The organism is Streptomyces sp. NPDC012508 (assembly GCF_042902595.1).
Classification (GTDB): domain Bacteria; phylum Actinomycetota; class Actinomycetes; order Streptomycetales; family Streptomycetaceae; genus Streptomyces.
This window is the reverse complement of the sequence record NZ_JBIBEO010000001.1, coordinates 1-461373: the sequence shown is the minus strand read 5'-3', so window position 1 is coordinate 461373 and position 461373 is coordinate 1. Positions and strand designations below refer to the sequence as shown.

The 461373-nt window shown below is 72.1% G+C and carries 361 protein-coding genes, 1 tRNA gene and 9 pseudogenes (1 of these 371 only partly in view); 220 read left to right on the top strand and 151 right to left on the bottom strand.

The genetic code is table 11. The annotated features are described in order from the left end of the window. Together ACFY8U_RS01855 and ACFY8U_RS01850 are read left to right on the top strand one after the other, a co-directional pair. Positions 1 to 59, top strand: the final stretch of a protein-coding gene (locus ACFY8U_RS01855) for an ATP-binding protein (RefSeq protein ID WP_389564324.1). The gene continues 376 nt to the left of window position 1, outside the view; only the last 59 of its 435 coding nucleotides appear in the window; its start codon lies off the left edge, out of view; its stop codon occupies positions 57 to 59. A 146-nt stretch (positions 60 to 205) separates the two neighbouring features. Beyond that, positions 206 to 1078, top strand: coding sequence for an RNA polymerase sigma factor SigF (locus ACFY8U_RS01850; protein ID WP_389564321.1), 873 nt, complete (start codon positions 206 to 208; stop codon positions 1076 to 1078). 126 nt (positions 1079 to 1204) lie between these two features. Here the strand turns inward: ACFY8U_RS01850 and ACFY8U_RS01845 are convergent, their stop codons facing one another. Together ACFY8U_RS01845 and ACFY8U_RS01840 are read right to left on the bottom strand one after the other, a co-directional pair. Beyond that, entirely contained in the window at positions 1205 to 2029 is an 825-nt protein-coding gene (locus tag ACFY8U_RS01845; protein ID WP_389564320.1) for a crotonase/enoyl-CoA hydratase family protein, read from the bottom strand. Between the two features lie 41 nt (positions 2030 to 2070). Further along, on the bottom strand, positions 2071 to 3690 hold the full coding sequence (locus ACFY8U_RS01840; RefSeq protein WP_389564318.1) for an ADP-ribosyltransferase domain-containing protein: 1620 nt from the start codon (positions 3688 to 3690) through the stop codon (positions 2071 to 2073). Between the two features lie 300 nt (positions 3691 to 3990). Between ACFY8U_RS01840 and ACFY8U_RS01835 the strand changes: the two genes are divergently transcribed. Continuing rightward, positions 3991 to 4668, top strand: a complete 678-nt coding sequence (locus ACFY8U_RS01835) for a macro domain-containing protein (RefSeq protein WP_389564315.1) — start codon at positions 3991 to 3993, stop codon at positions 4666 to 4668. Here the strand turns inward: ACFY8U_RS01835 and thpR are convergent. Both thpR and ACFY8U_RS01825 read right to left on the bottom strand, forming a co-directional pair. Then, positions 4657 to 5286, bottom strand: a complete 630-nt coding sequence (thpR, locus tag ACFY8U_RS01830) for an RNA 2',3'-cyclic phosphodiesterase (protein WP_389564313.1) — start codon at positions 5284 to 5286, stop codon at positions 4657 to 4659. The two genes, ACFY8U_RS01835 and thpR, sit on opposite strands and share 12 nt — an antisense overlap. A 67-nt stretch (positions 5287 to 5353) precedes the next feature. Continuing rightward, positions 5354 to 6955 (bottom strand): FAD-binding oxidoreductase, encoded by a 1602-nt coding sequence (locus tag ACFY8U_RS01825; RefSeq protein WP_389564310.1) that lies wholly within the window; start codon positions 6953 to 6955, stop codon positions 5354 to 5356. A gap of 67 nt (positions 6956 to 7022) precedes the next feature. Here ACFY8U_RS01825 and ACFY8U_RS01820 point away from each other — a divergent pair, with 67 nt between their 5' ends. Next, positions 7023 to 7652 (top strand): TetR/AcrR family transcriptional regulator, encoded by a 630-nt coding sequence (locus ACFY8U_RS01820; RefSeq protein WP_389564308.1) that lies wholly within the window; start codon positions 7023 to 7025, stop codon positions 7650 to 7652. Positions 7653 to 7657: 5 nt separating this feature from the next. On the opposite strand, the gene ACFY8U_RS01815 is transcribed toward ACFY8U_RS01820, so the two are convergent. The 8 genes from ACFY8U_RS01815 to ACFY8U_RS01780 form a co-directional block, all read right to left on the bottom strand. After that, the gene (locus ACFY8U_RS01815; protein ID WP_389564305.1) at positions 7658 to 8269 is read right to left on the bottom strand and encodes a TetR/AcrR family transcriptional regulator; all 612 of its coding nucleotides are present in this window, start codon (positions 8267 to 8269) and stop codon (positions 7658 to 7660) included. Then, on the bottom strand, positions 8266 to 9225 hold the full coding sequence (locus ACFY8U_RS01810) for a 3-hydroxybutyryl-CoA dehydrogenase (protein ID WP_389564303.1): 960 nt from the start codon (positions 9223 to 9225) through the stop codon (positions 8266 to 8268). The genes ACFY8U_RS01815 and ACFY8U_RS01810 overlap by 4 nt, the downstream gene beginning before the upstream one ends. Positions 9226 to 9359: 134 nt before the next feature. Then, positions 9360 to 10532, bottom strand: coding sequence for an acyl-CoA dehydrogenase family protein (locus ACFY8U_RS01805; protein ID WP_389564300.1), 1173 nt, complete (start codon positions 10530 to 10532; stop codon positions 9360 to 9362). A 44-nt stretch (positions 10533 to 10576) separates the two neighbouring features. After that, a complete protein-coding gene (locus tag ACFY8U_RS01800; RefSeq protein ID WP_389564297.1) occupies positions 10577 to 11749 on the bottom strand; it encodes an acyl-CoA dehydrogenase family protein in 1173 nt (390 codons plus the stop codon). Between the two features lie 67 nt (positions 11750 to 11816). Further along, positions 11817 to 13940, bottom strand: a complete 2124-nt coding sequence (locus ACFY8U_RS01795; protein WP_389564294.1) for an acetate--CoA ligase family protein — start codon at positions 13938 to 13940, stop codon at positions 11817 to 11819. Position 13941: 1 nt separating this feature from the next. Beyond that, positions 13942 to 14139 carry a ferredoxin gene (locus tag ACFY8U_RS01790; protein ID WP_389564292.1) on the bottom strand — a complete coding sequence of 66 codons (198 nt, stop codon included), beginning with the start codon at positions 14137 to 14139 and terminating at the stop codon, positions 13942 to 13944. A gap of 10 nt (positions 14140 to 14149) precedes the next feature. Next, the gene (locus tag ACFY8U_RS01785) at positions 14150 to 15517 is read right to left on the bottom strand and encodes an NADH-ubiquinone oxidoreductase-F iron-sulfur binding region domain-containing protein (protein ID WP_389564290.1); all 1368 of its coding nucleotides are present in this window, start codon (positions 15515 to 15517) and stop codon (positions 14150 to 14152) included. Further along, positions 15514 to 15966, bottom strand: coding sequence for a hypothetical protein (locus ACFY8U_RS01780; RefSeq protein ID WP_389564287.1), 453 nt, complete (start codon positions 15964 to 15966; stop codon positions 15514 to 15516). The genes ACFY8U_RS01785 and ACFY8U_RS01780 overlap by 4 nt, the downstream gene beginning before the upstream one ends. A gap of 303 nt (positions 15967 to 16269) precedes the next feature. Between ACFY8U_RS01780 and ACFY8U_RS01775 the strand changes: the two genes are divergently transcribed. The 10 genes from ACFY8U_RS01775 (at position 16270) to ACFY8U_RS01730 (ending at position 28062) form a co-directional block, all read left to right on the top strand. Then, the gene (locus ACFY8U_RS01775) at positions 16270 to 17511 is read left to right on the top strand and encodes an aromatic ring-hydroxylating dioxygenase subunit alpha (RefSeq protein WP_389564284.1); all 1242 of its coding nucleotides are present in this window, start codon (positions 16270 to 16272) and stop codon (positions 17509 to 17511) included. Positions 17512 to 17862: 351 nt separating this feature from the next. After that, positions 17863 to 18993 (top strand): spermidine/putrescine ABC transporter substrate-binding protein, encoded by a 1131-nt coding sequence (locus ACFY8U_RS01770; RefSeq protein WP_389564281.1) that lies wholly within the window; start codon positions 17863 to 17865, stop codon positions 18991 to 18993. 64 nt (positions 18994 to 19057) lie between these two features. Beyond that, on the top strand, positions 19058 to 19879 hold the full coding sequence (locus tag ACFY8U_RS01765) for an ABC transporter permease (protein ID WP_389564279.1): 822 nt from the start codon (positions 19058 to 19060) through the stop codon (positions 19877 to 19879). Next, positions 19876 to 20712: an ABC transporter permease gene (locus tag ACFY8U_RS01760; protein ID WP_389564276.1), complete on the top strand. Its 837-nt coding sequence runs from the start codon at positions 19876 to 19878 to the stop codon at positions 20710 to 20712. The genes ACFY8U_RS01765 and ACFY8U_RS01760 overlap by 4 nt, the downstream gene beginning before the upstream one ends. Before the next feature lie 5 nt (positions 20713 to 20717). Beyond that, a complete protein-coding gene (locus ACFY8U_RS01755) occupies positions 20718 to 21887 on the top strand; it encodes an ABC transporter ATP-binding protein (protein WP_389564274.1) in 1170 nt (389 codons plus the stop codon). A 26-nt stretch (positions 21888 to 21913) separates the two neighbouring features. Further along, complete coding sequence (locus ACFY8U_RS01750) at positions 21914 to 23242, top strand: flavin monoamine oxidase family protein (RefSeq protein WP_389564272.1); 1329 nt, start codon at positions 21914 to 21916, stop codon at positions 23240 to 23242. After that, entirely contained in the window at positions 23235 to 24653 is a 1419-nt protein-coding gene (locus tag ACFY8U_RS01745) for an aminobutyraldehyde dehydrogenase (RefSeq protein WP_389564269.1), read from the top strand. The genes ACFY8U_RS01750 and ACFY8U_RS01745 overlap by 8 nt, the downstream gene beginning before the upstream one ends. Positions 24654 to 24791: 138 nt before the next feature. Next, positions 24792 to 26243, top strand: a complete 1452-nt coding sequence (locus tag ACFY8U_RS01740; RefSeq protein WP_389564267.1) for a basic amino acid/polyamine antiporter — start codon at positions 24792 to 24794, stop codon at positions 26241 to 26243. 55 nt (positions 26244 to 26298) lie between these two features. Next, positions 26299 to 27561, top strand: coding sequence for an arginine deiminase (locus ACFY8U_RS01735; RefSeq protein ID WP_389564264.1), 1263 nt, complete (start codon positions 26299 to 26301; stop codon positions 27559 to 27561). Positions 27562 to 27723: 162 nt separating this feature from the next. Continuing rightward, positions 27724 to 28062 carry a hypothetical protein gene (locus ACFY8U_RS01730; RefSeq protein WP_389564262.1) on the top strand — a complete coding sequence of 113 codons (339 nt, stop codon included), beginning with the start codon at positions 27724 to 27726 and terminating at the stop codon, positions 28060 to 28062. Between the two features lie 79 nt (positions 28063 to 28141). Here ACFY8U_RS01730 and ACFY8U_RS01725 read toward each other — a convergent pair whose 3' ends face one another. Further along, positions 28142 to 29455 (bottom strand): ROK family protein, encoded by a 1314-nt coding sequence (locus ACFY8U_RS01725; protein ID WP_389564260.1) that lies wholly within the window; start codon positions 29453 to 29455, stop codon positions 28142 to 28144. A 185-nt stretch (positions 29456 to 29640) separates the two neighbouring features. Here ACFY8U_RS01725 and ACFY8U_RS01720 point away from each other — a divergent pair, with 185 nt between their 5' ends. From ACFY8U_RS01720 to ACFY8U_RS01700, 5 genes are all read left to right on the top strand, one after another. After that, positions 29641 to 30957, top strand: a complete 1317-nt coding sequence (locus ACFY8U_RS01720; RefSeq protein WP_389564258.1) for an extracellular solute-binding protein — start codon at positions 29641 to 29643, stop codon at positions 30955 to 30957. Positions 30958 to 30970: 13 nt separating this feature from the next. Then, a complete protein-coding gene (locus ACFY8U_RS01715) occupies positions 30971 to 31966 on the top strand; it encodes a sugar ABC transporter permease (RefSeq protein ID WP_361609718.1) in 996 nt (331 codons plus the stop codon). Next, positions 31959 to 32837, top strand: coding sequence for a carbohydrate ABC transporter permease (locus ACFY8U_RS01710; RefSeq protein ID WP_389564255.1), 879 nt, complete (start codon positions 31959 to 31961; stop codon positions 32835 to 32837). The genes ACFY8U_RS01715 and ACFY8U_RS01710 overlap by 8 nt, the downstream gene beginning before the upstream one ends. A 17-nt stretch (positions 32838 to 32854) precedes the next feature. After that, a complete protein-coding gene (locus ACFY8U_RS01705) occupies positions 32855 to 34243 on the top strand; it encodes a GH1 family beta-glucosidase (RefSeq protein WP_389564253.1) in 1389 nt (462 codons plus the stop codon). 221 nt (positions 34244 to 34464) lie between these two features. Continuing rightward, positions 34465 to 36726, top strand: coding sequence for a discoidin domain-containing protein (locus tag ACFY8U_RS01700; protein ID WP_389564250.1), 2262 nt, complete (start codon positions 34465 to 34467; stop codon positions 36724 to 36726). Between the two features lie 73 nt (positions 36727 to 36799). Here ACFY8U_RS01700 and ACFY8U_RS01695 read toward each other — a convergent pair whose 3' ends face one another. Further along, positions 36800 to 37348: a hypothetical protein gene (locus tag ACFY8U_RS01695; RefSeq protein WP_389564247.1), complete on the bottom strand. Its 549-nt coding sequence runs from the start codon at positions 37346 to 37348 to the stop codon at positions 36800 to 36802. 124 nt (positions 37349 to 37472) lie between these two features. Here ACFY8U_RS01695 and ACFY8U_RS01690 point away from each other — a divergent pair, with 124 nt between their 5' ends. Beyond that, positions 37473 to 40415, top strand: coding sequence for a BTAD domain-containing putative transcriptional regulator (locus ACFY8U_RS01690; RefSeq protein ID WP_389564244.1), 2943 nt, complete (start codon positions 37473 to 37475; stop codon positions 40413 to 40415). 147 nt (positions 40416 to 40562) lie between these two features. Here ACFY8U_RS01690 and ACFY8U_RS01685 read toward each other — a convergent pair whose 3' ends face one another. The 3 genes from ACFY8U_RS01685 to ACFY8U_RS01675 are packed head-to-tail and all read right to left on the bottom strand — an operon-like array spanning position 40563 to position 43206. Continuing rightward, on the bottom strand, positions 40563 to 42347 hold the full coding sequence (locus tag ACFY8U_RS01685; RefSeq protein WP_389564241.1) for an IclR family transcriptional regulator C-terminal domain-containing protein: 1785 nt from the start codon (positions 42345 to 42347) through the stop codon (positions 40563 to 40565). Then, positions 42344 to 42943: a sigma factor gene (locus ACFY8U_RS01680; RefSeq protein WP_361768668.1), complete on the bottom strand. Its 600-nt coding sequence runs from the start codon at positions 42941 to 42943 to the stop codon at positions 42344 to 42346. The genes ACFY8U_RS01685 and ACFY8U_RS01680 overlap by 4 nt, the downstream gene beginning before the upstream one ends. Continuing rightward, positions 42937 to 43206, bottom strand: a complete 270-nt coding sequence (locus ACFY8U_RS01675) for a hypothetical protein (protein WP_389564237.1) — start codon at positions 43204 to 43206, stop codon at positions 42937 to 42939. The genes ACFY8U_RS01680 and ACFY8U_RS01675 overlap by 7 nt, the downstream gene beginning before the upstream one ends. Positions 43207 to 43416: 210 nt before the next feature. On the opposite strand from ACFY8U_RS01675, the gene ACFY8U_RS01670 reads away from it, so the two are divergent. The 3 genes from ACFY8U_RS01670 to ACFY8U_RS01660 are packed head-to-tail and all read left to right on the top strand — an operon-like array spanning position 43417 to position 47326. Continuing rightward, a complete protein-coding gene (locus tag ACFY8U_RS01670) occupies positions 43417 to 44277 on the top strand; it encodes an ABC transporter ATP-binding protein (RefSeq protein ID WP_361768672.1) in 861 nt (286 codons plus the stop codon). Next, the gene (locus ACFY8U_RS01665; protein WP_389564235.1) at positions 44274 to 45254 is read left to right on the top strand and encodes an iron-siderophore ABC transporter substrate-binding protein; all 981 of its coding nucleotides are present in this window, start codon (positions 44274 to 44276) and stop codon (positions 45252 to 45254) included. Before ACFY8U_RS01670 ends, ACFY8U_RS01665 begins: the two co-directional genes overlap by 4 nt. 5 nt (positions 45255 to 45259) lie before the next feature. Next, positions 45260 to 47326 carry an iron ABC transporter permease gene (locus ACFY8U_RS01660; RefSeq protein ID WP_389564233.1) on the top strand — a complete coding sequence of 689 codons (2067 nt, stop codon included), beginning with the start codon at positions 45260 to 45262 and terminating at the stop codon, positions 47324 to 47326. A gap of 96 nt (positions 47327 to 47422) precedes the next feature. Here ACFY8U_RS01660 and ACFY8U_RS01655 read toward each other — a convergent pair whose 3' ends face one another. From ACFY8U_RS01655 to ACFY8U_RS01645, 3 genes are all read right to left on the bottom strand, one after another. Continuing rightward, positions 47423 to 49813, bottom strand: a complete 2391-nt coding sequence (locus ACFY8U_RS01655) for an ATP-binding cassette domain-containing protein (RefSeq protein ID WP_389564230.1) — start codon at positions 49811 to 49813, stop codon at positions 47423 to 47425. A 179-nt stretch (positions 49814 to 49992) separates the two neighbouring features. Beyond that, a complete protein-coding gene (locus ACFY8U_RS01650) occupies positions 49993 to 50349 on the bottom strand; it encodes a VOC family protein (RefSeq protein WP_361607534.1) in 357 nt (118 codons plus the stop codon). Between the two features lie 287 nt (positions 50350 to 50636). Then, positions 50637 to 51536, bottom strand: a complete 900-nt coding sequence (locus ACFY8U_RS01645) for a LysR family transcriptional regulator (RefSeq protein WP_389564227.1) — start codon at positions 51534 to 51536, stop codon at positions 50637 to 50639. An 80-nt stretch (positions 51537 to 51616) separates the two neighbouring features. Between ACFY8U_RS01645 and ACFY8U_RS01640 the strand changes: the two genes are divergently transcribed. From ACFY8U_RS01640 to ACFY8U_RS01625, 4 genes are all read left to right on the top strand, one after another. Then, positions 51617 to 52591: an EamA family transporter gene (locus tag ACFY8U_RS01640; protein WP_389564224.1), complete on the top strand. Its 975-nt coding sequence runs from the start codon at positions 51617 to 51619 to the stop codon at positions 52589 to 52591. An 83-nt stretch (positions 52592 to 52674) separates the two neighbouring features. Then, a complete protein-coding gene (locus tag ACFY8U_RS01635; protein ID WP_361607543.1) occupies positions 52675 to 53757 on the top strand; it encodes a substrate-binding domain-containing protein in 1083 nt (360 codons plus the stop codon). Between the two features lie 110 nt (positions 53758 to 53867). Continuing rightward, positions 53868 to 54647 carry an ATP-binding cassette domain-containing protein gene (locus ACFY8U_RS01630; protein WP_389564221.1) on the top strand — a complete coding sequence of 260 codons (780 nt, stop codon included), beginning with the start codon at positions 53868 to 53870 and terminating at the stop codon, positions 54645 to 54647. After that, positions 54644 to 55945 carry a sugar ABC transporter permease gene (locus tag ACFY8U_RS01625; RefSeq protein WP_389564218.1) on the top strand — a complete coding sequence of 434 codons (1302 nt, stop codon included), beginning with the start codon at positions 54644 to 54646 and terminating at the stop codon, positions 55943 to 55945. Before ACFY8U_RS01630 ends, ACFY8U_RS01625 begins: the two co-directional genes overlap by 4 nt. Before the next feature lie 80 nt (positions 55946 to 56025). On the opposite strand, the gene ACFY8U_RS01620 is transcribed toward ACFY8U_RS01625, so the two are convergent. After that, the gene (locus ACFY8U_RS01620) at positions 56026 to 56943 is read right to left on the bottom strand and encodes an oxidoreductase (protein WP_389564215.1); all 918 of its coding nucleotides are present in this window, start codon (positions 56941 to 56943) and stop codon (positions 56026 to 56028) included. Positions 56944 to 56982: 39 nt separating this feature from the next. Beyond that, complete coding sequence (locus ACFY8U_RS01615; RefSeq protein ID WP_389564212.1) at positions 56983 to 57576, bottom strand: sigma-70 family RNA polymerase sigma factor; 594 nt, start codon at positions 57574 to 57576, stop codon at positions 56983 to 56985. Positions 57577 to 57639: 63 nt separating this feature from the next. Between ACFY8U_RS01615 and ACFY8U_RS01610 the strand changes: the two genes are divergently transcribed. After that, positions 57640 to 58530 carry an alpha/beta fold hydrolase gene (locus ACFY8U_RS01610; protein WP_389564211.1) on the top strand — a complete coding sequence of 297 codons (891 nt, stop codon included), beginning with the start codon at positions 57640 to 57642 and terminating at the stop codon, positions 58528 to 58530. On the opposite strand, the gene ACFY8U_RS01605 is transcribed toward ACFY8U_RS01610, so the two are convergent. Continuing rightward, positions 58470 to 59276 (bottom strand): AraC family transcriptional regulator, encoded by an 807-nt coding sequence (locus ACFY8U_RS01605; protein ID WP_389564208.1) that lies wholly within the window; start codon positions 59274 to 59276, stop codon positions 58470 to 58472. The two genes, ACFY8U_RS01610 and ACFY8U_RS01605, sit on opposite strands and share 61 nt — an antisense overlap. A 114-nt stretch (positions 59277 to 59390) precedes the next feature. Between ACFY8U_RS01605 and ACFY8U_RS01600 the strand changes: the two genes are divergently transcribed. Both ACFY8U_RS01600 and opcA read left to right on the top strand, forming a co-directional pair. Continuing rightward, entirely contained in the window at positions 59391 to 60509 is a 1119-nt protein-coding gene (locus ACFY8U_RS01600; RefSeq protein ID WP_389566094.1) for an MFS transporter, read from the top strand. A gap of 149 nt (positions 60510 to 60658) precedes the next feature. Then, on the top strand, positions 60659 to 61582 hold the full coding sequence (gene opcA, locus ACFY8U_RS01595) for a glucose-6-phosphate dehydrogenase assembly protein OpcA (protein WP_361607561.1): 924 nt from the start codon (positions 60659 to 60661) through the stop codon (positions 61580 to 61582). A gap of 22 nt (positions 61583 to 61604) precedes the next feature. On the opposite strand, the gene ACFY8U_RS01590 is transcribed toward opcA, so the two are convergent. Continuing rightward, on the bottom strand, positions 61605 to 62834 hold the full coding sequence (locus tag ACFY8U_RS01590) for a 4-hydroxybenzoate 3-monooxygenase (RefSeq protein WP_389564205.1): 1230 nt from the start codon (positions 62832 to 62834) through the stop codon (positions 61605 to 61607). Between the two features lie 154 nt (positions 62835 to 62988). Between ACFY8U_RS01590 and ACFY8U_RS01585 the strand changes: the two genes are divergently transcribed. Both ACFY8U_RS01585 and ACFY8U_RS01580 read left to right on the top strand, forming a co-directional pair. Then, positions 62989 to 64725, top strand: a complete 1737-nt coding sequence (locus ACFY8U_RS01585; RefSeq protein WP_389564202.1) for an IclR family transcriptional regulator C-terminal domain-containing protein — start codon at positions 62989 to 62991, stop codon at positions 64723 to 64725. Between the two features lie 83 nt (positions 64726 to 64808). Next, on the top strand, positions 64809 to 65300 hold the full coding sequence (locus ACFY8U_RS01580; protein ID WP_389564199.1) for a MarR family transcriptional regulator: 492 nt from the start codon (positions 64809 to 64811) through the stop codon (positions 65298 to 65300). Here ACFY8U_RS01580 and ACFY8U_RS01575 read toward each other — a convergent pair. Beyond that, a complete protein-coding gene (locus ACFY8U_RS01575) occupies positions 65287 to 65745 on the bottom strand; it encodes a MarR family winged helix-turn-helix transcriptional regulator (RefSeq protein ID WP_389564196.1) in 459 nt (152 codons plus the stop codon). The genes ACFY8U_RS01580 and ACFY8U_RS01575 overlap by 14 nt on opposite strands. 166 nt (positions 65746 to 65911) lie before the next feature. On the opposite strand from ACFY8U_RS01575, the gene ACFY8U_RS01570 reads away from it, so the two are divergent. The 10 genes from ACFY8U_RS01570 (at position 65912) to ACFY8U_RS01525 (ending at position 74532) form a co-directional block, all read left to right on the top strand. After that, a complete protein-coding gene (locus ACFY8U_RS01570) occupies positions 65912 to 66664 on the top strand; it encodes a CoA transferase subunit A (protein WP_389564193.1) in 753 nt (250 codons plus the stop codon). Next, entirely contained in the window at positions 66661 to 67311 is a 651-nt protein-coding gene (locus tag ACFY8U_RS01565; protein WP_389564189.1) for a CoA transferase subunit B, read from the top strand. The genes ACFY8U_RS01570 and ACFY8U_RS01565 overlap by 4 nt, the downstream gene beginning before the upstream one ends. A 33-nt stretch (positions 67312 to 67344) precedes the next feature. Next, positions 67345 to 68115 (top strand): protocatechuate 3,4-dioxygenase subunit beta, encoded by a 771-nt coding sequence (gene pcaH / locus ACFY8U_RS01560; protein ID WP_389564186.1) that lies wholly within the window; start codon positions 67345 to 67347, stop codon positions 68113 to 68115. Positions 68116 to 68121: 6 nt separating this feature from the next. Then, on the top strand, positions 68122 to 68688 hold the full coding sequence (pcaG, locus tag ACFY8U_RS01555; protein WP_389564183.1) for a protocatechuate 3,4-dioxygenase subunit alpha: 567 nt from the start codon (positions 68122 to 68124) through the stop codon (positions 68686 to 68688). Continuing rightward, positions 68685 to 70028 (top strand): 3-carboxy-cis,cis-muconate cycloisomerase, encoded by a 1344-nt coding sequence (gene pcaB, locus ACFY8U_RS01550; RefSeq protein ID WP_389564180.1) that lies wholly within the window; start codon positions 68685 to 68687, stop codon positions 70026 to 70028. Before pcaG ends, pcaB begins: the two co-directional genes overlap by 4 nt. Next, a complete protein-coding gene (pcaD, locus tag ACFY8U_RS01545; protein ID WP_389564177.1) occupies positions 70025 to 71185 on the top strand; it encodes a 3-oxoadipate enol-lactonase in 1161 nt (386 codons plus the stop codon). The genes pcaB and pcaD overlap by 4 nt, the downstream gene beginning before the upstream one ends. Before the next feature lie 133 nt (positions 71186 to 71318). Further along, positions 71319 to 72059: an amino acid ABC transporter ATP-binding protein gene (locus ACFY8U_RS01540; RefSeq protein WP_361431611.1), complete on the top strand. Its 741-nt coding sequence runs from the start codon at positions 71319 to 71321 to the stop codon at positions 72057 to 72059. A gap of 40 nt (positions 72060 to 72099) precedes the next feature. Further along, positions 72100 to 72942 (top strand): glutamate ABC transporter substrate-binding protein, encoded by an 843-nt coding sequence (locus ACFY8U_RS01535; RefSeq protein WP_389564174.1) that lies wholly within the window; start codon positions 72100 to 72102, stop codon positions 72940 to 72942. Positions 72943 to 72955: 13 nt separating this feature from the next. Beyond that, entirely contained in the window at positions 72956 to 73621 is a 666-nt protein-coding gene (locus ACFY8U_RS01530; RefSeq protein ID WP_361666184.1) for an amino acid ABC transporter permease, read from the top strand. After that, positions 73618 to 74532: an amino acid ABC transporter permease gene (locus ACFY8U_RS01525; protein ID WP_389564170.1), complete on the top strand. Its 915-nt coding sequence runs from the start codon at positions 73618 to 73620 to the stop codon at positions 74530 to 74532. Before ACFY8U_RS01530 ends, ACFY8U_RS01525 begins: the two co-directional genes overlap by 4 nt. Before the next feature lie 63 nt (positions 74533 to 74595). On the opposite strand, the gene ACFY8U_RS01520 is transcribed toward ACFY8U_RS01525, so the two are convergent. Together ACFY8U_RS01520 and ACFY8U_RS01515 are read right to left on the bottom strand one after the other, a co-directional pair. Next, entirely contained in the window at positions 74596 to 76701 is a 2106-nt protein-coding gene (locus tag ACFY8U_RS01520) for an MMPL family transporter (RefSeq protein ID WP_389564167.1), read from the bottom strand. 191 nt (positions 76702 to 76892) lie between these two features. Then, on the bottom strand, positions 76893 to 77387 hold the full coding sequence (locus ACFY8U_RS01515; RefSeq protein WP_389564164.1) for a MarR family winged helix-turn-helix transcriptional regulator: 495 nt from the start codon (positions 77385 to 77387) through the stop codon (positions 76893 to 76895). 133 nt (positions 77388 to 77520) lie between these two features. Here ACFY8U_RS01515 and ACFY8U_RS01510 point away from each other — a divergent pair, with 133 nt between their 5' ends. Both ACFY8U_RS01510 and ACFY8U_RS01505 read left to right on the top strand, forming a co-directional pair. Next, positions 77521 to 79104: an SDR family oxidoreductase gene (locus tag ACFY8U_RS01510; protein ID WP_389564161.1), complete on the top strand. Its 1584-nt coding sequence runs from the start codon at positions 77521 to 77523 to the stop codon at positions 79102 to 79104. A 248-nt stretch (positions 79105 to 79352) separates the two neighbouring features. Beyond that, positions 79353 to 79760, top strand: a complete 408-nt coding sequence (locus ACFY8U_RS01505; protein ID WP_389564159.1) for an STAS domain-containing protein — start codon at positions 79353 to 79355, stop codon at positions 79758 to 79760. A gap of 62 nt (positions 79761 to 79822) precedes the next feature. Here ACFY8U_RS01505 and ACFY8U_RS01500 read toward each other — a convergent pair whose 3' ends face one another. After that, positions 79823 to 82810 carry a carbohydrate binding domain-containing protein gene (locus ACFY8U_RS01500; protein ID WP_389564157.1) on the bottom strand — a complete coding sequence of 996 codons (2988 nt, stop codon included), beginning with the start codon at positions 82808 to 82810 and terminating at the stop codon, positions 79823 to 79825. 209 nt (positions 82811 to 83019) lie between these two features. On the opposite strand from ACFY8U_RS01500, the gene ACFY8U_RS01495 reads away from it, so the two are divergent. From ACFY8U_RS01495 to ACFY8U_RS01460, 8 genes and pseudogenes are all read left to right on the top strand, one after another. Further along, on the top strand, positions 83020 to 83370 hold the full coding sequence (locus ACFY8U_RS01495; RefSeq protein WP_389564154.1) for a hypothetical protein: 351 nt from the start codon (positions 83020 to 83022) through the stop codon (positions 83368 to 83370). 193 nt (positions 83371 to 83563) lie between these two features. Next, positions 83564 to 84394, top strand: coding sequence for an ammonia-dependent NAD(+) synthetase (nadE, locus tag ACFY8U_RS01490; RefSeq protein WP_361431631.1), 831 nt, complete (start codon positions 83564 to 83566; stop codon positions 84392 to 84394). 113 nt (positions 84395 to 84507) lie between these two features. After that, on the top strand, positions 84508 to 84894 hold the full coding sequence (locus ACFY8U_RS01485; RefSeq protein ID WP_389564151.1) for a VOC family protein: 387 nt from the start codon (positions 84508 to 84510) through the stop codon (positions 84892 to 84894). A gap of 189 nt (positions 84895 to 85083) precedes the next feature. Then, complete coding sequence (locus ACFY8U_RS01480) at positions 85084 to 85341, top strand: DUF6381 family protein (RefSeq protein ID WP_389564148.1); 258 nt, start codon at positions 85084 to 85086, stop codon at positions 85339 to 85341. 9 nt (positions 85342 to 85350) lie between these two features. Continuing rightward, positions 85351 to 85800, top strand: a complete 450-nt coding sequence (locus ACFY8U_RS01475) for a hypothetical protein (RefSeq protein WP_389564146.1) — start codon at positions 85351 to 85353, stop codon at positions 85798 to 85800. A 134-nt stretch (positions 85801 to 85934) separates the two neighbouring features. Further along, positions 85935 to 86614 (top strand): annotated as a pseudogene (locus tag ACFY8U_RS01470) (ABC transporter permease). Next, positions 86611 to 87285: an ABC transporter permease gene (locus tag ACFY8U_RS01465; RefSeq protein ID WP_389564144.1), complete on the top strand. Its 675-nt coding sequence runs from the start codon at positions 86611 to 86613 to the stop codon at positions 87283 to 87285. Before ACFY8U_RS01470 ends, ACFY8U_RS01465 begins: the two are co-directional and overlap by 4 nt. A gap of 26 nt (positions 87286 to 87311) precedes the next feature. Next, the gene (locus tag ACFY8U_RS01460) at positions 87312 to 88259 is read left to right on the top strand and encodes an ABC transporter substrate-binding protein (protein ID WP_389566092.1); all 948 of its coding nucleotides are present in this window, start codon (positions 87312 to 87314) and stop codon (positions 88257 to 88259) included. 31 nt (positions 88260 to 88290) lie between these two features. On the opposite strand, the gene ACFY8U_RS01455 is transcribed toward ACFY8U_RS01460, so the two are convergent. Continuing rightward, positions 88291 to 89454, bottom strand: coding sequence for an ABC transporter ATP-binding protein (locus ACFY8U_RS01455; RefSeq protein ID WP_389564142.1), 1164 nt, complete (start codon positions 89452 to 89454; stop codon positions 88291 to 88293). Between the two features lie 87 nt (positions 89455 to 89541). Here ACFY8U_RS01455 and ACFY8U_RS01450 point away from each other — a divergent pair, with 87 nt between their 5' ends. From ACFY8U_RS01450 to ACFY8U_RS01425, 6 genes are all read left to right on the top strand, one after another. Next, positions 89542 to 91089: a cellulase family glycosylhydrolase gene (locus ACFY8U_RS01450; RefSeq protein ID WP_389564139.1), complete on the top strand. Its 1548-nt coding sequence runs from the start codon at positions 89542 to 89544 to the stop codon at positions 91087 to 91089. An 83-nt stretch (positions 91090 to 91172) separates the two neighbouring features. Continuing rightward, positions 91173 to 92471, top strand: coding sequence for an alpha/beta fold hydrolase (locus tag ACFY8U_RS01445; protein ID WP_389564136.1), 1299 nt, complete (start codon positions 91173 to 91175; stop codon positions 92469 to 92471). Between the two features lie 173 nt (positions 92472 to 92644). Beyond that, complete coding sequence (locus ACFY8U_RS01440; protein WP_389564133.1) at positions 92645 to 93544, top strand: SIS domain-containing protein; 900 nt, start codon at positions 92645 to 92647, stop codon at positions 93542 to 93544. Positions 93545 to 93563: 19 nt separating this feature from the next. Then, the gene (locus ACFY8U_RS01435; protein ID WP_389564130.1) at positions 93564 to 94316 is read left to right on the top strand and encodes a PIG-L deacetylase family protein; all 753 of its coding nucleotides are present in this window, start codon (positions 93564 to 93566) and stop codon (positions 94314 to 94316) included. A 59-nt stretch (positions 94317 to 94375) separates the two neighbouring features. Then, positions 94376 to 94948 (top strand): hypothetical protein, encoded by a 573-nt coding sequence (locus ACFY8U_RS01430; protein ID WP_389564127.1) that lies wholly within the window; start codon positions 94376 to 94378, stop codon positions 94946 to 94948. 55 nt (positions 94949 to 95003) lie between these two features. Next, complete coding sequence (locus ACFY8U_RS01425; protein ID WP_389564124.1) at positions 95004 to 95837, top strand: enoyl-CoA hydratase/isomerase family protein; 834 nt, start codon at positions 95004 to 95006, stop codon at positions 95835 to 95837. A 39-nt stretch (positions 95838 to 95876) separates the two neighbouring features. Here ACFY8U_RS01425 and ACFY8U_RS01420 read toward each other — a convergent pair whose 3' ends face one another. The 4 genes from ACFY8U_RS01420 to ACFY8U_RS01405 all read right to left on the bottom strand — a co-directional run bounded on the left by ACFY8U_RS01420 (position 95877) and on the right by ACFY8U_RS01405 (position 100106). Then, the gene (locus tag ACFY8U_RS01420; RefSeq protein ID WP_389564122.1) at positions 95877 to 97061 is read right to left on the bottom strand and encodes a hypothetical protein; all 1185 of its coding nucleotides are present in this window, start codon (positions 97059 to 97061) and stop codon (positions 95877 to 95879) included. Positions 97062 to 97229: 168 nt separating this feature from the next. Beyond that, positions 97230 to 98009 carry a VOC family protein gene (locus tag ACFY8U_RS01415; RefSeq protein WP_389564119.1) on the bottom strand — a complete coding sequence of 260 codons (780 nt, stop codon included), beginning with the start codon at positions 98007 to 98009 and terminating at the stop codon, positions 97230 to 97232. A 119-nt stretch (positions 98010 to 98128) separates the two neighbouring features. Next, complete coding sequence (locus ACFY8U_RS01410; protein WP_389564117.1) at positions 98129 to 99028, bottom strand: SDR family oxidoreductase; 900 nt, start codon at positions 99026 to 99028, stop codon at positions 98129 to 98131. Positions 99029 to 99140: 112 nt separating this feature from the next. Further along, on the bottom strand, positions 99141 to 100106 hold the full coding sequence (locus ACFY8U_RS01405; RefSeq protein WP_389564114.1) for an NAD(P)/FAD-dependent oxidoreductase: 966 nt from the start codon (positions 100104 to 100106) through the stop codon (positions 99141 to 99143). Between the two features lie 63 nt (positions 100107 to 100169). Between ACFY8U_RS01405 and ACFY8U_RS01400 the strand changes: the two genes are divergently transcribed. From ACFY8U_RS01400 to ACFY8U_RS01385, 4 genes are all read left to right on the top strand, one after another. Beyond that, entirely contained in the window at positions 100170 to 100766 is a 597-nt protein-coding gene (locus ACFY8U_RS01400; RefSeq protein WP_361431683.1) for an XRE family transcriptional regulator, read from the top strand. Between the two features lie 122 nt (positions 100767 to 100888). After that, positions 100889 to 101857, top strand: a complete 969-nt coding sequence (locus ACFY8U_RS01395; RefSeq protein WP_361647447.1) for an NADPH:quinone oxidoreductase family protein — start codon at positions 100889 to 100891, stop codon at positions 101855 to 101857. Then, the gene (locus ACFY8U_RS01390) at positions 101854 to 103053 is read left to right on the top strand and encodes an acyl-CoA dehydrogenase family protein (protein WP_389564110.1); all 1200 of its coding nucleotides are present in this window, start codon (positions 101854 to 101856) and stop codon (positions 103051 to 103053) included. Before ACFY8U_RS01395 ends, ACFY8U_RS01390 begins: the two co-directional genes overlap by 4 nt. Next, the gene (locus ACFY8U_RS01385) at positions 103050 to 104126 is read left to right on the top strand and encodes an acyl-CoA dehydrogenase family protein (protein WP_389564107.1); all 1077 of its coding nucleotides are present in this window, start codon (positions 103050 to 103052) and stop codon (positions 104124 to 104126) included. The genes ACFY8U_RS01390 and ACFY8U_RS01385 overlap by 4 nt, the downstream gene beginning before the upstream one ends. Positions 104127 to 104322: 196 nt before the next feature. On the opposite strand, the gene ACFY8U_RS01380 is transcribed toward ACFY8U_RS01385, so the two are convergent. Beyond that, the gene (locus tag ACFY8U_RS01380; RefSeq protein WP_389564105.1) at positions 104323 to 104631 is read right to left on the bottom strand and encodes an ArsR/SmtB family transcription factor; all 309 of its coding nucleotides are present in this window, start codon (positions 104629 to 104631) and stop codon (positions 104323 to 104325) included. 131 nt (positions 104632 to 104762) lie between these two features. On the opposite strand from ACFY8U_RS01380, the gene ACFY8U_RS01375 reads away from it, so the two are divergent. Beyond that, positions 104763 to 105932, top strand: coding sequence for an MFS transporter (locus tag ACFY8U_RS01375; RefSeq protein ID WP_389564102.1), 1170 nt, complete (start codon positions 104763 to 104765; stop codon positions 105930 to 105932). A gap of 132 nt (positions 105933 to 106064) precedes the next feature. Here the strand turns inward: ACFY8U_RS01375 and ACFY8U_RS01370 are convergent, their stop codons facing one another. Both ACFY8U_RS01370 and ACFY8U_RS01365 read right to left on the bottom strand, forming a co-directional pair. Beyond that, positions 106065 to 106745, bottom strand: coding sequence for a 4'-phosphopantetheinyl transferase (locus ACFY8U_RS01370; protein ID WP_389564099.1), 681 nt, complete (start codon positions 106743 to 106745; stop codon positions 106065 to 106067). Then, positions 106735 to 107601, bottom strand: coding sequence for a metallophosphoesterase family protein (locus ACFY8U_RS01365; protein WP_389564096.1), 867 nt, complete (start codon positions 107599 to 107601; stop codon positions 106735 to 106737). The genes ACFY8U_RS01370 and ACFY8U_RS01365 overlap by 11 nt, the downstream gene beginning before the upstream one ends. 259 nt (positions 107602 to 107860) lie before the next feature. Between ACFY8U_RS01365 and ACFY8U_RS01360 the strand changes: the two genes are divergently transcribed. From ACFY8U_RS01360 to ACFY8U_RS01325, 8 genes are all read left to right on the top strand, one after another. Continuing rightward, positions 107861 to 109477, top strand: a complete 1617-nt coding sequence (locus ACFY8U_RS01360) for an ABC transporter substrate-binding protein (RefSeq protein ID WP_389564092.1) — start codon at positions 107861 to 107863, stop codon at positions 109475 to 109477. A 23-nt stretch (positions 109478 to 109500) separates the two neighbouring features. Beyond that, a complete protein-coding gene (locus tag ACFY8U_RS01355; RefSeq protein WP_389566090.1) occupies positions 109501 to 110466 on the top strand; it encodes an ABC transporter permease in 966 nt (321 codons plus the stop codon). Next, positions 110459 to 111295 (top strand): ABC transporter permease, encoded by an 837-nt coding sequence (locus ACFY8U_RS01350; protein ID WP_361605468.1) that lies wholly within the window; start codon positions 110459 to 110461, stop codon positions 111293 to 111295. Before ACFY8U_RS01355 ends, ACFY8U_RS01350 begins: the two co-directional genes overlap by 8 nt. A 125-nt stretch (positions 111296 to 111420) precedes the next feature. Continuing rightward, positions 111421 to 112323, top strand: coding sequence for an ABC transporter ATP-binding protein (locus tag ACFY8U_RS01345; RefSeq protein WP_389566087.1), 903 nt, complete (start codon positions 111421 to 111423; stop codon positions 112321 to 112323). A 272-nt stretch (positions 112324 to 112595) separates the two neighbouring features. Further along, a complete protein-coding gene (locus ACFY8U_RS01340) occupies positions 112596 to 113315 on the top strand; it encodes an ABC transporter ATP-binding protein (RefSeq protein ID WP_389564089.1) in 720 nt (239 codons plus the stop codon). A 173-nt stretch (positions 113316 to 113488) separates the two neighbouring features. Continuing rightward, complete coding sequence (locus tag ACFY8U_RS01335; RefSeq protein ID WP_389564087.1) at positions 113489 to 114331, top strand: phosphatidylinositol-specific phospholipase C/glycerophosphodiester phosphodiesterase family protein; 843 nt, start codon at positions 113489 to 113491, stop codon at positions 114329 to 114331. Between the two features lie 113 nt (positions 114332 to 114444). Then, positions 114445 to 114639, top strand: a complete 195-nt coding sequence (locus ACFY8U_RS01330; protein WP_352190023.1) for a hypothetical protein — start codon at positions 114445 to 114447, stop codon at positions 114637 to 114639. Between the two features lie 130 nt (positions 114640 to 114769). Continuing rightward, the gene (locus tag ACFY8U_RS01325) at positions 114770 to 116359 is read left to right on the top strand and encodes a hypothetical protein (RefSeq protein ID WP_389564085.1); all 1590 of its coding nucleotides are present in this window, start codon (positions 114770 to 114772) and stop codon (positions 116357 to 116359) included. 46 nt (positions 116360 to 116405) lie between these two features. On the opposite strand, the gene ACFY8U_RS01320 is transcribed toward ACFY8U_RS01325, so the two are convergent. The 3 genes from ACFY8U_RS01320 to ACFY8U_RS01310 all read right to left on the bottom strand — a co-directional run bounded on the left by ACFY8U_RS01320 (position 116406) and on the right by ACFY8U_RS01310 (position 118963). After that, positions 116406 to 117206, bottom strand: a complete 801-nt coding sequence (locus ACFY8U_RS01320; protein ID WP_389564082.1) for a VOC family protein — start codon at positions 117204 to 117206, stop codon at positions 116406 to 116408. Between the two features lie 105 nt (positions 117207 to 117311). After that, complete coding sequence (locus ACFY8U_RS01315; RefSeq protein ID WP_389564080.1) at positions 117312 to 118529, bottom strand: phosphodiester glycosidase family protein; 1218 nt, start codon at positions 118527 to 118529, stop codon at positions 117312 to 117314. A 56-nt stretch (positions 118530 to 118585) separates the two neighbouring features. Beyond that, positions 118586 to 118963, bottom strand: coding sequence for a DUF779 domain-containing protein (locus tag ACFY8U_RS01310; RefSeq protein ID WP_389564077.1), 378 nt, complete (start codon positions 118961 to 118963; stop codon positions 118586 to 118588). Between the two features lie 128 nt (positions 118964 to 119091). Here ACFY8U_RS01310 and ACFY8U_RS01305 point away from each other — a divergent pair, with 128 nt between their 5' ends. Both ACFY8U_RS01305 and ACFY8U_RS01300 read left to right on the top strand, forming a co-directional pair. Further along, on the top strand, positions 119092 to 120171 hold the full coding sequence (locus tag ACFY8U_RS01305; protein WP_389564075.1) for a dihydrodipicolinate reductase: 1080 nt from the start codon (positions 119092 to 119094) through the stop codon (positions 120169 to 120171). After that, positions 120168 to 120647, top strand: coding sequence for a carboxymuconolactone decarboxylase family protein (locus ACFY8U_RS01300; protein WP_361431723.1), 480 nt, complete (start codon positions 120168 to 120170; stop codon positions 120645 to 120647). The genes ACFY8U_RS01305 and ACFY8U_RS01300 overlap by 4 nt, the downstream gene beginning before the upstream one ends. A 12-nt stretch (positions 120648 to 120659) precedes the next feature. Here the strand turns inward: ACFY8U_RS01300 and ACFY8U_RS01295 are convergent, their stop codons facing one another. Beyond that, positions 120660 to 122237 (bottom strand): GMC oxidoreductase, encoded by a 1578-nt coding sequence (locus ACFY8U_RS01295; RefSeq protein WP_389564072.1) that lies wholly within the window; start codon positions 122235 to 122237, stop codon positions 120660 to 120662. Between the two features lie 160 nt (positions 122238 to 122397). On the opposite strand from ACFY8U_RS01295, the gene ACFY8U_RS01290 reads away from it, so the two are divergent. Continuing rightward, positions 122398 to 122997 (top strand): hypothetical protein, encoded by a 600-nt coding sequence (locus tag ACFY8U_RS01290; protein ID WP_389564069.1) that lies wholly within the window; start codon positions 122398 to 122400, stop codon positions 122995 to 122997. 39 nt (positions 122998 to 123036) lie between these two features. Here the strand turns inward: ACFY8U_RS01290 and ACFY8U_RS01285 are convergent, their stop codons facing one another. Continuing rightward, positions 123037 to 123765: a VOC family protein gene (locus tag ACFY8U_RS01285; RefSeq protein WP_389564066.1), complete on the bottom strand. Its 729-nt coding sequence runs from the start codon at positions 123763 to 123765 to the stop codon at positions 123037 to 123039. A gap of 179 nt (positions 123766 to 123944) precedes the next feature. Between ACFY8U_RS01285 and ACFY8U_RS01280 the strand changes: the two genes are divergently transcribed. Continuing rightward, positions 123945 to 125159, top strand: coding sequence for an aromatic acid exporter family protein (locus ACFY8U_RS01280; protein WP_389564064.1), 1215 nt, complete (start codon positions 123945 to 123947; stop codon positions 125157 to 125159). 30 nt (positions 125160 to 125189) lie between these two features. On the opposite strand, the gene ACFY8U_RS01275 is transcribed toward ACFY8U_RS01280, so the two are convergent. Next, positions 125190 to 125381, bottom strand: a complete 192-nt coding sequence (locus ACFY8U_RS01275) for a hypothetical protein (RefSeq protein ID WP_352188955.1) — start codon at positions 125379 to 125381, stop codon at positions 125190 to 125192. A 182-nt stretch (positions 125382 to 125563) separates the two neighbouring features. On the opposite strand from ACFY8U_RS01275, the gene ACFY8U_RS01270 reads away from it, so the two are divergent. Continuing rightward, positions 125564 to 125842: a hypothetical protein gene (locus ACFY8U_RS01270; RefSeq protein ID WP_389564061.1), complete on the top strand. Its 279-nt coding sequence runs from the start codon at positions 125564 to 125566 to the stop codon at positions 125840 to 125842. 756 nt (positions 125843 to 126598) lie between these two features. After that, positions 126599 to 128401, top strand: a complete 1803-nt coding sequence (locus tag ACFY8U_RS01265; protein WP_389564058.1) for a S8 family serine peptidase — start codon at positions 126599 to 126601, stop codon at positions 128399 to 128401. Here the strand turns inward: ACFY8U_RS01265 and ACFY8U_RS01260 are convergent. Continuing rightward, on the bottom strand, positions 128398 to 128619 hold the full coding sequence (locus ACFY8U_RS01260) for a hypothetical protein (RefSeq protein ID WP_361431738.1): 222 nt from the start codon (positions 128617 to 128619) through the stop codon (positions 128398 to 128400). The genes ACFY8U_RS01265 and ACFY8U_RS01260 overlap by 4 nt on opposite strands. A gap of 37 nt (positions 128620 to 128656) precedes the next feature. After that, positions 128657 to 129202: an EF-hand domain-containing protein gene (locus ACFY8U_RS01255; protein ID WP_389564055.1), complete on the bottom strand. Its 546-nt coding sequence runs from the start codon at positions 129200 to 129202 to the stop codon at positions 128657 to 128659. Between the two features lie 103 nt (positions 129203 to 129305). Here ACFY8U_RS01255 and ACFY8U_RS01250 point away from each other — a divergent pair, with 103 nt between their 5' ends. Together ACFY8U_RS01250 and ACFY8U_RS01245 are read left to right on the top strand one after the other, a co-directional pair. Then, positions 129306 to 130367, top strand: coding sequence for a M28 family peptidase (locus ACFY8U_RS01250; RefSeq protein WP_389564052.1), 1062 nt, complete (start codon positions 129306 to 129308; stop codon positions 130365 to 130367). An 85-nt stretch (positions 130368 to 130452) separates the two neighbouring features. Beyond that, positions 130453 to 130749, top strand: a complete 297-nt coding sequence (locus ACFY8U_RS01245; protein WP_361431745.1) for an antibiotic biosynthesis monooxygenase — start codon at positions 130453 to 130455, stop codon at positions 130747 to 130749. A gap of 12 nt (positions 130750 to 130761) precedes the next feature. On the opposite strand, the gene ACFY8U_RS01240 is transcribed toward ACFY8U_RS01245, so the two are convergent. Further along, positions 130762 to 131223, bottom strand: a complete 462-nt coding sequence (locus ACFY8U_RS01240; RefSeq protein ID WP_389564049.1) for an RrF2 family transcriptional regulator — start codon at positions 131221 to 131223, stop codon at positions 130762 to 130764. Between the two features lie 134 nt (positions 131224 to 131357). Between ACFY8U_RS01240 and ACFY8U_RS01235 the strand changes: the two genes are divergently transcribed. Beyond that, the gene (locus tag ACFY8U_RS01235) at positions 131358 to 134105 is read left to right on the top strand and encodes an FAD/NAD(P)-binding protein (protein ID WP_389564046.1); all 2748 of its coding nucleotides are present in this window, start codon (positions 131358 to 131360) and stop codon (positions 134103 to 134105) included. Positions 134106 to 134112: 7 nt separating this feature from the next. Here ACFY8U_RS01235 and ACFY8U_RS01230 read toward each other — a convergent pair whose 3' ends face one another. Then, a complete protein-coding gene (locus tag ACFY8U_RS01230) occupies positions 134113 to 135342 on the bottom strand; it encodes a Tm-1-like ATP-binding domain-containing protein (RefSeq protein WP_389564043.1) in 1230 nt (409 codons plus the stop codon). 104 nt (positions 135343 to 135446) lie between these two features. On the opposite strand from ACFY8U_RS01230, the gene ACFY8U_RS01225 reads away from it, so the two are divergent. From ACFY8U_RS01225 to ACFY8U_RS01215, 3 genes are all read left to right on the top strand, one after another. Next, a complete protein-coding gene (locus tag ACFY8U_RS01225; protein ID WP_361605414.1) occupies positions 135447 to 136025 on the top strand; it encodes a Type-2Aa cytolytic delta-endotoxin in 579 nt (192 codons plus the stop codon). Between the two features lie 76 nt (positions 136026 to 136101). Continuing rightward, a complete protein-coding gene (locus ACFY8U_RS01220) occupies positions 136102 to 136722 on the top strand; it encodes an L-threonylcarbamoyladenylate synthase (protein ID WP_389564041.1) in 621 nt (206 codons plus the stop codon). 17 nt (positions 136723 to 136739) lie between these two features. Next, the gene (locus tag ACFY8U_RS01215) at positions 136740 to 137387 is read left to right on the top strand and encodes a DUF4232 domain-containing protein (protein WP_389564038.1); all 648 of its coding nucleotides are present in this window, start codon (positions 136740 to 136742) and stop codon (positions 137385 to 137387) included. Positions 137388 to 137404: 17 nt separating this feature from the next. On the opposite strand, the gene ACFY8U_RS01210 is transcribed toward ACFY8U_RS01215, so the two are convergent. Then, positions 137405 to 139063, bottom strand: coding sequence for an FAD-dependent oxidoreductase (locus ACFY8U_RS01210; RefSeq protein WP_389564035.1), 1659 nt, complete (start codon positions 139061 to 139063; stop codon positions 137405 to 137407). Positions 139064 to 139101: 38 nt separating this feature from the next. Further along, positions 139102 to 140016, bottom strand: coding sequence for a diiron oxygenase (locus ACFY8U_RS01205; RefSeq protein WP_389564034.1), 915 nt, complete (start codon positions 140014 to 140016; stop codon positions 139102 to 139104). A gap of 271 nt (positions 140017 to 140287) precedes the next feature. Between ACFY8U_RS01205 and ACFY8U_RS01200 the strand changes: the two are divergent. The 4 genes and pseudogenes from ACFY8U_RS01200 to ACFY8U_RS01185 all read left to right on the top strand — a co-directional run bounded on the left by ACFY8U_RS01200 (position 140288) and on the right by ACFY8U_RS01185 (position 147264). Continuing rightward, positions 140288 to 143109 (top strand): annotated as a pseudogene (locus ACFY8U_RS01200) (hypothetical protein). 146 nt (positions 143110 to 143255) lie between these two features. Further along, on the top strand, positions 143256 to 144062 hold the full coding sequence (locus ACFY8U_RS01195; RefSeq protein WP_389564031.1) for an N-formylglutamate amidohydrolase: 807 nt from the start codon (positions 143256 to 143258) through the stop codon (positions 144060 to 144062). 42 nt (positions 144063 to 144104) lie between these two features. Further along, entirely contained in the window at positions 144105 to 145694 is a 1590-nt protein-coding gene (locus tag ACFY8U_RS01190; protein WP_389564028.1) for a molybdopterin-dependent oxidoreductase, read from the top strand. Between the two features lie 124 nt (positions 145695 to 145818). Beyond that, complete coding sequence (locus ACFY8U_RS01185) at positions 145819 to 147264, top strand: glyceraldehyde-3-phosphate dehydrogenase (protein ID WP_361431776.1); 1446 nt, start codon at positions 145819 to 145821, stop codon at positions 147262 to 147264. 78 nt (positions 147265 to 147342) lie between these two features. Here the strand turns inward: ACFY8U_RS01185 and ACFY8U_RS01180 are convergent, their stop codons facing one another. From ACFY8U_RS01180 to ACFY8U_RS01150, 7 genes are all read right to left on the bottom strand, one after another. Next, on the bottom strand, positions 147343 to 149139 hold the full coding sequence (locus ACFY8U_RS01180) for a serine/threonine-protein kinase (protein ID WP_389564025.1): 1797 nt from the start codon (positions 149137 to 149139) through the stop codon (positions 147343 to 147345). A gap of 143 nt (positions 149140 to 149282) precedes the next feature. Then, positions 149283 to 150536, bottom strand: coding sequence for a multiple monosaccharide ABC transporter permease (gene mmsB, locus ACFY8U_RS01175; protein WP_389564022.1), 1254 nt, complete (start codon positions 150534 to 150536; stop codon positions 149283 to 149285). Then, positions 150533 to 152083 (bottom strand): multiple monosaccharide ABC transporter ATP-binding protein, encoded by a 1551-nt coding sequence (gene mmsA, locus ACFY8U_RS01170; RefSeq protein WP_389564020.1) that lies wholly within the window; start codon positions 152081 to 152083, stop codon positions 150533 to 150535. The genes mmsB and mmsA overlap by 4 nt, the downstream gene beginning before the upstream one ends. A gap of 28 nt (positions 152084 to 152111) precedes the next feature. Then, entirely contained in the window at positions 152112 to 153218 is a 1107-nt protein-coding gene (chvE, locus tag ACFY8U_RS01165; RefSeq protein ID WP_389564018.1) for a multiple monosaccharide ABC transporter substrate-binding protein, read from the bottom strand. 4 nt (positions 153219 to 153222) lie between these two features. Further along, positions 153223 to 154209, bottom strand: coding sequence for a hypothetical protein (locus ACFY8U_RS01160; protein ID WP_389564015.1), 987 nt, complete (start codon positions 154207 to 154209; stop codon positions 153223 to 153225). Positions 154210 to 154333: 124 nt separating this feature from the next. Then, on the bottom strand, positions 154334 to 155359 hold the full coding sequence (locus tag ACFY8U_RS01155; RefSeq protein WP_389564012.1) for a zinc-binding dehydrogenase: 1026 nt from the start codon (positions 155357 to 155359) through the stop codon (positions 154334 to 154336). After that, on the bottom strand, positions 155356 to 156522 hold the full coding sequence (locus tag ACFY8U_RS01150; protein WP_389564011.1) for a mandelate racemase/muconate lactonizing enzyme family protein: 1167 nt from the start codon (positions 156520 to 156522) through the stop codon (positions 155356 to 155358). Before ACFY8U_RS01150 ends, ACFY8U_RS01155 begins: the two co-directional genes overlap by 4 nt. A gap of 199 nt (positions 156523 to 156721) precedes the next feature. Here ACFY8U_RS01150 and ACFY8U_RS01145 point away from each other — a divergent pair, with 199 nt between their 5' ends. The 3 genes from ACFY8U_RS01145 to ACFY8U_RS01135 all read left to right on the top strand — a co-directional run bounded on the left by ACFY8U_RS01145 (position 156722) and on the right by ACFY8U_RS01135 (position 158943). Continuing rightward, positions 156722 to 157492, top strand: a complete 771-nt coding sequence (locus tag ACFY8U_RS01145; RefSeq protein WP_389564008.1) for an IclR family transcriptional regulator — start codon at positions 156722 to 156724, stop codon at positions 157490 to 157492. Then, on the top strand, positions 157489 to 158337 hold the full coding sequence (locus ACFY8U_RS01140) for an SMP-30/gluconolactonase/LRE family protein (RefSeq protein ID WP_389564005.1): 849 nt from the start codon (positions 157489 to 157491) through the stop codon (positions 158335 to 158337). The genes ACFY8U_RS01145 and ACFY8U_RS01140 overlap by 4 nt, the downstream gene beginning before the upstream one ends. 261 nt (positions 158338 to 158598) lie before the next feature. Next, positions 158599 to 158943, top strand: coding sequence for a hypothetical protein (locus ACFY8U_RS01135; protein WP_389564003.1), 345 nt, complete (start codon positions 158599 to 158601; stop codon positions 158941 to 158943). On the opposite strand, the gene ACFY8U_RS01130 is transcribed toward ACFY8U_RS01135, so the two are convergent. From ACFY8U_RS01130 to ACFY8U_RS01115, 4 genes are read right to left on the bottom strand one after another with little or no spacing between them, the layout of a single operon-like run. After that, positions 158934 to 159689 carry a GNAT family N-acetyltransferase gene (locus ACFY8U_RS01130; RefSeq protein WP_389564000.1) on the bottom strand — a complete coding sequence of 252 codons (756 nt, stop codon included), beginning with the start codon at positions 159687 to 159689 and terminating at the stop codon, positions 158934 to 158936. The two genes, ACFY8U_RS01135 and ACFY8U_RS01130, sit on opposite strands and share 10 nt — an antisense overlap. Positions 159690 to 159734: 45 nt before the next feature. Beyond that, positions 159735 to 160232 (bottom strand): hypothetical protein, encoded by a 498-nt coding sequence (locus tag ACFY8U_RS01125; protein WP_389563998.1) that lies wholly within the window; start codon positions 160230 to 160232, stop codon positions 159735 to 159737. Positions 160233 to 160254: 22 nt separating this feature from the next. Further along, positions 160255 to 161082: a hypothetical protein gene (locus ACFY8U_RS01120; protein ID WP_389563996.1), complete on the bottom strand. Its 828-nt coding sequence runs from the start codon at positions 161080 to 161082 to the stop codon at positions 160255 to 160257. A 5-nt stretch (positions 161083 to 161087) separates the two neighbouring features. Beyond that, complete coding sequence (locus tag ACFY8U_RS01115) at positions 161088 to 162185, bottom strand: AI-2E family transporter (RefSeq protein ID WP_389563994.1); 1098 nt, start codon at positions 162183 to 162185, stop codon at positions 161088 to 161090. Between the two features lie 151 nt (positions 162186 to 162336). Between ACFY8U_RS01115 and ACFY8U_RS01110 the strand changes: the two genes are divergently transcribed. Then, the gene (locus tag ACFY8U_RS01110) at positions 162337 to 163188 is read left to right on the top strand and encodes a DMT family transporter (protein ID WP_361431794.1); all 852 of its coding nucleotides are present in this window, start codon (positions 162337 to 162339) and stop codon (positions 163186 to 163188) included. After that, positions 163185 to 164402, top strand: coding sequence for an MFS transporter (locus tag ACFY8U_RS01105; protein WP_361605349.1), 1218 nt, complete (start codon positions 163185 to 163187; stop codon positions 164400 to 164402). Before ACFY8U_RS01110 ends, ACFY8U_RS01105 begins: the two co-directional genes overlap by 4 nt. Before the next feature lie 33 nt (positions 164403 to 164435). Here the strand turns inward: ACFY8U_RS01105 and ACFY8U_RS01100 are convergent, their stop codons facing one another. The 4 genes from ACFY8U_RS01100 to ACFY8U_RS01085 all read right to left on the bottom strand — a co-directional run bounded on the left by ACFY8U_RS01100 (position 164436) and on the right by ACFY8U_RS01085 (position 170758). After that, entirely contained in the window at positions 164436 to 167339 is a 2904-nt protein-coding gene (locus tag ACFY8U_RS01100; RefSeq protein WP_389563992.1) for an NHLP bacteriocin export ABC transporter permease/ATPase subunit, read from the bottom strand. A 1-nt stretch (position 167340) separates the two neighbouring features. Further along, positions 167341 to 169617, bottom strand: coding sequence for an NHLP family bacteriocin export ABC transporter peptidase/permease/ATPase subunit (locus tag ACFY8U_RS01095; protein WP_389566085.1), 2277 nt, complete (start codon positions 169615 to 169617; stop codon positions 167341 to 167343). After that, positions 169602 to 170408, bottom strand: coding sequence for an HlyD family efflux transporter periplasmic adaptor subunit (locus tag ACFY8U_RS01090; protein WP_389563990.1), 807 nt, complete (start codon positions 170406 to 170408; stop codon positions 169602 to 169604). The genes ACFY8U_RS01095 and ACFY8U_RS01090 overlap by 16 nt, the downstream gene beginning before the upstream one ends. A gap of 98 nt (positions 170409 to 170506) precedes the next feature. Next, a complete protein-coding gene (locus ACFY8U_RS01085; protein ID WP_361431809.1) occupies positions 170507 to 170758 on the bottom strand; it encodes a hypothetical protein in 252 nt (83 codons plus the stop codon). 349 nt (positions 170759 to 171107) lie between these two features. Between ACFY8U_RS01085 and ACFY8U_RS01080 the strand changes: the two genes are divergently transcribed. The 5 genes from ACFY8U_RS01080 to ACFY8U_RS01060 all read left to right on the top strand — a co-directional run bounded on the left by ACFY8U_RS01080 (position 171108) and on the right by ACFY8U_RS01060 (position 178601). Next, on the top strand, positions 171108 to 173156 hold the full coding sequence (locus ACFY8U_RS01080) for a prolyl oligopeptidase family protein (RefSeq protein ID WP_389563987.1): 2049 nt from the start codon (positions 171108 to 171110) through the stop codon (positions 173154 to 173156). Between the two features lie 316 nt (positions 173157 to 173472). Beyond that, positions 173473 to 174927: a globin domain-containing protein gene (locus tag ACFY8U_RS01075; RefSeq protein ID WP_389563984.1), complete on the top strand. Its 1455-nt coding sequence runs from the start codon at positions 173473 to 173475 to the stop codon at positions 174925 to 174927. Beyond that, a complete protein-coding gene (locus ACFY8U_RS01070) occupies positions 174924 to 175724 on the top strand; it encodes a pyridoxamine 5'-phosphate oxidase family protein (protein WP_389563982.1) in 801 nt (266 codons plus the stop codon). Before ACFY8U_RS01075 ends, ACFY8U_RS01070 begins: the two co-directional genes overlap by 4 nt. A 321-nt stretch (positions 175725 to 176045) precedes the next feature. Further along, positions 176046 to 176684, top strand: coding sequence for a DUF998 domain-containing protein (locus ACFY8U_RS01065; RefSeq protein WP_389563980.1), 639 nt, complete (start codon positions 176046 to 176048; stop codon positions 176682 to 176684). Positions 176685 to 177035: 351 nt separating this feature from the next. Next, a complete protein-coding gene (locus ACFY8U_RS01060) occupies positions 177036 to 178601 on the top strand; it encodes a polysaccharide lyase family 1 protein (RefSeq protein WP_389563977.1) in 1566 nt (521 codons plus the stop codon). Between the two features lie 23 nt (positions 178602 to 178624). Here ACFY8U_RS01060 and ACFY8U_RS01055 read toward each other — a convergent pair whose 3' ends face one another. From ACFY8U_RS01055 to ACFY8U_RS01045, 3 genes are all read right to left on the bottom strand, one after another. Continuing rightward, on the bottom strand, positions 178625 to 179410 hold the full coding sequence (locus tag ACFY8U_RS01055) for a hypothetical protein (RefSeq protein ID WP_389563974.1): 786 nt from the start codon (positions 179408 to 179410) through the stop codon (positions 178625 to 178627). 74 nt (positions 179411 to 179484) lie between these two features. Next, entirely contained in the window at positions 179485 to 180648 is a 1164-nt protein-coding gene (locus tag ACFY8U_RS01050; protein WP_389563972.1) for a serine hydrolase domain-containing protein, read from the bottom strand. 242 nt (positions 180649 to 180890) lie between these two features. Beyond that, a complete protein-coding gene (locus ACFY8U_RS01045) occupies positions 180891 to 181694 on the bottom strand; it encodes an endonuclease I family protein (protein ID WP_389563969.1) in 804 nt (267 codons plus the stop codon). A gap of 313 nt (positions 181695 to 182007) precedes the next feature. Here ACFY8U_RS01045 and ACFY8U_RS01040 point away from each other — a divergent pair, with 313 nt between their 5' ends. Next, positions 182008 to 183363 carry a flavin-containing monooxygenase gene (locus ACFY8U_RS01040; protein WP_389563966.1) on the top strand — a complete coding sequence of 452 codons (1356 nt, stop codon included), beginning with the start codon at positions 182008 to 182010 and terminating at the stop codon, positions 183361 to 183363. A gap of 20 nt (positions 183364 to 183383) precedes the next feature. Here the strand turns inward: ACFY8U_RS01040 and ACFY8U_RS01035 are convergent, their stop codons facing one another. The 7 genes from ACFY8U_RS01035 to ACFY8U_RS01005 all read right to left on the bottom strand — a co-directional run bounded on the left by ACFY8U_RS01035 (position 183384) and on the right by ACFY8U_RS01005 (position 189907). Beyond that, positions 183384 to 184544, bottom strand: a complete 1161-nt coding sequence (locus ACFY8U_RS01035) for a tryptophan dimethylallyltransferase family protein (RefSeq protein WP_389563963.1) — start codon at positions 184542 to 184544, stop codon at positions 183384 to 183386. A 231-nt stretch (positions 184545 to 184775) separates the two neighbouring features. Then, on the bottom strand, positions 184776 to 186119 hold the full coding sequence (locus ACFY8U_RS01030; protein WP_389563960.1) for a cytochrome P450: 1344 nt from the start codon (positions 186117 to 186119) through the stop codon (positions 184776 to 184778). A gap of 15 nt (positions 186120 to 186134) precedes the next feature. Continuing rightward, entirely contained in the window at positions 186135 to 186728 is a 594-nt protein-coding gene (locus ACFY8U_RS01025) for an ATP/GTP-binding protein (protein WP_361431839.1), read from the bottom strand. Continuing rightward, entirely contained in the window at positions 186703 to 187083 is a 381-nt protein-coding gene (locus tag ACFY8U_RS01020) for a DUF742 domain-containing protein (RefSeq protein ID WP_389563957.1), read from the bottom strand. The genes ACFY8U_RS01025 and ACFY8U_RS01020 overlap by 26 nt, the downstream gene beginning before the upstream one ends. Beyond that, positions 187080 to 187481 carry a roadblock/LC7 domain-containing protein gene (locus tag ACFY8U_RS01015; RefSeq protein WP_361431845.1) on the bottom strand — a complete coding sequence of 134 codons (402 nt, stop codon included), beginning with the start codon at positions 187479 to 187481 and terminating at the stop codon, positions 187080 to 187082. Before ACFY8U_RS01015 ends, ACFY8U_RS01020 begins: the two co-directional genes overlap by 4 nt. After that, positions 187478 to 188647: an ATP-binding protein gene (locus ACFY8U_RS01010; RefSeq protein ID WP_389563955.1), complete on the bottom strand. Its 1170-nt coding sequence runs from the start codon at positions 188645 to 188647 to the stop codon at positions 187478 to 187480. The genes ACFY8U_RS01015 and ACFY8U_RS01010 overlap by 4 nt, the downstream gene beginning before the upstream one ends. Positions 188648 to 188923: 276 nt before the next feature. Beyond that, complete coding sequence (locus ACFY8U_RS01005; RefSeq protein WP_389563952.1) at positions 188924 to 189907, bottom strand: LuxR family transcriptional regulator; 984 nt, start codon at positions 189905 to 189907, stop codon at positions 188924 to 188926. Positions 189908 to 190093: 186 nt separating this feature from the next. Between ACFY8U_RS01005 and ACFY8U_RS01000 the strand changes: the two genes are divergently transcribed. Both ACFY8U_RS01000 and recQ read left to right on the top strand, forming a co-directional pair. Next, the gene (locus ACFY8U_RS01000) at positions 190094 to 191506 is read left to right on the top strand and encodes an aminopeptidase P family protein (protein ID WP_389563949.1); all 1413 of its coding nucleotides are present in this window, start codon (positions 190094 to 190096) and stop codon (positions 191504 to 191506) included. Between the two features lie 93 nt (positions 191507 to 191599). Next, positions 191600 to 193612, top strand: a complete 2013-nt coding sequence (gene recQ, locus ACFY8U_RS00995) for a DNA helicase RecQ (protein WP_389563946.1) — start codon at positions 191600 to 191602, stop codon at positions 193610 to 193612. Between the two features lie 27 nt (positions 193613 to 193639). Here recQ and ACFY8U_RS00990 read toward each other — a convergent pair whose 3' ends face one another. After that, positions 193640 to 194713, bottom strand: coding sequence for a winged helix DNA-binding protein (locus tag ACFY8U_RS00990; protein WP_389563943.1), 1074 nt, complete (start codon positions 194711 to 194713; stop codon positions 193640 to 193642). Between the two features lie 119 nt (positions 194714 to 194832). Continuing rightward, the gene (locus ACFY8U_RS00985) at positions 194833 to 195780 is read right to left on the bottom strand and encodes a methionyl-tRNA formyltransferase (RefSeq protein ID WP_389563940.1); all 948 of its coding nucleotides are present in this window, start codon (positions 195778 to 195780) and stop codon (positions 194833 to 194835) included. 251 nt (positions 195781 to 196031) lie between these two features. Between ACFY8U_RS00985 and ACFY8U_RS00980 the strand changes: the two genes are divergently transcribed. The 4 genes from ACFY8U_RS00980 (at position 196032) to ACFY8U_RS00965 (ending at position 213290) form a co-directional block, all read left to right on the top strand. After that, entirely contained in the window at positions 196032 to 197384 is a 1353-nt protein-coding gene (locus ACFY8U_RS00980) for a lysine N(6)-hydroxylase/L-ornithine N(5)-oxygenase family protein (protein ID WP_389563937.1), read from the top strand. A 138-nt stretch (positions 197385 to 197522) separates the two neighbouring features. Beyond that, positions 197523 to 198569, top strand: coding sequence for an iron-siderophore ABC transporter substrate-binding protein (locus tag ACFY8U_RS00975; protein WP_389563934.1), 1047 nt, complete (start codon positions 197523 to 197525; stop codon positions 198567 to 198569). Between the two features lie 238 nt (positions 198570 to 198807). Continuing rightward, the gene (locus ACFY8U_RS00970; RefSeq protein ID WP_389563933.1) at positions 198808 to 213084 is read left to right on the top strand and encodes an amino acid adenylation domain-containing protein; all 14277 of its coding nucleotides are present in this window, start codon (positions 198808 to 198810) and stop codon (positions 213082 to 213084) included. After that, positions 213081 to 213290: an MbtH family protein gene (locus tag ACFY8U_RS00965; protein ID WP_389563931.1), complete on the top strand. Its 210-nt coding sequence runs from the start codon at positions 213081 to 213083 to the stop codon at positions 213288 to 213290. Before ACFY8U_RS00970 ends, ACFY8U_RS00965 begins: the two co-directional genes overlap by 4 nt. A gap of 630 nt (positions 213291 to 213920) precedes the next feature. Here ACFY8U_RS00965 and ACFY8U_RS00960 read toward each other — a convergent pair. Both ACFY8U_RS00960 and ACFY8U_RS00955 read right to left on the bottom strand, forming a co-directional pair. After that, the gene (locus tag ACFY8U_RS00960) at positions 213921 to 215711 is read right to left on the bottom strand and encodes an ABC transporter ATP-binding protein (RefSeq protein WP_389566082.1); all 1791 of its coding nucleotides are present in this window, start codon (positions 215709 to 215711) and stop codon (positions 213921 to 213923) included. A gap of 80 nt (positions 215712 to 215791) precedes the next feature. Further along, a complete protein-coding gene (locus ACFY8U_RS00955; protein ID WP_389563929.1) occupies positions 215792 to 217489 on the bottom strand; it encodes an ABC transporter ATP-binding protein in 1698 nt (565 codons plus the stop codon). A gap of 261 nt (positions 217490 to 217750) precedes the next feature. Here ACFY8U_RS00955 and ACFY8U_RS00950 point away from each other — a divergent pair, with 261 nt between their 5' ends. From ACFY8U_RS00950 to ACFY8U_RS00920, 7 genes are all read left to right on the top strand, one after another. Next, positions 217751 to 218827, top strand: a complete 1077-nt coding sequence (locus ACFY8U_RS00950) for a FecCD family ABC transporter permease (protein ID WP_389563927.1) — start codon at positions 217751 to 217753, stop codon at positions 218825 to 218827. Between the two features lie 26 nt (positions 218828 to 218853). Beyond that, positions 218854 to 219939, top strand: coding sequence for a FecCD family ABC transporter permease (locus ACFY8U_RS00945; RefSeq protein ID WP_389563925.1), 1086 nt, complete (start codon positions 218854 to 218856; stop codon positions 219937 to 219939). Beyond that, positions 219936 to 220814 (top strand): ABC transporter ATP-binding protein, encoded by an 879-nt coding sequence (locus ACFY8U_RS00940; RefSeq protein WP_389563922.1) that lies wholly within the window; start codon positions 219936 to 219938, stop codon positions 220812 to 220814. Before ACFY8U_RS00945 ends, ACFY8U_RS00940 begins: the two co-directional genes overlap by 4 nt. 15 nt (positions 220815 to 220829) lie before the next feature. Continuing rightward, positions 220830 to 222410, top strand: coding sequence for an amidohydrolase (locus ACFY8U_RS00935; RefSeq protein ID WP_389566079.1), 1581 nt, complete (start codon positions 220830 to 220832; stop codon positions 222408 to 222410). Continuing rightward, positions 222407 to 222634 (top strand): hypothetical protein, encoded by a 228-nt coding sequence (locus ACFY8U_RS00930; protein WP_361763961.1) that lies wholly within the window; start codon positions 222407 to 222409, stop codon positions 222632 to 222634. Before ACFY8U_RS00935 ends, ACFY8U_RS00930 begins: the two co-directional genes overlap by 4 nt. Beyond that, on the top strand, positions 222628 to 223350 hold the full coding sequence (locus ACFY8U_RS00925) for a 4'-phosphopantetheinyl transferase family protein (protein WP_389563919.1): 723 nt from the start codon (positions 222628 to 222630) through the stop codon (positions 223348 to 223350). The genes ACFY8U_RS00930 and ACFY8U_RS00925 overlap by 7 nt, the downstream gene beginning before the upstream one ends. A gap of 153 nt (positions 223351 to 223503) precedes the next feature. After that, positions 223504 to 224037 (top strand): GNAT family N-acetyltransferase, encoded by a 534-nt coding sequence (locus ACFY8U_RS00920; protein ID WP_389563917.1) that lies wholly within the window; start codon positions 223504 to 223506, stop codon positions 224035 to 224037. Between the two features lie 85 nt (positions 224038 to 224122). Here ACFY8U_RS00920 and ACFY8U_RS00915 read toward each other — a convergent pair whose 3' ends face one another. From ACFY8U_RS00915 to sigJ, 7 genes are all read right to left on the bottom strand, one after another. After that, positions 224123 to 225313: an acetylornithine transaminase gene (locus ACFY8U_RS00915; protein ID WP_389563915.1), complete on the bottom strand. Its 1191-nt coding sequence runs from the start codon at positions 225311 to 225313 to the stop codon at positions 224123 to 224125. Then, complete coding sequence (argB, locus tag ACFY8U_RS00910; protein ID WP_389566076.1) at positions 225310 to 226212, bottom strand: acetylglutamate kinase; 903 nt, start codon at positions 226210 to 226212, stop codon at positions 225310 to 225312. Before argB ends, ACFY8U_RS00915 begins: the two co-directional genes overlap by 4 nt. A gap of 119 nt (positions 226213 to 226331) precedes the next feature. Continuing rightward, positions 226332 to 227483 carry a bifunctional glutamate N-acetyltransferase/amino-acid acetyltransferase ArgJ gene (argJ, locus tag ACFY8U_RS00905; RefSeq protein ID WP_389563912.1) on the bottom strand — a complete coding sequence of 384 codons (1152 nt, stop codon included), beginning with the start codon at positions 227481 to 227483 and terminating at the stop codon, positions 226332 to 226334. Beyond that, entirely contained in the window at positions 227480 to 228511 is a 1032-nt protein-coding gene (gene argC, locus ACFY8U_RS00900) for an N-acetyl-gamma-glutamyl-phosphate reductase (protein WP_389563910.1), read from the bottom strand. The genes argJ and argC overlap by 4 nt, the downstream gene beginning before the upstream one ends. A gap of 77 nt (positions 228512 to 228588) precedes the next feature. Next, the gene (locus ACFY8U_RS00895; protein WP_389563908.1) at positions 228589 to 229257 is read right to left on the bottom strand and encodes an isochorismatase family protein; all 669 of its coding nucleotides are present in this window, start codon (positions 229255 to 229257) and stop codon (positions 228589 to 228591) included. Between the two features lie 127 nt (positions 229258 to 229384). Further along, entirely contained in the window at positions 229385 to 230110 is a 726-nt protein-coding gene (locus ACFY8U_RS00890; RefSeq protein WP_389563905.1) for a DUF2470 domain-containing protein, read from the bottom strand. Positions 230111 to 230277: 167 nt separating this feature from the next. Next, a complete protein-coding gene (sigJ, locus tag ACFY8U_RS00885) occupies positions 230278 to 231213 on the bottom strand; it encodes an RNA polymerase sigma factor SigJ (RefSeq protein WP_389563903.1) in 936 nt (311 codons plus the stop codon). Between the two features lie 175 nt (positions 231214 to 231388). Here sigJ and ACFY8U_RS00880 point away from each other — a divergent pair, with 175 nt between their 5' ends. Further along, complete coding sequence (locus tag ACFY8U_RS00880) at positions 231389 to 231778, top strand: hypothetical protein (protein WP_389563901.1); 390 nt, start codon at positions 231389 to 231391, stop codon at positions 231776 to 231778. On the opposite strand, the gene ACFY8U_RS00875 is transcribed toward ACFY8U_RS00880, so the two are convergent. The 4 genes from ACFY8U_RS00875 to ACFY8U_RS00860 form a co-directional block, all read right to left on the bottom strand. Next, positions 231775 to 232587 (bottom strand): SDR family NAD(P)-dependent oxidoreductase, encoded by an 813-nt coding sequence (locus tag ACFY8U_RS00875; RefSeq protein ID WP_389563899.1) that lies wholly within the window; start codon positions 232585 to 232587, stop codon positions 231775 to 231777. The two genes, ACFY8U_RS00880 and ACFY8U_RS00875, sit on opposite strands and share 4 nt — an antisense overlap. A 124-nt stretch (positions 232588 to 232711) precedes the next feature. Beyond that, the gene (locus ACFY8U_RS00870; RefSeq protein ID WP_389563897.1) at positions 232712 to 233137 is read right to left on the bottom strand and encodes a contact-dependent growth inhibition system immunity protein; all 426 of its coding nucleotides are present in this window, start codon (positions 233135 to 233137) and stop codon (positions 232712 to 232714) included. A gap of 97 nt (positions 233138 to 233234) precedes the next feature. Beyond that, positions 233235 to 234152, bottom strand: a complete 918-nt coding sequence (locus tag ACFY8U_RS00865) for a S1 family peptidase (protein ID WP_389563894.1) — start codon at positions 234150 to 234152, stop codon at positions 233235 to 233237. Positions 234153 to 234809: 657 nt separating this feature from the next. Next, on the bottom strand, positions 234810 to 235994 hold the full coding sequence (locus ACFY8U_RS00860; protein WP_389563892.1) for a serine hydrolase domain-containing protein: 1185 nt from the start codon (positions 235992 to 235994) through the stop codon (positions 234810 to 234812). Positions 235995 to 236217: 223 nt separating this feature from the next. On the opposite strand from ACFY8U_RS00860, the gene ACFY8U_RS00855 reads away from it, so the two are divergent. The 3 genes from ACFY8U_RS00855 (at position 236218) to ACFY8U_RS00845 (ending at position 240745) form a co-directional block, all read left to right on the top strand. Continuing rightward, positions 236218 to 238059: a glycoside hydrolase family 15 protein gene (locus ACFY8U_RS00855; protein ID WP_389563890.1), complete on the top strand. Its 1842-nt coding sequence runs from the start codon at positions 236218 to 236220 to the stop codon at positions 238057 to 238059. A gap of 223 nt (positions 238060 to 238282) precedes the next feature. Continuing rightward, entirely contained in the window at positions 238283 to 238921 is a 639-nt protein-coding gene (locus tag ACFY8U_RS00850; protein ID WP_389563887.1) for a PadR family transcriptional regulator, read from the top strand. Positions 238922 to 239020: 99 nt separating this feature from the next. Further along, positions 239021 to 240745 carry an acyl-CoA dehydrogenase family protein gene (locus ACFY8U_RS00845; RefSeq protein ID WP_389563884.1) on the top strand — a complete coding sequence of 575 codons (1725 nt, stop codon included), beginning with the start codon at positions 239021 to 239023 and terminating at the stop codon, positions 240743 to 240745. Positions 240746 to 240913: 168 nt separating this feature from the next. On the opposite strand, the gene ACFY8U_RS00840 is transcribed toward ACFY8U_RS00845, so the two are convergent. Next, positions 240914 to 242077, bottom strand: a complete 1164-nt coding sequence (locus ACFY8U_RS00840; RefSeq protein WP_389563881.1) for a DNA gyrase subunit B — start codon at positions 242075 to 242077, stop codon at positions 240914 to 240916. Positions 242078 to 242385: 308 nt separating this feature from the next. On the opposite strand from ACFY8U_RS00840, the pseudogene ACFY8U_RS00835 reads away from it, so the two are divergent. Continuing rightward, positions 242386 to 242451, top strand: a pseudogene (locus ACFY8U_RS00835) (DNA-3-methyladenine glycosylase I); the annotation flags it as partial. A 189-nt stretch (positions 242452 to 242640) separates the two neighbouring features. After that, complete coding sequence (locus ACFY8U_RS00830) at positions 242641 to 244509, top strand: APC family permease (RefSeq protein WP_389566073.1); 1869 nt, start codon at positions 242641 to 242643, stop codon at positions 244507 to 244509. 224 nt (positions 244510 to 244733) lie between these two features. Here the strand turns inward: ACFY8U_RS00830 and lysA are convergent, their stop codons facing one another. Continuing rightward, positions 244734 to 246068 carry a diaminopimelate decarboxylase gene (gene lysA / locus ACFY8U_RS00825; RefSeq protein ID WP_389563878.1) on the bottom strand — a complete coding sequence of 445 codons (1335 nt, stop codon included), beginning with the start codon at positions 246066 to 246068 and terminating at the stop codon, positions 244734 to 244736. 17 nt (positions 246069 to 246085) lie between these two features. Next, positions 246086 to 246436, bottom strand: coding sequence for an SAV_915 family protein (locus tag ACFY8U_RS00820; RefSeq protein WP_389563875.1), 351 nt, complete (start codon positions 246434 to 246436; stop codon positions 246086 to 246088). A gap of 303 nt (positions 246437 to 246739) precedes the next feature. Here ACFY8U_RS00820 and ACFY8U_RS00815 point away from each other — a divergent pair, with 303 nt between their 5' ends. Next, positions 246740 to 247237: a universal stress protein gene (locus ACFY8U_RS00815; RefSeq protein ID WP_389563872.1), complete on the top strand. Its 498-nt coding sequence runs from the start codon at positions 246740 to 246742 to the stop codon at positions 247235 to 247237. 342 nt (positions 247238 to 247579) lie between these two features. On the opposite strand, the gene ACFY8U_RS00810 is transcribed toward ACFY8U_RS00815, so the two are convergent. Next, entirely contained in the window at positions 247580 to 248137 is a 558-nt protein-coding gene (locus ACFY8U_RS00810) for a hypothetical protein (protein ID WP_389563870.1), read from the bottom strand. A 261-nt stretch (positions 248138 to 248398) separates the two neighbouring features. Between ACFY8U_RS00810 and ACFY8U_RS00805 the strand changes: the two genes are divergently transcribed. Genes ACFY8U_RS00805 through ACFY8U_RS00785 form a run of 5 tightly spaced genes read left to right on the top strand, consistent with a single transcriptional unit; the run spans position 248399 to position 253141 of the window. Continuing rightward, positions 248399 to 248548: a hypothetical protein gene (locus ACFY8U_RS00805; RefSeq protein WP_389563868.1), complete on the top strand. Its 150-nt coding sequence runs from the start codon at positions 248399 to 248401 to the stop codon at positions 248546 to 248548. Then, complete coding sequence (kdpF, locus tag ACFY8U_RS00800; protein ID WP_361608798.1) at positions 248545 to 248634, top strand: K(+)-transporting ATPase subunit F; 90 nt, start codon at positions 248545 to 248547, stop codon at positions 248632 to 248634. Before ACFY8U_RS00805 ends, kdpF begins: the two co-directional genes overlap by 4 nt. Positions 248635 to 248642: 8 nt before the next feature. Then, a complete protein-coding gene (kdpA, locus tag ACFY8U_RS00795; protein ID WP_389563864.1) occupies positions 248643 to 250307 on the top strand; it encodes a potassium-transporting ATPase subunit KdpA in 1665 nt (554 codons plus the stop codon). Then, positions 250304 to 252454, top strand: a complete 2151-nt coding sequence (gene kdpB / locus ACFY8U_RS00790) for a potassium-transporting ATPase subunit KdpB (protein WP_389563862.1) — start codon at positions 250304 to 250306, stop codon at positions 252452 to 252454. Before kdpA ends, kdpB begins: the two co-directional genes overlap by 4 nt. A gap of 18 nt (positions 252455 to 252472) precedes the next feature. Beyond that, entirely contained in the window at positions 252473 to 253141 is a 669-nt protein-coding gene (locus ACFY8U_RS00785) for a potassium-transporting ATPase subunit C (protein ID WP_389563859.1), read from the top strand. Between the two features lie 70 nt (positions 253142 to 253211). On the opposite strand, the gene ACFY8U_RS00780 is transcribed toward ACFY8U_RS00785, so the two are convergent. Beyond that, the gene (locus tag ACFY8U_RS00780) at positions 253212 to 254864 is read right to left on the bottom strand and encodes an FAD-dependent oxidoreductase (protein WP_389563856.1); all 1653 of its coding nucleotides are present in this window, start codon (positions 254862 to 254864) and stop codon (positions 253212 to 253214) included. 235 nt (positions 254865 to 255099) lie between these two features. Between ACFY8U_RS00780 and ACFY8U_RS00775 the strand changes: the two genes are divergently transcribed. The 7 genes from ACFY8U_RS00775 (at position 255100) to ACFY8U_RS00745 (ending at position 260451) form a co-directional block, all read left to right on the top strand. After that, the gene (locus tag ACFY8U_RS00775) at positions 255100 to 256224 is read left to right on the top strand and encodes a SchA/CurD-like domain-containing protein (RefSeq protein ID WP_389563853.1); all 1125 of its coding nucleotides are present in this window, start codon (positions 255100 to 255102) and stop codon (positions 256222 to 256224) included. Positions 256225 to 256290: 66 nt separating this feature from the next. Beyond that, positions 256291 to 256761: a cupin domain-containing protein gene (locus ACFY8U_RS00770; RefSeq protein ID WP_361608810.1), complete on the top strand. Its 471-nt coding sequence runs from the start codon at positions 256291 to 256293 to the stop codon at positions 256759 to 256761. After that, positions 256758 to 258026, top strand: a complete 1269-nt coding sequence (locus tag ACFY8U_RS00765; RefSeq protein ID WP_389563850.1) for a beta-ketoacyl-[acyl-carrier-protein] synthase family protein — start codon at positions 256758 to 256760, stop codon at positions 258024 to 258026. Before ACFY8U_RS00770 ends, ACFY8U_RS00765 begins: the two co-directional genes overlap by 4 nt. After that, entirely contained in the window at positions 258023 to 259270 is a 1248-nt protein-coding gene (locus tag ACFY8U_RS00760) for a ketosynthase chain-length factor (protein ID WP_389563848.1), read from the top strand. The genes ACFY8U_RS00765 and ACFY8U_RS00760 overlap by 4 nt, the downstream gene beginning before the upstream one ends. Positions 259271 to 259294: 24 nt before the next feature. After that, complete coding sequence (locus ACFY8U_RS00755; protein ID WP_361608814.1) at positions 259295 to 259555, top strand: acyl carrier protein; 261 nt, start codon at positions 259295 to 259297, stop codon at positions 259553 to 259555. A gap of 1 nt (position 259556) precedes the next feature. Next, on the top strand, positions 259557 to 260036 hold the full coding sequence (locus ACFY8U_RS00750) for an SRPBCC family protein (RefSeq protein ID WP_389563845.1): 480 nt from the start codon (positions 259557 to 259559) through the stop codon (positions 260034 to 260036). A gap of 82 nt (positions 260037 to 260118) precedes the next feature. Beyond that, entirely contained in the window at positions 260119 to 260451 is a 333-nt protein-coding gene (locus tag ACFY8U_RS00745) for a TcmI family type II polyketide cyclase (RefSeq protein ID WP_389563843.1), read from the top strand. Between the two features lie 91 nt (positions 260452 to 260542). Here ACFY8U_RS00745 and ACFY8U_RS00740 read toward each other — a convergent pair whose 3' ends face one another. Together ACFY8U_RS00740 and ACFY8U_RS00735 are read right to left on the bottom strand one after the other, a co-directional pair. Beyond that, the gene (locus ACFY8U_RS00740) at positions 260543 to 261571 is read right to left on the bottom strand and encodes a methyltransferase (RefSeq protein ID WP_389563840.1); all 1029 of its coding nucleotides are present in this window, start codon (positions 261569 to 261571) and stop codon (positions 260543 to 260545) included. A 52-nt stretch (positions 261572 to 261623) separates the two neighbouring features. After that, the gene (locus ACFY8U_RS00735; RefSeq protein ID WP_389563838.1) at positions 261624 to 262685 is read right to left on the bottom strand and encodes a nitrous oxide reductase family maturation protein NosD; all 1062 of its coding nucleotides are present in this window, start codon (positions 262683 to 262685) and stop codon (positions 261624 to 261626) included. 341 nt (positions 262686 to 263026) lie between these two features. On the opposite strand from ACFY8U_RS00735, the gene ACFY8U_RS00730 reads away from it, so the two are divergent. After that, complete coding sequence (locus tag ACFY8U_RS00730; protein WP_389563835.1) at positions 263027 to 263542, top strand: sortase; 516 nt, start codon at positions 263027 to 263029, stop codon at positions 263540 to 263542. A 129-nt stretch (positions 263543 to 263671) separates the two neighbouring features. Beyond that, the gene (locus tag ACFY8U_RS00725) at positions 263672 to 264346 is read left to right on the top strand and encodes a class F sortase (protein WP_389563832.1); all 675 of its coding nucleotides are present in this window, start codon (positions 263672 to 263674) and stop codon (positions 264344 to 264346) included. A 239-nt stretch (positions 264347 to 264585) separates the two neighbouring features. Here the strand turns inward: ACFY8U_RS00725 and ACFY8U_RS00720 are convergent, their stop codons facing one another. Beyond that, the gene (locus ACFY8U_RS00720; protein WP_389563829.1) at positions 264586 to 265146 is read right to left on the bottom strand and encodes a TetR/AcrR family transcriptional regulator; all 561 of its coding nucleotides are present in this window, start codon (positions 265144 to 265146) and stop codon (positions 264586 to 264588) included. A 114-nt stretch (positions 265147 to 265260) separates the two neighbouring features. Between ACFY8U_RS00720 and ACFY8U_RS00715 the strand changes: the two genes are divergently transcribed. Both ACFY8U_RS00715 and ACFY8U_RS00710 read left to right on the top strand, forming a co-directional pair. Continuing rightward, a complete protein-coding gene (locus ACFY8U_RS00715) occupies positions 265261 to 265947 on the top strand; it encodes an SDR family oxidoreductase (protein ID WP_389563827.1) in 687 nt (228 codons plus the stop codon). Positions 265948 to 266089: 142 nt separating this feature from the next. After that, positions 266090 to 266569 (top strand): GNAT family N-acetyltransferase, encoded by a 480-nt coding sequence (locus ACFY8U_RS00710; protein ID WP_389566071.1) that lies wholly within the window; start codon positions 266090 to 266092, stop codon positions 266567 to 266569. A gap of 55 nt (positions 266570 to 266624) precedes the next feature. On the opposite strand, the gene ACFY8U_RS00705 is transcribed toward ACFY8U_RS00710, so the two are convergent. From ACFY8U_RS00705 to ACFY8U_RS00645, 13 genes and pseudogenes are all read right to left on the bottom strand, one after another. Next, positions 266625 to 267134 carry an NUDIX domain-containing protein gene (locus tag ACFY8U_RS00705; protein WP_389563825.1) on the bottom strand — a complete coding sequence of 170 codons (510 nt, stop codon included), beginning with the start codon at positions 267132 to 267134 and terminating at the stop codon, positions 266625 to 266627. A 41-nt stretch (positions 267135 to 267175) separates the two neighbouring features. After that, positions 267176 to 267865, bottom strand: coding sequence for a class I SAM-dependent methyltransferase (locus tag ACFY8U_RS00700; RefSeq protein ID WP_389563822.1), 690 nt, complete (start codon positions 267863 to 267865; stop codon positions 267176 to 267178). 25 nt (positions 267866 to 267890) lie between these two features. Further along, positions 267891 to 268469: a class I SAM-dependent methyltransferase gene (locus tag ACFY8U_RS00695; RefSeq protein WP_389563820.1), complete on the bottom strand. Its 579-nt coding sequence runs from the start codon at positions 268467 to 268469 to the stop codon at positions 267891 to 267893. 34 nt (positions 268470 to 268503) lie between these two features. Continuing rightward, positions 268504 to 270405 (bottom strand): ATP-binding cassette domain-containing protein, encoded by a 1902-nt coding sequence (locus ACFY8U_RS00690; protein WP_389563817.1) that lies wholly within the window; start codon positions 270403 to 270405, stop codon positions 268504 to 268506. 268 nt (positions 270406 to 270673) lie between these two features. Beyond that, on the bottom strand, positions 270674 to 271501 hold the full coding sequence (locus ACFY8U_RS00685; RefSeq protein ID WP_389563815.1) for a PaaX family transcriptional regulator C-terminal domain-containing protein: 828 nt from the start codon (positions 271499 to 271501) through the stop codon (positions 270674 to 270676). Positions 271502 to 271561: 60 nt separating this feature from the next. Continuing rightward, positions 271562 to 272269 carry an Asp/Glu racemase gene (locus tag ACFY8U_RS00680; protein ID WP_389566069.1) on the bottom strand — a complete coding sequence of 236 codons (708 nt, stop codon included), beginning with the start codon at positions 272267 to 272269 and terminating at the stop codon, positions 271562 to 271564. A 95-nt stretch (positions 272270 to 272364) separates the two neighbouring features. After that, the gene (locus tag ACFY8U_RS00675) at positions 272365 to 273264 is read right to left on the bottom strand and encodes a fumarylacetoacetate hydrolase family protein (protein WP_389563812.1); all 900 of its coding nucleotides are present in this window, start codon (positions 273262 to 273264) and stop codon (positions 272365 to 272367) included. Between the two features lie 19 nt (positions 273265 to 273283). Continuing rightward, positions 273284 to 274411, bottom strand: a complete 1128-nt coding sequence (locus tag ACFY8U_RS00670) for a cupin domain-containing protein (protein WP_389563809.1) — start codon at positions 274409 to 274411, stop codon at positions 273284 to 273286. Continuing rightward, positions 274408 to 275430 carry a carbon-nitrogen hydrolase family protein gene (locus ACFY8U_RS00665; protein ID WP_389563807.1) on the bottom strand — a complete coding sequence of 341 codons (1023 nt, stop codon included), beginning with the start codon at positions 275428 to 275430 and terminating at the stop codon, positions 274408 to 274410. Before ACFY8U_RS00665 ends, ACFY8U_RS00670 begins: the two co-directional genes overlap by 4 nt. 15 nt (positions 275431 to 275445) lie before the next feature. Further along, on the bottom strand, positions 275446 to 277803 hold the full coding sequence (locus ACFY8U_RS00660; RefSeq protein WP_389563804.1) for an FAD-dependent monooxygenase: 2358 nt from the start codon (positions 277801 to 277803) through the stop codon (positions 275446 to 275448). Then, on the bottom strand, positions 277794 to 278405 hold the full coding sequence (locus ACFY8U_RS00655) for an acyl-CoA thioesterase (RefSeq protein ID WP_389566066.1): 612 nt from the start codon (positions 278403 to 278405) through the stop codon (positions 277794 to 277796). The genes ACFY8U_RS00660 and ACFY8U_RS00655 overlap by 10 nt, the downstream gene beginning before the upstream one ends. Further along, positions 278391 to 280028: pseudogene (locus ACFY8U_RS00650) on the bottom strand (AMP-binding protein); the annotation flags it as partial. The pseudogene ACFY8U_RS00650 and the gene ACFY8U_RS00655, both read right to left, overlap by 15 nt. 111 nt (positions 280029 to 280139) lie before the next feature. Continuing rightward, on the bottom strand, positions 280140 to 280733 hold the full coding sequence (locus ACFY8U_RS00645) for an ATP-binding protein (RefSeq protein ID WP_389563802.1): 594 nt from the start codon (positions 280731 to 280733) through the stop codon (positions 280140 to 280142). 181 nt (positions 280734 to 280914) lie between these two features. Here ACFY8U_RS00645 and ACFY8U_RS00640 point away from each other — a divergent pair, with 181 nt between their 5' ends. Continuing rightward, complete coding sequence (locus ACFY8U_RS00640; protein WP_389563799.1) at positions 280915 to 281868, top strand: alpha/beta hydrolase fold domain-containing protein; 954 nt, start codon at positions 280915 to 280917, stop codon at positions 281866 to 281868. Between the two features lie 212 nt (positions 281869 to 282080). Next, positions 282081 to 282854: a phosphatase PAP2 family protein gene (locus tag ACFY8U_RS00635; RefSeq protein WP_389563796.1), complete on the top strand. Its 774-nt coding sequence runs from the start codon at positions 282081 to 282083 to the stop codon at positions 282852 to 282854. 265 nt (positions 282855 to 283119) lie between these two features. On the opposite strand, the gene ACFY8U_RS00630 is transcribed toward ACFY8U_RS00635, so the two are convergent. The 3 genes from ACFY8U_RS00630 to ACFY8U_RS00620 form a co-directional block, all read right to left on the bottom strand. Then, positions 283120 to 284127 (bottom strand): LacI family DNA-binding transcriptional regulator, encoded by a 1008-nt coding sequence (locus ACFY8U_RS00630; RefSeq protein ID WP_389563794.1) that lies wholly within the window; start codon positions 284125 to 284127, stop codon positions 283120 to 283122. Positions 284128 to 284265: 138 nt separating this feature from the next. Next, the gene (locus tag ACFY8U_RS00625; protein ID WP_389563791.1) at positions 284266 to 285804 is read right to left on the bottom strand and encodes a carboxylesterase/lipase family protein; all 1539 of its coding nucleotides are present in this window, start codon (positions 285802 to 285804) and stop codon (positions 284266 to 284268) included. A gap of 108 nt (positions 285805 to 285912) precedes the next feature. Beyond that, entirely contained in the window at positions 285913 to 286629 is a 717-nt protein-coding gene (locus ACFY8U_RS00620) for a phosphatase PAP2 family protein (protein ID WP_389563788.1), read from the bottom strand. 691 nt (positions 286630 to 287320) lie between these two features. On the opposite strand from ACFY8U_RS00620, the gene ACFY8U_RS00615 reads away from it, so the two are divergent. The 11 genes from ACFY8U_RS00615 (at position 287321) to ACFY8U_RS00565 (ending at position 298886) form a co-directional block, all read left to right on the top strand. Next, positions 287321 to 288601 (top strand): MFS transporter, encoded by a 1281-nt coding sequence (locus tag ACFY8U_RS00615; protein WP_389563784.1) that lies wholly within the window; start codon positions 287321 to 287323, stop codon positions 288599 to 288601. Between the two features lie 265 nt (positions 288602 to 288866). Further along, the gene (gene surE, locus ACFY8U_RS00610) at positions 288867 to 289805 is read left to right on the top strand and encodes a 5'/3'-nucleotidase SurE (RefSeq protein ID WP_389563781.1); all 939 of its coding nucleotides are present in this window, start codon (positions 288867 to 288869) and stop codon (positions 289803 to 289805) included. Positions 289806 to 289839: 34 nt separating this feature from the next. Further along, the gene (locus ACFY8U_RS00605) at positions 289840 to 291498 is read left to right on the top strand and encodes a carboxylesterase/lipase family protein (protein WP_389563779.1); all 1659 of its coding nucleotides are present in this window, start codon (positions 289840 to 289842) and stop codon (positions 291496 to 291498) included. Between the two features lie 353 nt (positions 291499 to 291851). Then, positions 291852 to 293528: a PP2C family protein-serine/threonine phosphatase gene (locus ACFY8U_RS00600; protein ID WP_389563776.1), complete on the top strand. Its 1677-nt coding sequence runs from the start codon at positions 291852 to 291854 to the stop codon at positions 293526 to 293528. Positions 293529 to 293845: 317 nt separating this feature from the next. Beyond that, positions 293846 to 295066, top strand: coding sequence for a saccharopine dehydrogenase family protein (locus ACFY8U_RS00595; RefSeq protein ID WP_389563773.1), 1221 nt, complete (start codon positions 293846 to 293848; stop codon positions 295064 to 295066). A gap of 110 nt (positions 295067 to 295176) precedes the next feature. Then, entirely contained in the window at positions 295177 to 296691 is a 1515-nt protein-coding gene (locus tag ACFY8U_RS00590) for an APC family permease (protein WP_389563770.1), read from the top strand. 1 nt (position 296692) lies between these two features. Next, positions 296693 to 297109 (top strand): universal stress protein, encoded by a 417-nt coding sequence (locus tag ACFY8U_RS00585; RefSeq protein ID WP_361608872.1) that lies wholly within the window; start codon positions 296693 to 296695, stop codon positions 297107 to 297109. A gap of 124 nt (positions 297110 to 297233) precedes the next feature. Then, positions 297234 to 297806: a dihydrofolate reductase family protein gene (locus ACFY8U_RS00580; RefSeq protein ID WP_389563767.1), complete on the top strand. Its 573-nt coding sequence runs from the start codon at positions 297234 to 297236 to the stop codon at positions 297804 to 297806. Between the two features lie 321 nt (positions 297807 to 298127). Continuing rightward, positions 298128 to 298379 (top strand): hypothetical protein, encoded by a 252-nt coding sequence (locus tag ACFY8U_RS00575; RefSeq protein ID WP_389563765.1) that lies wholly within the window; start codon positions 298128 to 298130, stop codon positions 298377 to 298379. Continuing rightward, positions 298376 to 298576, top strand: a complete 201-nt coding sequence (locus ACFY8U_RS00570; RefSeq protein WP_389563762.1) for a hypothetical protein — start codon at positions 298376 to 298378, stop codon at positions 298574 to 298576. Before ACFY8U_RS00575 ends, ACFY8U_RS00570 begins: the two co-directional genes overlap by 4 nt. Continuing rightward, the gene (locus tag ACFY8U_RS00565) at positions 298545 to 298886 is read left to right on the top strand and encodes a hypothetical protein (protein WP_389563760.1); all 342 of its coding nucleotides are present in this window, start codon (positions 298545 to 298547) and stop codon (positions 298884 to 298886) included. The genes ACFY8U_RS00570 and ACFY8U_RS00565 overlap by 32 nt, the downstream gene beginning before the upstream one ends. Here ACFY8U_RS00565 and ACFY8U_RS00560 read toward each other — a convergent pair. The 5 genes from ACFY8U_RS00560 to ACFY8U_RS00540 all read right to left on the bottom strand — a co-directional run bounded on the left by ACFY8U_RS00560 (position 298883) and on the right by ACFY8U_RS00540 (position 304344). After that, positions 298883 to 299485 carry an HIT family protein gene (locus ACFY8U_RS00560; protein WP_389563757.1) on the bottom strand — a complete coding sequence of 201 codons (603 nt, stop codon included), beginning with the start codon at positions 299483 to 299485 and terminating at the stop codon, positions 298883 to 298885. The genes ACFY8U_RS00565 and ACFY8U_RS00560 overlap by 4 nt on opposite strands. An 81-nt stretch (positions 299486 to 299566) precedes the next feature. Then, positions 299567 to 300085: a hypothetical protein gene (locus ACFY8U_RS00555; protein ID WP_389563755.1), complete on the bottom strand. Its 519-nt coding sequence runs from the start codon at positions 300083 to 300085 to the stop codon at positions 299567 to 299569. 140 nt (positions 300086 to 300225) lie between these two features. After that, positions 300226 to 301248 (bottom strand): PI-PLC domain-containing protein, encoded by a 1023-nt coding sequence (locus ACFY8U_RS00550; protein ID WP_389563752.1) that lies wholly within the window; start codon positions 301246 to 301248, stop codon positions 300226 to 300228. A 222-nt stretch (positions 301249 to 301470) separates the two neighbouring features. After that, positions 301471 to 302028, bottom strand: coding sequence for an HAD domain-containing protein (locus ACFY8U_RS00545; RefSeq protein ID WP_389563749.1), 558 nt, complete (start codon positions 302026 to 302028; stop codon positions 301471 to 301473). Between the two features lie 69 nt (positions 302029 to 302097). Then, entirely contained in the window at positions 302098 to 304344 is a 2247-nt protein-coding gene (locus ACFY8U_RS00540; RefSeq protein WP_389563746.1) for an FUSC family protein, read from the bottom strand. 141 nt (positions 304345 to 304485) lie between these two features. On the opposite strand from ACFY8U_RS00540, the gene ACFY8U_RS00535 reads away from it, so the two are divergent. Further along, positions 304486 to 305289, top strand: coding sequence for a HEAT repeat domain-containing protein (locus ACFY8U_RS00535; protein WP_389563743.1), 804 nt, complete (start codon positions 304486 to 304488; stop codon positions 305287 to 305289). 114 nt (positions 305290 to 305403) lie between these two features. On the opposite strand, the gene ACFY8U_RS00530 is transcribed toward ACFY8U_RS00535, so the two are convergent. From ACFY8U_RS00530 to ACFY8U_RS00515, 4 genes are all read right to left on the bottom strand, one after another. Further along, on the bottom strand, positions 305404 to 306549 hold the full coding sequence (locus ACFY8U_RS00530; protein ID WP_389563740.1) for a S1 family peptidase: 1146 nt from the start codon (positions 306547 to 306549) through the stop codon (positions 305404 to 305406). A gap of 648 nt (positions 306550 to 307197) precedes the next feature. Continuing rightward, positions 307198 to 307479 (bottom strand): DUF3040 domain-containing protein, encoded by a 282-nt coding sequence (locus ACFY8U_RS00525; protein WP_389563738.1) that lies wholly within the window; start codon positions 307477 to 307479, stop codon positions 307198 to 307200. A 93-nt stretch (positions 307480 to 307572) separates the two neighbouring features. Next, positions 307573 to 309141: an MFS transporter gene (locus tag ACFY8U_RS00520; RefSeq protein ID WP_389563736.1), complete on the bottom strand. Its 1569-nt coding sequence runs from the start codon at positions 309139 to 309141 to the stop codon at positions 307573 to 307575. Positions 309142 to 309353: 212 nt separating this feature from the next. After that, a complete protein-coding gene (locus ACFY8U_RS00515; RefSeq protein WP_389563734.1) occupies positions 309354 to 309785 on the bottom strand; it encodes a hypothetical protein in 432 nt (143 codons plus the stop codon). A 143-nt stretch (positions 309786 to 309928) separates the two neighbouring features. Here ACFY8U_RS00515 and ACFY8U_RS00510 point away from each other — a divergent pair, with 143 nt between their 5' ends. Then, the gene (locus ACFY8U_RS00510; RefSeq protein WP_389563731.1) at positions 309929 to 311107 is read left to right on the top strand and encodes a low temperature requirement protein A; all 1179 of its coding nucleotides are present in this window, start codon (positions 309929 to 309931) and stop codon (positions 311105 to 311107) included. 253 nt (positions 311108 to 311360) lie between these two features. On the opposite strand, the pseudogene ACFY8U_RS00505 reads toward ACFY8U_RS00510, so the two are convergent. Beyond that, a pseudogene (locus tag ACFY8U_RS00505) lies at positions 311361 to 312560 on the bottom strand (IS110 family transposase). A gap of 249 nt (positions 312561 to 312809) precedes the next feature. Next, complete coding sequence (locus ACFY8U_RS00500) at positions 312810 to 313895, bottom strand: serine hydrolase domain-containing protein (RefSeq protein ID WP_389563728.1); 1086 nt, start codon at positions 313893 to 313895, stop codon at positions 312810 to 312812. Between the two features lie 172 nt (positions 313896 to 314067). On the opposite strand from ACFY8U_RS00500, the gene ACFY8U_RS00495 reads away from it, so the two are divergent. Continuing rightward, complete coding sequence (locus tag ACFY8U_RS00495) at positions 314068 to 314583, top strand: GNAT family N-acetyltransferase (protein WP_389563726.1); 516 nt, start codon at positions 314068 to 314070, stop codon at positions 314581 to 314583. 136 nt (positions 314584 to 314719) lie between these two features. On the opposite strand, the gene ACFY8U_RS00490 is transcribed toward ACFY8U_RS00495, so the two are convergent. Continuing rightward, entirely contained in the window at positions 314720 to 315061 is a 342-nt protein-coding gene (locus tag ACFY8U_RS00490) for a hypothetical protein (protein WP_389563723.1), read from the bottom strand. A gap of 538 nt (positions 315062 to 315599) precedes the next feature. On the opposite strand from ACFY8U_RS00490, the gene ACFY8U_RS00485 reads away from it, so the two are divergent. Further along, positions 315600 to 316112, top strand: coding sequence for a hypothetical protein (locus ACFY8U_RS00485; protein WP_389563720.1), 513 nt, complete (start codon positions 315600 to 315602; stop codon positions 316110 to 316112). A 152-nt stretch (positions 316113 to 316264) separates the two neighbouring features. Here the strand turns inward: ACFY8U_RS00485 and ACFY8U_RS00480 are convergent, their stop codons facing one another. Next, the gene (locus ACFY8U_RS00480; RefSeq protein WP_389563717.1) at positions 316265 to 328741 is read right to left on the bottom strand and encodes an amino acid adenylation domain-containing protein; all 12477 of its coding nucleotides are present in this window, start codon (positions 328739 to 328741) and stop codon (positions 316265 to 316267) included. A gap of 177 nt (positions 328742 to 328918) precedes the next feature. Between ACFY8U_RS00480 and ACFY8U_RS00475 the strand changes: the two genes are divergently transcribed. The 4 genes from ACFY8U_RS00475 to ACFY8U_RS00460 all read left to right on the top strand — a co-directional run bounded on the left by ACFY8U_RS00475 (position 328919) and on the right by ACFY8U_RS00460 (position 332852). Beyond that, the gene (locus ACFY8U_RS00475) at positions 328919 to 329584 is read left to right on the top strand and encodes a class I SAM-dependent methyltransferase (protein ID WP_389563714.1); all 666 of its coding nucleotides are present in this window, start codon (positions 328919 to 328921) and stop codon (positions 329582 to 329584) included. Between the two features lie 83 nt (positions 329585 to 329667). Further along, positions 329668 to 330216, top strand: coding sequence for a GNAT family N-acetyltransferase (locus ACFY8U_RS00470; protein ID WP_389563712.1), 549 nt, complete (start codon positions 329668 to 329670; stop codon positions 330214 to 330216). Between the two features lie 169 nt (positions 330217 to 330385). Continuing rightward, positions 330386 to 330901 carry a DinB family protein gene (locus ACFY8U_RS00465; RefSeq protein ID WP_389563710.1) on the top strand — a complete coding sequence of 172 codons (516 nt, stop codon included), beginning with the start codon at positions 330386 to 330388 and terminating at the stop codon, positions 330899 to 330901. Positions 330902 to 331049: 148 nt separating this feature from the next. Then, a complete protein-coding gene (locus ACFY8U_RS00460) occupies positions 331050 to 332852 on the top strand; it encodes a SpoIIE family protein phosphatase (protein WP_389563707.1) in 1803 nt (600 codons plus the stop codon). A 189-nt stretch (positions 332853 to 333041) separates the two neighbouring features. Here the strand turns inward: ACFY8U_RS00460 and ACFY8U_RS00455 are convergent, their stop codons facing one another. From ACFY8U_RS00455 to ACFY8U_RS00440, 4 genes are all read right to left on the bottom strand, one after another. Then, entirely contained in the window at positions 333042 to 334316 is a 1275-nt protein-coding gene (locus ACFY8U_RS00455; protein ID WP_389563705.1) for an MFS transporter, read from the bottom strand. A 17-nt stretch (positions 334317 to 334333) separates the two neighbouring features. Beyond that, complete coding sequence (locus ACFY8U_RS00450; RefSeq protein WP_389563702.1) at positions 334334 to 334873, bottom strand: ArsR/SmtB family transcription factor; 540 nt, start codon at positions 334871 to 334873, stop codon at positions 334334 to 334336. Between the two features lie 218 nt (positions 334874 to 335091). Then, positions 335092 to 337293, bottom strand: a complete 2202-nt coding sequence (locus ACFY8U_RS00445; protein WP_389563699.1) for an OmpL47-type beta-barrel domain-containing protein — start codon at positions 337291 to 337293, stop codon at positions 335092 to 335094. A gap of 2 nt (positions 337294 to 337295) precedes the next feature. Further along, complete coding sequence (locus ACFY8U_RS00440; RefSeq protein ID WP_389563696.1) at positions 337296 to 339788, bottom strand: ThuA domain-containing protein; 2493 nt, start codon at positions 339786 to 339788, stop codon at positions 337296 to 337298. Positions 339789 to 339984: 196 nt separating this feature from the next. Between ACFY8U_RS00440 and ACFY8U_RS00435 the strand changes: the two genes are divergently transcribed. From ACFY8U_RS00435 to ACFY8U_RS00415, 5 genes are all read left to right on the top strand, one after another. After that, positions 339985 to 341043: a multicopper oxidase domain-containing protein gene (locus ACFY8U_RS00435; protein WP_389563692.1), complete on the top strand. Its 1059-nt coding sequence runs from the start codon at positions 339985 to 339987 to the stop codon at positions 341041 to 341043. Between the two features lie 20 nt (positions 341044 to 341063). Further along, positions 341064 to 341663 (top strand): hypothetical protein, encoded by a 600-nt coding sequence (locus ACFY8U_RS00430; RefSeq protein ID WP_389563689.1) that lies wholly within the window; start codon positions 341064 to 341066, stop codon positions 341661 to 341663. 131 nt (positions 341664 to 341794) lie between these two features. Continuing rightward, entirely contained in the window at positions 341795 to 345856 is a 4062-nt protein-coding gene (locus tag ACFY8U_RS00425; protein WP_389563686.1) for a hypothetical protein, read from the top strand. Positions 345857 to 346096: 240 nt separating this feature from the next. Beyond that, a complete protein-coding gene (locus ACFY8U_RS00420; RefSeq protein WP_389563683.1) occupies positions 346097 to 349324 on the top strand; it encodes a M36 family metallopeptidase in 3228 nt (1075 codons plus the stop codon). Beyond that, a complete protein-coding gene (locus tag ACFY8U_RS00415; RefSeq protein WP_389563680.1) occupies positions 349321 to 349776 on the top strand; it encodes a hypothetical protein in 456 nt (151 codons plus the stop codon). Before ACFY8U_RS00420 ends, ACFY8U_RS00415 begins: the two co-directional genes overlap by 4 nt. Here ACFY8U_RS00415 and ACFY8U_RS00410 read toward each other — a convergent pair. Then, positions 349757 to 350062 carry a hypothetical protein gene (locus tag ACFY8U_RS00410; protein WP_389563677.1) on the bottom strand — a complete coding sequence of 102 codons (306 nt, stop codon included), beginning with the start codon at positions 350060 to 350062 and terminating at the stop codon, positions 349757 to 349759. The genes ACFY8U_RS00415 and ACFY8U_RS00410 overlap by 20 nt on opposite strands. Before the next feature lie 44 nt (positions 350063 to 350106). Then, complete coding sequence (locus ACFY8U_RS00405; RefSeq protein ID WP_389563674.1) at positions 350107 to 350694, bottom strand: RNA polymerase sigma factor; 588 nt, start codon at positions 350692 to 350694, stop codon at positions 350107 to 350109. Between the two features lie 618 nt (positions 350695 to 351312). On the opposite strand from ACFY8U_RS00405, the gene ACFY8U_RS00400 reads away from it, so the two are divergent. After that, positions 351313 to 351927, top strand: a complete 615-nt coding sequence (locus tag ACFY8U_RS00400) for a GPP34 family phosphoprotein (protein WP_389563670.1) — start codon at positions 351313 to 351315, stop codon at positions 351925 to 351927. 131 nt (positions 351928 to 352058) lie between these two features. Continuing rightward, positions 352059 to 352871: an SDR family NAD(P)-dependent oxidoreductase gene (locus ACFY8U_RS00395; RefSeq protein ID WP_389563667.1), complete on the top strand. Its 813-nt coding sequence runs from the start codon at positions 352059 to 352061 to the stop codon at positions 352869 to 352871. A 67-nt stretch (positions 352872 to 352938) separates the two neighbouring features. On the opposite strand, the gene ACFY8U_RS00390 is transcribed toward ACFY8U_RS00395, so the two are convergent. Then, positions 352939 to 353835, bottom strand: coding sequence for an oxygenase MpaB family protein (locus tag ACFY8U_RS00390; protein ID WP_389563664.1), 897 nt, complete (start codon positions 353833 to 353835; stop codon positions 352939 to 352941). A 548-nt stretch (positions 353836 to 354383) separates the two neighbouring features. Between ACFY8U_RS00390 and ACFY8U_RS00385 the strand changes: the two genes are divergently transcribed. The 4 genes from ACFY8U_RS00385 (at position 354384) to ACFY8U_RS00370 (ending at position 357081) form a co-directional block, all read left to right on the top strand. After that, positions 354384 to 355568 (top strand): alcohol dehydrogenase catalytic domain-containing protein, encoded by a 1185-nt coding sequence (locus tag ACFY8U_RS00385; protein ID WP_389563662.1) that lies wholly within the window; start codon positions 354384 to 354386, stop codon positions 355566 to 355568. 131 nt (positions 355569 to 355699) lie between these two features. Beyond that, entirely contained in the window at positions 355700 to 356392 is a 693-nt protein-coding gene (locus ACFY8U_RS00380) for an HAD family hydrolase (protein WP_389563660.1), read from the top strand. 127 nt (positions 356393 to 356519) lie between these two features. Continuing rightward, on the top strand, positions 356520 to 356702 hold the full coding sequence (locus tag ACFY8U_RS00375; RefSeq protein WP_389563658.1) for a hypothetical protein: 183 nt from the start codon (positions 356520 to 356522) through the stop codon (positions 356700 to 356702). 205 nt (positions 356703 to 356907) lie between these two features. Next, positions 356908 to 357081: a CsbD family protein gene (locus tag ACFY8U_RS00370; protein WP_361605156.1), complete on the top strand. Its 174-nt coding sequence runs from the start codon at positions 356908 to 356910 to the stop codon at positions 357079 to 357081. A 142-nt stretch (positions 357082 to 357223) separates the two neighbouring features. On the opposite strand, the gene ACFY8U_RS00365 is transcribed toward ACFY8U_RS00370, so the two are convergent. Further along, positions 357224 to 358318, bottom strand: coding sequence for an SRPBCC family protein (locus ACFY8U_RS00365; protein WP_389563655.1), 1095 nt, complete (start codon positions 358316 to 358318; stop codon positions 357224 to 357226). Between the two features lie 3 nt (positions 358319 to 358321). Then, complete coding sequence (locus ACFY8U_RS00360) at positions 358322 to 359302, bottom strand: histone H1-like repetitive region-containing protein (RefSeq protein WP_389563652.1); 981 nt, start codon at positions 359300 to 359302, stop codon at positions 358322 to 358324. Between the two features lie 198 nt (positions 359303 to 359500). Here ACFY8U_RS00360 and ACFY8U_RS00355 point away from each other — a divergent pair, with 198 nt between their 5' ends. The 8 genes from ACFY8U_RS00355 to ACFY8U_RS00320 all read left to right on the top strand — a co-directional run bounded on the left by ACFY8U_RS00355 (position 359501) and on the right by ACFY8U_RS00320 (position 363474). Beyond that, complete coding sequence (locus ACFY8U_RS00355) at positions 359501 to 359872, top strand: gas vesicle protein (RefSeq protein ID WP_389563650.1); 372 nt, start codon at positions 359501 to 359503, stop codon at positions 359870 to 359872. A gap of 28 nt (positions 359873 to 359900) precedes the next feature. After that, entirely contained in the window at positions 359901 to 360377 is a 477-nt protein-coding gene (locus ACFY8U_RS00350) for a gas vesicle structural protein GvpA (protein ID WP_389563647.1), read from the top strand. Positions 360378 to 360380: 3 nt separating this feature from the next. Next, positions 360381 to 361097: a GvpL/GvpF family gas vesicle protein gene (locus ACFY8U_RS00345; RefSeq protein ID WP_389563645.1), complete on the top strand. Its 717-nt coding sequence runs from the start codon at positions 360381 to 360383 to the stop codon at positions 361095 to 361097. Between the two features lie 52 nt (positions 361098 to 361149). Then, positions 361150 to 361398 carry a gas vesicle protein GvpG gene (locus tag ACFY8U_RS00340; protein ID WP_389563642.1) on the top strand — a complete coding sequence of 83 codons (249 nt, stop codon included), beginning with the start codon at positions 361150 to 361152 and terminating at the stop codon, positions 361396 to 361398. Positions 361399 to 361419: 21 nt separating this feature from the next. Next, entirely contained in the window at positions 361420 to 361878 is a 459-nt protein-coding gene (locus ACFY8U_RS00335) for a gas vesicle protein (RefSeq protein ID WP_389563639.1), read from the top strand. Next, a complete protein-coding gene (locus tag ACFY8U_RS00330; RefSeq protein WP_389563636.1) occupies positions 361875 to 362807 on the top strand; it encodes a GvpL/GvpF family gas vesicle protein in 933 nt (310 codons plus the stop codon). Before ACFY8U_RS00335 ends, ACFY8U_RS00330 begins: the two co-directional genes overlap by 4 nt. Beyond that, the gene (locus ACFY8U_RS00325; RefSeq protein WP_361432109.1) at positions 362804 to 363019 is read left to right on the top strand and encodes a gas vesicle protein; all 216 of its coding nucleotides are present in this window, start codon (positions 362804 to 362806) and stop codon (positions 363017 to 363019) included. The genes ACFY8U_RS00330 and ACFY8U_RS00325 overlap by 4 nt, the downstream gene beginning before the upstream one ends. A 116-nt stretch (positions 363020 to 363135) precedes the next feature. Further along, entirely contained in the window at positions 363136 to 363474 is a 339-nt protein-coding gene (locus tag ACFY8U_RS00320) for a gas vesicle protein K (RefSeq protein WP_389566064.1), read from the top strand. A gap of 34 nt (positions 363475 to 363508) precedes the next feature. On the opposite strand, the pseudogene ACFY8U_RS00315 reads toward ACFY8U_RS00320, so the two are convergent. From ACFY8U_RS00315 to ACFY8U_RS00305, 3 genes and pseudogenes are all read right to left on the bottom strand, one after another. Next, positions 363509 to 365483, bottom strand: a pseudogene (locus ACFY8U_RS00315) (alkyl/aryl-sulfatase). Between the two features lie 60 nt (positions 365484 to 365543). Then, positions 365544 to 366188, bottom strand: a complete 645-nt coding sequence (locus ACFY8U_RS00310) for a TetR/AcrR family transcriptional regulator (RefSeq protein ID WP_389563634.1) — start codon at positions 366186 to 366188, stop codon at positions 365544 to 365546. Between the two features lie 184 nt (positions 366189 to 366372). Continuing rightward, on the bottom strand, positions 366373 to 367200 hold the full coding sequence (locus ACFY8U_RS00305; RefSeq protein ID WP_389563631.1) for a dienelactone hydrolase family protein: 828 nt from the start codon (positions 367198 to 367200) through the stop codon (positions 366373 to 366375). 164 nt (positions 367201 to 367364) lie between these two features. On the opposite strand from ACFY8U_RS00305, the gene ACFY8U_RS00300 reads away from it, so the two are divergent. After that, positions 367365 to 368429, top strand: a complete 1065-nt coding sequence (locus tag ACFY8U_RS00300; protein WP_389563628.1) for a GlxA family transcriptional regulator — start codon at positions 367365 to 367367, stop codon at positions 368427 to 368429. On the opposite strand, the gene ACFY8U_RS00295 is transcribed toward ACFY8U_RS00300, so the two are convergent. Further along, positions 368426 to 368728 carry a YkvA family protein gene (locus ACFY8U_RS00295; protein ID WP_389563625.1) on the bottom strand — a complete coding sequence of 101 codons (303 nt, stop codon included), beginning with the start codon at positions 368726 to 368728 and terminating at the stop codon, positions 368426 to 368428. The genes ACFY8U_RS00300 and ACFY8U_RS00295 overlap by 4 nt on opposite strands. Before the next feature lie 307 nt (positions 368729 to 369035). On the opposite strand from ACFY8U_RS00295, the gene ACFY8U_RS00290 reads away from it, so the two are divergent. The 12 genes from ACFY8U_RS00290 to ACFY8U_RS00235 all read left to right on the top strand — a co-directional run bounded on the left by ACFY8U_RS00290 (position 369036) and on the right by ACFY8U_RS00235 (position 389946). After that, on the top strand, positions 369036 to 369782 hold the full coding sequence (locus ACFY8U_RS00290; RefSeq protein ID WP_389563622.1) for a class I SAM-dependent methyltransferase: 747 nt from the start codon (positions 369036 to 369038) through the stop codon (positions 369780 to 369782). Between the two features lie 265 nt (positions 369783 to 370047). Beyond that, positions 370048 to 370257, top strand: a complete 210-nt coding sequence (locus ACFY8U_RS00285; RefSeq protein ID WP_361764822.1) for a hypothetical protein — start codon at positions 370048 to 370050, stop codon at positions 370255 to 370257. Next, positions 370254 to 370985 (top strand): restriction endonuclease, encoded by a 732-nt coding sequence (locus tag ACFY8U_RS00280; protein WP_389563619.1) that lies wholly within the window; start codon positions 370254 to 370256, stop codon positions 370983 to 370985. Before ACFY8U_RS00285 ends, ACFY8U_RS00280 begins: the two co-directional genes overlap by 4 nt. Before the next feature lie 29 nt (positions 370986 to 371014). Continuing rightward, positions 371015 to 371884, top strand: a complete 870-nt coding sequence (locus ACFY8U_RS00275; protein ID WP_389563617.1) for an SMI1/KNR4 family protein — start codon at positions 371015 to 371017, stop codon at positions 371882 to 371884. Between the two features lie 682 nt (positions 371885 to 372566). Further along, a complete protein-coding gene (locus ACFY8U_RS00270) occupies positions 372567 to 379913 on the top strand; it encodes an SDR family oxidoreductase (protein WP_389563614.1) in 7347 nt (2448 codons plus the stop codon). Between the two features lies 1 nt (position 379914). Continuing rightward, positions 379915 to 384783: a beta-ketoacyl synthase N-terminal-like domain-containing protein gene (locus ACFY8U_RS00265; protein WP_389563611.1), complete on the top strand. Its 4869-nt coding sequence runs from the start codon at positions 379915 to 379917 to the stop codon at positions 384781 to 384783. Then, positions 384780 to 385112 carry an acyl carrier protein gene (locus tag ACFY8U_RS00260; protein ID WP_389563608.1) on the top strand — a complete coding sequence of 111 codons (333 nt, stop codon included), beginning with the start codon at positions 384780 to 384782 and terminating at the stop codon, positions 385110 to 385112. The genes ACFY8U_RS00265 and ACFY8U_RS00260 overlap by 4 nt, the downstream gene beginning before the upstream one ends. 3 nt (positions 385113 to 385115) lie before the next feature. Continuing rightward, positions 385116 to 385958: an alpha/beta fold hydrolase gene (locus ACFY8U_RS00255; protein WP_389563605.1), complete on the top strand. Its 843-nt coding sequence runs from the start codon at positions 385116 to 385118 to the stop codon at positions 385956 to 385958. Beyond that, positions 385955 to 387169 (top strand): glycosyltransferase, encoded by a 1215-nt coding sequence (locus tag ACFY8U_RS00250; protein ID WP_389563603.1) that lies wholly within the window; start codon positions 385955 to 385957, stop codon positions 387167 to 387169. The genes ACFY8U_RS00255 and ACFY8U_RS00250 overlap by 4 nt, the downstream gene beginning before the upstream one ends. After that, entirely contained in the window at positions 387166 to 388254 is a 1089-nt protein-coding gene (locus tag ACFY8U_RS00245) for a class I SAM-dependent methyltransferase (protein WP_389563600.1), read from the top strand. The genes ACFY8U_RS00250 and ACFY8U_RS00245 overlap by 4 nt, the downstream gene beginning before the upstream one ends. A 211-nt stretch (positions 388255 to 388465) precedes the next feature. Continuing rightward, positions 388466 to 388822: a hypothetical protein gene (locus ACFY8U_RS00240; RefSeq protein WP_389563598.1), complete on the top strand. Its 357-nt coding sequence runs from the start codon at positions 388466 to 388468 to the stop codon at positions 388820 to 388822. Then, complete coding sequence (locus tag ACFY8U_RS00235; protein ID WP_389563595.1) at positions 388819 to 389946, top strand: caspase family protein; 1128 nt, start codon at positions 388819 to 388821, stop codon at positions 389944 to 389946. Before ACFY8U_RS00240 ends, ACFY8U_RS00235 begins: the two co-directional genes overlap by 4 nt. A gap of 504 nt (positions 389947 to 390450) precedes the next feature. Here ACFY8U_RS00235 and ACFY8U_RS00230 read toward each other — a convergent pair. Both ACFY8U_RS00230 and ACFY8U_RS00225 read right to left on the bottom strand, forming a co-directional pair. Beyond that, positions 390451 to 391548: a hypothetical protein gene (locus ACFY8U_RS00230; RefSeq protein WP_389563592.1), complete on the bottom strand. Its 1098-nt coding sequence runs from the start codon at positions 391546 to 391548 to the stop codon at positions 390451 to 390453. A gap of 401 nt (positions 391549 to 391949) precedes the next feature. Next, positions 391950 to 392909, bottom strand: coding sequence for an SMP-30/gluconolactonase/LRE family protein (locus tag ACFY8U_RS00225; RefSeq protein WP_389563589.1), 960 nt, complete (start codon positions 392907 to 392909; stop codon positions 391950 to 391952). Positions 392910 to 393011: 102 nt separating this feature from the next. Here ACFY8U_RS00225 and ACFY8U_RS00220 point away from each other — a divergent pair, with 102 nt between their 5' ends. Next, positions 393012 to 393464 (top strand): Lrp/AsnC family transcriptional regulator, encoded by a 453-nt coding sequence (locus tag ACFY8U_RS00220; RefSeq protein ID WP_389563587.1) that lies wholly within the window; start codon positions 393012 to 393014, stop codon positions 393462 to 393464. Positions 393465 to 393498: 34 nt separating this feature from the next. Here ACFY8U_RS00220 and ACFY8U_RS00215 read toward each other — a convergent pair whose 3' ends face one another. Beyond that, on the bottom strand, positions 393499 to 393972 hold the full coding sequence (locus tag ACFY8U_RS00215) for a hypothetical protein (RefSeq protein WP_389563584.1): 474 nt from the start codon (positions 393970 to 393972) through the stop codon (positions 393499 to 393501). Between the two features lie 333 nt (positions 393973 to 394305). Between ACFY8U_RS00215 and ACFY8U_RS00210 the strand changes: the two genes are divergently transcribed. Further along, positions 394306 to 394818 carry a DUF2716 domain-containing protein gene (locus tag ACFY8U_RS00210; protein WP_389563581.1) on the top strand — a complete coding sequence of 171 codons (513 nt, stop codon included), beginning with the start codon at positions 394306 to 394308 and terminating at the stop codon, positions 394816 to 394818. Positions 394819 to 394856: 38 nt separating this feature from the next. Here the strand turns inward: ACFY8U_RS00210 and ACFY8U_RS00205 are convergent, their stop codons facing one another. After that, complete coding sequence (locus ACFY8U_RS00205) at positions 394857 to 395339, bottom strand: DedA family protein (RefSeq protein WP_389563579.1); 483 nt, start codon at positions 395337 to 395339, stop codon at positions 394857 to 394859. Positions 395340 to 396040: 701 nt separating this feature from the next. Between ACFY8U_RS00205 and ACFY8U_RS00200 the strand changes: the two genes are divergently transcribed. From ACFY8U_RS00200 to ACFY8U_RS00190, 3 genes are all read left to right on the top strand, one after another. After that, positions 396041 to 396784: a hypothetical protein gene (locus ACFY8U_RS00200; RefSeq protein ID WP_389566061.1), complete on the top strand. Its 744-nt coding sequence runs from the start codon at positions 396041 to 396043 to the stop codon at positions 396782 to 396784. Between the two features lie 301 nt (positions 396785 to 397085). After that, complete coding sequence (locus tag ACFY8U_RS00195; protein WP_389563576.1) at positions 397086 to 397586, top strand: hypothetical protein; 501 nt, start codon at positions 397086 to 397088, stop codon at positions 397584 to 397586. A 472-nt stretch (positions 397587 to 398058) separates the two neighbouring features. Then, positions 398059 to 398226, top strand: a complete 168-nt coding sequence (locus ACFY8U_RS00190; RefSeq protein ID WP_389563574.1) for a hypothetical protein — start codon at positions 398059 to 398061, stop codon at positions 398224 to 398226. 308 nt (positions 398227 to 398534) lie between these two features. Here the strand turns inward: ACFY8U_RS00190 and ACFY8U_RS00185 are convergent, their stop codons facing one another. Continuing rightward, positions 398535 to 398681, bottom strand: coding sequence for a hypothetical protein (locus tag ACFY8U_RS00185; protein ID WP_389563572.1), 147 nt, complete (start codon positions 398679 to 398681; stop codon positions 398535 to 398537). Positions 398682 to 398968: 287 nt separating this feature from the next. Then, complete coding sequence (locus ACFY8U_RS00180) at positions 398969 to 399442, bottom strand: lamin tail domain-containing protein (RefSeq protein WP_389563570.1); 474 nt, start codon at positions 399440 to 399442, stop codon at positions 398969 to 398971. 1119 nt (positions 399443 to 400561) lie between these two features. Between ACFY8U_RS00180 and ACFY8U_RS00175 the strand changes: the two genes are divergently transcribed. The 7 genes from ACFY8U_RS00175 to ACFY8U_RS00145 all read left to right on the top strand — a co-directional run bounded on the left by ACFY8U_RS00175 (position 400562) and on the right by ACFY8U_RS00145 (position 405413). Then, the gene (locus tag ACFY8U_RS00175; RefSeq protein ID WP_389563568.1) at positions 400562 to 400975 is read left to right on the top strand and encodes a hypothetical protein; all 414 of its coding nucleotides are present in this window, start codon (positions 400562 to 400564) and stop codon (positions 400973 to 400975) included. 218 nt (positions 400976 to 401193) lie between these two features. Beyond that, positions 401194 to 401778 carry a S1 RNA-binding domain-containing protein gene (locus tag ACFY8U_RS00170; protein ID WP_389563566.1) on the top strand — a complete coding sequence of 195 codons (585 nt, stop codon included), beginning with the start codon at positions 401194 to 401196 and terminating at the stop codon, positions 401776 to 401778. A gap of 222 nt (positions 401779 to 402000) precedes the next feature. Next, a complete protein-coding gene (locus ACFY8U_RS00165) occupies positions 402001 to 402411 on the top strand; it encodes a hypothetical protein (RefSeq protein WP_389563563.1) in 411 nt (136 codons plus the stop codon). A 485-nt stretch (positions 402412 to 402896) separates the two neighbouring features. Further along, positions 402897 to 403976, top strand: a complete 1080-nt coding sequence (locus ACFY8U_RS00160; protein WP_389563562.1) for a YihY/virulence factor BrkB family protein — start codon at positions 402897 to 402899, stop codon at positions 403974 to 403976. 311 nt (positions 403977 to 404287) lie between these two features. Next, a complete protein-coding gene (locus ACFY8U_RS00155; protein WP_389563559.1) occupies positions 404288 to 404710 on the top strand; it encodes a phage holin family protein in 423 nt (140 codons plus the stop codon). After that, positions 404707 to 405138, top strand: a complete 432-nt coding sequence (locus tag ACFY8U_RS00150) for a DUF3618 domain-containing protein (protein WP_389563556.1) — start codon at positions 404707 to 404709, stop codon at positions 405136 to 405138. The genes ACFY8U_RS00155 and ACFY8U_RS00150 overlap by 4 nt, the downstream gene beginning before the upstream one ends. Then, positions 405138 to 405413 carry a DUF4235 domain-containing protein gene (locus tag ACFY8U_RS00145; protein ID WP_389563554.1) on the top strand — a complete coding sequence of 92 codons (276 nt, stop codon included), beginning with the start codon at positions 405138 to 405140 and terminating at the stop codon, positions 405411 to 405413. The genes ACFY8U_RS00150 and ACFY8U_RS00145 overlap by 1 nt, the downstream gene beginning before the upstream one ends. A 187-nt stretch (positions 405414 to 405600) precedes the next feature. Here ACFY8U_RS00145 and ACFY8U_RS00140 read toward each other — a convergent pair whose 3' ends face one another. Both ACFY8U_RS00140 and ACFY8U_RS00135 read right to left on the bottom strand, forming a co-directional pair. After that, entirely contained in the window at positions 405601 to 405984 is a 384-nt protein-coding gene (locus ACFY8U_RS00140; protein WP_389563551.1) for a hypothetical protein, read from the bottom strand. Between the two features lie 49 nt (positions 405985 to 406033). Beyond that, a complete protein-coding gene (locus ACFY8U_RS00135) occupies positions 406034 to 406978 on the bottom strand; it encodes a squalene/phytoene synthase family protein (protein ID WP_389563548.1) in 945 nt (314 codons plus the stop codon). Positions 406979 to 407170: 192 nt separating this feature from the next. On the opposite strand from ACFY8U_RS00135, the gene ACFY8U_RS00130 reads away from it, so the two are divergent. Continuing rightward, a tRNA-Met gene (locus tag ACFY8U_RS00130) sits at positions 407171 to 407244 on the top strand. Between the two features lie 131 nt (positions 407245 to 407375). Here the strand turns inward: ACFY8U_RS00130 and ACFY8U_RS00125 are convergent. Further along, positions 407376 to 407912, bottom strand: a complete 537-nt coding sequence (locus ACFY8U_RS00125; RefSeq protein WP_361605028.1) for a transglycosylase SLT domain-containing protein — start codon at positions 407910 to 407912, stop codon at positions 407376 to 407378. Positions 407913 to 408692: 780 nt separating this feature from the next. Between ACFY8U_RS00125 and ACFY8U_RS00120 the strand changes: the two genes are divergently transcribed. The 4 genes from ACFY8U_RS00120 (at position 408693) to ACFY8U_RS00105 (ending at position 414885) form a co-directional block, all read left to right on the top strand. Continuing rightward, positions 408693 to 409502, top strand: a complete 810-nt coding sequence (locus ACFY8U_RS00120) for a leucine-rich repeat domain-containing protein (protein ID WP_389563543.1) — start codon at positions 408693 to 408695, stop codon at positions 409500 to 409502. 1712 nt (positions 409503 to 411214) lie between these two features. Next, the gene (locus ACFY8U_RS00115; protein ID WP_389566059.1) at positions 411215 to 412657 is read left to right on the top strand and encodes a phage/plasmid primase, P4 family; all 1443 of its coding nucleotides are present in this window, start codon (positions 411215 to 411217) and stop codon (positions 412655 to 412657) included. Continuing rightward, complete coding sequence (locus ACFY8U_RS00110) at positions 412654 to 413022, top strand: DUF6009 family protein (RefSeq protein WP_361605025.1); 369 nt, start codon at positions 412654 to 412656, stop codon at positions 413020 to 413022. The genes ACFY8U_RS00115 and ACFY8U_RS00110 overlap by 4 nt, the downstream gene beginning before the upstream one ends. A gap of 285 nt (positions 413023 to 413307) precedes the next feature. Continuing rightward, positions 413308 to 414885, top strand: coding sequence for an FAD-dependent monooxygenase (locus ACFY8U_RS00105; RefSeq protein ID WP_389563539.1), 1578 nt, complete (start codon positions 413308 to 413310; stop codon positions 414883 to 414885). 103 nt (positions 414886 to 414988) lie between these two features. Here the strand turns inward: ACFY8U_RS00105 and ACFY8U_RS00100 are convergent, their stop codons facing one another. Beyond that, on the bottom strand, positions 414989 to 415657 hold the full coding sequence (locus ACFY8U_RS00100; RefSeq protein ID WP_389563536.1) for a ScbR family autoregulator-binding transcription factor: 669 nt from the start codon (positions 415655 to 415657) through the stop codon (positions 414989 to 414991). A gap of 145 nt (positions 415658 to 415802) precedes the next feature. Here ACFY8U_RS00100 and ACFY8U_RS00095 point away from each other — a divergent pair. Beyond that, a pseudogene (locus tag ACFY8U_RS00095) lies at positions 415803 to 416657 on the top strand (NAD(P)H-binding protein); the annotation flags it as partial. A gap of 322 nt (positions 416658 to 416979) precedes the next feature. On the opposite strand, the gene ACFY8U_RS00090 reads toward ACFY8U_RS00095, so the two are convergent. Further along, the gene (locus tag ACFY8U_RS00090) at positions 416980 to 417987 is read right to left on the bottom strand and encodes a ScbA/BarX family gamma-butyrolactone biosynthesis protein (RefSeq protein ID WP_389563533.1); all 1008 of its coding nucleotides are present in this window, start codon (positions 417985 to 417987) and stop codon (positions 416980 to 416982) included. A gap of 336 nt (positions 417988 to 418323) precedes the next feature. Between ACFY8U_RS00090 and ACFY8U_RS00085 the strand changes: the two genes are divergently transcribed. The 10 genes from ACFY8U_RS00085 to ACFY8U_RS00040 all read left to right on the top strand — a co-directional run bounded on the left by ACFY8U_RS00085 (position 418324) and on the right by ACFY8U_RS00040 (position 430290). Further along, the gene (locus tag ACFY8U_RS00085) at positions 418324 to 418515 is read left to right on the top strand and encodes an acyl-CoA carboxylase epsilon subunit (RefSeq protein WP_361764725.1); all 192 of its coding nucleotides are present in this window, start codon (positions 418324 to 418326) and stop codon (positions 418513 to 418515) included. Between the two features lie 121 nt (positions 418516 to 418636). After that, positions 418637 to 420229 carry an acyl-CoA carboxylase subunit beta gene (locus ACFY8U_RS00080; RefSeq protein WP_389563530.1) on the top strand — a complete coding sequence of 531 codons (1593 nt, stop codon included), beginning with the start codon at positions 418637 to 418639 and terminating at the stop codon, positions 420227 to 420229. Positions 420230 to 420256: 27 nt separating this feature from the next. Then, positions 420257 to 420913, top strand: coding sequence for a ScbR family autoregulator-binding transcription factor (locus tag ACFY8U_RS00075; protein ID WP_389563527.1), 657 nt, complete (start codon positions 420257 to 420259; stop codon positions 420911 to 420913). A gap of 162 nt (positions 420914 to 421075) precedes the next feature. Beyond that, on the top strand, positions 421076 to 421915 hold the full coding sequence (locus ACFY8U_RS00070) for a BTAD domain-containing putative transcriptional regulator (RefSeq protein WP_389563524.1): 840 nt from the start codon (positions 421076 to 421078) through the stop codon (positions 421913 to 421915). Positions 421916 to 421958: 43 nt separating this feature from the next. Continuing rightward, a complete protein-coding gene (locus ACFY8U_RS00065; protein ID WP_389563521.1) occupies positions 421959 to 422681 on the top strand; it encodes a ScbR family autoregulator-binding transcription factor in 723 nt (240 codons plus the stop codon). Between the two features lie 39 nt (positions 422682 to 422720). Further along, positions 422721 to 423461 (top strand): acyl carrier protein, encoded by a 741-nt coding sequence (locus ACFY8U_RS00060; protein WP_389563518.1) that lies wholly within the window; start codon positions 422721 to 422723, stop codon positions 423459 to 423461. 15 nt (positions 423462 to 423476) lie between these two features. Beyond that, positions 423477 to 425324: a polyketide synthase gene (locus ACFY8U_RS00055; protein WP_389563515.1), complete on the top strand. Its 1848-nt coding sequence runs from the start codon at positions 423477 to 423479 to the stop codon at positions 425322 to 425324. Beyond that, on the top strand, positions 425321 to 426127 hold the full coding sequence (locus ACFY8U_RS00050) for a 4'-phosphopantetheinyl transferase superfamily protein (RefSeq protein WP_361609054.1): 807 nt from the start codon (positions 425321 to 425323) through the stop codon (positions 426125 to 426127). The genes ACFY8U_RS00055 and ACFY8U_RS00050 overlap by 4 nt, the downstream gene beginning before the upstream one ends. A 314-nt stretch (positions 426128 to 426441) precedes the next feature. Beyond that, complete coding sequence (locus tag ACFY8U_RS00045; RefSeq protein WP_389563511.1) at positions 426442 to 429882, top strand: condensation domain-containing protein; 3441 nt, start codon at positions 426442 to 426444, stop codon at positions 429880 to 429882. A gap of 36 nt (positions 429883 to 429918) precedes the next feature. Further along, positions 429919 to 430290, top strand: coding sequence for a fic family toxin-antitoxin system, toxin component (locus tag ACFY8U_RS00040; RefSeq protein ID WP_389563508.1), 372 nt, complete (start codon positions 429919 to 429921; stop codon positions 430288 to 430290). 22 nt (positions 430291 to 430312) lie between these two features. On the opposite strand, the gene rfbB is transcribed toward ACFY8U_RS00040, so the two are convergent. Both rfbB and ACFY8U_RS00030 read right to left on the bottom strand, forming a co-directional pair. Continuing rightward, entirely contained in the window at positions 430313 to 431302 is a 990-nt protein-coding gene (rfbB, locus tag ACFY8U_RS00035) for a dTDP-glucose 4,6-dehydratase (RefSeq protein WP_389563505.1), read from the bottom strand. Continuing rightward, positions 431299 to 432366: a glucose-1-phosphate thymidylyltransferase gene (locus ACFY8U_RS00030; RefSeq protein ID WP_389563502.1), complete on the bottom strand. Its 1068-nt coding sequence runs from the start codon at positions 432364 to 432366 to the stop codon at positions 431299 to 431301. Before ACFY8U_RS00030 ends, rfbB begins: the two co-directional genes overlap by 4 nt. A gap of 329 nt (positions 432367 to 432695) precedes the next feature. Between ACFY8U_RS00030 and ACFY8U_RS00025 the strand changes: the two genes are divergently transcribed. From ACFY8U_RS00025 to ACFY8U_RS00005, 5 genes and pseudogenes are all read left to right on the top strand, one after another. Next, positions 432696 to 433940, top strand: a complete 1245-nt coding sequence (locus ACFY8U_RS00025) for a cytochrome P450 (RefSeq protein WP_389563499.1) — start codon at positions 432696 to 432698, stop codon at positions 433938 to 433940. A gap of 202 nt (positions 433941 to 434142) precedes the next feature. After that, a pseudogene (locus ACFY8U_RS00020) lies at positions 434143 to 440250 on the top strand (SDR family NAD(P)-dependent oxidoreductase); the annotation flags it as partial. A 156-nt stretch (positions 440251 to 440406) separates the two neighbouring features. Next, a pseudogene (locus tag ACFY8U_RS00015) lies at positions 440407 to 449688 on the top strand (type I polyketide synthase); the annotation flags it as partial. A 2-nt stretch (positions 449689 to 449690) separates the two neighbouring features. Beyond that, positions 449691 to 455210, top strand: a complete 5520-nt coding sequence (locus ACFY8U_RS00010) for a type I polyketide synthase (RefSeq protein WP_389563496.1) — start codon at positions 449691 to 449693, stop codon at positions 455208 to 455210. Then, positions 455207 to 461373, top strand: a 6167-nt coding sequence (locus ACFY8U_RS00005) for an SDR family NAD(P)-dependent oxidoreductase (RefSeq protein WP_389566056.1), incomplete at its 3' end; no start/stop codon positions are given. The genes ACFY8U_RS00010 and ACFY8U_RS00005, both read left to right, overlap by 4 nt.

The following is a 461373-nucleotide window of genomic DNA, read 5'->3' as shown; positions in this document are numbered from 1 at the left end:
TGAGCGTGGACCCCGTGCCCACGGGGAAGCGGGTCCGGGCGCGCCTCTCGCTCACCTGATCCGCACGGGCCACCGCGGTCGGGGCGGGACCGGACGGGGTCCGGGCGCTTCGGAGGACCCGGAAAAAAATGATGTGAATCCATGGGAATGCTTCGACGGACTCGGGGCAGGCGGTCTGCTGACGGGGAGTCGAGTAGTTCGAGCTATGAGGGAGGTCGTCCGAGTGCCGACTGTGGTGACGACGGAGACGAAGGCCCGAGCCGGATCGAGTGTGGGGGAGCTGCCTGTACTGGAAGCGCCTCGCAAGGTCGCCCCCAAGGACGCACGAGAGCTGTCGCGGACGTTCTTCAACAGGATGGCGGTTCTCGAAGAGGGAACCCACGAGTACCAGTACGCGCGCAACACGCTGATCGAGATGAACATGTCGCTCGTGCGGTACGCGGCCGGGCGGTTCCGCGCCCGTGGCGACGAGATGGAGGACATCGTCCAGGTCGGCACCATCGGCCTGATCAAGGCCATCGACCGCTTCGACATATCGCGTGAGGTGGAGTTCACCAGCTTCGCCGTGCCGTACATCGTGGGCGAGATCAAGCGTTTCTTCCGTGACACCTCCTGGGCGGTCCACGTGCCGCGCCGGCTTCAGGAAGCCCGGGTCGAGCTCGCCAAGGCGACGGAGGAGCTGAGTTCCCGCCTGGGCCGTTCGCCGAGCGTGGCGGAGCTGGCGGCGTTGATGAACCTCTCCGAGGACGAGGTCATCGAGGCCCGCGTGGCATCCAACGGATACAACTCCACGTCCCTGGACGCCGCCATCGGCTCGGACGACGAGGACGCGGCGCTGTCGGACTTCATCGGGGTGGAGGACCCGGCCCTCGAACTCTTCGAGGACTTCCATACGCTCGCCCCCCTTCTCGTCGAGCTCGACGATCGGGCCCGTCGCATCCTGCATCTGCGCTTCGTCGAGGAGATGACGCAGTCGGAGATCGGCGCGGAGCTGGGCATCTCGCAGATGCACGTCTCCCGGCTCCTCTCCCGCAACCTGGAGAAGCTGCGGAAGGGCATGCTCGACGGCGCGGGATAGGCGCCGCTCCCGGAAACGCGGAGACCCCGGATTCGCGTAACGGCCTCACCAACCCCCTTCTGGTGAGGCCGTTCCGTGTGCCCGGGGTCTGCGCGCGGAGGCCAGGCGGGCCTCCGCGCGAGACGGTCAGTCGGTGAAGGATCCGTGGCGGCCGGCGCCGTGCGTGAAGCGTGTGGCGCCGGAGAGGGTCTCACCTGCCGACAGCGGCACCATGCCGTGACGCAGCTCGACGGCCAGGGCCTCGGGTTCGGGAAGCCCGTGCTGCTCCCGTACCGAGAGGCGGTCGTGACGCAGGCACAGCTGCGGGAACGCGGCGATCTCCCGGGCGAGGTCCTCCGCCGCCTGCCGGGACCGCCCGCGCGGTACGAGACGGTTGGCGAGGCCGATCTCGTACGCCTCGGTGGCCGGGACCGGGCGGCCGGTGAGGATCAGGTCCATGGCGCGGCTCTCGCCGATCAGCCGTGGCAGCCGGACCGTACCGCCGTCGATCAGCGGCACACCCCACCGGCGGCAGAACACCCCGAGGACCGCGTCCTCCTCGACCACGCGCAGATCGCACCACAGGGCCAGTTCGAGCCCGCCGGCCACGGCATGGCCCGCGACGGCCGCGATGACCGGCTTGGTCAGCCGCAACCGGGTCGGGCCCATCGGGCCATCGCCGTCCGGCTCCACCCGGTTCCCGTGTTCCGTGCCGATGGCCTTGAGGTCGGCGCCCGCGCAGAACGTCCCTCCCTCACCCCACAGCACCGCGACCGATGCCTCGTCGTCCGCCTCGAAGGCCCGGAAGGCGTCGGCCAGTTGCCGGGCCGTAGGCCCGTCCACCGCGTTGCGGGCGGCGGACCGCGACAGCACCACCGTCGTCACGGGTCCGTCCCTCTCCACGCGCACGGCAGGGACGGCGGGGTCGGCCGGGTCGGATGAGGCAGCTGAGGCAGCTGGGGTAGCGGTCATGGGCGCATCACGCGCTCGCGGTCCGGCGGCCAGACCGTCGATCACGACACGAGGGTCTGCTCCTCCAGCTCGGTGAGCCTGACGGTGCACAGGCCGCCGCGCTCCGCCGTGACACTCGTCACCTTGAGCTGGGTCCCCGGCGCCAGGATGAACTCCTCCTCGCCGGTGAAGGCGGAGAAACTGCGGATGCCCACGGCCCGGAGGGGAGTCACCTCGAAGAGCGTGCGCTTTCCGCGGCCGCCGAGGAAGGCGCGGGCCACGCCGAGTTCGGACGTGCACGAGGACACGCCCCACCAGGTCACGGTACGGCCGAGCGGATACTGCGCGCGCAGGTCCAGCGACACCCCGCGCCACAACGGTTCCGTACGGGCGGGGAGCTGCGAAACGGCCGAGAACAGCAGACGCAGATACGGGACGTACGGGGCGAGCTTGGAGCGGTCCGGGGAGCGGAGGACGGCGTTGATCTCCCGGTAGAACGCGGACTCGCAGGTGTAGAGATGGAGGGCGGCGATGGCGTCGGCGGAGAGCCCACCGGCAGCCGACTCGTCCGCGCGCCTCTTGCCGAAGTCGTGCGACAGGCTGATGTGCCGGTCGAGGTTGGACAGCAGCTCGGCGACGGGACCGACGGCGTCCTGGAAATCCATGATCGGGGTGTCGAACACACCGGTGATCTCGGGGAGGACGAGTCCCTCGTCCTTTACGCCGGAGAGCCGGTCCAGATACAGCTGGTGCAGTTCCATGGTGGAGGCGATGAACGCGCCCATGCGTTCCGCGACGTCCCCGCGGCCGCTGTCGGCATCCCCCGTGGCCTGGTCCCACCCCTTGCTCGGCAGCCAGTCGACCGGTTCCGCGCCGAGCGACGCCAGGGCGTCGTTGACCACGGAGAAATGGTCGCCGTCGCAGAAGATGTCGCCCTGCGCCGCCGGGTTGGGGTGGTCGATGTGCCGGACGTCGACCTCGGGGTACTTCTCCTGGAGGCGCAGGACGACCTTCTTCAGGTTGCGCGCATGCGCTCCCCACCAGGCGAAGACGACACCGCGGTCCTCTTCGTCGGCCTCCTGCTTGGCCTTGAGGATCTCCTCGACGATCCGCTCGGCGACCGGACGCCAGAACGCGGTGTGCCGGTCGGTCCCCGTCGCGCCGTCACTGCTCGCGGTGAGTGACGCGTTGAGCAGCAGGACGCCCTGCGTCAGCATCGCCTGGAACCACTCCGGCGGCTGGACGGTGTCCTGCTTCCTGAGGAGGGCGCGGACATCGGCGATGGGCGTCTTCTTCGGAATTCCGTACTTCCACATCGCCGCCGCCTTGATGATGCAGCGGATACTGACGACCCGGCCGAACTGACTGTCCTTCCAGTCGTGGAAGGTGTTGTCGAACATGGCTATACCCGTGGCGCTTTCCGGCCGCGGATAAGGGTTCTGGCCGAAGACGACGACCTTCCATCTGTGCGGCGGATGGGGCTTGAGCGCCTGGAAGGTCAATTCCCGGGCAGGAACGATTTCCGGGCTGCGGCCCGCGCCGATGAACGTGGCCGCGTCCGGCTGCGTCTCGATCGCGGATCTCAGAAGCGGAAGCCAGGGTTCACCGCCGCCTTCGAAGAGTTCGGAGAGGCCCAAGGGGTCATTCGCGTCGGGCTTGTTCGGGGTACTGGAATCGTTCATTTCGGCAAGGCTCCCAGTGGGGTGATGGATGAGGCGGACGAGGGATCGGGCAGCGCGGAGAAGCGCACCTAGGGACGCCTGTACGTCCGGCCCGCCGATCCTCCTGGGCCCCCCGTCGGCAGGGTCGCCGGCGCCGGCCGTCACGGCCGGACCTGCGGAGACGGGCGGCACGCTAGCACCGGGTCACGACGCAGGCAATCGTGACGGTCACTCACCGACCGTCGCTCTCAGCGGCGTTGTCAGTGGTGCGCTGTAGCGTCGTGAGTGGTGGGAAGAGCCTTCTCTCGATCGGAGCGCATCATGACCGAAAGCCGTGTGCAGTCGCCTCTCAAGGTGGTGCTGACGGACATCGACGCCGACGTGGTGGAGGCGTGGCGGGCGGCGTTCGCCGGCACTCCCGGAATCGAGATCCGCAGGGGCTCGATTCTCGACGAGAAGGTCGATGCCTGGGTCACCCCCACCAATTCCCGGGGGCGGATGGACGGAGGGGTGGACGCGGTCATCAAGCGACACCTCGGAGCGGGCATCCAATTGCGCGTGCAGCGGGCGATCCGCGACCGGTTCTCGGGACATCTCCCCGTGGGCAGTGCGGTCTGCGTTCCGTCGGGCGCGGTCGTCCCGGCATTCCTGATATCGACGCCGACCATGGAATCGTCTTCGGAGAACGTGCGGGAGACGCTGAATGTGGCGCTGGCGTGCGCCGCCGCTTTCCAGGCGATCCACCGGCAGAACAAGGAGGCTCCGGGCAGCATCGAGTCGGTGGCGCTGGTCGGCATGGGCGCTCGGACCGGCCGGGTGCCCGCGCGGGTCTGTGCCAACCTCATGTGGACCGGCTACACCCTGTTCAACGACTACTCCTTCGACGACTACGACGAGTTGCGGAGCACGATCACCGCGCAGCTCGACGACATCGACATGGTGCCCGGCGGACGGCGGGTGCGCATCGAGCCGCCGAAGCGGTCCGCCTCACGTCGCTGAACCGGAACCGCCGAGCCCGCCCGACGCTGGGAAGCCGCCGGAGCCGCCGAAGCTCCAGGCTTCGATGTCGCGGTAGTGGATCGGGCCCGGGCCGCGGCCGAAGTTGCTGCCGACCAGGTGCAGTCGTTCCGTCTGCCAGCGGCGCCCGGTGAACGCCTCGAGGGCGGCGGCGGTCTCCACCACGGGCGCTGTTTCGTTGCGGCGGGCCCGGGCGAGCGTGAGGTGGGGGCGCAGGGGCCGGTCCTCGAAGGCGACACCGTACGCGCGGACCACGGCCCGCACCTCGGAGGCGAGCAGGTGCAGGCCCTCGAGGTCCCCGTCGATGCCGCTCCACAGCACCCGCTCGTCGAAGTGCCCGCTGCCACGCAGCCCCAGCTCCAAGGGCCGGCGGCTCGCCGCGAGTGCGGCGAGCGGCGGCCGCAGGAGCGGAACGGTCGCCGCCGGGAGCTCCCCCAGGAACGCCAGCGTGATGTGCCAGTCCTCGATGCGGTTCCACCGCAGGTTCGGGTACGCCGCGTAGGCGGGCCCCAGCGCCCGCGCCAGCTCTTCCTTGGCGTCGTCCGGTGGGGCGAGCGCGACGAACACCCGAATGGTCGAGGAGTGGATCTGATCGTTCACAGAAGTCTTCGTACCTCACGCCGCACGGTTCGGTCATCTTTCCCGTGCGGCGAGCGGGGCCTCACGGTCAGTCGACGAGCACGCCGGGGTTGAGGATGCCCCGCGGGTCGAGGGCTCCCTTCGCGGCGCGCAGCGCGAGGGCGAACGGGTCGGGGCGCTGGCGGTCGTAGCCCGGCCGGTGGTCCCGGCCGACGGCGTGGTGATGGGTGATCGTGGCCCGGTGGCGGTGCAGCACATCGCTCGCCACGGCCTTGAGATCGTCCCAGAAGGCGACCTCGTCGCCGGGGCGGCCGGCGGCCAGGACGGTGAAGTACGGCGCCGCGCCGTCCGGATAGACGTGGGTGAGGCGGCAGTTGACGGTCGCCGGGTGGCCGGAGGCCTTCAGGGCCGCCTCACCGACCTCCTCGCGTACCGCTTCGATCAAGGCGGGGATGCGGTCCCATGTGGCCGCCGTCTCGAAGGTCTCCGCCACGGCCCCCATCCTGGCCAGACCGTCGCGGAGGTAGGGCATCCGCAGGAAGGCCGAGCGCCAGGCGCTCACGGCGGCGTCGCCGTCCTGTGCGGGCGATGCGGTGCCAGGCCTTCCGCCGTGCGAACGGGCCAGGCCGACGGCCTGTTCCAGGCGGGACGTGACCGGTCCGTCCGCGGACTCGAATCCCAGGACCAGTACGGCGGAGCCGTCGTGCGCCGCCCCGGAGAGCGCGGCCTCACCGGAGTCGAGGAGCCGGCAGTTGGCGGGGGAGAGGTCCGACTGTGCCAGGGCGCGTACCGCTTCCAGCGCGGCGCGGAAGTCGGTGAAGGAGAGGGAGGCGGATGCCTTGTGGGCGGGGCGCTCCTGTAGCCGCACCCACGCCTCCGTGATGACGCCCAGTACTCCCTCGGAGCCGAGGAACAGCCGGTCGGGGGAGGGCCCCGCGCCCGAGGCGGGCAGCCGCCACGAGGCGCTGGTGCCGGCCGGGGTGATCACGCGCAGGGACTGGACGAAGTCGTCGATGTGCGTACGGCCGGTCGCGTAGTGGCCGCCGGCGCGGGTGGCGAGCCACCCGCCCAAGGTGGAGAACTCGAAGCTCTGCGGGAAGTGACGCAACGTCAGGCCGTGCGGCCGGAGCTGGTCCTCCAGGCTCGGACCGAGGGTCCCGGCCTGGATGCGGGCGGCCCGGCCGACGGTGTCCACCTCCAGGACGCGGTCCATGGCGGTCAGGTCGAGGGACAGGACGGCGCGGTGGGCGTCACCGCGGTACTCCACGCCGCCCGAGACCGAGGAACCACCGCCGTACGGGACGACAGCGACCTGCCGCTCGCCGGCCCAGTCCAGCAGGTCGGCCACCTCCCGGTCGTCCGTCGGGCGTGCGACGAGGTCGGGGATGCGGCCGGGGCGCCCGCGCAGGGCCCGTACGACATCGCGGTACGCCTTGCCCATGGCGTGCGCCGCGCGCTGCCGGGGGTCGGTGTCGACCAGGTGCGCGAGGCTTGCGGGCGGCTCGACGGCAGGGTTCGCGATGTTCAGGTCGCCGACGCGCGGGACGGGGAGCGGGCGGGCGAGCGTACCGGGGAGCAGGGCGCCCATCGCGGCGCACTCCGCGTCGTCGGGATGCGCGTCCGCCCACCCCCAGCCCCACCAGGAGCGGGTGCGCGGACGGGGAACGGGCTGCGTGGTGGTGCCGGACATGGGTGCGCTCCAGAGGCCGCGGGCAGAATTTACCTTGCGGTAAATTACTTACTGATAATATCGGGCCATGGCAACCCCCCGTTCGAAGGCCGGCACCAAGGGAGTCCCGCGGCACCACCGTCAGCAGCAGATGCTGGACGCCGCCACGGAGGAGTTCGGCACGCGCGGCTACGCGGCCGCCTCGCTCGCCGCGATCGCCGAGCGCGTCGGCGTCACGAAGACGCTGCTGCATCAGTACTTCGGGACGAAGGAAGATCTGTACGTCGCCTGCCTGGTCCCGGTCGGGGACCGGCTCCTCGGCACCATCCGCACCGCGATGGGGGAGGACGGGACCACGGGACACACGCCTCTGCGCGTGCTCCAGAGCATCTTCGTCGCGCTGGAAGGGCAACGGGAGTCGTGGTTCGTGCTGTACGACACCTCCCTGCCGGCCGACGGCGCGGCCGCGCGTCGGGCCGCCGAGTACTGGACGGCCATCGACCGGCTCGCCGCCGGCGGCACCGCGGACCTGCTGCGGGCGGCCGGTTCCACCGACCCGCTGGACGCCGACGCGCTGAAGTACGTCTGGAGGGACCTGGTCGCGACGCTCGTCCGCTGGTGGGTCAAGCACCCCGACGAATCCCCCGAGGCCATGACCCGTCGTTGCGCCCGCCTCTTCGCGGCCGCCGCAGTGCTCACGACCGACCCGGCCGGCTGAACCGGTCAGACGTCCGGGAACGCCGGGTCGATGCCGAGCGCCGGTGCGATCGCTCCCCAGATCGTCGAGCGGGCCGTCGCGAGGTCCACCCTGGGGTCGTCGAGCATCAGCCGGATGCCGAGGCCGTCGCACAGGGCCAGCACCTGGGTGCTCAGCGCGTCGACGTCGCAGGCGGTGAACTCCCCGGACTCGATGCCCCGTTCCACCGCCCCGCCCACCCACGCGTGCAACTGGTCGTACAGGTCGACGGCCAGGTGCCGCGCCGCCGTGTCGCGCTGGGCCCGTACCCACAGCTCCTGCCAGAGCTTCCAGTCCTGGCGCAGCTCCGCGTCCGTCGGCAGCATGCTCCGCAGGATGCGGGCCAGGGCGACGGCCGCGGGGACCGGGTCGGCACCGTCGTCGGCCTCCGTACCGGTCTGGGCGAAGGAGTGCGTCATCGCGTCGGCGAAGAGCTTCTCCCGCGTGTCGAAGTGGTAGTGCAGGAGGGCCTTCGAGACTCCGGCGTGCTCGGCGACCTTGCGCATGCTGACGTTCTCGAAGCCGATGTCGGCGATGACTTCGCACGCGGCCGTGAGGATGCGCTCACGCGTCTCCAGTGCGCGATCGGCCTTGGTCACGTCGGCTGCTCCCCGTGTCGGTGCCCGTGGACCGGGCGGGTGGGCCCGGTCGCCCGGGCCGTCACACCGTCATTCTCGCGCATCGCGCCCCCGGGGCCGCCGTAGGTGTGGAAGCCCCTGCCCGTCTTGCGGCCCAGCAGACCCGCGTCGACCATGCGGGCGAGGAGCGGCGGAGGGGCGTAGAGGGGTTCCCGGTACTCCGCGTACATCGACCGCGCGATGGCCTGCACGGTGTCCAGGCCGATGAGATCGGCCAGGGCGAGCGGTCCCATGGGGTGCGCACAGCCCAGCGTCATGCCCCGGTCGATGTCCTCGGCCGAGGCCGTCCCGCACTCGGCCATGCGGACGGCGGCCAACAGGTACGGCACGAGGAGGGCGTTCACGACGAACCCCGCCCGGTCCTGGGCACGGACGACCTCCTTGCCCAGGACGTCGACGGCGAACGCCCGCACCCGCCGGGCGGTCTCCTCGCCGGTGAGCAGGGACGGCACCAGCTCGACCAGGGGGAGTACCGGTACGGGGTTGAAGAAGTGGAGGCCGACGACCTGTTCCGGCCGCGAGGTGGCCGCCGCCAGGCGGATGACCGGGATGGAGGAGGTGTTCGTCGCCAGGACGGCGTCCCGCCGCTCCACCGTCCGGTCGAGCACGGCGAACACCTCCAGCTTCGCCCGCTCGTCCTCGGCCACCGCCTCGACGACGAGGTCCCGGTCCGCCATCAGCTCCAGGTCCGTGGTCACCGTGATCCGGCCGACGGCGGCATCCCGCTCGACGTCCGTCAGCTTCCCTGACGCCGCGGCACGCTCCAGGGAACGGGAGATCCGCTCCCGGCCGGCGGTTGCGGCCGTCCGGGTCGTCTCGACCACCACGACGTCCCGTCCGGCGCGGGCGCAGACCTCGGCGATGCCGGAACCCATCAGTCCGCAGCCCACGATCCCGACCCGTTCGACATCCGTCATCGGTGCGTCCTCCCTGCACTGATTTCTGCACTGATCTCTGCGGTGATTCCTGTGGTGCCCGAGTTGCGTACGGGTGGGGTGGTCCGGGCGGCGGCCGCGGGGCGCCGCCCGGACCACCCGGGGGCGTACGGCGCCTATCCCGCGGACGGCATCCGCAGGACGCCCGTACCCCGCTTGACCAGTTCGCCCGCGATGATGAGGCGCTGGATCTCGGAGGTGCCCTCCCAGATCCGGTCGACGCGCAGCTCGCGGTAGAGACGCTCGACCGGGTACGAACGGTCGTAGCCGCGGCCCCCGAAGATCTGCAGACAACGGTCGACCACACGCCCGGACGCCTCGCTCGCCGCCAGCTTGGCGATGGCCGCCTTGGCGTGCAGCGTCTTGCGGTCGATCAGGCCCTCGTCGACCTCCCAGGCGACCTGGTGGGTGTAGGCGCGGTTGACGGCGATGTCGACGGCGCAGTCGGCGAGCATGCCCTGGATCAACTGGAAGTCGGCGATGGGGGAGCCGAACTGGCGGCGCTCCACCGCCCAGTCCCGGGCCAGCTCCAGGGCCCGCTCCGCCGCCCCGATCGTCCGGGCGGCGATCATCAGCCGCTCCTCCGTGAACCAGGAGCGGGTGATGTCGTATCCCTGGCCCACCTCGCCGAGCACCGCGTCGTCGGGGACGAACACCTCGGTGAAGGTGAACTCGGGGTGCTCGTAGACGAAGGTGTGCATCCAGCGCGGCACGCGCGTCATCTCGATGCCCGCCGTGTCCTTGTCGACGAGGAACAGGGTCGGCGCGCCTTCGTCCCCGGCGGCCGCGAGCACGATCATGAAGTCGGCGTGGTCGCCGACGGTGACGAACCACTTCTCGCCGTTCAGCACCCAGCCGCCGTCGGTCCGCGTCGCCGTCGTCCTGATGCTCTGCGGGTCGGAACCGGCCTCCGGCTCGGTCACCGCGTAGCAGTCCCTGCGCTGCCCCCTGATCACGGGGACGAGGTAGCGCTCGCGCTGCTCCGGCGTGCAGAAGGACAGGGCGTTGGCCGGACGCCACACCATGTCCCACAGCGCGCCGGTGAGCCGCCCGAGCTCCGCCTGGACCGTCACCTGTTCCAGGATGGTGAGGCCGGCGCCGCCCCACTCCTGCGGCATGTTGACGGCCTGCAGCCCGCTGTCGAGCACGGCGTCGCGGATCTCGGCATGGGCCTGCGGGGGCAGGCCGTTGTTCTCCTCGCAGTCGAGTTCGTACTTCATGATGACGTCGGTCAGTGTGCGCGCCGCGTCCCGGAGCTCTTCCTGACGGGCGGTGAGGCGGAAGTCCATGTGCGTGTCTGTCCTCTGGTTCGTGGTGGGCGGGCGAGCGGTCGTCAGGAGTGGGGGAGGGCGAGCGCCCGTGTGCCGCGCTTGATCAGCTCGTTGGCGATGATCAGGCGCTGGATCTCGGAGGTGCCCTCCCAGATCCGGTCGACGCGCAGTTCGCGGTACATGCGCTCGACCGGGTACGTACGGTCGTAGCCGCGGCCGCCGAAGATCTGTACGCACCGGTCGATGACCCGCCCCGCCGCCTCGCTCGCCGCGAGCTTCGCCGTCGACGCCTTCGCGTGCAGCGTCTTGCGGTCGGCGTCCGGCCGGTCGGCCTCCCAGGCGACCTGGTGGGTGTAGGCGCGGTTGACGGCGATGTCGACGGCGCAGTCGGCGAGCATGCCCTGGACGAGCTGGAAGTCGGCGATGGGGGAGCCGAACTGGCGGCGTTCGACGGCCCAGTCCCGGGCGAGCTCCAGGGCCCGCTCGGCGGCGCCGACGGTACGGGCGGCGATCATCAGCCGCTCGTCCGTGAACCACTCCTTGGTCAGCTCGTAGCCGTTGCCGACGCCGCCGAGCACGTCGTCGTCGGGGACGAAGACGTCGGTGAAGGTGAACTCGGGGTGCCCGTTCACCGCGGAGTGCATGAAGCGCGGCACGCGTGTCATCTCGACACCCGGCGCCTGCTTGTCCACGAAGAACAGGGTCGCCGCCCGCTCGGGTCCCGCGTCGGCCTGCACCAGCAGGAAGTCCGCGATGTCACCGCAGGTCACGAACCACTTCTCGCCGTTCAGGAGCCAGCCGCCGTCGGTACGGGTGGCCGTGCTCGTGCCGGAGCCCGGATCGGAGCCCGCACCGGGCTCGGTCACCGCGAACGCGTCGAACCGCTCGCCCCGGACGACCGGCAGCAGATACTTCTCCCGCTGCTCCTCGGTGCCGTACGCCAGCACGTTCGCGGGCCGCCAGGGGATGTCCCAGAGGCAGTTGGTGACCTTGCCGAACTCCTCCTCGACGATGACCTGGTCCAGCAGTGAGAGGCCCGCGCCGCCCCATTCTGCGGGCATGTTGATGGCGTAGACACCGGCGTCGATCGCGGCGCGGGTCAGCTCGCGGACCGTGTCGGCGGGCAGCGGGCCGCCCGCCTCCTCGGCCTGGTCCTCGTACCTCATCAGGAGCCGGGCGTAGGCGGCCGCACGGCCCTTGAGGTCGGCCTGCTCGGGGGTGTAGCGGAAGTCCATGTGTCCTCCAGGGCACAGGTGGTGGGGGCGGGCGGGTGGTGGTGCGGTCGGCCCAGGCCGGCCGCTGTCAGTCCAGGTCGGCCGGTGGGGCGGGGCAGGCCGCCGGTGGGGTGTCGCCCGGCGGGGCGAGGACGGCCCGGGCGTCCAGGGCAAGGGCGCCGTCCGGGCGGACGAGGAGGGGGTTCACCTCCAGCTCGGCGATCTCCGGGTGCGCGGCCGCGACGGTGGTGATGCGCTCGACGACGGCGGCGGCCGCGGCCACGTCGACGGCCGGCCGGCCGCGTACGCCGTCCAGCAGCGCGGCACTGCGCAGGCCCCGCAGCAGGGCCTCGGCCCGCGCCGCCGGTACGGGCGCGAGCGCGAAGGCCACGTCACGGAGCGTCTCGGTGAGCACCCCGCCGAGCCCGACCAGGGCGACCGGCCCGAACCTCGGATCCCGGTTCACGCCCACGATCAGCTCGACACCGTCCGAGAGATCGGCCATCGCCTCCACCGAGTAGGCCGGCGCGCCGAGCCGGGACCGCATCTCCTGGTACGCGGCGAGGAGCGCGTCCCGGTCGGGCAGACGCAGCACCACGCCACCGGCGTCGGACTTGTGCAGGACGTGCAGGGCCTTGAGCACGTACGGCCCGTCGAACTCCTCGGCCGCGGCGAGGAGTCCGGCCTCGTCCGTGATCTCGCGGGCCGCCGGGAACGGCACGCCGGCCGACCCGAGCAGCGCCCGTACCCCGTGGTACCCCGGGTCCCGCAGCGGTACCGCTGCGGGCGGCAGCGGCGGGACACCGCCGGTGCCGGGCGCCGCCCGGCCCGTCATCGCCGCAAGCGCGCGGGCGGCGTCCTCGGTGGCGCCGAACACCGGCACCCCGGCCTCGGCGAGCACCCGGCAGCTCGGCGACCGCGGGTACATCGACTGCACGACAAGGGGCTTCGGTACGGCGGCGAGGCGAGCGGCGATCTCCTTGGCGGCGCGGGTCTCGCCGTCCGCGAGTACGGAGCCGCCGGCCGGCCCGCCGCCCAGACCGCCGTCGGAAGCGGCGTAACCGCCGAAGTACCCGGTCATCAGCACCGCGTCGACCTCGTCGGCGGCGAGGAGCTCCCCGACCGTGTCGGCGTACGAGAGGGGGCGCTGTTCACCCATCCCCGCCAGGTCGACGGGGTTGCCGACCGAGGACTGCTCCCACAGCACGGACCGCAGCCTGTCCTGGGCCGGCGCGCCGAGTTCCGGCACGTCGAGCCCGGCGTCCTCGGCCGCGTCCGCCGCGATCGCGCCGTGGCCACCGCCGTCGGTGAAGACCGCGGTCCGCCGGCCGCGCGTGCGCGATCCCGCTCCCAGCGCGGCCAGGACCACGGTCATCTCCCGTGGTGTACGGACGAGTTCGACGCCCGCGTCCCGGCAGGCGGCGGCCACCACGTCGGCCGAGGTGGTGAGCGCCCCGGTGTGCGACTGGGCGCTGCGCGCGGAGGCGGTGCCCCGGCCGGCGGTGAGCAGCACCACCGGCTTGCCCGCCGTGGCGGCGGCCGCCGCGAACGCCCGGCCGTCGCCGAAGTCCTCGGCGTACACGGCGATGGCCGAGGTGGCCTCGTGGCGGGCACAGTCCTCGACGAGGTCGACGAGGGTGACGTCGGCCTGGTTGCCGAGCGAGACGAAGCGGGAGAACCCCAGGCCGTGCGGCTCGCCGCGGAGCTGGAGTTCGAGGGCGAGGTTGCCGCTCTGGCTGAGCAGGGCGACACCGCCGGGGGCGAAGCGGTCGGAGGCGAGGTACAGCTCGGTGGTGTTGTCGGCGATGCCCAGGCAGTTGGGCCCGACGAGAACGGCTCCGGCGGCTCGTACGCGGGCGGCGACCGACCGCTGCCGGGCGAGGCCCGCGGCGCCGGCCTCAGCGAAGCCCGCGGTGATCGCGACGATCGCCTTCGCGCCGCAGGCCAGGGCCTCGTCCACGGCGGCCTCGAAGCCGGCGCCGGGCACGGAGATCACCACCAGGTCGACGGGTTCCCCGATCGCGGAGACGGAGGTGGCCGCCGTCCGGCCGAGGACGGTGCCGCCGCGACGGTTGACCAGGTGAACGGGCCGGCGGCCGGGTGCGCGCAGCGCCTGGGACGCCACCGCGTGGCCGTACTTCGCCGGGTCGTCGCTCGCGCCGACGACGGCGACGGAGCCGGGGTCGAAGAGGGCGGTCAGATCACGTGCCATGTCATCCCTCCACGCGGAGGGCGGAGTTGGGGCAGCTCTCGGCACAGGCCCGGGCGCGGGCGGCGGCCTCGGGGCCGGAAGGGACGACGAGGGCGATGATCTTCGCGTAACCCCATTCGTCGAGTTCGACCAGGTCGGGCGCGGGTTCCTGACACAGTCCGTAGCCCTGGCAGCGGGTGGAGTCCAGCAGGAGTTTCACGGCGTTCCTTTCAGCGCGGGCAGCGGGAGGGCGGTGGGGGAGACGGGGGCGGTGGGGGAGACGGGGGCGGTGGGGGAGACGGGGGCGGTGGGGGAGACGGGTGCGGTGGGGGAGACGGGTGCGGGGGAGTGGTGCCGGCCGCCACCTGCGGCACGGTCACGGTCAGGCGGCGGCCGTCCGGGGGCGCGGCGGCGCAGAGCGGGCAGGGCGCGGCGAGATGGGAGGGGGCGAGCCGGGGGAAGGCGCGGAGCAGGCTGCCCGCGATGCCGGCGGAGGCGTCGAGCAGCCCGCAGGCACCGCGTCCGGGCAGCCCCTGTGACCAGCGGTGGAGGCTGTCGGCGGTGTCCGGGCCCGCGGTCCCGGCGGCGAGGGCGCGCAGGGCGTTCCCGACGGCTCCGGTCCCGGAGACGCAGACCCCGCACTGGCGTGCGCTCTCGGCCGCGAGATGGGCCGCCGCGTCGGCGGCGGTGGCCACCGGGCAGATGCCGGGGGAGAGGAAGCGGATCGCTCCGCAGCCGAGGGCGGTGCCCGCGGCGGTGAGCGCGCCGGGTTCCAGGGGGAGATCCAGGGCGTCCGTTCCGACGAGCCCGCCGAAGAGGCCTCCCATCAGCGCGCCCGTCGCGTCGGGGATGCCGAGCTCGGCCGCGAGAGCGCGCAGGGGGATCCCGTACGGGACTTCGGTGAGCAGCGGCGTGGTCCTGCCACCGGACAACGTGACGAGAGTGGTGAGGGCTATCGCGCGGCCCAGGTCCGGCCGGGCAGCCATGAGTGCGATCCGGGCGAGCGTCTCGACGTTGGAGACCAGGGTCGGCGCACCACCGACCCCCTGCTCGAAGGGGCGGGGAGGCTTGGACGTGGGCAGCGCGGGTCCGCCGTCGATCCTGCGGACCACCGCCGTCTCCTCGCCGGCGACATAGGTGTGATCGGTCTGGACGACCTCGACGGGCAGCGGCGGCGGATGCTCCACGAGGGCACGCCGTACGCTCCCGGCCGCGACCGGGTCGGAGAGGTAGACGAAGCCGCGTACGGCGCCGGTGATCGCGGCGGTCCGGGCGAGACCGTCGAGGACCAGGTGGGGGCGGGCCCGCAGCAGCCAGCGGTCCTTGACCGAGCCGGGTTCGCCCTCCTCGCCGTTGGCGACGACGACGGGCGCGCCGCCACGGTCGCGTACGGAGCGGAGCTTGACCGCGGCGGGGAATCCGGCGCCGCCGCGGCCGCGCAGCCCGGAGGCGGCGAGGTGGGCGAGCAGTTCGTCGGGGGCCGTGGCCCCGTCGTAGCCACCGGCGGCACGGTAGGCGCTCGCGCTCTCCGTGTGGCCCGGTGCCGCCCCGAGGACGGTCCCCTGCGGGTCCGCCGTCGGGAGTCGGATCGTGGTCATCGGCTGCCTCCTGTCCGGGTGGGGGTCTGGGTGCCGGCGCTGCCGGGGGTGTGGGTGCCGGGGCGGGTGCGCAGGGTGTGTACGGCGCTTTCCAGCGCGGCGCGGTCGTTCGCCGTACGGCCGTATCCCGGACCTGGCAGGCCGATGAGCATGCGGTGGTGGTCGAGCACGACCTCGCCCGCGAGCAGGGCGGCCGCCGGGTCACCCGCCCGGGAGCCGGTGGCCACGCCGGTCACCAGGCCGGTGACCTCGGCGAGGTAGCGGAGCCAGCTGTGCCGGCTTCCGCGCAGGATCAGCCGCTCCACGCGGCGCTGCTCGGCGGCCGCCAGGTCCTTCGGCCGCCGAGCGGGAGCATCGAGTGATGAGGCGCGCAGGGCGGCGACCGCGGCGGGGAGCTCTCGCTCCGGTTCGGGAGTGAGCCCGAGCCAGTCCAGACGACGACGACCCATGCGTGCCTCCGGGAGATGGGTGCCGCCCGACTGCGCACGCCCGTGAGCAGGGCGAATGCGGAACAGCGCCGGGACGGCGACAGGAAAACACGTTTGCTGACCGATCGGTCAGGCAAGAATTACGCTAGCTGACCGATCGGTCAGTGAACAAGTCTTGACCCGGCGGAAATGAGCCAGCAATCTGGCTGTCCAATCGGTCAGCCCGGTCCCGGCTTCCCGCCCCGACCGCCTGTCCGCAGCTCGGTCGTCCCGACATCGCACGCCGACACCGATCGCCGCACTGGCGGCACGGAGGAGTCATCGATGCACTCCAGAGCCCCGGAGACACCCGCAGTCGCCCACGCGCCGACAGCCGGCGATCCACCGGCAGCCGCCCGGACCCCGGCACCCGAAGCGCCGGAAGCCCCCGCTGCACGGGCTGCCCCCGAGGCGCCGGTGGCCCCCGCGCTACCGGCGCGCTACTACACCGATCCGGCCACCGCCGCCGCGGAGACGCGGCACGTGTTCGGCAGGTCCTGGCAGCTCGTCTGCCACGAGTCCGACCTGCCGGACCCGGGAGCCCGGCTCGCCGCCACCGTCGCGGACCGCGAGGTCCTGGTGGTCCGCACCGAGGACGGCGGTCTCGCCGCCCACCTCAACGTCTGCCGCCACCGCGGCACGCGCCTGGTCACCACCCCCGAACCGGCCGGCAAGGCGATCCGCTGCCCGTACCACGGCTGGACGTACCGCCTCGACGGAAGCCTGGTCGGCGCCCCTGAGGCGCGGCAGATCCCCTGCCTGGACAAGCCGAAGCTCGGCCTCTTCCCCGCCCGCGTCGAGTCCTTCCTCGGCTTCGTCTTCGTCAACCTCGACCTCGACGCCGTACCGCTGGCGCAGAGCTGCGCGGGCCTCGAGGCGGCGGTCGGCCACTACGCCGGGCCCGATCTGGTGCCGGTCGGCCGCGCCCGTATCCACGATCTGGCCGGTGCGGAGGTGCAGCACGCCAACTGGAAGGTGGCGGTCGACAACTACCTGGAGGGGTACCACGTGCCGGTGGCCCACCCCGGGCTGATGCGGCTGCTCGACTACCAGGGCTACACCTGTGAGATCGACGAGTCGTACGCCCTCTTCGCCTCGCCGCTGCGCGACAAACCGTCCTCGAACTGGGCCGAACGCCTCTACCAGCGCATCGCGGCGCCCATGCCCGGCCTCGGCGACGCCGACCGCCGCATCTGGCGGTACGCGGTCATCTACCCGAACACCCTCATCGACTTCTACCCCGACCATGTGCTGGCCTGGACCGCGATCCCCACCGCGGTGGACCGCGTGGCCGTGCCCGGAGCGTTCTACACCCGCCGCGGCACCGGCCTCCGTACCCGCCTCGCGCGGCGCCTGAACATCCACATCGGCTGGATCACCAACGACGAGGACGCCGAGCTGGTCGCCCGTGTGCAGAAGGGGCTCTCCACGCCCGGGTTCGAACCCGGACCGCTGTCGCGCCGCGAGTCGGCGGTCGGCTGGTTCGCCGACCGCGTCCGGGCCGACCTCGACGGTGCCGAGCCGTAGACAGGACGCCGCGGCCGTCCGTCCGCGCAGCGCGCAGGCCACCCACGTACACGCGCCCGCCGGGCACGCCACCGTCGGGCACGCGCCGCCGGGCAGGCGCCCCCCCGAGCGCTCGCCCCTGTACCGACCCGCACCCGGCACCAAGCCGCACCGCCTGACGGCCCTTCGGCGGGCCGCCTGGGACCGCCTCCCTCACCAAGGCCACGCCCGTACCGGCCCCGCCTTCCCTCACGCCTCACCGGCCGCACACCCCCACCCCGCGCCGCCGGCGACCGCTTCCACCCCACGACCGAGCCCCCCGACGCACCGCTCGTTCCCGCCGTCCCCCTGCGGCCCTACGGAGAGGACCCCATGTCCCCCGAGGCACTCCCCCCGACCCGACGCTCGTTCCTCCGCGCCGGCACAGCCGCCGCCGTCGCCCTCACCGCCGCCGGCTGCGGCTTCACCTCCGCCGACGACCCGGCCGGCAAGGCACGCGCCGAAGCCCCCATCGACGTCAAGGTCGACGGCGATCTCGTCTACTTCAACTGGGCCGACTTCGTCGACCCCACCGTCTTCGAAGGCTTCCAGGAGGAGTACGGCGTCAAGGTCGTCCAGTCGAACTACGACTCCATGGAGGGCATGGCCGCCAAACTCAACGCCGGAAACCGCTACGACATCGTCTTCCCCACCGCGAAGTGGGCGGAGCGCCTCGTCGCGGGTGGCCGGCTGCGCAGGATCGACCACTCCCGGCTCCGCAACGCCGAGGCCGTGTTCGCCGGCTACGACTACTTCGCCGACCCCTGGTACGACCCCCGTTCCGCGCACACGGTCCCCTTCACCATGTACAAGACCGGCATCGGCTGGCGCCGTGACCGGCTCGGCGAACTGACCGGCTCCTGGGACGACCTGTGGAACGACAAGGCCAAGGGCAAGGTCTTCGTCCTCGACGACCGCGACGAGGTGCTCGGCCTCGGCGCGCTCAAGCTCGGCCTGGACCTCACCACCGGAGACAGCGGTGAACTCTCCCGCGTCACCGACACCCTGCGCTCGCTCCGCCCCCGCCTGCGCGGCTTCTCCAGCGACAGCTACAACAACCTGCTCAACGGCAACGCCGACATGACCCAGGCATGGAGCGGCGACATGGCCGCCATGCTCGCCCAGGCCGAGGACCCGGCCGTCTTCGGCTTCGAAGTCGCCCGCGAGGGTGCCCCGGTCAACTCCGACTGCTACGCCATCCCCACCGACGCCCGGCATCCCGGCACCGCGATGCTCTTCATCGACTACATGCTCCGCCCGGAGAACGTGAAGAAGAACATCGAGTACATCGGCTACCCGATGCCGGTCCGCGGCACCGAGGACACGTACGCCGCGCTCGTCGAACCGTTCCCCCAGTGCTCGGTGACCGCCGACGACCTCAAGGCGGACCTCTTCTTCCGTAACGGCGACCCACAGGCCGAACGTGCCCGCGACGCCGCCTGGACCGACGTGAAGGCCGGCTGACATGAAACCTGGCAAGCGATCAGGGTCGGCGGCCCGGACACAGCCCCGGCTGTGGACCTGGCTCATGCTGCCCGGAACCCTCTGGATGACGGGCTTCCTCGTCGCCTCCCTCCTCCTGGTGGCCACGCTCTCGCTCGGCTCCACCGACCCGCTCGGCAACCCGCGCTTCGGACTCGACCTCGACAACATCGCCGCACTGGCCGATCCGGCCTACAGCACGGTCCTGCTGCGCTCCCTCGGCTACGCGCTGATCACCTGTCTCATATGCCTGGCCGTGGCCTACCCGGTCGCCTACGCCATCGCGCTGCGCGGCGGCCGCTTCAAGAACCTGCTGATAGCCGCGATCGTCGTCCCGTTCTTCGCCAACTACCTGGTGCGGATGTACGGCTGGTCCGTCGTCCTGTCCGACGACGGGCCGCTGCTGAAGGCTCTGCGCGCGATCGGTCTCGCCGACGACGGCACCAAGATCCTCCAGACCGGCGCGGGCGTCGTCGCCGGACTGGTCTACGGCTTCGTCGTCTTCATGATCATCCCGCTGTACGCGGCGATGGAGCGCATGGACACCTCGCTCATCGAGGCGGGCCGTGATCTCTACGGCGGTCCGCTGCGCACCTTCTTCTTCGTCACCGTCCCCGCCACCCGGCAGGGAGCGGCCGCTGGCTGCGTCCTCGTCTTCCTGCCCGCCATGGGGGACTTCGTCAGCGCCCAGCTCATGGGAGGTCCCGACCAGATCATGATCGGCAACCTGATCCAGGACAAGTTCTTCCAGGGCCAGAACTGGCCGCTCGGCTCCGCCCTGACCATGCTCCTCATGGCGGTCCTGTTCCTCGGGATGCTCGGGTATCTGCGCCGTACCCGCAAGGACGAGACGGAGGCCGTCCGATGAGCGCCCGGCAGCGCCGCAGGCGCGGAGTCGAGCGCCCGCCCCGGTTCGCCGTCGCGGTCACCGCCGTCTTCTTCGCGCTCCTCTACCTCCCCGTCGGCGTCGTCGTCCTCTTCTCCTTCAACTCGCAGAAGTCCCTGACTGTCTTCGAGGACGTCAGCCTCCGCTGGTACACGGCGTTCCTCCACGACGACGTCCTCCTCGACTCGCTCGGCATGAGCCTGCGGGTCTCGCTGGTCGCCATGGCCGGATCGCTGGTCCTCGGCGTGGCCCTGGCCCTGGGGCTCGTACGCGGACGCGGCCGCCTCGGCTCCTTCGCCGGGCTGGTCATGCTCGTCCCGCTGATCACGCCGGAGATCGTGACCGGTGTCGCGGCGATGCTCCTCTTCAAGGGCCTGGGCATCACCCTGTCCACGACGACCGTGATGCTCGCCGAGATCACCTTCTCCATCTCGTACGTGACGGTGATCCTCCGCTCCCGTATCGCCGCGCTCAACCCGGAGGTCGAGGAGGCGGCGATGGACCTCGGCGCCACCCGCAGACAGGCACTGCGCCTGGTCACCCTGCCCGCGCTGCTTCCGAGCATCCTCGCGTCGGCGGTGCTGATCTTCGCCCTCGTCTTCGACGACTTCGTCCTCGCCTACTTCACGACCGGCGTCGACCCGCAGCCGCTCTCCGTACGCATCTACTCGGCGATCAGGTTCGGCGTGCAGCCCACCATCAACGCCGTCGGCACCCTGATGCTGGCCGGCTCCATCGGCCTCATCGTCCTCGCACTCGCCATCCCGCGCCTGTTCGGGCGGCGCGGCGGCCTCGATCTGCTCTCCGGGAAGTGACAGCCATGCACCCGTCCTCCGCGCACCCGAACCCCGAGGCTCCCAGCCCCCACGCCACGAGTCCCGCCCCGGGAACCCCCGACGCCACGAGCCCCGCTCCGGGGACCCCCGCCGTCCGGCTCGACCACGTCAGCAAGCAGTATCCCTCCGCCGACGACACCTACGCCGTACGCGACGTCGCCCTCGACATCGCCCCGGGCGAGTTCTTCTCCCTCCTCGGCCCCTCCGGCTGCGGCAAGACCACGCTGCTGCGGATGATCGGAGGCTTCGCCGACCCCACCGCGGGCAGCGTTCTGCTCGACGGCCAGGACGTCACCGGGCTGCCGCCCGACAAGCGCAACGTCAACACCGTCTTCCAGAGCTACGCCCTCTTCGACCACCTCTCGCTCGCGGACAACGTGGCCTTCGGCCTCAAGCGCAAGGGCGTCGGCCGCGCCGAGATCCGCCGGCGCGTCGCCGACATGCTCGACCTCGTCCAGCTCGGACATCTGGCGGGCCGTAAGCCGGCCACCCTCTCCGGAGGTCAGAAGCAGCGGGTCGCCCTCGCCCGTGCCCTGGTCAACCGGCCCCATGTCCTGCTGCTCGACGAGCCGCTGGCCGCCCTCGACCTCAAACTGCGCCGGCACATGCAGGTCGAGCTCAAGCAGATCCAGCGCGAGGTCGGGATCACCTTCGTCTTCGTCACCCACGACCAGGACGAGGCGCTGACCATGTCGGACCGCCTCGCCGTGATGAACGACGGGCGCGTCGAGCAGTGCGGAACCCCCGAGGACGTCTACGAACGCCCCACGAGCAGCTTCACCGCCTCCTTCATGGGCACCTCCAACCTCGTCCCCGGCACTTACCGCTCCGGCCGGGTCGTCCTCGACGACGGACCCGAGCTGCCCGTCGGCGACCGGCCGGCCGTCACCGACGGCAGCAGGGTCAACCTGTCGATCCGCCCCGAGAAGATCTGGCTGTCCGACCTGGAACCCGGCATGGCGCGCGTCAGCGGGGTCGTCCGGGAGACCGTCTACTGCGGCCCGACCACCACCTATCTCATCGAACTGGCCCCCGGCGTCACGGTGTCCGTGCTGGAGCAGAACACCGACCGCTCCCGCATGGAGGACCGCTGGAGCGGCGGCGAACACGTCGAGGTCGGGTGGAAGCCCGAGCACTGCCTCGTCCTGGACTGAAGCGGCACCGACCGGAGGAACACCCCATGAACCACGACGTCATCGTGCTCGGCGCCGGCCTGGCCGGTCTCGCCGCCGCACGCGACCTCGCCGCCGGCGGAGCCGACGTCCTCGTCGTCGAGGCCCGCGACCGCGTCGGCGGACGCGTCGAACAGACCGAACTCCCCGACGGCCGGCTGGTCCAGCTCGGGGGAGAGGTCGTCGGCCGCGCCCACACCGCGTACACGACCCTGGCCACCGAACTCGGCCTCACCCTGGCGCCCAGCTACGTCGCCGAGCCCGGCGCCCTCGCCCGGGCCACCCCGGAAGGCGTATCCGCCGGCGACGCGCCCCACTGGTTCGGCCCCGGCGACGACGCGTGCCACCAGAAGGTCACCGCCGCCTTCTGCGCACTCGCCCGGACCGTCGACCCCTACGACCCCTGGACCCACCCCGACGCCACCGCCCTCGACCGGCTCTCCGTCGGCGACTGGCTGCGCGCCGAGGGAGCGACCCCGGCCGTGGTACGTCTCTGGGAGATCGGCCAACTCGCCCTCGCCGACGGTTCGTACGAGCGCACCTCGCTGCTCGCCGCCCTGCGCAAGCACGCCGCCGTACCCGGCGCCGCGGGCGGCTCCGACCACTACGACTACGAGGCCTGGGAGGGCCTGCGGGTGGCCGAGGGGTCGGCGACGGTGGCCCTGCGCCTGGCCGCCGCACTCGGCGGGCGCATCCGCACCGGCGCGCCCGTCGAGGCCGTCACCGTACGCGGGGCAGGCCGCTGTTCCGTACGGCTTGCCGGGGGCGAGACCCTCACCGCCGGCGCGGTCGTCAGCGCCCTGCCCGTCGGCCCGCTCCGCTCGGTCGACGTCACCGGCGTGTCCGAGGAGCGCCTCGCCTCCCTGCACCGCCAACGCCAGGCGCTCGCCGCCAAGTTCGTCGCCGCGTACGACCGGCCGTTCTGGCGCGAACGCGGCCTCAGCGGCCTCTCCGAGTGCGAAGGGGTCCTCGGCAGCACCTGGGCGCAGAGCGACGGCATCCTGTCCGCCCTCGTACCGCCCGAGAGGCTCGGCGTCCTGCTCGGCATGCCCACGCCGCTGCGCACCGGCGAACTGCTGGCCGACATCGCCCGCCTCTACGGCGACGACGCGTACCGACCGCTGGCGAGCTATGTGCGGATGTGGGGCACCGATCCGTGGACCCAGGGGTACGTCACCCAGTGGACCCCCGGCGACGTCATGGCCGTCGGCCCCCTGCACGGCACCCACGAACCCCCCTTCTACGTCTGCGGATCCGACCAGTGGGCGGCCGGCTACATGGAAGGCGCCGTCCGCACCGGACGCGACGCGGCCGAGGAGGCGCTGCGCCGTGGCTGACACCGTGCGGAACCACATCGCGGGCACCGACCGGCCCGCCGCCTCGGGCGAGACGATGGAGCTGGTGGACCCCGCCACCGGCCGGGTCCACCGCCACGCCCCGCGCTCCGGCCGCGCGGACACGGACGCCGCCTGCGCGGCCGCCGCCACGGCGTACCGGCACTGGTCCACGACCACGCCCGCCGTACGGCAGCGCGCCCTGCTCGGCATCGCCGACGCCATCGAGGAGCACGCGGACGCCTTCGTGGCCGCCGAGACCGGAGACACCGGCAAGCCTGCCCACCAGTTCAGGACGGAAGAACTGCCCGCGATCGTCGACACCCTCCGGTTCTTCGCCGGAGCCGCCCGGAACCTGCCGGGCGCCGCCGCCGCCGAGTACACCGAGGGCCGTACCTCCCTGCTGCGCCGCGAACCGGTCGGGGTCTGCGCCCAGATCACGCCGTGGAACTACCCGCTGATGATGGCCGTGTGGAAGATCGCCCCGGCGATCGCCGCCGGCAACACGAGCGTGCTCAAGGCCGCCGACACCACCCCCTCGTCGTCCGCGCTGCTGGCCCGTGTCGCGGCGGCGCACCTGCCGCCGGGCGTGCTCAACGTCGTCTGCGGTGACCGCGACACCGGTCGCGCGCTCACGGCGCACCCCGACGTCGCCCTGATCGCGGTCACCGGCAGCGTGCGGGCGGGCCGGGAGATCGCGGCCGCCGCTGCCGCCGATCTCAAGCGGGTGCACCTGGAGCTCGGCGGCAACGCCCCGGTCCTCGTCCACGACGACGTGGACGTGGAGGCGACCGCCGCCGCCCTCGCCGCCGTCGCCTACTACAACGCGGGCCAGGACTGCACCGCGCCCACCCGGCTCCTGGTCCACCACCGGGCCCACGACGCGTTCCTCGCGGCCTTCGCCGCAGAGGCGGGGAAGCTGCGGACCGGCGCTCCGGACGAGCCGGGCGTCGACGTCGGGCCGCTCAACAACGTCGCTCAACTCGCCTCGGTGCAGGCGCTTCTGGAACGGCTCCCGGCGCACGCCGAGATCGTCACCGGCGGCGGCCGACCGCCCCGCCCCGGGTTCTTCCACGAGCCCACCGTCGTCGCCGGTGTGCGGCAGGACGACGAGATCGTGCAGGAGGAGATCTTCGGGCCCGTCGTGACCGTGCAGGCCTTCGCGGACGAGGCGGAGGCCCTGCACCTGGCGAACGGCGTCCGTTACGGCCTCGCCGCCAGTGTCTGGACCGCGGACCACGACCGCGCGATGCGCGCGACCCGCGTCCTGCATACGGGCATCGTGTGGGTGAACACCCACGGCACCACGGTCTCCGAGATGCCCCACGGAGGGGTCAAGCACTCCGGCTACGGCAGCGATCTCTCCCTCTCCGGCCTCCTGGACTACACCCAGGTCAAGCACGTGATGCTGTGAGCCCGCCCGGGCCGTTCCGGTCCGGGCCGTAGCCGAGCCGCGGTGCGTATCAGAGAAAAACAGATCATTTCGGGCTAGATTCCCCTTTCAGCAGGCCGGCTCCGGGCGAGCGCCTGCCACGTCTCGAAGGGGAATGGTGTGACGAACGACGCGCGGCCCGCGGACGCGAACACCGAGCCGGCGGTCAAACTGACGTTGCTGACCCTGACCGCGATGGTCGTCGGTTCCATGGTCGGCGCGGGGGTCTTCTCACTGCCCCGCCGGTTCGCCCAGGAGACGGGTGTCGCGGGGGCGCTCATCGCGTGGGCGGTCGCGGGCTTCGGAATGCTCATGCTCGCCTTCGTCTTCCAGACCCTGGCCGTCCGCAGGCCGGACCTGGACGCGGGTGTGTACGCGTACGCGAAGGCCGGCTTCGGGGAGTACCTGGGGTTCTTCTCGGCGTTCGGCTACTGGGCGAGCGCCTGCGTCGGCAACGTGACGTACTGGGTGCTCATCATGTCGACGATCGGCGCGGTCGCCCCCGCGCTCGGCGACGGCGACACCGCCCTGTCCATCGTCCTCTCCTCGGCCGGACTGTGGGCCTTCTTCCTGCTGATCCGGCGCGGTGTGAAGGAGGCGGCCGCGATCAACAGGATCGTGACCGTCGCGAAACTCGTCCCCATCATCGTCTTCATCATCCTGGCGCTGTTCTACTTCGATCCGTCCGTCTTCGCGGAGAACTGGGGCGGCGCCGACTACGCCGGCTCGCTCTTCAACCAGGTGCGCGGCACGATGCTCGCCACCGTCTTCGTCTTTCTCGGCGTCGAGGGCGCCAGCGTCTACTCGCGGCACGCCAAGCGCCGGGAGGACGTCGGACGGGCCACGCTCCTCGGTTTCCTCAGCGTCTTCGCGATCTTCGCCTCGGTCACCATCGTGTCGTACGGGATCCTCCCGATGAGCGAGATCGCCGAGCTGCGCCAGCCGTCCATGGCCGGCGTCCTGGAGGCGGCCGTCGGTACCTGGGGCGAGGTCTTCGTCAGCGTGGGCCTCATCGTCTCCGTCCTCGGGGCCTACCTCGCCTGGACGCTGATGGCCGCAGAAGTGCTCTTCGTCGCGGCCAAGGACGATGACATGCCGCGCTTCCTCGGACGCTCCACCGGCGACGACGTACCCGCCCCCGCCCTGCTGATGACCACGTCCCTCAGCCAGGTCGTGCTGGTCGTCACCGCCTTCTCGGACGACGCGTTCAACTTCGCCCTCGATCTCACCAGCGCCCTGAGCCTGATCCCGTTCCTGCTCGCCGCGGCGTTCGCCGTCAAGATCGCGCTGAGGCCCCGTGAGGAGCGGGTCGTGGGGCGGAGCACCCGACGGGAGCTGGTCGTCGCCGTCCTCGCCACGCTGTACACGGCCTTCCTCATCTACGCGGCCGGGCTCAAGTTCGTCCTCGTCTCCTTCATCCTCTACGCCCCCGCCACCTTCCTGTTCGTCAAGGCGCGGCGCGAGCAGAACCGGCGTCTCTTCTCGCCCGTGGAGGCCCTCATCTGCGCCGTGTCCGTGGCCGGTGCGGTCGTCGGGGTCATCGCGCTCGCGGCCGGCTGGATCGAACTCTGACCCGCCCGACGTCCCCCGCCTCCGCCCTCCGCGGCCTCCACCGGAAAGGTTCACCATGACGAGCAGCGACACCCCCTCGGCCGAGCCCGCGCTCGGCGTCCACTCCGAGGTCGGACGGCTCCGCAAGGTCCTGGTCTGTTCACCGGGCCTCGCCCACCGCAGGCTCACCCCGACCAACGCCGACGACCTTCTCTTCGACGACGTCATGTGGGTCGAGAACGCCCAGCGCGACCATGCCGACTTCGTCGACAAGCTCACCCAGCGCGGTGTCGAGGTCGTCGAGCTGCACCATCTGCTCACCGAGACGATGGCGATCCCCGAGGCCAGGAGCTGGCTCCTCGACCGCAAGATCGTCCCCAACGAGGTCGGTCTCGGGCTCGTCGACGACACCCGGGCCTTCCTGGAGTCCCTGGCCCCGCGTGAGCTGGCCGAGTTCCTGATCGGCGGTCTGTCCACGACCGATCTGCCCGAGGACTTCCGGTCCGGATACGTGGCGCTGGCGCGCGAGAGCGTCGGGCCACGCGAGTACCTGATGCCGCCCCTGCCGAACACGCTGTACACCCGCGACACCACCTGCTGGCTCTACGGCGGTGTGACGCTGAATCCGCTCTACTGGCCCGCCCGGCACGGCGAGACGCTCCTCATGAAGGCGATCTACACCTTCCACCCGGACTTCGCGGACGCGACGGTGTGGTGGGGCGACCCCGAACAGGACTGGGGGCAGGCCACGTTCGAGGGCGGTGACATCATGCCCGTCGGCAACGGCGTCGTCCTGATGGGCATGAGCGAACGCACCTCCCGTCAGGCCATCACCCAGGTCGCGGCGTCCCTGTTCGCGCACGGAGCAGCCCAGCAGGTCGTCGTCGCCGGGATGCCGAAACTCCGGTCGGCGATGCACCTCGACACCGTCTTCACCTTCGCCGACCGTGACATCGTCACGCTCTACCCGAAGATCATGGATGCGGTCCACACCTTCACGCTGCGTCCCGGAGACCGGACGCCAGTGGACATCACCGACGAGGGCGGCGCCGCCTTCGTCGACGTGGTCGCCCGGGCCCTCGGGCTCCCCGCGCTGCGAGTGATCGAGACCGGCGGCGATGTGTACGCCTCCGAGCGCCAGCAGTGGGACAGCGGCAACAACGCCGTCGCCCTGGAGCCGGGTGTCGTCTTCACGTACGACCGCAACACACAGACCAACACCCTCCTGCGGAAGGCCGGTGTCGAGGTCGTCACCATCGTCGGCGCCGAGCTGGGCCGCGGCCGCGGCGGTGGCCACTGCATGACCTGCCCCCTCGCCCGGGACGCCGTCACCTTCTGACCGGGAGCGGGTGGATTTCCGGGCGGCGGCGTCGGTCGGTTCATCTCTCTTGTGACGAGATGGAGTTGGGGGCATTCGGGTGGACTGCGGGGCGGACCGCAACTGCGCCCGGTCCTTTCGTAGTCGTCCTCATCAGTTGCACCACGAACTGAGGAGGCACTCGTGACCGGGTTTCAGGCTTTCGCTACGGGCACCACTGAGCTGCTGGATCTCGACCCGTACCGGTTCCCCGCGATGCTCATGGACGACGAGCCCGAGGAGACGACCATGACCCGCGGGGTCATGAAGTTCGGCGACTACGTTCTGCCCGCGCCGGCTCCGGAGAGCCGCCTGTCCTTCCCGCTGCGGCCGGCCGACCGACGCCGCCTCGATCTGCACGCCGCGCTCACCGCGGCGGGCATCGCCCCGCTGCCCGGCGACCTCGGTGCCATCGAGGCGCTGTGCGCGCTCGACGACACCATCCACGACGCGCTGCTGCGATGGATCACCCCGGCCCGGTGACGGCGGCCGCCGCGGTCCTGGCCAGGACCGCGGCGACCACGCTCGGCGCTCCGAGGCGGGTCGCCGTGGCGGCCCGCCCTCAGGACGTCGCGCGGTGCTGGAGGGCCGGTTGCCAGGTGGGGACGGGCTCCTCCGGCGGGGCCTCGCTGCGGCGGCCGCCCCGGGCGAAGAACGCTTCGAGGGGGAGGATCGCGGCGCCCACCGTGACGGCGTCCGGGCCGAGCGTGCCCAGTTCGATACGGGTCCGGCTGGCAGGGTAGCGCAGGGCGAAGGCCGAGGCGTGCGGCTTGACCGTCTCCAGGAAGCGGGAGCCGAGCTGGAGGCCGGCCCAGCCACCGACGAGGATCCGCTCGGGCTGGAAGAGATTGATCAGGTCGGCGAAGCCGGCGCCCAGATACTCGGCGGTCTCCTCCAGGACGGCGAGCGCGGTCGCGTCGGGCTCCCTCTCCGCGTCGTGCGGGGGATAGGCGGCGGCGATCATCGACGTCAGCGCGGTCTCCTCGTCCGCCCCCGCGGGCGGCCTGCCGCCCGCCTCCCGCCAGCGGTCGAGGAGCGCCTCCGCGCCCGCGTACGCCTCCAGGCAGCCCTGGGAGCCGCAGCGGCAACGGCGCCCGCGCACCCGTACCGTGAGATGACCCCACTCGATCGCCCGGCCGGTCCCCATGCCTTCGCCGATCACGCAGGCGCCGACACCGGAGCCGAAGAGGACGACGACGGCGCTGGCGGTGCCGCGGCCGGCCCCGAACCACATCTCGGCCTGGCCGAGCGTCTTGGAGCCGTTGTCGATGTAGTACGGCACGCTCTCCGGCACCGCGCCGGTCTCCCGCAGCAGCCGCTCCAGGGGCACGGCGTCCCAGCCGACGGTCTGGCCGTGCACGACGGCGCCGTCCTCGGGCGCGTGGGCGACGATGCCAGGGACGCCGATGCCGACGCCGAGCAACCGCTCGGGGGGCACGCCGGCCGCGCGCAGCACCGTGGCGATGCCGTCACGCACATGGTCGACCACGATGCCGATGTCGTACCGGGCGTGCGGACCGGTGCCCTCGGCCGACAGGGGGCTCTCCACGCGCGCGAGTTCGGTCAGGGCGAGGTCGAAGAGCTCGACCCTGATGCGTGTCTCGCCGACGTCGATGCCGATCATGCAGCCGCTGTCGGGGCTGACACGCAGCAGGGTGCGGGGCCTGCCTCCGGCCGAGTCGACGCTGCCGGCCTCCTCCACCAGGCCGTCGGCGAGGAGTTCGCCCACGACGTTGCTGACGGACCCGGAACTCAGCCCGGTGGCCGGGCCCAGCGTCAGGCGGCTCTGCGGCCCGTCGAAATACAATCGTTGCAGAACCGCGGTGCGGTTCTCCCGCCGCAGGTCACGCACCGTACGACTGCTCTTCGCTCGCACCCTGCCCCCTGTTCGTGAAGTCTCTCATCGCAAGATACCCCTGTCAGGGCCCTTGACGCGACCTTCTCTCGGTATTTAACTCACGTCCTAAATTAAGCCGGGAAGGTGTACGGGGCGAGCGTGGGACGTCTCGCCCGCCCCGCCTCCTCGGACTCCGTCACTCCCCGAAAGGGCCTTGAGGAGCCATGCGCAGAATCAGAGCCGCGGTCACAGGTGCCGTCACTCTCTCCCTCGTCCTCACCGCCGCCGCCTGCGGAGGCGGCACCTCCGACGGTTCCGGCTCCAACTCCCAGCCGAAGACACTCACGTACTGGGCCTCCAACCAGGGCTCCAGCATCGAGGTCGACAAGAAGGTCCTCCAGCCCGAACTCGACCGGTTCGAGCAGGAGACCGGCATCAAGGTGAAGCTGGAGGTGGTTCCCTGGTCGGACCTGCTCAACCGGATCCTCACCGCGACCACCTCCGGCCAGGGCCCCGACGTCCTCAACATAGGCAACACCTGGAGCGCCTCCCTGCAGTCCACCGGCGCCCTGCTGCCCTGGGACGCGAAGAACCTGGAGAAGATCGGGGGCAAGGACCGCTTCGTCGCCTCCGCGCTCGGCTCCACCGGCGCAGCCGGTCAGGACCCGGCCGCCGTGCCCCTGTACTCCATGGCCTACGCCCTCTACTACAACAAGCAGATGTTCAAGGACGCCGGCGTCGACAAGCCCCCGGCCACCTGGGACGAACTGGTCGCCACCGGCAAGCGCCTGAGCAAGGACGGCAAGTGGGCCATCGGAGTCGAGGGCTCCAACCTCTCCAACAACATCCACCAGGTCTACGTCCTCGGCAAGCAGCACGGCGCCGACTTCTTCACCGCCGACGGCAAGGCCGACTTCACCTCCGACGGAGCCGTCGCCGCGGTCAAGCAGTACGTCGACCTGATGGCCGCGCACAAGATCGTCGCTCCCGGCAACGCGGAGTACGCCCAGAACCAGTCGCTCAGCGACTTCGCCAAGGACAAGACCGCCATGGTCCTGTGGCAGACCCCCTCGCAGACGTTCGCCTCGCAGGGGATGAAGGAGGACGAGTGGGGCGTCGCCCCCGCGCCGGTCCCCTCCGGTGAGCCGGGCCAGGGAACGTCCGTCAACTCCATGGTCGCCGGCATCAACATGGCCGTCTTCAAGAACACGAAGAACGTCGACGGTGCCATGAAGTTCGTGAAGTTCATGACCAGCGACGAGGAGCAGAAGATCCTCAACAAGGCCTACGGCTCCATCCCGCCGGTCACGTCCGCGCAGCAGGACCCCGCCTTCTCCACTCCGTCGCTCACCGTCATCCGCGACACGCTCGCCACCAGCGCCTCCGCCCTGCCGCAGGTCCCCGAGGAGTCCCAGTTCGAGACCGTCGTCGGCACCGCGGTCAAGGAGCTGTTCGCCGACGCCGCGGCCGGCCGGCCCGTCACCGACGAGTCGGTGAGGGCCGCGCTCGAAAAGGCCCAGCAGCAGATGCCCAAGAAGTAGGCGCGGACCACTCATGACCTCCACCGTCACGCCCCGGGAGGAACGGGCGGTGCGGAAGGCACCGCCCGGAGAGGCGCGCCCCCCGCGCCGCCGCTCCGGGCGGCTGCGCCGCATCGGGCTGCCGTACCTCTTGCTCCTGCCCGCCCTGGCCCTCGAACTCCTCGTCCACCTCGTGCCGATGCTGATCGGTATCGCCATGAGCTTCAAGGAGCTCACGCAGTTCTCCATCCGTAACTGGGCCGACGCGCCCTGGGCCGGATTCGAGAACTACGCGCTGTCGATCGACTTCGACGCCCCCGTGGGGCAGGCCCTGCTCACGTCCTTCGTGACGACCTGCCTGTTCACCGTCATGTCCGTCGGGCTGTGCTGGCTCCTCGGCACCGCCGCGGCCGTCTTCCTCCAGGAGTCCTTCCGCGGCCGTGGCCTGCTGCGCGCGCTCTTCCTCGTCCCGTACGCCCTGCCGGTCTACGCCGCCGTCATCACCTGGGCGTTCATGTTCCAGCACGACAACGGCCTGATCAACCATGTGCTGCACGACCAACTGGGCATCGGCGACCGCCCCGCCTTCTGGCTCATCGGCGACAACAGCTTCTGGGCCCTGCTCATCGTCTCCGTGTGGAAGGGCTGGCCGTTCGCCTTCCTCACCGTGATGGCAGGTCTGCAGAACATCCCCCGCGAGCTGTACGAAGCGGCCGCACTGGACGGCGCGGGGGTGTGGAAGCAGATCAGGCACATCACCCTCGCCTCCCTGCGACCGGTCAACCAGGTCCTCGTCCTGGTGCTGTTCCTGTGGACGTTCAACGACTTCAACACGCCGTTCGTGCTCTTCGGCAAGGCGGCGCCCGAAGCGGCCGACCTGATCTCCCTGCACATCTACCAGTCCTCGTTCCAGACCTGGAACTTCGGCACCGGCTCGGCGATGTCCGTCCTGCTGCTGCTCTTCCTCCTCCTCGTCACGGGCGTCTATCTGCTGATCACCAGCCGAGGAAGGAAGGCCGGCGATGTCTGAGCCCGCCCGGCGGGGGTCGCCCCGCTCCCCGATGGCGGCGCCCCGCTCCTTCCTGTGGACCCGGCGCGTCTTCCTCACCCTGCTCACCGGATTCGTCCTGCTGCCGGTGTACGTGATGGTCTCCAGCTCCCTCAAGCCGCTGGCGGACGTATCGGAGAAGTTCCAGTGGCTCCCCTCGGAGCTCACCGTCCGGCCGTACATCGACATCTGGCGCACCGTCCCGCTCGCCGACTACTTCGTGAACTCCCTGATCGTCGCGGTCGCGGCGACCGTGTGCTCCGTCGTGGTCGCGGTCTTCGCGGCCTACGCGGTCAGCCGCTACGGCTTCCGCGGCAAGCGGGTCTTCACGGTGACCGTGCTGTCGACCCAGATGTTCCCCGGGATCCTCTTCCTGCTGCCGCTGTTCCTCATCTACGTCAACATCGGCAACGCCACCGGGATCGCCCTCTTCGGCTCGCGCGGCGGTCTGATCCTCACCTACCTCACCTTCTCGCTGCCGTTCTCCATCTGGATGCTGATCGGCTACTTCGACTCGATCCCCCGGGACCTCGACGAGGCGGCCAAGGTCGACGGCTGCGGCCCCGTCGGCGCCCTGTTCCGGGTGGTCGTCCCCGCGGCCGTGCCGGGCATCGTCGCCGTCGCCGTCTACGCGTTCATGACCGCCTGGGGCGAGGTTCTCTTCGCCTCCGTGATGACCAACGACACCACCCGCACCCTCGCCATCGGCCTCCAGGGCTACGCCACGCAGAACGACGTGTACTGGAACCAGGTCATGGCCGCCTCTCTCGTCGTGAGCGTGCCCGTCGTCGTCGGCTTCCTCCTTCTCCAGCGCTATCTCGTCGCAGGCCTCACCGCGGGTGCGGTCAAGTGACGCTCTTCTTCCCACCGATGTCAGAGAGGTCCTCCGTGTCCGAACCCACCGACGCCCGCGCGCTCGACCTGGACGCCTTCCCCGCCGGCTTCTCCTGGGGCACCGCGACCTCCGCCTACCAGATCGAGGGCGCCGTGACCGAGGACGGCCGCGGCCCGTCCATCTGGGACACCTTCTCCCGTACGCCCGGCGCCATCGACAACCGCGACCACGGCGACGTCGCCTGCGACCACTACCACCGCTGGCCCGAGGACATCGCCCTGATGCGCGACCTCGGCGCCGACGCGTACCGCCTCTCGATCGCCTGGCCACGCGTCTTCCCGGCCGGTGACGGCCCACTGAATCCGCCGGGTCTCGACTTCTACGACCGGCTCGTCGACGGCCTCCTGGACGCGGGGATCACCCCCTCGGTCACCCTCTACCACTGGGATCTGCCCCAGGCGCTCCAGGACCGGGGCGGCTGGGCGGAGCGGGAGACCGCCGAACACTTCGCCCGGTACGCCGGTGTGGTCGCCGCCCGTCTCGGTGACCGTGTCGGCCAGTGGGCCACGCTCAACGAGCCGCTCTGCTCGGCGTGGATCGGCCACCTCGAAGGGCGCATGGCCCCCGGCCTCACCGACCTCACCACCGCCGTGCGCGCCTCCTACCACCTGCTCCTCGGTCACGGTCTCGCGGCACAGGCCGTCAGGGCCGCCGTCCCCGACGCCCAGGTCGGCATCGTCACCAACCACTCCACCGTCGCGCCCGCCTCCACCCGGCCCGAGGACATCGCGGCCGCCGCCCGCATGGACGGCCACACCAACCGCTGGTGGCTCGACCCCGTGTACGGGCGCGGGTTCCCCGCAGACATGCGCGAGCTGTACGGCGTCGAGCTGCCCGAACGGCCGGGCGACCTCGACACCATCGCCGCTCCGCTCGACTGGCACGGCGTCAACTACTACTTCCCCGTCACCGTCGCCGACGACCCCGCGGGACCTGTCCCGTACGCCCGTGAGCTCCGCCTGCCGGACGTGCCCCGCACCGGCATGGACTGGCAGATCGACGGCGACGGTCTCGAGGCGATCCTCATGCGGCTCACCGACGACTACGGCGCGCGCCGCCTGTACGTCACCGAGAACGGCTCCGCCTTCCCCGACACCGTCGGTCCGGACGGGACGGTGGACGACCCCGAGCGGACCGCGTACCTGGAGGAGCACGTGGCCGCCTGCGCCCGTGCCGTGCGCAAGGGCGTGCCGCTCGCCGGGTACTACGCGTGGTCCCTGCTCGACAACTTCGAGTGGGCCTACGGCTACGACAAGCGCTTCGGCCTCGTCCACGTCGACTACGCCACGCAGCGGCGGACCGTGAAGGGGAGCGGCCGCAGATACGCGGACATCATCCGCGCCCACCGGGGGCTCACCGGCTGACGGGCGCTCGCCACCGGCGGCCGACGGCAGGGTTTCCGCTCCCACGAGGGGGGAGCGGAAACCCTGCATTCGCGCGCCCCTGGGCCTGATCCCCTAGGTGATCCGAGGCTTAAGGCAAGCCGAAAGAAAAGCCTTGTCAGGGTTATTGACCGTCAGAAACGGCGCCGGGCAGGGTGTCCGGGAGCGCTCTCCCGCTTTCGTTTCCTTCCAAGGAGCCCCGCATGTCTCCTCTTGGGCAACACCCACCCCTCACGTCGCAGAGAGGCACACCAGTACCAGCGTCAGCACCGGCGCCGGCGTCAGCACCGGCGCCCGCTCCCGTCCCCGTGCCGGCAGCCGCACGGCCATGGGCGCGGCGCGGTATCGCCGCGGCCGTGGCCACGGCCCTCGCCGGAACGCTGCTCGCCCTGGCCCCGGCCCCCGGAGCCCAGGCGGCCGCCGTGCCGGCCTCGCAGGGCAAGCCCGTCACCGCCTCCAGCGTGGAGCAGCCCGGCACCGCGGCCGCGGCCGCCGTGGACGGCGACCTCGGCACCCGCTGGTCCAGCGCCTTCTCCGACAACCAGTGGCTCCAGGTCGATCTGGGCGCCCCCACCGCGCTCGACCGGGTGGAACTCCGCTGGGAGGCGGCCTACGCCAAGGCCTACCGCATCGAGCTGTCCACCAACGGCACCGACTGGACGTCCGCGTACGCCACGACGACCGGGGCCGGCGGCACGGAATCCGTCCCCGTCTCCGGCACCGCGCGCTACGTACGCCTCCAGGGCGTCACGCGCGCCACCGGATACGGCTACTCGCTCTGGGAGTTCCAGGTGTACGGCACCGACGGCGGCCCGACGCTCCCCGGCGGCGGCGACCTCGGGCCGAACGTACACGTCTTCGACCCGTCCACACCCGGCATCCAGGCCAAGCTCGACGAGGTCTTCCGGCAGCAGGAATCCGCGCAGTTCGGCAGCGGCCGGCACGCCTTCCTCTTCAAGCCCGGCACGTACAACGGGCTCAACGCGCAAATTGGCTTCTACACCCAGATAGCCGGTCTCGGCCTGCGCCCCGACGACACCTCGATCAACGGCGATGTGACCGTCGACGCGGGCTGGTTCAACGGCAACGCCACCCAGAACTTCTGGCGCTCCGCCGAGAACCTGGCCCTCACCCCGGTCAGCGGCACCAACCGCTGGGCCGTCTCCCAGGCCGCCTCCTTCCGCCGGATGCACGTGAAGGGCGGTCTCAACCTCTCACCCAACGGCTACGGCTGGGCCAGCGGCGGCTACATCGCCGACAGCAAGGTCGACGGGCAGATCGGCAACTACTCGCAGCAGCAGTGGTACACGCGCGACAGCGCCATCGGCGGCTGGTCGAACTCCGTGTGGAACCAGGTCTTCTCCGGCGTCGAAGGCGCCCCCGCCACCAGCTTCCCCGAGCCCCGCTACACCACCCTCGACACCACCCCGATCTCCCGCGAGAAGCCCTTCCTCACCTACGAGGGCGGGGAGTTCAAGGTCTTCGCGCCCGCCAAGCGCGTCAACGCGCGCGGCACCTCGTGGGCGAACGGCACCCCGCAGGGCGAGTCGATCCCGCTGAGCCGGTTCTACGTCGTCAAGCCCGGCGCCACCGCCGCCACGATCAACGCGGCCGTCGCCCAGGGCCTGCACCTGCTCTTCACTCCCGGCGTCTACCACGTCGACCGCACCCTGGAGATCAACCGGGCGAACACCATCGTCCTGGGCCTGGGACTGGCGACCATCATCCCGGACAACGGCGTGACCGCCATGCGGGTCGGTGACGTCGACGGCGTCCGGCTGGCCGGTTTCCTCATCGACGCCGGGCCCGTCAACTCGCCGACCCTGCTGGAGGTCGGCCCCGCCGGAGCGGCCGCCGACCACGCCGCCAACCCCACCACCGTGCAGGACGTCTACCTCCGCATCGGCGGAGCCGGCGCGGGCAGGGCGACCACCAGCATGGTCGTCAACAGCGACGACACGATCATCGACCACACCTGGGTCTGGCGGGCCGACCACGGCGAGGGCGTCGGCTGGGAGACCAACCGGGCCGACTACGGCGTCCGCGTCAACGGCGACGACGTGCTCGCCACCGGACTGTTCGTCGAGCACTTCAACAAGTACGACGTGGAGTGGTACGGCGAGCGGGGCCGCACGATCTTCTTCCAGAACGAGAAGGCGTACGACGCCCCGAACCAGGCCGCCATCCAGAACGGCGCCACCAAGGGCTACGCCGCCTACCGCGTCGACGACTCGGTCACCACCCATGAGGGCTGGGGCCTCGGCAGCTACTGCTACTACAACGTCGACCCGACGATCCGGCAGGCACACGGCTTCAAGGCGCCCGTGAAGCCGGGCGTGAAGTTCCACAGCCTGCTCACGGTCTCGCTCGGCGGCAACGGCCACTTCGACCACGTCATCAACGACATCGGAGCGCCCACGGCCGGCAGCGACACCATCCCCTCGACCGTCGTCTCCTTCCCCTGACCCACCCCGCCGGTGTCCGCCGTCACGGCGGACACCGGCCCTCCGGCCCCCCTCCCCCGACGAGGGGGCCGCTCTAGACCGCGGCGCGTTCGCCCGTCGGCTCGACGATCATGATCTGAACGTGCGAGGGGGCGTAACTGCGTGCCTTGCGGATCAACTTGGTCAGATGGAACTTGGGCCGCTGCACGGCGACATGGATGGGCGCGGGCATCGCCGGGTTCCGCGGCGGGACCACGGCGCCCGGCGGCAGGGCCGCACCGGGCCGGAGCCGCACGCCGATCAAGGCGTGCGGGTCGCCCGGCGGGGTCGCCACGGCGAACTGGGAGACGTCGGACCACGGCAGCAGCACATTGCCGACGCGCACACCGGCCGCGTCGAACTGGAACGCCGTACGCCGCTGTTCGAACCAGGAGATGATGAAGGGCAGGACCGCGACGATCACCGCGCCGCCCTGGACCTCGAGCCCCCAGCCGAGCAGGAGGGCGAGCGCCACGACCCCGATGATCGCTCCCCACAATCCCGCCAGGTCCCTGGGGGAGAACGGGTGGGTGACCCGGAAGCGCTCCCATCGCGCCCGGCGGCGGGCGGGCGCGGTGCCGGGTGAGCGATCGACGTTCGACATGGTGACAGGTCCTCTCTTGATGACGTGGCAGACCCTCTCGCGTCGCGGTGGAATGGCGATGAAATCCTGCTGATGCGAGCGAGCGTTCGGATGAGCGAGCGCATACGGAGGAGGCCGCGGGGGCATGGGGGAATCGGTGAGGGGTGTGGATCCGGTGGCACGGCTGCTGCGGATCGACCTGCTGGGACAGGTCGGCGTCCGCCGCGGTGAGGAGCCGCTCGACATCGGTCCCGTACGGCGACAGGCGGTCCTCGCCGCGCTGGTCCTGCGTGACGGGACCTTGATCACCCGTCAGCAGCTGCTCGACGACGTGTGGGGAGCCGAGCCACCGGGAACGGGCCACCGGGTTCTGCCGAGTTACGTCTACCCCCTGCGGAAGGCGCTGGACGCGCCCGGCACCGGGATCGGACAGTCGGCGATCCGCGGCGAGCGCGGCGGCTACCGCTTCGTCCCCCGGGCGGCGTCGACGGACGTGGCCGAGCTGACCGAACGGGCGGCCGAGAGCCGGCGGGCGAAGGCCGCCGGCAGCCTCGACACCGCCGTGGAGCACTGCGCCCGGGCACTCGGCCTGTTCCGCGGCGAACCGCTGGCCGGGCTGCCGGGACCCTTCGCCGACGCGGAGCGTCAGCGGCTCGCCCAGCAGCGGCGCGCGCTGCACCAGGAGCGGGTGGAGTGCCTGGTCCTCCTCGGCCGCTTCGCGGACGCCCTGGACGGCCTCGCGGCCCCTGCTCTGGCCCAGCCGTACGACGAGGCCCTCGCCGCCCTGCGCATGCGGGCGCTGTACGGCAGCGGCCGGCAGGCGGAGGCGCTCGCCTTCTACCGGGAGACGCGCAACCGGCTCCTCGAGGAGCTGGGGCTGGAGCCCGGCGAGGAGCTCCGGCGGATCCACCAGGGCGTTCTGCGCCGGGACGACGCCCTGCTGCTCGGCGACGGCGTCACGCGCCCACACGCGGCCGGGCGGCCCGTGCCCGCGCCGGAGCGCCCGCGGCGGCCCCGCGTCGACCTGCCCGGCGACACCGCGTGCCTCGTCGGCCGCGAGGCCGAACTCGCCCTGCTCACCGCCCCGGTGCCCACCGGAGCCGTGTCCGTGGCGGCCGTGGACGGAACGGCGGGGGTGGGCAAGACCGCGCTCGTGGTCCGCGCGGGCTGGACGCTCCACGGCCAGTACCCGGACGGCTGCCTGTTCGTGGACCTTCGCACGCACGACGGGGCTCAGGAGAGCGTCGGACCCCAGCGGGCTCTGCGCCGGCTGCTGCGCGCGATCGGAAGCGACGTCAGTGACCTCCCGGACGACCTGGACGACCTGGTCGCGGCCTGGCGTGCGGCGACGAGTTCGCTGCGGCTGCTCCTGGTCGTCGACGACGCCCGCAGCGCGGAGCAGGTGCGCCCGCTGCTGCCCGCCGGGCCGGGCAGCCGGGTTCTGGTCGCCGGGCGCGGGCGGCTGCCGGACCTCGACGCCGATCTGCGGCTCTCCGTCGAGCCGCTCGACACGGGAGCGGCGGTCGAGCTGCTCCGGCAGCTTCTTGGCGAGGAGCGCGCGGACAGCGAGCCGCAGGCCGCGCGCGAACTCGCCCGGCGCTGCGGCGGACTGCCGCTGGCACTGCGGATCACGGGCGCCCGGCTCCAGCACCGCCCGTCCTGGACCATGGCCCACCTCGCGGGCCGGATGCCTGACGACGAGCACGGCCTCGACGAACTGAGGGCCGGGGACCGCAGCGTGGAAGCCGCCTTCCGGCTCTCGTACGAGCAGCTCCCGCCCGAACTGCGGCGCGCGTTCCGTACGTTGGGGACGTCACCGACGTACGCCTTCGACGGACTCACCCCCGCCGTCATGCTCGGCTGCTCCCGCGAGAGGGCCGAAGACCTCATGGAGCGGCTCGTCGACGCGAGCCTGCTCCAGCAACCCCGGCCCGACCGCTATCGACCGCATGATCTCGTCAGGGCCCACGCGCGGCGGCTCGCCGAGGCGACGCCCGAGGAGGCCGCCGCCGACCGCGCGGCGGTGCTGCGGCTCTACGTCGCCGCAGGGCGCGGCGCCGGAGACTGGGGTCCCGAGGGCTTCCCGAGCGGCCCCGACCTCACGGGGTCGCCCTTCGCCGGCTGGAGGGCCGCGTCCGCGTGGCTGGAGGCCGTCGGCGGTGAACTGGTCGACGTGGTGGCGCACGCGGTCGCCGCCGGGGAGTACGACCACGCCTGCTGGATCGCCGAGAGCCTGGTCGACCACCTGGTCCGCCAGGGCCGCTCCCACGAGTGCCGTGCCGCGCTGGAACTGGCCCTGCCGTACGCGGAGATGGCCACCGACCGGCGGATGCCCGCCTCCCTGCGGAACTGCCTGGGCGTCACCGACATCTACCAGGGGAGGTTGCGGCAGGCGCACGCCTGGTTCGCCGACGCGCTGCGCTGCGCCCGGAGCCAGGGCGACCCCCTGGACCAGGCCCGGGCGATCGCCGGGATGGGCATCGTGGAGTGGCCTCTCGGCCGGACCGAGGAGGCCGTCGCCCACCTGAGGGAGGCGGCGGAGCGGGCGACGGTGCTCGACGACAACTGGCTGGCAGGGATGGTGACCTGCAACCTCGGCGCCATCCAGGCCCGGCAGGGGCGGCACGAGCACGCACTCGGGCACTACGAATCCGCCCTGGGACTCGCCGAGAAGAACGGCCGCCCCGGACTGATCGCCAAGTTCCTGTGCTTCGCAGCCGACGCGCAGATCGCCTTAGGCCGCCACGCGGAGGCCGCGAGCCTGGTGGGACGGGCCGTCGAACTGGCCCGTGACGCGGGCGAAGAGGAACTGCGCACGGTCACGCTGACGCGGCTCGGAGTGGTGGAACGGGGCAGGGGCCGGCCTCACAGGGCCGTGGACCTCCACCAGGAGGCCCTGTCCACGCTCACCGAGCGCACCAGCACATGGCTCGAGATGGATGTCCGCATCCGGCTGGGCCAGAGCTACGCGGCGGCCGGCCGCGGGGCCGAGGCGCGGCAGCAGTTCCGGGCAGCGCTGGCCCTCCCCGGAGCCTCCGACCACGTCCCCGCGTACGACCTGGCACTCGACGGCCTGAACAACTGCTGAGCGCGCCTGCGCCGTCAGCGTCCCCGGCCGGCGTCGTGCCCCCGCGACGGTCCGGTCCGCCCGATGTGCGGAACCCGGGCATGGGGTACTTCCCCATGCCCGGAGTGGTCGAGCACGGCACCCGGATCCGCACACCGCAACGGCGGCTCAGGGCAGGGCCCGACGGGGCCCTGGGGCCGTGTCGGGCCCCTCCGCCGGTGCCGCGGTGGTGGCGGTGGGCCGGTCGTCGTAGGCGAGGAGGTGGGCGAGGAGCAGGCCGGTCGCGCGCCGGCTCAAGGAACGGGCGGCCTCGATGAGCCGGGGGTGCTGGTGGGCCGGCAGCGACAGGGCGACGCTGGACGCCCGGCCGGGCAGCCCGAGGGAGTACGCGACACAGACCTCGGTCCTGGAGTACTCCAGGAGGTCGAACTGGGCCGCGTGGGGGCCGTGCCCGTCGAGGGTCTCGATCAGGGCGCGGGGGTTCGTGATGGTGCGGTCGGTGAGCTGGATGGAGGGGTAGCGGGTGAGGTGGTCCATGCGGGAGGCGAAGTCGAGCTGGGCCAGGAGGCTCTTGCCGACGGCGCTGGCATGGCCGGTGTCGGTGAAGGGCGCCCACTCGTCGACCGGCGGGGCCGTCGGGCTGTGTGCGGCTTCGTGGATGGTGATCTCGCCGTCGGTGTAGCTGCTGAGGTAGACCGCCGCGTCGAGTTCGTCGCGGAGACCGGCGAGGGCGTTCCTGAGGAGCTCGCCGTCGGAGTCGGGCCCGGTCACCAGCTTCATCAGCGGCCCGGGGTGGTGGGAGCCGGCGACGGTGTCGACAAGACGCTGGCCCCGGAGCCATTCCAGCAGCAGGGCGGTGGCGTTCAGGGACATCCGCCCGCGCCGCGCGAGGGTGCGGGTGTCGGTCCCGTCTCCGGCGCAGATGTGCTGGAGCAGGTCCCTGGCCCGTTGGGTGGCCTGCCACCGGACCGGAACCACGGCGGGGGACCGGTCGCGCCGGGCCATGTCCGTGAGGACGGCCGGCCGCAGGGCGTTCGCCGACCACCAGGGCTCCTGCCCGTGCTCGCCCGGGCCCGACGCACCGGCCGCCTCGCGCGACATCGGCGCGGCGACGGCCTCGGTGTCGGTTTCGCTCTCGGCCTCCGTCTCGCTCTCGCTCTCGGTCTCGACAGGCAGCCGGGGGAGAGCGAGGACCAGTCCGGACTCCTGCCCTCCCGGCAGCGCGGTGAGCCTCGGCCGGCGCCCCTCCGCCTCTCCGCCCGCCGGGGTGTGCCTGTACTCGTTCGGCACCAGGGGCGCGGGCACGAGGAAGAGCTGAGGCTGCGCGTCGACCTCCGTGCCGAGCGCCGGACCACCGTCCGCGGCGGACGGCTCCCCACCGCCGCGTTCGCGTGAGTGCCCGTCACCGGCCGCCCCCGGACGTGGCGTTCCGGGGTCGGCCCGGAGCATCTCCTCGGGGACGCGGAGCCGGGTGCGGACCTCCTCGTAGTACCGGGGGTCCTCAGGGACGGCGGTCGCCGTGCCGGGGCCCGGGCGCCGGTGACCGAGCGCGCTCAGCAGCCGGGTGGCGTCCCCGTGTCCGTGCCGGGCGGCCTCCGCGACCAGGTAGGCCGCCTCGTCGGCCCACTCCCCGCCGGCCCGGAGCGCGACCACGGCCAGCCGGAACAGGGCACCCGGGTGTCCGGCCGAGGCCGCCTCCCCGAGCCACTGCGCGGCGGCGACGAGCTCGTCCCGGGCGAGCGCCTTCGAGCCGAGGCGGTAGAGCGAGTTCGCCCGCTCGCGTTCCTCGCGGCCTGTCTCGTACGTGTCGGTCAGGGGGCCGAACTCCCCCTCTGGCCGGTCCCAGAAGTCCGGAGGCCCGGTCAGCCGGCCCATCAGTTCCACGAGCCCGGCCGGGACGTCCGGCGCCGGGCGGCCGCCGCTGTCCGCGTTGAAGCGGCTCACAACCGTCACCTGTCCTTCTTCAAGCATCGTGTCGTCTTCCGGTGCTCGTCGCGGATGAACGCGACCAGGGCGTCCCGCAGTTCGAGCACCGCCTTGTACCGCTCCCGGTGGAGCCGGTCCGTACGCATCCCGAGCGAGGCCGCGATCTCCCCGTCGCTGAGTCCCTGGCTCTGGAGCCGTACGACCTGGCGACGGCGGCTCGGCGGCATCGCGTCGATGGCGGGCCGCACGAGATCCTCCAGCGGATCGAACTCGCCTACCGCCGGTCGCTGCTCGGGCATCGAGGCCGTCAGGCCGTCGCCCGCCAGCTCCAGCCGTCCCTCGGCCCTGAGCCGGTCCCGAGCCAGGTTCCAGGCCGCGGTCCGCAGATAGGCCGGGACGTTGACCGTCTCGTCGAGCTCACCCCTGGCGGCCTTGCGCGCCACGCGCAGGAACGCCTCCTGGGCTATGTCCTGACAGGCCTGGAGCGACAGCTTCTCGTCGCTCCGCCTCCGCAGCGCGTGGGGCTCCCGGCCGATGAACACCGGGTAGTGGTCGTACAGTCGCTGCCCGACCCCACCGTCCACCGCGAGCGCCGCTCCCTCCCGCGTCTCACCGTCTACCACGGGGCGCGCTCCTCCGCCGAGGACGCGTCCGCCGCCCCGGGTGCGTCCGCCGCCCCGGATACGTGCGCCGTCCGGCCGGGGTCCGTCGTCATCACGATCCGGACGGTGACGACGGCGGCCTCGTCGTCGGCGACCACGGCGCCCTTCGTGCCTCCTCCGTCCCGTCGCCGGACTCCGTACAGGTGCACCGCGGCGGTGAGCCCGGGGATCACCACGCTCATCAACGCCGGGACGATCCCGGTCCACTCGAAGGGCGCCGTCATCTGAGTCGATCTCCATCTGTTCCGAAGGGGGCGCGGTACGCGCCCTCGCCTCACAGACGGCCGGGCCCTGCCCGTTCTCCCTCCTGGACCGGAAGTACCCGGAACTGACCATATGTCTGACCGAAGATGACCGATCTTGCCCGGCTTGCCCCGGATCGGTCACGCCCACCCTGTGTTCGGTCGGAATTAGGTTAGGCTAACCTGTGTGGCGTGAGAGTTGGTGAAGAAAGCCCGCAGGCCACGGCCGTGCGCGGTCACGCCCTGTCGGCCACAGAGGTCACCGTCGCCTACGACGGTGTCGATGTCGTGCACGACGCGGCCGTGACGCTGCGACCCGGCGAAGTGACCGTGCTCGTCGGGCCGAACGGCAGCGGAAAGTCGACGCTCCTGCGGACGATCGCCCGTCTGCAGCGGCCCCGGAGCGCCACGCTGACCATCGACGCCGACACGGACGGCCTCGCCCTGACGCCCCGCGAGTTCTCGCGGCACGTGGCGCTGCTGACGCAGGGTCGCCCCACACCCAGCGGGCTGACCGTACGGGACGTCGTCGAGTTCGGCCGCTACCCGTACCGCGGCCGCTGGGGCACGTCGGACCCGGGCGGCAAGGCCGCGGTGGACCGCGCGCTCGGCATGACGGGCGTCGAGGAATTCGCCGACCGCGGCGCCGAGTACCTCTCCGGAGGACAGCTCCAGCGGGTGTGGCTCGCGGGCTGCCTCGCGCAGGAGACCGGCGTGCTGCTGCTCGACGAGCCGACGACCTATCTCGACCTGCGGTACCAGATCGAACTCCTCGACCTCATCCGCGACCTGGCCGACGACCACGGCATCGCCGTCGGCGTCGTCCTGCACGACCTCGACCAGGCCGCGGCCGTCGCCGACCGGATCGTGCTGCTCCGAGCGGGACGGATCATCGCCGAAGGCCGCCCCGAACACGTCCTGACCGCACCCCGGCTGACGGACACGTACGGCATCCGCATCGAGGTCGACACCGACCCCACCACAGGCCGGCTGCGCACACGCGCCATCGGCCGCCATCACACGCGAAGCGAAAGGCTCAGCCCCACCCCATGAGACGCCTCCTCCTCACCGCCGCGGTCGCCACCACGGCGGCGCTCACCCTGACCGCCTGCGGGACCACCGAGCCCGCCAAGGACGACGCGAAGAAGACCGCGGAGCCCATCACCCTCACCGACTCCACCGGCACCAAGGTGACGCTCGACGGACCCGCCAAGAAGGTCGTCGGCACCGAGTGGAACGTCGTCGAGACCCTGATCTCCCTCGGCGTCGACCCCGTCGGCGTCGCCGACGTCAAGGGCTACAAGACGTGGGACACCGCGGTCCCGCTGAAGAACGACCCCAAGGACATCGGTACGCGGGGCGAGCCGAGCGTGGAGACCGTCGCCGGTCTGAAGCCCGACCTCATCGTCGCCACCAACGACCTGCCCCCGGCCGCCGTGAAGCAGCTGCGCAAGGTCGCCCCGGTGCTGGAGGTCAAGGCGGCCGACGCGGCCGACCCGATCGGCCGGATGACGAAGAACCTCGACCTCATCGCGCAGGCCACCGGCACCACCGAGCAGGCCGGCAAGCTCAAGACCGCGTTCGAGACGAAGCTCGCCGAGGGCAAGAAGGCCCTGGCCGACGCCGGACTGGCCGGCAAGCCGTACGCCTTCGCCGACGGCTACGTCGTCTCCAACCAGGTCTCGATCCGCCCGTTCACCAGCGGCTCCCTCATCGGCGCCGTCAACGAGAGGCTCGGCCTGAAGAACGCCTGGACGGTCGAGGGCGACCCGGCCTACGGCCTCGGTACCACCGACGTCGAGGGCCTCACCAAGCTCGGTGACGGCACGCACTTCGCGTACATCAGCAACAACGGCGACCCGAGCAGCACCCCGTTCGACGGCGTCCTGAAGAAGGACAAGGTGTGGACCTCGCTCTCGTTCGTGAAGAAGGGCGACACCCACCGACTGCCCGACGGCATCTGGATGTTCGGCGGCACCGAGTCGATGAACCAGTACGTCGACTCCGTCGTGAAGGCGCTGACGAAGTAACCCCCATGGCCGTCACCGCACCTTCCTCCGCCACCCTTCCGTCGGCGGCCGCGTCCCGGACGGGCGCGGCCGCGGTGACGGCCGCACTGCTCCTCCTCGTCGCCGGCTTCGCGCTCGTCGACATCACCCAGGGCACCGCCTCCGTCGGCGCGTCCGAGGTCTGGAAGGCCTTCACCGGCCGGGCCGACCCGTCCGACGCGTCCGTCGTCATCGCCTCGCGCCTGCCGAGAATGGCCGCCGGACTGCTCGTCGGCGCCGCGCTCGGCATGGCCGGCGCCGCCCTCCAGGCCGTCAGCCGCAACGTGCTCGCCTCGCCCGACACCCTCGCCGTGAACGCGGGCTCCTATCTGGCCCTCGGACTGGCCGCCGTCAGCGGAGTCTCACTCCCGCTGCTCGCCTCCTCGGGCGTCGCGTTCGTCGGCGGACTCGCCGCGGCGGCCGTCGTCCTCGGCCTCTCCGGCCTGGGCGCCGGTACCGTGCGGCTCGTGCTCGCCGGCAGCGCGCTCCTGCTCGGCCTGACCGCCGTCACCGAGGGGCTGCTCCTGCTGTTCCCCCAGCAGACGGTGGGCCTCTTCGCCTGGAACCAGGGCAGCATCTCCCAGAACGGGTTCGACGGTGTGCTCCAGATGGCACCGATCGGACTCCTCGGCCTCGTCGGGCTGCTGCTCATCGCCCGCAGGGTCGACGCCCTGGCACTCGGCGACGACGCGGCCCGCGGCCTCGGCGTGCCTGTGCGCTCCACCCGCGTCACGGCGGTCGTGCTCGCGGCCATGCTCTCCGCGGCGGCCGTCACGCTCGCCGGCCCGATCGGCTTCGTCGGCCTGTGCGCCCCCGCCCTCGTCCGCCCGCTCGTCCGCCGGTTCCGCGGCTTCTCCCGCGCGCGAGCCGGACTTCCGGTGGCGGGTCTCGTCGGCGCGGCCCTCGTCATGGGTTCGGACGTGCTGCTGCGCGCCATCGTGCCGGCGGACACGGCGGTCGCCGTGCCGACCGGTGTCGTCACCAGCCTGGTCGGCGCCGTCTTCCTCATCGTGATGGCGACACGGGCACGCGACACCGCCGGAGCCGCCGCGGCCGACCGGCTGCGCATCCGGAGCCGGGCCGTCTTCCTGACCACCACCGCCGTACTGGTGGCGGTGCTGGTGGGCGTCACGATCGCCGCCGTCCTGCTGGGCGACAGCAAACTGCTCCTCGGCGACGTCATGAACTGGGCGCAGGGCAGGGCGGGGCAGACCACGACCTTCATCCTGGACAGCCGGGTCCCCCGGGTCCTCGCGGCGCTCCTCGCCGGCGCGGCACTCGCCCTGGCCGGAACGCTCGTCCAGGCCGTCACCCGCAATCCGCTCGCCGAGCCCGCGACCCTGGGCGTCTCCGGCGGCGCCGCGCTCGGCGCCGTACTCCTCGTCACGACCGTTCCGCTCGCGAGTTCGTGGAGCGTCGCGGGCGCCGCCTTCGTGGGCGCGGCGATCAGTTCGGTCGTGGTCTTCGGACTCGCCGCACGCGGCGGCTTCCAGCAGAACCGGCTCGTCCTCGTCGGCTTCGGAGTCGCCACCGGTACGGCCGCGCTGATCAACCTGCTCATCGTCCTCACCGACCCGTTCAACGCGACCAAGGCCCTCACCTGGCTGTCCGGTTCCACCTACGGGCGGACCCTGGCGGACGCGGTGCCTCTGGTGGCTGTGCTCGCCGTGGGCGGGGTCGCCGCGGTCCTGCGGCGTACCGAGCTCGACCTCCTGTCGCTCGACGAGGACACCCCACGGCTCCTGGGCCTCGGCGTGGAGCGCGGCCGGCTCGGCTTCCTGGCCCTGAGCGTCCTGCTCACTGCCACCGCCGTCGCCGCTGCGGGCACCATCGGCTTCGTGGGCCTCGTCGCCCCGCACGCGGCCCGTGCCCTCGTGGGCAGGCAGCACACGCGCGTGGTCCCGGTCGCGGTCCTCCTCGGCGCCGTACTCGTCTGCACCGCGGACCTGTTGGGCCGTACGGTGATCGCCCCGGCCCAGCTCGGTGCCGGCATGATGACCGCCGTTATCGGAACGCCGTACTTCCTCTACCTCCTCGTCCGCGGCCGCCGCTAGCGCGGACGGACCGATCGGACGGACCGCACGGCACAGCACGCGAGCACCGTCACCGCCCTCCCGGCGGTGACGGGGCTCGCGTGCGTCGCGTCCGGCTCAGGCTCCGACGTACTCCGCGAGGTGCTCGCCGGTGAGGGTGGAACGGTCGGCGACGAGCTTCGCGGGCGTGCCCTCGAAGACGACCTTGCCGCCGTCGTGGCCGGCTCCGGGGCCGAGGTCGATGATCCAGTCGGCGTGCGCCATGACGGCCTGGTGGTGCTCGATGACGATGACCGACTTGCCCGAGTCGACGAGCCGGTCGAGCAGGCCGAGCAGCTGCTCCACGTCCGCGAGGTGGAGGCCGGTGGTCGGCTCGTCGAGGACGTAGACACCCCCCTTGTCGCCCATGTGGGTGGCCAGCTTGAGCCGTTGCCGCTCGCCGCCGGAGAGGGTGGTGAGCGGCTGGCCGAGCGTGAGGTAGCCGAGCCCGACGTCGGTGAGCCGCTCCAGGATCTTGTGCGCGGCCGGGGTCGCCGCGTCGCCGGAGCCGAAGAACTCCTCGGCCTCGGTCACCGACATCGCCAGCACCTCGCTGATGTCGCGGCCGCCGAGGTGGTACTCGAGCACCTCCGCCTGGAACCGCTTGCCCTCACAGTCCTCGCAGGGTGTGGCGACGCCCGCCATCATCGCCAGGTCGGTGTAGATGACCCCGGCGCCGTTGCAGGTGGGGCACGCGCCCTCGGAGTTGGCGCTGAAGAGCGCCGGCTTGACGCCGTTGACCTTCGCGAACGCCTTGCGGATCGGGTCCAGCAGACCGGTGTACGTCGCCGGGTTGCTGCGCCGCGAGCCGCGGATCGGCGTCTGGTCGACCGACACGACGGGCTCGCCGGCCGGAATCGATCCGTGCACGAGGGAGCTCTTGCCGGAGCCGGCGACACCGGTGACGACGACCAGCGCGCCGAGCGGGATGTCGACGTCGACGTCGCGCAGGTTGTTCGCCGTCGCGCCGCGGATCTCCAGCGTGCCGGAGGGAGTGCGCACCGACTCCTTGAGCGCGGCCCGGTCGTCGAGATGACGGCCGGTGATCGTGTCCCCGGCCCGCAGCTCCTCGACCGTGCCCTCGAAGCAGACCGTGCCGCCCGCCGTACCGGCACCGGGGCCGAGGTCGACGACATGGTCGGCGATCGCGATCGCCTCGGGCTTGTGCTCGACGACGAGCACCGTGTTGCCCTTGTCGCGCAGCCGCAGCAGCAGGTCGTTCATCCGCTGGATGTCATGGGGGTGGAGGCCGATGGTGGGCTCGTCGAAGACGTACGTGACATCGGTGAGCGAGGAGCCGAGGTGGCGGATCATCTTGACGCGCTGCGCCTCGCCGCCCGACAGCGTGCCCGCGGGCCGGTCGAGCGACAGATAGCCGAGGCCGATCTCGACGAACGAGTCGAGGGTCCGCTGCAGCGAGGCGAGCAGCGGCGCCACGGACGGCTCCTTCAGGCCACGGACCCATTCGGCGAGGTCCCTGATCTCCATCGCGCAGGCGTCGGCGATGGAGATCCGCTTGATCTTCGACGACCGCGCCCCCTCACTGAGCCGTGTCCCGTCGCACTCGGGGCAGACGGTGAAGGTGACGGCGCGCTCCACGAACGCCCGGATGTGGGGCTGCATCGATTCCTTGTCCTTGGACAGGAACGACTTCTGGATCTTGGGGATCAGCCCCTCGTAGGTGAGGTTGATGCCGTTGACCTTGATCTTGGTCGGCTCTCCGTAGAGGAAGGCCTGCATCTCCTTCTTCGTGTACCTGCGGATCGGCTTGTCCGGGTCGACGAATCCGGACTGCGCGTAGAGCTGCACGGTCCACTGGCTGTCGGACTTCCAGCCGGGGATGGTGAACGCGCCCTCGGCCAGCGACTTGGAGTCGTCGTAGAGCTGCGTCAGGTCGATGTCGGAGACCTTGCCCCGGCCTTCGCAGCGCGTGCACATGCCGCCGGTGCGCTGGAAGGTCGCCTTCACGGTCTTCGTCCTGGCGGCACCGCGCTCGACGGTGATCCCCCCGCTCGCCCGGACCGAGGCGGTGTTGAAGGAGTACGCGCTGGGCGGCCCGATGTGCGGCTTGCCGAGCCGGCTGAAGAGGATGCGCAGCATCGCGTGGGCGTCCGTTGCGGTGCCGACGGTGGAGCGCGGGTCGGCGCCCATCCGCTGCTGGTCGACGGTGATCACCGTCGTCAGACCGTCGAGCACGTCGACCTCGGGGCGGGCGAGCGTCGGCATGAAGCCCTGGACGAAGGTGCTGTACGTCTCGTTGATCAGCCGCTGCGACTCCGCGGCGATCGTGTTGAACACCAGCGAGCTCTTGCCCGAGCCGGAGACCCCCGTGAACACCGTCAGCCGGCGCTTGGGGATCTCGATGCTGACGTCCTTGAGGTTGTTCTCGCGCGCGCCGTGCACGCGGATCACGTCGTGACTGTCGGCACCGTGCGGTGCGGTCGACCGCGCGCCCTTCCTCGTGGCCATGCTGTCGTGTCTCCATCTGTGAGGCGGGGCCGCCTGCGCGGTCTCCGTCGATGTCGCCCCCGGCTCGGTCCCGGCGGATGTCGAGCGGGTACGTCCCTGGTTCTGCGTCGCCGTTCTCAGCAGTCGTTCTACGTCGCCGGCGCCCCGGGGGCAACGGCCGGCCGTCGGGGCGCCGGCGCTCACCGGTCCTGGAGCAGCCCGAGGACATTGCCGTCGGCGTCGGTGACCGTGGCCACCAGGCGGCCGCCGCCGACATCGTGCGCGGGCTCCTTCACGGTGGCACCGGCGGCCGTGACCTCGGCGATCTTCGCCTCGATGTCCGGTACGTGCCAGTAGGCCACCGGCCCGGTCATGCCCTGGGGTCCACCGCCCGGCACGAGCCCGATGTGCTGGCCCCCGGCCTCGAAGCCGACGTAGTACTCGCCGTCGACCTGGGGGTCGGTGCCGAGCAGCGCGGCGTACACCGCCTTGGCCTTCGCCAGGTCGGACACGGGGTGCAGGACGGTCTTGATGCCCTGGGTGGAAGAGGCGGTCATGGTCACTCCTGGAGTCGTGGTCCCGTAGGACGAGGTGGCTGGTGGGAGCCCCGGATCGTTGTGCGGGCCGCGCTCCGCGGCCCTCGGACGCCCACGACAGCCACGCTACGTGCGGCCCGGAGCGGGCGCTTCTCGATTCCTGACCGGTCTCGCGACGGGTCCTGGGAGGGGTCCGGGGAGGGGTGCCGCGACGGTGCTCGGGAGGGTTGCTCCCTTCCGTGGGAGGGCGGGTTCCTCGCTCCGGTGGGAGGGCGGGTTTCGCTCCGGTGGGCCGTGCCGCGTACGCCTCACGGAACGCGCCCCTCCGTACCCGGATCCGGGATCCCGAGGACCTCCAGGAACGCGGTCGCCGCGGGCGTCCGGCCGGTGCGACTCCAGACGACGTACTCCACGCGCGTCGGCGCGTCGGTGACCTCGATCGTGGTGACGCCGGGCAGCTGCGGCACGAAGGCGGCCGGGAGCAGGGCGACAGCGAGACCCTGCGCGACCAGCCGGGCCATGAAGAGGTCCGCGGTGCTGACCTCGAAGGCGACGTCCCTGCGCAGACCGGCGGCCGAGAAGGCCAGGTCGGACTGGACGCGCCCGGCCGTCCCGGCCGGCAGGTCCACGAACACCTCCGACGCGAGTGTGCGGAGGTCGACCGCCGGCTCGCCGGCGAGGGGATGGTCCGGCGCCACCACCGCCACGAGCCTGCCGCGGGCCAGTTCACGGGCCGCGACCCCCTGCGGCCGCACCGTCGTCGGAAGACCCAGGAACGCCACGTCGGCCGTGCCCTGCCGGACCTGCTCGGCGAGGTCCTCGCTCGCGCCCGCCCGCAGGCCGATGCGCACGTGCGGATACCGCCGGCGGAAGTCGCGCAGCGCGCCGGGGACGTCGACCGCGCCGACGGTCGGGATCAGCCCGACGGCGAGCCGTCCCCGTACCTCTCCCACCGCCGCTGCGACCTCGGCGGCCGCGCGCTCGGCGGCCTCCAGGCACTGGCGGGCGGCGGGGAGGAACGCCGCGCCGGCCGGGGTCAGCCGCACCCGGCGGCTCGTGCGGTCGAAGAGCCTCGCGCCCAGCTCCCGTTCCAGCCGCGCGATCTGGTGGCTGAGCGCGGACTGGACGACCAGGCAGCGCTCGGCGGCCCGGGTGAAGCTGTTCGTCTCGGCGACGGCGACGACGTACCGCATCTGCTGGAGATCCACGGATCCATCGTGAATCACGATCGATCGGCTGACAAACATGTGTTGGACTCATCGATCGTCGCCGACCGAGACTTCCGGACATGACCACTCCAGCCGCAGGGGCCCACCTGCGCGGCCATCTCTCCCGTACGCTCCTGACGGCGCTCGCCCCCGTCTCGTGGGGCACCTTCTACGTCGTCACCACCGAGCTGCTCCCGCCCGGACACCCGCTGTTCGCCGGACTTCTGCGTGCCCTGCCCGCCGGTCTGATCGCGCTGGCGATCGGCCGGACACTGCCGCAAGGAGCCTGGTGGGGGAGGGCCGCGGTGCTCGGTGTGCTCAACATCGGGCTGCTCTTCCCGCTGCTGACCGTCGCGGCCGAGCGTCTGCCGGGCGGCGTTGCGGCGACCCTCGCGGCGGCCCAACCGCTCGTCGTCGCGGGCCTGGCGGTGGTCGTCCTCCGAGAGCGGCCCACCGTCCGGCGGCTCGCCTGGGGTGTGGTCGGAGTGGTCGGCGTCGGCCTGGTGGTGATCGGGCCGAACGCTGCGTTCGACCTCGTCGGGGTCCTGGCGGGCCTCGGCAGCGCCGCCACGATGGCGCTCGGCGTGACGCTCACCAAACGCTGGGGGCGCCCCGGAGGCGTCGGTCCCGCCGCCTTCGCCGGGTGGCAACTCACGGCGGGAGGCCTCTTCCTGCTGCCCCTCACCCTCCTCGTCGAGGGCGCGCCTCCGGCGGTCGACCTGCCCGCCGCCCTGGGCTACCTCTGGCTCGGCGGGGTCGGTGGTCTGCTCGCCTTCGTCCTCTGGTTCCGTGGCCTCACAGCCCTGCCCGTCACCTCCGTCGCGGTGCTCGTCCTGCTCTCGCCGCTGGTCGCGGCCGCCCTCGGCGCCGCCCTGCTCGGTCAGACGCTCGGCCCGGTCCAGCTCCTGGGGTTCGGGCTCGCCCTCGCCTCGATCGTCGCAGGCCAGCTGCCACGGGGAGGCGGCCCGGACCGTTCGCCCGGAGGCGGCCCCGAACGTTCGCCCGGGAGTGACCCCGATCGTTCACCCGCTTGCCGGACCTCCAGTTGCGGCTAATGTCGTATTAAGGCCATAAGTACACCCCTTCGTCACCCGCGTTCACCTGGTGAAGGGAAGGGGGCGTACGGAAGGAGCCCCCGATGACCCGCACATTGCGTGGCGCGATAGCCCTGGCCGGAGCCGTGGCCCTCTCCCTGGGAGCGGTCTCCGTCAGCGGCGCCCAGCCCGGCGCCGCGGCGCAGGAGGAGATCAAGATCGGCCTGCTGCTCCCCGAGAGCAAGACCACGCGCTACGAGAAGTTCGACCGGCCGTACATCGAGCAGAAGATCAAGGAACTGGCGCCGGACGCCCAGATCGACTACTACAACGCGGCCGAGAGCGCCACCACCCAGCAGCAGCAGGTCAACACCGCGCTCGCCAAGGGTGATCAGGTGCTCATCCTGGACGCCGTGGACTCCAAGTCGATCCAGTCGTCCGTGCAGAAGGCCCATGACGCGGGCGTGAAGGTCGTCGCGTACGACCGCCTCGCCCAGGGCCCCGTCGACGCCTACGTCTCGTACGACAACTTCAAGGTCGGCGAGTTGCAGGGACAGGCGCTGCTCGACGCGCTCGGTGACAAGGCCGAGTCCGGTCAGATCGTGATGCACAACGGCTCTCCCACCGACCCCAACGCGGCGGAGTTCAAGGCCGGTGCGCACTCCGTCCTCGACGGCAAGGTCAAGATCGGCAAGGAGTACGACACGCCGAACTGGGACCCGAACAACGCCAACCAGCAGATGTCGGGCGCGATCAGCGCACTGGGCAAGGACAACATCGTCGGCGTGTACTCGGCCAACGACGGTCTGGCCGCCGGCATCGCCACCGCCCTCAAGGCATCCGGCATCAACGTCCCGTTGACGGGCCAGGACGCGCAACTCGACGCCATCCAGCGGATTCTCCTCGGCACCCAGACCATCACGGTCGAGAAGCCGTACAAGCCGGAGGCCGACATCGCCGCCACCATGGCCGTCGACCTCGCCGAGGGCAAGGAGCTGCCCGACTCCCTGACGCCCACGACCGTCAAGAGCGGAAGCGGCCAGGAGGTCCCGGCCAATCTGCTCACCCCGATCGTGGTCGACAAGGACAACATCAACGACACGGTCGTCAAGGACGGTCTGTACACGGTCGACGAGATCTGCACACCGGAGTACCAGGCCGCCTGCCAGGAGGCCGGTCTGGAGTAGCCCGTGGCCGCGGGGCGGTCGCGAGGCCGCCCGCGGCGCGGAGCCATGCCGACCGACCGGACAGGATCGATCCCCGAGGGTGAACGGGGCCCGGCAGGAGGCGGTTGAAGGTGCTCGGAACACCTGTGCTCAGTCTGCGGGGGATCTCCAAGCGGTTCGGCGCCGTCCAGGCCCTCTCGGACTTCGATCTGGAGGTCCACGCCGGAGAGGTCGTCGCCCTCGTCGGCGACAACGGCGCCGGCAAGTCGACCGCCGTCAAGGCGATCGCGGGGGTGAACCCGCCGGACGACGGAGTCATCACCTGGGAGGGCCGCCCGGTCACCATCCACCGGCCCCACGACGCCCAGAACCTCGGGATCGCCACCGTCTACCAGGACTTGGCGCTCTGCGACAACCTCGACGTCGTCGGCAACCTCTTCCTCGGCCGGGAGATCAAGAGCTGGGGAGTCCTCGACGAGGTCCGGATGGAACAGCGCTCGCGCGAACTGCTCGAGACGCTCTCCATCCGCATTCCCAGCGTCCGGATCCCCGTCGCCTCCCTCTCCGGAGGCCAGCGCCAGACCGTGGCGATCGCCCGCTCCCTGATCGGCGAACCGAAGGTCGTCATCCTGGACGAGCCGACCGCCGCGCTGGGCGTGGAGCAGACCGCCGAGGTCCTCGACCTCGTCGAGCGGCTCCGCGAGCGCGGCCTCGGCACCATCCTGATCAGCCACAACATGGTGGACGTGATGGCGGTCGCGGACCGGATCGCCGTACTGCGCCTCGGCCGGAACAACGGGTTCTTCGACAAGCGCTCCACCACCACCGAGGAGATCATCTCCGCCATCACCGGCGCCAGCGACAGCGCCGTGACGCGCCGCCAGGCCCGTAAGCGGGAGGAGGAGCAATGAGGCGCGACCGAGGCCGCCACGACCCCTCCACCCCGGGATCCGGCAACGGGGCCGACCAGGGGCCGGCCCATGACGCCATGCCCGCCGTCGACACCCGGCTGATCGTGCGGGAACAGGGACTCAAGGGATACCTCGGGGAGTTCAAGCGCAAGCTGCGCAGCGGTGAGCTGGGCTCCCTGCCGGTGGTCATCGCCGTGATCATCATCTGGACGGTCTTCGGCTCCCTGGACAGCGCGTTCCTGTCGGCGCAGAACCTGTCCGACCTGAGCCAGCAGATCGTCGGCACGGGCATGATCGCCATCGGCATCGTCTTCGTCCTGCTGCTCGGTGAGATCGACCTCTCCGTCGGCTCTGTCAGCGGCCTGTGCGCCGCGATCTTCGCCGTGCTCAACGTCCTGAACGGCATGAACGAGTGGCTGGCGCTCCTGGTCGCCGTCGCGGGCGGAGCCGCCGTCGGACTCATCCAGGGGTTCTTCTTCGCCAAGGTCGGTGTGCCCGCGTTCGTCGTCACGCTGGCCGGCAATCTCGCCTGGAACGGACTCATGCTCCAGGTGCTCGGTACCAGCGGAACGGTCAACATCCCGAGTGAGAGCATCGTCTCCGAGCTCTACTCGAAGATCTTCCACACCCCGGCCGCCGCCTATGTGGCGGCCGCCGTCGGGGTCGGTCTGTTCCTGGCGGCCTCGCTCCTCGACGCCAGGCGCCGCCAGAAGGCCAGGGTGCCGTTCCGGCCGGTCGCCGAGATCGTGATCCGTACGGTCGTCATCGCCGCGATTGCGTTCGTCACCGCGTACATCCTCAACCAGTACCAGGGGCTGCCGCTGGCGCTCCTGATCTTCCTGATCGTGCTGGTCCTCGTCGACTTCGTGCTGCGCCGCAGCTCGTACGGACGGCAGATCTTCGCCGTCGGCGGCAACATCGAGGGCGCGCGCAGGGCGGGCATCAGCGTGCCGTTCATCCGGATGACCGTCTTCTCGATCGCCGGCACCATGGCGGCGGTCGGCGGTCTCTTCCTCGCCGGGCAGATCCAGTCCGCCAGCCAGACCTCGGGTGGCGGCAACCTGCTGATGAACGTCATCGCCGCGGCCGTCATCGGCGGCACGAGCCTGTTCGGCGGGCGCGGTTCGGTCTGGTCCGCGCTGCTCGGCGCGCTGGTGATCGGGTCGATCCAGTCGGGCATGAACATCATGGGCGTCAGCAACGCGGTCCAGTTCATGATCACCGGGTCCGTGCTGCTGGCCGCCGTGGTCGTCGACTCGCTGTCCCGCCGCAGCCAGAAGGCCGCAGGACGCGCCTGAAGCGACGACGGCCGGGACGGCCGGTGCGATCGAAGCCCCGCTCGCGACTGTTCCCGGCCGTCCCCGTTCCGCTTGTGCCGCTACGCGTCGCCGCGCCGGTGCAGGGCGTCCAGGGTGGCCAGTTCGTCCTCGGTGAGGCGCAGCGCGCCCGCCGCGACATTGGCCGCCAGATGCTCCAGGTCGCCGGTGCCGGGAATGGCGAGCATGTGCGGGCCGCGGTGCAGCGTCCACGCGAGGCGGACCTGCGCCGGGCTCGCGCCGTGGGCCCGGGCCACGGCCAGCACCTCGTCGTCCACCGCGGTCTGGGCGGCGCCCGCCTGGCCGGCCGCGCCGGCGATGGAGTAGAACGGCACGTACGCGATGCCCTGCTCGCCGCACTCGCGGACGAACGCGTCGTGGTCCGGCCGGATCCCGATCCCGTACCGGTTCTGTACGCAGACCACCGGGGCGATCGCCTGCGCCTCGGCCAGGTGGTGGGGATGGATGTTCGAGAGGCCCAGGTGGCGGATGAGCCCGGCCTTGCGCAGGTCCGCCAGCGCCCCGAAGCGCTCGGCGATCGAGTCGGTGCCGAGGATCCGCAGGTTCACCACGTCGAGGTGGTCGCGGCCGAGCTGGCGCAGGTTCTCCTCGACCTGTCCGCGCAGCTCCTCCGGAGTGGCGGCATGCGTGCCCCACCGTCCCGAGGCGTCCCGGCAGGGTCCGACCTTGGTGGTGATGACCAGGTCGTCGGCGTACGGCGCCAGGGCGCGGTTGATCAGCTCGTTGGCGGAGCGCAGGGGTGAGAAGTAGAAGGCGGCGGTGTCGATGTGGTTCACACCGAGCTCGACGGCCCGGCGCAGGACGGCGACGGCCTGGTCCCGGTCGCGGGGGACGGCGTTCTCGATGAGCGCCTCGCCGGTCTGCGGCAGGCGCATCGCGCCGAAGCCGATCCGGTTGACCGTGAGGTCGCCGAGGGTCCAGGTGCCCGAGGCGGCGGCGGTGATCGTTTCCGTGGTCATCCCGAGATGATCTCCCCGTGAGGGCCGGGAGCGCCAGCGTCAGCCCCCGGCCCGGAGCCGGTCGCGCTGGATCTGGTGGGCGAGGGCCCGGCGCATCGAGGGCGTGGCGGAGGCGGGCGGGGTCACGGCCGTCTTCGCCGGGACGTCGAGACCGCGGCTGATCTCGTCGTACGCCGTCCGGTACGCGCTCCGGTTCGCGGCGGGGAAGCGGTCCGCATGCGTCCGGAGGTCCTCCTCGACCAGGCGGCGCAGTTCGTCGACGGTCCGGGGCGTGAAGCGCTTCCGGCCCCGCGCGAACGCGTGGACGTACGGCGTGCAGTGGGCGGTCTCGTCGCAGGACTCGGAGATCGCCTCGGCGAGGCCCCACAGGCGCCCTTCGAGCCACGGGGCGTCGTCCTGCCGCAGGGAGAGCGCCATCGGCGCCTCCGGCGACCTGGCCCTGACCTGCTTGGACACGGCGGGCTGGCTCATCTCGGTGAGCCGCGCGATGCGCTCCTGCGTCCAGCCGTAGCCGACGAACACCTTGATCATCTCGGCGCGCAGCCGCCGCATCTCCTCGCCCGCCCGAATGACCTCGTTCATCGCGGCGAGCATGCGCGCGGCCTCGTCCTCGGTGATCTCCTCGCCTTCCATGGCTCGGTTATACACCACCATAACCAGGTTGTATTACATGGTTATGGCTGGCAGGCTCGAACCATGACCACCTACTTCGCGGCAGCGGACGGAACCCGGCTCGCCCACCGCACGAAGGACCGCACCGGCGACCGCACCGAGGACCGCCCCGGGCGCCGCGCCGAGGGCCGTACGGAACGGGTCGGCGATCCCGTCGTCTGCGTCCCCGGAGGCCCGACGGACTCCCGCTACCTCGGCGACCTCGGCGGCCTCTCCGCGCGCCGTCGCCTGGTCCTCCTCGACCCCCGCGGAACGGGCGACTCCGCCGTCCCCCAGGATCCCGCCACGTATCGCTGCGACCGTGTCGTCGACGATGTCGAGGCCCTGCGCGTCCACCTCGGCCTCGACCGCATCGACCTGCTCGGCCACTCCGGCGGAGCGAACGTCGCCGTCGCGTACGCCGCCCGGTACCCCCACCGGGTCCGCAGGCTCGCCCTGATCACGCCCGGCACGGCGGCCGTCGGCATCACCATCAGCGGTGAGACCCGGCGTGCGGCGGCGATGCTGCGGAAGGACGAGCCGTGGTTCCCGGACGCCTTCTCCGCCCTGGAGGCCCTCACCGAGGGCAGGGGTGGCGACTGGGACGCCATCGCCCCCTTCCTCCGGGGTCGTTGGGACGATGCGGCGCGCCGGCACCACGCGGAGGCGCGGCCGGGCAACGCGGAAGCCGTCGCCGGCTTCGCCGCCGAGGGAGCCTTCGACCCGGAGTCCACCCGCGCCGCGCTCGCCGCCGTCGAGGCGCCCGTCCTCGTGCTCGCGGGGGAGTACGACCTGAACAGCCCGCCCGGGCCGGTCTCCGAACTCGCCGCGCTCTTCCCCGACGCCGCGTTCGCCGTGCAGCCGGGGGCGGGCCACTACCCATGGATCGACGACCCCGAGCCGTTCGCCGCCACCGTGGGGGACTTCCTCGTGTGACGGTGCGCGCCCGGGGTGTACCCGAAGGCGCGTCGGAAGACCTCGATGAAGGCGCTGGGCGACGACCAGCCGCAGCGGTGCGCGACGGCGGTGACCGGGACGTCGTCCGCCAGCATCCGCAGGGCGTGGTACAGCCGCGCCTGGGTGCGCCACTGAGGGAACGTCATACCGAGTTCGGAGCGGAACAGCCGGCTGAGGGTGCGTTCGCCCGCCCCGGTCGCGGCGCCGAGCTCGGCCAGCGTGCGGGGGTCGGCCGGGTCGTTCCGGAGGATCGCGCAGACGGCGGCGAGGCGGACGTCGGTCGGCGCGGGCAGCCGTAGCGGTTCCTGGGGCGAGGCCCGCAACTGGTCCCGGAGCACGGCGAGCAGGCGACCGCGCTCGGCGCCGGTGTCGCCGGGGAAGCGGGTGTACGCGAGGATCAGCTCGCGCAGGAGGGGGCTGACCGCGAGCACGGTCGGGGCGTCGAGGCCCAGCGGGTTGTCGTCGGCGGGCAGTCCGATCAGATGCAGATCCAGATGGCCGTGCGCCCGGTGGGCATGGACCGTCCCGGCCGGTACCCAGATGGCGCGGGTGCCGGGCGCGAACCACGTACCGGCGTCGGTGGTGACGGCCAGGACGCCCGCGCCCGCGTAGACGATCTGGTGGTCGTCGTGGCGGTGCGCGTCGATGCGCTCGCCGGCGGCCAGGCTCTGGGCGCGGGTCGGTGCCTCGGGGGTGTGGCGGACGGATCGGCGGGTGTTCGACACAAGTCGGCAGAATATCGAAAGCGCGACACCTGGCGGCGTTGCCACGATCGAACGGTGCCGACGAACCCGACCCTCACCCCGCCCCTCACCCCGCCCCGTCGCCCCCTGGCGCTGATGTCCTGGGGGCACGCGTGCGTGGACGTCTATCAGGGAGCCGTCGCGGCTCTGGTGCCGTTCTTCGTCTCCGAGCGCGCCTACAGCTACGCCGCAGCCTCGGGCGTCGTTCTCGCCGCCTCGCTGCTCTCGTCGGTGGTGCAACCGCTGTTCGGAGCGCTCACCGACCGATGGGCCCTGCCCTGGCTCCTGCCCGTGAGCGCGCTGTTCGCCGGGGCCGGTGTCGCGCTCAGCGGTGTCGGCGACTCCTACGCCCTGACCCTGGCCGTGGTCGCCGTGTCCGGGATCGGCGTCGCCGCGTACCACCCCGAGGCGGCGCGCGTCGCACGCCGGGCGAGCCGGGGCAGTCACACGGCCATGGGCTGGTTCTCCCTCGGCGGCAACCTCGGCTTCGCCGCCGCGCCCCTGCTGGTCGCGGCGGTCGTCGCCACCGGAGGCCTGGACGCCACCCCGCTGCTGGTCGTCCCCGCCCTCGCCGGCGCGGCCCTGTGCGCGGCCGCGCTGCGGTCGATCGGCGCCCCGACGGAGAAGGCGCCCGGCGACGGCACCGGGACGTCCGCACGCCGGGACGACTGGGCATCCTTCGCACGGCTCTCCGGGGCGGTCGTCTGCCGCTCGATCGTCTTCGTCGCACTCGCCACCTTCCTCTCCCTGTACGCGCGCCGGCGCACAGGCGGCGGCGAAGTCGCCGGTACGGCAGCCCTGTTCGTGCTCTACCTCGGCGGCGCGGTCGGCACCGTGGCCGGCGGGAAGCTCGCCACCCGCCATCAGCGGGTCACGGTCGTCCGGTGGTCCTACGCCCTGACCGTCCTTGCCGTGGCCGGTGTGATCCTCGTCCCCGGCCCGCTCCTCTATGTCTTCGTCGCGCTCACCTCGGCGGGCCTGTACGTGCCCTTCTCCCTGCACGTCACCCTCGGCCAGGACTACCTGCCCGGGCGCGTGGGCACGGCGAGCGGGGTGACGCTCGGACTGACCGTCAGCGTCGGCGGCCTCGCCAGTCCGATGGTCGGAGCCCTCGCCGACGCCACTTCCCTCCGCGCCGCCCTCGCCCCGCTGATCGCCCTGCCCGCTCTCGGCTGGCTGCTGCTGCGCACCCTGCGGGAGCCGGAGTCGCTGTGACCCCGCGGGCGGGCGAGTCGCGCACCGCACCCGCGGGCGGGCGAGTCGCGCACCGCACCCGTGGGTGGGGCGGGAGTGTCTCCGCCCGCGTAGGCTCGGGGAGACAGGCCGCAGCGATCACAGGGCGACGGAGGGAACGGGCGCGGGCCATGAAGATCGATCTCACGGACACCACATCCAGCAAGATCAACAAGGCGATCGTCGAGGGCCGCAGGGCCGTCGGCACACCCGCCGTCGGCATGGTGCTCACCCTCGTCATCGTCACCGACGAGGAGAACGCCTACGACGCGCTGAGGGCCGCCAACGACGCCTCGCGCGAGCACCCGTCGCGCACACTCGTCGTCATCAAGCGCCATGCCCGTACGCCTCGGCGGCGGCATGAGGACCGCCTGGACGCGGAGGTGCGCGTCGGCAGCGACGCCGGCTCGGGGGAGACCGTCCTGCTCCGGCTGCACGGCGAACTCGGCGCCCGCGCCGACTCCGTGGTCCTCCCGCTGCTGCTCCCCGACGCCCCCGTCGTCGTCTGGTGGCCCGTCGACGCCCCAGACGTCCCGTCCAAGGACCCGCTCGGCTCACTCGCCCAGCGCCGCATCACCGACGCCTACGCCGTCGAGGACCCCCTCGCCGCGCTCGCCGTCCGCGCCGCCTCCTACGCCCCCGGTGACACCGACCTCGCCTGGACCCGGCTCACCCCGTGGCGCTCGATGCTCGCCGCAGCCCTCGACCAGGCCGCCGCGACGGTCGTCTCGGCCGCCGTGGAGAGCGAGGCCGACAACCCGAGCGCCGAGCTGCTGGCCCGCTGGTTCGAGGACCGGCTGCGGGTCCCGGTCGAACGGGTCGTCACGGACGGGCCGGTCGTCACCGCCGTGCGCCTCGGCACGCCCGACGGCGAGATCCGCATCGACCGGCCGGAGGGTCCGGTGGCCCGGCTCTCCATCCCCGGCCAGCCCAGCCGCGTCCTCGCCCTGAAGGTCCGTACGACGGCCGAGCTGATCGCCGAGGAACTGCGCAGGCTCGACCCCGACGAGATCTACGCCTCCGCGCTGCGGACCACCGCGACACCGGTGGCGTGACGGGCGCCGTGGCGGAAATCCGTCACGGCACCGCAGGACGCGCCGCAGGAGGCACCGCCCGGAGCGGCGGCTCCCCGATCGGCAACCCCACGTAGTTCTGGGCGAGTTCGGCGGCCGCGTGCGACGACGTCGCGATCCGGTCCAGTTGCGAGAGTTGGAGACGCGTGTCGAAGCCGGACTGGGCCGGATCGCGGTGCAGCGTCGTCGTCATGGCGTACGAGAAGTGCTCGGCGCGCCACACCCGGCGCAGGCACGTCTCGGAGTAGCCGTCGAGCAGCTCCGTCGAACCCGTCGCCTCCCGGTGGGCGAACGCCCGCGCCAGGACGATCACGTCGGCGGCGGCGAGGTTCAGCCCCTTCGCACCGGTCGGCGGGACGATGTGGGCCGCGTCCCCGGCAAGGAACAGCCGCCCGTACCGCATGGGCTCCGTCACCGAACTCCGCATCGGCAGCACCGACTTCTGGGTGATCGGGCCGCGCCCGAGCCGCCACTCGGGTGCCTCCCCGAGCGCGAAGCGCGCGTCGAGCTCGTCCCAGATCCGGTCGTCCGGCCAGTCGGCCGGGTCGGTGCCGTTCGGCACCTGGAGGTAGAGCCGGCTCACGGCGGGGGAACGCATGCTGGCGAGGGCGAAGCCCCGCTCGGAGTGCGCGTAGATCAACTCCTCGTACACGGGCGGGGCTTCGGCGAGGATGCCGAGCCAGGAGTACGGATACGTCCGCTCGTACGTCGTCCGCTCGCCCTCCGGCACGGCCGTGCGCGCGACCCCGTGGAAGCCGTCGCACCCGACCACGTAGTCGCAGGTCAGGGTCTGCTCGCGGCCCTCGTGGGTGTAACGGATCGCCGGACGGTCCGTGTCGACGCCCTCCACCGACCGCACCTCGGCGCCGAACAGGAGCGGGCCGCCGTCGGTGAGTTGAAGGGCGATCAGGTCCTTCACCACCTCGGTCTGCGCGTAGACCCAGACCCGGCGGCCGTCGGTGAGCGCGGGGAAGTCGACCCGGTGGGCGCGCCCGTCGAAGCGCAGCTCGATGCCGTCGTGGGCCATCCCCTCGGCGTCCAGCCGTGCGCCCGCCCCGGCCGCGCGCAGGGCGTCGACGGTGGCCTGTTCGAGGATCCCGGCACGCTGCCGCCGCTCGACGTACGCCCGGTCGCGGGACTCCAGGACCACGCTGTCGATGCCGGCGTTGTGCAGCAGCCGGGCGAGGAGCAGCCCGGAGGGGCCGCCGCCGATGATGCCGACCGTGGTGTGCATCGAGCCTCCATGTTCGTATAGTGAAATAAACTTCACCGAAGAGCGGGGCGAGTCTGCGCCTGCCGCGCCGGGCTGTCAACGCCCACCGTGGACGCCGCAGCCCGCTGCGGCGTCCGTCCTCTACGGTGTCCCCAAGATCCGTCAGGGAGAGTCCATGCCACCGACCGAGACCGTGCCGGCGCCGGACACCGACGCGTCGGGGGATGTGCCGTCGGAGGCCGTCGCGCCGCTGATGCGCGGGCTCATGGTGCTGCGCCGGCTCACCGACGCCGACGGGGTCCTGAGCCTCAGCGAGCTGGAGCGCATCACCGGTCTGGCCCGCTCCACCGTCGACCGGGTGACCGGCACGCTCGCCCGCATGGGATACGTACGGCTCGACGGCCGTGACGTCTTTCTCGCGCCCCGGCTGATGGACCTGGGCAACGCCTATCTGGCCGCCCTCGGACTTCCCGGGCTGCTCGGCGGCCAGGCCGACGCTCTCGCGGACGCGCTGGACGAGTCGGTGTCGCTCGCGGTCGCCGACGGCGACGGCATCCGCTTCGTCCACCAGGCCACCCGTCGGCGCGCGATGTCCCTCAGCTTCCGCATCGGCGACCTGCTGCCGGCCGAACGGACGGCCCCGGGAGCCGTGCTGGCCGCCGAGTGGACGGAGGCGGAGTGGACGCGGTGGCGGACGCGCAGAGCCGCGGATCCCAGGGCGTCCGGCTTTCCCGCCGTACCGCCCGGTGAGGGGCCGGACGAGAAGGAGTTCGCCGCGCGGGCGGCGCGGGCCGGTGAGCGGGGCTGGGCCCTGGACGACCAACTCATCGAGCCGGGCCTGGTCGCGCTCGCCCTGCCCGTACGGGACGCGGACGGGGCCGTCGTCTGTGTGGCCAGCGTGGTCAGCCACACCAGCCGCCACACGGCCGATTCGTTGCGCGAGGCGATGCTGCCCCGTCTGCGGGCCGCGGTCGCGGACTGGGAGCGGCTCCTGAGCGGAGAGGACCGCGAGACGGCGGCGCGCCCGCAGGCCGGCCCGCGGCCGGCGCACCCGCAGGCCGGCCCGAGGGACCTCGCACCGCGACCGCCCGGGCTCGCCGACTGGACCCATGCCTCGAAGCAGGAGCTCGGCCGGGGCTTCGTCGAGTCCCTCGCCCGGGGGCTCACCGTCCTCACCGCGTTCGGCGAGGGCCGGGCCGCGCTCTCCCTGAGCGCCGTCGCCGAGGCCACCGGGCTCGCCCGGGCCACCGCGCGGCGCGCCCTGATCACCCTGGAGCATCTGGGGTACGTCTACGCCGAGGGCCGGCTGTTCCGGCTCACCCCTCAGGTCCTTGCGCTCGGCTACCCGTACCTCTCGCGGCTGCCGCTCCCGCAGATCGCCGCTCCGCACCTGGCCGAACTCTCGCGGCGCGTCCACGACTCTGCGTCCCTCGCGGTCCTCGCCGGCCACGACGTCCGGTACACCGCCCGGGTGGCCACCCGCCGGATCATGAGCGTCCACATCACCGTCGGCACCCGCTTCCCCGCCCACGCCACCTCGCTGGGCCGGGTGATGCTCGCCGATCTGCCGCCCGACGCCCGTGCCGCGTGGCTGGCGGACATCGAACCGCGGGCCCTCACTCCGCACACCCTCACCTCGGTCGGCGAACTCGCCGCCGTACTGGAGCGTGTTCGGGAGCAGGGTTACGCCCTCGTCGACGAGGAGCTGGAGCAGGGCCTGCGCTCGATCTCCGTGCCGGTCCGCGACCGCGCGGGCGCGGTGGTGGCTGCCGTGAACGTCGCCATGCACAGCAGCCGCCGCACGGTGGAGGAGACCGTCGCCGACGTCCTTCCCGAACTGCGCGCCACGGCCGCCCGGATCGAGGACGACCTGCGCACGGCGGGCCGCTTCACCCCCGTACCCGAAGCCTGACGGACCGTGCCCGACACCTGGGCCAGCCCTCGGCCTGGGGCGGCCCACCCGGGCCGGCAGCGGGCAGGTGTAGCGTCGTGATCATGGAATCGCCGACCGGCACCGCCACCGACCAGGCGCCCGCAGATCCGGCCGCCGCCGACGACAGGCCGGCGACCCAGCCCATCGGCTACTGGAGTGGACTGGCGCACACGGCCGTGACCCGGCACCTGCGGGACAGCATGGCCACGATCGACGCCACACAACCGCAGTACTGGGTGCTCAACAACGTCGGATACGCGCCCGCCGCGCCGAGCCGCGCCGAGGTCGCCGACCAGCTGGCGCCCCTCGCGGACGGACCGTACGAGATCCCCCGCGTCGTCGACCAGCTGCTCCATCGCGGCTGGCTGCGGACCGACGCAGAACAGCGTCTGTACCTCCCGGACGCCGGCGAAGCCGCCAGAGTGCGGCTGCGCGAGCTGGTGACCGAGCTGCGAGCAGTGGTCCACGACGGAGTCAGCGACGAGGAGTACGTGGCCGCGCTCACCGTGCTGCGCCGGATGATCTCCAACGTCGAGGCCGTCAGGAAGCCGTAGGCTCCGCCGGGTCCCGCAGCCGCTCGGCCGCGTCCGACACCCGCAGCATCAGGCTCAGGAACTGCGCCTGCTCCTCGGCCGAGAGGGGGGCCAGGAAGACCTGGTTCATCCGTGCCGTGCGCACCGTGAGCCTGCGGTGCGTGCGCCGGCCCTCCTCGGTCGGCCGCAGCAGGAAGCGGCGGCCGTCCTCGGTGTCGCGCACCTTGTCGAGCAGGCCGCGGCGCGTGAGCCGGCTGACGACCTCGGCGATCGTGGAGCGGTCCAGGCCCACGCGCTCGCCCACCGTCCGCTGATCGAGTCCCGGCTCCGCGGTCAGCGCGTTGAGGACGCCGAACTGCGGAGAGGTGATCTCCTCCGAGACCATCGTCGTCCACAGCAGATGGTGTGCCTGCTGGAGCCGTCGGGCCAGGTGCCCGGGATGGGTGGTCAGATCGACCGCGGCCATCGTCTCCTCCGGTTGTGTTCGTCGGTGTACTGAACGATACGCCTCCGCTCCGAGCGCCTATTGACCCGCGCAGGTGCCAATGCCAGCATGGCGGCATCGCATCAGATACTCAGTGCACTGACTAATAACGACTCACCACTACGACTCGACTCCGGAGGCTCTCCGAATGGACAAGGTCGTCCCCACCGCGGCGGACGCGGTGGCAGACGTCGGTGACGGGGTCTCGCTCGCCGTCGGCGGCTTCGGCCTCAGCGGCGTACCGGACGTGCTCATCGACGCCGTCCACCGGCGCGGCTCGGCCCGGCTGCGGGTCGTCTCCAACAACTGCGGGGCCATGGACTCCGGCCTCGCCGTCCTCCTCTCCGCAGGCCGCATCGCACGCGTCACGGGCTCGTACATCGGCGCCAACAAGGAGTTCGCCCGTCAGTACCTCGCCGGTGAGCTGGAGGTCGAGCTGATCCCGCAGGGCACGCTCGCCGAGCGGCTCCGGGCCGGCGGCTGCGGCATCCCGGCCTTCTACACACCCGCGGGCGTCGGCACACAGGTCGCCGACGGCGGCCTGCCCTGGCGCTACGACGGCGACGGCGGCGTCGCGCTCGCCTCGCCGCCCAAGGAGGTACGGGAGTTCGACGGCGTCGCGTACGTCCTGGAGCGCGGCATCCGCACCGACTTCGCGCTCGTCCGCGCCGCCCGCGGGGACCGCCACGGCAACCTCGTCTTCAACAAGTCGGCGCGGAACTTCAACCCCCTGGCCGCGATGGCCGGAAAGGTCACGATCGCCGAGGTCGAGGAGCTGGTCGAACCGGGCGGGCTCGACCCCGACGCCGTGCACCTCCCCGGCGTCTTCGTCCAGCGCGTCGTCGCCCTGACCCCCGAACAGGCCCGGGAGAAGCGCATAGAGAACAGGACCACGCGATGAGCTGGACCCGCGAGCAGATGGCCGCCCGCGCCGCGCGCGAGCTGAAGGACGGTCAGTACGTCAATCTGGGCATCGGACTGCCGACCCTCATCCCCAACCACCTGCCCGAAGGGGTGGAGGTGATCCTGGAGTCGGAGAACGGGATTCTCGGCACCGGCCCGTACCCCACCGAGGAGGAGGTCGACCCGGATCTCATCAACGCCGGCAAGGAGACCGTCACCGTCCTGCCCGGAGCCTCCTACTTCGACTCGGCGCTCTCCTTCGGAATGATCCGCGGCGGCCACATCGATGTCGCCGTCCTCGGGGCCATGCAGGTCTCCGCCCGTGGCGACCTCGCCAACTGGGCCGTACCCGGCAAGCTCGTCACCGGCATCGGCGGAGCGATGGACCTCGTGCACGGCGCCCGGACCGTCATCGTCGTGATGACCCACACCGCCAAGGACGGCACCCCGAAGATCGTGGAGGAGTGCACCCTCCCGCTGACCGGCCGGGGCTGCGTCGACCGGATCGTCACCGACCTCGGCGTCCTGGACGTCACCGACGACGGTCTCGTCCTCACCGAGACCGCACCCGGCGTCGACCCCGCCGACGTCCTCGCCAGGACCGCGGCCACCGTCCACCGCGCCGCCGACGCCCCCGCCCGCTGACACCTCCGCCCGCTGACACCTCCGGGAACCCACATGGCCCTCACCCAGTCGGACATCGACACCGAGATCGACGAGCTCCAGAACGCCTACGACAAGGAGCTGGCCGCCGGCGCCCCGCCCCGCAGCCACCCGGCCCGCGACTACGCCCCGTACCGCAGCTCCCTGCTCCGCCACCCCCGGCAGCCGCTCGTCGCGGTCGACGGCGGCGACCCCGAGACCGTCGAGCTCTCCGGCCCCGTCTTCGGCCCCACCGACGTCACCGAGACCGACCACGACCTCACGCGTCAGCACGCCGGCGAGCCCCTCGGAGAGCGGATCACCGTCTCCGGCCGCCTCCTCGACCGGGCGGGGCGCCCTGTCCGCGGGCAGCTCATCGAGGTGTGGCAGGCCAACGCCTCTGGCCGGTACGCCCATCTGCGCGACCAGCACCCCGCCCCGCTCGACCCGAACTTCACCGGCGTCGGCCGCACCCTCACCGACGACAAGGGCCGCTACACCTTCACCACCGTCAAGCCGGGCGCCTATCCGTGGCGCAACCACACCAACGCCTGGCGCCCTGCCCACATCCACTTCTCCGTCTTCGGCGCGTCCTTCACCCAGCGGCTCGTCACACAGATGTACTTCCCCGGCGACCCGCTCCTCGTCCACGACCCGATATGGCGCTCGGTCACCGACCCGGCGGCCCGCGAACGGCTCGTCGCCCGCTACGACCACGCGCTGTCGCGGCCCGAGTTCTCCCTCGGCTACGCCTGGGACATCGTCCTCGACGGCCCCTCCGCCACCTGGATCGAAGAAGGGCGCTGACCCGCGATGCCGCTCCTCCCCACCCCGTCCCACACCGTCGGCCCCTTCTACGGCTACGCCCTGCCCTTCCCCGGCGGAGAGCGCATGGCACCGGACGGCCACCCGGACCGGATCGTCCTGCACGGACACGTGTACGACGGTGAGGGCGCTCCCGTCCCCGACGCGCTCCTCGACTTCTGGCAGGCCGCACCCGACGGCTCCCTCACCGGCGCGCCCGGGTCGATGCGCCGCGACCCCGTCACCGGCGGCCATCTCGGCCGCAACGGAACCGACTTCACCGGCTTCGGCCGGGTCGCCACGGACGCCGACGGCCATTACGCGCTCGCCACGCTGCCGCCCGGCAACACGGGCCTGCCGTACGTCAGCGTCTGTGTCTTCGCCCGCGGCCTGCTGCACCACCTCTTCACCCGGGCGTATCTGCGGGACGGCGCCGACACGCTGCTCGACGCGCTCCCGCCCGAGCGCCGCACCACGCTGGTCGCCACCCCCGACGAGCGGATCGCGCCCCGTACATACCGCTTCGACATCCGCCTTCAGGGCGAGGGCGAGACGGTCTTCCTGGAGTTCACATGACGTCCGACCCCACCGATGTGGGCCTCCTCGCTCCGGGTCGCGCGGGCTCCCCGGCCGAGGCGGCGACCGGCGACCCCGCGTTCCTGCGGGCGCTCCTCGACGCGGAGGCGGCCCTCACCCGCGCCCAGGCCGCCACCGGGCAGGCGCCGGAGGCGGCCGCCGACGCGGTCACGGCAGCCGCGGCGGACACCGCACGCTTCGACGTACGCGACATCGCCCTGCGCGCCCGGGCCGGGGGCAACCCCGTCATCCCGCTCGTCGCGGACCTCTCGGCCGCGGTGCCGGGGGAGTGGCGCGCGTACGTCCATCGGGGAGCGACGAGCCAGGACATCATGGACACCGCGACGATGCTGGTCGCGCGCCGCGCGCTGGGACCGGTCCTGGACGACCTCGACCGTACGGAGCGGGCCCTGGGCGCGCTGGCAGCCGCGCACCGGGACACGGCCATGCCCGGCCGTACCCTCACCCAGCACGCCGTGCCCACCACCTTCGGGCTCAAGGCGGCCGGCTGGCGCGCGCTCGTACTCGACGCGCGCGACCGGATCCGTACGGTACGCAACTCCCTGCCCGCCCAACTCGGCGGCGCCGCGGGCACCTTGGCCGCCTTCGACGCGTACGGCGAAGGCGCCGCGGGGAGCGCCGACCGGCTCGTGGCCGCCTACGCGCGGGAGACCGGCCTCGTGGAGCCCATGCTGCCCTGGCACACCCTGCGCACCCCGATCGCCGACCTCGCCGGAGCCGTCGCCTTCACCGCCGGGGCCCTCGGGAAGACCGCCGTCGATGTCCTCACCCTCTCCCGCACCGAGATCGCCGAGGTCACGGAGGGGACGGGCGGAGGCTCCTCCGCCATGCCGCACAAGACGAACCCCGTGCGCGCCACGCTCGTCGCCACGGCCGCGCGGCGCGCTCCGCACCTCGCCGCCACGCTGTACGGCTCGCTGGCCGCCGAGGACGAGCGGCCGGCCGGCGCCTGGCACGCCGAGTGGGAGCCGCTGCGCGAGCTGCTCCGGCTCGTCGGCGGCGCGGCCCGCGACGCCGCCGAACTGGCCTCGGGGCTACGGGTGCACGCCGATGTCATGCGTCACCACCTCGGTCTCACCGGCGGGTCGATCGTCTCCGAGCGGCTCTCCGCCGCTCTCGCCCCTCTCCTCGGACGCGTCCGGGCGAAGGAACTCCTCACCGAACTCGCCCTGCGTGCCCGCGCCGAGGGTCGCCCCCTCGCCGAACTGCTCGCCGGAATCCCCGAGGTGAAGGGCCTCGACCTCGACGAGCTCACCGACCCCACCCGCTACACCGGCTCCGCCCGAGCCCTGACCGACCGCGCCCTGGAGCGACCGTGACCGCCACCACCCCGCCGCCGTTCGCGGGACTGCACCACCGCGTCGAGGGGCCGGTCACCGCGCCCGTGCTGATCCTCGGCCCCTCGCTCGGCACCTCCACCGCCCTCTGGGACGCCGTCGCGCCCGAACTCTCGGCCACCCACCGGGTCGTCCGCTGGGACCTGCCCGGCCACGGCGGCTCACCCGCCTCCCTCATCGGCCCCGGCGCGACCGTCGCCGACCTGGCCCGTCTCGTACGCGACCTCGCCGACGCGCTCGGCGCCGAACGCTTCTCGTACGCCGGGGTCTCCCTCGGCGGCGCGGTCGGCCTGCACCTCGCCGCACACCAGCCCCAGCGGGTGGAGCGGCTCGCCGTCCTCTGCTCCTCCGCGCACTTCGGGCCCGCCGCGCACTGGGCCGAACGCGCGGCGACCGTGCGCCGCGAGGGCCTCGCCGCACTCGCGGACACGGCCCCTGCCCGCTGGTTCACCCCAGGCTTCACCGTCCCGGAGCTCGTCGCCGACCACCGCGAGGCGGACCCGGAGGCCTACGCCGCGTGCTGCGACGCGCTCGCCGCCTTCGACCTGCGAGACCGGCTCTCCTCGATCACCGCCCCCACCCTCCTCGTCGCCGGGCGGGAGGACCCCGCGACCCCGCCCGCCCATCTGCGGGAGATCGCGGACGCGGTCCCCGGCGCGACGCTCACCGAGATCGCGGGGGCCTCGCACCTGGTGCCCGCCGAGCGGCCCGAGGCCGTCCTCGCCGCGTTGCGCGGCCACTTCACGGACGGGGGCGCGAAGCGGGGCATGGAGGTCCGCCGTCAGGTCCTCGGCGACGCGCACGTGGACCGTGCGCAGGCGGGCCAGACGGCGTTCACGGCGCCCTTCCAGGATTTCATCGCGCGCTACGCCTGGGGCGAGGTCTGGACCGACCCCACCCTCTCCCGGCGCGAACGGAGCCTGGTCACTCTTACGGCGCTGGTGGCCCGCGGCCATCTCGACGAGCTGGCGATGCACGTCCGGGCGGCCCGCCGCAACGGGCTCACGCCCGAGGAGATCGGGGCCGTACTGCTCCAGACCGCGGTCTACTGCGGCGTACCGGCCGCCAACGCGGCCTTCGCCGTGGCCGGGCGCGTCCTCGCGGAGGAGCCGGCGCCCGGGCCGGGCCCGACCGGCTGACCGCATCGCCATGACAATCGTTTTCATATCGCCCCCCGGCTTCGCCCCGCGACGGGCGTCCGGCGTGCAGTAAACCGGTCGAGGGCGGAGCATGAACGTGAGGAGGGTGGGGGCGGCGAACCAGGAGGCTGCCATGCCCGACGCGCTCGTCGTGCTGAAGGACGTCGACAAGTACTTCGGCGAGCTCCATGTGCTCCAGTCCATCGACCTGACCGTCGGCCGTGGCGAGGTCGTCGTCGTCATCGGTCCGTCCGGCGGCGGCAAGTCGACCCTGTGCCGGGCCATCAACCGCCTGGAGACCATCGACTCCGGCGAGATAGCCATCGACGGCAAGCCGCTGCCCGCCGAGGGCCGCGAGCTGGCCGCCCTCCGCGCCGATGTCGGCATGGTCTTCCAGTCGTTCAACCTCTTCGCGCACAAGACCGTGCTCGAGAACGTCACCCTCGGCCAGATCAAGGTCCGCAAGAAGGACAAGAAGGCCGCCGAGCAGCGGGCCCGCGAGCTGCTCGACCGCGTCGGGGTCGCCTCCCAGGCCGACAAGTACCCCGCCCAGCTCTCCGGCGGCCAGCAACAGCGCGTCGCGATCGCCCGGGCGCTGGCCATGGAGCCGAAGGTCATGCTCTTCGACGAGCCGACCTCCGCGCTGGACCCCGAGATGATCAACGAGGTACTGGAGGTCATGCAGCAGCTCGCCCGTGACGGGATGACCATGGTCGTCGTCACGCACGAGATGGGTTTCGCGCGCTCCGCAGCCAACCGCGTGGTGTTCATGGCGGACGGCCGGATCGTCGAGGAGACCACACCCGACCAGTTCTTCAGCAATCCGAGCAGCGACCGCGCCAAGGACTTCCTCTCGAAGATCCTGCACCACTGAACCGTGGCCGCCGCTCACAGCAGCCCCCTGGGGTGATCACATGAACCCGCGCAAGCTCACCAAAGCCGTGGTGGCAGCCGCCGCCGCTCTCACCCTCTCCTTCTCCCTGGCCGCCTGCGGCGGCGACAGCGGGAACGGGTCGAGCGGTGACGAAGAGAAGATCACCGTCGGCATCAAGTACGACCAGCCCGGCGTCGGGCTGAAGACGCCGGACGGCACGTACACCGGCTTCGACGTCGACGTGGCGACCTACGTGGCCCAGCAGCTCGGCCGCGAACCCGGCGACATCGAGTGGAAGGAGGCCAAGAGCGCCGACCGCGAGACGATGCTGGAACGAGGCGACGTCGACTTCATCGCGGCCTCCTACTCGATCAACGACCAGCGGGAGGAGAAGGTCGACTTCGCCGGTCCGTACCTCCTGGCCCACCAGGACGTGCTGATCCGCGCCGACGACAACTCCATCACCAAGCCCGAGGACCTGAACAACAAGAAGCTCTGCTCGGTCACCGGCTCCACGTCCGCGCAGAACGTCAAGGACAAGATCGCCCCCGACGCGCAGCTCCAGGAGTACGGCGGCTATTCGGAGTGCCTGACCGGCCTGGAGAACGGCGTGATCGACGCGGTCACCACCGATGACGCGATTCTCGCCGGTTACGCCTCGCAGCCGGAGTTCGAGGGCAAGTTCAAGCTCGGTGGCTTCGAGATGAGCAACGAGAACTACGGAATCGGCGTCCAGGAGGGAAGCGAACTCAAGGAGCAGATCAACGACGCCCTCGAGAAGATGGTCGCCGACGGATCCTGGGACGCAGCCGTGAAGAAGAACTTCGGACCGGCGGAGTACCAGAACGAGCCCGCGCCGGAGGTCGGCGTCGTCGTCAAGTGAGCGGCAGGCCCACGTGTTCGACTTCCTCGAAGGGTACGACCTGCTGGGAGCCTTCTGGGTGACGGTGCAGCTCACCGTCTACTCGGCGATCGGCTCCCTGATCTGGGGGACGCTGCTGGCCGCCATGCGCGTCAGCCCCGTCCCCCTGATGCGGGGCTTCGGCACCGCCTACGTGAACATCGTCCGCAACATCCCCCTGACGGTCATCATCGTCTTCACCTCGCTCGGTCTGTTCCAGACGCTCGGGGTCAACATGGGTGCGGACGACTTCACCACCATCAACTTCCGGCTCGCCGTCCTCGGACTGACCGCGTACACCTCCGCCTTCGTCTGCGAGGCGGTGCGCTCCGGCATCAACACCGTGCCCCTCGGTCAGGTCGAGGCGGCCCGCGCGATCGGACTCAACTTCCCCCAGGTACTGCGCCTGATCGTGCTGCCGCAGGCCTTCCGCTCGGTGGTCGGACCCCTGGCGAACGTGCTGATCGCCCTCACCAAGAACACCACCGTGGCCGCGGCCATCGGCGTCGCCGAAGCCGCCCTGCTCATGCGGGAGATGATCGAGAACGAGGCCCAGCTCATCCTCATCTCGGTGATCTTCGCGGTCGGCTTCATCTGCCTCACACTGCCCATGGGGCTCTTGCTCGGCTGGGTGAGCAAGAAGGTGGCGGTGAAGCGATGAAGACCAAGCCCACCGTCCTCTACGACGTCCCGGGGAAGCGTGCGAAGCGCCGCAACGTCCTCTACACCGTGCTCTTCCTGATCGCCCTCGGCGCGGTGATCTGGTGGGTCGTACTGACCCTCGTCGACCAGGGGCAGCTGGAATGGGCCAAGTGGTCCCCCTTCTTCACCGACTCCCGCACGTGGACCACGTTCCTCCTGCCCGCCCTGAAGAACACCCTTGTCGCCGCCGCGCTCGCCGTGGTCATCGCACTGCCCGTCGGAGCCCTGCTCGGCATCGGCCGGCTCTCCGACCACCGCTGGGTGCGGGGCGTGGCCGGCACTGTCGTGGAGTTCTTCCGCGCCATCCCCGTGCTCATCCTGATGCTCTTCGCCAACGCCGCCTTTTCGGAGTTCACCGACATCAGCCCGGAGAGCCGGCCGCTCTACGCGGTCGTCACCGGCCTCGTCCTCTACAACGCCTCGGTGCTCGCCGAGGTGGTCCGGGCCGGGATCCTCTCCCTGCCCCGGGGCCAGACCGACGCCGCCAAGGCCATCGGCATGCGCAAGGGCCAGACCATGACGAACGTCCTGCTGCCCCAGTCGGTCACCGCGATGCTCCCGGCCCTCGTCAGCCAGCTCGTCGTCATCGTCAAGGACACCGCGCTCGGCGGAGCGATGCTCGGCTTCTCCGAGCTGCTCGCGTCCGTGCGCCCGATGAGCGCCAACTACGGCGCCAACACCATCGCCAGCTTCACCGTCGTCGCCGTTATCTTCGTGATCCTGAACTTCGCGCTCACCACCTTCGCCGGCTGGCTGGAGCGCCGGCTGCGCCGTGCGAAGAAGTCGACGGGCGCGGTCGTCGGTGCCGACGCGGTGGAGGAGCTCGCGACCCCCGGCGAACACGTCGGCCCCGCCGACGGGACCAGATGACCGGCGGGCCCCGGACCCGTAAGGACGCGCCGCCCGGCTCCCGGAGCCGGGCGGCGCGTGCCCTCAGGCGGCGGGGGAGTCCGGTTCCGGGCGCCGGCTGAGCGCGCCCGGCCACCAGGCCGTCCGGCCGAGATCCCGTACGAGCGCCGGGACCAGCAGCGACCGTACGACCAGCGTGTCCAGCAGGACGCCGAACGCGACGATGAAGGCGATCTGCACCAGGAACGCGAGCGGAATGACGCCCAGGGCCGCGAACGTGGCGGCCAGGACGACACCGGCGGAGGTGATGACCCCGCCGGTCGCGGTCAGCCCGCGCAGCACGCCCTCGCGCACCCCGTGGCGCAGCGACTCCTCCCGTACCCGGGACATCAGGAAGATGTTGTAGTCCACGCCGAGGGCGACGAGGAACACGAATCCGTACAGCGGAACGGACGAGTCCGTGCCCGTGAAGCCGAAGACGTGCTCGAAGACCAGGGCCGATACCCCGAGCGTGGCCACGAAGTTGAGGGCCACCGTGGCGACCAGCAGCAGCGGCAGCAGCAGGGAGCGGAGCAGACCGACCAGGATGACCAGGATGATGGCGAGCACCACCGGCACGATGAGCATCCGGTCGCGTTCGGCGGTCCGCTGGGTGTCGTACCGCTGCGCGGTGTAGCCGCCGACCAGGGCCTCCGCCCCCGGAACCGCGTGCACGGCCGTACGGAGCCGGGCGACGGTGTCCTTGGCCGCGTCGCTGTCGGCCGCGTCGGCCAGGGTGACGTCGACGCGGACCCGTCCGTCGACGACCAGGGGCGCGCCGGCCCCGGGGCGTCCGGAGGCCGTTACCGCGGTGGCGGAGTCCACGCCCTCGACACCCTCGGCCGCCAGGGTCACCTCGGCCAGGGCGCCCGCCTCGGCGATCACGACGGCGGGGTTGCCCGCCCCGCCGGGGAAGTGACGGCCCAGGGTCTGCTGCGCGGCGACGGAGGGGGCGTCGTTCACGAAGATCTCGTCGAGCGGAACACCCCTGGAGTCGAGGGCCGGGGCGAAGGCGGCGCACGCGAGCAGACCGGCGAGGGTCGCCGCCCACACCTTGCGCGGAGCACGGTCCACCAGTGCGGCCACCCGGCGCCAGACGCCGTGGCCGCCGCCCTCGGTCTCCGAGGACCGCGGCTTGGCGGGCCAGTACGCGGCGCGCCCGAGGAGGACGAGGACGGCCGGCAGGAAGGTCAGGGCGCTGAGTACGGCGCAGACGATGCCGATGGCGCCCACCGGTCCGAGGGCCCGGTTGTTGGTCAGATCGCTGAAGAGCAGCGCGAGCAGGCCGAGCGCCACGGTGGCCGCGCTGGCCGTGATGGGCCCGACCGACTGGCGCAGCGCGGCGCGCATGGCCGGGACGCGGTCCCTTTCGTGGCGGGCGAGCTCCTCCCGGTAGCGGACGGCCAGGAGCAGCGCGTAGTCGGTGGCCGCGCCGATCACCAGGATCGACAGGATGCCCTGGACCTGGCCGTCCACGCGCAGGACGTCGTGGTCGGCGAGCACGTAGACGACGGCACAGGCGAGTCCGAGCGAGAACACCGCGCCGAGGATGATCACCAGGGGCAGCAGGACGCTGCGGTAGACGAGCAGCAGGATGAGCAGCACCGTCACGAGGGCGACCGCGAGGAGCAGTCCGTCGATGCCGGCGAAGGCGTCCGACAGATCGGCCTGGGTGGCCGCGGGACCGGCGAGCCAGACCGTGGTCCCGGGCACCGTGGAAGCCGCCCGGTCGATCGCGCCGAGCGTGGGGGCCAGCTCCTCACCGAGATCGGGGCGGAGCTGGACGACACCGCGCAGCGCCTCCCCGTCCTCGGAGGGCAGGGCCGGGGACGGCGTCCCGACGACACCGGGCACCCCGGTGAGCGTGGCCAGCGCGCGGGTCGCCGCGGACCGCTGTCCGGCATCGATCGGGCTGCCGCCGGGGGCGGTCCAGACGACGAGCGCGGGGAGCGTCTCGTCCTGTCGGAACGCGCGCTGGGCCTCGATCACCCGGGTGGACTCGGCGCTGCGCGGGAGGAAGGCGGCCTGGTCGTTGGTGGCGACCTCGCCCAGCTTCCCGGCGTACGGACCGAGCCCGCCGCCGACGGCGAGCCAGACGACGAGCAGGACGAGGGGCAGCAGACGGCCGGCCCATCGTGTGGGGCTGGACATACGGACTCCAGGCGGGTAGCTCACGGAAGTATCTCAACAGAAAAGAATCTCAATGATTGAGAGAGATTGAACCATGCGCGTACGGACGTGGGGACAGGGGGCACGTGAGGATAGGGAGACGCCCCGCTCGGACGCCTCTTCCGGCGCGCGGCCCCTCACGGATGCACCCGTGAGGGCGACACCCGTCCGGGTCAGCGCCTCGGTACGCGCAGCTCGCCGAGCTCCTCGTTGAGCGCGCTCAGGAACCGCAGGGCGACGGCCAGCTCGTCCGCGTCGAACCGGCCCCGGGCCCGCTCGGCGGCCTGGGCCAGCGGCATGAAGTGGCTGCGCGCGGCGGCCTTCGCCCCCTCGACGTAATGCACGTGGACGACCCTGCGGTCCGCGCTCTCACGGGAGCGGCGGATGTGCCCGGCCCGCTCGAGCCGGTCCAGGCAGGCGGTGACCGCCCCCGAGGTCAGCCCCAGATGCTCACGCAGACGGCCGGGGGTCAGCGGCTCCGGGCTGTCGAGGACGACGGAGAGGGCCTGCACGTCCGTGGGATGCAGACCCTGCGCGAGTGCGAAACCGTGGACCAGACGGTTGATCTCTCCGTTCGTCCGCCGCAGCGCGACGGCGAAACTCTGCAGATCGCCGGGTGTGCTCTCGGGCGCGGCGCCACCGGTCTCGGACTCTTCTGTGCTGGCCACACGATCAGCCTATAGATACCCGTCCGCGCATCCGCGGCGACCGCGCTCAGGGAAGAGACCGACGAAGGCCCCGGTCGGCGGCGGAGCGCGACACGGGTACGTGTTCTCCCCGACAGCGGAACGGAGCAGCTCCATGACGGACGCACAAGGGCACGGGACCCAGGGGCTGCGGTGCCTCGTCACCGGCGCCACCGGCTACATCGGCGGCCGCCTGGTCCCCGAACTCCTGAAGGCCGGACACCGGGTCCGCTGCCTGGCCCGAACCCCCGCGAAACTGCGCGACCAGCCCTGGTCCGACGACGTGGAGGTCGTACGCGGTGACGTCACCGACGCCGAGACCCTCGCCCCCGCCCTCCAGGACATCGACGTCGCCTATTACCTGGTGCACGCCCTGGGCGGCGGCCACGACTTCGAACGCACCGACCGGCTCGCCGCCCGGACCTTCGCCGAACAGGCCCGCGCGGCCGGGGTCCGCCGCATCGTCTACCTCGGCGGACTCACCCCCCGTGACGTACCCGCCGAGTCGCTGTCCCCGCACCTGCGCTCCCGGGCCGAGGTCGGGCGCATCCTCCTGGAGTCGGGTGTCCCCACCACCGTGCTCCGCGCCGCGGTCATCATCGGCTCCGGCTCGGCCTCCTTCGAGATCCTCCGCTATCTGACCGAGCGTCTGCCGGTGATGGTCACCCCGAGCTGGGTGCGCACCCGGATCCAGCCCATCGCCGTCCGGGACGTTCTGCGCTATCTGGTCGGCAGCGCCCGTATGCCCGAGGACGTCTGCCGTGCCTTCGACATCGGCGGTCCCGACGTCCTCACCTACCTCGGCATGATGCGCCGCTACGCCGCCGTCGCCGGGCTCTCCCGGCGGCTCATCGTCCCCGTGCCGGTTCTGACGCCCCGCCTGTCCAGCCACTGGATCGGCCTGGTCACCCCGGTGCCGCGGTCCATCGCCCGCCCGCTCGCGGAGTCGCTCAAATACGAGGTCGTCTGCGACGAGCACGACATCGCCGACTGGGTACCGGACCCGCCCGGCACCCCCGTCCCCTTCGACCGGGCGCTCGACCTCGCGCTGCAGCGGGTCCGCGACGCCCAGGTCGTCACCCGCTGGTCCTCCGCGTCCGTGCCCGGAGCGCCCAGTGATCCACTGCCCACGGACCCCGACTGGGCGGGCGGCAGCCTCTACACCGACGTGCGCGAACTCGCCGTCGACGCGTCACCGGAGGCGCTGTGGCGGGTCGTCGAGGGAATCGGCGGCGAGAACGGCTGGTACTCCTTCCCGCTCGCCTGGGCCGTCCGCGGCTGGTTCGACCGGCTCGTCGGCGGCGTCGGGCTGCGCCGCGGCCGGCGCGATGCCACGCGCCTGAGGGTCGGCGACTCGCTGGACTTCTGGCGGGTGGAGGAGATCGAGCGCGGCCGGCTGCTGCGCCTGCGCGCCGAGATGCGGCTCCCGGGACTCGCCTGGCTGGAGATGTGCGCCGAGAGCGACGGCGAGCGGGGGAGCCGCTACCGCCAGCGGGCGCTGTTCCACCCCCGGGGCCTTGCCGGTCACGCCTACTGGTGGAGCGTCTCGCCGTTCCACGCCGTCGTGTTCGGCGGCATGGCCCGCAACATCGCGCAGAAGGCGGAGGCGAGCGAGGGCTCCGGCCGAGCCGACGGCGACCCGTCGGGCGCGCCCCTGGGCCGCACCCCGCCCGGCACCGAGGCCGACCGCGGACGGTGAGGCGTGGGGCAAGGGTGAGAGCGAGAGTGAAGGTGAAGTCGAGGGTGAGGGTGAGGGTGAAGCCGAGGGGCCCCGGTCGTGGCGCTCCCCGACGGTCCCGCCCGCTTCCGGCGGGCCCGGGGCCGGAGTGACACGAGCCCGTCCCGAGGTGCTCGGTGTCCCCCGTAAGTGGATCACTGATGCCTGGTGGGGTGACCGGACGGCGTGCCACGTTCTCCGGAGCGTGCCCGAGGGCCGTTGATGGGTATGTGAGTACCGCGAGCACCGCACCGATACTGACCGAGACGCACCGGCCTCCCGTGCCCGACCCGGGCGCGGACACCGCGCCCGGGGGCATAGTCGTCCACTCCTGTGAGCGCGTCGGCCCCGTGACCCTCCTCGTCCGGCTGACCGGAGAGATCGACCACTACAGCGCCGCACCCCTGCGGGCGATACTCGTCTCCGCGGCCGCGGACGGCTGTACCGACCTGATCCTCGACGCCTCCCGGGTCACGTTCTGCGACTCCGGCCTCCTCGGCGTCCTGGACCAGTGGTCCCGGCTGGGCCGCCGGTACCGCATCGACGCGCCACCGCCCGTCGTCCTCAGGCTGCTGCGGGTCGCCGCCGGCACGCTGGCCCCCCGGCTGCCCGGCACAAGGGCCGGCGGAAGGCGGTGACGGAGCGGGCCGCGGCGTCCACGCCGCGGCCCGCCCGCATCTCGACCCTCCCTCTGGGGCCGCTACTTCAGGTAGGGCCCCGCGGTGCCGATCCGGCCGGGCCCGTTCAGGACGTACACCCGCAGGTTGCCCTTCCCCGGCGCCGCGACGCTCAGGGTGCCGTTGCCGACGACCCGCTGGTCACCGGTGACGGCGTCCGTGTAGGTGCCGTTCGGGACGCCGGTGAAGGTGGCCCCGCCGCTGACCGTGACGAGCGCGAAGCTGTCGGTCGTGCCGCTGGTGTAGCGGCGCTTGTACGCCATCGAGCCGCTGACGCCCTCGGTGGAGTACTGACCCATCTGGAGCGCCGGGATCGCCCGGCGGATCTGGTTGAGCCGCTGGACGTGCCGGACCAGCGGCTGGGCGAGGGTCTGGGCGACCGCTCCGCTCGCCGACTCGACGGTGGAGAAGCCGGAGGCCTTCACGTCCCCGGCGAGATGGTCGCCGAAGTAGGCGCGGCCCGTGGTCGCCAGCGGGCAGGTGGGCCCGCAGTCGATCTTCTTGCCCTTCTGGAACTCGATCTCGGAGCCGTAGTACAGCGTCGGGATGCCGCGGAAGGTCCACATCAGCGACATGTTCTCCGCCCAGGCGTCCGTGCCGCCGGCGTAGCGCTCGCTGCTCTTGTTGGGCCCGTAGTCGTGGCTGTCGACGTACACGACGTTGTAGGTGGCGTCGTTGTAGCTGTCGTCGGAGTCCTTGCCGTTGCCGAAGGCGTTCTGCGCGTCACCGAAGTTCATGTGCATGCGCATGTCGATGACGTGCATCCCGGAGAACCTGCTGTGGTCCGGCGTGTGGTAGCTGTTGCCGTTCAGGAACGCGTTGTTCGACGTGGGCTGGGTCGCCGTACCCTGCTGCTGCTCGTAGTCGTACATCTCCAGGGCGGCCCTGGTGTCGTCGGCGTCGTACTCCCTGCGCTCCTTCCAGGTGTAGAACTGGGCGGAGTGGTTGACCGAGCCGCGGTTCCACTTGTCGTTGACGAAGGCGGCGACCTCGCCGAAGACGAAGAAGTTCTTCGCTGCCTCCGCCCCGAACTTCTGGGCGACCCGCTCCTGGATGGCGGGCAGGAAGCGCCGGTTCCAGGTGGTGCGCGGGATGTGGACGGCGGTGTCGACGCGGAAGCCGTCGACCCCCATGTCGATGTACTTGTTGTAGGCGCCGATCAGGTAGTTCTGCACGGGCGCCGACTCGGTGTCGAAGTCGGCCAGATCGTCGTGCAGCCAGCAGGAACGGGAGTCCTCGCCCTCCCAGTTGCCGATCCAGCAGTTGTGGTAGAGCGACTTCGGGAACATGCCCGACGTGGGGTTCGGCCACTGGCAGTTGTAGATCCGGTAGCCCTCGGGGGAGGTGAACTGGGTCGGGGTGCCCCAGTTGACGCAGGTGTTGCCGGCCGGCGCGGCCGTCGACCACAGATCGCCGTTGTAGTACGACTTCCCGGACTTCGGCTCCACGGTCAGTCCGTCGTACTCGAAGGAGGAGTTCGGCTCGTCGTAGTACCAGCTCCACTGGCTGTCGCGGACGCCGTACGCCTTGGGGGTGAACAGGCCCTTGGCGCCCCAGCGGGAGGAGTGGTTGTAGACGACGTCCTGGTAGATCTTCATGCCCTTGGCGTGGGCCGCGTTGATCAGGTCCTGGTACGAGGCGCCGGCCGACTCCAGACGGGCGTCGACCTTGTAGAAGTCGTACCCGTGGTACCCGTGGTAGTCGTAGTCGGACCGGTTGAGCACCACGGGGGTGATCCAGACGGCCGAGAAGCCGAGCCCCTTGATGTAGTCGAGCTTGTTCACCAGCCCCTTGAAGTCACCCCGGAACATGGGATCGCCGTTGGCCGCGTTCCCCGACTTCGTGTGCTGGCTGCCGCCCCGGTTGTTCGAGCTGTCGCCGTCGTTGAAGCGGGCGGTCAGGACGAAGTAGATCGGGTCCTTGCGCGGATCGGTTCCGAGCGGGCGGCTCGGGTCGGGGGCGGGCGGCGCCGTGCCGGTGGTCGCCCGCACGGGGGCGGAGGAGGCGGAGGCGTTGCCGGCGGCGTCGAGGGCCCGGACGGTGTAGGTGTAGGCGGTGTTCTCCGCCAGGTTCGTGTCGGAGAGGACGGTGGAGCCGACGTCGGTGACCGTCGTGCCGCCCGTACCGCCGGTACGGGTCACCTGATAGCCCGTCACCCCCTGGTTGTCGGTCGCGGGTTCCCAGGTCAGGACGACGGACGTGCCGTCGGCGCTCGCGGCGACCCCGGCGGGCACGCTGGGCGCCTGGGTGTCGGGAACCTCGGCGGCGCACGGATTCGCGGCATGAGCGGTGACGACCCTGTCCTTGACGGTCGTCGTGCCGGCGGAGAGGGCGTAGTTCGCGCCGTTGTTGTTGTCCCAGACGCCGTTGCCGTTGTTGAAGACGGCGCTCCAGGTGGTGGCGGTACCGAGGTCGACGGTCCGCTTCCACCAGCCGGTACAGGCGGCCTCCATGCCGATGCCCGGGGCGGTGGTCCAGGCGCCGCCGGAGCGGGCGTAGTGCAGGTTGGCGGTGGTCCAGCCGAGCGCGGCCGTGGAGTAGTAGACCGTGGCCTGGTTGCCGGGCCCGGGCTCGCCCGGGCCGTCGGCGCACGGGTCGGAGTGGGCGACCACGCCGTCCTTGACCGTGATCGTGCCGGTGCCGAGGTCGTAGTTCTGTCCGCCGTTGTTGTCCCAGGTGCCGGTGCCGTTGTTGAAGGTGGCCTGGAGTCCCTCGGCGGAGCCCAGGGCGACCGTCTTCTTCACCCAGTCCGTGCAGGCCGCCTCCATCGCCACGCCGGGGACGGCGGTCCAGGCGCCCCCGTCGGGGGCGTAGTGGAGGTTGTACGCCGACCAGTTCTTGGTCTTCGTGTAGTAGAAGACGGTCGCCGTGCTCTCCGCCGCCGCGACGGGCACCGAGGGCACGGCGGCCGGGCCCGCCGGCGGAGTGGCGGAGAGCAGCCCTAGCAGACAGGCGGCGGCCACGGCCGCCGCCGGGGCGCGGCCGAAGCGCAGAAAGGGGGTGCGTCGCATGCGTCTCTTCTCCGGAGCAGGGCCACGGCGGGGCGGCCGCGGCGGGCGCTGAAAAGTTGGCCTGAAACTTGCTGCAAGCGCTTGCGAGAGCGAAAGTTACCTGTGCATGACATGGCCGTAAAGAGTCGTGACGGGATCCGTCGCGTGCGGAGTCGAACTCGTTCGGGGGCGGGGTCGTGCGAGGCTTGAACGTGTTCAATAATGTGGCCATGAGCTCCCCCCGCCCTCGTACCTGGGCCCTGTGCGCAGCCGTCCTCTACGTCGGGACGGTGGCCGTCCTCGTCCTCGTCGACGTCCTCGCCGACGGCTCCCCGGGCGACTCGGCGGCGCCGTACGTCCTGGCCTTCCCCGGCTCGGCAGTGGCGGCCGTGGGCCTGTACCTGGCGTCGGCACCCTTCGACTCCGGCGAACCGTCCGCCGACTCGGCGTCCGCCCTCGGGGCGCCGGTGTTCGGTGCGGCCGGAGCGCTCGTCAACGTCCTGCTGCTCTGGGTGGCGGTGAGCTTCGCCCGCGTCTTCGTCCGCGAGTGCCGGGCGGCCCGAAGGGCGCGCCGCGCCTGAGGCCCGAGTCCGCCCGCGCGGGAGTCCGCCGCACGCGCGCGAGTCCGGCCGCGGCATCCGGTCGGGACGGGCCCGCGCAGCATGTCGCGGGCGCTTCCGCATAGAGTCGGACGCGGCGAGGGAATCCGTGCCCGACCGGCGTACCGGGCCCGCGCCCGTCCCCGTACCGTCGCACCACCCCGAGGAGCACTCCGTGACCGACGCGGCGTCCACCGCCCTGCAGCAGCAGATCGCCCGGGAACTCGAGGTGTCGCCGACCTTCGATCCGCTCGTCGAGATCGAACGCCGTGTCGCCTTCCTGGCCGAGCGCCTCACCTCCACCGGGCTGCGCAGCCTGGTCCTCGGGATCAGCGGCGGCGTGGACTCCACGACCGCGGGCCGGCTCTGCCAGCTCGCCGTGGAACGGGCCCGCGCGGCCGGCCACGACGCCACCTTCTACGCCATGCGCCTGCCCTACGGTGTCCAGGCCGACGAGAAGGACGCCCAGCTCGCCCTGGGCTTCATCGCCGCCGACCGGGTCCTGACCGTCGACGTCAAGGCGTCGAGCGACGCCGCGCTGGACGCCTGCCTGGCCGGCGGGGTGACCTTCCGGGACGCCCACCACCAGGACTTCGTCCAGGGCAACATCAAGGCCCGGCAGCGCATGATCGCGCAGTACGCCGTCGCGGGCGCCCACGACGGCCTCGTGGTCGGCACCGACCACGCGGCGGAGGCGGTCTCCGGCTTCTTCACCAAGTACGGCGACGGCGCGGCCGACGTCGTCCCGCTGACCGGCCTGACCAAGCGTCGCGTACGCGCCTGCGCCGAGGCCCTCGGCGCCCCGGCCGAGCTGGTGTGGAAGACCCCGACGGCCGACCTGGAGACCCTCGACCCGGGCAAGCCCGACGAGGACGCGCTCGGCGTCACCTACGACGACATCGACGACTTCCTCGAGGGCAAGCCGGTCGCGGAGGCCGCGTTCGCCTCGATCGTCCGCCGCTACGAGCTGACCGACCACAAGCGCCGGCTGCCGATCGCTCCCTGAGGGTGACGGGCGGAGACCATCCGGACGTCAGCCCGCGTGGCGGGCGTCCGGTCGGTGGTCCGCTGGGTGTGCCCTCGGAGATCCCGAACGGCACACGCGAAGGAGACAACGGCATGTTCGGACAGTCGAAGGCGTTCAGCGGCTTCTCGGTCGACGACATGGACAAGGCTCACCAGTTCTACGGCGACACCCTCGGCCTCCAGGTGGAGGAGTCGGGTGACGGGCCCATGCGCATGCTGACCATCAAGCTGGGGAGCGGCGCGAACGTCTTCGTCTACCCCAAGGACGACCACACGCCCGCGTCCTTCACGATCCTGAACTTCCCCGTCGACGACATCGAGGTGGCCGTCGACGAGCTGGAGAAGCGGGGCGTGACCCTCAAGCGCTACCCCGAGTTCGAGCACGACGGCAAGGGTGTCGTCAGGGGCCCCGAGGGGCCGACCGCGATCGCGTGGTTCACCGATCCGGCGGGCAACGTCCTGTCCGTCATCCAGGAGTAGCGAGCCGTACGGCGACGGCCCGGACCCCCGAGCGGGGGCCGGGCCGTCGCCGTCCGCCTCCGGTGTCAGCAGGCGGGCCGGGCGCCGTCGCTCTCCACCCCTCGGCGTCGGCCGGCTCGTGGCGTCGGCGCGCGGGCGCCGGGTTTCCCCCGTGGTCGTGCGGGAAGCCGCAGGCCGAGGAGGTGCGCCATGTCCGGACGCGACAGCAGGGGGCCCGAGGACGGGGGGCGGGAGAGCAGGAGGGAAGGCGAGGCCGCGCACGCCCACGCCCAGTACCAGCGGGACAAGGCGGAGAATCTTCTCCAGCGGGCACGGCGGAGCGCCGACCCCGAGGAGGCCGCCCGGCTGCGGGAGCAGGGCGAGCAGCTCAAGGAGCGCAGCGAACAGGCCCTGCGCGAGGAGCACGAACCCTGGCCCGACGATCTTCATGAGCGGTACCCCGGCTAGGGTCGGTGGATGGGCTTCTTCGACCGACTCACCGGCACCAGACACCCCGAAGCCGGCATCGCCCCGCGCTCCACCGAGGACGTCCGGGCCGCGCTGCTCGGGATCAACGCCCCGGGCGTGCCCTATGTGGTGCGGCACGCCACCGCCGCCGAGCGCGCCGACCTGGTGGCCGAGTGGCGGGTCCCGGAGCTGCGGCTGACCTTGCGGACCCGGATGCGGTTCGTCCCGGCCGAGCGCGTGGTGCGCGCCCTCGACGAACAGTGGGACGCGCGGGAACGTGAGTACGGCCGCGGGCACGCGACCCGGGTGGCGCGGGAGTGGACGTACGAGCGCGGGCCCGACGGCCGTCGGCGCCGGGTCGAGACGCTCCGCTTCGACTCCCGGGACATGAAGGACCCCTTGCGGAACGCGGTCCTCGGCGCCGGCTGGACATGGCGGGGAGTCACCTTCCGGCTGTGACCGCCGCCGGCGGCCGCCCACGGAAGCATCCGGGGCGTCCGCGGGGCGTCCGCGGGTCGTCGCCCGGCCCGCACGCCCCGCCCGAACGGCCCGCCCGGAGTGCGCTGCTCCGGGCCGCCGCCTGCAATGGGGGGATGACCGGGCCTCCCGACGACTGCCTCGCGCGCAACGAGTGGATCTGCGGCGCCTATCTCACCTCCCGGAGCGAGATCCTCGGCGACGCGGTCCTCCAGCATCTGCAACTGACCGTCGTCTCCGTCGCCCTCGGTCTGCTGCTCGCCGTGCCCCTCGCCGTCGCCGCCCGCCGCTGGCGCGGGGCCGCCGGCCCCGTCCTCGGGGTCACCACGATCCTGTACACGATCCCGTCCCTCGCGATGTTCTCGCTGCTCCTGCCCCTCTACGGGCTGAGCGCCGCACTGGTCATCGCCGGGCTCGTGCTCTACTCGCTCACCCTGCTCGTGCGCAACATCCTGGCCGGCCTCCGCGCCGTACCCGAGGACACCCGGCAGGCCGCGCGCGGCATGGGCTACGGGCCTGTCCGGCTGCTGCTCACCGTCGAGCTGCCGCTCGCGCTCCCCGCCTCGATGGCCGGGCTGCGCATCGCACCGTCTCGGCGGTCTCCCTCGTCACCATCGGGGCGATCGTCGGCCACGGCGGTCTCGGCAACCTCATCTACTCCGGGATGAACACCTACTTCAAGGCGCAGGTCCTCACCGCCTCCGTCCTCTGTGTGATCATCGCGGTCGTCGCCGACCTGCTGCTGCTCGGCGCGCAGCGGCTGCTCACGCCCTGGGCCCGGAGGCAGGCCGCGTGAACACCCTCTCCGCCACCTGGGACTGGCTCACCAGCGCCGCCAACTGGTCCGGCGACAACGGGATCTGGCACCGCCTCGCCGAGCACCTCTTCCTGACGGCCGTCTGCCTCGCGCTGAGCTGCGCGATCGCGCTCCCCGTCGCGCTGGTCCTCGGCCACCTCGGCAAGGGCGGCGCCCTCGCCGTCAACCTCTCCAACGTCGGCCGCGCCGTGCCCACCTTCGCCGTCCTCGTCCTGCTGCTGCTCAGTCCGATCGGTTCGTACGGGGAGTGGCCCACGATCATCGCGCTCGTCCTGTTCGCCGTCCCGCCCCTGCTCACCAACGCGTACGTCGGCATGCGCGGCGTCGACGCCGACGTCGTCCGCGCCGCGCGGGGGATGGGGATGACCGGCCGGCAGATGCTCTTCGGAGTGGAACTGCCGCTGGCGCTCCCGCTGATCCTCACCGGTGTCCGTATCGCCGCCGTGCAGCTCGTGGCGACCGCGACCGTCGCCGCGCTCGCGGGCGGCGGGGGCCTCGGCCGGATCATCACCGCCGGGTTCAACCTCGCCTCGACCCCTCAGGTCGTCGCGGGCGCGGTCCTCGTCGCCCTCTTCGCGCTGGTGGTCGAGGGCGTCTTCGAAGGTGCGCAGCGCCTCGCCCCGGCCTGGGCGCGGGGGAGCGCGGCATGAGGCGGCGGAGTGTCGCGGCGGGTGCGATGGCGGTCGCGCTGGCCCTGTCCGCGCCGACTGCCCTCACCGGCTGTGCCACCGGCCCCTCGCTCGAGAACCAGGGTGAGGTCACCGCCCCGCCCGGCGACAGCCAGGACCTCACCATCGGCTCCGCGGGCTTCACCGAGAGCGATCTGCTGGCCCAGATGTACGCGCTGCTCCTCGAAGACGCCGGGTACGGCACGAAGATCCTCTCGGTGACCAACCGTGAGATCTACGAGCCGGCCCTGGAGAGCGGTCAGATCGACGTCGTACCGGAGTACGCGGCCACCTTCGCGGACTGGCTGAACGCCAAGGCCCACGGGCCAGACGCGCCGACCGTCGGCTCGCCCGACCTGGCCGCCACGATGACGGCCCTGCGCGGGCTCGCCGGACCGCGCGGCCTGACGGTCCTCGACGCGGGCCGGGCCGTCGACCAGAACGCCTTCGCCGTCACGCGCGCGTACGCCGCCCAGCACAGGCTGAAGACCCTGAGCGACGTCGGCGCGGCGAAGCTTCCCGTACGGCTCGCGGCGGGCGACGAGTGCGTCCAGCGGCCGTACTGCGCGCCCGGTCTGAGGGAGACGTACGGCATCGACGTCACCGGCGTCGACCCGAAGGGCGTGGGCACCACACAGGCCAAGCAGGCGGTGCAGAGCGGGGAGGACCAGATGGTCCTGACGACGACGACCGACGCCACGCTCGACGAGTTCGGCCTGGTGCTGCTAGCCGACGACAAACACCTCCAGAACGCCGATCACATCGTCCCCGTGGTCAACCGCGCCCGGGCCGGCGGCGAGCGCGTCACCGCCGCGCTGGGGCGGCTCAACACGGTGCTGACCACGGCCGATCTGGCGAACATGAACGAGCAGGTGGACAGCTGGCGCCGCCTTCCGGAGGACGTCGCGCGGACGTACCTCCAGGAGAAGAAGCTCATCCCCGCCGGCTCGGGCTGACGGCCGCACCCCTCACGCGTCGTGGACGGAGTCACACGTCGTGGACCGAGTCGTACTCCACCTCGTCCCGGGCCACGCCCTGGGCGTCCGCGTCCACGGAGCGGCGCAGCGCCTCGTGGAGCTTCGCCGGCGTGAGGACCCCGAGGAACCGTGTCCCGTCGAGGACGGCCACCCAGCCCGCGTCGTGCTGGAGCATCTCGCTGAACGCCTGCTTCAGCGGGGCCCCGACCGGCACCCAGGCCTCCATACGGCGGGCCAGGTCGCCGACCGTGCCCTCCTGGCCCGCGAGCGCGAGGACGTCGGTGGCGACCCAGCCGTGCAGATCGCCGTCGGCGCCCAGGACGACGGCCCAGCGGGCCCCTTCCGCCCGCAGCCGGGCCGCCGCGTCCGGCGACGGCTCGTCCAGGCGGGCCACGGACGGCTGTTCCAGGTCGTCCGGTTCGATCGTGGTGACCGAGAGCCGCTTGAGCCCCCGGTCGGCGCCGACGAACTGGGCGACGTAGGGCGTGGCGGGCGCGCCGAGCACGGCCGCCGGGGTGTCGAACTGCTCGATGCGGCCCTGCCCGTACACGGCGATCCGGTCGCCCATGCGGACCGCCTCCTCGATGTCGTGGGTGACCAGGAGGACCGTCTTGCGCACGGTGGCCTGAAGGCCCAGGAACTCGTTCTGGAGGTGCTCGCGGACCACCGGGTCCACCGCCCCGAAGGGTTCGTCCATCAGCAGCACGGGCGGGTCGGCGGCGAGCGCGCGGGCGACGCCGACGCGCTGGCGCTGGCCACCGGAGAGCTGCGCCGGATAGCGCCGGCCGTAGGTCCCCGGGTCGAGGCCGACCAGGTCGAGGAGTTCGGCGGCGCGGGCCCTGGCCTTCGCCTTCTTCCAGCCGAGCAGCGCGGGCACGGTCGCGGTGTTGTCGAGGACGGTCCGGTGCGGGAAGAGCCCGACCTGCTGGATGACGTAGCCGATGTTCCGTCGCAGCCTGACCGGGTCGACCTTCGCGATGTCCTCCCCGTCGACCAGGATCCGGCCCGAGGTCGGTTCGATCAGCCGGTTGACCATCATCATCGTGGTCGTCTTGCCGCAGCCCGAGGGGCCGACCAGCGTGACCAGTTCCCCCTCGGCCACCTCGAAGGAGAGGCCGTCGACCGCGGTGGTGCCGTCCGCGTACACCTTGCTGACCTGCTCGAACCGGATCATGGATCCACGCTAGGAGGCCCGGTTGCCCCGCGCACGGGGGCCGGGACCGTCCGGGGAGCGACAGCCCGCTGAACATCGTCTCTTGTCATGACCCTTGCGAGTTGCTCTCCCGGGCTGCTATTCAATCCGTTAGGAAACTTTCCTTCCAATCCATCGTTCCGGGAGACCCCCATGACATCGGCACGATCGGCACGTCTCCGACTGCGTTCCCTGGGTGCCGCCGGTACCGCGGCGGCCGCACTCCTCCTCGGCCTCGCCACCGCCCCACCCGCCGCGGTCGCGGCCCCCGTCACCCACGAGGCGGAGACCGCCACCGTCTCGCGGGGCGCGGTCGAGTCCAACCACGCGGGCTTCACCGGCACGGGATTCGTCAACTACGACAACGCCACCGGCGGATACGTCCAGTGGAACGTCAACGCCGCACAGGCGGGCCAGGCGACCCTCACCCTGCGCTACGCCAACGGCACCACCACCAACCGGCCCATGGACATCGCCGTCAACGGCACCGTCGCCGCCGCCGGCAAGGCCTTCGCGGGGACGGGCGCCTGGACCACCTGGGCCACCACCACCCTCACGGTGAACCTCAAGGCGGGCGCCAACACCATTCGCGCCACCGCCACCACCGCCAACGGCGGCCCCAACGTCGACCACATCAAGGTCGACACCGCCACGGCGCCGCCCGTCGGCGACACCCCGGTCGCGATCAACGGCCAGCTCACGGTCTGCGGCGTCAAGCTCTGCAACCAGTACGGCAAGCCCGTCCAACTGCGCGGCATGTCCAGCCATGGCACGCAGTGGTACCCGCAGTGCCTCACCAACGGGTCGCTCGACGCCCTCGCCAAGGACTGGAAGGCCGACATCCTGCGCGTCTCCACCTACGTCCAGGAGGACGGCTGGGAGACCGACCCGGTCAAGTTCACCAACCTCGCCCACACCCTCATCGACCAGGCCACCGCGCGCGGCATGTACGTGATCGTCGACTGGCACATGCTCACGCCCGGCGACCCGCACGCCAACCTGGCGAACGCCAAGAGGTTCTTCACCGACATCGCCAACCGGCACAAGGACAAGAACAACATCTTCTACGAGGTCGCCAACGAGCCCAACGGCGACAGCGTGACCTGGCCGAGGATCAAGAGCTACCACGAGCAGATCGTTCCGGTCATCCGGAACATCGACGGCAACGCCCCGATCCTGCTCGGCACCCGCGCCTGGTCCTCCCTGGGCGTCTCGAACGGCGGCAGCGAGACCGAGGTCGTCGACAACCCGGTCAACGCCACCAACGTCATGTACACGTTCCACTTCTACGCGATGTCCCACCGCGAGGAGTACCTGAACACCCTCTCCCGGGCCGCCGACCGGATCCCCATGTTCGTCACCGAGTTCGGCACCCAGGACTACGCGGGTGAGGGCGCCAACGACTTCGCCATGTCGCAGAAGTACATCGACCTGATGGCCGCGAAGAAGATCAGCTGGACCAACTGGAACTTCTCCGACGACCACCGCTCGGGCGCCGTCTTCAAGACCGGCACGTGCGACAGCAACGGTCCCTGGACGGGCACCTCGTCCCTGAAGGAGGCCGGCGTCTGGATCCGCGACCGGATCAGGTCCGCCGACGACTTCCCCACCTCGTGACGCCTTCCTGACCCCTCGACGCGCCCCCGGCCCGACCCCTGTGATGCACTGGGCGGGCGGGGGCGTATCGAACAGGAGCCGCATTGACCAGCTACCGCCAGCCCGGCCTCGTCCTCACCGACCGCCGCTTCACCGTTCCGCTCGACCACGCGGACCCCGGAGGCGAGCAGATCGAGGTCTACGGCCGTGAGGTCGTCGCGCACGACCGGTCGGCCGAGGACCTGCCCTGGCTGGTGTACCTGGAGGGCGGGCCCGGCTTCGGGGCCCGCCGCTTCATCGGCCGGCAGGCCTGGCTCGGCCGGGCCGTCCAGGACTATCGCGTCCTCCTCCTCGACCAGCGCGGCACCGGCCACTCCACCCCCGTCAACCGCCAGACCCTGCCCCTGCACGGCACTCCGCGGCAGCAGGCCGACCACCTCGCGCACTTCCGGGCCGACTCGATCGTCAAGGACTGCGAACTCATCCGGAAGCGCCTCACCCGTGGCGCCCCCTGGACCGTCCTCGGCCAGAGCTTCGGCGGCTTCTGCGCCACCCACTACCTCTCCGCCGCCCCCGAGGGCGTCCGCACGGCCCTCATCACCGGCGGTCTGCCCTCCCTGCACGCCACCGCCGACGAGGTCTACCGGGCCGCCTACCCCCGCGTCCGGCGCAAGGTCGAGGCCCACTACGCCCGCTACCCCCAGGACGTCGACCGCGCCCGCCGGATCGCCGCCCACCTCCTGGAGAACCCGACGACCCTGCCGAACGGCGGACTCCTCACCGCCCAGGCCTTCCAGTCCCTCGGCATCCTCCTCGGCAGCGGCGAGGGAACCCACGAGCTGCACCTCCTCCTGGAGGAGGCCTTCGTCCCCACGCCCGCCGGCCCCGCGCTCTCCGACGCCTTCCTGGAGAACGTCCAGGGCCGCCTCTCGTACGCCGGACACCCGCTCTACGCCGTGCTCCACGAGGCCATCTACGCTCAGGGCCAGGGGCCGACGGCCTGGGCCGCGGAACGCGTCCGCGCCGAGTTCCCGGAGTTCGACGCGGAGAAGGCCCTGGCCGGTGACGCACCCCTCCTCTTCACCGGAGAGACCGTCCACCCCTGGCACTTCGAGACCGACCCCGCGCTGCGCCCGCTCCGCGAGACCGCCCACCTCCTCGCCGAACGGACAGACTGGGCACCGCTCTACGACCCCGCGCGGCTCGCCGCCAACGAGGTACCCGTCGCCGCGGCCGTCTACCACGACGACATGTACGTCGACACCGCCCACTCGCTGGAGACCGCCCGTGCCGTCCGGGGGCTGCGGACCTGGGTGACGGACGAGTTCGAGCACGACGGCGTACGGGCCGGTGGGCCGAGGGTCCTTGACCGGCTGCTCTCCCTCGCCCGGGGCGAGATCTGACCGTCGGGTCTTCCGGGACCGCCCTGGGCCGCCTGGGGCCGTCCGGCCCGACGCGGCGCGAGCCCCGTCACGGCCGGGCGGAAAAGTCCAAGCAGTGCGTCCTGATTACTCATGGTGCGCGCGGGGCGCGACGGATAGAACTCGTCCGGAGTGCACCGAGGAGAGGACCGGACATGACCACCCACGTCAGTGCCGAGATCGCCGGGCAGCCCGACTGCTGGCGCCGCGCGGCGGACACCGCGGCCGACCACGCCTATCTGCTGCCCCGGCGGGGTGAGCGGATCGCGGTCGTCGGCTGCGGTACCTCGTATTTCATGGCCCGTGCCTACGCCGCCCTGCGCGAATCCCTCGGCGCGGGCGAGACCGATGCCTTTCCCGCCTCCGACGAGACCCCGCTCGGCCGCGGCTACGACCGGATCGTCGCCCTCACCCGCTCCGGTGCGACCACCGAGGTGGTGACCCTGCTCGCCCGCGCGGCCGGCCGTATCCCGACGCTCGTCCTGACCGGCGTCCCCGACAGCAGGGCCGCGCACCACGCGGACCGGGCCGTCGTCCTCGACTACGCCGACGAACGCTCCGTCGTCCAGACCCGGTTCGCCACCACCGCCCTCCAACTGCTGCGCGCGGGGCTGGGCGTGGACCTCGCCCCCTCGATCGCCGACGCCGAACTCGCCCTCTACGAACCGCTGCCCACGGTCTGGGAACGGCGCGCCCAGTTCACCTTCCTCGGCACCGGCTGGACGGTCGGACTCGCCGACGAGGCCGCGCACAAGCTCCGTGGCGTGGCGCGCGCCTGGGCGGAGTCGTACGCGGCGATGGAGTACCGCCACGGGCCGATCGTCATCAGCGACCGCACGAGTCTCGTGTGCTGCCTCGGTCCCGAGCCGGCCGGTCTGCGGGACGAAGTGGAGGCCACCGGCGCGCTGTTCGCCGCCGACGCCATCGACCCGGTGGCCGCCCTGGTGCGCGCCCAGCGCCTCTCCGTCACCCTCGCGGCGCGCCGCGGCCTGAACCCGGACCGCCCCCGTCATGCCTCCCGCTCGGTCATCCTTTCCGGAGCGATCCGGGGGTGAACCCCCGTATCCTGCGCCCATGATCGACACGAGCAGCACACCCCTCGACGACATGCCCGACGACTGGCAGCGCGCGCTGGCCGTGGTCGCCCACCCGGACGATCTCGAATACGGCTGCGCCGCCGCCATCGCGGGGTGGACGGACGCCGGCAAGGAGGTCGTCTACGTCCTCGCGACCCGCGGCGAGGCCGGCATCGACTCCATCGCCCCGGCCACCTGCGGCCCGCTGCGCGAGCAGGAGCAGCGGGCGAGCGCGGAGGTGGTCGGGGTGTCGGCCGTCGAGTTCCTCGACCACCGGGACGGGGTGATCGAGTACGGACTCGGTCTGCGCCGCGACATCGCGGCGGCCGTCCGCCGCCACCGGCCCGAGCTCGTCGTCACGCTCAACCACCGTGACACCTGGGGGTCGGGCGTCGGAGGGTTCTGGAACACCCCGGACCACGTGGCCGTCGGCCGCGCCACGCTCGACGCGGCGGGCGACGCGGGCAACCGCTGGATCTTCCCCGAACTGACCGAGCAGGGCCTGGAGCCGTGGAACGGTGTGCGCTGGGTGGCGGTCGCCGGAACGAACACGCCGACCCACGCCGTCGACGCCACGCCCGGCGTCGAGCGCTCGGTCCGGTCGCTTCTCGCCCACCGCGCGTACATCGAGGGTCTGACGGACCAGGACCCCGAGGAGTACGTCCGTACCTTCCTGGCGCAGAACAACGAGCGCTTCGCCGCCCGGTACGGCGGCCGGCCGACCGTCGCCTTCGAGCTGTTCGCCCGCTAGAGGGCCGCGGAAGCCGCTGCCGGGGGTCGCTGTCAGCGGCGTGGCCTAATCTCGCCCGCATGACCACACTGCTTCTCCACGACGGCGCGACCGACCCGGCCGCGCCCGTCTCCCGCGCCGGCGGCCTGCCCCTCGTGCCGGAGGGTTTCGTCTGGCCGCTCTGCGCGGAGTGCGAGGGGGCGATGCAGTTCATCGCCCATCTGGACCGGGGCGCGGACGTCGTCTCCGTCTTCATGTGCCAGAACGAGCCGGGGCTGTGCCAGGAGTGGGATCCCGCCGCGGGCGGCAACCGGGCGTACGTCTTCCCCGCCGAGGGGCTCCTTCCGGCCACCGCCCCGGCCGAGGGCGAGACGCGGCTCGACGAGGTCTCCGTCCTGACCGCGCGGCCCGTCGAGGCCGAGACGTACGGCGAGGAGGACACCTTCGGGCCCGTGGACGGCAAGGACGTCCTGGGACAGCTCGGCGGGGAGCCGTACTGGCTCCAGTGGGACGAGACACCGGGCTGCGCCGACTGCGGCAAGAAGATGGGTTTCGTGGCCCAGCTGGACCGGGTTGCCAACTTCGGCGGGGGGTACGCCTATGCCTTCGTCTGCGACGCATGCCGGCGGGCGGCCTTCCTCTGGCAGTGCTGACCCCCTAACCTGACCCTCTACCTGACTGAGTGTCAGGAATCGGGGGTGGTGCGCGGTGATCGACACGCTCGGCACGGAGATCGCGGAGGGCGAGGAGCGCATCGCACTCACGGTCGAGGACGGCGTCGGCTTCCTCACGCTCTGCCGGCCGGAGAAGCTCAACGGCTGGAGCTGGGAGGCCAGCCGCCAGCTCGGCCTCATGGCCGACCGGATCCGCTTCGACGAGCGCGTACGGGTGGTGCTGCTGCGGGCCGAGGGGCGCGCGTTCTGCGCGGGCATCGATGTCACGGCGCCCGGTGGCGGAATCACCGGCCGCACGGCCGCGGAGAGGATCCGGCGGTACGACGAAGGCATCCGCTGGGTCCACGAACGCTTCGCGGTCTTCGCCCGGCTGCCCCAGCCGGTCGTGGCGGCCGTCCAGGGCTACTGCCTCGGCTTCGGCTTCGAGCTCGCGCTGATGGCGGACGTCCGGATCGCCGCCGACGACGCTGTGTTCGCCCTCCCCGAGGCAGGCCTCGGGGTCGCCGTCGACGCGGGCGGCGATCTGCGGATCGCGCGTGAGGCGGGCGCGGGCTGGGCCAAGTACCTGGCCCTCACCGGCCGTCGGATCGACGCCGCCACCGCCGAACGGCTCGGCCTCGTCCAGGTCGTCACGCCCCGCGACGACCTCGACCGCACGGCCCGCGAAACGGTGGACGCCATCGCGTCCGCGGCGCCGCTCGCCGTCCGCGCGATCAAACGGAACATCGACGCCTACGCGGACCAGGGCCTGTCCGCAGCCCTGGACCGCACGGCCCTCTCGGCGGCGCTCACCCTGACGTCGGAGGACGCCCGCGAAGGCTACGCCGCCAAGGGGGCCCGCCGGCGCCCGCGTTTCAACGGCACCTGACCGACCGGCACCGGTGCGGCAACGGCAGACGTCGTCGCACTACGGCGTGTATCCGGAGGTGACGAAGAAGGCCCCGTACGTGAAGGAGATGAACGCCAGTGAGGCGAGCGTCGCAACCAAGGTGACCGGTCTGGCCCTGGCCAGAGCGGCGGCCGCGGGCAGCAGCAGAGTGAATCCGGGCAGCAGAAAACGGGGCTTGATCTGAATGAAGCCGCTCACGCCGACAGCCACGGCTACCAGGACCAAGGTGAAGACGACGACGGCCGCCGGCGGACGCGAGCTCAGGAGAGCCCACAGGAGGACGAGTCCTGCGATCACGATGAGCACGGAGCCTTGCTCCACCGCGCTCACGTGACCGGCGGCCACCCTGTTCGTGGCGGCGATGACGGACTGGCCGAAGTCGATGTGCGTCTTCCAGTCGCGCTGCACATCGAAGTAGCCCAACGGTCGCCCGGTGGCCAGGCCGGCCCATACGAAATAGCCGAGCAGGCCCAGCGGCGCGATGAGGATCGCGGTGAGCGTTCGACGCCCGCGCGGCGAAGCGAGTACCGCCGTGACGACGACCGCGGCCACCACCGCGACGCCCAGCGGACGGGTCAGGCCCGCCGCCACGGCCAGGAAGGACGCCGTGATCAGACGTTGCGTCACCAGGGCGTACAGCGACCAGGCGCACAGCGCGGTGAACATCGCCTCCGGGTAGGCCATGGACTGGATGAAGGCCTGCGGCAGCAGACCCCACAGGAGGACGAGCAGCAGTCCGACGCGATTGCTGTGCAGGGCTGTGCCGAAAGCATGGATCCCCCATGCCGCGACACAGGAGGACACGCAGGTGATCAGCAGTGCGGTACCGACGATCGTCATCGGCAGCATTTCGCTGACCGCTCGCACGACACCCGGATACAACGGAAAGAACGCGAGGTCCTGCCATCTGCCGGCCGGTCCGCCGCCGTAGCCGGGAACCAGATCCGCGTGCCCGTAGCCATGCTGCGCGATGCCCAGGTACCACCTCGCATCCCACACATAGCCCAGCGATGTCAGAAGAGACTGGTCGCTCTCCTTCGATCGCATCGCGATCCAGGTGACACCCAGGACCTTGCACGCCAGGTAGCAGAGGATCGCCGGCCTGGCGCGCCGATACGACAGAAAGGCACGTCGAACGGGAATGTTCCGCCGTGAATTCTGCAGAACTGCCTGTCTGGGTTTCGCGCCGGTCTCGACGGTCAATTCGTGCCCAATCATCGGCGCCGCATGTGAGGGTGCGGTCGTGAACCGGTAACTCTGTCCGGACCCTACTCAGAGCACGCCCGAGAACGCGCGCAATGGAGAATTACGCGCTGAGAAGATCGCAGAGTGGTCGCCGATCGGGTGACAGCCGACAGTTCCGAAACGCGCCTAATTCGGCGGGGCGGGCTTCAGGACCGCGAAGGGGGCTCCGAACGGGTCCGCGAGCCAGGCGATGCGGCCGACGTCGGGGATGTCGGCCGCCGGCATGAGGACCGACCCGCCGTTGCCCTGTGCGCGGGCGACGACGTCGTCCGCGTCGGTCACAGCGAAGTACGGGATCCAGCGCGACTGGTTCCCGCCCTCCTGGAGTTCGGCGACCCCGCCGAAGGTGGCGTCCTCCAGGTCGCCCTCGGCGGTGGAGAGCACGCGGTAGGTCATGCCCGGCGCCTCCATCTCCTGCGAGCGCCAGCCGAACAGCTTTCCGTAGAAGTCCAGGGCGGCCGTCGGGTCGGGCACGTGCAGCTCGGCCCAGCACAGCGTGTTGTTCTCGGAGGCCTTGTCCAGGCCCTTCGTCTCGCCCGGCTGCCAGACCGCGAAGTCGGCGCCCGCCGGGTCGGTCAGCTGGGCCATCCGCCCGGCGGTCATGACGTCCATGGGCTCGGCGCGCACGGTCCCGCCCGCGGACTCCGTGGTCTTGACCGTGGCGTCGGCGTCGGGCGTCTGGAAGTACAGCGTCCACGCGCTGCTCGCCCCCGTCTCCGTCAGCGGACCGAGGGCGGCGACGGTCTTCCCGTCCTGCTGGAAGAAGCCGTAGCCTCCGGCGTCCGGTCCGGCCGAGGCGAACTCCCAGCCGAAGACGGCGGTGTAGAACGCGGCGGCGACCGCCGTGTCGGGGCTGCCGAGGTCGACCCAGCTGGGCGAGCCCTTGGTGAAGTCCGTACCGAGCATGTGGTGTGCCCTGCCTTTCCGAGTCTGGAGGTCGTCCGGTCACCCTCGCCGATCCTCGCCGCTCTCCCCCGCCCGCGCAGCCGCAGCCGCCCGGGTTCATCCGCGTGGACCAGCGCGCGTCACTCCCCGAACCGCCCCCGGCCCAGCTGCTCGCGCACCGGCACCACGGGATCGTTGACGAGGGCCCGGCGCTGCCAGTTCGCGCCGTCCACCACCAGCGTGTGCCCGGAGACGAACCGGGCGTACGGAGAGGCCAGGAAGGTCGCCGCCCAGCCCAGCTCCCGCGGGTACCCCACGCGCAGGGCAGGCTGCCGGGCGTCCTGGTCGGGCGCCCGCCCGAGCGCGCCGCGGATGCCGTCCGTCATGTCCTCGTGCGGCATCAGACCCGGCACCAGGCCGTTGACCTGGATCCCGTACGGCCCCCACTCCACCGCCAGCGTCTCGACCAGGTTCTTCACCCCGGCCTTCGCCGCCGCCGAGTGCGCGAAGCCGGGGCCGCCGGTCCAGGCGTAGGAGGCGCCCACGTTGACGACGGACCCGGGCGTGCGCGCGGCGAGGTGGCGTCGGGCGAACTCCCGGGTCATGAACCAGGTCCCGGTCAGCGTGATGTCGACGACCGCGCGCCAGCCGTTGGGCGACAGCTCCTCCGCCGGAACGGGAAAGTTGGCCGCCGCATTGTTCACCAGGACGTCCGGCCGGGAGCCGAGGGCCGTCTCGCACGTGTCGAAGGCCCCGGTCACGGCGGCGGGCTCGCGGATGTCGCAGACCGCGGTCGCCACCCGCGTCCCGCCGATCTCCGACAGCTCGCGCCGCGCGGCCTCCAAGCGGGCGGCCGTCCGGCCGACGAGCATCAGCTCCGCGCCCAGCCGGGCGAACTCGGCCGCGACCGCCTTCCCCAGCCCCGACCCGCCCCCGGTCACCAGGACCGTCTTCCCCTCGTACGTCCCCGGTGGCAGCGCGCTCGCACCGAGCGGGGGAGGGGCGGGCAGTCCCGGCGGATCCGTCTCTGCGTTCGTCATGCCGCATCGATAGCGCGCTGAGGGTGATAACTGAAGCCCTGTCGGCCCCCGACGGAGAGCCGCCTCGGCCTCCCGGCCGAAAGCCGCCTCGGCCTCCCGGCCGGAAGCCCCGTCAGCCCGCGGCCGCGACCTTGCGGTCCAGATCGCCCATGATCAGCTCCATGTTGATCGCCACGCCTGCCCGGTAGCCTCCGCTCGCCGCGTTGATCACCTGCTCCTGGGCGCCGATCGCGTTGCCCGCCGCCCACACGCCCGGCACGCTCGTCCGGCCGGTCTCGTCCACCGCCACGAAATCGCCGAGCGGTGTCTCGTGGGTCTCGGCACCGAGCGCGGTGAGCAGCCCGTCCCGCGGTGTCATGCGGGGACCGACGAAGAGAACGTCACGCTCCACGACCCGGCCGTCCGCCATCCGCACGCCGGTGAACCGGTCGTCCTCGACGACCAGACCCGCCACCTCGCCCGTCACCACCTGGACGCCGGCCGCCGCGACCCGGGCGCTCTCCTCGTCGGAGAGCGGTGCGGCCGTGTGCAGGAAGAGGGTCACGTCCGGGGACCAGTGGGCCAGGATCACGGCCTGGTGGGCGGCCATGACCGGGTGCGCGATCACCCCGAACGCCTGGTCGCGGACCTCCCAGCCATGGCAGTACGGGCAGTGCAGCACGTCCCGCCCCCACCGCTCGGCGACGCCGTCGATCGCGGGGAGCTCGTCGACGAGTCCGGTGGTGACGACGAGCCTGCGCGCGCGGACCAGACGGTCGTCGTCCACCGTCACCACGAAGCCCTCGGCGTCGCCGAGCTCCCGGACCGCTCCTGTCACCTGCCCGGTCGTCCACTCCACCCCGTATGCGGCGATCTCGCGCCGCCCCGCCTCCAGGAACTCCGCCGGGCTCATCCCGTCCCGGGAGAGGTACCCGTGCATATGGGCGGCCGGGGCGTTGCGCGGTTCACCGGCGTCGACCACCAGCGTCCGGCGCCGCGACCGGCCGAGGATCAGGGCCGCGCTCAGACCGGCCGCGCCGCCCCCGACCACCACCACGTCGTAGGAATCGAACTCGTGCGTGCTCGTGTGTTCGCTCATATCAGCAGCGTTCCCCCGACGCTCGGGGTTGACAAACACGTTTGCTGTTTCTGCAATGGAGACATGGCTGAAGCAGATACCGGGGACGACCGCATCGACGCCGTGCTCAACGAGGTCGGTCCACGACTGCGCCGGATCCGGCGCGATCGCGGCGCCACGCTCGGGGACCTCTCCGCCTCCACGGGGATCTCCGTGAGCACCCTCTCCCGCCTGGAGTCGGGGCAGCGCCGGCCGAGCCTGGAGCTCCTGCTCCCCATCGCCCGCGCCCATCAGGTGCCGCTGGACGAGCTGGTGGGCGCGCCGCCGGTCGGCGATCCCCGGGTCAAGGCCAAGCCGATCGTGCGGCACGGCCGGACGATGTTCCCGCTCACCCGCCAGCCGGGTGGCCTCCAGGCGTACAAGGTGGTGCAGGAGAAGCCGTACGAGAACCCCGACCCGCGGGTGCACGAGGGGTACGAGTGGCTCTATGTGCTGTCCGGGAAGCTGCGCCTCGTCCTCGGCGAGCACGACGTCGTGCTGGGGGCGGGGGAGGCCGCCGAGTTCGACACGCGCGTACCGCACTGGTTCGGGCCCACCCCCGACGGGCCGGTGGAGTTCCTCAGCCTGTTCGGTCCGCAGGGTGAGCGGATGCATGTACGGGCCCGCCCGAAGCGGTCCTGAGCCGACGGCGCGCGGGGCGGCCGGGTGCAAGAAGTCCCCGGCACATGGTTCCACCAGGCACAAGCGACCGCTTAGTATGCGATCGACCGCGCAGTACGGACGACGGCTGGTGGAGGACCGCGATGCAGGCATGGCGTGTGCACGAGAACGGCGAGCCGGGCGAGGTGATGCAGCTCGACGAGGTGGAGGCGCCCACACCCGGCGAGGGGCAGCTCCTCCTGAGGGTGCGCGCCGCCAACGTCAACTTCCCGGACGCCCTGCTCTGCCGGGGTCAGTACCAGGTGCGGCCCCCGCTCCCCTTCACGCCCGGGGTGGAGATCTGCGGCGAGACCGAGGACGGCAGGCGGGTCATCGCGACCCCCGCCCTCCCGTACGGCGGTTTCGCCGACTACGCGGTGGCGGACGCGGCGGCCCTGCTGCCCGCCCCCGAGGCCCTCGACGACGCGGAGGCGGCCGCTCTCCACATCGGCTACCAGACGGGCTGGTTCGGGCTGCACCGCCGCGCCGCCCTCAAGGAGGGCGAGACCCTGCTCGTCCACGCCGCGGCGGGCGGAGTCGGCAGCGCGGCCGTCCAGCTCGGCAAGGCGGCCGGTGCCACCGTCATCGGTGTCGTCGGCGGGGCGGACAAGGCCGAGGCCGCCCGGACGCTCGGCTGCGACATCGTCGTCGACCGGCGTTCCGAGGACGTCATCGCCGCCGTCAAGGAGGCCACCGGCGGCCGCGGGGCCGATGTGATCTACGACCCCGTCGGCGGCGAGGCCTACACCCAGTCCACGAAGGTCGTCGCCTTCGAGGGCCGGATCGTGGTGGTCGGCTTCGCCAGCGGGGTCATCCCCTCCGCCGCCCTCAACCACGCCCTCGTGAAGAACTACTCGATCCTCGGACTCCACTGGGGCCTCTACAACCTGAAGGACCCCGCGGCGATCCTGCGCTGCCACGAGACGCTCACCGAGTACGCGGCCAAGGGCCTGATCAAGCCCCTGGTCAGCGAGCGCGTCCCGCTCACCGGCGCGGCTGACGCCGTGCAGCGCGTGAGCGAGGGCGCCACCACCGGCCGTCTCGTCGTCGTCCCGGAAGGAGCCGCCGCATGACCGCCCCCACCCCGGACGCCGCCGAACTGCGCTCCCGTACGCAGCGGTTGATCGCCGAGCACCCGCCCGCGACCACCGACCGCACCGACTTCCTGCGGGCCCGCTTCGACGCCGGTCTCGCCTGGGTCCACTACCCCGTCGGCCTCGGCGGACTCGACGCCCCGCGCTCCCTGCAGGCCGTCGTCGACGCCGAACTCGCCGCCGCGGAGGCCCCCGACAACGATCCTCGCCGGATCGGCATCGGCCTCGGCATGGCGGCACCGACCCTCCTCGCGTACGGCTCCGAAGAGGTCAAGCAGCGCTTCCTCAAGCCGCTGTGGGTGGGCGAGGAGGTGTGGTGCCAGCTCTTCAGCGAGCCCGGCGCCGGGTCCGACCTCGCCGCGCTCGGCACCCGCGCCGTCCGCGACGACGCCACCGGCGACTGGATCGTCAACGGCCAGAAGGTGTGGACCTCCAGCGCCCATGTCGCCCGCTGGGCCATCCTCATCGCCCGCACCGACCCCGATCTGCCCAAGCACCGCGGCATCACGTACTTCATCTGCGACATGAGCGACCCGGGTGTCGAGGTGCGGCCGCTGCGCCAGATCACCGGCGAGGCCGAGTTCAACGAGGTCTTCCTCACCGGCGTCCGCATCCCCGACGCCCACCGGCTCGGCGAGACCGGCGACGGCTGGCGGGTCGCCCAGACCACGCTGATGAACGAGCGGGTCTCGATCGGCGGCGCCCGCATCCCCCGCGAGGGCGGCATGATCGGGCCGGTCGCCACGACCTGGCGCGAACGCCCGGAGCTGCGCACCCACGACCTCCACCGGCGGCTGCTCGACCTGTGGGTGGACGCCGAGGTGGCCCGGCTCACCGGGGAACGGCTGCGCCAGCAGCTCGTCGCCGGACAGCCGGGGCCCGAGGGCAGCGCGATGAAGCTCGGCTTCGCCCGCCTGAACCAGGCCATCAGCGGCCTGGAGGTCGAACTGCTGGGCGAGGAGGGGCTGCTGTACGGCGACTGGACCATGCGCCGTCCCGAGCTGGTCGACTTCACCGGCCGCGACGCCGGCTACCGCTACCTGCGCTCCAAGGGCAACTCGATCGAGGGCGGTACGACCGAGGTCCTGCTCAACATCGTCGCCGAACGTGTCCTCGGTCTGCCCGCCGAGCCCCGCAACGACAAGGACGTCGCCTGGAAGGACCTCGCGCGATGACTGACCTGCTCTACTCCGAGACCGAGGACGATCTGCGGGCGGCCGTCCGCTCCCTGCTCACCGACCGGGCCGACCCGAGCGTGCTGCTCGGCCGGATCGAGACCGGTGACCCGTACGTCCCCGGCCTCTGGAAGTCCCTCGCGGGCGAGATCGGGGCGGCCGGGCTGCTCGTCCCCGAGAAGCTGGGCGGCCAGGGTGCGAGCCACCGCGAGGCGGCGGTGGTCCTGGAGGAGCTGGGGCGCGCGGTGACGCCGGCGCCGTACCTCACCAGCGCCGTGGTCGCGACCGAGACCCTGCTCGGCCTGGACACCGAGAGCGCCCCGGTCGCCGACCTCCTCGCGGGGCTCGCCTCCGGGCGCAGGGTCGCCGTGCTCGCGCTTCCCCTGTCCACGGCCCCCGACGCGCCGCCGCCCGCCACGGAGACGGTGAACGGTGTCGCCGACGCCGCCCTCGCCGACGTGTTCCTCGTCCCGCGGGCCGGCGGCCTGCACGCGGTCGCGGCGGACGCCGCCGGTGTGGAGCCGCAGACGCCGCTCGACCTGACCCGGCCCCTCGCGACGGTGACCACGGCCGGCGCGAGCGGTGTCCGGCTCGCCGACGCCGAGACCTCCACGGCCGCGATCCGACGCGGTCTGCTCGCGGGGGCCGGGCTGCTCGCCTCCGAGCAGCTCGGGCTCGCCGAGTGGTGTCTGGAGGAGACCGTCCGCCACACGCGCACCCGCTACCAGTTCAACCGGCCCGTCGGCTCCTTCCAGGCGCTCAAGCACCGCATGGCGCAGCTCTGGCTGGAGGTCGTGAACGCCCGGGCGGCGGCCCGTGCCGCCGCCGACGCGCTGGCCACCGGAAGCGCCGACGCGCCGCTGACCGTCGCCGTCGCCCAGGCGTACTGCGCGAAGGTCGCCGTCCACGCGGCCGAGGAGTGCGTGCAGCTCCACGGCGGCATCGGCATGACCTGGGAGCACCCGGCGCACCTGGCGCTGAAGCGCGCCAAGTCGGACCAGATCGCTCTGGGTTCGACGGGGCGGCACCAGGACACGATCGCCGCCCTGGCCGGCCTCCCGGCCCCTGTCTGACCCTGGAGCAAGGGGCCCGAAGCCCGCACACTGAAGGACCGTTGAGTGAGGGGCGATCGCCCCGAGAGGGCCTCTGGCCGGCGAGAGTGCTGGTCAGGGGCCCTTCGTGCGATGCCGGTCGGCTCGCGCCGTCGCGGCGTGTCATCGAGGTGACGTCACCGTCCGCGGCGGGTGGAGGTGACGGCTGCCCGGACCGTCAGGTCAGCTGGGCAAGCACGGCGTCGAGCAGACCGGGGAAGCGCGTGTCGAGATCCTCGCGCCGCAGGCTGACGTAGCGGGTCCGGCCCTCGATCTCGGTCCAGGTCACCCCCGACTCACGCAGCACCCGGTAGTGGTGGGACATGGTCGTCCGGTGGACGTCGATGCTCTCGCCCACCGCCGAGCAGCTGTCACGGCCCTTGTCGGCCAGTTGGGCGACGATCTGGAGGCGTACGGGGTCCGCCAGCGCGTGAAAGACCTCGACGAGCCTGATCTCCTCCGTCGCCGGCTGCATCACGTCGCGCATCGCCGGTCCATCCGTGCCGTCATGCATCAACCGTAACCCACGATTGGATACGTGGACAACCATCAACGTGTTTGCTACTTTGCCGTTCCTGAAGCCATCCCCGCACCCCTCAGAAGCGGAAAGAGTGCATCGTGTACAAGCGGTTAACCCCCCTGGCGCTCGCGACGTTCGCCGTCGGCACCGACGGCTTCGTCATCGCGGGCCTGCTTCCCGCCATCGCCGACGACCTGAGCGTCAGCATTCCCGCGGCGGGTCAGCTGGTCACCGCCTTCGCGCTGACCCTGGCCGTCGCCGCCCCCGTCCTGGGCTGGGCCACCAGTTCCGTGGACCGCCGCAAGGCCCTGATGACCGCGCTGGTCGTCTTCGCGATCGGCAACGTCGTCACGGCGCTCGGCACCACCTACGCCGTCGTCCTGACGGCCCGCATCATCACCGCCGCCGGCGCCGGCATCATCACCTCCACGGCTTCCAGCGCCGCGGCCGTGGTCGCCCCGCCAAAACAGCGCGGCCGGGCCCTGGCCTTCGTCCTTGGCGGTCTCACCCTCTCCAGCGCCATCGGTCTGCCGCTCGGCACCCTCATCGGCAGCAGCGACTGGCACGTGACCCTGTGGGCGGTGGCCGGACTGGGCGTCGTGGCGGCTCTCGGCGTGGCGCTCGCCCTGCCGAAGATCATGCTCCCGGCCACGACGTTCCGCGCCCGCCTCGAGCCCCTCAAGGAGCGCTGGGTCCTCGGCACACTGGCCGTCACCATGCTGGCCCTGACCGGTGCGTACCTGCTGTACACGTACATCGGAGCCGCGCTCGAGGACACCGTCGACGGCTCCGGGGCCACGCTCACCTGGGTGCTGTTCGTCTACGGCATCGGTGTCCTGGCGGGCAACCTCCTGGCCGGACGGCTCTCGGACCGCTACCCGGCCGAGCGACTGCTGCTCGGCGCTCTGATCGCCTTCGTCGTCGTCCTGCTCCTTGCCCGCCCCGCCGTCGAGAGCCTGGCCACCACCTTCGTCTGGGCGGCGGTGTGGGGTGTCCTGGTGGGTGTCCCCACCGTCCTTCAGCAGCACCGTCTCGTCGCCCACGCACCCGCCGCCACACCCGTACTGCTCGGGCTTAACTCCTCGGCGATCTACCTCGGCGTCGCGCTGGGCGGGGCCCTCGGCGGACTCCTCCAGAACTGGATCTCGCCCGTCTGGCTGGGGATTCCGGCAGCCGGGGTCACTCTGTCGGCGTTCCTCCTCACCCTGGCGAGCGCCCGTAGCCGCAAGCGCGTGGCCGCCGAGGAGCCGAGCCTCGCCACCGGCTGACCGGCCGCGCGCACGGCGAACCCGACCCTGCCGGCCGTGTCGTGGATGGAGTGGCCGTCAGCGCCGGCAGCTCACCGCCGGCAGCTCACCGTCCGGCGCGAGCGCCGGTATCGGCACCCTCCTGACCGGGCGTCAGGCGTGCGGGACCGTCACCGCGGTCGCCACCAGCCCGTTACGGACGATCCACCGGCCCGTGAAGTGTCCGATCCGACGGCCCGTCACCACAGGTCCCGGAACGAGGAGTTCGGCCCGGAAATGGCCCCGTGTGCCGTCCTCGGCGGCCTCGTGGACCGTGATGTCCGCGTCCTCGAAACCGAGCGGCTTCCCGGTCAGCGGGAACCACGCCTTGTAGACGGACTCCTTCGCACTGAACAGCAGTCGCTCCCAGTGGACCGCGCGCTGCCGGGCGGCCAGCCGCGCGAGGCGTTCGCGCTCGGCGGGCAGCGAGACGGCTTCCGGAACGTCGGCGGGGAGCGGAGCATGGGGTTCGGCGTCGATCCCGACCGATGCCAGGGCGGCGGCCGGCGCGAGGACGGCGGCGCGATAGCCGTCGCAATGGGTCATGCTGCCCACCACTCCCTCCGGCCAGAGCGGGGCTCCCCGCTCGCCGACCAGTACGGCCTGCGGCGGCAGGCCGAGCTTGACCATGGCACGGCGGGCACAGGAGCGGACCGCGGTGAACTCACGGCGGCGTTTCTCCACCGCCCGCGCGACGATCGCCTCTTCCCCGGGGAACAGGGGGGACCGGTCGGCGCCGTCGTCACCGTACGACTCCACTCCGACCACCGAGTCGGGCAGCAGCTCATCGATCACCGGACGCGGCCTCCGTCGTCAGGATGCGGCGGAGCTCGCCCGGGGGCTTCGCGCGCTTGCGCCACTCGCGGGGGTACCCCACGGACACCTCTTCGAAGCGGACGCCCTCGTGGTACGTGGTCCGAGGGATGTGGAGATGGCCGTAGACCATGGCGGCCACGCGGAACCGGTGGTGCCAGTCCGCGGTCAGCCGGGTGCCGCACCACATCGCGAACTCGGGGTGCCACAGGACGTCCATGGGGTGACGGTGGAGGGGGTAGTGGTTGACGAGGACGGTGGGCAGGTCGCCGGGCAGTTCGGCGAGCCTGCGCTCGGTCTCGGCGACCCGGGCCCGGCACCACGCCTCGCGGCTCGGGTAGGGGTCGGGATGCAGCAGGTACTCGTCGTTGCAGACGATGCCCGTGCTCTCGGCGTACGCCAGCCCCTCGGCCTTGGTGGTGCATCCGGCCGGCAGGAAGCTGTAGTCGTAGAGCGTGAACAGCGGTGCCACGACGACCGGGCCACCGGCGCCGTCCCAGACGGGGTAGGCGTCCTCGGGGGTGGTCACGCCCAACTCCCGGCACAGTTCCACCAGGAACGCGTAGCGGTCCACGCCTCGCAGGGTGACGCTGTCCGCCGGATGGGTCCACAGCTCGTGGTTGCCCGGGGCCCAGACGACCTTGCGGAACCGGCCCGCCAGGGTCTTCAGGGCCCAGCGGATGTCGGCCACGTTCTCGGCGACGTCGCCGGCGACGAGCAGCCAGTCGTCGTCGGATTCGGGGTGCATCCTCTCGACGAGGGCGCGGTTCTCCTCGTAGCCGATGTGGAGATCGCTGACGGCCAGCAGCTGCCCGCCCCTACCGGCCGCAGATGTCACCGCTAGCTCCTTCGTCGTCCATGATCCCGAACCACAGGAACACATCCGGCAGCGTCCGGACAAGGGTGCTGGGCGCCTTCGGCATGTTCCCGGCGGCCGGAAATCGACGGTGACGGGCAGGCTCCCCGCCCGACGGCCACGGCGGCGGGGCGGCTACCTGGCGTGTTCGCGCAGGTCGTAGCGGTGACGTCGTTCTTCATACGGTTTAATTGCGAGTCGTTCGCAACAACGGTTGATCTTCAAGAGGGGTGTGGGCACGATGACCGCCCGATCCATACGCGGCATGGCCGCCGTGACGCTGGCCGGGTCTCTGGCCCTCACCGCGGCGGCATGTTCGAACCCGGGCGGGACCGCCGCGGGCTCCGGCGGCCCGAAGGACTCCGCGGTCGTCGGCATCGCCTACGAGCCGGAGACCCTGAGCCCCCTCCTGGGCTACGGCAAGGACGGCAACTCCAAGATCTTCGACGGGCTTCTCGCCTTCGACGCCGGCCTCGAGCTCCGCCCGGCCCTCGCCGCCGAGCTGCCTCAGGTGAGCCCGGACGGGCTGACGTACACGTACAAGCTCCGCAAGGGCGTGACGTTCAGCGACGGCAAGCCCTTCTCGGCCAAGGACGTCGTCTTCACGTACAGGAGCGTGCTCGACCCGAAGACCAACAACCCCTCCAAGACCGAGCTGGACGCCCTGAAGGACGTCAGGGCCGTCGGCGAGGACACCGTCGTCTTCACCCTGAAGTACCCCTATGCGCCCTTCGCCGAGCGCACCGTCCTCGCCATCGCCCCCGAGCACATCGCCGGGAAGCAGGACGTCAACACCGGCGCCTTCACCACCCGGCCGATCGGCACCGGCCCGTACGTCCTCACCGACTGGTCCAAGGGCGAGAAGCTCAGCTTCAAGGCCAACCCCACCTACTGGGGCGGCGCTCCGCAGGTGAAGAAGTTCACCATGGCGATCATCAAGGACGACGACGTCCGCGCCACCCGGCTCCGCGCCGGAGACCTCGACGGCGCCATCCTGCCGCCCAACCTCGCCGCCGGATTCAAGGGCGACAAGGCGAAGAAGACGTACGCCGCCAAGACGTACGACTACCGGACCGTCACGCTCCCCACCCACAACAAGGTCACCGGGGACGTCGCCGTCCGCCGCGCCCTCGACGTCGCCGTCGACCGGCAGGCCATGGTCGACAAGATCCTCGAAGGCGCCGGAAAGCCCGCCTACGGGCCCGTCCCCACCGACAGCGAGTGGTTCGCCAAGGGCACCGAGCGCCGCCACGACCTCGACGCCGCCAAGAAGATCCTCGACGAGGCCGGCTGGAAGCCCGGCGCCGACGGCGTCCGGGTGAAGGGCGGCGTACGGGCCGAGTTCCCGCTCTGGTACCTCTCCGGCGACAAGCTCCGCCAGGACCACGCCCTCGCCTACGCCTCCGACGCCAAGAAGGCCGGCATCGCTATCAAGACCCAGGGCGGCACCTGGGAGGTCATCGAACCCCGGATGAAGACCGACGCGGTCCTCGCCGGCGGCGGCTCGCCGGGCGACCCCGACTTCGACCAGTACCTCCTGCTGACGTCCCGCCTCGGCGGCGACGGCTTCAACAACATGGCCTGGTACGACAACAAGACCGTCGACAAGGCCCTGGAGGACGGCCGCCGCACGAACGACACCGTCGAGCGGCGCGCCGCCTACTCCATCGTCCAGCGCGAACTGGTGAAGAACCCCGGCTACACCTTCCTCACCCACATCGACCACCTGTACGTCGTGAACGACAGCTGGGACGGCCTGACCACCCAGACCGAGCCGCACGACCACGGCCTCGCCTCCGGCCCCTGGTGGAACGTCGAGGCATGGAAGCCCAAGGGCGCGGAGAAGGCCGAGCAGTGAGCCGGCGCCTCCCCTGGGGGGCCATGGCCCGGATGACGGGACGGCGGGCCCTGTTCGCCGTCCCCGTCCTCCTCGCCGTCACCTTCGCGGTCTTCGCCGTCGCCGCGGCCTCCCCCTTCGACCCCGTCAAGGCGTACACCGGCACCGCCGGACTCACCGCCTCGCAGGAGAACCTCGACCAGCTGCGCGCCAACCTCGGCGTGGACCGGCCCCTCACCGCCCGCTGGTGGGAGTGGCTCACCTCCGCGCTCCACGGCGACCTGGGCGACTCCAGCGTCATGCGCCAGCCCGTCGCCGACGTCATCGCCGAGCGCATCGGCTGGTCGGCCCTGCTCGCCACCACCGCCTTCCTCGTCGCCATCCTTCTCGGCACGGCTCTCGGCGTCCTCGCCGGGCGCCGCCGCGGCGGTCTGCTCGACCGGGCCGTCAGCTCCGCCGCGTACACCCTGGAAGCCGCCCCGGCCTTCTGGCTCGGCCTGCTCGCCATCTGGTTCTTCGCCCTGAAGCTCGGCGTCCTGCCGGCCGGCGGACTCACCGACACCGCCAGCGACACCGTCACCTTCGACCAGGTCGCCACCCACCTCGTGCTGCCCGCCCTGGTCCTCGGCGTCTCGCAGCTGCCCTGGTTCTTCCTGTACGTCCGTCAGGGCGTCGGCGACGCGCTGGAGGAGGACCCCGTACGCGGCGCACGCGCGCGGGGACTGCGGGACCGGACCGTCCTGCTCGGCCACGCCCTGCGTTCCGGCATGCTTCCCATGCTCACCCTCGTCGGCTCCCGCGTCCCCGAACTCATCACCGGGGCCCTGCTCGTGGAGACCGTGTTCAGCTGGCCCGGCATCGCCGCCGCGACCGTCCAGGCCGCCACCTCCGTCGACTTCCCGCTGCTCGCGGCGCTCACCGTGCTCGCCACCGCCGCCGTCCTCCTCGGCAACCTCCTCTCCGACCTGCTGTACGGGCTGGCCGACCCGAGGGTGGGCTTCGATGGCTGAGCTCCGTACCCGGCGCCTGCGCCTGTGGTCCTCCGCCGGGATCGTCGGCGCGGTGCTCCTCGCCGTGCTCATCGTCCCGCCGCTCGTCCAGCTCGACGAACAGGCCGTCGACCTGTCACTGAAACTCCTGCCGCCGTCCTGGGAGCACCCCTTCGGCACCGACGACGTCGGCCGGGACCTGCTGCTGCGCTGCGTCTACGGCCTGCGGATCTCGCTCCTCGTCGGCCTGGTCGCCGCGCTCGTCGCCACCGTCATCGGCACGGCCGTCGGCGCCGCGGCCGCCTCCCTCGGCGGCTGGACCGACCGGGTCGTGATGCGGATCGTCGACGCCTTCTCCTCCGTACCGCACCTGCTGCTCGGCATCTTCATCGTCGCCATGTTCCGGCCGGGGGTTTGGCCGGTCATCGTCTCCGTCGCGCTCACCCACTGGCTGTCGACCGCCCGGATCGTCCGCTCGGAGGTCCTCTCGCTGCGCTCGCGCCCCTTCGTCGACGCGGCCATCTCCGGCGGCGCCTCGCGGTGGCGGGTGACCGTACGCCATCTGCTGCCCGCCGTCCTGCCGCAGGCAGGACTCGCCGCCGTCCTGATGGTTCCGCACGCCATGTGGCACGAGTCCGCGCTCTCCTTCCTCGGCCTCGGCCTGCCCAGCCACCAGGCCAGCCTCGGCAACCTCGTCCAGTCCGCGCGCTCCTCGCTGCTCGCCGGCGACTGGTGGCCGACGCTCTTCCCCGGCCTGCTCCTCATCGTGCCGACCCTGGCCATCGCCGGTCTCGCCGGAGCCTGGCGGGACCGGCTCAATCCGCGCCGCCGATCGGAGCTGATGTTGTGACCGCCCCGGACTCGCGTGTCGTACGCGCCCAGAAGGCGGTCACCGCCGGGGGTCCCCCCGCCGCAGGCAGGGGGAGCGCCGGCGAGGCCGTGCTCAGCGTGCGCGGGCTCTCCGTCCGCTTCCGGATGCGCGGCGGCCGGCACGTCGCCGCCGTCACCGACGCCGACTTCGACCTGGCGCCGGGGGAGTGCCTCGCCCTCGTCGGCGAGAGCGGCTGCGGCAAGTCGGTCCTCGCCTCCGCGCTCCTCGGGCTGCTGCCGGGGAACGCCGAGACGTCCGGAACGGCGCTGCTCGAAGGCGTCGATCTGCTCGCCGCCGACGAGCGGACCCTGGCCCGCACGGTACGGGGACGGCGCGTCGGCCTCGTGCCGCAGAGCCCCGCCGCCCACCTCACCCCCGTGCGGACCGTGCGCGCCCAGCTGGAGGAGACCGTCCGCGAGCTGACCGGCACCCCGCGGCGGGAGCGCCGGGCGGCGGCCGAGGCGGCGGCGGAACGGGCCGCGTTCCCGGCCGGGCACCTCGACCGGTACCCCCACGAACTCTCCGGCGGGCTCGCGCAGCGCGCCGCCACCGCGCTCGCCCTCATCGGCGACGCGCCGCTCCTCCTCGCCGACGAGCCGACCACCGGCCTCGACCGGGACCTCGTCGAGCGGACGGTCGACGAACTGCGCCGCCATGCCGACGACGGGCGCGCGCTGCTGCTCATCACGCACGACCTGGCCGCGGCGGAACGTGTCGCCGACCGGGTGGCCGTGATGTACGCCGGGCGGATCGTCGAGACGGCCGCCGCCCACCGCTTCTTCGGGCAGCCGGGCCCCCGTCACCCGTACGCCCGGGGGCTCCTGAACGCCCTGCCCGACCGCGCGTTCACCCCGATCCCCGGTATGCCCCCCGAACTGACCGCCCTGCCACCCGGCTGCGCGTTCGCCCCGAGGTGCCCACGTGCGACGCAGACCTGCGCCACGCTGCCGGAGCCGGTGGCAGGGGTGGCGTGCCACTACCCGGTGGGGGAGGCCCCCGATGCGTGACGACCGGCCCGCGCCCGAAGCCGCCACGGCGCCCCTCGGCGCGTTCCCGCGCCGCGCCGACACCTCGCGCCGCGCCGCCACCCGTCGCCCGACGGCCGCGTGCCCGTCACCGCGTGCCGGTGGTCGCCGCGGCTGTGGCCGTGGGGTGCCCCTCGGCGCGTCCCCGCGGCGGGCCGACACCCGGGAACCGGCGGCCCTGAGCGTCGTCCACGTCCGTACCCGCCCGGAGGCCGGCGGTCGTTCCCTTGCTCCCGTCGCACCAGGAGTGCCCCGTGCTTGAACTCGACGCCCTCACCGCCGGCTACGACCGTCGCACTCCCGTCTTCGTCGACACCTCGCTCACCATCGCGCCCGGAGAGTCGGTCGGCCTCCTCGGGCCCAGTGGCTGCGGCAAGTCCACGCTCGCGCGTGTTGCCGCGCTGCTCCACCGGCCGGACGCCGGGCGCGTCACCATCGACGGGCAGCGGGTACGGGGCTGGCGGCACGGCGCGCCGCGCGGTCTGCGGACCGCCGTCGGCGTGGTGTTCCAGCAGCCCCGGATGTCCGCCGACCCACGCCTGCGGCTGCGCGACCTGATCGCCGAACCGCTCCGGGCCGGCGGCCGCCGCGCCGAGGTCCCCGAACGGCTCGCCCAACTCGCCCCCGCCGTCGGGCTCACCGACGACCTGCTGGCGCGGCGCCCGCACGAGGTCAGCGACGGCCAGCTGCAACGCGCCTGTCTGGCAAGGGCGTTGGTGCTGCGCCCACGCTGGCTCGTCTGCGACGAGATGACGGCCATGCTCGACGCCTCGACGACGGCGGCCCTGGTCGCCGCCGTGGAGGCGTACCGCACGGAATCGGGCGCGGGTCTGCTCGCGGTCGGCCATGACCGCGTCCTCCTGAACCGCTGGTGCGACCGCACGGTCGAGTGGTCCGACTGCGCGGGCGGAGGCGCGGACGGGGGCGGCAGCGGTCCGGGAGCCGTGGCCGGGGCCGAGTCGAAGGCGCTGTAGCGGGCCCGGTCACCCGCCCCCCGGCGAACGGTACGGCGTGCGGGGCGAGGGGCGAACCTCCGGCGACCGCGCGGCGTCGTGTGGGCCAACTCTTGGTCGGGCGCGGTCCGTTGGGCGTGCTGCCCGCACATACTCGTGCGGGTCCCTCGTCCCGACACCCCCGGAGTCACCCCATGGCGCCCCTGTCCCGCCGTACCGCCGTCGTCGCCCTGGCCGCCGCCGCGACCTCCGCCGCCCTGCCCGGCACCGCCGTCGCCGCCCACCGCGTCCGGCCGTTGCCGCTCGCGCACGCGCACAACGACTACCTGCACAAGCGGCCCCTCCACGACGCCCTCGCCCACGGGTTCACCAGCGTCGAGGCCGACATCTTCCTCATCGACGGGGAACTGCTCGTCGCCCACGAGCCCGCCGAGCTCGACCCGAGCCGTACGCTCCGCTCCCTCTACCTCGACCCGCTCCTCGCCCGGGTACGCGCCAACCACGGTTCCGTGTACGCCGGTTACCACCGTCCCGTACAGCTGCTCATCGACATCAAGGCCGACGGTGTCGCCGCGTACCAGGAACTGCACCGCCAACTCCGCCCGTACCGGCGGATGCTGTCCACCGTCACCGCCGGCCACGTCCGGCTCGGCGCGGTGACCCCCGTCATCTCCGGCGACCGCGCCGCGCGCGGCGCCATGGAGGCCCAGCCCGTCCGGCACGCCTTCTACGACGGCCGGCTCGACGACCTCGCCGCGCAGAACCCCGCGCCCGCGTCCTTCATCCCGCTCATCAGCTCCAACTGGACCCAGTCCTTCGGCTGGCGCGGCGAGGGGCCCTTCCCCGCCGCCGAGCGGGCCCGGCTCGCCTCGATCGTCGGGACCGCCCATGCGCGCGGCCAGCGGGTCCGCTTCTGGGCCACGCCCGACCAGCCCGGATCCGCCCGCGACGCCCTCTGGAGCGAGCTGCGCGCCGCCGGCGTCGACCACATCAACACCGACGACCTCGCCGGGCTCCGGGACTTCCTGAACCGCTGACGGGGAATCTCACCCGTTCGGCAGGCATGCCGTACGGCCGGACGGAGCTCCCGCTGCGCCACACTGGCGGCCGAACGCCGCGATTCCGGCGCGGCGCAAGGAGGGTGTGGGCGATGGCCGTGTCCGTTTCTGTCGTACTGCTGCTGCTCGTCCTGGCGGTGATCTTCCTCCGCAACGGCGGCCTCAAGTTCTCCCACGCGCTGGTCTGCGCCCTGCTCGGCTTCTTCCTCGCAGGCACGAGCATGGCGCCGACCATCCAGAACGGCGTCGCCGCCACCGCCAACGTCGTCAGCAGCCTCAAGCCCTGAACCGCCGCAGCCGTAACGTTTCGCGGCCGTGAAGTGGCCATGAAACCAACGGCAGTTCCATGTACATCTCATGCACTCGGGCCTAACGTCGGCCGCCGGCGCGACCGACGTACGCACCCGAGGAGCCGCATTGACCACCCCCCACAGACGAGCCCGTGTGCTCGCCCTGATCGCCGCGGTGAGCGCGATCGCGCTCGCGTTCGCCACCCCCGTCGCTCTCGCCGACGAGATACCCCTGGCCCCCGGCCACCGGCTCGTCGCCGCCTACGACGGCGCCCCCGCGACCGCCCGGCCGGTGCCGGGCGACGCGCCCGCCCAGCATCCTCACCTCGCGCCCAACGGGCGCAGCGGTATGCACGCCGACGGCGCCGGTAGCGGCACGCACCCCTTCTCCGGTCCGCTCGGGCGCGACCCGAAGGTCTCCAGCGAGAAGATCGCCGCCGTCGGCGGAGAGTGCGCCACGGTCACCTTCGACGCGGGCGGCCGCCTGCTCACGGTCTGCGGGACGTTCTCGGGCTTCCTGCTCAAGCTGCTCGATCCCCGCAGCCTGGACACGCTCGCCGAGTACAAGCTGCCGCAGCGCTCCTCGACCGTCGAGGCGATCACCCGCCTCGACTTCGAGAAGATCTTCAAGGACACCTCCGGCGGTGCCTACTTCTACCTCGACGACCGGGACCGGGTCGTCCTCGCCGACTCCCGCCAGCACGTCCTGCGTATCGCGCACCGTCAGAAGCCCGACGGAACATGGGAGTTCGTGGTCGAGGACGACTGGGACCTGACCTCCCTCGTCCCGCACGACTGCGTCAGCTGGACCAACCTCTTCCCGAGCGGCGTCTGCGACCCCGTCACCTCCGTCATGCCCGACTGGGAGGGCCGCATCTGGTGGGTGACCCGGCTCGGCCGGGTCGGCACCGTCGACCCCGCCACCGGTACGCTCCGCTCGATCCGGCTGACGGGCGAGGAGATCCAGAATTCCTTCTCCGTCGCCGAGGACGGTGTCTCCATCGTCTCCGACCACGCCCTCTACAGCTTCCGCGCCGCTACCGACGGCACCCCGCGGATCCAGTGGCGCCAGACGTACGACCGGGGGACCGGCACCAAGCCCGGTTCGGTGAACCAGGGTTCGGGCACCACGCCCGACCTCTTCGGCGGTGAGGGCTCCGAGAAGTACGTCGCGATCACCGACAACGCCGACGACCGGATGAACGTCCTCGTCTACCGGCGCGGCGTCGATGTCCCCGCCGCGCAGCGCCTGGTCTGCAAGGTCCCGGTCTTCGGCTCCGGAGCCTCGACCACCGACAACTCCCTGATCAGCTGGGGCGACAGTCTCGTCGTCGAGAACAACTACGGCTACGAGAACCCGACCACGCTGACGTTCGGCCGCAGCGTGGTCGGCGGCGCCGCGCGGATCGACGTCCGCCCCGACGGCAGCGGCTGCGACACCGTGTGGGAGAGCGACGTGCGCTCGCCCTCCACCGTCCCCAAGATCTCCACCGCCAACGGCCTGCTCTACTTCTACGAGAAGCAGCCGAACCCCCTCGGCGTCGACGCCTGGTACCTGACGGCGGTCGACTTCCGCACCGGGAAGCGCGTCTGGAAGAGGCTCACGGGCACCGGCGTGGCCTACGACAACAACTGGGCCCCGATCACGATCGGACCCGACGGGACGGCGTACGTCGGCGTCTTCAACGGGATCGTCGCGGTGCGCGACGGCGGCTGAGACACGACGGTGCCCGGGACCGCGACGGCCCCGGGCACCGTTGTGTTCAGACCATGTCGGGCACGTCACCCACGGTGGTCTTGGTGTCGATGACGGCGAACGCCGCGCCCTGCGGGTCGACGATCGCTGCGAAGCGGCCGAAGGGGCTGTCCATCGGCCCGAAAACCTTCTGGCCGCCGAGGCTCACGGCCTTGTCGACCGCCGTGTCGCAGTTGTCGACGCCGAAGTAGACCTGGATGTACGACGGGACCTCGGCAGGGAAGTCCTCCGGCGTCATCGTCATCCGTCCCAGGACCGGCATCTCGCCGTCCAGGTCGAAGACCTTGTAGTCCATGGTCTCGTCGACCATCTTCTTGGCGTTGTAGCCGAACACCGACGTGAGGAAGTCGTCCGACTTCGCGGGTTCCCGCGTGAAGACCTCGGCCCAGGCGTAGGAGCCGTTCTCGCCCTCGAGCTCGAACCCCTTGTGTGTGCCGGGCTGCCAGATGCCGAAGACGACGCCTGCCGGGTCCTGCGCCAGGCACATCGAACCGAAGTCGCTGACGGCCATCGGCTCCATGAGGACCGTGCCGCCGCTGTTCTTGATCTTCTCGGCCGTGGCGGCGGCATCGGGTGAGGCGAAGTACAGACACCAGGCCGACTGCTCGGAGCCGTCCTGGCCCGGCATCGGCGGGACGACGGCCGCGACCGCCTTGCCGTCACGGAACGCCTGGGTGTAGTTGCCGTACTCCGAGGACGATTCGCCGAAGGTCCAGCCCAGCACCTCGCCGTAGAACGTCTTGGCGCCTTCGACGTCGGTGAACATCGCGTCGGCCCAGCAGGGTGTGCCTTCAGGTCGTGCGGCCATGACAGTGACTCTCTTCCGATCGATGAGGCTCGCCGGTGGTTGCCGACTTCCACGCTAGTCAGGGCGGGCCCGCCCCGCTCGGTGACGGACCGTGTCCGTGCCGGGTCAGCGGCGGGAGAAGATCCCCACGGCGTTCGGCACCGGCCGCTCCGCACCCCCGGCGGGATGGTTGCGTACGGTGACGGCCGGGGCGCCGGGGTCCCGGGTCACCAGCGTGGACGAGCCTCCGCCGTCGAGGCTGAAACCGTCCTCCGCGCCCACCTGGTCGAGGACCGACGCCACCTCGGCGATCGTCAGCCCCGTGCGGAACTCGGGGGAGCCGTCCAGCGCCAAGAACAGCAGCCGCCGTCCGCCGTCCGCCACGCCCGCCGCGGAGCGGACGGCCGAGGTGCGCGGGTCGAGGCCGGGCAGCGGCGCGCCCGCCCGAAGCACCGGATAACCGCCCACCGCGAAGACGTAGGGGACGCGGGAGCCCTCCGCGACCAGCCGGTGCCGTACCCGCACCCGGTCGCCCAGGGCCAGCTCCCGCAGCCGTCGCGCGCCCGCCTCCCGGCCCACGAGGACCTGGCTGCCCTCGGCGATCGGGCCACGCCCCGGCGTGTCGGCCACCGCGACGACCCGCCCGTCGCGCACCGTCACCTCGTACGTCTCCGAGGAACACGGCGCCGCGCGCTCGGTGTCCGTACCGCAGGTGGCGCGGACCCGCGAGGGCTCGCCCCAGCGGGCGGTGAACGCCCCGACCGAGCCGACCGGCAGCGCGTACTGGTCGAGGCCGCCGAGCGGCAGCCGGCCGCCGGGCGTGGACACCGTGCCGTCCAGGGTGAGGCGGCCGAGCCGGGCCCTGCGGTCGACGCCCACACCGAGGACCTCGCGCGTGTCGGTGCCCGGCGGCAACGCGGGGCCGAAGCGCTGGCCGGTCGGCACGGCAGCCTTCAGCTCCCGGCCGGAGGCGATCGCCGGGCCGACCGGGGCGCCGGTCGCCTCGACGCCCGGGTGCTGGCTCTCGGTGATGTGGAAGAAGTCCCCGTTGACCCCGGCGACCGCGCCGGGCGCGTCGGCGAGCGCCGACAGCGGGGCGCGCGCCGCGACCGCCCCGGGCGTGAGGAGATCGACGCCGACCCTCGGGTCGCGCAGATCCACGGAGACCAGATGGACCCGGGCCGGGCCCTTGAGGCCCGCCACGTCGAAGGCGCGGTACGTGATGCCCGGCGCCACCGTCGTCCATGTGGCGTCGGCCGTACCCGGTGTGGCTCCGGCCAGCAGGGCACACCAGGCCAGCACGACGACCGCCGGCGTGCGCGTGCGCGTACCCGGAATCCGCACGATCCCCCCTGGTGTCCTGGCCCGTGTCAACCGAGTGTCAGAGATGTGACCAGGCGTCAGTTGCGGGGGTCCGGAACGGAGTCGACGAGCCGGGAACGGATGAGGAAACGGACGCCCTCCGGCGCCTCGAGGGAGAACCCGCTGCCCCGCCCCGGTACGACGTCGACGATCAGCCGGGTGTGACTCCACAGCTCGAACTGAGCCTTCGACATCCAGAACGGCACCGGCTCCGCGACGCCGGCGACCTCCAGGGAGGCGAGCAGCACGTCCGCGCCGCCGGTGCGGAACTCCCCGTCGGGGTAGCACATGGGCGCGCTGCCGTCGCAGCAGCCGCCCGACTGGTGGAACATCAGCGGCCCGTGCGTCTCCCGCAGCCGTCGCAGCAGGTCGGCCGCTTCGGGCGTCAACTCCACGCGTGCTCCGGGTCGTTCCATCTCCCGCCCCCTCCTCGTGCGTCCGCCGGGGCTCCAGCGAACACCGACGGACGTTGCGAGAGGGTTGCGGCCGCCGAAATCGTCCGCACCCCTAGGAACTGACGGTGCGTCAGGTTACTCTTCCCCGCATGATTCCGACCGTTGTCTGGGGAACCGGGAATGTCGGCCGCGCGGCCGTACGGGCCGTCGACGCCCACCCGGCGCTCGCCCTCACCGCCGTCCTCGTCCACGACCCCGGCAAGGTCGGCCGTGACGCGGGCGCGCTCGCCGGACTCGACCGCTCCCTCGGGGTGGCGGCGACCGACGACATGGACGCCGTGCTCGCCGCCCGCCCCCGCGCGGTGGTGTACGCCGCCTCCGGGGACATCCGGCCCGACGAGGCGCTCGCCGACGTGGTCAGGGCCGTCCGCGGCGGCGCGGTCGTCGTGACCCCGGCGCTCTACCCGCTCTACGACCACCGCGGCGCGCCACCGGAGTTCCGGGACCCGGTCCTCGCCGCCGTCGCCGAGGGCGGCGGCTCCCTCTTCGTCTCCGGCGTCGACCCCGGCTGGGGCAACGACGTCCTGCCCCTGCTGATCAGCGGCCTCGGCTCCACCGTGGACGTCGTCCGCTGTCAGGAGATCTTCGACTACTCCACGTACGAGCAGGAGGACTCGGTCCGCCACCTCATCGGCATGGGGTACCCGATGGAGTACGAACCCCTGATGCTCGCCCCCTCCATCCCGACCATGGTGTGGGGCGGTCAGATCCGGCTCATGGCGCGGGCCCTCGGCGTCGAACTCGACGAGATACGCGAGACCATGGCGCGCCGCCCCCTCGATGCCACCGTGACCACCCGCACGATGGGCGTCTTCGAGGCCGGCACCCAGGGCGCCGTACGTTTCGAGGTCCAGGGGATCGTGGGCGGAGAACCCCGCATCGTCATCGAACACGTCACCCGGATCCACCCCTCCTGCGCCCCCGACTGGCCCACCCCGCCCGACGGCGCGGGCGCCCACCGGGTGGTCATCGAGGGCCGCCCGCGCATCGAGGTCACGGTCGAGGCCACCGACGAGGGCGAGAACCGCTCCGCGGGCGGCAACGCCACGGCCGTCGGCCGGCTCGTGAACGCCGTCGACTGGCTCGTGGACGCGAAACCCGGACTCTACGACGCGCTCGACGTCCCGCTGCGCCCCGCGGTGGGCCGACTGGGAAGGAAACGGCCATGAGGATCGACGTCCCCGAGGGCAGGCACCCGATCGAGTACGTATGGGGCGAGATCGTCCCCGAGATCGGGACCGCCGCAGCGAACTTCTCCCTCTCCGTCTACGCCCATACGACCCTGGGGCTGCGCGAGTTCGAGGCCGCGCGGCTGCGCATCGCACAGGTCAACGGCTGTCTGTTCTGTCTGGACTGGCGGACCGACCGCGACGGCGAGAAGGTCGAGGAGACGTTCGCGGACGCGGTGGCCCAGTGGCGTACCACCGATGCCTTCGACGACCGGACGCGGCTGGCCGCGGAGTACGCCGAGCGGTACGCCCTGGATCATCACGGTCTCGACGAGGACTTCTGGACTCGTATGACCGCTCACTACAGCCAGCCCGAGATCGTGGAGCTGACGATGAGCATCGGTTCCTGGCTCTCGTTCGGGCGGCTCAACCGGGTGCTGGGCCTCGATGCGGTGTGTGTGCTGCCCACCCAGTGACACGGAGGTGGTTCAGAGGTCGGTGGCGATGATCTTCTCGATGTTGCGTTCGGCGAGCGCGGTGATGGTGACGAACGGGTTGACGCTGGCGTTGCCCGGGATCAGCGCGCCGTCGATCACATAGAGGCCCGGATGGCCGTGGAGGCGGCCGTAGTTGTCGGTGGCCCGGCCGAGCACGGCGCCGCCGAGGGGGTGGTACGTGAGGTGGTCGCCCCAGATCTTGTAGGCGCCGAACAGGTCCGTGCGATAGATCGTCCCCTCCTTCGCGTTGATCTTGTCGAAGATCGTCTTGGCGGCGTTGATGGACGGCTGCTTCCACGCGGTCTGCCAGTTGAGCTCGACCCGGCCCGCCGTGGGGTTCCACGTGAACTCGGCGCGGTGCGGGTTCTTGGTGATCGACAGATAGAACGAGGCGTACGTCTCGATGCCGGTGGGCAGCGGTGCCACCTCGGCGAACGCCCCGCCCGCGTCCCAGTTGTCGATGCCGGCCGTCGGCATGGACGACTGGAGCTTCCCCGTCGGGTCCCACATGTGGTTGGCGCGCCCGCACATGACGTTGCCGTTGTCGCCCCAGCCCTTGCCGATCTCGCCGTTGAGACCGGGCAGCGCCCCGGTGGCTCTCAACTTGGTCAGCAGCTTGCTGGTACCGACGCTGCCGGCCGCGAAGAACACCCGGTCCGCCAGGATCGTCTCGGTGGACGTGGTGTTCCCGCCGGTGTCCAGCCGGTCGACGACGACCGTGTAGCCGCCGCCCGCGGCCGGGGACACGGACGTCACCTTGTGCAGCGGTGAGACGGTGACCCGCCCGGTCGCCCGGGCCTGCGCGAGATAGGTCTTCTGCAGCGTCTTCTTGCCGTGGTTGTTGCCGTAGAGCACCTCCCCGGCCAGCGCCGACTTGGGCACGGCGCCTGAGGCCTCCTGCTTCATGTACTCCCAGTCGTACACATTGGGCACGAAGACGAAGGGGAAGCCGGAGCGCTGGGCGTGCTTACGGCCCACCCGGGCGTACTGGTAGCACGCCGCGCTCTCCCACCAGGCCGGGTCGACATGGTTCACGCCGAGCCCGGCGTTGGCGCGCGGATAGTAGACGTCGTACATCTCGGCGACGTCGACGGACGGAAGGATCGCCCCGAAGTTCTCCCGGCGCGGGGTGACCGCCATACCGCCGTTGACCAGGGAGCCGCCTCCGACGCCCCGGCCCTGGTAGACGGTGATGCCGCCGAACTCCTCGGCGTCCAGGATGCCCGTGTGGCGGGGGACGTCCTTGTCGAGCGGGAAGCCGAGGAACTGGCTGAGGGGCTGCTTGGTGCGGGTGCGCAGCCAGAAGGACCGGTGGTCGGGGGTGGTCGTGTTGGCGAAGATCTTGCCGTCGGGGCCCGGGGTGTCCCAGGCCATGCCCATCTCGACCATGCGTACGTCGACGCCCGCCTGGGCGAGCCTGAGCGCGGCGACGGAGCCGCCGTAGCCGGTGCCGATCACCAGGGCGGGGATTCGGGACTGAGTGGCCGAGGCGTAGGCGTGGGCGGGGAGTGCCAGAGTGCCGAGAATAGAACCTGTTCCCGTGATGAATCCACGGCGTGTAACAGCCATGAGGAGCCCTCACTGTCGATGGAATGGGAACGAGTTCTACTGCCGCCCGCATGACAAGTCACGGCATACCGATAGGTAACTTTTGGCTGGATCGCTCAAGAATGTTCAGGACAAAGCCGACATTCCGATGAGTGAGAGATCCACCGAGCCCGGAGTGCGCATGTCCCTGCCGACCCTTGCCCCCGACGTCCTCGACCGCGCGGCCGTCACACTCCACGACAGCGCCGTCTGGCAGGAGATCGTCCGCCGGTGGGACGTTCCGTACGAGGAGCCGGCCGCGGCTCAGGACGACTGGCGCCGGCTGCTCTCCGTGCCCGTCGACCAGCTCGTGACCACCGCCCTCGCCGGCCTCACCCCGCCCCTGCCCGCCGAACGGCGCCTTCCCGGCCGGATCGGAGCCGTCCTGCCCGACCGGCTGCACACCTGGCGGCGCATCGGGCAGAGCGACGTACGCCCGTCCGTCCACCTCGCCCACGCCCGCCACGTCCTCGTCGAGTGGGGCTGGCAGAACAAGCCGTACCGCCTCCGCGACGCGCGGGGCGCCCGCTGCCTCTGCGGCGCGCTGCTCACGGCGCACCGCCTCGGCCACGGCAGCGCCGACACCATGAACCGCTCCGCCGCCTGGATCGTCACCGAGCTGCGCGCACAGGGCTGGACCGGGCTCATCGGCCCCTGGAACCGCGCCCCGGGACGTACCGCCGACCAGGCCCTGGCTCTTCTCGACGCCACGATCCGGCGCGCCGCCCACGCGGGGGAGTGACCGCACCCCCCGTCCGGCGGCACCGCACTCCGTGCCGCGTCACTCCACGCTGTCCGCCACCGTGAACAGCCCGCCGTCGGGATCGCTCAGGGTGACACGGCGGCCGTTGCCCGAGGCACTCACCGGCGAGGTGGTCGTCCCACCGAGCCGGAGGGCTGCCTCGACCGCCTCGTCGACATCGGGGACACGGAAGTGCACATGCCAGCGCGGCCGTACCTGCGGGTCGGGGGCCGCCTCCACCGCACCGCCGAAGAGCCGGGCGACCGTGACACCCGCATGGCTCAGCACGACGTGGTCGTCCTCGTAACTCACCTGGCAGCAGCCCGGCCGCTCACCGGCCCAGTCCAGCACCTCGGCGTAGAAGATCGCCGCGTCGAAGGCGTTCCGGGTCCGCAGCTCCAGCCAGGCCGGGGCCCCGCCCTTGCCGACACTCCAGTCGGGGATCACCTCGCCCTCCCAGATGCCGAAGACGGCCCCCTCACGGTCCGAGGCGAGCGCCGCGCGCCCCGTCCCGAACCGCAGCGGCCCCACGGCCACCGTGGCGCTGCGCTCCCGGATGCGTGCCGCGGTCACATCGGCGTCGTCGACGGCGAAGTACGGGGTCCAGGCGACGGCCACCGCGAGACGCGGCGCCAGCGCGCCGATCCCGGCGACCGGAGCCCCGTCGCGCAGGGCGACCGAGAACTCCTCACCCAATCGGGTGGACCGGAACTCCCAACCGAACACACCCCCGTAGAACGTCTCGGCAGCGCGGAGATCCCGGGTCATGAGACTGACCCAGCAGGGGGCGCCGGACACCGCATGGCTCGAGGTCGACACAACCTTCATCCATCCGTCGTGGACGCGTGATCGGTTCCCATCCCACCGTACCCTCGGCGAGATCGCCATTCCGGCGGGCCGTACCGGTACGGAGTGCGAAGAGTCCTCCGGTACGAAAACCTGAAAGCGTGAGGGACGTGCGCGCTGCGCTACGAAGAGTGCTGGCCGACCTGTCCGCGCGGCGCCGGGACCCGGCGGTCGTGCAGACCGTCAGGTCCACGGCCGCGGCCACGATCTCCTATGTCGTCGCCCTCCAGCTGAGCAGCGAACCCGCACCCCTCACCGCTCCGCTCACCGCGCTGCTCGTCGTCCAGGTCACCCTCTACTCCACGCTCACCACCGGCATCAGACGGGTCAACTCGGTGGTCGTCGGCGTCGTCATCGCCATCGCGTTCAGCGCCCTCGTCGGCCTCACCTGGTGGAGCCTCGGGCTGATCATCCTGGCCTCGCTGGTGGTGGGCCGCTTCGTGCGCGTCGACGAGTTCGTGCCCGAGGTCGCGATCAGCGCCATGCTCGTCCTCGGCGTCACCCAGGTCACCGACACCGCCTGGGACAGGGTCCTGGAGACCCTCATCGGCGCGATCGTCGGCCTGACGTTCAACACGGTCCTCGCCCCGCCGGTCTGGGTCGGCTCGGCGGGCGATTCCATCGAAGACCTGGCGCGCCGCATGCGCCGGCTGATGCTGGGCATGGGCGAGGAACTCACCACCCCCACACCCGTCGCACGCGCCGCCGCGCGCCTGCACGAAGCCCGCCGGCTCGACAACGACGTGGCCGACGTCGACGCGGCGCTGCGCCAGGCCGAGGACAGCCTCCGGCTCAACCCCCGGGTCAAGGAACAGGAAGGTGTCCTGCACCGCATCGTGCTGCGCACCGGGCTCGACACCCTGGAGATCTGCGCCGTCGTCCTCCGGGTCCTGGCCCGCACGCTCACCGACCTCGCCAAGGAGCGCAAGGACACGGGCCTCTTCCCCGAGGACCTCGCGCTCGCGCTCGAAGACCTCCTGGCACGCATCGCCGACACGCTCGTGAGCTTCGCCGTCCTCGTCTCCACCCATGTCAGCGCGGACGCCGACGCCGCCGAGGAACGGCTCGCCGGCGAACTCCGCGCCGCCCGCGCGGTCCGCGACCACGCGGCGGACCTGCTGCTCCGGGCCGTCCAGAGCGACCCGAGCCAGTGGCAGCTGTACGGAGCGCTGCTCACCGAGGTCGACCGGATCCTCGACGAACTCGACCTCGACCACCGAGGGCGCCGCCTCATGGAAGAACTCGACCGCCACTCGCGGGAACGCGCCGAGCGACGGCCGAGACTGTCGGCGCTCCGCGACCGACTGGGGGTCTGAGGGACATCGGGGAATTCGGAAATCCGGCTGTCAACGCCGGTCGTTCATCAGCTCCTGGAACGAACTCATACAAGGGGTGCAGTGACGGTCGGTCCTCTCGCGCTCCTCCAACGGCTCCTCGTGGAGCGACTGCCCGCACAGGGCGGTCGCGGTGCCGATGGCGGCCACGTGCCAGACGAAGATCCCGTCACGGGGCGCTATGCCGACGTGCATTTCGTACATGGTCGTCTCCATGCTCGGCGGACGCTTGCCTCTCCAGTGCACCCGACGGAGGGCCGGTTGCACGCCCGGAGGGCGGCTGTTCGGGTGACGCGCCCCGCGTCGCCGCCGACCAGGCTGCCCCGGTGGCGGATGGCTACGCTGGAGCAGGGGGCGAGGACGGCGAACCGGTCGGAGGCGACCCCATGAGACGACGCCACCACTTTCATATCGACCACGCGGGGCACTCCGTCAGCGTCACGGTCCAGACCGGCCACAAGGCCGTCGTCGAGGTCCTCGTCGACGGCAAGGAGACCGGGTACGCCACGACCGGCTCCGACCGGCCGGTGACCGTGCACATCGAGCTGCCGACCGACCCGCCGACCCGTGCGTCCGTCCGCGCGGCGGCCGGCCCCGGCATCCCCCGCTGCGTCCTCGAGGTGCCGGGCACCGAGCCGCAGGTCATGTCCCCACGGCTGTACTGACCGGCCACGTCGGGCCGTGTGGACCGTCCGCGCGGCACGTCGCGCCGCGTGGACGTCCGCCCCGATGCCGAACCGCCCCGTCCACAAGCCGTCCGGCCCACGCTCTCGTACGTCAGCGGCACGCCCGGCGGGGCGAGGGCGTCCCAGCAGGGCTGGGCGCCGCGGGGTGCGGGGCGCGTCTGCGCAGCCGACGGCGAGCAGCGCGGCCTCCTCGTTCCCGGCGGTGACGGACGCCTCGCCGTCCCCGTCCCCCCGCCGCGCTCGCCTTCGCCCTCGTCGTCGGGGGTCGGCTCGTCCTCCGGCAGCGCGCCACGCTCGGAGCCTCCGCCGCGGGCAGCTCCGTGACGTGCGCGGCCGCGTCCCCGGAGGCGGGCATCCGGGCGAAGACGCGCAGTCGTCGCACGTGACGACGAGCGCCTCCTCCGCCCGCGGGAGATCCGCGGCCTCGTCGACGGCGAACCCGGCGGCCACCACGCACCACAGATCCCCGTCGTCCCCGACCGGCGGCACCCCCACGTCGCCACCCTGACGAACCGCCCATCGAGGCGGAAAACCTCCCCGACCGACACCCCGTCAGGTCAACACTGTGTAACGCCAACACGCTTGTTCGGTTGAAGACTTCCTTCCGCATGCGCTCCTCTGGGATCTTGCCTCCCACCCCCTACAACACAGGGCCCGGCAGGCGCCACCAGCGTCACCGGGCCATCGGAGGACGCATTGTTTTCCCAGATACCCAGCCGGCTGAGACTCTCCGCCGTGGCCGCCGCCGCTCTCGGCTCGGCCGTCGCGCTCACCGTGCCCGTCGGAGCCGCCCAGGCCGCGCCGACGACCATCCCGGAGCCCTCGGCCGCCTCCGCGGCTCAGGCCGGCTCCACGGCGTCGGCCGCATCGACCTCCGCCGCCCGCAGTGCGCGGGCAGCCGTCCCGGCGGCCTGGGCGGCCGGCACCCGTGCCTACCTCGTGATCACCGCTCCCGGTGACACCACCGCGGTCCGTACGGCGGTCGCGAACAACGGCGGCACGGTCTTCGCCTCGTACGACGCCATCGGCGTCGTGGTGGCCCACTCGGCGTCGGCGAGCTTCGCCCCGACGATGCGCGGGGTCGCCGGCGTCCAGCAGGTCGGCGCCACCCGTACCTCCGACGTCCCCGCCGACGCCTACAACCCGGCGCTGCCGAGCAACCCGTCCCAGTCCGCGGCGCCGGCCACCGAGCCGGTCCGGTCGGACATGACGCAGATCAAGGCCGACCAGGCCTGGGCGGTCAGCACCGGCTCTCCGTCGGTCAAGGTCGGCATCCTGGACACCGGCGTGGACGACCAGCACCAGGACCTGGCGCCGAACTTCAACGCCGCCGACTCGGTCTCCTGCGCGTACGGCAAGGCGGACACCCGGGCCGGGGCGTGGCGTGACGTCGACACCCACGGCACGCACGTCGCCGGTACGGTCGCGGCCGCCAAGAACGGCAAGGGCGCCATCGGCGTCGCGCCGGGCGTGAAGATATCCTCGGTCCGCATCGCGGAGCCGGGCAGCACGCTGTTCTTCGCCGAGAACACCATCTGCGGGCTCGTCTGGGCCGGTGACCACGGCTTCAAGGTCACCAACAACAGCTACTACACGGACCCGTGGCAGTTCAACTGCCCGAACAACGTGGACCAGGCGGCCATCCTGGAGGGTGTGGGCCGCGCCCAGAAGTACGCGGAAGGCAAGGGTTCGCTGCAGGTCGCGGCGGCCGGAAACGCCAACTACGACCTGGCGAACAAGACCACCGACACCTCCTCGCCCAACGACTCCACCCCGGTGACCCGGACCATCACCAACGACTGCCTGGACATCCCGGCCGAGCTGCCGGGCGTCGTCACGGTCGCGGCGAACGGCACCAACGGCTCGTCCAAGGCGTCCTTCTCCAACTTCGGACGGAACGTCATCGAGGTGTCGGCGCCCGGTGAGTCGGTCTACAGCACCGTCCCCGGCGGCAAGTACTCCTCGCTCAGCGGCACCTCGATGGCCGCCCCGCACGTCGCGGGCGTGGCCGCGCTGCTCGCGAGCGCGAACCCGGGCGACACCCCGGCGGACATCCGTACGAAGCTGGGCGTGCAGGCCACCGACCTGGCCTGCCCCTCGGACAGCCGGTGCACCGGCACCACGGCCAACAACAGCTTCTTCGGCGAGGGCCGAGTCGACGCGCTGAAGGCGGTCGGCGGCACCACCCCGCCCCCCGGAAAGTACTTCGAGAACCTCACCGACGTCGCGATCGCCGACAACACCACCGTCGAGAGCCCCCTCACCGTCAGCGGTGTGACCGGCAACGCCCCGGCCACCCTCAAGGTGGGCGTGGACATCAAGCACACGTACATCGGTGACCTGAAGGTCGACCTGGTCGCCCCCGACGGCACGGTCTACACGGTGCACAACCGGACCGGCAGCGGCACGGACAACATCCTCCAGACCTTCACCGTCAACGCCTCGGCCGAGGTCGCGAACGGCGTCTGGAAGCTCCGTGTGAACGACAACGCCAACCAGGACACCGGAAAGATCGACGCCTGGAACCTGACCTTCTAGGCCTTACCCGGGCGCCCCTCGCCGGTCCGGCGGGGGCGCCCGGACTCCGTACCGGAGTACAGGTGGTCGACCTCGGGCCGCAGATCGAGTATGTCGAGGAACTCCGCCAGCTCGGCCGGGTCGGTCGTCCGGCTCGCGACGGCGCGCCGAGCGGCACGACGGCGCTCTCCGGACCCCCGGGGGCCCGGCGAACCGTCGCTCTCCTCAGTGACGTCCATGACGAGATCCGACCACACCCCGGCCCGCCGCGCACGGTCAGTACACGCCGAGGAAGATGCCTCCGGGCGTGTTCAGGTTGTCGTTGTGCAGGTGGAACGCGCGCAGCGACCGGGCGATCTCCCGCTGCGAGATGAACGCGTCACGGTCCAGGTCGAGACGTTCGAAGACCACCGGGTCCTGCTCCCCGGTGACACCCCAGACGGCGAGATACGCGGCGAACTCCTCCCCGCTGACCCGCTTGGCGCCCTTGGTGTCCATGATGCGGAAGATGGCCGCCGCGAGGTTCTCGAGGAGTTCGGGGCGGTCGCTGTCGTAGCCCACCGCGCGGTGCGCCGCGACGAAGCCGTCCTGGTCCAGCCGTTCCCGCCCCGGTGCCGACTGGGTGAGCAGCCCGAGCCACTGCGCCCAGTACGCCCGCTCCAGGGCCTGGATCCTGGGATCGTCCGCCGCGAGCCCGTAGGCCGTCGCGTACGCCGCCACGATCCGCTCATGGTCGGACCAGGTGACGAATCCGTCGCCGTCGGAGTCCAGTACCTCGAAGAGGCGCCGGAGCCTACGAGTGATCGGATCGAGCGTCGCCATTACGGGGATCCTTCCGTCGGAGGGGGTCGTATGGAGAGGGACGGCGGAACTCCCAGTGTGGTTGCTCGGGCGCGCCCGAGCCGTGTACGCCACCATCGACGCCATGGAGGCAGGTCCTGACGTGACCGCCCTCGTCCGGGAGCTCACCGGTCGAGCCGATCCCGCGCGCCTACGGGACGACGTGGCGTTTCTCGCCGACCGCCCGCGCGGCCGGACCCACGCCCCCGAGGCCATGCTCCGCGCCGAGGCCCATGTGGCGCGCCGGCTGGCGGAGGCGGGCTGGCGGACCGAGCGGCAGCCGTTCGACGTCCGGTGGCGCCCGGGCTGCACCGACCGTCCCGGCGGCGCCCGTCTGTCGCCCTTCCGCTTCCGCGTGCACCGACGCCTGACCGGAGCCAACCTGCTGGCCGAGCTCGGGGACGTGGGGGACGGTCCCGTGGTGCTCGTCGGGGCCCACCTGGACACCGTCGCGGGCAGCCCCGGCGCCGACGACAACGCCTCCGGCGTCGCCGCCCTTCTGGAGGTCGCCCGGCTGCTCGGCGGGCTGCCACGGCCGCCCGCGGTGCGCCTCGCCTGCTTCGACATGGAGGAGCTGGGGTTCGTCGGCGCCCGGGTCGCCGCCCGCGCGGCGGGCCCCGGCCGGCGTGTCGCCGGAATGCTCTGCCTGGAGTCCGTCGGCTGCTTCGACACCGCGCCCGGAACGCAGGCGATCCCGCCCGGGTTCGGCGCGGTCTTCCCGGGCGCGGCCGGTACCGTGCATGCCACCGGGCGGCGGGGCGACTTCATGCTCGTCGTCCACCGCCGTTCCTCGGACACGGCCGCCGACCTGTGGCGCCGGGCGGCCGGGGCCGCGGAGCCGCCTCTGCCCGTCGTCACCCTCCGCGACCCGCGCCCCGACGGCCCCCTCGGCGCCCTCGCCGGACTCGCCGTACCCCCGATGAACCACCTCGGCCGCAGCGACCACGCGGCCTTCTGGAACGCGGGGGTCCCTGCCGTGCTGCTCACGGGCACGGCGAACTTCCGGAACCCGCGCTACCACCGCCCCACCGACACCCCGGACACCGTCGACCACGAGCGCCTGACGGCCGTCGCCGTCGCCACCGCGGCCACCGCCGCGCTCTGGCGCCCACCCGGCCCGTCGCGCCCGCGCCGTCACCGCCGGTAGCCGTCTCGGAGGCGGAATCGGGTCGTCGGACCTACGGTGGTCGAAGAGCGCGATCACGACCGATCCCGTTACCGAGGAGGCTGCGATGGAGCAGCGCTTTGTCTGGGTGACCACGCGCCGCATCGCCCCGGGCGCCCTGGAGGAGTTCGAGCGGGCCTGGCGCCCCGGATTCTCACCCGACGGTCTGCACAAGGCGTACGCCTACTGGACCGAGGACGGCCAGGAGATCACCGGCGTCTCGCTCTGGGACTCGAAGGAGGCGTGCGACGCCTGGCGGTCCTCCGACGCGGAGCGGTCCCGCCGCGAGACGATGGCCCCGTACGTCGTCGAGGAGAGCGAAGCCTTCTACCGGGGCGGCGAACTCGGCCTTCCCGGACGGTGACCGCACACGCCGCTACGGATACGTCCGTACGTCGTCCGTGTACTCGCGCGCCCGCTCCCGTACGAGCTCCGGCAGCGCACCCGACGCCAGGTCCGCGAGGGTCGTGCCCTCGAGGACCTGGCGCAGACTCGCCCGCACCGCGCGCCACACGTCAGGCATGGGCGCCGCCGCCCCCTGGTACTCCAGACCGGTCAGCTTCAGGTCACGCACGCTCACCAGCGGACCGTCCATCGCCCGGAGCACGTCGGCGAGGGTGATCTCCGCGGCCGGCCTGGCGAGGGTGTAGCCGCCGTCCGGGCCGCGCACGCTCCGGACCAGCCGGGCCTGCCGCAACTCGCTGAGGACGACGAAGAGGAAGCGGACCGGGATGCCCTGCCGGCCGGCGACGTCCTCCGCCTTGAGCGGCCGGTCGGGGGAGCAGGCCAGCTCCGCCATCGCCCTGACCGCGTAGTCCGTTCGTGCTGAGATCCTCACCGCCTCAATGTCTCACGAGTGGCGCGAAAGCGATCCGGACCTCAGGTGAAGGGGTGGTGCGCCCTTGTCTGTTCACATTGTTCATCGACATAGTGAACAACGTCGCCCACCACCCGCCGGCCGGAGGTCCCCTCGTGCCCACGCCCCAGACCGCGTCCACGCCCCGGACCGTCTCCGTCCCTCCGCGACCGACCGTGGCCGTCGTCGGCGCGGGCGCGGCCGGGGCGCTCGTCGCCGTGCAGCTGTGCGAGACGGCCGCCCGCCGGCGCACCCCGCTCGACCTCGTCCTCGTCGACCCGGCCGCCGAGGCGGGACGCGGCACGGCGTACGCCACCGAGGTCCCCGAGCACCGGCTCAACGTGCCGGTCGGCGGGATGAGCTGCTACCCGGACGACCCCGGCCACTTCCGGCGCTGGCTCTGCCGGCACGGCGAATCCACCGTCACCGAGAGGGACTTCGCGTCCCGGCACCGCTTCGGCTCCTACCTCGCCGACACCCTGGGCCGCGCCATCATCACCGCTCACGGCACCGTCGCCGTACGACGGCTGCGCACCCGGGCGACCCGCTGTACGGACACGGCCGACGGACGGTTCGAGCTGCGGCTCGCTGACGGCGGGACGGTCACGGCCGACGCCGTCGTCCTGGCCACCGGGCCCGCGGCGGGCACCGCGCGCTGGGCCCCGGCCGAACTGCGCGGCTCCGAGCGGTTCATCGGCAGCCCCTGGGCGCCCGGCGCGCTCGACCCGGTGGGGCCGGGCGACGACGTCCTGCTCGTCGGCGCGGGACTGACCGCCGTCGACCTGGCGCTCGTTCTCGACCGGCCCGGCCGCACCGTGCACGCCCTCTCGCGCAGCGGCCTGCTGCCCCGGCCGCACGCCGTCGCGCCGCTGCCGGCCGTACCCGCTCCGCCCGGCCTCACGGCCCTCCCGCTCCACCGGCTGCGCACCGCTCTCCGCCGCCACGTCGCCGCCTCCCTGCGCGACCACGGCGACTGGCGTCCCGCCCTCGATGGGCTGCGCCCCGCGATCGCCGCGCTCTGGCAGGGACTCACCGACGAGGAGCGGGCCGAGTTCCTCGAACGCGACGCGACGCGGTGGAACGTCCACCGCCACCGGATGGCCCCCGCCACCGCCGAGACCATCGCCCGGGCGCGCGCCGCCCGCCGCCTGCGCGTCCACTCCGGCCGGATCGCCGCCGCCCGGACACTCGACGACGGCCGGATCGCCGTCGCGCTCACCGACGGCCGGGAACTGACCGCGGGATGGGTCGTCGACTGCACCGGGCCCGGGCTGCGCACCGACCCCGCCGACGACCCGCTCTGGGGCGGGCTGCTCGCCGACGGCCTCGCCGCGCCCGGACCGCTCGGCATCGGCGTCGCCACCGACGCCGGCCGGCTCCGCGACGCCCGGGGCGGCACCGCCAGGCCGCTGTTCACCCTCGGCGCGCCCCGGCGCGGCGAGCTGTGGGAGACGACCGCGATCCCCGAGATCAGGGCGCAGGCCAGGGAGATCGCCGAGGCCGTGCTCGCCCCGCTCACCCGTGCCCCGCAGCCGACCCGCCGCCGGCCCACCGACCAGTTCGGGCTGCCGCTGTCGACCCACGCCGCGGCGGCCGCGGCCTTCCGCAGCGGTCTCGGCCGGGTCGTCACCGTACGGGCGAAGGCCGCCGAGGCGTTCGCCCGGGCCACCGCCCTCGACCCCGGCTTCGCCCTCGGGCACGCCGCGCTCGCCCTGCTCGGCCACGAGTGCGGCGCGGACCTCGACGTACAGCGCGAACTCGCCGACGCCCAGCGCAGCGTGGCCGAGCGCGGCGACGAGCGGGAACGCTCCTTCGTCGACGTCGTCACCCGCCGGATCCGGGCGCACGACGGCGGCGCGGCGGCGGACGGCGGCGGGGGAGCGGACGGCGACCGCGCGCTCGTCGCCCACCTCGACCGCTACCCCGGCGACGCCTTCGCGCTGAGCATCGCCGTGCCCACCATCGCCTTCTCCGGCGTCGGCGACATCGACGGCACACTGGCCCGCCGTATCGTCGAGCACACCGCGCCTGCCTACGACGGGCACTGGTTCCCCACCTCCTTGCTCGCCTTCGTCCGCCAGGAGCAGGGCCGCATCGACGAGGCGGGCGCTCTCGCCACGTCGGCCCTCGCCGTCGAACCCGCCTCCGGCCACGCCGTGCACGCCCTCGCCCACGTCCACTACGAATCCGGCGACCACCGCGCGGGACGCGACTGGCTCGACGGCTGGATCGGCGGCCACGGCCGCGGCGCCGTGCACCGGGCCCACTTCTCCTGGCACGTCGCGCTCCACGAACTCGCCCTGGACGACTCCGAGGCCGTACGCCGCCGCTGGTTCGCCCAGCTCGCCCCGCGCCAGGTGAACGGCGTGCGGGCGCTGGTCGACTCCGGCTCGCTCCTGTGGCGGGCGAGGATGACCCGGAACTGGACCGGAGCCGTACCCGTCGACGGGGTGCTCGACGCCGTCGAGCGCGACCTCCTCGAACGCCCCGCGACCGCGTTCACCGCCCTCCACGGCGCGGTCGCCCTCACCGCGGCCGGTGATCTGCCCGCGCTCCGCCGGCTGCGCACCCACGCCACCGGAGCCGACCCCGTGCAGCGCGAGGTCATCGCCCCGCTCTGCCGTGCCCTCGAAGCCGTTCTGGAGGAACAGTGGACGACCGCGGTGGAGGGGCTGCGCGGGCTGCAGCCCGCCCTCCGCCGCGTGGGCGGCAGCGCCGCCCAGCGCGAGGTCGTCGAGGAGACCCTGCTCTACGCACTCCTGGAGGCGGGCCAGAGCGACGCGGCCCGCCACCTCCTGGAGGAGCGGCTCGACCGCCGCGCCTCCCCGCTCGACCGGCGACGCCTGGCCGACCTGCCCGGCTGAGCGGGGATCACCCCCCCTCGATCAGCCGGTGCAGCAGCTCCGCGGCGGCGCGGCCGAACGACGGGTCGTTGAGGTGCGTGTCGGCCTCCACCACGTCGACCGCGCTGCCGCGCAGCCCGTCCCGTACGGCGGTGAACAGCACCTCGTCCACCACCGGATCGTGGTACGGCCCTCCCGGCTCCCCGAGCGTGGACAGCCCGCGCAGTGGCAGCAGGACGGTCGTGGGGCCGGTCGCGGACCGCAGCTTCGCCGCGACGCGCGCGCCGAGCTCGGCGCACTCCTCGGCCGTCGTCCGGACCACCGAGATCGACGGGTTGTGCACCCGCACATCACGGTCGAGCACGCGCTCGGGGACCGTGTCGAGAGGGCCGAACTTCACCAGGTCGAGCGCCCCCGGGCTCACCACCTGCGGCACGCCTGCGCGCCCGGCGGCGAGCAGCCGGTCGGGCCCCGCCGTCAGGATGCCCCCGCAGAGGTCGTCCGCCAGCTCGCAGAGCGTCAGATCCAGGACGCCCGCGAAGAGCCGCTGCTCCGCCAGCGACTCCAGCGTCCGGCCCCCCGCCCCGCTCGCGTGGAAGACCAGCACCTCGTAGCCGAGTTCGGTCAGCCGCGCCCGCGCCGCGTCGACGCCGGGCGTCGTCACCCCCGCCATGCTCGCGGCGACCAGCGGCCTCTCGCCGCCCGGGGCCGGCGCAGGCGCCGCCGTCGCGAAACCCCGCGCCATCCCGGCGACCGCGTCGACGGCGTTCGCCAGTATCGGAGCCGACACCCGGTTGACCCCGGCGATGTCGACCACGCTGTACATCAGCGTGATGTCCGACGAGCCGACGTACGGCGCGACATCGCCCGAGGCCATCGAGGAGACCATCACCTTCGGCACCCCGAGCGGCAGCGCCCGCATCGCCCGCGTCGCTATCGACGTACCACCGCTGCCGCCCAGAGCGAGCACCCCGTGGAGCCTGCCCTCCGCGTGCAGCCGCCGGACGACCTCGGCCGCCCCGCGCGCCATCGCGGTCACGGCCGCGCCCCGGTCGCCCTCGGCCCGCAACCGTTCCAGCCGCACGCCCGCCGCCCGCGCCACCTCGGCGCGGGAGACGTCGGCGGATATCCTCGGGGCCCCGATCACCCCCGTGTCGACCACGATGACCTCGACTCCGCGGCGCTCCAGCCGCTCGCGCAGCCATCCGTACTCCAGACCTTTGGTGTCCAACGTGCCCACCAGCACAACGATCGCCATTCCCGTACTGTCCGTTGAAGTCGACAAGACGACAAGGGTGTGGCGGCCCGACGCCAGACGGCATACTGACCCCTCTTGATCACCCCGACGCATCAGGAGGAATCATGACCGCCAGTTTCAAGACCGTCATCGAGGTGGGCCCGGACCATCTCGACCAGGCCCGGGCCATCGACCGGCTGTTCCAGGAGGCCATCGCGCCGGCCACCGTCAACTTCGACTTCGAGAACATCCATCAGGCCGCGGCCGCCATCCCCGACAGCGCCGTCGTGAAGATGGTGCGCGGCTGGGGGCTCCAGGAGCACGCCCCCGTCATGGTCATGGTGCTCTCCCTCAAGGAGGCCGTGCGCCAGGCGCTGCCCGGCGAGTTCGCCGACGCCTCGTTCTGGGACACCGTCGAGAAGGAGCTCGCCGACGCGTTCACCGGCCTCGCCGCGCAGGAGGGCGGGCCGGGACTCTCGTACTACGACGAGGGCCCGGAGCGGACCAGTTACTACCGGGACCTGTTCTTCGCCCTCCAGGACGAGGAAACCGGGGACCACATGTACGCGATCGCCTTCTGCATCGACGTGACCGTCGGACTGGAGAAGGAGAAGGCCGCCGCCCTCGAGATCATGGACATCGCGCCCTACACGATCCGGCTCAACGCGATCGTCCTGCGCCAGGAGTTGCGCCTCGCGGCCTGACGGTCGCCCGAAGGTGCGGTGACCCGCACCGGCCCGCCGTCCCGGGCCGGACCCGCAGGGAACCTAGACTGCCCGCATGGCGAAGTACTTCGACGTGCACCCCGAGAACCCTCAGCGGCGCACCATCAGCAGTGTGGCCGACAGCATCCGCTCCGGCGCGCTCGTCGCGTACCCGACGGATTCCTGCTACGCGTTGGGATGCCGGATCGGCAGCCGCGACGGCATCGGCCGGATCCGCACGATCCGTGAGCTCGACGACCGCCACCATTTCACCCTGGTGTGCCAGAACTTCGCGCAGCTCGGCCAGTTCGTGCACGTCGACAACGACGTGTTCCGGGCCGTCAAGGCGGCGACGCCCGGCAGTTACACCTTCATCCTGCCGGCGACGAAGGAAGTCCCGCGCCAGCTGCTGCACCCCAAGAAGAAGACCGTCGGCGTCCGGATCCCCGACCACGTCGTGACCCAGGCTCTCCTGGAGGAGCTCGGCGAACCGCTGCTCTCCAGCACCCTGCTCCTGCCCGGCGAGGACGAACCGATGACCCAGGGCTGGGAGATCAAGGAGCGGCTCGACCACGCGGTGGACGCCGTCCTCGACTCCGGTGACTGCGGCACTGAACCGACGACCGTCATCGACTTCTCGAGCGGCGAGCCGGAGGTCGTACGCCGGGGAGCGGGCGACACCTCGCGGTTCGAGTAGCCGCGGGCGATCGCGACATGACAGCCATATCCCCGCGCCAAGGCCTCCTTCTGGCGGCGGCCGCCGTCCTGACCGCCGGCTGCGGTCTCGGGGCCGAGCTCGACCGCGAGGCCGACCCCGGGCGGACCGGGGCCCACGCGTCCGCCGAGCCGTTGCCCGTCCCGGTGCGCGAGCCGTCGAACCCGGGAGCCGAACCGCCCGCTGCCCGGCCGCCCGTTCCCACCGCCACGGAGGACTGCCCGGCGTCGGGTCTCCGGGTGACGGCCGGCATGGTCGACGCCGCGATGGGGCTGCGGGCCATGCCCGTGACGCTCACCAACTGCGGTGCGGGCGAGCAGCGTGTCAACGGGTATCCGGACGTACGGGTACGGGACGTCGAGCGCCGCCCCATGGACGTCACGGTGCTCAAGGGACCGGGCCCCGTCACCCAGCTCGACGACCCCGGGCCGCACCCGGTGGCGCTGAAGCCGGGGGAGTCCGCGCGCAGCGTGTTCGTCTGGCGCTACTCGGCCGTCGACGCGTCGACCCGGCGGGGGAGCGGGGTGTACGTCGACATCGCCCCGGCCGCCGGAGCGGAGCGCCGGACGGTGGAGCCCGACGGCGGCCTCGACATCGGCGAGACGGGCCTGCTGGGCACGACGGCCTGGGACAAGGTCACGGACTAGAGGCGCGGGGGGCCCGGTCAGATCGGACGGCGTAGCCGCCTGCCCCGCGCCGCGGCCACCAGGTCCGCCACCGTGGCGAGTTTGACCCGGGGGCGGCCGGTCTCGCGGCCGCGTGTCCGTTCGGCGCGGTCGATGGCGGCCAGGCCCCGGGCGTCGACGACCTCCGCGCCGCGTCCGCGGGCGAGCCGTCGGAACGCCTGGGGCGTGCGGGACGGAGCCGGCAGCGCGCCCGCGACGGCGTCGGCAAGGAGCGTGCCGACCGTCTCGGCCGCGCAGGTCCGGTTGGCGCCGATCCCGCCCGAGGGACCCCGCTTGATCCAGCCGACGACGTACGTCCCGGGCATCCCGGCCACCCGGCCCCGGTCGTGCGGCACCGTGCCGGTCGCCTCGTCGAACGGCAGCCCGGGCACCGGCACGCCCCGGTAGCCGACCGCCCGCACCACCAGCTCGGCCGGGATCTCCCGCTCGCCCGGACCCTCCGTCACCCGCGCGGCCCGTACGGACCCCTCGCCGGCCAACGCGACCGGTGCGGAGTGGAACCGCAGCACGATGCGCCGCTCACCCGTCGCCGACGGCGGGCGCGTCCAGTCCACGGCCTCCCGTGCCAGGTCCCGCAGCAGCGCGGCCTTCTCGCGGCGCCCGGCGCCGTCGATCGCCGCACCGGTCCGGGGATCGTGGTCGTCGACGACGAGCCGCACCCCGGGCAGGTGGGTGAGGGCGAGGAGCTCGGACGCGGTGTACGCGGCGTCCTCCGGGCCCCGGCGCCCGAGCAGGACCACCTCGCGCACCCGCGACGCCCGCAGGGCGGCGAGTGCGTGGTCGGCGATGTCGGTGCCGGCCAGGGTCTCCGGGTCCATGACGAGGATCCGGGCGACGTCGAGCGCGACATTGCCGTTGCCGACCACCACGACCCGCTCGGCGCCGGTCAGGCCGATGGCGTCCGGGGCGCACTCCGGATGGGCGTTGTACCAGGACACGAAGGCGGTCGCCGAGACGCTCCCCGGCAATTCCTCGCCGGGAACGCCGAGCCGGCGGTCGGTGGAGGCACCCACGGCGTACACGACCGCGTCGTGGTGCGCGGCGAGTTCCTCCGCCGTGACGTCCTTGCCGACCTCGACGCCCAGCCGCATCCGTACCCGGGGGTGGGTGTGGAAGCGGGCGAAGGTGTCGCCGACCTTCTTGGTCGCCGGGTGGTCCGGTGCCACGCCGTACCGGACGAGACCGCCCGCCACGGGCAGCCGGTCGACCAGGGTCACCTCGGCGTTGGTGTGCAGCAGCAGGTCCTCGGCGGCGTACATGCCCGCCGGGCCGGTGCCGACGACCGCGACCCGGATCGGCGCGAAGTCGGACGGCAGGCTGCGCTCGAAGGCCGGCGCGCCCCAGGAGTGGAAGTTCGGCCCCGGGGCCCGGGCCGGAGGCTCCTTGTCGGCGAAGTAGGCGGCGTTGACAGCCGCGTACCCGGCGTCGGCCGCCGAGAGGCTGTCCACCGGGAAGATCGCGTCCACCGGGCACGCGTCGGCGCAGGCGCCGCAGTCGATGCAGGTGGCCGGATCGATGTGGAGCATCTCCGTGCTGCCGAACTCCCGTTCCTCCGGCGTCGGGTGGATGCAGTTGACGGGGCACACGGCGACACAGGTGGCGTCGCTGCAGCACGTCTGGGTGATGGCGTAGGTCATGTCGTCGGCTCAGCTCGGGTCGGCTCGGTCGGCTTCGGTCAGATCAGGTGGGCGCGCCTGTAGAAGGCGAGGGCCGGCCTGGTGAGGAGTCCGGCGGAGGACAGGAACTCCATCAGGCCCGCACAGCTGGACCGCATCAGGGACTTGTGGTGCTCGTTCGCCCTGGCCTCGCGGACGGCGCGCTCGACGTCGAGTCCGGCGCTCTCGTAGACCTTGCGGCCCACCATGCTGGTGACGATGACGTACGACGCGATCGCGATGACCAGCGCGTGGAAGTGACGGCGCGCCCGGCTCGCGCCGCGCAGCCTCCTGCGCGTCTCCTCGCGGGCGAACTTCATGTGCCGCGACTCCTCCACGACATGGATGTTGTTGATCGTGCGGACGAACGGCACGACCCGCTCGTCGCGCATCCAGTCGCGCTGCATCACGTCGAGGACCTCCTCGGCGACCAGGATCGCCGCGTACGCCGCCTCGCCGAACGCGACCGTCTTGAACGCCCGGCCGAGTTCGACGGCGAGCCGGTGCGGCCGGTAGGCCGGGGCGCCGAGCTTCGCGGCGCCGCGCGCGAACATGATCGAGTGCCGGCACTCGTCGGCGATCTCGGTGAGCGCCCACTGGAAGCGGGGCTCGGTCGGGTCCTTGGCGTACATGTCGCGCAGCACCATCTGCTGGAGGATCATCTCGAACCAGATGCCGGTGCTGGCCACCGACGCCGCCTCCTGGCGGGTCAGCTCCTTGCGCTGCGGTTCGGTCAACTCGCCCCAGTACGCGGTGCCGTAGAGCGTGCTCCACTCCGGGCTCGCGCCGTGGAAGTCCTTGTCCAGCGGGGTCTCCCAGTCCACCTCGGTGGCCGGGTCGTACGACAGTTTCGCGGCCGAGTCGAGCAGCCGCCGGGCGACCTCCTGCTCGGCGTGCCGGTCCTCGCTCTCCGGTGGGACGGTGCTGCTCGCCATGTGCGGCTCCTTGGATCGAGACGTCGCACGCTTGTTAGATGCGGCGTCTAGCAAGCTGTTAGACGGAACGTATAACAAGCGGGCCGTGCGGGCCTACCCCCGTGCGGGAAATCCCCTCGATCTCTCCACGCACGCGGCCCGTTCCGCGACAGGACGTCTCCATGAGGCAACCCGCGGCGGCCGGTTGCCGTCCTCCGGTCACGAGAGAGGACGCGCGGCACCCGCCGACCCCGAGGTGCCCGCGACACAACCGATCGTGAGGAAGACCGCTTTGATACGTGTCACACGTGCGGTGACCGCGGCTTTGGCCTTACTGGCGCTGACCGCGGCGTCGCCCGGAACGGCGTTCGCCGAACCGTCCCCCGGCCCCCTGGCCGGGCGGGGAGCCCGGGACAGCAGGTGAGGGACGGCGACGAGGGGAAGCTCCCGGAGGGCTGGCGCCTCACCGGCAAGGGCGCCGGCCGCGAACTCGTCTGGACGCCCACCGACCCCGTGCCCATGGGCGACGCCCGCGTCGAGTTCTTCGCCGGGAACCGGCTGCTCGGCATCCCCGTGCCCGCCGCCGACGGAAAGGCGTACCGGCTCAGGGCCGACGGCCTGCGGCTCGGCTCCCCGGGGGACTTGAAGGTGCTGGCCGGCGGGCGCCGGCTTGACGCCGAGGCCGACGCCTCCACGGAGTCCTCCCAGGGCCGGCCCCCCGCGGCCGCGGCCCGGAAGGGAACGGTGCTGCCGCTGAACCCGGTCGACCCCGGAGTCCCGGGGAGCTACCGCTCCGTCAGCGGTGAATACGACCTGAAATCCATCCGGTTGCCCGGATACGCCGAGCCCATCGAGATGCGCGCCATGGTCGTCGGACCTGCCGACGCGCCGGGGAAGCGGCCGCTCGCGCTCTTCCTCCACGGCCGCCACGGCACCTGCTACGGCGACGGCGACGACGCGACCGGCCAGTGGCCCTGCCCCACGGGCACCAAGCCGGTACCGAGCCACAAGGGCTATCTGCGCGCCCAGAAGCTGCTGGCCTCCCAGGGCTATGTGACGGTCTCGATCTCCGCCAACGGCATCAACGGCCAGGACTACCTCGCCGACGACGCCGGAGCGCAGGCCCGCTCCTCCCTGGTACGCCAGCACCTCGCCCGCTGGGCCGACTGGTCGGCCGACCGGTCCGGCGCGCCGTCCGCCGTACGCGCCGCCTCGCCGGCCGATCTCTCGCGCGTGCTGCTCGTCGGCCACTCCCGGGGCGGCGAGGGCGTCAACCGCGCCGCGCTCGACAGCATCCACCGGCCGCCCGCCGACCAGGACGGCTACCAGGGCCCCGTGCGGTGGACCATCCAGGGCAACGTCCTGATCGGTCCCACGATCTTCGGCCAGAACCCGGCCCCCGACGTGCCCTCGCTGACCATGCTGCCCGGCTGCGACGGCGACGTCTCGGACCTCCAGGGGCAGATCTACGTCGACGGCACGCGCGGTGTGAGCCGCGGCGCCGCGCTCCAGAGCGCGGTGTACATGGTCGGCGCCAACCACAACTTCTTCAACAGCGAGTGGACTCCGGGCCAGGCCGAGGCGCCCGCGTTCGACGACTTCTACGAGGGCGACACCCCCGACCCCGTGTGCTCGCCGGGCAAGGGGACCCGGCTGACGGCCTCGCAGCAGCAGGCCGCGGGGGCCACCTACATCGCCGCGGCGGCCCACCTGTTCGTCGCCGGCGACGACCGCGTCCGTCCGCTCCTCGACGGCACCGGCCGGCGCGCCCAGTCGGCCGGCCCCGCCCGTGTCCTCAGTCACGCCGTCGGCGCGCACCGCACGCCCGGGTTCCTGCCCGGCCCCTCGACCGCCGTGACCGGCGGCCGGGTCTGCGCGCAGATCGACCCGGACCCGAAGCGCGCCTGCCTGTCGCCCGACGGACCCGGCCGGTCGCCGCACTTCGCCTCCTGGGAGGCATCGCCCGAGCCGGGACGCGACGCCGTCGCGTTCACGTGGCCCGCCGGCCGTACCGGCTCCCCGGTGACGGTCCGTTCCCTCCAGTCCGTCTCCCTGAAGGGCTCCGAGGCCCTGGCGCTGCGCGTCATCGTGCCGCCCAACGCCGCCGGTACCCGCCTGGACGTCACGCTCGTCGACGCCTCCGGCCGCCGGGCGCACCTGGGCCGGGCCCAGGCCGACGGACTCCCCGGCAGTGAGCGGACCGCGTCCCACTGGGCCCGCGAGGTCCGTGTCCCGCTGGCCCCCGCCGCTCGCGGCGGCCTCGACCTGACGCGGATCACGACCCTCGAACTGACCCCGCGCGGCGGCTCCGGAAGCGCCTGGCTGATGGACGCCTGGGGCTGGCGCCCCGGCACTCCCGCGGCCGGCCCGACGACCGCCATGCCCCGTGTCGACATCGGCCGGCTGACCGTCGACGAGGGCGACTCCGGGGTCCGTACCTATCGGGTCCCGGTCCACGTCTCGGGCCAGGGCAGCGGCCAGGTCCGCGTCTTCGTCCCCGAGCCGGGCACGGACGAGAGCACCTCCCGGATCGTGACGGTACGCCCCGGCAGCCAGGACATCGACGTGCCGGTGGAGGTGCGGGGCAACACCCGTTACGGCTACGACTTCTCGCAGGACGTGTCCGTGAAGGCGGTACGCGGTGTGGCCGTCGGCTCGCACCGGGGCGGGGTGACCGCGCGGAACGACGACGCGATGCCCACGGCGACGCTGACCCCGGTCGCGGCCGATGTCACCGAGGGCAAGCCGCTGACCTGGCGGCTGACCCTCTCCGAGGCCGCCGACGTGGAGATCGGCGGCTCGCTCTCCCTCCTGCCGGTCGCCGGCGGCGCCGAGCTGTCCACCGCGGATGTCGGACGGAGCTGGCTGGAGGAGCACTTCGGCGAGCCTCCGGCCCGGCCGGTGCCGCTCTCGGGGCTGTGGGGCGGCGAGGACCCGTCCTTCTCGGTGTACGTGCCCGCCGGGCGGACGAGCGCCGAGGTGCAGGTTCCGACGGTCGCGGACACGGTGCGTGAACCGACCGAGTACCTGCGGACCCGGCTGATCACGTACGACGCGGACTGGGAACCGCACGAGGGCCCGGAGTTCAAGGGCTCGGTGCGGGACGCCGCGTAAGGCGTGGCCGACCCGACGGACCGGACGGCGTGCCCGCGGCTCAGCGGCCGCGGCCGTCGTCCGGTCCGGCGGGGTGACCCGGTGACCGGGCTCATGCTGGTACCGGAAAGCCACAGGCCGACGCCGTCGTACAGCGAGGAACGCCCATGACCGACACTTCGCACTCCTTCCAGCTCCTCCCCGGAGCTCCGGACTCCCCGGTACTCCTGCATGTGCCGCACTCCTCCCGTGAGCTGCCGCCGGACGTCCGCGACGGCATCGTGCTCGGGGACGAGGAACTCGCGCGCGAGCTGGACCACATCACCGACTCCCACACCGCCGAGATCGCCGCCGTCGCGGCGCGGACCGCGGCCGTGACGCCCTGGCGGTTCGTCAACCGGCTCTCGCGGCTGGTCGTCGACCCCGAGCGCTTCCCCGACGAGCGCGAGGAGATGCGCGCGGTCGGCATGGGCGCGGTCTACACCCGCACCACGCACCGCGCCGAGCTCCGGCCGGACGCGTTCGACGCGCAGCCCCTCCTGGACCGGTACTTCACGCCGTACGCCCGGGCCATGACGGCCGCCGTGGAGGAGCGGCTCGCGGCGGCCGGCCGCGTCGTGATCATCGACGTGCACTCGTACCCGACCGAAGCCCTGCCCTACGAGCTGCACGGCGACGGTCACCGCCCGCCGATCTGCCTCGGGACGGACTCCTTCCACACACCGCCCGCGCTGGTGGACACGGCACGGAAGGCGTTCGCCTCGTTCGGCGGGATCGGCACGGACAGCCCCTTCGCGGGAACGTACGTACCGCTCGACCACTACGGGCGTGATCCGCGCGTCACCGCCCTGATGATCGAGATCCGCCGCGACGTCTACATGGCGGAGCCCGGCGGCCCCGCAGGTCCCGGTCTCGACGCGCTCGGCACCGCCCTGGCGGCCCTGGTCGAAGAGGCGGGGGCGGCGCGCGGCTGAAATGTCCCGCGCGACGGCCGTCTCCCGCCGATGCTGGGACGCATGAACGCCACCAGCTCCCCCCGGCCGCCGGCCCGCACGGACCGGCTCCTCGCCGCGCTCGGCGGGGTCCTCTCCGGCTATGTCGCCCTGGCCGTGGCCGACCTCGTCGCCGGCTGGATCCGCCCCGAGGCGGGCCCGGTCACGGCCGTCGGTGACGTCCTCGTCGACCGGACGCCGACCGCGGTCGAGCAGTGGGCGATCCGTACCTTCGGCGAGAGCGACAAGGCCGTCCTCCTGCTGGGCATCCTGCTCGTCCTCGCCCTGATCGCCGCCGCCCTGGGGCTGCTCGCCCTGCGCCGGCGTCCGGCCGCTGCCGCCGGCGTCCTCGGCTTCGGCCTCCTCGGCGCCCTCGCGGCCGTGAGCCGGCCCGACTCGGAATCCGCCCTCGACGCCGTGCCCTCGCTCGTCGGGGCGGCGGCCGGTGCCGTCCTGCTGTACGCCCTCGTCGGCAGGCTGCTCGCCCCGGACTCCGGGGACCTGCCCGACGGGGCCGCCCGGGCGGACCGCAGGAGCTTCCTCGTCGTCGCCGCCGCGACGGGCCTCGCGGCGACCGCCGCCGCCGCGCTCGGCCGGGCCGCCGGTTCGGCCGGCGAGAGCGCCACGGCGTCCCGTGCCGCACTGCGGCTGCCCAAGCCGGCCTCGCCCGCGCCGGCCGTGCCCGCCGGGGCGCAGCTCGACGTCCCGGGCATCGGCCCCTTCACCACCCCGAACCGGGACTTCTTCCGGGTCGACACCGCGCTCGTCGTTCCCGGGGTCGACGCCGACGGCTGGCGCCTGCGCATCCACGGGGCGGGGGTGCGCCGTGAACTCTCCCTCACGCTGCACGAACTGATGTCCCGTACGGTCGTGGAGCGGGACATCACCCTCGCCTGCGTCTCCAACGAGGTCGGCGGAGACCTCGTCGGCAACGCCCGGTGGCTCGGCGTACGCCTCGCCGATCTGCTCCGCGAGGCGGGAGTGCGCCCGCCCTCCGAAGGCGGGCCCGCCGACCAGCTCGTGGCCCGTTCCGTCGACGGCATGACCATCGGCACCCCCGTCGAGGACGTCATGGACGGCCGCGACGCCCTGCTCGCCTTCGGCATGAACGGCGAGCCCCTGCCCCTGGACCACGGCTTTCCGGTCCGCATGATCGTCCCGGGACTGTACGGCTACGTCTCCGCCTGCAAATGGATCGAGTCCATCGAGCTGACCACCTTCGACGCCTACGACGCCTACTGGGTCCCGCGCGGCTGGGCGGCCCGGGCGCCGGTCAAGACACAGTCCCGGATCGACACCCCCCGGGCGCTCGCCCGGCCCCGCGCGGGCACGGTCATGATCGCCGGGGTGGCGTGGGCCCCGCACCGCGGCATCGCGCGCGTGGAGGTCAGGGTCGACGACGGACCCTGGGAGGTGGCGCGGCTCGGCGCGGAGGACAGCCAGGACACCTGGCGTCAGTGGGTCCACCCCTGGCAGGCCGCTCCCGGCCGCCACACCCTCACGGTCCGGGCCACCGACGGCACCGGCGCGACCCAGCCCGAGGCGCGCACCGACACCATGCCGGACGGGGCCACGGGCCGGCACTCGGTCGTGGTGACCGTCGAGGAGTCCTGAGCCGGGCGGAGCCCCCGGACAGCCCTCGGACAGCTCCCGGGAACGGCCCACGGGAGGGGGTCGAGAAAGATCAAAAGTTCGACGGGTTAGCATATGAGCACCGCCTAGCTCGAAAGATGAACTCGTGACTGTCAATGACGACTCGTTCACCAGCTGGAAGAACCGCGAGGAGATCGCGGAGTCGATGATTCCGATCATCGGGAAGTTGCACCGGGAGCGGGACGTCACGGTCCTGGTCCACAGCCGATCCTTGGTGAACAAGTCGGTTGTCAGCATCCTCAAGACTCACCGGTTCGCCCGCCAGATCGCCGGCGAGGAGCTCTCGGTCACCGAGACGCTGCCGTTCCTGCAGGCGCTCACCACGCTCGACCTCGGCCCGTCGCAGATCGACATCGCGCTGCTCGCCGAGGCCTACAAGAGCGACGACCGGGGCCTCTCGGTGGAGGAATTCACCGCCTCCGCGGTCGCCGGTGCCACGGGTGCCGACAAGATCGAGCGCCGCGACGGCCGCGACGTCGTCCTTTACGGCTTCGGCCGCATCGGCCGCCTCGTCGCCCGCCTGCTCATCGAGAAGGCCGGCTCCGGCAACGGTCTGCGTCTGCGCGCCATCGTCGTCCGCCAGGGCGGTGACCAGGACATCGTCAAGCGCGCCTCCCTGCTCCGCCGCGACTCGATCCACGGCCAGTTCCAGGGCACGATCACGGTGGACGAGGCGACCAGCACGATCGTCGCCAACGGCAACACCATCAAGGTGATCTACGCGAACGACCCGTCCGAGGTCGACTACACGGCGTACGGCATCAAGGACGCCATCCTCATCGACAACACGGGCAAGTGGCGCGACCGCGAGGGCCTCTCCAAGCACCTGCGCCCCGGCATCGACAAGGTCGTCCTGACGGCCCCGGGCAAGGGCGACGTCCCGAACATCGTCCACGGCGTCAACCACGACACGATCAAGCCGGACGAGCAGATCCTCTCCTGCGCCTCCTGCACCACCAACGCGATCGTCCCGCCGCTGAAGGCGATGGACGACGAGTACGGCGTGCTGCGCGGCCACGTGGAGACCGTCCACTCGTTCACCAACGACCAGAACCTTCTGGACAACTACCACAAGGCCGACCGTCGTGGCCGCTCCGCGCCGCTGAACATGGTCATCACCGAGACCGGTGCCGCCTCCGCCGTCGCCAAGGCGCTGCCGGACCTCAAGGCGCCGATCACCGGCAGCTCGATCCGCGTCCCCGTCCCGGACGTCTCGATCGCCATCCTCAGCCTGCGCCTGGGCCGTGAGACCACCCGCGAGGAGGTCCTCGACCACCTCCGCGACGTCTCGCTGCACTCGCCGCTGAAGCGCCAGATCGACTTCACCACCGCGCCCGACGCCGTCTCCATGGACTTCGTCGGCTCGCGCCACGCCTCGATCGTCGACGCCGGCGCGACCAAGGTCGACGGCGACAACGCGATCCTCTACCTGTGGTACGACAACGAGTTCGGCTACTCGTGCCAGGTCATCCGGGTCGTCCAGCACGTCTCGGGCGTCGAGTACCCGACGTACCCCGCCCCGGCGGTCTGATCCGGACGCACCGGCGCACGCGCACAAGAACCGAGGCCCCCGCCGTTCCCGGCGGGGGCCTCGGCCTTTCCCGGCTGCCTACGCGGCGTTGCGCCAGACGGTCAGGTCCAGGGTCATGTAGGTGCTCGGCGAGTCCTCGGACGAGAAGCCGCGGACCGTGACCAGGCCGATGTGGCCCGTACCCGTGGTGACGCAGACCTGGCGGCCCTGGGACAGCTTGTCCACATAGACGTTGGTCGTGTAGCGGGTGTCGGCGCGGCAGGCGGCGAGCGAGCCCTCCTGGCCCGCGTCGAGCAGCACGAGGCTGCCGCCGGTGGTCTCGGAGTCGAGGTAGCCGCCGGTGTCGTACGAGAGTTCGTACCCGCCGTCCTCGCCCTGCTGCGGCCGGACCTCGGCGTCCCCGAGGGTCAGGTGGTAGCCGGCGGTGAGGTCGATCCCCTTGAAGACGGAGGCCTCCGGCTCGGGCTTGGTGCTCGGTGACGGGCTCGTCGACGCGCCGGGGGTCGTACCCCCGCCCTCGCCGCCGCCACCGTCGCTCCCGGAGCCGCTCCGGTCGCCCTTCCGGTCGCCCTGCGAGCCGCTGCCCTGCGTCTGCTCGTCCTTGTCCTTGAGCAGCAGATACGCCGTGCCACCGCCGGCGACACCGAAGACCAGCGCGGCCGCGAGCGCGATGAGCAGACCGCGCTTGCCGGAACGGGCGGGGCGCGGCTGCTGGTACGCGTGGTTCTGCGGGCCGAACGGTCCCGGAGCGGGGGTGTGTATCGGCACCGGCGCACCCGGAGGCGGCGTCGGGGAGGCCGGCATCGTCGGCGAGTACGCGCCGGCCGGACCGGACGGCATCGGCGGGCGGCCGGGGACGGAACCGGCCGGTGCCGTGGGCGGGTAGCCGGGGACCGGGGCGGCGTGAGCCGTGGGGGTGTATCCCGGGGGCGGCGGAGTCCGCTCGGGCGCGGGACCCGCCGTGCGTACGGTGATGTCGGCGGCCACCGAGCTCGGCAGCCAGTCCTCGGGGCGCCGCAGCACCGTCTCCGCGTTGGCGGACTGGCACAGGGCGATGGTCTCCGCGATCGACGGCCGCGCCTCGGGGTCCTTGGCGAGCGCCCGCGTCACCAGTTCCGTCAGCCGTTCGGGGACCCGCGACAGGTCGGGCTCCTCGTGGACGATCCGGTAGAGGACACCGTGCGAGGTCCCCTCGCCGAACGCGGGCGTACCCGTCGCCGCGTAGGCGGCGACCTGGCCGAGGGCGAAGATGTCGGTGGCCGCCGTCACCCGGCTGCCCGCCGCCTGTTCCGGTGCCATGAACGACGGCGTGCCGATGGTGACGCCACTGCCCGTCAGGGAGGTGGCGTCGGCCGCGTAGGCGATGCCGAAGTCGATGACGCGGGGTCCGTCCGCCGCGAGCAGGACGTTCGAGGGCTTGAGGTCGCGGTGCACGATCCCCGCGCCGTGGATGACGTGCAGCGCCTCCGCCATCCCGGCGACCAGCAGCAGCACCGTCTCGACGGGCAGGGCGCCGTGGGCGACGACGGCGTCGGCGAGCGAGGGTCCCGGCACATACGCCGTCGCCAGCCACGGGCGCTGCCCCTCGGTGTCCGCGTCGATGACCGGCGCCGTGAACAGCCCCTGCACCCGCTGCGCCGACTGCACCTCCTGCGCGAACCGGCGCCGGAACTCGGGGTCGTCGCCGAACTCGGGACGGATCACCTTGATGGCGACCGCCCGCCCGCCGGGTGTGTACGAGAGGTACACCCTGCCCATGCCGCCCGCGCCGAGCTTCGCCGCCAGCCGGTAACCGGCCACGTGGGTCGGGTCGTCCGCGGCCAGGGGCTGGAAGATCTGAGGGGCGCTGCCTCGCCCCGGCTGCTGACCGCTCATCAACTCACGTCTCCCACCAAGGAACTCCGATGCCGACGGGCACCCTATCCAAGCGAGGGAGCTCGCCCGCCCCGTCGGCCGAGGCCCTTGTGAGGATGACGGAAAGGCCGTCGACCGCCGCGGTGCGGCCGACGGCCCCCGGGCTAGGAACCGACCTTGCGCTTGTTCCACACGTCGAAGCCGACCGCCGCGAGCAGCACCAGACCCTTGATCACCTGCTGCCAGTCCGTACCGATCCCGACGAGGTTCATGCCGTTGTTGAGCACCCCGAGGACCAGACCGCCGATGATCGCGCCCAGGACCGTGCCCACCCCGCCGCTCATCGACGCGCCGCCGATGAACGAGGCGGCGATCGCCTCCAGTTCGAAGTTGATGCCTGCCTTGGGCGAGGCGGCGTTGAACCGGGCGGCGAAGACCAGACCGGCGAGCGCGGCGAGCACCCCCATGTTCAGGAAGACCAGGAACGTGACCTTCTTGTCCCGCACACCCGAGAGCTTGGCGGCCGGCAGATTGCCGCCGATCGCGTACACATGGCGTCCCACGATCGCGTTCCGCATGACATAGCCGAAGCCGACCAGGAGCGCCGCCAGGATCAGGAGCACCACCGGCGCTCCCTTGTAGCTGGCGAGCAGCAGGGTGAAGACCATGACCGTGGCGACGAGCGCCGTCAGCTTCACGGCGAACAGGCCGACGGGCGCGACCTCCAGGGCGTACTCCCGCTGACGACGGCGGTCCCGCACCTCCTGCCACACGACGAAGACCATGAGGGCCAGGCCGAGCAGCAGCGTCAGATTGTGGTAGTCGGTGCTCGGGCCGACTTCCGGCAGGAAGCCGTTGGAGACCGTCTGGAGCCCGTCGGGGAAGGGCCCGATCGTCTGTCCCTTGAGGAAGATCTCGGTGAGGCCGCGGAAGAGGAGCATTCCGGCGAGGGTGACGATGAACGACGGAATGCCGAGATACGCGATGAAGAATCCCTGCATCGCCCCCGCCGCCGCGCCGAGCAGCAGCACGAGCACCACCGCCAGCGGCCACGCCATCCGGTGCTCGACCATCAGCACGGCGGCCACCGCGCCGACGAAGGCGGTGAGCGAGCCCACGGACAGGTCGATGTGGCCCGAGATGATGACGATCATCATGCCGATCGCCAGGATCAGGATGTAGCTGTTCTGCAGGACCAGATTGGAGACGTTGCGCGGCAGCAGCAGATCGCCGCCCGTCCAGACCGCGAACAGGGCCACGATCAGCCCGAGCGCGATCAGCATGCCGTACTGCCGCATGTTGCCCCGCAGTCCGTCGAGGATCAGCCGGCCGACGCCGGGCCGGCCCCCGGCGGGTGGGCCCGACGGGGTCTTCCCCGTGTCGTCGGCCTGGGTCCCGGCCGTCAGATCGGTGCTCATGCGTGCTGCCTCCTGTCCTTCGTCATGTGCCGCATCAGCAGCTCCTGGGTCGCCTCGGCGCGGGACACCTCACCTGTGAGCCGGCCCGCCGCCATGGTGTAGACGCGGTCGCACATGCCGAGCAGCTCGGGGAGTTCCGAGGAGATGAAGAGGACCGCCTTTCCCTCGGCGGCCAGCCGGTCGATGACCGTGTAGATCTCGTACTTGGCGCCCACGTCGATCCCGCGGGTCGGCTCGTCCAGGATCAGGACGTCGGGTCCTGCGAAGATCCATTTGCTGAGGACGACCTTCTGCTGGTTGCCCCCCGACAGCCGGCCGACCGGCTCGAAGACCGTCGGCGCCTTGATGTTCATCGACCGGCGGAAGCCCTTGGAGACCTTGGCCTCCTCGTGCTCGTCGACGATGCCGCGCCGGGCGACCTTGGACAGCGCGCTCAGGGAGACGTTGCGGTTGATGGTGTCGATCAGGTTGAGGCCGTAGTGCTTGCGGTCCTCGGTGACGTACGCGATGCCGTGCCCGACCGCCTCGGGGACCGTACGCGTACGGATCTCCACGCCGTCCTTGAGGACCGTACCGCCGCCGTACCGCCCGTAGCTGCGGCCGAAGACGCTCATCGCCAGTTCGGTGCGGCCCGCGCCCATCAGCCCCGCGATCCCGACGATCTCGCCGCGCCGGACGCTCAGCGAGACGCCGTCGACGACCTTGCGGTGCTGGTCGATCGGGTGGTGCACGGTCCAGTCCCGGATCTCCAGCGCGGGCGCCGCGCCCCGCTCCGGCTCGTGCGGCGTCCGCTCGGGGAAGCGGTGGTCCAGATCGCGGCCCACCATGCCCCGGATGATCCGCTCCTCGGTGGTCTCCGGCGCCTTCACGTCGAGGGTCTCGATCGACCGGCCGTCCCGCAGGATCGTCACCGAGTCCGCCACCCTGGCGATCTCGTTGAGCTTGTGCGAGATGATGATCGACGTGATGCCCTGACCCTTCAGCTCCTCGATGAGATCGAGGAGCTTGCCGCTGTCCTCGTCGTTGAGCGCGGCCGTCGGCTCGTCGAGGATCAGCAGCTTCACCTCCTTGGCGAGCGCCTTGGCGATCTCCACCAACTGCTGTTTGCCCACGCCGATGTCGGCGACCCGGGTCTGCGGATGGTCGTCCAGACCCACCCGGCGCAGCAGCTCCGCAGCGTGCCGCAGGGTGCGGTCCCAGCTGATCACGCCACGGGTGGCGTGCTCGTTGCCGAGGAAGATGTTCTCCGCGAGCGAGAGGTACGGCACCAGAGCCAGCTCCTGGTGGATGATCACGATGCCGCGCTTCTCGCTCGCCCCGATGTCCCTGAACAGGCAGGGCTCACCCTGGAAGAGCACCTCCCCCTCGTAACTGCCGTGCGGATGAACGCCGCTGAGGATCTTCATCAGCGTCGACTTGCCCGCTCCGTTCTCCCCGCAGACGGCGTGGACCTCGCCCGCCCGGACGGTCAGGGAGACGTCCGACAGCGCCGTCACGCCGGGAAAGGTCTTGATGATCGAGCGCATGTCCAGGACGGGTCCCGCCATGGCACACCCACCCCTCTCCGGTCGAGGTCTAGTTGAGGTCGCTCGCCTTGATGTAGCCGGAATCGACCAGCACACCCTGGTAGTTGGACTTGTCGACGCTCACCGGGTCGAGCAGGAAGGCCGGGACGACCTTCTTCTCGTTGTCGTACGTCGTGGTGTCGTTGACCTCGGGCTTCTTGCCCTCGAAGAGCGCGTCGACCATCTGCGCGGCGACCTTGGCCAGTTCGCGCGTGTCCTTGTAGACCGTCTGGGTCTGCTCTCCCGCGATGATCGACTTCACCGAGGCGACCTCGGCGTCCTGCCCGGTCACGACGGGCAGCGGCTTGCTCGCGCTGCCGTAGTCGTCCGACTTCAGGGCGGACAGGATGCCGATGGAGATGCCGTCGTACGGCGAGAGGACCGCGTCCACCCGCTCCTTCGCGTACGAGGAGGTGAGCAGGTCGTCCATGCGCTTCTGGGCCTGGCCGCCGTCCCAGCGCAGCGTGGTCACCTGGTTGAGCCGGGTCTGGCCGGACCTCACGACCAGCTGCTTCTTGTCGATGTACGGCTGGAGGACGTTCATGGCGCCCTGGAAGAAGTAGCGGGTGTTGTTGTCGTCGTTCGAGCCGGCGAACAGCTCGATGTTGAAGGGGCCCTTCTTGCTGCCGTCCTTCAGCCCGAGCTTCTCGACGAGATAGCCGCCCTGAAGCTCGCCGACCTTCTCGTTGTCGAAGGACGCGTAGTAGTCGACGTTCGGCGAGCCGAGGATGAGCCGGTCGTAGGAGATCACCGGGATCTTCGCGTCCGCCGCCTGCTGGAGCACATTGGCGAGCGCCCGGCCGTCGATGGCCGCGACCACCAGGGCGTCGACGCCCTGGGTGATCATGTTCTCGATCTGCGAGACCTGCTGGTCCGGGTCGTCCTCGCCGTACTGGAGCGTCGTCCGGTAGCCGTACTTCTCCAGGCTGCTCACCATGTTCCTGCCGTCGGCGATCCAGCGCTCGGAGGATTTGGTGGGCATCGCGATGCCCACCGTCAGCTCCTCGGCGCCCTTCTCCTCCTTGGCGCCGCCCGCGCCGCTCTGGCCGCAGGCGGAGAGGACGACGGCGAGAGCGGTCGCGAGGACGGTGGCGGTGGCGGCACTGCGGATACGCATGTCATCAGTCCTTGTCGGTGTGGTGGATCGGGTCGGGGAAGCGGTGCAGCGGGCCGGGCAGCCGCGAGCCGAGCGGGGACATCCCGCCGTCCGCGCCGTGCCGGGCCAGCAGATCGAGGGCGAGCCGGCCGCGGCGTACGCGCTCGCGGGCGGTGGCGAGCACGGTCTCGCGCAGATGCAGGCCGGAGGGATAGAGCGAAGGCGCCTTCGACAGACCGAACTTGAGGTACAGCGGGGCGCCGCGGCGGATCAGCTCGGCGACCTCGTACATCCGGACGTAACCGCCCAGGTCGTCGGGCGCCTCGATGTACATGTCCATCGGCGCGGCGCTCACCCGCCGGATCTCGGTGAGATGGGCGAGCGGCAGATCGCTCGGCACGTTCACCGAGTCGGCGCCCAGGCGCTCATGGACGGCGTACGCGGCGGGGTTCACGGGGCCGATCAGCGCCGAGACCTTCAGGGTGGTGTCGGCGGGGATCACCCCGTGGCGCCGGGCCTGGTGCAGCGTCCACAGCACGCCCTCGTCCGCCACCAGCAGGCACCGGACACCGAGTTCGGTGGCGCGGACGGCGTCCTCCACACAGCCGGCGACGGCGTCATGGCCACGGGCGCGCAGGCCGCCGCCCCGGGAGTCGCTGCGGACGGAGCCGCCGATGTCCCAGGTGCCGCGGGGGCCGGTGAAGAGGCAGAGTTCGACGGAGCGTTCGGCGGCCGCCCGCACCATCGCGGTGATCTCGCCGTCCGTGAGCATCCAGACGCCGCTGCCCTGGCTGACCCGGTGGACCGGCACGTCGAGCCGCGCGGACTCCTCCAGGACCGCCTCCAGCGCGTCGGGTCCTTCCACGGACGGCACCTCGGTCCGCCAGGTGCCGCCGTCCGGGAAGGAGTGCGGGGAGGTGTCGGCGGGGGAGAGGGCGGGGGAGCCGAGCCCGAGGACGGCGAGGGCGTGTTCGCCGGGGCGGCGGGGCGCGGAAGGCGGAGCGTCGGTCACGAGCGGTCCTCCGTGTTCGAAATTTCGGACGTGGTTCGGAAGTGTGGGTGTGGCTGGGGCGGTCCGAGGCCGGGGCCTCCGGGCGGGACGGGGGCTGAGTGCGGGCCGTGGGTGCTTCCCGGTGTCAGGGCCGCAGCAGCACCTTCCCGGCCTTGGGGTCACCGGATCCCACCAGCTCGACGGCCTGCGGGAACGCGGAGAGCGGGAGCTCGTGCGTCACCAGCGCGGCGAGGTCGAGCAGGCCGGCCTCGAAGGCGCGTACGGCATGGGCCCAGGCGGCCGGCGGCGCGCCGAAGACCGTGTGCAGGGTCAGCCGGCCGGTGACCAGCGCCGCGGGATCGAGGCCGGTCGCACCGGCGCCGGGGATACCGGTGAGCACGACTCGCCCGCCCCTGCGGGCGAGACCCACGGCCGCGCGCGCGGAGCCAGGCGCCCCGGCGGCCTCCAGGACCAGATCGCACCGGCCTTCCGCCCCTTCCGCCGCCCCGACGACGGCGGTCGCCCCGAACTCCCGTGCCAGATCGGCCCGTTCACGCCGTGGCTCCACCACGTACAGCTCGGCGGGCGAGGAGGCGGCCAGCAGCTGGACCGCGATCAGCCCCAGGGTCCCCGCGCCGACCACGCCGACGCGTTCGCCGGGCCGAGGAGCCGCCGCGAGCGTCGCCGCCGCCACACAGGCGGCCGGCTCCAGGAGGGCGGCCGCCGTCAGATCGGCGTCGTCCGGGAGCACGTGAAGCAGCCGGGCCGGGAGCGTCAGCGTGGGCGCCATCGCGCCCGGCCGGGTGAAGCCGGTCTCGTCGTACCCGGCGGTGCAGAGCGTGGTGTCGCCCGTATGACAACGTTCGCAGACCTGGCAGCCGCGGAAGCCCTCGCCGACCACCTTCCTGCCGACGAGCTCCCCGGGGACGCCCGCCCCGACCTCGGCCACCGTCCCCGACCACTCGTGGCCGGGCGTGAGCGGGTACCGCACGAACCCCTCGGGCCGCGTGCCCCGGTACACCTCACGGTCACTGCCGCAGACACCGCTCGCGTACACCCGTACCAGAGCCTCCCCGGGCCCGGGCGGGACCGGTTCCTGCGGGACCAGGCGGTGCTGCCCGGGGGCGTCGACGACGACCGCGAGGCCGGAGCCGCCCGGTGTGCGGCTCATGCGCCGCCGCCCCGCGTCGCGGGCGCGCGCCGCTCCCAGCCGTCCGCCCACAGGTCGAAGCGGGCCTGCTGCTGCGGGAACTCGGCCGCCGCGTCCGTGTCGAGCTCGACGCCGAGACCGGGCGCCTCCGAGAGGTGGAAGTAGCCGTCCACCACCTGGGGCGCGCCCTTGACCACCTTCTTGATCTCCGCGTCCGCGAAGTCGTTGAAATGCTCCAGGATCTTGAAGTTCGGCGCGGTGAAGCCGACCTGGAGGGAGGCGGCCGTGAGCACCGGACCGCCCACGTTGTGCGGGGCGACCAGCATGTAGTGCGTCTCGGCGGTCGCGGCCAGCTTCCGGGTCTCCCAGATGCCGCCGAGGTGGCCCACGTCCGGCTGGAGGATGTCGACGGCCTGGCTCTCGAACAGCTCACGGAACTCGATCCGGTCGTGGACCCGTTCACCCGTCGCGATCGGGAGGTCCACCTTGGCCGCCACCTTCTCCAGCGCCTTCAGGTTCTCCGGCGGGACCGGCTCCTCCAGCCACGCCGGACGGAACGGCGCCATCTCCCGGGCCAGCCTGATCGCCGTGGCAGGCGAGAAGCGGCCGTGCATCTCCAGCATGAGTTCGGCGTCCGGGCCGATGGCGTCCCGTACCGCCTCGATCAGGGAGACCGCGTACAGCGTGTCCTGGTACGACAGTTCGAGGTGCCCGGTGCCGAACGGGTCGATCTTCAGGGCCTGGTAGCCCCGCTCGATCACTGTGCGGGCGGCCTTGTGGTACGCCTCCGGGGTCCGCTCGGTGGTGTACCAGCCGTTGGCGTACGCCTTGACCCGGTCGGTCACCTTCCCGCCGAGCAGCTGCCAGACCGGCACCCCGAGCGCCTTGCCCTTGATGTCCCAGCAGGCCATCTCGACCACCGCGATGCCCGACATCACGATCTCGCCCGCGCGCCCGAAGTCTCCGTACTTCATCCGGCGGACCAGGTCCTCGACGGCGAACGGGTCGGAGCCTGCGATGTGGTTGGCCTCCGCCTCACGGAGGTAGCCGAGCAGCGCGTCGGTGTGCCCGAGCATGCGGGTCTCACCCACGCCCGTCAGCCCCTCGTCGGTGTGGACGAGCACATAGGTGAGGTTGCGCCAGGGAGTTCCGACGACATGAGTGCTGATTCCCGTGATACGCACGGCAGTTGCCCCTCGGTCTCGTTCGAAATTTCGTCACACGTTCGAAATGTAGGCGTGACCGTAGGGGCTGGTCGGGAACGTGTCAACGGACCGCGCGGCCATTGCCTGGCGAAGAGGCCTGTGGTTAGCCTGTGTTCGCGATATCGGCCACCGGCCGGAATATCGAACAGGGCCGGACACGAGGGGTGGGTGAGCGGCGATGGGACGACAGGTTCCCGCGGTGAGCAGAGCGCTGGACATACTGGAGCTGTTCCTGACGGGCGACGAGACACTCTCCGCCCCGGACGTCGTCCGCAGGCTCGGGCTCCCGCGCACCACCGTGCACGAGCTGCTCACCACGCTCGCCGCCCGCAACTACCTCGTGCCCGTCCCCGAACAGCCCGGCCGTTACCGGCTGGGCGTCCGCACCTACCAGCTCGGCAGCCGGTACGCGGAGCAGCTCGACCTCGCCGCCGAGGGCCGGCAGGTGGCCTGTGAGGTCGCCGCGATCTGCGACGAGACCGTCCATGTCGCGCTCCTGGAGGACACCGACGTCATCTATGTCGCCAAGGTGGACTCCACCCACGCGGTCCGCATGGTCTCCGCCGCGGGCCGCAGGCTCCCCGCGCACTGCACCGCCGTCGGCAAGATGCTGCTCGCCTCGCTGCCGCCGGCCGAGCTGGAAAGCCGGATCGACGGGCGCGAGCTGGCCGGGATGACGCCGAACAGCATCACAGGCCACGACGCGCTGCGCGCCGCCCTCGCCGAGATCCGCGAGCGGGGCGTCGCCGTCGAGCACCAGGAGTCCAACCCGGACGTGAGCTGCGTCGCCGCCCCCGTCCGCGACAGCTCAGGGCGGGTCGTCGCGGCGCTCTCGGTCTCTGTCCCCGTGATCCGCTGGAGCGAGGACCGGGAGCGGGAGCTCGCCGAGCTGGCCGCCAAGGGCGCCGCCGACCTCTCCGTACGGCTCGGTCACCGGGGCACGCGGTGAGCGCCGGCCTCGCGGTCGCCGTCCGCGAGGAGGCGGCGCTGGGCGAGGGCCCCACCTGGGACGCGACCGCCCAGCGGCTGATCTGGGTCGACATCCTCGGTTCGCGCGTCCACACCTACACCCCGGCGACCGGCCGGCGCACCGTCATGGCCACCGAGCAGCACGTCGGCGCGGCGAAGCCCTGCGCGGACGGCGGCCTCGTGGTCAACCTCCGCGACGGCATAGGTCGTTACGGCCGGAGCGGCGCGTTCGCCTGGCTCCTGCGCGACCCCGTACCGGGCCGTCGTGGCAACGACGCCGCCGTGGCCCCCGACGGGGCGCTCTGGGCCGGCACCATGCGCTACGACGAGGCGCCCGGCGGCGGCAACCTCGTCCGCCTCGCCCCCGACGGCACAGCGCACGAGACGCTCCCTGGGGTGACGGTCAGCAACGGCATCGGCTGGAGCCCGGACGGCTCCCTCATGTACTACGTCGACAGCCCCACGCGCCGTATCGACATCTGCCCCACGGGCGCCGAACTCGCCACCCACCGCCGCCCCTTCGTGACGATCGAGACCGGCGCGGGCTTCCCCGACGGACTCACGGTCGACGCGGACGGCTGCGTGTGGGTCGCGCTCTGGGACGGCGCGCAGCTCCGCCGGTACACCCCGGACGGCACCCTGGACCGCGTCGTCCCGCTCCCGGTGAGGCGCCCCACGGCCTGCGCCTTCGGCGGCCCGGAGCTCCGGGACCTGTACATCACCACGGCACGCACCGGCCAGGCCCGCCCTCACCCGCTGGCCGGTTCTCTGCTCGTCCTGCCGGCCGCGGGCCAGGGCCTGCCGGGCGTCGCGTTCGGCGGCTGAGGACCGGAGAGGAAGGACCATGCCCGGCTCTTGCCCGGCCCGATGCCGTCGAGGACCATGGCGAGGACTGCCGGGCTCTGCGGGGGGACACGGATGGAGTTCTTGGTCGGTGGCTTGATAACGGTCCTGGGCGTGCTTGTCGGTGGCGGCCTGAGCTGGTTCTCCACCACACGGCGCGATCGTCTGGTGATGGCGTTCGACATGCACCGTGAGCTGCACGGAACGGAGTTACTCCACGCGCGGTACAGAGCGGGTGCGGCGGTGAGACGTCACCAGGGCCGGACGTACCTGGAACTGGAGCAGGAGCTGGGCCCCGAAACGGCTCACGACCTGCGGCTGGTCGTCCACTTCTTCGAACGCCTGTGGCTGGCCATCGAGCACGACGCGATCGAGCGGAAGTGCGTTCCGAGGCTCTTCGGCGACACGTTCTACTGGTGGTACGCCGCCTCCTTCCGCCATCAGTTCGTCCCCCTGTCCAGCGAGGTCGGCCTCAACATCCAGAGTCTCTGGGAATGGCTGGAGTCCCACGCCTCGGAGGCCCAGAAGCGAGGATGGCGGCACGGCAACGAGCGATGGCTGCCCGCTCAGCCCGCGGATCAGCAGTGACCGTGGCGTGCCCCGTCGGAGACCTCGAACGTCGCGACCTCGACCGCCTCATGGAAGCCGAGCCGCTTGTACAGGTCGATGGCACCGTGATTGCCGGTGTTGACGCCCAGTCCCACGGCGTCCGTGTCGGCCATCAGCCGCCGTGTCATGGCGGCGGTGATCGCGGTGCCGAGCCCTTGCCGGCGATGCCCCGGCCTGACCGTGATCGCCGCCAGGTATCCGACGCCCCCGAAGCTGCGATCGGCGCCGCAGGCCACCAGCCGGTCGCCTTCCCAGATGCCGTACCAGCCGTGGATGCCCCGGGCCCGGGCGCGGACCACGGTGTCGGGATTCCCCTCCCGCAACAGCTCTTCCAACGCGTCGTGATGGGCCGGTGACAGGAGGACCACCTCGGCCTCCCTCCTGTGGACCGGCGGCTCGCCGGAGGTCCAGCGGAACTGCCATTCCTCGCGCAGGCGGACGCCGGGGATGCCATGGAAGCGCTGGGCCGGAAGCGGCACCCTCAGCCAGGCCCCGTCGGGGATCCTGCCGGAGCGGTACAGCTCCATGAACAGCTCCGCCGCGGCGTCCGAGTTCGCGTTCAGGGAGACCAGGGACGCCCACGGGGTCCGCGTGAACCACGCCACGGTGCGATCGGTGACGTACGCGGTCGACTGATGGGACAACGCCATACGCGTATAGGGGGTGTCGCCCACTTTCGCGAGGATGTCCGCGTACCCGGCGACACGATCCGTATCGAAGTACATGGACGGACCCTAGTTCCTCCACGGAGACGACGTCATCGGTGCCCCTCAGGCCTGCGTCGCGTCGATGCGCGCGTTGTCGAGGAACACATGCAGCCCGCCGTCCTCCGGGCACCGCAGGCCGACCGAGACGGCACGCACCGACGCCTCTCCGTCGAGGGCCAGCGCGACCGCCACCTGGAACGCTCCGTGCCCCTCGGGGCAGGAGAGGAAGCCCGCCGGGGCGGCGGACGGGCAGGGCAGGGTCGGCGAGGGCGTGAGGGCCCACGGGACACCGCTGAGGGCGCCGGACCGTCGGAAGGCGGTGGTCAGCACGTCTTCGTCGATCGGCAGGAGGCAGCCCACGCAGAAGCACTCGCCTTCCCACACCTCGAACTCGTCCGACACGACGCCCCCCGCTCCGCATCGCTCGCACACGACGACCGCCGTCACCACCCGCCCGCCCGGCAGCCCTCGGGCCACCTGCTCCACCGTCCGCAGCAGATCGTCGCGCCCGGTCTCCCCATCGCCGACGGGTCCCGCGCTCCAGGTGTCTCCAAGCTCCATGATCGACATCCTGGCACGACCGTCACACCTGGTCCGTACGGGCCCTGTCGGCGCGGGCGTGGGCTTCGCGCGCCGTCCGCGCCGCCTCCTTCGCCTCCTTCCGGGCCGTCCGCTGTTCCGATCTCGCCTCGCGCAGCTGGTCCTCGAGCGCGGCCACGCGGTCGTCCACCTCCTCGGCGCGGGCCTCCGCCGCGTGGAGTTCCTCGTCCCTGCGACGCGCTTCGGCGGCCGCCTCCTCCGCGGCCTTCGCCGCCCTTTCCGCCTCCTTCTCCGCCTTCTCCGCCGCCGCGCGGGCGCGGGCGTCCGGCTGGGCGCGGGCGTCGGGCCGGCGGCGGCGCTGCGGCTCGGGGCGCGACGGGAGCGTCTCGGGGACGATCGAGTCGAAGCCCACCGGGCCCTCCGGGGGTTTCACCAGACGGCCCGCCGACCATTCCGCCGCGATGTCCGGGTCGGCGAGCACCGCGCGGAAGAGCTGCTCGACCTCCTGGCGGACCGCGGCGCTCAGCGGGTGCCCCGCCTCGTCGGCGACCGCCGCCGCCTCCCGTACCTCGGCGGCGATCACCTTGTTCCGCACGCCGGCGGCCTCGCGCATCTTCGTCGCGTCCAGCAGGCGAGTGGCCTCCTGGAGCGTCTCGCCGAGCGCGAGCAACCGCCGGACGTCCTCCGGCCGTTCCCGTACGAACCGGTTCGAGGCCCAGGCGGCCAGCGTGGGGCGGCGCAGTGCGGCGATCCGCTTCGCGTCGTCCGCTTCCCCGGCCTTGCGCGCCTCGGCCGTCCGGGCGTCACGGGCCGCCACGAACTCGTCCGGCGCGACTCCGTACAGCTCGTCGATGACCTGCTCGACGTCCATGGACGTCACTTCCCCACGGCCGGGTCCGCCGCCCCCGGTTCGCCCTCGGCGGCCTCGCGCGCGTCCCGCAGCTCCGTGTAGACCGCCCAGACCACCGACACCATCGGCACCGCCACCACCGCCCCCACGACACCCGCGGCGATCGCCCCCGCGATCACCGAGATGGCCACCACCAGCGGATGCAGCCGTACGGCCCAGCTCATCACCAGCGGATGCAGCAGATGCCCCTCGATCTGACCGATGACCACGATCAGGGCGACCACGATCGCCGCCACCCAGGGTCCCTGCGAGGCGAGCGCCACGATGGCGGCGACCGCCAGCGCGATCGGCGAACCGATCAGCGGGACGAAGGCCGCCATGAACTCGAGCAGTGCCAGCGGGACCGCCAGCGGAACGCCGAGCAGCCACAGGGCGAGACCGACGAGCACCGCGTTCACCGCGGCGACCAGCACGATGCCGTGCGTGTAGCCGGTGAACGTACGCCAGGCCGCACGGCCGCCGATGTCCATGCGCACGCGTACCGTTCCGGGCAGCTGCTCCCGCAGCCACGCCCACTGCCGGTCACCCGAGTGGATGAAGAACACCGAACAGAACAGCGCCAGGGCCAGCGTGGTCAGCACCGCCACCAGCCGGTGCGCCCCGCTCATCGCCTCGCTGATCAGTGTCGAGCGATGGCTGGAGAGGAACTGCCCGATCCTGCCCTGGACGTCCGAGAGGGCCTCCGGATTCAGCCGGAACGGCGGCCGCTCCAGCCAGTCCTCGATCCGGTCGATGCCCTCCCGGAACTCCCGTACCAGCGTGGTCCGGTCATGATCGACCGCCTCGCCGACCAACGCGAGGACCCCGAGAACCAGGGCGATGCTGCCGAGGACGGTGACGGTCACCGCCAGCGGCCGGGGCAGCCCCTTGGCGGCCAGATCGGCCACCGGCCGGAGCAGCGCGGTGACCACCAGGCCGAGGAACACGGCCACCCCGATCTCGTGGAAGCGCCCGAGGACGGCGAACAGGCTGTAAACCACCGCCCCGACGACGAGAAGCCGCCACGCGTACGCGGCGGCGGTACGGAGGAACGGGATCACCGGCGGCGGTGTGCCTTGCTGCATGGCCAACGACGTACCACCCTGAGCCCCGCGGACCACGCCCGAGGCCCGGTATTCGGCCGACCGGGCTCAGGAGCGGCGCGTACAGGGTGAACCCGGGGCCCGAGCCGGTGTCGGCGCCGGGCCGCACGCCGACGCCGGTGAGGATCGGAGGATGGGCGTCGTCCTGCCGGTTCTCTTCGCGTTCTGCGCCGCGTTCAGCAACGCGCTCGCCACCGTGCTGCAGCGCCGTGCCGCGCTCACCGTCCGTCAGACCGACTCGTTCCGGCCCGGCCTGATCCTCGACCTGCTGAAGCGCCCGCTCTGGCTCGCCGGCATCCTCGCGGTGATCGTCGCCGGCGTGGGGCAGGCGGCGGCCCTGGCGACCGGCCCGCTGGCGCTCGTACAACCGCTGTTCGTGCTCGAGCTGCCGCTCGCGCTGCTGCTCGCCTCGCTGATGTCGCGGGAGCGGCTCCCGTCGGCGCAGTGGCTGGCCGTGGCCGCGGTGGTGGCGGGGCTCGGAGTGGCGCTCCTTGCGGCCTCGCCCGACGGGAACCGTACGCACGTGCCGCTGGACCGTTGGATCCCGGCCCTCGTGGTGTGCGCCGCCGCGGTGGTGGCCCTGGCCACGGTCGGACTGCGCAGACCTCCGGGCCGGGCCCGCGCCGGGTGCCTCGGCGCCGCCACGGCGATCTGTTACGCGCTCACGGCCGGCCTGATGAAGACATCCATGCACATCCTGGACGACGGCGGTGTGACCGCGTTTCTGACGGCCTGGCAGACGTACGCCTTCTGTGTCGCCGGGATCGCGGCCCTCCTGCTGCTCGAACACGCCATGCAGGGCGGGCCCCTGGTCGCCTCCCAGCCCGCGCTGACCCTCGGCGACGCCACGGTGAGTCTGATGCTGGGCATCCTGATCTACGAGGAGAACGTACGCATGGGATGGTGGCTGGTCCCGGAGCTGGTGGGCGTCGGTCTGATCGTCCTCGGCGTCTTCTCCCTGGCACGCGCCGGGGTGTCGGGATGAGCCGCGCGACCGCTCCGTCCCGGCGCGCCTCCGACCGCGACCCGCACCTCGGCTATGTGGCGGCGGCCGTGGTCTTCGCCATCGGCATGGCGGGAACCACGCTGCCCACACCGCTCTACGGGCTGTACCGCGAGGAGCTCGGCTTCTCCGAGCTGATGGTCACGGTGATCTTCGCCAGCTACGCCGTGGGCGTCATCGCCACCCTGCTGCTCGTGGGCAACCACTCGGACGTGGTGGGGCGCCGCCCCGTCCTGTGGACGGCGCTGGGTCTGGCCGCCGCGAGCGCGCTCTGCTTCCTGTTCGAGGGCGGACTGCCGCTCCTGTTCGCGGGCCGGCTGCTGTCCGGCTTCTCGGCGGGCCTGCTGAGCGGGGCGGGGACGGTCACCGTCCTGGAGCTCGCGCGGCCGGAGCGGAAGTCCCGCGCGGGGTTCGCCGCGACGGCCGCGAACATGGGCGGCCTCGGGTGCGGACCGCTGCTCTCCGGGTTCCTCGCGGAGTACGCCCCGAGGCCGCTGGAGCTGCCGTTCCTGGTCCACCTCGCGCTGGTCGTCGTGGGCTGCGTCATCGTGCTGTTCCTGCCGGAGACGGTCGCGGAGCCACGGCTCAGGGCCCGGCCGAGGCCGCAGGGCCTGTACGTACCCGCCGAGGTCCGGGGCATCTTCACGCCCTCGGCGCTCGCCGCCTTCGCCGGATTCTCGCTGCTCGGCCTCTTCACCGCCGTGGCACCGAGCTTCGTCTCGCACACGCTCGGGATCACCAACCTGGCCGTCTCGGGCCTCGTGGTCTTCTCGGTGTTCCTCTCCTCGACCGTGGGACAGTCGTGGACCTCCAGGATGGCCGTACGCGTCGCCCTGCCCCTCGGCTGCCTGGTGCTGGTCGTCGGCCTCCTCCTCGTCGGAGCGTCCCTGTGGGTGGAAGCGCTCCCGCTCCTGGTGGCCGGAGCGGTCTGCGGCGGGATCGGCCAGGGCCTCGCCTTCCGCGCCGGCCTGATCGCCGTCGGCGAGGCGGCGCCGCCCGCGCACCGGGCGGCGACGGTCTCCTCGTTCTTCGTCGTCGCCTACGCGGGCATCTCCCTGCCGGTCGTGGGCGTCGGGGCGCTGACGGAGTGGGTCGGACTCGACGACGCCGGACTGATCTTCACCGGCTGTGTGACGCTCCTGGCCACGGCCACCGGCCTCCACCTGGCCCGCCGCCCGGCCGGCGGGGACGCCTGACGGGGTGAGCCCACCGGCCGGGCGCGAGCCGGGTCAGCTCAGCTGGCGGCGGACCAGCTCGTGGAAGAGGCCGGTCGTGTCCGCGAGCAGCTCCGCCGGCGACCCCTGCTGGACGATCCGGCCGTCCGCCATCGCGATGACCCGGTCGGCGTCCATGATCGTGGACAGTCGATGGGCGATCACGACACGGGTCGCCTTCAGCGCGCGCGTCGACTCGATGACCACCCGCTGGGCCTCGTTGTCGAGCGCGCTCGTCGCCTCGTCGAAGAAGAGGATCCGGGGCCGGCGGATCAGCGCCTGGGCGATCATCAGCCGCTGGCGCTGGCCGCCCGAGATGGTGCCCCCGCCGTCGGACAGCATCGTGTGCAGGCCCATCGGCATGGCCTTGATGTCCTCGGCCAGACCTGCCATCGCGGCCGCGGCCCACACGTCCTCCAGCGGAAACGTCTCCGCGCCGCAGATGCAGTCGAGGATCGAGCCGGAGAACGGCTGCGCGTTCTGCAGTACGACACCGCACTGGCGGCGGACGGCCGCCTGGTCGAGGGCCGCCAGGTCCTGGCCGTCGTAGCGGACGCCGCCGGACGTCGGCCTGTCGAAGCCGATGAGCAGCCGCAGCAGCGTCGACTTGCCGCAGCCGCTGGCGCCGACGATCGCCACGAACTCCCCGGGGCGCACCTGGAAGTCGACCCCGTCGAGGACCAGCGGGCCGTCGTCGGTGTAGCGGAAGGACAGGTCCTCGGCCTCGATCGCCCCGCTCAGCTCGCCCGGCTGGGCGCTGGAGCCGCGGACCTCGGGCGTCTCCCTGAGCACCGGCTTGACCTGCTCGAACATCGGCTGCACGGCCGCTGCCGACAGCAACGCGCCGGTCAGCTGGGTGACGGAGGACAGCAGCATCGTCACCGCCGTACTGAAGGTGAGGAACTCGCTCGCGGACATCGATCCGCGGGCCGGTCCGGCGAGCAGCATGAACATCACGAGCGTGCAGAGCGGGAGACAGACCGCGCCGAGCACCGTCAGGGCGTTCTTGATCCGCCCGATGCGCTGCTGCAGCTCACGGGTCCGGGCGAACTCGCCCGCCCAGGCGGCGTACGCGAAGCTCTCGGCGGCCGCCACACGCAGCTTCGACAGCCCGCGCAGGGTCTGGAAGGCCTGGTTGTTCAGCTTGTTGCCGATCCGGATCAGCTGCCGCTGGTACCGCAGTTGCCACAGTCCGAGGCCCAGGAACACCGCCGCGATGACGAGCAGCATGGCGAGCGCGGCCAGGGCCAGCGGGACACTGTAGACGAGCAGCAGGACCAGGTTCATCGTGCCGACCGTGCCGGCCTGGACGACGACCGGTCCGATGCCGGACAGCACCCTGCGGATGGCGCTGATGCCCATGGCCGCACTGGCCAGTTCACCGGTGGAGCGGCCCGTGAAGAAACGCGTGGGCAGCCGGAGCAGCCGGTCCCAGACCGCGGGCTGGAGGGTCGCCTCGATCCGGCCCTCCATACGCAGGATGGAGATGTTCTGGAGCAGCATGAAGGCGGCCGAGACGACACTCGTGGCGATGATCGCCAGCGCGGTCTGCACGATGAGACCGTTCTCCGCCCGGGGTACGTACTCGCCGAGCACCTTGCCCGTCGCGATGGGCACCAGGGCGCCGAGACCGACCGCGACGAGCCCGCTCAGCAGCAGCGTCCGCAGTTCCGCACGGGTGCCGAGCAGGCTGAAACGCACCAGCGCGGGCAGGCTCGACGGCCGGTCGGGCAGCGGACGGTAGAGCATCACGGCGCGCGGTTCGAAGGCCGCCGCGTTGGCCCTGCCCACGCGCTCCCGTTCGCCGGTGGCGGGGTCGACGGCCTCGTACCGGCCGCGCCGCCACAGCAGCGCGACCGGGCTCGCGTCCTCCTCGCGCCGCCCCACCAGCGGCCCGCTGTACTCCCGCCACCAGCGCCCGCCGAGCCGCACGACACGCGTACGGATCCGTGAGGCGAGCGCGACCCGTTCGACGGGGTCGAGGCGCCCGGGCAGACCCATCGCCTCCGCCGGACTGGCCAGCGTGATCCGGGCCTCGTCGGCGACCAGACGGCACACGGCGTACGTCGCGTCGTCGCTCGCCCGTCCCCGGGAGCCCCGGCCCGCGGCGCTGCCCCGGCCCGCGCCCGAACCACCGGAGCCCGACCGGCCGATGGAGGCCAGCAGCGCCTGGTCCGCCTCGGTCCGGGCGGCCCGGCCCGCCTCGATCCCCGCCGCCGTACGGTCCTCGTGGGCGCGCTCCAGCTGCTCGATCCAGCTGTCCAGGGCGTACAGCAGCCGGAACTGCTGGTCGACCATGCCCTGCCACATCGCCGGGTCGACGAGGAGGGTGCCGGCGGCGTCGTCCCCGTACCCCTCGTACGCCGCGCCGTACCGCACACTGCCCGGGGCGATCTGCATCCACAGCACGTCGTCGTCCGCCCCGCCGGCCTCGTTGCCCGGGCGGCCGTCCAGCGGCGCCTGGTAGAGCACGCGCAGGCCACGGCCGATGCCGAGGGAGAAGGCGTATTCGAGGGGGCTGAGCTGCGGCTCGGCGGCGCCGTACGGATCCGGGTCGGCGTACCACTGCCCCTCGTACCACTGCCCGCCGGTGAACGACAGCTCGCGCAGTTCTACACGCCGCAGCAGGCACCCGTCCAGCGGCCGCCCGATCAGGGTGTGTTCGGGCCCCTCCACCGGGCCGAGCAGCAGCGTGCCCGCCTCCAGGCGGCCCAGGAAATGCCAGGGGCCGAGCTGTGCGGCGTCGACGGCGAACAGGTCCATGGCACCCTCGACGACCAGCCACACCACGTGCGGTCCTTCGAGGGGGACACTGCGCATGCCGGTGCAGTCGACCGCCGTGCCCAGACCGCCGAGGGCCGCGACGACGGGGTCCACGACGACCGTGGGCGGGTGCGTCGGCTGGTGAGGGAACGTCACCTCAGTGCTCCTTGACCAGTTCGGCGTACGCGCCGCCGGCGGCGACCAGGTACGCGTGACGGCCGCGCTCCACGACCGTGCCCCGGTCGAGCACCACGATCTCGTCGCTGTCGCGCACCGTGCTCAGCCGGTGGGCGATGACCACACAGGCACAGCCCCTGCGCCGCAGGTTGTCGATGATGACCTGCTCGGTCGCCGCGTCCAGCGCGCTGGTCACCTCGTCGAGGACCATGACGCTGGGGCGGCGCACCAGTGCCCGGGCGATCTCCAGCCGCTGGCGCTGCCCGCCGGAGAAGTTGCGGCCGTCCTGCTCGACACGGCTGTGGATGCCGCCGGGGCGGCGCGCGACCACGTCGTACACCGCCGCGTCCTCCAGGGCGGCGACGACGGCCTCGTCCGGGACGGAGGGGTCCCACAGCGCGATGTTGTCGCGGACCGTGCCCTCGAAGAGGAAGACGTCCTGGTCGACGAAGGAGACGGAGGCGGCCAGGGCGCCGCGCGGGATGTCCTCCAGACGCATCCCGTCGATCCGGATGGCGCCCTCCCAGGGGGTGTAGAGGCCGGAGATCAGCCGGGAGACCGTCGACTTGCCGCTGCCGGAGCCGCCGACCAGCGCGACCTGCTGCCCGGGGCCCACCGAGAGCGAGAAGTCCTTCAGGAGCGGGGCGTCCAGCGGGCTGTAGCCGAAGGTGACGGCGTCCAGCTCCACATGGCCCTTCAGACGGCGGGTCCTGGCCGGCGGCTCGCGCCGTGTGTAGACCGGGTCGACGGGGAAGTTCTCGACGTCCTTGAGGCGGGCGACGTCCGCCGCGAAGTCCTGGATCCTTCCCGCCACGCCGTTGAGCCGGGTGATCGGAGCGGTGAAGCTGGTGACCAGCGCCTGGAAGGCGACGAGCAGACCGACGGAGAGATGCCCCTCCACCGCCCGCAGTCCGCCGATCATCAGGATCAGCGCGCTGTTGAGCGCCGCCAGGGTGGGCGCGACGACCGCCAGCCACGCGCTGGGGACGCCCAGCCGCTGCTGGACGTCGAGCGTGGTGGCGTGCTGCCCGGCCCAGCGGCGGAAGAAGCCGTTCTCGCCGCCGGTCGCCTTCATCGTCTCGATGAGCTGAAGACCGCTGTACGAGGTGTTGGTCAGCCGGGCGCTCTCGGCGCGCAGCTTCTGTGTGTCGGTGGCCCGCAGATGGATCACGATCCGCATGGCCACCACGTTCAGGAGCGCGATCAGCACGCCGACGACGGTGAGTTGCGGGTCGTACGTCCACAGCAGCACCGCGTAGAGGAGCACCACGACGGCGTCCACGCCCGCGGCGGCCAGGTCGCGGGCGAGGGTCTCGGCGACCGCGTCGTTGGACTGCAGGCGCTGGACCAGGTCGGCCGGGTTCCGCTGGGCGTAGAACGTGAGAGGGAGTCTGAGCAGGTGCCGCAGGAAGCGGGCGCTTCCCAGCGTGGAGGCGATGATGCGCCCGCGCAGCAGATTGGCCTGTTGCAGCGCGGTGAGCGTCGCGGTGAGGACGAGGGTGGTCGCCATCGCCGCGAAGAGCACGCTCAGCAGCGACGTCTGGTTCCCGATGAGGAACATGTCGATGTACGTACGGCTCAGCGCGGGCACCCACGCACCGACGACGACCAGCAGCAGGCTGGCGACCACCGCGGCGGCCATCGTGCCGGACGTGCCGCGCAGCCGGTCGGGCAGGGCGCCCATGACGCCCGGCCTGCGGCCGCCTCGGCGAAAGCCGGGGCCGGGCTCGAAGGTGAGCACGATCCCCGTGAAGCTCGTGTCGAACTCGTCCATGGGCACGAACCGGCGCCCCTTGCCGGGGTCGTTGACGTACACGCCCCTGCGGCCGAAGCGGCGCCCCATGCCGTCGTAGACGACGTAGTGGTTGAACTCCCAGAACAGGACGGCCGGGGCGGCGACCTCGGCGAGGGCGGCCAGGTCCATCTGCATGCCCTTGGCCTGGAGGCCGTAACCGCGTGCCGCCTTCAGGAGATTGCTCGCCCGGGACCCGTCGCGGGAGACGCCGCAGGCGATGCGCAGCTCCTCCAGGGGGACGAAGCGGCCGTAGTGGCCGAGCACCATCGCCAGCGCGGCGGCGCCGCACTCCACGGCCTCCATCTGGAGCACGGTGGGCGTGCGTACGGTACGAGGCCGCCGGCCCTGGGGCACGGGCCCGCGACGGCGTCGGGCTGGCGGCAGCCGGCGCGCCGAGGCCCGGGACCGGGAACGGCCGCGGTCCCGTGTGGACTCCACCGGCGCGGTCACGGCAGCAGCCAGTCGACGGGGCGCTGCGCGGACAGGTGGACGGCGCCCGTGACCGGCGTACCGGAGTCGATCGGGTGCGGGGGGCCGTCCGTGGAGGACCAGGTGTAGCCGGACGGCGTGGAGGACGAGCGGTCGAGGCGCACGAGCACCGCGACGGGGTTGCCCTGACGGGAGAACTGCGAGGCGAGTCCGCTGTCGCCGAGGAAGGCGCCGATCTGCTCCCGCGTCTGGGGCGTACGGCTCACGGCCTCGACCCGGCCGCGCAGGACGCCGTACCGGTCACGGGGGACGGACTGGACACCGAGGTCCACACGCGCGCCCACCTGGAGCGTCGAGGCGGCGTCACCCGGGAGGTACAACATGGCCACCAGCGGGTCCTTCGGGTCGGTCACGCGCTCCACCGTCGCCACGTCCGCGCCGGTCGTGACGACCGAGCCCATGCGGGCGAAGACTGTGGTCACCCGGCCGCCCGCCACCGCGCGCACGGGCCGGTCGCCCTTGTCCGTACGGACGGTCAACACCGGTGTCCCGGGGGAGACGGACCGGCCCTCCTCGACGAGCACGTCGGTGACCTGTCCGGCGACGGGACTCTGGAGCAGGTAGCTGCCCTCGGCGTGGGTGAGGACGCCGGGCGCGCTCAGCTTGGACGCCACCGTGCCGGTGAGGGCCCAGTAGCCCGCGACGGCGATGACGACGACCGTGACGGCGAGCACGAGGCGCCCCTGCGGGCGCGCGAAACGTACCGGCACATCGAGTTCTTCGGGCGATTGCAGCTTGGAAAGCGCCTTCTGGCGGAACTGCACGGACTATTCCCTCGACTGCATTCGAAACGTTCGGGTACGGGGGAGCCCGTGAACCCCGGAGCCGGGGAAGGTTCCGGGGTTCACGGGCGGAATTCGGCTCAGAGACCGGCGAGACCGGTGATGCCGGCGGTGTTCACCGAGACGCCGGTGATGCCCTGGGCCAGGCCGGGGACGCCGGTGGCGAGGCCCTCGACGCCCTGGACCGTCTGGAGGGAACCGACGGTGCCGAGCAGGCCCGTGACGTCGCTGGTCACAGCGCCGGCGAGGCCACCGGAGACGGCGACGAGACCGCCGGAAACGGCGTCCAGCTCGGCGTCGGAGATCTCTACCGTCTCAAGGTCGTGACGCATGATGCGCACCCTTCATTCGTTGGGGGGAATCCGTTTCTGCGGCCGCAGGTGGCCGATCAAAGCATGCGAACGGGTTACCGGACCAATTCAGTTGACGCTTCGTCGCGGGCGGTTGTGTACCTCGGGCGACGTACGTGACTCCATATTCACGGGATGCCGACACCTTCTTCGCAGGATCGAGTAACAGATTCCGGAGCCCTGGCACGCGGGGGGAATTTAACGGGACAGAAAAGGGCGACCCGGGCGGCATCCGTCCCGTCCCGGTCGAGGAATCGTGAAGGGGGCCGCCCCCAACACGGGCACGATGTGCAGGTTTTCGGCAGGCGCGAGGGCGGCGACCGGCGGCACAATGCGGTGTGTGACCCATGACGATCCGTATCTGTGGCTGGAAGACGTCGAGAGCGAGGCCGCGCTGGCGTGGGTGGCCGAGCGGAATGCCGAGACGGCGGCCGAATTGACCGACGACGACGGCTTCGTCTCCCTCAAGGAGCGCCTGCGGGACGCGTTGGACGCCTCGGACCGCATTCCGTACACCACCCGCCGCGGCGCCTTCCTCTACAACTACTGGCGGGACGCCGGGCAGGTACGGGGAGTGTGGCGGCGCACGACGCTGGAGCGGTACCGCAAGGACGAGCCCGAGTGGGAGGTCCTCCTCGACGTCGACGCGCTCGCCGAGGCGGAGGGAGTCCCGTGGGTGTGGGCGGGTGCGCGGGTGCGCCGGCCCGAGGACGACCTGGCGCTGGTGTGTCTGTCGCGCGACGGCGGTGACGCCGTGGAGGTCCGCGAGTTCGACCTCGCCACCCGGTCCTTCGTCGACGGCGGCTTCCGGGTGCCGGAGGCGAAGACGCGGATCGGGTGGATCGACGCCGACACCGTCTTCGTCGGCACCGACCTCGGCCCGGGCTCGCTGACCGACGCCGGCTATCCGCGCACGGTACGCCGGTGGCGGCGGGGCACGCCGCTGGAGGAGGCGGCCATGGTCTTCGAGGCCGAGCCCTCGGACGTGTCGGCATGGGGGGCGCACGACACCACACCCGGTTTCGAGCGGGACTTCGTCGGCCGCGCCAGGGACTTCTACCGCAGCGAGATGTACCTCCTGAGCCCCGACGGGGGACTCGTGAAGATCGACGTCCCCGAGGACGCCCGCGCCTACGCCCATCGCCAGTACCTGATCGTCACCCTGAAGTCCGCGTGGCTCGGGCAGCCGGCCGGCTCCCTGCTGGCCTTCGACCTCGACGCCTTCCTGGCGGGCGACCGCACCCCCGACGTGCTCTTCACCCCCGACGAGCGGACCGCGCTGGCCGGGCACTGCTGGACCCGCCACCATCTGCTCCTGGAGACGATGCGCGACGTCAGCACGCGTATCGAGGTACTCACCCCGGCCACCGGAGGCGGCACCTGGGCGCGCGAGCCGCTCACCGACGTACCTCCGCTGTCCGCCGTCACCGTCGTGGACACCGACCCCGACGTCTCCGACGAGTACTTCCTCGACGTGTCGGGGTTCCTGCAGCCCTCCACCCTCTACCGGGGGCGGATCGGCGCGGAGACGGAGATCCTCAAACAGGCCCCGGAGCGCTTCGACACCGCCGACCTGGCGGTGGAGCAGTTCTTCGCGACCTCACGGGACGGCACGCGCGTGCCCTACTTCGCGATCGGCCCGGACCGCGCCCTCAGCGGCCCCGGCCCCGCACTGCTCTACGGCTACGGCGGCTTCGAGGTCTCCCTCACCCCCTCCTACGGATCCGTGCGCGGCCGGGCCTGGCTGGAGCGGGGCGGCACGTACGTGATCGCGAACATCCGAGGCGGCGGGGAGTACGGACCGGACTGGCACCGGGCCGCGCTCAGGGCCGACCGGCCGCGGGCCTTCGAGGACTTCGCGGCCGTCGCCGAGGACCTCGTCGCGCGCGGCATCACCACCCCCGCCATGCTCGGCGCCGCGGGCGGCAGCAACGGCGGTCTGCTCATGGGCGCGATGCTCACCCGCCACCCGGAACTCTTCGGCGCGATCGTCGCCCAGGTGCCACTGCTCGACATGCTCCGCTTCCACCGGCTGCTCGCCGGGGCGTCCTGGATCGCGGAGTACGGCAACCCGGACGACGAGGCGGACCGCCCCCACCTCCGTGCGCTCTCCCCTTATCACCGGCTCGCCGCGGACCGCGTCTATCCGCCGGTTCTGCTGATGACCTCCACCCGCGACGACCGCGTCCACCCGGGGCACGCCCGGAAGACGGCCGCCCGCATGCGCGAACTCGGGCACCGCGTGCTGCTTCACGAGAACACCGGTGGTGGCCACGCGGGCGCCAGTGACAATGAACAGGCCGCCCACAACAACGCACTGATGCACACCTTCCTCTGGCGGCACCTCGCACGAAGTGAAGAACCCGCGCACATTTTGTGACGCATTCGCGCCGCCGTGGTGCGAACTCGTCGTCAACTCATCACGAAACTCTGGATTCATCGTCCGTTCACCGCTCTGACCTGGGGAAATCCGAGCAGGGCGGTGAAGACCCAATCGAGCCTTCATGGATTCCCGGCCGCGGGGTAGGGTCAAGCCCGTTCGCACACCCGTGCCCCGTGTCGAGGGCGGGATATACCACCAGCGTCGCAGTGACGGGTGCGCTTACGTGGAATTCCGATAGCGAGAGGGAAATCGGGGCACACTCGGACCCCATGGGCGAAGACCGACCGAAAGACGTTCGAGGCGAGGCAAACCGATGGATGGTCCGACCACCATGTCGGCCGACGGCGCGAGCTCAGGCGGCGACAGTCGGGACGGAGGCTGGTTCGGTCGAGGCCCGGGCGGCACCCCGGGCGGTACGGCACCCACACCGCAGGCACCGCCCACCAGGCCCGCAGCGCCGGCGCCCTCCACACCATCCGCGCCCTCCGTGCCGGAACAGAGGACCGCGCCCTCCACGCCGTTCCAGGCGTTCGGACCCGCCCCCACCGCGGCCTCCACGCGGCCCGCGTCCTCCGCGCCGCCCGTAGCGCCTGCGCCCTCCGCACCCCCGGCGCCGGAGCAGAGCGCGGCGGCCCCCGAGGACACCTCCGACGCGGCTCTCCTGCGCCGTACCCTCGCCGAGATCGAGCCGATCGCCGACAAGGTCACCTCGCACTTCTACGCGCTGCTCTTCCTCAAGCACCCGGACCTGCGCGCCCTGTTCCCGGCGGCGATGGACACCCAGCGGGACCGGCTCTTCACGGCGCTGCTCACCGCCGCGACCCATGTGAACGACGCCGCCACCCTGACCGCGTACCTCTCCGGGCTCGGCCGGGGCCACCGGAAGTACGGCACGCTCCCCGAGCACTACCCGGCCGTCGGCGAGGCCCTTCTCGGCGCCCTCTCCCAGTACGCCTCGGAGAGCTGGGGGCCGAGGACCGAGGCGGCCTGGGTGGGCGCCTACACCGCGATCTCCCAGATCATGATCGACGCGGCGGCCCAGGACGAGCTCCGCGCCCCCGCCTGGTGGCAGGCCGAGGTCGTCGCCCATGAGATGCGTACCAGGGACATCGCGGTCGTGACGGTCCGGCCCGATCAGCCCTACCCCTTCCTCGCCGGACAGTACGCCTCTCTGGAGACTCCCTGGTGGCCGCGCGTCTGGCGGCACTACTCCTTCGCCTCCGCACCCCGCTCCGACGGACTGCTCTCCTTCCACGTCAAGGCCGTGCCGGCGGGCTGGGTCTCCAACGCCCTGGTGCACCGAGCACGTCCGGGGCACGTGATCCGGCTCGGCGCGCCCGCGGGGTCCATGACGGTGGACCACACCACGGACAACGGGCTGCTGTGCCTCGGCGGAGGCACCGGCATCGCCCCCATCAAGGCCCTGGTCGAGGACGTGGCCCAGCACGGCAGGCGCCGCTCCGTCCAGGTCTTCTACGGGGCCCGCCGCGACAACGACCTGTACGACATCGACACCATGCTCCGGATGCAGCAGTCACACCCCTGGCTCTCGGTCCGACCGGTCGTCGACGACGGGCCCACCGGCGAGCTGTGCGGCCAACTGCCCGACGCCGTCTGTCAGTACGGACCGTGGCACACCTACGACGCCTATCTCTCCGGCCCGCCCGGGATGATCCGTCGCGGCGTCGACACCCTGGTCGGCATCGGCATCCCGACCCACCGCATACGGCACGACTCCATCGAGGAACTGGTCGGGGCAAGGAATTGAGCACTTTCGAACACACCGGGTACCGGCAGCCGACGCCGGTGCGCACCCTCCGCCCGGGGAGCGACGGCGAGCACCTCGTCCAGCAGCGCATGGGCACCACCGAGCGAGCCGACAGGTTCTACGCCGATCAGGTCCTCGACCGGCTCAACACGCGGATGCGGGAGTTCGTGACCCGCCAGGAGATGTTCTTCCTGGCGACCGCCGACCGGCACGGCGAGTGCGACAACACGTTCCGGGCCGGCCCGCCCGGCTTCCTCCACGTCCTGGACGACCGGACCCTCGCGTACCCCGAGTACCGGGGCAACGGCGTACAGGCCAGCCTCGGCAACATCGAGGAGAACCCGCACGTCGGCCTCCTCATGATGGACTTCCTCCGGGACCGCATCGGGCTCCACGTCAACGGGCGGGCGCGGGTCGTGTCGGACGACGCCATGCGCCGGACCCACGAGGGCCTCCCGTACGACTCCGTGCCGGGCCGCCGCGCCCAGGTGTGGGTGGAGGTCGCCGTGGAGGAGGCGTACATCCACTGCGCCAAGCACATTCCCCACCTGCAGAAGGTGCCCCGGGACGGGAGCGGACGCGCGTGGGGGACGGACGACATGAAGCGCAAGGGCGGCGACTTCTTCGGAGCCGCGGCCGAATCACCGGAACGCGGCCCCTTCCTGCCCCCGCCGCGCGCGGACGCGGCGACCTGGCGGGCGGAGGCCGAGCGGGTCCTGGAGCAGGCCGAGCAGCGCCAGAGCGCCGACGAGGAGGACGCGTTCACGGGCTGGTTCGCCAGAGACGTGACTGCCTGACCGGTCGCCCCAAGGGCGAGGCAGCGGCGGCGCGCCGCACCTGGCACGCGCCCAGCTTCGACGGCGCGTCGCCCGACGGCCCACGTCAGGCTCTACGACGTGTCGCCGGGCAGCGCACGCCCGGCCTCGTGGACCTGTCGCCGGGCAGCGCACGTCCGGCCTCGTAGAGCCGCCGCCGGACGGCACGTCTGCCCTCGGAGCCGCGTCGCCCTCGGCGCATGCCCCCACTTCGCGGCGCGTCGCGCTCCGCACACGCCCATTCGGGCTCCACCCGCCCGCGTACAACGCGGCGGAGGCGACCGAGCGGCTTACCGTGGGTCGATGCGACCTGTTCCTCGATGGGCTCTCGTGTCGTCGGGGTGCGCCCCTGTCCTGCTGGCCGGCGGCTGGATGCTCGCGGCCCATCTGGAGGGGCCCTCCTACGATCCCGTCACCCAGAACATCAGCGTCCTCGGCGCCTACGGATCCCGGGGCTTCTGGGTGATGACCGGAGCGCTGCTCGCGCTGGGCGTCTGTCATCTGCTCACCGCCTGGGGGCTGCGCGCGGCCGCGCTCGCCGGCCGGGTGACGCTGGCGGCCGGCGGGGTGGCGGCCTTCGTGGTGGCGATGCTCCCGGCGCCCAGCAGCGGGGGGTCCCTGGAACACGGCTCGGTCGCCGTCATCGGCTTCGTCCTGCTCGCGGCATGGCCGGTCCTGGCCGCCGTCCGGGTCGGAGCCGCGCCCTGGGGGCTGCGGCTCGCGCCCTCGATCGCGGCGTCCGTCCTGATGGGCGTCGGCGCGGCCTGGTATCTGATCGAGACACACCGTCACGGCGCTCCGGGTGTCGCCGAACGCCTCGTGACCTGCATGCAGTCGGTGTGGCCCTTCATCGTCGTCGCCTCCTGCGTCAGTTACAGGGAGCAGAGGGTGCGGGCGACGGCGGACGTACGGAGCGACGACGGCCGGTCCCGGCCCAGCTGAACCGCCCGTCCCCGCACCGCACTCGGCACCGCACCCGACACCGGTCCACGGGGGAACCCGTGTTCACATCACTGAATTTACTGCCGGACGGAATCTTGCCAGCCGAACTGACGGCGCCCTATTGTCGCCGAGCAGAAAGCGCTTTCTCCTCGCAAGGGACACCCCGGCGGAAGCGACCGGCGAGTCGCCACCGATCCGGCATCCGGCCGGAGCTCCAACCGGGCCGCCGACGCGTCAGAACCTGCCGTGAGGCAGGCCGGTGACCGCGATCGGCCCGCCGGCGCACGACCCCGTACGCAGCAGATCCCCTGGCATGCGACGACGCGTGCCGAAGACGAATGGGAGACCAGAATGGGACGAGCAGTCGCACCACGACTTGGCGCGGCGCTGGCCACCGCGGCCCTGGTGGCAGCGGGTGGCGCGGTGCTGTCGATGCCCGAGGCATCGGCGGCGACCGGCAGTGCCACCGGCTACGCGACCCAGAACGGCGGGACCACCGGAGGCGCCGGCGGGCAGACCGTACGGGCCACCACGGGGACCGCGATCCACGCGGCCCTGTGCGCCCGCCCCAGTACGAGCACGCCCCTCGTCATCGAGGTCGAGGGGACCATCAACCACGGCAACACCACCAAGGTGTCGGGCACCGGCTGCAACACCGCCGACGGGGTGATCGAGCTCAAGCAGATCAGCAACGTCACGATCGTCGGCGTCGGCGGCGGGGCCCTCTTCGACCAACTCGGCATCCACATACGTGAATCCAGCAACATCATCATCCAGAACGTGACCGTACGGAACGTCAAGAAGTCGGGCTCGCCCATCTCCAACGGCGGGGACGCCATCGGCATGGAGAGCGGCGTCCGCAACGTGTGGGTCGACCACGTCACCCTGGAGGCGTCGGGCGGGGAGTCGGAAGGGTTCGACGGCCTCTTCGACATGAAGGACAACACCCAGTACGTGACCCTGTCCTACAGCACCCTGCGCAACTCCGGCCGCGGCGGCCTCATCGGCTCGAGCGAGAGCGACCTCTCGAACGGCTTCATCACCTACCACCACAACCTGTACGAGAACATCGACTCCCGCGCGCCCCTGCTGCGCGGCGGCACAGCCCACATCTACAACAACCACTACGTGAGCCTCAACGAGTCCGGCATCAACTCCCGGGCCGGAGCACGAGCCAAGGTGGACAACAACTACTTCGAGGACTCCAAGGACGTCCTCGGCACCTTCTACACGGACGCGGCCGGATACTGGCAGGTCAGCGGCAACATCTTCGACAACGTGACCTGGTCCGCGCCCGGTACCGACAACAACCCGGCCGGCCCGAACCCGCAGTCCAACACGACGGTCTCCATCCCCTACGCGTACAGCCTCGACAACGCCAGTTGCGTACCGGCCGTCGTGAACCAGACGGCGGGCGCGAACAAGGGCCTGCGCGTGTCGGACGGCAGCTGCTCTCCGCAGACACCGGCGCCGACCACCCCGCAGCCGACCCCGACCACGCCGCAGCCGACCACCCCGGCGCCCACCACCCCCGCGCCTACCCCGCCCGCCGGGACCAACCTCTCCATCGGAGCCGGCGCCGACGGCTCCAGCAAGGCCGACGGCACGAGTTACGGCAATGTGCGCGACGGTGACCTGAGCACCTTCTGGTCACCGGCCGGAGCCACCGGTTCCGTCTCGGTCAAGTGGGGCTCCGCCACCACCGTCTCCAGGATCGCCATCAGGGAGGCGGCGGGCTCGGCCGGCGCCATCGGCTCCTGGCGGGTCGTCAACGGCGACACGGGCGCGGTCCTCACCTCCGGCAGCGGGGCGGGCGTCATCACCTTCCCCGCGACCTCGCTGAAGAAGGTCACGTTCGAGATCACCGGCTCGACCGGCACACCGAAGGTCGCCGAGTTCGAGACCTACGCGTCCTAGCCGGCGCCGCGGCCGCCGTCGGATCACCCACCCGGCGGCGCGTCCCAGGCCTTCGCCAGCCCCTCCAGCCAGACGGGAGGGAGTTCCACCCGGTCCCACTCCTCCCGCAGCGCGTCGGGCGCCGAGACGAGACGCTCGAGCACGGCGATGCTGCTGGGGGAGTGGAGGAGCGAGTAGCGGCCGTGGATGGAGACGGCGCTGCCGGGACCGTACTCCGCGTACACGCGGGTCAGGCGCTCGCTCCAGGACGCGGCGAACTCGTCCAGATGTCCGGCGTATCCGGCCCGTTCCGCGCTGCTCATCGTCCCGAGGACGGCGACGAGGACGTCCTGCGACACCTCGGGGTCGAGGTCGGATTCATGGGTGCACGCGAGGTAGAGCGGGGTCACGGCAACCTTCGCCCGTTCCACGTCCACCCCCGCGACCGGGGGGTGGACGTGTGCCGTGTCCGCCGGTCCCTCGGCGGCGGCGCTCGGGGCGTCGGGGCCCATGGCCCGCCGCAGAGCGTGTCCGGTGCTGCGGAGGAGCGCGTCGTCGACGGTCCGGGCGCCGTCGGTCCATCCGAGGCGGTACCGCTCGCCCCGGTCCCCGGGAGCGCTCGCCACGACCTGGGCGACCGCATCGCGGGCTTCCGCGAGGGCGCCGGCCTCGACGAGCGCGATCAGTCGCCCCGTCTCCTCCTCGGGTACGCCCGTGCGCGCGAGGAGTTCGAGGAGGGTCGTCTTCGCGTTCCTGACGTCGGCCGCGTTCGGCCGGGCGGCCATGGGGTCGACTTTCGCTTCGTGCGACGGCGGCTGCTCCGAGTTCATGGTCACCATGCTGCCTGACAGCGGTCACGCGCCGACTCCTGATCGCCGGAGTCGGCGCGTGAAGGTCCGGTGACTCAGCTGACCGTCAACGGCGTTCCCGGCGCGAGCTCGGCCGCGATGAGCTCGGCGACGTCCTCGGCCGTGTTGCCGTCGGGCGTGTTCGCGGTCTTGGTCGTGGAGACGGCGATGGCGAGACCCGCGGAGGGGAGGTACGCCTGGATCGCCGCGTAACCGGAGAACGACGGGTTCTGTACCAGCCAGGTGTTGGCCACGATGATGCCGAGCCCGAAGTGCCAGGCCTCGGTCTGCGGCAGACAGATCGTGGCGGGACAGGTGGCGGTCGGGACGCCGAGGCCGACCGTGCCCGGGTTGACGAACGTGCGGTAGGAGCGGGGCGAGAGGAGCTCGCCCGTGCCCATGGCCCGCGCGGAACGTGCCAGGTCACAGATGTCGGTCGTGATGACCGCGCCGGGCGCGGTGGTCCACGATGGGTTCCAGTAGGTGGACTCCTCGTAGATGCCGCGGTCGGAGGTGAAGGCGTGCAGGGCCGGGAGCGGGATCTCCGGGGTGAAGTTGTTCTGCGTGTTGCGCAGCCCGAGGGGACGCCAGACCCGCTCCTCCAGGAGCTCGTCGATACGGGTGCCGGTGATCTTCTCCAGCGCGATGCTCAGGAGCAGATAGTTGGCGTGGGAGTAGCTCCAGTTGGTACCCGGCTCGTACCAGAACGAGTGGCTGAAGGGGTACGCGAGGAGCTGCTGCGGGGTCCAGTGGCGGAACGGATGGGCCGTCAGCTCGGCGAGGAAGGCCGGGTCGGTGACGTAGTCGTGGAGGCCGGTGGTGTTGGTGGCCAGCATCCGCAGCGTGATCCGGTCGGCCTTCGGTACGAAGGGCAGCCAGCGCTCCACGGTGTCGTCGAGGCGGACCTCGCCCTCCTCCACCAGCTGGAGGAGGGCCGTTCCGATGTGCGCGAAGGCCACGGAGCCGGCGCGGAAGTGCATGTCCGGCCGGGCCGGGACACCCGTCATGGACTCGCCGAGCGCGTCGGTGACGACCTCGCGTCCGTCGACCGTGACCCGCAGCTCGACGGAGTTCAGCTTGAGGTCGGTCCTGGCCTTGCGGGCGATGTCCAGGACCTCGCGTGCCTGGCCGCCGAGGGGGCGCTCGGTCCTCACACAGTCGCGCCCGCCGGGGCCTCCGGGACCTTCGGCGAGGGCGGGCGCGACGGCAGTGGTCTGCACCGTGACGGCGAGGAGCGCGGCACAGAGCAGGGCCGCCCTGCGAACACCCGCACGAGCGCGCGGGCGTGTGGGGGGGGGTGCGTGTCATGAGCGCACTATGGAGGGAGGCCGGTGAGGAAGCGGCCGAACACTCCGTGGAAGGGAGCAGACACGCCCCATGTGGGGCAGAGCTCACCACCCCGGCGGCCCCTGGGTGCCGGGCTCCTCGCCCGTGGCGCGGAGCCCGGCGGATCACGACCGGACTACCAGATCGCCTCGACCCATTCCGGGTGGTCGATGAACGGGTTGCGGTTGCCCTGGTAGGTGCCGAAGATGATGTCGTTGCGACGCTCCTCGAAGGCGCTCGGCGGGTCCTGCTCGTTCCACTGCTTCAGGACCGAGAGCCGGCCGTGCCAGGGCACACTGCCGTTGGAGGTCGATTCGTTCGGCTCCAGGTCGGCCCAGGCGTCGTCGCCCTCGTAGCGGACGGCCATGTAGAGGATCATGCGGGCCACATCGCCCTTGTCCGCGTTGCGCGGCTCGAACGAGTTGGAGTCGGTGTAACTGCCGGGCGCGCCGCTGACCGCGCTGCCGCCGTTGTCGAAGTCCTTGTTGCCACGGATGCTGTTGACCTGGACGTCCGCCGGACGCAGGTGGTGCAGATCGGTGCCGGGGCCCGCCGAGGTGCCGAAGTTGCCGTGGGACTGGGCCCAGACGTGCTCACGGTTCCAGTCGCCCACGTCGCCGCCGTTGAGGCTCTTGCTGCGCGAGGCACCGCTGTACAGCAGGATCACGTTGCCGCTGTTGTTCGGGTCCTGGTCCGTGACCTTGAGCGCGTTCCAGACGGCGTCGTACGAGATCCTGCTCTGGCTGCTGATGATCGTGTGCAGCGAGGACTTCAGGCTCGTACCGGTCTTGCCGATCGCGTTCTTGTAGTACGTGCTGTCGTACGCCGTGGTGGTGGCGCTCGCCGGCGTCGCGGCGACCGTCGGGAGGGTGAGACCGATGAGGACCGCGGATATGGTGGCGGCCAGGACCTTCCATCTGCCGCTGGGCACAAAGGACATGGGGGGACCTTTCGGGGGACGGGGACGCGCCGGGCGTGCGGCGCCGGACTCAACGGCGCCGCGATCTACGCGGGTTGCGTTTCTGCCAGCGGGAGCGTGCCATGGCGGAGTGGCCGGATGTGTAACCCGGAGAAGGCTTTTCCGTGACGTTCTCGCATACGGCACGCCCCGGCCGTTGCCCCGCCCGCCCGGCACCTCGGAAGATCACCTTCGAACGGTGATCGGTATCGTGAGACCTCCGGGCTCCCGTACGGGGGACAGCGGCGCCAACCGCCCCCGGCGCGAGGACGGATGGTGTGCTGTGGAGGGATCCATGGGCGGGTCACGTACGGTCGACGTTCCCCCTGCCGCGACCGTGTGCGTCATAGGGGCGGGCCTGTCGGGCCTCGCGACGGCACGCGCGCTCTCCGCCAGGGGGATCGACTTCGTCTGCCTGGAGAAGGCGCCGGACGTCGGAGGGATCTGGCGTCAGCCGGGGGCGGGCGAGCGGGGGCCCGGCTACCGGTCCCTGCACCTGAACACCGCCAAGCAGCTGACCGGGTACAGCGACTTCCCGATGCCGGCGGAACTGCCCCTCTACCCGGGACATGCCGATGTCGCCGCCTATCTACGGGCGTTCGCCGAGTGGGCCGGGCTGCTGCCGCGTGTCGAGACGCGTACCGAAGTGCTCTCCGTACGACAGGACGGCCGGTGCGACGACGGTGCCGGCGGCTGGACCGTCACCAGTCGGGACGCGCGGGGTGAGGTGACGCAGCGGCGCTTCGCGCACGTGGTCGTCGCTTCCGGTCACAACACGGTGGCGGCGCCGCCGAATCCCCTGCCGCCCGGTTCCGAGTCGTTCACCGGAACGGTTCTGCACTCCCTCGACTTCCATGACGGCGCCGACTTCGCCGGACAGCGGGTCGTCGTCGTGGGGATGGGGGCGTCGGGTGTGGACATCGCCTCGGACCTCTCCCGGCACGCGGAGCGGACCGTGCTCTCCGTCCGCCGGGGGCTGCACGTCGTCCCCAAGCAGCTCTTCGGCATGTCCGTGGACCTCATCGCCGACGCGCCCTGGTGGCAGGACATGTCCTTCACCGAGCAGCGGAACTTCGTCGAGCAGGCGCTGCTCGTGGCCCGAGGGAAGCTCTCGGACTACGGCCTGCCCGAGCCCGACCACCCGATCCTCTCCTCTTCCGTGACCATCTCCGACGAGATACTCAGCCGGATCCGGCACGGCGGTGTGATCCCCAGACCCGCGATCGACTCCCTCGACGGCGATCGGGTGACCTTCACCGACGGAAGCGTGGAGCGGGCCGACGCGATCGTCCACTGCACCGGGTTCCGGATGGACTTCCCCTTCCTGCCCACCGGTTGTCCGGCGGGCGAACGGCAGGAGGTGGTCGAGCTGTACGGGCGCGTGGTCGCACCCGACCGGCCCGGCCTGTACTTCGTCGGGCTGATCCGCCCCGTCGGCTCGATCACGCGCCTCGTCGAGGCCCAGGCGCGGTGGGTGGCGGGGATCGCCGGGGGTGACGTCACCCTGCCGCCCGCCGACGTCATGCGTGAGGAGATCGACGGCTATCTCAAGGGCATCGAGGCACGCTACGGGCGGACGGAGGGCGCCGCCTCCATCCAGGTGGACGTCGGCCCCTATCTCGGGGAACTGCGCGAGCTGCAGGACACGTAGCGACCGTCCGCGGCGAGCGGTCAGTGGACGGCCTGGGTCGTGCGCGGAACAGCCTCGGTCGCGCGCGGCACCGGTACAGCGACCGGCGGTCTGACCTGATACGCCTCCGAGGAGATGTAGGCGGTCACCCGAGTCGGCTTCCCCCGCTGGTGGACCAGGGCCAGGTAGGCGATCAGACCCACGCCGTCCTCGGGCCGCCGGCCGGTGACGGCGCTCAGGGCCCGGACGAGCGGGGCGGGGTCCATGCCGTGCCGTCGCAGCAGGGTCACCGCCCGGTCCAGGGCCTCGCCGTCGTGCCGGGCGTAGTCCCGGACGGGGATGTGCAGGGTGAACCCGCTGGGCAGGTCCGCACCGGCCTCGGTGAAGGCGTGGCAGGTCAGTCCCGGCCGCCGGTCCAGCGGTACGTCGAGACCGTCCCGCGCGTCGAGCCCGCCCAGGGGGCCGAGGCCGTCGGCGTCGGCATCCGAGCCGTCGGAGCTGTCGAGCCCTGCGGCCGTGCGGAAGAATCGCGAGATGTCCCCGCCCCGCGGACCGCCGGTCATCCGGGAGAGACCGGCCGCCTTCCGGGCCGACAGGTCGTCGTGCACGAGGTAGACCTTCACCCGGGGTTCGTTCCAGTCACCCAGGTCCAGGGCGACGAAGAGATGACGGTCGCTCGGGGGCAGCGCCGCGAACGCCTGCCCGTGGCCGAGCCGGCGCAGGGCCTCCCGTACCGTCCCGGCGGAACGTTCCTGCCCGGAGGCCGCCGGATTCAGATACACCTTGACCTTGGGCACGCCGCCCGGGAGCAGCTCCAGCGCGCACCAGAGCGCCAGCGGCCCCTCGGGGTGCTCGGGGAAGAACAGGTCCTCCAGTTCGTCGAGCCGCACCGTGTCGAAGCCCCACCGCCGCGCCATCGCGCGGACGGCCCGCAGACCGACACGCCCGTTCTCCGCCAGGCCCCCCGCCTCGCACCCCGGCTCGAGGAGGACCCGCAGCGTCGGTCCCGAACCGGCGGTGAAGGCGAGCGAGAACTCCAGCGGCGTGTGGTCGTCGGAGAGGAAGGAGGCGTAGGGCGGCGGCAGATCGAGCGGCCGCTCGGCCACCGGGCCCATGACCGTGAGCAGCGTCCGGGCGTACTCCGCGGAGTCGGAACCGCTTAACCCCGCGACCTCGCACAGCCGCAGGGCCTGTCTCGCCATATGACCCCCGAGCGTCTCCCCGGGTCTGGGCGCCCAAGAAGATACCCGCCCCGAGGGGCGGGTATCGAGGGGGCCGAACCCGGGGAGGTGACGCATGACATCGGGGTCGGTGGATATCTGCTCCATCGACACCTCCTCAGCCTCGTAAGCACGCCTGAACAACGCGGTGCTCACTACCCCCGAGGTGAACGGTTCATGCGGCGCCGGACGAGCCGGTGAGAGTTGCCTTGGTCACTTCGCCAGCCAGTTGAGGAACTGGCTCCACATTCCGCCGCGCTTGCGGCCGCTCGGCTCGGCCGAGGCGTCGGCCGCGGGCCGCGCCTGCGACGTGTCGGCCGTCCGGCGCACGGTCTCGACCGGCGTGAACCGGACGGGCAGCGTGGTGAGGCCCCGGTTGAACGGGCCCGGGCGCCAGACGAGGCTCTCCTCCGGAACAGCCAGGTCGACGTCGGGGAGCTGGTTGAGCAGCTTCTCGATGGCCGTGACGGTGATCTGCCGCGCGGGCTCCTTCGACGGGCAGGCGTGCGGGCCCGCGCTCCACGCCAGATGGGACCGGTTGCTGCCGGACGCGCGCGCGGCGGACAGGTTCGGCCCGGTGTTGGCAGCCGCGAAACTGACCAGCATCAGGTCGCCCGCCTGGAGCTTCGTCCCGGCGAACTCCATGTCGGTGGCCGGGTAGTGCGGCGCGTAGTTGGGCATGGGCGGGTTGTCCCACAGGGTGTCGTCGAGGGCCTCGTCGATCAGACCCCCGCCGTCGGCATAGCGGTCATGGGTCAGCAGCCGGTGCAGGGTGTTGCCGACCAGATTGCCCAGGGGATCGGTGCCCGCGCCGAGGAGCAGGGCGACCTGGTGGATCATCTCCTCGTCGGTCAAGCGCGCCTGATGCTGCATCAGCCAGGTGGTGACGTCCTCGCCGGGCCTGGCGCGCTTGAGCGCCACCAGTTCGCCGACGGCGCCGAAGAGTACCTCGACGGCCCGCTCGGCGTTGACGCCGTCGAACATGCCGGTGATGCCGAACAGCACGCGGTCGCCGATGTCGGCCGGGCAGCCGAAGAGTTCGTTGAACACGAACAGCGGCAGCTGCCGCGCGTAGTCACCGAGCAGGTCCGCGGAGCCCCGTGCGCCGAACCGCGAGACGAGGTACTCGGAGACCTGCTCCGTGGTCCGGCTCAGCTTGCGCGCGTCGACGCGGGCCATGCTGTCCGTGACCGCCTGGCGCAGTCGCAGATGATCGGCGCCGTCGCTGAACATGCAGTTGGGACGGTACGCCAGCACCGGCACGACCGGGTTGTCCGGGCTGATGAGCCCCTCGTTGAGGTGCCGCCAGCGGCGGGCGTCCTTGCGGAAGGAGCCCGAGTCCTGGAGGAGTTGCAGGGCTGTCGCGTAGTCCGTGACGAGGGTGGCCTCCACCCCGGGAGCGAGCTCCACGGGCGCGGTCGGACCGAAGTGGCGCAGATAGGCGTAGTACGCCTGCGGATCGGCCTGGAACTCCGGCCCGTACAGCGGTACCCGGCCGCCGTCGGCGTGCGCGGGGCACCCGGGCGGGGGCACGGGTGCGGTGGAACGAGCGTCCATGATGTCTCTCTGCTTCTAGTGAGCGCGGTCCAGCAAATAGCGGACGAGGGTGATCAGCGCGTCGGCGGACGACTTCTCGTCGCGCGCGTCGCAGGTGACGACCGGGGTGTCGTCGAGCAGGTCCAGCGCCTCGCGCAGCGCCCGTTCCTCGCGGTCCCTGGTGCCGTCGAAGTGGTTGACGGCGATCGCGTAGTCGAGGCCGTACTGCTCGATCAGATCGATCACGGCGAAGGAGTCGGCCAGCCGCTCGGGGTCGACCAGCACCAGCGCCCCGAGCGCGCCGCGCGCCATGTCCTCCCACATCTGGACGAACCGCTGCTGCCCGGGCGTCCCGAACAGATACAGCACCACGCGTTCGCTGATGGTGAGCCGGCCGAAGTCCATGGCCACCGTGGTGGTGGTCTTGCTCCGGACGCCCTTGAGGTCGTCGTACGACTCGCCGGCGCGGGTCATCGTCTCTTCTGTGGTCAGCGGAGGGATCTCGGAGATCGCGCCGATGAAGGTGGTCTTGCCCACGGCGAAGTGGCCGACGACGAGGATCTTCACGGCGGTCTGCGTCGCGCCGGCGCGCACATAGGCCTGCTCATCCAAACTTGGCGCGGAGCCCATTCAGTACCTCCTCGAGAATGTCTCGGTCCGCGAGCGCGGCACGCTGCACGGGTGGGCGCGTGATGAGGTAGCCGCCCTCGTCGAGGGCGGAGAGCAGGATCCTCACCACGCCGATGGGCAGGCGCGTGTGGCCCGCGACCTCGGCGACCGAGAGATAGCCGGCGGTGCACAGGTCCAGCAGGCCCTGCTCCTCGGGAGAGAGCCGGGTCGGGCGCCGCTGCTGCCCCTCCTCGGCCGCGGTGACCAGCGTGACGAGGGACAGCTGTTCCTCGTCGGGCAGGCCGCGGCCCTTGGTGATGACGTACGGGCGAACTAACTCCGCCGCCTCGAAGCCCAGTTCGTCGAAGCCGCTCATGAGCGGACGCCGAGGTTCTCGCGCGGCGGTGTCGTCAGGGCCTTCCCCAGCTGGCCGACGAGCTGCTGCATCCGGAAGGTGATGTCCTGCATGTCGACGTCCGGCGAGGCCGAGACGCCGAGATACGCGCCCTCCCCGGCGGAGATGAGGAAGACCCAGCCACCGTCGAACTCGACCAGCGTCTGGCGCCACTGGAGGCGCCCCTCCTGGACGAAGAACCCGAGCGAGCGGCTGAGCGACTGCATGCCGCTCATCGCGGCGGCGACGGTGTCCGCGTTGTCCTTCTCGAAGTCCCTCGTCCGGGCCATCAGCAGACCGTCGGCGGAGACCAGGACTGCGTGCAGCGCCCCCGGTATCTCCAAGGCACTGTCAAGCATCCATGACAGATCGTCTTTCACGAGATCTCAGGCCCTTCGCTGCTCGCATCACGTGTGCTGCTCGTCTGATCCGCCGCGTCCGGGCGCGTGGCCCGTCCGGACTGCGTGCCTCGCTGGAAGGCCCCCATGATCGCCGCGGTCTCCGCGCCGGAGCGGGTGGACGCGGGTGCGGTTGCCTGGGTGCCGCTGACGATGGCCATCGGCCGCTTGCGACGGCGCCGCGGCAGACCGTCGTCGGTCGTGGACGCGGTGACCGCGGGCGACGGCCCGCTCGGGTCGGTCACGGCGGCGGTGGGGACGGACGGCGCCGGGGCCTTCTTCTCCGGCATGCCGGTGAGCATCTCGTGCGGCAGGAGGAGGACCGCACGGACACCTCCGTAAGGGGAACTGGAATCCACGGAGACCTCGAATCCGAAGCGCTCACAGAGCACGCCGATGACGGCGAAACCGAATTGCGGCGGGCTGCCGAGTCCGGATACACCGGAGATGCGCTCGCTCGTCAGGAGTTTCGCGGCGCGGGCCCGCTCCTCGTCGTTCATACCGACACCGGCATCGTCGACGACGATGCAAATACCCTTGGGCACGGTACGGATATTGATTTCGACGACGGTGTCCGGGCTGGAATAGCTGGTGGCGTTGTCGAGCAGCTCGGCGAGAGCCAGCGCCACCGGTTCGACGGCCCGGCTCGTGATACCGAAGTCGACCTGCGAAAGGATTTCGACCCGACGGTAGTGCCGGATCCTTCCCTGCGCGCTGCGGACCACGTCGTACACCGACGCGACCTCACGCTGCCGCCCCAGCCAGCCGTCGCACAGCACGGCGATGGACTGAGCGCGCCGGCCGAACTGGGAGTTGGTGTGGTCGATCTCCAGGAGATCATGGAGAATGACGGAGTCGCCGTACTTGCTCTGCAGTCCCGAGATGACCAACTGCTGCTCGGCGGCAAGGCCCTGGAGCGTCCGCATGGCGGACTTGAGGACCGATTTCGTCGAGTCCTGGGCCCGCTCCTTCTCGTCCTCCACGGATTTCGAGTAGCTGTTCTCCAACTCGGCGTAGTGGGCCTTGAGCTCTTCGGCCTCCTGTCGTAAAGTCCGTATCGCCTTGCGCTGGCGAATGATTACGACTACGGCGCCGATCGTGGCGGCCAGGAGGACCCAGAGTGCTGGGTTCTGTGCGTAATGCGTCATAAGGCTCTCTTCAGGCGATTGACGGTCAGTCGCTGAATTCCGTCAATACGGGTGGACCGGCGGACCGTCCGTACCGGGGTACCTGCCCGGATGGTCGCCGTGGTCGGAGATGTCGTTGTGCATCCATCCACCGCTCCGCAAGCGTCGTGATCTTATCACCGGACGAACATATGACCGATCGTCACCAAAGGGACGTACGAGGGTCATTGGCGCCGCGAGTGACGGACTTCCGCGAAGTGAAGGCGCGTTGAATTCCCGCTGCCGGAGCGGCTCGTCTCAGAGCCAGCCGTGGCGCTGCGCCTGCAAGGCCATCTGGAAGCGGTTCGCGGCGCCGAGGCGGGCCATCAGGATCTGCAGCCGGCGGAACAGGGTGCGGCGGCTGATTCCCAGTTCTCGGGCGATGACGTCGTCGGTCGCGCCGCCCGCGAGCAGCCACAGCAGGCGGCGGTCGGCGGGGGGCAGGCCGCCCGGGCGGGTGGTGTGGCCGTGGAAGGGCAGGGCGTTCTGCCAGGACTGCTCGAACAGGGCGACGAGCGCGGAGAGCAGCCCGCTCGGCTGCACCACCAGCAGCGTGTTGACCACGTCCGCCTCCTTGATCGACAGCGACACCAGCGCGTACGCGTCGTCGATGATCAGGAGCTTGACCGGCACCGACGGCAGCACCCTGGCCTGTTCACCGGCCTCGACGCAGGGCTCGATGACCTCCTTCAGATGGCCGGGGTGCTCCAGCGACTCCCGCGAGTACACGACCCGCTGCGTCACTCCGCGGGCGAGCGTGGCCAGCGCGTCCTCCGTCGCCCCGGAGAGCGGGAAGTACGGGGGCGATTCGAACTGCCGGATCTGCTCGCGGGCGCTCGCCCACGCCTGGCGCATCCTCGGGCCGACGGCGTCCCCGGTGACGACCTCGACGAGATGGTCGTCGTACGCGGCGAGCCGCCGGCGCCGGAACGACTCGAACGCGCCGCCGACGGCGATCCGCGACTCCTCCAGCTCGGCCGCACGGTGCCGGGCGAGGATCTCCAGACCCGCCGCGGGCGACACCGGAGCCACCACGTCCGCGTCACCCTCCGCGGCGCTGGCAAGCCCGGCGTCGGCCAGTTCGCCGTAGGCCGCGGCGAGCTCCTCCCCGTCCAGACCGGCCGCGGTGCCGATCGCGCTCAGTGGAGCGGGCGCCCGTTCGAGCAGCGCCAGATAGACCCGGCAGGCGGCCTCGTCGACGCCCAGGAGCCGAAGGGCCTCGCCGAGTTTCGCGTTCGTCATGCGACGCATTATCGACCGGGCTCGCGTCCCGGGCATGGCCGATCTGTGCCAGTGGCACTCCTGGGCACCCGGCGCACGCGTCCCGGACTACCGTCCGGACCGCGTCCTGCCCCGCGCAGTACGCGATCCAGGAACGAGTACGCAGTCCAGGAACCCGCCGGTACCGACGGGAAGAAGGGGAACGCCGTGGCCAAGGGCCGAAAGAACGGTCTGTACGCAGGGATCTCCGAGGAGCTGTCCGCCCTCATGCGCACGGGGTGGGCCGACACCGAGCGGCACGACCTGACGCTCGACGAACAGGCTCCGTACGCGGCCCGCCGCCGCGCCGCGCTCTCCGCGCGTTTCCCCGGCGAACGCCTCGTGATCCCCTCGGGGAGCCTCAAGGTCCGCTCGAACGACGACACCTACCCCTTCCGGCCGTACTCCGGCTATGTGCACATGACCGGGGACCAGGCACGGGACGGCGCGCTCGTCCTCGAACCCCGCGCGGACGGCGGCCACGACGCCTACTGCTACCAGCTGCCCCGGGACGGCAGGGACGACGACGAGTTCTGGACGGGCCCCACGGCGGAGCTGTGGATGGGCCGGCGCCGCTCCCTCGCCGAGTCCGCGCGCGTGCTCGGGCTCGCCTGCCGCGACGTCCGCACCGCGGCCGACGACCTGGCCGCCGCCTCCCGCGTCCCCACCCGGATCGTCCGCGGCGTCGATCCGACACTGGAGGCCGCCGTCACCACCGACGAGGAGCGCGACGACGCGCTGGAGGAGGCGCTCAGCGATCTCCGGCTCGTCAAGGACGCCTGGGAGCTGGGCGAGATGCGCAAGGCCGTGGAGTCCACGGTGCGCGGATTCACCGACGCCATCGGCGAGCTCTCCCGGGCGGTCGCCTCGTCCGAGCGCTGGATCGAGGGCACCTTCTTCCGCCGGGCGCGCCTGGAGGGCAACTCCGTCGGCTACGGATCGATCTGCGCCGCCGGCGAGCACGCCACGATCATGCACTGGACGGACAACGACGGGCCGGTCCGCCCGGGGGAGCTGCTCCTCTTCGACGCCGGCGTCGAGACGCGCACGCTCTACACGGCGGACGTCACGCGCACGCTCCCCATCAGCGGCACGTTCACCCCGGTGCAGCGCCAGGTCTACGACGCCGTGTACGAGGCCCAGGAGGCGGGCATGGCCGCCGTCAAGCCGGGCGCCGCGTACCGCGACTTCCACGAGGCGTCCCAGCGCCACCTGGCGGCCCGGCTGGTCGAGTGGGGCTTCATCGAGGGGCCCGCCGAGCGCGCGTACGAGCTCGGACTCCAGCGCCGCTTCACCATGGCCGGCACGGGTCACATGCTCGGCCTGGACGTCCACGACTGCGCACACGCCAGGAACGAGGAGTACGTCGACGGCGTCCTGGAGCCCGGCATGGTGCTCACCGTCGAGCCCGGCCTCTACTTCCAGCCCGACGATCTCACCGTGCCCGAGGAGTGGCGCGGCATCGGCGTCCGGATCGAGGACGACCTGGTCGTCACCGACGACGGCCACGAGAACCTGTCGGCGGGGCTGCCGCGCTCCGCCGACGAGGTCGAGGCGTGGATGGCCCGCGTGGCGGGCTGACCGAGTCCGTTGCGACAGACCCCGGCCCGGGCGGTTGTCCACAGGCTCGGTGGACGGGCCGGGGGTGTCGGCGCACGCCGTTAGGCTTGTCGAATGGCCCTTCCGGATGCTTCCCCCGCGATCTCCGACCCCCTCCAGGTGCTTCACCGCGTCTTCGGCTACAGCTCCTTCCGAGGCGAGCAGCAGGAGATCGTCGATCAGGTCGTCGGGGGCGGCGACGCCCTCGTCCTGATGCCCACCGGCGGCGGCAAGTCGCTCTGCTACCAGATCCCGGCGCTGGTGAGGGACGGCACGGGCATCGTGATCTCGCCCCTCATCGCGCTGATGCAGGACCAGGTGGACGCGCTCAACGCCCTCGGGGTGCGGGCCGGATTCCTGAACTCCACACAGGACCCGTACGAGCGGCAGACGGTCGAGCAGGCCTTCCTCGCCGGCGAGCTCGACCTGCTCTACCTGGCCCCCGAGCGGCTGCGCTCCGAGGGGACGCAGCGGCTGCTCGACCGGGGCACGGTGTCGCTCTTCGCGATCGACGAGGCGCACTGCGTCGCCCAGTGGGGCCACGACTTCCGCCCCGACTACCTCGCGCTCTCCATGCTGCACGAGCGGTGGCCGAAGGTCCCGCGGATCGCGCTGACCGCGACGGCCACCGAGGCCACCCACGCGGAGATCGCGGCGCGCCTCGGTCTGCAGGACGCCCGCCATTTCGTCGCGAGCTTCGACCGGCCCAACATCCAGTACCGCATCGTCCCCAAGAACAATCCCCAGAAGCAGGTCCTGGAGCTGATCCGCACCGAGCACGAGGGGGACGCCGGAGTCGTCTACTGCCTCTCGCGCGCCTCGGTCGAGAAGACCGCGGCCTTCCTCGTCGAGCAGGGGATCGACGCCCTGCCGTACCACGCCGGCATGGACGCCCGGGCGCGTGCGGCGAACCAGGCCCGTTTCCTGCGGGAGGACGGGGTCGTGATGGTGGCGACGATCGCCTTCGGCATGGGCATCGACAAGCCCGACGTCCGTTTCGTGGCCCACCTCGACCTGCCGAAGTCGGTCGAGGGCTACTACCAGGAGACCGGCCGGGCAGGCCGCGACGGGGAGCCGGCCACGGCCTGGCTGGCGTACGGGCTGCAGGACGTGGTCCAGCAGCGCAAGATGATCGACGGCTCCGAGGGCGACGAGACGCACCGCCGCTCGCTGGCCGCGCATCTGGACGCCATGCTGGCGCTCTGCGAGACGGTCGGATGCCGCCGGGTGCGGCTGCTGGAGTACTTCGGACAGTCGGGCGAACCCTGCGGGAACTGCGACACCTGTCTGACCCCGGCCGAGTCCTGGGACGGCACGGTCGCCGCACAGAAGCTGCTGTCCACGGTCTGGCGCCTGGCGAAGGAGCGGCGCCAGAAGTTCGGCGCCGGTCAGATCATCGACATCCTCCAGGGCAGGAAGACCGCCAAGGTCATCCAGTTCGACCACGACGCGCTGTCGGTGTTCGGCGTCGGGGCGGACCTGGGCACCGCGGAGTGGCGCGGGGTCGTGCGCCAGCTGCTGGCACAGCGGCTGCTCGCGGTGGAGGGCGACTACGGAACACTGGTGCTGACGGACGCCAGCGGCGAGGTGCTGGGCGGGCGCCGTGGCGTACCGATGCGCAAGGAGAAGGCGCCCGCCGCCGCGGCCCGGACGGGTTCCGGCTCGCGCTCCGGCAAGGGCGCCCGGGTGCCCGTCGACCTGCCGGCCGAGGCCGTCCCGGTCTTCGAGGCCCTGCGCGCCTGGCGGGCCGCGACGGCGAAGGAGCAGGGCGTCCCGGCGTACGTCGTCTTCCACGACGCGACGCTCCGTGAGATCGCGACCCTGTTCCCGGCCACGGCCGCGGAGCTGGGCACGGTCGGCGGCGTGGGCGAGGCCAAGCTCACCAAGTACGCCCAGGGTGTCCTGGACACCCTGGCCGAATGCCGCGCCCCCGGGGCGGCGGCGGCCGCCTCCGCCGCGGCGACGCCCGCGCCCGCGGCGCCGACCGGGTCCGCCCGGCGGGGCCCGGACCCGGACCCGTTCGACGACGAGCCGCCCGCCGACCCGGACGAGGAGCTGGATCCGCCGCCCTGGGACGACTGGCAGTAAGGGGCCCGGTCCGTGCGACCGGACCGGTCAGGGCTGATGGACGAGCAGCTCCCCCTCGGAGGGGAAGTACTCCTCTGCCGACATCTCCCGTCCCGCCTCCGTGCGTAACCGGCGCAGCACCAGGCCCTGTTCGCCGCTCGTGGGGGCCTTCGCTCCCGTGACGATCACCACGCCCTCGTCCTCGTGGTGGAGCACGAGCCCGGGGGCGCCGGAGTAGGTCCGCTCGGAGACCGTCGCGGCGAGGAGTTCGAGACGTCGGCCCTGGTGGTGCGTGTAGGCGGTCGGGTACCGGTCGCGCCGGGCCTCGACGAGCCGGGCGATCCTCTCGGCCGGGTGCGTCCAGTCGATCCGGCCGTCCTCGACGGAGTCCGTGCGGGCCGGGGCCTCGTACCGCGCGGGCTCGTGGACCACGCCGGCCGGTGCCGGTTCGAGGTGACGGTGGACGCGGCGCAGGAGGGAGGCGAGCTGCTCGCGTTCCTCCATGTCGAGCGGGGCGAGGATGTCGTCGTCGGTCGAGGCGATGTCCGCGTTGAGCAGATCGAGGAACGAGCGCCCCTCGGACGTGAGCCGTACGACGACGCGGCGCCGGTCGGCGGGATCGCGGGCGCAGTCGACATGGCCCGACCTGACCAGATCGTTGACGATCTTCACCAGGTCGCTGGCGTTCATGTCCAGGCGGGACGCGAGGACCGTCTTCATCTGGGGGCCCAGGTCGGCCACCATCGCCATCACGGTCAGATGCCACAGGCGCAGTCCGTGGGCGGTCAGTCTGTCCGTGAGTCTGCGGCGCGCGGCCTTGCCGATCGCGTACATCAGATAGGCGTTGAGGTTCAGCACGCTGGGCGGCGTCGTACTGAGCGAGGGCGGGCCGGAGGCGGCGGGGGAGCGGGGCTCGTCGTCACCGGAGGTCACAGCGCCGGCGGCGCCTTCTCCGGCCCCGTTCCCGGTGAGGCCGACGTCGACGGTGCCGATCGTCAGATCCGCGTGGGCGAGCGAGCTGAAGACCTGCGCCCAGTCGGTCGGCATGTTCGATATGCCGACGACGGCGAACCGTGTGCCGTTCGCATCGTGCGCGGTGCCGGAGGTGACCCGTGGTTGCATCGAAGTACCTGTTCGCCGTGCAAGTGAGGTGACCCTAACCTACTCGTTCCAGAAGGATACCGGCGCCCCCAGGACCGTCTGGGGGCGCCGGAGTTCAGCGGTGCGGAGCGCGGAGGCCGTCAGGGGCGGCTGGTGAGGTAGCCACCCATCGAGGTGAAGTAGTCGGTCGCGGACAGCTCCTGGCCGTCCTCGGTCCGTACGCGCGTGATGGCCAGGCCGTGGTTGCGGCCGGTGCGGGCGTCCGCGCCGGCGACGATCACCACGCCCTCGCCCTCGCGGTAGAAGATGCGCCCGGGCGTGCCGCCGTAACGGCCCTCGGACACCACGGCGGAGAGGACTTCGAGGCGCCGGCCCTTGTGGAAGGTGAACGCGGCCGGGTAGGGCGCGGACTGGGCACGGACCAGGCGCTCCAGGGCATCGGCGGGCCAGTCCCAGTTGATCCGGATGTCTTCCTCGGACCGCTTGTGGAAGAAGCTGGCCTGCGAGCGGTCCTGCTTGGTGAACTCGGTCTGCCCGGAGGCGATCAGGTCCAGCGCGCCGACCGTGACAGGGGCGATGAGGTCGACCGTCTTGTGGAACAGATCGGTCGCGGTGTCCGTGGGCTCGACCGTGACCGCGCGCTGGTCCACGATGTCGCCGGCGTCGAGCACCTCGTCCATCATGTGGGCCGTGACGCCGACTTCGGTCTCTCCGTTGATGAGGGCCCAGATGAGCGGGGAGAAGCCGGCGTACTTGGGCAGCAGGGAGTCGTGGACGTTGAGCGTGCCGTGGCGGGGGAGGGTGTAGATCCGCGGCGGGATCCAGGTGCGCCAGTTGTTGGCCACGATGATGTCCGGGTCGGCCTCCTTGAGGCGCTGGAACAGCTCGTCGTCGTCGGGCCTGTTGCGGATGACGACGGGGACGCCGTGCTCCTCGGCGAGGTCGGCGACGGAGTCGCTCCAGATCTTCTCGTAGGCGTGGTCGCTCTTGGGGTGGGTCACGACCAACACCACGTCGTGCTCGGAGTCCAGGAGAGCTTGCAGGGTGCGATGCCCCCAGGTCTGGTAACCGAACATGACGACCCGCATGGGGTTCCTCCTCAGAAGAGCGAATGACCGCCGCCAAGTAAAGCAAGGCTTACCTAAGGATGCAACGGGCCTTGTTTTCGGGCGTGTTCAGTGCCGCTTTCCCTTCGCCGCCCGATTCGTCCAGTCGACAGGTCGGGGCAAGTCAGGTTAGCTTTACCTAAGTTCGCCCTGGCCGGCGTCAACGGCGGGCTCGGCGTCTCGTACTTTTCCTCCTCGCCTGACAGGCGGCTGTCCCGCACGATGGGAGTGACATGTCTCAGGTTCTTCCTGGCGACGCACCTCTGGTCCATGACCTCATAGGAATCGGCTTCGGGCCGTCCAACGTGGCCATGGCGATCGCGCTCAGCGAGCACAACGCTCGCGTCGGGAGGCAGGAGGCGGTCACTGCTCACTTCTTCGAGCGGCAGCCCAGCTTCGGCTGGCACCGCGGCATGCTCATCGACGACGCCACGATGCAAGTGTCCTTCCTCAAGGACCTGGTGACGCTCCGTAACCCGTCCAGCGAGTACACCTTCCTGCGCTATCTGCAGAGCAAGGGCCGGCTGATCGACTTCGTCAACCACAAGAACCTCTTCCCGCTCCGCGTGGAGTTCCACGACTACTTCGAGTGGGCGGCGGCGAAGGTCGACGACATGGTCTCGTACGGCCACGAGGTCGTCTCCGTAGAGCCCGTCGTCCGCGACGGAGTCGTGGAGTACCTCGACGTCACGGCCCGCTCGGGCTCCGAGACCGTGGTCCACCGCGCCCGGAACCTCGTCATCGGCACGGGACTTCGTCCCCTCATGCCGCAGGGTGTCGAGCGGAGCGACCGCGTGTGGCACAACTCCGACCTGCTCGCCAAGGTGGACGGCCTGGAGGGCACCGACCCGACCCGCTTCATCGTGGTCGGCGCCGGCCAGAGCGCCGCCGAGAACGTGGCGTACCTGCACCGCCGCTTCCCCGACGCCGAGGTCTGCGCCGTCTTCTCCCGCTACGGCTACAGCCCGGCGGACGACAGCAGCTTCGCCAACCGCATCTTCGACCCCGAGGCGGTCGACGAGTACTTCACGGCTCCCGACGACATCAAGCGCCGGCTGATGGACTATCACGGGAACACCAACTACTCGGTCGTGGACATCGACCTGATCGACGATCTCTACCGGGTGGCGTACCAGGAGAAGGTGCTCGGCACCGAGCGGCTGCGCTTCCTCAACATCTCGCGCCTGACCGGCATCGAGGAGACCCCGGACACGGTCCGCGCCACCGTCACCTCCCTGGTCACCGGCGAGGAGAACGTGCTCGACGCCGATGTCGTGGTCCTCGCCACCGGCTACAGCCCCGCCGAGCCCCTGGGCCTCCTCGGGGAGGTCGCGAAGAGCTGCCACCGCGACGAGCAGGGCCGGGTCCGCGTCGAGCGGGACTACCGCATCGCGACCGACCCCGAACTGCGCTGCGGCATCTATCTGCAGGGCGGCACCGAGCACACCCACGGCATCACCTCGTCCCTGCTCTCCAACACCGCGATCAGGGTCGGCGAGATCCTGGACTCGATCCTCGACCGCGGTCCGGAGCCTGCCCAGGACGAGCCGCGCCCGGTCGCCGACGGCATCGGCTCGGTCCGCTGACCTCGGCCTCCTCCCGTCAGGCCGCCCCGTCCCCACCCCCCGTCGCCCCACCGGCTCCACCCGCCCCGGCTGTCTCGTAGCGTCCTCGTACGCGGCGGTCGTGGCACGCACCGTGTAATCCCCGTGAAAGGAACATCTGTGTCCACTGGTACGCGCCCCGCTCTGACGCGGTTCGTCAGACACTTCCCGCAGGTGGCCGTCGCCACCGTCGCCGCGCTCGCGCTGTCCGCCTGTGGGGGCGGCACCGAGAAGACCGAGGCCAAGCCCTCGGGCGAGGCGAGCAGCTCGAAGTCCGCCGCCTTCCCCGTGACGGTGGAGCACAAGTACGGCTCCACCACGATCGACGCGGAGCCGAAGAGGGTCGTCACCCTGGGCCTGTCGGACCAGGACGCGGTTCTGGCGCTCGGGATCAAGCCGGTCGGCGCGGTGGACTGGTTCAAGGAGCAGCCGTACGGCAAGTGGCCGTGGGCGAAGGACAAGTGGGGATCCACGAAGCCCGAGATCGTCGGTGAGCGCGACGAGTACAACATCGAGAAGATCGCGGCGCTGAAGCCCGACCTCGTCATCGCGCAGTACTCGGGGATGAAGAAGGAGCAGTACGACACGCTCTCGAAGTTCACCAAGGTCGTGGCGCAGCCCAAGGGCCTGCCCGACTACGGTGCGTCCTGGCAGGTCATGACGCGGCAGATCGGCAAGTCCCTCGGCAAGGACGCGGAGACCGAGAAGCTGATCTCCGGCATCGACGCGCGCTTCAAGGCGGTGCGCGACAAGCACCCCGAGTTCGCCCAGAAGACCATCGCCGTCGCCGACAGCTTCGAGGCCGGCAAGTACTCCGCCTTCACGAAGACCGACCCGAAGGCGATCTTCTTCAACGAGCTCGGCTTCAAGCTGAAGCCCGAGATCGACACCCTGGCGAAGCCGGGCTGGAACGTCGCCGAACTGAGCGCCGAGAAGCTGAACGTGCTCGACGTCGACCGCCTGGTCTGGGTCACCTCCAGCACCGAGGCCAACGACCGCATCAAGGCCGAGCCGCTCTACAAGAAGCTGAAGGTCAACTCGGAGAAGCGCGACCTGTTCGTGCCCTACCAGGACCCGGACATCGGTGCGGCCTTCTCCTTCAACACCGTCCTGTCGATCCCGTACGCCATCGACGAGGTCGAGCCGCTGATCGCGGCCATCAAGTAAGCGCCGGTCACCGGCGTCCGGCCCGTCCGCCGGCACCCCGCCCGCCCCCCGGCGGCATCCGGCCCGTCCGCCGGCGCCGCAGGGGGCGGGCGGTGCCCTCGCCCTCCGCGCCCCGTTCCCGGCAGCACCGCGCCCCGCCACCGTGACGTACGGCCGGCCCCTCCCCGGCGCGGGCCGGGAGCGGGGCGCACCGGATACACCTCACTGACGCATCACCAGGGAAAGGCCCATTCGAACGATGTTTGACGTCGAGTCGGACCGGACGTCCACCTCCGGCATCCCCGTCACGGGCGGGCAAGCCGGGATCTGGCTCGCCCAGCAGATCGACCCGGAAAGCTCCGCCTACAACATCGTGTTCGCCCTGGACCTGCACGGCGACGCCGACGTCGAGCGCCTCACCGCCGCCGTGCGGCAGGCCGTGGAGGAGGCCGAGAGCCTGCACGTACGCGTCCGCGCGGGAGACGGCGGCCCCCGCCAGACACCCGCTCCCGCGCCGTTCGACATTCCCGTCGTCGACCTGCGCGCCGCCGCCGACCCCGAGCGGGCCGCCGCCGACTGGATGTCCGCCGACCGCGAGCGCCCCATGGATCTCGCCCAGGGCCCCCTCTTCGGCCACGCCGTGCTGCGTCTCGCCGACGACCACGTCGTCTGGTGCCAGCGCTACCACCACATCGTCATCGACGGCATGGGTGTCGCGCTCATCACCCGCCGGGCCGGTGAGCTGTACACCTCTGACGGCGCGGCTCCCGGCGCGCGCGACTGGGCGGTCTCCCGCCTGGTCGACGCCGACAGCGCCTACCGCGCCTCCGCCGCGCACGAGCAGGACCGCGCCTACTGGCTTGCGTGCATGGCCGACCGGCCCGAGCCCGTACGCCTCGTCGAGCGCGCGCCGGTGCCCATGGCCCGGCGGCTACGGCGTACCTCCGAGCTGACCGCCGAGCAGAGCCGGCGGCTCCACGCCGCCGCCGACCGCGCCGGCACCCGGCTGTCCCGCGTGCTCGTCGCCGCCGTGGCCGCCTACCTCCACCGGGTCAGCGGCGAGCAGGACCTCGTCCTCGGCCTGCCGATCGCCGCCCGCCAGGACGCGGTCTCCGCCGAGGTTCCCGGCATGGTCTCCAACATCGTCCCGCTGCGCCTCTCCGTCCGCCCCGGCACCACCGTCGCCGAACTCCTCGACGGTGTACGGCGCGCGGTCGGCGAGGCGGTCGACCACGGGCGCTACCGGGCCGAGGACCTGGCCAGGGAACTGGGCCTGCCCGACGGTGTGCACGAACTCGTCGGACCCACGGTCAACGTCCTCCCGCGCCCGGACGACCTGCGGTTCCGTGATCTCGAGACCGAACTCGAACCGGTCTGGCTCGGCCCGGTCAGCGACCTGGCCCTCAGCTTCGCCGAGTGCGGCGACGGGCTCGGGATCCGCGTCCACCTCGACGCCGACGCCGAGGTCTGCGACGAGGAGACACTGCGGAACCACGAGCGCCGCTTCATCGCCCTCCTCGACGCCGTCGTCGAGGACCTCGACCGCCCGGTCGGCCACATCGAACTGACCTCGGCCCCGGAACGGACCCGGCTGCTCGACGAGTTCGGCGACAAGCCCCGGGAGTCGCCGGAACTCTCCTGGCCCGCCGCCTTCGAGGCCCGGGTCCGCCGCACCCCGGACGCCGTCGCCCTCGTCTGCGAGGACCGGGAACTCACGTACGCCGAGCTGAACGAGGCCGCCAACCGCCTCGCCCGCCTCCTGGCCTCCCGTGGCGTCGTCGCCGAGGACGTCGTCGCCGTGGCCGTCCCGCGCTCCGTCGACCTCGTCGTCTCCCTGCTCGCGGTGATGAAGGCGGGCGCGGCCTACCTGCCGCTGGACGCCGACCACCCGAAGGACCGGATCGCCTACATGCTGGCCGACGCCGGCGCGCGCACGGTCGTCACCACCCGCGAGCTGTCCGACGCGCTGCCCGACGCCCCCGGCGTCACCCATCTGCTCCTCGACGAGCCGTCCCTGACGGCCGAGCGCGACGCCCTCGACGGGGCGGACCTGGGCCTCGACATCGCCCTCGACCGGGCGGCGTACGTCATCTACACCTCGGGCTCGACGGGCCGCCCCAAGGGCGTCGTCGTCTCCCACGACGGCGTCGGCAGCCTCATCGCCACCGCCACCGACCGCATCGGGATCACCGCAGACAGCCGCGTCGTCCAGTTCGCGTCCGTGGGCTTCGACGTGACGGTCTGGGACCTGATCATGTCGCTGTGCGTCGGCGGCCGGATCATCGTGGTCCCCACCGAGCGACGCGTCGCCGGACCCGCGCTCACCGAGTACATCGCCCGCCACGGCGCCACCCACATGATCCTCCCGCCGTCCCTGGTCTCGGCCCTGCCGCAGGACTGCGAACTGCCCGACGGCGCCGTCCTGATCGTCGGCACCGAGGCGGTGCCCAGCGAGCTGATCGCCCGCTGGGCCGGACGGCTCCAGGTCGTCGTCGCGTACGGCCTCACCGAGGCGACCGTCAACTCCACGCTGTGGGTCGCCGCCCCCGACCGGCCCGGCCCCGCGCCGATCGGCGAACCCGACCCCAACACCCGTGCCTACGTGCTCGATTCGGCACTCCGCCTGGTGCCCGTCGGCAGCGAGGGCGAGCTGTACGTCTCCGGCCGCGGCCTCGCACGCGGCTACCTGGGCCGACCGGGGCTCACCTCCGAACGCTTCGTCGCCGACCCGTACGCCACCGAGCCCGGCGCCCGGATGTACCGCACGGGCGACCGCGTCCGCTGGGGCGCCGACGGCAACCTGGAGTTCCTCGGCCGCGCCGACGGCCAGATCAAGATCCGCGGCCACCGCATCGAGCCCGGCGAGATCGAGAGCGCCTTCATGGCCTGCCCGGGCATCGCCCAGGCCGCCGTCCTCGTCCGCGAGGACCACCGGAGCGCCAAGCGGCTCGTCGCCTACCTCGTCGCTGAGGCCGGCAGGGACCCCGAGGCCTCCGTCACCGAGGCGCGCGCCCGGGTCGCCGGGACGCTGCCCGACCACATGGTCCCGTCCGCCGTCGTACGCCTCGACGGGCCGCTGCCGCTGACGCCCAACGGCAAGCTCGACAGCCGCGCCCTGCCCGAGCCCCGGTGGACCGCGACGGCCGGCGGCGACGTGGCCACTACCCCCGCCGAGACCGCGCTCGCCGCGCTCTTCGCCGAGGTGCTCAGCCTTCCCTCGGTCGGCGTCCACGACAGCTTCTTCGAACTGGGCGGCGACAGCATCGTCGCGATCCAGCTCGTCAACCGCGCCCGCGAGGCCGGGCTCGCGATCACCCCGCGTGACGTCTTCCGGCAGCGGACCGTGGCGGCGCTCGCCAGGACCGCCGCACCGCTCACCGCCGACGCGTCCCCCGAGAAGCCCCGGACGGTGGAGCTCGACGAGGACGCGCTGCCCGTCTCCCCGCTCCAGGAAGGTTTCTTCTTCCACGCGGAGTTCGACCGGGACTCCGCCGACCTCTATGTCGTCCAGGAACTCCTCGACCTCGCGGGCACCGTCGACCCGGACCGGCTCCGGCGGTCGCTCCAACTGCTCCTCGACCGGCACGCGCTGCTGCGCGCCTCCTTCCGCCAGCTTCCCGGCGGCGAGGTCGTCCAACGGATCGCCGACGGCACCGACCTTCCGTGGCGCGAGGCCGACACCGCCAACACCTCGTTGGACGGCATCCTGCGGCAGGACCGCGCCGAGGGTTTCGACCTCGCCCGGCCGCCGCTGATGCGGGCCACCCTGATCCGCGACGGGCAGCGCCACCGGCTGCTGCTCACGCTGCACCACATCATCGCCGACGGCTGGTCGGTCGCCGTCCTGCTGCGTGAACTGACCGCCGCCTACCAGGGCGAGGCCCTTCCCGAGGCGCCCGCCCCGCGGGCGTACCTGGCCTGGCTCGCGAGCCGGGACCTCGACGCCGCCCGCGACGCGTGGCACCACGCCCTGGCCGGTCTGGACGGCCCGACCCGGCTGCCCGCCCTCGCCTCCGCCACGGGCGACCACCAGGCCGCGCCGGTCGCCGGGCCCGAGCACGTCGACGTCCGGCTGTCCGAGTCGCTCACCGCCGAACTCACGGCCGGCGCCCGCAGCCACGGGCTCACCCTCAGCACCGTCCTGAACGGCAGCTGGGCGCTGCTCCTCGGCGGTCTGACCGGCAGCCAGGACGTCGTGTTCGGCACCACCGTCTCCGGACGCACGACCGAGGTCAGAGGCCTGGACTCGGCCGTCGGCCTGTTCATCAACACCGTCCCGGCCCGCGTCACCCTGCACGGCGGCGAGTCGCTCGCCGAGCTGCTGCGGCGCGTCCAGGACGAGCACGCGGCCCTCCTGGACCACCAGCACCTCGGACTCGCCGAGATCCAGCGGCTCGCGGGCGGCGGGGAACTCTTCGACACGCTCGTGGTGTTCGAGAACTTCCCCTCCGGCGACCTGCCCACCGGACAGGACACCGCCCGAGACCCTGCACAGGCCCAGGAGACGCTGCGTGTCACCGGCGCCGAGGTCTTCGACGCGGTGCACTACCCGCTCGCCCTGATCGTCGAGCACGACGGCGACCACCTCTCGCTGCGGTTCAAGTACGACGCGGCCCGGCTCGACCAGCTGACCGTGGCGGTCGTGGCCCACCGGTTCGAGGCCCTGCTGCGGACGCTCGTCGACGACCCGTCCCGCCCGGTCGCCCGCGTTGGGACGCTCTCCGACCGCGAGCGGGAGCGCATCACCGCTCTCAACGACACGGCCCACCCGCTGCCCGACGCGGACGCCACCCTCGCCTCCCTCTTCGCCGCACAGGTGGCACGGACGCCCGACGCCCCCGCCGTCGTCTTCGAGGGCACCACCCTGTCCTACGCCGAACTCGACCGGCGCGCCGAGGCGCTGGCCCGGCGGCTGCGGGCCCGGGGCGCCGGCCCCGAGCGGTTCGTCGGGGTCGCCGTGCCCCGCTCCGCCGAGCTCATGGTGGCGCTGCTCGGCGTCCACAAGGCGGGCGCCGCCTACCTTCCCCTCGACCTCGACTACCCCGCCGACCGGGTGGCGTTCATGCTCGCCGACTCGGGGGCCCGTACGGTCGTGACCACCGGCGACGCGGCCGGGCGGCTGCCCGATGTACCCGGGCTCGCACACGTCCTGGTGGACGGTGACGAGGACGCGGCCGACACGCCGGCCGCCCCCGCGGGACCCGACCACCCCGCGTACCTCATCTACACCTCGGGCTCCACCGGCCGTCCCAAGGGCGTCGCCGTCACACACCGCGCGATCGTCAACCGACTCGCCTGGATGCAGCACGAGTACGGACTCACCGTCCACGACCGCGTGCTCCAGAAGACCCCGTCCAGCTTCGACGTGTCCGTCTGGGAGTTCTTCTGGGCCCTGGTCGAAGGCGCTGCCGTCGTCCTCGCCCGGCCCGACGGACACCGCGACCCGGCGTACCTCGCCGAGCTGATCCGGACCGAGCGCATCACGACGACGCACTTCGTGCCGTCGATGCTGGCCGCGTTCGTCCAGGTCATGGAGGCCGCCCCGGGCGCCCCCGCCTGGGCCACCAGCCTGCGCCGCGTGTTCTGCAGTGGCGAGGCCCTCACCGGCCCCGACGCCCGTCGCTGGGCGGAGCTGACCTCCCGCCGAGGCCATGGCCCCGTGCCGCTGCACAACCTCTACGGCCCCACCGAGGCCGCCGTCGACGTCACGTACTTCCCGTACGAGGGTGGCGACGAGCTCGCCGTCCCGATCGGCCGCCCCGTCTGGAACACACGCCTCCACGTCCTCGACGCCTTCCTGCGCCCCGTCCCGGACGGTGTGCCCGGTGAGTTGTACCTCGCCGGCGTCCAGCTGGCCCGCGGCTACCACGACCGGCACGGACTGACCGCCGAGCGGTTCGTCGCCGATCCGTTCGGGGAGCCCGGCGCCCGGATGTACCGGACCGGCGACCTGGTCAGCAGGCGCGCCGACGGCGCCGTCGAGTACCTCGGCCGCACCGACCGCCAGGTCAAGGTGCGCGGCAACCGTGTCGAGCTGGGCGAGATCGAGGCCGCCCTGGCCGCCCTCCCGGGTGTGGCCCGGGCCGCCGTCGTCGTCCGCGAGGGAACGCTCCTCGGCTACGCGGTCCCGGCTCCCGGCGGCGCCGCCCCGGACGGCGAGGCCCTCCACGCGGCGCTCGCCGACGCGTTGCCCGCGGCGATGGTGCCGACGGCCGTCGTGGCCCTCGACGAGCTGCCGCTGACGCCCAGCGGCAAGCTCGACCAGAACGCCCTGCCCTCGCCGTCCGTCGCCCCCCGGGCCGGCGGTCGCGCGCCGCGCGACGAGCGCGAGCGCGCCCTCTGCGAGATCTTCACCGATGTCCTCGGCATGGCCGGGATCGGTGCCGACGACGACTTCTTCGTACTCGGCGGCGACAGTCTCACCTCTATCGCCGTCGCCACCCGGGCCCGTGAAAGGGGACTGACCATCAGCCCGCGCGATGTGTTCGAGCACCGCACGCCCGCCGCGCTTGCCGCGACGGCCGCGACCGTGCCGGACGAACCCGCCGTCGAGGCCGCTGCCGAAGCGCCCGCCGCCGGGGTGACCGTGTCCGCCACCGACGCCGGACAGGCCGCCGCCGCGCTCCAGGCGATGCTCGCCGCACAGCAGCAGTCCGGCGCGGCCGTCGACCCGGCCCTCCAGGCACTGCTCGACCAGCTCACCGCCGCCGCCCCGGCGGAGCCCCCGGCCCCGGCCCCGCTCGGCGGCCTCGAACCGACCGCCGAGGAGACCGCACGCATCGAGGCCGTCGCGGGCCTCCCGGTCGCCGACGTCTGGCCGCTCTCCCCGCTCCAGGAGGGCATGTACTTCCACGCCACCTACGACACCGGTGACGCCCTCGACGTCTACCTGTCGCAGGAGACCCTGGACTTCGACCGCCCCCTGGACGCCGACCGGCTGCGCGCCGCCTGCCGGGCACTCCTGGAGCGCAACGCGAGCCTGCGCGCCGGGTTCACCAGCGACGGCCTGCCCCGGCCCGTCCAGTTCATCGCCGACGGCGCCGAGATCCCGCTGACCGAGACCGACCTGTCCGCGCTGCCCGCCGACGAGCGGCGCGCCCGCGTGGACGCGCTCCTCGCCGCCGACCGCCGGCAGCGCTTCGACCTGTCCGCGCCGCCGCTCTGCCGCCTCCAGCTGATCCGGCTCGGCGACGGCCGCGACCGGCTCGTCGTCACCCACCACCTCATCGTGTGGGACGGCTGGTCCGCCTGGCTGTTCCTGGAGGAGCTGTTCACGCTGTACGAGCGGGCCGGCGACACCACCGGTCTGCCCGCCCCCGGCTCGTACCGCGACTACCTGGCCTGGCTGGACCGGCAGGACACGGACCAGGCCCTCGACGCCTGGCGCGGCGCGCTCTCCGGCTTCGACGAGCCGACCCTCGTGGCGCCGACCGGCCGCGACGCGGGCCCGGTCATCCCGGCCGACTTCGACGCCGTCCTGACCGAGGAGACCAGCGACCGGCTCCGCGCCCTGGCCCGCCGGCACGGCCTCACCCTGAACACGGTGCTCAACGCGGCCTGGGGCCTGGTCCTCTCGGCGATGACGGGCCGCGGCGACGTCGCCTTCGGCACCGCGGTCGCCGGACGCCCCGCGGACGTGCCGGACGTCGCCGGCATCATCGGCATGTTCCTCAACACCATTCCGGCACGCGTCGCGTTCGCGCCCGACGAGCCGCTGCTCGACCTGCTGCGCAGCATGCAGTCCGAGCGGGCCGGCGTCATGCCGTACGAGTACGTCGGGCTCGGCACCCTCCAGCAGGAGACCGGCCACCGCCGCCTGTTCGACACCCTCTTCGTGCTCCGCTCCGCCGACGGCGAGGACCGTGCCGCGGCGCTCCGGCAGCGGCACGGCATCACCGACGTCTCCAACGTCGACGGCACCCACTTCCCGCTCACCCTGATCGTCACGCCCGAGACCCGGCTGCGGGTCACCCTGGCGGCGCGGCCCGACCTGTTCGAGGCGGAGGCCGCGACCACGATCCTCGGCCGGTTCACGACCGTCCTGGAGCGGCTCGTCGAGCTCCTCGCCGCCCCGGACGCCGTCTCCGCGCTCACCGTCGGCGTGGACCTGCTGCTGCCGCCGGAGCGCGCCGCCCTCGCGGCCGAGCGGGCCGGCAGCCGCGAGCCCGTGCCGAACGAGACCATCGCCGACATGCTGACGGCCCAGGTCGCCCGTACCCCCGACGCGGTCGCGCTCGTCTTCGGCGAACACGCCCTCACGTACGCCGAACTGGACGCGCACATCAACCGGATCGCCCGGCTGCTGCTCGCCCGGGGAGCCGGCCCGGAGAAGGTCGTGGCACTCGCACTGCCGCGCTCCATCGACATGGTCGCCGCCCTCTTCGCCGTGCTGCGCACCGGCGCCGCGTACCTGCCTCTCGACCTGGACCACCCGGCCGACCGGCTGCGGCTGATGGTCGAGGACACCGGACCCCTGTGCCTGGTCTCCACCACGGCCGTCGCCCCGACCCTCCGGGGGCCCCAGGGCGCCGTCGCCCCCGAACTCCTGCTGGACGACGAGGCCCTGGCCGCCGAACTGGCCGCCCTGCCCGGCGAGGAGATCACCGACGCCGAGCGGCCCGCCTTCGCCCACGACATCCCGGACCGGCTCGAACACCCGGCGTACGTCATCTACACCTCCGGCTCCACCGGCCGGCCCAAGGGCGTCGTCACCCCCTACCGGGGTCTGACGAACATGCAGCTCAACCACCAGAAGGAGATCTTCGACCCGGCGATCGCCTCGGCCGGCGGACGGCGACTGCGCATCGCGCACACCGTCTCCTTCGCCTTCGACATGTCCTGGGAGGAGCTGCTCTGGCTCGTCGAGGGCCACGAGGTCCACGTCTGCGACGAGGAGCTGCGCCGCGACGCCGAGGCACTGGTCGCCTACTGCGACCGGCACCAGGTCGACGTGGTCAACGTGACCCCCACCTACGCCCAGCTGCTCATCGAGGAGGGACTCCTCGACCGCGACGAGACGACCGGAAAGCACCGCCCGGCGCTGGTCCTGCTCGGCGGCGAGGCCGTGTCCGACACCGTGTGGAGCACGCTGCGCCGCACCGAGGGCACCTACGGCTACAACCTGTACGGGCCGACCGAATACACCATCAACACCCTCGGCGCCTCCACCACGGACAGCGCGACCCCCACGGTCGGCATGCCCATCCGCAACACCCGCGCCCACGTCCTGGACTCCATGCTGCGCCCGGTCCCGCCCGGCTGCCCCGGCGAGCTGTACATCGCCGGCACGGGCCTGGCCCGCGGCTACCACGACCGCCCCGGCCTCACCGCCGAGCGGTTCGTCGCCGACCCCTTCGGCGAGCCGGGCGAGCGGATGTACCGCACCGGTGACCTCGTACGGCAGCGGCCCGACGGGCTGCTCGACTTCCTCGGCCGCACCGACGACCAGGTGAAGATCCGCGGCTACCGGATCGAACTCGGCGAGATCTCCACGGCCCTCTCCTCGCACCCCGAGGTCGCCCACGCCGCCGTCGTCGTCAACGAGAGCACCGGCACCAAGCGTCTCGTCGGCTACTTCGCACCGGAGGACGGCACGGAGCCCGGCGAGGACCTGCTCCAGCGGCTGCGCGACCACCTGAAGGCCGTGCTGCCCGACTACATGGTCCCCTCCGCGCTCGTCCCCGTGGACACCCTTCCGCTCACCGTCAACGGCAAGCTCGACGTACGAGCCCTGCCCGCGCCGGACTTCGCCGGAACCGGCACGAGCCGCGCCCCCCGCACACCACGGGAGGAGACGCTCTGCACGCTCTTCGCCGAGGTGCTGGGCCTGCCGGAAGGCAGCGTCGGCATCGACAGCGACTTCTTCGAGCTGGGCGGCCACTCGCTGCTCGCCACCCGCCTCGTCAGCCGGGCCCGTACCGCCCTGGACGCCGAACTCGCCATCCGTGACCTCTTCGAGGCACCCACCGTGGCCGAACTGGTCGAGCGCGCGGACCGCTCCGGCGGCGCCGCCCGACCTGCGCTGACCGCGGGGCAGCGCCCCGACGAGCTGCCGCTCTCGCACGCCCAGCAGCGGCTCTGGGTCATCCAGCAGATCGAATGCACCTCGGCCGCGTACAACTTCCCGCTGGTCATGCGGCTGCGCGGCGCCCTCGACGTCGACGCGTGGGGGACGGCGCTCGCCGACGTGACCGCCCGGCACGAAGCCCTGCGCACGGTGTTCGTGGAGCACGAGGGCCAGGCCGTCCAGCGCGTGCTGCCCGCCGACGAGGCCCGGCCCGTGGTGGAGCGGCTGCGAGGAACCGAGGACGAGGTCCCCGACCTCGTCGAGGCCGCCGTCAACCGGCCCTTCGACCTCGCGACCGAACTGCCGCTGCGCGCCACGGTCGTGGAGCTGGCGCCGGAGGACCACGTCGTCGTCCTGCTGCTCCACCACATCACCACCGACGAGTGGTCGGACCGACCCTTCCTGCGCGACCTGGCCACCGCCTACGCGGCCCGCGTCGCGGGCGCGGCCCCGCAGTGGGAACCGCTTCCCGTCCAGTACGCCGACTACGCCCTCTGGCAGCAGCGGCTGCTCGGCGACCCGGCGGAGGCGGACAGCCTGGCCGCCCGGCAGCTGGAGTACTGGCGCACGACCCTGGACGGCGCCCCCGAAGAGCTGGAACTGCCCACGGACCGGCCCCGGCCGGCCCGGCCGGCCTTCTCCGGCGCCGAGCTGGACATCGCCTTCGACGCCGATGTCCACGAGGGCCTGAAGCGGCTCGCTCGCGAGTCCGGCGCCAGCATGTTCATGGTCGTCCACGCGGCCGTGGCCGCCCTGCTGCACCGCATGGGCGCCGGTACGGACATCCCCCTCGGCTCGCCCATCGCGGGGCGCGGTGACGAAGCCCTCGACGACCTGGTCGGCTTCTTCGTCAACACGCTGGTGCTGCGCACCGACCTGAGCGGCGACCCGAGCTTCACGGAACTCCTCGCCCGGGTCCGGGAGACCGACCTGGCCGCCTTCTCGCACGCGGACGTTCCGTTCGAGTCGGTGGTGGAGAAGCTCAACCCGACCCGCTCCCTCTCCCGGAACCCGCTCTTCCAGGTGATGGTCGGCTACCACGCCCGCACGGGCGACGGACTGGAACTGTCCGGCCTCAGCGCCGACCACGTCCCCTTCCGTATCCGCTCGGCCAAGTTCGACCTCGTGTTCAGCTTCACCGAGCACACACCGGCCGACGGCGGCACGGGCTCGCTCGGCTGCCGGCTGGAGTTCGCCACCGAGCTCTTCGACCACACCACCGCCGAGCGCCTCGGCGATCGCCTCCGGGCGCTCGTCGCGGCCCTCGTCGCCGCGCCCGAGCAGCCCGTCTCGCGGGCGGAGATCCTCCGCGACGACGAGCGGCAGCTGGTCCTGGAAGGCTTCAACGGCACGGCACGCCAGGTCGACGAGGAGTCCTTCCCGGCGCTGTTCGCACGGCGGCTCGCCGAGCGCCCCGACGCGGTCGCCGTCGTCGACCGCGCCCGGTCCGTGACGTACGCGGAGCTCGACGCCCGCGCCAACCGCCTCGCCCGACTCCTCGCGGCGCGCGGAGTCGGTGCCGAGGGCGTCGTCGGCGTGGCCGTGCCCCGCTCCGTCGACATGGTCGCCACGGTCCTTGCCGCGCTGAAGCTGGGCGCCGCGTTCCTGCCCCTCGACCTGGTCCACCCGGCCGACCGGCTGACGTACATGATCGAGGACTCGCGGGCGGCGCTCGTGGTCGGCACCGAGCCGGTCGCGGGCAAGATCCCCGAGGTGGCGGGCGTGCCGGTGGTGCTGCTCGACGAGCCGTCGGTGGCCGCCGAGCTGGAGACCCTGCCGGAGACCGCTCTCGACGGGAAGCCGGTCCTCCTGGACCAGGCCGCGTACGTCATCTACACCTCCGGCTCCACCGGCCGCCCCAAGGGTGTCGTCGTCCCGCACGAGGGCATCTCCAGCCTCGTCGCCACCGCCGTCGACCGCATGGGCCTGGAGCACGACAGCCATGTTCTGCAGTTCGCGTCGATCGGCTTCGACGTCTTCGCCTTCGAACTGGCGATGGCGCTCTGCCACGGCGGCCGGCTCGTCCTCGTCACCGACGAGGCGCGGGTCGCGGGACCGGCGCTCACCGACTTCCTCGCGGAGCAGCGGATCACCCACATGATCCTGCCCCCGTCCCTCGTCTCGGCCCTGCCGCCCGGCTGCGAGCTGCCCGAAGGATCGACCGTCCTGGTCGGGACGGAGACCGTGCCGCCGGACGTCTTCGAACGGTTCGGCGCCACGGCCCACCTGATCTGCGCCTACGGACTCACCGAGGCGACGGTCAACTCCACGCTGTGGCCCTCGCGCGAGCACGGGGGCCGCCCGTCCGGCCGGGTGCCCATCGGCCGGCCCGACCCGAACACCCGCTGCTACGTCCTGGACGAGCACCTGCGGCCCGTCCCGCCGGGCGTCGTCGGCGAGCTGTACGTCGCCGGACGCGGCCTCGCCCGCGGCTACCTCGGCAAGACCGCGCTGACCTCCGAGCGGTTCGTCGCCGACCCGTACGGCCCGCCCGGCAGCCGGATGTACCGCACCGGCGACCGCGCCCGCTGGCGGGCGGACGGCAACCTCGACTTCCTCGGGCGCGTCGACACCCAGGTCAAGGTCCGCGGCTTCCGTATCGAGCTGGGCGAGATCGAGGCCGCCCTCGCCGGTCACCCCTCGGTCGCCCAGGCAGCCGTGCTGCCCGACCGCGCCGGCGACATCGTCCGACTCGTCGGCTACGCCGTCCCCGAGGCGGGGGAGTCCGTGGAGCTCGACCCGCAGGAGCTGCGCGCCCACGTCGCCGGGCTGCTGCCCGAGTACATGGTCCCCGCGCTCGTCGTGCCGCTGGACGGCCCGCTGCCGCTGACCCCCAACGGCAAGCTGGACCGCAAGGCGCTACCCGTGCCGGACTGGGCGGCGATGACCGGCGACGCGCTGCCGGCCAACGAGACACAGGCCAGGCTCGCGGCGCTGTTCGGCGAGATCCTCAAGCTGGAGCGGGTCGGCGTCCACGACAACTTCTTCGCGCTCGGCGGCCACTCCATGGCCTCCATGCGGCTCCTCGGCCGTATCCGCGCCGAGTTCGGCGTCGAACTGAGCATCAGGGACGTCTTCGACGCGCTGACCGTCGCCGGCATCGAGGGCAAGCTCAAGGGCGCGTCGACGGCCCGCCCGGCACTGCGCCCGGCCCAGGCCCGTCCGGAGCCGCTCCTCGCCGCCCCCGTCCAGCGCTGGCAGTGGGACGCCTACCTGCGTACGCCCCGCTTCGACCACGCGCTGGTGCTGCGCTCGCCCGGAGGCCTGGACGCGGACGTGCTGTCGGCGGCGCTCGCCGACGTGGCGGCCCGTCACGAGCCCCTGCGCACGGCCTTCACGGAGCACGACCGCGCGCTCCACCACCGGCCCGTCCAGCCCCCGGTCCTCGTCCTCGAGGAGTCCGCGGACCTGGAGGCGCGCCTGACCGAACTGGCCGCCGGAGCACCGGAGCCGGACCGTGCGGCACCGCTCGGCGCCCGCCTGCTGACGGCGGCCACCGGCGAGCAGGCGCTGCTCCTGACCATGCACTACCTGGCGGTGGACGAATGGTCGGTCGTCCCGCTCTTCCGTGACCTGACGGTGGCCTACGCGGCGCGTACGGAGGGCCGCGCGCCCGAGTGGCGGCCGCTGCCGGTCTCGTACGCCGACTACGCCCAGTGGGCCCGCGAGGTCCTGGGCGACCTGGACGACCCGGACAGCCGAGGCGGCCGGCAGCTGGCCTACTGGCGCGAGACGTTGAAGGACGCACCCACCGAGCTGGCCCTCCCGGCGGACGGCCCGCGCTCGTCCACGCCGGGCGCGGACCACGTGGGCTTCGTCCTCGACGAGCGGCTGCACGCGGCCGTGGACGACCTGGCCCGGGCGACCGGCACCAGCATGTTCATGGTGCTGCACTCGGCCCTGGCGGCGCTGCTGACCGCCCACGGCGCGGGCACGGACCTGCCCATCGGCACGATGGTCGCCGGCCGTACCGACGACCAACTGGCCGATCTGGTGGGCTGCTTCTTCAACACGGTCGTGCTGCGCACCGACACCGCCGGCGACCCGACGTTCGCGGAACTGCTGTCCCGCGTACGGGAGACCACGCTCGGCGCCCTCGACCGGCAGGACGTCCCGTTCGAGGAGGTCGTCCGGGCGACCGGACTGCCCCAGGAGGGCCCGCAGGTCATGGTGATCCACCATGAGCAGGCGGACCTGGAACAGTTGGAGGGCGGGGTCGGATCCCTCGACGCCGTGCCGACCGGCTCGACCAGGGCGCGGCTGACCCTCAGTTTCTACGAGCCTCGGGGCGACGGGCCGGTCCACTGCGGCCTGATCCACGCCACCGACCTGTTCGGCACAGCCAAGGCACGGCGACTCGCCGACGAACTTCAGAGGCTGCTGCACGCCGTGGCAGCCGATCCAGGACCGCCGCTCTCAGAGCTGTTCACCGCCATGACCGCGCGTTCGACAAGGAGTGACGACGCATGAGCACCAACCCGTTCGAGGACCCGCAGGGCCGCTTCCTGGTCCTCGTCAACGACGAGAACCAGCACTCGCTGTGGCCCTCCTTCGCCGAGGTTCCCGCCGGTTGGCGCACCGCCTTCGGCGAGGAGACGCGCGAGGCGTGCCTCGCGTACGTCGAGGAACACTGGACGGACCTCCGCCCGGCGAGCCTCGCCGCCCGGCGGGCCTGACGCATCCGCCTGAACGCCGCCGCCCGTGGAGACCTCTCCACGGGCGGCGGCGTTCGTGTGCGGGGTCTCGCCCGCGTGGCCCGGGCCGACCCCGCCGCCGGCACGGCCCGCACGGGCGCGCACGCCGCCCACCCCGGGCCCCGGCGCAGACTCCGGGCCCCCGTCACAGCCCCCTGGCGAGCCGACCGACGCGGCCCCCGGCTGCGGCCCGGGACACGGCCGCCCGCATTGCGGGGTACGCACCCGCACGGGCTCCCCGTGGCACCGCGGCGCGCGGGTGCGGGCCCACGCACGGCCCCCGGCGACGCCGGCGCCTCACGGACACGGGCGTGCACAGGCTCCGCAGGGCCACCGGCCCGGCTGCCGCTCGCGCTTCGCGGGTAAGGCCACGGCCCTGCGTGGCCACGGGCGGGACGGCGCCTGCGTCTCGCGTGTGCGGCCGCGCGGCCCGTGCCCGGCCGGCGTCGGCGCCTCACGGGCGCGGGCCCGCGTGCCACCGGCCCGGCTGACGCTCGCGCTTCGCCGGTTCGGCGGCGCCGGATCGGCGGCCCCGGGGCCCGTTTGCGGTGACGAAAAGGCTCCCGCCCCGGAAACCGGGGCGGGAGCCTTTTCGGGCGACGCGCGGCAGCGTTACGCCGGGACCGCCGGCTCGCGGCGGCTGTCGGACCAGGCCGACCAGAGTTCGGCGTACCGGCCGCCCGCCGCGACGAGTTCCTCGTGCGTGCCGGTCTCCACGACGCGGCCCTGGTCCAGGACGACGACACGGTCCGCGGTCGCCGCCTGGGGGAGGCGGTGGGCCACCATCAGGCCCGTACGGCCCTCCAGGGCGCGCAGCGCGGCCGACTCGAGGACGCGGGCTCCCGCGCTTCCGGCGTCGGCGGTGGCCTCGTCGAGGATCGCGACGGGCGGGTCGGTGAGGACCAGCCGGGCCAGGGCCAGGTGCTGGGCCTGGGTCACCGTGAGGCGGTGACCGCCCTCGCCCACGACCGTGGCCAGCCCCTCCGGCAGCCCGTCGACCCACTCCAGCGCGTCGACATGGGCCAGCGCGGCGCGCAGCTCCTCGTCCGTCGCCCCGGGGCGCGCGAGCCGCAGGTCCTCGGAGAGCGGTCCGGCGAAGACGTGGACCTCCTGGCTGATCAGGGTGACCGCCCGCCGGACCCCGGCCGGGCCCAGCTCCCGGGAGTCCACGCCGCCGAGCGAGATCGCTCCGGTCGACGGGTCGTGCACGCCCGCGATCAACTTCGCCAGCGTCGTCTTGCCCGCGCCGCTCGCGCCGACCAGAGCCACGCGTTCGCCGTCCCGGACCTCCAGGTCCACCGCGGTGAGGACCGGATGGCCGTCCACGTACGCGTGGCCGAGGTTCGTCACCTTGACCGAGCCGTCCACCGGTACGGCGGCCCGCTCGTCGGTCTCCCGCTCGGCCGGGAGGCTCGACACGCCGACCAGGCGGGCGAGGCCGGCCCCCGCGGACTGGGCGTCGTCGATGAGGAAGAGCGCGGCGTTGATGGGGTTGAACAGGCCGTGGAAGTAGAGCGCCGCCGCCGTCGCCGTACCGATGCTCACCGAGCCGCTGTCGACCAGGAAGAAGCCGGTGAGGAGGATGGACGTCATGCCGATGAACTCGGCGATGTTGAGCCGGGAGAAGAAGCCCGAGACCAGGCGCATTCCGCGCGCAGCCAGGTCGACCGCCGTCTGGGACCGCTGCTCCAGGAGTTCGGCGTGCCGGTCGTTGAGCCGGAACGCGCGTACGGTACGGACGCCGCCGATGCTGTCGAGCAACTGGTGCTGCAGGGCGCCGGTCGCCACCCGGTGCTCGCCGTAGATGCTCGCTGCGCGCGGGATGTACCAGCGCACCGTGAGGACATGGACCGGGACGGCCACCAGCACGGCGAGAAGGAAGCGCCAGTCGAGGACGGTGAGACCCACCAGCGTCAGGATGATGGTGAGGAAGGCGCCGGCGAACTCGGGAAGGGCCTGCCGCACCGCCCTCGCGATCAGTGTGACGTCCCCCGTCACCCGCGCGGTGAGGTCGCCCGACCCGGCCTGCTCGACCCGTTCGAGCGGCAGCCGCAGCGCCCGCGCGATGAACCGTTCCCGCAGGTCCGCCAGGACCGTCTCGCCGAGCCTGGCCACGAGGGACTTGCCGATCGCGGTCGCGACACCCCGGGCGACGGCGACCGCGAGGAGGAGCACCATCGGCACGGTCAGCGCGGACGCGCCGCTCTTGTCCACGACCAGGTCCACGATCCGGCCGAGCAGGGGCGCGGTGAGCAGCCCGATGGCCGTGCCCACGACCAGGACGGTCACCGAGCCCACCGCGAGGAGCCGGTGACGGCGCAGCAGCTCGCGGACGACGGCGAGGGTCTGGGCGCCGGTGGCGGTGGGCAGGAGCTCGCGTTCGGGTGTGCCGGGTCCGCTCATCGTCCGTCCTTCGTCCTGCGGGTCTCGGTCGTGCGCGTCGCGGCCCTGCGGGTCCTGCGCGTCTCGGTCCTGCGTGGCCGTCATGCGAGCACCGCCGTGCGGTACGTCTCGTGGGCGGCGACCAGCTCCGGGTGGCTGCCCTCGGCGGCCACCCGGCCGTCGTCGAGCATGACCACCACGTCCGTCCCGGCGAGCAGCGCGGGGCTCGTGGTGACCAGGACCGTGGTGCGGCCGCGGCGCAGGTCCCGCAGGCGGCCGGCGATGCGGGCCTCGGTGACGGTGTCCACGGCCGTGGTCGGGTCGTGGACGACGAGGACCGGCGGGTCGGCGGCCAGGGCCCGGGCGAGCGCGACCCGCTGGCGCTGGCCGCCGGAGAGCGACTTGCCGCGCTCGGTGAGGACGGTGTCCACACCGTCGGGCAGGGCCTCGGCGACGTCGTCCGCGGCCGAGGCGGCGAGCGCCGGGCCCACGTCCCCGCCGTCGGGCCCCGCCCCGGCCCGTACGTTGGCGAGGAGGCTGTCCTCGAACAGGTCGGCGTCGTGGTGGGCGACCAGGATCGCGCGGCGGGCGTCGTCGGGGCCGAGGTCCCTCAGCGGTACGCCGTCGAGCTCGACGCTCCCTTCGGCGGGGTCGAGTTCGCGGCCCAGGCAGAGCAGCAGGTCGTTCGCGGCGGCCGCGTCACGGGCGACCACACCGACGAGGCTGCCGGGCGCGATGTCGAGGTCGACACCGCGCAGCGCGCCCTGGGTGACCCCCCGGAGGCGCAGCCGCCCGGTGACCGGGTCGGGCAGCGTGGCCGTGCCCGCCGGGACGGCGGGAGGCGAGGCGAGGACCTCGGCGATCCGCTCGGCGGAAGCCCGGCCCTGGGCGAACTCGCCGTTGACGTAGGTGAGGAGCTGGAAGGGGCCGAGGAGGTACTGGGCGAGGCCGACGGCCGCCACCAGTTCCCCGACGCTGATCGTGCCGCTCATCGCGAGATGCGCGCCGACGAGTCCGATGACCGCGATGAAGATGCCCGTCAGGGCGAGGATCGCGCCGTCGTGCCACGCGCGGCTCGTCGCGGCCCGCAGGGCGGAGGCCAGCGAGCTGCGGCTCGTCTCCCGGTACCGGGAGACCGCCGCCGCCTCGGCCCCGATGCCCTTCAGCACGCGCAGACCGGCGACCAGGTCCGCGGCGACCCCGGACGCGTGGGCGGCGTGCTCCTGCTCCGCCTCGCTGCGCCGCTCGAGCGGGCGGCTGATGACATGGCCGAGCCAGAGCAGCGGCGGGACCCCGAGGAGGACCAGCAGGCCGAGCGGTACGGAGATACGGAGCAGCGCCACCGCGCTGATCGCGAGTCCGGCGACGGCGGACAGGGTGTACGGGAGTGCGGCGGCGACCGAGCCGACGCGCTTGGCGTCACCGGTCGCGACGGCGGTCAACGCGCCGGGCAGCCGCCCGCTGTCGGCGCCGCCACGCGGGTCGAGCACCCGGGCGGCGAGGTCCTGCCGGATCCGGTGCGCGGCAGACTCGCCCGCGCCCTCGGCGAGCCGCGCCGAGTTCCGGTAGCAGGTGGACAGAACGAGGAAGAGGCCGGCGAGCACCAGCAGCCACCGCAGGAGTGCGCCGGAGGAACCGGTCGCCACCGCCTCGTCGATGACCAGACCGACGACGACCGGGACGAGAGCCTCGCACGCCTGATGCGCCATGCCGAGGAGCGAGGCTCCGGTGACACGGCGCCGTTGATCGGCGAGTGCTCTACGGAGGACGAAGCCTCCCGTTGGTCCTCCAGCGGGCATGCGACGCCTCCACAGAAACAGAGCTCGATAGTTAGGTAAGGCTACCTTAAACATCGCTGCTGCCAAGGGTGCCGGGGGCTCTCGCGGCGGCCGTGCGTGCGGCTGAAGTGGCGTGCGATGCCGCCACGTTGACCAGTTCGCGGCGTACGGTTAGGCTCACCTAAGTTCGATCGGTGGGGTGCCATGCCGTCTGCCCACCACCGTGCTCCACGCTTCGCGCCGCCCGCGGGGCGCTCGATTCCGCCGCCAGGGGAGTGGTCGTTGTCCGTCGAAACCCGGGCGGCGCCCGGAAGCGAGACCGTGGGACCCGCCGAACCCGGCGTGCCCACGGCACGTCCGGCCACGGTGGCGCTGCGGAGCCTCGGGCTCCTCGTGGCGCTCGGCGCACTGGTCCTCATCTCGCTGCTCAGTGTCTGGGTCGGCACCCGCGGGATCCCGTTCGCCGCGACCTGGGACCTCCTCTGGACACCTGACGGCTCGGAAGCCGCCGTCATCATCCACGATTACCGGATCCCCCGGACCCTCCTCGGCCTTCTCGTCGGCGTGGCCCTCGGACTCTCCGGCGCCCTGATGCAGGCGCTGACCCGTAACCCGCTCGCCGACCCCGGACTCCTCGGCGTGAACCTGGGTGCCTCCGCCGGCGTCGTCGTGGCCATCGCCTTCCTGGGTGTCGCCGCGCCGCTCGGATACCTGTGGTTCGCCCTCGCCGGCGCCGCCGCCGCGTCGGTGGGTGTCTACCTCCTCGGCTCCTCGGGGCGGAAGCTGGCAACTCCCGACCGGCTCGTCGTCGCGGGAGCGGCGGTCACCGCCGTGCTGTACGCCTTCAACTGGGCCGTCCTGCTCTTCGACCCGGAGGCGTTCGACCAGTTCCGCTTCTGGACCGTGGGATCCCTCGCGGGCCGCTACTACGACATCGTGCTGCTCGTCCTGCCGTTCGTCGTCGTCGGGCTGATCGTCGCCTTCCTGCTGGCCCCGTCCCTCAACGCCCTGGCCATGGGCGACCAGATGGGCCGCTCCCTCGGCGTCCACGTCGGCCGCACCCGCGTGCTCGCGGCGGTCGCCGTGATGCTGCTCTGCGGGGCGGCCACCGCCGCCGCCGGGCCGATCAGCTTCGTCGGCCTGGCCGTTCCGCACATCGCCCGGTTCATCGTGGGGGCCGACCAGCGCTGGGTGTTCGCGTACTCGATGGTGCTCGCCCCGGTCCTGCTCATCGGCTCGGACGTCATCGGCCGGGTGCTCGGCGCGCCGGGCGAGGTGCAGGTCGGCATCGTCACCGCCTTCATCGGGGCCCCGTTGTTCATCGCTCTGTGCCGTCGTCGAAAGCTGGTCATGCTGTGAGCGCCGTAGGGGAGTCGCCAGGCTCCGTGCCCCGAACCACGAAGAACGACGTCCCCACGGCCCCCGCCGCCCCCCGTGTCATCAGCGGCAGGGTCGTCCGAACGGGCGGTCTCTCGCTGCGCGTTCAGGGCCGTGCCGTGGCCGTCACCGCCCTGCTGGTCGTCCTGCTGGTCGTCGTCATGGGCATCACGCTGACCACCGGCGACTTCCCGCTCACCGTCGGCGAGGTCGTCGGCGCCCTGACCGGAAACGGCTCCGGAGCCGCCGACTTCGTCGTCAACACCCTGCGCATGCCGCGCATCCTGACCGCGGTCTTCGTCGGTGCCGCCCTCGCGGTCAGCGGCGCGATCCTGCAGAGCCTGACGCGCAACTCCCTCGGCAGCCCCGACATCATCGGCTTCACCAACGGCTCGGCCGTGGGCGCGCTCGTCGTCATCATCGTGCTGCACGGCAGCATGACCCAGATCGCGCTCGGCGCGCTCGTCGGCGGCCTCGCCACCGCCCTCGCCGTCCATCTCCTCCTGATCGGCCGCGGGCTGCAGGGCTTCCGGCTGGTCGTCATCGGCATCGGCGTCAGCGCCCTGCTGCTCGCCGCCAACTCGTACCTGATCACCCGGGCGACCTTCCAGGAGGCCCAGGAGGCCCAGGCCTGGCTGATCGGCAGCCTGGGGAACCGGCTGTGGATGCACGCCAACGCCATCGGCATCGCCGTCGCCGTCCTGCTGCCGCCGGCGTTCCTCCTCACCCGCCGCCTCGCCATGGTCGAGATGGGCGACATCACGGCCATGGCCCTCGGCGTCAACGTGGCGCGGACCCGCACGATCCTCCTCGTCATCAGCGTCGCCCTCGCCGCGTTCGCCACCGCCGTGACCGGCCCCATCTGGTTCATCGCCCTGGCCGCGCCCCAGGTGGTCCGCAGACTCACCGGGTCCTCCGCGCCCGCGCTGCTGTCGTCCGCCCTGATGGGCGCCCTCCTGCTCGCCCTGAGCGACCTCGTCGTGCAACGGGTCTTCGCGCCCGCGCTCCTCCCCGTGGGCACGGCGACCGGCGCCATCGGCGGGCTCTACCTCATCTGGCTGCTGATCACCGAGTCGCGAAAGAGCCGCGCATGACTGGAACCCACTCCCCGCAGCCCCGGCTGCGCGCCGAGGACCTGACGCTCTCCTACGACCAGCGGACGGTCGCGTCGTCGCTGAGCGTGGACATCCCCGACCGCTCCTTCACGGTCATCATCGGACCGAACGCCTGCGGCAAGTCGACGCTGCTCACGGCGCTCGCGCGGATGCTCAGGCCCAAGGCCGGCCAGGTCTACCTCGACGGCGCGGCCATCTCCTCGTACCGCTCCCGTGAGGTCGCCCGGCGGCTCGGTCTGCTCCCGCAGTCCTCCAGCGCACCCGGCGGCATCACGGTCGGCGACCTCGTGGCCCGCGGCCGGTACCCGCACCAGCGACTGCTGAAGCAGTGGTCCGCCGAGGACGAGACGGCTGTCGTCGAGGCGATGCGCCAGACCGGCGTACTGGAACTCGCCGACCGTCCCGTGGACGACCTCTCCGGCGGTCAGCGGCAGCGCGTCTGGCTGTCCATGGTGCTTGCCCAGCAGACGTCCATCCTGCTGCTCGACGAGCCGACCACCTTCCTCGACATCGCCCACCAGGTCGAGGTGCTCGACCTGTGCGCCGAGCTGCACGCCCGCAAGGGCCACACCGTCGTGGCGGTCCTGCACGACCTCAACCAGGCGTGCCGGTACGCCACGCACCTCATCGTGATGCGGCCCGGCGGCGTCATCGCGGCCCAGGGCGACCCTGGCACCGTCATGACCGCCGAACTCGTCGAGGACGTGTTCGGCCTGCCCTGCCGGATCATCGACGACCCGGAGACCGGGACCCCGCTGATGGTCCCGGCCGCGCCCCGGCGGTTCGCCCCGGAGACCGGAGCGGCCCCCGCACCGGACACGGCCGGCGCCGCCGTACTCGCCGAAACCTCTTAGGACGGACAGCGCATGATGCTCTGCACGAGGCTGACGAACGCGCGCATCCTCACCCTGGACCCCGACCACCCCGTCGCCCACGACCTGGGCATCTGGCAGGGCAGGATCGTGGGCCTGGACGAGGCCGTGACCTCCCTGCCGGCCCGCGAGGTCGTCGACCTCCAGGGCGCCACCGTCCTGCCCGGCTTCATCGACAGCCACGTCCACCTGTCGTGGACCGGCCTCAGGGCGAGCTCCCCGAGCATCACGGGCCTCGATCGCGTCGAGGACGTGCTCGGCGTCGTGGCGGACGCCGTCTCCCGCAGGGGCACCCCCGGCGCGTGGGTCAGCATCGGCGGGTACGACCAGCGGACCCTCGGGCGACACCTGACGGCCGCGGAACTCGACCGCGTCAGCCAGGGCCACCGGGTGTTCGTGATGCACGACTCCGGTCACGCCTGCGTGGTCAACAGCGCCGTGCTCGACCTGCTCCCGCCCGAGGTCCCGCACGACGACGGGGTCCTCGTGGAGAGCGCCATGGGTGCCGTACGCAGGCTCCGCCTGCCGTACGCGCAGGAGGAGCTCGCCGACGCCATCGAGTACGCGGGACGCGTCTGCCTCGCCGAAGGCGTCACCGCCTGCGCCGAGGCCGGGATCGGCGGCGGACTGCTCGGCCACAGCCCCGTCGAGCTCGGCGCCTACCAACTCCTGCGCGACCAGGGGCGCCTGCCCCTGCGGGTCCAGCTCATGCCGGGCGGCGACACGCTGCGGCCGCAGGGCGCGCACGAGCGCGACGGCATCCCGCGCGGGCTCGACCTCGGCCTGCGCACGGGGTTCGGCGACGACTGGCTGTCCGTCGGCGCCCTCAAGATCTACACCGACGGCGGCATGATGGCCCGGACGGCCGCCCTCACGGCCCCGTACGAGGGCATGGGCCACACCGGCCAGCTCCAGGACGACCCCGAACGCCTCACCTCGCTCATCGTCGACGGCCATCTCGCCGGATGGCAGCTCGCCGTCCACGCCATCGGCGACCGGGCCGCCGACCTCGCCCTGGACGCGCTGGAGCAGGCACAGGAGCTGCGGCCCCGCACCGATGCCCGCCACCGCATCGAGCACGCCGGGCTCATCCGGCCCGATCAGCTCCCGCGCTTCGCCCGGCTCGGACTCAGCGCCGTCGTCCAGCCCAATTTCCTGCGCTACTTCGGCGACGACTACGCGGCCGTCATGGGCCCCGAGCGCGCGCCCTGGATGTACCGCGGCCGGGGCTTCCTCGACCACGGGGTGACGCTCGTCGGCAGCTCCGACCGGCCCGTCACCGACGGATCGCCGCTGCGGGCCATCCAGTTCATGGTGGAACGCGCCTCCGTGTCGGGGCAGCTCGTCGGCCCCGACGAGGCGATCACGGTCGACGAGGCGCTGCGGTCCTACACCGTCGCCGGTGCCTACGCCTGCCGATGGGAGGACAGCGCCGGCACGCTCAGCCCCGGCAAGCGCGCCGACCTCGTCGTCCTCGGCGACGACCCGCACCTCGTCGACCCCTCGCGGATCGGCGACATCGAGGTCGTCGCCACCTTCGTGGACGGACGAGAGGCGACGGAGGGACGGAAGCTGTGAGCGGGCCGACCGACCCCCTGGCAGGGCACTCCGTCCTGTGGCAGGCTCCCGCCGCCCCGCCCCGCTGGGTCGTCTGGCACGTGCGGGAGGACGAAGTCATGGTGTTCGACCGGGAGTTGAACATCCCGGTCGACGTGGACGACACGGCTCTGCCGGAGGTCGTCCGCCGTATGCGGGAGGCCGGGGCGCCGGAGAGCGACGACTACCCGGGCCGGCCGTGCTGACCGGGACGACCCCGGCCCGCCTGGGCGAGGACCCGCTGCCGGGGCCCTGGCGCACCGGACAGGGGCCGCGACTGTGGATCGTGCCCGTGAGCGCGTACGGGCCGAGGGCGGACGAGCTGCGCGAGCTGCTCGACGACGACGAACGCACCCGCCTCCAGGGCTTCGTACGGGCCGCCGACCGTGCCCGCTACCGGGTGGCGCACGTCGCTCTGCGGCAGCTGCTCGGCGCGTACCTGGAGCGCGACCCGGCGCAGCTGCGCTTCGTCCGCGAGACGTGCCCCGGGTGCGGTGGCCCGCACGGCCGCCCGGCCGTGGCCCCGGCCCTGCTGCACGTACCGCTCCACTTCTCGCTCTCGCACTCCGGCGACGTGGTCCTGCTGGGCTTCGCGGACACTGCGGTGGGCGTGGACGTCGAAGCGGTGCCGACCACGCAGGCCGCCGCCGAAGTGGCCGGGGCGCTCCACCGCACCGAGCGCGCCGAGCTGGCGGCGCTGCCGGAGCCGGCCCGCGCCGCCGCCACGGGACGCTGCTGGGCCCGTAAGGAGGCGTACCTCAAGGGGGTCGGCATCGGCCTCGGTGAGGATCCGTCCGTCACCTTCGTGGGGACGGGGAGGGTCCCGGCCGCTGTTCCCGGCTGGTCGCTGAGCGACGTGCCGGTGCCTCCGGGATACGCGGCGGCGTGCGCGACCCGGATGCCCGAAGGGCAGGACGGCTGACGCGAGCCCCTCAGGCAGGGGCTCTCGTGCGGCTCCGGGCACGTCGACTTGGCCATCAACTTAGCCAAGGCTACCCTTAGTTGAACCGTTTCACCGGGTTGGGCCGCGATCCCACCGCCCCGTCACACACGGTGGAACCGAGGAAGGAAAGCCTTGACCACGGCCACGCCGCGCCAGGCCACGCTGTCGCCTCGCGTACTCGACTCTCCCGGCCTCCCCCCGGTCTCCCTGCGGCCCGCGCGGCCCGAGGACGCCGCCGCGCTCGCCGAACTCTCCCGGCCGTTCGTCCGCGCGGGAGCGCTCCGAGAACGCCCGCTCTCCCTGTACGCCCGACAAGCCGCCGACTTCCTCGTCGCGGAGACCCCCGGGGGCACTGTGGACGGCTGCATCGGGCTCGCCGCCCACGCCGCCGACGCGTCGGCCGGCCGGCCCGCCGCGGGAGTCCTCTACAACTTCTGTGTCGCCGGGAGGCGACAAGGGTGCGGCATGGGAGCCCGGCTGCTGAACGCCGCACTGGCGCGCGCCCGGAGCCGGTCCCTGCGGAGCCTGTTCACGGCGACGACCGGCGAAGGCCATCTCTTCCTCCGGCACGGCTTCGCACCGGCCAGCGCGAGCCTCGCACCGGCGGCCTGGGCGCAGTCCCTCGACCCCCGCCGCAACGCACTGATCCTGGCCCGCGCCCTCTAGCTCCACGGGCGAGCAGCGCGAAGGGCGGGCCCGAGAGCCGGTACGGCTCCGGGCCCGCCCTTCGTGAAAGGCCGCGCGGTGCGGGTCAGGCGGCGTCGAGGATCGCCGGGAGCGCCTTCACCAGGTGGTCGACCTGATGTTCCGTCACCGTCAGAGGCGGGGCGAGACGGACGATGCCCGGCGCCGCCGCGTTGACGAGGAACCCGGCGTCCTGAGCCGTCCGTTGGACGGACGCGGCCACCGGTTCGGCGAGGACGACACCCAGGAGGAGGCCCGCGCCCCGCACCTCGGCGACCCGGGGATGCGCCGCCGCCGCGATGCCGTGGCGCAGCCGCTCACCCACCCGTACGACATGGGAGAGCAGCCCCTCGGCCTCGATGGCGTCCAGCACGGCCAGGCCGGCCGCGCACGCCACCGGGTTGCCTCCGAAGGTGGAGCCGTGCTGGCCGGGCTCGAGCAGCTCGGCGGCCGGACCGAAGGCCACGGTCGCGCCGATCGGAAGCCCGCCGCCCAGCCCCTTGGCGAGCGTGATCACGTCCGGGTCCACCCCCTCGGCCGACTGGTGCGCGAACCAGCGGCCGGTGCGGCCGATCCCGGTCTGCACCTCGTCGAGGACGAGCAGGCTCCCGGTCGCCCGGGTGATCTCGCGGGCGGCCCGCAGATATCCGTCCGGCGCCGGAACGACACCGGCCTCACCCTGGATCGGTTCGAGTACGACCGCCGCGGTGTCCTCCGACACGGCCGCGCGCAGTGCCTCGACGTCCCCGAACGGCACATGCGTCACATCGCCGGGCAGCGGCAGGAAGGGGGCCCGCTTCGCCGGCTGACCCGTCAGGGCCAGCGCCCCCAGCGTGCGCCCGTGGAACCCTCCCTGCGCGGCGACGAGGTGCGGACGCCCCGTCCGCCGGGCGATCTTGAAGGCGGCCTCGACCGCCTCCGTACCGGAGTTGGCGAAGAACACCCGGCCGCCCTCCCGCCCGCCCAGCAGAGAGAGCAGTCGTTCGGCCAGCGCCACGGGCGGCTCGGAGACGTACAAATTCGAGACGTGCGCCAGCCGGCCGATCTGGGCGGTGACGGCCGAGACGACGGCGGGGTGGGCGTGGCCGAGTGTGGTGACCGCGATCCCGCCGGTGAAGTCCGTGTACGCGCGCCCCGACTCGTCCCAGACGGTGCTGCCCTCGCCCCGGACGAGCGCGAGCGGCGGTGTGCCGTACGTGTCCATCATGACCGCGCTCCATCGGTGCGCGAGGGGTGCGGCGCCGTCGTCGGCGGTCACGTCCGGTCCTCCATGGTTCTCTCGTTCTCGTGGACCTCCTCGGCCGCTTCGGGCTCCTCGGCATCGGGATGCCGGTCGGGGACGATCGTCGTACCCGGCCCCTCCTCGGCGAAGACACCGCGCAGCAGGGCGTGCGGCACCCGGCCGTCCAGCACATGGGCCTGACGGACACCCTCACGTACCGCCCGCAGACAGCCCTCCATCTTCGGGAGCATCCCGCTCGTGAGCACCGGCAGCAGGGCGTCCAGTTCACCGGCCGTGAGCCGGGAGATCACCTCGGTGCTGCGCGGCCAGTCCGCGTACAGCCCCTCGACATCGGTCAGCACGACCAGCCGTTCGGCCCCGAGCGCCACCGCCAGCGCCGACGCCGCGAGATCGGCGTTGACGTTGTAGATCTCCCCGTCCGCACCCCGCGCGACGGGGGACACGACCGGGATACGGCCCTCGTCGAGCAGCATCCGTACCGTCCCGGGATCCACGGCGACGACCTCACCGACGAGGCCGATGTCCACCGGGCGTCCGTCCACCCATGCCGGGCGTCGCACCGCCGTCATCGTGTGCGCGTCCTCGCCCGACATGCCCACCGCGAACGGCCCGTGGGCGTTGAGGGCGCCGACGAGATCCCGCTGGACCTGGCCCGTCAGCACCATGCGGACCACCTCCATCGTCTCCGGCGTCGTGACGCGTAAACCCGCCTCGAAGCGGGTCTCCAGATCGAGGCGGTCGAGCATCGCGCTGATCTGCGGTCCGCCGCCGTGCACGACGACCGGGCGCAGCCCGGCGTGCCACAGCTCCACGACGTCCTGGGCGAACGTCCGGTGCAGCGCCGGATCCACCATGGCGTTGCCGCCGAACTTGACGACCACCGTGCGGCCCTGGAGCTCCTCGAGCCACGGCATCTCGGCGACGTTCAGGCCGGTGGTCGTCCCGTCGTCGGCCCTCCGGCCCGCGGTCCGGCCGGCGGTCGCGTCGACGCGCTCGGGAGAGAGCGATCTCATCCGTGTGGTCCCCTGCCCCTTCATGAGCTGTACGCGCTGTTCTCGTGGACGTACTCGGCGGTGAGGTCGTTGGTCCAGAGCACCGCGGAGGAGTCCCCGGCGCTCAGATCCACCGTGATCGTGATCCGGCGGCCCGACAGGTCGACCTTGTCCCTGGCCTCGCCCGCCGCGCCGTTCCGGCACACCCAGACGTCGTTGATCGCCACGTCCAGCCGGTCGGGGTCGAAGACCGCCGAGGTGGTGCCGATCGCGGACAGCACCCGGCCCCAGTTCGGGTCCTCCCCGTGCAGCGCGCACTTGAGGAGGTTGTTCCGTGCCACGGACCGCCCGACCTCGACGGCGTCCTCCTCCGAGGCCGCGCCGACGACCGTCACCTCGATCTCCTTGGACGCGCCCTCCGCGTCCGCCACCAGCTGCCCGGCCAGGTCGAGGCAGACCGCGTGCACGGCCTCGGCGAAGTCCGCGGGATCGGGGGCGACTTCCGAGGCGCCCGAGGCGAGCAGCAGCACGGTGTCGTTGGTGGACATGCAGCCGTCGGAGTCCACCCGGTCGAACGTGGTTCGCACCGCCCGGCGGAGCGCCGAGCCGAGCGCGTCCGCGTCGACGTCGGCGTCCGTGGTGAGGACGACCAGCATGGTGGCGAGCCCGGGGGCGAGCATGCCCGCGCCCTTGGCCATGCCGCCCACCGTCCAGCCGTCACCGGACACCACGGCGGTCTTGTGCACCGAGTCCGTGGTCGTGATCGCGACGGCCGCGTCCTCCCCGCCGTCTCCCGTCAGCAGGCCCACGGCGGTGTCGATGCCGACCGTGACCCGCTCCATCGGCAGCCGGACGCCGATGAGACCCGTGGAGCAGACCGCGACCTCGTGCGGGTCCACGTCCAGGGCCCGCGCGGTGCGCTCGGCCATCAGCAGCGCGTCGACCGCGCCCGCCTGTCCCGTACAGGCGTTGGCGCCACCGGAGTTGAGGACGACGGCCGTGAGGCTGCCGTCGGCCAGTGCACGGCGGGACCAGCGTACGGGCGCGGCCTGCACGCGGTTGGAGGTGAAGACGCCGGCGGCGGCGCGTGACGGCCCACGGTTCACCACGAGGGCCAGATCGCGATCACCGGATTCCTTGATGCCGGCGGCCACGCCGCTCGCAAGGAATCCACGGGCAGCGGTCACACTCACGGAGCCACTCCATTCGTGGGCAGGCCCAGCCGCTCCGGCAGGCCGAGGGCGAGATTCATGCACTGCACCGCGGCACCCGCGGTGCCCTTCACCAGGTTGTCGACGGCGCTCACACAGATCAGCCGGCCCGCGTCCGGGTCCACGGCGATCTGCACCTGGACGCTGTTGGATCCGAGGACGGCGGCGGTTGAGGGCCACTGCCCGGGCGGCAGCAGGCGCACGAAGGGCTCGTCGGCGTAGGCGGCTTCGTAGACGGCACGCACCCGGTCCTCCGCGGACGTGTCCGGGCGGAGGCGGGCCGAACAGGTGGCGAGGATGCCGCGGGGCATCGGGGCCAGGGTCGGGGTGAAGGAGACCGTCACATGCTCGCCGGCCACGAGGGAGAGGTTCTGCGTCAGCTCGGGGGTGTGGCGGTGTCCGCCGCCCACTCCGTACGGACTCATGGAGCCCATCACCTCGGCGCCCAGCAGGTGCGGTCTGAGCGCGCGCCCGGCGCCCGACGTACCGCCGGCCGCGACGATCACCGCTTCCGGCTCGACCAGGCGGGCCGCGTACGCGGGGAACAGCGCCAGCGTGACCGCCGTGGGGTAGCACCCCGGCACCGCGATCCGGGTGGCGCCCTTCAACTCCTCGCGTACGCCGGGGAGCTCCGCCAGTCCGTAGGGCCAGGTGCCGGCGTGGGCGGAGCCGTAGAACCGCTCCCAGGCCGCCGGGTCACGGAGCCGGAAGTCCGCTCCGCAGTCCACGATCACCGTCTCGGGGGCGAGCTCCCGCGCGAGGGCGGCCGACTGTCCGTGCGGCAGGGCCAGGAAGACCACGTCGTGGTCGCGCAGGGACTCCGCCGAGGTCTCGTCGAGAACGCGGTCGGCGTACGCGGCCAGCTGCGGCTGTACGGACGAGAGCGGGCGGCCCGCGCTGCTGTGCGCGGTGAGCGAGCCGATCTCCACTCCGGGATGGGCGTCCAGCAGGCGGAGGATCTCTCCGCCCGCGTAGCCGCTGGCACCGGCCACGGCGACCCGTACGGTCATCTTCTTCGTCTCTCCCTGTGCGTGTGGGGGCTGCGGTGACAGAGTCGGCGCCGCAGGTCGCCGTCAGGGGGACCCGGTCACGCGTCCCGGTGAACGGCTGGTGGAACCCTGTTGAGCAGGAGGTCGCGGAGCATGGCCTCGGTCGTGCAGACGACACCGCTGCGGGCGGCCCACCGCAGCGCCATGGCGTGTTCCTCGAGGGAGAAGTCCGCCATGGCGTCGGCGACGACGAAGGGCTGGATGTCGTTCATGAAGGCGTCCGCAGCCGTCAGGAGGACGCCGAGATGGGCGTACACCCCGCAGACGATCAGCTGGTCGCGGCCCTCCGAACGCAGCAGCCTCCCGAGATGGCTGCGGAGGAACGCGTTCTGGCGCACGTTGGGCAGCAGATGCTCGCCCGTGCGCGGAGTGAGCGGCGCGATGATCGCCGCCGCCTCGGGTTCGTCGCCTATCCCGGGGCCCCAGATGTCGGCGACGAGCCCGCGCTGACCGGGCCGCTGGGCGGCCGGCTCGGCGCTGAAGACGACGGGCATGCCGAGGGCCCCGGCGAGTTCGCGCAGGGCCGTGATGTTCTCGACGAGCTCCACCACCGGGCTCTGCCCGGCCGGGAACACCTCCACGAAGTGGTTCTGCATGTCGTGGACCAGGAGCGCGGCGCGGCCGGGATCGATGGACCAGGAGGCGCAGGACCGGGGGAGGGCCGCGCGGTCGGGCAGGGGGTAGGGGCCGACGGTTGGCAGGCCCATGGTGTTCCTCCCCCCGGGTGGCGTGCGTGCGTCAGCGCCGCCACCTCTCGCAGATGGTTTAGCTTAGCCTAACCTAAGTTAAGACGAAGAGGTGGCACAACTGTTCTTCAGATGTGGCGAGTTGACGTCACGACCGGCTCGAAGGGCGACGGTGGTGCGAGCAGGAGGGGGTCGTCAGGAGCCTGCGGACCTGCTCCCCGGCCTCGGCGGCGTCCCGCGCCTCGACGGGGAACGGCATGCGGACGTCGCAGTGGCCTTCGCGGTACTCGCAGCGCAGGGTGATGCCGTACCGGTCGACGGCGAGCGGAAGGGCCCGCACCACGCCGAACGGCAGCCGCGAGCCGACGAGGACGATCAGATCCGCGACCATGTCCGCGTGGGCGTCGGCGAGATGCGTGAGCATCGCCGCCTCCTCCATGGCGATCGGGTCGGGCTGTGCGAGCGCGAACCGGTCGAGGCCGACGTCCTGGGTGCCGGCCGCGGTCCGCAGGGTGACGCGCGCGGGGTCGAGGCGGAGCCCGTCCTCGTCACCCTCCGGCCCGGCCGGGGTCAGCCGGCCCGAGATCGTCACCCTGGCCCGCACTCGGTCGCGCAGGGGCGTCGGCGCGATGTCGGTGAACTCCAGCAGCGCGGCGAGGCTTCCGTGTGGAGCGACGGCGACCTCGGCCTCCAGGGGGCTGTCCGCCTGAGGGGTGAGGGTGATGCGTCCGTTGCGGCCGATCGAGTGCATGCCGATCAGGTCGTAGCACTGCGCGTCCGTGGTGAGGGACAGGGAGACCGCCCGGGCGAGCACGGAGCGGACCAGCTCCGCCGCGGCCTGCTCGTGCGGGGCGGTGTCGGTGGCGGCGTTCAACGGAACTCCTCGCGGGGCGGTGGAAGTCGGGGCGCATCCGGAGCGGACGGCGACCGACTCTGACTAAGGTAAGCCTAACCTAAGTCACCCCTGGGAACGGTGTCCAGCCCCGTGCGTGTCCGGCGATCCGCCGGAACCGCGCGGGGCGGCGCGGGCCTCCCGCCGGATCAGCCCTCTCCGTCGGCGCTCCACGCCCGGAGCTTCTCCGGGTTGCGGACCGCCCAGATACGGGTGACGCGCTCCCCGGCGACGCCGAACGCGGCCACGGTCACGGTGACGCCCGCGTGTTGGGCGACCAGACCGGGACGGCCGTTCACCGTCCGTTCCAGAAGCGTCAGACCGGGCGCCTTGCCGGCGATATGGATGAGGTACTGGGCGATGCGCTCGGCGCCCTCGACCGGGCGGAGCACGGCGCCGACCAAACCGCCGCCGTCCGCGGTCATCGTGGCGCCGGGGTCGAGGAGCTCGACGAGCGCCGCGATGTCCCTCGCCTCCCACGCTTCCTTGAAGTCCCGCACCAGACCGGCCTGCCCGGCCGTCGGCGCCCCTGGGGCCCTCGCGGCGCTGACACGCCGGCGGGCGGACGACGCCAGCTGCCGGCAGGCCGCGGGCGACCGGCCGACGATCGCGGCGACCTCGGCGAAGGGATACCGGAAGACGTCGTGCAGGACGAACGCCACACGCTCGGCGGGCGTCATCGACTCCAGTACGACGAGAAAGGCCATGCTCACCGACTCGTCCAGGGTGATCCGGTCGGCGGGGTCGGCCGGCTCGGCCCGGCCGGCCCCTGCTCGCCCACCGGTCCACTCCGTACGGTCGGGCACGGGCTCGGGTATCCACGCACCGACGTACCGCTCACGCCGGGCCCTCGCGGAGCCGAGCATGTCCAGGCAGACACGGCCGGCCACGGTCGTCAGCCAGGCACCGGGCGACTCGACGGCCTGCTGCTGCGGCCGGGACATCGCGTACCAGCGGGCGTAGGTCTCCTGTACGGCGTCCTCGGCCTCGGCCACCGAACCGAGCAGCCGGTAGGCGAGGTTGATCAGCTGTCGCCGCTCGCCGACGACCGCGCTCAGCTCCGGCTCCGACGGGGTGATGCTCATGTTCGTGACCGCTCCCTCGTGCCCTGGTCCGGTGCCGCTCTCGCCCTCTTCGACGAAACAGCGCACCGGAATGTGAGGCGAGCGCCGCGTCGGCCTCACATTCCATGGCCCTGTGTCGTCGGACTTCCGGGACAGTACCGATCCACCGCCGCGAGGCAGATGAGGGGACCACGTCATGGCCACCGAGACGACGACCGTACAGAGCGGCTTCACCTTCCTGAAGGTCGCGAGCGCCCTCCAGAGCTTGTCCCTCCTCTTCCAGGCGGCCAGCGCCGGTCTGCTGCTGTCCGCCTCCTACGGTGAGGTGCTGCACAGCGTCGGAGCGCGCGTGATGTACGGCGCCTCGATGCTCTACCTGCTCGCCGCGATCCTGGCCTGGCGCCCGGGCGGCGGATCGCCCCGCCCCATCCTGTACGCCACCGGCTTCCTGGCCCTCGCCTCGGCGCAGGTGGGCCTGGGCATCGCGCACGTTCCGTCGTGGCACGTCCCCCTGGGCGTGCTGATGTTCGGCCTGAGCGTCCTGGCCCTGGTTCCCGGGGACCGCGTACGTCGTCGCGAGGGCTAGACGATCAGCTCGCTGGTGAGCCGCATCAGGCGCTTGCGGGCCTCCGCGTCGTACGCCTGCTCGTGGGCGGGCGCGTCCGTGAACCGGTCGAAGTAGCGGCCCGTGGTGGTGGCGAGTTCCGGGTCCAGGAGGAGGCGGACCGTCGGCCGGACGCCCTCGTCCGTTCCGGTGACGGGGGTGAGGCCGTAGGCGCGGACGCCGTCCGTGTCCATCAGGTGGGCGGGATGGAGTGCGTTCACCGTGACTCCGGTGCCTTCCAGTTCCGCGGCCAGTTCGAAGGTCGCCATGATCATGGCCAGCTTGCTTCTGCAGTACGCGCGCAGGCCCTCGTAGTCCCGCTCCAGCATGACGTCGTCGAAGTCGATGGCCTCCTGACCCATCGAGGCGACGTTGACCACGCGGGCGGGGGCGGAGGCGGTGAGCAGGGGCAGCAGGTCGCGGGTGAGGGCGTAGGGGGCGAGGTGATTGGTGGCGAAGCGGAGTTCGTACCCCTGGCGGCTCAGCTCGCGGGTGAGCGGGTGGGAGCCGCCGCCCGCCACCGCGTTGTTGATGAGGCCGTCGAGGTACGGCTCCGCCGCGCGGATCCGCTCGGCCATCGCGTGCACCTGGTCCAGATCGGACAGGTCGGCGAGGTACGTGCGGACGGTGACGTCCGCGGACGCGGCCCGGGCCTCGGCGGCCACGGCGTCGAGGCGCGCGCGGTTGCGGCCGTGCAGCAGGACCGTGCCGCCGCGCGAGGCCAGGTCGAGAGCGAGGGCCCGGCCCATGCCCTGGGTGGTGCCGGTGATGAGAGTGGTGCGCTGGTTCATGGCAGCCACCCTCGCAGGACGCGGGGGCGGGAGGGAGTGTGTGCCGGGCCTGGTGTCGTCACCACCAGGCTCGGCCCACCCCGTCGCGGACGGGCACCTCCTCCGGCGGCGGCGTCGCATCGGGTCAGGAGGACGATCCGTAGCGGGCGACGAAGCGGCCGAGGTCGTCGGGCGCGCCGCGCGGCAGATCGGCGAACGCGGCCCGGGGGAGGGCCGCGACCGCGGCGGCCAGTTCGTCCGCGAGGTCCGGCAGCGGGTCCCACGCCGTCTCCGGGACCGTGACGGTCGCGAGCAGCAGGTCACCCTCGTAGAAGTACGCGTCCAGCAGCGGCTCTTCGAGGAGCAGGCGCACCGCCGGAGGGAGCACGAACGGCAGGGCCACCTGCTGGGCGAGGAGCGTCCGCAGATCCGCGGGGGCCAGCTCCCGGAGCGGTACGCGCCGCAGTGCGTGCACCGTGCGGACCAGATGCGTCGCGTCCGCGGCCGGCTCCGCCCAGCGGGGAGGGTCCAGCTCGTCGAGCGTACGGTCGAGGTGCAGCAGGCGTTTCACGGGCCCATTCTCCGCCGTCGGGGGTCCGTAGACGACTCATGGGCGAAGCCGGCGGCCCCCGCGAGGGGACCGCCGGCCCGTGTGGTTCGTCGGCGCGCTAGAAGACGCTCACGCCGTACGCGCTGAGGGCTTCCGTCACCGGCTGGAAGAACGTGGTCCCGCCGCTGCTGCAGTTGCCGCTGCCGCCCGAGGTGAGGCCGAGCGCGGTCGTGCCCGAGAACAGGGCGCCGCCGCTGTCGCCCGGCTCGGCGCAGACGTTGGTCTGGATCATGCCGTAGACGACGTCGCCGCCGCCGTAGTTGACGGTGGCGTTGAGGCCGGTGACCGTACCGCCACGCAGGCCGGTCGTGCTGCCGCTGCGCTGCACGGACTGACCCACGGACGCGTTGCCGGCGCCGGTGATGTCGCGGTAGCTGCCGTTGTAGAGGTAGACCCGGCCGTCGGCTGCCGAGGCGTTGGAGTGACGGATGATGCCGTAGTCGTTGGTCGGGAAGCTGGAACCGGCCCGGGTACCGAGCACGGTGGTGTTGGCCGAGTTGGTGTACCAGGTGCTGCCGATGTTGGTGCAGTGACCGGCCGTCAGGGCGTAGTAGGTCGAGCCGCTGCGGACGTTGAAGCCGAGCGAGCAGCGCCCGCCGCCCGCGTAGATGGCCTGGCCGCCCGCGATGAGCTTGGTGAACGTGCCGGGCGTCCGCTTGATCTCCAGGTCGGCCGCGCGGTCGCCCGCCGCCTTCCTGATCTTGGCGATCTCGGCGGCGGAGACGGTGGAGTCGGCGGTGACGACGACCTTCCCGGTCGCCGCGTCGGTGTACCACGCGGTGCCGGGCACGTCCGCTCCGCGTACGGCCTGGTCGGCGGCGGCGAGTTGGGTGGCGGTGGCCCGGCCGTCGTCGACCGTCGCCGCGGACGACATGGGGGCGGCAAGCGCCGAGGCGGCGAGCAGCGCGGAGGCCACGGCGATCAGCCGGGCGCCCTTGGCGACGCCGCCGAGGGGGGACAGACGCTTGAGGTTCACTACATCCTCCGGTGGGGGGAGTGGGGGGACCCGCTGGGTGGGCGGACCCTTGCCGCGGAGCCGGCAGGTTCAGGGCGGAGGACGGACGTTCAGGAACACCGCCATGGACCTGTCAAACTCAACAAGGGGAATCCTCGAATCCGACGGCCGCGGCGGCAAGAACACCTTTCGGCCGATCTACGCGCGTCCATGCGGTCCGAAGCGTGGACGGGGGTCGCGTACGAGCGGATCCGTCGCGGCGTCCGGCGTGCGGGGTCGCGCAGGTGCAAACGCTTGCGGCAATTTGCTGACTGCCCTTCAGGGGAAGCCTTCCCAGGTCGGGCTGGTTCGGACGGGGGAGTCCAGGAAGCGGAAGGCGACGCCCCGTTTCCCCTGTTCACCCACCAGGGCCGTCCTCGCGTCTGCGCCTCCGCGCCTCCGCGCGCCCGCCGGTGACGCACCGCCGGGCGGGGCCCCGGTCGGGCGCGGGAGCGGTAGCGGGCGCACAGATCCGGCCGCGAGTCGAGCTGCGCGGGGCGTGTGGCCGGCCCGGAGTGCGCGGCCGTGAGGCGGCCGTTCCGATGCCGGTGGGCGCCGAGTGGTACAGGTGCCCGGCGCCCCTCAATGCCCCGCATTCGTTCTTTCCGTCCCGGCCGACCGGGTGTCCGGTTCCCGGTGTCAGAGCGCCTCGTACACGGCGGCTGTCAGAGCCGTCTTGCGTGGATCGTCCGCGATGTGGGGGCCCATGCGGTTCATCACATATCCCAGGGACACCCCGGATTCGGGGTCCGCGAGGCCGCAGGAGCCGCCGAAGCCGTCATGCCCGAAGGCCCGCGGATTGGGGCCGTACGAGGCGTTGGGGCCGCTCAGCCACAGCCCGAGCGCGCACTCCGTGTCGTGGGCGAAGCCCGCGCCGAGCACCAGGTCGCGACAGACCCCCTGGCCCTCGCGGACCCGTTCGGCGGTCTGCTCGGAGAGGATCCGGTGATCGCCGTACCGGCCACGCCCCGCGAAGACGCCGTACAGCTGCGCGACCGCCCGGGCCGTTCCGTGACCGTTGGCCGCCGGCAGTTCGGCGGCGCGCCACTCGGGGCTGTTGGCCTGGTCGGCGCCGACGAGCGGGTTGGCCAGGGCGGCCTGTGCCGCGGGCTCCAACTGGGCGAACATCGCCGCTTGTTCGCTCGCCGCGGAGGTCCGCGGGTGCACGAGCTCGGCCGCCCGGTCCGCCTCCTTCTCCGGCAGACCGATGGTGAAGTCGATGCCGAGCGGTCCGGTGATCTCGTGGCGGAGGAAGGCGCCGGGCAGCTCACCGGTGACGCGTCGGATCACCTCGCCGACCAGGAAGCCGTACGTCATGGCGTGGTACCCGGAGCGGGTGCCGGGCTCCCACCACGGCTCCATCGCGGCGAGCCGGGCGGTCGTCACCTCCCAGTCGTAGAACTCCGCGAGGGAGAGCGGCTCACGCAGGCCGGACAGCCCCGCGCGGTGGGACAGGAGATGGCGTACGGGAAGGGTCTCCTTGCCCGCCACGCCGAACTCTGGCCAGTACGAGGCGACCGGCGCGTCCAGGTCGAGCAGCCCGCGGTCCGCGAGCAGGTGGGCGCAGAGAGCGGTCACGCCCTTGGTCGTGGACCAGACGTTGACGACCGTGTCGCGCTCCCAGGGGCGCGTGCGAGCGGCGTCCGCCCAGCCGCCCCACAGGTCGACCACGGTCTCGCCGTGGACCTGGACCGTCACCGCCGCGCCGAGTTCTTCCCTCGTACGGAAGTTGGCCTCGAAGGCGTCCCGTACGGCGGCGAAACGGGGATCGCAGTGACCCTCGATCGCGGGGGCGTGCGAACGGACCGGGTCGGGCTCGGGCATGACGTCCTCCAGGGGTTCCTCGACGGTTCCGCGCAACATACCGACTGGTCGGACCGGCGGGAAGGGTGCGCGCAACCCGTACGGCGGGCGGCGGCTCGCGCCGCCGCGCGCGTTCGCCCGGTCGGTGGCTCCCTGTTGCCGAATCGGGCGACGGCGGGTTGCGTGGGATCGAGACGGCGCGCGGCACCGGAACGCCCGAGCCGCGGCGGAAGCGAGGTCCCGGGTGCCCGGCTATCCACCGATCGCGGACCATGGACTGATCGGCGACCTCCAGTGCGCCGCGCTGGTCTCCGCCGGCGGAGCGGTCGACTGGTTCTGCGCACCCCGCTTCGACTCGCCGAGCATCTTCGCCTCCCTCCTCGACCTGGAGCGCGGCGGCCACTTCACCATCGCTCCCCCCTCGGACGACGTGACCGTCCGCCAGCTCTACCTGCCCGACACGGCCGTCCTGATCACCCGTTTCCTCACCCCCGAAGGGGTGGGCGAGGTGGTCGACTTCATGCCGGTGAGCGAGCAGCCGGACGTACCCACCGACCGGCACCGCATGGTGCGGGCGCTGCGCGTGGTGCGCGGGACCCTCACCTTCCATGTGCAGTGCAGGCCGCGCTTCGACTACGGCCGCGCACCGCACACGCTCACGCTCGACGGCGATGCCGCCACGTTCCACGGCCCCGGCCTCGACGTACATCTGCGCGGCACCGTGCCTCTGGAGGCCGACGGCCAGGACGTCCGTGCCACCCTCACCCTCCGGCAGGGCGAGATCGCCGGAATCGTGCTGGAGACCGCGTCGCCCTCCTCGGGAGCGCCGCCCGCCGCCGCCCCCGCCCCGGTCACCGCACGGACACTGGAGGGGGACGTCAGGGAGACCCACGCCTTCTGGCACCGGTGGATCCGCCGCTGCCGCTACCAGGGGCGCTGGCAGCACATGGTCAACCGCTCGGCCATCACCCTCAAACTGCTCATCTACGCCCCGACCGGGGCGCCGATCGCCGCCGCCACCATGGGCCTGCCCGAACAGATCGGCGGGGAGCGGAACTGGGACTACCGCTACACCTGGATCCGGGACGCGTCCCTCTCGGTACGCGTCCTGCTCGACCTCGGCTTCGTCGAGGAGGCCGACGCCTTCCGCCGCTGGCTCGGCCTGCGCGCCCACGCGCCCCGCTCGCCGGGCGGCGAACCGATGCAGATCATGTACCGCATCGACGGTGACCCGCACCTGACCGAGGAGACCCTGGACCATCTGTCCGGCTACCGCGACTCCGCTCCCGTACGGGCCGGGAACGGGGCGGCCGAGCAACTGCAGCTCGACATCTACGGCGAGCTCGCCTACGCGATGACCCACTCCCCGGATCTTGCCGATCTCGCCGGCTATGAGGGGTGGCAGAGGTTCGCCGCGCTCCTCGACTGGCTCTGCGACCACTGGGACCGCCCCGACGAGGGCATCTGGGAGACCCGCGGGGGCCGGAAGCACTTCACGTACAGCCGGGTGATGTCCTGGGTCGCGCTCGACCGCGGCATCCGCCTCGCCAACGAGTACGCCCGTCCGGCCGACGTGGCGCGCTGGACGGTGCAGCGCGACGCGATCCTCACCCAGGTGATGGAACGCGGCTGGAACCCAGGGCGCGCGGCGTTCGTGCAGCACTACGACAGCGAGGTCCTCGACGCCTCGCTGCTGCTCATGCCGCTGGTCGGCTTCATCTCCCCGAGGTCGTCCCGGTGGCTGTCCACACTGGACGCCATGGACCGCGAACTCGTCACGGACAGCCTCGTCTACCGCTACAACCCCGAGGCGTCCCCCGACGGCCTGCGCGGCTCCGAGGGTACCTTCTCGCTCTGCAGCTTCCTCTACGTCGAGGCGACGGCCCGTGCGGGCCGCCTGGACAAGGCCCGCTACGCGATGGACAAGATGCTCACCTACGCCAACCACGTCGGGCTCTTCGCCGAGGAGATCGGCCCGACGGGCGAGCAACTCGGCAACTTCCCGCAGGCGTTCACCCATCTCGCGCTGATCACGGCGGCGATGGCCCTCGACGAGGAACTCGACAAGGCCGCCGCCCGCGACTGAGGCCGGGTGACCGGCGCGTCCGGGCTCTGTCGGGCTCGGCAGGAGCCGGTGGAGGTGCCGGACCCCACCACCGGCTTCCGGCGCCTGCCCGCACCGAGCCGTGGTTCACGACGGTTGGAGCCGGGGTCCTGGACGCCCTCGTCGCCCGGCAGCCCGGGTGAGCCGCGTCTCACCCGGGCAGTCGCGCTTGCCTATGCAACGAGTTGCATAGAAGGATTCGGGTGTGGCGATCGAACACGCGATTCTTGTGTCCCTGCTGGAGAAGCCCGGTTCCGGCTACGAGCTGGCCCGGCGCTTCGAGCGGTCCATCGGGTACTTCTGGACCGCCAGCCATCAGCAGATCTACCGCGTGCTCAAGCGGATGGAGAGCGAGGGCTGGGTCGACGTCCAGGACGTCCCGCAGCAGGGCCGTCCGGACAAGAAGGAGTACTCCGTCGCGGCCCTCGGACGGACCGCCCTGTCCACCTGGCTGCACGAGCCCATCGAGCCCGAGAGCATCCGGCACGACCTCGCCGTGAAGATCCGCGGCGCCGCCTTCGACGACCCTGCCGCGCTGATCGGCGAGGTGGAGCGGCACCGGCAGACGCACACCGAGCGCCTCGCCCGCTACCTCGCGGGCGAGGAACGCGACTTCACGGGACCGGACGCGCCCGGTGCGACGGCCGGCGACTCGCCCGGCGCGACGGCCGATGGCTCGCCCGGTGCGTCCGGCAGCCCGGCCCGTGCGTCCGGCGGCTCGCTCGACGCGGGGAGGGAGCTCCAGCACGTCGTGCTGCGCGGAGGCATCGCGTACGAACGGATGACGCTCGCCTGGCTCGACGACGTCCTGGCCACCCTCCACCGGCTCGGCGCCGGGCGCTGACCGTACCTCCCGAGCCACCCGCCCGCGCCACCCCAAGCTCGCCACCCCACCCGCGCCACCCTGCCCACCGCACCCTCATCGGACCGAAAGACGGAGCTCATGGCCGACTCGCTGCTCTTCAACCCGCACACCTACGACCCGGCACACTTCGACCCCGAGACCCGCCGACTGCTGCGCGCCACCGTCGACTGGTTCGAGGAGCGCGGAAAGCGCCGGCTCATCGAGGACTACCGCACCCGTGCCTGGCTGGGGGACTTCCTCGCCTTCTCCGCCAAGGAAGGGCTCTTCGAGACCTTCCTGACGCCCTCCGCCGAGGCCGCCGAGGGACAGCGGGACAAGCGCTGGGACACCGCCCGTATCGCCGCCCTCAACGAGATCCTCGGCTTCTACGGGCTCGACTACTGGTACGCCTGGCAGGTCACCATCCTCGGCCTCGGCCCGGTCTGGCAGAGCGACAACGCCGCCGCGCGCGCCCGCGCCGCGGAACTCCTCGCCCAGGGTGAGGTGTTCGCCTTCGGCCTCTCCGAGAAGACCCACGGCGCCGACATCTACTCCACCGACATGCTGCTCGAGCCCGACGGTACGGGCGGCTTCCGGGCCACCGGGTCCAAGTACTACATCGGCAACGGCAACGCGGCCGGGCTCGTCTCCGTCTTCGGCCGCCGCACGGACGTCGAGGGCCCCGACGGCTACGTCTTCTTCGCCGCCGACAGCCGCCACCCCGCGTACCACCTGGTGAAGAACGTCGTCGACTCCTCGAAGTTCGTCAGCGAGTTTCGCCTGGAGGACTACCCCGTCGCGGCGGAGGACGTCCTGCACACCGGCCGGGCCGCCTTCGACGCCGCGCTCAACACCGTCAACGTCGGCAAGTTCAACCTCTGCACCGCCTCGATCGGCATCTGCGAGCACGCGATGTACGAGGCCGTCACCCACGCCCACAACCGCATCCTCTACGGCCGTCCCGTCACCGCCTTCCCGCACGTGCGCCGAGAGCTGACCGACGCGTACGTCCGTCTCGTCGGCATGAAGCTCTTCAGCGACCGGGCGGTCGACTACTTCCGCTCCGCCGGCCCCGACGACCGCCGCTACCTCCTCTTCAACCCGATGACGAAGATGAAGGTGACCACGGAGGGCGAGAAGGTCATCGACCTGATGTGGGACGTCATCGCCGCGAAGGGTTTCGAGAAGGACAACTACTTCGCCCAGGCGGCCATCGAGATCCGCGGCCTCCCCAAGCTGGAGGGCACGGTCCACGTCAACCTGGCGCTGATCCTGAAGTTCATGCGGAACCACCTCCTGGACCCGGCGGCGTACGAGCCCGTCCCGACCCGCCTGGACGAGGCCGACGACACGTTCCTCTTCCGCCAGGGCCCGGCCCGCGGTCTGGGATCCGTACGGTTCCACGACTGGCGCCCGGCGTACGACACGTACGCGCACCTGCCCAACGTCGGCCGCTTCCGCGAGCAGGCGGACGCGCTGTGCGAGTTCGTCCGCACCGCCGCGCCCGACGAGGAGCAGAGCCGCGACCTGGACCTCCTCCTCGCCGTGGGCCAGCTGTTCGCGCTCGTCGTCCACGGCCAGCTGGTCCTGGAGCAGGCGCGCCTCACGGAGCTCGACGAGGACGTCCTGGACGAGCTGTTCGCCGTCCTCGTACGGGACTTCTCCGCGCACGCGGTCGAGCTGCACGGCAAGGACTCCGCCACCGAGCAGCAGCAGGCCTGGTCGCTGGGGGCCGTGCGCCGCCCGGTCGTCGACGAGTCGCGCTCGGACCGCGTCTGGCAGCGCGTCGAGGCGCTCTCGGGTACCTACGAGATGGCCGAGTAGCCCACCCGCGCACCTCGTGCCGGGGTCCGTCCACGACCATGCGCGGACGGACCCCACCGGGGGCACTGGGCTGCCCCCTGAATGCCGCTGAGGTCTGCGCCGGAGACCGGGAGTGCGCCGAGGACCAGGGGTATGTCCGGCGCTCGCCGCTGGAAGAGTGAGTGCCGGTCAGTCCCGGCGGGCTCCCCGGACGATCCGGCCGACGACGGCCGCGGCCCGCTCCGGGTGTTGCTCCAGCCACCCGCCGAGGTGTTCCTGGACGGCCTGTCCGACGCAGGCGCGTACGGCGGAGTTGCCCAGCACGCCTCGTGTGGAGCCCCCGAACTCGGGACGGTCCAGCTTCACCGACACGACCGCCGTCAGCCCCTCGCCGATCCGATCGGCGCCGACGTCGGGATCCGTCGCCGCAAGCAGCCGCCGCTCCCGCGCGTACGCGGTGACCGCGGCCGCCACCCCGTCGCGGAAGCCCCGTGCGTGCGTGCCGTCGACGGTGGGCCGGCTGTTGGCGAAGCTCCGGACCAGCTCCTCACGAGGGCCGCGCCAACGGAAGGCGACCTCCATCACCCCCGCCATCCGCGGGTCCTCGCGCTCGAAGGCGATGGTGTCCGTGAGGGCGGGCGCGGCGGTGCGGCCGTCGAGGAAGGCCACGAAGTCACGCGCCCCGCCCGGGGACCGGAACTGCACCGCACGGGACTCGGCCGGGTGGCGCCGGTCGGTCAGCGAGATCTCCAGGGTGTGGTTCAGGAAGGCCAGTTCCCTGAATCGCTCCGCCAGTCCGTCGAACGAGTAATCCGTGGCTCCGAAGACGTCGGCGTCGGGCCAGAAGGCGATGGTGGTCCCGCTGCCGGTCGCTCTTCCCGCCTCGGTGAGCGGGGTGACGGTCACGCCGCGCGCGTACTCCTGGACCCAGCGGACTCCCTCGCGCCGCACCTCGGCCGTCATCCGCCGCGACAGGGCATTGACGACGAAGGGCCCCACGCCGCAGAAGCCGAGCGTCACGTCGCTGCGCCCGCCGGGTCCCGTACCGACCTGGGGGCGGGTCAGCAGGGCTTCGAGCCCGGGACCGCCGGCGCCCACCGCCACGTCGACGGGAACGCCCGGCCCGTCGTCGGCGACGCACACGCCGCCGTCGGACATGAGGGTGACGTCGACGGAGCGGGCACGGCCCGCCAGGACCTCGTTCACCGCCCGGCCGGCGACCTCGAACACCATGTGGCGCAGGCCGCGTTCGCCCGTCGAGCCGATGTACATCCCGGGCCGCTTCCGCACGGCTTCCAACCCCTCCAGTACCTGGATGCGGCTGGCGTCGTACCGGCTGGCTTCCTCGCTCACGATGTCCCCTCCGATGGTGTCCGGCAGAACGTCCCAGGCTAGGCGAACCCCAGGAAAACACCAGGTCAGAGCTGTTTCCTCGAAGCCGCGGGCGGGCGAGTGGGCGACTGCCCTGGGGTGGCTGGACCAGGGATCGCGAAGCGCCGCCGCAGTGCGGCCGGGGGCCCTCCGAGAGCCCGCACGGCACCGTTGCCGGCGGGCCCGAGGCCCTGAGTTCGGAGGGCAACGGCTGTACCGGCGTTCCCCCCCCGGCCCGGGCAGGCGCGGGCGGCGTCAGGGTCAGCAGCGGGGAGCCGCGGTGGTCCGGGTTGGGGCCCACCACCGCGTACGCGTTCATGCGGGCCGCCGGCCTCACCAACGACCACACCACCGACTGCTTCCGCCACGCCCAACTCGCTCCGTACCGCCCTGCGTCCACGGCACGCCCCGTCTTCCCGGCCCCTCGTATCGGAAGCGTGAAGAGAGGGACGCGGTGCGTATGGACGCCGACAAGAGGGCTGGGGGCCCCGCCGTGCGGCCTCCACGCTGTTCCTCGATCCGTCCCGTTCGAAGGAACCAGCACCATGGCCCTGCACACAGGCAAACCGACCCCGGCGCCGGAGGACACCGGCACGAAGGAACCGCCCGATACCGGGACCGGTCAGCGGCACAGACTCACCGCGCTCCAAGGTCTCGCCGCGCTGTCCTTGGACGCGATGGCGTCGGTGGCGTACGGGCCGGAGTCCATCGTCCTGGTCCTCGCGGCGGCCGGAGCGTACGGGATGGGGTTCACCCTCCCCGTCACGCTCGCGATCGGCGCCCTGCTGGCCGTCCTCGTCGCCTCGTACCGCCAGGTCATCGCCGCGTTCCCGGACGGCGGCGGCTCGTACGCCGTGGCCAAGCGGCATTTGGGCCGACGAACCGGCCTCGTGGCCGCCGGCTCGCTCATCCTCGACTACGTCCTCAACGTCGCGGTCTCCGTCACCGCCGGTGTCGCCGCCCTGACCTCGGCCTTCCCGCAGCTCCACGGCGAGCGGACCTGGATCTGCCTGGGCGTCCTCGTGGTCGTCACGGCGGTCAACCTGCGCGGCGTGGTCGACTCCGCCAAGGCGTTCCTGCTGCCGACCGCCCTCTTCGTCGGCTCGATCCTCACGATGATCACGGTCGGCCTCTTCCGCGACGCCCCCGCCAGCACCGCCTCCGCCGACGGCCACGCCTCGGCGCTCGGTGAAGGCGCCACCGCTGTCGGAGCCCTGCTCCTGCTCAAGGCGTTCGCGGCCGGCTGCTCCGCCCTCACCGGCGTCGAGGCCGTGGCCAACGCCGTACCGTCGTTCCGCGCCCCGGCCGCCCGCCGCGCCCAGCGCACCGAGGTGGCGCTCGGCGCACTGCTCGGTGTGATGCTCGTCGGCCTGTCCGTCCTGATCGGCCGCTTCCATCTCCAGCCGGTCGAAGGCGTGACCGTCCTCGCACAGCTCGCGGACGCCTCCTTCGGGCACAACGCGGCCTTCTACGTCGTCCAGTTCGCCACCGTGGTGCTGCTGGCGCTCGCCGCCAACACCTCCTTCGGCGGTCTGCCCGTTCTGATGAGCCTGCTGGCCCGCGACAACCATCTGCCGCACCTCTTCGCCCTCAAGGCCGACCGTCAGGTGCACCGGCACGGCGTGCTCGCGCTGGCCGTCGTCTCCGCCGTGCTGCTGGTCGTCTCCGGCGGCGACACGAACACCCTCGTCCCCCTCTTCGCGATCGGCGTGTTCGTCGGCTTCACCATCTGCCAGGTCGGCATGGTCCGCCACTGGTACGGCGAGCGGGGCAAGGGCCGGCGGGCGAAGGCCGTACTGAACGGGCTCGGCGCCCTCTTCACCGGCGTCGCCGCGGTCGTCGTCACCGCCACCAAGTTCACCGAGGGCGCCTGGCTGATCGTCCTCGCCCTGCCGCTGCTCGTCCTCGGCTTCGAGAAGGTCCACCGCGCGTACGGCCTGATCGGCGAACGCCTGGAGCTGGGCCGCGTCCCCGAACCCCCGAAGCGGGCCCACTCGCAGGTCGTCGTCCCCGTCTCCGGCCTCTCCAAGCTGACCTGCGAGGCGCTCACCGCGGCCCGCTCGCTGGGCGACGAGGTGGTCGCCATCACCGTCACCCACCCGGCGCCCGAGGACCGACGTGCCACGGAAGCGCTGCGCCGTGACTGGGAGTTGTGGAACCCGGGCGTCGAACTCGTCGAGCTCGGCTCACCGACCCGCGCGCTGGGCCGCCCGGTCTCCGGGTACGTCCGCGAACTGGCCGACACGCACCCCGCCTCCCAGATCACCGTACTGATCCCGGAGACCGAGCCCGCCCACCTCTGGCAGCGCCTGCTCCAGAACCAGCGCGGTTCCGTCGTCGCGCATGCCGTGCGGCGCGACACCGATGCGGTGATCTGCCGCCTCCGCTTCCGCATCACCGACGACGAGCGCTGACACCTCCCCGCCTGCCGACCATCGGCAGGCGGGGCGTTCTCGGCCATGCTCCCGGGCCTTGCGGCTCCCGGGCCTTGCGGCTCCCGGGCCGGCCGCCCCGGTTCGTGGCCCCCGGCCTAGCGGCCCCCCGGCCGGCTGCCCCGGCGGCGGCGCGTACGGCGACCGCCGGATCGTCGCTCTCGGAGCGACGATCCGGCGGGTTTCACCACGGACGGGGCGGGCGCCTACTCGCCGACGTCCCGGTTGCGGAGGTCGTCCAGCGTCTCGCGCCGTACCAGGAGACGAGCCCTGCCGCCGTCCACCGCGACCACCGGGGGACGGCCGACCATGTTGTAACCGGAGGCCATGGACAGCTGGTACGCCCCCGCCACCGGCACCGCGAGCAGATCGCCGGGCCGGATGTCACCGGGCAGCTCGACGTCCGCGGCGAGGATGTCGCCCGCCTCGCAGTGCCGGCCGACCACCGTGGCCGTCCGGGCGCCGGCGGTGGAGTGGTGGCCGACCAGACGAGGGACGTACCGCACCCCGTACAGCGCCGGGCGCGGGTTGTCGCTCATGCCGCCGTCCACGGCGACGAACACCTGATCGCCGGTGGTCTTCACTGCCAGCACCCGGTAGAGCGCCACGCCCGCCGGGCCCGCGACGGCCCGCCCGGGTTCGACGGTGAGCCGGGGTACCGGGAGCGAGCCCGCCGCACAGCTCGCGGCGAGTTCCGTGCGGAGCCCGCGGGCCAGGGCCGTGAGGTCGAGGGCGTGCTCGCCCGGGCGGTACGCGATGCCGTGACCTCCTCCCATGTCGAGTTCGGGCAGCACCAGGCCGTGGGTGTCGCGGATTCGGGCCATCAGGCCCACCAAGCGGCGCAGGGCGACGACGTACGGCTTCACGCGCGTGATCTGGGACCCGATGTGGCAGTGCAGCCCGACCAAGTGGAGTTGAGGCTGGGTCAGAAGGCGGGCGATGGCGTGCTGCGCGGTGCCGTCCGTGAGGGACAGGCCGAACTTCTGGCCGTCCGTGCCGGTACGGATCTTCTCGTGGCCGCCGGCCGAGACGCCGGGCACCACACGCACCAGCACCTTCTGACGGCCGCGCGGACCCACCGCGGCGGCGAGCCGCGCGATCTCCGACGGGCTGTCGATGACGATCCGGCCCACCCCGAGCCGCAGGGCGGTCTCGATGTCGCGCGGCGACTTCGCGTTGCCGTGCAGGACGATCCGGTCCGGTGGAAAACCGGAGGTGACGGCGAGTTCGAGCTCGCCGGCCGAGCACACGTCAAGGCCGAGGCCCTCCTCGGCGACCCAGCGGACCATGGTCCGGGAGAGGAACGCCTTGGCGGCGTACAGCACATCGGCGTCGGGGAAGGCATCCCGGTAGGTCCGGCAGCGGGCTCGTACCTCGCCCTCGTCCAGGACGTACGCCGGCGTGTCGAAGCGCTCGGCGACATCGGCGAGCGACACCCCGCCGACGGCGAGCCCGCCGCTCGGGAGCGGGGTGGTGGACGCCGGCCACACCGACAGATCGTCCGCGCCTGCGGCGATCTCGGAGACCAGAGCTGTGGTCATGGAATTCGTCCCCTTAATCAGACGGCTCGGAGGGCCTGGGCCGGCGGCAGGTCCGGCGTGGGTGTGGCCTCCTCGGGGACCGCGGGAGCCGACAGCGTCGGGTCGACGGTGACCAGACGCGCGCCGAGCGGCTCGCACAGGACCCGCAGGACGGCCTCCGAGAGCCGGATGCACGTCTGGTTCTCGCCCAGCACCGCGGTCAGCCGGTGCGTACTGGTGAAGCCGACCGCGGTACGCGCGCCGAGCGGCGTGCGGAACAGCCGGATCACGGTCTCCGCGCCGTTTCCCGGCCGGACGGGCACGTACAGCGGTCCGGCCGGGCCCTGTTCTTCGGGCTCGGGGTCGTCGTCGTACTGGAACAGACACATGGGGCCCTCCCTGGGGAGCCGCGAACGGTTGGTGGGACCCGGTCGCCGTGGGGCGGTCCGGGGCGCCACCGAAGCTATCCCCGGCGCCGTACCGTCGGAGCAGCGCTCTGACGCCGTCTTGACGCCGAACGACCGGTTCCGTACACGTCACTGACGGCCGACGGGGGCATCGCGTCAGAAGCCCGCCAGAGATGTCGTCCCCGGCGTCAGAAGACCGTCAGCAGCTACGCCCCGCGCCTTCCGGTGGCCCTTCCCTTGAGGGACAGCGAATCAGGAAGGCGGGAGACGGTGCGAGGACGAGTCGTGGTCGGGACCAACGGGTCCCTGGGGAGTCTGACGGTCCTGCACGAGGCCGCGGCGCAGGCCCGGACGCGGGGCGCGGAGCTGCTGGTCGTCCTGGCCTGGCAGCCGCCCGGCGGCGGCCCGGGCAGCCGGACCGCCTGCGGTCCCGCCGTACTCGCCGACTGCCGGAACGCGGCGGCCGAGCTGTTGCGCGAGGTCCTCGGCGCCTTCGAGGAAGGCCGTCCGCGGCTGCGGACGGGGGTGACGCCGGTCGGGCAGACCGTGCGGAGCACGCCCGGTGTCGCGCTGGTGGACGCGGTCCGCGACTCCGGTGACCTGCTCGTCGTCGGTACCGGCTCGCGCGGCCCGCTGCTGCGGGCCCTACGGCCTTCGGTGGTCCGGTACTGCGTGGCCCACGCCCCCTGCCCCGTCCTCGCGGTGCCACCCAGCCCCCTCCAGGCCGACCTGGACACCCTGCATCGCCGTGGCGCACGGCGTCTGCCGTCGGACGCCCGATAGCAGGCCCCACGCCGACACCGCACCTCAGTCCCTGAAGGCGCGCCTGAACGGTGCCCTCTAGGTGTTAGGTACGAAGAGGCTCAACCGGTAGGTCGTCGGCTGCTCCAGGCGCCCGCAGAACGTGTCGATCCGCACAGCGCTCCAGTCGATCCGCGTGTCCGACGCCCGGAGCCGTTGGACGTGGGCGCGCCACTCCGACTCGTCCTGGGTCTCGAAGAGCACGCTCCAGTGCCCGGAGGCCGGTGCGAACCGCTCCGTCCCGCCCCGGTGCCGCTTCCGCTTCCGCCGCCCTGGCATGGACACAGCATCGCCGAACGGATGCCAGGGCAGCAAGGCGATGTCCTACCGCTCGTCGGGCCGGCCCTCGTCCAGGCCGGAGATCCGGAACACCGCACGGGCCGTCTCCCGGTCGAGGCATCGGGCCAGCCGCTCCAGTTCGGCGCCGCCGCGGACCAGGGTGCCGCGGGCACGGGAGGTTCGGGCGTCCGCTTGCAGGAGGTGCCACAGGGGCGGGTTGGCGACGAAGACGCGCGGATCGACCTCGGCGCGACCGCCCGCGGTGTCGCACAGGATCAGTCGCTGGGCGACACCGCGGGACCAGTCGACGGAGGTCAGACGGTCGGTGTGCACGGTACGCCGGCACGTCAGGCCGCGGACGGTCAGCCGCCCCGGTGCGCCCTCCACCCGCGGCGGCAGAAGGATCACGAACACCAGGGCGGAGAGCCCGCACCACAGCAGTGCGTGGACGGGGCTCAGGCTGTGGTTCCCGGCCTCGACGGTGAGGGACATGCCGAGCAGCATCACCGCGAGCCCGACGGCGGCCCGCAGGTCCGAGGGCCGGCCCGTGTCGCGTACGGCACGGGGCGAGTGGTTCTCCGACGGTACGAAGGGGAGTGCCATGGAGCGAACGCTAGGACGGGGAACGGAGATCCGGCCCGGCACTTTACGGACTCACTATGCGGCGGCGGCGAGCCGCGGCCACGCTGCCGACCGCCCCGGCGGCGTAGTCCGCGTCCTCACCGCGAGCGTTCCGGGCGTCCGCTCCCGGCGGCCGAGCCTGGTCGGACCCCGCGCGCCCAGGTCGCGTGACCCCCGCCATAGCTCCGTACAGGACGCGTAAAGAGCCCGCTGCGGCCCGTATGGGAGCCGTTAACGGACGCCATGACCTGGCTGAAAGGCGGTTTCCTCATCACGTCCGAGAATCCGTTCTTCATCCAGGAGCCCACGATGGCCGACATGGCCTTCGTCGTCACCACGATCGCGATCTTCGCGCTGGTGGCTCTCATCGCCAAGGGGGTGGCCAAGCTGTGACTGCCGAGAGCATCGTCGGTCTGATCGTGGCCGTCGCCCTGCTGGTCTATCTCGTCCTCGCCCTCGTCAAGCCGGAGAGGTTCTGAGCACGGATATGAGTCCCGTCCTCGCTGGTGTGCTCCAGCTCCTCGCCCTGGTGGTCGCTCTCGGCCTGGCCTACCGGCCGCTGGGTGACCACATGGCCCGCGTCTACTCCTCCGACAAGCACCTGCGGGTGGAGAAGTGGATCTACAAGGGCATCGGCGCCGACCCGAACACGGCCATGCGCTGGCCCGCCTACCTGCGCGGCGTCCTCGCCTTCTCCGCGGTGGGTGTCGTCTTCCTCTACCTGCTCCAGCGGGTGCAGGGGTCGCTCCCCGGTTCGCTCGGGTTCGCCTCGATCGACCCGGACCAGGCGTTCAACACGGCCGCCTCGTTCGTGGCGAACACGAACTGGCAGTCGTACTACGGCGAGCAGGCCATGGGCCACGTCGTGCAGACCGGCGGTCTGGCGGTGCAGAATTTCGTCTCGGCGGCCGTGGGCATCGCGGTCGCGGTCGCCCTCGTGCGCGGCTTCGCCAGATCGCGTACGGGTGAGCTGGGCAACTTCTGGGCCGACCTGGTCCGGGGCGTCGTGCGCATCCTGCTGCCGATCTCCGTCGTCGGCGCGCTCGTCCTGGTCGCCTGCGGCGCGATCCAGAACTTCTCCGGCATCCACGAGGTCGGCCAGTTCATGGGCGGCTCGCAGCAGTGGAACGGCGGCGCGGTCGCCTCGCAGGAGGTCATCAAGGAGCTGGGCACGAACGGCGGCGGTTACTTCAACGCCAACTCGGCGCACCCCTTCGAGAACCCCGACGGGCTCTCCAATCTCTTCGAGATCTTCCTGATCCTCGTCATCCCGTTCGCGCTGACCCGCACCTTCGGCCGCATGGTCGGCTCGATCAAGCAGGGTTACGCGATCCTGGCGGCGATGGCCACGATCTGGCTCGGTTTCACCGCGCTGATGATGTGGACCGAGTTCGCCCACAACGGCCCCGCGTTCGACCTCGCGGGCGGTGCGATGGAGGGCAAGGAGACCCGGTTCGGGATCGGGGGCTCGTCGATCTTCGCCGTGGCCACCACGCTGACCTCCACCGGCGCCGTCAATTCCTTCCACTCCTCCTACACCGGCTTCGGCGGCGGTATCACCATGCTGGGCATGCAGCTCGGCGAGATCGCCCCCGGCGGTGTCGGCTCCGGCCTGTACGGCATGCTGATCATGGCGATCATCGCGGTGTTCATCGCCGGTCTGATGGTCGGCCGCACCCCCGAGTACCTGGGCAAGAAGATCGGCACCCGCGAGATCACGTTCGCGGCCTGCTACATCCTCGTCACCCCGGCGCTGGTGCTGTGCTTCACGGCGGCCTCGTTCGCCCTGGACACTCCGGCGAACTCCATGACGAACTCCGGGGCGCACGGCTTCTCCGAGATCCTCTACGCCTTCACCTCCGGCGCCAACAACAACGGCTCCGCGTTCGCCGGCCTGAACGCCGACACCCCGTGGTTCAACTCGACGATCGGCATTGCGATGCTGCTCGGCAGGTTCCTGCCGATGGTGTTCGTCCTGGCGCTCGCGGGCTCGCTCGCCGAGCAGAAGCCCGTCCCGGAGACCGCGGGCACCCTGCGGACCGAGAAGCCGCTGTTCACCGGTCTGCTCGTCGGCACCATCATGATCATCACCGGTCTCACCTACTTCCCGGCCCTTGCGCTGGGACCGCTCGCCGAAGGGCTCGCGGCATGAACATCGACGTGAAGAAGCAAGAGGGCGGCGTGTCCACCACAGCCTCTCCGGCCCAGGCGCCGCACGGCGACCTGTCCGCCGGACACGAGCCGGCCGGGCGTGTCGGCGGGGGTCTGTTCGACCCCAAGCAGTTGGTCACGTCCTTCCCGGACGCGATCAAGAAGCTCGACCCGCGCGTGATGATCAAGTCGCCCGTGATGTTCGTGGTGCTGGTCGGCTCGGTGGTCACCACCGTCCTGGCGATCAAGAACCCGGGGGACTGGTTCGGCTGGGCGATCACCGCCTGGCTGTGGCTGACCACGATCTTCGCCAACCTGGCGGAGGCTGTGGCCGAGGGCCGCGGCAAGGCGCAGGCCGACACCCTGCGCAAGGCCAAGACCGACACCGTCGCCCGCCGCCTCGCCGGCACGAACGAGGAGCGGGTGCCGGGCACCGAGCTGAAGATCGGTGACCTGGTCGTCTGCGAGGCCGGCGACGTCATCCCCGGCGACGGCGACGTCGTCGAGGGTGTCGCGAGCGTCGACGAGTCGGCGGTCACGGGTGAGTCGGCTCCGGTGATCCGTGAGTCCGGCGGTGACCGCTCGGCCGTCACCGGCGGTACGAAGGTGCTGTCCGACCGGATCGTCGTCAAGATCACGACGAAGCCCGGCGAGACCTTCATCGACCGGATGATCAACCTGGTCGAGGGCGCTTCCCGGCAGAAGACCCCGAACGAGATCGCCCTCAACATCCTGCTGGCGTCCCTCACGATCGTCTTCCTGCTCGCCGTCGTCACCCTGAAGCCCTTCGCCGTCTACGCGGGCGCCGACAAGCAGACCTCGATGATCGTCCTGACCGCGCTCCTCGTCTGCCTCATACCGACGACGATCGGCGCGCTGCTGTCCGCGATCGGCATCGCCGGCATGGACCGGCTCGTGCAGCGCAACGTGCTCGCGATGTCGGGTCGTGCCGTCGAGGCCGCCGGTGACGTCTCCACGCTGCTCCTGGACAAGACCGGCACCATCACGCTGGGCAACCGGCAGGCGTCGGAGTTCGTCCCGGTCAAGGGCACCACCGAGGCCGAGCTCGCCGACGCCGCCCAGCTCTCCTCGCTGGCCGACGAGACGCCCGAGGGCCGCTCCGTCGTGGTCCTCGCCAAGGCGAGGTACGGCCTGCGCGAGCGCCACCAGGGGGAGCTGTCCCACGCCGAGTGGATCGCGTTCACCGCCCAGACCCGGATGTCCGGCGTCGACCTCGTCGAGAACGGGGCCGGACGCAAGGTCCGCAAGGGCGCGACCGGTTCGGTCGTGGCATGGGTGAAGGAGCGGGGCGGGAGCGTCTCGGCGGACGCGCAGGCGCTCACCGACCGGATCTCGCAGGCCGGCGGCACGCCGCTGCTGGTGGCCGTGGAGGACGGTAGGGGCGCGCGCGTCCTGGGTGTCATCCACCTGAAGGACGTAGTCAAGGAGGGCATGCGGGAGCGGTTCGACGAGCTCCGCCGCATGGGCATCAAGACGGTCATGATCACGGGCGACAACCCGCTGACCGCGAAGGCCATCGCCGAGGAGGCGGGCGTCGACGACTTCCTCGCCGAGGCCACCCCCGAGGACAAGATGGCGCTCATCAAGCGCGAGCAGGCCGGCGGCAAACTCGTGGCGATGACCGGCGACGGCACCAACGACGCCCCGGCGCTCGCCCAGGCCGATGTCGGCGTGGCCATGAACACCGGTACCTCGGCCGCCAAGGAGGCCGGGAACATGGTGGACCTGGACTCCGACCCGACGAAGCTCATCGAGATCGTCGAGATCGGCAAGCAGCTCCTCATCACCCGCGGCGCGCTCACCACGTTCTCGATCGCCAACGACGTCGCGAAGTACTTCGCGATCATCCCCGCGATGTTCGCGGTGGCCTACCCGTCGCTGGACAGGCTCAACATCATGGGCCTGGCCTCGCCCGAGTCCGCGATCCTCTCCGCTGTCATCTTCAACGCGCTGATCATCGTCGCGCTCGTCCCGCTCGCGCTCAAGGGCGTGCGGTACCGGCCGACCAGCGCCGCCACGATGCTCCGCCGGAACTTGGGCATCTACGGCCTCGGCGGCCTGATCGCGCCGTTCGTCGGCATCAAGATCATCGACCTCCTCATCTCCCTCATCCCCGGGCTGCGTTAATCCGAAGGCGTGCTGATCATGAACAACTCCGTAGGAAACGCAGGGCGGCTGCTCCGGGCCGGACTCCGTGCCCTGCTCGTCCTGACCCTGGTGACGGGCGTGCTCTACCCGCTGGCCGTCACAGGCATCGCCCAGGTGGCGTTCCACCACAAGGCCAACGGGTCCGAGATCAAGAGCGAGGGCAAGGTCGTCGGCTCCGAACTCATCGGCCAGACCTACAACCTGCCCCTCGAGGACGGGGAGGAGACGGCCGCGCCGGACCTGAAGTGGTTCCAGCCGCGTCCCTCCAACGGCCTGGGCACCAACAGCGTCAACACCCAGTACTCGATCATCCTCTCCGGCGCCACGAACCGCTCGGGCGACAACGAGGACCTGATCCAGTGGGTGCAGGACGCCAAGGCTGCCGTGGTCGAGGACAACTCCACCGCCGACCACAAGGTGAGGCCCGAGGACGTGCCCGCCGAGGCCGTCACCTCCTCCGGCTCCGGCCTCGACCCGCACATCTCCCCGGAGTACGCAAAACTCCAGGTCCACCGGGTCGCGGAGAAGAACGGCCTCACCGTCGCCCAGGTCGACAAGCTGGTCACCGACCACACCGACGGCCGGATCCTCGGCTTCATCGGCGAGCCGCGCGTCAACGTCCTTAAGCTCAACATCGCCCTCAAACAGCTGGTGAACAAGGGCTGATGGAGCGGGAGCAGGACGTCACCGGCCGGCGCCCCGGAGAGCGCCGGCCGGTGACGCGCCACGGGAACGGTCAGCCGTGGTCGAGGATCGCCGTGACGACCTCGCGCAACGCCGCCTCGGGATCGGACGCCGCCCCGTCGGAGCGCCATGCGACGAACCCGTCCGGGCGGACGAGCACCGCGCCGTCCGTCGTGACACCGTGGACCTCCGCCCAGTCCAGGCTCTCGGGGGACAGCTCCGCCTCGGGCCCGTCGCCGATCCGGTACGAGACGAGGGGCAGCGACAGCTTCTCCGCCACGCGAGCCGCAGCCGTGTGCCACGCCCCGTTGCTTCCGGAACTCAGGAGCACCAGGGTCCGCTCGTACAGGTCGAGGGTGGAGACCCGCTCACCGGCGCGATGCAGCCACATGTGCGGAGCCCTGCTCCCGGGCTCGCCCGTCAGCCGCAGGGAGTCGGGCACGACCGGCACCGTCAGGTCGGCACCCCGCACCGCCCCCCGCGGATAGCGGTAGCCCAGCGCCACGTTGAGGATCCCGCCCTTCCTTCCGCCCGGGCCGCCGGCTCCCGGCTCGGGGGCGTACCCGGGGTGGCTGTGCTCGACCGAGCGCGACGAGGCGCGGGAGCTCGTCGCCTCCGCCACCGGCCGGCGCTCCTCGTCGTACGACGCGAGCAGACCGGGACCGGCCCAGCCGGCCAGTACGGCGGCCAGCTTCCACGCGATGTTGTGCGCGTCCTGGATGCCGGTGTTGGAGCCGAACGCCCCGGTGGGCGGCATCTCGTGGGCGGCGTCACCGACGAGGAACACCCGCCCGTCCGCGTACCGTTGGGCGACCCTCTGCGCAGCGTGCCACGGGGCTCGGCCCTTGATCTCCACATCGAGGTCCGGCACACCCACGGCCCGCCGGATGTGCTCCGCGCACCGCTGGTCGGTGAACTCCTCCAGCGTCTCCCCGAGTTCGGGGTGCCAGGGCGCGTGGAACACCCAGTGCTCCTGGTTGTCGACGGGCAGCAGGGCCCCGTCGGCCTCAGGATTCGTCAAGTAGCACACCACGAAGCGCCGGTCACCCACGACGTCGGCGAGGCCGCGCGAGACGAACATGACGCTCACGTTGTGGAACAGATCGCCCGGGCCGCTCTGCCCGATGCCGAGCTGCTCGCGCACCGGGCTGCGCGGGCCGTCAGCCGCGACGAGGTAGTCCGCCCGGACGGTGACATGCTCACCCGTCTCGCGGCTCTTGACCTGAGCGGTCACTCCCTCGGCGTCCTGCTCGAACGACATCAGCTCCGACGAGAACCGCAGGTCTCCGCCGAGCTGCCGGGCGGTCTCCAGGAGCACCGGTTCGAGATCGTTCTGGCTGCACAGGCACCAGCCGGCGGGACTGAAGCGGGCGAGCCCGCCGCCCGGATCGATCTCCTTGAACAGCCATTCGCCGGCATCGCCGACCAGGCTCGGCGTCTGCAGGATGCCGTTGTTCCGCCCCAGGACGGACGCGGCCTCCTGGATGCGCTGCTGCACACCTGCGCCCCGGAAGAGCTCCATCGTGCGCACGTTGTTGCCGCGTCCCCGCGGGTGGATCGAGGTGGCCGCGTGGCGCTCGACGAGGATGTGCGGCACGCCGAGACGCCCCAGGAAAAGCGACGTGGACAAGCCCACCAGAGAGCCGCCGACGATGAGGACGGGCGTGCGGTGAACGACCTCGCCGGCGTCTTCGGATCGGTTCATTGAATGCCTCCAGCGTCACCTGCGACGCGAGTCAGGGGTGGGATGCAGATGCATGCCCTCCGAAGACCGGTGCGCGCGCTCGGAGCACCCGATTGACGCGGGGTTCACTCGTCCGCCCCGTGGGGCTCGCGTCGATCGGAGTGCCCACCGACGATCGGCACATGACGACCCCGGCGCCTTCATCGGGCACGGCGGTCCCTCCCGACCCTCCGTGAAGAGAGAAGAGGTGCGCCGGATGAGCAACTCGGGACGCATATCTCAGTCGGCTTTCGACGGCTCCAGGCTGCGGGTGATTCTGCTCCTCGACCTGTACGAAGGCGCCCAGCAGCAGTTCCTGGACGCGTACGAGCTCATGCGCAAGCAGGTCGCCTCCGTCCCCGGACACATCAGCGACCAGCTCTGCCAGTCCATCGAGAACCCCTCGCAGTGGCTCATCACCAGCGAGTGGGAGAGCGCTCCGCCCTTCCTCGCCTGGGTGAACAGCGAGGAGCATGTCGAGACCGTCAGGCCGATGCACAGCTGCGTCCGGGACACCCGGTCGATGCGCTACAGCATCGTCCGCGAGACCGGCCCCCGACAGCCGCTCACGCACGAGCCGGCGTCCGCGCGCGACCAGGTCGCGGCCCGGGTCGGCGACGGTGTGGCACGCCACGCCCTCACCTTCACCGTCAAGCCGGGATCCGAGTCGAAGGTCGCGGAACTCCTGGCCGGGTACCAGTCGCCCAAGGCCCAGGTTGACGAGAACACCCGTCTGCGCCGCACCTCCCTCTTCATGCACGGCAACCGCGTCGTGCGCGCCGTGGAAGTGGAGGGCGACCTCCTCGCGGCCCTGCGCCACGTCGCCCGGCAGCCCGAGGTCCGCGCGGTCGAGGAGGCCATCAACCCGTACCTGGAGCAGGACCGGGACCTGACCGACCCCGAGTCGGCGCGGGTCTTCTTCACCCGGGCGGCCCTCCCGGCCGTGCACCACGTGGTGTCCGGGCGGCCGGCCCCCGACGGCCTGCGGCGCCACGCGCTGTACTACCCGGCGAAGGAAGGCCGCGGGATGGACCTGGCCCGCCTGCTGGCGCAGCAGGACGAGGCCGCGGCGGACGACCCGAAGAGCCCCGTGTGGGGCAGCACCGTCTTCCAGCGCGACGACATCGTGGTGCGCCTCATCGACATCACCGGCGACCTCGACGTCGACCCCATCGCCTCCCTCGGCCTCAAGGGCCCCCGCAAGGCGGCCGTCCTCGAACGTCTCCTCGACGGCGCCGCCATCGGCGTCGAGGGCTCCCTGGACACCGACCGCAACATCAACCGGCTCCTGTCGCACGCCGACATGCTGCCCGTCACCGACCGCAGCTCGGCGGACTCCTGACGTACGGCCGTGGCCCCGGCCACGGCCGTCCCCCGCACGTCACTGCCACACTCGGAGGTATCAACCATGCTCAAGCAGCGTCCACGCATCGTGACCCTGAGCGAGACGGAACCCAACCGCAGGCGCGGAGGTGACCTGCGGGCCATGCTCACGCCGGCCACCGTCGGCTCCACCAGCGGCTTCATGGGCCTGGCCATCGTGCAGCCCGGCGAGCGCATCGGGGAGCACTACCACCCGTACTCCGAGGAGTTCGTGTACGTCGTCTCGGGCGCTCTGGAAGTGGACCTGGACGGCGAGACGTACGGGCTCACGACCGACCAGGGGCTCCTGATCCCGATCGACATGCGGCACCGCTTCCGCAACGTCGGCGACGTGGAGGCCCGCATGGTCTTCCACCTGGGCCCGCTCGCCCCGCGCCCCAGCCTCGGCCACGTCGACACGGAGGTCACCGAGGAAGGCGAGCTCGCCGCGGCGGGGCCGCACCTGACCGTGCACGACCCGGCCCAGGTGTCCGAGCGAAGCGGGGCCATCGAGTGACCCGGCGAGTGGCCGTCACCGGTATCGGTGTGGTCGCTCCGGGCGGCACCGGAGCGAAGGCGTTCTGGGACCTCCTCGCCAACGGCCGTACGGCGACCCGCGGCATCACCCTGTTCGATCCGACCGGCCTGCGCTCCCGCATAGCCGCCGAGTGCGACTTCGACCCGATGGCGCACGGCCTGGACCCGGAGCTGAGCCAGCACGCCGACCGGTACATCCAGTTCGCCGTCGTCGCCGCCGAGGAGGCCGTACGCGACTCCGGCCTCGACACCGGTACGGAAGACCCCTGGCGCGTCGCCGTCTCCCTGGGCAGCGCCGTCGGCGGCACCACCCGGCTCGAACACGACTACGTCCTCGTCAGCGAGGGCGGCCGGCGGTGGGACGTGGACCACCGCGCGGCCGATCCGAAGCTGCACCTGGCGTTCTCGCCGAGCACGCTCGCCTCCGTCGTCGCCGAACAGTTCGGCGCCCGCGGCCCGGTGCAGACCGTCTCCACGGGCTGCACCTCCGGCCTCGACGCCGTCGGCTACGCCTTCCACACCATCGAGGAGGGCCGGGCGGACGTCTGCATCGCCGGGGCGTCCGACTCGCCGATATCACCGATCACCATGGCCTGCTTCGACGCCATCAAGGCGACGTCACCCGACAACGACGACCCCGAGCACGCCTCCCGTCCCTTCGACGACCACCGCAACGGGTTCGTGATGGGCGAGGGAGCGGCGGTCCTCGTCCTGGAGGAGTACGAGCACGCCAGGGCCCGCGGTGCGCACGTGTACTGCGAGATCAGCGGCTATGCCACCTACGGCAACGCCTACCACATGACCGGTCTGACCAGCGAAGGGCTCGAAATGGCCCGGGCGATCGACAACACGCTCGACCAGGCCCGGCTCGACCCCACGCTGATCGACTACGTCAACGCGCACGGCTCGGGCACCCGGCAGAACGACCGGCACGAGACCGCCGCCGTGAAGCGTTCCCTGGGCGCGCACGCCTACGACACGCCCATGAGCTCCATCAAGTCCATGGTGGGGCACTCGCTCGGTGCGATCGGCGCGATCGAGGTCGTCGCCTGCGTCCTCGCGCTGCAGCACCAGGTGGTCCCTCCGACGGCGAACTACGAGACCCCCGACCCCGAGTGCGACCTGGACTACGTGCCGCGCACCGCACGCCCGCGGAAGCTGAGGAACGTCCTCTCCGTCGGCAGCGGATTCGGCGGCTTCCAGTCCGCGGTCCTGCTGAACGGGCCGGGTGGGAGGTCACGATGAGCACTGAGCGCCCACGGCGGGCGGTCGTCACCGGGATCGGTGTGATCGCCCCCAACGGACAGCGCGCGGACGCGTACTGGAAGTCCGTCCGGGAAGGCCTAGGCGTCCTGGACCGGATCACCCGCGAGGGATGCGAACAGCTGCCGCTGAAGGTGGCGGGCGAGGTACGGGGCTTCGACGCCTCGTCCCTGATCGAGGAGCGCTTCCTCGTCCAGACCGACCGCTTCAGCCACTACGCCATGGCGGCGGCCTCCCTGGCCCTCGACGACGCCGGCCTCGCCCGGGACGACCCGGAGGAGCCCTTCTCCATCGGCGTCGTCACCGCGGCCGGGTCCGGAGGCGGCGAGTTCGGCCAGCGGGAGCTGCAGAAGCTCTGGGGCCAGGGATCCAAGTTCGTCGGCCCGTACCAGTCCATCGCCTGGTTCTACGCGGCGAGCACCGGCCAGATCTCCATCCGGAGCGGCTTCAAGGGCCCCTGCGGAGTGGTCGCGAGCGACGAGGCCGGCGGCCTTGACGCCCTCGCCCACGCCGCCCGGGCCGTACGGCGCGGCACGGGCGCGGTGATCGTCGGCGCCGCCGAGGCGCCCCTCGCCCCGTACTCGATGGTGTGCCAGCTCGGCTACCCGGAGCTCAGCACCGTCGAGGAGCCGGACCGTGCCTACCGGCCCTTCACCGCCGGAGCCTGCGGCTTCGTCCCGGCCGAGGGCGGCGCCATGCTCGTCGTGGAGGACGAGGACCGCGCCCGTGACCGGGGGGCGGCCGTCCGGGCCGTGGTGGCCGGCCATGCCGCCACCTTCACCGGCGCCTCCCGCTGGGAGGAGTCTCGCGAGGGGCTCGCACGCGCGATCCGGGGCGCCCTCGACGAGGCCGGCTGCGCCCCCGAGGAGATCGACGTCGTGTTCGCCGACGCCCTCGGCGTACCGGAGGCGGACCGCGCCGAAGCGCTGGCCATCGCCGACGCCCTGGGAGCGCACGCCGCCCGCGTACCCGTCACGGCGCCCAAGACCGGGATCGGCCGTGCCTACTGCGGGGCGCCCGTCCTCGACACCGCGGCCGCCGTGCTCGCCATGGAACACGGCCTGGTGCCTCCCACCCCCAACGTGTTCGACATCTGCCACGACCTCGATCTGGTGATGTCCCGCGCTCGCCCCGCCGAGCTGCGCACGGCCCTCGTCCTCAGCAGGGGACTCATGGGATCCAACGCGGCGCTGGTCGTGCGCCGCGGCGGCGACTCCGCCCGGTAGGACCGGGCGGGAAGGAGAACGCACATGATCACCACCGCACTGACCTTCGACGAGCTCGCCACGCTGATGAAGCAGGCCGCCGGAGTCACGGTCGACCCCAAGGAACTCGCGAAGGCGCCGGACGCGCCCTTCAACACCATCGGCCTCGACTCGCTCGGCCTGCTCGGCATCGTCGGCGAGCTGGAGAACCGGTACAGCGTGGCGCTGCCCACCGACGCGGAGCGCTGCAAGACGCCCGCCGAGTTCGTCGACCTGGTCAACACCACCCTCAAGACGGGAGTCTGACGTGTCCGGACACACCGACAACAGCATCACCATCGACGCTCCGCTCGACCTCGTCTGGGACATCACCAACGACATCGAGAACTGGCCCAACCTCTTCAGCGAGTACGCCTCCGTCGAGGTGCTCTCCCGGGAGGGCGACTCCACCACCTTCCGCCTGACCATGCACCCGGACGAGAACGGGAAGGTCTGGAGCTGGGTGTCGGAGCGCACCGTCGACCGCCCGAAGCGGACCGTCCGTGCCCGCCGCGTCGAGACCGGCCCCTTCGCCCACATGGACATCCGGTGGGAGTACGAGGAGACGCCGGCCGGTGTCCACATGCGCTGGGTGCAGGACTTCGCGATGAAGCCCGAGGCTCCGGTCGACGACGACTGGATGACGGACAACATCAACCGCAACTCGCGCACCCAGATGTCACTCATCCGGGACCGCATCGAGCAGGTCGCCCGCGACCGCCGGAGCGCCTCGGTCCTGCCCCGCTGACCCCGCGGACCCGGACCCGCGCACCGCGCAGACGGACCCGCACACCCACCCGCATGAGGAACCACATGAGGAAGGATGCCCGATGCACCACGCCCTGATCGTCGCCCGCATGGCGCCCGGTTCGGCGCCGGCGATCGCCGACGTGTTCGCCGCCTCCGACCGCGGCGAACTCCCGCACCTGGTCGGCGTCACCCGCCGTCGCCTCTTCCAGTTCGGCGACGTGTACCTGCACCTCATCGAGGCTGAGCAGGACCCGGCGCCGGCCATCGCGAAGCTCGCGGGGCACCCCGAGTTCCGGGACGCCAGCGAGAAACTGTCGGCATACGTCAGCGCGTACGACCCGGCGACGTGGCGCAGCCCCAAGGACGCCATGGCGCAGTGCTTCTATCGCTGGGAGGCGGACGCCCGTTCCTGAACTCCCGAGCGCAGGCACGACAGAGAAACCCGAGGCCGCCCGCCCCGCGAACGACGCGGAGCGGGCGGCCTCGGGTTTCTCTGTCTTCCTGTCAGGCGGGGACGGTGCACTCGAAGGCGTGGAGATACGCGTTGACCGGGCGGATCTCGTCGATGACCAGCCCCGCGTCCGTCAGCCGGTCGACCATGCTCTGCCGGGTGTGCTTCGCACCACCGACGTTGAGGAGCAGCAGCAGGTCCATGGCGGTGGTGAACCGCATCGAGGGAGTGTCGTCCACGAGGTTCTCGATCACGACGACGCGCGCGCCGGGCCGCGCCGCCTTCCGGACGTTGGCCAGCGCCCTGCGGGTGCTGTCGTCGTCCCACTCCAGGATGTTCTTGATGATGTACACGTCCGCCTGGACCGGGATGTCCTCGCGGCAGTCCCCGGCCACGACGCGGACCCGGGAGCCCAGCGCGCTCGCGTCCCGCAGACGGCGATCGGCGTTCTCCACCACACCCGGCAGATCGAGCAGCGTGCCGTGCAGGGTGGGGTGCCGTTCCAGCAGACTCGCCAGGACGTGTCCCTGACCGCCGCCGATGTCCGCGACCGAGGCGGCCCCTTCCAGGTCGAGCAGGTCGGCCACGTCCTGCGCGGACTGCCGGCTCGACGTCGTCATGGCCCGGTTGAAGACGTACGCGGACTCGGGCGCCTCTTCGTTGAGATAGCTGAAGAACTCCCTGTCGTACACCTCCTCGAAGACGTTACGGCCGGAGCGGACCGCCTCGTCGAGCTTGGGCCAGACGTCCCACGTCCACGGCTCGGTGCACCACAGCGCGATGTACCGCAGGCTGTGCGGATCGTCCTCGCGCAGCAGCCGGGACATCTCCGTGTGGGCGAAGGTGCCGTCGGGGTGCTCCATGAAGACGCCCTGGCAGGACAGTGCGCGCAGGAGCCGGCGCAGGGTCCGCGGCTGGGTCTTGACCGCCGCCGCCAGGTCCTCGACGGTCATGGGCGTGTCGTCCATGGCGTCCGCCACACCGAGACGGGCGGCCGCGCGTACGGCGGCGGCGCACGCCGCCCCGAATACGAGCTCCCTCAGCCGCATGGGCGGCGGGGGAGCCGGATCAACAGTCGTCATCTGTCGCCTTGTCTGTGCTGTGGTGCCGTGGGTGGGGGAGCGGAGCCGACCGTCAGCACATGCCCGCGGGCTCCGAGACCTCACAGGTGTTGCCGCTGAAGGTGTTGCCCTTGCCGGTGTCCCGGTTGGCCAGGTCGGCCGAGCCGTTGCGGAGTACGACGTTGTCGCGGATCTCGTTGCGTTCGTTGAGGGCGCCGACGAAGCTCTTGAACAGCACGATGCCGCCGGACAGCGGCGAGGCGCCCACGTTGTCCTCGATCCTGTTCTCCGCCACCAGCGTCTCCTCGGCGCCGGTGAGGACGATTCCCGAGCCCTGCAGGAAGGGCAGCCGGGGGGTCTTGGGACAGTGCTTGTTGTTGGAGTGGATGTAGTTCCGGCGCAGGCTCATGGCCCCGGCGCGCGGGGTGGACTCGTCGCCCACCACGAACACCGCGGCGCAGTTCCCGGTCGCCTCGTTGCGGTCGACGGTCAGGTTCCGCAGGCGCCGCACCGTGACGCCGATCCGGTTGCCCGACACACGGTTGCGGGTGATCACCGTCCCCTGGGCGTCGACGGCTCCCGCCTCCGTGTCGGTGGTGTTGGACACGAAGAGACCGGCGTCGGCGTTGTCCCGGGCGATGTTGTGGCTCAGGACGCTGCGTACGGAACGCTCCTGCGCGATGCCCCAGTTGCCGTTCTTCTCGGCCGTCACCCGGTGGATCTTCAGACGGTCGGTCCGCGACGCCCACAGGCCGTTCTTGGCGAAGCCCCGGACGGTCAGGGAGCGTACGGTGACGCCCTCGACGGGGTTGCCGTCGGTGCCCGTCACACAGATGCCGTGGCCGGCCTTGGCGCACGCGTCGGTGGCGGCCGCGTCGGGCACGAGGACGGTGGGGAAGACGGTCGAGCCCCGCAGGGTCACGTTCGACGTGGTGATGCGGACGCTCTCACGGTAGGTGCCGGGGGCGAGGACGACGGTGTCCCCCGGCTTCGCGGCGTCCACTGCTTGCTGGATCGATTCGCCGGGCTTGACCCGGTGCACGGTACGGTTCTCGGCCGCCGGGGCGGCGGCTCCCAGCCCCGAGGCCACAAGAGCCACGGTGCATGCCAGGTAGGCGATCTGTCGTTTGGTCATATGCCGAAGCTATGAGGGGGTGTTCCGGCCCGCCACCGCTGATCACCCGGCTGGGCAGCGCTTCCCCCGAACGTCGGCCGGGTCGGGTTGTCCGACCTCGCCGCCCGGGGGCCGGCTAGCCCGTTCGCCCGCTCGACGCTGTCGTTCTCGCCGCGCCGGGTCCGCCGCCGTGACCTGCGGTGACGGGGCGACAGATGACGATCAAGCCGCCGACCGGGGGACACCCGCGCAGGCCGCTCGCGTTGCGGTGCTCGGGGGCTGGCGCTTGCCTCGTGCACGGAGCACAGCACAGGTGCCGCGCAGACTCGCCGGCCGAGAACTGCTCCGCCGAAGGAGAAAACATGCGTCTCGCACGTACCGGCCCCGCGCTCGCGCTGATCATCGGCGCCCTCGCCCTGTCCGCCCCCGTGGCCTCAGCCGCCGAGGGGGAGTCCGCCGTCGGTGAAGCGGCGGCGAACGTCCGTATCACCCCGGGGAAGGTGTCCCCGGGCACCACCGTCACCGTCAGCACCTCGGCCTGTGGCCAGGAGACCTACGGCAAGGGCGAGTCGGCGCTCGCCGGGCAGTTCCACCTCTTCCCGGGCGAACGGAAGGGTGTCCTGGTGGGTGAGTTCAAGGTGCCGGACGGCGCCGCCTCCGGCACGGACACCGTGACCCTCAAGTGCCCGCCGCGGACGAAGGTGACCGCCACCTACCAGATCGCCGGCCGTCCGAACGGTCCCGTCGACGCCGGCTTCGGAGGCTCGGCCGACAAGGAGACGGAGTCCGGCCTCGGCTGGCTGCTGCTGGGCGGTGCCGTCGCGGGCGGGGCGGTCGTCCTGCGCCGGCGCGCCACGGCCGGCAGGACGTCGGCCTGACCGTACGCCGGGCGACCCGATCGTGGGGCCCCGGCCGACCGTGTGTCCGCACCGTTCCCTCCGTCCCCCGGCACCGCGAGGAGGCCCGGGGACGGAGGTGTTCCGGCGCCGAACGAAGGCACCACCACCATGAGGAAAGACTCCAGGAGGACGACCACCGGCCCGCCGCCGCGCGCCACCTCGCCGTTCAGGATGGTCGCCTGGGCGGCGCTCGCCGGAACTCTGCTGCTCGCCGACGCGATGCGCGACGACCACCCCCCGCGCCCGACGACGCAGACCCGGCAGTCCGCCGAGCGGACCGCCGAGCACGGCGCCCCCGACCGCCCCGCCCCCGACCCGCTGCCCGCCTCGGATCCCGTACGGATCCGGATCCCGGCCATCAGGGTCGACGCCTTCCTGATGCGCCTGGAACTGGACGCGAAGGGGGCGCTGCAGCCTCCACCCGCGACGGCCCCCGCCTTCGCCGGCTGGTACGCCGACGGGACCACGCCCGGCGCGCTCGGGACGGCGGTCGTGGCAGGACACGTGGACACCCCCGCGGGCCCCGCCGTCTTCCATCAGCTCGGAGCTCTGAAGCAGGGTGCCGAGATCAGGGTCGACCGCAGGGACGGCCGTACCGCCCTCTTCACGGTCGACGCGGTCGAGGAGCACGAGAAGGGCCGGTTCCCCGACGACAAGGTCTACGGCGACTCCGGCCGCCCGGAACTGCGGTTGATCACCTGCGGAGGCACCTGGTCCAAGGGCACCGGCTACCAGGCCAACACCGTCGTCTACGCCACGCTGAGCGCGGGGCGTGCGGGTTGAGGGGGTGACACCCCGCCCAGGCGGCGCGGTGTCCGTTCCGGCGGTCGGCGGAGCCCGCCAGGGCGACGGCCGTCTGCTCGCCGTCGTCTCCGACCTCAAGCAGGACGCGTCCCGACTCCTGGTCCTGGACGCCTCCCCCTAGCGCCCGCGGCAGTCGGCCGGTCCGTCCGTCCACGCAGAGCCGGCCACGCTTCGCGCGCCGCAGATCGAGGCAGAACCGTGTGGTCGCACCGGACTGCTCAGTGCGGTGCGGTGAGCGCCGCGTGCGCGGTGGTGAGGATCTCCTCCGAGAGTGGAGAGCCGGCGGTGGCGCGGGACAGGACGAGGGCGCCGACCATCGTGCACAGGCGGGTGATGCCGTCCTCGTCGTCGGTGGCGAGCCAGTCGGCGAAGTCGGCCACGCCCTCGCTGTAGACGTGGTGCGCCTCGCGGTCTCCGGGTTCCCGCGCCATGTCGGTGGCGAGGGCGGCGGCCGGGCAGCCTTCCGCCGCGTTGTCGCGGTGCGCCGGGGAGAGGTAGACGTCGATCAGTGCCCGCTGGGCGGCATCCCGCTGCCCGGCGTGCTGCTCAAGCCCGGCGGTGCGGCGGCGTGTGAGCTCCTCGAAGGCGTGCGCGGTGGCTTCGTCGACGAGCGCCTCCTTGGAGGCGAACTGCTTGTAGAAGCCGCCGTGGGTCAATCCGGCCGCCTTCATCAGGTCGGCCACGCTGACCTGTGTTCCCTGCTCACGGAACATCCGGGAGGCGGTCTCCACGACCCGCTTGCGGTTCTCCTCGGCTTGCGCCTGCGACACGCGGCCCATCAGCCACCTCCCTATTGGATGTCGATTGACATCTACCCTACACCCGATTTAGATTGTGGCCGTCATCTAAGATGGGTCGGCCGCCGCCCGACCCACAACGCCAGGAGTGCAGACATGGAACTCAAGGACTCTGTCGCCGTGGTCACGGGAGCCAACCGGGGGCTGGGCCGGCATCTGGCCGAGCAGCTCCTCCAGCGGGGCGCGAAGGTGTACGCGGCAGCTCGCCGTCCCGAGACGGTCGACCTGCCGGGTGCTGTTCCGCTTCAGCTGGACGTGACGGACGCGGAGTCGATCCGGTCCGCCGCCGGCATCGCATCCGACGCGACGCTGCTCGTGAACAACGCGGGCATCTCCACCTCGACACCGCTGATCGCGGGCGACCTGGACGCGGTGAGCCGGGAGATGGAGACGAACTTCTTCGGCCCGCTCGCCGTGACACGGGCCTTCGCCCCGGTCCTCGAGCGCAACGGGGGCGGCTCCGTGCTCAACGTCCTGTCCGTACTGTCCTGGCTCCATCCGGCCGGCCTCGGGTCCTACGCGGCGGCGAAGGCCGCGGCATGGGCGATGACCGGCGCGGCCCGGGAGGAACTGGCGCCGCGTGGCATCACCGTCTCCGCGCTCCACGTCGCCTACATGGACACCGACATGGCGGCGGCTGTCCCCGCCGAGCAGAAGACCGACCCCGCCGAGGTCGCCGCCCAGGCGCTGCTCGGCATCGAGGCAGGGCTGACCGAGATCCTCGCCGACGACACCACCCGGTACGTCAAGCAGAGCCTGGCCGCCACGCCGAACGCGGCATGAGATCCCCCGGCCGCGGGAGCCGCTGTCCAAGCGCCTGGGACTGTGTTTCCATGCCGCAGTGACGAGCGAACGCGTGTCCGGTGCCGGCGCACCCCCGAGGGTCCGACCGCGGACCGACCCCGACCTCGGCGACTGTGTGCGGATGCTGGCCGCGGTCCATGAGCGGGACGGCTACCCGGTGAACTGGCCCGACCAGCCCGGGACATGGCTCACGCCGCCCTCACTCGTCGGATCCTGGGTGGCGGAACGGGACGGCCGCGTCGTCGGCCACGTCGGCCTGTCCCGCAGCGGCGCCGGAGACGCCGCACCCGGTCTGTGGAGTGCACGGGCAGGTGTGAGCGTCGACGCGACCGCCGTGGTCAACCGGCTGTTCGTCGATCCGTCCGCCCGTGGGCAGAGGATCGGTGCGCTGCTGATGGAGCGGGCGGTCGCGGACGCACGGGACCGGGGCGCGCATGCCGTGCTCGACGTGGTGGCTTCCGACACGGCGGCGGCAGCTCTGTACGAGCGCCTCGACTGGCAGCTGCTCGCCACGGTCGACCAGCAGTGGAGCCCCGGTCAGAAGGTGGCCGTCCGCTGCTATGCGGCGCCACCTGACGGCAGTAGAGCACTCCGGCAGTAACTCCCTGGTCATGGCCCCACGTCGCGGACCGCGACCAGGACGGTCGCGACAGACGCTAGGGCTCCCAGTCCCAAGAGCCGAAGTACGCCGTCGTGCCCGTGCGCCGTGCGTTCATCACGACGGTCAGCCGGGCGAAATCCTGGGACGGCATGAGCGGCTGCCACTCCGGCAGGGGCAGTGCGCGGACCTCGTCGTGTTCGTCCGGAGCGAGCCGGATGCCGGTCAGCTGCCGGGCGGAGAGCCGGCCGCCGTCGAAGACGAACCCGGCGGTGGCATAGGGCCATTCGGTCCCCGGCAGCCCGAACACCGCCGCCAGGAGCCGTGGAGGTCCTGGAACGATCAGCCCGGTCTCCTCCTCGCACTCCCGTACGGCGGTCTCCCACGGGCGCTCTCCGCGCTCGGTCGCCCCGCCGGGCCACTGCCAGGGGTGAGCCGCCGTGTAGACGGCTCGCAGGTGCACGGGGTGGTCGTGCTCGTCGGTGAAGAACACCGAACCGAAGACGGTCGCCTTCGGCAGGGTCTCGGCGTACTCCTCGGGCGGAAGCCAGGTGCCGCTGGTCGGCATGGTGGTGGTCTCCTTCGGGAGAGGGCGGCGCGACGGGGGCGTCAGGGGCGGTGGGCGCGGATGAGCGTGCAGGACAGCGGGCTGTCTCCGTCGGGCGCGGTGAGGACGTCGATCCGGTCGACGAGGAGTCCGTGCTCGACGAGGAGGTCTTCCCAGAGCGTGGGGGTGAGCACCCACATGCCGACGCGTACCGGCTCGGCCCCGGCCAGGCTCAGGAGTTCCTGCCGGGCGGCGACGGTCGAGGAGGGACCGTCGCCTTCCGAGTTCGTGTGCAGACCGGAGAACACGAACCTGCCGCCCCGCCGGAGCGCGCGGGAGAGGACGGGCAGCAGCCGGTGCGGGTCGATGTACGGGATGCCGTGGATGGAGTAGACGACGTCGTACGGCACGGCCCGGCCGAGGTGGTCGACGGCGTCCTCGCGGATCAGACGGAGGCCCGGCGGCTCCCCGGCGTACCGTGCGACGGCCCGCGCGTGCTGTGTGGGCGAGGCCTCGACCGCGTCGATCTGGAAGCCACGGCGCGCCAGGTGGGCGGGGAACCTGCCGAGGCCGCTGCCGATGTCGAGGACGCGCAGGCCGGTGAGGTCGCCGAGGACCTCCTCGCCCGGGCCCGCGTGCGGCCAGTAGCCCCACGCGAGACGGCCGACCTCCGGTACGTCGGTGCCACGTGCCCGGTGGTGCGCGCCGTACGCGGTCCAGGCTTCGGCGGTCTGCTTCTCGATGTCCAGCACAGGGTGCTCCAGCGGGTGGGGAGGGTCAGGGGCGGAGGGCGTAGAGGCGGAGCACGTCGAGGTCGGCGGTGCTCACGAGCGACCAGCCGGAGGTGAGCGTCTCGGCCTCGGCGGCGGTGATCCCGAGGCCGCGCTCCGTGAGAGGGTCGCTCTCCTTGCGGCGGCCGGCGATCTCGGTGACGACCCAGAAGGTGCCGCCGGGCGCCAGGAGCCGGCGAACCACATCGAGGAAGGCGGGCTTGTCGTCCATCCACCGGTAGACCAGACGGCACGTGATGACCGCGTACGCGGGGTCCGGCAGGCCGTCGAGGTCGTCGGCGGTGATGTCCAGGCACCGCCAGGCCGGGCCCGCACCCTGACCCTCGTCGCGGGAGGCGGCAAGGGCCACGGCGCTCGGGGCGCAGTCGACGCCGGTGGTGCGGTAGCCGAGCTCGTGGTGGAGGTGCCGGGCCAGTGTGCCGTCGCCGCTTCCGACGTCCAGGGCCGGACGCCCGCGACCGGGGCCGAGATGCGCGGCCAGCAACGTGAACTCGTTCTCATCGGGCTGCCGGTAGCGCCGGCCGGCCGCCCACAGCGGCTCCCAATGGTCGGTGGTCGTCGTCATGGTGTCCTCCCGGGTGGTAGGCGCGGCTGCGAACTCACCGGAGCTGCTGCCCGGTCGTGCGCTGCTGGAGATTCCACAGGGAGCGGAACAGCCCGGGCTCCCTCGTGAGCTGTTCGTACGTCCCTTCCTGGACGATGCGTCCCTGGTCGAGGACCACGATCCTGTCCGCGACGGCGACGTTGGCGAGGCGGTGCGTGATCAGCAGGACGGCCCGGTCCTTGGCCAGTTCCCGCAGCCCGGTGAAGATGCGATGCTCGGCCCGGGCGTCGAGCGCCGCCGTCGGCTCGTCCATCACCAGCAGGGACGCCTGCCGGTGGAACGCCCGGGTGAGGACGACCCGTTGCCACTGGCCCCCCGACAGCTGCTGGCCGCCGAACCACTCCGCCGTCAGCAGGGTGTCGAGACCGGACCGCAGACCGGGCAGCATGTCGGCCGCCCCCGACGCCTCGCACGCGGCGAGCACGGCCGCGTCGCTCACGTCGCCCTGACCGAAGGTGATGTTGTCCCGCAAGGTCAGAGGCAGATACGTGTACTTCTGCGGGACCAGGCCGACATGCCGCCACGCGTCCCAGGGGTCCAGCTCGGCCGTCGTCGCGTGGTCCCACGCCACCGCGCCCGACGTGGGCAGCAGCAGACCGCAGAGCAGCCGCGACAGGGTGGACTTGCCCGACCCGTTCTCCCCGACCAGCGCCACGATCTCGCCGCGCCGCACCTGCAGGGACACCCCGGCCAGGCTGTCCTTCGAAGCCCCGTCGTACCGATAGCTGATGTCGCGGACCTCGAACCGCTCCGGCGGCGCCGAGAGCGTGCGGGTGCCGCGGGAGGACGCCATGGCCTGCCCGTGGGCGTTGTCGAGGAACTTCTGCCAGTCCTGCACGTACCAACCCGTACGCACCAGGCGCGCCCCGCCGTTGATGATGCCGCGCACGGATCCGGTCGCCGTCTGAAGGGCGAACACCGCGCTGCCGCCCGCCGCGAGATCCATACGGCCCGTGGCGAGGAGCCACAGGAGCGCCGCCCACACCGTGGCCGACGCCACCCCGCCGACGGCGGCGCCGGCCAGCCCCATCCACGCGCCCGTGTCCGCCGCCGCACGCTCCGACGTGTTCACGGAGGCGGCGAGCCGGCGGTACCGGGCGGTGAGGAACGGCCCGGCCAAACAGGCGCGCATCTCCTCGCTGGACTCCGTGTACGCCATGTGCCAGCGCAGCTTGTACAGCATGCGGCGGCGCCCCGACGTCTCCAGACCGGCCATGTACAGCACGCGCGCCGCCCGTACGTACGCGGCGGCCTGTGGCAGACACGCCAGGAGGAGCAGCGGCAGCAGCGCCGGGTGCAGGACGGCGAGAACCGTGGCCCCGGCGGCCAGGGTGGCGGTGGCGGCCAGCACGTTCTGGGCCTCGTCGACGAGGTCCGGGGTGACCTGGGCGCCGCGGTCGGCGATGTCGTAGAAGTCGTTGTAGCCGGGCTTGTTGTTCGCCGCGAGCTCGGCGCCGAGCGCGGCCTCGACCATCGTGAGCTCCGCCGCCCGGGCCAGGACGGGGCGCAGCCGGCCGGTCAGCCAGGTCACGGTGACCCCGAGGAGCGCCCGCAGGCCGGCCGCCGCGGCGATGACCGCCAGCTGCGGTGCCGCCTCCCGGAGCCGGTCGGCGATGTCTCCCGAGGAGATGAGCGCGGTGATGGTGCCCGTGACGGCGAGCAGTCCCAGGGCGGCGAGTACGCCGGTGCCGACCTGGCACGCGAGCAGCCCGGCCGTCGCGGCCCGGTCCACCCGCCAGGCCATCGCGAGCGATCTCAGGACCAGGGCGGGCAGCCTCCGCGCCATGGTGCCGGTCGTCATCTGCGCACCGGCCTTGAGCCGGGACTCGTCCCGGTACCGGAACTCCTCGTCCGCTGCGTCCGCGGGCGGCTCTTCTTGCGTACTGACCGAGGTCAACGGGGGTCCCCCTTGGCGGTCGCGGCTGGGTCACCCGGCTCAACGACCCCGCCCGAATTTCGAACGCCTGTTTTTCGGACGGACCGCGAACCCCGGAATCGCCCGCGCGTCGGACGTTGCCGGATGCACCGACCCCGGCCCCGCAACGGGCGCGCCCGTACGCACTGTTGGCCGAAACGCCGACACCCGTCCCGGCGCGTTCGAGCAGACCTCAGCCCCTCAGCCCGTCAGCTCGTGGTGTCAGCCCCGTGATGTCAGCCCCGTGACGTCAGTCCCGCAGCCCCGTGACCTCGGCGACGTGCCGCAGGCTCGGATCGACGAGGATGCCGTGCAGCTGCTGGAAGACCTGCCGGGCGGCCACCGCGTTCCAGTCGGCCGGCAGCAGCTCGGTCGGCAGGCCCGGGTCCAGGTACGGCAGACGCCGCCACTGGGTGAGCAGCGGAACGTAGTGGCGGAAGGCCTCCGCGGGCTCCGGCTCCGCCTCGGCCGCCGCCCACCGCGCGGCCACCGGCGCGTAGGTGTCGGTGAACGCCGCGTACTGCGTCTGGATCGCAGGGAAGTCCCACCACGAGCTCACCGTGCCCGGCAGATCGCTGAAGGCCGCGTACTCGGCCGCGAACAGGTGGACGTAGTCGCTGAGACCGAGCCGTACGAGCATGCTCCGCGCGTCCTCCAGGAGCCGGCCCGGCGCCAGCCACACGCCCGGGGCGATGTTGCCGAAGCCGAGCCAGGTCAGCCGGGTGCGCAGCTGGTAGCGGTGCGAGCGTTCCGACTCGGGTACGGAGAACACCGCCATCGCCCAGCCGTCCGCCAGGTCGGCCGGCTCCAGGCTGGCGAAGATCCGCCGGTCGCCCTCGTCGAAGACGGGAAGAACGGCCGGGCTCAGCCGGTAGCCGGTGGCGCCCCGGCGCTCCGGTTCGAGGACCCCGCGCTTCTTCAGCCGGGAGATCGCCGAGCGCACCGCCGGGGCGTCGACGTCCAGTTCCCCCATCAGCGTGATCAGGTCGGCGATGGAGATCCAGCCGCCGAGGCGGCGCAGGAACGCACCGTAGACCGTGTTGATCAACGAGCTGGGCCTGAGGGGGCTGTCCGACATGATCGCCTTCCGTTGTACGCGGTCGCGATCATATCGATGCCCCCTCCGGGCCCACGGGGGTCAGGCGTACGCCCCCGACAGCAGGTGCCCGGCGCCGGGGGCCTCGGCCCGGAGGCCCAGGGCGCGCAGCATCTGATGGGCGGTGCACACGGCGGCCGACACGACCGGCTTGCCGAGGAGCTGTTCGGCCTCCTCGATGACGCCGAGCGAGGGCATCTGCACACAGGCGGAGAGGACGACCGCGTCGGCATCGGCGTGGTCGAGCGCGCGGGCGAGACCGGGCAGCCTGGCCGGGTCGTGGGCGGCCACGTCCAGGTTGTTCGGGATCTCCAGGGCCTGGTGGTCGAGGACGTCGATGCCCTCCCGGGTGAGGTAGTCCACCACCGTCCGCGTGAGGGGTCGCATGTACGGGGCGAGCAGGGCGATCTTCTTGGCGCCGATGGTGTTCAGCCCGTGGACCAGGGCGCCCGCGCTGGTGACGACGGGCGCGGGGGCGCCGTTCTCGACCGTACGCAGGTGCAGCCGCTCCTCGGAGACCCGGTGGTAGCCCGGTCCCATGCTCATGATGGCGACGAGACAGGCGTAGCCGAGTACGTCGACCCGCGCGTCGGACAGTTCCACGGCGCAGCGGTCGGAGTCGGCGTCCATGGCCTTGAGCTGTTCCGGGGTCACATGGGTCATACGCATCCGGCTCGAATGGAAGGTGAAGCGCTCGTCCGGCGCGACGGCCGCGCGGGCGCGCAGGATCGCGGGGACCTCGGTCTCCATGGTGACGTTCGAGCTCGGCACGATCTGGCCGATGCGGTAGGTACGGGGCGGCACGGGTGACTCCTCGGTTCTCGTACGTAGGTGTCCGACGGGGATCAACGGGCGTCGACCACGGGGTTGGTGAGGGTGCCGATCAGCTCGACCGCGGCCTCCACCGTGTCACCGGGCGCGAGGAACTCCGGCGGGACCATGCCGGCTCCGACCCCGGACGGCGAACCCGTCGCGATCACGTCGCCGGGCTCCAGCGTCACGCCGGAGCTGATGTCGGCGATCAGCCGGGCGATCGGGAAGAGCATGTGCCGCGTGTTGGACTTCTGCTTGGTGACGCCGTTGACGCGCAGCGAGAGGTCCAGGTCCATCGGGTCCGGGATCGCGTCGGCGGTGACGACCACGGGGCCGAAGGGCGCGTACGAGTCCTGCCCCTTGGAGAAGAACCACTGACCGGAGCGGCGCTGGTCGCGAGCGCTGATGTCGTTGACGATGCTGAAGCCGAAGATGTGGTCGTACGCCTCCTCCTCGCTCACCCGGAACGCGGTCCGGCCGATGACGACGGCGAGTTCGCACTCCCAGTCCAGCTGGGTGGTGAGATCGGCGTTGTGCAGGATGGGCGCGCCCGGGCCGGTGACGGCGGTGGCGGGCTTGCTGAACAGCACGGGACGGGGTGGGAGTTCCTTGTCGGTGTCGAGGCTTCGGCTGGACTCCTCGACGTGCTCGACGTAGTTGAGCCCGACCCCGATGATCTTGCCGGGGCGGAAGGGCGCGCTCAGCCGGACGTCCTCGGTCCGGTGGACGGCGTGGGCCGGGTAGGCGCCGTCGAGCAGCCGGCGCGCGGCGTCGAGGCCGGCCGGGCCGGCCTGGACCAGGCCGAGCAGGTCGTGCGGGAGCCGCACGCGCGCGTGGTCGGCGAGGGCGGTCAGGTCGAGGACATGACCATCGGTCTCGACACCGAGCCGGGGATCGGCGGCGGTGGTGGTCGTGAAGGTCAGCAGACGCATGGGAGGGGCTCCTTCTGGGTCAGACGGCGGGGTCGGCGGAGACGGGCTGGTGGCCGCCGTTGTCGGGGTACGCCTCTTCGCGGTGGAAGCCGAGCGAGCGCATGACGGGGAAGTCGTTGAACGAGAAGAGGCAGGCGTCCTCGGACGGGTCGAGATTGTGGTGCTCGTGCCAGGCCCAGGACGGGACGCAGAAGATGTCCCCTTCCCGCCACTCGAAGCGCCGTCCGGCGATCACCGACGCGCCCCGGCCCTTGGCGACGGTGTAGATCACCGAGCCGGTGTGCCGGTGGGCCGCGGTGGCCTGGCCGGGGCGCAGAAGCTGCATGTGGGCGCCCATGGTCGGCATCACCGAGCTGCCGGTCACCGGGTTGGTGTACTCGGCGATGACTCCGTCGTACGGGGAGCCCTCGGTCGCCTCGGCGAGGCCGCGCAGGGCCTCGTACGTCGGCTCCCACGGGTAGGCGAGCAGCGGCGAGTACGGGCGCGTCCACTTCTCCACGCCGTACGGGAGCAGAGTGCCGGAGTAGGTGAGGACGGAGGCGTCGACCACCTTCCCGGGTGTCTGGTGGAGGTCGGGGTGCACCTCGTAGAACCCGGCGTCCAGGGCGTTGACCAGGGGGATGTCCAGACCGTCCTGCCAGATCACCGGAGCGTCGGTCCCGTCGTTGCCGTGTTCGTGCCAGGTGCCGTTCGGGGTGATGGCGAAGTCGCGCGGGCCGACCTTGAGCTTCTCGCCGTCGACGATCGTCCACGCGCCGGTGCCCTCGTGGACGAAGCGCAGGGCGGCGGCCTGGTGGCGGTGGGCGGTCATCGCCTCACCCGGGCCCATGATCTGGAGACCCGTGTAGAGCAGACCGGCGGCCGCGCTGACGTCCTTGCGGCCGGGGTTGACCAGCATCACGACGCGGCGCCCCGCGTCGTCGGCCCTGACGAGACCGAGGGCCTTGTGGACCAGGGGCCGCAGCTCCTGGTAACGCCACAGCACGGGAACGGACCTGGGCTGCGGGTACCAGGGCTCGATGTCGTTGGCGACGGTCCACAGCGCGCCGGCGTCCAGCGCCTCGAGCTCGCCGTAGTACGCGGTGAGTTCCGGCGTGTCGGAGACCCGGGCGCGGCCGAGCATCGTGTCGTCCTGCTCGATGGTCATACGTCCTCCTCAGGAGCGGTGGTGGTCACGGGGCCCGTCGGCGGCACGGTGAACGTCACCGGCGGACGTGGGGTGTTGTCGACTTCGAGGCGGAAGATGTCGAAGCGGTTGTAGTGGCCGGTGATGTCGTGCATCTGCTTGGGCTGGATGCAGCGGCCGAGGTCGATCTCGCCGTAGACGATGCCCTCGTCGTCGACGAGCGGTTCGGTGACGGGGCGGCCGTCGGGGCCGAAGATGCCGGACAGCGCGCTGCGCGGCCGCTGGAACAGGGCGCGCAGCTCCTCGTCGTCCCCGGCGAGCACGTCGACGATCTCCGGGGAGACGGTGGAGCAGGCGACGACGGAGAAGACCTTCCCCTCGAAGCTGTGGGCCGCCGTACGGACGGCGATCGCATCGGCCATGTCGTAGTCGGCCGGGGCGACGGGCAGCGCGATGTAGCAGGAGGCGTGGACGAGTTCGCCCTGCGCGAGGAGGGTGAACCGGGCCAGTGTGTTGGTGTTCTCGCCGCAGGCGAGGGCACCGAGCGGGCCGACGGGCGTCCGGTGGACGCGCAGCGAACTGCCGTCGCCGCCGGTCCAGGTGAGCTTCTCGGCCCAGGTCGGCACCAACTTGCGGTGCACCCCGAGGAGTTCTCCGTCGGTACCGATGGTGAGCAGGGTGTTGTAGAGGACACCGAGGCTGTGCGCGGCACGCTCGTTGACGCCGATGACCAGGACCACGCCGTACTGGCGGGCCGCCGCACGCAGGGTGTCGACGTACGGGCCGGGGATGTCCACGGAGGCACGCTGGAGGCGCTCGAACCAGGGCGAGCCCTGGACCGGGTTCATCGTCCAGTTCCAGTACGGGTATCCCGGGACGAACACCTCGGGAAACACGACCAGTCGGGCACCGTTGCCGGCAGCCTCGGCGATCAGGGCGACAGCCTTGTCGACGGTGGCGGCGGGATCGAGGTAGACGGGCGCTGCCTGGACGGCGGCGGCCGTGAACCGGGGCAGATCGCCAAGAGGCGGTTGAGGCAAGGGAGTTCTCCCCTTTCAGTGGGCGAGGGAGGCGGCGGCGACCTCGGCGTGCCCGCCGTCCGTCGCGACTGCGTGGGCGTCGGCCCGGGCGGTGGCGAGGTGAGGCAGCCAGCGCTGATGCACGGGCGCGACGGGCTGCCGCAGGAGTTCGATACGCGGCGGCACCCGGTCCGTACGGCCCGCGGGCGGTCGGCCGCTGCCCGCCCTCCAGGACGGTGCCCAGGGCGCGGCCGGGCCGCGGTAGCCCTGGGCGGCGGCCGCGTGCAGCGTCCACAGCGGGTCGTGCAGCTGGGCCCGGCCCACCCCGCACAGGTCGGCGCGGCCGGCCAGGATGATCGAGTTCACGTCGTCGTACGTCGAGATGGCGCCGACGGCGATGGTCGGCACCCCCGTGGCGTTACGGATCAGGTCGGCGTACGGAGTCTGGTAACTGCGCCCGAAGCGGGGCCGCTCGTGGGGGACGACCTCGCCCGTGGAGACGTCGATGGCGTCGGCGCCCGCCTCGGCGAGGGCACGGGCGATGCCCACCGCGTCCGCCTCGCTCAGACCGCCCTCCGCCCAGTCGGCCGCGGAGATCCGCACCAGCAGCGCCTTGCCCGCGGGCCATGACTCCCGTACGGCAGAGAGCACTTCCAGCGGGAAGCGCAGCCGCCTGGCCGGCCCGCCGCCGTACTCGTCGGTGCGCCGATTGGTCAGCGGGGAGAGGAAGCCGGACATCAGGTGCCCGTGCCCGTACTGGAGTTCCAGCGCGTCGAAGCCCGCCCGGTCGGCCCGCTGGGCCGCGCGCACGAAGTCCCGTAGGACCAGATCCATGTCGCCGCGCGTCGCCTCGCGCGGCACCGGGCCCTGCTCGTCCCAGGGCAGCGGGGAGGCGGCGAGGAGCGGCCCGGTAGCAGCCCGGCGCCCCGCGTGGGTGAGCTGGATGCCGAGGCACGTGTCGCTCTGCCCGTGCACGAAGCCGGTGATGCGCCGCCAGGCGGCCTCCTGCTCGTCGTTCCAGAGGCCGGGGCAGCCCGGGCCGGGGCGGGCGTCGGCACTGACGGCGGTCATCCCGGCGACGACCAGACCGGCCCCACCGAGAGCCTGGGTGCTCAGGTGGACGAGGTCGAAGTCGCCCGGGACGCCGTCACGGGCCGTGGCGAGCGCGGTGGGCGGGACGACCACGCGGTTGCGCAGGTGCAGCCCGCCGACGCGGAAGGGCCGGAACATCGGCGGTACGGGTGCGGTGGTGTTGACGGCGTTGGTGAAGGCCTCGTCACGGACGCGCAGGTTGTCGTACGTGACGCGGCGGCTGCGCGTCAGCAGGTTGAAGGCGAACTGGTGCGGGTCCTGACCGGTGTACCGGTCGATGTTCTCGAACCATTCGAGGCTGGCCTGCGCGGCCCGTTGCGTGGACTCCACGACCGGCCGGCGCTCGTCCTCGTACGCCGCGAGCGCGCCCTGGATGTCCGCCGGGTGCTCGTGCAGGCAGGCCGCGAGAGCGAGGGCGTCCTCCATGGCGAGCTTGGTGCCGGAGCCGATGGAGAAATGGGCCGTGTGGGCGGCGTCGCCGAGCAGCACCACGTTCCCGTGCCGCCAGGTGCGGTTGCGTACCGTCGTGAAGCGGAGCCACTTGGAGTTGTTGGGCAGGAGGCGGTGACCGTCCAGGTGCCCGGCGAGGATCTCCTCGCAGCGCCTGATGCTCTCCTCGTCGCTGGCGCCCGGCGGGTACGCGCGGCCGGCGGACTCCGCGAAACCGGCGCGCCGCCAGGTGTCCTCGTCCAGCTCGACGATGAAGGTGGAGCGCTCGTCGTCGTACGGGTACGCGTGCACCTGGAGCGTGCCGAACTCCCGCTCCTCCACGATGAACGTGAAGGCCTCGAAGACCTTGTCGGTGCCCAGCCACATATAGCGGCCGGAGCGCTCGTCGAGATCCGGGCCGAACGTGTCCGCACAGGCGGCACGGGTGGCCGAGCGTACGCCGTCGCACGCCACCACCAGGTCGTACTCGGCGGACAGCTGTTCCGCGGCCGGTGCCTGGGTGCGGTAGCGGACGTCCACGGCGAGGTCGGCGCAGCGGTCCTGGAGGATCCGCAGCAGGCTCCTGCGGCCCAGCGCGGCGAAGCCGTGGCCGCCGGAAGTGAGGGTCTGCCCCCGGTAGCGGACGTCGATGTCGCTCCAGCGGGCGAACTCCGCCGACATCGCGGAATGGACGACCGGATCGGCGGTGGCGATGCCGTCCAGGGTCTCGTCGGAGAAGACGACCCCGAAGCCGAACGTGTCGTCGGGGGCGTTGCGCTCCCAGACGGTGACCTCCCAGTCCGGGGAGAGCTGCTTGGCCAGGGCCGCGAAGTACAGGCCGCCGGGCCCTCCTCCGATGACTGCTACGCGCACGGGGTACCTCCTGTGGTTCCGGTGATGAGCTCGGGGGCCTGCGGGCCCGCCATGGTGAGGACCTCGCGTACCTCCGCGGGCCAGGGGGTGGTTCCGGTGGCCCGGGCCGCGGAGTGGGCGATGACCATGCGGCCGGTCGCGGCCTCCGCACCCTCCTCGCCGAGAACGGTGAAGGCGTAGTGCAGGGAGCTCGTGCCGACCTTGGTGACGCGCAGCTCGGTGCGGACCGCCTCGCCGAACCAGAGCCGGGCGCGGTAGTCGGCCTCGAAGTGGACGCGGGGCGTACTGCCGAAGAGGTGCGACAGGCCCAGCCGGCGCAGCAGTACGGCCTCGGCAGCCTCGACCCAGCGCACGACGGTGGAGTGGTGGTAGTGGCCGGCGGCGTCCGTGTCGGGCCACTCCACGCGGCGCTCGACCGTGACGCTGGGAAGGCGTGGGACCAGCGATCCGGCGGCCCCGGCGGCACAACTGCCCCCGTCCACGTCGGCTGTTGTATGGGACGCGTGGACTTCGGCGGCTTCTGTACGGGTCGTGTCGTCGGGGCCGGCCGGTACTGCGCGGGTGTCCTCGGCGCGGGCCTCGGCCCTCGCGCGCCGGCGCAGCTCACCGCGCTGGAGCTTGCCGTTGGCCGTCCTCGGGAGATCTGCGACGAACTCGACGGCCCTGGGGTACTTGTACGGCGCGATGGCCTGCTTGACGTGAGCCTGGAGCTCCCGGGTGGTGTCCTCGGCCGCCGGCGTGCCGTCGCGCAGAACGACGTACGCCTTGACGATCATGCCGCGCCGCACGTCGGGGGCGCCGACGACCCCGCAGTCCTCGACGTACGGATGGGCGGCGAGGGCCTTCTCGACCTCCGGCCCCGCGATGTTGTACCCGGAGGAGACGATCATGTCGTCGCTGCGGGCCACGTACCAGAAGTACCCGTCGGCGTCCCGTATGTAGGTGTCGCCGGTGATGTTCCAGCCGTTTCTGACGTACGTGGTCTGCCGCGGGTCGGAGAGATAGCGGCAGCCCGTCGGGCCCGTCACGGCGAGCAGTCCCGGCTGCCCGTCCGGTACCGGATCGCCCTGCTCGTCGACCACGGCGGCGCGGTATCCGGGGACGGGCCGGCCCGTGGAGCCGGGACGGATGTCCTCGTCGGCGGCGGAGATGAAGACGTGCAGCATCTCGGTGGCACCGATGCCGTCGATGATGCGCAGGCCGGTGGAGGCGTGGAAATCCTCCCAGACGGTGGCGGGCAGGGGTTCGCCGGCCGACACGCAGCGACGGAGACCGGACAGCTTGCCGGTCACGCCGGCGGCCATGATCGCCCGGTAGGCGGTGGGCGCGGTGAACAGCACGGTCACACCGTGTGCGGCGACCAGCTCGGCCAGCTCCTCTGGGGCGGCCTGCTCGATCAACAGGGTCGCGGCGCCCACATGCAGCGGGAAGACCACGAGCCCGCCGAGGCCGAACGTGAAGGCGAGCGGCGGTGTGCCGGTGAAGACGTCGTCCGGGCCGGGCTTGAGGACGTGCCGCGAGAACGTGTCGGCGTTGGCGAGGACGTCCCGGTGGAAGTGGAGGGTCGCCTTGGGACGTCCCGTCGTGCCCGAGGTGAAGGCGATCAGCGCCACGTCGTCGGCGGCCGTCTCGACGGCGGTGAACCGGCCTTCCTTCGTGGCACAGAGAGCGGTCAGATCAGCCGCGCCGGGGCCGCCGTAGGGGATGACGGGCAGACGGCCCGGCGGGCCGGGGCTTCCCGGTGGGCCCGGCGGGTCAGCCGCGTCGAGTTCCGCGACGTAGCGGTGGTCGCACAGAGCGACCGTGGGACGGCTGATCTCGCACAGTTCGGCGAGTTCGGCCGAACGCAGCAGCGGCATCGTCGTGACGGCCACACCGCCAGCCTTGAGGACACCGAACCACGCGGCGACGAGCCAGGGGTTGTTGGGGCCGCGCAGCAGAACGCGGTTGCCGGGCCGGAGCCCGTGGTCCTCGGTGAGCACCTGGGCGACCTGATCGGCGCGCCGCTGGAGCTCGCCATAGGTCCAGCGCTCGGTCGGGGTCAGCAGACAGGGTCGGTCGGGGCCCCAGCGCTCGACCGCGTCGTCGAGCAGGCGGCGGGCGCAGTTGAGCCGGTCGGGATAGTCCAACTCCGGTAGATCAAAGTGGAGTTCGGGCCAGAGAGAGAAGTCGGGAAGCCGGTCGCGGCAGAAGGAATCGGCGTGCGCCGAAGGGGAGAGCTCCATGGGGCGGCACCTCAATCAGGGAGCAGCGGGAGATGGGGCAAGTATCTCGATAATTTGGCGGCCGTCAACTTTCCGCGATATCTCTGAGCTCCGCGGCGACGCCCGAGCGGCTCAGGCGAGAGGGACCCGCACCCGCACGCACTTGCCCAACTCCTGTGTCAGGACGGCGAGTTCGCCGCCCAGTTCGGCGGCCATCAGCTGGATCAGGAGTAGGCCCCGCCCGCCCTCGGCGTCCGGGTCGACCTCGGCGGCGGGCTCGGGCAGGCGGGGCAGGGCGGCCGCGCAGTCGGTGACCTGCAGGCACAGCCACCCCTCGCCGCGGGAGACGGCGACGCGCATCCGACCGGTCGCGGCGGCGGCGTGCTGGACGACGTTGCCGACGAGCTCGCTGACGGCCAGCAGGAGGGCGTCCGCGACATCGGCGGCGATCCGCCACCCCTCGAGCAGGCTGCGGACGCGCGAGCGGACCAGGGGAACGGTCGCGGCGGTGGGCTCGGGCACCCAGTGAACGAAGATCCGCGTGGGCGTGGAGGTGGCCTGGGTGCGGTCCGGGGCGGCTCCGGGGGAGTCGGCGAGGGTGTGGCCCGGGGTGCGGGGCGCGGCGTGGGCCGGGGTGGGGGCCGGGCGGTGGCCAGTGGCCGGGACGCGGGGTGCGGGATGAGCGGTGGCGGCGAGCATGACGTGCTCCCAGAGGGGGATGCGCAACGCGACCGCCTGGTCACTCGTGTAACTAACTTGAGAGTTGGAAAGCCGTTGGGCTTGTCGTCAGCGGAAACGCGTCGCTAGAGTTTTGATAACACGTGTAACACGTTACGTCTCCCCGGGTGTCAGGCGCAAGCATTTCGGACAAAGCGTGCCGAACCCCGGGGCCGGCAGAAGGGCCGCAATGACGCAATCCCACCCGGCCGAGCTCGACCTGGCCGACATGACCTGGCCGCCCCCGCCCTACCAGCCCCCGGTGCCGCCCGTGACGGACGAGCACGGGGTGCGCCGCTTCCACGGAGTCACGTATGCCACCACGCCCGGCTACCGCCCGCGGCTCCTCGACGTTCAAGTCCCGGCAGGCGAAGGGCCGTTCCCGGCGGTCGTCTGGATCCACGGCGGCGGATGGCTGGACGGCGACCGCCGCTATCCGCCGCCGACCGTGCCGGTCACTCTGCTGCACGGATCGGTCCTGGCCGCCGGGCTCGCCCTCGTCTCCATCGACTACCGGCACAGCCTCGAAGCCCCCTTCCCCGCCCAGCTGCACGACGTGAAGGCGGCGATCCGTTACGTCCGCCGGTTCGCCGACGACCTCGGCATCGACCCGGACCGGATCGCCGTCTGGGGCGAGTCGGCGGGCGGCCATCTGGCTGCCCTCGCCGGCCTCGTCGGCCCGGACAGCGCCGACGCCGAGGCGCTGGAGGGTACGCACGGTGTGGGCGCCGGGGACACCGGTGTCCGGGCGGTCGTCGACTGGTACGGGGTCTCCGACCTCGCCGCCCTGGCCGGTCACCCTCTCCCGGGGATGCCCCCCGGCGGCGATTTCCCCGACCCGTACGACGCCCTGCTCGGGGGAACCGAGACGGAACGCCCGGCGCTGGCGCGGACCGCGAGCCCGGTCACGTACGCGGCGGATGCGACCCCGCCGCCCTTCCTGTTGATCCACGGCACGCGGGACGGCCTGGTCCCCTATAGCCAGAGCGAGGCACTCGCCGAGGCCCTCACGGGGGCCGGCGGCGATGTGACCCTCCGACCCGTCGAGGGCGCCGACCACATCTTCCTCGGCTCCACGGACATCGCAGGGATCGTCGCGGAGAGCGTCGCGTTCCTCGCCCGGCATCTGGACGCGAAGGTCTGAGTCCGCTGGGCGGCCGGGCTCGGGGGCCGGAAGGCTCCCGAGCCGGTGCGCCACCGTCTGCCCGCGCTTCCCCCTGTTCCGACTTCTTCCCTTTCACCCTTCGTCCGCTGCCGTCGGCAGTCCGCCCGTCGAATCGGGCCCGTCCCGCAGATCCTGCGGATACGCCGACCCCCCAAGGGCCGCGGCCATCCCCGCGGTCGCGAGAGGTACTCATGTCGACCCATCCGGTCATCCCTTCCCCGCACTCCGAGAGACCGCCTCTCGCCCAGAGGCCGTCCAGCACGGGCACGCCGCCCGAGGCGGGGTCGGCGCGCCGGCCCGGTGTCCTCGTGGCGGGGCTCCTGCTGCTCGGCGTCGCCACGTTGCCCGCCTTCGCCGTCCGGCCCGACCCGGCCGACCCGCCGTTCCAGGACCTGGACGACCAGTGGCTGGCCTGGATGGGCGGCCCGCACGACGGGCCGTACGCCGTCCTCGCCGCGGCCCTGAACTGGTTCGGCGGCCCGCTGGGTGTCGTCGTACCGCTCGCCCTGCTGTTCTTCCTGCTCCTCCGCGGGCGCTGGGTCTCCGTCGGCTTCCTGCTCGGCGTCTACCTCGCCGGCAATCTGCTCGTCCTCCAGGGGCTCAAGCACCTGGTGGACCGGCCACGACCGGAGAATCCGCTGGTCCGGGTCGACCACGGCTCGTTCCCGTCCGGCCACGTGGCCGGGGCGGCGCTGCTCGTCGTACTCGTCGGGGTGCTGCTGGTCCCGGCCGCCCGGCGGCGGGCATGGTGGCTCGGCGGCGTGGTGTTCACGCTGGCCATGATGTGGAGCCGTACGTGGCTACACGCGCACTGGCTCACCGACACGGCTGCCGGTGCGGCCGCCGGTGCGGGCGCGGGCCTGCTGGCGTGGTGGCTCTGTGCTCCGGCGCTCGCCCGGGAAGCCGCTCGCGGCCGCCGGGGGGCGGCCGCGACGGCCCCGGACGCCGCCCCGGCGGTCCCGTAGCCGCCGCCTACTCAGGCGCGCTTCGGTCGCACGAGATCCGACCGACCGCGCGCGGCCCGGACCCACCGCGCGCGCTCCGATCCCACTGCGCGCGGTCCGACCCCACCACGCGCGTCCGACCTCACCGCGCGGTCCGGCCGACCGCGCGCACGTCGACGGCGCCCGGGCCCGCGCAGGGCCAGGGCGCCGTCATGGCTCGTGGCTCGTACCACCGTCGTGGGTCGTAACGCCCTCGTGGCTCGTACCGCCTGCGGGATGCGGCGGCTCAGGACGTCTGGCGGTGGACGAGTACGGCCTTTATGGCCGGGAGGGGTGCGGTCGAACCGGTCTCGATCAGCTCGTGCAGGGCGTCCGCGATCTGCGCCGGCGAGGCCAGATCCAGACGGACGGTGGTGAGCGCGGGCTGCTGGAGTCCGGAGAGGACGAGGTCGTCGGAGCCGACGATGGCCACCTCGTCCGGTACGGCGATCCCCTCGGCCTGGAGCGCGTGCAGGAGCAGCGCGGCGTACTCGTCGTTGTAGGCGAAGACGGAGTCGAGGTCCAGGCTCGCCCAGCGCCGGGCGAGCGCGGTCGCCGACTCGCGGGTGTAGGCGAGCTCCACCGGGGTGACGGTGGCCATGTGCCGGGCGGCCACCGATTCCGCTCCCGCGAGGCGCGGCTCGGCGAGCGCGCCGAGTCCGCGCTCCTGGGGGATGACGACACCGATCCGGGTCCGGCCGCGAGCGATCAGGTGCTCGGCGGCCGCGGCGCCGATGTGGGCGTGGTCGAAGCCGATGGTGTGGACGCCGGACACGGGGTGGGACGCGAAGGCCAGGATGCCGCGCACCCCGGCGCGGCGCAGCAGGTCGGCGGCCTGCCGGGTGAGTCGGTCGCCGTCGAGGGCGACGACCGCCGCAGGGCGCAGCTCGGCCCAGGCCCGGGCCGCGTCGACGGGGTCGCTGAAGCGACCCGCGTGGAGGACGGCCGTGTAGCCATGGCGGTCGAGTTCGCTGTGCAGGTCGTCGACCCAGTCGCTGACGAGCCGGCCGATCGCGGAGATCGACGCGGGCATCAGGACGAGATTGCTGCGTCCCGCACGCAGGGACCGGGCGGCGGCGTGCGGGACGTATCCGAGCCGGTCGGCCGCGTCGAGGACGCGGGCGCGCGTGGTCTCGCTGACGCGGTGGCCCGGAGTGTCGTTCAGTACGAAGGAGACGGTGGCACGTGACACGCCGGCGAGGCGTGCCACATCGGCGCTCGTGATCGAGGCGGGGACGGGGGTTTCTTCTGCCATGACGTCCCGTGACGCTCCTTGCGAGGGTTCGGTCTGCGGTTGTGCCTGCCTTTCCCTGTCGAGGTTACACGAGTTAGATCACGAGTGAGGTGGGCCGCGCGTGACATTCGCGCGGCCCACCTGTCACGACTCCGGGTCCTACGCGCCTGTCCCGTACAGGCGGCGCGAGTCACCGGCGAGGTCCCCTACGGCGGTCACCACCGAGTCGAAGCGCATCGTGGTCCGGCTCTCACGGTCGTACGGGTCCCATGCCGGCATCTCCGGATGGTTGGGGTCGCCCGTGCGGGCGAAGGCGATCCACGCCCGGTGCATGGTCCGCGCCAGGCCGTCGCGGACCGCTGGGTCGAGCCCGGCCACGAACGGCGCGTGTGCCCACTGGTCGAAGTTGGCGAAGACGAAGGGGAGTTCGAGGCAGTGGGCGGCACCGAGACGGCCGTCGTGCGCCGGGGTGGGGAGATCGAACTGGTAGGCCCAGACGGGCCGCCCCGACTCCGCCCTGGCCTCGGCAAGTCGTACGGCGGGTACGCGGAAGAGTTCGTCCGTGATCAGGTCCATCAGTACATCGGCCGGGCGCGCGCCGGGCCGGGCCCGCTCGTACGCCGCGTAGACCCCGGGCGCGGCGTCGGCCCCGAAGGTCTCGGCGATCCGGGCGGTCACCTGCTCCCGGTCGGCGGCGGCGTACCCGGGGTCCAGGGCGAAGCCGAAGTTGGCCTCCTCGCGGGTCCAGCCGATCATCACGTCGACGCCGGTCGCGGCTCCGTGCAGCAGGGCCTCCACCGGATGGCGTGTCAGGGTGACGCCGTCGATGACGGGCAGGAACGGGGTCGGCCAGTAGCCCCAGCGCGTCGTGCGGGCGAAGAGCCCGCCGGTCGCGCCCATCAGCGCTGGCCAGGGCAGCTCGCGCAGCTCCGCGACGGTCTTCACGCCGGCCAGTTCCAGAAACGCGGTGGTGCGGTCCGCGGACGCGTCCGGCCCGGGGAGATCGAGCCCGAAGGGCGGGCTCTGCAGGATCACGCGCCTGATCAGCCCCTCGGCCTCGGGGAGCCCGGCGAGAGCGGCTGTGGACAGGGCGCCGCCCGACTGACCGGCGACGGTGATGTTCTCCGGGTCGCCGCCGAAGGAGGCGATGTGCGCCGAGATCCAGCGGAGGGCGGCCAGCTGGTCGCTGAGCCAGGGATTGCCGGCGCCTTCGGGGTTGCCCTCCTCGGGTCCGGTGTACAGATAACCCAGCGGCCCGATGCGGTAGTTGACGCTCACCATCACGAGATCGCCGTCCCGGGCGAAGGTCTCGCCGGAGTAGTTCGGCAGCGATCCCGAACCCGAGACGAAGCCGCCTCCGTGGATCCATACGAGCACCGGGCGGCGGGCCTCGTCGGCCGCCGGGGTCCAGATGTTGAGGGTGAGACAGTCCTCGTCGAAGGGCGGCGATCCATGGCCGCCGAGGACCGGGTCCCCACCCTCCATGCATGGCTGCGGGGCGCTGGGACCGTCGGAGGTCGCGTCCCGGGTCCCGCTCCAGCCCGGGTGTGGCCGAGCCGGACGCCAGCGCAGGCCGTCGACCGGGGGAGCGGCGTAGGGCACGGCGCGGAACACGGCGACCCCGCCTTCGAGTGCGCCGCGCAGGCGCCCCGCGGGGAGATCGACCGACGTGGGATCCGGGCCTGGGATGAGAGCCATGAGCCAATCCTTCCTGGGCCGCGCGCCGGGCACAGCGCCAACCCTTCGAGAGTATTGCGAGAAACTTGCGACCGTCAATTGTTCGCTATATCGCGAGGGTCCGGCCTCTCACAGCCAGAGGCTGTTGCTCGCCGTCCGCTCCGCTTCCGTTTTCAGGAGGGGCGCGAAGGCCCGCCACGGCACCAGGCAGGTCCCGGCTCCGGCCAGCGCGCCGGCCAGGGTGTCGCTGAGCCACTGAGCGTGCAGCCAGGTGCGGCTCCACATCATGGCGACGACGTACGCGGCGCCGAACAGCCACCACCAGCGTCGCGCACGCGGCGGGAACAGCACGATCGCTGCCGCGAGCATCAGCGTCACGGCGCTGAAGACCTGGCCGGAGGGGAACGAGCCGTCGTTGACGAGGACCCAGGGGTGGGGCGGGCGCGGGCGGTCGACCAGGTGCTTGAGCGGCAGCACCACGAAGACGCTGGAGAGCACGGCCGCCGCGCAGACGTACAGCGCCGAGCGCCAGCGGCCGTAGATGCAGAGGCAGCCGCCCAGGATGAGCGGAATGATCACCCCGATCGGGCCGCCGAGCCGGTCGAGGACGGTGGCGAATCCGGTGGCCGCGTCGGCGCGCGAGCCGTCCATGGCGGCCGCCCAGCGGTCGTCGAGCCCCTGGAGGAACGGCCGGTCGCCGACCCGGATCAGCAGTCCGATCAGCAGCGACAGTGCGAGCAGTGCGATTCCGGCGGCGAGCGCGTGGCGCGGTGGAGCCGACGGGAGGTGGTGGGCGGGGAGGGTGCGCGGGGCGCGGGGGAGGGGGGCGTCGGAGGGACGCGACATGGCGGGCCTTTCACGGTCTTTCACCCCGAGCGGTGGGGCACGCGGGAAGGCGGTCACGGGGATGTGCGGTGAGGGGCGCACCCGAGGGGTGCGCGAAAGCCGGTGAGCGGGAGGGGGAGGGGGAGGGGTGGCAGCGGGGAAGGGGCTGCCGCGCTCGCCGGGCTGTGCGGCCGGAGGGTCGTACGGCCGGGGGTGTACGCCGCACGGGCCGTACGGGTCGGCCTGGGCTGCCGGAGGTGTGCCGGAGCAGTGCCTGAGCCGTGGGGGTCCTCGCGGTGGGCACGGAGTATTGCGGATGTCTGACCCCCGCCACAAGAGCACGAGGGTTCCGAGACACGATCGCCCTGGTCAGCGCCGCTGATGGGTGGTTACACGTGCTCGACGTGCGAATCTCTCCTCGGTCACGATCTGCGCAACGACCCCGCACAAGCTCTAGCCGAGTCCGGAAATGGGTGCTACACAGTCTCCAAGCGCTGCGGGTAACACGTGTAACAACATCATGTCGGCCGCAGCCGTCAGCGGCGGCTTCCGGTGACACCGCCGCCCCCGCGCGACCGCTCACGCGGCGTCTCCCTCACCCGGCCCCACCGCCACCCGCGTACCCGGAACCGGTGCGTAACCCCCGCCAGCACCGCGCCTCACCCGGTTCCGCACACCTCCATCTCCCCGCTCCGTCCTCCCAGGAGTCGTCATGGCCACGAACGAGCTCACCGATCCGATCGACCCGCCCGCCGCCGGCACCGGTACCACCGCCGCCACCGCCTCGGAACCGGAAGCTCCGCGCCAGCGCGGGCTCATGCTCCTGCTGCTGGTCGCCAACTCCGCCATGATGGCGGTCTACATGGGAGTCGGCTCCGTTCTCCTGCCCACCCAGGTCGCCGCGATCGCACCCGACGACAAGGTCGCCGTCCTGGGCCTGATCGGGGGCATCAGCGCCATCTTCGCGACGGCCTTCAACCCCATCGCGGGCGCCCTCTCCGACCGCAGCGGCCGCCGCAACCCCTGGATCCTCGGCGGCGCGATCGGCGCGCTGATCGCGCTGGCCTTCCTCGGCAGCGTCTCCACCGCGCTGCTCGTCGGCATCGGCTGGTGCCTGGTCCAGGCGACGATGAACACGTACCAGGCGGCGGTCACCGCGATCGTGCCCGACCGGGTCCCCGCCGCCCGTCGCGGCACGGCATCGGCGCTGGTGGGCCTCGGCATGCCGATCGGCGGAACCGCCGGCGTCCTCGTCGCCTCGCAGACCGCGACCCAGCTGCGTACCGGATACCTGATCTTCGGCGCGATCGTCGCCGTCGCCGCACTGCTCCTCTCCGTCTTCTGCCGCGACACTCCCCGCACCGAGCCCGTGGCGAAGGCCCCGAAGGGGTCCCAACTCGCGGCGTTCCTCTCCGCTCTGGCGAACCACGACTTCCGCTGGGCCTTCATCGGCCGCGCCCTGATGGTCCTGGGCTACTTCTCCGTCGTCGGCTACCAGCTGTACATCCTGGGCGACCACATCGCGCTGCCCGCCGGGCTGAACCCGCCCGCGGCGATGGCGATCCTCACGCCGGTGTCGATGGTCGCGGTGGCACTGTCGACCGTCGTGGGCGGGCTGCTGTCCGACCGCTGGAACCGCCGAAAGGTGTTCGTCGGGGTGTCGGCCGCGCTGGCCGGGCTGGTCATGGTGGTGCCCGTCGTCAGCCCCACCTGGACCGGCATGCTCGTGTTCAGCGCCCTCAACGGCCTCGCCTTCGGCTGCTTCATGGCCGTCGACACCGCGCTCGTCACCCTGGTCCTGCCCCGGGCGGAGGACGCGGCCCGTGACATGGGCGTCCTCAACATCGCGAACGCCGGGCCGCAGATCATCGCCCCGTTCGTCGCCTCCGCCATCGTCACCGGCCTGGGCGGGTACACCCCCCTCTTCCTGGCCGGCGGTGCCCTGTCGCTGATCGGCGCGCTCGCCATCCTCCCGATCCGCGGCGTGCGCTGATCCCGGCCGGTCCGTGCCGGCCGCTTCCCATGCCTGCTGCTGCCCGAGTCGGGCCCCAGCCCGCGGGGACGCATCCCGCGCCGACGCGGTCCGGCCGCCCTTGCCCCGGCGGGCGCATGCCGAGGGTCACGTGCCCGCCGGTTCAGCACCACCACCCTCGCCCCACCAGCCCCACCAGCCCCACCAGCCGAACCAGTTACGCCAGTTACGCCACCCTCGCCTCGCCCCACCGGCACCCTGCCTTCCCTCTATCAAGGAGCCCTCTGTGAGTCGCAAGCGAGTTCTGCCGCCGGCCCTGCTGATCCTGTGCACGGCGGCCCTCGCCGGTACCGCACCCGCCGTCGCCGTCGCATCCGCCGTCGCCTCGCCGCAGACCGCCCCGGCGTCCGCGCGGCCCGCGGCCCCGCTGCGGATCCTGCTCACCAACGACGACGGCTACAACGCGCCTGGCATCCGCAAGGCGTTCGAGCGGCTCACAGCCGCCGGGCACGACGTCACCATCGTCGCCCCGCTCACCAATCAGAGCGGTGCGGGCACGAAGATGTCGAACGCGCCCACGATCACGGTGAAGCACCCCGAGCCGAAGGTGTGGGCCGTCGACGGAACCCCCGGCGACTCGGTGGCCTTCGGTCTCTCCGAGGTGTTCGAGGGCGACGCCCCCGACCTGGTGGTGTCCGGTACCAACTTCGGGCCGAACGTCGCCGGGCTCGCCACCCACTCCGGTACGGTCGGCGGCGCCGTCGCCGCGCTGGGGTCGGGCGTACCCGCCATCGCACTGAGCACGGGCGGCCTCTCCGTGCCCGATCCGGTCACCACCGTCAACGCGATGGATCCGACGCTCGACTTCGCCGTCAAGCTCATCGACCGGCTGCGTGTACGGGCGAAGTCGGGGCCGCTGCTGCCCAAGGGCGTCGGCCTGAACGTCAACCACCCCGTCATCGGCGCCGACGGCAAGGGCACCGCCGCCGGGATGTCCACGACCTTCCAGGATCCGCAGACGCTCCTCGAACCGGACTTCACCGACTCCGGCGACGGCACCTGGAAGGTCGAGGTGACGGTGGACCTGCGCTCGCCGGCGATGGGCGGTGACCTGGAGGCCGTCAGTGCCGGCCGGATCGCCGTCAGTCCGATCAACGCCAACTGGAACACCGGCCCCGCCGACCACGCCACCACCTCGGCCCTGATCGCAGGCCTGCGCCCCTGACCACCGCTCCACCACCACCCACTCAGGAGGACGGATGAAGCGGCCCGGAAAGCGGCCCACTCCGGTAAGACCCCTGCTCGGTACGGCCCTCGCGCTGCTGGCGCTGTTCACGTCGGCGGCCCCCACCACCGCCGCCCCCACCACCGCCGCCCCCACCACCGCGGCCCCCACGCCGGACGTGGGGCCGCGCCCCGTGGTCACCGTGGCGCAGGGCAAGCTGCGCGGACAGAACCACGACGGAGCGCAGGAGTTCCTCGGCGTCCCGTACGCGGCGCCCCCGGTCGGGGAGGCCAGGCTGCGGGCGCCCCGCGAACCGCGCCGCTGGAGCGGCGTCCGCGAGGCGGACCGCCAGGCACCGGCCTGTGTGCAGTTCTCGCCGTTCGGCCTCGCCGACCCGTCGGCCGTCAGCGAGGACTGCCTGTACCTGGACGTGTACCGGCCGAAAGGAGTCAGGGCGGGTGCCCGGCTGCCGGTGATCCTCTGGATCCACGGGGGTGCGTACAGCCAGGGCGCCGGCACCCAGTTCGGTGGCCGGACGATGGCCGAGCTCACCGACAGTGTCGTGGTCAGCATCAACTACCGTCTGGGGCAGCTGGGTTACCTGGCACACCCCGAACTCGTGGGGGAGAACGCGCGGAGCTCCGGCTCCTTCGGTCTGCTGGATCAGGTCGAGGCGCTGCGCTGGACACGGCAGAACATCGCGGCGTTCGGCGGCAACCCCGGCAATGTGACCGTCTCGGGACAGTCGGCGGGCAGCGGCTCGGTGTGCGGGCTGCTCGCGGCGCCCTCGGCGGCCGGACTCTTCCACCGTGCCGTGCTGCAGAGCGGGCCGTGCACCCTGATTCGTACGCCTGACAGCGCGCGGGCCGCCACACAGGCCCGGGAGTTCGCCGCAGCGGCCGGTTGCACCGATCCGGACCGGGTCGCCGCGTGCCTGCGCGCCGCCCCCGCCGGCGCGCTGGTCGAGGCGGCGCGCACGCTGCCGACCTCGGGACCGGCCTCGGGCGACGGGCTGCTTCCGGTGGATCCGGCGGAGGCGATCGGAAGCGGGGAGTGGAACAAGGTGCCCGTGCTCATCGGGAGCACCCGCTCCGAGTCGCGGCTGTTCGTGGCGCTGTCGCAGCCGCGCCTGACGGAGGCGGAGTACACGGCGCAGATCCTCGCGAGTCACGGGGCGGCAGGCCCGGAGGTGCTCGCGCGCTACCCGGTCTCGGCGTACGGCTCGCCGTACCTGGCGCTGTCGGCGGTCATGACCGACTCCTCCTTCGCCTGTCACACGGCGTGGACGGCGCGGCTCCTCGCCTCACAGGTGCCGACGTTCTTCTACGAGTTCGACGACCCCGATTCCCCGACCCTGGCGGGTGCGCAGGTTCCCGGTCTCGACATGTCGAACGCGCACAGCGCCGAGCTGGCGTACCTGCACGACTTCACGGCGGGTGACCGGCCTCTGACCCCGGTCCAGACGGCGCTCGCGACGCGGATGAAGCGCTACTGGGGCGCCTTCGCACGCTTCGGTGCGCCGACGGTACCGGGCCAGACCCCCTGGCCCGCGGCCCGGACCGGAACCGGGAGCGGTTCCGGGGAGACCACCGTGCTCACGCTCAACCCGCAGGCCACACAGCCCAGTTCGACGTTCGCGTCGGATCACCGGTGCGCCTTCTGGCAGAGCCGGCCGAGCGGACAGCCGCTGTAGCGACGCCACCGGCCTCGCGCCGACCACGATGTCCCTGACGCCCGGCAGCCCAGAGTCTCACTGGACGGCCGGGCGGACGGGCGGAGCGCCGGTCCGCGGCGAGGTCCACGGCGAGGTCCGCAGCGGGGTCCGAGGCTCGCGGCGAGGTCCGCGGTGCCGCATGAACGGGCGTCGCGCGGGTATCTGCCCTGGTGGCGGCAAGGGGGCCAGTTCTCTGCACCGGCCGCCGGCAGTCGAGTGGTCAGTGGAGACGAGCGACGGTCGCCGGACTCGGGGTGAGCGACACGTCATGCGGTTCGCGGAGGCGAACGATGAGTTTTCCCTTGCCCGACAGCGTCGACGCCCTCAAAAGCATGATCGACCGAGAGATCTCCTCCCTGCGCGCCACGGTGCGCCGGACCACGGGGAGTCAGCTGGGCGGCCCGACCGGTACGGAGCTGGCGTCGCCGGTGCAGTCCCTGGCCGTGCTGCCACCCCACGTCGGCTCGGACGGGGCACCCCGGTGTCTGTGCAGCACACATGAGCCGGGCGGCAGCGGGGTGTGTACGGTGCTCCCCGCGATCCCCGCTTCGGCCGTACTCCTCGAACCCGTGTGGGACGAGGCCGACGCCGTCCTCGACTTCCGGATCGTGGCAGGCAACCGCGTACGGTCGGCGGACTGGCTGGAGCCGCCGGACCACCTGGTCGGACAGCGGTTCCTGGAGGCGCGCCCCGGCGCGGCGCACTCCGGCCTGCTGGCGGCCCTGGCCGATGTGGTGGACACCGGCAGGCCCCTGGACGGGCGGGTGGTCGACTACACGGAGGAGCGGCTCGGCCGGATCCACCGGACCCCGCTGCTCTACTCCGCGGCCCGCTGCGGTGAACAGGTGCTGGCGACCTGGCGACCCGTACAGAGCCAGGCGGAACTGCTCACCATCGACGCGCAGTACCTGGCGTCGATGGGGTGGGGAAACTGGGATCTGCTCTCGGGGAAGGTGACCTGGTCGGAGGGGCTCAGCCGCATCTTCCACGCCGAAGTACGCATGCCGTGGTCACTGGAGCAGCTGTGCGACGCGCTGCTGCCGGACGATCTGACGGCGTTCTCCGAATTCCTCACCTCGGTGCTCGCGGGCGAAGAGCCCGCCTGGACACGGATCCGCTTCCTCGTGCTCGGAGAGCTCCGCACGCTCGACCTTCTGGGGCGGCCGGTCGCCGGCACGGACGGCCGGCCGTGGGCCGTCAACCTCGTGGCACGCGACCTCACCCCGCAGATCCGCAGCAGGCGGCGACTGGCGGAGACGGAACGGGAGTCGGACCTGCTGCGGAGGCGTACGGAGGCGGAGCGGAGGGTCGCGGACGCGCTGCGCGAGGCGATTCTCCCCACGGTGCCGGAGGCGCTGGCGGCGGTCGGTCTCACCGTGGCGGCCTCCTACCGGCCGGCGGAGCCCGACGCGGCCGTGGGCGGCGACTGGTACAAGTGCAGGCTGCTGCCCGACGGCCGGGTGCTCGTGGCGATCGGCGACGCCTCGGGGCACGGTCTGGAAGCCGTGGCACGTATGGCGCAGCAGCGGCACGCCCTGGCGGGCCTGGCCCAGACAGGCGCGTCCGCCGGGGAGATCACGACCTGGCTGAACGAACTGGTGTGCAGCGACCCGGCAGGGCAGACGGCCACCGTCGTGGCCGGCCACATCGACCACGACAAGACCCTGCACTGGGCCGACGCCGGCCACCCCGCCCCACTGCTTCTGCGCGACGGCAACGTCGAGCCGCTCGACGCGGACCACCGTGGCCCGCTCCTCGGAGCGCTGCCGGGGTACGCGTACGAGACCTCGTCGGTACCGCTTCGCACCGGCGACCTGCTGGTGCTGTACACCGACGGCATGGTCGAGCGCCGGGACGAGGACGTGACCGTCGGGATCGACCGTCTGGCGCACGCCGTGGCGGCGTCGGCCACGCTGGAGCCACCCCGGCTGATCGACACTTTGGTGGCCGACCCCGGGATCGCGGGCCAGGAGGACGACGCATGCCTGCTGGCGATCCGGGTGGACTGAGCGAGCCGACGCCCGCTCCCCTCCCCACTGCGCACCGGACGCGAAGCGCCGCGTACGACGCGTACGCGGAACCAACGCGTACAGCACCTTCGTGGAACCGACGCGAGCGACGCCTCCGCGGAACCGCCGCGTACGACACCTGACGCGGAACCGACACGTACAACACCTTCGCGGAACCGCGCGAGCGACGCCTCCGCGGAACCGCCGCGTACGACGCCTACGCGCTGAACCGGGAAGGACGCGGCATCATCGGAGGTGACGCGAGGGGTCGTGCCGCGCCCCGGCGGGGCGGAGGCGGAACGAAGGAGTGCTGCACGATGCGCATCCTCATGGTGGGGGCGGGAGGCGTGGGCACGGCGATCACCAGGATCGCGGCCCGCCGCTCCTTCTTCGAACACATCGTCGTCGCCGACTACGACCTGACGCGGGCCGAGGCGGCCGTCGCCGCCCTCGGGGCGGACGAGCGCAGATTCTCCGCGGCCCGGCTCGACGCCTCGGACGCGCACGGGGTCCGGGCGGCCCTGGCCGAGCACCGCTGCGACGTCCTCCTCAACGCCACCGATCCACGCTTCGTCCTGCCCCTCTTCGAGGCCGCGCTCGCCGAGCGCGCCCACTACCTCGACATGGCCATGTCCCTGTCCCGGCCCCACCCTTCGCGGCCGTACGAGGAGTGCGGCGTCAAGCTGGGGGACGAGCAGTTCGCTCGCTCGGCCGAGTGGGAGGCGGCCGACCGGCTCGCGCTCGTGGGCATGGGCGTGGAGCCGGGCCTCTCCGACGTCTTCGCCCGCCACGCCTCCGACACGCTCTTCGACGAGATCGAGGAGATCGGCATCCGCGACGGCGCCGACCTCGTCGTCCACGGCTACGACTTCGCACCGTCCTTCAGCATCTGGACGACGATCGAGGAGTGCCTCAACCCGCCCGTCGTCTACGAGGAGGGGCGCGGCTGGTTCACCACCGCACCCTTCAGCGAACCGGAGGTCTTCGACTTCCCGGAGGGCATCGGACCGGTGGAGTGCGTCAACGTCGAGCACGAGGAGGTGCTGCTGGTCCCCAGGTGGCTGAAGGCCCGGCGGGTCACGTTCAAGTACGGCCTCGGCGACGAGTTCATCGGCGTCCTGCGCACCCTCCACAAACTGGGGCTCGACAGCACGGACCCGGTGACCGTGGACGGCGCCACGGGCAAGGTCGCCGTCTCGCCGCGTGACGTCGTCGCCGCCTGTCTGCCCGATCCGGCGACCCTCGGCGACCGGATGAGCGGCAAGACGTGCGCGGGCACCTGGGTGAAGGGAACCAAGGACGGCCGGCCCCGGGAGGTCTACCTCTACCACGTGGTCGACAACGAGTGGTCGATGCGCGAGTACGGCTCCCAGGCCGTCGTGTGGCAGACCGCCATCAACCCCGTGGCCGCGCTCGAACTCGTCGCGTCCGGCGCCTGGCACGGCCGGGGCGTCCTCGGCCCCGAGGCGATGGAGCCGCAGCCCTTCCTCGACCTGCTCACGGAGTACGGCGCGCCATGGGGCATGCGCGAGCAGTGACAGCGCTCCGACACGGTCGGCCCACGTGCGCATGCAGGGACGGACGGGCCTACCTACGATGAAGGCGTCAGGTCTCGCTGTTCTGTCTGGCTCGACGGGAGCGAGGGAACATGGCCGCCGAGGATGCCGCGCCCGCCGGGCGCCCCCAGGGTCTGAAAGCCAACGCGATCGGTTTTGTCGATGCGCTCGTCATCGGGCTCAACTCGACCTCCCCCGCCTACTCGCTCGCGGCCGTCATCGGGCCGATCGTCGCCCTGGTCGGGATCTATGCGCCGGGCGTGATGTTCGCGTCCTTCGTGCCGATGCTGCTGATCGCCTCGGCCTTCTACTACCTGAACAAGGTCGACCAGGACTGCGGTACGACGTTCTCTTGGGTCACGCGCGCCATGGGCCCGTGGGCCGGCTGGCTCGGCGGCTGGGCGATCGCGATGACCGGAGTCCTGGTCGTCGGCTCGCTCGCCGACGTGGCCGTGAGCTTCGCCCTGCTCGCCTTCGGCCTCGACAGCTGGGTGGACAACACCTTCGTACGCCAACTGCTCACCGTGCTGGTCATCCTGGTGATGACGGCCGTGTGCGTCATCGGCACCGAGCTGTCGGCCAAGGTGCAGAACGTCCTCATCCTGGCGCAGGTCGCCTGCCTGCTGATCTTCGTGGTCGTGGCGATCTACAGCGTCTACGCCGGCACGAGCAAGTACCCGTCGGTCGACCCCGAATTCAGCTGGCTGAACCCGTTCGGTGCCGGCGGTGCGGCGCTGACCGGCGGGCTCCTGCTCGGTGTCTTCATCTACTGGGGATGGGAATCGGCGGTCAACCTCACCGAAGAGGTGGAGGACTCCGCGACCGCTCCGGGCAAGGCCGGCCTCTGGTCGACCGTCATCCTGCTCGTGACGTACGTGTCCGTGGGCTTCGCGGTCGTCGCCTACGCCGGTCCGACGTTCCTGGCCGAGAACGCCGGCGAGGAGGAGTTCATCTTCGCCCAGCTCGCCGGGGACGTACTGGGCGGCTGGGACTGGGTCCTGCTCCTCGCCGTCTCCACCTCCGCCATCGCCTCCACCCAGACGACGATCATCCCGGCCTCGCGCACCGCCCTGTCCATGGCACGCCGCCGTGCGCTGCCCGCCCACTACGGTCACATCAGCCCCCGATTCCGCACCCCCGACATCAGCACGTGGTGGGTCGCGGGGATCGCCATCGCCTGGTACCTCGTGGTGAGCCAGATCAGCGAGAACGCCCTCTACGACTCGCTCACCGCGCTGTCGCTGCTGATCGCGTTCTACTACGCGCTCACGGGCCTGGCCTGCGCGGTCTACTACCGCCGCCACCTCTTCGAGAGCGTCCACAACTTCCTGCTGATCGGCCTGGGCCCCCTGGTCGGCGCCGGGCTGCTGATCTGGCTCCTCGTGCGATCCGTCTCCGACATGTCGGACCCGGAGAACTCCTACAGCGGCACGTCGTGGTTCGGCCTCGGCCCGCCGCTCGTCATCGGCATCGGCATCGCTGTCACCGGTGTGGTCATCATGCTCGTATGGCGCCTGCGGGCCCCCGCGTTCTGGCAGGAGCGCCCGAGCGTGGCGGACCCCGAACTGGTCCACGGCGACGGCCACGGCCACGGCAAGGAGACCTGAGATGTCGGTCGTTCTGGGCTACGACGAATCACCAGGCGCCGCCCGCGCGCTGCGCATCGCGGTCGAGGTGGCCGCCGCGTTCGACGAGCGGCTCGTACTGGTCTACGGCGCCGCGGCCCCCGGCCCGACGGGCGAGGAGTACGCGTCCCACCACGAGGCCGTCCGTCAGGCCGGCCGGATCGGCCTGGAACACGCGGTCACGGAGGCCGACCGCGCGGGGGTCCCGACCACCGTCGAGGTGATCGACGACAAGCCGGCGCCGGCCCTGATCGACGCGGCGAACCGCCATGGCGCACGCGTGATCGTGGTGGGCAGCTGGGGCGAAAGCCCCATGCGAGGCGCGCTGCTGGGCTCGACGCCTCACAAGCTCCTTCACATGTCGACCGTCCCTGTGCTGTGCGTCCCGCCGGAGGAATGAGGCGGGCGGGACGGAGACGGTGTCCGGAGCCGACCGATGAGTTTCGCCGTGACCCGCAGTCAGAGATCATGATGGGTTACCGGCCGACCCGCCGGGCACACGACGAGACACCGAGGATTCCACGATGCGTACTCTGATCAGCACCGCCTTCATCTCGCTCGACGGCGTCGTGGAGGGGCCGGGCGGCGAGCCCGGCTACCGGAACTCCGGGTGGACCTTCAAGGACATCGAGTTCCTCCCCGAGGCGTACGAGATCAAGGGCCGTGAGCAGAAGGAGGCCACGGCGATCATGCTCGGCCGGACCAGCTACGAGGCCTTCAGCGCGGTGTGGCCCGACATGGAGGACTTCGCCGACTACAAGGTGATGCCGAAGTACGTCGTCTCCACCACCCTCACCGAGGACGACCTGGTCACGAACTGGGGCGAGACCACGATCCTGCGCTCGCTCGACGACGTCGCCGCGCTCAAGGAGACCGACGGCGGCCCGATCATCGTCCACGGCAGCGCCACCCTGAACCAGGCGCTGTCGGACGCCGGCCTGATCGACCGCTACCACCTGCTGGTCTTCCCGTTCCTGCTCGGCGCGGGCAAGCGACTCTTCAGCGCCACGGACAAGGACGCCCAGAAGCTGAAGCTGGTCGAGCACGAGGTGTACGCCAACGGCCTGCAGAAGAACGTCTTCGACGTCGTCCGCTGACCGCGCTCCCGGGCTCGCCCGCAGCGCCGCCCGCCCAGCCGCGGCTGGGCGGGCGGCGCCGCAAGCGGGATGGCCGCGCGCCAGAGGTACGTCCACCTGCGAATCTTCCGTGGCCACCCGTCCGGCCTGCGCTGTTCACCGTGGCACGGTGGACACATTCCGGTTCGGGCGCCGCCGGGCGCCGTCGGGCACCGGCCGTGCCCGCCCCTCCCGGCCGGGTGCGCGGGAGGGTGGCGACGTTGCGACGAGTGAGAGCAGGCGTGGCGTGGGCCTTCAGGAGCGAGGGAAGCGGCACTGAGCGATGCCGCGGCAGCGTGACGGGTGGAGGCCCTCTTCAAGGCGATGGCGGCGGACTTCCTCCTCCGGGAGCAGTTCGTCACCGATCCGGCCCAGATCCTCGCGGAGTACGTACGGGGCGAGCGACGGGAGCAGCGCCAGGCGGAGGAAACCGACCGGCTCATCCACGCGGTCATGTCCAACCCGGGACTCGTCCGCTGGATCCGCGACCTCGCGCGCGGCCCCGGCAGAGCGCGAAGCCGGACGCCGGCCTCGCCGGCTTCGGACGGGCGGTGATCGACAACGGCGCGGCGGACGTCGTGACGGCCCTGGTCGCCACCTCGGGCGAGGGCACCGGCGTCGTGGGGCTCGACGCGTCCCTGTTTCGTGTCATCGCCGACAGCAGCATCTTCGGATCCCCGGCTCTACGCGGAGCTCGTACGGAACCGCCGCTGCCGGAGCGTGAACTGCTGCCTCTACGACGAGCCGGGTGACGTCGACTTCGTCGAGGATGCCGGCACGGTCGGCGGCAGCCTCGACGAGTACCACCCTGCGCTGCTGGACTGCGCCCGCCGGGTGCTCGGCACCGCCCCCGGCCTGCCGCCGCCGACCGGCGCGGACCGTCGCTCCGTGCTGCGCGAGTACGGCGTGCCCCCGGTCGTCGACTACTGGAGCCTGGACACCGAGGGCGCGGAACTCGTCCTCCTGCAGAGCTTCCCCTTCGACGACTTCGACGTCCGCGTGCTCACCGGCCCGCAGCCGCGCTGCGGGTCGGACACGTCGGCCGGCTTCGGGGTCGTCTAGACGACGTGAGCCGTTCCTCCCTCGGCGGCCAAGGCCTGGGCGATGCGGCGGTTCGTCTCCTGCCACTCCTCCGCCGGGACCTTCGGCAGCACGTCGCTCCAGAGGGGCAGACAGGTTCCGCGCAGCTGCAGCATGCCGGCAGGTCGGGCGAAGAACCACACGTGGAAGTGCGAACCACCGTCGCCCCAGCGGTTGATGTGCACGCGCGCGATCCCGTCGAGGGACATCAGCGCGCGCTCCACGCGCTGCAGCATGCCGCCCAACTGCGCCGCCCGTTCCGGCGCCAGGTCCGCCAGGTCGCCGTGGTCGTGCGGAAGGAGCATCACCTGCGCCGGTACGCCCGCCGGCTCCGCGAAGCCGCGTACCTTCCAGTGCTCGTCACTCCACAGCGTCGGCCCCTCGGTGTCCACGCAGCCGGGGCACTCCTCGCCGTCCTCGCCCTTGCGGGGCGGTTCGGGCAGTACGGGCTCGTCGAGCACACGGATGCGGAGGTCACCCTCGTAAGGGAAGACCTCCCAGAACGGGATGCCGCCTTCCGGCAGGGAGATCCGCTCGCCGATCGGCAACCGCTGGACGAATTCGCTGGGTTCGACGCTCATGGCCAGAGCCTCGCACAGTGTGTACGGCTCGTGGGGGTGGACTGCGGAGCGTTCAGCTCCGGTCGGCGGGACTCAGCGAGCTCAGTGACCGGCGCCGGCCTTCACCAGGGCGATGGCCACGCCGATCGCCGCGTCGACGGCGCCCGCGATCAGGGCGAGGAGCCGGCCGCCGCCCATGCGCAGGCCGCCGATGAAGCCCCAGAGGAAGAGCGAGGCGATGGCCAGCCCCGCCGCCGTCAGGAGCGCCGTGTGGAGGCTCATGGTCCCGAGCGCGGCGAGAGCGATCATCACGCTCGGAGCCACCGCGCAGGAGAGGAGCGGGCTGCTGACGTAGAGCATGCGGCGCAGTTCGCTGCCCGTGGCGAAGCTGCGGTGCACCGTGCGGTGGGCCTGCTGGTCCGCGGTGAACGCGGCCATCCACAGCGCGAGCGCCGTCGTCACGACGGTCGCCGCCGCCCCCGCCGGTCCGGCATGACCGGCGGTCAGGCCCACGATCACGGCGATCATCGTGATCGTCGCGTAGATGCGCTCCTTGAGCCGGCTCGCAAGAGTGCTGGTCGTGGCCTCGGACGGTGCCCCCGACCGTGCATGCTCGGTCACTCGATCCCCTTCCGCGGTCGTGTCCCTCAGCATGCCCGCCGGGATCGTCCGGAGCCGGTAACCACACCCGGCCCGGGGGAGGGGGAGGGGATCCGCCAGACCGTCCGCCGGTCGGGCGGATCCCCAGGGTCGGTCGTCCGTCAGGGACGCGCGTTGAGCTCCGCGACGATCGAGGCGGGTGTGTGACCGCTGTTGTCCGAGAGGCGGTGGAAGTCGACGGAGACGAAGTTCGGGTCACGGCCACCGGCCGCGGGCCGGCACCGCTCGGCGATCCGGTTCCTCAGCTTGGCGCCGTTGTCGAGGGCCGCCGTGAGGACCGTCGGCACGTTGCGATGGTGGCTCATCGTGAACAGCCGCCGGAACCCCGGCTCCTGGCGGTCCAAGGGCACGTCGGACCAGCGGGTGACGCAGGCGAGGTCGTTGCCCATGTCCCCGAGGCTCCAGAAGTTGCTGACCGTCCAGGACCGGTCGTACATGACGCCCAGGTGCTCGCGGTCCGGGCGGTCGGAGAAGATCAGCAGCCGCTTCCCGGCCGTGACGAGGTCGGCGACCTTGGGCCAGCCCTGCTGCCGCACGTTCCACGCGTCGGGCCGGAAGAGCAGCTCGGGCAGTCCTCTGACCCTGCCGAGGGAGTTCCGCAGCTGGTCGGCGCCGACGTAGTCCTCGAGGAAGACGGTCACGACCTCCTGGGGGTTGGCGGCGAGGAAGTCCACCACGGTCTGCATCGTGCCGTGGAAGGACTGCCGGGGAAGGGCGTACGTGGCTCCGGCGAAGGTCTTGCACTCGCCGTGGCACAGGTACACGTCGCTGGGGTAGCAGTCGCTGCCGAAGCTGATCACGCACAGCCAGGTGCTGCGCTCGTACCAGTGCGTGTCCAGGCTCAGGCCGCGGACGCCGTTGTTCAGCTGGGCGCGGATCGACTCGGACTGGTTCGCCGAACTCCAGCGGGAGTCCTCGTAGTTGGTGAACGCGTTGTGGGTGGTGAGGAAGGAGACCTCGTCGAGGCGGCGGTCGCCCCAACGCGCGGCCGCCGAGGCGGCCCCGACGGGGGTACCGGCGGCCTGGGATCCGGCGACTGAGGTTCCGGCGGCCTGGGATCCGGCGGAGGGGGCGGCCGCCGGAGCCGAGGCGGTCGCCAGAGCAGGCGTGCCCAGGAGGGTCAACAGGAGGAGGAGTACGAAGGAGTACCGGCCGGTTCTTCGCAGGGAAGCGGCGCGGGCGGCTCGTGGGCCGGGTGCTGGTGCGGCTGTTCGGAAGCGCCCATGTGCTCCCCGCCGCTGCATGCTCATGCCAATCATGCGCCGGAGGGTAGCGCGCGGACCGCCGATTCGCCCCCCAGCGGACGTGTACGGCCGATATCCGACGTCACGCGAACGTCCGGGGTGTCACCCCGGCAGCGTCGCCGGCGGGCAGCCGAGCGCGCTCGCCCGCTCCAACCACACCTGGAGCGTGGCGAAATCGGCGTCCCTGAGCCCCCGGCGCGCATCGACTCGATGGAGCAGCGCCTGACCTTGGTGGTGGGCGGCGACCCAGGCGCGATCGCGGTCGGTGATCTCGTCGTCGACCCAGACGAACGGGCGCCCCGCTGCCCAGTCGGCCAGAGCGCGGGTCTTCCAGTGCAGACCGTTCCGCTCGTCCCGCTCATCGACCGCGGACGGCTCGGGCCAGTTCACCACGGGCAGGCGGGGCAGCCCCAGACGTGGCGCGACGCAGTCGTTCGCGTCGGACATCCAGGTCGTGGCCCACACCAGCGCGCAGGGCAGCGCCGCCAGCCGAGGTCCGTGCGCGGGATCGATCCTGGCCAGAAGCGGGTTCGCGGAGGTCTCCCGCAGCGCGGGGCCACCCTCGTACGCCGGGTACTCGTGCGGCGCCGCTCCGAAGGGAATGAGCGGCCCGTCGACGTCGAGGAAGAGGAGGGGCAGGGGGCTTACGGAATCGGCCACGTCACCCACGGTATCCCTCTCGCCGAAGTCGCCTTCCGTCGTGGCGCCGCCGGTGGGCGACGCAGAGCCTCAAGGGCCCGTCGCCGCGCCCTTTCCGCCGTCCGGCCGTTCCGGGCGGCTTGCGGACGTTTCCGTACCCCGGTCGGGTGTCTCCGCTGCCGTGGCCCGCGCGCTGTCCCGATCCTTCCGGTCCCCGAGCTCGCCCGTGATCCGTTCCAGGTCCGTCACCAGCGAGTCCAGCCACGACACCGCCGCGTAGTACTGCCATGGCGCGCCCGGCGGTTCGGCGGAGAAGTCGTCGAAGGTCCGGGCCCGGAGCGGCACGGTGGTGTCCGGGGTGTCGCCGGTCGGGTCCAGGCGCGCGGAGACCAGCAGCATGCCCGCCGCCACCCGGTCTCCGATCCGGGTGACCGCCTCGGTCGGATCCCGGTCCAGCGGCGCCACGACGACCGGCTCGGGCGGTACGAGCAGCCGATCGGCGCCCCACAGCGTGTGGTGGCCGGCCATGAGCGTGGCCTGCCAGTCGTACCGGCCGGAGGGTACCGCCAACCCCTTCGGCTCGCTCTGGTACTGCGCGTACGCCGCCTCCGCCATGATCAGCGCGTGTTGCAGCGACCGGTGCCCAGGCGCCGTCAGCAGTGGTACGCGTGTCCCGCCCGCGGCGACCTGGGCGGTCGTCTCCGCCGCGGTCTCCGCGGCATGGCGCAGCAGGGTCGCCACCGAGCGCCGCAGTTCGTCATGGGCGCCCCGGGGCCAGGCGAGCAGACCGAACACGGCGCCGATCGCGCTGCCGGCCAGCACGTCCAGGAGCCGGAACTCCGCGAGCTGCCAGGTCGCGGGTGCCAGCTGCGCGAAGACCAGGGCGATGACGACCGTGAACATCGCCTGCGACCAGCCCACGCCCTTCACCGGACCCAGGGTGAAGGTGACCAGCATCAGCGGGGGCAGCGCTGCCGCGTACACCTCGATGTCCGTCCCGACGAGCGCCAGCAGCGTGGCCGCGATCAGCGCACCGACGAGCGTCCCGGTGAGCGCCACCCGCACCGTGCTCCTCGTCTCCCGGGCCGTCGTCCGGGTCAGGGTGAGGGTGGCGAGGAGCAGCCAGAAGCCGTGCGGGAGCGTGTCGAGACCGGCGATCGCCCGGGCCGCTGCCAGCGCCAGGCTGATGCGTACGGCGTTCTGGAAGAAGACGGAGCGCTGCCCCAGATGGCCCGTCAGCCGCCGCCACCACAGCGCCGGCGCCCGCATCCGCGCGTACCAGAACCGCCCCGGCGCCGCCGTCGCCGCGGCCGCCCGCCCCCGTACGGCGATGTCCGCGGCGGTGGACATCGCCAGCGCGGCGTCCGCCACCTCCAGGGCCGCCGCATGGCGGCGCAGCTCGGCGGGCACGGCACGCCCGTCCGGAGGCTCCGCTGCCAGCGCCTGCCGCACCCGCCACAGTTCGGCGTGCGCGGCGGTGCCGGACCGCCCGCCCCGCAGGCGGACCGCGGTCTCCCGCGCGGTGTCCCGTACGGCGCGCAGCACGTCCAGCCCGACATCCGTGGACGTGGGGTTGCCGGGCAGTGGCTGGAGCATGGCCAGCCGCGCCAGCAGCGTGCGGGCCGCAAGCCCGGTGTGGGCCAGGGCCCGGTCCCGTACGCTCGGCCCCGCCGGCCGCTCGGCCTCCGGAACCTGCGAGGACCGCAGGCCGTTGCTGAGTGGCCGCGCCGCGCGCAGGGTCGTTTCGGAGAGCGCGTACGGCGGAGAGGCCAGCGCGCCGGCGAAGCGCTCCGCGCAGTCGGCGGCCCGGGCGGCGCGCTCCCGGTACGGAACGGTCGGCGGGTGATCGGGGAGCAGAAACGCCTCGGCGAGGATCAGCAGGGCGAGACCGACCGTCGCGCCCACCAGGCGATCGCCGAGCGAGCCGGGGTCGTACGGCGGGAAGGACGGCAGGATGTACATCAGCTGCAGCCCCGGCGCGGCGCCGGCCGGGCGGGGGCCGCCCACGGCGATGAAGGCCAGCACGAAGCCGATGACCAGCATGCCGACGGCGGCGCTCCACGTCCGTACGGAGAGATACGTGCCGATCGTGATCAGCACCCAGCAGACAGGCACCGCAGGCAGCAGGATCGCGGCCCGCTGCCGCCCGGTGCCGGGGATGTGCGACAGGCCGGCCATCGCGACGGCGGCGAAGAGCGCGTAGGTGGCGGCGACGGCGGAGTCGAAGCCGTACAGGAACAGGTAGAAGCCGGCGCTCGCGGCGAGCGTGACCCGCACCGACCGCCGTGCCGTCGCCGCATAGGCGGCCGGCAGCCGCAGCTTGGGAACGCCACCCATACCACCAGCATCACCCGCCCCGGCGGGTCCGGCGCGTCCGGCTCGTCCGGTTGGCCTCCGCCCGCCCATACGCGACGGGGTGCCCCCGGAGTCGATCGGCTGCCGGCGGGGGGCTGGGTACGGTGGCCTAGCATCCAGGCCATGGCGATGTTCGTGCACGTGACGTCGGCGGCGAACGCGCCCCGTATCAGGCGGTCCGGGATCCGGGCGGCGAGCCACGGGCAGGGCGACGTGCGCGGTGTCTACTGCTTCCCGGTGCTGCCGTCCTACACCCTCACCCACCAGTGGCTCCGTGAACTGGCCCGGTTCGGCGGCAGGGGCGGGCTTGTGGCCGTCCACGTACGGCTGGACGACGACGAGGACGTACTGGTCGGGCACTACGCGGACCGGGCGCGGCACACCCGGTCCACCGTTCCCGCCGCCCAGGCGGTGCGGCGCATCGCCGCGCTGGACGATCCGCGTGGGTGGGAGGTGTTCGTACCCCGGGCGATCCGGCCGCGCGAGGTCCACCGGATCCGTACCGCGCCGCAGGTGGCGGGGTGGCGGTACCGACCGGACGCGCACGGCACGCGCCCCTGCACCTGCTTCGGCTGCCGGGTGCGCGGAGGGTACGGGGCGCGGCGCCTGAGAGAGCGGCTGCCGCACCCGCTGGACGGCCCGCCGCCACCGGTCAGGATGCTGCTCGCCGGCATCGCGGCAGCCGGGGACCCGGGCGACCCCGCGGCGCTGCGGCAGGCACTGCACTGGTTCGGGATGCGCCGCAAGGGCCCGCTCGACCGACTGGCCCACCTCGCCGCCCACCCCGACCCCGGGGTCCGGGAGGACCTGGTGTGGGCGGTCGCCGGTTGGTCCACCCCGGGGGTCGGCGAGCTGCTGGACGCGCTGGCGGACGACGTGCACGCGGAGGTCCGGGAGGCGGTGGAGGCGGTGCGCGAGTCCGAGTGACGCCTGAGGCCTGGCGCCTGGCACTCGCGTCCGCCGTCGCAGTTCGTGGTCGCCCCCAGGCCTCCCTGGAACGGTGTCCGTTCCAGGGAGGCCCTGAGGCTTGCCGACGGTGTGTCAGGCGGTGTGCAGGGTCAGGCCGTACCGGCCGAGGATCTCGTTGACCGGCTGGAACCACGTCTCGCCGCCGGACGAGCAGTTGCCCCAACCGCCGGACGTGACACCCTGGGCCTGGTCCCCGCTGATGAACGCACCACCCGAGTCGCCGCCCTCGGCGCAGACGCTGGTCTTGGTCATCTGGTGGACGGCGCCCTGGCTGTAGTTGACCGTCTCGTTCATCGCGAGGACGGTGCCGCAGTGCCACCGCGTCGTGGAGCCCGAACGGCAGATCGACGAGCCTACCGGCGCCACCGCGGAGCCGCGGACGAGCCGGTCCGGGACGGTGCCCCAGCCGAGGACCACGGGCACGGTCCACCAGCCGCTGTGGATGCTCACGTAGGCGTAGTCGTCACCGGGGAACGAGGAGCCCTGGAAGGTGCCCATCGCGGAGCCGTCCCAGCCACGCACCGCGGCCCCGGCCCGTCCGCAGTGCCCGGCCGTCACGAATCCGCCGTGCACGGAGAAGCCGATCGAGCAGCGGACGTTGCCGGTGTAGTACGGGTCGCCGCCGACCGTTCCGGCGGCGTACGTGCGCGGCGCCTGGGCCGTCTCGGTGACGGTCACGGGGGCGGTCGCGCGGGCCCGCTCGACGAACGCGCGTACGGCGGGCGCGGAACGCTCGGACCGGACGACGGTGACGACGACGCTGTTGGCCCGGGGGTCGACGTGCCAGCCGGCGACGCCCGCCGGGGCGGCGAGCGCGTCCAGCCGGGACTTGGCCCGGTCCAGCGTGGCGGCACTGTGCCGGACCAGCCGGGTCCCGGCGCCCAAGGCGCGCACCTCGGCCTCTTCGGACCGGTCGGTGAGCGCGACGACGAGCCGGCCGGCCGCCGGGTCGAACCACGAACCGCCGTAGTCCGGGCCGGCGGCCCGGCGAGCGTCCTCCTCGACGCCCGCCGCGGCCTTCTCGGCCCGCAGCCGCTCTTCGGCCTGCTCGGCCGTCAGTCCGAGATCCCGCCGCATGGCGTCCAGAAGTCCGGCTGACGCGGAGGGCGGCACGGGCGGGGGAGCGGCCTGCGCCGGCACGGCATGGGCGGCGCCGAGGCCGACGGTGATCAGCAGGGCGGCGAAGACGGCGGGCAGGGGTCTGATGGTGCGTTTCACGAAGCCTCCAGATGTGGGGGAGTCGTACGCATGAGAGCGCTCTCAGAACGCTTCAGGGCGCCACGCTAACGGGAATGGCTTGTCAGGTCCATACCAGGAACAGGCCGTCCGGTGACGAGTCGTCGGCGACGCGCGGAAGGGCGTAGCGGTGGAGTCCGGAACTCGCTCGTGAAGGCATGGCGTAGGTCCAACGAACATGACAGGAGTGCCAGTTCGGGCGACCAGGGGTGGGGCCGCCATGCGGCTGGTCAGACAGGGAGGGGTTGCGCGCGAGGGGTGAGGCCCCGGCGATCTGCGTGGCCGGGGCGAGGCCGACGTGGAAGTCGGCGGGGCATCGGGGCTGGTGAGGCGCCAGGCGGGGCGCCACGGCCATCCCGGGGCCGGAGGCGCAGCCCTCGTGGAGGACCGCGAGAACGCGACGGGTCTGCTCCTCGCCGGACCGTGTCGGCGGAGGTCGACGGGGCATGAACCGGTCGTCAGCCGCCCTGGCCCTGCGTAGGCGAGGTGTCAGGGCTCGACCGGGCCCCGTTCAGGAGGAGTTCGCGCGAAACGCGGACGGCGAGCCGCCCCTGCCCGGCAAGGCCGCAGGCTCTTGCCGCCGTTCCGCGGTCGCCGGGCCGCCGACCCTCGTACCGAGCGGGCGAACGGTCACCAGGTCGAAGGGATCCCGTTGTTCACGTCGGGGGGTGTGGCCGGGGCGCTCAGGACAGCGATCAGGATCAGCCCAAGGATGGCGATGACGGCCAGGACGACCGCCGCCACGACACGCGCGCGATGTCGCCGTGAGGCGCGGACCTCGCCGGACGGCGTCGGCTGCTTGGGGAACTGCTGGTTCAGCGCGTCCACCAAGGCCACGAGCGCCGGATCGTCGCGGCTGAGGTCCTGCTCGATCTCGGCAAGTATGCGCTGGTCATCCGCGGGGTGACTCATGACGACCGCCTCGGTTCGCCTCCGTTCCCCCGCACCCTCAAGTATTCCCGCTCGGCCGCGGGCTGTCCTGGCCAGGCGGGCGCCGAGGGGGCGCTATGCGGTGGGGGCGTCGCCCGAGGGCGGCCCCTGCGGGCCGTGGCCCGTCGAGCCCGTCGAGCCCGTCGAGCCGCTCGGCGTCCTCGTGGAATCCGTGCCGTGCGCCACCGACAGCGGCTCCGCGATGTCCTCCAGCGAACGGCGTTCCGCCTTCACGGCGAGGAACGCGGCCACGAGGCCCGCCGCGCACATCAGGCCCGCGCCGATCTGGAAGGCCAGGACCGTCTCGGACGGGACTCCGGACTCGGTGAGGCTGGCGAAGATCAGGGGGCCGCTGATACCGCCGGCGGCCGTACCGATGGCGTAGAAGAACGCGATGGCCATCGCCCGGGTCTCCATCGGGAAGACCTCCGAGACGGTGAGGTACGCGCTCGACGCGCCGGCCGACGCGAAGAACAGCACCACGCACCAGCAGGCGGTGAGCGTGGAGGCCGTGAGTACGTCGCTGTCGAAGAGCCATGCCGTACCGAACAGCAGCACACCCGACAGGATGTACGTGGACGAGATCATGATGCGGCGCCCGACCGTGTCGAACAGCTTGCCGAGGAACAGGGGGCCCAGGAAGTTTCCGGCGGCGATGACGGCGAAGTAGTAGCCCGTGCTGCCCGTCGGTACGTCGAAGAACGTGGTGAGGATCGTGCCGAAGCCGAAGGTGATGGCGTTGTAGAGGAACGCCTGGCCGATGAAGAGCGACAGACCGAGCACGGCGCGGCGCGGATAGCGGGTGAAGACCGTTTTCGCGATCAGTCCGAACCCGATGCTGCGGCGCTCGTGGATGGTGATCTCGCTCTGCGGTGGCGGCAGCGGCCGGCCGTGCTCCCGCTCGATGTCCCGCTCGACGGAGGAGACCAGTTTCTCGGCCTCCTCGCCACGGCCGTGGATGAACTGCCACCGTGGACTCTCCGGCACATTCCGCCGGACCAGCAGGATCACCAGCCCGAGGACCACCCCGAGGGCGAAGCTGAGCCGCCAGCCCATGTCGATGGCGAAGATGTCGGTGTCCAGCATGACGATGGAGAGCAGAGCGCCGCCGATGGCTCCGAGCCAGTAGCTGCCGTTGATGATCAGATCGACCCGGCCACGGTACGTGGACGGGATCAGTTCGTCGATCGCGGAGTTGATGGCCGCGTACTCACCCCCGATACCGAAGCCGGTGAAGAAGCGGCAGAGGAAGAACCACCAGGAATCGAACGACAGGGCGGTGAGCGCGGTCGCCGCGAGATAGACCGCGAGCGTCACCATGAAGAGCTTCTTGCGGCCGTAACGGTCGGTCAGCCAGCCGAAGAACAGTGCTCCGGAACACGCGCCCGCCACGTAGAGGGCGGCTGCGGTTCCGGTGACCTGGGCGGCGGTGATGTCCAGACCGCTGCCCTCCTCGGCGAGGCGGCCGGCGATGTTACCGACGATCGTGACCTCGAGTCCGTCCAGGATCCAGACGGTGCCGAGACCGATCACGATCATCCAGTGCCAGCGTGACCACGGCAGGCGGTCCAGTCGGGCCGGAACTGCGGTGGTCACGGTGCCGGTGGAGCCGGGCACGGTTGCCGGATTCGATTCCCCGCTCATGACTCCCTCTCCGGTCGGGCGCCTCGCTCGTGTGCCCCGACCGGGAGAGAACACACCTCCATGGACCTGGGCGACGTGTTCAGGATGCTGGCGACGGGACGTTTCACCACAAGATCGCCACCGTTCGGGCGATGCGGAGTCGGACCACTCCCGCGACACGCCGTCAGCTGTCGCCCCGGTCCGCCTCCGCCGAGGCAGCCCCGGAGCGGCGGTCAGAGGGTGGTGAAGAGCTCCCCGGGTACGTCATCGAGGACGAAGCCGCTGTCGAGAAGCACACGGACCGTCACGCGGTCCCTCTGCCCCTGGTACGCCTGCCACGCAGGCTCCAACGAGGCGATCTGCTCCTCGAGTCGACCTCGGCTCCCCACGGGCATCTGGGGACCGAAGTCGTCGAGGAGCGACGTGAGCCGGATGTACTCGCGGACCTCGTGACTCTGCTCGTTCTCGTACGAGTCGACCCGTTCGACGGTGCCCTCGATACCGGCCCCCAGGGACAAGGAACCGGTGACGGAGCCCCCGCTCGCCGAGGCGTCCCCGTCGGCGGAGACATCCGCGCGGACGTGGGGGCTCTCGGCCACGGTCAACGAGCCGGTCAGCCTCAGTTCGGCCGCCAGCCGCACCCGGCGTCCCTCGTTCAGCGTCATCGATCCCTCATCGCTCCTGGTCTGTCGGGCCGCGACCCCGTACGCCGAGACGGCCGCTCCCGGGTTCTGTCATTAGGCCACAGCGGCGCGGCGAGTGGCGCACCGCCCGGGACTCGCGGGTGATTCGTCCGATACTCGCCGTCATGACCGTTCAGCCTGCCGCCACGTCCGCCCGGCCCCCGGACTCCACCGGCGAGTCCGAACGGCACGCCTCGTGGCTGGAGTTGTTCTTCGACCTGATTGCCGTCGCAGGCGTCGCCCAGTTGGCGCACCTGCTGCACGGCACCCCCGGCCACGCCGACCTCGCCCTGTACAGCGTGCTCTACCTGGCGTTCTGGACGGCGTGGATGTGCTTCACGACGTACGGGAACGTGGCGGCGGACAAGGTGCACACCCGCACCGTGCTCACCGGCATGTTCGGGCTCGCGGTCATGGCCGCGGCAGTGCCCGAGGTCCGCTCGGAGCACGCGGACGCCTTCGCCCTGGCCTATGTCCTCGTCCGCATGCTCGCCTCACGGGTGTGGCAGGCGCGGGGCGAGGTCCCGGCGGACTGGCCGATGGCGCAGCTCTCGGCCGGCGTCGTGCCATGGATCGTCTCGCTGTGGGCCGACGGGCCCGACCGGTACTGGCTGTGGGCGGCCGGGCTCCTCATCGATCTCGGCTTCACGTTCGCCCTGTCGAGGAACCGGGTCATGGAGCAGCTCCAGAAGGACCAGGGAGAGCGCACCCGGCGCCGCGAGGCGGCCGGCACGCTCCCGCGGGCCGCCCGTTTCGATCCGCGCCATCTGGACGAGCGGCTCGGCCTGTTCACCCTGATCGTGATCGGCGAAGGCGTCGCGCAGGGTGTGGACGCGGCCTCCGAGGCCGAGTGGAACGCGAGGCTGTGCACCCTGGCGGTGGGTTCCTTCGCGCTGCTGCTGGCGCTGTGGGCGCTGGCGGTACGCCGGTCGAGCGGGGTGCCTCTCCTTGGCTCCGGGGTGCTGCCACCCCGGTTCTCGCTGCCCCTGCACTGCGTGGCGACGGGAGCCCTCGCGTCCCTGGCCGCCGCGCTCGGCGGGGCCGTGGAGCACGCGGAGGGGCGGGTGCCGCACGGGATGCGCTGGCTGATGTGCGGCGCCATCGCCGTGTTCCTGGGCGTCGGGGTGCTGGCCGGCGCGCTGTCGGGGCGGGGCACTCGGTGGATCGTGGCGGTCGGACTGCCCATGGTCGCGGCGCCCCTGCTCCTCGCCGCCTTCGCCGGGAGGTGGGCGCCGGGAGCGCTGGTGTGGGCACTCGTCCTGGTGGCGCGCTGGAACTGGATCTACGAGAAGCGCTTCGCGTGAGGCCCGAGGAAGGGACCCACGCTCGGAAGTGCGGTCTCAGGGGTGCTGGCGCGGGGGGGGGTCTATGTGTTTGGTCAAGGTGGTGGGTGCCGGTCGGGAGGCCGTCTGGCACTCTGCCTGCCATGAGCGATGAAGCGCGTGGGCAGGTATCAGTCGATGAGGGCATGCGTCCGTGCGTCTTCTGTAGTCACCCTGTCGTGATCGACTGTCTCGACGAATGGGACTGCCCGGTCTGCGGCGTTCGCGATGACGATCAGCCTGAGGTGGGGGGCCGGGATTCGTAGAAGGCTCCGTCGCGGAGCATCGCGAAAAGGACGTCGGCCCGGCGCCGGGCTAGGCAGAGCAGGGCCTGGGTGTGGTGCTTTCCCTGGGCGATCTTCTTGTCGTAGTAGGCCCGCGATGCCGGGTCACCCAGGGCCGCGAACGCGGAAAGGAAGAAAGCCCGTTTGAGCTGCTTGTTTCCCCGCCTGGACGGTTGTTCGCCGCGGATCGAAGACCCCGAGCTCCGGGTCGCCGGGGCGAGACCGGCGTAGGCGGCGAGGTGACCGGCGGTCGGGAAGGTGCTGCCGTCACCGACCTCGATCAGGATGCGGGCTCCGGTCTTGACGCCGACCCCCGGCATCGACGTCAAGACTTTCGAAAGAGGGTGGGCCTCCAGCAGTTCCTCGATCCGCCCGGCCAGCAGTTTCCGCTGTTCAAGCACCGCTGTCAGCGAAGCGGCCAGGCTCGGGACGATCAGCGCGGCCGCCTCGGTCCCCGGGACGGTGACCGTCTGCTCGTCCAGGGCGGTGTAGATGTCCTCGACCAGCCCCTCGGCCATCCTCGGCGCCTTCGGCCGCAGGAGGGTGACCAGCCGCCGCCGGCCCGCCTTGCGGATCTGTGCCGGTGATCCGAACCGTTCCAGCAGCGTGAGGACGGCCGGGTGCTGCAACCGCGGCCCCAGCACCCGTTCCAGCGACGGATGGATCTGGGTCAGCAGGCCGTGCAGCCGGTTCGCGACCCGAGTCGCCTCGCCGGCCAGGTCGTCGTCGAACCCGACGATCATCCAGCTCGGCGATCGTCTCGTCCTCGCCGTCGATCGCCCGCAGCGTGTGCGGCATCGCGCGGGCCGCGTCCGCGATGATGAACGCGTCCCTCGCGTCCGTCTTGGCCTCACCCGGGTAGAGGTCGGCGATCCGTCGCATCGTCAGACCGGGAAGGTAGGCGACCGGGCAGCCCATGTCCCGCGCGACCGCCAGCGGCAGGGCGCCGTTCGAGGCCGGCTGGTCGACCACGACCAGCACTGTCCCGTGCTTCGCCTTCAGTTTCGCGAACAACTCGCGGAGCTTCGGCTCGGTGTTGGGCCGCCGCTTGTCGAACGCGCCTTCTTCCCGGCCGGGGTGACGGCGGTGGCGTGGTGTTCGCCCTTGCCGATGTCCAGGCTGAGGAAGACGCCGATGTCGCCGGTGTCGATCACGTGCAGGCCCCTCCATCACGCTTTCGTCCGGCCTCGCCTCGGCACCGAGCTGCCACATCCACGTTACGGAGAGCTCTTCAGGCCTGGGTGAAACCGGTGCTCAAGCCCCTCATCAGCGGTCCGTCGATGCCTCCGGACCCGGTGACACAACCCCCGGATCATCAACAACAAGGGGGGAAGTCATGCCGGACCCGAAGGCCGGTAGCCCCATTGCGGAGCCAACGAAGACGGTAACGGGGGGCGGTCTCAGGAGTGCGGGTCTCCGGAGGGGCGAAGCTCCGAGGTGTGCGATGCCTGCAACGTGCGGAGGAGTTCGAACGCCGGTTTGTCCACCGTACGCCGGGTGTTGCTCAGGACGGCGACGGCGACGCTCTTCTCAGGATCGAAGCCCGCGAAGGAACTGAAGCCGCCTGTGCCGCCGTTGTGCCAGATCTGGACGTGGCCGCCCTGGCGGGGGTGGAGCCGGTGCGCCATCCAGCCGAGGTGCACCCAGGCGAAGGGGTTGCGGCGGTGCTCGACCTCCCGGGTGAGACGGACCGCCTCCGCGAGTTCGGCGGGCGCCTCGTCCCACTGGGCCCTGAGGTACGTGACCAGGTCGGCCGCCGTCGAGCGCAGCGCCCCCGCTCCGGCCAGGTCGGCCAGGTGCCAGGGCGGACGGGGCCGTCGGCGGGGATCATGTCCCTGCGCCGCTCTCGCCGTACGGGAGCCGTCCACCGTCACGGTCGTGTCCGTCATGCCGAGCGGGGCGCAGATCAGGTCCGTGATCAGCCGCTCGTAATCCTTACCGGACCTGTTGGCGAGAGCCAGGCCGAGCAGGCCCGCCCCGAGGTTCGAGTATCGGAACCGCCGGCCCGGGGCGGCGCCGAGGCGGGTGCGGGCCAGGCCGGACAGCAGGACGTCGGCGGTGCAGTCGGCGTACGGATCCGGCGTGCCGGGACGCAACAGCGCCTTGAGCAGCATGCCCTTGGGCAGACGGGGCAGCCCCGATGTGTGGGTGGCCAGATGCCGCAGGGTGATCGTCTCGCCGTCGCGGGACGGCACTGCCGTGCCGTGGGGCAGAAGCCCGGACAGCAGCTCGGACAGCGGATCGTCGAGCCGTACGGTTCCTGTCGTCGCCATCCGAGCCAGGGCGAGCGCGGTGAACGTCTTGGTCACCGAGCCGATCTCGAACAGCGTGTCCGGGCCCGGAGTGCCGCCGTGGTCCGTAGCCGTACGACCCGCGCCCCTGATCGCGACGCGGTCCCCGGCGACGGCGGCCACCACCACGCCGACGTGCCGTGGGGTGAGCCGGTCCGCGGTGCGCTGTGCGAGTTCGCCGAGTTCGTCTGTCACGAACGCCAGCATGGCGCCGCCCGGCGGTCGGTGACTGATCCCTGATGATGATTTCCCACCCGGGCCGTCCGACCTGAGCAGGAGTCACGGCGCGGTTCCGGGCCGGGTCCGACGCCGGGCGTGGTGCAAGCGGGGAGGGAGACGCCGGATGCCGGGGCGTAGAGTCCGGGACATGACCGAGTTGTACGGCGCCTCCGTCGTCCTCCGCACCGCCGTCGCCGAGGACGTCCCCGCCCTCGCGGCCATCCGGGCCACACCGGAGGTACGGGAGCGATGGCGCGGCGAGGAGGACCTGGCGGCGGAGGTCGCCGCCGATCTGGAGGACCCCGATGTCCGCTGTCTGACGGTCCGTCACGAGGGCAGGATCGTCGGGATGATCCAGTGGTACTCCGAGGAGGAGCCCGACTACCGGCACGCCGGCATCGACCTCTTCCTCGACCCTTCGGTGCACGGCATCGGCCTGGGCACCGAGGCCGTACGCACCCTGGCCGCGCACCTCGTCGACGATCACGGCTACCACCGGCTCGTGATCGATCCGGCAGCCGACAACGCGGCGGCGATCCGCTGCTACAGGAAGGTCGGCTTCCGCGAGGTCGGCGTGATGCGCCAGTACGAGAAGGGTGCGGACGGCACCTGGCACGACGGCCTGCTGATGGACCTCCTGGCGGACGAACTGGTGCGACGCTGACGCCGGACACTCGACTCTCTCCCGGGAGCATGCCCAGTCCTTGAGGGGCTGGTGCGGTTGCCGGACGCGACGGTCGGGCGCCGTGGGCGTGCCGAACGACGGACCTCGTGCGCCACGGTCCGGCGTGGAAGTCCCGTCAGGTCTCCGGCAGTACGAGCCAGGTCTCGGAGAGCGAGAGCCCGTGCTCGTCACTCACCACCCCGCACGGACAGCCCAGCGTGACCCGCCGCCAATCGCAGGTCACGGTCCACGGGCCGTCCTTGCCCCCACACTCCGGGCAGCCGACGGTCTCAGCCGTCCAGACCCCCGGCGCGGGTCTGCCGTAGCGGCGGAATCTGCCCTCGTACTGGACCTGCCAGGTCTCTCTCGGCGGTGTGACCGGGGCGACCCCGGGCGCGTGGGTCGCGGTGAGGGCAGTGAACAGCGAGGCCAGGTCAGTGAGCAGAGCTTCGCCCGCTTCGGTCGGTGGTGGTGCCACGCCTTGCGCCGTCCCCGACACGGTTCCGTACCTTGGGGCCGCCGCCGCGGGGGACGGGTTCGGAGACGCCTGCCAGGCCGAAAGGGCGCGGGCGACCGCGGCGACCAGGGCGGCGAGGGGCGGGCTGACCGCACCGGCGTCCAGGTGGTGGACGGCCGTCCGGAAGACGCGTTGCAGTCGCCGGTCCCGGTCCGTCGCCCGAGTCCGCGCCGCTTCTCCGTGCCGGGTCGGGAGCGGGGCGGTGAGGCGGGCGAGAACGCGGGCCGCGGCCTCGGCGTCCGCAGGCGAGAGGCGCCACTCACCGGCCGCTAGGAGCTGCCGGGCTCGCCCGGACTCGAGGGCGAGGGCTCGCGTCGGCAGCGGACCCGATGTCGCCCCCCGCCCCCCGTGGACGGGTGCCACTGGGCGCCATATTGGGCTGGTAATGGCGCCATACATGCGCCATGATGGCGTCATGGAAGGCGCGCTGCCTTCGGCCCCCCGTGGGCCGAGGAGCGGCGCCTGTCGCGGGGTGAGCCAGGAAAAGGGGGGTCGGATCATGGAGACAGCGCAGAGCCGGCGGCACGCGGCACCAGGTGCCTTCGCCGCCTTCGCGCGCTTCGTCGTCTGCGGCGGCGGGGTGGGGCTGGCCTCCAGCTTCGCGGTGGCGGCTCTCGCCTCCTGGATTCCCTGGGCCCTGGCCAACGCCCTGGTCACCGTGGTCTCCACGCTTCTCGCCACCGAGCTGCACGCCCGGTTCACCTTCGGGGCGGGCGGACGCGCGACCTGGCGCCAGCATGCGCAGTCCGCCGGATCTGCGGCGGCCGGTTATGCGGTCACCTGCGTGGCGATGCTCGTCCTGCAGTTGCTGGTGGCGGCGCCCGGGGCGGTGCTCGAACAGGTCGTCTACCTGTCCGCCTCCGCACTCGCCGGTGCCGCGCGGTTCGCCCTACTGCGCCTCGTCGTCTTTGCCCGCAACCGCTCACAGCCCGCGACCCCTGCCCACGCGCCCGCGACGGTGGCCCGCACAACGGCCCCGCCCACCACGCCGGCGCTCTGCCGCGCGGCCTGACCGCTGCGCCGTCCTGTCTTCACCGACGGAGGTGCCGGCGGCCTGGGACGCGGAGGGGAACGAAGGTCAGGGCATCGCCCAGAGCAGAGGGTGCAGCGAGGGGCGTGCCCCTGCGCGCCCCTCGGCGCGCAGGGCGCCTCTCGACAGATGACCTAGACGGAACCGACCGCCGGCGGAGGCGGGAAGCCGTCGAGGTCGCCGTCCTGGGTGGCTACCGCGTGGCCGAGCAGATGCAGGGGACCCGCTTCGACGCCGGCAGCCTCCACGCCTTGCCAGTGCGCCAGCGCGAGCTTGGCGTCCACCAGGCCGCGGACCAGGGGGAGTTCCGGGTCTGTCGCATGGAGCAGGGACTCCAGTCGGCATGAGGCGATCGTGCCGGGAAGCCAGGACCGTGCCGCGTAGCCCTCCGCTACCGCCTGGGGGAGCCCCGGGGCCGTCCGGCGTTCCACCGAGCCGACGGACAGCAGGCCGCCGCCGACGATCAGGACGTCGCGCCCCTCCCGCATGCGGGCCAGGGCCGCCGTGGTGTCGAAGCAGTGCGGGAACGAGTCGTCGACGACGATCGCACCGGGCCGGAGCCTCGACACGTCGAGCACCGTGCCGCCCCCGCTCACGGCAGTGACCAGGAGGTCGGCCCCGTACACCGCGGTCGGCAGCGTCGAACCTGACTCGTGGACCTCGACGTTCCGGGCCAGGCCACGCGTCACCAGGTCTTCCGCCAGCTTCCGCAGGCGTGGCGCGCTGCCCGCCACGTCGCACAGGAGCAGCCGGGCTGGCGGCTCGGGGGCGAGGGTCAGGAGCAGTTCGAGCGACGAGCCGCCGATGGAGCCCAGGCCGGCGACGGCCACGACGAGGCCGCCGAGTTCGCGGCCCGTACGGGCGAGGGCGGCGTGCACGGTCTTGACCACGGACACCGCGGTCGCCGCGTGCCCCGTCGTGAGCGCCGCCGAGGTGTCCATCTCGCGCAGGACCTCGAAGCCGTACGCGGTGAGAGACGGGATCATGCCCGCGAGCGAGACGCAGCGTGCGCCCAAGGAAGACGCGTACTCGACCGCTCGGGCCGTGCGCGCCGCGAGGTCGGCCGTCGACGCCAGCTCGTCGGCGAACAGCGGAAGGCAGACGAAACCGGACCGACCGAGCGAAGTGTCGATCTCCTCCACGAGTCGCGGACGTCCTTCCGGGAAGAGCAGCCGGCGCACGTGCTCACGCGCCGCCGCCTCGGCCCCCGATCCGCCGAGCGAGCCGAGCGATCCGAGCGAGCCCTCCGACGCGAGTGCCGTGAGCTGACCCGGCGGCGGAAGGTATCCGACGAGCGCGGAGTCCAGGACCGTCGGCACCGGCTGCGGACCGTGCTGGGCTGTCGTCACGCGCGGGCGTGCCGCGGTGCTCGCGCCCTCGGCCAGCTCCTTCCGTAGCGCGTCGGTGAACGATGCGAAGGCCGACTCGTCCGGGAACGCGGCGGCGGACGCGCGCAGCGTCACCCTCAACTCCCCCTCTCCGACCGGTCGCACCGCCAGGAACGTGTCCGTCCCCACCGGAGGCGGCGCAAGGACGGCGTCGGAGTCGTCCCACCTCACACGCAACGTGTCGCCGCTCAGCGGCCCGAGGGCCGAGAAGTCCAGGAAGGTGAAGAAGAACTGGGCGGTGGCCGGCAGCCTGCCGCCGCTCGGGGGCGCCTGCACTCCCTGCGTACGGGCCGCCTCGGCCTCGGCCACGACCGCACCCAGGTCCTCGCCGAACGTACGGTCCGTCCCTTCCCCCGGCAGCGGGCCCGGCCGCACCGGTACGGCGGCGGCGTACGGTCCGAACACCAGGTGGGCGTCCGGCTGGGCGTCGTCGCGGCCGGACACGGCAAGGCCGAGGACCAGGTCCTGCTGCCCCGTCGCGGCGGCCAGCGTCCGGTAGTACGCGGTGAGGACCGGGGCGAAGAGCGTCGAACCAGCTGACGTGGCGATCCGGCGCAGGGCCGTGACCTGGTTCGCGTCCACGGTGAATCCGGCCGAGTGGTACGGGTGCGCCCCACGTTCCTTGTGGGGCGTCCCGGCCCCGCCGTGGGCCCCGAGCGCCGGGCGCCGATAGGGCGCGGCGAGTCGCGCCCTGACCGGGGCGTCGAAGGATGTCACGCGTCCCTGCAGGGTCACATGGTCCCGGAAGGTGCCCCGCAGCGGCGGAAGTTCGGCGGACTCGCCCCGTATGAGACGGTCGTAGCCGGCGAGCAGCTCCCGGCCGAGCAGCGCCACGCTGTAGCCGTCGCCGATGAGGTGGTGGGCATGGACGACGAGGGCGTGCTCGTCGGGCCCGAGGGTGAGCAGCTTCAGACGCAGCATCGGCCACGCCCAGGACTCGAAACGCCGTTCCCGTTCCTCGGCGAGCCGGTCGGCGAGGAGGCCGGGTTCGGGGAGGGTCTCGAAGTCGACGGGGAGCCGCAGCGTGGGCGGCAGTTCCTGCTGCATCGGAGGTCGGGCACCGGCCGGGAACACGGTCCGCAGCATCGGATGACGTACGACGCAGGCGTCCACAGCCCGCTGGAACAGTTCGGGTCGCAGCGGGCCGTCGACCCGCAGACACGCCAGCCATGCCGTGTGGGACCCGGGCGCCATCGCCTCCGCGAGGAGGAACCCGCGCTGTGAGGGGGCGAGGGGGAACGGCGAAGGGCCGTGCGCGGGGACGTCGCCCCCGTCGGCCGGTCGGTCAGTCGATCGGTCAGCCGGTCGGTCAGCCGGCCCGTCAGCCAGTCGGTGAGTCGGTCGGTCAGCCGGTCGGGCGGTCGCCGTGCCGACGGGTCCGGCGTCGGTGTCGTGGGCCGCGCTGTCGATCGCGGCGGCGAGTGCGGCCAGTGTGCGATGTGCGTACACGGCCGTGGGCCTGACCCGTACCGGAATCTCCTCCCGCAGTCGCGCGAACACCTGGAGGACGAGGAGGGAGTCGCCTCCCAGCGCGAAGAAGTCGTCCTCGCGACGGACTTCGTCACCGTCGAGGAGCTCGGACCAGACTCGGGCCAGCAGGATCTCGGTCGGCGTGGCGGGGAGCGTCCGTGCGGCCATGGCATCGACGGACGGAGACACCGGCACAGGCGCCTTCACCGTCGCCGGTGCTTGTGCCCTGAGTCGGCCGCGGTCGATCTTCCCGGTCCCCGTCAGGGGGAGATCGTCGACCAGGTGGATCCGGGCCGGGAGCATGTACTCCGGCAGCGACGGCGCCAGATGGGCGCGCAGAGCCGTCGCATCGGGCGTCGTCGCGCCCGGGCGGCACTGGACGAAGGCGCTCAGCCGTTCGTCCCCGTACACCACGGCGGCACGCGCGACCGCCGGATGCGTCAGCAGCACCGACTCGATCTCCCCCAGTTCCACCCGGTGACCGCGGATCTTCACCTGGTCGTCGAGCCGCCCGAGGAACTCGAGGACGCCGTCCTCGTCACGCCGGACCCGGTCCCCGCTGCGGTACCAGCGGCGCCCGTCGCGCTCCGTGAACGCGGCGGCGGTCAGCTCCGGTTGGTGCAGATAGCCTGGTGTGAGGCCGACGCCCCCGATCAGCAGCTCGCCGGGCTCACCCGGTGCGCAGCGCCGGCCGTCCTCCGCCACCACGTCGACCTCCGTGCCGGTGAGGGGTGTGCCGATGGGCAGCGCCCGGACGTCGTCGGCGGGGCGCGTGTCGATGATGTGGAACGTGGCGTTGATGGTGGCCTCGGTGGGCCCGTAGAGGTTGGCTATCCGGTGCCCGGGCCCGAACAGGTCGTACCAGCGGCGCACATGGGCGGGCGCAAGCGCCTCGCCGCCGACGTGGATCCAGCGCAGGGCCGACAGGTCCGGCGTCGGCGCGCCGTCCCGTACGCGTGTCTCCGCGGCCTCGAGCAGCCGTGACCACAGGCTCGGAACCGAACTCCACACCGATATCCGGGCCTGCTCGACCCGGTCGAGCAGAGCCTCGGGGTCCCGGAGCAGCTGCCGCGGGAGGGTGACCACCGTGGCCCCGACCAGCAGAGGCGCGAGGAGCTGGCGTACCGACGCGTCGAAGCAGAGCGATGCCGTCTGAGCGAGCCGGTCACCCTCGCCGTACCCGAAGGTCGCCAGCGCCCAGTCGAGGTAGTTGCTCATCGAACGACGGGTGATCGGGACGGCCTTGGGGCGTCCGGTGGAGCCGGAGGTGAAGATCACGTACGCGACGGAGTCGGGGGCCGGGGCCGGAAGGTCCGTGTGGCCGGTGTGGCCCGTGTGGTCCATGTGGTCCGCGCGTTCCGTGCAGTCCGACCGCGGAGACCACGGTTCGGGCTCGGAGGAAGGTCCGACGTTCGCGACGAGGGTGATGCCGGCGTCGGAGGCGAGCTTCGTCGCAGCCGGGCGAGTCGCCGTGTGGCAGACCAGCACGCGGGTACGGGACCGCTCCAGCTGGTCCGCCAGACGGGCGGGGGGATGGGCGGCGTCCAACGGAATCCAGCCTGCACCGGCCCGCAGGATGCCGACCACCCCCGCCACGGCGTCGGCGCCCGGTTCGGTCAGGAGCCCCACCAGGTCGCCGGCGGCGACGCCGTGGGCGCGCAGTCGGGCGGCGAGTGCAGCGGACGCCCGGTCCAGTTCGGCGTACGTGACGACGCCCCCGTCGCCCGAGTCGACGGCCACCGCGTCCGGTGTCGCGCCGAACTGTGCGAGGAGGCGGGGGACGATGTCCGACGACTCGTGTGCGAGTGCCGGGGCATGGACGGTGCCGGGGGCGGGCATCCGCGAGGCAGGGACGGGCATCCGCCGGGCAGGGACGGGTGCCCGCCCGGCGGGGAGGGACACGGCGGTGGCTGCCTCGGCGGCCACCGCCGTGACGAGTTCGGCCAGGTGCTCGGCGGCCAGCCGGGCGATCGTGGCGCGGTCGAAGAGCCGAGCCGGGAAGTTCCAGGAGAAGGACAGCGCCCCGTCGGACTCCCAGCACAGCAGGCTGAGCCGGGTGGCGGCGGAGGCCGTTCCGGCGGAGGACGGGCGGACCTCGACCGGGCACTCGGGGTCGAGCGAGACGGGGAACCGCGCGAAGCTGAACGAGGCGGGCCCCGCCGTACGCGGACCGGCCCCGTCCGCCGGCAGCAGCCGGGCGAGGTCCGGACTCGTGAGCCGGCCGTGGCGCTCCGCCTGGGGCCACGCGTCGCGCAGCCGTGCCGCGAGCGCGAGCGCCGAGTCGTCCGGTCCCACGTGGATCGGGATCGGCAGGGTGTCGGCCAGCGGCCCGACCAGCCGGTCGATACCGGGCAGCCTGGTCTCGCGGCGGGCTCGCGCCACGTTGACGGTGACGTCCTCCCGACCACCGCCCCACCGGGACAGGCAGCGGGCGTAGGCGGCGAGCAGGAGGTGGAACAGAGACACCTCGTGTGCGGCGGCCACCTCCCGAAGCCCGGCCGTCAGGTCGGCGCCGGGGGCCACCTGGTGGGCGAGGAGCGGGGGTTCGGGGAGAGCGAGCGGATCGCCGTCGTACGGGAGCGCGAGGGGTTCGCCCCGGTGGGCGAGCACCTCACGCCAGTACGCCCGGTCCTCGGCGAGGGCGGTCTCCGACCGTTCCGCCGCTTCGTACGCGGTGTACGTGCCGAAGTGCGTGGTGAGTGGCGCGAGTTCCGGGGAGCGTCCTCGCGACAGCGCCGTGTAGAGGGCCCAGAGTTCCTCGCCGAGGATGTTCAGGCTGAATCCGTCGGCGGCGCCATGATGGACGACGAGTACGAGACGGGCGGCGTCGGCGTCCGCCGTGCGGGCGAGCACGGCGCGGACGGGGGCCTCGGTCGCCAGGTCGAACGGGCGGTTGCACAAGGCCTCTTCCAGCTGCGCCAGCTCCTCATCGACCGAGCGGACGCCGGGCAGGTCACGGACCTCGTACCAGTCAGGTGCCCGGTCGTCGCCGACGGGGTCCACGGCCACCTGCGTGGGCACCGCCGCCTGCCCGGGGTGGATCCGTATGCGCAGCATCGGGTGGCGGTCGGCGAGCCGCCCGAGCGCCACGCCCAGAAGGCCGGCGTCGAGGGGGCCGCGGACGTCCTGAGTCACGTACCCGTAGGCGGCGACGGCCGGGTACAGCCCGCCCTGGGCGTGGAAGGCGAGCTGGACCGGCGTCAGGGAGAAGGGGACGCCGTCCTCGGCCGCCGCTTCCTGCACCGCAGGTCGTGCTGCGGAGTCCTGGGCGGGGGAGAGGGCCTCGGAACCGAGATGGCGGGCGAGTTCCCCCAGAGTCCGGTGCTCGAAGAACAAGGTGATGGGGAGGGGGCGATCGAGCTCCTTCTCCAGCCGCTTCACGAGATCGACGGCCATGAGCGAGTCCAGGCCCAGGCCGAGCAGCGGTACCTCGTCACCGAGGTCGTCCGGGGACACGAGGAGTGCCTCGGACAGCAGCTGCCGCAGGACGTCCGACAGGCTGGAACCCGGGTCCGTCCGTGCCAGAGAGGGGGCGGGCGCGGGAGGCCGGATGGTGTTCCGGTACGCGGGTACGACGCTGTCGGTGCCGGTCGGGGTACGGCGGGCGGCGACCGGGTCCAGGCCGGCGACCATCAGCTGCGCGGCGTCGGTGCCGCAGGCCCACCGCAGAGCCTCCAGCGCCGCACCGGTCTCCAGCGGCGCGGGCCCGCGCCCCGCCTGCGAGTCGGCACCCGCACCCGCGCCGAGTCCCGCTCCGGCAGACAACCCCGTCTCCGCGAAGGCCGCGAAGTTGACCGACTGCCAGGGCCGGCCGGCCGCGCGCTCCGCGGCGGCGAAGGCGTCGAGGTAGGCATTGGCGGCGGCGTAGTCGCCGATCGCCCCCGCCAGGCCCGGCAGCACCGAGGCGACCGAGGAGAAGGCCACGCACAGGGAGGGGAGCAGGCCGTGCTTGCGGAGTCCGCGCGCGAGCAGCGCCGTGCCGCGCGTCTTGGCGGCCAGCACCTCGGCCACCTCATCGGGCGTCTTCGCCCGCAGAGTGCCGGGCCGGACCACCCCGGCCGCGTGGACCAGGACGTCGAGACGCGGCAGACCGGCCAGCAGCGCGTCGACGTCGGCCTCGCGGGAGACATCGGCAGTGCGGTACGCCACGGTGGCGCCGCGCGCCCGCAGTTCGGCGAGCAGCCCGGCCGGCGCCACGGCCGAGCGGCCGGTCAGCAGCAGGGTCGGCCGGCCCCGTGCCGCCAGATCACGGGCCAGCGCTCCACCGACTCCACCAGTGCCTCCGGTGATCAGGTACACGCCGTCCGCCGGCAGCGCTGCCTCCGGCGACTGCGCGGCAGCGTCCGTGGCGACCGGCTCGGCGGTCCGGCCGAGGCGTCGACCGTCCCGCCAGGCGATGGCGGCCTGGACCGTCTGGTCGCCCGACGGCGCCGGACGGGCGGCGAGTTCGAGGTCGAGCGCGTCGAGGCGCGCGTCGGTCCCGTCCAAGGAGGACAGGTCGACGCTGCGAGCGGCGACGCCCGGCAACTCCTCGGGCAGCGCCAAGGTCAGGCCCGTCAGCACCGCCTGCGTGGGGCGAGGGCGTTCCGGCCCGGCGCCGGTGACGTGGACGTCCTCGGTGACGACGAGCACGCGCGGGCGGTGGTGCGCGAGGTGCGGCAGCAGCTCCTGGAGTTCGCTCACCATGGCGCGGTGCGCCGCATCCAGCGCGGCGGCGGAGTTCGGATCCTCGGCCGGACCCGCGAGCAGCACGGCCGCCGCAGGTGCCGGCGAGCCGTCGGGCGGCGCGTCCCCCTGCCGCCGGACCGTGACACCTCGCCCCGTGAGCCGGTCGGCGAACGCGCGGGCGAGCGGCGAGTCCGGCCCTGCCAGGAGGACGGTACGCGGCCCGGAGCCGACGGTCAGCGGGGCGTCTCCCCACCCGAACCGGTACAGCAGCGGCCGGGGTTGCGGGGTGACGGCGGCGGTCGGCCAGTAACGACGCCGCTGGAACGGGTACGTCGGTACGGAGATCCGGGCGCGGCCGGCATCCATGGCCGTACGGTCCAGGGGGACGCCCCGCTGCCAGAGCCGGCCCACGGTCTCGAGCAGCCCCCGGGCACCTTCCCTGTTCCCGGCGGCGAGCACGGCCGCTCCGGCTCCGCGCGGGTGCGCCGCGGCGACGGAACGTACGGGACCGTTGAGGGAGTCGGCGCCGAGCTCGACGAACGTGTCGTAACCGTCGTCGAGCAGGCGCTCCACCGCCGCGCCCCAGCGGACCGGCTGCCGGGCATGGGCCCGCAGATACGCCGCATCGAGGACGGGCTGCCACGACGCGGTGACCGTACTGATCAGAGGTGTCACCGATGGCCCGAGCGTGATCGTCTTGGCGGCTTCGGCGAGCGGTGCGAGGGCCGGATCCATCAGGGCCGAGTGGAAGGCCCGGGACACCGCGAGCCGGCGTGCCGCGATCCCACGGGCGGACAGTTCGGCGACCGCATGCTCGACGGCTGCCACCGTGCCGGCCAGGACGACCTGGTCGGGACCGTTGACCGCGGCCACACTCAGCGCGCCCCGCGCGTCGGCCGCCAGGGCGGTGACCGTCTCCTCGTCGCAGCGCACCGCCGCCATGGCGCCGGGGGCGCACAACTCCGCCATCAGCCGGCCGCGTTCGGCGGCGAACCGTACGGCGTCGGCGAGCGAGACCGTCCCGGCGACGCACGCGGCGGCGATCTCGCCGACGCTGTGTCCGGCGACCGCGTCCGGCGTGATCCCCCAGGCCCGCACCTGCCGTGCGAGCGCGACCCCGTAGGCGACGAGGAGCGGCTGGGCGAGGTCGGTTCGGGCGAGCAGGCCGGGCGACACGTCGGGGTCGAGGCACCAGGCGGCGAGGCTGCGCCCGCCGATCACGCCGACATGGTCGGACGCCTCGTCGAGCGCTTCCCGGAAGGCGGGCGCGTCCGCATACAGGGCGCGAGCCTGACCGTGAGGGCGTACGCCCTGCCCGGGAAGCAGGAGGACCAGACGCGCCCGGGAGCGTACGGCTGCACCGCCCAGGTCGTCACCGGACGAACCGTGAGAGGCATCGAGACGGGTATCGAGAGAGGTATCGAGACGGGAATCGACAGCGGCATCGTCACGAGCCCCGAGACGAGCCCCGAGACGAGCATCGAGTCGGGCGGCGAGATCTCCTTCGGCGACGACGGTGAGACGGACGGGCCCCTCGTCCCGCGCGGCGGCGACCGCGGCGCAGACATCGCCCTCGTCGAGGTCGGGGTGGTCTCGCAGGTGGTCCGCGAGTCCGGCAGCGGCGGCGCGCAGCGCGTCCGGCCCGTGCGCCGACAGGGTGAGCAGCCGAGGACCGGCCGACGGCGTCCGATGCTCCTCGGGCCGGGCAGGAGCCTCCTCCAGTACGGCATGGGCGTTGGTGCCGCCGAAGCCGAACGCGTTGACTCCCGCGACGAGCGGGCCCGGCTCCTCCCAGTCCCGTACCTCCTCCACCAGGGCGAAACCGGCACCGGCCAGGTCGAGCCCTGGCGCCGGCGCCCCTTGGAGCGGGGAGGGGGTCAGGCGTCGATGACCCAGTGCCAGGACCACCTTCACCAGGCTCGGCATGCCGGCGGCATTGAGCAGATGTCCGACGTTGGTCTTGACGGAGCCGAGGAGCCGGAGGCGCCCGTCGGCGCGCGGCGGAAACGCGTGCGCGAGCGAGCGCACCTCGACGGGATCGCCGATCGGCGTACCCGTTCCGTGCGCCTCCACGTACGACACGTTCTCCGGGTCGACGCCCGCGTCGCGGTACGCCTGCGTGATCACCTCACGCTGCGTCAGAGGGTTGGGGGCCATCAGGCTCAGCGAGCGGCCGTCGTTGTTCACGGCGGTGCCGCGGAGGACCGCGAGGACCGGGTCACCGGCCCGCTCCGCCTCGTCGAGCCGGGTCAGGACGAGGGCCGCGCCGCCCTCTCCGGGGACGAAACCGTCGGCCGCCGCGCCGAACGCGTGACACCGGCCGGTCGGAGACAGTGCCTGCGCCTTCCCGAGCAGCGCGTAGGCCGTAGGCGTCAGATTGAGGTGGACGCCGCCGACGACCGCGACGTCGCACTCACCGGCCTCGAGGCTGCGGCGCGCCAGGTGCAGTGCGACCAGCGCGGAGGAGCACGCGGTGTCCACCGCGAGCGCGGGCCCGGTCAGGTCCAGACAGTGCGCGACGCGGGCGGCGAGCATGTTGGGCAGGTTCCCGGTCAGCGCCGCGGCGGGCAACTCCCCTCCGTCGTAGGCCTGTTCGAGAACCTGCCGGTAGCCGTTGTCCCCGGCCGCGACGAACACGCCCACCCGGCGGCCGTGCCGTCGCGCGCCCGCGTAGCCCGCCCGCTCCAGGGCCTCGTGCGCAAGCTCCAGAAGGATCCGCGCCTGGGGATCGGTGGCCAGGGCCTCGTCCTCCCCGATGCCGAAGAACCCCGCGTCGAATCCGGCGGGCTCGTCGAGGAACGCGCCCGACCGGCCGTCGCCGTCCGCCGGATCCGGCCACCGCCCGTCCGGTACGCCGGTGACGGCGTCGTAGCCCTCGACGAGCCGGTCCCAGAACGCCTCCGGGGTGTCGGCACCGGGGAAGCGGCAGGCGAGGCCGGTCACGGCGACGACGGGCCCGGCGGTGTTGTGGCCCGGTCCCGTCTCGGGTGCGGTGTGAGCGGGGTAGCGGCGTCCGTCCGCCCGTGCGCCCTGCTCTGAGCACCCGTCCGAACTCTGGCTGTCGGAGCGCTCCGACGTGAGGATCAGCCCGGTGAGCGCGGCCACCGTGGCGTGGTCGCGCATGTCGGACGGGCGCAGCGCCACGCCGAACGCGTCCTCCAGGGCGGCGAGCACCTCCATGGCCTTGAGCGACGAGCCCCCGAGCGCACGGAAGTCGTCGTGCGCGCCGATCTCCTCCACCGGCAGCCCGAGCGCCTGCGACCAGACGCGGAGCAGGACGGTCTCGACCGCCCGTCGGGACCGGGGCGCGGGCGACGGCGCGATACCGTCCCGCGCGGCGGTGTCATCCTGCTCCTCTGCGGGGGCCGTCCCGGTCCGTGCCGCCGCGACCGCGGCCCTGGCGGAATCGGATCCGCCTCCCGCCACCCCGGTGGCACCACGCCCCGCGATCTCCGGATACTCCCCGCCCTCGAAGCGTTCGCGCAGTACCCCGCGCCGGACCTTTCCGCTGGTCGTCCGCGGGAACCCCCGTACGGGCATCGCCAACACCCGGACGTCGTCGTGCCCCAGGGCCTCGCGGACCCGGCCCCCCACCGTGCGCAGGACCGTGGGGGACACGGCTGCGAGAGGCGGCGCGGGGGCGAGGAAGACGACCACCCGCTCACCTCCGCCCGCGGGATCGGTGGAGCCCACAACCGCGACCGGGCACCGCCCGAGACCGGGAGTGTCCGCGGCCACCTCCTCCAGATCCGCCGCGTGGAACGTACGGCCGTCGACGAAGACGACGTCCTTGGACCGGCCCGTCACGCAGAGCCGCCCCTCGCGCAGGAAACCCATGTCGCCGGTGCGCAGCCACCCGTCGACGAAGGCGCCCGCCGTCGCCTCCGGAGCACGGTGGTACCCCCGGGCCACCTGCGGCCCGCTCACCTCGATGTGGCCGACGCGACGGTCCTCGACCGCCTCGCCTTCGTCGTCCGTGATCCGTACGGCGCACCCGGGCACGGGGCTGCCCACGTCCATCAGCTCGACCGCGTCCGGCCCGGGCGCGGTGTCCACGGCACGCCCCCGGCTGAGCGCGGCCCGGTCCAGGACGAGCGGACGCGCCACCTCGCCGGGCGGCGGGAAGGTCACGGCCAGCGTGGCCTCGGCGAGGCCGTACACCGGCTGGGGCGCGTCCGCGGCGAGCCCCGCGGGCCGCATACGCCGGACGAAGGCGCGCCACACGGCCGGGGAGATCGGCTCCGCGCCGACCAGGATCATCCGCACACGCGTGAGGTCGAGACGGGCGAGGGTGTCCTCCGGTACGCGTCGTTCGACGAGGGCCAGGGCGAAGTTGGCGGCCGAGAGCAGGGTCGCCCCGTGCAGGGCCGCCGCCTCCAGCCACCGCTCGGGCCGCTTGGCGAACGTCAGGGGCTCGAGCCGGACCTGCTTGATCCGGGCCGACAGCGGGACGAGGTGCGTGCCGATGAGGCCCATGTCGTGGAAGTACGGCATCCAGGTGGCCAGCACGTCCTCGGAAGTGATGCCGGCGGCGGCACGGATCTGCGCCAGGTTGGCCAGCACGGCCGCGTGCGTCAGTTCGACCCCCTTGGGCGCTCCCGTACTGCCCGAGGAGAACTGCAGGAACGCGACGTCCTCCGGCGCCCGCTCCGGCAGCCGGCGCGGAGCGGGGTGGTTCCGCAGCCCGTCGAGCGTCAAGGGGCGTGCGGAGTCGGGCAGCGCGTCGAGCAGCGGCGCGGTGGACGGGCCGAGGGCCACCGGGGGCCGCCCGAGGAACTTCCAGACGGGCAGCACCCGCCGTATGTCCGGGGCGAGCGGCACCGGTACGAGCCCGGCGGCGACGGCCCCCCAGAACAGCGGCAGGAACTCCTCGCTCCGCTCCGCCGGCAGTACCACAGGGCTGCCCGGCGCGAGACCCGTGGCGAGAAACCCTCCCGCGACACACAGCGCGTCGGCGAGCAGCGCGCGATGGGTGACGGTGCGGTCGCCGCCGTCGCCGTGCACATGGACGATCCCCTGGTCGGGCGCGGCTTCGGCCGCGCCGGCCAGCACATCCAGCAGCACCTTGTCGCTGTCGCCCCGCATGAACGCCCCCGTGGATCTGCCCGGCGACGGGCCGCCCCACGCGGCGCGCGGGAACGACCGCCCGCCCCCGGTCCGGTCTGGTCTGCGGCAATGATGACTGATTCACGTCCCGGCCCGGAGGCAGGGTCCGACGACGTCCTTCGGCTCATGTCAGCGCCAGGAGCTACTGTCGCCGGCATGGTCGAACACGATGCCCTCACCGCCACCCGTGAGGCCTACGACGCCGCTGCCCCTACCTACGCGAGCCTGTTCCGCGACTCGCTGCGGGACAGCCCCCTGGACCGTGCGATGTTGGGGGCCTTCGCCGAGGTCGTACGGGCGAGTGGGGACGGCCGGGTCGCGGACCTGGGGTGCGGGCCCGGCCACGTCACCGCACACCTGGACGGGCTGGGGCTGGAGGCGTTCGGTGTCGATGCCGCTCCTGCGATGATCAAGCTGGCCCGAGAGGCCTATCCGAGCCTGCGGTTCGACGTGGGCTCGATGGCCGCCCTGGACATCGCCGACGGCGTGCTGGGCGGCGTACTCTCCCGCTGGTCCATCATTCACACCCCGCCGCGGGAACTCGCCCCCGTCTTGGCAGAGTTCCACCGCGTGCTGGCGCCCGGCGGCCATCTGCTGGTCGGCTTCTGGGCGAGCGACGTTCCGTCCGACACGACGCAGGTCTTCGATCACGCTGTCGCGCCGGCCTATCGATGGTGCCCGGACCGCCTCGCCGAGATGCTGCGCACGTCCGGGCTCGCCGAGGTGGCCCGGATGGTCCGTGAGCCTCGGCCCACAGACCGACGGCAGTTCCAGGAGGTTCACCTGCTCGCCCGCAAGGCCAAGGCAGAGGCCGGTGCCTGACGCGGGCCGACGGGCGCGGCTCCCTGACCGCCGAGGACGTAAAGCGGTGGACACGCGCCCCGCGCCGGGTGAGCATCTCGGCGATGAACAGCGAATCTTTCTCCAGCCCCCGACACATCCGCTTCGTCGAGCTCAGCGCCACGGCCCTGCGCGCGCTCGCCGACGGTGATCTCGCCGGCGGCAGCGCGGAGGCCGGTGTCGCCCTTGACGAGTACTTCGTCAGCGACCGCTCCCGCTGGATCTTCGGCTATCGCGCGGACCAGCTCGCCAAGGACCCCTCTGCCGCGCCCTGGATCGCGCGGGCCGCGGTGTCCGAGCCGGACGGTACCGTCGTCGGCGACGCCGGGTTCCACGGGCCGCCGGACGAGGCCGGAGTGGTCGAGGTCGGCTACACCGTCGCACCCGCGTACCGCCGCCAGGGCTATGCCCGCGCCATGCTGAAGGCGCTGCTCGTCAGGGCCGCCGCCGAACCCGGTGTCAGGACCGTGCGGGCCACCATCCGGTCCGACAACACCGCCTCCCTGGCCACCATCGCCGGCTTCGGATTCACCCGTGTCGGCGAGCGCGGGAACGAGCGCGACGGGCTCGACATCGTCTTCGAGGTCCCGGCCGGCGCGATACGGACCCAGTAGCAGCTCGGCGACCCCTCCGAGGACATCGTGATCGTCCCGGGCGGTCCGTAGCAGAGGAAAGACCGCACGGGCGGGGGGAGTTCTGGTGCCACGACCTGGGCTCCTGCCGGTGGAGGGCGAGGACACTATTCTCTCGACACCCTCCCCGCGCTGCGGCACACTTCCCGCGATGACTCGACGAACCGATACGCCTCCCGCCTGGGACGAGCGCACGCAGCTGACCACCTTCCTCGACTACGCCCGTGACACGGCGCGCGCCAAATGTGAGGACGTGACCGCGGAAGACGCCCGCAAGGCCCCCCTCCCGGGCTCGCCGCTGATGACGATGTGCGGCCTGATCAACCATCTGCGCTGGGTCGAGTACTACTGGATGCAGGTGGTCTTCCTCGGGGAGGAACACGTCGGGCCGCTCACGGAGGCGACCGACGACGACCCCGACCCCGAGATGCGGATCGCGGTCGACATCCCGCTGCCCCGGCTTCTCGCCGAGTACGAGGAGCAGAGTGACCGGTATCGCCGTCTGGTCTCCGACCTCGATCTGAACGCGACGGCCAAGCGCCCCATCAGCGGCGGCCGCCATGTGGACCTCCGCTGGGTGATCCTCCACCTCATCGAAGAGACCTCCCGCCACAACGGCCACCTCGACATCGTGCGTGAGCTCGTCGACGGACGGACCGGCGTCTAGCCGCCGTACCGGCCGGCGCCGACCTCCCGCAGGGCTCCGCGCCGCCCAGGCCGACCGGCCGCTCATCGCGACCCGATCGGCCGCGAGGCGGAGCCCGGTGCATGATGTGCACCAGCAGCGGTCGAGTTCCTGTCTGGAGGCCGAAAGAGTGAACGGTGGCAACGGGAGACGGCGCCTCACCATCCGCGCCTCAGCCGGACAGGGCGCCTCGGTGCACCGTTCGGCCGGTGCCCGCGGGCGGGTCGGCAGCCGGAGCGTGGGCGAGGTCCCCCTCGACCGGATCACCACGCGCGGCCGGCTCGCCTGGCTGAATTCCGCCGGTTCCAGGATCGGCACCACCCTGGACCTGGAGCGCACCGCCCAGGAGCTCGCCGAGTTCACCGTGCCGGGCTTCGCCGACGGGGCCGCCGTCGACATCCTGGAGAGTGTCCTGCGGGGCGAGGAGGGCTCGCGGTGGACGGGTACGGGCGTTCCGCTCATGCGGGCCACCGCGCTGTCCGCCGTCGAGTCGCTGTCCTCCCTGGAACCCACCCCGGTGGGCGAAACCTTCGTCCGGACCGAGCAGGCCCACGAGACGCTGCTGCACCGGTACTGCCTGCGCCAAGGCAGGCCGGTGCTGGTGAGCCGTATGAGGGACGACGACTTCGCCAAGGTCGCTCCGACGGCGAGCGCCGCCGCGAAGATGCGCGCCGCGGGAGTGCACAGCTACCTCGCCGTACCGCTGATCGCCCGCGGCCTTCTGCTCGGCAGCGCCGACTTCGTACGCGGCCGCGGAACGCCCCCGTTCTCCTCCACGGACCTCGCACTGGCGGAGCAGCTGGCCTCCCAGGCCGCCGTCTACATCGACAACGCCCGGCTGTACGGGCGTGAGCGCGAGCACGTCGTCACGTTGCAGCGCACGCTGCTGCCGCGCGCGACCCCCGTGACACCGGGGCTGCGCGTCCACGCCGAGTACGCCCCCGCGACGGCCCACCACGGCGTCGGCGGGGACTGGTACGACGTCATGGCACTGCCCGGAGGACGTACGGCCCTCATGGTGGGCGACGTCATGGGCCACGGGCTCCCCGCCGCCGCCACCATGGGGCGCCTGCGGGCGGTCGCCCGCACCCTGATGACCCTCGACATGGCTCCGGAACGCGTGCTGGCCCGCCTCGACCTCGCCACGCGCGACCTGGAGGACGAGCAGGTCGCCACCTTCCTCTGCGCGGTCTTCGATCCGGCCGACGACACGTACACCCTCGCGAGCGCCGGGCATCTGCCCCCGCTGCTCCTCGACGCACAGGGCTCCGCCGAGTTCGTGGACGTACCGATCGGCGCGCCGCTCGGCGCGGGAGTGATCCCGTACGACCCCATCGTGCTGAAGGTCCCGGCGGGCGGCCACCTGGTCATGTACACCGACGGCTTCGTGAAGTCCCGCCACACCGACCTGGACCATCAGCTGGAGCGCCTGCGGGCGGCGGCCCGTGGCCTGCCTCCCGAGGCCCTCGAACGGGGTGACCTGATCGGATGTGCCCCTGCCGACGCGCCCCGATTCGACGAGGCCGTGCTCCTCGTCGCGACGACCGCCGCCCGCACCCCCGACGACATGCGCGAATGGCAGCTGCCGCAGGAAGGGCGCGCCGCTTCCGTCGCCCGGGGCCTGGTCACGGAGCAGCTCGCGGCCTGGGATCTGGCGGAGCTCGCCGACGTCTGTGAACTCGTCGTCTCCGAACTCGTGGGCAACGCCCTGCGCTACGGCAACGGGCCCGGCCGGCTCCGGCTCCTGCGCGGTGAACGGCTCGTCGTGGAGGTCTCGGACACGGGCCCGGACCTGCCGCAGATCCAGCACGCGGACCTCAGCGACGAGGGCGGCCGGGGTCTCCAGCTGATCAACATGCTGTGCCGCCGGTGGGGCTCGTGCCGGACCGTGACCGGCAAGGTGGTCTGGGCGGAGCAGAACCTGCCCTCCTGAGCACCGGGCGTGAGCAGTTGCGGTACAGAGAATACTGCCGAGATGATCATGGTCAGCCAGACCGTCGTCCCCGAAGGTGCGGGACGTGCCCGGTTGAGCGTGGACAGACTCGGCGCGGTGGGCGCACCGGAGTTCCTGACCTGGCTGAAGACCACCACCGAGGCCATGCTCCCCGGGATCGCCCCGGCGTCACGACAAGTCGGGTGCACTCTCCTCGGCGGGATCCTTGGACGTCCGGTGATCCGGACCGCCGGCCGGGGCGGCGGCACGCAGCGCCGCTTCGACCCGGCGGTTGCTGGTCATGGATGCTGTGACGGCCGTCATCGCCAGGAGGAGACCGGCGGCGGCGTAGAGCGGGGTGCGGATGTCGTAGGTGGTGGCCAGCCAGCCGCCGAGAAAGGCCCCGATGGGGGCGGCGCACATGGCCAGCATGCGGGAGGTGGAGGCGACCCGGCCCATCAGGTGGGCAGGGACGATCGACTGTCGGAGGGAGGGCGCGAGCACCATCGTGGCGCCCATGCCGGCCCCGCAGACGGCGAGCGCCAGCCCGGCGACGTACGGGTTCGGGGCAGCGGCCAGGCCCAGGATGGCAAGCCCTTCGACGGCGGCTGTGCAGGTCAGTGCGGTGCCGGTGCCGAGTCGTCGGCCAAGGGAGGAGGCGATGCCCGCACCGAGCAGGCCACCGGTGGCCTCCGCTGTGAGAAGCAGGCCGAAGCCGTAGGTGTCGATGCCGAGGCGGTCGTGCGCGAAGAGGGCGAGGACGGTCTCCACAGCGAGGAAGGCGACGTTCCCGACCGCCGGGCGGAGCGCGAGCCCGAGCAGCAAGCGGTCCCGGAAGACGTACGAGGCCCCGGCTCGCGCCTGCCGAAGCAGCGACTCGCGGACCTCCGGCACGGGCCGGGGCATGGCGGGCAGCGTACGTACGAGCAGTGCGGAGAGCATGAACGACACCGCGTCGGCGAGCAGCGGAACCGCACGCCCGAGCGCGAGCAGCGCACTGCCCGCAGGCGGCCCCGCGAAGCCGGACATGGCGGTCTGGGCTCCGCGCAAGCGCGAGTTGGCTCGCTCCAGGAGTGCGGGGTCGCGGCCGAGCAGATCCGGCAGATAGGCCGTGGCGGCCGTGTCGAAGAAGAGTCCACCGAGGCCGAGCAGGAAAGCGACGGCCGCGAGCAGCGAAATGCTCAGCACGTCGAGCGCGGCAGCCGCCGCCGGTATCGCGAGCAGCAGCGCACGCGCCGCGTCCGCGACCCACATCGTGCGCCGACGGTCCCAGCGATCCACCAGCGCGCCGCCGAGCACCCCGAAGAGCAGCCACGGCAGCGTCCCGGCGGCCGTGACGGCGGCGAGCGCCATCGGATCCCGCGTCAACGTCAACGCGAGCAGCGGCAGCGCGGCATGCGACACCCCGTCACCGAGCGAGGACACCGTCTGCGCAGTCCACAGCCGTCCGAACCCGGTCGGCAACTTCCGAACACCTGAAGTCACTTGGCGCTCCCCTCGGCCTGCTCGCGCGATGCCGGGTGGAACAGTGCGAAGACGAGTGACGCGTCCGGCAGCGACGGATCGGACAGCTCCCGGTACTCGTCCGCCAGTGCCTGCAGCCGCGCCCCCAGCTCCGCGAACTGCTCCTCGGTGAGCCGCAGATGCGTCATCCGCACGTGCCGCTCGCCGTCCGCCGGCGACGCCTCCAGGTCGGCCACCGCATGCCGCATCAGCACATCCGGCCCTCCTTCGCCCGGATCCGGCAGCGCGATCGTCCGCGCGGCCATCGCGTAGTAGCGCTCGGTGACCCCCCGCACCTTCCGTGTCCGTACGACCTTCACCAGGCCGGCCCGCTCCAGCAGCCGCACGTGATAGCTGGAACTCCCCTTCGCAAGGCCCACCCGCTCGGCGATCTGCGTAATCGTCGCCGGCTCGAAGCGGAGCACGGCCATGATCCGGTGGCGCGTGAGATTGGAGACGGCGCGCAGCTGCTCGTCAGTGGTGACGTGAAACGTCTCGGGAAGATCGTCGGTAGGCATGGGAGTAATGGTCAACGATTCTTGACCATTACTCAAGGGGATTGGGCACGGACTTCCAGAATCTGCTGTCCGGCGCGCGAGACCCTCCGACAAAGCCCCCCACCGTGCCGCCGATCGGGCGAACTGTCAAAAACCTTCCTCAACTACTCGCACCGCGGCACGGCAAGGGCCCCTCATCCCCGCCGTGGGGGAGAGGGGCCCGTACCGGGCCGGAGCGGCTACAGCTCCTTCACCCGGATGTTGCGGTACGAGATGACGTCCGTCGTCCCGTGGACCTGGAGGCCGATGTAACCCGAGGCGTAGCGCCGGCCGTCCGTGCCCGGGTCGTCGCCACGCGGTGGCTGGAAGACCTGGCCACCGGTGTTGTCGAACTCGTTGATCAGCTTGCCGTTGCGGAAGACCGAGTAGTGCTGGCCCTCGACACGGATCTCGTAGTCGTTCCACGTGCCCTTGGGCGTCACCCCGGCACCGGCGAGGCCCACGCGGTCGAAGCCGTAGACCGAGCCCGTCTTGTACATGTCGCCGTCGGGGCGGTCGAGGACCTGGATCTCATGGCCGTACTTGATCGCGACCCACTCCGGTCGGGTCTCCTCCGGGTTGTCGTGGACGTAGGGGAAGCGCACGAAGACACCGCCATTGGCGTTGCCGGCGCCGGGGGCGTCGTCGCGCCACTGGAGCTTGAGCGAGAAGTCGCCGTACTGCCGCTGCGGGAACCACAGCATGCCCATGCCCGGCACGGTGGTGCTGCTGGTCATGGCCCCGTCCGCGCTCAGCGCGAACGTGCCGCCGCCGACGTGCTGCCACTTCGAGAAGCTCGCGGCGGTGCCGTCGAACAGGTCGCGGTAGCCCTCGGTCTGGCCCGGCTTGCCGATGCCCGACTGCTTGGCGGCGCGGTAGATCTTCCGGTGCTCGCGGGTGTCGATGACGCCGTCGGCGAGCAGCCGGTCGATCACGGTGTCCACGTGCTTGAGGAAGAGCGCGTGCGAGGACCAGTCCTTCTCGTCCTCGATGAGTTCGTTGACGGTGCAACGGCTGTTCGTCATACGGTTCGGGACGCCGGTGTCGACGGTCCCGACGATGACGGTCGACCGCTCGTCGAACTCAGGACAGTCGGGAGCCGGTACCCCGCCGCCCTCGGCGACGGTGAAGGCCGTGCTCCTGGCCGTGGAGGTGTTGCCCGCCTTGTCCGTCGCCCGGTACAGGACGGTGTGGTGTCCGACGCGATCGACGATCACCGGCGTGGTGTACGCGAGGTACGGGCCGCCGTCGAGCGAGTACTCGATGCGGTCGACGCCCGAGTCCGCGTCGGTCGCCGAGAGCGTGACCGTGGCGCTGGTGATGTACGCGCCGTCCGAGTTGCGCACGCCCGCGACCGTGGCGGACGCCTCGGGGGCGGTGGTGTCGGGATCGGGCTGCGTCACGACCGTGAAGTCGACGGACTTCTCGGCGGCCGCGTTGCCGGCCTTGTCGCTCGCCTTGTAGCGGACAGTGTGGGTGCCCGCCTCGTGCACCATCACAGGGGCGGTGTACGGCTGCCAGGCGCCGTCGCCGATCGCGTACTCGATGGTGTTGACGCCCGAACCGGTGTCGGACGCGGTCACCGTCACCGTGGCCATGTCGAGGTAGCGGCCCTGGCCGTCCAGTTCTCCGGTCACGGTCGCCGAGGTCTCCGGCGCCGTCGTGTCGTCGGTGGGCGGCGCGACGACCGTGAACGCGGCGGTCTTCTCGGCGGCCGTGTTGCCCGCCTTGTCGCTCGCCCGGTAACGGATCGCGTGCGCGCCGACCTGGTCGACGACGACCGGGACGGTGTACGGCTGCCACGGGCCGTCGGCACCGACCGCGTACTCGACCTTGTCGACGCCCGACCCGGCGTCCGTCGCGCCGAGTGTGACCGTCGCCTGGCCGACGTACGCGCCGTCGGCGTTGCGGTCACCCTCCACCTTCGCGCTGGTCTCCGGCGCCGTGGTGTCCTCCCCGCCGCCCTCGGTGACGGTGAGGATGCCCTGCATCTGACCGTGCCCGGGGATCGTGCACTTGAAGAGGTACCGGCCCGGGGTCAGCGTCACCTCGGCCGTGTGCCGGCCGCCGTTCGCGTCGCTCGGGTTGGCCAGGATGTTGAGCGGGACGTCGTTGTTGTACTCGGGGTCGGAGACGTCGAACGTGAGGGTGTGCGGCATGCCGGTCGTGTTGCCGGTGGCCGTGCTGTTCTCGAACACGATGGTCGTCGGGCCGGCCACCGCCGTGGTGGGGAACTCCAGATAGCGGTCGATCGGGTCGCCCGCCTTCCAGGTGAGCACCTGCGCGGCGGCGGACCGCCGTCCGTCGTCGCTCCTGCCGTACGCGGATGCCGAGGTCAGCCCCACGATCATCGCCACGGCGGCCAGCAGCGCCGCCCACGGCCTCCCGCCTCTGTGTCTCATGGTCACTGCGCCGCCTTCCGAGCCAGTTGGTCCGCGGCCGGGGTGGGCCCGCCGCCCTTGTAGGTCACGCGCCACAGCGCGGAGTCGGGGTGCGAGGTGAAGAAGCCCCGCCCGTAGTCGAGGACGTACAGCGAACCGTCCGGGGCGAACTTCCAGTCCATCAGGTTGCGGATGCCGCCCTGCCCGACCGGGATGATCTTCTTCAACGACTCGGCGTGCACGGGCAGGCCGCCCTTGCCCACGGTCTTCGGGTCGGTCAGCACGGCGTGCCGCGGCTGTTCCCCGTCGTAGAAGTCACCGACGAACCACTTGCCGTCCCAGTACGACGGCCACTTGACGGTCGAGTCGCTCGCCGCGTCGTAGCGGTAGAGCGGACCGTTCATGGTCGCCTGTCCGCCGCCCTTGAGCCAGGGGAGCAGCAGCTTCTGCTCCTCCTGCTTGTAGCTCGGGACGCCGTTCGCGTCCCTCGGGTAGTCGACGCCGCCGCCCTGGGGCGAGTACCAGATGGTGTTCGATGTGATCGGCGGCAGGTTCACCAGACCGTCGTTGTTCGGCGACTCGTTCTTCGGAGCGTTGCAGTCGTACCAGCCGAGCGGCTTGCCCGGATCGGTCAGGCCGCGGTCCCGGTAGGGCTGCTTGTTGCCCATGCAGTACGGCCAGCCATGGTTCCCCGCCTTGGTGATCGCGGCGAACGTGTCGTACTTGGCCGGTCCCCAGGTCGTCGACGGCGCGCCCGCGTCGGGGCCGACCCAGCCCGCGTAGAGGATGTCGGTCTTCGTGTCGACGGAGATGCGCGCCGGGTTGCGTACGCCCATCACGTAGATCTCGCCACGCGTCTTTCCGCCGCCCTCGTCGGTCTCCTCGCCGGTGAAGAGGTTGCCGTCGGGGAGGGTGTAGGTGCCGTCGTCCTCGGGGTGGATCCGCAGGATCTTGCCGTTGAGGTTGTTGGTGTTGCCGGCGGTGCGGCGCGCGTCCGCGAAGGAGACGCCCCGGAAGTTCGGGGCGGGGTTGTTGCCCGAGTAGCCTCCGCTGGAACCCGAGGAGTTGGTGTCACCGGTGGCGATGTAGAGGTTGCCCTTGGAGTCCCAGGCCATCCCTCCGCCCGCGTGGCAGCAGCTGTGGATCTGGACCGGCCAGCTCAGCAGCACCTTCTCGCTCGAAAGGTCGAGTCTGTTCGCCGCCAGGTCGAGGGTGAAGCGGGAGACCCGCCGCTCGCCCATGTGGGCGTCGCGGTCGATCCGGGAGTGCGGTGTGTAGTGCAGATACACCCAGCCGTTGGTCATGAAGTCGGGGTCGAGCTCGATACCGAGCAACCCCTCCTCGTTCTTGACCAGTTCGTCGCCGCCACCCTTGTTGCCGAAGACGGTGAGTGCGCCCGCCTTGGTGACCTGCCCGGTCTTCGGGTCGTAGACGTGGATCTCGCCGTTGCCCTTGCCGATGTCCGGGTTGTTCCAGTCGGTGACCACCGGGACGCCGGAGTCGGCGCCTCCGCGGCCGATGTAGAGAATGCGCCCGTCGGGAGCGGCGACCAGGCCGTGCGGCTCGCCGATCTGGTCGTTCTGGCCGGGCTGGTTGGGCTTGGTGACGCGCTCGGCGGTGTAGTTGGCGTCGATGGTCGCCTTGCAGTCCGCCTGGGAGATACGGGAGGTCCAGGCGATCGCGCCGCGCAGATGGTCGCGGAAGTCGGTCTCGGCGTAGCTGTCGACGGTGCCGCCCATGGCGGTGTAGAAGGACCGGCCGCCGTCGTAGTCACGGCACCAGGACACCGGGTGGTCCCAGCCGTTCGGCTTGGCCACGGGCTGGAACGAGGCCTCCCGGACCCGCGCCACGGTGTGCACGGTGCCGGACGGGTTGCGGTCCCAGTTGAACCACTTGTCGGGCCGCTTCCACTCCATCGGAAGGGACTTGGTGGCCGGATGCTGTCGGTCACCGACCTCCACCACCGCGCGCTGCGTGCTGCTCGGGGCGCCGGTGGGCCGGGCGCCGACCAGGCCGGTGAACCAGGTGGAGTACGGCTCGGTGCGTGCCGCCTCGTGGACGCCGACGAATCCGCCGCCCGCCTCCATGTAGGCCTCCAGGCCTGCCTCCTGCTCCGGGTCGAGCACATCGCCGCCCCCGGTCAGGAAGACCACCGCGTTGAACCGGCCGAGCCGCTTGGCATCCGTGAAGACGGCCGGGTCGTCGGTGGCCTCGGTACGGAAGCGCCCGGTGGCCGGACCGGTCAGCCCGATGCTCTCGACGGCCGCGATGCCCGCGTCGACCGTCGGCGGCTCCGCGGTCGCCGAGCCGTGGAAGACGAGCACGCGGACGTTCGCACCGCCGGGCGGAGAGGGGAGCGACAACGTTGTCGAAGCGGTGGTCGACGGAGGATCCGGATACGGTCTGGCCGATGCGGGGTCTCCGCCGAGCAGGGATGCGGTGAGGGACGCGGCTCCAAGTGCCGCCACCGCCAGGCCTGTTCTTGATCTCGATTGGTGATGTGGTGTGCGCTTCATGGGTCACCCATCCCTCTGAGGTCACAACGACAGCCGTTGAAGCTAGACCTCTTTGCACGGTTCGCCAATACCTATGACCACAACAGGACGAACTTTGTCCTGGGTGTGGAGAAACGAGAGTCGCCCCGCTACCGTGTGGGCCGTCCCCGGGGGCCCTTCGCCCCGTCAATCTCCACCGAGAAGCGGAGAGTTCGACATGGACAGACGCAGCTTCAACCGCCGCCTGCTCGCAGGCGGAGCAGTCGCCGCGACCGGCGTGACATCGTTGTCGCCCGCCTCCGCCTCAAGCGCCACATCCGGCACGGCAGCCACGTTGAGAACTGCCCCGGCCGGCGGGCGGATACGCCATCTCAAGCTGTTCGCCGAGAAGTTGGCCGACGGGCAGATGGGATACGGCCTGGAGAAGGGCAAGGCCACCGTGCCCGGCCCGCTGATCGAGCTCAACGAGGGCGACACGCTCCACATCGAGTTCGAGAACCTGATGGACGTCCCCGTGAGCCTGCACCCGCACGGTGTCGACTACGACATCGACAACGACGGTACGAGGATGAGCCGCAGCCACGTCGAACCGGGCGCCGGCCGCACGTACACCTGGCGTACCCATGCCCCCGGCCGCCGCCCCGACGGCACATGGCGCCCCGGCAGTGCCGGGTACTGGCACTACCACGACCACGTCGTGGGTACGGACCACGGCACCGGAGGCATCCGCAAGGGCCTGTACGGCGGCCTGGTGGTGCGCCGAAAGGGCGACGTCCTCCCGGACAAGCAGCTCACGATCGTCTTCAACGACATGACGATCAACAACCGGCCGGCGGCCGATCCGCCCAACTTCCTGGCCACGGTGGGCGACCGGGTGGAGATCATCATGATCACGCACGGCGAGTACTACCACACGTTCCACATGCACGGTCACCGCTGGGCCGACAACCGCACGGGGCTGCTGGCCGGCCCGGACGACGTGAGCCGCGTCATCGACAACAAGATCACCGGCCCGGCGGACTCGTTCGGCTTCCAGGTCATCGCGGGCGAGCACGTGGGAGCGGGTGCCTGGATGTACCACTGCCACGTCCAGAGCCACTCCGACATGGGCATGGCCGGCCTCTTCCTGGTGGCCAAACCGGACGGCACGATCCCGGGCCACGACGGCCACGGGACCCACCACGCGGGCACGACACAGCCCACGCGGGCCGCCGGCGGGGCGCACGATCACTCAGGGGGCGGTGCCGAAGGGACCCGCTCGGGTCGACCGAGGTGACCTCCATAGCATCGGCGTCCATGGGGACGTACATCGACGGACTGATCGAGGCCCGTACGGCGGGCGGGGCATGGGAGATGGAGGTGGACCTGCTCGACTTCGAACTCGGGAAGGCGCGGGCCGCACGCGAGTGCCTGTTCGGGTACGGCGGGGCCCTCGGAGTGGGCCGGCCGCTGTTCGGCGGGCGGGGGTGGCCGGAGGACGCCTGCGACGAGGTGCCGAGGCGGTTCGACGAACTGCACCACAGCCACTCGTTCGCGACGTGGGCCGAGATCGCGGCGGTCGACTGGGACGCGCCGCTCCACGACCGCCCTGACGGGAACCGTGTGGGGGAGTGGCGACCGGGAAAGGACGGTGAGCTCGTCCTGCACGACGTGCCCTGGGCGCCGATCGAGGTGCTCGACGCGGCGGAGGAGCTCTTCGGCGAGGACCTGTACCCGTCCGAATGGCCGCCGGGCGGCGAGGTGCCACTGCACGGCGCCGTGTACCGTCCGGTGGTCCTCACGGCCGGGATGATCGTTCCGCCGGACGGAGACTGGGCGCCGGTGTGGGCCTCGATGCGCCGGCTGGCGGCCGAGTACGGAGACGAGAACGTCCGCCTGGTCGTCTGGTTCGGCTGACCTGACCTGACCTGACCTGGCCGGGCTTGCCGGGCCGCCTCCTCGGCGTTCCCCTGTCGACGTGCCTGCGGCGATGTCAGTGGTGCCGCGTAGCGTGTGGTCGTCGATCAGCACCACGGGGAGACGGACACATGGGCACGCGTGTCGAAAAGAACGGCTACACAGCGGAACTGACGGATGATCTGGAGGTCGTCTACCGCAACCCACGGGGGCGAGAGCTGAAGGAGTTTCCCGGTGCCATCGTCGGCGCTCCGGGGCTCGGCGCGCTCATGGAGGCGCGGAAGCATCTGCGGGGGCAGCGTGAGGAGTGCCGTCGGCAGGCGCGCGCATGGGTGACGACGGGGGCGTGCGCGCCGCGTGCGCTGGCCGATGCCGATCCGCTGTGGCGGGAGGCGCTGGAGGCCGAGCAGGTCGACGTCACCGACGAGCTGGGCGACGGTGGCCTGTGGGCTCGCACGTACACGGGCTTCGACGGCCTCACCCTGACCCAGCTGCTCCCCGAGCAACTCATCCCCTATCGCGACCGCTTGATGCGCGAGGAGCACTGGGAACCGGACGGCTTCTTCTCCACCGGCATACCGGATCCGTCCGACGGTGCGCTGCCGTTTCCCGAGCGGATCATCGCCGCCCATCCGGGCTGTGAGGAACTGGCGACCACAAAGATCCTCGCTCTGAAGGCATGTACCGCCGAGTGGGCATACCTCTTCAAGACGGACATCGACCAGGTCCTCCACGGCGTGGAGGAGTCGGATCCCGCTCTGCTGATCACTCTCCTCGACGAGATGGCCGACTACGCCCTTCGGCGGAGCGAACAGGTGGCGGCCGCTGCCTGGTTCGGGAGGGCCCGCAAGGACGAGCGCGTACAGGCGCGCAAGGTCGACAAGGAGTGGCTGCTCGGCCGCTACCTCGCGCACGCGGACGGCAAGGCCCTCTCGGCCACGGCCATGCGTGCCTGGGCCGGCGACCTGGCTGTCAAGGGCGTGGCGACCGAGGCGGACCTCGCCCGCTTCCGCAGGGTGGCGATCCGGCGCGTCCAGGCGTCGTCCGAGGTGTACCCGCAGCTGGCCGTCGACATACGCAAGATCGCCAAGGCCGCGGGCCTCGAGCCCGACAGGGAACTGGCCACGCTGCTCGGCGAGATGTTCGCCGTCGGCGGTCTCTCGCTGTCCGACGAGAAGTTCTGGACGGACTGCCTCAAGGGCCGGGCCATGGACCTCCTGGGCGAGCACGCCTCCACGGCGGTCCACCAGGTGCTGAAGCTGCGTCCGAGGCACTTCGGCGACAGCCCCACACTCTGGCGGGCGCTGCTGGAGCGCACCGGTGCGCTGGCACAGCTGACCGGCGAGGCCGAGGGTCTCCCCGCGGGTGAGGCCGCGGCCTGGCTCTCCGACTGCGTCCGGGCGAACAGCCACCGGGACGGCCTCTTGCCCGTCATGTACGAGATCGCCGAGAAGATCGCGCCGCGGCTGGCGGCCGACGGTGTCCCCGTGGAGTTCGATTACCGGATGTTCGGCGAGCGAGGCGACGCACGGACCCCGCTCGACCTGATCGACCTCCTGCTGGAGCACGGCGCGCCCGTCGCCGACCCACCCGAGCTCCTCGGCCCGTCATACCTGTACGACCTCATGCTCGGCCGGCGACCGAAGTTGGAGCATCTTCAGGCGGACGAGCGCTTCGCCCGCGAGCTTCGCGCACGGGTGCGCGCCGATCTGGAGATGACCACCAAGGATCTGGCGACCAACAGCTGGTACCAGCCGCACGAGACCAAGGGCTGGCAGAAGATCCCTGAACCGTTCGACAACCCGATCGGGCACGAGGAGATCCGTGCCTGGTGCGAGCGCGAGCGGGCGAAGCTCCGCGCGGGGGTCGGCTTCGAGGAGCTGGTGCTGCTGCTCGGCCGTTTCGTCCACGTGGGTGTGGCGGTGGACCTGCTCCTCAAGGACGCGGACGCCGCAGCGGAGTTCGCGGCGGTGGACGTCATGCCGCTGTTGATGGCCGAGCTGCCTGACACCGTCTCGCGTGCGCAGGTGGAGGAGGTGCTGGGCGGGCTCCAGTCGTACAGCGTCCACCGGGACGGTGTCCGAGGACCCAATCGCGGACGGATTCTGGAAGCACTGCCGCAGTTGGGTGAACCGATGAGCAGTCCCGCCGCCCGTTGCCTGGTGATGGCCGTCAACTGCCGGGTCGGCCTGGAGCGGCTCGTCCGCCGTTTCACCCCCGACGTGTACGACGAGAAGCGGGCCCCCGGTGCCGGGCAGGAAGAGCCCTTCGCCGGGATCGGGCGCCGGATGATGGGTCTCGCGACGCGAGGGACCGACGTCTGGGGAGGTGACCTCGGGCAGGCCAGTACCACGTTCGACAGCGCCTTCCGCTACGACCTGTTCCGGTCGGCGCACGCCTTCGCCGTGCCACTTGCCCTGTGCGCCGTCTCCTCCAGGCCGGGCGGCTCGGCCGCGGCGTCGCTGATGACGTACGCCGCCCACCCCGTCGCCTCCGGGGAACCGGGCCGATGGCGATTCCTCCACTGCGAGGCGCCCGAGGACCGTTCGGACATGCAGGCCCTCGCCGAGGGGAAGGTCTACCGGACGGCGACATCCGTCACCTTCGTACTGGACGGGGGAGGGACCAAACGCCGGCGGATCCTGTGGGAGTACGCCCCCGACGGCTCCTTCGCCGAGGAGGGCCCGCTTGCTTCCGCCGGTGTGACGCTCAAGCATGCGGAAGTACTCGAGCCGGCGCGGCCGGCCGACTGGTTCGCGCGATTCGTCGCGCTGTACCGCGAGCACGGCCCCGCACCGGTCCGTCCGGAGCTCGCCGAAGCCTTCGCCGAGCGGTTGGGCCTCTCCTGGGCCGAGGCCACCGTGCTGCTCATGGCACATGTCTCCTGCGCGCCCCACCAGTCGACGATGGGCAACTACCTGTCCCGTCACCCCTCCGCCGACGTGGAGGCCTGGAAGATCCGGTGGAGTGAGGCGGACCAGGCGGTGGGCGCACTGACATCCGTGCTCGACCCCCAGTTCATCGCCACGCTCTACGACAAGCTCCTCCCCGACGACCCCGAGCAGCTGTGGACCACCGGGCCCGACGTGGACCGCGCCGCCGCATGGTGGGACGACGAGCTGGGCAGCGCACTGCCCGTACCCACCGCGCTACTGCCCCTCGCGACCAAGGAGACGCTCCTGCCCAAGGGTGAGGCGGCGCTGTCCCGGGAGCTGCCCGAGGAGAACCCCACCTGGTGGCCCCATCTGCGGCTGCCCGCCCTGCTGGGCCGTGTCGCCATGGGGGCGCGCTGCCTCGACCACCACGATGCGGGCCTGGTGGGAGAACCCCAGCCGCTGGCCCTCCCCAGGATCGCTGCCTGGATCGCCTACCGCACCCCTGCCGGCGATCCGATCCGCTCCGCGGTCGGCGCGGCGATCGCCAGGCTGTGCGAGGAGCGGGCCTCGGTCTCCGCTCCCCTCAGGCTCTTCTCCCTGCAGAGCAACTACCTGATGGGGCCGCCTCCTTCCACCGAAGCGCTCACCGCTCATCCGGCGGTGACCGAGGTGGCCGACGCGACGCACGCCATGCGGCACCTGTGCGTGGATCCCGCCGCCCTGAAGGGGCCCGACGATCCGCTGCTGGAGAGTCTGGAGGCGTATCTCGACTCCGTTCTGCCCTCCCAGTGGCTGCCCAGCCCCTCCGGGCTGCCCGCACTCGCGGATCTGCGGCTGTTGCTGAGCGACGACTTCGCCGCGCTCGGCGAGCACCTCGCCGTCGACGGCGAGCGCCCCGCGGGCTGGGAGCAGGACCCCGCGCGCTCCGTGCCGCATCTCGTCGAGGAGTGCGCCGAGGCGTTCGGACTGAGCGAGGACGCCGCGGCGCTCCATCTGATGCTGCTCGCCCTGCCGGACCCCACGGACCGCAACGTCAAGGCGTGGACCGGGTGGAAGCCCGCCCGTTTCAAGGCGGCCGAGGCCGAACTGGGCGCGTCGGGCCGAGTGCTGCACGCCACAAGGTCGCGAGCGGGTCGTTCCCTCTTCGTGCCGGGCGCCTGGCAGGAGCGGAAGCCGCCGCGCCTCCCGATCGAGGTGGCCAAGCTCGGCCTGTTGCCGCTGGCCAGGGAGCACCGGTCGACGAGCCACCTGGCCGCGGTGCCCTCCGCCCCGTTGCCCACGCTGTTCACACGGGCCTGGGAGGGCCGTACGAACTGAGCTGACCGCACGCCGTGTTAGGGGGCGGGGCATGCGCGCCCCGCCCCCATCCCAGCCGCGCTGGACGCCTCTGCCGGGCGGACTCGGACGGCGGGGCGGGCGGCATGCACCCTTCCGCTGGCTTGTCATGTGCACATACCGTGGCCCCGGTCCGAGTCAGGAAGCCGACGGACGGGGGAGAGAGCCATGGCACCCACACACTTACCGACGCGCGCACGATCACTGCTCATCGGAGCACTCATGCTCGCACTGCCGGCGGTCGCGCTGACGCCGTCGGCCGCCACAGCCCAAGAAACCCGCGGGAATCAGGCAAGACCGACCCAGGAAGAGCCGGATCTGCTGTACCCGAACATCGACGTACGCGGTGACAGGCGCGTCGAACCCACGGCCGGGCAGCTGCGCGCCGCACAGGAACTCGACGGCACGGCGATCCGCTGGAGCCGGTTCGGTACGCCGAGGCTGCTCACCCCGCAGGGCCGTAACGCCCTCACCGCCACCAGCACCGCCGACCCGCGCACCCTCGCGCTGGACCACATACGCGACCACGCGGACCTCTACGGTCTCTCTGCCGCCGACCTGGACGCCCTCTCCGTCGTCAGGTCGTACCGCACCGAGCACAACGGCGTACGGCATGTCTTCGTCGGTCAGAGCGACCGGGGCGTCCCGGTCCACGGGGCCCGCCTCTCGGTGGCCGTCGACTCCGCAGGCCGGATCCTCACCGTCACCGGCAACCTCGTCCCGGGCGCCCGCGCCACCGGGCCGGTGGCCCTCGACAAGAGCGCCGCGCTGGACCGGGCCGCGGCCTCCGTCGGCAGCGACACGCCGTCCGCCACCGCCACCGCGACCGGCAACACCGACGCCGACTCCGAAGGCGCCGCGACCGCGACCGCCACCCGCGTCACCTTCCCGCTCGCCGACGGCACCGCCCGCCCGGCCTGGCGGACCACCCTCACCGCCGACAACCACCACCTGTACGACACCGTCGTCGACGCCGGGAACGGTGCCGTCCTCCTGCGCACCGACCGCACCAGCAACGAGGGCCCCGAGGGCCGGGTCTTCACCGTCCAGAACCCCACCCTCGGCAGCGCGACGACCGTCCCTTTCAGCGGCCTCGGCCGCTCCTGGGTCACCGGCCGGGTCACCACGGGCAACAACGCCGAGGTCTCCCAGGACGTCGACGGCCAGGGGACGCTCGGTTACCAGCCCCAGACCCCCGCCGCCGGCGACCCGGCGTACCAGCACTTCAACTACACCTTCACGGACGCGTTCCGTACGAGCGGGGGCACCGACCTCACCACGGACCGGGACGCTGTCGTCACCCAGGCCTTCTACTACGCCAACCGCATGCACGACCATCTCTACTCGCTCGGCTTCGACGAGGCGTCGGGCAACTTCCAGGAGGACAACCTCGGCCACGGCGGCGCCGGCAGCGACCGCGTCCAGGTCTACGTCGACTTCGACGCCAGTGGCAACTCCGCCTGCAACGCCAACTTCGGCACCCCCGACGACGGCCAGAACCCGACGATGCGGCTCTTCGTCGGACGGGCCTCCTGCAACAACCACAACATGCATCGGGCCATGAACGGCGACACCATCGCCCATGAGTACAGCCACGGCCTGTCCCACCGGCTCGTCGGCGGCGGCGAGCTGGGCAACGGTGCGCAGACCGGCGCGCTCGGCGAGGGCTGGGGCGACGCGGTGGCCACCTCGATGTGGAACGACCCGGTGTACGGCGAGTACAACAACGGCCGGCCCACCGGCGTGCGCCGCGTCGCGTACAACAACAGCAACCTGACCTATGCCGACCTCTGCGACGACGGCAGCTGCCAGGTGCACGCCGACGGCGAGATCTGGGCCACCACCATGTGGGACATGCGCACCGCGCTCGTCGGCGCGTACGGCTACGCCACCGGCAAGCAGCGTCATGAGCAGCTGATGGTCGACGGCATGAAGCTGACGCCTTCCACACCCGACTTCCTGGACGCCCGTGACGGCATCCTCGCCGCCGACCGGGCCAGCAACGGCGGCGCCGACCAGTGCCTGCTGTGGGGCGTGTTCGCCCGCCGCGGCATGGGCGCGAGTGCCACCTCGCCGAGCCAGACCCAGGCGAATCCGGCGACCGACCACCCCGCGAGCTGCCGGCCCACGGCCGACGCGGGCGGGCCGTACACCACCGAGGAAGGCGCCGACGTACGGCTCGACGCGAGCGGCTCCAACGTCCCCGGGGGCGGCGGCAGCCACAGCTGGGACTTCGACGGCGACGGCGCGTACGACGACGCGACCGGTGTCAGCCCGCTCTTCGACCGCGTCGGCCAGGACGGCACGTACACCGTCGGCCTGCGCATCGGCAACGCCGCCGGGGCCGACACGGACACGGCGACCGTGACCGTCGGCAACGTGGCGCCCTCGGTGACCTTCACCGTCCAGGGGCCGCGTGAGGAGGGCGGCACGCTCACCGTCTCCGGCACGGTCACCGACCCGGGCTGGCTCGACCCGCTCACCGCCACCATCGATCCCGGCGACGGAAAACCCGTCCCCCTGCCCGGACAGCTGGAGAACAACCGTCCCGACGCCACCCTCACCTTCAGCCGCGAACTCGTCTTCGGAGACAACGGCACCTTCACCGTGAAGGTCTGCGGCAGCGACGACGACACCACGACCTGCCGCGAGGCCACGATCACGGTCGCCGACGTCGACCCGACCGTCGCCCTCGACAAGGCCCGTGCCGTGCCGCTCGCGGGTGGGCGGACACTCGTCGTACGCGCGGGCGAGGAGACGCGCTACACGGCCCGGGTCACGGACCCCGGCAGCGATGACGAGACCATGACCTGGACGTGGGGCGACGGGACACCTGCCACCACGACAACCTCGCTGGTCAACCCGCCCGCCCCCGATCCGGCCCGCAGCCCCAGCGTCCAGCCGCGCGACCTGACGGACGCCCAGGCCCACACGTACACGAAGCCCTGCCTGTACGACCAGTCCTTCACGGCGCGCGACGACGACAGCGGTACGGGGACCGACAGGATGCCGGTCATCGTCCAGGGCAACGCGCCGCTGTCCCTGCCGGCCGACCTCTGGTACGTCAAGTACCTGACGGGCGACCTCACCGGGCTCGGCAAGGCGACGCTGGACTGCTATCTGAAGATCGTCCGACACGCGAGCGCGGTGTTCTCCGAGAAGGTGGACGTCTCCACCCGGGGCAAGGCCGCGGACGTGCTCTTCCTCAACCTGTCGCTGGACCCGAAGCGTTCACTCGACCGCCAACTGCTCGCCGCATGGCTCAACTTCGCCAACGGGGCTTTCGAGCCGAACGAACTCGTCGACACCAACAGCGACTTGAAGCCCGACACCCCCTTCCTGGAGGCCGTGCAGAATGCCGAGAGGGTGCGCCTCGACCCCCACGCCACCCGACAGCAGCTCTCGGCTCAGGCGGCTGTCCTGACCTGCATCAACATCCCGCTCGTATGACAAGGACGACGCTCCCGCGCGCCGCCGCCGCCCTGCTCCTGGGGGTGGCGGCGGCCGCCTGCACCGACGACCCCTCCCCGCCGGACCGTCCGCCCACGCCGACCCGTACCGCGACGTCCGCTCCCACCCCGACCCTCGCTCCCACCCCCACTGCCGAGGAGACGACCGGCGCACCGGTGCCGGAGGCTCCGGCCGCCCTCACTCAGGAGGACACGGGCCGCACCTTCACCCTCCGCCGCGGCGGCACCACCCAGCTGCGCCTCTCCGGCCGCTGGCGAGAGGCCGCACCCTCCGTCGACGGCGCAGCGATCGTCCTCGTACCGGTCGAGTACGAGACCGACCCGGGCTTCCGGGCCTGGGACGTCCGCGCCGTCGGACCGGGCGAGGCGGTGCTGCGCACGACGGAACTGCCGGGCCTGCGGCCTCTGAACATCACCTTCCAGGTGGGGTGAGAGGGCGGGAAGGGGCCTGGGTGAGAGAGCAGACGCCGTCCACGCACCGGCGCTCCAGCCGCCCGCGGGAGACGGTCTGCGCGAGACCGACCATCCAGCACGTGGGGCAGCCCCGGAAGGCGATCAGGGCCAACGGCGCCGCCAGCAGACTGACCGGGCCGACGACGGGCACCAGGACGATCGAGCAGATGATCAGACCGAAGCCGACGGCGCCGCGCGCGAGATGGCGTGGGACGGACTTGCTGGCGAAGTCCCGCTCGGGCGCCGCGGAGTGTGAAGGCTTCACGGGGGAGCTCGCGGAACTCTCGGTGCTCTCGGTGCTTTCGGTGGTCACAGTGGTGAGTCCGCTCCGGCTGATGGGTCGATGGCATGATCGGTTGCCGCCAGTGAGTGACGCAGCGCCGCACGCGCCCTGTGCAGCCGCGATTTCATCGCGGCTGTGCTCAGACCGAGCGAACGCGCGACGGTCTTGCCGGGCAGCCCCTGTACGTCCCGCAGGATCAGGACCTGCCGCTGGTCGCGCGGAAGAGCGCTGACCGCGGCCGCGAGCCGCTCCACCTCCAGCCTGTGCAGCACCGCCTCCTCGGCGGACGGCTCCGCGGACACGTCCGCTTCGGCCGCCGCCCCGTCGCCCCGCGAGACGAACAGCCGTACCTGCCGGAGGCATTCGTTGCGCACGATCCGGAACATCCACGAGGCGAGAGCGCCGGTGGCCCGCAGGGTGCCGATCTTCCGGTAGAGGATGATCAGCGCCTCCTGCGCCGCGTCCTCCGCGTCCTGCGGCGAGGCACACAGCGCTCTGGCGAACTTGCGCACATGAGGCTGCGATTCCATGACGACGGTGGCGAGCGAGGTGACGTCGCCGTCCTGAGCGGCCTTGATCAGCCGGTCGTCCGGCCAGGTGAAGCGTGGGTTCATGGTGTTCATCTCCGGAAGGGCCCGTGGGCAGGCGCTGGTCAGGTGCGGCTCTTGTAGCGCCGCAGCAGATGCCGGCTGCACGCGCCCACGAGCAGGACTCCGATCACGACGAGGCCCGTAACCATCATGGTGTTTCCTCCCGGTTCCGCCGGCCCGTTCGGCCGGTACAGAGATAGGAGGCGGGCAGGTCCGGAGAGGATTCACCTCCGGCCGAAGTTTTTCCGGAAGCCGCGCACGGCCGCCTCGCTCGCACGGCCGTGGCGTTACGCCGACCACGCCCGGACCGGCCACGACCACCAGTTCGGCGGCGACGCCGCACGCGTCGAACGCGGCACCGCGGACGTAGACTTCAGAACCGATCGTGAGACTCGCCGCAGGCGGGAAGGGGTGAGTGCGTGCACCGCAACCGACGCCGCGACGCCCAGGTCCTGCGAGGGCGACCCACCACGATCTCGCACCGGCCGGACGGCGCGCTCGTCGTGCGTGGCGACCTCGCCGTCGGCACGGCGGAGGGGGGTACGACTGGAGGCCCGCGCCACACGTACCGCGCCGATCCGCGACCCCAACGGGCCCTGCCGGCCGACCCGGTCCTCGCCCGCAGACAACAGGAGCTGACCCATGACCACACCGCGCGACATACTGTTCACCGCCCTGGACGCGGCATCCGGTCGCACGGTGGACCGAGGTGAGCTGTCCCTCGCGCTCGCGGGAGCCGAGCTGATCGACCTGATCACCGCCCGGGCCGCCGCCCTGGACGGCGATCGCATCGTGCCGGCCGACGAGCGCGTACCCGAGGACGCGCTGTTGCAGGCTGCCGCGTCGGCGCTGGTACGGGAGGAGCCGTACGAAACGGTGGAGGACTGGCTCTGGCGGCGCGGCCGTGACCTGGCCGCGGCCTATCTGACGGCTCTGGAGGCGGAGGGACTGCTCACGCGGCAGCGCAGCCGCTGGACGCCGTTCAAGGCAGAGGGCGAGCCGGAGCTCGTCGATTCGTCCGCGCGCCATCGCGCGGCCGACCGCCTGACAGCGCGGGAGCCCGTCCTGACCGCTCTCGCGGCGGCCGTCGGGGTCCGCGACGAGTCCGCCGCGGACTCCGAGGACTCCGCCGACCTCCCGGAGAGCGTGGAGGCGGTGCTGGCCGCCGTCGGAGACGCGGAGTTGGAGCTGGCGGCCGTACGGCAGCGCCGGGACGTCGAACAGGCGGCCTTCGACAACATCTGGCGAGCTGTCTGAAGGCCGTCGTACCTCTGGCCGCACGCCGCCCCGCCTGCCTGCTCGTCGACGCGCGTGGCCGCGCCGATCCCGGTGGCCGCAGGCCGATCCCGGCCGCGTCTGTCGCGTTCCCCATTGGGTAGCCGCCGTGCATGAACACGAACCACGCTCATGAGCTGGCCCTCGTCACCGGTGCTTCCCGTGGTATCGGCCTCGAGCTGGCCAGGCAGTTCGTACAGCACGGTTTCGACGTGGTGATCACCGCGGAGGACGAGGCGATCGACAGCGCGGCGCAGGAGCTGCGCCGCTACGGAACGAAGGTTCATGCCGTGCGGGTGGACCTCGCCGACCCGCACGGGGTCGACCTGCTGATGTCGGAGGTCCAAGGGATGCGGCGGGGAGTCGCCGCCGCCGCACTGAACGCCGGCGTCGGCCAAGGAGGCGGGTTCCTCGACACGGATCTGGCCGACGAGCAGCAGGTCATCGACCTGAACATCACCTCGACCGTCCACCTCGCCAAGCGCCTTCTGCCCTCGATGGTCGCCCAGGGAGCCGGCAGGCTGCTCATCACCTCCTCCATCGCGTCGACGATGCCCGGTTCCTTCCACTCCGTGTACAACGCGACGAAGTCGTTCCTGCAGTCCTTCGCGCAGGCGCTCCGCGAGGAACTCAAGGACACGGGTGTCACGGTCACCTCGCTGATGCCGGGGCCCACCGAGACGGACTTCTTCCGCCGCGCCGACATGCTGGGAACCAAGGTCGGTCAGTCCGAGAAGGACGACCCCGCCAAGGTCGCCGAGCAGGGCTACGAGGCGCTCATGGCGGGGAAGGGCAAGGTCGTGGCGGGCTCGCTCATGACCAGGGCGCAAGGCGTGGCCAACCACGTCCTGCCGGACCGTCTGAAGGCGGTCGCACACCGGCGTATGGCCGAGCCGGCGGCCGGAGCGCGCGGCGGCCGGCGGTAGCGCCACCGTCCGCGGGCCGACGCCGGAACGCCCCGGACGTGCCAGGCGATCACGTGAGGCTGTCCGGCTACGCGGGATTCTGTCGGAGGCCCGCTTGTACCGGTGGCACGGAGGACATCGCCCAGCGGACGGTGGTGGTGATCGCGCGCCCTCCGGGCCGTGCCAGCGGCAGCATGACGCGTGTGGCGCGGGGCGGATCCAGCCAGTCCACCGCCCAGGTGGGCAGCAGGTCGACCGCCGCCGCTGCCAGGAACCCGTACGGAAGCCGGGCAAGGGCCGGCAGCGGAGGGTGGGAGAGCAGATAGCGCGCCGCATCGCGGGATTCCCGGGTGGCGCGCAGCTCGGGGCGGTACTCGGCGAGGCGAGCCGCGAGTTCGGCCCGCGTCTCGGGCGGGCGCTCGGCGCCCAGGCTCCGCGCGACCCGCGCCATGTCGGCCACGTACCCGTCCTCCCCGGACGGGTCCAGCGGCTGCCTCCCGTACCGCTGGTAGGCCCGCAGGAAGCATTCCGTCTCGGCGACGTGCACCCAGGCGAGCAGATGCGGATCCGAGGCGCTGTACGGCGTCCCGGCGTCCGTCCTGCCCTGGATCCGCCCGTGCACCTCCCGGACCCGGACCACTGCCCGCTCCGCGTCCGCACTCGTGCCGAACGTCGTCACGGCCAGGAACGTGCTGGTCCGCTGGAGACGGCCCCAGGGGTCCCCCTGGAATCCGGAGTGCGCCGCGACCGCTGCCATGGCGGTCGGGTGCAGCGACTGGAGCAGGAGGGCGGCCAGGCCACCGATGTACATCGACGCGTCCGCGTGTACGAGCCGTACGGGACGGTCGGGGCCGAACCAGCGGGGCCCGGGCGTGCCGTGGATGCGCGCTCGCTTCTGGTGCGCCTCGGGGCCGGCGACCCGGTACAGCAGAGACTCACCGGCCCGCTCGCGCAGTCTGCCGAGGTACGGCGTTGGCCAGGGCACACATCCAGTATGTCTCCCCGCCCCCACAGGGCTTCTGCGCAGCGCGACTCCACCATCAGCACCCCCGCATGAACAGCAGGCTCGCGGGCACGCGAAGACGCATGAGTGGAGTGGTCAGCAATCACCGGCCGTCCCCCGTAGGGGACGGCGCGTCACCGTCCGGGGCAGCACCCCCGGCCCCGCCCGCACCGGCGGGGACCCTGCCCAGGCCCGAACCGAGCGAGGTGGTCACCATGGGCACGCCTCCCAACGATCCCGTGCCACCGAGTCCCACCCCCGCGCCCGGCCCCGGTCCAGGCCCCCAGCCGGGTCCGCTCCCGGGCCCCGTTCCGCCGGGCGGGCCGGATCCCGTGCCGCCGGCGCCGCCGCAGCCCGAACCCGACCCCCAGCCGCAGCCCGGTCCGCGGCCCGAGCCACAGCCGCATCCCGGCCCGCTGCCCGGTCCCGTACCGCCCCCCGAACCCGTCACCTGACCGGGGCGCGCGCCCCGGCCGTGCATGGCGGGATCCGACCGGGGCAGTCGCGCGGTGACTCCAGGAGGTGGAACGGTGAAGGCCGTGACATGGCAAGGAAAGCGCGACGTGTCCGTGGAGTCGGTGCCCGATCCCGTGATCGAGAAGCCGACCGACGTGATCGTGAAGATCACGACCACCGGGCTGTGCGGCTCCGACCTCCATCTGTACGAGGTGCTCGGACCGTTCCTCGACGCGGGTGACATCCTCGGTCACGAACCCATGGGCCTGGTCGAGGAGGTGGGCCCGGAGGTGCGGAACCTGCGGAGCGGCAGCCGGGTCGTCGTCCCCTTCAACATCTCCTGCGGTACGTGCGCGATGTGCACGCGCAGCCTGCACTCCCAGTGCGAGACCACACAGGTGCACGAGTACGGCTCAGGGGCCGCTCTGTTCGGCTACACCAAGCTGTACGGGCAGGTGCCGGGTGGTCAGGCGGAGTACCTCCGGGTCCCGTTCGGTGACCAGTTGCCGATACCCGTGCCGACGGGCCCGCCCGACGACCGCTTCGTCTACCTCTCGGACGTACTGCCGACGGCGTGGCAGGCCGTGGCCTACGCGGACATCCCTCCCGGCGGATCCGTCGCCGTACTCGGACTCGGGCCGATCGGCGACATGGCCGCCCGGATCGCCCTGCACCAGGGCGCGGAGACCGTCATCGGGATCGACCTGGTCCCTGAGCGCCTCGCGCGCGCCGCGGCTCGTGGAGTCCACACCCTTGACCTGTCCGCCGACAGCGACGGACTCGTCGACCGCGTGCTCGACCTCACCGACGGCCGCGGCCCTGACGCGGTCGTGGACGCCGTGGGCATGGAGGCCCATGGCGCGCCCCTCGTCAAGGGGCTGCACACGGTGGTCGGTTTCCTGCCCGACGCACTCGCGTCGCGGCTCATGCGCAGGTTCGGCGTCGACCGGCTGTCCGCCCTGTACCTGGCGGTGGAACTCGTACGCCGGGGCGGGACCGTCTCCGTCGTCGGCGTGTACGGCGGCATGGCGGACCCCATGCCGCTGCTGGCGATGTTCGACAAGCAGATCCAGCTGCGAATGGGACAGGCCAACGTCCGCCGCTGGGTCGACGACCTCCTGCCACTGCTCGGCGACGACGACCCGCTCGGCGTCGACTCGTTCGCCACCCACCGGCTGCCGCTGACCGAGGCCCCGTCCGCCTACGAGATGTTCCAGAAGAAGAGCGACGGAGCGGTGAAGGTGCTCTTCCAGCCCTGAGCGAGCGGGCAACGAGCGGGCAACGAGCGGAGGCGCCGATCGAGCGGTGGGCCCCGCTCGGCTGGGGCAGGAGCAGCGCATCATGACGCCCCGAACGGGCACCCGCAGCGGCACAGAGACAGGAGACCGGTATGGCTGCACACACGGGACAGGAACGGCGGAGCGCGGCTCTGTTCGACCTCGACGGCACGCTCGTGGACACCACGTACCTGCACACACTCGCCTGGTGGCAGGCCTTGCGGCAACACGGCCACGAGGTCCCCATGGCACGGATCCACCGGGCGATCGGGATGGGCGCCGACCGGATTCTCGACGAGCTCATCGGTCCGAGCCGGTCGCGCTCGGACGACGAGTCGCTCGCCGACGCCCACGGCACCCTCTACGCGGTCTGGTACGACGCCCTCCGCCCGTTCGAAGGAGCGGCCGATCTGCTGCGGGCCGCGGCCGCCCGGGGCTGGACAGTGGTCCTGGCCAGTTCGGCCTCCGAGGACGAGGTGGCCGCGATCCGGCGTGCGCTCGACGCCGACGAGGTGATCGCGGCGGCCACCGCCGGCGGCGACGTCGACTCCACGAAACCCGCCCCCGACCTGGTGGAACGGGCTCTGGAGAAGGTGGGGGCCGAGGCGGACAACGCCGTCTTCGTCGGCGACACGGTGTGGGACATCGAGGCCGCCGGCCGGGCCGGACTGCCCTGCGTCGCCCTCCTCACCGGCGGTACGTCCCGCGGGGAACTGGAGAAGGCGGGAGCCGCTGCCGTGTACGAGGACGCGGCGGAACTGCTCCGAGGCATCGACACGAGTCCGCTGGGCCGACCGGGCCCGTGAGCGCCCCGGTCCAGGGCGCGGCGCGTCGGCAGCCGGGAATGCGTCCCGGGCGATTCGTAGGGAACTTCAGATTCTGCTGGCAGGTCGCGGGTAGGGGCTGAATGAGACCGCCGAGGAAGGGACCGGCATGAGCGCCAAGGAGAAAGCCAAGGCCAAGGCCGAGCAGATGATCGGCAAGGCCATGAGGAAGACCAGTCGCATGCATGGCGACAAGACCACGGCCGCGAAGGGCACCGCTCTGGAGTCACGCGGCAAGGCCAGGGAGACCAAGGAGAAGGGCAAGGACGCCTTCAAGCGCCGCGAGCGCTGATCCCTCCGGCGTAGCGCCGTCGTCCCGCTGCCCGGGTCGCGCCAGGCGCGCCTGGGCAGCGGGACGCCCTGGACGCAGCACAAACCCTTCTCTATTTGCAGAGATGCGAATAAATCAGGCATATGGAAATGTGCTGGGGGTAGACGAACAGACGCGCCCGCCAGACGACGGGTGCTCCACGATTGGCTTGGGAAAGGTGACGGTCATGGCCGGAGGCAAGAAGGCCAAGAACATGGCGAAGTCCACCAAGGGCAAGGCGAAGGAGACCACGGGCAAGGCGACCGGGAACGAGAGCCTGGAGATGAAGGGGCGGGCGGAGCAGGCCGCGGCGGACGCGAAGCAGACGGCTGAGAAAGCCAAGGACACGCTGAAGCACTGACCGGGCCCGCCGAACCGGACCACGCATCCGGTGGAAGCTCGATCCCCACGGCAGAGGAGCGGCCCTTCAAGGGCCGCTCCTCTGCCGTGGGGATCGAGCGTCTTCCGGATCGAGCGTGTTCCGGGGGCAGCGGGAGAAGGAATCAGCGCCGACGCCGGCGGCGACCGGCTGTCTCTTCTTCTTCGTCCTCGTCCTCGTCCTCGTCCTCGTCCTCGTCCGCGTAGCCCTCTTCCTCCTCCTCGTCGTCCTCGTCGTCCTCGTCCTCGTACTCCTCCTCGGGCTCGGCGTCCTCGTCCTCCTCCTCGCCGTCGTAGCCGTCCTCGTCCTCGTCCTCGTACCCCTCCTCAGGCTCCTGCCCCTCTTCGTACTCGCCTTCCTCCTCCTCGCCCTCTTCGCCCTCTTCGCCTTCCGCTTCCTCCGCTTCGAGGGCCTCCTCGTGCGTGCGGACCACTTCGCCGTCGCGGATCTCGCCGCGCCACCCTTCCGGCTCGTCGTCGGTGAGCGTGACGTAACGGCGGAAGTGCTTCATGTCCAGTCGCAGCCGGCGGCCCTGGGCGCGCCAGAGGTTTCCTGTCTTCTCGAAGAAGCCCGAGGGGTAGTACTCGACGGTGAGGAGGACCCGGGTGAGGGACGGGCCAAGCTCGTGGAAGCTGACGCAGCCTCTCGTCGATCCCTTGGCTCCCTCGGAGGTCCAGACGATGCAGTCGTCGGGGACCTGCTCCTGGACGGTCGCCTTCCAACTACGGGTCGACGGACCCACCTTGACCTTCCAGTCGCTGGTGGTCTCGTCGCCCTGCGAGACGTCACGCACGCCCTTGGTGAATCCGCTGAAGTCCTCGTACTGGGTCCAGTGGTCGTAGACCCTGCGGAGCGGAGCTCCCACATCCATCGTCTCGACGATGCTGGTGATCTTCTGAGTCCCGCTCTTCCGCTTGCCCTTGCCCCCGCCGAACAGGTTCGAAGCGGCATCGGTGACCTTGTCCTTCATGGCACCGAACTGCTGTCCCACGATCGCTTTGACCGGCGAGTCCCCCTTGAGCATGCGACCGCCGATGTCCGTGAGTTTGCCGCCGCCCTCGGTCACGTCGTTGAGCTGGTCGGTGACGTCGCCGAGCTTGTCGGTGGCCTTTTCGGCCAGTTGGCCGGTCTGGGCCGTCAGAAAGTCGCCCAGTTCGCTGAACAACCGCTCCATCCCGGAGCCGGACTCCTTCTTCTGGCTGCGGTCTTCCGATGCCATGACCTACCTCCGCGTCGACGGCTTGCGCGCTGCCGTCTTCTTCGCTGCCGACTTGCGTGCCGTCGTCTTCCTGGCCGCGGTCTTCTTCGCGGGCGCCTTCTTGGCGGGCGCCTTCTTCGCCGTCGTCTTGCGCGCCGCGGTCTTCTTCGCGGGCGCGGACTTGGCGGTCTTCTTCGCGGGAGCGGTCTTCTTCGCGGACGCACTGCTCTTCTTGGCTGCCGTCTTCCTCGGTGCCGCCGTCTTCGCAGCCGGCTTCTTCGCGGCGGTCTTCTTCGCAGCTGACTTCTTCGCCGGGGCGGCTGTCTTCTTGGCCGGAGGGGCTGACTTCTTGGCGGGGGTGGCCGACTTCGTGGTGCGGCGGCCCTGTGATGCCTTACGTGTACGGGACTCCGAGGTCGACTTGCTGCGCGCCCGGCGTGACGGTTGCTCCTCGGGCTCCTCTTCCTCCGGCTCCTCTTCTTCCTCGGGTTCCTCTTCCTCCGGTTCTTCCTCCTCGGGCTCCTCTTCCTCTTCCTCCGGCTCCTCTTCCTCCGGCTCCTCTTCCTCGGGCTCCTCTTCCTCGGGCTCCTCTTCCTCCTCCTCTTCGGGCTCCTCCTCATCCTCCAACTCGTCGTCCTCGTACTCCTCTTCGCCCTCTTCCTCGTCCTCGGGACGCCCTTCGTCCTCGTCACCGCTGCCGATCGCGAGCGTGCGCTCGTGGAGCGAGTCGGCGAGGTCGGTGAGCTTGCGGTTGGCCGCCGCACTGAGCGCCTTACGGCCGGCATCCAGGGCTTCGCCCCGCAGCTGATCGCCTATCTCCGCGACCTGCGGAATGTCCTTGAGCATGCTCAGACCCTGCGTCACGAGCTGCTTCGGCTCGAGGCCGAAGCGCCGGCCCGCCAGGTAGGTCCCCACGGTGAAGGCGAGGCGACCCTTCTTCGTCCGTCCCAGTACGTAGCCCCCGGCCACCGCGGCCGCCAGGGCGATCTTGCTCGTGTCCTGCATGACCTGTCCCTTCACCGGGCGTCTGCGGCCCCACCGCCCCCTCGAACGGGGGCTCCCGGCCCGGGCCGCGCAACCGCACCGTCGCCCGCAATAGGCCGCCGCTCGGGCGGTAGGGAGCTTGCGCTCCCGGGCATGACATTTACCCCTATAAGATGAAATTCTAGCCTCTAATGGCGGTACGTCCTCTGGAAGTGACATATGGCCGCAGCAGATCCGGCTCGCCCTCGACGGGCTGCCTCTCGTGCCGCCGACGGTGGGCGGCAGGAGCGCCCACCCTCTCGGCGGCGCTCCACGCCGAGCCGGGCGAAGAAAGTCGACGCGGCGTCGGCGATGAGTTCGGCCGCAGGCCAACTCGCGAAGCTGCTCGGCAGACCGCCCGAATCCGTCTCCTCGCTCAAACCCACCGAGTCGGGGTGGGAGGCACAGGTGGAGGTGGTGGAACTGGAGCGCATCCCCGACACGACGAGCGTGCTGGCCAGTTACAAGGTCGCACTGGACGAAGAAGGCGCGTTGATCTCCTTCGAACGAACTCGTCGCTACAACCGCGGAATGATCGATCGGCCGACCTGAGAACCGGTTGGCCGTGAAGGGAGGCGCCATGACCATGGTGCCGCAGAGCGGCGGCCCCGTGAGCAGGGGCGGTGGGAGCTCCAGCAGTCTCTACGACGTCCTGGAGCTCATACTGGACCGCGGTCTGGTGATCGACATCTTCGTGCGCGTCTCACTGGTGGGCATCGAGATCATCAAGATCGACGCCCGCATCGTCGTGGCAAGCGTGGACACGTACCTGCGCTTCGCCGAAGCATGCAACAGGCTCGACCTCGAAGCGGGCCGCAAGGCACCGGCCCAGCTCCCCGAGGTCGTCGGAGGCATGATGGAGGGCGGGGCCCACGGCAAGTCCAAGGGCGCGCTCAGCGGGGCCGTCGACGCCGTGAAGGAGTCCTTCACCGGCGGGTCCGGCGACGAGGAGGAAGAGGAGCCCGACGAGGAACCGGAAGAGGAGCAGCTGGAGGAGGAGCCCGCTCCCAGGCGGAAGCGGCCGGCCCGACGGTCGACGCGCCGGGACAAGGAGTGACTGATGGCCCTCTACGTCTACGCGATCACCGCGCAGGACCACCCGCTCGACCTGAAGGAACTGACCGGCGTCGGATCCGATCCCCCTCCCGTCCGCGCCGTCGCGTCCGAGTCGCTGTGCGCGGTGGTCAGCGACATCACCGAAACGATCCGGCCCAAGCGGCGCGACCTGCTGACGCACCAGGAAGTGCAGGAACGCCTGATGCGGGACGGCCCCGTCCTGCCCCTGCAGTTCGGCTACACCGCCGACGACGACTCGTCGGTGCTGGAGGTGCTCCGCAGGGACGAGGACGTCTACCTCGCCACCCTCGAACGGCTCGAAGGATGTGCCGAGTACCACCTGAGAGCCTCCCAGGACGAAGAGGTGCTATTGCGGCAGGTCCTGTGGGAGTCGCCCGAAGCCCGAGAGCTCAACGAGCGGATACGGGCCGGGGACCAGGACCCGCAGCTGCCGTTGGCCCTCGGCCGGCTGGTCGCGACACAGGTACAGGAAAGGCAGGAGGCTCTGGCATCCGGACTGGTCGAGGCGCTTCTCCCGTTCGCCCGGGAGCACAACGTGCGGCCGGCGTCCGGCACCGACTTCCTCAACCTCTCCCTGCTGATCCCCGACGACCGTAAGGACGACTTCCTGACGGCTCAGTCGAACATCGCCCGTGAGATCGACGGCGGAGTCGAGTGCCGGCTCAGCGGCCCTCTGCCACCGTACAGCTTCGTACAGTGACGACTTCCGCAATCTCGCGGACGGTAGCGATGCGGAAAGGAGAACGAACGGGATGGGACTGCTGACACAGCTGCTCACCCTCCCCCTCGCCCCGGTGCGCGGCGTCGTCTGGGTCGCCGAGCGCGTGACGGAGAAGGCCGAGGAGGAGTACTACGACCCCGCTCCCATCTGGCGGGAGCTGGCGGCCCTGGAGGGCCGGCTCGTGCGCGGGGAGATCGATCAGGAGACGTTCGATCAGCGCGAGGACGAGCTGATCGACCGGCTGGAGGAGATCACGGCCTATCGGCAGGGGATGTCATGACCGGGAATCGAGGACGGTGCCGTGTCTGAACCCCTGCCCGACCGGTTCGGGTCCGTTCCCTCCCGCGCGGCTCCGGCGCCGTACGGGCCGGGTTCGTCCGCCAATCTCGCGGACATCCTCGAGCGCGTCCTGGACAAGGGCATCGTCATCGCCGGGGACATCCGTATCAACCTGCTCGACATCGAACTGCTGACGATCAAGCTGCGGATCGTGGTCGCTTCCGTGGACAAGGCGAAGGAGATGGGCATCGACTGGTGGGAGCACGACCCGTCGCTCTCCTCGAAGCACACCGGTGGCCCCCTGGCGGAGGAGAACCGTCGGCTGCGCGCCGAGTTGGAGGCGTTGCGGCACGACTCGCTGGACACCGGTCTGGAGTCGCCCGACGCCGAGGAGACCACGGATACCGCGACGGGCACCGACGAGGGGCCGGAAGACGGACCAGGGCCCCGCCGCCGAGCGCCCCGAGGGCGTGGGACATGAACGGTCAGGACGGACTCACCTACGTCTACGCCGTCGCCGCGGACACGCAGGCGATGCGTGAATCCCTCACCGGCGTTCGCGGGATCTCAGGCGCGCCCGTGTTCCTCCTCGGCGAGCACGAAACGGACGCGGAAACCGACACCGCCCCCGGTGGCCCTGATGCCGTCGTGTTCGTCACCAGCCGCGTCTCGCCGGAGGAATTCGACGAACCGAACCTGAAGGAACGCTTCGAGGATCTGGAGTGGCTCGAGGGCGTCGCCCGCGCCCATCACGAAGTCGTCCAGTCGGTCGCCCGCCACGACACCGTCCTCCCGCTGCGCATGGCCACCGTGTACCAGAGCGACGGCCGCGCCCGGAAGGCCCTCGCCGCCCAGAGGCATGCCTTCGTCGAGCGGCTCTCCCTGCTGCGCGGCCGGAGCGAGTTGGGCGTCAAGCTGTACGTCACTCCCACGGGACCCGCGGAGGGTGGCGGGAGTCCCGCCGACTCCCCGGAGGCTACTTCTCTCTCCCCCGGGAAGGCCTATCTCCGAAGTCGCAGGGCACAGCACCGCGCACAGGAGAGCCGCTACGAGATGGCCGAGCGCGCCGCCGAACGAGTCGAGGCGCTGGCTTCCCGGTTCAGCATCCACCGCGTACGCCACCCCGCTCAACGAGGCGAGTTGGCGGGCCCGGAGGAGAACGTCCTCAACGACGCCTACCTCGTCCCGGACGACCGGGCCGACGAGTTCCGGAGCGCGCTCGCCGGGGTGGTGGAGGACGTCGACGGCGTACGCATCGAGGTGACCGGGCCATGGGCCCCGTACTCCTTCGCCATGCCGCCGCCGCCCGCCGCGCAGGCGTCCACCGCACCGCCGCCCGCCGCGCAGCCTCCCGCCGCACCGCCGTCCGCCTCGCAGCCGTCCGCCGAGAGGGGGAGGCGAGCGCCATGACCGTCTCACGGCCCACCGAGTCCCTGCCCGGCCGCCAGGTCGCCTTGGTCGATCTGCTCGACAGGCTGCTCAGCGGGGGAGTGGTCCTCTCCGGCGACATCGTGCTGTCGATCGCCGACATCGACCTCGTCCGCATCTCGCTCAGGGCCCTGATCGTCTCCGTGGACGCGGAGTCGGATCCGTTCACGACGGTGGACCGGAGGCAGGCGTGACGGGGGAGGGCGCGGCGCGGAGGGAGCGTAAAGCCTCCCCTGACGCGGACGCGGACGCGCCGCTCCCCGACGCCCCGCGCGGCGCCTCCGCGCCCTTGCGCGAGGTCGGCGCCACCCTGGGAGACGCGTTCCACCTCATCCAGGCACCGCCCGCCCGAGCCGGCGAACCGCCGCGCCCCGCACGCCGCATACGGGCCGACCGCGAGTCCGTGGAGGAGGACCTCCTCAAACTTGTTCTCACGCTGGTGGAGCTGGTGCGCCAGCTCATCGAGAGACAGGCGCTGCGGCGCGTCGACGCCGGTGACCTCACCGACGACCAGGAGGAGGAGCTGGGCGCCACGCTGATGGCCCTGCACGACGCCCTGGCCGACCTCTGCGCCGAGCACGGCTACACACTCGCCGACCTCAACCTCGACCTCGGCCCACTCGGCCCGCTGCTGCCGCCCCGGGAATGATCCCTCGGGGCGACCACGTGCGGGAGAACCGGTCTCACGGAGTCACGATCGGGAACTCCGGATCGGGGGTTTCGAGGACCGCGAGCAGACGTGTCAGAAGCGTGCGGTCGCCTGTCATGGTGATGCCGTCGGTGCCTTTTCCGGCGAGCAGGGCGAGCAGTCGGGGCTTGGTCATCGTCATGGTCAGGCCCGCGTCGGCGGCCGGCCGGGTGTCCACGGTCCAGGTGAGCAGGCCGTTGGCGAGGCGAAGATGCCAGTAGTCGGCGCCGATGTGCCAGTCCATGACGATCTGCAGTGACCAGGCCTTCGGGCCGTCGACGCGGACGGCGAGGCTGTCGATGATCTGGCCGACGGTCAGGGCCAGGTACATGTCGGGGCCGAGAGTGGCGGAGGCGTGCGGTGTGACGCCGTCGAGGAGCTCCTGCGCGCCGGTGAGATAGAAGTTCCGCCAGACGGCGTTCTCGACGGCCCGCCCCAGGCGGGTGTAGAGCGCGGCGAGTTGGCGCCTGGCCCTGCTGTCCCGGGAGTCGTTGAAGACGGCATGATTGAGGAGGGTGATGGCGAAGCGCAGCTCTCCCCGGTCGGCGTAGTGCCGGGCGCGGGCCCGGACCGCGGCCTGGCCGCCGAGGGACTCCACCCAGAGGCGGGCCTCCTCGACGGGCGGGTGCTCCCAGAGATGGGCCGGGTTGCCGTCGTACCAGCCCATGTACCGTTGGTAGACCGCCTTGACGTTGTGACTGAGCGAGCCGTAGTAGCCCCGATTCGCCCACACGTCCTCCAGTTGGGGCGGGAGCCGGAAGGTCTCCGCGATCTCTGTGCCGGTCAGGCCCCGGTTGATCAACCGGACGGTCTGGTCGTGCAGATAGCCGTACAGGTCCCGCTGGTGGGTGAGGAGGGCGACGATCGCGTCGTTGCCCCAGGTGGGCCAGTGGTGTGAGGCGAACGCGACGTCGACGGTGCCGTCGTAGAGGCCGATCGATTCGGTGAGGTAGGCGGCCCAGGCATGGGCGTCGCGCACCTGGGCGCCGCGCAGGGTGAGGATGTTGTGCATGGTGTGGGTGGCGTTCTCCGCCATGCACACCGCACGCAGGTCGGGGAAGAGGAAGTTCATCTCTTCCTGGCACTCGGTGCCCGGCGTCATCTGGAACCGGATCCGCACCCCGTCGAGGACGACCTCCTCTCCCGTGGTGCCAATGAGTTGGGTGGGGGCGATGAGGCCGACGGTGCCGAGTGAGACCGTCAGTCCGAGCCCGCAGCCGACCTGCGCGCCCGCGTTCTTGGGGAGCGTGGACCCGTACATGTAGGCCGCGCGGCGGGCCATCGCCGTGCCGACGTACACGTTCTCGCTGACCGCGTGCTCCATGAAGCCCTTCGGAGCGAGAACGGGAACGTCCTCGGCGCCGTCCGGCAGCACGCCCCGGCAGCCGCCGAAGTGGTCCATGCGGATGGGTGTAGACCATCGCCCGGACCGCGCGGTCGCCGCGGTGGGCGCGATAGAGCCGCAGAGCCGCGGCTGCGGTCTCGGCGGAGATGAGCGGGTCGATGACGATGATGCCGGTGTCGCCCTCGACGATCGTCATGTTGGACAGGTCCAGGCCCCTGACCTGGTAGATCCGGTCGGTGACCCGGTACAGGCCCTGGCGTGACAGGAGCCGCGCCTGCCGCCACAGGCTGGGGTCGACGGTGTCAGGGCCGTCATGGCCCTTCCGGCGGTCGTGGCCCCTCGCCGGCTCGCCGAGGAAGTCGTACGCGCCGGGGTCCCAGACGGTCTTCCCGGCGGCGGTGGTGATCGGTCCGCCGGTGAACGCGGCGATGAACCCGCGGTCCGCGTCGGCGAAGTCGGCATCGTCGTCGTACGGCAGCCCGCCCGTTCGCGTGGGGGTCCTGACCTCGTCGGGCAGGCGCCCGGCGAGTGCCTCGGCGGTCTGCGGGTTCAGGGAGACGGAGGCCGCCGCGGCGCCCATCGCTGCGGCGGCCGCGACGAAGCCGCGCCGGTTCATCGGAGTCATGGCAGTGTGACGCCCTTCTCGGTCGGGACGCCCACTATTGCAGTCTGACTGCAATACGAGTCAAGGGGTGTGCGGCCCGGGACTCAGGAGCGCTCGCAGTGTGCGGCCGATCGCCGCACGTGCCGCCGCCTCGTCGAGCCCCCGACGGGACCGAAGGTGATCCCAGACCGCCCACGAGGAGCCGGCCTCCAGCGCGTCGAGCAGCCCTCCGGCCTCCTCGGCGTCCGGCACCCGGTCCAGCTCCGGCGCGAACACGTCGGCGAGGTCCGTCCGGAACCAGGAGTCCCCGTCCGCCATCACCTCGCGGAGGCCCGGCGAGTCCGGTTCCAGACCCAGCCCGACCTTCCGGATCGGCGACATCACCTCGTACATCCGGCCGCGCTGTGCCAGCAGCGCGTCCACCTTGCGTCCCGTCTCCCATCCGGGCGGCACCGGTTCCGCATGGGCGCGCCACCGTTCGGCCTGCCGTCTGGCGGCCGCCACGTACAGCGCCTCGCGGTCGGCGAAGTGCACGAACACCGTCCGCTCGGACACCCCCGCCCGCTCCGCGATCGCCTTCCGGGTGGGCTCCCGGCCACCCTCCGAGATCAGCCCGAGCAGCGCGTCGAGCAGCGCCGCGTAGGTCCATTCCGGGTCCCGCCGGCGCCGCCCGCGGGCGCCGGTCTCCGGCCGCCCGGGGCCCTTCCCCGCCTCTGTGTCACTCACCGGCCCATGGTGGCAGAACGGCAGAACGGCAGGACGGCAGGACGGCAGGACGGCAGGACGGCAGGACGCGGAGGACGGCAGGACGCCGAGGAAGTGGAGGACTCGGGCGCACTGCGTGGTCGCCGTGCGCGTCGTGCGGAGTGCCGCCGGCCAGGTACCCCTGACGTTGCGTCCGTTCGCGGTCTCACCCTTCCGCTGGGGCCGGCTGTCCGTGCGGGTGCAGGCGGTCGGTGAGGAAGGCGATGATCTCGTCTCGGGCCCGGACCGTGGGGTGGCCCGCCTCGTCGACGAGGTGGGCGGTGACCACGCTGTGTGGCGTGCCGACCAGGTCGGCGAAGAAGGGCGGCGGGCTCGGATTGGCGGCGCTGTCCGGGAGGACGCGTCCGTCGAACGACTCGCCCAGAAGCGCACGGTAGGCGGCGAAACGCTGCCCCGTGCACCAGCGGTCGCCCTCGAAGCGGTAGGCGAGGACGGTGAGTCCGTCGCGGGTGAGCCGGTCACGCACCGCGCGCGCATCCGCCGCGTCGAGCTCGAGTCCGCCGGGGTCGTCGAGCGGCAGCGACGGGTGGTTGACCACAGGGGCGATCACCGCCGGCTCCAGGGCCATGGTGAGGGCGAAGTTGCCGGTGAAGCACAGGCCGATCGCGCCCACCCCGGGCCCGCCGCACGCGGCGTGCGCCTGGCGTGCGAGACCCCGCAGCCACACCGTCACCGGGCTCGTGCCGCCGCCGGCGAAGGCACGGAACTCCGCGCTGACGCAGGCGCGGCGGACGACCTCCCGGCCGCCCTCGACCATGGGGAACGCGCCGTCCGTCCCGAAGAGCGAGGGCACGTAAACGGTGAAGCCCGCGTCCCGCACCCAGCGGGCGAGTCGCAGGACATCGGGACTGATGCCCGGCATCTCGGGCAGCACCACGACCGCGGGCCCGGCCCCGGCCACGTACACCGTCTTCTCCACCCCCTCCACGGCCACGCTCCTGCGGGTGAGATCGCTGATCGGATCGTCGGTCATGGGGACAGCGTGGCCCGGCGCCCGACGGGCCGTTGAGAGGCAGGATCGCCAAGCCCAGGGGTAATCTCGCCACGCGACGACGAGCGGCACGCTTTGAGACGGGGGACGGGGGACGGGCGACGACCGGCACGCGACGGACGACGGGCGACGGGGGCAGGGGGACGATGACGGACGCGGACGCGGGGCCGGAGGCGGCTGCGACGCGGCGGGCGGAGGAGCGTGGAGGTCCGGGCGCCGGGCCGGGGGCGCTACGGGTCGGCGTCCTCGCCTATCCCGGCTGCTTCGCGTCCGAAGTCTTCGGGGTTCCCGACCTGTTGACGATGGCCGCGCACGTCGCCGGACCGGAGGCGGCCGGCTACCAGGTGTCGATCGTCTCGCCTCGCCACCGGGTCACCGCCTCGGGCGGCGCGCGCCTGGACGTGCGTCCCCTGCGCGAGGTCGACGTCCTCGTCGTCCCCGGTTTCGAGCTGGGCCCGGCCGCCGACCTCGACGCACGCCTCGCCGCGCTGGCGCCCGAGACCGCGGCGATCCGCGCGCAGGCCGACGCCGGCACCGCGGTCGTCTCCCTCTGCGTCGGCGCGTTCCTGCTCGCCGAGGCCGGACTGCTCGCCGAGCGCCGGGCCACCACCTCCTGGCTGCACGCCGGCGAGCTGGCCAGGCGCTGCCCGGAGGCCGACGTCCGGCCGGAGCACCTGGTCGTCACGGACACGGGCGTGACGACCACGGCCGCCTTCAGCGCCATGTACGACTTCGCGCTGGACCTGATCCACCGGCACAGCGGCGCCCGGGTGGCCCGGACGACCGCGCGGGTGGCGCTCGTCGACGACGCGCGGACCTCCCAGACCCCGTACGTGGACCCGCGGCTCCTGCCGCAGCCCGGCAGCGAGTTCTCCCAGCGGGTCATGCGGCGGCTCGACCAGAATCTCGCCGAGCGGTACGACCTCGCCGCGCTCGCGGACACCTTCCGGGTCAGCACCCGCACGCTGCTGCGCCGCTTCGCCGAGGAGACCGGACGTACTCCGCTGGCCCATCTGCAGGCCTCCCGGGTACGCCGCGCCCGCCACCTCCTGGAGACCACCGACCGCACCGTCGCCGCCGTCGCGGCGGCGGTCGGATACCAGGACCCCGGCACCTTCGCCGCCCTCTTCGCCCGCCACACAGGCCACCGCCCCAGCACCTACCGCGCCGCCTTCCGCCGCGCGGGCCGGCCGCTCGCGCCGCCCGACTAAACCCCCGGGCGGGTGAGCCGGTCTCGTGTGTTCCCCGTCTTGGCGGCCGCCGCGTGCAGCGCCCGCAGGGCGACCAGCAGTACGCCGATGTCGTCCAGGTAGACCGGGTCCGGGATCAGGTCGATCGGCGAGATCGTGTACACCACCGCCGTCCAGAACAGGGCCTTGTGCTGCAACGGGACGCCGGCGTCCTGCAGCAGCTTGCGCGCCTGGAAGACCCGTACGAGCAGAACGGCCGCGAAGCCCGCCACCACGAGCACGAGAACCACGGCCACGATGAGCCAGAGGGTGCTGTCCATGATTGCTCTCCTACCCTCGTGGCGTCCCGCCGCGCCTCATCCGTGCGCCGGGATTTGCAGGCTACGCCAAGCCCGCTGCCCGGCCTCATCGCCCGGCCTCGTCGGCGGTCGCCTGTCACACGACGCTGCCGATGCGGCAATGCCCCACCCGTCCACCCGAGTTGAGGGGATCGCTTTCGTGTGGCTGCCGGATGCGTCGCTCGGTCTTTGTGGGTTCTGCCAGTGCGGGCGCGCTGTCGCATATGGAGAGACTGCCGGATGTCCGGGACAAGGACACCGCAGGACACCGCTACGGGAGGAGTGTGCGATGAGCGCGCAGCAGACGTACGACGAGATCGGTGAGGCGTTCGAGGGCTTCAAGTCCCTGCCGTTGGCCCGGTATGTGGAGGCGCCGAGCTTTCTCGGCCTGGTCGGCGACGTCTCCGGCAAGAAGGTCATCGATCTGGCCTGTGGTACCGGCTTCTACAGTCGTGAGCTGAAACGGCGTGGCGCGGTGGACGTGTTCGGCATCGACGTTTCCGGTGAGATGATCCGTGCCGCGCAGGGAATCGAGCAGGCCGCCCCGCTGGGCGTGCGTTACGAGGCCGGCGATGTGGCCGACCTGTCGCCGGCGCAGGAGCCGTTCGATGTGGCCACGGCGGTGATGTTCCTCAACTATGCGGAGACTGTGGCCGAGTTCGAGCACCTGTGCCGCAAGGTGCACGAGAACCTGAGGAGTGGTGGAGAGTTCTTCATGCTCCATCAGACGCCGAACTACGACTTCTCCGGGCCGTCGTCGCGCCCGTACGGATTCCTCACCGAGCTGACGGGCGAGGAAGGCGGCACCGGGCCGCGGGTGAAGGTCACCGCGCTGCTGGAGGGGGCGCCGATCTCCTTCACCGCCGGCCTGGCGCGCCGGGAGGTGTTCGAGACGTGTCTGGCCAAGGCGGGGTTCAGCGAGATCACGTGGGTGCCGACGGAGGTGTCGCCCGCCGGTATCGCCGCGTACGGTGACGCGTTCTGGGCGGACTACCGCGCCAACCCGGCGTTCGAGATGCTGCGCTGCCGCGCCTGACGGCCTCGGCCTCGGCCTGAACCCGGCGGACGGCGTGGGACGGATGGCCCCCCTTGCCCTCGCAGGCCTCTGCCCCGGCCCGGCCCGGCCCGGCCCGGTCGGGGCGGAGCCGTCCGGTGGCGCGGTTTCGGCCAGGACCGGAAGCATTTGTGCCGTTTGTCGGCAACCTGCCTCCGACATCACTGAGGTCCGGCTACACAAGGAGACCGGGGTGGCGCGCTGCCTCCCCGCCTGTGCCGGCTGGTTGTGGGGGAGGACTGGACGGTTGCTGACCATCAACGTGGCCGTGCTGCTCGTGGTCATCGTGCTCTGGCGATTGCGGCGGCGTACGGAGGCCCGCAGCCGGTTCGACGAGAAGCTGACCGTCGTCATCGTCCTGGCGCTGGGCGTCGTGCTCGCCCCCACGGTGGTCGGCCAGGGCATCCTGAACGTCCTGGGGGAGCTCGCGAGCGGCGTCACACAGGCCGGCCGATGAGCCCCCGCGCGCGCAGGGGCCGAGGGGCGACGACAAGACGCCCGCCGACGCGGCGGCGTACTCGGAGGCCGGGCGGGCGGCGGCAACGCGCAGACGACCGGCTGATCGTTCTTCTTGTGGCCGCGGCCCTGGCCATCGGCGTCGTGGTGACCCTCGTCAACTGGCTGTTGGCCCACTGGTGGGTCCTGGTCGTCCTCGGCGTCCTCACGGTGCTGGCCGGCGGCGGCCGGCTCCACCGCAAGCGCCAGAGGGACCGCTGGCAGGCGGTCCGGGCGCAGGGCCTGCGGTACGCCCTGTCCGAACTGGACGCCCTCCACCACACCCGGTTCGAGGAAGCGGTACGAGAGCTGATGCACCGTGACGGCTGCCAGGACGCGGTCCGCGTCGGGGGCGGCGGTGACCTGGGCGCCGACGTCAAGGCCACGGACCCCTACGGGCGGCGCTGGGTGATCCAGTGCAAGCACCGCCGCAACGGCCTCGCGGGTTCCGCGGTGGGCACCCCGGACCTCCAGGTCCTCAACGGCACCGCCCGCCAGGTCCACGGCGCGGACGTCGCGTTGATCGTGACGAACGGCCGGGTCACCGCACCGGCCGTGACCTTCGCCCAGCAGCAACGCCTCCACGTCGTCGACCGCCACACCCTCGCCCTTTGGGCGACGGGTTCGCGCCCCCTGTGGGAACTGCTCCGAGCCGTCCCGCCGCCTCGCAGAGCGACCGGCCTGTCCTGACCGGCAGGGCCCCGGTCGCCTTCAGGCCTTTGCCGTCTGACGGTGAGAAGCATCCTGACGCTGCCTACGGCCGCCAAGTCGAGCTCAGGCAGGTCGATCTCCGCTGGCGCCGGATCTTCCGCGCGCGGATTTCGGGCGGCCGGAGGGCTGATGAGCGGGACGGCTATCGTCCTGGCATGACACAAGGGTTCGACCTCGGCGCGTCGCTCGCCAGAGGCGTGGAAAACCGCAGCGGTGCCTGGGCCTTCATCCAGGACTTCGCCGCTCACTGGGCCGGTGCCGCTCTGGCCGGCCGTGACGGATGGGCGGAAGGCGATCTCGGCGCTGCCGAGGAGCGGCTGGGTCTCCGACTGCCTGCAGCGTTGCGTGAGGCGTATCTGCTGTTCGGACGCCGACAGGATCTCACCAGCAACCACGACGTGCTGCTCGCACCGGCAGAGCTGTTTGTCGACGTGGCCGAGGAGGCCCTCGTCTTCCGGCATGAGAACCAGGGGGCCGCATCCTGGGGCATCCTCCTCGACAGCCTTCAGGACGACGATCCCGCGGTGTTCATCCGGCTCGACCTTGCCGACAAGAGCGCCGAGCGATGGGAGGAGTGGCTGGAGCGTCTCTCCCTCTGTTTCGTCGAAATCGTTCTGTCCGAGTCCCTGCAGGCCGATGAAGAGCTCTGCGACTTCCTCGACCCGGACGACGACAGCGTCAAGCTGCTCGAGACGCACTTCGACCGGCTCGCGTTCCCGGCGTACCCGGTCGGTGAGGAGACCCGGTGGTTCACGGGCCGAGACGCCCTTCTGCGCGACGACGACGGCACGGCCGTCCTGGCTCGCGGCAGGACGGTGGAAGCCATGGACCGCGTACGTGACCTGATCCCGGGCGACTGGCTCAACGACTACCGCTGACCAGGTCGCGCATCGCCGGTGCCATCGGCGGGCGAGTCCCACGCAGGTGGACGACATTTCCGCCAAGGCTGCCTCACCCGCAGCGCGCGCCGTCACCAAGGCTCGTGACCTCGCCGCCGCAAGCGGCCCGCTGTCCTTGATGCGAGGCCCCCGCTCCGCGGTCGCGGAGCGGGGGCCTTGTGCCGTGGCGCGGAGCTCGCCGGGACGTCGGGCGTGGTGCCCGGGCGGCGGGCGGCGCGGGTTCCGGGCGCGGGACCGAGCCGAAGAGCTTGGCCGGAACAACTCGCCGTGGGCCGACCGGGAGGAGCAGTCCGTGTGTCGTGGGTGAGAATCGGACAGAGGCACGAGCGGCGCCGCGTCGGGGTGACCTACTGGCCAGTACTTTCGGCGTGGTCGAGCATCTGGGTGTGCAATGAATTCACGCCTCTCATTCTCTGCAGCACGCGGGGCGCGGAGCCTCGTTTCTCGAATTGACCGCCCTGCGGCAGCACTTCGCCCGGCACTGAGCACGCTCCGGATCAGGGCAGCGGCGTTGACCCTTCAGTAACTTGCCGCTAGTTTCGCTGCGTCCACCGAACGGCCCGACTTCCTGTTGCGGGCCCGCGCGACCCTATGCCTTCGTTCGGCTCTTTTGTTTGACCGAAATTCTTTCCCGGGCAATGCATCGCACATTCGGAGAATTATGACGTCGGCAGAGCACGTCCTGGACCTGGTCATCGGATTGACTCCTTTCGGCGAGCCCGACGCACGGCTCGCGGCCGCCGTCACGCGCGGCGGAGGGCTTGGCGTGCTGGACCTGGGGACCGGGGACCGCGCGGCGCGGGCGGCGTGGGGTGACCTGCGCAGGTGGCTTCCCACCCGCCACGGGGTCCGCGTCGGGCCGCGCTGCCGGTTACCCGTCGACAGCCTGGTTCGCGGCGGCGTGCTGCCCCACACCGTGATGCTCGGCGCCGGCGCTGCCTGGAGGCCCGGCCAGCTGCCCGACGGTGTGCGCGTACTGGCCGAGGTGACCGGCGCGGACGAGGCCCGGGCCGCCCTGGACGTGGGCGTCCACGGTCTGATCGCCCGCGGCAGCGAGTGCGGTGGCCGGATCGGCGAGCTCGGCACGTTCGTCCTGCTCCAGCAACTCCTCGACCTGGTCGGCCCCGATGGCCCGCCGGTGTGGGCCTGGGGCGGCATGGCGCCCGGCACGGCCGCCGCCGCCGTGGTGGGCGGGGCCGCAGGGGTGGTGCTCGACACCCAGCTCGCGCTCCTCGCCGAGTCGGCGGTTCCCGCGACCGTCGCGTCCGTGCTGCGCGGGATGGACGGCTCCGAGACCACCGTCCTGGCCGGCTACCGGTTCCTGCACCGCCGCGTTCCCAGGAGCGTGTCCGCGGATGACGTGCCCGCCGACCCGAAGCGAGTGGCGGCCCTCCTCGGCGGCCGGGACCCGGAGAGGCAACTGCTGCCCGTGGGTCAGGACGGTTTCCTCGCGGCTCGTTTCGCCGACCGCTTCCGCGACGCCGCGGGCGCCGTCCGCGCCGTCACCGAGGCAGTATCGGCCGCCGTCGAAGGGGACGGCGTCGCGGGCGTCCTGCGTTCGGGATCGCCCATGAGCCGCGCCCTGGGCACCCGCCTGCCGATCGCCCAGGGCCCCATGACCCGTGTCAGCGACGGCGCCGACTTCGCCCGGGCGGTGTCCGACGGCGGCGGCCTGCCCTTCCTGGCCCTGGCCCTCGCCGGCCGTGACCAGTCCCACGCCCTGCTGGCCGAGGCGGGAGCCTCTCTGGCCGGCCGCCCCTGGGGCGTCGGCGTGCTCGGCTTCGCCCCCGAGGAGACCCGTACCGCACAGCTGGAGGCCGTACGCGCCCACCGGCCCACACACGTGATCATCGCCGGAGGCCGGCCCTCGCAGGCGCGGGACCTGGAAGCCGACGGGATCAAGGCCTTCCTGCACGTACCCTCGCCCGGGCTGCTGCGCCAGTACCTGGACCAGGGTGCACGACGGTTCGTCTTCGAGGGTGCCGAATGCGGTGGCCATGTCGGTCCCCGCAACAGCTTCCCACTCTGGGAAGCCCAACTGGCCGTGATCGGCGACTGGATGGACCAAGCCGAAGGCGGGTCTCCGGACGGCGCCGCCGGCGTCGAGGTGCTGTTCGCCGGCGGCGTCCACGACGCGCGCTCCGCGGCCATGGTCGCCGCCTTGGCCGCCCCTCTCGCCGCACGTGGCTGCGCGGTGGGCGTCCTGATGGGTACCGCTTATCTGTTCACCGACGAAGCCGTCGCGTGCGGCGCCGTACAGCCGCTCTTCCAACGGCAGGTCCTCGCCGCCGAGCGCACCGCACTGCTGCGCACCGCCCCCGGACACGCGACCCGCTGCGTCCCCAGCCCGTTCAGCGACGGTTTCCGCGACGCGGAGGCCGCGCTGCGCGCCGAGGGCGTCCCCGGCCGCGAGGTGTGGGAGCGGCTGGAACGCCTCAACGTCGGGCGGCTGCGCATCGCCAGCAAGGGCGTCGAACGCACCGCAGCCGGAGTTCTGGCGCCCGTGGACGAGGCCCGCCAGTACGCCGAGGGGATGTTCATGGCGGGCGAGGTGGCGGTACTGCGTACCGCGACCACCACGATCGCCGCCCTGCACACGTCCGTCACCGACGGCGCCGCCGACCTCGTCGGCCGGCGCTCCGCCGAGTTCCGAGGCCGCCTCGCACCCGGTGCGGACACGGCCGCGGGCGCCACCGCCCCCATGCCCGAACCCGCCCCGCTCGACGTGGCGATCGTGGGCATGGCCTGCATGTTCCCGCAGGCACCTGACGTGGCCGCCTACTGGGCGCTCGTCCTCGACGGGTACGACGCCGTCACCGAAGTGCCACCGGAGCGCTGGGACCCCGCCGTGCACCACTCCCCGGAGCCAGGTGCCGCCAGCGCCTCCCAGTGGGGCGGCTTCCTGCCCCGGATCCCCTTCGATCCGCTGCGGTACGGGATCCCCCCGGCCTCGCTGGGCAGCATCGAGCCCGTACAGCTCCTCGCCCTCGAAACCGCCCGGCGCGCCCTGGAGGACGCCGGGTACGGGGAGGAGGGGCGGGCCTTCGACCGTACGCGGACCGGTGTCGTCTTCGGCGCCGAGGCGGGCAGCGACCTCGCCAACGCAGCCACCCTGCGGGCGGTACTCCCCTCCTACTACGGTCACGTCCCCGCCGAGCTGGACGAGCAGTTGCCGCGGCTCACCGAGGACTCCTTCCCCGGCATGCTCGCCAACGTCATCTCCGGGCGGGTGGCCAACCGCCTCGACCTGCGCGGTGCCAACTACACCGTCGACGCCGCCTGCGCCTCCTCCCTGGCCGCCGTCGACGCCGCCTGCAAGGAACTGGTGCTCGGCATCAGTGACCTGATGCTGTGCGGCGGCGCCGACCTGCACAACGGCATCAACGACTACGCCCTGTTCACCTCCGTGCACGCGCTCTCGCCCACCGGCCGCTCCCGGCCCTTCGACGAGACCGCCGACGGCATCGCCCTCGGGGAGGGCGTCGCCTGCGTCGTCCTGAAGCGCCTCGCGGACGCCGAACGCGACGGCGACCGCGTGTACGGCGTCATCAAGGGGGTCGGCAGCTCCAGCGACGGGCGCTCCCTCGGGCTGACCGCCCCGCGCCCCGAGGGCCAGCGCGCCGCTCTGGAACGCGCCTACCGCAATGCCGGAATCTCGCCCGCGCAGGTCACCCTGGTGGAGGCGCACGGCACCGGCACGGTTGTGGGCGACCGTACGGAACTGGGCGTACTCACCGAGGTGTTCGACGAGGCGGGTGCGGAGCGCGGCGCGTGCGTCCTGGGGTCGGTGAAGTCGCAGATCGGGCACACCAAGTGCGCCGCGGGCCTGGCCGGGCTCATCAAGACCGCGCTCGCCCTGCACACCGGCGTACGGCCGCCCACGCTGCATCTGGAGCAGCCGCTCTCCGTATGGAAGGAGGGCGAGAGCCCGTTCGTCTTCCACCGGGAGGCGCTGCCCTGGCCCACCGCGCCGGAGCGGCGGTTCGCGGGCCTGAGCGCCTTCGGCTTCGGCGGGACCAACTTCCACGTCGTCCTCGCCGCGCACGGCGGCGAGGGTCCTCCACCGGCCCAGGCCAGGGATGTCTGGCCGGCGGAGCTGTTCACCTTCCGGGGCACCACGCGCGCGGCGGCACGCCGTGCGGTCGCCGAGCTGCTCGACCTCGCCACCGCGGCCGAGACCGGAACCGCTCCATGGCGGCTGCGCGACCTGGCCGCCACGGCCTCGCACCGCGCGGGCCGGGCCAACGGACCCGTACGCGCCGCATTCGTCGCCCACGACGTGGCCGGCCTGTGCCTGCGGCTCGGGCACACGCTCGATGTCCTCGACGCCAGGGACGCGGGGTCGCCCGAGACGGCCGGGGTGTCCAACGCGCCCGGAGTGTCCGACGCGCCCGGAGTGTCCGACGGGGCCCGGGTGTCCGACGCGGCAGGGGCGGGTGACGCCCGCCTCTCCCCACAAGGTGATGTCGCCGCCGGAGCACGGTCGTCGACCACGCCAGGTGGCCCGCCTCTCGGCGTCCACCTCGCGGCGGAGGAGAGTGTCGACCCCGGCCTCACGGCATTCCTGTTCCCGGGGCAGGGCAGCCAGCGCCCGGGGATGTCCGCACACCTGTTCACGGCCTTCCCCGAGTTCGGACGCCTGCTCCAGACCGGCGGCGCCCGCGTCCCCCGAGCCCTCTATCCGCCCGCCGCCTTCGACGACGCCGCGCGGGAGCGCGCCCGGCAGGCCCTGACCGACACCAGGGCGGCCCAACCCGCCCTGGGCATCGTCGAACTCGCCGCGTACGAGCTCCTCACCCGCGCCGGTGTCCACCCGGACCTGGCCGCCGGCCACAGCTACGGCGAGCTCGTCGCCCTGTGTGCGGCGGGTGTCCTCGACCCCGACGCCCTGCCCGGCCTCAGCGCCGCGCGCGCCGCGGCCGTCCTCGGCGCGGCAGGCGACGATCCCGGTGCCATGGCCGCCGTCGCCGCCACCCCCGAGGAGATCCGGGCCGCTCTCGGCACGCCGCTGCCGGACGGCCTTGTCGTCGCCAACCACAACGCTCCCCGGCAGAGCGTCCTGTCCGGGCCGACGGCCGCCGTCGACGCGGCGCTGGGTCGGCTGCGCGACGCCGGTCACGGCGCGAAGCGGCTGCCGGTCGCCTGCGCCTTCCACAGCCCGCTGCTCGACGCCGCAGGTCCCCCCTTCCGCCGGGTCCTGGAGCAACAGGCTCTGAGATCACCCGAGTTCCCCGTATGGGCGAACCGCACCGCCCGCCCCTACGGGCCCGATCCCGACGCCGTACGCGACGAACTCGCCGCCCAGATCGGCGCCCCGGTGCGCTTCGTGGAGCAGATCGAGGCGATGTACGAGGCCGGCGCGCGCACCTTCGTCGAGGTGGGGCCCGGCAGCGTCCTGACCCGGCTCGTCGCCGACATCCTCGGCGGGCGCCCGCACCGTGTCGTGGCCTGCGAGCCACGAGCCGACAGTGGCCTCCCCGGCCTCCTGGAAGCTCTCGCCCGGCTCGCCGCCGCCGGGCTGCCGGTCGTGACGGACTGGATGTTCCGAGGCCGGGACGCCGTAGACATCGACATCGACCGGACATCCGCACCGCGCCGCGCCGGCTGGACGGTGGACGGACACCTCGTCCGCACCGCGTCCGGTGATCCGCTCCCCGGCGCCCTCGCGCCGGCCAGACGAGTCGTGGAGACCCCCGTGACAACGAATCCCGGTCAGCCGCCGGCCGGTGAGGCGGACGCCCTTGTCGCCGAGTTCCTCCGGACCAGCAGAGACATGATCGCGGCGCAACGCGACGTCCTGCTCGCCTACTTCGGCGCCGCCCCGGGGGAGAGACCCTCCGCGGGAGAGCCGACGGCGCCTCAGAAGCCGGAAAGACTCCTGTACGCCGAGCTTGCGGTCCCCGCCCCTGACTCACCCCAGACACGCACGCCAGCGGCGGAAAGCGCCATGGCCGAGGCTCTCACCGAGGAGGGGGTGCTGCGCACGGTCCTGGAACTGATCAGCGAGCGCACCGGCTACCCCCTGGACATGGTGGAACCCGACCTCGACCTGGAGGCCGACCTGAGCGTCGACTCCATCAAGCGTGCCGAGATCGCCGGTGAGCTGGCCAGACGGCTGGGCAACACCGAGGACTCCACCCCGGCCGCCCTGGACGACGCGGAGCTGGAGGAGCTGACCCGCGCCCGGACCGCCGCGGCGATCGCGCACTGGATGTTCGCCCGCGCCGCCGGTCTGTCCGGCGGAGGAGCGGTCGGCGCGACCGGTCTGTCCGGCGGAGAAGCCTTGGGCGCTGTCGCCGATCCGGTCCCCGGCGCCGTCGCCCGTCCCGTCGCCAGCCCCGCGCCGGGGGAGTCGGCGGCGCCCGACGGTGCTCCGGGAGACCGGCCCCACATCGCCGCTCCCCGTCGCTTACGGATGTCGCCGGTTCCCGCACCGGAGCCCGAGGCACGGGCGGGAGCGGCCGGGCTCGCCGGGGCGCGCTACGCCCTGCTCGGCGACGGCACCGGCGGCTTCCGCGGCACTGCTGCGGAACTGTCCGCCCGCCTGACCCGCCTCGGCGCCGAGGCGGTCGTCCTCGGGGCCGATCACGCCCCGGTCGAGGCGGACGGGCCCATGGACGGCGTCGTTGTCCTCTCGGCCCTCGGGGAGGACGGTGCACCGTTCCTGCCGGCCGGGTTCCCGTTCGTACGGGACGTCCTGCGGCGCGGACCGAGGCGGCTGCTCCTCGCCCGCGCCGCGGCCGGGGTCAGGGCCGCCGGGGTGGACGGCCTCCTGCGGACCGCCGCCCGCGAGTACCCGGCCGTGGGCGTACGCTGCGTCGTTCTGGACCTGGGGGCGCCCGCAGCTCTCGCCCACGCGGCGGACGGGGCTCCCGCACACACCCACACGGGTCCCGCCCACACGAGTCCCGCCCACACGGCGGACGCTGCTCCCGCCCCCTCGGCTCCCGCCCACGCAGCTCCCGCCCACACGGCCCCCGCCCGCGCGGCGGACGCGCTCCTGGCCGAACTCCTCGCGGACGACGCCCTCCCCGTCGTCCTGCGTACCCGGGCCGGGCGGTTCGCTCCCGAACTGACCGCCGCGCCGCTCGGCGCGCTCGGGGCCGCGGGTGCGGGTCCCTCCGGAGAGGGCGCCGCCGAGGCTGCGGCCCTGGGCCTGGACCGTGACAGCGTCGTGGTCGCCGTCGGAGGAGCCCGTGGGATCACCGCACGGTGCGTGGGCGTTCTCGCGAACGCCTCCCGGTGCCGGATCGAACTCCTGGGGCGCACTCCTGTGCCGAATGGCCCCGAGGATCCGGAGACCGCCTGTGCCCCCGACCGCGCGGCCCTGCGGGCCGTGCTCGCGAGGACCGGCCGCTACGACACCCCGGCGGCGATCGACCGCGCCGCGGACCTGATCCTGGCCCAGCGCGAGGTGACCGCGACGCTGGACGCGCTGGGCGCCGCGGGCAGCCGGGCCCGATACCGCAGCGTGGACTGCCGGGATGCGGCCGCCGTGCTCCAGGCGGTCAAGGAGATCCACGCCGAGCACGGCCGCGTCGACGGCGTGATCCACGCCGCCGGGATCCTCGAGGACCGGCTGATGGAGGAGAAGACCCCCGAGTCGTTCGGGCGGGTCTACGGCACGAAGACCGAGAGCGCGGCGGCGCTGCTCGCCGCCGTGGAACAGCTGCCCCGACCTCCGTCCTTCGCCGTGCTGTTCGGCAGCATCGCCGCCGTACTCGGCAACCGCGGCCAGTCCGACTACGCGGCCGCCAACGACGCCCTGGAGACACTCGGCGCAGCCTGGGCCGCACGGACGGGAAGGCGCGCGCTGACGGTCCACTGGGGTCCCTGGGCGCCGTCCGAGGACCACACCGGCATGGTCGGTCCCGAGATGGTCCGCCACTACGCACAGCGCGGGATCACGCTCATCGATCCTGAGGAGGGCGCCCTGGCCCTGCTGCGGGAACTCGCCTGGGGTGAGGAGACGGTCCGCTCGGTCGTCCACACCGCCACGGAGTGGTGAGATGGGCCTCCCCGCGCACCGAGCGTCCTCCCACGCCGGCGCCGCCCACGCCCCCGTCGCCATCACCGGCATGGCGGTGATGCTGCCGGGCGCGCCCGACCTGGCGACGTACTGGCACAACCTCACCGCCGGCGTCGACACGATCGGCGACGTGCCCCCGGGACGCTGGGACCGCGACTACTACCACCCGGGCAGCGCCCCCGAACCGGCCGCGGCCGACCGGGTGTACTGCCGGCGCGGCGGCTTCGTCGACGCCGTCGCGGAAGTCGACGTCACGCGGTTCGGCATCATGCCGCACTCGGTGCCCGGCACCGAGCCGGACCAGCTGATCGCCCTGCACGTCGCCGCGAGCGCTCTCGCGGACGCGGGCGGCGCTGAGCGGCTGCCCGACCGCGACCGGGTCGGCATCGTCCTCGGCCGAGGCGGCTACCTCACGCCCGGCCTGGTCCGCCTCGACCAGCGGGTCCGTACGGCACAGCAGCTCGTACGCACGCTCGGCGACCTGGTGCCCGGCCTGGGAGCGGATCAACTGGAGCGTGTACGGGAGGCGTTCACCGATCGCCTCGGTCCCGCCCGCCCGGAGGACGCCATCGGTCTGGTGCCCAACCTCGCCGCCTCCCGGGTCGCCAACCGTCTCGACCTGCGCGGCCCGGCGTACACGATCGACGCCGCGTGCGCCTCGTCGCTGCTCGCCGTGGACCAGGCGGTGGCCGCGCTCGTCTCCGGACGCTGCGACGTGATGTTGGCCGGGGGAGTGCACCACTGCCACGACATCACCTTGTGGAGCGTCTTCTCGCAGCTGCGCGCGCTCTCGCCCAGCGAGCGCATCCGGCCCTTCCACCGGAGCGCCGACGGCATCCTCATCGGCGAGGGCACCGGCGTGGTGGTCCTCAAGCGCCTCGCCGACGCCGAGCGCGACGGCGACCGCGTCTACGCCGTGATCCGGGGCACCGGAGTCAGCAGCGACGGCCGGGCGTCGGGGCTGGTCAATCCCGACCCCGCCGGGCAGACCCGGGCGGTCCGCGCGGCCTGGCGGGCCGCAGGCCTCGATCCCGCCGAGCCGGGCTCACTCGGCCTGCTGGAGGCCCACGGCACCGGCACTCCTGCCGGTGACGCCGCCGAACTGGCTACGCTCCGCGAGGTGTTCGGCCCACCGCCCCCGCCTTCAGGAACGGGCCCGGCGCATCCTGCGGACCAGGCGCAACCCGGGGACGGAGCGGTGATCGGGTCCGTGAAGTCCATGATCGGGCACGCGATGCCGGCAGCCGGCGTCGCGGGACTGGTCAAGGCCGCCCTCGCCGTCCACCACGGCACACTGCTGCCCACCCTGCACTGCGAGGAACCTCACCCGGCGCTGGCCGCGACGCGCTTCCTCCCGCTCGCCCAGGCGGCACCCTGGGTGAGTCCGCCCGGGCGCCCGCGCAGGGCCGCCGTGAACGCGTTCGGCTTCGGCGGCATCAACGCGCATGTCGTCCTGGAACAGGCACCCGCCGGCTCCGGCGGCCGATCCTCCACGGCGGTTCCCCCCGCCGCCCCGCCCGGCCGCCGGGCCGTGGTCAGGGAGCGGGAACCCGTGCTGCTCCTGAGCGCGGCGACGCCCGAGGCGCTCGGTGCCCTGCTGGACGCCCCAGACCTTCAGACCCGGCCCGGCGACGCTGCTTCCGGTGCCGCGAGTGCCTTCGGACCCGTGGGTACCGCCGGACCCGTGAGTACCTTCGGACCCGCGAGTACCGCCGGACCCGTAAGTACCGCCGGACCCGTAAGTACCGCCGGACCCGTACGGCTGGGCATCGTCGGCCCCACGCCCAAGCGGCTCGCACTCGCCCGCCGCGTCGTCGCCAAGGGCGAGGCGTGGCACGGTCGCAACGACGTCTGGTTCCGTCCCCGCCCGCTCCTCGGCGACGGCCGGGCGGGCAGGACCGCGTTCCTCTTCCCGGGCCTGGAAGGGGAGTTCGCTCCCCGCGTCGACGACATCGCCGACCACTTCGGGCTGCCCCGGCCGCCGCTCGCCGCCCCGCTGCCGCACTCCGACGACCACGTGCGCGAGCCCGTCGGCGGCCTCGGCCGGCACGGCCTCGGTGTCGTCGCCGTCGGACGGCTGCTCGCCACCGCCCTGCGCCGAATCGGCGTCGTGCCCGACGCCGTCGCCGGGCACAGCGTCGGCGAATGGACCGCCATGGCTGTCGGCGGACTGTACGAGGAGGCGGCCGTCGACGCCTTCATGGCCGCCCTCGACCCCGAGACGGTACGGGCCGCCGACCTCGCGTACGCCGCCGTCGGCGCCCACGCGGACCGGGTGACCCGTGTCCTGGCCGGCGGCGGGCACCCTTCCGTCGTCCTCTCCCACGACAACGCCCCGAACCAGTCGATGGTGTGCGGGCCGCCGGAGGCCGTGGATGCGTTCGCGGCCGGGTTACGCGCCGAGGGAGTCCTCGTGCGCGTCCTGCCGTTCCGTTCCGGTTTCCACACTCCGATGCTCGAACCGTGCCTGGGGCCCTTCAAGGAGGCCGCCGACGGGATGCGGCTCCGGGCCCCGTACATACCCGTCTGGTCGGGGACGACAGCGGCGCCCTTCCCCACGGAAGAAGCCGCCGTCCGCGCCCTGTTCGTCCGCCACCTCCTCGAACCGGTGCGCTTCCGCTCCCTGACCGAAGCCCTGTACGAGAAGGGCTTCCGCGTCTTCGTGCAAGCAGGGCCGGGGCAGCTCGGCTCTCTCGTCGGGGACACCCTGGCCGCGCGCGACCACCTGGTCGTCGCCGCCAACTCCCCGCACCGCTCCGGTCTGGCGCAGCTCCGACGGGTGGCCACCGCGTTGTGGACAGCCGGAGCGGAGACCGACCCCCGCGTTCTGGACGCGCCCGGGACTCCCGTCCCGTCGCCCGCGCCCTCCCGGGAACCGGCTCGGCAGCGCGTACGCCTCGACCTGGGCGCCGCGCTGGTGAACGTTCCGCCGGACTCCGCGCTCTCGGCCGCGCTGACCCGCGATCCGGCCGCCGCCCTCGCGCCGGCCGCGTCCGTGTCACCGATGGCGGCCGAACTGACAGCACTCTTGCGCGAAACCGCGCAGACGGCCGCCACTCTGATCTCCGCGGCGGGTACGACCCGGCCGCCCGCCGGTACGGTTCGCGGCCGCCCGGCACCGCAGTCCGCCGGTCCGGCGGGGGCCATGACCGCACCGCCCGCCACGTCCGTGAGGCCCGGCACCACAGCTCCCGCGCCCGCGTCGACCGCGGCGGACGCCGCCCGCGCCGTCCGGCACGAGTACGTACGGGTCGACGTGGACAGGATGCCGTACCTGCTGGACCACTGCTTCTTCCCGCAGCGTGCCGACTGGCCCGACGTCGCCGACCGTTGGCCCGTGGTGCCCGCCACCACCATCGTGGCGCACCTGATGGAGGCGGCCGAGCGCTCCGTACCGGGCAGCGTGGCCGTGGCGGTGCACGACGCCTGTTTCGACCGGTGGCTCACGGCTGCCGATCCCGTGGACGTGCCCGTCACCGTGACGCCACGGGGTCCTGACCGGGTCGCAGTGTCGTTCGGTCCCCACGCCCGCGCGGTGGTGGAGCTGGCCGCCCGCCACCCCCAGGCTCCCTCCGCGCCACAGGCCCCCGACCCGGCCTCGGAGCGCGTGCCCGTCCACACCGCCGAGCAGGTCTACGACGAGCGGTGGATGTTCCACGGCCCGTCGTACCGGGGCATGACCCGGCTGTCCGCGATCGGCGACCGGCACGTCCGCGCCACGCTGACCACGCCGCCCGCACCAGGCGCCCTGCTGGACAACGTGGGGCAGGTGCTCGGCTACTGGATCATGGCGACCCACACCGAACGCACCGTGGTCTTCCCGGTGCGGATGCGGCACATGCGCTTCTTCGGCCCGCATCCGGCCCCCGGCACACCGGTGGAGTGCGTGATCCGGATCGTGTCGCTCACGGACACGGTGCTCGAAGCGGACGCGGTGCTCACCGTCTCCGGGCGGCTGTGGGCACAACTGACCGGCTGGCAGGACCGGCGCTTCGACAACGACCCCCACACCCGGCCCGTGGAGCGCTTCCCGGACCGCAACACCCTCTCCACCGACCGCCCTGGCGGCTGGTCGCTGGTGTTCGAGCGCTGGCCGGACCTCGCCTCACGCGAGCTGATCATGCGCAACGCGCTGGGCGGCCCCGAACGTTCGGCGTACGCCGAGCGGCCGCCGCGCCGCCGCCGGCAGTGGCTGCTCGGCCGGATCGCGGCCAAGGATTCCGTACGCCGCCTGCTCTGGGCGGGCGGTGAGGGTCCCGTCTACCCCGCCGAGCTCCTCGTCGCCAACGAGGCGTCGGGACGGCCGTACGTCACCGGACGCCACGGCCGGGAGCTACCGCCGCTGGACGTGTCCATCGCCCACTGCGCCGAAGCCGGTGTCGCCATCGCCCGGCACCGGCCATGGGATGCGGACGAGGGCCCCGGCGCCGCGCGGGGCGGCCTGGGTATCGACATCGAGGAGGTCGCCGACCCCACCCTGGCGACCGTGGCCACCGCGCTCTCGCCGGCCGAGCAGGAGCTGCTGGCGGCCCGGCAGGCTGCCGGCGGGGAACCGGCGGCGCTGTGGTTCACCCGGTTCTGGGCGGCGAAGGAGGCCGTCGCCAAGGCCCAGGGCACCGGATTGGGCGGGCGGCCACGCGACTTCGAGGTGACCCGCGCGGGAGCGGACCGGCTGACCGTGACCGTACGCCTGCCGGACGCGCCCGCCCGTACGTACCGGGTGAGGTGCGAGCGGGTCGCCAATCCGCCCGGGCTGCCGCCGCGCGCGTACGTCGTGGCCTGGACCACCGGCCCGGACCCGGAGCAGCCGGGGGCGGGCACCACCCGTGACGAGAGGGACCAGACGTGACCACCACCCAGCCCTCCGGCCCGGCGCCCGCCGGGGCCGGCGACGAGGCAGCGGTCCTCGCCGAACTGACGGGCATGATCGAACAGGTACTGGAGGGGTACGAGCTCGACGACACCGAGATCACGATGGAGACCCGGTTCGGCCGTGACCTCGAACTGGAGAGCATCGACCTCGTGACGCTCGCAGGCCTGCTCCAGGACCGCTACGGCAGTGCGGTCAACTTCGCCGAGTTCGTGGCCTCCATGGAGCTGGAGGAGATCATCGAACTCAGTGTCGGCCGGCTCGTCGAACACGTCTGTCTGTGCCTGAAGGCCGAGGGGCGTGACTGAGCCATGGCGATCGTCGACACCGGCGACGTCCGGCTGCACGTCCAGCGCCTGGCCGCCGCCCGCCCCGCCGCCTCCGGAGCGGCCGCCGTCCCGGACGCCACCGTCGTCCTGCTCCACGGGCTTCTCACCGACAGCCTCGCCAGCTACTACTTCACCGTCGCCCCGGCCTTCGCGGCAGCCGGCCTGGACGTGATCATGTACGACCACCTGGGCCACGGGCGCAGCGGGCGCCCTCAGCGGGGCTACACACTCGGGGCGTTCGTCGACGACCTGGACATACTCCTGGACCGGCTCCACGTCCGGACCCCCGTGCACCTGGTGGGCAACTCCTACGGCGGTACGGTCGCGTTCGGGTACGCGCTGCGCCGGCCCGAGCGGGTGGCCGCCATGGTGGTGATCGAGTCGGAGCCCGCCACGCCGCCCTGGGCGGCCAAGCTCGCCGGGCTGCTGGAGAGGGTCCGCCACGAGATGAGCGCGAACGAAGGCGCCGCCCTCGACTGGATCGCCACCCACCACGGCGGCCACACCGCCCGGTTGGCGAAGTCCGCGGGACGGCTCGTCCGCGACACCACCCTCGCCCAGGACATCCCGGCGAGCGCGGTCCTGGACGACGTCGACCTCCGCGCGATCCGCTGCCCCGTCCTCGCCCTCTACGGCGCCGACTCCGACCTCGCCGCGCAGGCCCCCCGTATGCGATCGCTGCTGCCGCACTGTGAGACGGAGTCGCTCCCCGGCCACCAGCACTCGGTCCTGGTGGAGGCGCCCGGCCGGGTACGCGATCTGGTCCTGGACTGGGTCGGCCGGCATTCCCGCCCGGTCGCGGTCCGGGCGGGGCGTGCCCGGTGAGCCGCTTCCTGTTCGTCGTGCCGCCGCTGGTCGGACACATCAACCCGGCCGTGGGAGTCGCGGCCGCGCTCACCTCCAGGGGCCACCAGGTGGCATGGGCGGGCGAGCCGGCCCTCGTACGCCGCCTCGCGGGCCGGGATGCGACCGTCCACCCGTGCCCGCAGGCCGGAGCCGGCGCCGGGGGTCAGGGGACGGATTCGGACACCGCCCGCCCCGCGGAGATACGCGGCCCGGAGGCGCTGCGGTTCCTGTGGGAGCGATTCCTCGTCCCGCTCGCCGAGGCGATGGCCCCCGGCGTCCGGCAGGCGGTCGACGGCTTCCGGCCTGACGTGGTCGTCGCCGACCAGCAGGCGCTGGCGGGCGCCCTCGTCGCCGAGGACCTCGGGCTGCCGTGGGCCACCTCGGCGACGACCTCGGCCGAGTTCACCGACGCCCTGGCGTCCATGCCCCATGTCGCCGCCTGGAACGCGGCCCTGCTGCGTGAACTGCGGGCCCGGATCGGCGATCCCGCGGGAAGCGGTGACCCGCGCTTCTCCCCGCACCTCGTGCTCGCCTTCAGCACACCGGAGCTGGCAGGACCCCCCGCACGGGGCGGCGACCGGGTGCGCTGGGTCGGCCCGTCCCTGACCGCCCGGCCCTCCTCCGCCTTCCCCTGGGAGCGGCTCGATCCGGAGCGGTCGCTGGTCCTGGTCACCCTGGGCACCGCCAACACCGACGTGGGGGCGCGTTTCCTGGACCGGGCGGCCCAGGCGCTGAGGGCCCGCTCCGACCGGGTGCAGGCCGTCGTGGTCGACCCGGAGGGCGCTCTGGGCACCGGCGCCGCTGCCGGACCCGGTGAGCGGGATGTCATCGCCCTGCCCGTGGTTCCCCAACTGGAGTTGCTCGCACGTGCCGACGCCGTCGTCTGCCATGCGGGGCACAACACCGTGTGCGAGGCGCTGTGGCACGGCGTCCCCCTGGTGGTCGCGCCCATCCGCGACGACCAGCCGGTGATCGCCGCGCAAGTAGCCGATGCCGGGGCAGGCGTACGGATCCGCTTCGGCCGGGCCTCCGCCGACACGATCGGCGCGGCCGTCGACACCGTCCTGTACGACCCCGGCCCCCGAGCCGGGGCCCGCACGATCGCGCGGGCCTTCCGTGACGCCGGCGGCGCCCCCGCAGCCGCCCGTCACCTGGAACGACTGGCCGACGGCCGGAAGGAGGACTCATGAGCTCCGCGTCACGCAAGGCCCGTACGCTCCAGGTGGCCTCGCTGCGCGCCGCGTACGAGAAGGAACTGGCCGACGGCACCGCCGCCTTCTTCGCACCGCGCGCCGACCTGTGCCCCTGGTGCGGCTCGACCCGGCTCGGCGAGCGCCTGCGCACCACGGACCTGCTCCAGCACAAGCCCGGAGTCTTCGTCCTCGACCGCTGCCACGACTGCGGGCACGTCTTCCAGAATCCCCGGCTGAACGAGCGCGGACTCGCCTTCTACTACCGGGACTTCTACGACGGCCTTGGCGAGGAGCGCCTCGCCGGCCTGTTCGGCGGGCGCACCGCGACCTACCACTCCCGGGCGAAGTCCGTACGGCCGTACCTCGCGAGAGCGGCCGAGTGGCTGGACGTCGGCACCGGACACGGCCACTTCTGCGCGACCGCCCAAGCCATGCTCCCGGCGGTGACGTTCGACGGACTGGACCACTCCGAAGGCGCGGAGCTCGCCGAACGCGCCGGCCGCATACGCCGGGGCCACCGAGGGGGGTTCCCCGAACTGGCCGCAGGGATGGCCGGCTCGTACGACGTGGTGAGCATGTTCCACTACCTGGAGCACTCCACCGACCCCCAGCGCGAACTGGAAGCCGCGCACACCGCGCTGCGGCCGGGCGGACTGCTGGTGATCGACGTACCCGATCCCGAAAGCCGGTTCGCGCGGCTGCTGGGCCGCTGGTGGCTGCCCTGGCTCCAGCCGCAGCACCTGCACCTCGCACCGGCGGCCAATCTGCGCCGCCGGCTGACCGAGACGGGCTTCACGGTCCTGGCCGAGGAACACACCGAGGCGCACGACGCGGTCGACCTGGTGGCCGCCACGTGGGTCGCCCTGGACGCGTTGGCGCCACGGGAGGACCTGCCGTGGCTGCCCACACCGCCCGGAGCCTGGCGCCGGGCGGCGAGAACGGCCGTACTGCTCGCCGGGATACCGCTGCTCCTGGCGGCCACCACCCTGGACCGGACAACGGCACGCCCGCTCGCGGGCCGCCTACGACTGACGAACGCCTACCGCCTGATCGCCACCCGGGGAGACGTCTCGTCGCGCTGAGGGCTCCACGAGCCCGGCTCGTGCAGTGGACCTCCCTGGCACCGCTGATGCCACGATTGCGATCCCCGACCGCTGCCCTAGGCACGGGCGTTGGAAGCGCACCACCCGCCCCATCTGCCGAATCGTGAGGCGAGAGACCGGCCCGGTGAGCGAGGATGGGGCCAGAACACCGCCGGCGAGGCGGGTAGATTCCGGTGGGCGGGAGGCCAGGGTGCGGTTAGAGGTGCGGGTGGAGTCGGGCGCGGGGGAGCTCCGATCGTTGCAGGGCTGGCTTCGTTCGGACCCGGACGTGCGCAGGACGGCCGTGACCGACATCCGGGGGAACACTCCGCGGCCGGGGGAGATGGGCGCCGCGCTCGACGTCCTTCAGTTGGTGACGGGAAACGGGTGGAGCGCGGCGTCGTTCGTGCTCGCTCTGGTGGCGTGGCGGCAGTCCCGTCCGCAACGGTCGCGGGTGGAGATTCACCGCGGTGACACGGTCATGATCCTCACCGACTGCTCACCCGAGGAGATCGAACGAGTGACCAGGGCCCTGGAAGCCGAGGCGAACGAGGGCCGGGACGCGTGAGCGTCCTGCCCGACCCAGGAGCCTCACGCGCCGTACTCATCGGTACGAGCCGCTACGACCACCTGGAACAACTCCCGGCCGTCTCCAACAACCTGGCCGCCCTTGCTGACATTTTGAGCGGCCCCCTGTCCCTGCGCCTGCCGGCACCGCACGTGACCGTCGTCGAGAATCCGCCCGACCCCGGCACCGTGATGGATCCGATGCGCCACGCGGCGGCCGAGGCCACCGACACACTGATCGTCTACTACGCCGGCCACGGCCTCATCGACGCCCACGACGCCCTCGCCCTGGCTCTGCCGCACACACGGCCCGGCCGAGTCGAGACCAGCCTCAGCTACGACTGGCTGCGGCAGATCCTCCTGGATTCCCGAGCACAGCGGCACATCGTCCTCCTGGACTGCTGCTACAGCGGCCTCGCCCTCGGCAGGATGAACGCAGCGCAAGGCCTCGCCGACCAGGCCGCGGTGGAAGGCACCTTCCTGCTCGCCGCCTCGGCCGAGACGCGCACCGCTCTGGCCCCGATCGGCGACACCCACACAGCCTTCACCGGAGCCTTGCTCGACACCCTCCGCCACGGCATCCCCGGCGGGCCCCCACTGCTGGACCTGGAAACCGTCTACCGGCACCTGCGCCTGACCTTGGAGGCGCGGGCGCACCCTGTGCCGCAGGCCAGAAACCGCAACAGTGGCGCCCGGGTCGCGCTGACGCGAAATCACGCGGCCCACAAGACCGCACCCGTCACCACCGCGGCAGATCCGCAGCCGGAGCACCGCCTCTGGCCCGACCCGACCACGATCCGCACGGTCACCGGCTACTTCACGAACCTCGCGGCAGTGCGCGAAGTCAGCGGACTGACCCAACAGGAGGTCAGCCGCCGCTCAGCCGGACGGGTCTCCACGGGCACGATCAGCAGACTGATCAACCGTGACACGCTCCCGGCCACATGGAACAGCACAGCCGCCTACCTGGCCGCGTGCGGTGTCCCCGCCGACCAGATCGAGCAATGGCACGGCGCCTGGCAGGAACTGCGAGACGAGGGCGCCGGCGTGCCTGCTGGTGGCACCGTGGAGCCCGGGAAGGCACGGCGGCGGTTCTCCGCCCTCTGGCGAGGCCGCGGTCAGTGACGGGGATCAGCCGGGGCGGAGACTCCGGAGGGGCTTGGCTGAGGATCCTTCTCGCTGACGCCGGAGTCGTTCCCGAACAAGGTGTTCCAGCCGGCGATGGCCAGTAGACCGACTACCACGATCACGCCCGTGGACGGCTTCTTCCACCGGCTCACCGCAGTCGAAGGCTTCACGTAGTGCCCAGCCCGGTAGTACCCCTTGCGCTTCTGCGCCACAGCTCCACATCCCCCGAACGGTAGATCGACATCTCTCGCCAGTCTGCCGACGGCACCTAGGACTTCGCTGCCGAAAGACAAAGCATGTCCGAAACCAGGTACTTGAACGGTCCGCGAAGGTCCTCCAGTCCCAAGGGACGGTCCGAAGACGGTTACCGGCGCGTCACGGTGCGAGGCCACGGGCATGATGCCGATCGCGATGCCGCACCGGGCAGTGGCGGCGCGCACCGGCGGACGTGGTGGCGCCGCCCGTGCAGCCCCGCGCCGGGTGGCCCCGGCGCGGGAGGGGCTACGACCGCGTCGCGGTCCCGCATCCCCCGTCCGACTCGGTGCGCTCGGCCATCGACCTGCTGCGGTCATAGGGGTCCACGACGGATCCGTTCGCCTCCGCGTCCGAGCGCGAACGGTCGAAGTCGGGGGTGAGGTAGCCGGTGACGGGGCCGCAGCCGCCGTTGGTCATGTCGACCTTGTACGAGACGAGGGAGAACGTCCCCGGCTCGGTGACGATCTTCGCGGGATCGTCCCAGCTGACGACCACCTCGCGCCGCACGATCGTCCGGACGACGTCCTCGCTGCCGGCTTGCGCGCGGACGACGGGGTAGACGTACGTGACGTCCCCCGTGACCCGCACCGATCCCTGGGGTCCTTCTTCGAAGGAGAGCCGGCCGCGGGTCTTCACGGTGTCACCGACGAGACGGGTGGTCGACGGGTCGAACCGGCTGAAGAGCAGCACGGGGTCGCTCTCCCGGTCGGGCTTACGGAATGCGGAGCCCAGGAAGGCCTGGATGTCCTGCTGGTGAGGGTTGATCAGGGAGATCGCCCTGGCGGGGTGCTTCCCTTCGAGCACCTGCCGGTCCAGGTTCGACCTGGAGAGGAAGTCCCGCGTCCGCTCCAGGGCGCGCCCGACCTGGTCGCTGCTCATCCAGCCCGTCGCCTTGGGTCGCGGCATGCCGATCCCGGCCGCGCCGTCCGCCCAGCGCGCCGCCGGCGAGCCGAGGAACGGCTCGTCGAGCGTCGGACGGCGCGGGGTCTCCGGTGGGGGTGCCTGGTCCGGGTGCTCCGATTCCACGGCCAGCGGCTTGATGTCCCCCGTGCCGAACCAGTCGGTGAGGAGTCCAGGCGTCAGCGATGCGGCCAGCACCGCGACCGCGGCGACCATACCGGCGACGTACCATCCCTTCCCCCGTCGGCGGGGCCGGGCCGGCGCGGACGCGCGCCAGGCCGGTGGTCCGCCGGCGGGCCGCCCGGCCGACGCCCCGGTCCTGCCGCGTTCCTGAGCCGACGGTTCCCTGGGAGCGTCCGCCGCTCCGGCCACGGAGTCCCGAAGGAACCGCTCCCACTCCTCATCGGGCACGGCAGAACCGCCCCGCCCGCCGCCCGCGTTCACTCCGCACTCCTCGCTCTTCGCACTTCGCTCTTCGCGATCCGGCTTCCCCATGATCGTGTTCCAGATGATCGCACAGCCGTTCCCGTCGGGTGGTGTGTGACAGGGGGGACCGAACACGCTGCAGGCGGCACGGCGGGCGTTCCCCCGTCAGTGACAGCAGTGGTGATGAGCCGTCAGGCCGCGTCCGTCCCGGGACGAGCGCCGCTTCACCCGTCCCTGAGGTGCGCCCGACCGGTCGACGCTTCGGACCGGGGCCGACTGGTTCCTGGCGCGGCGCGCAGAACGGTGACGCCTGCCCCTGTCCCTGCTGTTCGAGGGCGTGCGGCCCCCCGGCAGCGTGGCCGCATGGCTCCCCACTGCGGCCATGCGACCGAAACGAAGTCGCTAGGCCCATCGAAGGGTCACCGGGACTCAGAATCCAGCCAGGGCCGGTGCCCGGGTCCGGCCGGGTGGGTGCCCGTGACGCCCATCACCACCGAGTAGAGGCTGGTCTCTGCGGCGATGAAGAGACGGTTGCGTTTGGCGCCGCCCCAGGCGATGTTGGCAACGGTCTCCGGGACGGTGAGCCGCCCGATCAGAGTGCCGTCGGGGTCGTAGCAGTGGACTCCGTCGTCCATTGCGGCCACCCAGAGCCGGCCGCCGTCGTCGAAGCGGAGGTTGTCGAAGCGGGCGGTCCCGCGAGCCCCGGCTTCGGCGAAGATCTCGCCGTCGGACAGTGTGCCGTCGTCGGATACGTCGAAGACCCGGATGAAGCCCGCCCGGGTGTCGGAGACGAAGAGCTGCCGTTCGTCGGGCGAGAAGACGAGGCCGTTCGGGGCGCCGAAGCAGTCGGCGACCAGTCGCACTTCACCGGTGGCCGGGTCGATGCGGTAGACGTTGTTGGAGCCGATCTCGCTCTGCGCGCGATGGCCCTCGTAGTCGCTGGTGATACCGAAGTCGGGGTCGGAGAACCAGATGGAGCCGTCGGACTTGACCGCCGCATCGTTAGGGCTGTTCAGACGTTTGCCCTGCCAGCGGTCGGCCAGCACCGTGATCGTGCCGCCGTGTTCGGTTCGTGTCACTCTCCGGTTGCCCTGCTCGCAGGTGACCAGCCGGCCCTGGCGGTCCAGGGTGTTGCCGTTGGTGTGACCGGCGGAGCGACGGAAGATGCTGACGGCTCCGGTCTCCTCGTCCCAACGCAGCATCCGGTCGTTGGGAATGTCGCTCCAGATCAACTGCCGCCAGGCGGGCAGGTAGAGCGGCCCTTCGGCCCAGCGGCAGCCGGTGTACAGGACCTCCAGGCCCTCATCGCCGTTCATGCACCGACCGGTGCGAAACCGGTCGTCGAACATTTCGTACAGCGCGGGGCGCTCACTGGTCATGCTGGCCCTCCCCATCCAGACAGTGGCCGAACGAACTTCGGCACATCAGGAAGATTGCAGGATGAGATATGGTGAAGGCAAGGTCGGTTCGAATGGAGAGTTGTGGATCACATCGATCGCTCCCTGCTGGCGCATCTGCAGCAGGACGCCACCCTGTCCTACGCCGCGCTCGGCCAGGCCGTAGGCCTCTCGGCCGGCGCCGCCCATGAACGCGTACGGAAGTTGCGAGAGCGCGGAGTGATCCGACGTACCGCGGCCGAGGTGGATCCCGCGGCGGTCGGTGGCGCCGTGCTGGCCTACGTGACGGTCGACTCGACGTCCTGGATGGGAGATACCGCCGAGAGCTTCGCAGCGCTCCCCGAGATCCTGGAGGCGCACATCATCGCCGGCAGCGCATCGGTCCTGGTGAAGGTCAGGACCGCGACCACCGAGCAGCTCCAGGACGTACTGCGCCGGATCTACGCGATCGAGGGAGTCAGCGGAACTCAGGCCACGGTGGTGCTGGAGACCTTCTTCGAGCGACCGGTGTCCCCCTTGACCGATGATCAGGAATGATCTGTTTGCGGATGGCATGCTCACCGGTGCGGTCCTAGTCTCCTGAGAATCCGAAGATTCCCAGGTGAGTCGGCCTGTTGCCGGAGTAGAGGACGATGTAGTTGCCGGTCCACCGCATCTTGCACTCGCCGAGCAGGCTTTGCTCGTACTCCTCGTGGCTCGCAGCCTTATTGCCAGCAGCAGCGAGTTCCTCGTACTGCTCGGCCGACGGGCGGTCTGTGCCGAAGTGGTGCATCACGCGGTTGACAGCCAGAGGGCGCAGGGTGCCGTAGTCAGCCATGGCGGAGGACGACGGCGGGTCATCCGTGGCGACAACCCTGTCGATGTCGAGGATCGTATGGGTGCCCTCGGTCCCCATGAGCTCCTCGTCCTCGTACAGATCCTCCAGACTTCGGTATCGGGCATCGTCGCCGTACTCCTCCTGGAACACCCTGGCCTGCAATGTCGCCAAGGCCGCCTCGACATCGCCGTCGTACGTGGTGACGTAGTCCCATCCGCTGGCACCCATCGAGCCACCCCTCCCTGAAGATCGTGAACGAGCGAACGGTAGCGGCGGGGACCGACAGCGCAGGTCCGAGCCTGCTGGCTGGTGAGAAGAGCCGCGGTGCGCGGGGCAGAATGAGCGGCCGACCTGGCTGACCAGGCGTACAACCGTCGGACTCGGGTCCCGCGGCGGCCGACCGCTCCCGCTTCGATCCGGCCGACTACCACGAGCGCCACGTGGGTCCAGCGCGCGATGAACCGCCTCAAGAGGCACCGTGCCGCGGCTACGCGTATGGCAAGCGCGCGGTGAGCGATCTTCTCAGCGAGCACCACTGAGGTGGATCACTAGGATCGCGCCATGGTGGAAGGTGCCGTGACGGTGTTGTCGGAGGCGGAGTACGGACGCGTATGGGACCGCTTCTACGAGGATTTCGACTTCCGGCCGAGTATGAGTCCGTTGAAGTGGCCGGCGATCACGCAGCCCTGCGCATCGGTTACCTGGAACCTTTCGGCACTTGATGACGATCCGTGTGACGAGTGTCTGGACCGCTTGGTCGGTGTGGTCGAGCAGGGCTTGGCCTCATGCGCCGGCCCAGCGGGCACACTGCTTGCCCTCGACTGGCAGCACACGTCGTATCGCTTCACACCGCAGCAGGTCGGCGGTGCTGGGCAACCGGCCTGGCCACTGAGCCCGTACCCCGACGGGGACTACGTCATCTTCCTCGCGGAAGACTTCCGCTTCGGCAGCTTTGGCCACCCATGGGAAGGGTCCCTCTGCTTGTTCGGTGAGGAACTCCTCCACGCCGCATCCGCGGAAGTCGACAGAGTTCTCGGCCCCCCGATCCGCAGGGCAGGCAGGGCAGTGCAATAACTCAGAGCAGTTCCTACACACGCCCTCGCGGGGCGGGCTCACGATTCGTCGGCCACGGTGTCGCTGGAGGACGGAACCGCCCTCCTCCTGCGGTACACCACCACCCCGCACACCGCGAGGAGGAGAACGGCAACGGCGGACACCCCGAAGGCCGTCCGTTCGGCGAAGAGCCTTCCCAGCACTTCGAGCACGCCGAGCCCCGCGGTCGCGTAGATCAGCGCCCAGGCCGCTCCGCCCACGAACAGGGCGGGGAGGTAGCGCGACAAGGGCATGCGCATGCTGCCCGCGAGGAAGTTGGCGGCGGTCTGGAATCCGACGGTCAGGAAGGAGGCGGCCACTACCAGCGCGCCCCACCGCTGGATTGCCCGTTCGGCGCGCCGGAATTTCGCCGAGGAGATCCTGCCGGCGAACCTGCTGCGCCGGGCACCGGCGCCGGCGAGCCACCCGACGGCGAACGTCCCTCCAGCACGGAGCAGGACGATGGCGTACAGGGCTCCGGCCGTGAGCGCGATCTTATCCACGACGCCTCGTCCCGGGCGCCGCGCCGGAGCCCGCTTCCCCTGTCACGTGCATGGGCGTACCGCCCCAGCGGGCGCACGACGCCAGGCTCGGTAACCGTTTTTCACCTGCGCCCTGCCTCTGTCTGTTTCCCACCTGCGGCACCGGAGCCCGAACCCGCACGCCCAGGTCTGTACGCCAGGCAAGGTCAGCCTAACCGAACGCGCATACGGCGGGTACAGGGCATCTGCCCCCCGAGGAACGGCAGGCGGGATCAGTGAATCTGGTCGGCTCACCGACAGCGCAGGCCCCGGCCGCTGTGGCAGGAGCATCGCTCTGGCTCACCGGCTCCTCTCGAGGAACCACGCGCGTACGCGGCGGCCGCGCACCACGGGCACGCCGCGCGGCGCCTCGGCGAGGTGCTGGAGGAGCGATCGAGGTGATGCGCCCACTCGCGGACCCGCCCGGCGGCGGGGAGGAGCGGATCGCTCACACACTGTCCGCCTGTACGCCGATCACAGGCGCGCGCACGACGGCCTGGGGCCTACCCGGCCGAGCGCGGCCTCCTCGATGAAGCGATCAAGCAGGCGCGGGCGCATCCCGAGGGCGACACCTGGTGCGCGGCCTGGAGCGTTTCCGTAGGCGCCCACAGTCTCCGAGCGGTGCGCCCCGGCTGGTAGGCCGGTGCAGCTCTCCAGAAGAAGCTGTCTACCCTGGCCAAGTGATGGATGCGGGGGACTTCCGGGCCAGTGACGTGCTGTCGATCACCTGCCCCTTCACGCCGGCGCGAGTCGAGCGGGGTGTGACGTGGGACCACATCTCGGTGCGGTGGCCCTGGTGGGACATCGACACAGGCAGTGACTTCATGCGCTGGAACGGGATCATGGCCCTGGGCGTGGACACCGGCGGGCAAGCACCTGGACCAGAGGTGGAGCTGTTCCGGACCGACCCGCCGCCCGAGCAGCTTGAGGCGGGCGACATCTGCCTGGTCGGAGTGCCACCGACCGTCGTGCACGTGACGTCAGTCGACCACCACGACCCGCCGCTTGAGACCGGCCGGCTGCCCCGTCCGCATCTGACCGTGAGCGTGCTGCGCCGTGGTGTGTCCTATCGAGAGTTCCCGGACGACAGCCATCTGAACGGCACCGGGTACGGCCTCCACCCTGGCGACGGGATCCCTTTCACCTTCGAGCTGCTGATGCGTCCGTACGCGTCTCTCGAACTGGGCGACGAGGTCGCAGACGCCGCCGACCGGGCTTGGCGGTTCGACGGGCCCTGGGACTGGACCCCCTTCGACCAAGAACCAGCCGGTGCGGGCCCCCACTGGCCGCTCACCTTGCTCACCCGCGCCGGAACGCCATCCACCGCCGAGGACACGCAGGCAGTGGCCGCAAGCACAGCGAGCGGCTCACACCACGAGACGGTCCAGGACTGGATGACACTCACCAACGCCTCGCCTACGCCTTGACCCGGGGCTGAGCACGGGCTTGGCCGAACGGGCCATCGATCGCGCTCACACACGTGGTGACTGAGCGCTGTAGACGGCCCTCGATCGTTCTGGCTGTTCTGTATGGGCCGTCGGCGCGGGCGGGGGCGGCTCACGCCAGGTCCCGTAGGGGCAATGTCACGGGTGGCGGCTATGTTGCCGCTCGTTGCGTACGCGAGCGGCGAGCGGCGAGCGAGGGAGCGGCAACGGTGGTCGAGGTCAGACGCTCCCAGGAGGTGGGACCTTGAGTAGCGACGCATATCGAGAAGAATCGGGCCGCGATGTGAGCACGTGGACACTCGACCAGCTGCAGACGTTCATCCAAGACGCCCGCGGCCGGCAGCTTGAGACGGCACGCGTCGCAGCGCAGGGCCAGGCCTACGACTCCACCCATCCCCGGGAAGCCCGTCGCCAGTGGGCGAAGCTGTCGCTGCTCGCGAACCGGCGCATGCTCGACGACGCCGAGGGACCCTCTGCGCGGGTGGCCCAGCAGGACTTCATGCTCCGGATGAGGGTGATCGACCGGCTGGGCCCTGACGGGACCGACCCCGACTGGAGCCCCGAGGCGCTGGCGTCCGACACGCTCGACTCTCTGACTCTGACGCCAACCCAGGCCGCCGGTCTCGCCGAGGGCTGGCGCGACCTTCCCATCGAGCAGATCCGCGAGCTGCGGTGGCACAAGAACCTGACGGCCCACCTGGAAAGCCTGGTCGGCTACCTGGCACCTGGCCCGGTCCGCGAGCAACTCACCGCCTGGAACGCGACCCGAACGCTCCTGCCTTGACCAGCCCCCAACGATCACCTGATGCGGTGCCAGCCGGGGCCGGTCGGCCCGTCGGAGGCGCCGTCTCATCCGAGGGAAAATGCACGGCCGGCTCATGGGCCAGGGTGCCAGAAGCCCTGCCGTGTGCCGTGAGGTCCAGTGCCTCCAACTTCATGGTGTAGCTGACCGTCTCGCGTGCCTCGGCCGCGGTGAGCAACGGCAAGCAGGGATCGTCCGGATAGTCACCCGTCGCGGGCTCGAAGTCGTCCATGCACGGCACAACCTCCGGCGCGGCGCCTGCGATACGCAGCGTTCAGGCCGACTTCTGGCGCCGTCTCCTCCAGCGCGGCCACGAGGTCGACGACTGCCCGGCCTTCGCAGCGATCCCCTCGACCAAGCGCCGGTACACGGCCCATACCTCCAGGAGGGCCATGGCACCCGGCCAGCCTCCTCTGCCGAGGCGGAACTCCGGCAGGAAGGCGACCGGGTGATCATGCGCGGCCTCCTCAGCCTCACGGAGGACGGCGCGGCCTGCCTCCAGATGAGCCACTGGCCCCTGCTGTTCGACTTGGCATCACCGATCCCCAGCAGCGTGGACGAGTCCTGGGTGGAGATCAGCGTCGGATCGGAGAACGTCGCCCTTCACCCCTACCAAACCTGACCGGACCACCATCAGGTACTCGGGCGCCTTGACTGCCAATTGGAGCGTCAGTCCCTTCGTGCCGTACGGCGTTCCGGGCGCGCCTGGACCCTTCCCGTGGGGAGACGGGAAGGGGCGGCGCGGCCCCGCCTGCCAGGCGGCAGGCGGGACCAGCGGCGCGATCCCTCTCCGGGGGTGGTCTGCGGGGACCGCGTGCGCACACACTGCCACCGGCAGCATGCGGCGCGACAGGGTCGTGCACGAAAAGGTCTTCGGCATATGACGGGCCCGCCTGTGCGCTGCCCGTGCGGGGGTCGGCGACGGGCGGGCTACGCGCTCGCCGTGACGTTCACGATCTCGATGACGGTGTCGGTGGCGCCATCGGCCCCGAGCTGAGTCTGGCGGTGCTCGGCGCTCATGGGGCCGTAGCTGACGGCGGACGTCCACCGCCTGCCGTCCCGTGTCCACTGGCTCAATAGGTCTCCATGACCGTCCTCCGCTCGAGACGGGAGTGCCCGGCGGCAGCATCGGCTTCGGGGTGATGGGCGGCCGCCGGGCCCGCAAAGGGTCGCATCCCACACTGACAGCGGGCCGGTGACGTCGGAGGACCCCTCGCTGAGCTTGCCCTGCGGTGGACGGAGCCCGGCTCACGCATGCGTGCGCCGGGCAGCTCAGGCTGTCCGGCGCACACGTTTCTCAGGGAAGTCGGCCGGCCTTGCTGCCCACTGTGGACGAGCGGACAGCAAGGGGGCCGGGTGTCGGGTTAGCGGCGGTGGTGGTGGCGGTTGCCCCAGGACTCGGTGTCGACGGTGCGGCCGCGGTGGTCCTTGAGGGTGGCCTTGTCGCGGTTGTTGTCCCACACGTAGTCGCGGCGGTCCTGGTAGAGGTCGGTTCGGGTGTCGCGGCCCTCGCCGGTGTGGACGCGGACGGTGGCGCGGCCGGCGAGGCGGTAGTCGTCGAAGCGGTAGCGGTTGCCGTCGCTGTCGCGCAGGGTCCAGCCGTCCAGGTTCACGGCGTGGCGGGAGTTGTTGGTGATCTCGACCCACTCGGCGTTCAGCGACCGGTTGCTGCGGGTTTCGCGCCCGGGGCTGTCGGCCTGGACGCGGCTGATCTCGACCCGCGGCTGACGGTGACGGTCGTCGTCATGGGCGGAGGCCGGCAGAGCGGCGATGGAGACCATGGCGCCGGCCGCGAGAGCGGTGGCGGCGATACGGCGGGCGGTCGAAGAAGCAGACATGTGTGATGTCTCCTCGAGAACGGTGCCTCATCAGCTGCGACGAGCTGGTGAGAACGGTGCGGGTCCCGGTCCGGTGCGGGCCGAGGACTCAGACTCTGCGGCCTCGCCGGACACATCGGAACGCCAACCGGGACCAGTTACCGAATGTGGACATTTCCGTAACTGTCGCCTGTATCGATCAAGCATTCCCCACGGGCGTGGTCCTGACATTCACTGCCCGCTACACCCACCCGTTGAAAGATCAACGGCAAGCCCTTGCGGGCTCCGAGGCACTGCCGGTCCGCGCCACCCGGCGCGCTAGCCCGATCAGGTGGCGGGCCTGCGTAACTGCCCTTCTGCACGTTTCTTCGCACAACCGACACGCCCTCGTACGCGAAGGCGACCCGGCAGCGCTGCGCCGACGCCGATGGATGGGCTACGACGCCAGGGTTTCGGGAGAGGAAGGGTGACGGCGCCGTTTCGCCGTCGTGGCGCTGCCCGAGGGCCAAGTCGTACGACGGAACGTTCGGCGACACCGTCCTGACCCGCACGAACAACGCGGATGCCCGAGTCGCTACCGCCCGCTGCGGTACGAGGCCGGCAGGGCGACGGACACGCCGCCCTGCCGGCTTCCCCGAAGTCGCAGTGATCGGCGGGCTGGTGGGCGCCGACGCGACGTCACTCACCGTTCAATGCAAGGAGTCCGCGGACGCGTCGCACGGCCGTTGGACGATCGCGGACCTGGCGGACGCAGTGGCGACGAAACCGCTGCCGGGCGCTGGATTCCTGACCAGGCGAGCGGCTTCCGTCTCGGCACCGAGTCGATCCTGCGGCTCCGCAACGGACGGTCCAGGGCCGAGCCCTCGACCGGGCGATCCCCGCAGCGTCAGCACGGGCAGCATGTCGTCCCACGCCACGTTCGCGCTCGTCTGTCGGGCCGTCCATTGGTGGTCGACGGGCAGAACCCCGGCTACAACGAATCGGGCTCGGCCCTTTGCCGAAGACGCCCGGGATGCCCTCGGCGCCCTCTGGCTCTGCAACGCCTCCGTTCGTCCGTGACGGCCACCATCTCAGGCAGGGTCGAAGCCGCACGTCGCTCTTTGACCGAGAGGCATACGAGCGACGCAACGCATTCGAACGATGCTGCAGCAGGGCTCGCGGGCGTCTTCATCTGGTCTGCACGCTGACTCGAAGCCGCCTTCGGCGCAGAATGATCGCGTGCTTCCTCCTCGCCTGCTGTGGTGTGATCCTCGGCCCATCCCCCGGTTCGATCGTCAGGAACGGGTGACGCTGATCGTCCGTGACCCCGGTTTCTACGAGCCGACCGACGAGGACGACTGCAGCCTGTTCTCGTACTTCTGCCAGTCGCATGACCGCTTCTACCAGCGCGAGGCTTGCGAGGAGGGGCCGCATCTCGTGGCTCTGCACTGTGAAGAGCACGGGCCCGAGAGCGTGTGGCCACAGCCACTCACGCTCATGTTCCCTGAAGGTTTTGAGCCTCCGCTCAGCGAGGTGCAACTCAGCTGGCTGCAAGCAGAGTGGGATGCTGCCTGAGCATGATCCGAAAGAGACTGGGAAGCTCGGGGCCGCAGTATGTGAGGACCACCTTTCGCTCCTCTGCTCACGACGGAGGTGTCGTAACGCGCAGGGCTGCCCGCCACCTTGTAGGTGAGCTTCTCGCCGTCCTCGCCCCCGTTGGGGCGGGACTGCGGACGGTCGCTTCCGCTTGAGGGCATGGCTGGCACGCGACGTCGTGTGCCAGGGTGGCCGGTATGGATTGGCAGCCTGAGAGTGCGGAACTCTGGGCGTTCCTGGAGTCCCTGAACCGCGGCGACATCCTGTCCGGCACCGTCGCGGCGATCGAACGATTCGGGGTTTTCGTTGCCCTGGACGATGGGCCTTGCCATCCCACCCTGCCCGGTGTCGGTTTCATCGTCGTCCCCGAACTGTCCTGGCGGCACATCGATGCTCCCACCGATGTTGTCCAGGTAGGGCAGCGTGTCTCGTGTGAGTTCCTGCAGTTCGACACCTTCAATGCGGAGGCCAGACTGTCTTTGAAGGCACTGGAGCCCGACCCCCTCCAGGCTTTCGCCGACCGCACAGTGGTAGGCCAGGAACTCCGCGGGACGGTGGAGAAGGTGCTTCCCATCGGTATCTTCGTCGACCTCGGGGACGGGGTCGTCGGGCTGGTCCCCTTCAGAGAGGTCCACGGCCGGCCTGCGGCGAGTCCGGTAGAGGACTTCGAGGTTGGGGAGGAGATCGCTGTCGTCGTCGCAGAAATCGAGCGTCCAACCCGACGGGTGTTCCTCGCCAGGCCAGAAAGCGCCCACCACGCAGCTGTGGCGCTGCCCACGTGACGGCTCCCGCGCCGCTGTAGAGGCCTCACCCCCACAACGGCCCGCCCTCGCCGACGGCATCGGTCACCCTCCGCCCGCACCGCCGCTCTGAAGCGGCAACTTGCCCTCGTCGACGCCCTGTAGACCGGTCCGGTCCGGCCCGCGAGACTGGAGCGCGTGCGTCCGTCCGCGCCGGGCGGAACACGCCCCGGCGGTTCATCGACGACACCCCAGGAAGACCATATGCGTACGAAGGTCACTGCCGCGCTCGGCACCATGAGCCTCACCGCCGGTCTGCTCCTCGCCGTGCCGGCGACTTCGGCCGCCGCTGCCGAAGCGGCTCCCTACACGTTCGACGCCAGCTTCGGCCAGACCTACACAAGGGGCACGGTCACTTGGTACAACCGGTCGGTGGCCATCGAGGGGGAGCAGAAGTCCGTCAGCCCGACCTCCTGTCGCAGGACCCTCGTGGACACCTTCACTGCCAGAGGGGCCTGGTTGTCGAGCCGAAGCAGCAGCCCAGTGTGTGGCCAGTCGGCCAAGATCTCGTTCTCCGTTCCCGCTGACGTGGCGGGAGGCGCCGGGAGGGTCACCGTCTATCTCATCCATGAGGAGACCCGCGAGGTTCTCAGCTACGACAGCGTCACCAAGTGATCCGGCCTTGCGGCCCGCCGTGGCGAGGCTGTGCAGGGATCGGAGGCGATTCGGTATCGGTACAGGTCACGGGAGACTTGCGTACCGGGCCCGCGATTCCCGTCGCCCGGTCTTGCCCGCGCGTTCGGTGCTGCCGCACCGTCACTTCATGGCGGAAGGATCGTGCGAGGACGCGCAAGGGCTGCGCCGGAGCTTCTCATGTGGCGGCCGAGGGCGGCCGTAGCCGACGATCTGCCTGCCGTAGGCGCTGGGCGACGACGAGACTCGCAGGGTGATCGAGGCCGCGCACGAGCAGGGTGCCGGAGTGATCGAGTACGAGGTACGGCGGTCGGCGATGCCCGTTGCCTCGTTCGACCTCGCCAGGCAGGCATCGAGGAGGGGTGCCGGCAGGCTCCCGGGGCAGTCCGAGTGGTCCGGCCCGGCGGAAAATCTGGAATTCAGGGTGTTTGGCGATTCGCCTCCGATTGTGCGGTTACCCGCACGGCATGACACGGATATGGCAGCACAAGCAGGATGCGCAGGACCAGCAGGATGGTCGGCATCGTGACGCCGGCCGTGAGGCAGATGACGTGCCTGGCGGCGCGGGACCAGATCCGGAGGTTGAGCGCAGGGCTCCGGACCGGCCCACCGACATGCCGAAAAAGTCGTGGTGGGGGGTGCTGAAGCGGACGGTGGCGGAGTTCAAGGACGACGAGCTCACCGACCGGGCTGCGGCGCTGACCTACTACGGGATCCTGGCCTTGTTCCCCGCCCTGCTGGTGCTGGTCTCGGTGCTGGGCATCATGGGGAAGGCAGCGACGCAGAGCGTCCTGGACAACATCACGAAGCTCACGCCGGGCTCGGCCCGCGACATCATCACCGACGCGGTGACCCAGCTGCAGGCCAGCAGCGGCACCGGATCCGTCCTGGCGATCGTCGGTCTGCTGTTGGCGCTGTGGTCGGCGTCCGGCTATGTGGCTGCGTTCATCCGCACCTCCAACGCCGTCTATGACATCCCCGAGGGGCGTTCGGTGTGGAAGGTCACGCCGCTGCGGCTGGTTCTGACGCTGGTGCTGATGATCCTTGCGTGCGTCAGCGCGCTGATCGTGGTGTTCACCGGGGCTCTGGCCAAGCAGGTGGGCACAGCCCTGGGGGTGGGGGATACCGCGTTGACGGTGTGGTCGATCGCCAAGTGGCCGGTCCTGGTCCTTCTGGTCACGATCATGATCGCGATCCTGTACTGGGCATCGCCGAACGCAAGGGTCCGCGGGTTCAAGTGGATCACCCCTGGTAGCTTCCTGGCTCTGCTGATCTGGATGATCGCTTCCGCGGGCTTCGCGTTGTACGTGGCGAACTTCGGCTCCTACAACAAGACCTACGGCACCCTGGCCGGGGTGATCATCTTCCTGGTGTGGCTGTGGATCACGAACCTGGCGATCCTGCTGGGCCTGGAATTCGATGCCGAGCTAGCGCGCGAACGCGCGATCATCGGCGGCCACCCCGCCGAGGAGGAGCCCTACGTCGAGCCCCGGGACACCCGTACGTGGAGTGACGCCGACCGCAGAGAGATGGGCGGGGGCGGGTGAACCGGCGTCCACTCGGGTGTGAGCTGTGCGCTCGGACGTCGGCAGCGGAGGACGGAACGGGGGACTGAGCTGGGGATGCCCTGTCCCAGCGACGTGGCGGCGGGCGCGGCGATCGGCCTGGCCAGCGCCTGGCCCCTCCATCGCGCGCGCCCCGCCTGCTGCTCCACGCGGCGCTGCAGCTCGCCTTGGCTCGCTGTGGAGAGGGCTCCTTGTTCGGGCGAGTGGGTTGGCGGGGCCCGGGTACCCGCCGGGAAGCGAGGCTACCAAGCCGAAAGATCCCCGGATGGCCGAACAGAAAGGGGCAGGTCACGATGAAGATCAGGTCAGTGGATCACCCGGCGCGCCAGGACGCCGAGGAATCGGTGGGCGAGCTGGTCAAGCAGGCATCGGAGCAGATCTCACGGCTGATGCGGCAGGAGCTGCGTCTGGCCCAGGCGGAGATGCAGCAGAAGGGCAAACGGTTCGGGCTCGGCGGCGGCCTCTTCGGCGGAGCCGGCGTGATCGGCATCATCGCCCTGCAGGCACTCGCCGCCACCGCGATCGTTGCCCTGGACCTCGTCTGGCCACTGTGGGTCTCGGCGTTGACCGTCACGGCCGTCCTGGCGGCTGTAGCCGGTGTGCTTGCTGCCATGGGTAAGAAGCAGGTCAGGAAGGCCGGCCCGCCCGTCCCGGAGCAAGCCATCGAAAGTGTCAAGAGCGACGTGACCGAGATCAAGGAGAGGGCCCACCCATGACCGACCAGTCCCGCCACAACGACACCGCCCCCACCCCTGAGGAACTGCGCGAGCAGGTGGAAGGCACCCGCGAGGAACTCGGCCAGACAATCGAATCGCTGGCCGCCAGGACCGACATCAAAGCCCAGGCACAGCAGAAGGCGGCGAAGGCCAAGTCCCAGATCCAGGACAAGGCCGCCCATGCCCTCCAAGCAGCGCAGGACAAGACTCCCGAGCCGGTACGTGACAAAGCCACCCACGCCAAGCAGCAGCTGACCGAGACCGCCCACAACCTGGGCGACATGATCCAGAGCCGGACTTCCGAGCCGACGCGCGAGAAGGTCCATCTCGCAGCAGAGTCCGTGCGCAGCAGTCGCGGAGTGCTGATCGCCGCGGGCGTGGCCACCCTCGCCGTCGTCTTCCTCGTCCGCCGCACCAGGAGGCGCTGATGAATGCATCCAAAGTCGCCTACAAACCCGTCGGCCTGGCGCTCGGCGCCGCCAGCGGCGCCCTGGCCGGCATGGTCTTCAAACAGGTGTGGAAAGTCATCGGCCACGACCAGGACGCCCCCGACGCCACCGACAAAGACCGCAGCTGGAAGGAAGTCCTGATCGCTGCCACTCTGCAGGGTGCCATCTTCGCGGGGGTCAAAGCTGCGGTCGACCGCGGCGGCGCTGCGACCGTGCACCGCCTGACCGGAACCTGGCCTGGCTCATCTCGGTAATCGCAGTTCGGGATTCAGGCAGCGGACCCCCCGGGCCCGTCACACGCTGAGGGAGACTGTTCCGCAGCCGGCCTGCCTTCCAGCCGGCCTGCCTTCCGCCGAAGCAGACCATGCGTTTCGGACCGCGCCCGCCGAGGCCCCGCAGGCCCTTGACCTTCGTCAGCTCCCCGGTCATCCAGTACGCCGGCTACGGGGAGGCGGCGCGGAAGAGGGCCAGCAGGGCTTGGGCCGGCGGGGTGTCCGTATCGAAGAATTGCGTGGCCAACTCCGGTGATACGGCCGTGCCGTGCATGCGGACCTCGTGGCACTTGAAGCAGAACGCCGCCTCGAACAGCGCCAGGTCGAGGGATTGCTCGTACGCCCGGATACTCCAGCCCGGCGAGAAGCCGCAGCGGTGTTGTCCGCTGCCAGGCAGGGACTCGATCAAGGCCAAGGCGTCGGCGGCCTCGTTCCCCGCCCAGTGGGCGATCACGTCGCCGGGGTATGGGGTGCCCTGCTTGGTCGGTAGGGCGGTGATCCTCACGACCTCGATCAGCGCGGTGGCGGCAACGGCTTCGGCGGGGAGCTGCATGTGCGCAGTCTGCCTGCCAGGTCGTCACCGAAGTGCGCTCACCCTCGCATCACTCCTGCTGGGGGCGCGCCCCGGTCGGTTCCTTCCGGGCCTTCTGTGTCGCACGGAGCCCGGCCCGTGCCGCCGTCTCCCGCAGCAGCAGTAGGGCTGCCGCCGGCGCCGCGGGGCCGGAGCTCCGCGTGGCCAAGGACGCGCCCGCGCGGCGTACCGCGTCGAGGCGGAGGCGCTGGACGCCGACGAGGGCCCGGACGAAGGGCCGGTACGAAGGGTCCACCACGCCCGCGAGGGGAGCAGTTGCCGCGAGGTCGGTGGCGGCCCGGTCCATCTGCTCCTCGACGAGCCGGCCCAGCGCCGCACTGGGCCGGGTGAGGTCGGCGCCGTGGCGTGCCACCGCGTCGGCAGGGACGCCCGGCCGGCCCACACGCACGTCCTCGGAGAGGTCTTCCAGGAAATCGATGCGCTGCATGGCACGGATGAGCCGGTGGCAGCCGTCCGTGAACGCCGCCCGCGCCGACGGGTCCGCGGGCGCGAGGAGACAGGCCGTGAGCATCAGCGCGGGCAGGGAGTACTCCCGTACGTACTGCTCCAGTTCCTCGTCGTCCGCGATGGCCCGCCACGCGACCTCGCGCTCGGAGCCCCGCAGGAACTCGTCCACGTAGGCGCGCACGTTCGGGTGGCGTTCGGCGGTGCGTACCAGGCAACGCAGCACGGCCAGTTCGGAGTCACCTTCGGCGAAGGCCTTCCGTACGAGCCCGCCCCACTCCTCGAGCGCGGCCGCCCGTTCGGCCGGCGCTCCGCTGTCGATCCGGTCGTCGGTGTCGTGCATGAACGCGACGGCGGCCACGACGTGCGGCAGCAGGGCGGCGGGGAGCAGCAGTCGCGCGGCCGCGTACTCGGCCGTCGCGAACTTCCGCACCGCCCGGCGCTGCTCCGTGTAGTCCCGCCGTAGCCCCGGCTCCCTGACCCCGGCCCGGTCGAGGGACTGCTTCCACATGCCGATCTCCTGTCGTCGTCAGCTGCGAGCCTACGGGCGCCCGGGCCACGGACCCGGATGAGCCCCTACATCCCGAAGTTGACGTGACGCAGGGGCAGAAGGGTCCGTAGGCCGAGAACATCGTTCGCAGCGGACCTACGGGGTAGGTGCGTGCAACCGCGCGAGGGTCACTGTGTATGGTGGTGTCACCGACGCGGGGTGGAGCAGCTCGGTAGCTCGCTGGGCTCATAACCCAGAGGTCGCAGGTTCAAATCCTGTCCCCGCTACGAAAGACGAGGGGCCCGGCTCAGCCGGGCCCCTCGTCTCGTTTCCCGCCACGGCTGCCGAGCCAGGAGCTGTCCGGCCGGTCCTGCCTGTGCCGACGGCTTCGGTTGCTCCGACGGTTGGGAAGGGTGGATCAGTAGGCGGAGTCGACGTTGTCGATGGAGCCGTACTTGTCGGCCGCGTAGTTGGCGGCCGCCGTGATGTTGGCGACCGGGTCGGTCAGGTCGTGCGGGGTGCCGTCGACGTGGTAGGCGTCGAAGGTCGGCTGGATGACCTGGAGCAGGCCCTTCGACGGCGTGCCGTTCTGCGCGTTCACGTCCCAGTTGTTCTGGGCGTTCGGGTTGCCGGAGGACTCACGCATGATGTTGCGGTGCAGGCCCTCGTAGCTGCCCGGGATCTGCTCGGCCTTCATGATGTCCAGAGCTTCCTTGATCCAGCCGTCGAGGTTGTCGGCGTACTGCTTCTTCGCCTTCTTGGCCTTCTTCGCCGCCGGAGCGTCCGCCGCAGCCACCTGGGACGCCGAGACATTCGCCGGTACCGGGGCTGCCTGAGCGGGCGACGGGGCCAGCGTGAGCGCCGCAGCCGCGGCACCAGCGGTGGCTATGCCTGCGACGGACAGCTTGCGGAATCGGGCGATGCGGCTGGTGGTGTTCTGCGTGGGGGCGGTCATACGCGAGTAACTCTCCATCTGGGGACGAGGTGGGGATGCCGACCGCATGCGGTGCGGCGGGAGCGGAGCGGCACTCCGCAAGGGGCGGGCGGTCGAGCGAACCTGCACTGCTGTCCGTCCCGCACCGGGATCCCCGGAACGACAGCCATGGTTAGGGGCGCTCGGCGACGAGTGCAAGGATGTGACGTACTACCCCACCGGGCAGCAAATGTCTGGAATGGCCTCCCGCGCTGCACCTGGGCGCGGGATCGCGGGTCCTCCGTGTACTACCTCCCTTAGGACGTGACGTGGCTCTCGTGCGGGGCATCACAACCCACGGCCCCTGTCCGGGCGGCCTCGTGACTGCCCGGTCGAGGCGAATCACGCTCCGTAGGTAGCCGGAGTCGGCGTCACTCAGGGCAGTTCCGGCGGGGCCGGCGCTTCGACCTTCTGGCAGCCCCCGACCGGCCCAGCGGCCTTTCGGCAGGCCCCCCACGCCCGCATCCGCTGCGGACCACGACGAGTCGACGCCGACCCGTGGTGCTGCACTGTCCGCGTACAGCGGGGGACGTGTGCGCGGTAGGGCCGGGCCCGACCTGCCACATAGGACGCAGCGGATAGAGCGGCACTGTCGACGCCGGGTGGAGAGTCCTGGCCCTGTGGGTGTGGACTCTCCACGGAATTCCCCATCAGCAGCGTCAGGTTCCCTAGCCAAACGGTCGAGCACGGCGATGGGTGTCGTCCGTGGTCCCGCCCGGGTAATCCTGAGACGGCCTGCGGCAACCTCCGTATCTTGGCGCCATGACGGACGAGGCAGAGCCGAGGCTTGATCTGAACCGCTGGGGCGACACGTCGGACCCGGCCCCGAAGCGGCGGGGGCCCCGCCAGGACCCGTGCTCGTGCTTCGACCAGTCCAGGCCGCATCCGCGAGCCCGAGTCGGATTTCACGCCGAGCGGCAGGACATCTCAGCTCGGGGCTGGCGTCACCTGCTGGAGCTGATCGACGAGGCCGCCGCCGACGGGCGCGAAGAGTTCCGTCCCCTGACCGAGCTCAGCCCGGAAGAGCGGCGGCAGATCATCACCCTGCCACCGAGCATTGCCAGGCTGACGGCGGTCAGGCATCTCATGCTCTACGGCAGCAATCTGGTCCGGATCCCGCCCGAGATCGGTGCCATGACCAGTCTGGAGGAGTTCACCCCTTACACCTCCTACCGGCTGCACTGGTTCCCCTACGAGATCACCCGATGCCGGAAGCTGACCCGCAGCACGATGAGTACGCGCGCGTTGTTCGGCAACTGCAAGATGCGGCCGCCGTTCCCGCGGCTACAGCCTTCCTCGGACTCCGTCGCGGACCTCGATCCGGGAAACCTGGTTCCCGGGCGCTGGGGCGCCACCGCCATCCACAGCTGCAGTGTCTGTGACCGACCGATGGCACGGAGCGGCCTCCAGCAGGTGTGGATCTCGCTGCGCGTGGCCACTGACGTATTGCCCCTGCTGGTCAGCGCCTGCTCCTCGGCGTGTGTCGCCGCCCTGCCCGGCGGTGCTCGCGACTACATCCCCACACCCCACAAGGGCGGCCGAGTCGACCAGCCGGCGTCCGACTGGGACTGACCAGCCGAACACCTCCTCGCCTGCCGCCTGCCGCCTGCCGCCTGCCGCCTGCCGCCTGCCGCCTGCCGCCCGTCGGCCACGACCAGCGTCAGACCCGGGCGGGGGTGTGGTGCTGGGCCTCAGCGTGGCCCTGGCCGAAGCGCACGTTCTTGTCGCCAGCGCCATCGCCCCTCGGCCAGCGCCCCACCGAGGCCCAGCACCACACCCCCGCCCTTCCGTCGTGACTCCCTTGGTCGGACCGAGGGGGCGGAGGGCGTGACAGGGGCGTGGGCGCCCGGGGGAGCGGTGCGGGTGCGTTGGGGCGGGGGTGGGTGTCTTCCTGAGGGGGCTGGGGCCGGTGGTGTCCCCCGGGGGCGTGCCCGGTCCGCTGCGCTCCCCGGGCCGCGCGCTGCGCGCGCTCACGCCTGTGGGGGCTGACGCGGTCGTATCCGGTCGCGGCCCTCCGCTGCGCTCCGGGCCGCTCTCGTCGGTCGTCCGGACCGGGCCTTCGCTTCGCGAAGGCCCTCGGCGCTGCGCGCCGCCGGACTTCTTGGCCGGGCGCTCCGCACCCTCCTGTTGGCCGTCCGGTCCGGTGCCGTCGCTCCGCGACGTCCCCTCGTCGCTCCGCGACGCCGGACGGCGGTCCCCCTGACGCTGCGCGTCCGGGGGCGGGGGGACACCACCGGCCCCAGCCCCCTCAGGGGCCACGGCTCAAAGGATCAATGCCGTCTGATGAACCTGCTCTGATGAACCTGCGAGTCCTCGACTCCCTGTCCGCGAGGGCAGGGTTACGTCACCTCTGCCGGCCGTCTTCGGAACGTCAGCCACTACGAGACCGTGGTGATCTCCGCCGGTGGCCTTCCCCGCAGGTCGTCCAGGCGATTAAGGGTCTTGGTCGACGTGTTCGCGGACCGCTGCCGCGCCTACGGACTCACCCCGTGAGGAGAGCCAACTGTCTGGCCTGGCGCAGCGACTGACAGGTCGTCGGTCGCTGGACCCTCGTGTGGGGAAGACCGCAGGTCAGGGCGGTTGATCGGGGGATTCAGCGACTGAAGCGACTGAAGGTTCCTATCTGTGACGCACAGGCGCACGCAGGATGGTTTCGCATATTCCCACTCTGGGTCGCTTCGGTCGCTGCGTCGCCGAAGTGCCGCCACTGAGCTGGGCTTTTATTCCTTGAGGGCGGAGCTACCGAGCGCTTCACCGGTCGCTGGCCCGGCCGGAGCGTGGGCCGTTCACGTGCCGGCAGCTACCGAAGCGACGCACGCTCGCGACCTGGCGAACGGTCCACCATGCGGACGTGGCACCTGATCAGGCCAGCCGTCCGAAGATTCTGACGGACCGGACGGTTTTTTTTCGTAGGGATCTACGCTGGGTGATCGAGTTTCGCTAGTGTGTACGCATCGGTACGGTCGCTTCGGTCGCTGATGGGGGATACACATGGCCGATGGGCTGCAATTCTGGCGCGCCGATTCCCGAGAGCCCGGGTGTGGTCCATTGGTCCTGCTCCGGGCACGACCGCATCCCCCGTTCGTGCCGCAGCATCAAGCGCTGTGCTTCAGGGGGTATGTGTGAGCATCGAACCCGGCGACGGGCTCTTCGACGCTCGTGCCGTGGCCGCCCAGATCGTGGCGTACGCCGACACTGTGCCCAAGCAATTCACGCCCTCCGTCCCGGGTACGCCTCCCGTCCCGGGCGCGCCGTCCCTCCCGAACGCGCCCTCCCTCCCGGGCATGCGGCCCGCGCCGGGCGAAGTGCTGCAGCAGGTCCCCGCCCCGGGCTCCGAGTACGCGACGGCGACCGGTCTGCTGCCCGACACGCTCAGCGATCGCGGCAACGCCAAACTGTTCGTCAAGCTCTATGCCAACGACTACAGGCACGTACCGGGCCTCGGCTGGTACCGGTGGGACTGCACCCGCTGGCAGGTCGACCAGGACGACACGGTGATGTGGGCGGCCGGCGACCTCGCCGAGAGCATCGCCACCACCGACCCGCGGGGCGTCTACACCGCCCAGGCCCTCCACCAGCACCGCCGCCGGGCATTGAGCACTTCCGGCATGAACTCCATGCTGGTGCAGGCCAGATCGGCCCCCGGCATGGTCCTCAACGCGGCGCTGCTGGACGCCGATCCGTACGCCCTGTGCACCCCGGGCGGCATCGTCGATCTGCGGACCGGCGGGATCCGGCCGGGCTCGCCCGAGCGGGACTTCCACTCCCGCTCCACCACCGTCAGCCCCCGGCAGATGCCGACGCCCCGCTGGCTGCGCTTCCTCACCGACACGTTCGGCGAGTGCGCCGAAGGCGCGGAGATGATCGACTTCCTGCATGTGCTGCTGGGCTACTCGATCACCGGAGACGTCGGTGGTCAGGTCATGCCCTTCCTGTTCGGTTCCGGCAAGAACGGCAAGTCCGTCCTGCTCGACGTCCTGCTCAAGCTCCTCGGCGACTACGCCGACGCCGCCCCGCCCGGGTTCCTGATGGCCCGGCCTTACGAAGGGCATCCCACGGACCTCGCCGAGCTGCACGGCCGCCGTGTCATCGTCTGTTCCGAGGTGAAGCCGGGTGACCGCTTCGACGAGGCCCGGGTCAAACTGCTGACCGGAGGGGACCGGATCAAGGCGAGACGGATGCGCCAGGACTTCTTCAGCTTCGAACCGACGCACAAGCTGTGGCTGCTGGGCAATCACCGGCCCGAGGTCGGCACGGGCGGCTTCGCCTTCTGGCGCCGGATGCGCATGATCCCCTTCGCGCGGGTCGTCCCCGACGACCGCAAGATCGACAACCTGGCCGACCTCCTCGTCACCGAGGAGGGACCGGGAATCCTGAACTGGCTCATCGACGGCTCCCGCCGCTACCTCGCGGGCGGCAAGGACCTCACCGGGCCCGAGCGCGTCCGGGTGGCGACCACCGCCTATGCGGAGACCGAGGACCACACCGGACGCTTCCTCGCCGAGTCCTGTCGGCTCGAGCCGGACTTGAGGGCCGAACAGACCCAGCTCTACCAGGAGTACAAGGTGTGGTGCCAGAATGAGGGCGCCTCTCCGCTGTCGTCCCGGTCGTTCGCCGCGCGGGTCCGGGAAGCGGTGGGCCTGGCGTCCCCGAAGGGGATGATCCTGTCCAACCAGCGGAAGTACTACCCGGGCATCGGGCTGCTCGTCCAAGAGGAGGACGCATGAGTGCCCTCATCGCAGAGGACGAGATCAGTTACGAGGTCGCCCTCGTGTGGCTCGAGAGCGTCGACGAACTCGACTACGTACGGCAGAGCCTGGACCGGCTGCCGACCCGCCGGGGCAAGCCCGCCTACCACCGCGACGGCCGGATGATCGGCTACGCCCAACTGGGGCCCGGGGCCAGGCCGTCACACTCCTCGGGGACCTTCCGTCGCCGGGTCTTCTGGCTGCTGCCCCACGACCGCGACACCGACCCCGACGGGCTGTACGCGACGGGCGTGCCGGCCGAGGCCATCGATCCGCGCACCCTCGCCCCGGGCGTCAAGGGGACCAAGACCGAGCGGTCCAAGGGGGGATTTGCGGCAGGGTGACGTGCGCGGGCGGATCTGTGTCAGGGCCGCGTGGCGGTCTTCGTCCGGGTGGCGGCCCCTTCCTCTCCTTTCTGTCTACGGCCACGGCCGCTTCCCGAGGCCCGCTTCCCCGTCGGAGACGCGGGTCCTCTTCATTGCCCCTGGACTTCATTGCCCCTGGACGCTTGAGCGGATGGTCAAGTACTTGCAAAGAACCGTCTGCCCGGTATATTTTCGTGCTGCGTAGATGAGCGAGCTGGACGGTGCCACGACCTAGAGCGTGGGCCCTCCGAGGGGGGAATCGCCATGCAGTCGCAGGCGCATGTCCAGATACGGGCTCAGGTGGTGGTCGTCGGGGGCGGCCCGGTGGGGATGTTCCTCGCCTGCGAGCTGGCGGAGTACGGCGTACGCACCCTGGTCGTCGAAACCGGGACCGCCGTGTCCGAGCGGCCCAAGGCGACCACCCTGCACGCCCGGGCGGTGCAGTGTCTGGCCCGTCGCGGTCATCTCGACGGGCTCGTGCGGGTCGACGGCTCCGGGGCGGGCGCGGCCGTCACGCACAGCTCCTTCCACTTCGCGGGCATCCCCGGTCTCGTCGTGTCGGCCCCCGCCGGCGAGCCCAACCCCCTCCTCAAGTGTCCGCAGGAGCAGCTGGAACGGCGCTTCGAGCAGCGGGCCCGGGCCGTCGGCGCGCGGATCCTGCGCGGGCACCGGGTGACCGAGGTGCGGAGGGAACCCGGCGGCGTGCGTGTCACCGTGGAGGGGCCGGCAGGGCGGGTCGTGGAATGCGCGGCCGACTACGTCGTAGGGGCGGACGGTGCGCGGAGCACGGTCCGCGAGCAGGCCGGCATCGGCTCCCGTACGTATCCGGCGACCGTGTCCGCCATGGCGGGCGACGTCCGGCTGGCCGAGGCCGGCGCCCTGCGGCCGGGGTGGCACCGGACACCGCGCGGCTGGATCGTCGTCAAGGACGTTCCCGACGGCACGGTGCGTCTGCGGACCCTCAACTGCGCGGCTGCGCACCGCACGCGGCATCAGCCGCTCACGCTGGAGGAGCTGCGCCGCGAGGTCGGCTGGATCGCCGGCCGGGACATCGCGATGACCTCGCCCCGGTGGCTGGGGCGGTTCAGTGACTTCTCCCGGCTCGCGGACTCCTATCGGTCGGGGCGGATCCTGCTGGCCGGAGACGCGGCGCACGTGCACTTCCCGATCGGCGGTCAGGGACTGAGCACTGGGCTGCTGGACGCCGTGGGTCTGGGGTGGAAGCTCGCGTACACGGTGCTCGGCAAGGCGGGGAAGGGGCTCCTCGACACGTACGACCAGGAGCGCAGGCCCGAGGCGCAACGGGTTATCGACCACACACGGGCGCAGCTCGCCCTGATGCGGCCGGATCCGGAACTCGACCCGCTGCGGGCGCTGTTCGTCGAGCTGTTGACCGGGTCAGGTGCCGGGGGAGGGGAGAGCACCTACCTCGGTTCGATGGTCAGTGCGCAGGGAACTGCTCTTCCGGCGCGTACGGCGGACGCCTCGCCCTGGGAGGGAAGATTCCTGCACAACGTGGGCCTGACGACGTCCGAGGGGCGGACCGATGTGATCGGGCTGCTGCGTGCCGGGCGGCCGCTGCTGTTGCGTTTCGGCGAGCAGGGGCGGCAGTACGGCGAGCACAGGGTGGGGCGGCGGTACGGGATGGTGCGCGTGGTGGACGCCGAGCCCACCCCCGAACTGCCCTGCGACGCGCTGCTCGTACGCCCCGACGGCTACATCGCCTGGGCGCCGGACGGCGAAGGCCTGGACCCTGCTCTGTCGGCCTACTTCGGCGACGGCGCCACCACCGCGCCAGGCGGCGGGCACGCGGAGGCCGGGCACGTTCGGCTCGTCGGTTGACCGGGTTGATCCGGTTGACCCGGTTGACCCGGCAGGTCCGGCACGCCGTCCACGCCTAGCACGCCGTCCACGCCCGGCACGCCCTCCATGCCCGGCGGGATCGTCAGCCGGCCGCTGCCTCGTGACCCTCGGCCGTCAGTGCCCGCAGCTCGTCGGAGATCGCCTCGCCGCGGCCCTCGGAGAAGTCCACGGAGGCGAGCACGGAGGAGACCGCCATGCTGGGCAGCATGTGCCGCAGCAGGTGGGAGACCCGGCGCAGCAGGTCCTGGTACTCGCACACGGCCTGGGACATGGCCTGGACGCCGGCGAAGGCGCCCACCAGGGCTTCGGCGGTCTCGGCCGGGACGACGTTCGGGAGCAACTCGCCCTGGGCCTGGGCCTCTTCGAGCAGGACTCGCACGATCTCGGCCCAGCGCGTGAACGGCCCGCTCCGGTCGAGACCGTGGGCCTGCTGGTCGAGCGAGAGCCGGACGCCCGCCCGGACCATCGGGTCGGTCTGCAGGCGGTAGGCGTGCAGCATGACCGTGTCGACGAGCTCCTGGATCTTGCAGGCGCGCGGGGGGATGGGCAGTGACTGGTCCTGCTCGTGCAGGACGCCTTGGGCCAGGTGCTCCTTGGACGGGAAGTGGAAGTACAGCGCTCCCTTGGTCACACCGGCGGCGGTGAGGATCTCGCTGATCGTCGCCGCCTGGTAGCCACGGCCCTCGAAGACCCTGGCAGCAGCCGAGAGGATCGTCTTCCGAGTCTGGATCGCCCGCTCCTGCTTCACCACGTCGGCCTCCTTCAGTCAGTGAGCCCGGAGACCCAACAAAAAAACCGCCCAGTTCGTATCTTACAAGGTGCGGCCGACCGCAGCCCGGGTCCGGTCGGATCGTGAGACCGGCGCAGGGCACTCACCGTGAGAAGGGGGACGACCGATGATTCTAGTGACCGGTGCGACTGGAACCGTGGGGCGGGAGGTCGTGCGGCTGCTTTCCGCACGCCCGGGAGCTCTGCCGGGCGTTCGGGTCATGACGCGCGATCCCGCGCGTCTGGCGGGTGCCTGTCGTACGGCGGAGCCGGTGGCCGCGGACTACCGCGATCCGGCGTCGCTGGCGCGTGCGTCGGCGGGGGTGCACACGGCGTTCCTCGTCACGGCCGATGTCGGTGGTGACGACGACGCCGTGTTCCTCAGCGCGGCGCGCGCGGCAGGTGTGCGGCGGGTCGTGAAGCTCTCCGCGGCGGCCGTCCTCGACCCGGGCGCCGACGACGCCATCACCCGATGGCAACGCGGCGCCGAGGAGCTGCTGCGCGGGTCCGGCATGGAGTGGACGCTGCTCCGGCCACGCTCGTTCATGTCCAACGCCCTGTCCTGGGCGGCCTCCGTCCGCTCCGAGCGCGTCGTACGCACGTTGTACGGGACGTCGTCCAACGCCTGTGTGGACCCCCGGGACATTGCGGAGGTCGCCGTGCGGGCCCTGACCGAGGATGTGCACGTGGGACAGGCGTACACCTTGACCGGGCCGTCGGCGATCAGCGCGGTCGAGCAGACGGAGCAGCTCGGGCGGGCGCTGGGGGTCCCGCTCCGGCTGGAGGAGCTGACTCGGGATCAGGCCCGCGCTGTCTGGGGCCGACGCTATCCGGCCCTGGTCGTCGAGGCGCTTCTGGCGAGTGCGGACCGACAGCGGGCGGGGGCCAAGGCGCAGGTCGACGCAACGGTCGGCACGCTGACGGGGCGCCCTGCGAGGTCCTTCGAGGCGTGGGCCCGGGATCACCGGGAGGCGTTCGGTGCGGTCCCCGCCGGGGAGTCGGGCGCGGGGTCCGGTGATGCTGGCCCCGGTACGGGCTCGGGCGCGGACTCGCGTGATGCGCGCGAGGGCAGGAGCTCGGGTGCGGGTGCGGGTGGCGGCTCGAGCGCGGGTGCGGACTCGGGTGCGCCGGTGGGCTCTCGTGCGGATGCGGGATCGCCCCTGGGCGCCAGCGGCTGACATGGTGGCGGCCTCCTGGGCGGCGAGAAGGGCCGGCCAGGAGGCCGATGCGTGGCGGAGTGGCGGCGTGGCGGAGTGGCGGGGTGGTGGGGTGGTGGGAGATGGGCGTACGGAGCCGCCCTGGTGGTCACATGGTGCGCGGGGCTGCCGCGGTGACGGTGGCGCGGAAGACGAGTTCACCCTCTTGCTGCGCGGTCACCAGGACGGACTCCTCGCGGTCCGTGCCGCTCCCGGGAAGGCGGCGGGCCTCGATCATGCAGGAGGCGTCCAGTTCGGCGTAGCGCGCGAAGGTGCTGGTGACGCGGAGGGGGAGGGTGGGGGATCCGAGGATCGCGGCCGTGGCCTGGCGGGCTGCTTCGAGCAGCATCATGCCCGGCACGTGGTCGACGGGGTGTTCGAAGAGCACGGGGTGTCTGGTGTCCACTCTGAGCTGCCACCGGCCTTGCTCACCGGTGGGGGAGAGGACGACATCCATGGGAGAGACGCGGCCGACTGTCTGCGGCGCCGTCGGGGCGGTGAGCGGGGGTTGGGGCCGGCCCCTGCCCAGACGCTCGGCGCGCAGGCGCTGGTACACCCGGGGCGAGGTGCACGTGAACGAGGCGCCCCCGGTCGCGACGGTGTACCCGTCCCGGCGCACCACCGCCTCGTACCTCAATCCCGCCAGGTTGGCGCCCCGCCGCTTGATGTCGCTGCAGGCGACCTCGATGTCGAGCGTGGCGGGGGTGGACTCGACCCGGAGGTGCTCCGGATGTACCGCGAACCCGAGCTCCCACATGAGGAAGTTGTAGCCGAGGGGGACACCGAACTCGGCGTGGGCGAGGAGGCTGCCTGCCTGGCGGATCGTCTCGGCCGCTATGAGGGGGTCGTGGCATCCCTCGACGGTGGTGAAGAAGCTGTGCCCGCGCGGCCATTGGGCGGCGACGGTGAAGTGGCTGTCGTCCGTGCGTGCCCAGTCGGTGAGCATGACCTCCGCGACGCTGGCGCGGTGGACGAACTCCTTGGGGACGGTGGTCGTCAGGGTCGGGTGGCGGAGAACACCGTGCCATGTCGGCGGCGCTGTCGTGTCCTTCGTCGTCGCGGCCGTGTCGGCCGTGCCGACGGTCGCGTGATGGCTTCGGAACGTGCTCGTAGACATGGGGTCCCCCTGAGCCGCGTTGTGTTGAACGTGGTTGACGTTCCCTCGGCTAGTGAAACTACATACCATCCGGTTTAGTTTCTAGCGGAACAAGGCACTCCGCCCGCAAAGATGTGCGAGTTCCCCGCCCTGCCCCTCACCCACCTCCGACCTGCGGCTCTGCCCCCAACGCGGTGGTCACGAGCGCCGGAATCGGCCGTTGTCTCAGGGAAATCGAGGTCCGATCGCGCGGTGACCGGCGCACCATGCGCCGGAACTCCAGCGGTTCCGGAGTGATTCTCGAGCAGGCTGACCGATCATTTCCCAAAGCCCAGGGAAAAAGGGGGAATCGACTGGATGGAGATCCGGGAGGAAGTGCTCCGCGTGGAGCGTGGCCGGGCTGACGATGAGGAACTCGCGGCGGTCGCCGCGGTGTTGCTCGCCCTGTGCCGAGACCGCGAACCGGTGGAGAGCGAGGAGCCGGCGGAGGCCGGTTCCGACTGGTGGAGGCGGCGGGATGCCTACAGGGCACCCGCCAGCTGGCGTTGAGCAGGGGTTTGGTGACACGCCCCTCCTTACAAACCGCACGTGCGGTTTGCTAATGTGCTGTATGGACCCGGGGCGGACCCCTCGGCCTTGTCCCCTAGTCCCTTGTCCAAGAAGGGCTGACATGGCGATGACGACTGCCGCGGAACTCACCGAGCCGGGGCCGACCGACCTGCGCGGGCGCGTGGCGGAACTGCACGGGATACGCGCCCAGGCGCTGGCCGGCCCCGGCGAGAAGGCGACGCGGGCCCAGCATGCGAAGGGCAAGCTGACGGCGCGTGAGCGCATCGAACTCCTCGTCGATCCGGGGTCGTTCCGCGAGCTGGAGCAGCTGCGTCGGCACCGCGCCACCGGCTTCGGTCTGGAGGCGAAGAAGCCGTACACCGACGGTGTCATCACCGGCTGGGGCGCGGTCGAGGGCCGTACGGTCTTCGTCTACGCGCACGACTTCCGGATCTTCGGCGGCGCTCTGGGCGAGGCCCACGCCACGAAGATCCACAAGATCATGGACATGGCCATCGCGTCCGGTGCGCCGCTGGTCTCGCTGAACGACGGCGCCGGTGCCCGTATCCAGGAGGGCGTCTCCGCCCTCGCCGGTTACGGCGGCATCTTCCAGCGCAACACCCGGGCCTCGGGTGTCATCCCGCAGATCTCGGTCATGCTCGGCCCGTGCGCGGGCGGCGCGGCGTACAGCCCGGCCCTGACCGACTTCGTCTTCATGGTCCGTGAGACCTCGCAGATGTTCATCACCGGCCCGGACGTCGTCAAGGCGGTCACCGGTGAGGAGATCAGCCAGAACGGCCTGGGCGGCGCCGACGTGCACGCCGAGACCAGCGGCGTGGCGCACTTCGCGTACGACGACGAGGAGACCTGCATCGGCGAGGTCCGCTACCTCCTGTCGATGCTGCCGCAGAACAACCGCGAGAACCCGCCGGCTGTGGTGTGTGACGACCCCGCCGACCGCCGCTCCGAGGTTCTCCTCGACCTCGTACCCGCGAACGGCAACCAGCCGTACGACATGCACAAGGTGATCGAGGAGCTCGTCGACGACGGCGACTACCTGGAGATCCACGAGCGCTGGGCCCGCAACATCATCTGCGTCCTGGCGCGGCTCGGCGGGCGGGTCGTGGGCATCGTCGCCAACCAGCCGCAGTCGCTGGCGGGCGTTCTGGACATCGAGGCGAGCGAGAAGGCCGCCCGTTTCGTCGCGATGTGCGACGCCTTCAACATTCCGATCGTCACGCTCCTGGACGTGCCGGGCTTCCTGCCCGGCGTCGACCAGGAGCACGGCGGGATCATCCGGCACGGCGCGAAGCTGCTGTACGCGTACTGCAACGCGACCGTGCCCCGGATCAGCCTGATCCTGCGCAAGGCGTACGGCGGCGCGTACATCGTCATGGACTCCCAGTCCATCGGCGCCGACCTGACGTACGCCTGGCCCACGAACGAGATCGCGGTGATGGGCGCCGAAGGCGCCGCCAACGTCATCTTCCGAAGGCAGATCGCCGAGGCCGAGGACTCGGAGGCCATGCGGGCGCGCATGGTCAAGGAGTACAAGACCGAGCTGATGCACCCGTACTACGCGGCCGAACGCGGCCTCGTCGACGACGTCATCGACCCCGCGGAGACGCGCGCGGTGCTGATCAGCTCGCTGGCGATGCTCCGTACGAAGCACGCGGACCTGCCGTCCCGCAAACACGGCAACCCACCCCAGTAGGCGATCAGCGAGCGATGAGCGGTGGGCGTGGCGGCGGTCGTCGGTGACCGTCGCCACCTCGGCGCGGCCAGGAGGTACGTGATGGTGAAGCAGGAGCGAGCGGCCCGTACCCGGCAGGCGCTGATCCGTTCGGCTGCCGAGGTGTTCGCCGAGCAGGGGTTCGCTCGTGCTTCGATCTCCACGATCAGCCTGCGGGCGGGCGTCAGCAACGGGGCCCTGCATTTCCACTTCTCGAGCAAGCGCGCGCTGGCCGAGGCCGTCCAGCAGGAGGCCGTTGACGTCGTGAGGCGGATGACCGACGGCGTCGAGGCCGTCAGCGGCCCCCTCCAGGGAGTGGTCGACGCCACGCACGGGCTGGTGAAGCGGCTCGCCGACGATGTCGTCGTACGGGCCGGGTTCGCGCTGTGCGGCGAGCCGGAGGACGGGACGGGCGGGAACTATGCCGCCGGCTGCGTCGATCCGCGCCGGGAGTGGCAGGCCTGGATCGAGGGCATGTTGGGCCGGGCGGAGGCGGAGGCCCTGCTCGCCGACGGAGTGTCGACGCGAGGGGCCGCCGAGGCCATCGTGGCGGCGACGGTGGGTTTCGAGGTGCTCGGCGGGCGGGACAGGTCCTGGCTCGACGACGAGACGGTCACGCGGTTCTGGGATCTGATGCTGCCTCCGCTGAGCGCAGGCGACCTCTGAGCGACCTCTGAGCGACCCCTGAACGTTCCCCAGATTTAAAACGGCACGGACGGTTTGTGATTGACAAACCATCCGTGCTGTTTTTTACTCGGGGTGTGGCTGAGTCGTCCGGTCTGCCAGGGCTCGGACCGCCCACACTCATGCGCGCACAGGGGAGACGCCATGGACATCTCTGTACTGGGCGGACTGGCCGTTCGGGAGAACGGAGTCTCGATCACGCCGACGGCGCCCAAGCCGCGTCAGCTGCTCGCCCTGCTCGCGCTCCATGCCGACCAGGTCGTCTACGTCTCCTCCCTGACCGAGGAGCTCTGGGGCGCGACGCCGCCGCGCAGTGCGCGTGCCACCCTCCAGACGTACGTGTTGCAGCTGCGGGAAATGATCACCGGCGCCCTCGCGCACGACGGCCCCGACGCCCCGCCGCGCACCGCCAAGGACGTCCTCGTCACGGTGCCGGGCGGCTACCTCCTGAACACCTCGGGCGGTTCCAGCGACGTCCGCGAGTTCGAGCGCCTCGCCGGCCTGGGCCACCGGGCCATGGACGCCGGTGACCTGTCGGGCGCGGCCCGGCAGCTGCGCGAGGCCCTGTCGCTGTGGAACGGGGCCGCTCTCGCCGACGTACAGGCCGGGGCCCGGCTGTCGATGGAGACCCGCCGCCTGGAGGAGACCCGGCTCTGCGCGCTCGACCAGCGCATCGAGGCCGATCTGCGGCTGGGCCGCCACCGGGAGCTGCTCGGTGAACTGTCCGTCCTCGTCAGCCTGCACCACACCCACGAGACGCTGCACGGTCAGTTCATGCTCGCGCTGCACCGGTCCGGCCGGCGCACCGAGGCCCTGGAGGTCTACCAGCACCTGCGCCGCGCGCTGGTCAGCGAGCTCGGCCTCGAGCCGTCCGTGGGGCTGCGGCGCCTTCAGCGCTCCATCCTCATGACCACCCCCGAACTCGCCCAGGACGCCCCCGCGTTCGCCACCCACGGCGGGGGCGGCGTGGCCCGCGTCGGCTGACGACCGCCCGCCCGGAGAACGAGAAGGAGGGGGAAGCGCGCCGATGCAGGCACGGTCCGAGCAGACCCGACACAGGCTCATGCGTGCCGGGGCCGAGATGTTCCACCAGAACGGCTACGCCAAGGCGACCCTCGAACAGATCGCCGCGGCCGCGGGCATGACCAAGGGGGCGCTGTACTTCCACTTCGCCTCCAAGGACCGCCTCGCCGCAGCGGTCAACGAACGCGGCCGCGCCATGCTGCGGGAGTTCGTCGAGGAACAGCTGCGCGGCGGAGCCTCACCCGTCCAGGCGCTCGTCGACCTGACCCACTGGCTGGCGCGGACCCTGTACGAGGACCCGGTGCTCCGGGCCGGCTTCCGCATAGCCGCCGAGTGGGGCGGCGACCAGCCGTCGTCGTCCACCGACGTCGGCGCGGCGTGGATCCACGAGATACGCCGACTGCTCGCCCGCGCCCGCGAGGACGGGGAACTCCGTACCGACCGCGCGACCGACCCGGAGGGGCCGGAGACTCTGCTCGCCGCGACCGTCTGCGGCATCGAGGCGCTGTCCGGGACCGGCATGACGTGCGCCGAACTCCGCCGGCGCGTGGGCGCGTTGTGGGAGCCGTTGCTGTCGGCCCTCGTGCCGCCGGGGGACGAGACCCGCTACCGGACCGGTCCGCCCCGGGTCGATCCGCCCCGCATCGATCCGCCTCCCGTCGGGCCGCCCAGCCCTTCTCCGCACGTCTCGGCGTCACTCGAGCCCAGCTCGACCACCGCCGCCTGACCACGTCCCGCCCCGGGACGGAGACCTTGGAGTACGCCCATGCTCAGTGACCGCCGGCCACCCGCCGCCGTCATGCCTCCTGCCCGAGCGGTGTTCGGTGCGGCCGCCTCGACCGCCGCGCCGCCCGACGGCCTGTCGGCGGCACCGGCGGTCGACGTCGTGCCGGTCCTCGCGGACGTGCTCCTGCTGAAGCCCGAGAAGATCGACCCCCGGCGGTCCTTCCGCTCCCTGGGCCTCGACTCCCTGCGGGCCGCGGAGTTCGTGGCGGGCGTCAACGCCCGGTACGGGACGCGTATCAAGACCAGCGCGCTGCCCGATCACCCCCAGCCGCTGTCCTTCGCCCGGTACGTCGCGCGCGAGCTGCGGGCGGGCCGCACCGCCGCACCGCGGATGGCCCCCACCTCCGCTGCCGCGGGCGTCGCCGCGGTGCGGCCCGCCGGGCGCCCCGGCCGCGAGGTGCTCGACGTGCTCACCGAGGAGCTCGCGCGCATCCTGTGCTGCGACCCCTGGGACATCGACTCCCGCGCCGGCTTCAACGTCCTCGGCGTCGACTCCGTCATCGGCGCGGAGTTCGTGGCGGCCGTCAACCGCGTCTTCGGCACCCAGCAGCGCAGCGGCGTCCTGTACGACCACCCCAGCCCGGCCGCCCTCGCCGCCCACATCGCCCGGATCACCGCCCCGAGGACCGCGCCCCTGGACGTCGAGGCGGTCCTCGACGCCGTACGTGACGACCTGCTCACCGTCGACGAGGCGCTCGCCCTGCTGTCGCGTCACGGCTGAGGGCCGCCGCGCACCATGGACATACGAGAGATCCTCACCCGGTACAAGGAAGGCTCCCTGGACCGGGGGAGTGCTTCGCAGCTGCTCGGGGCGCTCGCGGTCGGCGAGTTCGAGACGGTCCCGGCAGCGGAGGCTCCCGAGGTCCCCGCAGCGCCCGAGGTGCCAGAGGTGCCAGAGGTGCCCGTCGGGGCCGCCGAAGAGCGTGTCTCCGGGGACTTCGCCGACAGCGACACCGACGTCGTCGCCATAGTCGGTCTGGCCGGGCGCTATCCGCAGGCCGCCGACGTCGACGCCTTCTGGCAGAACCTGAGCGAGGGCCGCGACACGGCGACGGAGGGGCCGGTGGACCGCCCCGGAGCGCCGCTCCTCGGCAGCGGGGAGCGCGGGCACTTCCTCGACGCCGTCGACGAGTTCGACCCCGAGTTCTTCGGGCTCACCGAGGTCGAGGCCCGCCTGATGGACCCCCAGGAGCGGCTCTTCATGGAGACCGCGTGGGAGGCGCTGGAGGACGCCGGCTGTACGGGTCCCCGGCTCGACGCCCTCACCGGTCCCGACGGACAGCCGCGGGCTGTCGGTGTGTTCGTGGGCGCCACCTCCGCCGACTACGCCCTGCTCGCCGCCGAGTCCTGGGCACGCGGCGGACGCCGGACGCCCTACAGCGGGCACTGGGGCATCGCCGGCCACCTCTCCGCCCAGCTACGCCTGAGCGGACCCGCCCAGGCCGTCGACACGAGCTGGTCGTCCGGGATCGTCGCCGTGCACCACGCCGTGCAGGCACTGCGGCGCGGCGAGTGTGCGGCTGCCGTGGCAGGAGCGGTGGAGCTGCTCCTGCATCCGTCGCGCGCGCGGGCGGGCGCGGGCGAAGGCGTGGGTGCGGTGGTTCTCAAGCCGCTGCGGCGGGCGCTGGCCGACGGCGACCAGGTGTACGCCGTCATTCGTGCCACGTCGGCGGGTGGATCCGTACGGACGGCCACCCACGCCGGTTTCGGGCTGCGCGAGACGCGTGGTTCCACCGTGCGCCGGGTGGGCGACGCCGGAGCCGCCACCGGGATCGCCGCCCTGACGTCCGCCGTCCTCCAGCTGTGGCACGGCCGGCTCGCTCCCGTACCGGACGGACATGAGGCACAGCCGGACGGGCTCGAGGCACGGCCGCACGGCCGCCAGGCACAGCCGTGGCAGGGGCCTCGGCACGCGGTCGTCGCCTTCACCGAGGACGACGACGAGGGGGAGGGTGAGGGTTTCGGGGGTCTTCGGGCGCGTCTCGTCGTCGAGGAGTTCGTCCCGTGCGAGTCGCGCGCGGCCGTCGAGGCGCTGCTCGCGCCCGCCTCCCGGGATGCCGCGGAGAACGCCGAGGAGCGGGACGAGCATGTCCTGCTGTCCGGGCCCACGCCCCGGCACCTCGCCGCGTCCGCGCAGCGGCTGGCCGACTGGCTGGACGCCGCCGGACCGGCCGCCGTGAACCTGCCCGAGCTGGCCCGCGCCCTGCGCGCCGTACGCTCCGCCCACCCCTGCCGCGTCGCCCTGCGCGTCCGTGACCTCCCCCAACTCGTGGCTTCGCTGCGCCGGTTCGTGGCAGACGACGACTCCACGGACCGGCGGGACGGCCGCGGCGATCCGCTCGGCCTGAGTGCGCTGCCCGAGACCGCGGACTATGCGGCCGCGCTGTGGCGGAGCGGCCACGTCGAGCAGGTGACCGGCCTCTGGCTGTCCGGGGTGGAGATCGACTGGGTGGCCCTGGAGGGCGGATCGTCCGGCGGTCGTCTTCACGCCGCGATACCTCTGCCCGCTTCGGTGTTCCTGCGCCGTCCGCTGTGGCTGGAGCTCGACGGGGCGACACCGGTACGCCAGGAGCGCCACGGATGAACACTGCCGTGGAAACGGCGCCCAGGACGGTCAAGTTGTGGTTCTGCCCGAACGACGAGCTGGCTCCGGGGATCACCGCGACCCTCGCCGCGCACTGGCTGGACGAGCACGAGCAGGAGACCGCCGGGCAGTTCCTGTTCGAGCGCGACCGTCGTCAGTACCTCGTCTCGCACGTGCTCGTGCGGCGGGTCCTGGCCCTCGAATGCGGGATCCCCGAGAGCGAGTCGGTCATCTGGCGCTCCTCGCGCGGGCGGCCGTTCCTGCAGAAACCGGCGGGCGGGATCCCGCGCGGCGGCCCCGAGCTGGACTTCAACCTGTCCCACGCCGGTGGGTACAACCTCCTCGGTCTCGTGCGCCACAGCAGGATCGGTGTGGACGTCGAGCGGCTCGACCGCGGCGGTCAGGGGTTGGGCACCATCGTCGAGACGTTCGCGCCCGAGGAACGGCGGTGGGTCGCGCGGGTGGAGCCCGGCCGGGCCAGGGACGTACGGATCCTGCGGCTGTGGACGCTGAAGGAGGCGTACTCCAAGGCTCGCGGCCTGGGACTCGGCCTGTCCTTCGACACGTTCTCCTTCGACCTGGCCGAGGACTGCGGGGTTCTGGGCTTCGGGCCGCCCGACGACGACGTGGCGTGGCGGTGGCGGTTCGTGGAGCTGAAACCGGTGCCGGGCGTGCTGGCCGCCGTCGCCATCATGGCGGACGGCGGCGAGGAACCGACGCTGGAGCTGCACCACGGCTTCCCCTGGGCCCGGTCCGCCCCGCGGGTGCTCGCCGTCCCCGGGCCCGCGCGGACGGTCCGCTGAGCGGGGCTGTCCGCTGAGCGGACGGTGCCTGAGCGGGCGGTGCGCTGAGCGGGCGGTGGGCGTGGCGCGGTGCGCTGGCCGGTCGAGAGCCGCAAGGGGCGTGCTTCAGAGTCGCTGGAGGAAAACGGCATGTCGCGCTCCGGCCACTACCGTGCCGGGAGGGCGCCTGTCATCCTCCGATACCTGCGCCGTCGTGACCGGAGGACCGCGTACGCAAACGAGTGCGGGGGTGGCCTCCTGTGCGGGGGCCGATGGCGCGGCGCCCGTCGCACCGAGACAGGGAGGGGGAGGGGCCGCCACAGGCCGATGTGTCGATGACCGACGACCGTGACGCCGACTTCCGTGGCGCCGACTTCCGTGACCACTTCCCTGACGCCGACTTCCGTGGCGACTTCCGTGGTGACTTCCGTGGCGTCGTCGACGGGCGCGATGCCGAGGCCCTTCGTCCGGGCGGCCCGGCCTTCGGAGGGATGCGGGGCGAGGTGGCGACGTCCGTGGTCGTCGACCCCGGCCGGCCGCCCTACGACGCCACGCCGATGCTTGAGTTGCGGGGGCCGATGACCGCGGGGCGAGTGGCGGCGGTGCTCGAGCGTGCTGCCGCGGGGCGGCCCGGGGCGCGGGCCGGGGCGGGGCGTTGGGACCACCGGCTGGAGCGGCTGGGGCCCGGACATCATCTGCTGCACGTGGCGGGCACGGCCGACGGGAGCGCGTTCCCGGCGGGGCTCGTCGCGGATCTGCTCACCTCCCGTGACACGTCCGGCGTTCCGCTCGGCCCGGCCCAGCTCGCCCTGCTGCGGCGCCGGGAGTCCGGGCCCGAGAGGCACCCCGTCGTGCTGATCGACGTACCCGAACCGCTCGACCCGGCGCGAGTCGACGACGCCCTGCGCGCGCTCGTCGGATCGCACCCCCTGCTCGGCGCCCGGATCGGAACGCAGGCCCGGGGCAGGATCCACACAGTCCCGCCCGTTTACGAGGCCGTGTGCACCGTCGCCGACGTCAGCGTGGCGCGCGAGGCGGCCGCCGTCGCCGAAGCGAGCCGCCGGCTCGACCCCGCGACCGGCCGCACCCTGGGTGCCGTACTCCTGCGCAAGCGGCGTCGGATCGCGCTCGTCGCCCATGAACTCGTCGCCGACGCGGCTTCGACGGGGATTCTGCGTGCCCGTCTCAGGGCTCTGCTGCTGGAGAGTGAGGAGGTCCCCGGCGAGGAGGGCGCGCGGTACACCGAGTGGGTCGCCTCGTTGCCCGCCGTGGCCGCCGACCCGACCACGACCGACCGTTGGCGTACCGTCGCCGAGGGCCGTGCCGCCGGTTCCGCGTTCCGTCCCCGCGCCCCCCTTCCGGACGCCGCCCCCATGCGGCACCCCGGCTTCGTCCTGCGCAAGGCGGCCACCGCGCGTCTGACCGACGTCCTGCCGGGCCGGTTCGGCCTCACTCCGGTCCAACTGCTCACCGGAGCCGTGGGGCTGGCCCTGGCCCGGTGGCGCGGTACCGGATACGCGTCCTTCGACGTCCACACCGACGGCCGTCAGGACAGCCCCGCCCTCGCCCGGACCGTCGGACCGCTCGCGGAGACCGAGCCCGTCCTCCTCATGGATGCCGCTCCCGGCGGGGACGCAGGGGACTTCGTCGACCGGGCCGCCCGGCGCCTCGCCGTCGTCGGCCGCGCCTCGTTCGCCGCGTGCCGCGAACACGCGCCCGACCCCGCGCTCCGGCTCGTGCTGCGCGAACTCGTCCCCGTACTGGCGAGGTTCACCCCCGCGTCCGTGTCGCCGGGGCCTCGGCCTGTCGCTCCGTACGCGCTCGACCTCACCGCCCGCGTAGCGTCCGGCGGGCGGCTGCGGGTCGGGCTCGACTGGCTCCCCGCTCCTCGCGAGGGCGTCACCGAAAGGTCCGTCGACCGCTTCCTCGACGTACTGCGGGAGGTTCTGGAGGAGCTGGCGCAGAGCGCCGGCGGGTCGCTCGCCGCGACGCGCGGCACCGCCCCTTCGCATACGGTCGCGGCGACCCCGCTGCAGCGCGAGCTCCTCGCCGACGCCGACGCCCATCCCGGTACCGGTCGTCAGATCGAGCAGCTCAGCTGGACGTGGCACGGGCCGCTGGACACCGTGCGGTTCGCCGCGGCCTGGCAGTCGGTCTTCGACCACGAGGCGGTACTGCGGTCGTCCTTCGACGCCGCGGCCGATGCCCGCGTGGTCATCCACGACCGGGTCGTGCCCGAGGTGGTACGGCTGTCCCTCGGGGAGTCGTCCTGGGCCGACGTTCTCACCGGCGACCGTCGGCGCGGCCTCGACCCGCGCTCCCCGGGCCCGTTGCGGGTCACCCTGGTCGACGGCCCGCCGCCCGTCGAACCGGACGACGGGCCGGTGGCGCCCACCCGTGTCCTGCTCACCTACCACCACGCGCTGCTCGACACCTGGAGCGTGCGGCTGCTCCTGGAGGCCTTCTACCGGGCCTACGTGGCCGGCGGAGCCCTGCCCGGCGGCGACCGGCGACCCGACCTGCGCGACCACGCGCACTGGATCGCCGGCCAGGACCTCACCGCGGCGCGGGAGTTCTGGCTGAGCGCGGCGCCGGTGCCCGGCGCCGCGTCCGTGGTGACCGCCGACCCGTCGGCTCCGCCTTCTGTCGCCGAGGGACCCGGCTCGGGCCGGACCCGGATGCGGCTCACCGCCGCCGAAGCGGCCCGCCTGCGGACGTGGGCGGCCCGCTGGGGCGCCACGGAGAGCGGGGCGCTCCAGGTCGTGTGGGCGCTGCTCCTGTACCGGGCGGCGGGTGTGGCGGGGCCGGTGCCGGTACGTTTCAGCGTCGCCGTCACGGGCCGGGGGATCGCGCTCGACGGGGTGGAGCGCCTGCCGGGCGCCCTGTGCAACCCGGTGCCCGTATCGGTCGAGGTCGACCCGTGCGCCACCGTGCCAGAACTGCTGGCCCGCCTGCGCGACCGGGCGATCGACCTGGCGGCGTACGAGTGGGTGTCGGCGGGCCAGGTCCGCGGCTGGACGGATTCGGGGACGGGTTCCGGTGCCGGTACGGGGCAGGCGCCCTCCTCCGCGCGTACCTCCGACAGCCTGCTCGTCTTCGAGTGCCGGCGCCCTTCCCACGAGGGTCTCGAGCCCGCGCTCGCCGCGCTCGGCGTCCGCGTGGAGCCCCCCGAGACGGCGGGCGCCGCGACCGCGTTCCCGGTCACGCTCGTCGCGCACGACGACGAGGGCGGCGGCCTGGTTCTGACCGTCGATCACGACCGCTCCCGGCTCACGGACGCCTCCGGCGTACTGGCGCACTGCGCCCGTCTGCTGCGGGCGTTCCCCGACCGGGCCGACGACGTCACGACCGTCGCCCGTCTCCTCGACGCCCTTCCCTGCGCGACGGACCCGGAAGCGGCGTTCGTCACCCTGCGGCCCGGTACGGGCGGGGTCGTCTGCCTGGCGCCCTCACCGGACACGCCCCACGCCTGGTACGCCCGGCTCGCCCGGCTCTATCCCGGGCCCGAGGCCCTGATCCTGCTGCACCCGACGCCCGAAGGCGCCCGGGCCTGGTACGAGGCGCTGCGCCCGGTGGTGGCCGAGGGGCGGCTGCATGCGCTGGGCGGCTTCTCGGGCGGGGGAGCGGGGGCTTACGAGCTGGCTCGCCTGGCCGCCGCGGCCGGCGCCCGCCCGCCGACGGTCGTGCTCGCGGTGGGGGGCGGGAGCGACGAATCCGTACGCGAGTTGGCCCTGCTTCTGGGCCGGGCGGCGGCCCGGCACGCGGACGGGCCCTGAGGCACCTGTCCGTGGGCGGTATTCGATTGCGTGAGAATGTCCCCCCACGTCGACATGGCGTGGGTCCTGGAGGTCGCCGAACGCGCCGGTCACGGCGACCCGGCCCCCGATGACCTGGGGGTCCCCCTGGCGGCGGTCGCCCGGCACCGCGCGGAACTCCTCGAACAGCCGGTGTACGGCGGTCCGTACGCCCGGGCCGCCGCTCTCGTGCACACGCTCGGCCGCTGCCGTTGGCTGGAGCGGTCCAACCTGACCGTGGCCTGCGCCGTCGCGGTGATGTACCTCCACGCGAGCGGGATCCCGGCCGAGCCCAGCCGGGAGCAGCTCACCACCCTGGCCGAGGAGCTGTACGACCCCCGCTGCACCGCCCCCGGCATCGCGGAACTGCTGCGCACCTGGCGTGCGTAGGGCTCGCGCGGCGCCGCGCCCGCTACCGCGTGGCGTCCGCCAGGTGTCGTGTCAGCGGTTCCCACCAGGAACGGTTGTCCCGGTACCAGGCGACCGTGCGGTCCAGTCCGTCCGCGAACCGGTGGAGCGGGGACCATCCCAGCTCGGCGCGGATCTTGCCCGAGTCCACCGAGTACCGCAGGTCGTGTCCCTTGCGGTCGGGGACCGCCAGCACCCTGCTCCAGTCCGCCCCGCACGCGCTGAGCAGACGTTCCGTCAGCTGCCGGTTGGACAGCTCCTGCCCGCCGCCGATGTTGTAGACCTCGCCGGCCCGCCCGTCCCGCAGGATCGCGAACAGCGCGCGGCAGTGGTCCTCGACGTGCAGCCAGTCCCGGACGTTGAGCCCGTCGCCGTAGAGCGGGACAGTGCCGCCGTCCAGCAGGGACGTGGTGAACAGCGGGATGACCTTCTCGGGGAACTGGTAGGGACCGTAGTTGTTCGAGCACCGGCTGACCCGTACGTCGAGCCCATGGGTGCGGTGGTACGCGAGCGCGAGCAGATCGGAGGACGCCTTCGACGCGGCGTACGGGGAGGTGGGACGCAGCGGCTCCTCCTCCGTCCACGACCCCTCCGCCACCGAGCCGTACACCTCGTCGGTGGACACGTGCAGGAAGGCCGGCGTGCGCTCCTGGAGCGCCGCGTCCAGCAGCGTCTGCGTGCCCAGCACATTGGTGCTGACGAACTCGCCGGCGCCCGCGATGGAGCGGTCCACGTGGGACTCTGCGGCGAAGTGCACCACGGCGTCGTGACCGGGCACGAGCCTGCCCACGAGCGCCGCGTCCCGGATGTCGCCATGGACGAACTCGAGACGCCCGTCCCCGGCCACCGGCGCGAGGTTCTCACGGTTGCCGGCGTAGGTGAGGGCGTCGAGCACGGTGACGGACGAGACCGGGACGGGCGCCTCCGGACCGAGCGCCATCCGCACGAAGCACGAACCGATGAAACCGGCACCACCGGTGACGAGGATTCTCATGGCGTGATCTGTACCTTGCTGTGGTCGCCGAGGACGAGACGGTGGCTGCGCGGGAGGGTCTCCGCGCGTGTCACCTGGGCCTCCCGGCCGATCACCGAGTACTCGATACGGCCGACACCCCTGATCGACGAACTCTCCAGCACGATCGAGAACTCGATCTCACTGGCGTCGATCACGCAGTTCCCCGCCACGGACGTCGAGGGTCCGATGTACGAGGCGGTCACCTCCGTGCCCGCGCCGATCACGGCAGGACCGACGATCCGCGACCGCGACACCACGGCGCCCGGCTCGATCCGGACCCTGCCGATGATCTCGCTCTCCGCGTCCACGTCCCCGTCCATGCAGGGCTCCAGCAGATCCAGCACCGCCCGGTTGGCCTCCAGCAGCTCGGTGATGCCGCCGGTGTCCTTCCAGTAGTTGCTGATCATGCTGGAGCGCACGGTGCGGCCCTCGTCGAGGAGCCACTGGATGGCGTCGCTGATCTCCAGTTCACCGCGCGCCGACGGATCGATGGACCGTACGGCCTCATGCACCGCGGGGGTGAAGAGGTAGATACCGACGACGGCGAGGTCGCTCGCCGGGTCCCGGGGCTTCTCCACCAGCCGGAGCACCTGCCCGTCGGGGGCGACGTCCGCCACGCCGTAGACGGTGGGGTCCTCCACGCGCGCCAGCATGATGCCGACGTCGGGCCTCTCGGCCTCGAAGTCGCGGACCAGGTCGTGGATGCCGCCGATGATGAAGTTGTCGCCCAGGTACATGACGAAGTCGTCCTCGGCGAGGTAGTCGCGGGCCACCAGAACCGCGTGCGCCAGACCGAGCGGCTCGTCCTGCGGAATGTAGGTGATCTTGGCGCCGAAGGCGCTGCCGTCGCCGAGCGCGGTTCTGATCTCCTCGGCGGTGTCGCCCACGATCACACCGATGTCGGTGATGGAGGCGTCCACGAGCGTCTCGATGCAGTAGTGGAGCACGGGTTTGTTGGCCACCGGGACGAGTTGTTTGGCGCCAGTGTGGGTGAGCGGGCGCAGCCTGGTTCCGTAGCCGCCCGCGAGTACGAGTGCCTTCATGACGTATCGTCCTTGCGCTGCCTCGACCCCCACGGAGCAAAACGGGCGGAAAAAAACCGGGCCGTGACGGGGGACTGACACGACCCGGCGCCTGGACGGGCTCATGTGGCGCCGGCGCGGAACGCTGGGTGCAGGCGCGGAACGCTGAGCCTCACCGGAAGCTACGCAGGGACGACCACCGGCGGAAACCCCTACCCTTCGCGTCTCGCCGGGTCTCAGGGCTCTCCCGCAGCGCATCCCGCGGACGTAGGGGTTGAGGCTAGGGGTGCGTCTCGCCGTAGCGTGACGGTCGGGGCGGACGGGCCGCCCCACGCGCGGTGGGGTGACGGATGTCTGAACTCGAGGCGGAGCGCAGAGCGCGTTACCAGGCGACCGTGGTGCAGGAGTACCTGCGCAAGACGGCGGCGGAGGGCGATCCGTACGCCGCCATCCTGCTGGTACCCGACAGTCCCTACCCGCTCTACGAGCAGCTCCGCGAGCGCGGGGCGCTCCACCGCAGCGCAGTGGGCGCCTGGACGACCGCCAGTCACCGTGTCGCCAACCAGATCCTGCGGGACCGGCGCTTCGGCGTCCGTACGGCGGACGGGGCCAAGCCCCCCGAGTTCATGCCGTTCGACAACTCCATGCTCGGACTCGACCCGCCGGACCACACCCGTCTGCGCCGGCTCGCCACCCCCTCGCTCAACCCGCGCAGGCTCGCCCACTGGCAGCCGCACGTCGAGCGGTTCACCGGCGAACTGATCGACGAGATGCTGGCGGGTCGCGACCAGGTCAACTTCATGAGGGCCTTCGCCCAGCAGCTTCCGCTGCGCGTGATCGGCGATCTGGTCGGCATCCCGCCCCGCCACCGGCAGCTGTTCTTCCGGCTCAGCCGGCGCATGGCCTATCTGCTCGACGGCGTGGCCACCGTCCAGGCCGCACGGGGCGCGGCGGCGGCCATCGAGGAGATGACGGTGATGTTCCACGACATCATCGACGAGCGGAAGGCCGACCCCCGCGAGGACCTGATCAGCGATCTGCTTCCGGCGGTCGAGGACGGACGGCTGACCATGGACGAGATGGTCCCGCTGTGCATGTTCCTTCCGCTGGCCGGTACCGAGACCACCGTCAACCTCATCGGCAACGGCCTGCTCGCCCTCCTGGAGAATCCCGAGCAGTGGGACATGCTGGTCGCCGATCCGTCACTGGCACCCGCTGTCGTACGCGAGACCCTGCGCCACGACCCGCCGGTGCAGCAGTACCGCAGGATCGCGCACACCGACCTCGAGCTGGAGGGCGAGCTGATCGCCGCCGGCGAGGAGGTGGCGATCTGCGCGGGCGGGACCAACCGCGATCCCGAGGTCTATCCCGACGCCGGACGGTTCGACATCACCCGGGACCCCGGGCCGGAGAACCTGGCCTTCTCGGCGGGGATCCACTTCTGCCTCGGCGCCGCGCTCGCCCGGATGGAGGCGGAGACAGCGCTGGCCGCGCTCGCCGCCCGGGTGCCCGGGATCCGCCGTGCAGGACCGGTGCGCCGACGCGGGTCCTTCATCATTCGCGGGATGCTCCAGTTCCCTGTCGCTCTGCGCTGAGCACCACGGTCCGCGGTGGCGGCGCCGTGCGCCACGTCGGGGCGCGGCGGCAGCCCGTGCGCCAAGGCGAGCCGCGGTGGCGGCCCCGTGCGGGGCGTGAGCGGGCGAGATAAGGGGCGGTCCCACCGGGTAGGGGTTGCCCGCCTTCGCGGGCCGTCCATAGCGTCGCGGACGCGGATGTCCTGAATACGGGACCCGCGGCATGGCGGCTCCGGGTGGACCGTGGCCGAGCGGCAGCCTGGGAGGTACCGGGAAAATGGCAGAAGACGAGACGCTCCGGGACTACCTCAAGCTGGTCACGCTCGACCTGCGCAGGACCAAGCAGAAACTGCGCGACCGTGAGGCCTCCGACCACGAGCCCATCGCGATCATCGGCATGAGCTGCCGCTACCCGGGCGACATCAACACGCCCGATGACCTGTGGCAGTTGGTGGCCGACGGACGCGACGCGATCTCCGGGTTCCCCACGGACCGTGGATGGGACCTCGCCAGGCTCTTCGACGGCGACCCGGACCGCGAGGGCCACAGCTATGCGCGTGAGGGCGGATTCGTCCACGACGCGACCGCGTTCGACGCCGACTTCTTCGGCGTCTCCCCGCGCGAGGCACTGGCCATGGACCCGCAGCAGCGCCTGCTGCTGCGAGCGGCCTGGGAGGCGTTCGAGGACGCCGGCATCGACCCCCAGTCGGTCCGCGGCACCCGCGCCGGGGTCTTCGCGGGCAGCAACGACCAGAGCTATCTGCGCCTGCTTGCGGGCGAACCGGGTACCGCCGGACACCAGTTGACCGGCGGCGCGACCGCCGTGATCTCCGGCCGGGTCGCCTACACCATGGGCCTGGAAGGGCCCGCGGTGACCGTGGACACCGCGTGCTCGTCGTCTCTCGTCGCCCTGCACCTGGCCTGCCAGTCGCTGCGCAGCGGTGAGAGTACCCTCGCGCTGGCCGGTGGCGTCACCGTCATGGCCACACCCGGCGTCTTCACCGAGTTCAGCCGGCAGCGCGGCCTCGCGGCCGACGGCCGCTGCAAGTCCTTCGCCTCCGCGGCCGACGGCACCGGCTGGTCCGAGGGCGTCGGTGTCCTCCTGCTGGAGCGGCTCTCCGACGCCGAGCGGAACGGCCACGAGGTCCTGGCTCTGGTGCGCGGCTCGGCCGTCAACCAGGACGGCGCCTCCAACGGGCTCACCGCCCCCAACGGCCCCTCCCAGCAGCGCGTCATCCTCCAGGCGCTCGTCGGTGCCCGCCTCTCCCCGTCCGACGTGGACGTGGTCGAGGCGCACGGTACGGGCACGAGGCTCGGCGACCCGATCGAGGCGCAGGCACTCCTCGCCGCCTACGGCCAGGACCGGCCCGAGGGACGCCCGATGCTGCTCGGCTCGGTCAAGTCCAACATCGGCCACGCACAGGCCGCGGCGGGCGTCGCCGGCGTCATCAAGATGGTGCAGGCGCTCCGACACGAGCAGCTGCCCCGCACCCTGCACGTGGACGAGCCGTCCTCGCAGGTGGACTGGTCGGCGGGCGAGGTGGAGCTGCTGACCGAAGCGCGAGCCTGGCCCCGCGGTGAGCGGCCGCGCCGGGCAGGAGTCTCCTCCTTCGGTGTCAGCGGAACCAACGTCCACACCATCATCGAGGAGGCCCCCCAGACCCCTGCCGACGAGGAGTCGACCGCAGCGGCCGCTGCCGGGCCCGTGGCATGGCCGCTGGCCGGCCGCTCCGCCGACGCGCTGCGCCGACAGGCGACCCGGCTCCTGCCGGTGGCCGCCCAGGCGGACCCGGCGGATCTGGCGTACTCGCTGGCGACGGGGCGGGCGGCGTTGGAGCACCGGGCGGTCGTCGTCGGTGGCGACCGCGAGGAGCTGTTGGCCGGGTTGCGTGCGCTGGCCGCGGGCGAGTCCTCTGCACAGGTCGTGTCCGGTGTGGTGCGCGGTGGGAAGACGGCGTTCCTGTTCTCGGGTCAGGGTGCGCAGCGGGTCGGGATGGGGCGTGAGCTGTACGACGCCTTCCCGGTGTTCGCGGACGCGTTCGACGCGGTGTGTGCGCGGGTGGACCTCGAACGGCCGCTGCGGGACGTGGTGTTCGGCGAGGATGCGGAGCTTCTGGCGCGTACGGCTTACACGCAGCCGGCTCTGTTCGCGGTCGAGGTGGCGTTGTTCCGTCTGGTGGAGTCCTGGGGTGTGACCCCGGACGCCCTGGTGGGTCATTCGATCGGCGAGGTGGCTGCCGCGCATGTGGCCGGGGTGCTGTCCCTGGATGATGCGTGCCGTCTGGTGTCGGCGCGTGGTCGTTTGATGGATGCGCTGCCGTCGGGTGGTGCGATGCTCGCCGTCGAGGCGGCCGAGGGTGAGCTTGAGCTGCCCGACGGTGTGGACCTCGCGGCGGTCAACGGGCCGACTTCGGTGACGGTGTCCGGTGACGCCGATGCGATCGGTGCGCTGGAGGAGCGGCTCCGGGCGGAGAACGTACGGGTCAAGCGCTTGGCCGTCTCCCATGCGTTCCATTCGCGTCTGATGGAGCCGATGCTCGACGAGTTCGCGACCGTCGCGAAGTCGTTGACGTACAAGGCTCCGACGATCCCTGTCGTCACCACCGCGCCTGGGGACTTGGCGACTCCGGACTACTGGGTCGGTCAGATCCGTGAGCCCGTCCGGTTCGCCGACGCGGTCGCCTCGCTCACCGACACCCGGACCTTCCTCGAACTCGGCCCGGACGCCACCCTTTCCGCGCTCGTCCCGCACGTCGTCGAGGACGCCACCGCCGTCCCCGCCCTGCGCTCGGGCCATGACGAGGCTGCCGTCCTCCTGCGCGCTCTCGCGGGTCTCCACGCGCGCGGCGCGGACCTAGACCGGGCCGCCGTGTTCGCGCGCGGTCGCGGCCGGCGTATCGCGCTGCCCACCTATGCCTTCGCCGCCGACCGCTACTGGCCGTCCGGGGTCTCCTGGGCGGGCGATGTCACGTCCGCCGGTCTCGGCGTCACCCATCACCCGCTGCTGGGCGCGGGCATCGCGCTCGCGGAGGACGACGGGTACCTCTTCACCGCCCGGCTCTCCCCGGTCGCCCAGCCCTGGCTCGCGGAGCACCGGGTCCACGGCCGGATCGTGCTGCCCGGCACGGCGTTCGTGGACCTGGCGGTGCGGGCCGGTGAGCAGGCGGGCACCGAGCAGCTGGACGAGCTGGTCCTTGAAGCGCCGCTGACCGTGCCCGAGGACGGCGGCGTGCAGGTGCAGCTGGCGGTGGGCGCGGCCGATGACGAAGGCAGGCGCAGCGTCACCGTCCACTCGCGGCGCGAGGACGGCGCCGCCGGCGACGGCTGGCCCGACCGCCCCTGGACGCGGCACGCCGTCGGCGTCCTCGCGCCCCGGCCCCGGGTCGTCGCCGAGGACCCCGAACTCGTCGGTGTGTGGCCGCCCCAGGACACCGCTCCCGCCGACCCGGACGCGCTCTACGAGCGGCTCGGAGCCGCCGGTCTCGAGTACGGCGAGCTGTTCCGCGGAGTGACCGCCGCCTGGACGCGTGGCGAGGACGTCTTCGCCGAACTCGCCCTGCCCGAAAGCGCCGCCACCGGCTTCGGGCTGCATCCGGCCCTCCTCGACGCAGCGCTCCAGTCGGCCGCCGTACGCGGTGACGACGGCGAGGCGGGCCTCCCCTTCTCCTGGACCGGGGTGACGCTCTGGGCGTCCGGGGCGACCGCCCTGCGGGCCAGGATCTCGCCCGCGGACGGCGGGGACGGAGTACGCATCCTGGCGGTCGACCCCGCCGGCAGCCCGGTCGTCACCGTGGACCGCGTGGTCACCCGGCCGGCGCCCGCCTTCGGCGACGAGCCGCTGCGGGCCGACGACCTCTACCAGCTGGACTGGATGCCGGTCCCGGCGGCAGGGGCCGAGCCCGGACTCGCCCAGTTCGGGGGCGGGGAGCCGCTCGTCACCTGGGCGGGCACACTCGACGACCTCGCCGCGGGCGGCCGGATGCCCACCCATCTGGTGCTGTCCGCCTGCCCGGACACGTCTGCCCGCACCGACGCGCAGGCCGTACTCGCCCGGACCTCCGAGGTGCTCGGGCAGCTGCGGTCCTGGCTCGCCGACGAGCGGTACGCGGGCACCACCCTGGTCGTGGCCACCCGTGGCGCCGTGCAGGCGGACCCCGCCGACACCCTGCCCGACGTGGCGGGAGCCGCCGTGTGGGGCCTCGTGCGCTCGGCGCAGTCGGAGCACCCCGACCGGATCGTGCTGGTCGACCTCGACACGCCCGACGGGGACGACGAGCGGGCGCTCGCCCGCGCCGTCGCCTCCGGCGACCCGCAGACCGCCGTACGCGGCACCACCGTGCTCGCGGCACGGCTGATGAAGGCCCGGCCCGGCCTCGTACCGCCCGCCGAGGGGGCGTGGCGGGTGGGGGTGTCGGTGCGGGGTGCGGTGGAGAACGTGGCTTTGGTGGCGGCGCCGGATGTGGTGGGGCCGTTGGGTGTGGGTGAGGTGCGGGTTGCGGTGCGTGCGGCGGGGGTGAATTTCCGTGATGTGCTGAATGTGTTGGGGATGTATCCGGGTGAGGTGGCGGTGGGTGGTGAGGCCGCTGGTGTGGTGGTGGAGGTGGGGCCGGGGGTTTCCCGGTGTGTGGTGGGGGACCGGGTGTTGGGGTTCTTCGGTGGGGCGATGGGTCCGTTGGCGGTGACCGATGAGCGGTTGGTTGCGCGGGTGCCGGCGGGTTGGTCGTTCGTGGAGGCGGCGGCGGTGCCGATCGCTTTTGCGACGGCGTATTACGCGTTGGTGGATCTGGCGGGGTTGTCTGCTGGTGAGCGGGTGTTGGTGCATGCGGTTGCTGGTGGTGTGGGGATGGCGGCGGTGCAGGTGGCTCGTCATCTGGGGGCGGAGGTCTTCGGGACGGCTTCGCCTGGTAAGTGGTCGGTGACGGGTCTGGGGGCGGAGTGTCTGGCGTCGTCGCGGGATGTGTCGTTCGAGGGGGTGTTCAGGGAGCGGACCGGTGGGCGTGGGGTGGATGTGGTCCTCAACGCTTTGGCTGGTGAGTTTGTGGATGCGTCGGCCCGGTTGTTGGTTCCGGGTGGGCGGTTTGTGGAGATGGGCAAGGCGGATGTGCGTGATCCGGGGTCCATGGGTGGGTGTGTGTATCGGGCGTTCGATCTGGGGGAGGCGGGGCCGGAGCGGATCGGGGAGATCCTGGTCGAGGTGTTGAGGTTGTTCGCCGAGGGTGTGTTCGTGTTGCCTCCGGTGCGGGTGTTCGATGTGCGGCGGGCTGCGGATGCGTTCCGGTTCGTGAGTCAGGCGCGTCATGTGGGCAAGGTTGTGTTGTCGGTGCCGCGGGAGTGGGATGCGGCGGGCACGGTCCTGGTCACGGGCGGCACGGGGGCACTGGGCGCACTCACCGCCCGCCACCTGGTCCTCGAACACGGCGCGCGTCACCTGCTGCTGACCGGCAGACGCGGCGCCGAAGCCGACGGCGTGGAAGCGCTGACCGCCGAACTGCGCGCCCTGGGCGCCGACGTCACGGTCGCGGCCTGCGACGTCTCCGACCCCGAAGCGCTCGCGGCCCTGCTCGCCGGCATCCCGGAGCAGCATCCGCTCACCGCCGTCGTGCACGCGGCCGGCGTCCTGGACGACGGCCTGGTCGACTCGCTCACCGAGGACCGCCTCGCGGCCGTCCTCGCGCCCAAGACCGCGGCGGCCGTTCTGCACGAGGCGACCGCCGGTGCCGACCTGGCCGCGTTCGTCACGTACTCCTCGATATCCGGCACCCTCGGCAGCCCCGGGCAGGCCAACTACGCGGCGGCCAACGCCTACCTGGACGCGCTCGCCCACCACCGGCACGCCCGTGGACTGCCCGCGCTCTCCCTCGCCTGGGGCCCCTGGACCGGCGTCGGCGGCATGGCCGACACCCTCACCGAGTCCGAAGCCGCCCGCATCAGCCGCTCCGCGTTCCCGCCGCTGAGCCCCGAGCGCGGCCTCGGCCTGCTGGCGACCGCCCTCGCACTGCCCGGCCCGGCGCTGCTTCCCGCCGTGCTGGACATCGCCCGGCTCACCGCTTCCCCGGCGGCGCTGCCGCCGCTGCTGCACGGCCTGGCCCGACCCGCCCGGCGGGTCGCCGACCGTTCCGTCGCCTCGGGCGGGCTCGCCGAGCGACTGCGCCGCCTGTCCCAGGAAGACCGGGCCCGTACCGCGCTCGAACTCGTCCGCGGCCAGGTCGCGGCGGTCCTCGGCTTCGCCTCACCGGACGCGGTGGACCCGTCGCGGCCGTTCAAGGACCTCGGCTTCGACTCGCTGACGTCGGTGGAACTGCGCAACCGGATCGGCCAGGCGGCCGACCGCAGGCTGCCCGCCACGCTGGTCTTCGACCACCCGACCCCCGAGGCACTCGCCGCCCACCTTGTGACGGAGATCCTCGGCGACTCCGCCGCCGCGGCGCCGGCCCCGCCCGCCCCGACCCCCGGAACGGCCGACGACGACCCCATCGCGATCGTCGGTATGGCCTGCCGCTTCCCCGGCGGGGCCGACACTCCCGAGGCGCTGTGGCGGATCGTCGCCGACGAGACCGACGCCATCGGGGACTTCCCCACCGACCGCGCCTGGGACCTGGCCACCCTCTACGGCGAGACCGAGGAGCCCGGCGACCGGCGGACCTTTGAGGGCGGTTTCCTCTACGAGGCCGCCGGATTCGACCCGGCCTTCTTCGGCATCTCCCCGCGCGAGGCGCTGGCCATGGACCCGCAGCAGCGGCTGCTGCTCGAGACCTCGTGGGAGGCCTTCGAACGAGCCGGCGTCGATCCGGCACGGCTGCGCGCCAGTTCCACCGGCGTGTACATCGGCACGGCCACCTCCGGCTACGGCATCGGCCGGTTCGACGTACCCGAGGGCTCCCGCCCGCACATGCTCACCGGCACCGCGACGAGCGTCATCTCCGGCCGGCTGGCCTACACGTTCGGGCTCGAAGGACCGGCGGTGACCGTGGACACCGCGTGCTCGTCGTCGCTGGTGGCGCTGCACCTGGCCATCGGCGCGCTGCGCCGCGGCGAGTGCTCGATGGCGCTGGCGGGCGGCGCCACCATCATGACGACGCCGAGCATGTTCGCCGACGCCGCGCAGGGCGGCGCGCTCGCGCCCGGCGGCCGCTGCAGGGCCTTCTCCTCCGATGCCGAGGGCACCGGCTGGGGCGAGGGCGTCGGGATGCTCCTGGTCGAACGGCTCTCCGACGCGCGGCGCAACGGGCACCCGGTCCTCGCCCTGGTGCGCGGCAGCGCGGTCAACCAGGACGGCGCGTCCAACGGCCTCACCGCGCCCAACGGCCCCGCCCAGCAGCGCGTCATCCGGGCTGCGCTCGCCGACGCTGGCCTGGACACCGCCGATGTGGACGCGGTCGAGGCGCACGGCACCGGGACAGAACTCGGCGACCCCATCGAGGCCCAGGCCCTGATGGCCACGTACGGGCGTGGACGGGACGAGGAACAGCCGCTCTGGCTGGGCTCGGTGAAGTCCAACATCGGGCACACCCAGTCGGCCGCCGGCGTCGCCGGGATCATCAAGATGGTGATGGCCCTGCGCCACGGCGTGCTGCCGCGCTCCCTGCACATCACCGAACCCAGCCGGCACGTGGACTGGGACGACAACGGAGTCCGGCTGCTGACCGGAAGCCTGGAGTGGCCGGACGCCGGCCGTCCGCGCCGAGCGGCCGTTTCCTCGTTCGGCATGAGCGGGACCAACGCCCACACCATCCTGGAGCAGGCCCTTCCGGAACCGGTGCCGGCCACGGACGTGCCCGACACCGAGCCCGGCACCGAGCCCGGCACCGTGCCCGACACCGCGCCGGGGACCGGCCCGGTGTCGCCGGTCGACCTGCCCTGGCTGCTCTCCGCCCGCACCCCCGACGCCCTGCGCGCCCAGGCACGGCGGCTCGCCGACCACCTCGACACCCATCCCGCGCTCTCCGACCGCGACGTGGCCCACTCCCTGGCCGCCACCCGCTCCCGCTTCGAGCACCGCGCCGTGCTCCTCGGCCCCGGCCACCGCGAGCGGCTGACCGCCCTCGCCGACGGCGCAACCGCGCCCGGGCTGGTGACGGGGACGGCGGCGCGGACCGGCCGGGTGGCGTTCGTCCTGCCCGGCCAGGGCTCGCAGTGGCCCGGCATGGCCGACCGGCTCCTGGACGAGTCCGCGTCCTTCCGTGACACGCTGCGCACCTGCGCCCAGGCGCTGGAGGAACACCTCGACTGGTCGGTCGAGGACACGCTGCGCGGTCGGCCCGGGGCCGCGGACCTCAGCCGGGTCGAGGTCATCCAGCCCGTGCTGTTCGCGATGATGGTGGCGCTCGCCGGGCTCTGGCGCGAACACGGCGTCGAACCGGAGGCCGTCGTCGGCCACTCGCAGGGCGAGATCGCCGCCGCCCACCTCGCCGGAGCCCTCACCCTGGAGGACGCCGCGCTGATCGTCACCCACCGGAGCCGTCTGCTCTCCCGGGTGGTCGGCCAGGGCGCGATCGCCTCCGTGTCGCTGCCCGCGCCCGAGGCGGAGGCGCGGCTGGAACGCTGGGCCGGCGCACTCAGCATCGCCGCCGTCAACGGGGTGTCGTCCGTCTCCGTCGCCGGCGACGAGGCACCGCTGGACGAGTTCCTCGCGACGCTGGAGGCCGAGGGCGTCCGCTGCCGCAAGCTCCGCATCAAGGGCGCGGCGCACTCGGTCGTCGTCGAACCACTGCGCGAGGAGGCCCTCGAGGTCCTGGCACCCGTCCGGCCGCGCGCCTCCCGTATCCCCTTCTACTCCACGGTCACCGGCGGCCTGCTCGACACCACGACGCTGGACGCGGAGTACTGGTACCGCAACATGCGGCAGACCGTGCAGTTCGCCCCGGCCACGCGCGCCCTGCTCGCCGACGAGTTCGGCGTCTTCGTCGAGTGCAGCCCCCACCCGGCGCTCGGCGGGTCCGTCCAGGAGACCGCCGAGGACGCCGGCGCACCCGACCCCGTGCTGCTGACCTCGCTGCGCCGCGAGGAAGGCGGGCTCGAGCGGTTCTCCGTCTCGCTCGCCGAGGCGTTCACCCGGGGCGTCGAGCCCGCCTGGCCGTCCCACGGCGCCGCCGTTGACCTGCCCACCTACCCCTTCCAGCGGGACCGCTACTGGTGGGAGCCCGCCCCCGAGGAGACGACCGCCCCCGCCGGGAGCGGCACGGCCGAGGAGGGCCGGTTCTGGGCCGCCGTGGAGGACGGCGACACCGAGGCGCTCGCCGAGTCCCTCGGCACCGATGCCCTCGCCCCCGTACTGCCCGCGCTCGCGGCATGGCGGCGGCGTTCCCACGACCGGTCCACGGTGGACGGCTGGCGCTACCGGGTGGAGTGGAAGCCGCTGCCCCTTACAGGTCCCGCAAGGCCCGCGCTGACCGGCACCTGGGCGATCGTCGCGGGCCCGGCACAGGAGGAACTGGCCGGCCGGCTCGCCGTACTGGTGGAGCAGGCCGGCGGCGAAGCCCGCGTGACCGCGCCCGCCGGACCGCCCGAGGAAGAGCAGCTGTCCGGGGTGATCTCACTGCTCGCCCTCGACTCCCGACCGCACCCCGACCACACCGGCGTCAGCACCGGAGCCGCGCAGAACCTCGCGCTGCTGCGCACCGCCGCCGCCCGCCCGGTCGCGGTACCGGTCCACCTGATCACGAGCGGCGCCGTCTCCGTCGGCCGCGTGGACCCGGTACGGGACACCGCCCAGGCAGCCACCTGGGGTCTTGGCCTGGTGGCCGGACTGGAACGGCCCGACTGCTGGGGCGGCCTCGTCGACCTGCCCGAACAACCGGACGACCGAGTCCTGAACCGGTTGCTGCGGCTGCTCGCGCAACAGTCCGCGAGCCCCGGGGAGTCCGACGGCTCCGGTACGGAGGACCAGCTGGCCCTCCGCCCCGCCGGCGTCTTCGTCCGCCGCATGGTCCGGGCACCGCGGAGCACGCCGGTGCGGTCCTGGCAGCCCGGCTCCACCGTGCTGATCACCGGTGGCACCGGCGGCATCGGACGGCATCTCGCGCACCACATGGCCGACCGGGGCGCACGCAAGCTCGTCCTCACCGGCCGCCGCGGCCCGGACGCCCCCGGCGCCCGGGAACTGGCCGCCGAGCTGACCGACCGGGGTGTCGAGACGGTCGTCGCCGCCTGCGACGTCACCGACCGGGACCAGATCGCCGCGCTCCTCGCCGAGCACCCCGCCGACGCGGTGATCCACGCCGCCGGCGTGCCGCAGGCGACCGCGCTCGCCGACTGCGACGAGACCGAGTTCGCCGCGGTCGCCGCCGCCAAGACCGAAGGCGCCCGGCACCTGGACGAACTGGCCGGTGACGTCGGCACGTTCGTCCTCTTCTCCTCCGGCGCGGGCGTCTGGGGCGGCGCCGGCCAGGCCGCCTACGCGGCCGCCAACGCCGAGCTCGACGCGCTCGCCCTGGACCGGCGGGCCCGGGGCCTGTCCGCCACCGCCGTCGCCTGGGGCGGCTGGGCCGAGGGCGGCATGGCCGACGACGGGCACGCCGCCGCCGAACTCGGCCGGCGCGGGCTGCACGCCATGGAACCGCGCCTCGCCCTCGAGGCACTCGACCAGGTACTGGACGCCGACGAGACCTGCCTGACCGTCGCCGACATCGACTGGGCACGCTTCACGCCCGGCTACACCGCGGGCCGCGCCCGGCCGCTGATCATGGACATCCCGGAGGCCGAGGCGGCGCTCGCGGCTCCCGCATCCCAGGCCGACGGGCCCGGCGAGGTCGACGCACTGCGCGACGCGCTGCTCGCACTGAACGGGCCGCAGCGCACCCAGCACCTGCTGGATCTCGTACGCGGCCACGCCGCCGCCGCGCTCGGCTACGCCGACTCCGCCAAGATCGAGGCCGGCCGCGCCTTCCGCGACCTGGGCTTCGACTCGCTGATGGCCGTCGACGTGCGCAACCGCCTGCAGACCGCCACGGGCCGCAAGCTGCCTCCCACCCTGGTGTTCGACCACCCCACCCCCGCCGACCTGGCCGCCCACCTCCTCGCCGAGGTGCTCGGCGAGGAGGCGGCGGCCGAGGACACCGCGGCCCGTGCCACGGGCACAGCCGAGGACGAGCCGCTGGCCGTGATCGGCATGAGCTGCCGCTACGCCGGCGCCGACTCGCCCGAGGACCTGTGGCGGCTGGTGCTGGACGGCGTCGACGCCGTGGGGCCCTTCCCGCAGGACCGCGGCTGGGACCTCGACAACCTCTACGACCCCGACCCCGACCGCCCCGGCACCTCCTACGTCAACGAGGGCGGATTCCTCACCGACGCCTCCCACTTCGACGCCGCCCTCTTCGGCATCAGCCCTCGCGAGGCCGTCGCCACCGACCCGCAGCAGCGACTGCTGCTCGAGGCGACCTGGGAGGCGATGGAACGGGCCACGATCGACCCGTTGTCCCTGCGGGGCAGCGCGACCGGCGTCTTCGTCGGCACGTCGTTCGTCGGCTACGGCATCGGGGCCCAGCAGGCGGGCAGCGAGGCCGAGGGCTTCTTCCTCGCCGGCACCGGCACCGCCGCCGCGTCCGGCCGCATCTCCTACACCTTCGGCCTCGAAGGACCCGCCGCCACCGTCGACACGGCCTGCTCGTCCTCCGCCGTGGCCATCCACCTCGCCTGCCAGGCACTGCGGCAGAACGAGTGCGACATGGCGGTCGCGGGCGGCGCCGCCGTCCTCGCCACCCCCGCCTCCTTCACGGAATTCAGCCGCCAGCGCGGCCTCGCGCCCGACGGACGGTGCAAGCCGTTCGCCGCCGCGGCCGACGGCACCGGCTGGGGCGAAGGGGTCGGCGTGATCCTGGTCGAACGCCTCTCGGACGCGCTGCGCAAGGGGCACCCGGTCCTCGCGCTGATCCGTGGCACCGCCGTCAACCAGGACGGCGCGTCCAACGGCCTGACCGCCCCCAGCGGTCGCGCCCAGCAGAAGGTCATCCGCCAGGCGCTGGCCAACGCCCGCCTGGACACCGACGACATCGACACCGTGGAGGCGCACGGCACGGGCACCACCCTCGGAGACCCCATCGAGGCCCAGTCGATCCTGGCGACGTACGGCCGGAACCGACCCGAGGACCGGCCGCTGTGGCTCGGCTCGGTGAAGTCCAACATCGGGCACACCCAGTCGGCGGCAGGCGTGGGAGGTGTCATCAAGACCGTCATGTCGCTGCGCGAGGGCATCCTGCCCAAGACGCTGCACATCGACGAGCCGACCCCGCACGTCGAGTGGTCCACGGGAGCGGTCGAGCTGCTGACCGAGACCACCCCCTGGCCGGACACCGGCGGGCGCCCCCGGCGGGCCGCCGTGTCCTCCTTCGGCGGCAGCGGCACCAACGCCCACCTGGTCCTTGAGCAGTACGTCCCGGAGCCCGCGGCCGACCAGGACCCGGAGCGCGCCACCGAGCCCGACGGCGACCCGGCGCCCGTGGACGCCCCGGCGTCCGACGACGCCCCCGTGGCAGGCGGCGCCCCCGAACTCGACGGCGTGGTCGCGCCCTGGATCCTGTCCGCCCGCGGCGCGGAAGCACTGCGCGCCCAGGCCCGCCGGCTCCTCGAGCACCTGGACACGGCCCCCGCCGCCCATCCCGCCGACCTCGCCAACTCGCTGAGCACAGGCCGCGCCCTGCTCGAACACCGGGCCGCCGTCGTCGCGGCCGACGACACCGACCGTCGCAGCGCACTGGCCGCCCTGGCCCGCGGTGAGGCCGCTCCGCACCTGGTCCGCGGCGCCGTACGGCCCGGCAAGGTCGCCTTCGTCTTCCCCGGCCAAGGCGGCCAGTGGGCGGGCATGGCGGTCGAACTGATGGACAACTCCGAGGTCTTCGCCGCCGAGCTGTACGCGTGCGCCGAGGAACTCGCCCGCCACGTGGACTGGTCGCCGATCGACGTGCTGCGCGGCGCCGAGGGCGCCCCGCCACTGGACCGGGTCGACGTGACACCGGCCGTGCTGTTCGCCGTGACCGCGGCACTCGTCGCCCTCTGGCGGGCACACGGCGTCGAACCCGACATGGTCCTCGGCCACTCCCAGGGCGAGATCGCCGCCGCCTACGTCTCCGGCGCGCTCACCCGCGCGGAGGCGGCCCGGATCGTCGCCCTGCGCGGCACCGTACTTCTCCCGGTGGCCGGCCTGGGCGGCATGGCATCCGTGGCCCTGACCCCCGACAGGACCCGCGAGCTGCTGGAACCGTGGGGCGCACGGCTCTCCCTCGCCGGGATCAACGGCCCCGCGTCGTCCGTCGTCGCCGGGGAACGCCAGGCGCTCGACGACTTCCTCGAGGCCTGCGAGAAGGACGGCGTCCGGGTCCGCAGGGTCCGGGTGGACTTCAGCTCGCACTGCGCCCAGGTGGAGCCGATGGCCGAGGAGCTGGCACGCCTCGTCGCCGACCTCGAACCCCGCACGGGCACCGTGCCGTTCCACTCCACCGTCACCGGGGAGCGGACGGACGGCACGCTCCTCGACGCCACCTACTGGCAGCGCAACCTCGCCACCCCCGTCGACCTGGACCGGGGCGTGCGCGGACTGGTGGAGCAGGGCGCCCGGTTCCTGGTGGAGATCGGCCCGCACCCGGTCCTCGCCCCCGCGCTCGGCGAGATCCTCGATGACATCCCCGGCCTCGACCCGGGCGAGGTGACCGTGCTCGGCACGCTCCGCCGCGACGAGGGCGGCATGGAACGCTTCCTCCTGTCCGTCGCCGAACTCCACGTGCACGGCGGCGCCGCCGACCTCACCGCGCCGCTCGCCGGGCTGCCGGTACGAACCGTCGCCCTGCCGCCGTACCCCTTCCAGCGCGAGCGCTACTGGCTGGAGCCCGCGCCCGCAGGCACCGGCGATCTCGGCGCGGCGGGCCTGGGCAGTACGGGACACCCGCTGCTGACCGCCGCACTGACGCTCGCCGACGGCGCGAGCACCGTGTACACCGGCCGGCTCTCCCTGCGTACGCATCCCTGGCTGGCCGACCACGCCGTCCTCGGCACCGTGCTGCTGCCGGGCACCGCGTTCGTGGAGATGGCCCTCCACGCCGGAGTGCAGGCCGGCTGCCCGGTGCTGGAGGAACTGGCCCTGGGCGCACCGCTGGTGCTCGGCGAACACGGCTCCGTCGCGGTGCAGCTCACGGTCGGCGCCCCCGGCGAGGCAGGCCGCCGCGAGGTGTCCGTCCACGCACGCGACGCCGACCTCCCGGACGCCCCATGGGTCCGGCACGCCACCGGCACCCTGGCACCCGCCGCGCAGACCGCGCGGCCCGCCACCGCACTCACCGCCTGGCCCCCGCCGGGCGCCGAGCCGCTCACGCTCGACGGCTTCTACGAAGGCATCGCCGACGCCGGCTACAGCTACGGCCCCGCCTTCCGCGGACTGACCGGCGCCTGGCACCGCGACGGCGAACTCTTCGCCGAGGTGCAGCTCCCCGACGGCGTGTCCGCCGACGGCTTCGCGCTCCACCCGGCACTCCTCGACGCCGCCCTGCACGGCATCGGACTTCTGCGAGGCATGCGCGAAGGGGACGGGGACAGGACCGACCGACCCGCCGAACTCCCCTTCATGTGGCGCGAGGTGTCCCTGCCCGCCACCGCCTCCAGGGTGCTCAGGGTGCGGCTCACCGAGTCCGGCGACGGCGTCGGCCTCGCCCTCCACGACGACACCGGCACACCCGCCGGAGGCGTGGGCGCCCTGGTGGCCCGCCCGGTCGGCACAGAACTGTCCGCCGCCCGCCGCGGCCTGGCCACCACCCTGTTCCACGTGGAGTGGGCGACCGAGCTCGCGCTCCCGGCCACCGCGACCGGTGACGACGGGTACGCCGTCGCCACCTTCACCGACGGTGTCCCCGGCGCCGACCCGGCCTCCGCGGTCGAAGCGGCCGTCACCCGCGCCCTCGCCCTGGTCCGCGACCGGCTGGCCGACGAGCAGCACGCCACACAGCCCCTGGCCGTGGTCACCCGCGGAGCCGTCGCCACCGGCGACGACGACCTCACGGACCTCGTCAACGCCCCCGTACGGGGCCTGATCCGCTCCGCCCAGGCCGAGCATCCGGGCCGGTTCGTGCTCGTCGACCTGGACCCGGCCACCGGGCCCGAGGCCGGCACCGACCCCGCCGTACTGCGCGCCGCCGTCACCGCCGCACTGGACGCGGGTGAGACCGAGGTCGCCGTACGGGACGGCCGGGCCCTCGTGCCCCGACTCGTCCGGATGCCCGTCCCCAAAGCGACGGAGCCCACCGGCCTGGACACGCCCGACGGTACGGTGCTCGTCACCGGCGCCACCGGCACCCTCGGCCGCGCCCTCGCCCGGCACCTGGCCCAGCACCACGGCGTACGCCACCTGCTGCTGCTCAGCCGGAGCGGGCCGGACGCGCCCGGTGCGGAAGAACTGGTCGCCGAACTAGCGGAGCTGGGCGCCGAGGCCACCGTCGCCGCCTGCGACATCGCCGACCGCGAGGCACTGGCCCGCACGCTCGCCACGATCCCCGACGCGCACCCGCTGACCGCCGTGGTGCACACCGCAGCCGTCCTTGACGACGGTGTGCTCACCGGCATGACGGACGAGAGCGTCGCCCGCGTGCTCGCGCCCAAGGTGCGGGGCGCCGTCAACCTCCACGAACTCACCCGGGACAGCGAGCTCTCGGCGTTCGCGCTCTTCTCCTCCGCCGCAGGTGTACTGGGCGGCGCGGGACAGGCCAACTACGCGGCGGCCAACGTCTTCCTCGACGCCTTCGCCGCGCACCGCCGCCGGCTCGGGCTGCCCGCCGTGTCGCTGGCCTGGGGGCCGTGGGCCGAACGCACCGGACTGACCGAGACGCTCACCGAGGCCGACGTACGCCGGGTCGCGCGATCCGGCATGGGCGCCCTCACCACGGAGGACGGCATGGCCGCCTTCTCGGCGGGCTGCGCGGCCGACCGGGCACTGGTGGTGCCGGTGGCGCTCCAGCCCGCGGCCCTGCGCGGTCGCACCCACGTGCACCCGCTGCTGCGCGTCCTGGCGCCCCGCCAGGAGCAGCGGACCGTCTCCGGCTCCGGCGACCCGGCCGCACTGCGGACCAAGCTCTCCGGAGCCCCGGAGGCCGAACAGCGGCGCATCCTGCTCGACCTGGTACGCGGCCAGCTGGCCGCCGCCCTCGGCTTCGCCTCGCCGGGCGCCGTGGACGCCGACCGGGGCTTCCTGGAGATGGGCCTGGACTCCCTCACCGGGGTCGAACTGCGCAACAGGCTCTCCGCCGCCACCGGGCTACGGCTGCCCGCCACGCTGGTCTTCGACCACCCCACGGCCGCCGACGTCGCCCGCCACCTCCGCACCCAACTGGCCCCCGAACCGGGGCGGGCGGTGGACGGCCTGCTGGCCGAACTCGCCCGCCTGGAGGCCGGGCTGGAACAGGTCGAGGCCGACGACGAGGACCGGGCCCGGGTGGCGGCCCGGCTGCGGGCGCTGGCCGGCCGGTGGAGCGGCGGGCAGGACGCCCGGGACGAAGACGAGAAGGACCTGGACGCCGCCTCGGCGGACGAGGTCTTCGCGCTGCTGGACAACGAGTTCGAAACGTCGTGAGAGGACGCGGACAGCAGATCATGGCCGACACGCACCCGGACCAGCAGGAGAAGCTGCTGGCCTACCTGAAGCGCGCCACGGCGGAGCTGCGCGACGCGAACCGCCGCGTGCGCGACCTGGAGGAGCGCGCGGCCGAGCCGATCGCGGTGATCGGCATGGCCTGCCGGTACCCCGGCGGCGTGCGCTCCCCGGAGGACCTGTGGGAGCTCGTCGCGTCCGGCACGGACGCACTCGGCCCCCTGCCCACCGACCGGGGCTGGGGCACGCCGGAGGCGTCCGACCCCGGGCGGCGCGGCGGATTCGTGTACGACGCGGGCGAGTTCGACGCCGCCCTCTTCGGCATCAGCCCCCGCGAGGCCGCCGCCACCGACCCGCAGCAGCGGCTGCTCCTGGAGGCTTCGTGGGAGGCGGTCGAGCGGGCCGGCATCGACATCCGCACCCTGCGCGGCGGACGGACCGGCGTCTTCGCCGGCGCGATGTACCACGACTATCCGTCGGTGATCGACCCGGCCGCGCTCGAGGGCTACCTGGGTACGGCCAACGCCGCCAGCGTCCTCTCCGGCCGCGTCTCCTACACCTTCGGGCTGCAGGGCCCGGCCGTCACGGTGGACACCGCGTGCTCGTCGTCGCTCGTCGCCCTGCATCTGGCAGCGCAGGCGCTGCGCGCCGGCGAGTGCGACCTCGCCCTGGCCGGCGGGGTCACCGTGATGTCCGCGCCCACGATGTTCTCCGGATTCGGCTTCGAGGAGGGCAGCGCCGCCGACGGCCGCTGCAAGTCCTTCGCCGCCGCGGCCGACGGCACGGGCTGGGGCGAAGGTGTCGGCGTGCTGCTGGTGGAGCGGCTCTCCGACGCCCGGCGCAACGGGCACCAGGTGCTTGCCGTGGTGCGTGGATCGGCCGTCAACCAGGACGGCGCGTCCAGCGGCTTGACCGCGCCGAACGGCCCCGCGCAGCAGCGGGTGATCCGTGCCGCGCTGGCCGCCGCCGGTCTCGAGGCGTCCGAGGTGGACGCGGTGGAGGCGCACGGCACGGGCACGACACTGGGTGACCCGATCGAGGCACAGGCGCTGTTGGCCACGTACGGGCAGGGCCGGGACCCGGAACGGCCGCTGTGGCTCGGCTCGGTGAAGTCCAACATGGGGCACACCCAGGCCGCCGCCGGTGTCGCCGGAGTCATCAAGATGGTGGAGGCGATCCGCCGGGGAGTGCTCCCGGCGACGCTGCACGTGGACGAGCCGACCCGACAGGTGGACTGGTCGGCGGGTGCGGTCGAGCTGCTGACCGAGGCGCGTCCCTGGCCGGAGACGGGCCGGCCGCGCCGGGCCGGAGTCTCCTCCTTCGGCGTGAGCGGTACCAACGCGCACGTGGTCCTGGAGGCTGCGCCGGCCGAGGAACCGGCGGAACCGCTGCCCGTACTGCCCGTCCTGCCTGGGGCACGGCCCTTCCTGCTGTCGGGCCGCTCGGCCGCCGCGCTGCGCGCGCAGGCCGCCCGCCTGCTCGAGGCGGCCGGCATACACGAACCGGCGGACCTGGCGTACTCGCTGGCGACGGGGCGGGCGGCGTTGGAGCACCGGGCGGTCGTCGTCGGTGGCGACCGCGAGGAGCTGTTGGCCGGGTTGCGTGCGCTTGCTGCCGGTGAGTCCTCTGCACAGGTCGTGTCCGGTGTGGTGCGCGGTGGGAACACGGCGTTCCTGTTCTCGGGTCAGGGTGCGCAGCGGGTCGGTATGGGGCGCGAGCTGTACGAGGCGTTCCCGGTGTTCGCGGACGCGTTCGATGCGGTGTGTGCGCGGGCGGATCTCGAACTGCCTCTGCGTGAGGTGGTGTTCGGGGAGGACGCGGAGCTTCTGGCTAGGACGGTCTTTGCGCAGGCGGGGCTGTTCGCGGTCGAGGTGGCGCTGTTCCGGTTGGTGGAGTCCTGGGGCGTGGCCCCGGACGTTCTGGTGGGCCATTCGATCGGTGAGCTGGCTGCTGCGCATTGTGCCGGGGTGCTGTCTCTGGACGACGCGTGTGCTCTCGTCTCGGCGCGTGGTCGTTTGATGGATGCGTTGCCGTCGGGCGGTGCGATGCTGGCCGTCGAGGCGGCTGAGGGTGAGCTTGAGCTGCCCGAGGGTGTGGACCTTGCGGCGGTCAACGGGCCGACGTCGGTGACGGTGTCCGGTGCCGCCGATGCGATCGCGGTACTGGAGGAGCGGCTCCGGGCGGAGAACGTACGGGTGAAGCGGCTGGCCGTTTCCCATGCGTTCCATTCGCGTCTGATGGAGCCGATGATCGACGAGTTCGCGTCCGTCGCGAAGTCGTTGACGTACCACTCGCCGACGATTCCCGTCGTTGCCACTGCTTCCGGGGACATCGCGACGCCGGACTACTGGGTCGGTCAGATCCGTGAGCCCGTCCGGTTCGCCGACGCGATCGCCTCGCTTGCCGATGTGCGGGTCTTCCTCGAACTCGGCCCGGACGGCACGCTGTCCGCCCTCGTCCCGCACATCGTCGAGGACGCCCCCGCCGTTCCTGCCCTGCGTGCGGGGAGTGACGGCGTACGGACGCTGTTCGCCGCCGTCGCAGGGGCGCACGTCCACGGAGCGGACGTCGACTGGCGGGCGGTCTTCGGTTGCCTCGGCGGGAGCGCCGTGGATCTGCCGACGTACGCCTTCCAGCACCAGAGGTACTGGCCGCTCCCCGCGTCCGGCGGGTGGGGCGGGACCGGCGAAGTGGTCGTCGACGACACCTTCTGGTCCACCGTCCGCCGCGGTGACGCGGAAGCCCTGGCCGGGCTTCTCGGCGTCGACGGCGACGAGGACCGCGAGCGGCTCGGCGATGTGCTGCCGGTGCTGGCGGGCTGGCACGGCCGCACGCGCGCCCAGGACCTGCGGTACCGCGAGGAGTGGTGCCCGATCGCCGTCCCCGCCGACCCGGTCCTGCTGGGCGGCTGGCTGGTGCTGGCCCGCCCCGGGCACGAGGAGACCGCGGCCGAGTGCGCCGAGGCGATCCGGCGCTGCGGCGGCACTCCGCACCTGAAGGTGCTCGACCCGGCCGATACGGCGGCGGGTCTGCGGGAGGCGGCCGAGGCCGAACAGCCCTGGACGGGCGTGCTGTCGCTGCTCGGCCTGGACGACGAGACCGCCGTGGCCGACGGCCTCGCCCTCGTGCAGGCGCTGACCGGCACCGGGACGCGGCTGTGGTGTGTCACCCGTGGCGCCGCCGCGCTCCCCGGCGAGGAACCTCCCGGCGCGGGCGGCCACGCCCTGTGGGCGCTGGGTCGGGTGGCCGCGCTGGAGCACTCGTCGCTGTGGGGCGGCCTGATCGACCTGCCCCCGGCCGGAGTGCCGGGGACCGCGCTGGCCGCCGTACTCACCGGGATCACGGGTGAGGACCAGGTCGCCCTCCGCGACACCCCGCTCGTCCGGCGGCTGGCCCCCGCGCCCCCGGTCACCGCCGCGCCCTGGCGACCCCGGGGCACCGTGCTCATCACCGGCGGGACCGGTGCGCTCGGGGCGCACGTCGCCCGGTGGGCGGCACGCAACGGCGCCGAGCGACTGGTCCTGGCCGGCCGGCGCGGACCCGACGCCCCCGGCGCCGGTGAACTCGTCGCGGAACTGGAGGAACTGGGGGCGCGGACCGCCGTGGTCGCCTGCGACCTCGCCGACCGGGACGCGGTCGCCGCGCTGCTGGCCGAGCATCCGCCGAACGCGGTCGTGCACGCCGCGGGCGTCGGAGGACTGGGCGTACTGCCGGAGCTGACCGAGGACGACCTGACGGCGGCGCGGGCGGGCAAGGCCGACGGCGCCGAGCACCTGGACGCGCTCTGCGGCGACCTCGACGCCTTCGTGCTCTTCGGCTCGGTGGCCGCCACCTGGGGCGGCGCCGGACAGGCCGCCTATGCCGCCGCCAACGCCCGCCTCGACGCGCTGGCACTGCGGCGGGCCGCCCGGGGTGCGTCCGCGACCTGTGTCGCCTGGGGCGCCTGGCGCGGAGCGGGCATGGCCGGGGGAGCGGAGGGCGAGCTCGCGCGCCGGGGCGTCCTCGCCATGGACCCGGACGTCGCGCTGCACGCACTCGCCGACGCGGTGGCGGACACCGCGCCCACCGTGACCGTGGCAGGCGTCGACTGGCCCGCCTTCGCCCGTGCCTTCTCCTCGGCCCGGCCCAGTCCCCTGCTCGCCGGCCTGGCGGGCGGCGACGACTCCGCCGGGACCGAGAAGCCCGAGGAGGCCGGCGACCTGCGGGAGAGGCTGCTGGCTCTGCCGCCGTACGACAGGCTCGACACGGTCGTCGATCTCGTACGGGCGCAGGCCGCACTCGTGCTCGGCCACGCGAACAGCGGCGAGGTGGAACCAGGCCGGGCCTTCCGGGACCTCGGCTTCGACTCGCTCACAGCGGTGGAGATGCGCAACCGCCTCAACGCCGCCACCGGCCTGCCGCTGACCGCCACCGTGGTCTTCGACTACCCGACGCCAGCCGAACTCGCCGCACACCTCCTGGAGGAGTGCGGCATGGCATCGGACTCCGGCACGGACACGGCCGGTACGGAGGGTACGGACGCGGGCGCCGCCGACGGCGAGCAGCGCATCCGTGCCGCGCTCGCCCGGGTGCCGCTGTCCCGGCTCCGGGAGGCCGGACTGCTCGAACCCCTGCTGCGCATGGCGGGGGAGGAACCGGACGACGCGGGCACAGCGACAGCGCATCCGGTGGACGAACTGGACGGCGAGGCTCTGCTGAGTCTCGTCGCCGCCGACGACGGGGAGTACTGACCATGACCGCGCCCGCCGACGGACGCTACGTCGAAGCCCTGCGCACGCTGGTCAAGGAGAACGACCGGCTCAAGACCCGCAACCGCGAACTGGCCGTCGCCGGGCACGAACCGGTCGCCATCGTCGGGATGGCCTGTCGCCTCCCCGGCGGCATCGACTCGCCCGAGGCGCTGTGGGACCTGGTGTCCGCGGGCGGTGACGGGATCAGCGACTTCCCCGCCGACCGCGGCTGGGACCTCGGCGCCCTCTACGACCCGGACTCGCGCGGAGAAGGTACCTCCTACTCCCGCCAGGGCGGCTTCGTCCATGACGCGGGCTGCTTCGACGCGGACTTCTTCGGCATCTCCCCGCGCGAGGCCCAGGCGATGGACCCGCAGCAGCGTCTGGTCCTGGAGGCCTCCTGGGAGGCCATCGAGCGGGCCGGGATCGCACCCCAGGGAGTCAGGGGCACGCCGGTCGGCGTGTACGTCGGGGCCGCGTCCTCCGGCTACGGCACCGGTGTGCCCGTCGCCGAGGAGGCGGCGGGCTATGCGCTCACCGGCACGGCGACCAGCGTGCTGTCCGGCCGGATCGCCTACAACCTCGGCCTGGAAGGGCCCGCGGTCACGGTGGACACCGCGTGCTCGTCGTCCCTGGTGGCGCTGCACCTGGCGATGCAGGCGCTGCGCCGGGGCGAGTGCACCATGGCGCTCGCGGGCGGGGTGACCGTGATCGCGACCCCGGCCGCGTTCGTCGAGTTCAGCAGGCAGCGGGGGCTGGCCCGCGACGGCCGTTGCAAGGCGTTCGCGGCGGCGGCGGACGGCACCGGCTGGAGCGAGGGCGCCGGAATGGTGCTGCTGGAGAAGCTGTCCGACGCGCGTCGCGCCGGCCACCGGGTGCTGGCCGTGCTGCGCGGTTCGGCGGTCAACTCGGACGGCGCCTCCAACGGCCTCACCGCCCCCAACGGCCCGGCGCAGCGGCGCGTCGTCCTGGACGCGCTGGCCGCCGCCCGGCTCTCGGCCGCCGAGGTGGACGCTGTGGAGGGCCACGGCACCGGCACCACCCTCGGCGACCCGATCGAGGCCAAGGCGCTGCTGGCCACGTACGGCAAGGACCCCGACCGCGCGGAGCCCCTCTGGCTGGGTTCCCTGAAGTCCAACATCGGGCACACGCAGGCCGCTTCCGGCGTGGCCGGGGTCATCAAAATGGTGCAGGCGATGCGGCACGGCGTGCTGCCCCGCACGCTGCACGTGGACGCGCCCAGCCCGCACGTGGACTGGTCGGCGGGTGCGGTGGCACTGCTCACCGAGAACCGGCCGTGGCCCGACACCGGGCGGCCGCCGAGGGCGGGCGTCTCCTCGTTCGGGGTGAGCGGCACCAACGCGCACGTGATCCTGGAGGGCGCGCCGCCCGAGGAGGAGTCGGCGGAGGCGGAGACCGGCCCGGGGCAGGAGCGGGGCGCCGCGCCGTCCGCCGTGCCGTCTGCCGCACCTTCCGTCGTGCCCTGGGTGCTCTCCGGGCGCGACGCGGAATCGCTGCGCGCCCAGGCGGAGCGGCTGCACGCCCACGTCGCCGCCCGGCCCGAACTCGCTGCCGTCGATCTCGCCGTCTCGCTCGCCACCACCCGGTCCGCACTGGACCACCGAGCCGTCGTCCTCGGAACCGACCGTGGTCAACTGCTGGACGGGCTAAGTGCGCTGGTCGCATCCGGAACCGCGCCCGAGGCCGTCACGGGCACGGCGCGAGCCGGCCGGACGGCCTTCCTCTTCTCGGGGCAGGGCTCCCAATGGGCCGGAATGGGACAGGGACTGGACGCCTTCCCCGTCTTCGCGGACGCTTTCGCGGCAGCGTGCCGTGCGACAGGTCTTGATGCCGGGGCGTGCGGCGAGGGTCCGGCGCTTGCACGGACCGCTACCACCCAGCGCGCGCTGTTCGCGCTGGAGGTGGCGCTGTTCCGGCTCGCCGAGTCCTGGGGGCTGGTCCCGAGGCACCTGGTCGGGCACTCGGTCGGCGAACTGGCCGCCGCGCACTGCGCCGGCGTGCTGTCGCTGGAGGACGCGGGCACACTCGTCGCCGCGCGGGCGCGTTTGATGGACGCGCTGCCGTCGGGCGGTGCGATGCTGGCCGTGGAGGCGGCCGAGGGTGAGCTCGAGCTGCCCGAGGGTGTGGACCTGGCGGCCGTGAACGGGCCGACGTCGGTGACGGTCTCCGGTGACGCGGATGCGATCGCGGTGCTGGAGGAGCGGCTGCGCTCCGAGGGCGTACGGGTGAAGCGGCTGGCCGTTTCGCACGCCTTCCACTCGCGTCTGATGGAGCCGATGCTCGACGAGTTCGCGTCCGTCGCGAAGTCGCTGACGTACCACGCCCCGACGATCCCCCTCGTCACCACGGCGCCCGGCGACATGACGACGCCGGACTACTGGGTGGGCCAGATCCGGGAGCCCGTCCGCTTCGCCGACGCCGTGCGGACGCTGCGGGACAAGGGAGTCACGCGCTTCGTGGAGGTGGGCCCGGACGGGGTGCTCACCGCCGCAGCCCGCTCCTGTCTGGACGCGGACGACGATGTGGCATGCATCGCCCTGCAGCGCGCCGGTCGCGAACCGGTCGGTGCGTGGTGGCGTGGCATCGCCGCCGCACACGCCGCGGGGGCGGCGCTCGACTGGCCCGCGGTCACCGCCGACTGGGGCGGCCGGGTCGTCGATCTGCCGACGTACGCCTTCCGGCGCGAGCACTACTGGTCCGTGCCGCCCGCCCCTGAGACCGGTGGTCCGGCGAGCTGGCGGTACACCGACACCTGGGAGCCGCTGCCGGAGACCGAGACGCCCGCGCTGCGCGGCACTTGGCAGATCCTGGCTGAGGCCGACGCTGACACCAGTGACGGTGACGCGCCCGGCGCCGACGCGGCCTCCCGCCGGCTGGTCACCTGGTGCGCCGAGGCATTGCGCGCACACGGGGCGACCGTCACCTTCGGCGCCGTACCCGATCCGTCCGCCGACGGTCTGATCCTCCCGTACGACCCCCGCCCGCACCCCGTGCACCCGGGGCTGTCGCGGGGGCTGGCCGCGCTGCCCGGCGCGGTACGCGGGGACGGCGCCCCCGTCTGGGTGCTCACCCAGGGCGCGGTGGCGGCCGGCGACGGCGAGCCCGCCGACCCGGGCGCGGCACAGCTGTGGGCGATGGGCCGGGTTGCAGCGCTGGAGCGACCGCACCGCTGGGGCGGCGCGCTCGACCTGCCGGAGCACCCCGGCACGGACGCCGCGCGCCACATGGCCGCCGTGCTCGCCGGCACACACCGGGGCGAGGACCAGGTGGCCGTACGAGCGAGCGGTCTCCTCGCCCGGCGCCTCGCGCCGGCGCCCCCGCGTCCCGCCACGCCCTGGCGGCCGCAGGGCACCGTGCTCGTCACCGGCGGCACAGGGGCGCTCGGCGCACACGTCGCCCGCTGGCTCGCGGGCCGCGGCGCACCGCACGTAGTGCTGGCCGGCCGGCGCGGCGCGGAAGCACCGGGCATGGCCGAACTGACCTCCGAACTCACCGCGGCCGGGACCGAGGTCACCGTCGCCGCCTGCGACATCGGCGACCGTGCCGCCCTCGACGCCCTGCTGGTCGCGCACCCGCCGAACGCCGTGGTGCACGCCGCCGGAAGCGGTGAGTTCGGCACGCTCGCCGACGTCTCGGAGGAGCACATCGCCCACGTGCTGGCCGCCAAGGTCACCGGCGCACTGCACCTCGACGACGCGCTGCGGAGCGCGGACCTCGACGCCTTCGTCCTGTTCTCCTCGGTCGCCGGCGTCTGGGGCAGCGGCGGCCAGGGAGCCTACGCGGCCGCGAACGCGGCCCTGGACGCGATCGCCCTGCGGCGCGCCGCCCGCGGACTGCCCGCCACCTCGGTGGCGTGGGGACCGTGGGCGGGCAGCGGCATGGCGGGCGCCGCGGACACCGCCGACTACCTGCGGCGGCGCGGCCTGCGCGCCATGGACCCGGCGCAGGCGCTCGAAGCGCTGGGTGCGGCCGTGGACGGCGGGGACGTCTGCGTCGCCGTGGCCGACATGGACTGGGCCCGCTTCGTGCCGGCCATCACCTCCGTACGGCCCCAGCGGCTCTTCGACCGCCTCACGGTCACCCGGCCGCAGGGTGGAGCGGCCGGACCGGCGGCGGAGCGGAACCCCGGTGCGGTTTCCGCCACGGTGGCCCGTCTCGCCGCACTCGCCCCCAAGGAGCGGCGGCGCGAGCTGGCCGAGCTGGTCCGCGGGCATGTCGCCGCCGTGCTCGGTCACCGCGACACCGAAGCCGTCGGTCCCCGCCGGGCCTTCACGGACCTGGGATTCGACTCCCTGACCGCCGTCGAGCTGCGCGACCGACTGGCCGAGGCCACCGGCCTCGCCCTGCCCGCCACTGTCGTCTTCGACCACCCCAACCCTGATGCGCTGGCCGCCCACCTCGACGACCTCGTGCGAGGTACCGACGGCGACGAGGCCGAGACGGCGACCAGGTCCGCGCTCTCCGACGCCGAGCCCATCGCGATCGTCGGCATGGCCTGCCGCTTCCCCGGTGACATCAGCTCGCCGGACGCGCTGTGGCGCCTGGTCGCCGAGGGCCGCGACGGCATCTCCGGGTTCCCCGGCGACCGGGGCTGGGACACCGAACGGCTGTACGACCCGGAGGGCGGCGCGGGCGCCTCGTACGTCCGCGAGGGCGGATTCCTCCGCGACGTCGCGGAGTTCGACGCCCGCTTCTTCGGCCTCTCGCCGCGCGAGGCGCTCGCCATGGACCCGCAGCAGCGGCTCATGCTCCAGACCGCGTGGGAGGTGTTCGAGCAGGCGGGCATCGACCCGGATGCGCTGCGCGGCAGTGACACGGGAGTGTTCGCGGGCACCAACGGCCAGGACTATCCGGTGCTGCTCGCAGGCGACCCCGACGTCAGCGAGGGGCACCAGGGCGCCGGAAACGCCGCGGCCGTGCTCTCGGGCCGGGTGGCCTACAGCTTCGGCTTCGAGGGGCCCACCCTCACGGTGGACACCGCGTGTTCGTCCTCGCTGGTGGCGCTGCATCTGGCGGTGCGGGCACTGCGGGCCGGGGAATGCTCGATGGCCCTCGCCGGTGGCGTGACCGTCATGTCCACGCCGACCGCCTTCGTGGAGTTCAGCCGGCAGCTCGGGCTGGCCGCCGACGGCCGCTGCAAGCCCTTCGCCGCCGCGGCCGACGGCACCGGCTGGGGCGAGGGCGTCGGCGTGCTGCTGGTGGAGCGGCTCTCCGACGCCCGGCGCAACGGGCACCAGGTGCTGGCCGTGGTGCGCGGGTCGGCCGTCAACCAGGACGGCGCGTCCAACGGCCTGAGCGCCCCCAGCGGACCCGCGCAGCGACGCGTGATCCGCCGGGCGCTCGCCGACGCCGACCTGAGGCCGTCCGAGGTGGACGCGGTGGAGGCGCACGGCACGGGCACGAAGCTCGGCGACCCGATCGAGGCGCAGGCGCTGCTGGCCACGTACGGGCAGGACCGCGCGGAACCGCTGTGGCTGGGCTCGCTGAAGTCCAACATCGGGCACACTCAGGCGGCTTCGGGCGTCGCCGGGGTGATCAAGATGGTGCAGGCGATGCGGCACGGCACCCTGCCCGCGACCCTGCACGTCGACGCGCCGACCCCCGAGGCCGACTGGTCGGCGGGCGCGGTCGAGCTGCTGACCCAGGCGCGTCCCTGGCCGGAGACGGGCCGGCCGCGCCGGGCCGGTGTCTCCTCCTTCGGGGTGAGCGGCACCAACGCCCACGTGGTCCTGGAGGCGGCGCCGGCCGACGAGCCGACGGAACCGGAGGCGACGGACGGAACGCCGCCGCAAGCAGCGCCGCTGCTGCCACTGCTGCTCTCCGCCCGTACGGCGGATGCGCTGCCCGCACAGGCGGAGCGGCTGCGCGATGCCCTGGCCGGGAAGCGGCTCGCCGACGTCGCGTACTCACTGGCGGCCACCAGGAGCATGCTGGAGCACCGCGCGGTGGTCCTCGCGGCGGACGGCGAGAGCGCGACGGCCGCGCTGCGGGACCTCGGCAACGCCGTCGCCGGACGAGCCGCGCCCGACGCACCGCGCCTGGCGCTGCTGTTCTCGGGTCAGGGTGCGCAGCGGGTCGGGATGGGGCGTGAGCTGTACGACGCCTTCCCGGTGTTCGCGGACGCGTTCGACGCGGTGTGTGC

Bases quoted from the DNA above. Each gene is read 5' to 3' on its own strand.
- ACFY8U_RS00755 (WP_361608814.1), top strand. From the start codon at position 259,295: ATGATCACCACCGCACTGACCTTCGACGAGCTCGCCACGCTGATGAAG.
- ACFY8U_RS01610 (WP_389564211.1), top strand. From the start codon at position 57,640: ATGACCACCTACTTCGCGGCAGCGGACGGAACCCGGCTCGCCCACCGC.
- ACFY8U_RS01775 (WP_389564284.1), top strand. From the start codon at position 16,270: ATGCACTCCAGAGCCCCGGAGACACCCGCAGTCGCCCACGCGCCGACA.
- ACFY8U_RS00605 (WP_389563779.1), top strand. From the start codon at position 289,840: ATGAAGCGGCCCGGAAAGCGGCCCACTCCGGTAAGACCCCTGCTCGGT.
- ACFY8U_RS00150 (WP_389563556.1), top strand. From the start codon at position 404,707: ATGACCGACCAGTCCCGCCACAACGACACCGCCCCCACCCCTGAGGAA.
- ACFY8U_RS01245 (WP_361431745.1), top strand. From the start codon at position 130,453: ATGGAGCAGCGCTTTGTCTGGGTGACCACGCGCCGCATCGCCCCGGGC.
- ACFY8U_RS00085 (WP_361764725.1), top strand. From the start codon at position 418,324: ATGGAGATCCGGGAGGAAGTGCTCCGCGTGGAGCGTGGCCGGGCTGAC.
- ACFY8U_RS00640 (WP_389563799.1), top strand. From the start codon at position 280,915: ATGACGCAATCCCACCCGGCCGAGCTCGACCTGGCCGACATGACCTGG.
- ACFY8U_RS00165 (WP_389563563.1), top strand. From the start codon at position 402,001: ATGCGTACGAAGGTCACTGCCGCGCTCGGCACCATGAGCCTCACCGCC.
- ACFY8U_RS00560 (WP_389563757.1), bottom strand. From the start codon at position 299,485: ATGAGCGTCGAACCCAGCGAATTCGTCCAGCGGTTGCCGATCGGCGAG.
- ACFY8U_RS01450 (WP_389564139.1), top strand. From the start codon at position 89,542: ATGACCCTTGCGAGTTGCTCTCCCGGGCTGCTATTCAATCCGTTAGGA.
- ACFY8U_RS01800 (WP_389564297.1), bottom strand. From the start codon at position 11,749: ATGGACTTCCGCTACACCCCCGAGCAGGCCGACCTCAAGGGCCGTGCG.
- ACFY8U_RS01055 (WP_389563974.1), bottom strand. From the start codon at position 179,410: ATGAACTCGGAGCAGCCGCCGTCGCACGAAGCGAAAGTCGACCCCATG.
- ACFY8U_RS00300 (WP_389563628.1), top strand. From the start codon at position 367,365: ATGACGGACGCGGACGCGGGGCCGGAGGCGGCTGCGACGCGGCGGGCG.
- ACFY8U_RS00685 (WP_389563815.1), bottom strand. From the start codon at position 271,501: ATGTCGGACAGCCCCCTCAGGCCCAGCTCGTTGATCAACACGGTCTAC.
- ACFY8U_RS00940 (WP_389563922.1), top strand. From the start codon at position 219,936: ATGACTGGAACCCACTCCCCGCAGCCCCGGCTGCGCGCCGAGGACCTG.
- ACFY8U_RS01795 (WP_389564294.1), bottom strand. From the start codon at position 13,940: ATGGCACGTGATCTGACCGCCCTCTTCGACCCCGGCTCCGTCGCCGTC.
- ACFY8U_RS01080 (WP_389563987.1), top strand. From the start codon at position 171,108: ATGCGGTGTGTGACCCATGACGATCCGTATCTGTGGCTGGAAGACGTC.
- ACFY8U_RS00445 (WP_389563699.1), bottom strand. From the start codon at position 337,293: ATGAGACACAGAGGCGGGAGGCCGTGGGCGGCGCTGCTGGCCGCCGTG.
- ACFY8U_RS00355 (WP_389563650.1), top strand. From the start codon at position 359,501: ATGGCCGCAGCAGATCCGGCTCGCCCTCGACGGGCTGCCTCTCGTGCC.
- ACFY8U_RS00025 (WP_389563499.1), top strand. From the start codon at position 432,696: ATGTCTGAACTCGAGGCGGAGCGCAGAGCGCGTTACCAGGCGACCGTG.
- ACFY8U_RS00495 (WP_389563726.1), top strand. From the start codon at position 314,068: ATGACCGAGTTGTACGGCGCCTCCGTCGTCCTCCGCACCGCCGTCGCC.
- ACFY8U_RS00050 (WP_361609054.1), top strand. From the start codon at position 425,321: ATGAACACTGCCGTGGAAACGGCGCCCAGGACGGTCAAGTTGTGGTTC.
- ACFY8U_RS01430 (WP_389564127.1), top strand. From the start codon at position 94,376: ATGACCACACTGCTTCTCCACGACGGCGCGACCGACCCGGCCGCGCCC.
- ACFY8U_RS01810 (WP_389564303.1), bottom strand. From the start codon at position 9,225: ATGACGGATGTCGAACGGGTCGGGATCGTGGGCTGCGGACTGATGGGT.
- ACFY8U_RS00280 (WP_389563619.1), top strand. From the start codon at position 370,254: ATGAGCCCCCGCGCGCGCAGGGGCCGAGGGGCGACGACAAGACGCCCG.
- ACFY8U_RS01585 (WP_389564202.1), top strand. From the start codon at position 62,989: ATGCCACCGACCGAGACCGTGCCGGCGCCGGACACCGACGCGTCGGGG.
- ACFY8U_RS01460 (WP_389566092.1), top strand. From the start codon at position 87,312: ATGGCGGTCGCGCTGGCCCTGTCCGCGCCGACTGCCCTCACCGGCTGT.
- ACFY8U_RS01620 (WP_389564215.1), bottom strand. From the start codon at position 56,943: ATGACCACGGAAACGATCACCGCCGCCGCCTCGGGCACCTGGACCCTC.
- ACFY8U_RS00295 (WP_389563625.1), bottom strand. From the start codon at position 368,728: ATGGACAGCACCCTCTGGCTCATCGTGGCCGTGGTTCTCGTGCTCGTG.
- ACFY8U_RS01700 (WP_389564250.1), top strand. From the start codon at position 34,465: ATGTCTCCTCTTGGGCAACACCCACCCCTCACGTCGCAGAGAGGCACA.
- ACFY8U_RS00785 (WP_389563859.1), top strand. From the start codon at position 252,473: ATGAACAACTCCGTAGGAAACGCAGGGCGGCTGCTCCGGGCCGGACTC.
- ACFY8U_RS01125 (WP_389563998.1), bottom strand. From the start codon at position 160,232: ATGGAGCTTGGAGACACCTGGAGCGCGGGACCCGTCGGCGATGGGGAG.
- ACFY8U_RS00620 (WP_389563788.1), bottom strand. From the start codon at position 286,629: ATGTCGCGTCCCTCCGACGCCCCCCTCCCCCGCGCCCCGCGCACCCTC.
- ACFY8U_RS00175 (WP_389563568.1), top strand. From the start codon at position 400,562: ATGCTGCAGCAGGGCTCGCGGGCGTCTTCATCTGGTCTGCACGCTGAC.
- ACFY8U_RS01440 (WP_389564133.1), top strand. From the start codon at position 92,645: ATGACCACCCACGTCAGTGCCGAGATCGCCGGGCAGCCCGACTGCTGG.
- pcaG (WP_389564183.1), top strand. From the start codon at position 68,122: ATGCCGCTCCTCCCCACCCCGTCCCACACCGTCGGCCCCTTCTACGGC.
- ACFY8U_RS01535 (WP_389564174.1), top strand. From the start codon at position 72,100: ATGAACCCGCGCAAGCTCACCAAAGCCGTGGTGGCAGCCGCCGCCGCT.
- ACFY8U_RS01345 (WP_389566087.1), top strand. From the start codon at position 111,421: ATGCGCGGCGGCCGGCACGTCGCCGCCGTCACCGACGCCGACTTCGAC.
- ACFY8U_RS01705 (WP_389564253.1), top strand. From the start codon at position 32,855: ATGTCAGAGAGGTCCTCCGTGTCCGAACCCACCGACGCCCGCGCGCTC.
- ACFY8U_RS01310 (WP_389564077.1), bottom strand. From the start codon at position 118,963: ATGGAACGACCCGGAGCACGCGTGGAGTTGACGCCCGAAGCGGCCGAC.
- ACFY8U_RS01230 (WP_389564043.1), bottom strand. From the start codon at position 135,342: ATGGCGATCGTTGTGCTGGTGGGCACGTTGGACACCAAAGGTCTGGAG.
- ACFY8U_RS00515 (WP_389563734.1), bottom strand. From the start codon at position 309,785: ATGACGCTGAACGAGGGACGCCGGGTGCGGCTGGCGGCCGAACTGAGG.
- ACFY8U_RS01155 (WP_389564012.1), bottom strand. From the start codon at position 155,359: ATGAGCCGCACACCGGGCGGCTCCGGCCTCGCGGTCGTCGTCGACGCC.
- ACFY8U_RS00470 (WP_389563712.1), top strand. From the start codon at position 329,668: ATGAACAGCGAATCTTTCTCCAGCCCCCGACACATCCGCTTCGTCGAG.
- ACFY8U_RS00745 (WP_389563843.1), top strand. From the start codon at position 260,119: ATGCACCACGCCCTGATCGTCGCCCGCATGGCGCCCGGTTCGGCGCCG.
- ACFY8U_RS00475 (WP_389563714.1), top strand. From the start codon at position 328,919: ATGGTCGAACACGATGCCCTCACCGCCACCCGTGAGGCCTACGACGCC.
- ACFY8U_RS00190 (WP_389563574.1), top strand. From the start codon at position 398,059: ATGCGCGGCCTCCTCAGCCTCACGGAGGACGGCGCGGCCTGCCTCCAG.
- opcA (WP_361607561.1), top strand. From the start codon at position 60,659: ATGAAGATCGATCTCACGGACACCACATCCAGCAAGATCAACAAGGCG.
- ACFY8U_RS01650 (WP_361607534.1), bottom strand. From the start codon at position 50,349: ATGACCGCCTCTTCCACCCAGGGCATCAAGACCGTCCTGCACCCCGTG.
- ACFY8U_RS01210 (WP_389564035.1), bottom strand. From the start codon at position 139,063: ATGACCTACGCCATCACCCAGACGTGCTGCAGCGACGCCACCTGTGTC.
- ACFY8U_RS00440 (WP_389563696.1), bottom strand. From the start codon at position 339,788: ATGAAGCGCACACCACATCACCAATCGAGATCAAGAACAGGCCTGGCG.
- ACFY8U_RS00375 (WP_389563658.1), top strand. From the start codon at position 356,520: ATGAGCGCCAAGGAGAAAGCCAAGGCCAAGGCCGAGCAGATGATCGGC.
- ACFY8U_RS01350 (WP_361605468.1), top strand. From the start codon at position 110,459: ATGGCTGAGCTCCGTACCCGGCGCCTGCGCCTGTGGTCCTCCGCCGGG.
- kdpA (WP_389563864.1), top strand. From the start codon at position 248,643: ATGAGTCCCGTCCTCGCTGGTGTGCTCCAGCTCCTCGCCCTGGTGGTC.
- ACFY8U_RS00625 (WP_389563791.1), bottom strand. From the start codon at position 285,804: ATGGCTCTCATCCCAGGCCCGGATCCCACGTCGGTCGATCTCCCCGCG.
- ACFY8U_RS00270 (WP_389563614.1), top strand. From the start codon at position 372,567: ATGACGTCGGCAGAGCACGTCCTGGACCTGGTCATCGGATTGACTCCT.
- ACFY8U_RS01840 (WP_389564318.1), bottom strand. From the start codon at position 3,690: ATGAACGATTCCAGTACCCCGAACAAGCCCGACGCGAATGACCCCTTG.
- ACFY8U_RS01845 (WP_389564320.1), bottom strand. From the start codon at position 2,029: ATGACCGCTACCCCAGCTGCCTCAGCTGCCTCATCCGACCCGGCCGAC.
- ACFY8U_RS00170 (WP_389563566.1), top strand. From the start codon at position 401,194: ATGGATTGGCAGCCTGAGAGTGCGGAACTCTGGGCGTTCCTGGAGTCC.
- ACFY8U_RS01475 (WP_389564146.1), top strand. From the start codon at position 85,351: ATGGGCTTCTTCGACCGACTCACCGGCACCAGACACCCCGAAGCCGGC.
- ACFY8U_RS00705 (WP_389563825.1), bottom strand. From the start codon at position 267,134: ATGCCGACCAGCGGCACCTGGCTTCCGCCCGAGGAGTACGCCGAGACC.
- ACFY8U_RS00465 (WP_389563710.1), top strand. From the start codon at position 330,386: ATGACTCGACGAACCGATACGCCTCCCGCCTGGGACGAGCGCACGCAG.
- pcaB (WP_389564180.1), top strand. From the start codon at position 68,685: ATGACGTCCGACCCCACCGATGTGGGCCTCCTCGCTCCGGGTCGCGCG.
- ACFY8U_RS00065 (WP_389563521.1), top strand. From the start codon at position 421,959: ATGCAGGCACGGTCCGAGCAGACCCGACACAGGCTCATGCGTGCCGGG.
- ACFY8U_RS01820 (WP_389564308.1), top strand. From the start codon at position 7,023: ATGGCAACCCCCCGTTCGAAGGCCGGCACCAAGGGAGTCCCGCGGCAC.
- ACFY8U_RS00990 (WP_389563943.1), bottom strand. From the start codon at position 194,713: ATGCAACCACGGGTCACCTCCGGCACCGCGCACGATGCGAACGGCACA.
- ACFY8U_RS00405 (WP_389563674.1), bottom strand. From the start codon at position 350,694: ATGAACCCACGCTTCACCTGGCCGGACGACCGGCTGATCAAGGCCGCT.
- ACFY8U_RS01665 (WP_389564235.1), top strand. From the start codon at position 44,274: ATGAGACGCCTCCTCCTCACCGCCGCGGTCGCCACCACGGCGGCGCTC.
- ACFY8U_RS00415 (WP_389563680.1), top strand. From the start codon at position 349,321: ATGACAAGGACGACGCTCCCGCGCGCCGCCGCCGCCCTGCTCCTGGGG.
- ACFY8U_RS00580 (WP_389563767.1), top strand. From the start codon at position 297,234: ATGCGTACTCTGATCAGCACCGCCTTCATCTCGCTCGACGGCGTCGTG.
- ACFY8U_RS00675 (WP_389563812.1), bottom strand. From the start codon at position 273,264: ATGCGTCTGCTGACCTTCACGACCACCACCGCCGCCGATCCCCGGCTC.
- ACFY8U_RS00725 (WP_389563832.1), top strand. From the start codon at position 263,672: ATGAGGAAAGACTCCAGGAGGACGACCACCGGCCCGCCGCCGCGCGCC.
- ACFY8U_RS01485 (WP_389564151.1), top strand. From the start codon at position 84,508: ATGTTCGGACAGTCGAAGGCGTTCAGCGGCTTCTCGGTCGACGACATG.
- ACFY8U_RS00590 (WP_389563770.1), top strand. From the start codon at position 295,177: ATGGCCGCCGAGGATGCCGCGCCCGCCGGGCGCCCCCAGGGTCTGAAA.
- ACFY8U_RS00520 (WP_389563736.1), bottom strand. From the start codon at position 309,141: ATGAGCGGGGAATCGAATCCGGCAACCGTGCCCGGCTCCACCGGCACC.
- ACFY8U_RS00135 (WP_389563548.1), bottom strand. From the start codon at position 406,978: ATGTGGAAGCAGTCCCTCGACCGGGCCGGGGTCAGGGAGCCGGGGCTA.
- ACFY8U_RS01085 (WP_361431809.1), bottom strand. From the start codon at position 170,758: ATGCGTCACGACCTTGAGACGGTAGAGATCTCCGACGCCGAGCTGGAC.
- ACFY8U_RS00955 (WP_389563929.1), bottom strand. From the start codon at position 217,489: ATGCCCGCTGGAGGACCAACGGGAGGCTTCGTCCTCCGTAGAGCACTC.
- ACFY8U_RS00485 (WP_389563720.1), top strand. From the start codon at position 315,600: ATGGAGACAGCGCAGAGCCGGCGGCACGCGGCACCAGGTGCCTTCGCC.
- ACFY8U_RS00370 (WP_361605156.1), top strand. From the start codon at position 356,908: ATGGCCGGAGGCAAGAAGGCCAAGAACATGGCGAAGTCCACCAAGGGC.
- sigJ (WP_389563903.1), bottom strand. From the start codon at position 231,213: ATGAGCATCACCCCGTCGGAGCCGGAGCTGAGCGCGGTCGTCGGCGAG.
- ACFY8U_RS01405 (WP_389564114.1), bottom strand. From the start codon at position 100,106: ATGAGCGAACACACGAGCACGCACGAGTTCGATTCCTACGACGTGGTG.
- ACFY8U_RS00875 (WP_389563899.1), bottom strand. From the start codon at position 232,587: ATGAACCAGCGCACCACTCTCATCACCGGCACCACCCAGGGCATGGGC.
- ACFY8U_RS01225 (WP_361605414.1), top strand. From the start codon at position 135,447: ATGACCGCCAGTTTCAAGACCGTCATCGAGGTGGGCCCGGACCATCTC.
- ACFY8U_RS01655 (WP_389564230.1), bottom strand. From the start codon at position 49,813: ATGGCCACGAGGAAGGGCGCGCGGTCGACCGCACCGCACGGTGCCGAC.
- ACFY8U_RS00435 (WP_389563692.1), top strand. From the start codon at position 339,985: ATGGACAGACGCAGCTTCAACCGCCGCCTGCTCGCAGGCGGAGCAGTC.
- ACFY8U_RS00830 (WP_389566073.1), top strand. From the start codon at position 242,641: ATGGCCCTGCACACAGGCAAACCGACCCCGGCGCCGGAGGACACCGGC.
- rfbB (WP_389563505.1), bottom strand. From the start codon at position 431,302: ATGAGAATCCTCGTCACCGGTGGTGCCGGTTTCATCGGTTCGTGCTTC.
- ACFY8U_RS01710 (WP_389564255.1), top strand. From the start codon at position 31,959: ATGTCTGAGCCCGCCCGGCGGGGGTCGCCCCGCTCCCCGATGGCGGCG.
- ACFY8U_RS00330 (WP_389563636.1), top strand. From the start codon at position 361,875: ATGAACGGTCAGGACGGACTCACCTACGTCTACGCCGTCGCCGCGGAC.
- ACFY8U_RS01120 (WP_389563996.1), bottom strand. From the start codon at position 161,082: ATGGACGTCGAGCAGGTCATCGACGAGCTGTACGGAGTCGCGCCGGAC.
- ACFY8U_RS00730 (WP_389563835.1), top strand. From the start codon at position 263,027: ATGCGTCTCGCACGTACCGGCCCCGCGCTCGCGCTGATCATCGGCGCC.
- ACFY8U_RS00425 (WP_389563686.1), top strand. From the start codon at position 341,795: ATGGGCACGCGTGTCGAAAAGAACGGCTACACAGCGGAACTGACGGAT.
- ACFY8U_RS00395 (WP_389563667.1), top strand. From the start codon at position 352,059: ATGAACACGAACCACGCTCATGAGCTGGCCCTCGTCACCGGTGCTTCC.
- ACFY8U_RS00480 (WP_389563717.1), bottom strand. From the start codon at position 328,741: ATGCGGGGCGACAGCGACAAGGTGCTGCTGGATGTGCTGGCCGGCGCG.
- ACFY8U_RS01825 (WP_389564310.1), bottom strand. From the start codon at position 6,955: ATGTCCGGCACCACCACGCAGCCCGTTCCCCGTCCGCGCACCCGCTCC.
- ACFY8U_RS01540 (WP_361431611.1), top strand. From the start codon at position 71,319: ATGCCCGACGCGCTCGTCGTGCTGAAGGACGTCGACAAGTACTTCGGC.
- ACFY8U_RS00615 (WP_389563784.1), top strand. From the start codon at position 287,321: ATGGCCACGAACGAGCTCACCGATCCGATCGACCCGCCCGCCGCCGGC.
- ACFY8U_RS00430 (WP_389563689.1), top strand. From the start codon at position 341,064: ATGGGGACGTACATCGACGGACTGATCGAGGCCCGTACGGCGGGCGGG.
- ACFY8U_RS00960 (WP_389566082.1), bottom strand. From the start codon at position 215,711: ATGAGCGGACCCGGCACACCCGAACGCGAGCTCCTGCCCACCGCCACC.
- ACFY8U_RS01060 (WP_389563977.1), top strand. From the start codon at position 177,036: ATGGGACGAGCAGTCGCACCACGACTTGGCGCGGCGCTGGCCACCGCG.
- ACFY8U_RS01660 (WP_389564233.1), top strand. From the start codon at position 45,260: ATGGCCGTCACCGCACCTTCCTCCGCCACCCTTCCGTCGGCGGCCGCG.
- ACFY8U_RS00180 (WP_389563570.1), bottom strand. From the start codon at position 399,442: ATGTCTGCTTCTTCGACCGCCCGCCGTATCGCCGCCACCGCTCTCGCG.
- ACFY8U_RS00110 (WP_361605025.1), top strand. From the start codon at position 412,654: ATGAGTGCCCTCATCGCAGAGGACGAGATCAGTTACGAGGTCGCCCTC.
- ACFY8U_RS00420 (WP_389563683.1), top strand. From the start codon at position 346,097: ATGCTCGCACTGCCGGCGGTCGCGCTGACGCCGTCGGCCGCCACAGCC.
- mmsA (WP_389564020.1), bottom strand. From the start codon at position 152,083: ATGGCGGGACCCGTCCTGGACATGCGCTCGATCATCAAGACCTTTCCC.
- ACFY8U_RS01615 (WP_389564212.1), bottom strand. From the start codon at position 57,576: ATGGAAGGCGAGGAGATCACCGAGGACGAGGCCGCGCGCATGCTCGCC.
- ACFY8U_RS01715 (WP_361609718.1), top strand. From the start codon at position 30,971: ATGACCTCCACCGTCACGCCCCGGGAGGAACGGGCGGTGCGGAAGGCA.
- ACFY8U_RS00400 (WP_389563670.1), top strand. From the start codon at position 351,313: ATGACCACACCGCGCGACATACTGTTCACCGCCCTGGACGCGGCATCC.
- ACFY8U_RS01785 (WP_389564290.1), bottom strand. From the start codon at position 15,517: ATGACCACGATCCGACTCCCGACGGCGGACCCGCAGGGGACCGTCCTC.
- ACFY8U_RS01300 (WP_361431723.1), top strand. From the start codon at position 120,168: ATGAGGATCGACGTCCCCGAGGGCAGGCACCCGATCGAGTACGTATGG.
- ACFY8U_RS01020 (WP_389563957.1), bottom strand. From the start codon at position 187,083: ATGAGCGGCTTCGACGAACTGGGCTTCGAGGCGGCGGAGTTAGTTCGC.
- ACFY8U_RS00895 (WP_389563908.1), bottom strand. From the start codon at position 229,257: ATGGGCCTGCCAACCGTCGGCCCCTACCCCCTGCCCGACCGCGCGGCC.
- ACFY8U_RS01255 (WP_389564055.1), bottom strand. From the start codon at position 129,202: ATGGCGACGCTCGATCCGATCACTCGTAGGCTCCGGCGCCTCTTCGAG.
- ACFY8U_RS01330 (WP_352190023.1), top strand. From the start codon at position 114,445: ATGGCCGTGTCCGTTTCTGTCGTACTGCTGCTGCTCGTCCTGGCGGTG.
- ACFY8U_RS00125 (WP_361605028.1), bottom strand. From the start codon at position 407,912: ATGACCGCCCCCACGCAGAACACCACCAGCCGCATCGCCCGATTCCGC.
- ACFY8U_RS01755 (WP_389564274.1), top strand. From the start codon at position 20,718: ATGCACCCGTCCTCCGCGCACCCGAACCCCGAGGCTCCCAGCCCCCAC.
- ACFY8U_RS01025 (WP_361431839.1), bottom strand. From the start codon at position 186,728: ATGGGCTCCGCGCCAAGTTTGGATGAGCAGGCCTATGTGCGCGCCGGC.
- ACFY8U_RS00635 (WP_389563796.1), top strand. From the start codon at position 282,081: ATGTCGACCCATCCGGTCATCCCTTCCCCGCACTCCGAGAGACCGCCT.
- ACFY8U_RS01510 (WP_389564161.1), top strand. From the start codon at position 77,521: ATGACGGACGCACAAGGGCACGGGACCCAGGGGCTGCGGTGCCTCGTC.
- ACFY8U_RS00060 (WP_389563518.1), top strand. From the start codon at position 422,721: ATGCTCAGTGACCGCCGGCCACCCGCCGCCGTCATGCCTCCTGCCCGA.
- ACFY8U_RS01625 (WP_389564218.1), top strand. From the start codon at position 54,644: ATGAGGCGCGACCGAGGCCGCCACGACCCCTCCACCCCGGGATCCGGC.
- ACFY8U_RS00680 (WP_389566069.1), bottom strand. From the start codon at position 272,269: ATGGAGACCGAGGTCCCCGCGATCCTGCGCGCCCGCGCGGCCGTCGCG.
- ACFY8U_RS00140 (WP_389563551.1), bottom strand. From the start codon at position 405,984: ATGCAGCTCCCCGCCGAAGCCGTTGCCGCCACCGCGCTGATCGAGGTC.
- ACFY8U_RS01180 (WP_389564025.1), bottom strand. From the start codon at position 149,139: ATGAGCGGTCAGCAGCCGGGGCGAGGCAGCGCCCCTCAGATCTTCCAG.
- ACFY8U_RS01075 (WP_389563984.1), top strand. From the start codon at position 173,473: ATGGATGGTCCGACCACCATGTCGGCCGACGGCGCGAGCTCAGGCGGC.
- ACFY8U_RS00070 (WP_389563524.1), top strand. From the start codon at position 421,076: ATGGACATCTCTGTACTGGGCGGACTGGCCGTTCGGGAGAACGGAGTC.
- ACFY8U_RS00225 (WP_389563589.1), bottom strand. From the start codon at position 392,909: ATGACCAGTGAGCGCCCCGCGCTGTACGAAATGTTCGACGACCGGTTT.
- ACFY8U_RS00525 (WP_389563738.1), bottom strand. From the start codon at position 307,479: ATGAGTCACCCCGCGGATGACCAGCGCATACTTGCCGAGATCGAGCAG.
- ACFY8U_RS01320 (WP_389564082.1), bottom strand. From the start codon at position 117,206: ATGGCCGCACGACCTGAAGGCACACCCTGCTGGGCCGACGCGATGTTC.
- ACFY8U_RS00510 (WP_389563731.1), top strand. From the start codon at position 309,929: ATGACCGTTCAGCCTGCCGCCACGTCCGCCCGGCCCCCGGACTCCACC.
- ACFY8U_RS01525 (WP_389564170.1), top strand. From the start codon at position 73,618: ATGAAGACCAAGCCCACCGTCCTCTACGACGTCCCGGGGAAGCGTGCG.
- ACFY8U_RS00450 (WP_389563702.1), bottom strand. From the start codon at position 334,873: ATGCCTACCGACGATCTTCCCGAGACGTTTCACGTCACCACTGACGAG.
- chvE (WP_389564018.1), bottom strand. From the start codon at position 153,218: ATGCGTATCCGCAGTGCCGCCACCGCCACCGTCCTCGCGACCGCTCTC.
- ACFY8U_RS01105 (WP_361605349.1), top strand. From the start codon at position 163,185: ATGAGCCGCGCGACCGCTCCGTCCCGGCGCGCCTCCGACCGCGACCCG.
- ACFY8U_RS00045 (WP_389563511.1), top strand. From the start codon at position 426,442: ATGACCGACGACCGTGACGCCGACTTCCGTGGCGCCGACTTCCGTGAC.
- ACFY8U_RS01575 (WP_389564196.1), bottom strand. From the start codon at position 65,745: ATGGCCGCGGTCGATCTGACCACCCATCCCGGGCACCTGGCCCGACGG.
- ACFY8U_RS00775 (WP_389563853.1), top strand. From the start codon at position 255,100: ATGAGCAACTCGGGACGCATATCTCAGTCGGCTTTCGACGGCTCCAGG.
- ACFY8U_RS01400 (WP_361431683.1), top strand. From the start codon at position 100,170: ATGGCTGAAGCAGATACCGGGGACGACCGCATCGACGCCGTGCTCAAC.
- ACFY8U_RS00055 (WP_389563515.1), top strand. From the start codon at position 423,477: ATGGACATACGAGAGATCCTCACCCGGTACAAGGAAGGCTCCCTGGAC.
- ACFY8U_RS01675 (WP_389564237.1), bottom strand. From the start codon at position 43,206: ATGACGGCGCCCTTCGAGTGGACCGGGATCGTCCCGGCGTTGATGAGC.
- ACFY8U_RS00540 (WP_389563746.1), bottom strand. From the start codon at position 304,344: ATGGGTGGCGTTCCCAAGCTGCGGCTGCCGGCCGCCTATGCGGCGACG.
- ACFY8U_RS01455 (WP_389564142.1), bottom strand. From the start codon at position 89,454: ATGATCCGGTTCGAGCAGGTCAGCAAGGTGTACGCGGACGGCACCACC.
- ACFY8U_RS00155 (WP_389563559.1), top strand. From the start codon at position 404,288: ATGAAGATCAGGTCAGTGGATCACCCGGCGCGCCAGGACGCCGAGGAA.
- ACFY8U_RS01720 (WP_389564258.1), top strand. From the start codon at position 29,641: ATGCGCAGAATCAGAGCCGCGGTCACAGGTGCCGTCACTCTCTCCCTC.
- ACFY8U_RS01695 (WP_389564247.1), bottom strand. From the start codon at position 37,348: ATGTCGAACGTCGATCGCTCACCCGGCACCGCGCCCGCCCGCCGCCGG.
- ACFY8U_RS00160 (WP_389563562.1), top strand. From the start codon at position 402,897: ATGACACGGATATGGCAGCACAAGCAGGATGCGCAGGACCAGCAGGAT.
- ACFY8U_RS00350 (WP_389563647.1), top strand. From the start codon at position 359,901: ATGACCATGGTGCCGCAGAGCGGCGGCCCCGTGAGCAGGGGCGGTGGG.
- ACFY8U_RS01765 (WP_389564279.1), top strand. From the start codon at position 19,058: ATGCTGCCCGGAACCCTCTGGATGACGGGCTTCCTCGTCGCCTCCCTC.
- ACFY8U_RS01190 (WP_389564028.1), top strand. From the start codon at position 144,105: ATGAACGCCACCAGCTCCCCCCGGCCGCCGGCCCGCACGGACCGGCTC.
- ACFY8U_RS00255 (WP_389563605.1), top strand. From the start codon at position 385,116: ATGGCGATCGTCGACACCGGCGACGTCCGGCTGCACGTCCAGCGCCTG.
- ACFY8U_RS01305 (WP_389564075.1), top strand. From the start codon at position 119,092: ATGATTCCGACCGTTGTCTGGGGAACCGGGAATGTCGGCCGCGCGGCC.
- ACFY8U_RS00305 (WP_389563631.1), bottom strand. From the start codon at position 367,200: ATGACCGACGATCCGATCAGCGATCTCACCCGCAGGAGCGTGGCCGTG.
- ACFY8U_RS01850 (WP_389564321.1), top strand. From the start codon at position 206: ATGAGGGAGGTCGTCCGAGTGCCGACTGTGGTGACGACGGAGACGAAG.
- ACFY8U_RS01770 (WP_389564281.1), top strand. From the start codon at position 17,863: ATGTCCCCCGAGGCACTCCCCCCGACCCGACGCTCGTTCCTCCGCGCC.
- ACFY8U_RS01220 (WP_389564041.1), top strand. From the start codon at position 136,102: ATGGCGAAGTACTTCGACGTGCACCCCGAGAACCCTCAGCGGCGCACC.
- ACFY8U_RS00345 (WP_389563645.1), top strand. From the start codon at position 360,381: ATGGCCCTCTACGTCTACGCGATCACCGCGCAGGACCACCCGCTCGAC.
- ACFY8U_RS01805 (WP_389564300.1), bottom strand. From the start codon at position 10,532: ATGGACTTCCGCCTCACCGCCCGTCAGGAAGAGCTCCGGGACGCGGCG.
- ACFY8U_RS00200 (WP_389566061.1), top strand. From the start codon at position 396,041: ATGGATGCGGGGGACTTCCGGGCCAGTGACGTGCTGTCGATCACCTGC.
- ACFY8U_RS00760 (WP_389563848.1), top strand. From the start codon at position 258,023: ATGAGCACTGAGCGCCCACGGCGGGCGGTCGTCACCGGGATCGGTGTG.
- ACFY8U_RS00215 (WP_389563584.1), bottom strand. From the start codon at position 393,972: ATGGGTGCCAGCGGATGGGACTACGTCACCACGTACGACGGCGATGTC.
- ACFY8U_RS00860 (WP_389563892.1), bottom strand. From the start codon at position 235,994: ATGCCCGAGCCCGACCCGGTCCGTTCGCACGCCCCCGCGATCGAGGGT.
- ACFY8U_RS01110 (WP_361431794.1), top strand. From the start codon at position 162,337: ATGGGCGTCGTCCTGCCGGTTCTCTTCGCGTTCTGCGCCGCGTTCAGC.
- ACFY8U_RS01295 (WP_389564072.1), bottom strand. From the start codon at position 122,237: ATGGCTGTTACACGCCGTGGATTCATCACGGGAACAGGTTCTATTCTC.
- ACFY8U_RS01600 (WP_389566094.1), top strand. From the start codon at position 59,391: ATGTCCTGGGGGCACGCGTGCGTGGACGTCTATCAGGGAGCCGTCGCG.
- ACFY8U_RS00810 (WP_389563870.1), bottom strand. From the start codon at position 248,137: ATGGCACTCCCCTTCGTACCGTCGGAGAACCACTCGCCCCGTGCCGTA.
- ACFY8U_RS01355 (WP_389566090.1), top strand. From the start codon at position 109,501: ATGGCCCGGATGACGGGACGGCGGGCCCTGTTCGCCGTCCCCGTCCTC.
- ACFY8U_RS00535 (WP_389563743.1), top strand. From the start codon at position 304,486: ATGGCGATGTTCGTGCACGTGACGTCGGCGGCGAACGCGCCCCGTATC.
- ACFY8U_RS01115 (WP_389563994.1), bottom strand. From the start codon at position 162,185: ATGCAGCAAGGCACACCGCCGCCGGTGATCCCGTTCCTCCGTACCGCC.
- ACFY8U_RS01360 (WP_389564092.1), top strand. From the start codon at position 107,861: ATGACCGCCCGATCCATACGCGGCATGGCCGCCGTGACGCTGGCCGGG.
- ACFY8U_RS00820 (WP_389563875.1), bottom strand. From the start codon at position 246,436: ATGTGTCTGTTCCAGTACGACGACGACCCCGAGCCCGAAGAACAGGGC.
- ACFY8U_RS00845 (WP_389563884.1), top strand. From the start codon at position 239,021: ATGGCCGACTCGCTGCTCTTCAACCCGCACACCTACGACCCGGCACAC.
- ACFY8U_RS00695 (WP_389563820.1), bottom strand. From the start codon at position 268,469: ATGACGACGACCACCGACCATTGGGAGCCGCTGTGGGCGGCCGGCCGG.
- ACFY8U_RS01635 (WP_361607543.1), top strand. From the start codon at position 52,675: ATGACCCGCACATTGCGTGGCGCGATAGCCCTGGCCGGAGCCGTGGCC.
- ACFY8U_RS01565 (WP_389564189.1), top strand. From the start codon at position 66,661: ATGAGCTGGACCCGCGAGCAGATGGCCGCCCGCGCCGCGCGCGAGCTG.
- ACFY8U_RS00080 (WP_389563530.1), top strand. From the start codon at position 418,637: ATGGCGATGACGACTGCCGCGGAACTCACCGAGCCGGGGCCGACCGAC.
- ACFY8U_RS01040 (WP_389563966.1), top strand. From the start codon at position 182,008: ATGGGCGGGTCACGTACGGTCGACGTTCCCCCTGCCGCGACCGTGTGC.
- lysA (WP_389563878.1), bottom strand. From the start codon at position 246,068: ATGACCACAGCTCTGGTCTCCGAGATCGCCGCAGGCGCGGACGATCTG.
- ACFY8U_RS01385 (WP_389564107.1), top strand. From the start codon at position 103,050: ATGACTGACCTGCTCTACTCCGAGACCGAGGACGATCTGCGGGCGGCC.
- ACFY8U_RS00710 (WP_389566071.1), top strand. From the start codon at position 266,090: ATGCTGGCCGCGGTCCATGAGCGGGACGGCTACCCGGTGAACTGGCCC.
- ACFY8U_RS01415 (WP_389564119.1), bottom strand. From the start codon at position 98,009: ATGCTCGGTACGGACTTCACCAAGGGCTCGCCCAGCTGGGTCGACCTC.
- ACFY8U_RS01640 (WP_389564224.1), top strand. From the start codon at position 51,617: ATGACCACTCCAGCCGCAGGGGCCCACCTGCGCGGCCATCTCTCCCGT.
- ACFY8U_RS01480 (WP_389564148.1), top strand. From the start codon at position 85,084: ATGTCCGGACGCGACAGCAGGGGGCCCGAGGACGGGGGGCGGGAGAGC.
- recQ (WP_389563946.1), top strand. From the start codon at position 191,600: ATGGCCCTTCCGGATGCTTCCCCCGCGATCTCCGACCCCCTCCAGGTG.
- ACFY8U_RS01495 (WP_389564154.1), top strand. From the start codon at position 83,020: ATGAGCTCCCCCCGCCCTCGTACCTGGGCCCTGTGCGCAGCCGTCCTC.
- ACFY8U_RS01500 (WP_389564157.1), bottom strand. From the start codon at position 82,810: ATGCGACGCACCCCCTTTCTGCGCTTCGGCCGCGCCCCGGCGGCGGCC.
- ACFY8U_RS01835 (WP_389564315.1), top strand. From the start codon at position 3,991: ATGACCGAAAGCCGTGTGCAGTCGCCTCTCAAGGTGGTGCTGACGGAC.
- ACFY8U_RS01285 (WP_389564066.1), bottom strand. From the start codon at position 123,765: ATGACCCGGGATCTCCGCGCTGCCGAGACGTTCTACGGGGGTGTGTTC.
- ACFY8U_RS00360 (WP_389563652.1), bottom strand. From the start codon at position 359,302: ATGCAGGACACGAGCAAGATCGCCCTGGCGGCCGCGGTGGCCGGGGGC.
- ACFY8U_RS00115 (WP_389566059.1), top strand. From the start codon at position 411,215: ATGCGGCCCGCGCCGGGCGAAGTGCTGCAGCAGGTCCCCGCCCCGGGC.
- ACFY8U_RS00380 (WP_389563660.1), top strand. From the start codon at position 355,700: ATGGCTGCACACACGGGACAGGAACGGCGGAGCGCGGCTCTGTTCGAC.
- ACFY8U_RS00210 (WP_389563581.1), top strand. From the start codon at position 394,306: ATGGTGGAAGGTGCCGTGACGGTGTTGTCGGAGGCGGAGTACGGACGC.
- ACFY8U_RS01410 (WP_389564117.1), bottom strand. From the start codon at position 99,028: ATGACGAACGCAGAGACGGATCCGCCGGGACTGCCCGCCCCTCCCCCG.
- ACFY8U_RS00980 (WP_389563937.1), top strand. From the start codon at position 196,032: ATGTCTCAGGTTCTTCCTGGCGACGCACCTCTGGTCCATGACCTCATA.
- ACFY8U_RS00325 (WP_361432109.1), top strand. From the start codon at position 362,804: ATGACCGTCTCACGGCCCACCGAGTCCCTGCCCGGCCGCCAGGTCGCC.
- ACFY8U_RS00120 (WP_389563543.1), top strand. From the start codon at position 408,693: ATGACGGACGAGGCAGAGCCGAGGCTTGATCTGAACCGCTGGGGCGAC.
- ACFY8U_RS00595 (WP_389563773.1), top strand. From the start codon at position 293,846: ATGCGCATCCTCATGGTGGGGGCGGGAGGCGTGGGCACGGCGATCACC.
- ACFY8U_RS01065 (WP_389563980.1), top strand. From the start codon at position 176,046: ATGCGACCTGTTCCTCGATGGGCTCTCGTGTCGTCGGGGTGCGCCCCT.
- ACFY8U_RS00740 (WP_389563840.1), bottom strand. From the start codon at position 261,571: ATGACGACTGTTGATCCGGCTCCCCCGCCGCCCATGCGGCTGAGGGAG.
- ACFY8U_RS01735 (WP_389564264.1), top strand. From the start codon at position 26,299: ATGACGAGCAGCGACACCCCCTCGGCCGAGCCCGCGCTCGGCGTCCAC.
- ACFY8U_RS01270 (WP_389564061.1), top strand. From the start codon at position 125,564: ATGAGACGACGCCACCACTTTCATATCGACCACGCGGGGCACTCCGTC.
- ACFY8U_RS01250 (WP_389564052.1), top strand. From the start codon at position 129,306: ATGGAGGCAGGTCCTGACGTGACCGCCCTCGTCCGGGAGCTCACCGGT.
- ACFY8U_RS01010 (WP_389563955.1), bottom strand. From the start codon at position 188,647: ATGACGCATTACGCACAGAACCCAGCACTCTGGGTCCTCCTGGCCGCC.
- kdpB (WP_389563862.1), top strand. From the start codon at position 250,304: ATGAACATCGACGTGAAGAAGCAAGAGGGCGGCGTGTCCACCACAGCC.
- pcaH (WP_389564186.1), top strand. From the start codon at position 67,345: ATGGCCCTCACCCAGTCGGACATCGACACCGAGATCGACGAGCTCCAG.
- ACFY8U_RS00090 (WP_389563533.1), bottom strand. From the start codon at position 417,987: ATGTCTACGAGCACGTTCCGAAGCCATCACGCGACCGTCGGCACGGCC.
- ACFY8U_RS01395 (WP_361647447.1), top strand. From the start codon at position 100,889: ATGCAGGCATGGCGTGTGCACGAGAACGGCGAGCCGGGCGAGGTGATG.
- ACFY8U_RS01435 (WP_389564130.1), top strand. From the start codon at position 93,564: ATGATCGACACGAGCAGCACACCCCTCGACGACATGCCCGACGACTGG.
- ACFY8U_RS00030 (WP_389563502.1), bottom strand. From the start codon at position 432,366: ATGAAGGCACTCGTACTCGCGGGCGGCTACGGAACCAGGCTGCGCCCG.
- ACFY8U_RS01750 (WP_389564272.1), top strand. From the start codon at position 21,914: ATGAACCACGACGTCATCGTGCTCGGCGCCGGCCTGGCCGGTCTCGCC.
- ACFY8U_RS00985 (WP_389563940.1), bottom strand. From the start codon at position 195,780: ATGCGGGTCGTCATGTTCGGTTACCAGACCTGGGGGCATCGCACCCTG.
- argC (WP_389563910.1), bottom strand. From the start codon at position 228,511: ATGACCGTACGGGTCGCCGTGGCCGGTGCCAGCGGCTACGCGGGCGGA.
- ACFY8U_RS01045 (WP_389563969.1), bottom strand. From the start codon at position 181,694: ATGTCCTTTGTGCCCAGCGGCAGATGGAAGGTCCTGGCCGCCACCATA.
- ACFY8U_RS01380 (WP_389564105.1), bottom strand. From the start codon at position 104,631: ATGCGCGACGTGATGCAGCCGGCGACGGAGGAGATCAGGCTCGTCGAG.
- ACFY8U_RS01145 (WP_389564008.1), top strand. From the start codon at position 156,722: ATGGGACGACAGGTTCCCGCGGTGAGCAGAGCGCTGGACATACTGGAG.
- ACFY8U_RS01520 (WP_389564167.1), bottom strand. From the start codon at position 76,701: ATGTCCAGCCCCACACGATGGGCCGGCCGTCTGCTGCCCCTCGTCCTG.
- ACFY8U_RS01035 (WP_389563963.1), bottom strand. From the start codon at position 184,544: ATGGCGAGACAGGCCCTGCGGCTGTGCGAGGTCGCGGGGTTAAGCGGT.
- ACFY8U_RS00365 (WP_389563655.1), bottom strand. From the start codon at position 358,318: ATGGCATCGGAAGACCGCAGCCAGAAGAAGGAGTCCGGCTCCGGGATG.
- ACFY8U_RS00735 (WP_389563838.1), bottom strand. From the start codon at position 262,685: ATGACCAAACGACAGATCGCCTACCTGGCATGCACCGTGGCTCTTGTG.
- ACFY8U_RS00340 (WP_389563642.1), top strand. From the start codon at position 361,150: ATGGGACTGCTGACACAGCTGCTCACCCTCCCCCTCGCCCCGGTGCGC.
- ACFY8U_RS00880 (WP_389563901.1), top strand. From the start codon at position 231,389: ATGGCCACCGAGACGACGACCGTACAGAGCGGCTTCACCTTCCTGAAG.
- ACFY8U_RS01215 (WP_389564038.1), top strand. From the start codon at position 136,740: ATGACAGCCATATCCCCGCGCCAAGGCCTCCTTCTGGCGGCGGCCGCC.
- ACFY8U_RS00600 (WP_389563776.1), top strand. From the start codon at position 291,852: ATGATCGACCGAGAGATCTCCTCCCTGCGCGCCACGGTGCGCCGGACC.
- ACFY8U_RS00720 (WP_389563829.1), bottom strand. From the start codon at position 265,146: ATGGGCCGCGTGTCGCAGGCGCAAGCCGAGGAGAACCGCAAGCGGGTC.
- ACFY8U_RS00145 (WP_389563554.1), top strand. From the start codon at position 405,138: ATGAATGCATCCAAAGTCGCCTACAAACCCGTCGGCCTGGCGCTCGGC.
- ACFY8U_RS01260 (WP_361431738.1), bottom strand. From the start codon at position 128,619: ATGGACGTCACTGAGGAGAGCGACGGTTCGCCGGGCCCCCGGGGGTCC.
- ACFY8U_RS01580 (WP_389564199.1), top strand. From the start codon at position 64,809: ATGGAATCGCCGACCGGCACCGCCACCGACCAGGCGCCCGCAGATCCG.
- ACFY8U_RS01030 (WP_389563960.1), bottom strand. From the start codon at position 186,119: ATGGACGCTCGTTCCACCGCACCCGTGCCCCCGCCCGGGTGCCCCGCG.
- ACFY8U_RS00630 (WP_389563794.1), bottom strand. From the start codon at position 284,127: ATGGCAGAAGAAACCCCCGTCCCCGCCTCGATCACGAGCGCCGATGTG.
- ACFY8U_RS00770 (WP_361608810.1), top strand. From the start codon at position 256,291: ATGCTCAAGCAGCGTCCACGCATCGTGACCCTGAGCGAGACGGAACCC.
- ACFY8U_RS01780 (WP_389564287.1), bottom strand. From the start codon at position 15,966: ATGGGTCGTCGTCGTCTGGACTGGCTCGGGCTCACTCCCGAACCGGAG.
- ACFY8U_RS00585 (WP_361608872.1), top strand. From the start codon at position 296,693: ATGTCGGTCGTTCTGGGCTACGACGAATCACCAGGCGCCGCCCGCGCG.
- ACFY8U_RS00935 (WP_389566079.1), top strand. From the start codon at position 220,830: ATGCTCTGCACGAGGCTGACGAACGCGCGCATCCTCACCCTGGACCCC.
- ACFY8U_RS01130 (WP_389564000.1), bottom strand. From the start codon at position 159,689: ATGTACTTCGATACGGATCGTGTCGCCGGGTACGCGGACATCCTCGCG.
- argB (WP_389566076.1), bottom strand. From the start codon at position 226,212: ATGCCGTGGCTCGAGGAGCTCCAGGGCCGCACGGTGGTCGTCAAGTTC.
- ACFY8U_RS01195 (WP_389564031.1), top strand. From the start codon at position 143,256: ATGACCGACACTTCGCACTCCTTCCAGCTCCTCCCCGGAGCTCCGGAC.
- ACFY8U_RS01005 (WP_389563952.1), bottom strand. From the start codon at position 189,907: ATGACGAACGCGAAACTCGGCGAGGCCCTTCGGCTCCTGGGCGTCGAC.
- mmsB (WP_389564022.1), bottom strand. From the start codon at position 150,536: ATGAGCACCGATCTGACGGCCGGGACCCAGGCCGACGACACGGGGAAG.
- ACFY8U_RS01335 (WP_389564087.1), top strand. From the start codon at position 113,489: ATGGCGCCCCTGTCCCGCCGTACCGCCGTCGTCGCCCTGGCCGCCGCC.
- ACFY8U_RS01205 (WP_389564034.1), bottom strand. From the start codon at position 140,016: ATGGCGAGCAGCACCGTCCCACCGGAGAGCGAGGACCGGCACGCCGAG.
- ACFY8U_RS00970 (WP_389563933.1), top strand. From the start codon at position 198,808: ATGTTTGACGTCGAGTCGGACCGGACGTCCACCTCCGGCATCCCCGTC.
- ACFY8U_RS00965 (WP_389563931.1), top strand. From the start codon at position 213,081: ATGAGCACCAACCCGTTCGAGGACCCGCAGGGCCGCTTCCTGGTCCTC.
- ACFY8U_RS00040 (WP_389563508.1), top strand. From the start codon at position 429,919: ATGTCCCCCCACGTCGACATGGCGTGGGTCCTGGAGGTCGCCGAACGC.
- ACFY8U_RS00780 (WP_389563856.1), bottom strand. From the start codon at position 254,864: ATGAACCGATCCGAAGACGCCGGCGAGGTCGTTCACCGCACGCCCGTC.
- ACFY8U_RS00245 (WP_389563600.1), top strand. From the start codon at position 387,166: ATGAGCTCCGCGTCACGCAAGGCCCGTACGCTCCAGGTGGCCTCGCTG.
- ACFY8U_RS00105 (WP_389563539.1), top strand. From the start codon at position 413,308: ATGCAGTCGCAGGCGCATGTCCAGATACGGGCTCAGGTGGTGGTCGTC.
- ACFY8U_RS00290 (WP_389563622.1), top strand. From the start codon at position 369,036: ATGAGCGCGCAGCAGACGTACGACGAGATCGGTGAGGCGTTCGAGGGC.
- ACFY8U_RS01570 (WP_389564193.1), top strand. From the start codon at position 65,912: ATGGACAAGGTCGTCCCCACCGCGGCGGACGCGGTGGCAGACGTCGGT.
- ACFY8U_RS00670 (WP_389563809.1), bottom strand. From the start codon at position 274,411: ATGACCATCGAGCAGGACGACACGATGCTCGGCCGCGCCCGGGTCTCC.
- ACFY8U_RS00265 (WP_389563611.1), top strand. From the start codon at position 379,915: ATGGGCCTCCCCGCGCACCGAGCGTCCTCCCACGCCGGCGCCGCCCAC.
- ACFY8U_RS01590 (WP_389564205.1), bottom strand. From the start codon at position 62,834: ATGCACACCACGGTCGGCATCATCGGCGGCGGCCCCTCCGGGCTGCTC.
- ACFY8U_RS01290 (WP_389564069.1), top strand. From the start codon at position 122,398: ATGTCCCTGCCGACCCTTGCCCCCGACGTCCTCGACCGCGCGGCCGTC.
- ACFY8U_RS00805 (WP_389563868.1), top strand. From the start codon at position 248,399: ATGACCTGGCTGAAAGGCGGTTTCCTCATCACGTCCGAGAATCCGTTC.
- ACFY8U_RS00715 (WP_389563827.1), top strand. From the start codon at position 265,261: ATGGAACTCAAGGACTCTGTCGCCGTGGTCACGGGAGCCAACCGGGGG.
- ACFY8U_RS01275 (WP_352188955.1), bottom strand. From the start codon at position 125,381: ATGTACGAAATGCACGTCGGCATAGCGCCCCGTGACGGGATCTTCGTC.
- ACFY8U_RS01690 (WP_389564244.1), top strand. From the start codon at position 37,473: ATGGGGGAATCGGTGAGGGGTGTGGATCCGGTGGCACGGCTGCTGCGG.
- ACFY8U_RS01760 (WP_389564276.1), top strand. From the start codon at position 19,876: ATGAGCGCCCGGCAGCGCCGCAGGCGCGGAGTCGAGCGCCCGCCCCGG.
- ACFY8U_RS01390 (WP_389564110.1), top strand. From the start codon at position 101,854: ATGACCGCCCCCACCCCGGACGCCGCCGAACTGCGCTCCCGTACGCAG.